The 449,142-nt window shown below is 73.8% G+C and carries 437 protein-coding genes, 8 tRNA genes and 5 pseudogenes (2 of these 450 running past the window's edge); 235 read left to right on the top strand and 215 right to left on the bottom strand.

Going from position 1 to position 449,142, the window contains the following annotated elements; translation table 11 throughout:
* From phoU to HOP40_RS05510, 5 genes are all read right to left on the bottom strand, one after another.
* On the bottom strand, nt 1-472 hold the 5' portion of the coding sequence (gene phoU / locus HOP40_RS05530; protein ID WP_172155282.1) for a phosphate signaling complex protein PhoU. Its footprint begins 185 nt before the window's first position; the window shows 472 of its 657 coding nt (coding positions 1-472); it begins with the start codon at nt 470-472; its stop codon lies off the left edge, out of view.
* Between the two features lie 76 nt (nt 473-548).
* On the bottom strand, nt 549-2,372 hold the full coding sequence (locus HOP40_RS05525) for an LCP family protein (RefSeq protein WP_172155280.1): 1,824 nt from the start codon (nt 2,370-2,372) through the stop codon (nt 549-551).
* Nucleotides 2,373-3,435: 1,063 nt separating this feature from the next.
* Nucleotides 3,436-4,206, bottom strand: coding sequence for a GGDEF domain-containing protein (locus HOP40_RS05520; RefSeq protein WP_205347093.1), 771 nt, complete (start codon nt 4,204-4,206; stop codon nt 3,436-3,438).
* Between the two features lie 141 nt (nt 4,207-4,347).
* Entirely contained in the window at nt 4,348-5,496 is a 1,149-nt protein-coding gene (gene dusB, locus HOP40_RS05515) for a tRNA dihydrouridine synthase DusB (RefSeq protein ID WP_275691338.1), read from the bottom strand.
* Between the two features lie 19 nt (nt 5,497-5,515).
* Nucleotides 5,516-6,100 (bottom strand): superoxide dismutase family protein, encoded by a 585-nt coding sequence (locus HOP40_RS05510; protein WP_172155276.1) that lies wholly within the window; start codon nt 6,098-6,100, stop codon nt 5,516-5,518.
* 102 nt (nt 6,101-6,202) lie between these two features.
* On the opposite strand from HOP40_RS05510, the gene HOP40_RS05505 reads away from it, so the two are divergent.
* Both HOP40_RS05505 and HOP40_RS05500 read left to right on the top strand, forming a co-directional pair.
* Entirely contained in the window at nt 6,203-6,958 is a 756-nt protein-coding gene (locus HOP40_RS05505; protein WP_205347092.1) for a maleylpyruvate isomerase family mycothiol-dependent enzyme, read from the top strand.
* 42 nt (nt 6,959-7,000) lie between these two features.
* Nucleotides 7,001-7,073: transfer RNA gene (locus tag HOP40_RS05500), tRNA-Lys, on the top strand.
* 11 nt (nt 7,074-7,084) lie between these two features.
* Here HOP40_RS05500 and HOP40_RS05495 read toward each other — a convergent pair.
* Complete coding sequence (locus HOP40_RS05495; RefSeq protein WP_172155272.1) at nt 7,085-8,386, bottom strand: DUF1479 domain-containing protein; 1,302 nt, start codon at nt 8,384-8,386, stop codon at nt 7,085-7,087.
* An 85-nt stretch (nt 8,387-8,471) separates the two neighbouring features.
* Here HOP40_RS05495 and HOP40_RS05490 point away from each other — a divergent pair, with 85 nt between their 5' ends.
* From HOP40_RS05490 to HOP40_RS05475, 4 genes are all read left to right on the top strand, one after another.
* On the top strand, nt 8,472-9,632 hold the full coding sequence (locus HOP40_RS05490; RefSeq protein ID WP_172155270.1) for an ROK family transcriptional regulator: 1,161 nt from the start codon (nt 8,472-8,474) through the stop codon (nt 9,630-9,632).
* 85 nt (nt 9,633-9,717) lie between these two features.
* Nucleotides 9,718-10,107 carry an MmcQ/YjbR family DNA-binding protein gene (locus HOP40_RS05485; RefSeq protein ID WP_172155268.1) on the top strand — a complete coding sequence of 130 codons (390 nt, stop codon included), beginning with the start codon at nt 9,718-9,720 and terminating at the stop codon, nt 10,105-10,107.
* A gap of 76 nt (nt 10,108-10,183) precedes the next feature.
* Nucleotides 10,184-11,230, top strand: a complete 1,047-nt coding sequence (locus HOP40_RS05480; RefSeq protein ID WP_172155266.1) for a 2,5-dihydroxypyridine 5,6-dioxygenase NicX family protein — start codon at nt 10,184-10,186, stop codon at nt 11,228-11,230.
* Nucleotides 11,227-12,018: a maleate cis-trans isomerase family protein gene (locus HOP40_RS05475; protein ID WP_172155264.1), complete on the top strand. Its 792-nt coding sequence runs from the start codon at nt 11,227-11,229 to the stop codon at nt 12,016-12,018. The genes HOP40_RS05480 and HOP40_RS05475 overlap by 4 nt, the downstream gene beginning before the upstream one ends.
* Before the next feature lie 54 nt (nt 12,019-12,072).
* Here the strand turns inward: HOP40_RS05475 and HOP40_RS05470 are convergent, their stop codons facing one another.
* From HOP40_RS05470 to HOP40_RS05425, 10 genes are all read right to left on the bottom strand, one after another.
* Complete coding sequence (locus HOP40_RS05470; protein WP_172155262.1) at nt 12,073-12,933, bottom strand: alpha/beta fold hydrolase; 861 nt, start codon at nt 12,931-12,933, stop codon at nt 12,073-12,075.
* Nucleotides 12,926-13,579: an isochorismatase family protein gene (locus HOP40_RS05465; RefSeq protein ID WP_172155260.1), complete on the bottom strand. Its 654-nt coding sequence runs from the start codon at nt 13,577-13,579 to the stop codon at nt 12,926-12,928. Before HOP40_RS05465 ends, HOP40_RS05470 begins: the two co-directional genes overlap by 8 nt.
* Nucleotides 13,569-14,240 (bottom strand): SRPBCC family protein, encoded by a 672-nt coding sequence (locus HOP40_RS05460; RefSeq protein WP_172155258.1) that lies wholly within the window; start codon nt 14,238-14,240, stop codon nt 13,569-13,571. The genes HOP40_RS05465 and HOP40_RS05460 overlap by 11 nt, the downstream gene beginning before the upstream one ends.
* Nucleotides 14,237-14,749: a (2Fe-2S)-binding protein gene (locus HOP40_RS05455; RefSeq protein WP_172155256.1), complete on the bottom strand. Its 513-nt coding sequence runs from the start codon at nt 14,747-14,749 to the stop codon at nt 14,237-14,239. The genes HOP40_RS05460 and HOP40_RS05455 overlap by 4 nt, the downstream gene beginning before the upstream one ends.
* Entirely contained in the window at nt 14,731-17,136 is a 2,406-nt protein-coding gene (locus HOP40_RS05450) for a xanthine dehydrogenase family protein molybdopterin-binding subunit (RefSeq protein WP_172167892.1), read from the bottom strand. The genes HOP40_RS05455 and HOP40_RS05450 overlap by 19 nt, the downstream gene beginning before the upstream one ends.
* 68 nt (nt 17,137-17,204) lie before the next feature.
* Nucleotides 17,205-18,089: an FAD binding domain-containing protein gene (locus tag HOP40_RS05445; protein ID WP_172155254.1), complete on the bottom strand. Its 885-nt coding sequence runs from the start codon at nt 18,087-18,089 to the stop codon at nt 17,205-17,207.
* Nucleotides 18,086-19,468: an MFS transporter gene (locus HOP40_RS05440; RefSeq protein ID WP_172155252.1), complete on the bottom strand. Its 1,383-nt coding sequence runs from the start codon at nt 19,466-19,468 to the stop codon at nt 18,086-18,088. The genes HOP40_RS05445 and HOP40_RS05440 overlap by 4 nt, the downstream gene beginning before the upstream one ends.
* Before the next feature lie 11 nt (nt 19,469-19,479).
* Entirely contained in the window at nt 19,480-20,748 is a 1,269-nt protein-coding gene (locus HOP40_RS05435) for an FAD-dependent monooxygenase (protein ID WP_172155250.1), read from the bottom strand.
* Between the two features lie 91 nt (nt 20,749-20,839).
* On the bottom strand, nt 20,840-21,241 hold the full coding sequence (locus tag HOP40_RS05430; RefSeq protein ID WP_172167890.1) for a MarR family winged helix-turn-helix transcriptional regulator: 402 nt from the start codon (nt 21,239-21,241) through the stop codon (nt 20,840-20,842).
* Nucleotides 21,242-21,443: 202 nt separating this feature from the next.
* Nucleotides 21,444-22,652: a PucR family transcriptional regulator gene (locus tag HOP40_RS05425; protein ID WP_240157525.1), complete on the bottom strand. Its 1,209-nt coding sequence runs from the start codon at nt 22,650-22,652 to the stop codon at nt 21,444-21,446.
* A 214-nt stretch (nt 22,653-22,866) separates the two neighbouring features.
* On the opposite strand from HOP40_RS05425, the gene HOP40_RS05420 reads away from it, so the two are divergent.
* The 6 genes from HOP40_RS05420 to HOP40_RS05395 are packed head-to-tail and all read left to right on the top strand — an operon-like array spanning nt 22,867 to nt 25,441.
* Nucleotides 22,867-23,151, top strand: a complete 285-nt coding sequence (locus HOP40_RS05420; protein ID WP_172155248.1) for a cation:proton antiporter regulatory subunit — start codon at nt 22,867-22,869, stop codon at nt 23,149-23,151.
* Complete coding sequence (locus HOP40_RS05415; protein ID WP_172155246.1) at nt 23,132-23,452, top strand: DUF3040 domain-containing protein; 321 nt, start codon at nt 23,132-23,134, stop codon at nt 23,450-23,452. Before HOP40_RS05420 ends, HOP40_RS05415 begins: the two co-directional genes overlap by 20 nt.
* 13 nt (nt 23,453-23,465) lie before the next feature.
* Entirely contained in the window at nt 23,466-23,915 is a 450-nt protein-coding gene (locus HOP40_RS05410; RefSeq protein ID WP_172155244.1) for a GreA/GreB family elongation factor, read from the top strand.
* Between the two features lie 6 nt (nt 23,916-23,921).
* Nucleotides 23,922-24,227 carry a TetR family transcriptional regulator C-terminal domain-containing protein gene (locus HOP40_RS05405; RefSeq protein ID WP_420821813.1) on the top strand — a complete coding sequence of 102 codons (306 nt, stop codon included), beginning with the start codon at nt 23,922-23,924 and terminating at the stop codon, nt 24,225-24,227.
* 5 nt (nt 24,228-24,232) lie between these two features.
* Nucleotides 24,233-24,631 carry a DUF4865 family protein gene (locus HOP40_RS05400; RefSeq protein WP_172167886.1) on the top strand — a complete coding sequence of 133 codons (399 nt, stop codon included), beginning with the start codon at nt 24,233-24,235 and terminating at the stop codon, nt 24,629-24,631.
* 21 nt (nt 24,632-24,652) lie between these two features.
* Nucleotides 24,653-25,441, top strand: a complete 789-nt coding sequence (locus HOP40_RS05395) for an isocitrate lyase/PEP mutase family protein (protein WP_172155240.1) — start codon at nt 24,653-24,655, stop codon at nt 25,439-25,441.
* 10 nt (nt 25,442-25,451) lie between these two features.
* Here HOP40_RS05395 and HOP40_RS05390 read toward each other — a convergent pair whose 3' ends face one another.
* Nucleotides 25,452-27,188: a sigma-54-dependent Fis family transcriptional regulator gene (locus HOP40_RS05390; protein WP_172155239.1), complete on the bottom strand. Its 1,737-nt coding sequence runs from the start codon at nt 27,186-27,188 to the stop codon at nt 25,452-25,454.
* Nucleotides 27,189-27,331: 143 nt separating this feature from the next.
* On the opposite strand from HOP40_RS05390, the gene HOP40_RS05385 reads away from it, so the two are divergent.
* Complete coding sequence (locus HOP40_RS05385; protein ID WP_172155238.1) at nt 27,332-28,834, top strand: flavin-containing monooxygenase; 1,503 nt, start codon at nt 27,332-27,334, stop codon at nt 28,832-28,834.
* A gap of 27 nt (nt 28,835-28,861) precedes the next feature.
* Complete coding sequence (locus tag HOP40_RS05380; protein ID WP_172155237.1) at nt 28,862-29,677, top strand: alpha/beta fold hydrolase; 816 nt, start codon at nt 28,862-28,864, stop codon at nt 29,675-29,677.
* A gap of 15 nt (nt 29,678-29,692) precedes the next feature.
* Here HOP40_RS05380 and HOP40_RS35375 read toward each other — a convergent pair whose 3' ends face one another.
* Nucleotides 29,693-30,217: a hypothetical protein gene (locus tag HOP40_RS35375; protein ID WP_205347090.1), complete on the bottom strand. Its 525-nt coding sequence runs from the start codon at nt 30,215-30,217 to the stop codon at nt 29,693-29,695.
* A gap of 5 nt (nt 30,218-30,222) precedes the next feature.
* Complete coding sequence (locus tag HOP40_RS05375; protein ID WP_205347089.1) at nt 30,223-31,395, bottom strand: flavin-containing monooxygenase; 1,173 nt, start codon at nt 31,393-31,395, stop codon at nt 30,223-30,225.
* Between the two features lie 104 nt (nt 31,396-31,499).
* Between HOP40_RS05375 and HOP40_RS05370 the strand changes: the two genes are divergently transcribed.
* The 3 genes from HOP40_RS05370 to HOP40_RS05360 all read left to right on the top strand — a co-directional run bounded on the left by HOP40_RS05370 (nt 31,500) and on the right by HOP40_RS05360 (nt 34,492).
* Nucleotides 31,500-32,093, top strand: coding sequence for a TetR/AcrR family transcriptional regulator (locus HOP40_RS05370; RefSeq protein ID WP_172155236.1), 594 nt, complete (start codon nt 31,500-31,502; stop codon nt 32,091-32,093).
* Between the two features lie 70 nt (nt 32,094-32,163).
* Entirely contained in the window at nt 32,164-32,817 is a 654-nt protein-coding gene (locus tag HOP40_RS05365; protein WP_172155235.1) for a YbhB/YbcL family Raf kinase inhibitor-like protein, read from the top strand.
* A 61-nt stretch (nt 32,818-32,878) separates the two neighbouring features.
* On the top strand, nt 32,879-34,492 hold the full coding sequence (locus HOP40_RS05360) for an AMP-binding protein (RefSeq protein ID WP_172155234.1): 1,614 nt from the start codon (nt 32,879-32,881) through the stop codon (nt 34,490-34,492).
* An 18-nt stretch (nt 34,493-34,510) separates the two neighbouring features.
* Here HOP40_RS05360 and HOP40_RS05355 read toward each other — a convergent pair whose 3' ends face one another.
* The gene (locus tag HOP40_RS05355) at nt 34,511-36,184 is read right to left on the bottom strand and encodes a CocE/NonD family hydrolase (RefSeq protein WP_172155233.1); all 1,674 of its coding nucleotides are present in this window, start codon (nt 36,182-36,184) and stop codon (nt 34,511-34,513) included.
* Between the two features lie 186 nt (nt 36,185-36,370).
* Here HOP40_RS05355 and HOP40_RS05350 point away from each other — a divergent pair, with 186 nt between their 5' ends.
* From HOP40_RS05350 to HOP40_RS05340, 3 genes are read left to right on the top strand one after another with little or no spacing between them, the layout of a single operon-like run.
* Nucleotides 36,371-36,793, top strand: coding sequence for an STAS domain-containing protein (locus tag HOP40_RS05350; protein WP_172155231.1), 423 nt, complete (start codon nt 36,371-36,373; stop codon nt 36,791-36,793).
* Nucleotides 36,762-37,274, top strand: coding sequence for a GAF domain-containing protein (locus HOP40_RS05345; protein WP_172155229.1), 513 nt, complete (start codon nt 36,762-36,764; stop codon nt 37,272-37,274). Before HOP40_RS05350 ends, HOP40_RS05345 begins: the two co-directional genes overlap by 32 nt.
* A gap of 29 nt (nt 37,275-37,303) precedes the next feature.
* The gene (locus HOP40_RS05340; RefSeq protein ID WP_240157524.1) at nt 37,304-38,008 is read left to right on the top strand and encodes a GAF and ANTAR domain-containing protein; all 705 of its coding nucleotides are present in this window, start codon (nt 37,304-37,306) and stop codon (nt 38,006-38,008) included.
* Nucleotides 38,009-38,060: 52 nt separating this feature from the next.
* On the opposite strand, the gene HOP40_RS05335 is transcribed toward HOP40_RS05340, so the two are convergent.
* Nucleotides 38,061-39,296 (bottom strand): acyl-CoA dehydrogenase family protein, encoded by a 1,236-nt coding sequence (locus HOP40_RS05335; protein ID WP_172155227.1) that lies wholly within the window; start codon nt 39,294-39,296, stop codon nt 38,061-38,063.
* A 58-nt stretch (nt 39,297-39,354) separates the two neighbouring features.
* Entirely contained in the window at nt 39,355-40,311 is a 957-nt protein-coding gene (locus tag HOP40_RS05330; RefSeq protein WP_172155225.1) for an AraC-like ligand-binding domain-containing protein, read from the bottom strand.
* Nucleotides 40,312-40,393: 82 nt separating this feature from the next.
* On the opposite strand from HOP40_RS05330, the gene HOP40_RS05325 reads away from it, so the two are divergent.
* Nucleotides 40,394-41,284 (top strand): alpha/beta hydrolase, encoded by an 891-nt coding sequence (locus HOP40_RS05325; RefSeq protein ID WP_172155223.1) that lies wholly within the window; start codon nt 40,394-40,396, stop codon nt 41,282-41,284.
* On the opposite strand, the gene HOP40_RS05320 is transcribed toward HOP40_RS05325, so the two are convergent.
* Together HOP40_RS05320 and HOP40_RS05315 are read right to left on the bottom strand one after the other, a co-directional pair.
* Nucleotides 41,281-41,436 (bottom strand): hypothetical protein, encoded by a 156-nt coding sequence (locus tag HOP40_RS05320; protein WP_172155221.1) that lies wholly within the window; start codon nt 41,434-41,436, stop codon nt 41,281-41,283. The genes HOP40_RS05325 and HOP40_RS05320 overlap by 4 nt on opposite strands.
* A 135-nt stretch (nt 41,437-41,571) precedes the next feature.
* Nucleotides 41,572-42,003, bottom strand: coding sequence for a DUF6194 family protein (locus HOP40_RS05315; RefSeq protein WP_172155219.1), 432 nt, complete (start codon nt 42,001-42,003; stop codon nt 41,572-41,574).
* A gap of 105 nt (nt 42,004-42,108) precedes the next feature.
* Between HOP40_RS05315 and HOP40_RS05310 the strand changes: the two genes are divergently transcribed.
* Together HOP40_RS05310 and HOP40_RS05305 are read left to right on the top strand one after the other, a co-directional pair.
* Nucleotides 42,109-42,999 carry an SMP-30/gluconolactonase/LRE family protein gene (locus tag HOP40_RS05310; RefSeq protein WP_172155217.1) on the top strand — a complete coding sequence of 297 codons (891 nt, stop codon included), beginning with the start codon at nt 42,109-42,111 and terminating at the stop codon, nt 42,997-42,999.
* Nucleotides 43,000-43,029: 30 nt separating this feature from the next.
* Entirely contained in the window at nt 43,030-44,127 is a 1,098-nt protein-coding gene (locus HOP40_RS05305; RefSeq protein WP_172155215.1) for a serine hydrolase domain-containing protein, read from the top strand.
* Between the two features lie 5 nt (nt 44,128-44,132).
* Here the strand turns inward: HOP40_RS05305 and HOP40_RS05300 are convergent, their stop codons facing one another.
* From HOP40_RS05300 to HOP40_RS05285, 5 genes are all read right to left on the bottom strand, one after another.
* Nucleotides 44,133-45,977, bottom strand: coding sequence for a GAF domain-containing SpoIIE family protein phosphatase (locus tag HOP40_RS05300; protein ID WP_172155213.1), 1,845 nt, complete (start codon nt 45,975-45,977; stop codon nt 44,133-44,135).
* Nucleotides 45,978-46,044: 67 nt separating this feature from the next.
* Complete coding sequence (locus tag HOP40_RS05295; RefSeq protein ID WP_172155211.1) at nt 46,045-46,590, bottom strand: dihydrofolate reductase family protein; 546 nt, start codon at nt 46,588-46,590, stop codon at nt 46,045-46,047.
* A 65-nt stretch (nt 46,591-46,655) separates the two neighbouring features.
* The gene (locus HOP40_RS05290) at nt 46,656-48,158 is read right to left on the bottom strand and encodes a flavin-containing monooxygenase (protein ID WP_205347088.1); all 1,503 of its coding nucleotides are present in this window, start codon (nt 48,156-48,158) and stop codon (nt 46,656-46,658) included.
* A 2-nt stretch (nt 48,159-48,160) separates the two neighbouring features.
* Nucleotides 48,161-48,625: a cupin domain-containing protein gene (locus HOP40_RS35370; protein ID WP_240157523.1), complete on the bottom strand. Its 465-nt coding sequence runs from the start codon at nt 48,623-48,625 to the stop codon at nt 48,161-48,163.
* A 95-nt stretch (nt 48,626-48,720) separates the two neighbouring features.
* The gene (locus HOP40_RS05285) at nt 48,721-49,488 is read right to left on the bottom strand and encodes an IclR family transcriptional regulator (protein WP_172155209.1); all 768 of its coding nucleotides are present in this window, start codon (nt 49,486-49,488) and stop codon (nt 48,721-48,723) included.
* A gap of 37 nt (nt 49,489-49,525) precedes the next feature.
* Here HOP40_RS05285 and HOP40_RS05280 point away from each other — a divergent pair, with 37 nt between their 5' ends.
* From HOP40_RS05280 to HOP40_RS05265, 4 genes are read left to right on the top strand one after another with little or no spacing between them, the layout of a single operon-like run.
* Nucleotides 49,526-50,302, top strand: a complete 777-nt coding sequence (locus tag HOP40_RS05280; RefSeq protein WP_240157522.1) for an SDR family oxidoreductase — start codon at nt 49,526-49,528, stop codon at nt 50,300-50,302.
* Nucleotides 50,302-50,805 (top strand): cupin domain-containing protein, encoded by a 504-nt coding sequence (locus tag HOP40_RS05275; RefSeq protein ID WP_172155205.1) that lies wholly within the window; start codon nt 50,302-50,304, stop codon nt 50,803-50,805. The genes HOP40_RS05280 and HOP40_RS05275 overlap by 1 nt, the downstream gene beginning before the upstream one ends.
* On the top strand, nt 50,802-51,674 hold the full coding sequence (locus tag HOP40_RS05270; RefSeq protein ID WP_172155203.1) for an alpha/beta fold hydrolase: 873 nt from the start codon (nt 50,802-50,804) through the stop codon (nt 51,672-51,674). Before HOP40_RS05275 ends, HOP40_RS05270 begins: the two co-directional genes overlap by 4 nt.
* Nucleotides 51,671-52,606: a DODA-type extradiol aromatic ring-opening family dioxygenase gene (locus HOP40_RS05265; protein WP_172155201.1), complete on the top strand. Its 936-nt coding sequence runs from the start codon at nt 51,671-51,673 to the stop codon at nt 52,604-52,606. The genes HOP40_RS05270 and HOP40_RS05265 overlap by 4 nt, the downstream gene beginning before the upstream one ends.
* Before the next feature lie 7 nt (nt 52,607-52,613).
* Here the strand turns inward: HOP40_RS05265 and HOP40_RS05260 are convergent, their stop codons facing one another.
* Nucleotides 52,614-53,105 carry a DinB family protein gene (locus tag HOP40_RS05260; RefSeq protein ID WP_172155199.1) on the bottom strand — a complete coding sequence of 164 codons (492 nt, stop codon included), beginning with the start codon at nt 53,103-53,105 and terminating at the stop codon, nt 52,614-52,616.
* Nucleotides 53,106-53,110: 5 nt separating this feature from the next.
* Entirely contained in the window at nt 53,111-54,082 is a 972-nt protein-coding gene (locus HOP40_RS05255) for a threo-3-hydroxy-L-aspartate ammonia-lyase (RefSeq protein WP_240157521.1), read from the bottom strand.
* Nucleotides 54,083-54,243: 161 nt separating this feature from the next.
* Here HOP40_RS05255 and HOP40_RS05250 point away from each other — a divergent pair, with 161 nt between their 5' ends.
* The 3 genes from HOP40_RS05250 (at nt 54,244) to HOP40_RS05240 (ending at nt 56,995) form a co-directional block, all read left to right on the top strand.
* Complete coding sequence (locus HOP40_RS05250) at nt 54,244-55,092, top strand: L,D-transpeptidase (protein WP_172155195.1); 849 nt, start codon at nt 54,244-54,246, stop codon at nt 55,090-55,092.
* A 14-nt stretch (nt 55,093-55,106) separates the two neighbouring features.
* Nucleotides 55,107-56,018 carry a choice-of-anchor P family protein gene (locus HOP40_RS05245; RefSeq protein ID WP_172155193.1) on the top strand — a complete coding sequence of 304 codons (912 nt, stop codon included), beginning with the start codon at nt 55,107-55,109 and terminating at the stop codon, nt 56,016-56,018.
* A 104-nt stretch (nt 56,019-56,122) separates the two neighbouring features.
* Entirely contained in the window at nt 56,123-56,995 is an 873-nt protein-coding gene (locus tag HOP40_RS05240) for a DMT family transporter (RefSeq protein WP_172167880.1), read from the top strand.
* A gap of 14 nt (nt 56,996-57,009) precedes the next feature.
* Here the strand turns inward: HOP40_RS05240 and HOP40_RS05235 are convergent, their stop codons facing one another.
* Entirely contained in the window at nt 57,010-57,375 is a 366-nt protein-coding gene (locus tag HOP40_RS05235) for an RNA-binding S4 domain-containing protein (RefSeq protein WP_172155191.1), read from the bottom strand.
* Between the two features lie 67 nt (nt 57,376-57,442).
* Nucleotides 57,443-59,392: a 4-alpha-glucanotransferase gene (locus HOP40_RS05230; RefSeq protein ID WP_172155189.1), complete on the bottom strand. Its 1,950-nt coding sequence runs from the start codon at nt 59,390-59,392 to the stop codon at nt 57,443-57,445.
* Between the two features lie 87 nt (nt 59,393-59,479).
* On the opposite strand from HOP40_RS05230, the gene HOP40_RS05225 reads away from it, so the two are divergent.
* Both HOP40_RS05225 and HOP40_RS05220 read left to right on the top strand, forming a co-directional pair.
* A complete protein-coding gene (locus HOP40_RS05225) occupies nt 59,480-61,837 on the top strand; it encodes a carboxypeptidase-like regulatory domain-containing protein (protein WP_172155187.1) in 2,358 nt (785 codons plus the stop codon).
* Nucleotides 61,838-61,846: 9 nt separating this feature from the next.
* Complete coding sequence (locus HOP40_RS05220; RefSeq protein WP_172155185.1) at nt 61,847-62,707, top strand: alpha/beta hydrolase; 861 nt, start codon at nt 61,847-61,849, stop codon at nt 62,705-62,707.
* Here HOP40_RS05220 and HOP40_RS05215 read toward each other — a convergent pair.
* Nucleotides 62,690-63,391, bottom strand: coding sequence for an acetoacetate decarboxylase family protein (locus HOP40_RS05215; RefSeq protein ID WP_172155183.1), 702 nt, complete (start codon nt 63,389-63,391; stop codon nt 62,690-62,692). The genes HOP40_RS05220 and HOP40_RS05215 overlap by 18 nt on opposite strands.
* Nucleotides 63,392-63,617: 226 nt before the next feature.
* On the opposite strand from HOP40_RS05215, the gene HOP40_RS05210 reads away from it, so the two are divergent.
* From HOP40_RS05210 to HOP40_RS05195, 4 genes are all read left to right on the top strand, one after another.
* The gene (locus tag HOP40_RS05210; protein ID WP_240157519.1) at nt 63,618-64,112 is read left to right on the top strand and encodes a cysteine dioxygenase; all 495 of its coding nucleotides are present in this window, start codon (nt 63,618-63,620) and stop codon (nt 64,110-64,112) included.
* Nucleotides 64,109-64,474 carry a rhodanese-like domain-containing protein gene (locus HOP40_RS05205; protein WP_172155181.1) on the top strand — a complete coding sequence of 122 codons (366 nt, stop codon included), beginning with the start codon at nt 64,109-64,111 and terminating at the stop codon, nt 64,472-64,474. Before HOP40_RS05210 ends, HOP40_RS05205 begins: the two co-directional genes overlap by 4 nt.
* A 118-nt stretch (nt 64,475-64,592) precedes the next feature.
* Complete coding sequence (locus HOP40_RS05200; RefSeq protein WP_172155179.1) at nt 64,593-65,804, top strand: HNH endonuclease; 1,212 nt, start codon at nt 64,593-64,595, stop codon at nt 65,802-65,804.
* Between the two features lie 117 nt (nt 65,805-65,921).
* The gene (locus HOP40_RS05195) at nt 65,922-66,725 is read left to right on the top strand and encodes an alpha/beta fold hydrolase (RefSeq protein ID WP_172155177.1); all 804 of its coding nucleotides are present in this window, start codon (nt 65,922-65,924) and stop codon (nt 66,723-66,725) included.
* A gap of 65 nt (nt 66,726-66,790) precedes the next feature.
* On the opposite strand, the gene HOP40_RS05190 is transcribed toward HOP40_RS05195, so the two are convergent.
* Nucleotides 66,791-67,243 carry a MarR family winged helix-turn-helix transcriptional regulator gene (locus tag HOP40_RS05190; RefSeq protein WP_172155175.1) on the bottom strand — a complete coding sequence of 151 codons (453 nt, stop codon included), beginning with the start codon at nt 67,241-67,243 and terminating at the stop codon, nt 66,791-66,793.
* Nucleotides 67,244-67,305: 62 nt separating this feature from the next.
* Between HOP40_RS05190 and HOP40_RS05185 the strand changes: the two genes are divergently transcribed.
* Complete coding sequence (locus HOP40_RS05185; RefSeq protein ID WP_172155173.1) at nt 67,306-67,674, top strand: VOC family protein; 369 nt, start codon at nt 67,306-67,308, stop codon at nt 67,672-67,674.
* Between the two features lie 56 nt (nt 67,675-67,730).
* Complete coding sequence (locus HOP40_RS05180; protein ID WP_240157518.1) at nt 67,731-68,597, top strand: alpha/beta fold hydrolase; 867 nt, start codon at nt 67,731-67,733, stop codon at nt 68,595-68,597.
* On the opposite strand, the gene HOP40_RS05175 is transcribed toward HOP40_RS05180, so the two are convergent.
* On the bottom strand, nt 68,594-69,784 hold the full coding sequence (locus tag HOP40_RS05175) for an acyl-CoA dehydrogenase family protein (RefSeq protein ID WP_172155169.1): 1,191 nt from the start codon (nt 69,782-69,784) through the stop codon (nt 68,594-68,596). The genes HOP40_RS05180 and HOP40_RS05175 overlap by 4 nt on opposite strands.
* A 54-nt stretch (nt 69,785-69,838) precedes the next feature.
* Between HOP40_RS05175 and HOP40_RS05170 the strand changes: the two genes are divergently transcribed.
* Nucleotides 69,839-70,741: a TIGR03560 family F420-dependent LLM class oxidoreductase gene (locus tag HOP40_RS05170; protein ID WP_172155167.1), complete on the top strand. Its 903-nt coding sequence runs from the start codon at nt 69,839-69,841 to the stop codon at nt 70,739-70,741.
* A gap of 3 nt (nt 70,742-70,744) precedes the next feature.
* Here the strand turns inward: HOP40_RS05170 and HOP40_RS05165 are convergent, their stop codons facing one another.
* Entirely contained in the window at nt 70,745-71,527 is a 783-nt protein-coding gene (locus HOP40_RS05165; RefSeq protein WP_172155165.1) for a phosphotransferase enzyme family protein, read from the bottom strand.
* Nucleotides 71,517-72,512 carry a sugar-binding transcriptional regulator gene (locus HOP40_RS05160; protein WP_172155163.1) on the bottom strand — a complete coding sequence of 332 codons (996 nt, stop codon included), beginning with the start codon at nt 72,510-72,512 and terminating at the stop codon, nt 71,517-71,519. Before HOP40_RS05160 ends, HOP40_RS05165 begins: the two co-directional genes overlap by 11 nt.
* A gap of 128 nt (nt 72,513-72,640) precedes the next feature.
* Between HOP40_RS05160 and HOP40_RS05155 the strand changes: the two genes are divergently transcribed.
* Genes HOP40_RS05155 through HOP40_RS05140 form a run of 4 tightly spaced genes read left to right on the top strand, consistent with a single transcriptional unit; the run spans nt 72,641 to nt 76,792 of the window.
* On the top strand, nt 72,641-73,996 hold the full coding sequence (locus tag HOP40_RS05155) for an ABC transporter substrate-binding protein (RefSeq protein ID WP_172155161.1): 1,356 nt from the start codon (nt 72,641-72,643) through the stop codon (nt 73,994-73,996).
* A complete protein-coding gene (locus tag HOP40_RS05150; protein WP_172155159.1) occupies nt 73,993-74,928 on the top strand; it encodes a carbohydrate ABC transporter permease in 936 nt (311 codons plus the stop codon). The genes HOP40_RS05155 and HOP40_RS05150 overlap by 4 nt, the downstream gene beginning before the upstream one ends.
* Nucleotides 74,925-75,809: a carbohydrate ABC transporter permease gene (locus HOP40_RS05145; protein ID WP_172155157.1), complete on the top strand. Its 885-nt coding sequence runs from the start codon at nt 74,925-74,927 to the stop codon at nt 75,807-75,809. The genes HOP40_RS05150 and HOP40_RS05145 overlap by 4 nt, the downstream gene beginning before the upstream one ends.
* Complete coding sequence (locus tag HOP40_RS05140; RefSeq protein WP_172155155.1) at nt 75,806-76,792, top strand: zinc-dependent alcohol dehydrogenase family protein; 987 nt, start codon at nt 75,806-75,808, stop codon at nt 76,790-76,792. Before HOP40_RS05145 ends, HOP40_RS05140 begins: the two co-directional genes overlap by 4 nt.
* A 50-nt stretch (nt 76,793-76,842) precedes the next feature.
* On the opposite strand, the gene HOP40_RS05135 is transcribed toward HOP40_RS05140, so the two are convergent.
* The 6 genes from HOP40_RS05135 to HOP40_RS05110 all read right to left on the bottom strand — a co-directional run bounded on the left by HOP40_RS05135 (nt 76,843) and on the right by HOP40_RS05110 (nt 85,021).
* Nucleotides 76,843-78,141 (bottom strand): M20 family metallopeptidase, encoded by a 1,299-nt coding sequence (locus HOP40_RS05135; RefSeq protein ID WP_172155153.1) that lies wholly within the window; start codon nt 78,139-78,141, stop codon nt 76,843-76,845.
* 52 nt (nt 78,142-78,193) lie between these two features.
* Nucleotides 78,194-82,354: an ATP-dependent RNA helicase HrpA gene (hrpA, locus tag HOP40_RS05130; protein WP_172155151.1), complete on the bottom strand. Its 4,161-nt coding sequence runs from the start codon at nt 82,352-82,354 to the stop codon at nt 78,194-78,196.
* A gap of 29 nt (nt 82,355-82,383) precedes the next feature.
* A complete protein-coding gene (locus HOP40_RS05125) occupies nt 82,384-82,644 on the bottom strand; it encodes a hypothetical protein (RefSeq protein ID WP_172155140.1) in 261 nt (86 codons plus the stop codon).
* Nucleotides 82,645-83,080: 436 nt separating this feature from the next.
* A complete protein-coding gene (locus HOP40_RS05120) occupies nt 83,081-83,551 on the bottom strand; it encodes a GNAT family N-acetyltransferase (protein WP_172155138.1) in 471 nt (156 codons plus the stop codon).
* On the bottom strand, nt 83,548-84,357 hold the full coding sequence (locus tag HOP40_RS05115) for a serine hydrolase domain-containing protein (protein ID WP_172155136.1): 810 nt from the start codon (nt 84,355-84,357) through the stop codon (nt 83,548-83,550). Before HOP40_RS05115 ends, HOP40_RS05120 begins: the two co-directional genes overlap by 4 nt.
* The gene (locus HOP40_RS05110) at nt 84,350-85,021 is read right to left on the bottom strand and encodes an SDR family NAD(P)-dependent oxidoreductase (protein ID WP_240157517.1); all 672 of its coding nucleotides are present in this window, start codon (nt 85,019-85,021) and stop codon (nt 84,350-84,352) included. Before HOP40_RS05110 ends, HOP40_RS05115 begins: the two co-directional genes overlap by 8 nt.
* 27 nt (nt 85,022-85,048) lie before the next feature.
* Here HOP40_RS05110 and HOP40_RS05105 point away from each other — a divergent pair, with 27 nt between their 5' ends.
* Nucleotides 85,049-85,861 carry a DUF72 domain-containing protein gene (locus HOP40_RS05105; RefSeq protein WP_172155132.1) on the top strand — a complete coding sequence of 271 codons (813 nt, stop codon included), beginning with the start codon at nt 85,049-85,051 and terminating at the stop codon, nt 85,859-85,861.
* On the opposite strand, the gene HOP40_RS05100 is transcribed toward HOP40_RS05105, so the two are convergent.
* Nucleotides 85,825-86,997, bottom strand: a complete 1,173-nt coding sequence (locus HOP40_RS05100) for an MFS transporter (RefSeq protein ID WP_172155130.1) — start codon at nt 86,995-86,997, stop codon at nt 85,825-85,827. The genes HOP40_RS05105 and HOP40_RS05100 overlap by 37 nt on opposite strands.
* Before the next feature lie 101 nt (nt 86,998-87,098).
* Here HOP40_RS05100 and HOP40_RS05095 point away from each other — a divergent pair, with 101 nt between their 5' ends.
* On the top strand, nt 87,099-88,457 hold the full coding sequence (locus tag HOP40_RS05095; RefSeq protein ID WP_172155128.1) for a carotenoid oxygenase family protein: 1,359 nt from the start codon (nt 87,099-87,101) through the stop codon (nt 88,455-88,457).
* Between the two features lie 24 nt (nt 88,458-88,481).
* On the opposite strand, the gene HOP40_RS05090 is transcribed toward HOP40_RS05095, so the two are convergent.
* On the bottom strand, nt 88,482-90,089 hold the full coding sequence (locus tag HOP40_RS05090) for an acyl--CoA ligase family protein (protein ID WP_172155126.1): 1,608 nt from the start codon (nt 90,087-90,089) through the stop codon (nt 88,482-88,484).
* Nucleotides 90,090-90,194: 105 nt separating this feature from the next.
* On the opposite strand from HOP40_RS05090, the gene HOP40_RS05085 reads away from it, so the two are divergent.
* On the top strand, nt 90,195-91,034 hold the full coding sequence (locus tag HOP40_RS05085) for a class I SAM-dependent methyltransferase (RefSeq protein ID WP_240157516.1): 840 nt from the start codon (nt 90,195-90,197) through the stop codon (nt 91,032-91,034).
* Here the strand turns inward: HOP40_RS05085 and HOP40_RS05080 are convergent.
* The 4 genes from HOP40_RS05080 to HOP40_RS05065 all read right to left on the bottom strand — a co-directional run bounded on the left by HOP40_RS05080 (nt 91,018) and on the right by HOP40_RS05065 (nt 94,175).
* Nucleotides 91,018-91,209, bottom strand: a complete 192-nt coding sequence (locus HOP40_RS05080; protein WP_141279898.1) for a ferredoxin — start codon at nt 91,207-91,209, stop codon at nt 91,018-91,020. The two genes, HOP40_RS05085 and HOP40_RS05080, sit on opposite strands and share 17 nt — an antisense overlap.
* Before the next feature lie 48 nt (nt 91,210-91,257).
* A complete protein-coding gene (locus HOP40_RS05075; protein WP_172155124.1) occupies nt 91,258-91,932 on the bottom strand; it encodes a sortase domain-containing protein in 675 nt (224 codons plus the stop codon).
* Entirely contained in the window at nt 91,929-92,129 is a 201-nt protein-coding gene (locus tag HOP40_RS05070) for a hypothetical protein (protein WP_172155122.1), read from the bottom strand. Before HOP40_RS05070 ends, HOP40_RS05075 begins: the two co-directional genes overlap by 4 nt.
* A 168-nt stretch (nt 92,130-92,297) precedes the next feature.
* Nucleotides 92,298-94,175, bottom strand: coding sequence for a propionyl-CoA synthetase (locus HOP40_RS05065; RefSeq protein WP_172155120.1), 1,878 nt, complete (start codon nt 94,173-94,175; stop codon nt 92,298-92,300).
* Between the two features lie 136 nt (nt 94,176-94,311).
* Here HOP40_RS05065 and HOP40_RS05060 point away from each other — a divergent pair, with 136 nt between their 5' ends.
* Nucleotides 94,312-94,785 carry a BLUF domain-containing protein gene (locus HOP40_RS05060; protein WP_172155118.1) on the top strand — a complete coding sequence of 158 codons (474 nt, stop codon included), beginning with the start codon at nt 94,312-94,314 and terminating at the stop codon, nt 94,783-94,785.
* A gap of 73 nt (nt 94,786-94,858) precedes the next feature.
* On the opposite strand, the gene HOP40_RS05055 is transcribed toward HOP40_RS05060, so the two are convergent.
* The gene (locus HOP40_RS05055) at nt 94,859-95,770 is read right to left on the bottom strand and encodes a LysR family transcriptional regulator (RefSeq protein ID WP_172155116.1); all 912 of its coding nucleotides are present in this window, start codon (nt 95,768-95,770) and stop codon (nt 94,859-94,861) included.
* Nucleotides 95,771-95,894: 124 nt separating this feature from the next.
* On the opposite strand from HOP40_RS05055, the gene HOP40_RS05050 reads away from it, so the two are divergent.
* Together HOP40_RS05050 and HOP40_RS05045 are read left to right on the top strand one after the other, a co-directional pair.
* Nucleotides 95,895-97,124, top strand: a complete 1,230-nt coding sequence (locus tag HOP40_RS05050; RefSeq protein ID WP_172167874.1) for a Glu/Leu/Phe/Val dehydrogenase — start codon at nt 95,895-95,897, stop codon at nt 97,122-97,124.
* A gap of 261 nt (nt 97,125-97,385) precedes the next feature.
* Complete coding sequence (locus HOP40_RS05045) at nt 97,386-98,687, top strand: GDSL-type esterase/lipase family protein (protein WP_172155114.1); 1,302 nt, start codon at nt 97,386-97,388, stop codon at nt 98,685-98,687.
* 7 nt (nt 98,688-98,694) lie between these two features.
* Here HOP40_RS05045 and HOP40_RS05040 read toward each other — a convergent pair whose 3' ends face one another.
* Together HOP40_RS05040 and HOP40_RS05035 are read right to left on the bottom strand one after the other, a co-directional pair.
* Nucleotides 98,695-99,057: a hypothetical protein gene (locus HOP40_RS05040; protein WP_172155112.1), complete on the bottom strand. Its 363-nt coding sequence runs from the start codon at nt 99,055-99,057 to the stop codon at nt 98,695-98,697.
* A gap of 57 nt (nt 99,058-99,114) precedes the next feature.
* Nucleotides 99,115-99,336 carry a heavy-metal-associated domain-containing protein gene (locus HOP40_RS05035; protein ID WP_172155110.1) on the bottom strand — a complete coding sequence of 74 codons (222 nt, stop codon included), beginning with the start codon at nt 99,334-99,336 and terminating at the stop codon, nt 99,115-99,117.
* A gap of 191 nt (nt 99,337-99,527) precedes the next feature.
* Here HOP40_RS05035 and HOP40_RS05030 point away from each other — a divergent pair, with 191 nt between their 5' ends.
* The 11 genes from HOP40_RS05030 to mftR all read left to right on the top strand — a co-directional run bounded on the left by HOP40_RS05030 (nt 99,528) and on the right by mftR (nt 105,786).
* The gene (locus HOP40_RS05030; RefSeq protein WP_172155108.1) at nt 99,528-99,758 is read left to right on the top strand and encodes a hypothetical protein; all 231 of its coding nucleotides are present in this window, start codon (nt 99,528-99,530) and stop codon (nt 99,756-99,758) included.
* Between the two features lie 96 nt (nt 99,759-99,854).
* Nucleotides 99,855-99,927 (top strand) — tRNA-Glu (locus HOP40_RS05025).
* Between the two features lie 37 nt (nt 99,928-99,964).
* Nucleotides 99,965-100,038: transfer RNA gene (locus HOP40_RS05020), tRNA-Asp, on the top strand.
* Between the two features lie 34 nt (nt 100,039-100,072).
* Nucleotides 100,073-100,146 (top strand) — tRNA-Phe (locus HOP40_RS05015).
* A 140-nt stretch (nt 100,147-100,286) separates the two neighbouring features.
* Nucleotides 100,287-101,432: a sensor histidine kinase gene (locus HOP40_RS05010; RefSeq protein ID WP_172155106.1), complete on the top strand. Its 1,146-nt coding sequence runs from the start codon at nt 100,287-100,289 to the stop codon at nt 101,430-101,432.
* Nucleotides 101,429-102,085, top strand: a complete 657-nt coding sequence (locus HOP40_RS05005; protein WP_172155104.1) for a response regulator — start codon at nt 101,429-101,431, stop codon at nt 102,083-102,085. Before HOP40_RS05010 ends, HOP40_RS05005 begins: the two co-directional genes overlap by 4 nt.
* Nucleotides 102,086-102,248: 163 nt before the next feature.
* On the top strand, nt 102,249-102,734 hold the full coding sequence (locus HOP40_RS05000) for a DUF6326 family protein (protein ID WP_172155102.1): 486 nt from the start codon (nt 102,249-102,251) through the stop codon (nt 102,732-102,734).
* A gap of 75 nt (nt 102,735-102,809) precedes the next feature.
* Nucleotides 102,810-103,217 (top strand): BLUF domain-containing protein, encoded by a 408-nt coding sequence (locus HOP40_RS04995; RefSeq protein WP_205347084.1) that lies wholly within the window; start codon nt 102,810-102,812, stop codon nt 103,215-103,217.
* A gap of 67 nt (nt 103,218-103,284) precedes the next feature.
* Nucleotides 103,285-103,629, top strand: a complete 345-nt coding sequence (locus tag HOP40_RS04990) for a hypothetical protein (protein ID WP_172155100.1) — start codon at nt 103,285-103,287, stop codon at nt 103,627-103,629.
* A gap of 188 nt (nt 103,630-103,817) precedes the next feature.
* Nucleotides 103,818-105,065: a GGDEF domain-containing protein gene (locus tag HOP40_RS04985; RefSeq protein ID WP_172155098.1), complete on the top strand. Its 1,248-nt coding sequence runs from the start codon at nt 103,818-103,820 to the stop codon at nt 105,063-105,065.
* A gap of 64 nt (nt 105,066-105,129) precedes the next feature.
* The gene (gene mftR, locus HOP40_RS04980; protein ID WP_172167870.1) at nt 105,130-105,786 is read left to right on the top strand and encodes a mycofactocin system transcriptional regulator; all 657 of its coding nucleotides are present in this window, start codon (nt 105,130-105,132) and stop codon (nt 105,784-105,786) included.
* Nucleotides 105,787-105,823: 37 nt separating this feature from the next.
* Here mftR and HOP40_RS04975 read toward each other — a convergent pair whose 3' ends face one another.
* Nucleotides 105,824-106,627: a hypothetical protein gene (locus HOP40_RS04975; protein ID WP_172155096.1), complete on the bottom strand. Its 804-nt coding sequence runs from the start codon at nt 106,625-106,627 to the stop codon at nt 105,824-105,826.
* A gap of 629 nt (nt 106,628-107,256) precedes the next feature.
* Between HOP40_RS04975 and HOP40_RS04970 the strand changes: the two genes are divergently transcribed.
* The gene (locus HOP40_RS04970) at nt 107,257-107,460 is read left to right on the top strand and encodes a cold-shock protein (RefSeq protein WP_094921020.1); all 204 of its coding nucleotides are present in this window, start codon (nt 107,257-107,259) and stop codon (nt 107,458-107,460) included.
* A gap of 82 nt (nt 107,461-107,542) precedes the next feature.
* Here HOP40_RS04970 and HOP40_RS04965 read toward each other — a convergent pair whose 3' ends face one another.
* Nucleotides 107,543-108,454, bottom strand: a complete 912-nt coding sequence (locus tag HOP40_RS04965; RefSeq protein ID WP_172155094.1) for an NAD-dependent epimerase/dehydratase family protein — start codon at nt 108,452-108,454, stop codon at nt 107,543-107,545.
* Between the two features lie 254 nt (nt 108,455-108,708).
* On the opposite strand from HOP40_RS04965, the gene HOP40_RS04960 reads away from it, so the two are divergent.
* A complete protein-coding gene (locus HOP40_RS04960; RefSeq protein WP_172155093.1) occupies nt 108,709-109,227 on the top strand; it encodes a hypothetical protein in 519 nt (172 codons plus the stop codon).
* A 368-nt stretch (nt 109,228-109,595) separates the two neighbouring features.
* Nucleotides 109,596-110,843, top strand: a complete 1,248-nt coding sequence (locus HOP40_RS04955; protein ID WP_172167868.1) for a DUF445 domain-containing protein — start codon at nt 109,596-109,598, stop codon at nt 110,841-110,843.
* Between the two features lie 139 nt (nt 110,844-110,982).
* On the opposite strand, the gene crcB (HOP40_RS04950) is transcribed toward HOP40_RS04955, so the two are convergent.
* Both crcB (HOP40_RS04950) and crcB (HOP40_RS04945) read right to left on the bottom strand, forming a co-directional pair.
* Nucleotides 110,983-111,339, bottom strand: a complete 357-nt coding sequence (gene crcB, locus HOP40_RS04950; protein ID WP_172155091.1) for a fluoride efflux transporter CrcB — start codon at nt 111,337-111,339, stop codon at nt 110,983-110,985.
* On the bottom strand, nt 111,336-111,746 hold the full coding sequence (crcB, locus tag HOP40_RS04945) for a fluoride efflux transporter CrcB (RefSeq protein ID WP_240157515.1): 411 nt from the start codon (nt 111,744-111,746) through the stop codon (nt 111,336-111,338). Before crcB (HOP40_RS04945) ends, crcB (HOP40_RS04950) begins: the two co-directional genes overlap by 4 nt.
* Before the next feature lie 125 nt (nt 111,747-111,871).
* Here crcB (HOP40_RS04945) and HOP40_RS04940 point away from each other — a divergent pair, with 125 nt between their 5' ends.
* From HOP40_RS04940 to HOP40_RS04910, 7 genes are all read left to right on the top strand, one after another.
* Entirely contained in the window at nt 111,872-112,333 is a 462-nt protein-coding gene (locus HOP40_RS04940; protein ID WP_172155087.1) for a helix-turn-helix domain-containing protein, read from the top strand.
* A 5-nt stretch (nt 112,334-112,338) separates the two neighbouring features.
* Nucleotides 112,339-113,070 carry a hypothetical protein gene (locus HOP40_RS04935; protein WP_172155085.1) on the top strand — a complete coding sequence of 244 codons (732 nt, stop codon included), beginning with the start codon at nt 112,339-112,341 and terminating at the stop codon, nt 113,068-113,070.
* 87 nt (nt 113,071-113,157) lie between these two features.
* Nucleotides 113,158-113,472, top strand: coding sequence for a DUF2516 family protein (locus HOP40_RS04930; RefSeq protein ID WP_240157514.1), 315 nt, complete (start codon nt 113,158-113,160; stop codon nt 113,470-113,472).
* Nucleotides 113,469-114,017: a YbaK/EbsC family protein gene (locus HOP40_RS04925; RefSeq protein WP_420821788.1), complete on the top strand. Its 549-nt coding sequence runs from the start codon at nt 113,469-113,471 to the stop codon at nt 114,015-114,017. The genes HOP40_RS04930 and HOP40_RS04925 overlap by 4 nt, the downstream gene beginning before the upstream one ends.
* A gap of 90 nt (nt 114,018-114,107) precedes the next feature.
* Nucleotides 114,108-116,450, top strand: a complete 2,343-nt coding sequence (gene lon / locus HOP40_RS04920) for an endopeptidase La (protein WP_172155083.1) — start codon at nt 114,108-114,110, stop codon at nt 116,448-116,450.
* Nucleotides 116,451-116,565: 115 nt separating this feature from the next.
* Nucleotides 116,566-116,931 carry an ArsR/SmtB family transcription factor gene (locus HOP40_RS04915; RefSeq protein ID WP_240157513.1) on the top strand — a complete coding sequence of 122 codons (366 nt, stop codon included), beginning with the start codon at nt 116,566-116,568 and terminating at the stop codon, nt 116,929-116,931.
* On the top strand, nt 116,915-117,364 hold the full coding sequence (locus HOP40_RS04910) for an SRPBCC domain-containing protein (RefSeq protein ID WP_172155079.1): 450 nt from the start codon (nt 116,915-116,917) through the stop codon (nt 117,362-117,364). Before HOP40_RS04915 ends, HOP40_RS04910 begins: the two co-directional genes overlap by 17 nt.
* A gap of 9 nt (nt 117,365-117,373) precedes the next feature.
* Here the strand turns inward: HOP40_RS04910 and purU are convergent, their stop codons facing one another.
* Together purU and HOP40_RS04900 are read right to left on the bottom strand one after the other, a co-directional pair.
* A complete protein-coding gene (purU, locus tag HOP40_RS04905) occupies nt 117,374-118,267 on the bottom strand; it encodes a formyltetrahydrofolate deformylase (RefSeq protein WP_420821787.1) in 894 nt (297 codons plus the stop codon).
* Between the two features lie 2 nt (nt 118,268-118,269).
* Entirely contained in the window at nt 118,270-118,776 is a 507-nt protein-coding gene (locus HOP40_RS04900; RefSeq protein WP_172155077.1) for a DUF2505 domain-containing protein, read from the bottom strand.
* Between the two features lie 15 nt (nt 118,777-118,791).
* Here HOP40_RS04900 and HOP40_RS04895 point away from each other — a divergent pair, with 15 nt between their 5' ends.
* From HOP40_RS04895 to HOP40_RS04885, 3 genes are all read left to right on the top strand, one after another.
* A complete protein-coding gene (locus HOP40_RS04895; RefSeq protein ID WP_172155075.1) occupies nt 118,792-119,823 on the top strand; it encodes a UDP-N-acetylmuramate dehydrogenase in 1,032 nt (343 codons plus the stop codon).
* A gap of 64 nt (nt 119,824-119,887) precedes the next feature.
* Nucleotides 119,888-121,054, top strand: coding sequence for a L,D-transpeptidase (locus HOP40_RS04890; protein ID WP_172155073.1), 1,167 nt, complete (start codon nt 119,888-119,890; stop codon nt 121,052-121,054).
* A 44-nt stretch (nt 121,055-121,098) separates the two neighbouring features.
* A complete protein-coding gene (locus tag HOP40_RS04885) occupies nt 121,099-121,308 on the top strand; it encodes a hypothetical protein (RefSeq protein WP_172155071.1) in 210 nt (69 codons plus the stop codon).
* Between the two features lie 14 nt (nt 121,309-121,322).
* On the opposite strand, the gene HOP40_RS04880 is transcribed toward HOP40_RS04885, so the two are convergent.
* Together HOP40_RS04880 and HOP40_RS04875 are read right to left on the bottom strand one after the other, a co-directional pair.
* Entirely contained in the window at nt 121,323-122,060 is a 738-nt protein-coding gene (locus HOP40_RS04880) for an SDR family NAD(P)-dependent oxidoreductase (RefSeq protein ID WP_172155069.1), read from the bottom strand.
* Between the two features lie 14 nt (nt 122,061-122,074).
* Nucleotides 122,075-122,317: a DUF2530 domain-containing protein gene (locus tag HOP40_RS04875; RefSeq protein ID WP_172155067.1), complete on the bottom strand. Its 243-nt coding sequence runs from the start codon at nt 122,315-122,317 to the stop codon at nt 122,075-122,077.
* Nucleotides 122,318-122,357: 40 nt separating this feature from the next.
* Here HOP40_RS04875 and HOP40_RS04870 point away from each other — a divergent pair, with 40 nt between their 5' ends.
* Together HOP40_RS04870 and HOP40_RS04865 are read left to right on the top strand one after the other, a co-directional pair.
* Nucleotides 122,358-123,794, top strand: a complete 1,437-nt coding sequence (locus HOP40_RS04870) for an NCS2 family permease (protein ID WP_172155065.1) — start codon at nt 122,358-122,360, stop codon at nt 123,792-123,794.
* A 31-nt stretch (nt 123,795-123,825) separates the two neighbouring features.
* Nucleotides 123,826-125,085 carry an MFS transporter gene (locus tag HOP40_RS04865; RefSeq protein WP_172167859.1) on the top strand — a complete coding sequence of 420 codons (1,260 nt, stop codon included), beginning with the start codon at nt 123,826-123,828 and terminating at the stop codon, nt 125,083-125,085.
* 95 nt (nt 125,086-125,180) lie between these two features.
* Here the strand turns inward: HOP40_RS04865 and HOP40_RS04860 are convergent, their stop codons facing one another.
* The 6 genes from HOP40_RS04860 to HOP40_RS04835 all read right to left on the bottom strand — a co-directional run bounded on the left by HOP40_RS04860 (nt 125,181) and on the right by HOP40_RS04835 (nt 131,418).
* Complete coding sequence (locus HOP40_RS04860) at nt 125,181-126,326, bottom strand: glycoside hydrolase family 16 protein (RefSeq protein ID WP_172155063.1); 1,146 nt, start codon at nt 126,324-126,326, stop codon at nt 125,181-125,183.
* Nucleotides 126,327-126,335: 9 nt separating this feature from the next.
* On the bottom strand, nt 126,336-126,923 hold the full coding sequence (locus HOP40_RS04855; protein ID WP_172155061.1) for a hypothetical protein: 588 nt from the start codon (nt 126,921-126,923) through the stop codon (nt 126,336-126,338).
* A 5-nt stretch (nt 126,924-126,928) separates the two neighbouring features.
* Complete coding sequence (locus HOP40_RS04850; protein WP_172155060.1) at nt 126,929-128,155, bottom strand: VldE C-terminal domain-containing protein; 1,227 nt, start codon at nt 128,153-128,155, stop codon at nt 126,929-126,931.
* A gap of 1 nt (nt 128,156) precedes the next feature.
* Nucleotides 128,157-128,906 carry a hypothetical protein gene (locus HOP40_RS04845; RefSeq protein WP_172155059.1) on the bottom strand — a complete coding sequence of 250 codons (750 nt, stop codon included), beginning with the start codon at nt 128,904-128,906 and terminating at the stop codon, nt 128,157-128,159.
* Nucleotides 128,903-129,667 (bottom strand): hypothetical protein, encoded by a 765-nt coding sequence (locus HOP40_RS04840; protein WP_172155058.1) that lies wholly within the window; start codon nt 129,665-129,667, stop codon nt 128,903-128,905. The genes HOP40_RS04845 and HOP40_RS04840 overlap by 4 nt, the downstream gene beginning before the upstream one ends.
* 242 nt (nt 129,668-129,909) lie before the next feature.
* Nucleotides 129,910-131,418: a glutamate-cysteine ligase family protein gene (locus HOP40_RS04835; protein ID WP_172155057.1), complete on the bottom strand. Its 1,509-nt coding sequence runs from the start codon at nt 131,416-131,418 to the stop codon at nt 129,910-129,912.
* 155 nt (nt 131,419-131,573) lie between these two features.
* Here HOP40_RS04835 and HOP40_RS04830 point away from each other — a divergent pair, with 155 nt between their 5' ends.
* Nucleotides 131,574-132,386, top strand: a complete 813-nt coding sequence (locus HOP40_RS04830; protein WP_172155056.1) for a TrmH family RNA methyltransferase — start codon at nt 131,574-131,576, stop codon at nt 132,384-132,386.
* 4 nt (nt 132,387-132,390) lie between these two features.
* Nucleotides 132,391-132,960 carry a DUF2537 domain-containing protein gene (locus HOP40_RS04825; RefSeq protein ID WP_172155055.1) on the top strand — a complete coding sequence of 190 codons (570 nt, stop codon included), beginning with the start codon at nt 132,391-132,393 and terminating at the stop codon, nt 132,958-132,960.
* 16 nt (nt 132,961-132,976) lie between these two features.
* Here the strand turns inward: HOP40_RS04825 and sepH are convergent, their stop codons facing one another.
* The 4 genes from sepH to HOP40_RS04805 all read right to left on the bottom strand — a co-directional run bounded on the left by sepH (nt 132,977) and on the right by HOP40_RS04805 (nt 136,626).
* Nucleotides 132,977-134,410 (bottom strand): septation protein SepH, encoded by a 1,434-nt coding sequence (sepH, locus tag HOP40_RS04820; protein WP_172155054.1) that lies wholly within the window; start codon nt 134,408-134,410, stop codon nt 132,977-132,979.
* Between the two features lie 271 nt (nt 134,411-134,681).
* Nucleotides 134,682-135,815, bottom strand: coding sequence for a phosphoserine transaminase (gene serC, locus HOP40_RS04815; protein WP_172155053.1), 1,134 nt, complete (start codon nt 135,813-135,815; stop codon nt 134,682-134,684).
* An 88-nt stretch (nt 135,816-135,903) separates the two neighbouring features.
* A complete protein-coding gene (locus tag HOP40_RS04810) occupies nt 135,904-136,269 on the bottom strand; it encodes a nuclear transport factor 2 family protein (RefSeq protein ID WP_240157511.1) in 366 nt (121 codons plus the stop codon).
* Nucleotides 136,270-136,272: 3 nt separating this feature from the next.
* The gene (locus tag HOP40_RS04805) at nt 136,273-136,626 is read right to left on the bottom strand and encodes a cupin domain-containing protein (protein WP_172155051.1); all 354 of its coding nucleotides are present in this window, start codon (nt 136,624-136,626) and stop codon (nt 136,273-136,275) included.
* Nucleotides 136,627-136,715: 89 nt separating this feature from the next.
* Here HOP40_RS04805 and HOP40_RS04800 point away from each other — a divergent pair, with 89 nt between their 5' ends.
* Nucleotides 136,716-139,874: an ATP-binding protein gene (locus HOP40_RS04800; protein WP_172155049.1), complete on the top strand. Its 3,159-nt coding sequence runs from the start codon at nt 136,716-136,718 to the stop codon at nt 139,872-139,874.
* Between the two features lies 1 nt (nt 139,875).
* Nucleotides 139,876-141,141, top strand: coding sequence for an MFS transporter (locus tag HOP40_RS04795; protein ID WP_240157510.1), 1,266 nt, complete (start codon nt 139,876-139,878; stop codon nt 141,139-141,141).
* 50 nt (nt 141,142-141,191) lie between these two features.
* Here HOP40_RS04795 and HOP40_RS04790 read toward each other — a convergent pair whose 3' ends face one another.
* Nucleotides 141,192-142,265, bottom strand: coding sequence for a citrate synthase 2 (locus tag HOP40_RS04790; protein WP_240157749.1), 1,074 nt, complete (start codon nt 142,263-142,265; stop codon nt 141,192-141,194).
* A gap of 351 nt (nt 142,266-142,616) precedes the next feature.
* Between HOP40_RS04790 and pdxH the strand changes: the two genes are divergently transcribed.
* Together pdxH and HOP40_RS04780 are read left to right on the top strand one after the other, a co-directional pair.
* Nucleotides 142,617-143,261 (top strand): pyridoxamine 5'-phosphate oxidase, encoded by a 645-nt coding sequence (gene pdxH, locus HOP40_RS04785; protein ID WP_172155038.1) that lies wholly within the window; start codon nt 142,617-142,619, stop codon nt 143,259-143,261.
* Nucleotides 143,262-143,346: 85 nt separating this feature from the next.
* Nucleotides 143,347-144,687: an MFS transporter gene (locus HOP40_RS04780; RefSeq protein ID WP_476705426.1), complete on the top strand. Its 1,341-nt coding sequence runs from the start codon at nt 143,347-143,349 to the stop codon at nt 144,685-144,687.
* 13 nt (nt 144,688-144,700) lie between these two features.
* Here HOP40_RS04780 and speB read toward each other — a convergent pair whose 3' ends face one another.
* Nucleotides 144,701-145,714, bottom strand: a complete 1,014-nt coding sequence (gene speB, locus HOP40_RS04775) for an agmatinase (protein ID WP_172155036.1) — start codon at nt 145,712-145,714, stop codon at nt 144,701-144,703.
* Between the two features lie 108 nt (nt 145,715-145,822).
* On the opposite strand from speB, the gene HOP40_RS04770 reads away from it, so the two are divergent.
* Nucleotides 145,823-147,124 carry a citrate synthase gene (locus HOP40_RS04770; RefSeq protein ID WP_172155034.1) on the top strand — a complete coding sequence of 434 codons (1,302 nt, stop codon included), beginning with the start codon at nt 145,823-145,825 and terminating at the stop codon, nt 147,122-147,124.
* 40 nt (nt 147,125-147,164) lie between these two features.
* On the opposite strand, the gene HOP40_RS04765 is transcribed toward HOP40_RS04770, so the two are convergent.
* Nucleotides 147,165-148,436 carry a TerD family protein gene (locus HOP40_RS04765; protein WP_205347083.1) on the bottom strand — a complete coding sequence of 424 codons (1,272 nt, stop codon included), beginning with the start codon at nt 148,434-148,436 and terminating at the stop codon, nt 147,165-147,167.
* Between the two features lie 69 nt (nt 148,437-148,505).
* Between HOP40_RS04765 and HOP40_RS04760 the strand changes: the two genes are divergently transcribed.
* The 3 genes from HOP40_RS04760 (at nt 148,506) to HOP40_RS04750 (ending at nt 152,267) form a co-directional block, all read left to right on the top strand.
* Nucleotides 148,506-149,891 carry a cryptochrome/photolyase family protein gene (locus HOP40_RS04760; protein WP_172155020.1) on the top strand — a complete coding sequence of 462 codons (1,386 nt, stop codon included), beginning with the start codon at nt 148,506-148,508 and terminating at the stop codon, nt 149,889-149,891.
* A gap of 504 nt (nt 149,892-150,395) precedes the next feature.
* Nucleotides 150,396-150,797, top strand: a complete 402-nt coding sequence (locus HOP40_RS04755; protein ID WP_172155018.1) for a sunset domain-containing protein — start codon at nt 150,396-150,398, stop codon at nt 150,795-150,797.
* 135 nt (nt 150,798-150,932) lie between these two features.
* Nucleotides 150,933-152,267: a glycoside hydrolase family 6 protein gene (locus tag HOP40_RS04750; protein WP_205347082.1), complete on the top strand. Its 1,335-nt coding sequence runs from the start codon at nt 150,933-150,935 to the stop codon at nt 152,265-152,267.
* On the opposite strand, the gene HOP40_RS04745 is transcribed toward HOP40_RS04750, so the two are convergent.
* The 3 genes from HOP40_RS04745 to HOP40_RS04735 all read right to left on the bottom strand — a co-directional run bounded on the left by HOP40_RS04745 (nt 152,240) and on the right by HOP40_RS04735 (nt 156,191).
* The gene (locus tag HOP40_RS04745; RefSeq protein WP_172155016.1) at nt 152,240-153,466 is read right to left on the bottom strand and encodes an ABC transporter permease; all 1,227 of its coding nucleotides are present in this window, start codon (nt 153,464-153,466) and stop codon (nt 152,240-152,242) included. The genes HOP40_RS04750 and HOP40_RS04745 overlap by 28 nt on opposite strands.
* Complete coding sequence (locus HOP40_RS04740) at nt 153,463-154,353, bottom strand: ABC transporter ATP-binding protein (RefSeq protein ID WP_172155014.1); 891 nt, start codon at nt 154,351-154,353, stop codon at nt 153,463-153,465. The genes HOP40_RS04745 and HOP40_RS04740 overlap by 4 nt, the downstream gene beginning before the upstream one ends.
* 89 nt (nt 154,354-154,442) lie before the next feature.
* Nucleotides 154,443-156,191: a sigma-54-dependent Fis family transcriptional regulator gene (locus HOP40_RS04735; protein ID WP_240157509.1), complete on the bottom strand. Its 1,749-nt coding sequence runs from the start codon at nt 156,189-156,191 to the stop codon at nt 154,443-154,445.
* 449 nt (nt 156,192-156,640) lie between these two features.
* Between HOP40_RS04735 and HOP40_RS04730 the strand changes: the two genes are divergently transcribed.
* The 7 genes from HOP40_RS04730 to HOP40_RS04700 all read left to right on the top strand — a co-directional run bounded on the left by HOP40_RS04730 (nt 156,641) and on the right by HOP40_RS04700 (nt 165,386).
* On the top strand, nt 156,641-158,278 hold the full coding sequence (locus tag HOP40_RS04730) for a ferritin family protein (protein ID WP_172167838.1): 1,638 nt from the start codon (nt 156,641-156,643) through the stop codon (nt 158,276-158,278).
* Between the two features lie 112 nt (nt 158,279-158,390).
* Entirely contained in the window at nt 158,391-159,452 is a 1,062-nt protein-coding gene (locus HOP40_RS04725; RefSeq protein ID WP_172155012.1) for an FAD-binding oxidoreductase, read from the top strand.
* Nucleotides 159,449-160,636, top strand: coding sequence for an aromatic/alkene monooxygenase hydroxylase subunit beta (locus tag HOP40_RS04720; RefSeq protein ID WP_172155010.1), 1,188 nt, complete (start codon nt 159,449-159,451; stop codon nt 160,634-160,636). Before HOP40_RS04725 ends, HOP40_RS04720 begins: the two co-directional genes overlap by 4 nt.
* Nucleotides 160,633-161,007, top strand: coding sequence for a propane 2-monooxygenase effector subunit MimD (mimD, locus tag HOP40_RS04715; RefSeq protein ID WP_172155008.1), 375 nt, complete (start codon nt 160,633-160,635; stop codon nt 161,005-161,007). Before HOP40_RS04720 ends, mimD begins: the two co-directional genes overlap by 4 nt.
* Nucleotides 161,008-161,136: 129 nt before the next feature.
* The gene (gene groL / locus HOP40_RS04710; protein ID WP_172155006.1) at nt 161,137-162,822 is read left to right on the top strand and encodes a chaperonin GroEL; all 1,686 of its coding nucleotides are present in this window, start codon (nt 161,137-161,139) and stop codon (nt 162,820-162,822) included.
* The gene (locus HOP40_RS04705) at nt 162,823-163,944 is read left to right on the top strand and encodes an amidohydrolase family protein (RefSeq protein ID WP_172155004.1); all 1,122 of its coding nucleotides are present in this window, start codon (nt 162,823-162,825) and stop codon (nt 163,942-163,944) included.
* An 89-nt stretch (nt 163,945-164,033) separates the two neighbouring features.
* The gene (locus HOP40_RS04700; RefSeq protein ID WP_172155002.1) at nt 164,034-165,386 is read left to right on the top strand and encodes an MFS transporter; all 1,353 of its coding nucleotides are present in this window, start codon (nt 164,034-164,036) and stop codon (nt 165,384-165,386) included.
* Here HOP40_RS04700 and HOP40_RS04695 read toward each other — a convergent pair.
* Genes HOP40_RS04695 through HOP40_RS04670 form a run of 6 tightly spaced genes read right to left on the bottom strand, consistent with a single transcriptional unit; the run spans nt 165,346 to nt 170,845 of the window.
* Complete coding sequence (locus HOP40_RS04695) at nt 165,346-166,380, bottom strand: gamma-glutamylcyclotransferase family protein (RefSeq protein WP_172155000.1); 1,035 nt, start codon at nt 166,378-166,380, stop codon at nt 165,346-165,348. The two genes, HOP40_RS04700 and HOP40_RS04695, sit on opposite strands and share 41 nt — an antisense overlap.
* A gap of 19 nt (nt 166,381-166,399) precedes the next feature.
* Nucleotides 166,400-167,278 carry a metal ABC transporter permease gene (locus HOP40_RS04690; protein WP_172154998.1) on the bottom strand — a complete coding sequence of 293 codons (879 nt, stop codon included), beginning with the start codon at nt 167,276-167,278 and terminating at the stop codon, nt 166,400-166,402.
* Nucleotides 167,278-168,441: a metal ABC transporter permease gene (locus tag HOP40_RS04685; protein WP_205347081.1), complete on the bottom strand. Its 1,164-nt coding sequence runs from the start codon at nt 168,439-168,441 to the stop codon at nt 167,278-167,280. The genes HOP40_RS04690 and HOP40_RS04685 overlap by 1 nt, the downstream gene beginning before the upstream one ends.
* 1 nt (nt 168,442) lies before the next feature.
* Entirely contained in the window at nt 168,443-169,213 is a 771-nt protein-coding gene (locus tag HOP40_RS04680) for a metal ABC transporter ATP-binding protein (protein ID WP_172154996.1), read from the bottom strand.
* A gap of 7 nt (nt 169,214-169,220) precedes the next feature.
* Nucleotides 169,221-170,156 (bottom strand): metal ABC transporter solute-binding protein, Zn/Mn family, encoded by a 936-nt coding sequence (locus HOP40_RS04675; protein WP_240157508.1) that lies wholly within the window; start codon nt 170,154-170,156, stop codon nt 169,221-169,223.
* Nucleotides 170,153-170,845: a metal-dependent transcriptional regulator gene (locus HOP40_RS04670; RefSeq protein WP_172154992.1), complete on the bottom strand. Its 693-nt coding sequence runs from the start codon at nt 170,843-170,845 to the stop codon at nt 170,153-170,155. The genes HOP40_RS04675 and HOP40_RS04670 overlap by 4 nt, the downstream gene beginning before the upstream one ends.
* A gap of 101 nt (nt 170,846-170,946) precedes the next feature.
* Here HOP40_RS04670 and mtnA point away from each other — a divergent pair, with 101 nt between their 5' ends.
* From mtnA to HOP40_RS04650, 4 genes are read left to right on the top strand one after another with little or no spacing between them, the layout of a single operon-like run.
* A complete protein-coding gene (mtnA, locus tag HOP40_RS04665) occupies nt 170,947-171,900 on the top strand; it encodes an S-methyl-5-thioribose-1-phosphate isomerase (RefSeq protein WP_172167836.1) in 954 nt (317 codons plus the stop codon).
* Between the two features lie 14 nt (nt 171,901-171,914).
* On the top strand, nt 171,915-173,033 hold the full coding sequence (locus tag HOP40_RS04660; RefSeq protein WP_172167834.1) for an MFS transporter: 1,119 nt from the start codon (nt 171,915-171,917) through the stop codon (nt 173,031-173,033).
* 18 nt (nt 173,034-173,051) lie between these two features.
* Nucleotides 173,052-173,687, top strand: coding sequence for a DUF47 domain-containing protein (locus HOP40_RS04655; protein WP_172154990.1), 636 nt, complete (start codon nt 173,052-173,054; stop codon nt 173,685-173,687).
* Nucleotides 173,688-174,683: an inorganic phosphate transporter gene (locus tag HOP40_RS04650; RefSeq protein WP_172154988.1), complete on the top strand. Its 996-nt coding sequence runs from the start codon at nt 173,688-173,690 to the stop codon at nt 174,681-174,683.
* Between the two features lie 88 nt (nt 174,684-174,771).
* Here the strand turns inward: HOP40_RS04650 and HOP40_RS04645 are convergent, their stop codons facing one another.
* Both HOP40_RS04645 and HOP40_RS04640 read right to left on the bottom strand, forming a co-directional pair.
* Nucleotides 174,772-175,398, bottom strand: coding sequence for an MBL fold metallo-hydrolase (locus HOP40_RS04645; protein ID WP_172154986.1), 627 nt, complete (start codon nt 175,396-175,398; stop codon nt 174,772-174,774).
* Nucleotides 175,398-176,483, bottom strand: coding sequence for an S-(hydroxymethyl)mycothiol dehydrogenase (locus HOP40_RS04640; protein WP_172154984.1), 1,086 nt, complete (start codon nt 176,481-176,483; stop codon nt 175,398-175,400). Before HOP40_RS04640 ends, HOP40_RS04645 begins: the two co-directional genes overlap by 1 nt.
* A 78-nt stretch (nt 176,484-176,561) precedes the next feature.
* Here HOP40_RS04640 and HOP40_RS04635 point away from each other — a divergent pair, with 78 nt between their 5' ends.
* A complete protein-coding gene (locus HOP40_RS04635) occupies nt 176,562-177,314 on the top strand; it encodes an enoyl-CoA hydratase/isomerase family protein (protein ID WP_172154982.1) in 753 nt (250 codons plus the stop codon).
* A gap of 110 nt (nt 177,315-177,424) precedes the next feature.
* Nucleotides 177,425-177,811, top strand: coding sequence for a DUF3224 domain-containing protein (locus HOP40_RS04630; protein ID WP_172154980.1), 387 nt, complete (start codon nt 177,425-177,427; stop codon nt 177,809-177,811).
* A 5-nt stretch (nt 177,812-177,816) separates the two neighbouring features.
* Here HOP40_RS04630 and HOP40_RS04625 read toward each other — a convergent pair whose 3' ends face one another.
* Complete coding sequence (locus HOP40_RS04625) at nt 177,817-178,521, bottom strand: SDR family oxidoreductase (RefSeq protein WP_172154978.1); 705 nt, start codon at nt 178,519-178,521, stop codon at nt 177,817-177,819.
* Between the two features lie 75 nt (nt 178,522-178,596).
* Here HOP40_RS04625 and HOP40_RS04620 point away from each other — a divergent pair, with 75 nt between their 5' ends.
* Nucleotides 178,597-178,953: a MerR family transcriptional regulator gene (locus HOP40_RS04620; RefSeq protein ID WP_172154976.1), complete on the top strand. Its 357-nt coding sequence runs from the start codon at nt 178,597-178,599 to the stop codon at nt 178,951-178,953.
* 25 nt (nt 178,954-178,978) lie between these two features.
* On the opposite strand, the gene HOP40_RS04615 is transcribed toward HOP40_RS04620, so the two are convergent.
* The gene (locus HOP40_RS04615; protein WP_205347080.1) at nt 178,979-179,902 is read right to left on the bottom strand and encodes a LysR family transcriptional regulator; all 924 of its coding nucleotides are present in this window, start codon (nt 179,900-179,902) and stop codon (nt 178,979-178,981) included.
* 91 nt (nt 179,903-179,993) lie between these two features.
* On the opposite strand from HOP40_RS04615, the gene HOP40_RS04610 reads away from it, so the two are divergent.
* Nucleotides 179,994-180,812 (top strand): SDR family NAD(P)-dependent oxidoreductase, encoded by an 819-nt coding sequence (locus HOP40_RS04610; protein WP_172154972.1) that lies wholly within the window; start codon nt 179,994-179,996, stop codon nt 180,810-180,812.
* 2 nt (nt 180,813-180,814) lie between these two features.
* Here the strand turns inward: HOP40_RS04610 and HOP40_RS04605 are convergent, their stop codons facing one another.
* Together HOP40_RS04605 and HOP40_RS04600 are read right to left on the bottom strand one after the other, a co-directional pair.
* Entirely contained in the window at nt 180,815-181,711 is an 897-nt protein-coding gene (locus HOP40_RS04605) for an SDR family oxidoreductase (protein WP_172154970.1), read from the bottom strand.
* Nucleotides 181,708-182,460 carry an SDR family oxidoreductase gene (locus tag HOP40_RS04600; protein ID WP_172154968.1) on the bottom strand — a complete coding sequence of 251 codons (753 nt, stop codon included), beginning with the start codon at nt 182,458-182,460 and terminating at the stop codon, nt 181,708-181,710. Before HOP40_RS04600 ends, HOP40_RS04605 begins: the two co-directional genes overlap by 4 nt.
* 126 nt (nt 182,461-182,586) lie before the next feature.
* On the opposite strand from HOP40_RS04600, the gene HOP40_RS04595 reads away from it, so the two are divergent.
* Together HOP40_RS04595 and HOP40_RS04590 are read left to right on the top strand one after the other, a co-directional pair.
* Nucleotides 182,587-183,450, top strand: coding sequence for a helix-turn-helix domain-containing protein (locus HOP40_RS04595; RefSeq protein WP_172154967.1), 864 nt, complete (start codon nt 182,587-182,589; stop codon nt 183,448-183,450).
* Between the two features lie 49 nt (nt 183,451-183,499).
* A complete protein-coding gene (locus tag HOP40_RS04590) occupies nt 183,500-184,633 on the top strand; it encodes a fumarylacetoacetate hydrolase family protein (protein WP_172154965.1) in 1,134 nt (377 codons plus the stop codon).
* Nucleotides 184,634-184,672: 39 nt separating this feature from the next.
* Here HOP40_RS04590 and HOP40_RS04585 read toward each other — a convergent pair whose 3' ends face one another.
* From HOP40_RS04585 to HOP40_RS04570, 4 genes are all read right to left on the bottom strand, one after another.
* Nucleotides 184,673-184,972, bottom strand: coding sequence for a hypothetical protein (locus HOP40_RS04585; protein ID WP_172154954.1), 300 nt, complete (start codon nt 184,970-184,972; stop codon nt 184,673-184,675).
* 109 nt (nt 184,973-185,081) lie between these two features.
* A complete protein-coding gene (locus tag HOP40_RS04580; RefSeq protein WP_172154952.1) occupies nt 185,082-185,495 on the bottom strand; it encodes an acyl-CoA thioesterase in 414 nt (137 codons plus the stop codon).
* Nucleotides 185,492-185,818 carry a cupin domain-containing protein gene (locus tag HOP40_RS04575; protein WP_172154950.1) on the bottom strand — a complete coding sequence of 109 codons (327 nt, stop codon included), beginning with the start codon at nt 185,816-185,818 and terminating at the stop codon, nt 185,492-185,494. Before HOP40_RS04575 ends, HOP40_RS04580 begins: the two co-directional genes overlap by 4 nt.
* Nucleotides 185,819-185,827: 9 nt before the next feature.
* The gene (locus HOP40_RS04570; RefSeq protein WP_172154948.1) at nt 185,828-186,532 is read right to left on the bottom strand and encodes a MerR family transcriptional regulator; all 705 of its coding nucleotides are present in this window, start codon (nt 186,530-186,532) and stop codon (nt 185,828-185,830) included.
* Between the two features lie 58 nt (nt 186,533-186,590).
* On the opposite strand from HOP40_RS04570, the gene HOP40_RS04565 reads away from it, so the two are divergent.
* Both HOP40_RS04565 and HOP40_RS04560 read left to right on the top strand, forming a co-directional pair.
* Nucleotides 186,591-187,811, top strand: coding sequence for an acetyl-CoA C-acetyltransferase (locus HOP40_RS04565; protein WP_205347079.1), 1,221 nt, complete (start codon nt 186,591-186,593; stop codon nt 187,809-187,811).
* Nucleotides 187,811-189,970 (top strand): 3-hydroxyacyl-CoA dehydrogenase NAD-binding domain-containing protein, encoded by a 2,160-nt coding sequence (locus HOP40_RS04560; RefSeq protein ID WP_172154946.1) that lies wholly within the window; start codon nt 187,811-187,813, stop codon nt 189,968-189,970. The genes HOP40_RS04565 and HOP40_RS04560 overlap by 1 nt, the downstream gene beginning before the upstream one ends.
* Before the next feature lie 188 nt (nt 189,971-190,158).
* On the opposite strand, the gene HOP40_RS04555 is transcribed toward HOP40_RS04560, so the two are convergent.
* From HOP40_RS04555 to HOP40_RS04545, 3 genes are read right to left on the bottom strand one after another with little or no spacing between them, the layout of a single operon-like run.
* Nucleotides 190,159-191,256, bottom strand: a complete 1,098-nt coding sequence (locus HOP40_RS04555) for a carboxylate-amine ligase (protein ID WP_172154944.1) — start codon at nt 191,254-191,256, stop codon at nt 190,159-190,161.
* On the bottom strand, nt 191,253-191,936 hold the full coding sequence (locus HOP40_RS04550) for an SGNH/GDSL hydrolase family protein (RefSeq protein ID WP_172154942.1): 684 nt from the start codon (nt 191,934-191,936) through the stop codon (nt 191,253-191,255). Before HOP40_RS04550 ends, HOP40_RS04555 begins: the two co-directional genes overlap by 4 nt.
* A complete protein-coding gene (locus tag HOP40_RS04545) occupies nt 191,933-192,295 on the bottom strand; it encodes a DUF1330 domain-containing protein (protein ID WP_172154940.1) in 363 nt (120 codons plus the stop codon). The genes HOP40_RS04550 and HOP40_RS04545 overlap by 4 nt, the downstream gene beginning before the upstream one ends.
* Nucleotides 192,296-192,370: 75 nt before the next feature.
* On the opposite strand from HOP40_RS04545, the gene HOP40_RS04540 reads away from it, so the two are divergent.
* From HOP40_RS04540 to HOP40_RS04520, 5 genes are all read left to right on the top strand, one after another.
* A complete protein-coding gene (locus HOP40_RS04540; protein ID WP_240157507.1) occupies nt 192,371-192,997 on the top strand; it encodes a DedA family protein in 627 nt (208 codons plus the stop codon).
* 104 nt (nt 192,998-193,101) lie between these two features.
* Nucleotides 193,102-193,869: an ANTAR domain-containing protein gene (locus HOP40_RS04535; protein ID WP_240157506.1), complete on the top strand. Its 768-nt coding sequence runs from the start codon at nt 193,102-193,104 to the stop codon at nt 193,867-193,869.
* Between the two features lie 24 nt (nt 193,870-193,893).
* Nucleotides 193,894-194,190, top strand: a complete 297-nt coding sequence (locus HOP40_RS04530) for an antibiotic biosynthesis monooxygenase family protein (RefSeq protein WP_172154938.1) — start codon at nt 193,894-193,896, stop codon at nt 194,188-194,190.
* Nucleotides 194,191-194,193: 3 nt separating this feature from the next.
* Nucleotides 194,194-194,997 carry an ATP-binding cassette domain-containing protein gene (locus HOP40_RS04525; protein ID WP_172154936.1) on the top strand — a complete coding sequence of 268 codons (804 nt, stop codon included), beginning with the start codon at nt 194,194-194,196 and terminating at the stop codon, nt 194,995-194,997.
* Complete coding sequence (locus HOP40_RS04520; protein WP_172154926.1) at nt 194,994-195,647, top strand: hypothetical protein; 654 nt, start codon at nt 194,994-194,996, stop codon at nt 195,645-195,647. Before HOP40_RS04525 ends, HOP40_RS04520 begins: the two co-directional genes overlap by 4 nt.
* A 35-nt stretch (nt 195,648-195,682) precedes the next feature.
* Here HOP40_RS04520 and HOP40_RS04515 read toward each other — a convergent pair whose 3' ends face one another.
* The gene (locus tag HOP40_RS04515; RefSeq protein ID WP_172154924.1) at nt 195,683-196,372 is read right to left on the bottom strand and encodes a TIGR03943 family putative permease subunit; all 690 of its coding nucleotides are present in this window, start codon (nt 196,370-196,372) and stop codon (nt 195,683-195,685) included.
* Nucleotides 196,369-197,373, bottom strand: a complete 1,005-nt coding sequence (locus tag HOP40_RS04510) for a permease (protein WP_172154922.1) — start codon at nt 197,371-197,373, stop codon at nt 196,369-196,371. Before HOP40_RS04510 ends, HOP40_RS04515 begins: the two co-directional genes overlap by 4 nt.
* Nucleotides 197,374-197,407: 34 nt before the next feature.
* Here HOP40_RS04510 and HOP40_RS04505 point away from each other — a divergent pair, with 34 nt between their 5' ends.
* Entirely contained in the window at nt 197,408-198,436 is a 1,029-nt protein-coding gene (locus HOP40_RS04505) for a maleylacetate reductase (protein WP_172154920.1), read from the top strand.
* Between the two features lie 21 nt (nt 198,437-198,457).
* Here HOP40_RS04505 and HOP40_RS04500 read toward each other — a convergent pair whose 3' ends face one another.
* Nucleotides 198,458-198,904: an SRPBCC family protein gene (locus HOP40_RS04500; protein ID WP_172154918.1), complete on the bottom strand. Its 447-nt coding sequence runs from the start codon at nt 198,902-198,904 to the stop codon at nt 198,458-198,460.
* Between the two features lie 56 nt (nt 198,905-198,960).
* Here HOP40_RS04500 and HOP40_RS04495 point away from each other — a divergent pair, with 56 nt between their 5' ends.
* The 10 genes from HOP40_RS04495 (at nt 198,961) to HOP40_RS04450 (ending at nt 206,476) form a co-directional block, all read left to right on the top strand.
* Nucleotides 198,961-199,344 carry an SRPBCC family protein gene (locus HOP40_RS04495; protein ID WP_172154917.1) on the top strand — a complete coding sequence of 128 codons (384 nt, stop codon included), beginning with the start codon at nt 198,961-198,963 and terminating at the stop codon, nt 199,342-199,344.
* 90 nt (nt 199,345-199,434) lie between these two features.
* Nucleotides 199,435-200,205 carry an IclR family transcriptional regulator gene (locus HOP40_RS04490; protein WP_275691364.1) on the top strand — a complete coding sequence of 257 codons (771 nt, stop codon included), beginning with the start codon at nt 199,435-199,437 and terminating at the stop codon, nt 200,203-200,205.
* Complete coding sequence (locus tag HOP40_RS04485) at nt 200,202-200,723, top strand: hypothetical protein (RefSeq protein ID WP_172154916.1); 522 nt, start codon at nt 200,202-200,204, stop codon at nt 200,721-200,723. Before HOP40_RS04490 ends, HOP40_RS04485 begins: the two co-directional genes overlap by 4 nt.
* Before the next feature lie 49 nt (nt 200,724-200,772).
* On the top strand, nt 200,773-201,264 hold the full coding sequence (locus HOP40_RS04480) for a pyridoxamine 5'-phosphate oxidase family protein (RefSeq protein ID WP_172154915.1): 492 nt from the start codon (nt 200,773-200,775) through the stop codon (nt 201,262-201,264).
* A gap of 19 nt (nt 201,265-201,283) precedes the next feature.
* Nucleotides 201,284-201,589, top strand: coding sequence for an SH3-like domain-containing protein (locus HOP40_RS36340; protein WP_172154914.1), 306 nt, complete (start codon nt 201,284-201,286; stop codon nt 201,587-201,589).
* Nucleotides 201,582-201,872, top strand: coding sequence for an SH3-like domain-containing protein (locus tag HOP40_RS36335; protein ID WP_172154913.1), 291 nt, complete (start codon nt 201,582-201,584; stop codon nt 201,870-201,872). Before HOP40_RS36340 ends, HOP40_RS36335 begins: the two co-directional genes overlap by 8 nt.
* Nucleotides 201,869-202,459, top strand: coding sequence for a nitrile hydratase subunit alpha (locus HOP40_RS04465; protein WP_172154912.1), 591 nt, complete (start codon nt 201,869-201,871; stop codon nt 202,457-202,459). Before HOP40_RS36335 ends, HOP40_RS04465 begins: the two co-directional genes overlap by 4 nt.
* 255 nt (nt 202,460-202,714) lie before the next feature.
* A complete protein-coding gene (locus tag HOP40_RS04460; RefSeq protein ID WP_172154911.1) occupies nt 202,715-204,457 on the top strand; it encodes a sensor histidine kinase in 1,743 nt (580 codons plus the stop codon).
* Nucleotides 204,445-205,104, top strand: coding sequence for a response regulator transcription factor (locus tag HOP40_RS04455; protein ID WP_172154910.1), 660 nt, complete (start codon nt 204,445-204,447; stop codon nt 205,102-205,104). The genes HOP40_RS04460 and HOP40_RS04455 overlap by 13 nt, the downstream gene beginning before the upstream one ends.
* 133 nt (nt 205,105-205,237) lie before the next feature.
* The gene (locus HOP40_RS04450; protein WP_172154909.1) at nt 205,238-206,476 is read left to right on the top strand and encodes a hypothetical protein; all 1,239 of its coding nucleotides are present in this window, start codon (nt 205,238-205,240) and stop codon (nt 206,474-206,476) included.
* Between the two features lie 27 nt (nt 206,477-206,503).
* Here HOP40_RS04450 and HOP40_RS04445 read toward each other — a convergent pair whose 3' ends face one another.
* Genes HOP40_RS04445 through HOP40_RS04420 form a run of 6 tightly spaced genes read right to left on the bottom strand, consistent with a single transcriptional unit; the run spans nt 206,504 to nt 211,187 of the window.
* Entirely contained in the window at nt 206,504-207,130 is a 627-nt protein-coding gene (locus HOP40_RS04445; RefSeq protein WP_172154908.1) for a TetR/AcrR family transcriptional regulator, read from the bottom strand.
* Nucleotides 207,127-208,422, bottom strand: a complete 1,296-nt coding sequence (locus HOP40_RS04440; protein ID WP_172154907.1) for a cytochrome P450 — start codon at nt 208,420-208,422, stop codon at nt 207,127-207,129. The genes HOP40_RS04445 and HOP40_RS04440 overlap by 4 nt, the downstream gene beginning before the upstream one ends.
* On the bottom strand, nt 208,346-209,056 hold the full coding sequence (locus HOP40_RS04435) for a DedA family protein (protein ID WP_172154906.1): 711 nt from the start codon (nt 209,054-209,056) through the stop codon (nt 208,346-208,348). The genes HOP40_RS04440 and HOP40_RS04435 overlap by 77 nt, the downstream gene beginning before the upstream one ends.
* Nucleotides 209,049-209,291, bottom strand: coding sequence for a helix-turn-helix domain-containing protein (locus HOP40_RS04430; protein ID WP_172154905.1), 243 nt, complete (start codon nt 209,289-209,291; stop codon nt 209,049-209,051). The genes HOP40_RS04435 and HOP40_RS04430 overlap by 8 nt, the downstream gene beginning before the upstream one ends.
* Nucleotides 209,291-209,776, bottom strand: coding sequence for a DUF2975 domain-containing protein (locus tag HOP40_RS04425; protein ID WP_172154904.1), 486 nt, complete (start codon nt 209,774-209,776; stop codon nt 209,291-209,293). The genes HOP40_RS04430 and HOP40_RS04425 overlap by 1 nt, the downstream gene beginning before the upstream one ends.
* 31 nt (nt 209,777-209,807) lie before the next feature.
* Complete coding sequence (locus HOP40_RS04420; protein ID WP_172154903.1) at nt 209,808-211,187, bottom strand: sensor histidine kinase; 1,380 nt, start codon at nt 211,185-211,187, stop codon at nt 209,808-209,810.
* Between the two features lie 91 nt (nt 211,188-211,278).
* On the opposite strand from HOP40_RS04420, the gene HOP40_RS04415 reads away from it, so the two are divergent.
* A complete protein-coding gene (locus HOP40_RS04415) occupies nt 211,279-212,241 on the top strand; it encodes an ABC transporter substrate-binding protein (protein ID WP_172154902.1) in 963 nt (320 codons plus the stop codon).
* Nucleotides 212,242-212,248: 7 nt separating this feature from the next.
* Here HOP40_RS04415 and HOP40_RS04410 read toward each other — a convergent pair whose 3' ends face one another.
* Nucleotides 212,249-213,109 carry an alpha/beta fold hydrolase gene (locus tag HOP40_RS04410; protein ID WP_172154901.1) on the bottom strand — a complete coding sequence of 287 codons (861 nt, stop codon included), beginning with the start codon at nt 213,107-213,109 and terminating at the stop codon, nt 212,249-212,251.
* 17 nt (nt 213,110-213,126) lie between these two features.
* Complete coding sequence (locus tag HOP40_RS04405) at nt 213,127-214,287, bottom strand: erythromycin esterase family protein (RefSeq protein ID WP_172154900.1); 1,161 nt, start codon at nt 214,285-214,287, stop codon at nt 213,127-213,129.
* Between the two features lie 97 nt (nt 214,288-214,384).
* On the opposite strand from HOP40_RS04405, the pseudogene HOP40_RS36700 reads away from it, so the two are divergent.
* The 6 genes and pseudogenes from HOP40_RS36700 to HOP40_RS04380 form a co-directional block, all read left to right on the top strand.
* Nucleotides 214,385-214,552: pseudogene (locus HOP40_RS36700) on the top strand (MerR family DNA-binding transcriptional regulator); the annotation flags it as partial.
* A 111-nt stretch (nt 214,553-214,663) separates the two neighbouring features.
* Nucleotides 214,664-215,074 (top strand): MerR family transcriptional regulator, encoded by a 411-nt coding sequence (locus HOP40_RS36695; protein WP_420821812.1) that lies wholly within the window; start codon nt 214,664-214,666, stop codon nt 215,072-215,074.
* Nucleotides 215,075-215,465: 391 nt separating this feature from the next.
* Nucleotides 215,466-217,835 carry a molybdopterin cofactor-binding domain-containing protein gene (locus HOP40_RS04395; protein WP_172154897.1) on the top strand — a complete coding sequence of 790 codons (2,370 nt, stop codon included), beginning with the start codon at nt 215,466-215,468 and terminating at the stop codon, nt 217,833-217,835.
* Nucleotides 217,836-217,845: 10 nt separating this feature from the next.
* Nucleotides 217,846-218,322, top strand: coding sequence for a (2Fe-2S)-binding protein (locus HOP40_RS04390; RefSeq protein ID WP_172154895.1), 477 nt, complete (start codon nt 217,846-217,848; stop codon nt 218,320-218,322).
* Nucleotides 218,323-218,392: 70 nt separating this feature from the next.
* Nucleotides 218,393-218,692 (top strand): hypothetical protein, encoded by a 300-nt coding sequence (locus tag HOP40_RS04385; protein WP_172154893.1) that lies wholly within the window; start codon nt 218,393-218,395, stop codon nt 218,690-218,692.
* Nucleotides 218,693-218,875: 183 nt separating this feature from the next.
* On the top strand, nt 218,876-219,745 hold the full coding sequence (locus HOP40_RS04380; protein WP_172154891.1) for a LuxR C-terminal-related transcriptional regulator: 870 nt from the start codon (nt 218,876-218,878) through the stop codon (nt 219,743-219,745).
* Between the two features lie 4 nt (nt 219,746-219,749).
* Here HOP40_RS04380 and HOP40_RS04375 read toward each other — a convergent pair whose 3' ends face one another.
* The gene (locus HOP40_RS04375; protein WP_205347078.1) at nt 219,750-220,181 is read right to left on the bottom strand and encodes an SRPBCC family protein; all 432 of its coding nucleotides are present in this window, start codon (nt 220,179-220,181) and stop codon (nt 219,750-219,752) included.
* Nucleotides 220,182-220,348: 167 nt separating this feature from the next.
* Here HOP40_RS04375 and HOP40_RS04370 point away from each other — a divergent pair, with 167 nt between their 5' ends.
* The 8 genes from HOP40_RS04370 to HOP40_RS04335 all read left to right on the top strand — a co-directional run bounded on the left by HOP40_RS04370 (nt 220,349) and on the right by HOP40_RS04335 (nt 228,857).
* Entirely contained in the window at nt 220,349-221,758 is a 1,410-nt protein-coding gene (locus tag HOP40_RS04370; protein ID WP_172154889.1) for an amidohydrolase family protein, read from the top strand.
* Nucleotides 221,759-221,935: 177 nt separating this feature from the next.
* Nucleotides 221,936-223,282 carry an MFS transporter gene (locus HOP40_RS04365; RefSeq protein ID WP_172154883.1) on the top strand — a complete coding sequence of 449 codons (1,347 nt, stop codon included), beginning with the start codon at nt 221,936-221,938 and terminating at the stop codon, nt 223,280-223,282.
* Nucleotides 223,279-224,217, top strand: a complete 939-nt coding sequence (locus tag HOP40_RS04360; RefSeq protein ID WP_172154882.1) for a fumarylacetoacetate hydrolase family protein — start codon at nt 223,279-223,281, stop codon at nt 224,215-224,217. Before HOP40_RS04365 ends, HOP40_RS04360 begins: the two co-directional genes overlap by 4 nt.
* Nucleotides 224,218-224,244: 27 nt before the next feature.
* Nucleotides 224,245-224,769 (top strand): cupin domain-containing protein, encoded by a 525-nt coding sequence (locus HOP40_RS04355; protein ID WP_172154873.1) that lies wholly within the window; start codon nt 224,245-224,247, stop codon nt 224,767-224,769.
* A 13-nt stretch (nt 224,770-224,782) separates the two neighbouring features.
* The gene (locus tag HOP40_RS04350) at nt 224,783-225,748 is read left to right on the top strand and encodes an amidohydrolase family protein (protein WP_172154871.1); all 966 of its coding nucleotides are present in this window, start codon (nt 224,783-224,785) and stop codon (nt 225,746-225,748) included.
* An 87-nt stretch (nt 225,749-225,835) separates the two neighbouring features.
* Nucleotides 225,836-226,750 (top strand): LysR family transcriptional regulator, encoded by a 915-nt coding sequence (locus tag HOP40_RS04345; protein WP_172154869.1) that lies wholly within the window; start codon nt 225,836-225,838, stop codon nt 226,748-226,750.
* A gap of 674 nt (nt 226,751-227,424) precedes the next feature.
* The gene (locus tag HOP40_RS04340) at nt 227,425-227,841 is read left to right on the top strand and encodes a hypothetical protein (protein WP_172154867.1); all 417 of its coding nucleotides are present in this window, start codon (nt 227,425-227,427) and stop codon (nt 227,839-227,841) included.
* A gap of 95 nt (nt 227,842-227,936) precedes the next feature.
* Nucleotides 227,937-228,857, top strand: coding sequence for a hypothetical protein (locus tag HOP40_RS04335; protein ID WP_172154865.1), 921 nt, complete (start codon nt 227,937-227,939; stop codon nt 228,855-228,857).
* Between the two features lie 1,102 nt (nt 228,858-229,959).
* Here the strand turns inward: HOP40_RS04335 and HOP40_RS04330 are convergent.
* The gene (locus HOP40_RS04330) at nt 229,960-231,780 is read right to left on the bottom strand and encodes a serine/threonine-protein kinase (RefSeq protein ID WP_172154863.1); all 1,821 of its coding nucleotides are present in this window, start codon (nt 231,778-231,780) and stop codon (nt 229,960-229,962) included.
* A 4,573-nt stretch (nt 231,781-236,353) separates the two neighbouring features.
* Here HOP40_RS04330 and HOP40_RS36330 point away from each other — a divergent pair.
* Nucleotides 236,354-236,488, top strand: coding sequence for a hypothetical protein (locus tag HOP40_RS36330; RefSeq protein WP_275691336.1), 135 nt, complete (start codon nt 236,354-236,356; stop codon nt 236,486-236,488).
* Between the two features lie 250 nt (nt 236,489-236,738).
* On the opposite strand, the gene HOP40_RS04325 is transcribed toward HOP40_RS36330, so the two are convergent.
* The 7 genes from HOP40_RS04325 to HOP40_RS04295 form a co-directional block, all read right to left on the bottom strand.
* The gene (locus tag HOP40_RS04325; protein ID WP_240157504.1) at nt 236,739-237,851 is read right to left on the bottom strand and encodes a DNA cytosine methyltransferase; all 1,113 of its coding nucleotides are present in this window, start codon (nt 237,849-237,851) and stop codon (nt 236,739-236,741) included.
* A gap of 78 nt (nt 237,852-237,929) precedes the next feature.
* Nucleotides 237,930-238,670, bottom strand: a complete 741-nt coding sequence (locus HOP40_RS04320; RefSeq protein ID WP_172154861.1) for a DUF6339 family protein — start codon at nt 238,668-238,670, stop codon at nt 237,930-237,932.
* Complete coding sequence (locus tag HOP40_RS04315; protein ID WP_172154859.1) at nt 238,667-239,548, bottom strand: hypothetical protein; 882 nt, start codon at nt 239,546-239,548, stop codon at nt 238,667-238,669. Before HOP40_RS04315 ends, HOP40_RS04320 begins: the two co-directional genes overlap by 4 nt.
* Complete coding sequence (locus HOP40_RS04310; RefSeq protein ID WP_172154857.1) at nt 239,545-241,356, bottom strand: hypothetical protein; 1,812 nt, start codon at nt 241,354-241,356, stop codon at nt 239,545-239,547. Before HOP40_RS04310 ends, HOP40_RS04315 begins: the two co-directional genes overlap by 4 nt.
* Nucleotides 241,353-242,345, bottom strand: coding sequence for a PD-(D/E)XK motif protein (locus HOP40_RS04305; protein WP_172154855.1), 993 nt, complete (start codon nt 242,343-242,345; stop codon nt 241,353-241,355). The genes HOP40_RS04310 and HOP40_RS04305 overlap by 4 nt, the downstream gene beginning before the upstream one ends.
* Entirely contained in the window at nt 242,342-244,909 is a 2,568-nt protein-coding gene (locus HOP40_RS04300) for a Z1 domain-containing protein (protein ID WP_172154853.1), read from the bottom strand. The genes HOP40_RS04305 and HOP40_RS04300 overlap by 4 nt, the downstream gene beginning before the upstream one ends.
* Before the next feature lie 99 nt (nt 244,910-245,008).
* Entirely contained in the window at nt 245,009-245,476 is a 468-nt protein-coding gene (locus HOP40_RS04295) for a very short patch repair endonuclease (RefSeq protein WP_275691335.1), read from the bottom strand.
* A gap of 542 nt (nt 245,477-246,018) precedes the next feature.
* On the opposite strand from HOP40_RS04295, the gene HOP40_RS04290 reads away from it, so the two are divergent.
* The 3 genes from HOP40_RS04290 to HOP40_RS04280 all read left to right on the top strand — a co-directional run bounded on the left by HOP40_RS04290 (nt 246,019) and on the right by HOP40_RS04280 (nt 247,667).
* Nucleotides 246,019-246,597 carry a hypothetical protein gene (locus tag HOP40_RS04290; protein ID WP_172154849.1) on the top strand — a complete coding sequence of 193 codons (579 nt, stop codon included), beginning with the start codon at nt 246,019-246,021 and terminating at the stop codon, nt 246,595-246,597.
* Nucleotides 246,594-247,022, top strand: a complete 429-nt coding sequence (locus HOP40_RS04285; protein WP_172154847.1) for a hypothetical protein — start codon at nt 246,594-246,596, stop codon at nt 247,020-247,022. Before HOP40_RS04290 ends, HOP40_RS04285 begins: the two co-directional genes overlap by 4 nt.
* Nucleotides 247,023-247,142: 120 nt before the next feature.
* Nucleotides 247,143-247,667: an NUDIX hydrolase gene (locus tag HOP40_RS04280; RefSeq protein ID WP_338053050.1), complete on the top strand. Its 525-nt coding sequence runs from the start codon at nt 247,143-247,145 to the stop codon at nt 247,665-247,667.
* Here HOP40_RS04280 and HOP40_RS04275 read toward each other — a convergent pair.
* Complete coding sequence (locus HOP40_RS04275; RefSeq protein WP_172154843.1) at nt 247,653-248,765, bottom strand: NsdA family TPR-like regulatory protein; 1,113 nt, start codon at nt 248,763-248,765, stop codon at nt 247,653-247,655. The two genes, HOP40_RS04280 and HOP40_RS04275, sit on opposite strands and share 15 nt — an antisense overlap.
* Nucleotides 248,766-248,990: 225 nt before the next feature.
* Here HOP40_RS04275 and HOP40_RS04270 point away from each other — a divergent pair, with 225 nt between their 5' ends.
* The 8 genes from HOP40_RS04270 to mobF all read left to right on the top strand — a co-directional run bounded on the left by HOP40_RS04270 (nt 248,991) and on the right by mobF (nt 257,951).
* Nucleotides 248,991-249,239: a helix-turn-helix domain-containing protein gene (locus tag HOP40_RS04270; RefSeq protein ID WP_240157503.1), complete on the top strand. Its 249-nt coding sequence runs from the start codon at nt 248,991-248,993 to the stop codon at nt 249,237-249,239.
* A gap of 3 nt (nt 249,240-249,242) precedes the next feature.
* Nucleotides 249,243-249,464 (top strand): hypothetical protein, encoded by a 222-nt coding sequence (locus HOP40_RS04265; protein WP_172154839.1) that lies wholly within the window; start codon nt 249,243-249,245, stop codon nt 249,462-249,464.
* Complete coding sequence (locus HOP40_RS36690; RefSeq protein WP_172154837.1) at nt 249,461-249,967, top strand: WhiB family transcriptional regulator; 507 nt, start codon at nt 249,461-249,463, stop codon at nt 249,965-249,967. Before HOP40_RS04265 ends, HOP40_RS36690 begins: the two co-directional genes overlap by 4 nt.
* Nucleotides 249,964-250,350 carry a hypothetical protein gene (locus tag HOP40_RS04255; RefSeq protein ID WP_172154835.1) on the top strand — a complete coding sequence of 129 codons (387 nt, stop codon included), beginning with the start codon at nt 249,964-249,966 and terminating at the stop codon, nt 250,348-250,350. Before HOP40_RS36690 ends, HOP40_RS04255 begins: the two co-directional genes overlap by 4 nt.
* Entirely contained in the window at nt 250,347-250,952 is a 606-nt protein-coding gene (locus HOP40_RS04250; protein WP_172154833.1) for a DUF2637 domain-containing protein, read from the top strand. Before HOP40_RS04255 ends, HOP40_RS04250 begins: the two co-directional genes overlap by 4 nt.
* The gene (locus HOP40_RS04245; protein ID WP_172154831.1) at nt 250,949-252,814 is read left to right on the top strand and encodes a type IV secretory system conjugative DNA transfer family protein; all 1,866 of its coding nucleotides are present in this window, start codon (nt 250,949-250,951) and stop codon (nt 252,812-252,814) included. The genes HOP40_RS04250 and HOP40_RS04245 overlap by 4 nt, the downstream gene beginning before the upstream one ends.
* Complete coding sequence (locus HOP40_RS04240; protein ID WP_172154830.1) at nt 252,811-253,443, top strand: hypothetical protein; 633 nt, start codon at nt 252,811-252,813, stop codon at nt 253,441-253,443. Before HOP40_RS04245 ends, HOP40_RS04240 begins: the two co-directional genes overlap by 4 nt.
* A 152-nt stretch (nt 253,444-253,595) precedes the next feature.
* Nucleotides 253,596-257,951 carry a MobF family relaxase gene (mobF, locus tag HOP40_RS04235; RefSeq protein ID WP_172154828.1) on the top strand — a complete coding sequence of 1,452 codons (4,356 nt, stop codon included), beginning with the start codon at nt 253,596-253,598 and terminating at the stop codon, nt 257,949-257,951.
* A 19-nt stretch (nt 257,952-257,970) separates the two neighbouring features.
* Here the strand turns inward: mobF and HOP40_RS04230 are convergent, their stop codons facing one another.
* The 4 genes from HOP40_RS04230 to HOP40_RS04215 all read right to left on the bottom strand — a co-directional run bounded on the left by HOP40_RS04230 (nt 257,971) and on the right by HOP40_RS04215 (nt 263,405).
* Complete coding sequence (locus HOP40_RS04230; RefSeq protein ID WP_172154826.1) at nt 257,971-258,570, bottom strand: hypothetical protein; 600 nt, start codon at nt 258,568-258,570, stop codon at nt 257,971-257,973.
* 497 nt (nt 258,571-259,067) lie between these two features.
* The gene (locus tag HOP40_RS04225; RefSeq protein ID WP_172154824.1) at nt 259,068-260,675 is read right to left on the bottom strand and encodes a serine/threonine protein kinase; all 1,608 of its coding nucleotides are present in this window, start codon (nt 260,673-260,675) and stop codon (nt 259,068-259,070) included.
* Between the two features lie 285 nt (nt 260,676-260,960).
* Complete coding sequence (locus tag HOP40_RS04220) at nt 260,961-261,593, bottom strand: hypothetical protein (RefSeq protein ID WP_172154822.1); 633 nt, start codon at nt 261,591-261,593, stop codon at nt 260,961-260,963.
* A 150-nt stretch (nt 261,594-261,743) separates the two neighbouring features.
* Nucleotides 261,744-263,405: a serine/threonine-protein kinase gene (locus tag HOP40_RS04215; protein ID WP_172154820.1), complete on the bottom strand. Its 1,662-nt coding sequence runs from the start codon at nt 263,403-263,405 to the stop codon at nt 261,744-261,746.
* Between the two features lie 85 nt (nt 263,406-263,490).
* On the opposite strand from HOP40_RS04215, the gene HOP40_RS04210 reads away from it, so the two are divergent.
* On the top strand, nt 263,491-264,222 hold the full coding sequence (locus HOP40_RS04210; RefSeq protein WP_172154818.1) for a hypothetical protein: 732 nt from the start codon (nt 263,491-263,493) through the stop codon (nt 264,220-264,222).
* Between the two features lie 304 nt (nt 264,223-264,526).
* Here the strand turns inward: HOP40_RS04210 and HOP40_RS04205 are convergent, their stop codons facing one another.
* The 3 genes from HOP40_RS04205 to HOP40_RS04195 all read right to left on the bottom strand — a co-directional run bounded on the left by HOP40_RS04205 (nt 264,527) and on the right by HOP40_RS04195 (nt 267,728).
* Nucleotides 264,527-265,816, bottom strand: a complete 1,290-nt coding sequence (locus HOP40_RS04205; RefSeq protein ID WP_172154816.1) for an ISL3 family transposase — start codon at nt 265,814-265,816, stop codon at nt 264,527-264,529.
* A 491-nt stretch (nt 265,817-266,307) separates the two neighbouring features.
* Nucleotides 266,308-266,568, bottom strand: coding sequence for an ATP-binding protein (locus tag HOP40_RS36685; protein WP_172154814.1), 261 nt, complete (start codon nt 266,566-266,568; stop codon nt 266,308-266,310).
* A 95-nt stretch (nt 266,569-266,663) separates the two neighbouring features.
* Nucleotides 266,664-267,728: an IS110 family RNA-guided transposase gene (locus HOP40_RS04195; RefSeq protein WP_172154812.1), complete on the bottom strand. Its 1,065-nt coding sequence runs from the start codon at nt 267,726-267,728 to the stop codon at nt 266,664-266,666.
* A gap of 413 nt (nt 267,729-268,141) precedes the next feature.
* On the opposite strand from HOP40_RS04195, the pseudogene HOP40_RS04190 reads away from it, so the two are divergent.
* Nucleotides 268,142-268,719: pseudogene (locus HOP40_RS04190) on the top strand (transposase family protein); the annotation flags it as partial.
* A 1,203-nt stretch (nt 268,720-269,922) separates the two neighbouring features.
* Nucleotides 269,923-272,019, top strand: coding sequence for a pre-peptidase C-terminal domain-containing protein (locus tag HOP40_RS04185; RefSeq protein ID WP_172154810.1), 2,097 nt, complete (start codon nt 269,923-269,925; stop codon nt 272,017-272,019).
* 70 nt (nt 272,020-272,089) lie between these two features.
* On the opposite strand, the gene HOP40_RS04180 is transcribed toward HOP40_RS04185, so the two are convergent.
* The 5 genes from HOP40_RS04180 to HOP40_RS36325 form a co-directional block, all read right to left on the bottom strand.
* Nucleotides 272,090-274,240 carry a CapA family protein gene (locus HOP40_RS04180; RefSeq protein WP_240157747.1) on the bottom strand — a complete coding sequence of 717 codons (2,151 nt, stop codon included), beginning with the start codon at nt 274,238-274,240 and terminating at the stop codon, nt 272,090-272,092.
* A 160-nt stretch (nt 274,241-274,400) separates the two neighbouring features.
* Nucleotides 274,401-275,411 (bottom strand): NlpC/P60 family protein, encoded by a 1,011-nt coding sequence (locus HOP40_RS04175; protein ID WP_205347077.1) that lies wholly within the window; start codon nt 275,409-275,411, stop codon nt 274,401-274,403.
* 112 nt (nt 275,412-275,523) lie between these two features.
* The gene (locus HOP40_RS04170) at nt 275,524-276,006 is read right to left on the bottom strand and encodes a poly-gamma-glutamate biosynthesis protein PgsC/CapC (protein WP_172154804.1); all 483 of its coding nucleotides are present in this window, start codon (nt 276,004-276,006) and stop codon (nt 275,524-275,526) included.
* Nucleotides 276,006-277,514, bottom strand: coding sequence for a poly-gamma-glutamate synthase PgsB (gene pgsB / locus HOP40_RS04165; RefSeq protein WP_172154802.1), 1,509 nt, complete (start codon nt 277,512-277,514; stop codon nt 276,006-276,008). The genes HOP40_RS04170 and pgsB overlap by 1 nt, the downstream gene beginning before the upstream one ends.
* Nucleotides 277,511-279,031 carry a HAMP domain-containing protein gene (locus tag HOP40_RS36325; RefSeq protein ID WP_172154800.1) on the bottom strand — a complete coding sequence of 507 codons (1,521 nt, stop codon included), beginning with the start codon at nt 279,029-279,031 and terminating at the stop codon, nt 277,511-277,513. Before HOP40_RS36325 ends, pgsB begins: the two co-directional genes overlap by 4 nt.
* Before the next feature lie 435 nt (nt 279,032-279,466).
* On the opposite strand from HOP40_RS36325, the pseudogene HOP40_RS04155 reads away from it, so the two are divergent.
* Nucleotides 279,467-280,696: pseudogene (locus HOP40_RS04155) on the top strand (IS256 family transposase).
* 237 nt (nt 280,697-280,933) lie between these two features.
* Nucleotides 280,934-281,473 carry a TetR/AcrR family transcriptional regulator gene (locus HOP40_RS04150; RefSeq protein ID WP_172154798.1) on the top strand — a complete coding sequence of 180 codons (540 nt, stop codon included), beginning with the start codon at nt 280,934-280,936 and terminating at the stop codon, nt 281,471-281,473.
* Nucleotides 281,474-281,875: 402 nt separating this feature from the next.
* Here the strand turns inward: HOP40_RS04150 and istB are convergent, their stop codons facing one another.
* The 4 genes from istB to HOP40_RS35765 all read right to left on the bottom strand — a co-directional run bounded on the left by istB (nt 281,876) and on the right by HOP40_RS35765 (nt 284,811).
* Nucleotides 281,876-282,643, bottom strand: a complete 768-nt coding sequence (gene istB, locus HOP40_RS04145; RefSeq protein WP_172154796.1) for an IS21-like element helper ATPase IstB — start codon at nt 282,641-282,643, stop codon at nt 281,876-281,878.
* Complete coding sequence (gene istA, locus HOP40_RS04140; RefSeq protein WP_205347076.1) at nt 282,640-284,091, bottom strand: IS21 family transposase; 1,452 nt, start codon at nt 284,089-284,091, stop codon at nt 282,640-282,642. Before istA ends, istB begins: the two co-directional genes overlap by 4 nt.
* Before the next feature lie 147 nt (nt 284,092-284,238).
* On the bottom strand, nt 284,239-284,622 hold the full coding sequence (locus tag HOP40_RS04135) for a transposase family protein (RefSeq protein WP_275691363.1): 384 nt from the start codon (nt 284,620-284,622) through the stop codon (nt 284,239-284,241).
* Nucleotides 284,623-284,811, bottom strand: a complete 189-nt coding sequence (locus HOP40_RS35765; RefSeq protein ID WP_240157501.1) for a hypothetical protein — start codon at nt 284,809-284,811, stop codon at nt 284,623-284,625.
* Between the two features lie 266 nt (nt 284,812-285,077).
* Between HOP40_RS35765 and HOP40_RS04130 the strand changes: the two genes are divergently transcribed.
* Both HOP40_RS04130 and HOP40_RS04125 read left to right on the top strand, forming a co-directional pair.
* Entirely contained in the window at nt 285,078-286,343 is a 1,266-nt protein-coding gene (locus tag HOP40_RS04130; RefSeq protein ID WP_420821786.1) for an IS110 family RNA-guided transposase, read from the top strand.
* 237 nt (nt 286,344-286,580) lie between these two features.
* The gene (locus tag HOP40_RS04125; RefSeq protein ID WP_172154794.1) at nt 286,581-287,426 is read left to right on the top strand and encodes an IS5 family transposase; all 846 of its coding nucleotides are present in this window, start codon (nt 286,581-286,583) and stop codon (nt 287,424-287,426) included.
* 27 nt (nt 287,427-287,453) lie between these two features.
* Here the strand turns inward: HOP40_RS04125 and HOP40_RS04120 are convergent, their stop codons facing one another.
* Nucleotides 287,454-288,026, bottom strand: coding sequence for a plasmid pRiA4b ORF-3 family protein (locus HOP40_RS04120; RefSeq protein ID WP_240157500.1), 573 nt, complete (start codon nt 288,024-288,026; stop codon nt 287,454-287,456).
* Nucleotides 288,027-288,296: 270 nt separating this feature from the next.
* On the opposite strand from HOP40_RS04120, the gene HOP40_RS04115 reads away from it, so the two are divergent.
* The gene (locus tag HOP40_RS04115) at nt 288,297-288,437 is read left to right on the top strand and encodes a hypothetical protein (RefSeq protein WP_172154790.1); all 141 of its coding nucleotides are present in this window, start codon (nt 288,297-288,299) and stop codon (nt 288,435-288,437) included.
* Nucleotides 288,438-288,457: 20 nt separating this feature from the next.
* On the opposite strand, the gene HOP40_RS04110 is transcribed toward HOP40_RS04115, so the two are convergent.
* The 3 genes from HOP40_RS04110 to HOP40_RS04100 form a co-directional block, all read right to left on the bottom strand.
* Complete coding sequence (locus HOP40_RS04110; protein WP_420821785.1) at nt 288,458-289,123, bottom strand: transposase family protein; 666 nt, start codon at nt 289,121-289,123, stop codon at nt 288,458-288,460.
* A 175-nt stretch (nt 289,124-289,298) separates the two neighbouring features.
* Nucleotides 289,299-290,813: a tyrosine-type recombinase/integrase gene (locus tag HOP40_RS04105; RefSeq protein ID WP_172154788.1), complete on the bottom strand. Its 1,515-nt coding sequence runs from the start codon at nt 290,811-290,813 to the stop codon at nt 289,299-289,301.
* Nucleotides 290,814-290,892: 79 nt separating this feature from the next.
* Nucleotides 290,893-290,965 (bottom strand) — tRNA-Arg (locus HOP40_RS04100).
* 89 nt (nt 290,966-291,054) lie between these two features.
* Here HOP40_RS04100 and bla point away from each other — a divergent pair.
* Nucleotides 291,055-291,939: a class A beta-lactamase gene (gene bla / locus HOP40_RS04095; RefSeq protein WP_172154786.1), complete on the top strand. Its 885-nt coding sequence runs from the start codon at nt 291,055-291,057 to the stop codon at nt 291,937-291,939.
* 73 nt (nt 291,940-292,012) lie between these two features.
* Here bla and HOP40_RS04090 read toward each other — a convergent pair whose 3' ends face one another.
* Nucleotides 292,013-293,026: an NAD(P)/FAD-dependent oxidoreductase gene (locus tag HOP40_RS04090; RefSeq protein ID WP_172154784.1), complete on the bottom strand. Its 1,014-nt coding sequence runs from the start codon at nt 293,024-293,026 to the stop codon at nt 292,013-292,015.
* Between the two features lie 66 nt (nt 293,027-293,092).
* On the opposite strand from HOP40_RS04090, the gene HOP40_RS04085 reads away from it, so the two are divergent.
* Nucleotides 293,093-293,677, top strand: coding sequence for a helix-turn-helix domain-containing protein (locus HOP40_RS04085; protein ID WP_172154782.1), 585 nt, complete (start codon nt 293,093-293,095; stop codon nt 293,675-293,677).
* Here HOP40_RS04085 and HOP40_RS04080 read toward each other — a convergent pair.
* A complete protein-coding gene (locus HOP40_RS04080) occupies nt 293,669-294,802 on the bottom strand; it encodes a metallophosphoesterase (RefSeq protein WP_240157499.1) in 1,134 nt (377 codons plus the stop codon). The two genes, HOP40_RS04085 and HOP40_RS04080, sit on opposite strands and share 9 nt — an antisense overlap.
* A 50-nt stretch (nt 294,803-294,852) precedes the next feature.
* Here HOP40_RS04080 and HOP40_RS04075 point away from each other — a divergent pair, with 50 nt between their 5' ends.
* Nucleotides 294,853-295,719, top strand: a complete 867-nt coding sequence (locus HOP40_RS04075; RefSeq protein WP_172154780.1) for an NAD(P)-dependent oxidoreductase — start codon at nt 294,853-294,855, stop codon at nt 295,717-295,719.
* Here the strand turns inward: HOP40_RS04075 and HOP40_RS04070 are convergent.
* A complete protein-coding gene (locus HOP40_RS04070; RefSeq protein ID WP_172154778.1) occupies nt 295,695-296,471 on the bottom strand; it encodes a TetR/AcrR family transcriptional regulator in 777 nt (258 codons plus the stop codon). The genes HOP40_RS04075 and HOP40_RS04070 overlap by 25 nt on opposite strands.
* A 94-nt stretch (nt 296,472-296,565) precedes the next feature.
* On the opposite strand from HOP40_RS04070, the gene HOP40_RS04065 reads away from it, so the two are divergent.
* From HOP40_RS04065 to HOP40_RS04045, 5 genes are all read left to right on the top strand, one after another.
* Nucleotides 296,566-297,501 carry an ATP-binding cassette domain-containing protein gene (locus HOP40_RS04065; protein WP_172154776.1) on the top strand — a complete coding sequence of 312 codons (936 nt, stop codon included), beginning with the start codon at nt 296,566-296,568 and terminating at the stop codon, nt 297,499-297,501.
* A complete protein-coding gene (locus HOP40_RS04060) occupies nt 297,498-298,274 on the top strand; it encodes an ABC transporter permease (RefSeq protein ID WP_240157498.1) in 777 nt (258 codons plus the stop codon). The genes HOP40_RS04065 and HOP40_RS04060 overlap by 4 nt, the downstream gene beginning before the upstream one ends.
* 57 nt (nt 298,275-298,331) lie before the next feature.
* Nucleotides 298,332-299,030: a response regulator transcription factor gene (locus tag HOP40_RS04055; protein ID WP_172154774.1), complete on the top strand. Its 699-nt coding sequence runs from the start codon at nt 298,332-298,334 to the stop codon at nt 299,028-299,030.
* A 10-nt stretch (nt 299,031-299,040) separates the two neighbouring features.
* Entirely contained in the window at nt 299,041-300,471 is a 1,431-nt protein-coding gene (locus tag HOP40_RS04050) for a sensor histidine kinase (RefSeq protein ID WP_338053049.1), read from the top strand.
* A 68-nt stretch (nt 300,472-300,539) separates the two neighbouring features.
* Nucleotides 300,540-302,069: a S1C family serine protease gene (locus HOP40_RS04045; protein ID WP_172154773.1), complete on the top strand. Its 1,530-nt coding sequence runs from the start codon at nt 300,540-300,542 to the stop codon at nt 302,067-302,069.
* Here the strand turns inward: HOP40_RS04045 and HOP40_RS04040 are convergent.
* From HOP40_RS04040 to HOP40_RS04030, 3 genes are read right to left on the bottom strand one after another with little or no spacing between them, the layout of a single operon-like run.
* Nucleotides 302,044-302,850 carry a methionine biosynthesis protein MetW gene (locus HOP40_RS04040; RefSeq protein WP_172154772.1) on the bottom strand — a complete coding sequence of 269 codons (807 nt, stop codon included), beginning with the start codon at nt 302,848-302,850 and terminating at the stop codon, nt 302,044-302,046. The genes HOP40_RS04045 and HOP40_RS04040 overlap by 26 nt on opposite strands.
* On the bottom strand, nt 302,847-303,524 hold the full coding sequence (locus HOP40_RS04035; protein WP_172154771.1) for a TIGR04282 family arsenosugar biosynthesis glycosyltransferase: 678 nt from the start codon (nt 303,522-303,524) through the stop codon (nt 302,847-302,849). The genes HOP40_RS04040 and HOP40_RS04035 overlap by 4 nt, the downstream gene beginning before the upstream one ends.
* Nucleotides 303,521-304,168: a glycosyltransferase family 2 protein gene (locus HOP40_RS04030; protein WP_172154770.1), complete on the bottom strand. Its 648-nt coding sequence runs from the start codon at nt 304,166-304,168 to the stop codon at nt 303,521-303,523. Before HOP40_RS04030 ends, HOP40_RS04035 begins: the two co-directional genes overlap by 4 nt.
* 101 nt (nt 304,169-304,269) lie before the next feature.
* On the opposite strand from HOP40_RS04030, the gene HOP40_RS04025 reads away from it, so the two are divergent.
* Both HOP40_RS04025 and HOP40_RS04020 read left to right on the top strand, forming a co-directional pair.
* A complete protein-coding gene (locus HOP40_RS04025; protein ID WP_172154769.1) occupies nt 304,270-304,971 on the top strand; it encodes a response regulator transcription factor in 702 nt (233 codons plus the stop codon).
* Complete coding sequence (locus HOP40_RS04020) at nt 304,968-305,975, top strand: sensor histidine kinase (protein WP_240157497.1); 1,008 nt, start codon at nt 304,968-304,970, stop codon at nt 305,973-305,975. Before HOP40_RS04025 ends, HOP40_RS04020 begins: the two co-directional genes overlap by 4 nt.
* Nucleotides 305,976-305,988: 13 nt before the next feature.
* Here HOP40_RS04020 and HOP40_RS04015 read toward each other — a convergent pair whose 3' ends face one another.
* Nucleotides 305,989-307,044 carry an NAD-dependent epimerase/dehydratase family protein gene (locus HOP40_RS04015; RefSeq protein WP_172154768.1) on the bottom strand — a complete coding sequence of 352 codons (1,056 nt, stop codon included), beginning with the start codon at nt 307,042-307,044 and terminating at the stop codon, nt 305,989-305,991.
* An 80-nt stretch (nt 307,045-307,124) separates the two neighbouring features.
* On the opposite strand from HOP40_RS04015, the gene HOP40_RS04010 reads away from it, so the two are divergent.
* Nucleotides 307,125-307,613: a MogA/MoaB family molybdenum cofactor biosynthesis protein gene (locus HOP40_RS04010; RefSeq protein WP_372451515.1), complete on the top strand. Its 489-nt coding sequence runs from the start codon at nt 307,125-307,127 to the stop codon at nt 307,611-307,613.
* A 1,123-nt stretch (nt 307,614-308,736) separates the two neighbouring features.
* On the opposite strand, the gene mscL is transcribed toward HOP40_RS04010, so the two are convergent.
* The 4 genes from mscL to HOP40_RS03990 form a co-directional block, all read right to left on the bottom strand.
* Nucleotides 308,737-309,156: a large-conductance mechanosensitive channel protein MscL gene (mscL, locus tag HOP40_RS04005; RefSeq protein ID WP_172154766.1), complete on the bottom strand. Its 420-nt coding sequence runs from the start codon at nt 309,154-309,156 to the stop codon at nt 308,737-308,739.
* A 63-nt stretch (nt 309,157-309,219) separates the two neighbouring features.
* The gene (locus tag HOP40_RS04000) at nt 309,220-309,840 is read right to left on the bottom strand and encodes a CpaB family protein (RefSeq protein WP_240157496.1); all 621 of its coding nucleotides are present in this window, start codon (nt 309,838-309,840) and stop codon (nt 309,220-309,222) included.
* A gap of 81 nt (nt 309,841-309,921) precedes the next feature.
* Nucleotides 309,922-310,257: an FmdB family zinc ribbon protein gene (locus tag HOP40_RS03995; protein WP_172154765.1), complete on the bottom strand. Its 336-nt coding sequence runs from the start codon at nt 310,255-310,257 to the stop codon at nt 309,922-309,924.
* A gap of 65 nt (nt 310,258-310,322) precedes the next feature.
* On the bottom strand, nt 310,323-310,931 hold the full coding sequence (locus HOP40_RS03990; RefSeq protein WP_172154764.1) for a 5-formyltetrahydrofolate cyclo-ligase: 609 nt from the start codon (nt 310,929-310,931) through the stop codon (nt 310,323-310,325).
* Nucleotides 310,932-310,967: 36 nt separating this feature from the next.
* Here HOP40_RS03990 and HOP40_RS03985 point away from each other — a divergent pair, with 36 nt between their 5' ends.
* The 7 genes from HOP40_RS03985 to HOP40_RS03955 all read left to right on the top strand — a co-directional run bounded on the left by HOP40_RS03985 (nt 310,968) and on the right by HOP40_RS03955 (nt 316,562).
* Nucleotides 310,968-311,852: a UTP--glucose-1-phosphate uridylyltransferase gene (locus HOP40_RS03985; protein ID WP_172154762.1), complete on the top strand. Its 885-nt coding sequence runs from the start codon at nt 310,968-310,970 to the stop codon at nt 311,850-311,852.
* 6 nt (nt 311,853-311,858) lie between these two features.
* Nucleotides 311,859-313,085 carry a molybdotransferase-like divisome protein Glp gene (glp, locus tag HOP40_RS03980; RefSeq protein ID WP_172154760.1) on the top strand — a complete coding sequence of 409 codons (1,227 nt, stop codon included), beginning with the start codon at nt 311,859-311,861 and terminating at the stop codon, nt 313,083-313,085.
* A 10-nt stretch (nt 313,086-313,095) separates the two neighbouring features.
* Nucleotides 313,096-313,755: a GNAT family N-acetyltransferase gene (locus tag HOP40_RS03975; protein WP_172154758.1), complete on the top strand. Its 660-nt coding sequence runs from the start codon at nt 313,096-313,098 to the stop codon at nt 313,753-313,755.
* A 172-nt stretch (nt 313,756-313,927) separates the two neighbouring features.
* Nucleotides 313,928-314,953 (top strand): divisome protein SepX/GlpR, encoded by a 1,026-nt coding sequence (gene sepX / locus HOP40_RS03970; protein ID WP_172154756.1) that lies wholly within the window; start codon nt 313,928-313,930, stop codon nt 314,951-314,953.
* Nucleotides 314,954-314,993: 40 nt separating this feature from the next.
* Nucleotides 314,994-315,069: transfer RNA gene (locus HOP40_RS03965), tRNA-Ala, on the top strand.
* An 82-nt stretch (nt 315,070-315,151) separates the two neighbouring features.
* Entirely contained in the window at nt 315,152-315,952 is an 801-nt protein-coding gene (locus tag HOP40_RS03960; RefSeq protein WP_172154754.1) for an MBL fold metallo-hydrolase, read from the top strand.
* Nucleotides 315,953-316,004: 52 nt separating this feature from the next.
* A complete protein-coding gene (locus HOP40_RS03955) occupies nt 316,005-316,562 on the top strand; it encodes a hypothetical protein (protein WP_172154752.1) in 558 nt (185 codons plus the stop codon).
* On the opposite strand, the gene HOP40_RS03950 is transcribed toward HOP40_RS03955, so the two are convergent.
* The gene (locus tag HOP40_RS03950) at nt 316,544-317,170 is read right to left on the bottom strand and encodes a helix-turn-helix domain-containing protein (protein ID WP_172154750.1); all 627 of its coding nucleotides are present in this window, start codon (nt 317,168-317,170) and stop codon (nt 316,544-316,546) included. The two genes, HOP40_RS03955 and HOP40_RS03950, sit on opposite strands and share 19 nt — an antisense overlap.
* A gap of 51 nt (nt 317,171-317,221) precedes the next feature.
* Here HOP40_RS03950 and HOP40_RS03945 point away from each other — a divergent pair, with 51 nt between their 5' ends.
* Nucleotides 317,222-318,067: an EamA family transporter gene (locus HOP40_RS03945; RefSeq protein WP_172154748.1), complete on the top strand. Its 846-nt coding sequence runs from the start codon at nt 317,222-317,224 to the stop codon at nt 318,065-318,067.
* Nucleotides 318,068-318,071: 4 nt separating this feature from the next.
* On the opposite strand, the gene HOP40_RS03940 is transcribed toward HOP40_RS03945, so the two are convergent.
* A complete protein-coding gene (locus HOP40_RS03940; protein ID WP_205347241.1) occupies nt 318,072-319,643 on the bottom strand; it encodes a dolichyl-phosphate-mannose--protein mannosyltransferase in 1,572 nt (523 codons plus the stop codon).
* A gap of 68 nt (nt 319,644-319,711) precedes the next feature.
* On the opposite strand from HOP40_RS03940, the gene rsmI reads away from it, so the two are divergent.
* Nucleotides 319,712-320,575 carry a 16S rRNA (cytidine(1402)-2'-O)-methyltransferase gene (gene rsmI, locus HOP40_RS03935; protein ID WP_172154746.1) on the top strand — a complete coding sequence of 288 codons (864 nt, stop codon included), beginning with the start codon at nt 319,712-319,714 and terminating at the stop codon, nt 320,573-320,575.
* Between the two features lie 329 nt (nt 320,576-320,904).
* Here the strand turns inward: rsmI and HOP40_RS03930 are convergent, their stop codons facing one another.
* Both HOP40_RS03930 and HOP40_RS03925 read right to left on the bottom strand, forming a co-directional pair.
* Nucleotides 320,905-322,098 (bottom strand): cation:proton antiporter, encoded by a 1,194-nt coding sequence (locus tag HOP40_RS03930; RefSeq protein ID WP_172154744.1) that lies wholly within the window; start codon nt 322,096-322,098, stop codon nt 320,905-320,907.
* A 3-nt stretch (nt 322,099-322,101) separates the two neighbouring features.
* Complete coding sequence (locus HOP40_RS03925; RefSeq protein ID WP_172154742.1) at nt 322,102-322,578, bottom strand: cation:proton antiporter regulatory subunit; 477 nt, start codon at nt 322,576-322,578, stop codon at nt 322,102-322,104.
* Between the two features lie 59 nt (nt 322,579-322,637).
* On the opposite strand from HOP40_RS03925, the gene zwf reads away from it, so the two are divergent.
* Nucleotides 322,638-324,014, top strand: coding sequence for a glucose-6-phosphate dehydrogenase (zwf, locus tag HOP40_RS03920; RefSeq protein ID WP_172154740.1), 1,377 nt, complete (start codon nt 322,638-322,640; stop codon nt 324,012-324,014).
* Between the two features lie 34 nt (nt 324,015-324,048).
* Here zwf and HOP40_RS03915 read toward each other — a convergent pair whose 3' ends face one another.
* Nucleotides 324,049-324,582, bottom strand: a complete 534-nt coding sequence (locus tag HOP40_RS03915; RefSeq protein ID WP_172154738.1) for a CGNR zinc finger domain-containing protein — start codon at nt 324,580-324,582, stop codon at nt 324,049-324,051.
* Between the two features lie 38 nt (nt 324,583-324,620).
* Here HOP40_RS03915 and HOP40_RS03910 point away from each other — a divergent pair, with 38 nt between their 5' ends.
* Nucleotides 324,621-325,649, top strand: a complete 1,029-nt coding sequence (locus HOP40_RS03910; RefSeq protein WP_172154736.1) for an EamA family transporter — start codon at nt 324,621-324,623, stop codon at nt 325,647-325,649.
* Here the strand turns inward: HOP40_RS03910 and HOP40_RS03905 are convergent.
* Nucleotides 325,562-326,038 (bottom strand): hypothetical protein, encoded by a 477-nt coding sequence (locus HOP40_RS03905; RefSeq protein ID WP_172154734.1) that lies wholly within the window; start codon nt 326,036-326,038, stop codon nt 325,562-325,564. The two genes, HOP40_RS03910 and HOP40_RS03905, sit on opposite strands and share 88 nt — an antisense overlap.
* Nucleotides 326,039-326,218: 180 nt before the next feature.
* On the opposite strand from HOP40_RS03905, the gene HOP40_RS03900 reads away from it, so the two are divergent.
* Complete coding sequence (locus HOP40_RS03900) at nt 326,219-328,396, top strand: glutamine synthetase III family protein (protein WP_172154732.1); 2,178 nt, start codon at nt 326,219-326,221, stop codon at nt 328,394-328,396.
* Between the two features lie 105 nt (nt 328,397-328,501).
* Here HOP40_RS03900 and HOP40_RS03895 read toward each other — a convergent pair whose 3' ends face one another.
* Entirely contained in the window at nt 328,502-328,690 is a 189-nt protein-coding gene (locus HOP40_RS03895) for a hypothetical protein (RefSeq protein WP_172154730.1), read from the bottom strand.
* 156 nt (nt 328,691-328,846) lie between these two features.
* On the opposite strand from HOP40_RS03895, the gene metG reads away from it, so the two are divergent.
* The 9 genes from metG (at nt 328,847) to HOP40_RS03850 (ending at nt 340,669) form a co-directional block, all read left to right on the top strand.
* A complete protein-coding gene (gene metG / locus HOP40_RS03890; protein ID WP_172154728.1) occupies nt 328,847-330,640 on the top strand; it encodes a methionine--tRNA ligase in 1,794 nt (597 codons plus the stop codon).
* Nucleotides 330,641-330,695: 55 nt separating this feature from the next.
* A complete protein-coding gene (locus HOP40_RS03885) occupies nt 330,696-331,577 on the top strand; it encodes a TatD family hydrolase (protein WP_172154726.1) in 882 nt (293 codons plus the stop codon).
* A gap of 256 nt (nt 331,578-331,833) precedes the next feature.
* Nucleotides 331,834-333,390: a resuscitation-promoting factor gene (locus HOP40_RS36320; protein ID WP_172154724.1), complete on the top strand. Its 1,557-nt coding sequence runs from the start codon at nt 331,834-331,836 to the stop codon at nt 333,388-333,390.
* Between the two features lie 7 nt (nt 333,391-333,397).
* The gene (gene rsmA / locus HOP40_RS03875) at nt 333,398-334,267 is read left to right on the top strand and encodes a 16S rRNA (adenine(1518)-N(6)/adenine(1519)-N(6))-dimethyltransferase RsmA (RefSeq protein ID WP_172154713.1); all 870 of its coding nucleotides are present in this window, start codon (nt 333,398-333,400) and stop codon (nt 334,265-334,267) included.
* Between the two features lie 66 nt (nt 334,268-334,333).
* Nucleotides 334,334-335,851 carry a DHA2 family efflux MFS transporter permease subunit gene (locus HOP40_RS03870; protein ID WP_172154711.1) on the top strand — a complete coding sequence of 506 codons (1,518 nt, stop codon included), beginning with the start codon at nt 334,334-334,336 and terminating at the stop codon, nt 335,849-335,851.
* A gap of 43 nt (nt 335,852-335,894) precedes the next feature.
* On the top strand, nt 335,895-336,842 hold the full coding sequence (locus HOP40_RS03865) for a 4-(cytidine 5'-diphospho)-2-C-methyl-D-erythritol kinase (RefSeq protein ID WP_172154709.1): 948 nt from the start codon (nt 335,895-335,897) through the stop codon (nt 336,840-336,842).
* Entirely contained in the window at nt 336,842-338,641 is a 1,800-nt protein-coding gene (locus HOP40_RS03860; protein WP_172154707.1) for an ABC-F family ATP-binding cassette domain-containing protein, read from the top strand. The genes HOP40_RS03865 and HOP40_RS03860 overlap by 1 nt, the downstream gene beginning before the upstream one ends.
* A 238-nt stretch (nt 338,642-338,879) precedes the next feature.
* Nucleotides 338,880-339,845, top strand: a complete 966-nt coding sequence (locus tag HOP40_RS03855; protein ID WP_172154705.1) for an ATP-binding cassette domain-containing protein — start codon at nt 338,880-338,882, stop codon at nt 339,843-339,845.
* Nucleotides 339,842-340,669 (top strand): ABC transporter permease, encoded by an 828-nt coding sequence (locus tag HOP40_RS03850; RefSeq protein ID WP_240157495.1) that lies wholly within the window; start codon nt 339,842-339,844, stop codon nt 340,667-340,669. Before HOP40_RS03855 ends, HOP40_RS03850 begins: the two co-directional genes overlap by 4 nt.
* Here the strand turns inward: HOP40_RS03850 and HOP40_RS03845 are convergent.
* Genes HOP40_RS03845 through HOP40_RS03830 form a run of 4 tightly spaced genes read right to left on the bottom strand, consistent with a single transcriptional unit; the run spans nt 340,651 to nt 346,919 of the window.
* A complete protein-coding gene (locus HOP40_RS03845) occupies nt 340,651-343,749 on the bottom strand; it encodes an AfsR/SARP family transcriptional regulator (RefSeq protein WP_172154694.1) in 3,099 nt (1,032 codons plus the stop codon). The genes HOP40_RS03850 and HOP40_RS03845 overlap by 19 nt on opposite strands.
* A 26-nt stretch (nt 343,750-343,775) precedes the next feature.
* Nucleotides 343,776-344,540: an ABC transporter permease gene (locus tag HOP40_RS03840; protein ID WP_172154692.1), complete on the bottom strand. Its 765-nt coding sequence runs from the start codon at nt 344,538-344,540 to the stop codon at nt 343,776-343,778.
* Complete coding sequence (locus tag HOP40_RS03835; RefSeq protein WP_172154690.1) at nt 344,537-345,508, bottom strand: ATP-binding cassette domain-containing protein; 972 nt, start codon at nt 345,506-345,508, stop codon at nt 344,537-344,539. Before HOP40_RS03835 ends, HOP40_RS03840 begins: the two co-directional genes overlap by 4 nt.
* A 25-nt stretch (nt 345,509-345,533) precedes the next feature.
* A complete protein-coding gene (locus HOP40_RS03830) occupies nt 345,534-346,919 on the bottom strand; it encodes a dipeptidase (protein WP_240157494.1) in 1,386 nt (461 codons plus the stop codon).
* A 136-nt stretch (nt 346,920-347,055) separates the two neighbouring features.
* Here HOP40_RS03830 and HOP40_RS03825 point away from each other — a divergent pair, with 136 nt between their 5' ends.
* A complete protein-coding gene (locus tag HOP40_RS03825; protein ID WP_172154688.1) occupies nt 347,056-348,702 on the top strand; it encodes a fatty acyl-AMP ligase in 1,647 nt (548 codons plus the stop codon).
* 93 nt (nt 348,703-348,795) lie between these two features.
* On the opposite strand, the gene pth is transcribed toward HOP40_RS03825, so the two are convergent.
* The 4 genes from pth to glmU all read right to left on the bottom strand — a co-directional run bounded on the left by pth (nt 348,796) and on the right by glmU (nt 352,701).
* Entirely contained in the window at nt 348,796-349,380 is a 585-nt protein-coding gene (gene pth / locus HOP40_RS03820) for an aminoacyl-tRNA hydrolase (protein WP_172154686.1), read from the bottom strand.
* Between the two features lies 1 nt (nt 349,381).
* On the bottom strand, nt 349,382-350,062 hold the full coding sequence (locus HOP40_RS03815; RefSeq protein ID WP_172154684.1) for a 50S ribosomal protein L25/general stress protein Ctc: 681 nt from the start codon (nt 350,060-350,062) through the stop codon (nt 349,382-349,384).
* A gap of 162 nt (nt 350,063-350,224) precedes the next feature.
* Complete coding sequence (locus tag HOP40_RS03810; protein WP_172154682.1) at nt 350,225-351,196, bottom strand: ribose-phosphate diphosphokinase; 972 nt, start codon at nt 351,194-351,196, stop codon at nt 350,225-350,227.
* Between the two features lie 5 nt (nt 351,197-351,201).
* Nucleotides 351,202-352,701, bottom strand: a complete 1,500-nt coding sequence (gene glmU, locus HOP40_RS03805) for a bifunctional UDP-N-acetylglucosamine diphosphorylase/glucosamine-1-phosphate N-acetyltransferase GlmU (RefSeq protein WP_172154680.1) — start codon at nt 352,699-352,701, stop codon at nt 351,202-351,204.
* A gap of 234 nt (nt 352,702-352,935) precedes the next feature.
* Here glmU and HOP40_RS03800 point away from each other — a divergent pair, with 234 nt between their 5' ends.
* Nucleotides 352,936-353,406 (top strand): L,D-transpeptidase, encoded by a 471-nt coding sequence (locus HOP40_RS03800; RefSeq protein ID WP_172154678.1) that lies wholly within the window; start codon nt 352,936-352,938, stop codon nt 353,404-353,406.
* Nucleotides 353,407-353,618: 212 nt separating this feature from the next.
* Nucleotides 353,619-354,059 carry an OsmC family protein gene (locus tag HOP40_RS03795; RefSeq protein WP_172154676.1) on the top strand — a complete coding sequence of 147 codons (441 nt, stop codon included), beginning with the start codon at nt 353,619-353,621 and terminating at the stop codon, nt 354,057-354,059.
* Between the two features lie 168 nt (nt 354,060-354,227).
* On the opposite strand, the gene HOP40_RS03790 is transcribed toward HOP40_RS03795, so the two are convergent.
* A tRNA-Gln gene (locus HOP40_RS03790) sits at nt 354,228-354,298 on the bottom strand.
* A gap of 185 nt (nt 354,299-354,483) precedes the next feature.
* Here HOP40_RS03790 and HOP40_RS03785 point away from each other — a divergent pair.
* The 4 genes from HOP40_RS03785 (at nt 354,484) to HOP40_RS03770 (ending at nt 357,564) form a co-directional block, all read left to right on the top strand.
* Complete coding sequence (locus tag HOP40_RS03785; protein ID WP_172154674.1) at nt 354,484-355,431, top strand: acyl-CoA desaturase; 948 nt, start codon at nt 354,484-354,486, stop codon at nt 355,429-355,431.
* A 52-nt stretch (nt 355,432-355,483) separates the two neighbouring features.
* Nucleotides 355,484-356,155, top strand: a complete 672-nt coding sequence (locus HOP40_RS03780; protein ID WP_205347074.1) for a PIG-L deacetylase family protein — start codon at nt 355,484-355,486, stop codon at nt 356,153-356,155.
* Nucleotides 356,156-356,192: 37 nt separating this feature from the next.
* Nucleotides 356,193-357,215, top strand: a complete 1,023-nt coding sequence (locus HOP40_RS03775; RefSeq protein ID WP_172154672.1) for an NAD-dependent epimerase/dehydratase family protein — start codon at nt 356,193-356,195, stop codon at nt 357,213-357,215.
* Between the two features lie 79 nt (nt 357,216-357,294).
* Nucleotides 357,295-357,564 carry a DUF2277 domain-containing protein gene (locus HOP40_RS03770; RefSeq protein WP_172154670.1) on the top strand — a complete coding sequence of 90 codons (270 nt, stop codon included), beginning with the start codon at nt 357,295-357,297 and terminating at the stop codon, nt 357,562-357,564.
* A gap of 15 nt (nt 357,565-357,579) precedes the next feature.
* Here HOP40_RS03770 and HOP40_RS03765 read toward each other — a convergent pair whose 3' ends face one another.
* Entirely contained in the window at nt 357,580-358,809 is a 1,230-nt protein-coding gene (locus HOP40_RS03765; RefSeq protein ID WP_172154668.1) for a PQQ-dependent sugar dehydrogenase, read from the bottom strand.
* A gap of 65 nt (nt 358,810-358,874) precedes the next feature.
* Between HOP40_RS03765 and HOP40_RS03760 the strand changes: the two genes are divergently transcribed.
* The 6 genes and pseudogenes from HOP40_RS03760 to HOP40_RS03735 all read left to right on the top strand — a co-directional run bounded on the left by HOP40_RS03760 (nt 358,875) and on the right by HOP40_RS03735 (nt 369,059).
* Nucleotides 358,875-362,171 (top strand): S41 family peptidase, encoded by a 3,297-nt coding sequence (locus tag HOP40_RS03760; protein WP_172154666.1) that lies wholly within the window; start codon nt 358,875-358,877, stop codon nt 362,169-362,171.
* Between the two features lie 125 nt (nt 362,172-362,296).
* Nucleotides 362,297-365,842 carry a transcription-repair coupling factor gene (gene mfd, locus HOP40_RS03755; RefSeq protein ID WP_172154664.1) on the top strand — a complete coding sequence of 1,182 codons (3,546 nt, stop codon included), beginning with the start codon at nt 362,297-362,299 and terminating at the stop codon, nt 365,840-365,842.
* An 83-nt stretch (nt 365,843-365,925) separates the two neighbouring features.
* Nucleotides 365,926-366,603: an RDD family protein gene (locus tag HOP40_RS03750; protein ID WP_205347073.1), complete on the top strand. Its 678-nt coding sequence runs from the start codon at nt 365,926-365,928 to the stop codon at nt 366,601-366,603.
* 44 nt (nt 366,604-366,647) lie between these two features.
* The gene (locus HOP40_RS03745) at nt 366,648-367,574 is read left to right on the top strand and encodes a hypothetical protein (protein ID WP_172154660.1); all 927 of its coding nucleotides are present in this window, start codon (nt 366,648-366,650) and stop codon (nt 367,572-367,574) included.
* Nucleotides 367,575-367,576: 2 nt separating this feature from the next.
* Nucleotides 367,577-368,260, top strand: a pseudogene (locus HOP40_RS03740) (nucleoside triphosphate pyrophosphohydrolase); the annotation flags it as partial.
* Between the two features lie 37 nt (nt 368,261-368,297).
* Nucleotides 368,298-369,059, top strand: a complete 762-nt coding sequence (locus HOP40_RS03735) for a lytic transglycosylase domain-containing protein (RefSeq protein ID WP_172154658.1) — start codon at nt 368,298-368,300, stop codon at nt 369,057-369,059.
* Here the strand turns inward: HOP40_RS03735 and efeB are convergent.
* The 4 genes from efeB to HOP40_RS03715 form a co-directional block, all read right to left on the bottom strand.
* Nucleotides 369,038-370,276: an iron uptake transporter deferrochelatase/peroxidase subunit gene (gene efeB / locus HOP40_RS03730; protein WP_172154656.1), complete on the bottom strand. Its 1,239-nt coding sequence runs from the start codon at nt 370,274-370,276 to the stop codon at nt 369,038-369,040. The genes HOP40_RS03735 and efeB overlap by 22 nt on opposite strands.
* A gap of 13 nt (nt 370,277-370,289) precedes the next feature.
* The gene (efeO, locus tag HOP40_RS03725) at nt 370,290-371,417 is read right to left on the bottom strand and encodes an iron uptake system protein EfeO (RefSeq protein ID WP_172154654.1); all 1,128 of its coding nucleotides are present in this window, start codon (nt 371,415-371,417) and stop codon (nt 370,290-370,292) included.
* A gap of 35 nt (nt 371,418-371,452) precedes the next feature.
* Entirely contained in the window at nt 371,453-372,271 is an 819-nt protein-coding gene (gene efeU, locus HOP40_RS03720; RefSeq protein ID WP_172154652.1) for an iron uptake transporter permease EfeU, read from the bottom strand.
* A 139-nt stretch (nt 372,272-372,410) separates the two neighbouring features.
* Entirely contained in the window at nt 372,411-372,788 is a 378-nt protein-coding gene (locus tag HOP40_RS03715) for a tetratricopeptide repeat protein (protein WP_172154650.1), read from the bottom strand.
* Between the two features lie 115 nt (nt 372,789-372,903).
* On the opposite strand from HOP40_RS03715, the gene eno reads away from it, so the two are divergent.
* From eno to HOP40_RS03700, 3 genes are read left to right on the top strand one after another with little or no spacing between them, the layout of a single operon-like run.
* Nucleotides 372,904-374,193: a phosphopyruvate hydratase gene (gene eno / locus HOP40_RS03710; protein ID WP_172154648.1), complete on the top strand. Its 1,290-nt coding sequence runs from the start codon at nt 372,904-372,906 to the stop codon at nt 374,191-374,193.
* A 4-nt stretch (nt 374,194-374,197) separates the two neighbouring features.
* Nucleotides 374,198-374,701, top strand: coding sequence for an FtsB family cell division protein (locus HOP40_RS03705; RefSeq protein ID WP_240157493.1), 504 nt, complete (start codon nt 374,198-374,200; stop codon nt 374,699-374,701).
* A gap of 5 nt (nt 374,702-374,706) precedes the next feature.
* Entirely contained in the window at nt 374,707-375,183 is a 477-nt protein-coding gene (locus HOP40_RS03700; protein ID WP_205347240.1) for a DUF501 domain-containing protein, read from the top strand.
* 7 nt (nt 375,184-375,190) lie between these two features.
* Here HOP40_RS03700 and HOP40_RS03695 read toward each other — a convergent pair whose 3' ends face one another.
* A complete protein-coding gene (locus HOP40_RS03695) occupies nt 375,191-376,879 on the bottom strand; it encodes an acyl-CoA dehydrogenase family protein (protein WP_172154644.1) in 1,689 nt (562 codons plus the stop codon).
* 90 nt (nt 376,880-376,969) lie between these two features.
* Between HOP40_RS03695 and HOP40_RS03690 the strand changes: the two genes are divergently transcribed.
* The 5 genes from HOP40_RS03690 (at nt 376,970) to HOP40_RS03670 (ending at nt 381,288) form a co-directional block, all read left to right on the top strand.
* Entirely contained in the window at nt 376,970-377,911 is a 942-nt protein-coding gene (locus tag HOP40_RS03690) for a Ppx/GppA phosphatase family protein (RefSeq protein ID WP_172154642.1), read from the top strand.
* A 1-nt stretch (nt 377,912) separates the two neighbouring features.
* Nucleotides 377,913-378,626 carry a uracil-DNA glycosylase gene (locus tag HOP40_RS03685; protein ID WP_172154640.1) on the top strand — a complete coding sequence of 238 codons (714 nt, stop codon included), beginning with the start codon at nt 377,913-377,915 and terminating at the stop codon, nt 378,624-378,626.
* Nucleotides 378,627-378,690: 64 nt separating this feature from the next.
* Nucleotides 378,691-380,076, top strand: coding sequence for an NAD(P)/FAD-dependent oxidoreductase (locus HOP40_RS03680; RefSeq protein ID WP_172154638.1), 1,386 nt, complete (start codon nt 378,691-378,693; stop codon nt 380,074-380,076).
* A gap of 266 nt (nt 380,077-380,342) precedes the next feature.
* Nucleotides 380,343-380,416: transfer RNA gene (locus HOP40_RS03675), tRNA-Leu, on the top strand.
* 437 nt (nt 380,417-380,853) lie between these two features.
* Nucleotides 380,854-381,288 (top strand): hypothetical protein, encoded by a 435-nt coding sequence (locus HOP40_RS03670; protein WP_172154636.1) that lies wholly within the window; start codon nt 380,854-380,856, stop codon nt 381,286-381,288.
* Between the two features lie 265 nt (nt 381,289-381,553).
* Here HOP40_RS03670 and HOP40_RS03665 read toward each other — a convergent pair whose 3' ends face one another.
* From HOP40_RS03665 to HOP40_RS03615, 11 genes are all read right to left on the bottom strand, one after another.
* Complete coding sequence (locus HOP40_RS03665; protein WP_172154634.1) at nt 381,554-381,994, bottom strand: VOC family protein; 441 nt, start codon at nt 381,992-381,994, stop codon at nt 381,554-381,556.
* An 11-nt stretch (nt 381,995-382,005) separates the two neighbouring features.
* Nucleotides 382,006-382,389 carry a cupin domain-containing protein gene (locus HOP40_RS03660; RefSeq protein ID WP_205347072.1) on the bottom strand — a complete coding sequence of 128 codons (384 nt, stop codon included), beginning with the start codon at nt 382,387-382,389 and terminating at the stop codon, nt 382,006-382,008.
* Between the two features lie 49 nt (nt 382,390-382,438).
* The gene (locus HOP40_RS03655; protein ID WP_172154632.1) at nt 382,439-382,999 is read right to left on the bottom strand and encodes a dihydrofolate reductase family protein; all 561 of its coding nucleotides are present in this window, start codon (nt 382,997-382,999) and stop codon (nt 382,439-382,441) included.
* A 14-nt stretch (nt 383,000-383,013) separates the two neighbouring features.
* Nucleotides 383,014-384,240 (bottom strand): cytochrome P450, encoded by a 1,227-nt coding sequence (locus HOP40_RS03650; protein ID WP_172154630.1) that lies wholly within the window; start codon nt 384,238-384,240, stop codon nt 383,014-383,016.
* Nucleotides 384,241-384,303: 63 nt separating this feature from the next.
* The gene (locus HOP40_RS03645; protein ID WP_172154628.1) at nt 384,304-385,269 is read right to left on the bottom strand and encodes an AraC family transcriptional regulator; all 966 of its coding nucleotides are present in this window, start codon (nt 385,267-385,269) and stop codon (nt 384,304-384,306) included.
* Between the two features lie 81 nt (nt 385,270-385,350).
* Nucleotides 385,351-386,544, bottom strand: a complete 1,194-nt coding sequence (locus HOP40_RS03640; RefSeq protein ID WP_172154626.1) for an RNA polymerase sigma factor — start codon at nt 386,542-386,544, stop codon at nt 385,351-385,353.
* Nucleotides 386,541-386,891, bottom strand: a complete 351-nt coding sequence (locus HOP40_RS03635) for a YciI family protein (RefSeq protein ID WP_172154624.1) — start codon at nt 386,889-386,891, stop codon at nt 386,541-386,543. Before HOP40_RS03635 ends, HOP40_RS03640 begins: the two co-directional genes overlap by 4 nt.
* A 60-nt stretch (nt 386,892-386,951) precedes the next feature.
* A complete protein-coding gene (locus tag HOP40_RS03630; RefSeq protein ID WP_240157492.1) occupies nt 386,952-388,049 on the bottom strand; it encodes a serine hydrolase domain-containing protein in 1,098 nt (365 codons plus the stop codon).
* A 29-nt stretch (nt 388,050-388,078) separates the two neighbouring features.
* Nucleotides 388,079-389,005, bottom strand: coding sequence for a hypothetical protein (locus tag HOP40_RS03625; protein ID WP_172154620.1), 927 nt, complete (start codon nt 389,003-389,005; stop codon nt 388,079-388,081).
* A gap of 79 nt (nt 389,006-389,084) precedes the next feature.
* Nucleotides 389,085-390,173, bottom strand: a complete 1,089-nt coding sequence (locus tag HOP40_RS03620) for a hypothetical protein (RefSeq protein WP_172153781.1) — start codon at nt 390,171-390,173, stop codon at nt 389,085-389,087.
* Between the two features lie 53 nt (nt 390,174-390,226).
* A complete protein-coding gene (locus HOP40_RS03615) occupies nt 390,227-391,366 on the bottom strand; it encodes an acyl-CoA dehydrogenase family protein (RefSeq protein WP_172154618.1) in 1,140 nt (379 codons plus the stop codon).
* A 55-nt stretch (nt 391,367-391,421) separates the two neighbouring features.
* On the opposite strand from HOP40_RS03615, the gene HOP40_RS03610 reads away from it, so the two are divergent.
* Complete coding sequence (locus tag HOP40_RS03610) at nt 391,422-391,997, top strand: TetR/AcrR family transcriptional regulator (RefSeq protein ID WP_172154616.1); 576 nt, start codon at nt 391,422-391,424, stop codon at nt 391,995-391,997.
* A 3-nt stretch (nt 391,998-392,000) separates the two neighbouring features.
* Here the strand turns inward: HOP40_RS03610 and HOP40_RS03605 are convergent, their stop codons facing one another.
* Both HOP40_RS03605 and HOP40_RS03600 read right to left on the bottom strand, forming a co-directional pair.
* Nucleotides 392,001-392,690, bottom strand: a complete 690-nt coding sequence (locus HOP40_RS03605; RefSeq protein WP_172154614.1) for an alpha/beta hydrolase — start codon at nt 392,688-392,690, stop codon at nt 392,001-392,003.
* Nucleotides 392,690-392,932, bottom strand: a complete 243-nt coding sequence (locus tag HOP40_RS03600; RefSeq protein ID WP_172153780.1) for a hypothetical protein — start codon at nt 392,930-392,932, stop codon at nt 392,690-392,692. Before HOP40_RS03600 ends, HOP40_RS03605 begins: the two co-directional genes overlap by 1 nt.
* Nucleotides 392,933-393,058: 126 nt before the next feature.
* Here HOP40_RS03600 and HOP40_RS03595 point away from each other — a divergent pair, with 126 nt between their 5' ends.
* A complete protein-coding gene (locus HOP40_RS03595; protein WP_172154612.1) occupies nt 393,059-393,484 on the top strand; it encodes a hypothetical protein in 426 nt (141 codons plus the stop codon).
* Between the two features lie 84 nt (nt 393,485-393,568).
* The gene (locus HOP40_RS03590; protein WP_172154610.1) at nt 393,569-394,384 is read left to right on the top strand and encodes a Bax inhibitor-1/YccA family protein; all 816 of its coding nucleotides are present in this window, start codon (nt 393,569-393,571) and stop codon (nt 394,382-394,384) included.
* A 67-nt stretch (nt 394,385-394,451) separates the two neighbouring features.
* Here HOP40_RS03590 and HOP40_RS03585 read toward each other — a convergent pair whose 3' ends face one another.
* Entirely contained in the window at nt 394,452-395,672 is a 1,221-nt protein-coding gene (locus tag HOP40_RS03585) for an acetyl-CoA C-acetyltransferase (protein WP_172154608.1), read from the bottom strand.
* A gap of 270 nt (nt 395,673-395,942) precedes the next feature.
* On the opposite strand from HOP40_RS03585, the gene HOP40_RS35365 reads away from it, so the two are divergent.
* Together HOP40_RS35365 and HOP40_RS03580 are read left to right on the top strand one after the other, a co-directional pair.
* Complete coding sequence (locus HOP40_RS35365; protein WP_205347071.1) at nt 395,943-396,302, top strand: YciI family protein; 360 nt, start codon at nt 395,943-395,945, stop codon at nt 396,300-396,302.
* Complete coding sequence (locus HOP40_RS03580; protein ID WP_240157491.1) at nt 396,299-397,615, top strand: RNA polymerase sigma factor; 1,317 nt, start codon at nt 396,299-396,301, stop codon at nt 397,613-397,615. Before HOP40_RS35365 ends, HOP40_RS03580 begins: the two co-directional genes overlap by 4 nt.
* Here the strand turns inward: HOP40_RS03580 and HOP40_RS03575 are convergent.
* Complete coding sequence (locus HOP40_RS03575) at nt 397,551-398,189, bottom strand: sigma-70 family RNA polymerase sigma factor (protein ID WP_172154604.1); 639 nt, start codon at nt 398,187-398,189, stop codon at nt 397,551-397,553. The two genes, HOP40_RS03580 and HOP40_RS03575, sit on opposite strands and share 65 nt — an antisense overlap.
* A gap of 346 nt (nt 398,190-398,535) precedes the next feature.
* Here HOP40_RS03575 and HOP40_RS03570 point away from each other — a divergent pair, with 346 nt between their 5' ends.
* Entirely contained in the window at nt 398,536-399,906 is a 1,371-nt protein-coding gene (locus tag HOP40_RS03570) for a cystathionine beta-synthase (protein WP_172154602.1), read from the top strand.
* 44 nt (nt 399,907-399,950) lie between these two features.
* On the top strand, nt 399,951-401,096 hold the full coding sequence (locus HOP40_RS03565) for a cystathionine gamma-synthase (protein ID WP_172154600.1): 1,146 nt from the start codon (nt 399,951-399,953) through the stop codon (nt 401,094-401,096).
* 42 nt (nt 401,097-401,138) lie between these two features.
* Here HOP40_RS03565 and HOP40_RS03560 read toward each other — a convergent pair whose 3' ends face one another.
* Together HOP40_RS03560 and HOP40_RS03555 are read right to left on the bottom strand one after the other, a co-directional pair.
* Nucleotides 401,139-401,363: a hypothetical protein gene (locus tag HOP40_RS03560; RefSeq protein ID WP_172154598.1), complete on the bottom strand. Its 225-nt coding sequence runs from the start codon at nt 401,361-401,363 to the stop codon at nt 401,139-401,141.
* Nucleotides 401,364-401,419: 56 nt separating this feature from the next.
* Nucleotides 401,420-402,448 carry a sigma-70 family RNA polymerase sigma factor gene (locus HOP40_RS03555; RefSeq protein WP_240157490.1) on the bottom strand — a complete coding sequence of 343 codons (1,029 nt, stop codon included), beginning with the start codon at nt 402,446-402,448 and terminating at the stop codon, nt 401,420-401,422.
* Between the two features lie 70 nt (nt 402,449-402,518).
* Between HOP40_RS03555 and ilvA the strand changes: the two genes are divergently transcribed.
* Nucleotides 402,519-403,769, top strand: a complete 1,251-nt coding sequence (gene ilvA / locus HOP40_RS03550; protein ID WP_172154596.1) for a threonine ammonia-lyase — start codon at nt 402,519-402,521, stop codon at nt 403,767-403,769.
* 4 nt (nt 403,770-403,773) lie between these two features.
* Here the strand turns inward: ilvA and greA are convergent, their stop codons facing one another.
* A complete protein-coding gene (gene greA / locus HOP40_RS03545; RefSeq protein WP_205347070.1) occupies nt 403,774-404,268 on the bottom strand; it encodes a transcription elongation factor GreA in 495 nt (164 codons plus the stop codon).
* Between the two features lie 506 nt (nt 404,269-404,774).
* Between greA and mca the strand changes: the two genes are divergently transcribed.
* From mca to HOP40_RS03525, 4 genes are all read left to right on the top strand, one after another.
* Entirely contained in the window at nt 404,775-405,659 is an 885-nt protein-coding gene (mca, locus tag HOP40_RS03540; protein WP_172154594.1) for a mycothiol conjugate amidase Mca, read from the top strand.
* Nucleotides 405,660-405,679: 20 nt separating this feature from the next.
* On the top strand, nt 405,680-405,967 hold the full coding sequence (locus tag HOP40_RS03535) for a hypothetical protein (protein WP_172153779.1): 288 nt from the start codon (nt 405,680-405,682) through the stop codon (nt 405,965-405,967).
* Between the two features lie 13 nt (nt 405,968-405,980).
* Entirely contained in the window at nt 405,981-407,993 is a 2,013-nt protein-coding gene (locus tag HOP40_RS03530) for a thioredoxin domain-containing protein (RefSeq protein WP_172154592.1), read from the top strand.
* A gap of 232 nt (nt 407,994-408,225) precedes the next feature.
* Nucleotides 408,226-408,834 (top strand): hypothetical protein, encoded by a 609-nt coding sequence (locus HOP40_RS03525; RefSeq protein WP_172167786.1) that lies wholly within the window; start codon nt 408,226-408,228, stop codon nt 408,832-408,834.
* A 19-nt stretch (nt 408,835-408,853) separates the two neighbouring features.
* Here HOP40_RS03525 and trhA read toward each other — a convergent pair whose 3' ends face one another.
* On the bottom strand, nt 408,854-409,477 hold the full coding sequence (trhA, locus tag HOP40_RS03520; protein WP_172167784.1) for a PAQR family membrane homeostasis protein TrhA: 624 nt from the start codon (nt 409,475-409,477) through the stop codon (nt 408,854-408,856).
* Between the two features lie 167 nt (nt 409,478-409,644).
* Here trhA and HOP40_RS03515 point away from each other — a divergent pair, with 167 nt between their 5' ends.
* Nucleotides 409,645-410,409 carry an isoprenyl transferase gene (locus HOP40_RS03515; RefSeq protein WP_172167774.1) on the top strand — a complete coding sequence of 255 codons (765 nt, stop codon included), beginning with the start codon at nt 409,645-409,647 and terminating at the stop codon, nt 410,407-410,409.
* 94 nt (nt 410,410-410,503) lie between these two features.
* On the opposite strand, the gene HOP40_RS03510 is transcribed toward HOP40_RS03515, so the two are convergent.
* Together HOP40_RS03510 and HOP40_RS03505 are read right to left on the bottom strand one after the other, a co-directional pair.
* Nucleotides 410,504-410,872 carry a hypothetical protein gene (locus HOP40_RS03510; protein WP_338053048.1) on the bottom strand — a complete coding sequence of 123 codons (369 nt, stop codon included), beginning with the start codon at nt 410,870-410,872 and terminating at the stop codon, nt 410,504-410,506.
* A gap of 374 nt (nt 410,873-411,246) precedes the next feature.
* Complete coding sequence (locus HOP40_RS03505) at nt 411,247-411,615, bottom strand: hypothetical protein (protein WP_172154588.1); 369 nt, start codon at nt 411,613-411,615, stop codon at nt 411,247-411,249.
* A 367-nt stretch (nt 411,616-411,982) separates the two neighbouring features.
* On the opposite strand from HOP40_RS03505, the gene HOP40_RS03500 reads away from it, so the two are divergent.
* Nucleotides 411,983-413,182 carry a DUF885 domain-containing protein gene (locus HOP40_RS03500; RefSeq protein ID WP_172154586.1) on the top strand — a complete coding sequence of 400 codons (1,200 nt, stop codon included), beginning with the start codon at nt 411,983-411,985 and terminating at the stop codon, nt 413,180-413,182.
* A gap of 262 nt (nt 413,183-413,444) precedes the next feature.
* Nucleotides 413,445-414,833, top strand: coding sequence for a PhoH family protein (locus HOP40_RS03495; RefSeq protein ID WP_172167772.1), 1,389 nt, complete (start codon nt 413,445-413,447; stop codon nt 414,831-414,833).
* Between the two features lie 66 nt (nt 414,834-414,899).
* On the opposite strand, the gene HOP40_RS03490 is transcribed toward HOP40_RS03495, so the two are convergent.
* The 6 genes and pseudogenes from HOP40_RS03490 to HOP40_RS03465 form a co-directional block, all read right to left on the bottom strand.
* Complete coding sequence (locus tag HOP40_RS03490; protein ID WP_172154584.1) at nt 414,900-415,562, bottom strand: NADPH-dependent F420 reductase; 663 nt, start codon at nt 415,560-415,562, stop codon at nt 414,900-414,902.
* Nucleotides 415,563-415,610: 48 nt separating this feature from the next.
* Nucleotides 415,611-417,038 carry a GuaB1 family IMP dehydrogenase-related protein gene (locus HOP40_RS03485; RefSeq protein WP_172154582.1) on the bottom strand — a complete coding sequence of 476 codons (1,428 nt, stop codon included), beginning with the start codon at nt 417,036-417,038 and terminating at the stop codon, nt 415,611-415,613.
* A gap of 19 nt (nt 417,039-417,057) precedes the next feature.
* Nucleotides 417,058-418,767 carry a serine/threonine-protein kinase gene (locus HOP40_RS03480; RefSeq protein ID WP_172154580.1) on the bottom strand — a complete coding sequence of 570 codons (1,710 nt, stop codon included), beginning with the start codon at nt 418,765-418,767 and terminating at the stop codon, nt 417,058-417,060.
* A gap of 84 nt (nt 418,768-418,851) precedes the next feature.
* Nucleotides 418,852-420,333 (bottom strand): ATP-dependent DNA ligase, encoded by a 1,482-nt coding sequence (locus HOP40_RS03475; protein ID WP_172154578.1) that lies wholly within the window; start codon nt 420,331-420,333, stop codon nt 418,852-418,854.
* A 46-nt stretch (nt 420,334-420,379) separates the two neighbouring features.
* A pseudogene (locus HOP40_RS03470) lies at nt 420,380-420,817 on the bottom strand (DinB family protein); the annotation flags it as partial.
* A 42-nt stretch (nt 420,818-420,859) separates the two neighbouring features.
* A complete protein-coding gene (locus HOP40_RS03465) occupies nt 420,860-421,360 on the bottom strand; it encodes a DinB family protein (protein WP_172154576.1) in 501 nt (166 codons plus the stop codon).
* 60 nt (nt 421,361-421,420) lie between these two features.
* On the opposite strand from HOP40_RS03465, the gene HOP40_RS03460 reads away from it, so the two are divergent.
* The gene (locus HOP40_RS03460; RefSeq protein WP_172154574.1) at nt 421,421-422,383 is read left to right on the top strand and encodes a helix-turn-helix transcriptional regulator; all 963 of its coding nucleotides are present in this window, start codon (nt 421,421-421,423) and stop codon (nt 422,381-422,383) included.
* Nucleotides 422,384-422,389: 6 nt separating this feature from the next.
* Here HOP40_RS03460 and HOP40_RS03455 read toward each other — a convergent pair whose 3' ends face one another.
* The 7 genes from HOP40_RS03455 to glpX form a co-directional block, all read right to left on the bottom strand.
* A complete protein-coding gene (locus HOP40_RS03455) occupies nt 422,390-423,376 on the bottom strand; it encodes an ABC transporter ATP-binding protein (protein ID WP_172154572.1) in 987 nt (328 codons plus the stop codon).
* Nucleotides 423,373-424,152, bottom strand: coding sequence for an ABC transporter permease (locus HOP40_RS03450; RefSeq protein ID WP_172154570.1), 780 nt, complete (start codon nt 424,150-424,152; stop codon nt 423,373-423,375). The genes HOP40_RS03455 and HOP40_RS03450 overlap by 4 nt, the downstream gene beginning before the upstream one ends.
* On the bottom strand, nt 424,149-425,048 hold the full coding sequence (locus tag HOP40_RS03445; protein WP_172154568.1) for an ABC transporter permease: 900 nt from the start codon (nt 425,046-425,048) through the stop codon (nt 424,149-424,151). The genes HOP40_RS03450 and HOP40_RS03445 overlap by 4 nt, the downstream gene beginning before the upstream one ends.
* Before the next feature lies 1 nt (nt 425,049).
* Complete coding sequence (locus HOP40_RS03440; protein WP_172154566.1) at nt 425,050-426,189, bottom strand: ABC transporter substrate-binding protein; 1,140 nt, start codon at nt 426,187-426,189, stop codon at nt 425,050-425,052.
* Nucleotides 426,190-426,333: 144 nt separating this feature from the next.
* Entirely contained in the window at nt 426,334-427,734 is a 1,401-nt protein-coding gene (locus HOP40_RS03435; RefSeq protein WP_172154564.1) for a class II fumarate hydratase, read from the bottom strand.
* 90 nt (nt 427,735-427,824) lie between these two features.
* A complete protein-coding gene (locus tag HOP40_RS03430) occupies nt 427,825-428,454 on the bottom strand; it encodes a L,D-transpeptidase (protein ID WP_172154562.1) in 630 nt (209 codons plus the stop codon).
* Between the two features lie 141 nt (nt 428,455-428,595).
* Complete coding sequence (glpX, locus tag HOP40_RS03425) at nt 428,596-429,660, bottom strand: class II fructose-bisphosphatase (protein ID WP_172154560.1); 1,065 nt, start codon at nt 429,658-429,660, stop codon at nt 428,596-428,598.
* A 176-nt stretch (nt 429,661-429,836) separates the two neighbouring features.
* Between glpX and HOP40_RS03420 the strand changes: the two genes are divergently transcribed.
* Nucleotides 429,837-430,433, top strand: a complete 597-nt coding sequence (locus HOP40_RS03420; protein WP_172154558.1) for a DUF4245 family protein — start codon at nt 429,837-429,839, stop codon at nt 430,431-430,433.
* 7 nt (nt 430,434-430,440) lie between these two features.
* Here HOP40_RS03420 and HOP40_RS03415 read toward each other — a convergent pair whose 3' ends face one another.
* From HOP40_RS03415 to HOP40_RS03405, 3 genes are read right to left on the bottom strand one after another with little or no spacing between them, the layout of a single operon-like run.
* Nucleotides 430,441-430,647, bottom strand: a complete 207-nt coding sequence (locus HOP40_RS03415; protein WP_172154556.1) for an exodeoxyribonuclease VII small subunit — start codon at nt 430,645-430,647, stop codon at nt 430,441-430,443.
* Nucleotides 430,640-431,950: an exodeoxyribonuclease VII large subunit gene (gene xseA, locus HOP40_RS03410; RefSeq protein WP_172154554.1), complete on the bottom strand. Its 1,311-nt coding sequence runs from the start codon at nt 431,948-431,950 to the stop codon at nt 430,640-430,642. The genes HOP40_RS03415 and xseA overlap by 8 nt, the downstream gene beginning before the upstream one ends.
* The gene (locus HOP40_RS03405) at nt 431,947-432,894 is read right to left on the bottom strand and encodes a lipid droplet-associated protein (protein ID WP_172154552.1); all 948 of its coding nucleotides are present in this window, start codon (nt 432,892-432,894) and stop codon (nt 431,947-431,949) included. The genes xseA and HOP40_RS03405 overlap by 4 nt, the downstream gene beginning before the upstream one ends.
* A gap of 102 nt (nt 432,895-432,996) precedes the next feature.
* On the opposite strand from HOP40_RS03405, the gene HOP40_RS03400 reads away from it, so the two are divergent.
* A complete protein-coding gene (locus tag HOP40_RS03400; RefSeq protein WP_172154550.1) occupies nt 432,997-433,953 on the top strand; it encodes a 4-hydroxy-3-methylbut-2-enyl diphosphate reductase in 957 nt (318 codons plus the stop codon).
* Here HOP40_RS03400 and HOP40_RS03395 read toward each other — a convergent pair.
* Nucleotides 433,883-434,518 carry a DUF6542 domain-containing protein gene (locus HOP40_RS03395; RefSeq protein ID WP_172154548.1) on the bottom strand — a complete coding sequence of 212 codons (636 nt, stop codon included), beginning with the start codon at nt 434,516-434,518 and terminating at the stop codon, nt 433,883-433,885. The two genes, HOP40_RS03400 and HOP40_RS03395, sit on opposite strands and share 71 nt — an antisense overlap.
* Nucleotides 434,515-436,041, bottom strand: a complete 1,527-nt coding sequence (locus tag HOP40_RS03390) for a DNA recombination protein RmuC (protein WP_240157489.1) — start codon at nt 436,039-436,041, stop codon at nt 434,515-434,517. The genes HOP40_RS03395 and HOP40_RS03390 overlap by 4 nt, the downstream gene beginning before the upstream one ends.
* A 476-nt stretch (nt 436,042-436,517) precedes the next feature.
* Here HOP40_RS03390 and HOP40_RS03385 point away from each other — a divergent pair, with 476 nt between their 5' ends.
* On the top strand, nt 436,518-437,099 hold the full coding sequence (locus HOP40_RS03385; RefSeq protein WP_205347068.1) for a hypothetical protein: 582 nt from the start codon (nt 436,518-436,520) through the stop codon (nt 437,097-437,099).
* A 120-nt stretch (nt 437,100-437,219) separates the two neighbouring features.
* Here HOP40_RS03385 and HOP40_RS03380 read toward each other — a convergent pair whose 3' ends face one another.
* Nucleotides 437,220-437,714 carry a methylated-DNA--[protein]-cysteine S-methyltransferase gene (locus tag HOP40_RS03380; protein ID WP_172154544.1) on the bottom strand — a complete coding sequence of 165 codons (495 nt, stop codon included), beginning with the start codon at nt 437,712-437,714 and terminating at the stop codon, nt 437,220-437,222.
* Entirely contained in the window at nt 437,711-439,183 is a 1,473-nt protein-coding gene (locus HOP40_RS03375) for a DNA-3-methyladenine glycosylase 2 (RefSeq protein ID WP_172154542.1), read from the bottom strand. The genes HOP40_RS03380 and HOP40_RS03375 overlap by 4 nt, the downstream gene beginning before the upstream one ends.
* A gap of 139 nt (nt 439,184-439,322) precedes the next feature.
* Between HOP40_RS03375 and HOP40_RS03370 the strand changes: the two genes are divergently transcribed.
* Genes HOP40_RS03370 through HOP40_RS03360 form a run of 3 tightly spaced genes read left to right on the top strand, consistent with a single transcriptional unit; the run spans nt 439,323 to nt 441,716 of the window.
* Entirely contained in the window at nt 439,323-439,565 is a 243-nt protein-coding gene (locus HOP40_RS03370; RefSeq protein WP_172154540.1) for a hypothetical protein, read from the top strand.
* Nucleotides 439,537-441,054: a sensor histidine kinase gene (locus HOP40_RS03365; RefSeq protein ID WP_476705425.1), complete on the top strand. Its 1,518-nt coding sequence runs from the start codon at nt 439,537-439,539 to the stop codon at nt 441,052-441,054. Before HOP40_RS03370 ends, HOP40_RS03365 begins: the two co-directional genes overlap by 29 nt.
* On the top strand, nt 441,051-441,716 hold the full coding sequence (locus HOP40_RS03360; protein ID WP_172154536.1) for a response regulator transcription factor: 666 nt from the start codon (nt 441,051-441,053) through the stop codon (nt 441,714-441,716). The genes HOP40_RS03365 and HOP40_RS03360 overlap by 4 nt, the downstream gene beginning before the upstream one ends.
* A 19-nt stretch (nt 441,717-441,735) precedes the next feature.
* Here HOP40_RS03360 and HOP40_RS35360 read toward each other — a convergent pair whose 3' ends face one another.
* Nucleotides 441,736-442,323, bottom strand: coding sequence for a hypothetical protein (locus HOP40_RS35360; protein ID WP_205347067.1), 588 nt, complete (start codon nt 442,321-442,323; stop codon nt 441,736-441,738).
* Nucleotides 442,324-442,456: 133 nt separating this feature from the next.
* Between HOP40_RS35360 and ychF the strand changes: the two genes are divergently transcribed.
* From ychF to HOP40_RS03330, 5 genes are all read left to right on the top strand, one after another.
* On the top strand, nt 442,457-443,530 hold the full coding sequence (gene ychF / locus HOP40_RS03350) for a redox-regulated ATPase YchF (protein WP_172154534.1): 1,074 nt from the start codon (nt 442,457-442,459) through the stop codon (nt 443,528-443,530).
* Nucleotides 443,531-443,538: 8 nt separating this feature from the next.
* Nucleotides 443,539-444,165, top strand: a complete 627-nt coding sequence (locus tag HOP40_RS03345) for a class I SAM-dependent methyltransferase (protein ID WP_205347066.1) — start codon at nt 443,539-443,541, stop codon at nt 444,163-444,165.
* Nucleotides 444,166-444,609: 444 nt separating this feature from the next.
* Nucleotides 444,610-445,239, top strand: a complete 630-nt coding sequence (locus HOP40_RS03340; RefSeq protein ID WP_240157488.1) for a maleylpyruvate isomerase family mycothiol-dependent enzyme — start codon at nt 444,610-444,612, stop codon at nt 445,237-445,239.
* Between the two features lie 49 nt (nt 445,240-445,288).
* Entirely contained in the window at nt 445,289-445,975 is a 687-nt protein-coding gene (locus HOP40_RS03335; RefSeq protein WP_205347064.1) for a Clp protease N-terminal domain-containing protein, read from the top strand.
* Between the two features lie 11 nt (nt 445,976-445,986).
* Entirely contained in the window at nt 445,987-447,408 is a 1,422-nt protein-coding gene (locus tag HOP40_RS03330; protein WP_172154530.1) for a M1 family metallopeptidase, read from the top strand.
* A 4-nt stretch (nt 447,409-447,412) separates the two neighbouring features.
* Here HOP40_RS03330 and HOP40_RS03325 read toward each other — a convergent pair whose 3' ends face one another.
* The 3 genes from HOP40_RS03325 to HOP40_RS03315 all read right to left on the bottom strand — a co-directional run.
* Complete coding sequence (locus tag HOP40_RS03325) at nt 447,413-448,480, bottom strand: 3-deoxy-7-phosphoheptulonate synthase (RefSeq protein WP_172154528.1); 1,068 nt, start codon at nt 448,478-448,480, stop codon at nt 447,413-447,415.
* A gap of 166 nt (nt 448,481-448,646) precedes the next feature.
* A complete protein-coding gene (locus tag HOP40_RS03320; RefSeq protein ID WP_275691334.1) occupies nt 448,647-449,039 on the bottom strand; it encodes a VOC family protein in 393 nt (130 codons plus the stop codon).
* On the bottom strand, nt 449,036-449,142 hold the 3' portion of the coding sequence (locus tag HOP40_RS03315) for an ArsR/SmtB family transcription factor (protein ID WP_172154526.1). 172 nt of this gene lie beyond the right edge of the window; only the last 107 of its 279 coding nucleotides appear in the window; its start codon lies off the right edge, out of view — the gene reads right to left on this strand; its stop codon occupies nt 449,036-449,038. Before HOP40_RS03315 ends, HOP40_RS03320 begins: the two co-directional genes overlap by 4 nt.

Raw genomic sequence — 449,142 nt, 5'->3', positions numbered from 1 at the left:
CCATCGCGTCGTCGTCGCGCTCGAGCTCCTCGGCGCGGGCGAGGTCGCGGGAGCGGATGACGTCGCCGGCCTTGTGGGCCAGCTGGCACCCCACGCGCCCCATCTCGGCGAAGTAGCCGCTGACGTCGGCCGGGAGCACGGGGTCGGGGTGCCGCCGGCGCGCGGCCTGGGCCACGTGCAGCGCGAGGTCGCCCATCCGCTCGATGTCACCGGCGCCGTGGATGGCGGAGACGACCGTGCGCAGGTCGGTGGCCACGGGGGCCTGCAGCGCGAGCAGGGCGAACGCCTTCTCCTCGGCGGCGGCGCGGAGCTCGTCGATGCGGATGTCGGAGGAGATGACCTCCTCGGCGAGCTGCAGGTCGCTCTCCAGGAGGGCCTTGGTGGCCTTCGCGAGCGCGTCGGCGACCTGGTCGCACATGCCCGCCAGCTCCTCGGCCAGCGTATCGAGCTGCTCCTGGTAGGCGTCGCGCATGGCACGAGCCTAGAGGTGCGGGCGACCCCCGGCAGTGCGGACGGGTGAACCGGAGGTGAACGCTGGCGGACGGGCGTCAGGTGCAGGTCGCGGGGGGCGTGACGGGGGTCGCGGCGGAGGGCGTCGTGGACGGTGCGCGCACCACCCCGTCGAAGGACCGGCCGAGCACGAGCTGCAGCACGCCGCTCTCGCCGGGGTCGGGCACGGTCCGCGCCGAGGGCACCGTGGCGGCGAGGAGCTCGGCCGCCGCGGCGCGGTCGGGGGAGAAGCGGACGACGGTGTCCGGGGCGGGCTGCGGCGCGTTGCCGATCTCGTCCACGCCGAACCCGAGCGTCTCCAGCGTGCCGCCGATCTCGGCGGCGAGGCCCTGCTGGTCGGAGGCGTTGAGGATGTCGAGGGTGACGTCGGCGGGTGCGGGCCCCGCGCCCGCGGCCAGGACGGTCTGGTCGGGCAGCGGCGTGCCCTCCCGCAGCGCGGCGAACAGGGCGGCGGCGTCGGCGTCGCGGACCAGGGTGTTGCCCTGGCCGCTGGTCTCGGTCGACGTGGGGACGGCCGTGAACGTGACGCCCTCGGCCGCGAACGTGCGCACCGAGCGCGCGGTGGCGAGGATCCGGTCGAGGTCGGCGTCGTCGGCGGTGAGCGCGGCGCCCAGCGCGGGCCCGAGCGAGCCGGTGCGCGCGGGGTCGAGCAGGACCTCGCGCGACAGCGTCTTCTCCAGCACCGCGGTGACGAGCCGCTGCTGGCGCTCCAGCACGCCGCGCCCGCCCGCCGGGTCGCCCGCGACGGTCCGGGCGGCCACGAAGTCGCGGGCGCGCACCCCGTTGAGCGACGTCGTGCCGGCGGCGGGGACGACCGGGCCCAGCAAACCGTCGACGACGGGCTGCTCGACGCACACGTCGACCCCGCCGACGGCGTCGACGAGGTCGCCGATGCCGTCGAGGTCGAGGCCGACGAAGCGGGTGACGGCCAGGCCGGTGAGCTGCTGGACGACGCGCGTGACGCACTGCGGCCCGCCGACCTGGAACGCCGACATCAGCGGCGTGCGGGCCTGGGCGGGGACGGTCTCGTCGAGGTAGTCGCGGGCGGCGGGGTCCCAGCGCCGGCACGGCGGCCGGTTGACCTCCAGGTCGTGCGGGACCGACACGCCCACGACGTCGCCGCCGCCCGCCGGGACGTGCGCGAGCAGCACCGTGTCGGTCGGCGCGCCGCCCGCGGCGCCCGCGGGCTCGGTGCCGACGATGAGGACGTTCTCGTCCCCGGCCTGCGCGTCGGCGTCGACGATGGCGCCGGAGTCGGGGTCCAGCGCCGTCACCTGCGTCACGGCGGCGTCCAGGCGGGCCTTGCCGACGTACTGGAACGCGGTCACCGCGAACACCGCGAGCGCGAGGACGGCGACGAGCACCTGCGCGATGCCGGGACGCACCCGGACGCGCTCGGGGAGCGGGGCGGGGGCGTCGGCGTCGGTCCGGGCCAGGGTGACGCCGGCGTGGGCGGCGGTGAGCCGGGTGAGGGTCTCGTCGATGCGGCGGACCTCCTCGGCGTCGTTCGCCCGGGCCGCACCGGTGGGGCGGGCCTCGCGGCGTTCGGCGTCGGCGGGTGACTCAGGGGTTCCTGGTGCGCCGGGGGTCTCGCTGACGGGTTCGGCGCTGTCCGGGCGCCGGGTGTCGGGGCGTGCGGTGTCGGGCGGGGTGGCGCGGCGGCGGCGGCCGGTGGCGGTGGTGCCGGTCGTCGACGCGGCGGTGGTGCGGGCCGTACGCGGTGTGGCCCGGGCGGTGCCGTCCGGGGTCCGGGCGCCGTTCCGCGGGGTGCCGTTGCGCGGTGTGCCGGTGATCGGCGTGCCGGTCCTGGGTGCGCCGCCGGCGGGGGTGCCGGGGGTGCGGGTGCCGCCGGCCGGTGCCACCGGGCCGGGCCGGGCCGGGTTCTGCGCCGGTGCATGGGCGGTCGGGCCGGTCCGCCCGGGACCCTGCGGGGGTGCGGGCAGGGGAGCGCGGCCCTGCGGCCCGCTCGGGGGTCCGTCCGGGGGTGGGGCGGCGCGGCCGTGGGCGGACCGGCCCGCGGCGGGGCGCGCCGGCGGGCCGGGGGGGCGCGTGCGGGGGCCGGACTGCCCGGTGGGGCCGCCGACGACGGGACCGCCGCCGACGGGACTGTCGCCGACGGGACCGCCGCCGACGGGACCGGGGCGATCAGGACCGCCGCCGACGGGACGACCGCCGACGGGACGGGGGCCTGACCGGGAGGTGCCGGGATCGGAGCCGCCGGTGCGGGGTGGGGGCTGTGACGATCGGGGCTGTGCGGACCGGGGCGGGGCGGAGGGGGGCTGCGCGGAGGGGGGCTGCGCGGAAGGGGGCTGCGCGGAGGGGGGCTGCGCGGGCACGGGGCCGTAGCGGCCGGTGCCGGAGCTCCCCGGCCGGGCCTGTCCGGGCCGCCCCTGTTCGGGCCGCCCCTGTTCGGGCCGCCCCTGTTCGGGCCGCCCCTGTTCCGGCCGTCCCTGCTCCGGCCGACCCTGGTCGTACCCGGGCCGGTCCTGCGGTGACCGCCGGGTGCCGGGCTGCCCGTTCGGGGGCGCGGACCGGCCGTCCGCGCGGCTGCTCGGGCGCGGCGGGAGCCCGGCCGGGGGAGGGCCGAGCGGCGGAGCGCCGGGCGGCGGGACCGGGTGCGCGGCGGCGTCCCGCTGCTCCGCGGCCCTCCGGCGCGCGGCGCGGCCACCCGGCGTGCGGGGGCCGCGGCCGTTCACGTCGTCGGGCCGGGGATGGCGCGGGGCACGGTCGTGACCGTCCTCCATCGCACCTCCCGTGGCCCGCGACTCAGCGGGACACGAGCGTACGGAGCCGCCCGGGTTTGATCACAGCCGGGTCACGTGCCGCAGCGACGTCCCCGGTCGGGCGCGGGCGGCGCACGCAGCAGCGTCCCGCGCACGACAGGACGTGCGCGGGACGCCGGGAGGTGCGCGGTTCGGCGGGTCGTCAGCCGGTGGTGCGCTCGGTCTGCGGGATGGCGCGGCGGTGCGCGGCGGCCCCCGCCAGGCGGACCAGGCCGGTGCGCGGGTCGCGGAAGGCGACGGCGTTGCGGCCGGCGTTCTTGGCCGCGTAGAGCAGCACGTCCGCGGCGCCGACGACCTGCTCGACCTCCGGCGGGTGGCTGTCGGAGTGCGCGACGCCGGCGCTGACCGTCACGCGCAGCCCGGGGTCGAGCTCGGCCCACGGGTAGCGGTCGATCCGGTCGCGGGCGGCCTCGCAGACGCGGACTGCGGCCGTGAGGTCGTGGTCGGGCAGCACGAGGGCGAACTCCTCGCCGCCGTAGCGGGCGCAGAACCCGCCGTCGGGGAGGCCGGAGTCCAGGAGGGTGACCAGCCGCTGCAGCACGCGGTCGCCGAACTGGTGCCCGTAGGTGTCGTTGACCTGCTTGAAGTGGTCGGCGTCGACGATCGCGACCGACAGCCCGAGCGCGCCGCTGCGGACGGGGGCGTCGAGCAGCGCGAGCAGCCGCTCGTCGAGGTAGCGGCGGTTGTAGCTGGCGGTGAGGCTGTCGCGGCGGCTCTGCTCGCGCGCCTCGGCGTGCTCGCGGCGGAGGCGGTCGAGCTCGTCGGTCGGCGCCGGGCGTCCACCGAGTGCGCGCATCGCGGCGCGCAGGTGCTCGTAGGCCTCCTCCCAGCGACCTTCCGCGGCGAGCTCCTCCGCGGCTGCCGTGTGCCGGGCTACCGCCCGGGGCGGCGTTCCCGTCGTCGTTCCCACCATGCCCACCTCCTTCTCGTACCCCCTCATCGACTCCGCGCCCGTGGCGCTTGAGCAGGGCCACCCCTTCGCGCGCGGCGCCACCCGACCGGGGAATCGAAGATCAACACCGGTCACCCGACGAGTTGGGGTGCGGAGGCGGGTCTAGCCGCCGGAGTTCTCCATCTCGGCACCCAGGGGGACGGTGACGTCGTCGGGGTCGTCGAGCCAGTGCTCGGGCAGCACGACCCGGCCGGGGGAGCCCTGGCGGCCGCGCGGGCCGTCGGCCTCCGCGGGGAAGGGCTGGTCGAGGTCGAGCTCGGAGACGAGCTCGTCGAGCTCGTCGACGCTGGTGATGAGGCCGAGGCGGCGCCGGACCTCCGGGCCCACGGGGAAGCCCTTGAGGTACCAGGCGACGTGCTTGCGCATGTCGCGGATGCCCTTGGTCGGGTCGGCGTCGGTGCGCATGTGCTCCTGCAGGAGCTCTGCGTGCCGGTGCATGGTGGCCGCGACCTGGCGCAGCGTCGGCGGCTCGGGCAGCGGGCGGCCGGCGAACGCGGCCTCGAGGTCACCGAACAGCCACGGGCGGCCGAGGCAGCCGCGGCCGACGACGACGCCGTCACAGCCCGTCCGGTCGACCATCGCGAGCGCGTCGGCGGCGCTGAAGATGTCGCCGTTGCCCAGGACCGGGATCTCGCTGGGCACGGCCTCGCGCAGCCGCGCGATGGCCGACCAGTCCGCGGTGCCGGAGTAGCGCTGCGCCGCGGTGCGGGCGTGCAGCGCCACGGCCTGCGCGCCGACGCCGACCGCGCGCTGCGCCGCGTCGAGGTAGGTGTGGCGGCCGTCGTCGATGCCGATGCGCATCTTGACCGTCACCGGGATCGAGCCCGCGTTGTCGACGGCCGCCTTCACGATCGCCTCGAACAGGCGCCGCTTGTAGGGCAGCGCGGCCCCGCCGCCCTTGCGCGTGACCTTGGGGACGGGGCAGCCGAAGTTCATGTCGACGTGGTCGGCGAGGCCCTCCTCGGCGACGATCCGCACCGCGCGGCCCATCGCCACCGGGTCGACGCCGTAGAGCTGCATCGAGCGGGGCTGCTCGTCGTCGGAGAACGCGATCATGCGGCGGGTCAGCGGGTTCTTCTCCACCAGCCCGCGCGAGGTGATCATCTCGCACACGTAGAAGCCGGCGCCCTGCTCGCGGCACAGGCGGCGGAACCCGGCGTTGGTGATGCCGGCCATCGGCGCGAGCACGACCGGGGTCTCGGACACGAAGGGTCCGATGCGCAGCGGGCGGTAGCGGGTCGAGGCGGTCACGCCCCGATTGTCCCCCTCGTCAGAAGTCCACGGAGATGCAGGCCGCCCGGGCGCCCGCCGTGCCCGCCTCGCCGGGATCGGTGGCCGTCGGCATGGCGTGGACGATGACCGACTGCGCCCGCCGGTCGCGCGGGAAGGACCACTGCACCTCGGTCGTGGCGCTGCCCGCCCCCGACCCGTCGGTGGTGAGGTCGAGCCAGATCTCGTTCTGCGGGTTCGCGTAGGCCGGGTCGACGCTGGGCTGCACCGGGTCGACCTCGTACTGGAAGTGCGGACCGGCCAGGTCGCCCGTCGGCCCGCACGGCTGCGTGTGGGCGTGCGCGCCGTAGCGGCGGTCGGGCTCCAGGCCGCGCACCGCGAGGGTGACGGTCGTCCCGTCGTCGCCGGTGCTCGAGCTGACCGCGCCCCGCGCCCCGACCGGCACCAGCTCCGGGTCGTAGGTGGTCGCGGTGCCGCCGCCGGTGCCGAACGTCGCGCTGACCTGCACGTCGCGCGAGGGCGTGGTGGTGGGCGTGGTGCTCGGGGCGGCCGCGAGGGCGCCGCTGCACCCGCCGAGCGCGAGCACGCCGATCAGGACCGGTCCGACGAGGCGGGAGGAGCGCATGGCGACAGGATGGACGGTCACGCAACGCAGTCGATACTCACCCTCCGTTACTCCTTTCGGTCCGCTTCCCCTCGCGCCGGTCGGCAGGACAGGATCGGGCCCGTGGACGCGATCGTGCAGGCCCTGACCGAGCAGCACCGCGAGCTCGACGACGTGCTCGCCGGCCTCGACGCCGACTGCTGGGCGCGCCCCGTCCCCGCCTGCCCCGGGTGGTCGGTGGCCGACGTCGTCCTGCACCTCGCGCAGACCGACGAGCTCGTCGTCGCGAGCCTCGACGGCGGCTTCCCCGCGGCCGCGGCGCGGATCACCGGCGAGCCCGTGGACGGCACCGTCGACGACCAGGTGGGCGTGATGGTCGAGCGCGAGCGCGGTGCTCCCGGACCCGAGGTCCACGCGCGGTGGCGGGCGGCGGCGTCCGCGGTGCGGGGCCTGTTCGCGGAGTCCGACCCCCGCCGGCCGATGCCCTGGGTCGTCACCGACCTCCCCGCGCGCACGATGGCGACCACGCGCCTGGCGGAGACCTGGATCCACACCCACGACGTCGCCGAGGCCGTCGGCGCGGCGCTCGTGCCGGGCGAGCGCCTGCGCCACATCGCGCGCCTCGCCGTCCGGACCGTGCCCTACGCCTTCACCCGCGCCGGCCTCGACCCGCCCGCCGGCCCGGTCGCCGCCCGCCTCACCGCCCCCGACGGCGGCACCTGGCAGATCGGCGACGGGAACGCCACCACCACGGTCCTCGGCCCGGCCCTGGACTTCTGCCTGGTGGCGGCCCGCCGCCTCGATCCCGCCGCCTCCGGCCTCACCGCGGAGGGCCCCGACGCCGACGAGGTGCTGCGCCTCGTCCGGACGTACGCCTGATCGCCCGGCGTCGTAGGCTGGCCGGGCCGCTGCGAGCGGCCGGGGCCTCTAGCTCAATCGGCAGAGCAGCGGACTTTTAATCCGCGGGTTCGGGGTTCGATCCCCCGGGGGCCCACCCCGTGCTCCTCAGCCGGTCAGGCCGAGGCCGCGTCGACCGATGTCGTTCAGGTCGTCGGTCGTGAAGCGGTCCGGCCAGGTGCGCTCGTAGTGCTCGGCGGGGAAGTCGCCGGGGCTCGAGCCGGTGCTCAGCGCGTCGCGCACGTCGGCGGCGTAGACCTCGTTCCGCGGGCACCAGGGGGCGGCGGGGATGTACATGACGTTGCCCCACCCCTTCTGGTCGGTCACCGGGGCGACGCCGTGGACCATGTCGCAGTGCCACCAGACGGAGTCGCCGGCCCGCACGTCGGGGATGCCGGTGACCGCCTCCATGAGCAGGGGGTGCCACGTCTCGTTCGCCGGGAAGACCTGGTTGGTCGTCACCCCGCACATGTCGTCGTCGGCGACGTCGGCCAGCAGCGGGCGGAGCATGAGGTAGGCCATCGCCTCGGGGACGGGCACGGTGTGCAGCACGCCCTGGTCGTGGTCCATGTCCGAGAGGGCGGTCCAGCCCTGGAAGGTGCGGAACGCCGAGCACATGGTGGTGCCGGGGTACTGCGGGCCCGCGGTGCGGTGGGCGGCGTCCCACGGGTCGTACTGCTCGACGGTGCCGTCGAACAGGTGCCGGAACGCCTGCTGGTAGGCCTCGGTCATCCAGAGGTCGAGCGTGCCGGGGTCGAGGTGGGTGCCGAGCCCGCCCGAGTCGGCGCCCGGCGGCCGGCGGCGGATGCGGTCCGGGTAGAGCGAGTCGCGGTCGGGGTCGAACCACCGCACGCCGTCGGACTCGTGGCGCCACCGGCTGTTGAGGAACGCCTGCACGCGGGCCATCCGGTCGCTCTGGCGGGCCTGCATCTGCGGGGGTGACCAGTAGACGGGGTAGATCTCGGGCCGGGAGCCGACGCTGCCGAAGAAGTCGTCACCCGGGCCGCGGTAGTCCTCGAAGAACCGGTTGCCCTCGACGTAGTCGACGACCTCGCGGTCCCACCGGACGGCCTGCTCGTGCGGGAAGTGGCCGCGGACGACGAGGCACCCGCGACGCTGCAGCCGCGCCAGCTCCTCGGCGGGCACGGTGCCGGCCTCGATGTCGGCGTACTCGATCACCGGCCAGACCGTCTCGCCCCTCGCCTTCTCCGCGACGATCTCGGCCACCCGTGCGGCGACGCGGGCCTCGACGACGGCGAAGACCTCCTCGACCGTCCGTCCGGACGCCGCGATGCGGGCCCGCAACGCGGCCTTGATCTCCCGGGTCGCCGCCCGCAGGTCGGCGGGCGGGGTCTCCCAGTGGGGCAGCGCCGGCAGGGTCGGGGTGCCGGAGGTCGGGGCGATCGTCATGCCAGCTCCTTTGGTGAGGACTCCTTACCAAAGGACGGTAGAGGCTGGCGGCCGTTCAAGCAAGAGTCCTTACTAGGCTTCGGCCGTGCCCCCCGCCAAGCCGTCGCTCGACCTGCTGCGGTCCCTGACCGACGAGCACGTGCTGCGCGCCCTGACCGAGGTGCGGCAGCTGACCCGGGCCGAGCTCGCGGCGCGGACGGGCCTGTCCAAGCCCACCGTCTCCGACAGCGTGCGCCGGCTGTGCGAGGCAGGCCTCCTGGTCGACACCGGCGAGCGGACGACCGGGCGGGGGCGCGTCGGCTCGTACTACGGGCTGGCCGAGGACGTCGGCGACGCTCTGGTGGTCGGCGTCGCGCCGGAGGGGATCGTGGCCGAGAGGGTCGACGCCCACGGCGACGTGACCGCCACGGCGACCGTCGGGATCCCGCGACCGGCACGGGCCGCGCAGGTCGTCGAGGCCCTGACGGCCGCGGTCGAGGCGGTGCAGGACGGCACCTCGCGGCGACGGCCCCGGCTCGCGGTGGTGAGCGCGGCCGACCCGGTCGATCGGGCCTCCGGGCGACTGGTGCACCTGCGCGACTCCCCGTTCCTGATCGGCGAGCTGGCGCCCTCCGAGGTGCTGGCCCGGTTCGTCGACGGTCCGGTGTCGGTCGACAACGACGTCAACTGGGCCGCCCGGGCCGAGCGGGACGCCGCCGCGGGCGATCCGGACCTCGACGACTTCGTCCACCTGCACCTGGGGGAGGGCCTCGGCTGCGCCGTCGTCAGCGACGGTGCCGTCCGCCGCGGGCACGCCGGCCTCGCCGGGGAGGTCGCCCACGTCCTGGTCGCCGGGCCGGGGGAGCGGGCCATGCCCCTGATCGAGGTGTTCGACGTGCTGCGGCTGCGCCGACCGTCCTCGACGGCGATCGACGTGCCCGTCCTGCTGGCCGCGGTCCGCGGCGACGGCCCCGGTGTGGCCGACGTGACGACCGCGCTCGCCCGGGCCGTCTGCGGCGTCCTCGCCGCAGCGGTGGCCCTCTCCGACCCGGCGCTCGTCGTCCTCGGCGGCGCCTGGGGCATCGAGCCCGCCGTCCTCGACGCCGTCACCGCCGAGTTCGCGCGGCTCCCGCGCCACGTCCCGGTCCGGGCAGCACGGCTGACCGACGCCCCCTCGCTGACCGGTGCCCGTACCCACGCCCTGCACGAGCTGCGCACGGTCATCACCACCGCCGCGCCGGGGCGAGACTCCCGCTCGGACGCGTGACTCCGGGGCGACGCGCCGACGACCGATGACTCCCGCTCCGCCCCTGCGTCTTCCCGGCACGGGCGATCAAGGGGGGTGCATCTCGGTGGACGGGAACGGGCGGGGCGCCAGGGTCGCGGACCTCCGGCCGCTGGGTGCCGGGCTGGAGCGCTCGTACGAGGTGCACGTGCGCGGGCGGCTCGAGTTCCGCGTCGGGCAGATCGTGTACGTGGCGATCTCGCTGGACGAGACCGTGCTGGGCTTCGCGTTCCCGAAGGAGGAGCGGGAGGCGCTCGTCGCGGGCGACCCGAACAGGTTCCACCTGCCGTCGACGTCGGACCTGCGGTTCAACCGGGTCCACGCGACCCTCGCCGCGCTGGACCCGGTCGAGGCCCGCGAGCTCGTCGTCGACGCCTGGCGCCTGGTCGTCCCGAAGACGTTGTCGCGGGCCTACGACCTCGCCCATCCCGAGGGTCCGGGCGCGCGGACCGGCTGATCCGGGCGAAGACCGTCCGCCGCAACTGTTGCGTACTCGGATAATACGTGCTCGGATGGTAGTGGAGGTGGTCGCGATGGACCAGAACCTGTTCAACGACATCTGCCTGGAGCAGCTGCGCCTGTCGGGCGTGCACGAGGGTGAGACGGTCGTCGTCCTGACCAGGGGCGGCGAGCGGGCGGAGTACGCGGACGCGTTCCTGTGGGCGGCGCAGAAGCTGGGCGCGGCGGCGTACCACATGCGCCTCCCCTCGCCGGTCAGCGCGGCCGGCGCCTGGGCGGTGGGGGACTCGGGGCTCGGGTCGCTGCCGCTGGCCGTCGAGGCGCTCCAGGCTGTCGACATGGTGGTGGACTGCACGTTCCTGCTGTTCAGCAAGGAGCAGTTCGCCATCCAGGACGCCGGTACCCGGATCCTGACCGCGGTCGAGCCCCCGGAGCTGCTGGCCCGGCTGATGCCGACCACCGAGCTGCGCGAGCGCGTCGAGATCGGCGCCGAACTGCTCGCCAAGGCCCAGACCATGCGGATCACCAGCCCGCACGGCACCGACGTCACCTACCGCCTGGGCGTCTACCCGACGATGAGCGAGTACGGCTACACCGACCAGCCCGGGCGCTGGGACCACTGGCCCGCCGCGTTCGTGTTCACCGGCGGCGCCGACGACGGCGTCGACGGCAAGATCGTCCTGGCCCCCGGTGACGTGCTGCTGCCGTTCAACACCTACGTCCAGACCCCCGTCGAGATCACCATCGAGGCCGGGTTCATCCGCGACATCCGCGGCGGCGCCGGCTCCACCGGCCTGGACGCGGACCTGCTGCGCTCCTACATCGAGAGCTTCGAGGATCCCCGCGGCTACGGCATGTCCCACGTCGGGTGGGGACTCGACGAGCGCGCCCACTGGCACGGCCTGACCCAGTTCGGCGGGGGCATGGGCATGGAGCTGCGCAGCTTCTACGGCAACGTCATGTTCTCCATCGGCCCCAACAACGAGCTCGGCGGGCCCAACGACACCGCCTGCCACTTCGACATCCCGATGCGCGGCAACAGCCTGCTCCTCGACGACGAGCTGATCGTCGACGCCGGCCAGCTCACCGTGCCCGAGATGCGCCCGGCGGCCAAGCGATGACGGGACAGGCGGGGACCGACCACCACATCGGGATGATCGTCCCCAGCTCGAACCTCACCATGGAGACCGAGCTGCCCCGGATGCTGCGCGCCCGGGAGGAGGCCGACCCGGGCGACCGGTTCGTCTTCCACGCCGCCCGCGCCCGCATGCAGCACGTCACCCCCGAGCAGCTGCGTGCGATGAACGCCCAGGCCGACCGGGCCGCCGCCGAGCTCGCCGACGCCCGACCCGACGTCGTGGCCACCGCCTGCCTGGTCGCGATCATGGCGCAGGGACCGGGGTTCCACTGCACCGCCGAGGACTCGATCACCGCGGTGCTGCGCGCCGAGGGCTCGCACGCCCCGGTCGTCTCCAGCGCGGGCGCCCTGCTCTCGGGCATCGCCGCGCTCGGGGCGAAGCGGGTCGCGCTGATCACCCCCTACATGCAGCCCCTGACGCAGGCGGTCGTGGCCTACCTGCAGGACGCCGGCGTGCAGGTCGTGGACTCCCTGTCGCTGGAGGTGCCCGACAACCTCGCGGTCGCCCGGCTCGACCCGGCCGACCTGCGCGAGCACTGGCGCGCGCTCGACCTCACCGGCGCCGACGCCCTCGTGCTCTCGGCCTGCGTGCAGATGCCCTCGCTCGCCGCGGTCGAGGCGGTGCAGCAGGACTGCGGCCTGCCGGTGCTGTCGGCGGCCACGGCGACGACGTTCCGGATCCTGTCCGAGCTCGGGCTGGCGACGAGCGTGCCGGGTGCGGGGGAGCTGCTGTCGGGCCGGTACACCGACCCCGGCCGCGCGGCGGCCTGACGGAACGGCGAACGGCCCCGCACCGGGGGGTGCGGGGCCGTTCGCGTGCGCGTCCTACGCCATGCCGGCCAGCGCGGAGCGGACCGCGGTGACGGCGGCGTCCGGGTCGTCCCAGAACACCATGTGGCCGGTGCCCGGCACCTCCACGACGGCGGCGCCGGGGTGGGTCGCGGCCGCCTCCCGGGCACCGTCGGCGGTCACCACGGGGCTGGCCCCTCCGTGGACGAGCACCGTGGGGGCCGGGACGGCGGGCCAGGTGTCGAAGAAGTCCTCCGACTCGAACCCGGCGTGGGTCTCGGCGATCGCCCGCGCCGAGCAGGACCCGAGCCAGCGCGCGCGCAGGGCCTGCTCCGCGCGCGGCCAGGAGGGCCAGGAGCGGGCGACCTCGTCGGCGTCGGTGACCCCGCGGGCCTGGTCGAGCTGACCGAGGAACGCCTCCAGGGTGGTCGGGTACGGACCGCGCCCGGGCCCGCTCATCGGCGGGTCGACCAGCACGGTGCCGCGCACGGCGATCCGCCCGCGGGCCGCGGCGGCCGCCGCGATGCGGGCGCCCATCGAGTGCCCGAGCAGCACCGGGCGGTCGAGCCCGAGGCCGGTCACGACGGCCTCGACGTCGTCGGCGTAGTCCGCCAGCGCGTAGCCGCCGGGCCCGGGGGCGGAGTCGGACAGGCCGCGGCCCCGGACGTCGAGCAGGACGGGCCGGACCAGGTCGGTCAGCCGGCGGGCCACGAAGTCCATGGTGATCGCCGGGCTGGTGATGCCGGGCAGCACGAGCACCGGCGTCCGGTCGCCGCCGTAGTCCAGGACGTGCAGGGCCAGGCCCGAGGCCCGGACCCAGCGGCTGGTGGCCGGGACGTCGGCGAGGTCGGCGAGCGCGGCCTGGGTCAGGACGCGGGGGTCGGGTGCGTCAGGCACGGGCCGCCTCCCGGTCGGTGCCGAGGTAGCCGAGCGCGTCGTCGAGGGTGACGACGTCGGCGTACTTGGCCTGCAGGTCGAACAGCGCGGCGTCGTGCGGGGCCTGCGCGCGGTCACCGCACGCCGTGCCGACGACGAGCGTGTCGAAGCCCGCGGTGACGCTGTCGACCGCGGTGGCCCGGACGCAGCCGCTGGTGGTCGCGCCGGTCACGACGACGGTGCTCGCGCCGAGCCCGGACAGCAGGGCGGCGAGGCCGGTGCCGTGGAAGGCGGACGCGCCCTTCTTGACGATCGTGTGGTCGCCGGCGAGCACGGGCAGCCGCGGGTCGAGCGCGACCGCCGGCGACCCCTCGCGCAGCGCGCGCATCCCGGGCGCCTTGCGCAGCCACGCGACCGCGTCGCCGTCGGCCTCGGCGCCGGTGTAGGCGATGGAGGTCCACACCACCGGCACGCCGGCGCGGTGGGCGGCGTCGGCCAGTGCGGCGTTCTCCGCGACGACCCCACCGAGCTCGGCACCGCTGGGGAACCCCGGCTCGGTGAACCCCCGGGTCAGGTCGACGACGACCAGCACCGGGCGGGGCCCGCGCGGGACGGCGGCCCCGAACCCGGCCCGGGCGTAGACGGCGTCGGTGCTCTCAGCGGTCACGGCGCAGCTCCTCGATCAGCATCCTCTGGCCCCGCAGCCGCCCGGCCATCCATCCCTGCAGGAACGCGACGGCCAGCGCGGCGGCCGCGGCGGCGATCCGGCCCGCGTTCGGGGGCAGCAGCACCCCCAGCCCGTCGACGGCGCCGTCGCGGTCCGCCGGCCCGGCCGTGGGGGAGGACGGCGCCGCTGCGGCGCGCTCCGGGGACGCCGGTGCGGCCGACCCGTCGAGCTGCGCCGCCAGGTTCTGCGCGAACCGGTCGAGCAGCCGGTTCGACACCGCCACGATGGCGCCCTTGCCGAACTGGGCGATCTTGCCGCGGATGACCAGGTCGGTGTGCAGGCGCAGGATCGACCCCGCCCCGTCGGGCACGACGGACAGCTCGACCTCCGCCTCGGCGTCGCCGCTGCCGTGGCTGTCGGCGCCCCTCGCGGCGATCCGGAGCCGCCGCTCGTCGGGGGTGACGTCGAGGAAGCGGACGGTGCCGCCGTAGGCCGCCCGGATCGGGCCGACCTTGACGGTGACGCGGCCGCGGTAGGTGTCGCCGTCGCGGCCGTCGAGGACGGCGCCGGGCAGGCAGGTCGCCACCCGCTCGACGTCGTTGACCAGCGCGAACACCTCGTCCGGAGGGGCGGCGACGGTGAGCTCGTTGTCCAGGATCACGCGGTCTCCCCAGGTGCTGCGAGGCGGGTGCGGGCGGTGTCGGCGATCGCGTCGACGATGGTCTGGTAGCCGGTGCAGCGGCAGAGGTTGGCCGACGCCACCTCGCGGACCTCCTCGCGGTCGGGCTCGCCGGCCCCCGTGGCGGCGCGCTCGGCGAGCCAGCCCTCGGCCAGCATGAGGAACCCGGGCGTGCAGAAGCCGCACTGGAGCCCGTGGTGGCGGCTGAAGGCCTGCTGCAGGTCCGACAGCTCGCCCGACGGCGCGGCCAGCGACTCCACGGTGTGCAGCGCGCTGCCCTCGGCCTGCACGGCGAACAGCAGGCAGGCGCGCGCCGGGGCGCCGTCGACGAGGACGGTGCACGCCCCGCAGACGCCGTGCTCGCAGCCGGCGTGCGCGCCGGTCAGCCGCAGGTCGTGGCGCAGCACGTCGAGCAGGGTGCGCCGGGCCTCGACGACGACCTCGTGCTCCTCGTCGTTGACGGTCAGCGTGATCAGGTGGCGGTCGTGCACGCCGGCTCCTTCCGCAGCAGGGCCTCGACGACGGTCTGGGGGTGGACGGGGGTCGCGTCCAGCTCGACCCCGGTGTGGCGCAGCGCGTCGTTGACGGCGTTGAGCACGGCGGCCGGCGCGCCGATGGTGCCGCCCTCGCCGGCGCCCTTGGCCCCGTTCTCGGTGAACGCGCAGGGCGTCTCGAGGTGGGCGACGGTGATGTCGGGGATCTCGGTGGCGGTGGGCACCTTGTAGTCGATGAAGCTCGCGGCCGAGGGCTCACCGTTCGCGTCGTAGGTGACCTCCTCGAACAGTGCTCCGGCGATGCCCTGGGCGATCCCGCCCCGGCACTGCCCGTCGACGACCTGGGGGTGGATGACCACTCCGCAGTCCTCGACGCAGGCGTAGCGCAGGATCTCGACCCGGCCGGTGCCCGCGTGGCACTCGACGACGACGGCGTGCGTGGCGTTGGAGAACGTGCCGTCGCCCGGGGCGTCGAAGCTCGCGGTGGCGCTCAGGCCCGGCTCGACGTCCTTGGGCAGCAGGTTCGACCGCAGGTACGCGACGTCGGCGATCTCGGTGAACGGGATCCGCCGCGCCGGGTCGGTGCGCAGCACCACCCCACCCTCGCCGTCGAGCTCGACGTCGTCCTCGGTGACGTCCATCAGGTGCGCGGCGATCCGGCACAGCAGGACGCCGAGGCGGGTCGACGCCGCGGCGACCGCGGATCCGCCGACGGTGATCGAGCGGGAGGCGAAGGTGCCCCAGCCGTAGGAGATCCGCTCGGTGTCGCCCTGGCGCAGCTTGACCTGCGCGATGTCGATCCCGAGCCGGTCCGCGACGATCTGGGCCATCGTCGTCTCGTGGGACTGGCCGTGGTTGAGCGTGCCGCTGGTGACCACCACCGACCCGGAGGTGTCCATCCGGATCTCGGAGATGTCGAAGCCGGGCACGACGGTCATCCGCCGCTTGGCGAAGGCGTCGGAGCCGTACCCGGTCCGCTCGCTGAAGCAGCAGAACCCGATGCCGACCGCCCGGCCCTGCGCCGCGGCCTCGTCGCGGAACCGGAACCAGCCCTCCTCGCGCAGCGTGCTCTCGGCGAGGTCGAGCGACTCCCGGTAGGTGCCGGGGTCGTAGGTGACGTCGTTGACACCGGTGTAGGGGAAGTCGGTGATGAGGTTGCGGCGGCGGACGTCGAGCGGGTCCATGCCCAGCTCGCGCGCCGCACGCTCCATCACCCGCTCCATCGCCATGACGTACTGCGGGCGGCTGACCCCGCGGTAGGGCGCCGTCGGGGCCTTGTTCGTGGTGATCGCGCGGGCGCGCACCCGGTAGGCGGGGACCCGGTAGACCGACGGCATCTCCGCCGAAGCCATCAGCGGCTCGATGCCGGCGGTGAACGGGTAGCAGGAGTAGGCGCCCATGTCGCAGACGACGTCGACGTCGAGGGCCAGGACGGTCCCGTCGGCGTCGAACGCGGCGCGGGTGCGGTAGTGCTGCTCGCGCGCCAGGAACGACGCGGTCAGCGACTCCCGGCGGTCCTCGATCCACTTGACGGGCCGGTCGAGCCGGCGCGCCACGGCGGCGACGACGATCTCCTCCCGGCCGACCACGCACTTCTGGCCGAAGCCGCCGCCCATGTCGGGGACGGTCACGCGGATCGTGCGCTCGTCGACCCGCAGGCAGCGGGCGGCCAGCGTCCGCACCTGGTGCGGGATCTGCGTGCAGGTCTGCAGCAGCAGCTGGTCGTCGCGGTCGTCCCAGGAGGCGAGCGCGCCGCGGGTCTCCAGCGGCAGCGCGTTCTGGCGGCCGGTGCGGGTGTCGACCTCGACGACGCACGCGGCGTCCGCGAAGACCTCGTCGATGCCCTCGGTCGCGAACATCGACACGTCGACGAGGGTGTTCGCGGCCGCGTCGGCGTGCACGAGCGGCGCGCCGGGAGCCAGCGCGGTCTCCTCGGAGACCACCGCCTCCTCGGCGGTGATCCGCACGACCGCGGCCTCGACCCCGTCCTCGGCGGCGTAGGGGTCCCGCGCCACGACGACGGCCACCGGCTCCCCGACGAACCGGACGCGGTCGCGGGCGAGCACGGGCATCGCGGTCGGGACGAACTCCTCGGGCGGCCGGTCGAGCAGCGCGACGATGTCGGCCAGGTCCAGGTCGGCGGCGTCGAACGCGGCGACGACGCCGGGCACCGCCCGGACCGGCTCCAGGTCGATCCCGGTCAGCGCGCCGTGGGCGACCGTGGAGCGGACGAACGCGGCGTGCAGCACGCCGGGCGGGTCGATGTCGTCGAGGAAGCGGCCGCGGCCGGCGACGAGCCGGGGGTCCTCCCGGCGGGGCACGGACACGCCCACCCAGCGGGCGGCGCCGGCGTGCGACCGCGGCCCGGTGGCGGGGCTGGGCACGGCGTGCCCGTCGACGCGGGTCTCGCCGACCGGCTCGGGCGCCCCGGTGGCGGTGGGGAACTCCCGGCTCACGGGTGGGACTCCTTCGCTCCGTCCCAGGCCTGCTCGCAGGCCCGGGTGACGAGGGTGCGGACCAGGTGCCGCCGGTAGTCGCTGCTGCCGTGCGCGTCGCCGGGCGGGTCGACCCCTGCCGCGGCGGCGTCGGCGCAGGCCGCGAACGAGGCGGGCCCGCCGTCCAGCTCGGCCTCGGCGACGGGCACGCGGACCGGCGCGGGGGCCACCCCGCCGAGCACGACCCGTCCGCCGAGGAGGGTGCCGTCCGGGGCGCGGTCCAGCGCGACGGCCGCGTCAACGACGGCGAAGTCGCCGTGGCGCTGGGCGAACTCGGTGAGCGCGGCGTGCGGTGCCGGGCGGGTGAACACGACCTCGGTGACCAGCTCGTCGGGCTCCACCTCGGTGGCGTAGAAGCCGTGGAACATCTCCTCGGCCCGGATCTCGCGGCGGCCGCCGGGCCCCTCGGCGACGATCCGCGCGTCGCACAGGAGCGCGAGCAGGCACCACTCGGCGGTGGCGTCGCCGTGGACCAGGCTGCCCGCGACGGTGCCGCGAGTGCGGATCGGCAGGTGCCCGACCCAGCGCATGGCCCGGCGGAGCACGCGGTAGTCGCGGCCGGTCGCGGTGGAGGTCTCGACCTCGTGGTGGGTGGTCAGGGCTCCGATGCGCAGCGACCCGTCGGCCTGCGGGGTGATCCCGGTCAGCTCACCGCGGCGGCGCAGCCCGCCCAGGTCGACCAGCGCCGACGGCCGGGCGAGCCGGAAGCTCATCATCGGCACCAGGCTCTGGCCGCCGGCGAGCAGCTTCGGGTCCTCGCCCGCGGCGGCCAGCTCGGACAGCAGCGCCACCGCGCCCGTGACGTCACGGGCGCGGTGGTAGCTGAAGGCGGCCGGTTTCACCGCGCCGCGGCCTTGTCGCCGGGCTCCACGGCGACGATGTGGTCGAGCTCGCGGCCCGCGGTCTCCGGGGCGGCGACCCACATCCAGGCCACCGCGGCCACGACCAGCACCCCCAGCAGGGCGAAGGTCAGCGGCAGGCCCAGCACCGGCCACAGCACGCTGCCGAACAGCAGCGGGGCGAAGCCGGTGACCGCCCGGCTCGACGACGACGCCCAGCCGAACCCGCTCGCCCGCAGCTCGGTCGGGTAGAGCTCGGAGACGTAGGCGTACATCACCGGGATGACGATCAGCGCGAGCATCCCGAACGCCCCGAGCGCGACGAGCGCGACCCACGGGGTGCCCAGCAGAAGCGCGAACGCGACCAGGGTGACCGCGGCCAGCGGACCCGCGACGGCGATGACGCGCTTGCGCCCGACCCGCTCCACCACCAGGACGGCGATGAGGACGCCCACGATGCCCAGCCCGTTCATGAGCGTCGTCGACGCGAACGCGGCGACCTCGCCGAAGCCCTCGGCCCGCAGGATCGAGGGCATCCAGCTCAACGCGGCGTAGTAGACGAGCATGACGGAGATGAACAACGCCCAGGCCACCGACGTGATGCGGGGGCTGAACGCCCACACCCGGCGCAGCTGGTCGACCGCGGCGCGGGCGGCGCCACCCCTGGTGTCCTCGACGACCGGGGCCGGCACGGAGTACGGCTCCGGCGCCGCGCCCGTCCGCCGGACGAGGTCGTCGATCACGGCGCGGGCCTCGTCCTCGCGGCCCTTGCGGACCAGGAACAGGGGCGACTCCGGGATACCGCGACGGGCCCAGAAGAGCAGCAGCGCCGGGAGGATCATCAGGAGCAGCATCCAGCGCCAGTTGCCGTCGACCGGCACCAGCAGCGTCGCGCTCACCCCGGCGAGCGTGGCCCCGATGGGCCACCACCCGTCCATGGCCGACAGCACGCGGCCCCGGTGCTTGCGCGGTGAGAACTCGCTGACGATCGCGTAGTCGACCGGGATGCAGCCGCCCAGGCCGATGCCGGCGAGGAAGCGCAGCAGGAAGAAGACCTCGATGTTGGGCGACAGCGCGCCCAGCGCCGAGAACAGCGCGAAGATCAGCAGTGTGATGCTGAACGCCCGCTTGCGGCCGATCCGGTCCGCGATCGTCCCCCAGGCGACCGCGCCGACGGCCATGCCGACGAGGTTGGCCGTCGCGACGAGCCCCCGCTCGGTGGTGCTCAGGTCGAACTCCGCGCCGAGCAGCGGGGTCAGGAAGCCGTTGAGCGCGACGTCCCAGGCGTCGAACATGTAGCCGAGGCCACCGATGATGAAGACCTTGCCCTGCACGCTCCAGCGCCAGGGGAGGTCCTGGACGATCTGATCTCCGGTACGCATACCTGCTCCCGTCACCGTGCGAACTGGTAGGTGAGTGCCTCGTTGTCGGGGTCGTGCAGCGGACTGCCGTTCCACAGCCAGTCGTAGGAGACGTCGGACTCGCCGTCGAACCGGCGCAGCTTCTCGTCGCGCTCGCGCTGCTCCGGGCCGTCGGGGAGGTGGTAGAAGTCCATGTTGCGCAGCGACGCGTCCTGCACCATGCCCGCGTGCTTGGCCCGCCGGTGGACGTAGCGCGCCAGCGCGCCGTCGACGCCGTTGCGGCTCACCGAACCGAGCTCCTCGGCCAGCACCGCGGCGTCCTCCATCGCCTGGGACGCGCCCTGCGCCTGGTAGGGGAGCATCGCGTGGCAGGCGTCGCCCAGCAGTGCGACCCGGCCGTCGACCCAGACCGGGTCGCGCCGGCGGCGGAACAGCGCCCACACCGACACGTCGTCCTTCGCCTTGGACAGCATGGCGCCGACGCGGTCGTCCCAGTCACCGAAGTCGGCGACCATGTCCTCCGCCGACGCCGGTGCGCTCCAGTCGCGCCGGACCTCCGCGGTGCACGGCACGATCGCCACGACGTTGAGGTGCTCCCCACCGCGGATCATGTAGTGGACCAGGTGCTTGTCCGGCCCGTACCAGATCGTCGACTGGAACCGGTCGGCCAGGAAGCGCGTGGCGGGGTCGGCGACGATCGAGTCGCCCGGGATCAGCGCCCGGTAGGCCATCTCGCCGGAGAACACGAGGGTGTCGTCGAACCCGGCCAGGTCGCGCACCGCGGAGCGGATGCCGTCGGCGCCGACCAGGACGTCGGCGGCGTACCGGTCACCGCGCGCGGTGACCGCCACCGGGCGCTCGGCGTCGCTGCGGTCCAGTTCCACCACCTGCGCGTCGGTGTGCACGGCCACGACCGGGCCGGGGCCCGCCGGGTCCAGGCACGCCTCCAGGAGCACCGCGTGCAGGTCGGCGCGGTGGTAGTGCCAGTAGGGCGCGCCGTACTGGTCGACGACCCGCCGGGCCAGCGGCAGGGACGCGATGACGCTGCCGTCGGCCCACCGCCGCCGGACCTGGTCCTGGGGCTCGGTGTGGATCCGCTGCAGCGCTCCTCGCAGACCCAGGCCCACCAGGATCCGGCTGGCGTTGGGGGCGGTCTGGATGCCGGCGCCCACCTCGCCCAGCTGCGGTGCGGCCTCCAGCACGGTGACCCGGAGGCCCTTCTGGCGAAGCGCCAGCGCGGTGGTGAGCCCGCCCAGTCCACCGCCCGCCACGGTCACCTCGAACGACTGGCTCGGTGCCACGTCGACCACCCCTTCCGTCCTCGTCAACTAATCCGAACACGTACTATCCGGATACGCAAGAGTTTTCGGGGGACGATCTCGGAAGGTCCTGCTACTCCAGCTCACCGTCGGCGACGGCTTCCCAGGCGCGGCCGAGGTCGTTGAGCAGCTCGGCGATGCGCGCCCGGTCCTCCTCGGGCAGGTGCGCGAGCAGCGCCTCGTCCAGCGCCCGCGTCCGGTCGAACGTCGTGGCGAGGGCCTCGGCACCGGCGTCGGTCAGGGACAGCAGCTTGCGCCGCGCGTCCTGCGACGACTCCGACCGCCGGATCAGGCCGCGCCGCTCCATGCGCCGGCAGACGTCGGCCATGGTCGAGGTGTCGAGGGCGACGGCGCCGGCGAGCGAGCTCTGGTCGGTGTCGGGGTAGGCCCGGATCGCGGACAGCACCGCGAACTGGGGCCCGGTCAGGACGGGGTCGACGTGACGGGTCCACGCCGCGAGGTACGCCTGGTACATGCGACGGGCGCCGTAGCCGGGAGCGGCCGTCAGGTCGACCGGCGGGCTGAGCGCCACCCGTCGACCCCGCCTCGGTCCCGCCTCGCCGAGCGGTGCGGCCTCGGACAACGTGACTGCCCCTCCTTCACGGCCCGCCGACTCGGCTCGCGGCGGCGCCAGACGAACTCCCAGCTTAGACACGTGCACGGGGGAGGACGCCCGGTCACCGGTCCGCCGGCAGGTCGCGCTGCGGCCAGCCCAGGAGCTTCGCCCCCAGCACCGCGGCGTGCACGGTGAAGCGCTGCGCCGGGTCGGTGGGGTCGTAGCCGGTGAGCGTCGCGATGCGGTTGAGCCGGTAGGTGACCGCGCGGACGGACAGGTGCAGCCGGCGGGCGGTCTCGGCGGTGACGGCGCCCGCGGCGAAGTAGGCGTCGAGGGTCGCGAGGAGGGGTCCGGCGCCGCCGCGGGCGCGCACCAGCTGCCCCAGCACCGACTGCACCAGGTCGGCGATGGCCGGTTGGTCGCGCAGCAGGACCCGGTAGACGAGCAGCTGCTCGGCCCGGATCAGGGGGTTGTCCAGGTCCAGGCGCACGGCCATCGTCAGGCCCTCGCGGGCCTCCTCGTAGGAGCGGGCGACGCCGTAGGAGCCCGGGTAGGGGCGGCCGACGGCGACGCGCCACGGCTCCCCGCGGGGCAGGCGGCCGAGCTCGGCGAGCAGGAGGTCGCCGAGGGTGCCCGCGCCGGGCACGTCGGTGTCGGCCGGCGTCATCGCGACGATCCAGCCGTCCTTCGTGGCGACGAGCACGTCGCGGTCCCCGCCCCACTGCACGACGGCACGCTCCAGCGCGCCGACCGCCGCCCCCGCCTCGTCGGAGCGGCTTGACGGCGCCGCCAGCGCGATCTGGTGGTGGCGGCCCATGTCGAGGCCGAACGGCACCGCGCGCTCGGCCAGCCCGGCGACGTCGGCGTCGCCGCGCAGCAGGTCATCGATGAACTCGCGGCGCAGCGTCTCCTCCCAGCGCACCATCTGGCGTCGGGCGTCGGTGTAGCCGTCGACCAGGCGCGCGACGGCCTCGTCGACGACGTGCAGGACGGCGGCGGCCGCGGTCCGGACGACCTCGCTGTCGCGCGAGCGGACCACCGCGGGCAGCTGCTGCCACAGCCGCCGCGCCGCGGACAGGTACAGCTGCACGGCGCTGCCCGCCGACACGCCCAGCTCGGCGGCGCGCCGCCCGAGCAGACCGACGCCGTCGAGCTCGCGGGCGTCGGGCCGGCGCCCGGAGGCTGCCGCGTCGGCGAGCAGCGGGAGGTAGTCGCCCAGCAGTTCGACGGGCACACCGCCGACGTCGCGGGAGGCGTCGCGCGCCACGTCGGCCAGCCACGAGTCGTCGGGGCCCCCGCCGGCCGGGCGCCGCGGACCGCGATCGGCCACGTCGTCCTCCCTCCGCCCCGGTGCGGGCACTGTAGTGGCGATGTTGCCGACATCCGGCAACTCCCGCCCTCCGATGTGGCACGTCGTGGACGTGGACCGGCAGGACGTCACCGGGAGACCCTGGAGTCACACCGCGAACGGGCTCCAGCGCGTGCCGTTTCCCGAACGGACGCGTGAGCTGCGGTGTCGTGACCACGAGGAGGAGGAGAGCGTGATGACCGACGTCGACGTCCGGGCGCGGCGGCTGCCGGGGATCGGGTGGCACTACTCGATCCCGGCGGAGGACGGCGCCGCGCTGTCCCTCGTCGTCGAGGAGTGCGGCTTCCGACACCTGGCAGTCGCCGTTGCAGGGTCCGACGAGCCGGTCCGCACGGTGCGGCTCGGGGAGGCCCAGGCGGCGACCGTCGCCGCGCTGCTCACCGGAGCGCGGCTGGAGCTCCTCCTCGACGACGAGCCCGAGTCCGGAGCAGGAGGACGTCGTGCCCCTCTCGCCCGCTGAGCAACAGGTGCTGGCGTCCCTGGAGCGAGAGCTCCGGGCGCAGGACCCGGAGTTCGTGGCGGCGTTCGATCCGAGCTCCGTCGCGCCGCTCCACCCGATCCCCGTCCGGCACGCCCTGCCCCTCGCGCTGGGGCTCGGCCTCGTCGCGCTCGCGGTCCTGCCCGGCTGGGTCACGGCCCTCGCGTTCCTCGTCGCGCTCCTGGCTCTGCCGCGGCTGGTCGTGCGCGCGGTCCGGTGGGCCGAGGGGCGACGCGCGATGCCGAGACCGCCGTCCGGCCCGACCAGCGACGGCACCACGTGAGGAGACCGACGACATGCACCGGGGCACCGATCAGGTCTGGCTGTCCCGCGACGCCCACGAGCGCGTCGCGGGCGAGCTGGCCGCACTGCTCGCCGAGCGCGAGGCCGGCACCGCCGACGCGGGTGACGTGAGCGCGCAGGAGCAGCGCGAGATGCGCATCCGACACCTCCAGGACGTGGTGCGGAGTGCGGTCGTGCACGAACCGCCCGACGACGGGGTGGCCGAGCCGGGCATGGTCCTGACCGTCCGCTTCGACGGCGACGACACCACCGAGACCTTCCTGATGGGAGGCCGGGAGGGGGCCGCGTCGTCCGGCGACCTCGAGCTCTGCTCCCCGCGGTCGCCGCTCGGCCGGGCCCTCACCGGGGCCGTCGGCGGCGAGCAGCGCGAGTACGCGGCCCCGGACGGGACGCGGATGAGGGTGACGCTGGTGAGCGCCGTCCCGCACCGCACCGCCGGCTGACTCCGGCTGGGTGGGGCAGGGCAGCCTGGCTGCCGCATCGGCCGCCTGACCCAGGACCCCGACGTGGTCACCGCGGACGCCCTGCGCGAGCCGGTGGCCGAGGCGCTCGCGGGATCGCGGGGTGCGCTCGCCGCGGTGGTCGCGCAGCGGCAGGAGCGGGGCGAGATCGCGCCCGACGACCTCGCCGGGACGATCCTGGCGACCCTGCAGGGCGGGTACGTGCTGGCGCGGGCCGAGCTCGACGAGGAGCGGTTCGCCGCGGCCGTCCGGGGGCTGCTCGCGCTGCTGAGGGGACTGGAGGTCGCCCGGTGATCGCGATGCAGTACGAGGTCACCCTGCCCGCCGACTACGACATGCGGATCATCCGGGACCGCGTCGCCGCCACCGGGCACCTGATGGACCCCGCGCCGGACTGGCCGACCCCGCCGTCTCACGCGGTACGCCGGAAGACCGCGCTGGCAGCTGACGTAGACATCGTCGGGATGGCCCGCGCGACCGACGCCCGGCTGGCGTCTGCCGTCGCCGTGGGGGAGGCGCAGCTGGGGGCGTACGGCATCGACCCGCGCGGCTGGGAGCTCGTGACCCTCACCCTCCACGACCGGCACCCCGGCGGGGTTCCGGAGGGCGCCGAGCTGTCCGCGGTGCTGCACACTGCAGCTCCCGAACGCCTGCGCCTGCCCGACCGCGTGGAGGAGCGCCTGGCGATCGCGAGGTGACCCCGACGACAGGAGCCGCCCGTGCCCACCGAGTCCCGGCGACCGCGCTTCCACGACCTGCACAGGGGTGAGCGCCCGCTGCTGCTGCCCAACGCCTGGGACGTCGCGTCGGCGGTCGCGTTCGTCGACGCGGGCTTCCCCGCGGTGGGCACGACGAGCTTCGGGGTCGGCGCCGCCGCGGGCCGGCCGGACGGCGGCCGCGCCAGCCGCGACGCCACCGCGGCGCTGGTGCGGGCGCTCGCGCCGCTGGACGCGCACGTGTCCGCCGACGTCGAGGACGGGTACTCCGACGACCCCGAGGAGGTCGCGGCCTACGTCGCCGGGCTGGGGTGCGCGGGCGTCAACGTCGAGGACGGCACCGACGGCCGGCTCGTCGACCCCGCGGCGCACGCGGAGAAGATCGCGGCGATCCGGGAGCGGTGCCCGGAGATCTTCATCAACGCCCGCGTCGACGACTACTGGCTGGGCGAGGACGCGACCGTCCCGGCCGTCCTCCGGCGGGCCGAGGTCTACGTCGCGGCCGGCGCCGACGGCGTCTTCGTCCCCGGCGCCACCGACCCCGGCGAGCTGCGCGAGCTGGCGGCGGCGATCCCGGTGCCCGTCAACGTCCTCGCCGTGCCCGGCCGCACGCTCGACGAGCTGGGCGGCCTGGGCGTCCGCCGCGTCAGCACCGGCTCGCTGCCCTACCGCGCCGCCCTCGACGCCGCGGTCGGGGTGGCGACGGCGATCCGCGCCGGCGAGCCCCCGGTGGCGGCGACGTCGTACCGGGACGCGCAGCAGGCCCTCGTCCGCTTCGCGGAACGGACCTGAGGCAGGCGCGTCAGGCGGTGATCCCGTACTGCGCGATCTTGCGGTAGAGCGTCGACCGGGCCACGCCCAGCGCCGCGGCCGCCGCCGCCCGGTTGCCGGCCGACTCGCGCAGCGCCAGCACGATCGCGTCGCGCTCGGCCTGGTCGACCGGGCGCAGCGCCGAGCGGGGGGCGCTCTGGCAGGACGCGGGCAGGTCGCCGACCTCCACCATCCCCACCGGGCGGTGCAGCAGGGCCGCCCCGAGGGCGTCGCGCAGCTCCCGCACGTTGCCCGGCCAGCTGTGCCGGGCCAGTGCGCGCAGCGCCTCGGCCGAGAGCCGCGCGTCCCGGCCGGGCGCCAGGTCGGCCAGCAGGTCGGTGACCAGCGACGGCAGGTCGCCCGACCGGTTGCGCAGGGGCGGCACCGTCACCGAGCGCCGGAACCCGGCCAGCACCCCGGCGACCGCCGCCCCGTGGCGCGCGCCGCCGGCGGTGGTCGCGGCGAGCCGGGCCCGGTGCGCGTGCAGCGCGGCGTTCAGGCCGGGCGGCACGCCGTCCCAGCGGTCGACGTCGGCGAGCACGACGAGCGGTGACGGCCCGGCGCGGCGGACGCGGTCGGCGGCGTCGGCGGAGGCGGGGCCGATCTCGACGACGTGCCCCGGACCGTGCAGCGCGCGGTCGAGGTCGGTGAGCAGCCGGCGGCGCCCGCTCCCGGACTCGCCGACGACGAGCAGCGGCGCCCCCGACCGGAGCGCCTCCGCGGCCGACGTCCACGCCCCCCGCCAGGCGGGGCTGGAGCTCGCCGGTTCGGGCAGCGGCCGCTCGACGCTGCGGGGCAGCGCGATCCCGTCGGCCTCCCGCAGCACGGAGACCGCCGCGACCAGGCCGGCGACCGAGCTGCCCACGGTGACCACGGTGCCGCGCATGCGCACCCGCACCCCCGACGGCAGGTCGAGGCGGTCGTCGACGTCGTGCTCGCGGACCATCCGGAAGCGCGCGTGGTCCTGCAGCGCGGCGAGGTCGCCCGGGTCGAGCAGGGTGTGCAGCAGGGTGTTGGCCAGCACCGTCCGCCGGCCCACCGCGAGCACCGCGCGGCGGGCGCGGGCGTCGACGCGGGCGTAGAGGTCGAACACCGCCTGCTGCCCCCGGTCGCGGTCCTGCAGCAGCGCGTCCTGGATGCGGGTGGCGGCCGAGACGACCAGCGAGTGCAGGATCGGCGACGAGTGCTCGGCCCGGCAGCTGACGTCGAGCACGCCCTCGACCCGCCCGGTGAACGGGTCGCGCACCGGGGCGCCGGCGCACGCGTAGGGGTGCAGCGACTCCACGAAGTGCTCGGCGCCGACGACGTGCACCGACCGGCCGGCCTCCAGGACGGTGCCGACGCCGTTGGTGCCGACCGCGCCCTCCTCGTAGCCGTAGCCCTGCGCGAAGGAGTTCTCGTCGGCGGCGCGCCCGATCGCGGCCGTCGTGTCGATGCGGACGAGCAGGCGGGCGCGGTCGTCGGTGAGCACGACGCACACCGGGACGGCCCCGATCTGCTCGGCCAGCTGCTCGACGACGGGCCGGGCGCAGCGCACGAGCCGCGACTCGACGTCGAGGCCGGGGTGGTGCAGGTTCGTGACGACCGTGGGGTCGACGCCGCTCGCGACGCTGCGGCGCCAGGACGCCGCGACCTGGTCCGGGATGCCCGGGAGGTCGGCGTCGGGGTGGTCCAGGAGCCGGGCCCTCGCCGACGTGAGGAGCCTGCGCCGAGCGAGGACATCACCCATTCCCGCGTACCTCCTTGTCGCCCTCGTCACACTATGCGTCACAGGTCAAGGGCGGAACCGTCCGAAGTTCGGACACGGGGGTCGCGAAGGCAGGTCCTACCGTCGGGTCATCCCGTCATCGTCGACTCAGGGGGAACCCGGATATGACCCGTGCCGCAACGGCCGACCAGGCGCAGAGCACCAGTGGGACCGAGCACGTCGACGTCCTGATCGTCGGAGCGGGGGTGTCCGGCATCGGGGCCGCCCACCGGCTGCGGACGGAGTTCCCCGAGCGGTCCTTTGTGATGCTCGAGGCCCAGGACGCCCGCGGTGGGACCTGGTGGACGCACCGCTTCCCGGGCGCCCGCTCCGACAGCGACCTCTTCACCTACGGCTACCGCCACAAGCCGTGGCGCGGGGCGTCGATCGCCGCGGGTGACGCGATCCTCGAGTACCTCGACGAGGTCATCGAGGAGGACGAGCTCGCGGACCGGATCCGCTACCACCACAAGGTGACGTCGCTGGACTGGTCGTCGGAGGAGGCCCGGTGGACCGCCCGGGTCCTGCGCACCGACACCGGCGAGGAGCTCGAGCTCACCGCGTCGTTCCTGTGGATGTGCCAGGGCTACTACAACCACGACGAGCCGTACACGCCCGAGTGGCCGGGCACCGAGCGGTTCGAGGGCACGATCGTGCACCCGCAGGCCTGGCCGGCCGACCTGGACCACGCGGGCAAGAAGGTCGTGGTCATCGGCTCCGGCTCGACCGCCGCCACCGTGGTGCCCGCACTGGCCCAGACCGCCGAGCACGTGACGATGCTGCAGCGCTCGCCGTCGTACTGGTTCCCCGCCCCGTCGGTGCACGAGCTCGCGACGATGCTGGCCCCGCTGGACCTGCCGCCGGACTGGACGCACGAGATCCTCCGCCGCCAGTACGTCCAGCAGCTCGACTGGCTGGCCACGACGGGCCTCGAGGACCCCGACCAGCTGCACGCGTTCCTCGTCGAGTCCATCCGGCCGCTGCTGCCCGAGGGCACCGACATCGAGAAGCACTTCACCCCGAGCTACCGGCCCTGGCAGCAGCGGATCGCGTTCGTGCCGGACGGCGACCTGTTCGCCGCGATGCGCGAGGGCAAGGCGGCCGTCGTCACCGACACGATCACCGAGTTCACCGAGAAGGGCGTGCAGGTCTCCTCGGGCGAGGTGCTCGAGGCCGACATCGTCGTCACCGCGACCGGGTTCAACCTCTCGGTGTTCGGCGACATCCCGTTCCGCCTCGACGGCCAGCCCGTGGACTTCTCGCAGCGCGTCACCTGGCGCGGGATCATGATCAGCGGCGTCCCGAACATGGCGTACGCCTTCGGCTACTTCCGGCACAGCTGGACGCTGCGCGTCGACCTGGTCAACGACGTCGTCGGCCGGATCTTCGAGCGCATGGCCAAGCGCGGTGCGTCCACCGTCGTCCCGACGCTGCGTCCCGAGGACGAGGGCCTGCCGCTGCTGCCCTGGAGCGACCCGGACAACTTCAACCCCGGGTACGTCCTGCGCTCCCAGGACCGCATGTTCAAGCAGAGCGACCGCGACCCGTGGACCCACATGCACGAGCACGACCACGAGCGCGTCTCGCTCCCCGAGGCCGACATCGACGACGGCCTCCAGTACCGCTGACCCCACCCCCCGCACCGAGGAGTACCCGTGCCACAGATCCCCGTCCGCACCGGAGTCACCCTGAACTACGAGATCACCGGCAGCGGCGAGCCGCTGCTGCTGGTGATGGGCACGTCCGGCGCCATCGCGCTGTGGGGCGAGCTGTCGTCCCGCCTCGCACAGACCCACCAGGTCATCGCCTTCGACAACCGCGGCCTCGGCGGCAGCGACCGCGGCACCGGTGAGATCACCGTCGCCTCGCTGGCCGAGGACGCCTCCGCCCTGCTGGAGGCGCTCGAGATCCCCCGGGCGCACGTGCTCGGGTGGTCGCTCGGGTCGGCGGTGGTGCAGGAGCTCGCGCTGGCCCACCCGGACCAGGTCGCGTCCGCCCTGATGTACGCGACGTGGGGCCGCGCCGACGGGTTCCAGCGCTCGGTGCTCACCGCGCTGCGCCTGCCCTATGTGCACCGGGACATGGAGTCGGCGCTGGCCACGGCCGGCATCGCCTTCTCGCCGCAGCTGCTCGACCACCCGGACTTCGGCGCGATGCTGGAGCCGATGCTGCCCGCGTTCCCGCAGAACGAGGAGCAGATGCAGGTCACCGTCGAGCAGTGGGACGCCGACCTCGCCCACGACACGATCGACCGGCTCGGCGCCATCACGGCCCCGACGCTCGTCGTCGTGGGGGAGCAGGACCTGCTCACCCCGCCGTGGCAGGCCAAGAAGGTCGCGGACGCCATCCCGGGTGCGCGCTACGAGCTCGTCACCGGGCCGGGATCGAGCCACGGCCTGCACATCGAGCGCCCCGAGGACCTGGCGAGGATCCTCACCGCGTTCCTCGGGGAGCTCGCGCCCGCGCACTGACCACGAGGGGGACGGTCAGGGCGTCGCCGCTGCGGCGGTGAGGTCCTCCGGGGCCGGCGCGGGCACCACGTCCGCGACGGCCTCGGGGGGCTGCGCCGGCTCGCGGTCGTCGAGCCGGAAGCCGATGTAGCCGCCGTCGACGACGAACGCGCAGACCTGCTTGTAGGTGTTCAGGCCGCCGACCCACATCATCAGCTTGCGCGCCTTGCCCTCGATGTTGCCGCCCGTGTACCAGGACGCGACCTCGGGGTAGAAGGTGTAGCTGCCGACGTGCGCGACCTGCTGGTCCCACTGCTCCTGGGCGGCGGGATCGGCCTCGATCGTCGTGACGCCCTCGCGGCGCAGGTGCTCCAGGCAGGCGGCGATCCACTCCACGTGGTGCTCGATGGAGCGCATGACGTTGGTGAGGGCGGTGGCGCTGAGCGGGCCGGTGACGGTGAACAGGTTGGGGAACCCGGCCGTGGCCAGGCCCAGGTAGCTGCGCGGCCCGTCGGCCCAGGCGTCGGCGAGGGCGAGGCCCTCGCGGCCCCGGATGCCCATGCGGGTCAGCGGCCGGTCATGGCGTCGTAGCCGGTGGCCATCACCAGGTCGTCGGCCGGGTACTCGCCGGTCGCGGTGCGGACGCCGTGCTCGGTGATCTCGACGATCGGCTCCGCGCGGACGTCGACGAGCTCGACGGTCTCGCGGTTGAACGTCTCGTAGTAGCCGGTGCCGACGGTCGGCCGCTTCGACGAGATCGGGTGGTCGTGCGGCTCGAGCCGGGCGGCGACCTGCGGGTCGCGCACCGTCTCCCGGATCCGCTCGCGGACGAACTCGGACACGATCGCGTTGGCCTCGCGCGAGGTGGCCACGTCGGCGTAGGTGCCGACGAACTCGGTGCCGCCGATCTCCCAGCGCCGCCCGAGCTCCGCCGCCCGCTGCTCGGGGGTGTCCTCCAGGGCCGAGCGGCCCGTGCCCGCGGTGTAGTAGCCCGCGACCGACACCTCGGCCTGCTGCCGGATGAACTCGCGGTCGCCCTGCGCGTGGAAGACCTCCCGCGCGGTCAGCGGGCGGTTGCGCGCCGGCATGACGAAGTTGGCGGTGCGCTGGAACACCGTGGTGCGCGCCGCGGCCGCCGCGATCTCGGGGATCACCTGCACGCCCGACGACCCGGTGCCGACGACGGCCACCCGCCGCCCGGAGAAGTCGACGCCCTCGTGCGGCCAGTGGCCGGTGTGCAGGACGCGCCCGGCGAAGCGGTCGAGGCCGGGGATCGCCGGGGTGTTCGACGCCGAGAGCAGCCCGACCGCGGCGACGACGAACCGGGCGCGCGTGCCGCGGCCGTCCCGGGTGGCCAGGGTCCAGGTGGACGACCCCTCGTCCCACTCGACCGAGCTGACCTGCGCGCCGAAGGAGATGTCGCGGCGCAGGTCGAGCCGGTCGGCGACGAACTCGGCGTAGCGCAGGATCTCGGGCTGCGTCGCGAACCGCTCGCTCCACGCCCACTCGCGGTGGATCTCCTCGGAGAACGAGTAGCAGTAGTCGACGCTCTCCACGTCGCACCGCGCCCCGGGGTAGCGGTTCCAGTACCAGGTGCCGCCGACGTCGCCCGCCGCCTCGAAGACGTGGCAGCTCCGGCCCTGCTGCCGCATCAGGTGCAGGGCGTAGAGGCCGGCGAACCCGGCGCCGACGACGGCGACGTCGACCTCCTCGGGGACCGGGGTGGGGTGGTCGTTCACGGCTGCTCCGAACGTCGAGGGGTGTGACGCACGACGCTAAGATGGACACTGTGTCCAGTCAATGGGCGAGCGGTTCGCGCTCGTGGCGCGGCTAGGATCCGCCGATGACGCAGCCGGCACCGCTGCGCGTGCAGCAGCGCGCCTACACCCGTGAACGGCTGCTGCGCGCGGGCGCCGAGGTCTTCGACCGCAAGGGCTACCCCGCCGCCACCGTCGACGACATCGTCGGCGCCGCCGGGGCCAGCCGGGCCACGTTCTACCTGCACTTCCGCACGAAGTCCGACGTCGTGGCCGAGCTCGGCGATCGCCTGCTCGTGGAGACCCGCGCGTTCTACGCCGAGCTCGACGGGGTCCTCGCGACGGGCTCGCGCGCGGCGATGCGCGACTGGATGGCGCGCGCCCTGCAGTGGATGGTCGACAACCGCGCGGTGCTCACGGCGGCCGACGCGTTCGGCGGGCCGGAGTCCTACCGCTCGGTGGACTCCTTCGTCGAGCGCATGCCGCGCTGGCTGGAGCGCTGGCCGCAGGCCCGCCGGCACGAGGCGCGCACGCGGATCGCGCTGCTGACCAACCAGTTCCGCGGCGTCCTGGCCTTCGAGATGCCGGTCGACGGGGAGCACGGCGACTTCACGCGCGAGAACGTCCTCGACGGCCTGACCGACGTCTGGCTGGCCGGGCTGCAGCCCCCGCCGGCCTGAGGACCCGGCCGCGGGTGGGCGTGGGCCCGCGCCGGCCGGGTATCCCGGGCCCCCGACGTGAGGAGGAACCATGCCGAACCCGGGCAGCCACGCCTACGACGTGCAGCGGACCAGGCTCCGCGCGCAGTACGACCAGGACGGGACGCAGCACACCAACGACGGCAAGGCGGACGCCGCGGCCAACGCCGAGCTCCAGCGCGAGAACCCCCCGGTGACCCTCGGCGACCCGGACCGCGCCGCCGGCCCGCGCGGCGGCGCCGACGCCGGCACGGACGGCGGCGACGGGGACCCGCGCTCGATCGTCCTGCGCAGCACCGCGTTCGTCGACCACGGGCTCGTGCCCGCCGAGTCGGTGGGCGACGGCCCGGCGCTCCAGTGGACCGACGTGCCCGACGACGCGGTCGAGCTCGCCGTCCTGTGCGAGGACCGCGACGCCGGCGACGCCGTGCACTGGCTGGCCGCGGGCATCCCGTCGACGGAGTCGGGGATCCCGTCGGCCGCGGACCTGCCGGCCGGCGCGGTCGCGGGCCGGGCCGACGACGGCGCGGTCGGCTGGCGCGCACCGGAACCGCCGGTGGGCGACTCGCACCGGATGATCTTCCGGCTGCTGGCGCTGGACCAGCGGCTCGGGCTGGAGGAGGGCGTGAGCGCCGAGGAGCTCCGCGCCGCCGCCGAGGGGCACGTCGTCGGCCACGGCACGCTCGTGGGACTCGTCGCCCGCTGAGCCCCGCCCGGTAGCGTCGCGGCGCGCGAGCACCGACGACGACGGGGAACGGGGTGGGTCCATGACCGCGAGCGAGCGGGTCGAGACGCTGATCGAGGAGTACGGGGCGGCGGACCTGTCCGTGGCGCACCTGCTCTGCGACCGGCACGACCCCGACGCCGTCGCGGTGACCGTCGTCGGCGACGCCGGGTCGGTCGACCTCACCTACGGCGAGCTGCGCCGCCGGTCCGAGGCCGTCGCGGCCGGGCTCGCGGAGCTCGGCGTCGGCCCCGGGACGCGCGTGGCGGCGCTGCTGCCCAAGGGCGTCGAGCTGCCGGTCGTCGTGGTCGCGCTGTGGCGCCTCGGCGCGGTCTACGTGCCGCTGTTCACCGCCTTCGCCGCGCAGGGGATCGTCCTGCGGCTGGAGGCCAGCGGCGCGACCGTGCTCGTCTGCCACGGCTCGCAGCGCGCCAAGCTCGATCCGGGCCCGGACGTCCCGGCCGACGCGCCCTGGCGGATCGTCACCGTCGGGGAGGGGGCGCGCGAGGGCGACCTGTCCTTCGACGACCTCGCGGCGGCGCAGCCGACCGGCGCTCCGCCCGCGGTCCAGGGTCCGGACGGCCCGTTCCTGCAGCTCTACACCTCGGGCACGACCGGCAAGCCCAAGGGCGTCGTCGTGCCGGCCCGTGCCCTGGCGTCGTTCGTGGCGTACCTGGAGTTCGGGCTCGACGTCCGCGCCGACGACGTCTACTGGAACGCCGCCGACCCGGGCTGGGCCTACGGGCTCTACTACGCGCTCTGCGCCCCGCTCGCGGCCGGGCGCCGCACGGTCCTGCTGGAGTCGAACTTCACCCCGGCGGTGTTCTGGCGGGTGCTCGACGAGCAGCGCGTCACGAACGTCGCCGCCGCGCCGACCGTGTTCCGGGCGCTGCGCACCGCCGGCCTCCCGACGCCCGAGGGTCTCGTGCTCCGGGCGGCGTCGAGCGCGGGGGAGCCGCTCACCCCGGACGTGGTCCGCTGGGCCGAGGGCGCGCTGGGCGTCGCCGTGCTCGACCACTACGGCCAGACCGAGCTGGGCATGGTCGCGATCAACGGCCACCACCCCGATGTCCGCGCCGAGGTCCGCCCGTCGTCGATGGGCCGGGCGATGCCCGGGTTCGTGCTCGCCGTGCTGGAGCAGGACGGCGACGGGCCGGCGCCGACCGGCGAGGTCGGGCGGGTCGTCGTCGACGTGCCGGCCAGCCGCCTGATGTGGTTCACCGGCTACGACGGCGCGCCGGAGAAGTCGGCCGAGCGGTTCACCGCCGACCGCGCCTTCTACCTGACCGGCGACAGCGGCTCGATGGACGCCGACGGCCACCTCTACTTCACCGGCCGCGACGACGACGTGATCCTCATGGCCGGCTACCGGATCGGGCCGTTCGACATCGAGTCGGTGCTCGCCCTGCACCCCGACGTGGCCGAGAGCGCCGTCGTCGGCGTGCCGGACGAGGTGCGCGGCGAGGTCGCCGAGGCGTTCGTCGTGCTCAACGGCCGCACCGGCGACGACGAGCTCGCGACCGAGCTGCAGCAGCTCGTCCGGACCCGCTACGCCGCGCACGCCTACCCCCGGCGCGTGCACTTCGTCGACGCCCTGCCCAAGACCCCGAGCGGCAAGGTGCAGCGCTACCTGCTGCGCGGGGAGCGCGCCCGGTAGCCCGTCACGGCAGCACCGTCACGGCAGCACGAGCATCTCCACGTGCGAGGGGTGCGCCGCGTCGTGGTGCACCTCGAACCGGCACGGCTGCCCGGCCGTCGCGGTGCCCAGCGGCTCGCCGGTGCCGGGGTTGCGGGCGAAGCGCGGGAACGCCCCGCCGCTGACCTGCACCCGCAGCCGGTGCCCGGCCCGCACCCGGTACGCCGTCGGGAACAGCTCGACGTCGACCGCGAGCACGCCGTCCTCGCCGACGCTGACGTCCGGCCCGGGGACGGTGCGCGGGTCGAGGCGCCGGATGCCGTCGACGACGTTGCGCGACACGCCCTCGGCGTCGACGTCGCAGAGGCGCACGAACACGTCGGCGTGCTCGAGCGAGGGGCGGACGTGCACCCGCGCGCGCACCGGGCCGACGACGTCGACGTCGGCGGTGAGGACGGGCCCGGTGAACACGAGCACGTCCGGGCGCGCCTCCACGGCGCGGTTGTCGGCCTGCTTGCCCGGGGGCTTGAGCGTCGGCCCGCCGACGGTCGGGGTCGGGTCGGCCGGGTCGTGGACGAAGCGGCTGGGCTCGGCGTCGGCGGGCCCGGCCTCCTCGGTGAGCCCGCCGCCGGCGCGCAGGTGGTGGCGCACGGGCCGGGCCGCGGGCGGGGGCCACGCGTCGAGGTCGAGCCAGCGGTCGGCCTGCTGCAGGAACAGGCGCACGGGCGCGCCCGCGGGGGGCGGGCCGCCGAGCAGGTGGTGGCTGAGCCACGTGACGTCGCTGCGCAGGATCGCCCGGAGCTCGCCGGGCTCGCCGTGCAGCCACGGGCCGACCACGATCCGGGCCTCGACGCCCGCCTCGCGCAGGCGGCGGAAGTCGTCGAGCTGGCCCGCCGCGAACAGGTCCCACCAGCCGGTGACCATGTTGACCGGCGGCATCCGGGAGAAGTCGGCGCCGTCGTGGTCGGCGACCGACCAGAACGGGTCTGCGGGCTCGGCGTGGGTGACGAAGTCGCGCCAGAACGCGACCGGGGCGCCGACCGCGGTGGTGTCGGCGGCCTGCAGGGGCAGCCGGCGCATGGCCCGCCGGACCCGGGCCTCGACGCGCGGGTCGGGCAGGGGCCCGAGCGCACCGCCGACCTCCTGGCGCCCGATCTGGGCCGACCAGGTCAGCGCCGTGTGCAGCAGCGGCGCGCCGTTCTCGTAGAACGCCCGGGTGATCTTCGAAGCCGTGATGTGCGGGGAGACCGCCACGAGCGGCGGATCGACGTAGGGGGCGACGGCCCACTGCGTGTGCCCGAAGTAGCTGCCGCCGGTGGTCGCGACGCGGCCGTCGCACCAGGGCTGCTCGCGCAGCCACGCGACGGTGGCGAGGCCGTCGTCGTGCTCGGCGGTGAAGGGCCGGAAGTGGCCGCCCGAGCCGAACGTCCCGCGCGTGGACTGCACGAAGACCTGCAGGCCGCGCCGGGCGAACGGCGTGACGAAGGCGTGCGCGAACAGGCCCGCGCGGCCGTAGGGCAGCCGGATCAGGACCACCGGCTGCGGGCCGGAGGCGCGCGAGGGCCGGTAGAGGTCCCCGAGCAGCGTCACCCCCTCGGCGACGGGGACGGCGAGGTCGCGCTGCACGTCGTAGGCGCTCGCGCGCAGCGGCAGCCCGAGTGCGGCGTCGGCGACGAGGCCGCCGAGGCGGGTGGCGAGGCTGGGACCGGGCATCGGGTGTCCTCCTGGGGGTCGTCCCGATCATGTCGTGCCCGGCGTGCCGGCGCGAGGGTCGACGGGTGGTCGCGGGCCGGCCCCCGCACCGGGTAGGGTTGCACCGCTGATCGCCCGCCCTGTGTCCGCGTGCGCCGGTGTGCGTGTGCTGCATGCGGGGGTCGGACGGTGGACGGGATAGTCGGGGTGCGCTCGGTCGGAGCCGCGCCCGGGGTGCAGGTGGTGCGCCTGCAGGTCGACATCGACCTGGCGACCCAGGACGAGGTGGCCGCGTGCCTGGCGTCGCTGGTGCGGTCGCGGGGCTACGAGCGCGTGGTGGTCGACGTCACCGACCTGTTCGTCTCCGCGCACGGGATGCAGGTGCTGGCCGAGGCCGTCGAGGCGGCCGCGGCCCGCGGCCGGACCTGGGCCGTGGCCGGGCTGAACCCGGCGATCGCCCGTCACGTCACCCGCTGGTTCCCCGGGCTCCCGCTGCTGCACGACCGGGAGGACGCCGTCCTCGCGGTAGGCGGACGGGGATCGGGTACGCCCCCCGTCGACGGGCACGACGCGCGACGGCGGAGGGGAGCCCCGCACGATGGACACCGGCAGTCCGGGCCGGGCGGATGACGAGCTGGCCCGGAGGATGGGGACGGTGCTCGACGCGGCCGTCGAGGTCCTCGCGGTCGACGACGTCGGGGTGATGCTGCTCGACGACGGCGACGAGCTCCGCGTGCTGGGCGCGAGCGGGGCGGCGGGCCGGTCGCTCGAGGACGCCCAGATCGAGGCCGGAGCCGGCCCGGGCACCGACGCGGTGCGGCTGGGCCGTCCCGTCCTCGTCCCGGACGTCGCCGAGGCCCCCGACTACGCGCGGGTGTGGGAGCTGCTCCGCGACGCGGACGGCGCGCACGCGGCGCGCGCAGTACTGTCCGTGCCGGTCCTCGTCGACGGTGTCGTGGTCGGCAACTTCAACGCTCTGCGCATCGAGCCCTCGGCGTGGACCGACGACGAGGTGCGGGCCGTGCAGGCCTACGCCGTCGCCGTCGGGGCCGTACTGCGCCAGGCCGCCCTCGCGAGCCGCTCCCGCGCGGAGCCCGTCGACCCGTCGTGACCGTCCGTCGTACCGGGAGGAGGCCCACCGTGCCGGAGATCGACCCGGAGACCCTGGGTGCGAGCCTGCGCCGCCTCAGCGGGGTGCGGGACCAGGCGCTGGAGCAGGCGCTGCGGGAGACCGTCACCGCCTGCGTCGACCTGTTCGACGTCACCGGGAGCGGCCTGATGGTCGCCGACGAGCAGAACACCCTGCGCTACGTCGCGGCGAGCGACGGCCCGGGGCGCGAGCTGGAGCTGATCCAGAGCGACACCGGGCAGGGCCCGTGCGTCGACACGTTCGTGCACAACCGCGTCGTCGCGACGGAGGACCTGGTCACCGACGAGCGGTGGCCCGCCGACCGGCCCGCCGTCGAGGAGCTGGGGGTGCGCGCGATGCTCGGCGTGCCGGTGCGCCTGAGCGGGATCGTCGTCGGCTCGCTCGACGTCTACCGCTCCGAGCCCGGCGTCTGGGACGACACGGAGATCGCCGCGCTGCAGCGCTACGCCGACGTCATCGAGGCGACGATGCACGCCGCGCTGCGGGCCCACAGCGCCGACGAGCTCGCCTCCCAGCTGCAGTACGCGCTGGACTACCGCGTGGTCATCGAGCGCGCGGTGGGGTTCCTGATGGGCCGGGACGGGGTGGGCGCGGTCGCCGCGTTCGACGTGCTGCGCCGCGCCGCCCGCCACGACCGCCGCCGCATCGCCGACGTCGCCCAGCAGCTGCTCGACACCGGCCGGATGCGCGGCTGAGCCCGGCTCAGCCCATCCCGGCTCAGCCCATCCCGGCTCAGCCCATCCCGGCTCAGCCCATCCCGGAGGCGGCCAGCGGGTCGTAGCCCGGGGCGCGCAGCAGCTCCTGCAGCTGCCGGCGCCGGACCCCGGTGTTGGAGCCCTCGATCACCGGGTAGGCCAGCGCGTCGTTCAGGTACCGGACCAGCGGGAACCGCTCGTCGTAGGCCGAGACGCCGACCACCCCCATCAGCTTGGTGATCACCTCGACGCCGGTCTCGGAGCCGAGCACCTTGGCGTGCAGGGCCCACTCCAGGCCCGACGGGTGCCCGGACAGTGCGGCGTCCAGGGCGCGCCAGGAAAGCAGGCGGACGGCCTCGATGCGGCTCTTGGCGTCGGCCAGGAGGTCGGCGACGGACTGGTGCTCGATGATCGGGACGGCGCCGCCGCGCTTCTCGGTGGTGGCGAAGCGGTGTGCGACGTCGAAGGCCTCGCGCATCGCCGCGACGGCGAACGTGCCGATGGAGGCGCCGCTCCCGACGAACGCGTTCCGGGTCAGCGCCACGCCCTGGCCCTCCTCGCCGAGCAGGTTGGCCCGGGGCACGCGGACGTCGACCAGGCGGACCCGCGCGGTGAGGCAGCCGCGCAGGCCGGGCAGGTCGTAGACCTCCTCGACCTCGATGCGCCCGGCGAGGTGCTCCCGCTCGGCGACCACCAGCGACACCCCGCCCGGGGCGCGGCAGACGATCGTCATCACGTCGGGGCCGTCGCCGTCCCAGCCGGGCAGGTGCGAGGCCCACGCCTTGCGGCCGTTGATCACGTAGTCGTCGCCGTCGTGGACGGCGGTGGTCCGGGTGCCCTCCGCGGGGGCGGGGGCGTCGAAGTTGGCGCTGCCGCCGGGCTCGGAGTACGCCATCGCCGCGACAGGGGCGCCGGAGTCGGCGAGGAACGGGGCCACGAACCGGCGGATCTGCTCGGGCGTGCCCACCTGGTAGACCGGGGCGAGCGCGATCAGCGGGCCGGCCATCGAGATGACGAAGTCCGGGCTGTGGGCGGCCCACTCCTCGATGAGCACGGCCGCGTCCACGCCGCCGGTCGCGGCCCCGCCGAACGGCACGGGCACGAACCCCTTGAGGAACCCGGCCTCGACGGCGCGCTCGAAGGCGGGACGGGCGAGCGCGGCCCGGCGGGCGGGGTCGGGCTCGGCGCGGACGGCGGCGGCGAGGTCGCGCAGGTGGGCCTCGGCGAACGCGCGTGCGGCCTTCTTCAGCTGCTCCTGCTCGGGCGACAGCGAGAACGAGACGGACATCGGGCTCCTCGGGACGGCGGAGCAGCCAGGGTCGCCCGCACCGGGGCGGCCGGTCTCGTCAGATCGTGCGCGGTGCCCGTGCGATTCGTGCGCCGCGCCGCACGTCGCCGGGCGCGCACCCGAACTCCCGGCGGAACGCGCGGGCGAACGACGCCGGGTCGTCGAAGCCGGCCGACGCCGCGACCTCGGTGATCGTGCCCGTCACGGCGGGATCGGCCAGCAGCGCGGCGCAGCGCTCCAGGCGCAGCCTGCGGACGGTCGTGGCGAACGTCGCGCCGCCGTCGGCGAACGCGGCGTGCAGGGTGCGCGGGGAGACCGCGAAGCGCCGGCACACCGTTGCGACCGACAGCGACCGGTCGCCCAGGCGGGCCCGCACGTACCGCAGGACCTCGGCGCGCAGCACCTCGCGCAGCGGCTCCCGCGGCGCGGGACTCCCGGCCAGTGCGGCGGAGACGGCCGAGGCGAGCGCGAGCTCGAGGTCGGCGCGGGCGCCGGGCGGCGTCGTGTCGTCGACGTCCCACAGCGCGGCCAGCAGCGCCGTCACGACGCCGCCGGCGCCGGTGGCGTCGCGGTTGCGGCCCAGGTGCGGGGCCAGCAGCCCGGGCCGGGCGTCGAGCAGCTCGTGGGGGAGGCGGTAGGACAGCATCCGCCAGGGGCCGTCGAAGTCGAACCAGTAGGGCTCGGTCGTGTCGACGACGGTGAACTGCCCGGGCTCGACCACCGACGTCGTGCGCCCCTGCCGCGCCTCGCACCGGCCCGCCAGCTGCAGGTTCACGAAGTAGTAGGCGCCGTCGGTGCGGGCCACGTCGACGGGGCCGTGCGCCGTCCGCTGCGGCTGGGAGGCGATGCTGGCGCGGACGACGCGGTGCAGCGGGCGGGTCTCCACCCGCGCGGCGAAACCGGTGCCGCGTTCGGCGCGGCTCGGCGTCAGGGGGACGAAGGCCTGGCAGATGACCTCGTGCCAGTAGCCGAACTGCTCCCGGTCGGGCCGGGCGGCGACGTCCCACACAGCCATCCGGCGACCTCCTCCGCGGGTTCGGCCGATCGTCCACCCGGCGCCGCCACCGGTCAACGCCGGTCGGTGCGACGATCCGCCGGTGCCGGACTCGCCGTTCCACCCCAGCCTGACCCTCGCCCGGTGGCTGCCCCGCCGCGCCGTCGGCCCGCGCACGCTGCGGCCCGTGCGGTTCCTGTCCGGCCTGGCCGGGCGGATCCCCGGCTCCGGGAAGGGGGTCGAGGTCGTGGCGGCCGGCGCGGACGTGTCGCTGCGGGTGTTCCGCCCGGCCTCGCCCACCGGCGCCGCGCTGCTGTGGGTCCACGGCGGCGGCTTCGTGATCGGGACCGCCGCGCAGGACGACGGCCTGTGCCGGACGCTGAGCGAGGAGCTGCAGGTCGTCGTCGCGTCGGTGGAGTACCGGCTCAGCCCGGAGCACCCGTTCCCGGTGCCGCTGGAGGACTGCCACGCCGGGCTGGTCGCGCTCGCCGGGCTGCCCGGCGTCGACCGGGCCCGGATCGCGGTCGGCGGCGCCAGCGCGGGCGGCGGCCTGGCCGCCGGGCTCGCGCTGCTGGCCCGCGAGCGCGGCGAGGTGGCGCCGGTGTTCCAGCTGCTGTCCTACCCGATGCTCGACGACCGGACGACGCTGCGCACCGACGTCGACGAGAGCGCCTTCCGGGTGTGGGACCAGCGCGCCAACCGCTTCGGGTGGGCGGCCTACCTCGGCGGCGCCGTCTCGGGGCTCGCCGCGCCCGCCCGCCACGAGGACCTCGCGGGCCTGCCGCCCGCGTGGATCGGGCTCGGCGACCTGGACCTGTTCCACGACGAGGACCTCGCCTACGCGCAGCGGCTGCGCGGGGCGGGCGTGGCGTGCGAGGTGGAGGTCTTCCCCGGCGCGTACCACGGTTTCGACGGGATCGAGCCGCGGGCGGCGGTGTCGCGGGATTTCCGGAGGGCGCAGGTGCGGGCCCTGGCCGGGGCGCTCGAGCTCTAGTCGGCCGACGTCGGGTCGGTGTCGATCGCCTCGGGGTTCGTGGCCGGGGCGTCGGCGGAGGTGTCCGGCGGGCTGAGCTTGTCGACCGTGTTCTGCTCCTGCAGGAACTCGTCGCTGTCGGGGTCGGGTGCGTCGTTCACGCTCTGGGTCATGTCCCGCGGGTGCCAACGCGGGGCCGCGGATAAGCGTCGGGTCTCAGAGTGAGACGGGTCACGGCGCGAGGCGCGTGAGTGGCACACCACGGTGGTTCGGCGGCCGGAGAACAGCCATGGTGTACCGCTGACGCCTCACGCCCCGTCCCGCCGCCGCGACGCGTTGGCGTACTTCCGCTCGGCCAGGGCGTGGGCGTGGGCGAGCAGGTCGCGGACCGCCGGCCAGGTCGTGTCCGGGTTCAGCACCGCCACCCAGTGCATCGGGCCGTAGACGGGGTGCGGCACCAGCACGTCGAGGGCGGTGGGGTCGTGCTCGGCGTCGTCCGGCCACAGGTCCGCGAACAGCGCCTTGGGCAGGCCGAGGTTCAGGCGGAAGACGCCGGGCCGGTCGAGGCGGGAGGCCGTGTCGTGGGCGTCGGAGGTCACGATCGTGGCCCACGGCAGCTGCCGCTCGGGCGGGAGGTCGCGGGCGGGATCGTGGACGAAGTACAGGTCGCCGTGCGCCTCGAGGACGCTGGTGCCGGGGTGGGTGTCGACGATGTGCTGCCGGATCGAGGCGATGTCCATGGCGGGGAACGGTAGGGCCGGGACCCGCGGATCTGCGGCCACCGGTGTGACGCAGATCACTCTAATGCGGGGTCGAGATCGCCCGGGGCGCGGCGTGTGGAGGGCATGACCGACACCGCCACCACCACCCGCGTCCTGCTCGCCGACCTCGTGATCGGCGAGTCCCCCCGCTGGCACGACGGCCGCCTCTGGTTCTGCCACTGGGGCGCCGACGAGATCGTCGCCGTCGACCTCGACGGCACCGCGGAGGTCGTGCTCGCCGACCACGACCTCGGCCCGCACTCGGTCGACTGGCTGCCCGACGGCCGGATGCTGCTCGTCGCCAAGGGCCGTCCCGGGCTGCTCCTGCGCCGCGAGGACGACGGGGAGATCGTCGTCCACGCCGACCTGAGCGGGATCGCGTCGCGCTGGAACGAGCTCGTCGTCGACGGCCGGGGCAACGTCTACGTCAACGGCTCCGACTTCGACCTCCTCGGCTTCTTCGCCGGCACCGCCGAGTTCGTGCCCGGCGTGATCGCCCTGGTCACCCCGGACGGCGCGGTGCGGCAGGTGGCCGACGGCATCCAGTTCGGCAACGGCATGGCCGTGACGCCCGACGGGGCCACGCTCATCGTCGCCGACTCCTTCGCGAACACGCTGCTGGCCTTCGACATCGCCGACGACGGCAGCCTGGGGAACCGCCGCGTCTGGGCCGACGGCGTCACCCCCGACGGCATCTGCATCGACGCCGACGGCGCCGTCTGGACCTCCGCCGCCTCCTTCGGCCGCGCCGAGGACGACAAGGACTGCGTCCGCGTCGCCGAGGGCGGCGAGGTCCTGGACCGCATCCCGCTCGACCGCAGCGCGTTCGCCCTCATGCTCGGCGGCGACGACGGCCGCACCCTGTTCGTCATGGAGGCCGTGTGGAACCACCTCGACCCCTGGGGCGGCCCGCGGACGGGGCAGGTGCGCGTCGCCGCGGCCCCGGCACCGGGGGTGGGCTGGCCGGCGCGATGAGTTCCCGGCGCGGGGCCGGTCCGTACCCGCATGGCTGACATCCAGGACGTGGTGGCGGGGATCGTCGACGAGCTCATCGCCACCGGCGCCGAGCGCGGCGTGCAGGTGGCGGCGTACGTCGACGGGCAGCGGGTCGTCGACGTGGCGGCGGGGACCGCCGACCCGGCCACCGGACGCCCGGTGGCGCCGTCGACGCTGTTCTCCAACTGGTCGATCGGCAAGGCCGCCACGGCGACGCTCGTGCACCGCCTGATCGACGCCGGGGAGCTCGCCGACGACACGCGCGTCGCGCAGGTGTGGCCGGAGTTCGCCCGCCACGGCAAGGGCGCGATCACCGTGCGCCAGGTCCTCGACCACAGCGCGGGCGTGCCCGGGCTGCCGGCCGGCGTGACCGTCGACGACGTGTGCGACTGGGACGCGATGGTCCGCGCGCTCGAGGACGCGGAGCCGTGGTGGGAGCCCGGGACGCGGGTCGGCTACCACGCCTACACGTTCGGCCACCTGTGCGGCGAGATCGTCCGGCGGGTCACCGGCCGCCCGCTCGCCGAGGCCCTCGACGACCTCACCGCCGTGCTCGGCCTCCCCGGCGAGATCCGGTTCGGCATCCCGGAGGGGGAGGACGTCGACCTCGCGGTGCTGGAGGACGCGCCGTCCGACGTCGACTTCTCGCAGTTCCCCGACGACCTCCCGATGTTCCGCGCCGCGCCACTGGCGGTGCTCCCGAACGCCGCGTTCGGCAGCGACCCACGCGTGCTGGCCGCCGACATCCCGGCCGGGGCGAAGGTCACCGCGCGGGCGCTGGCGCGGCTGTACGCGGGCTGGCTCGGCGACGTCGACGGGGTGCGTCTCGTGTCGCCGGAGCGGCGCGCGGTGGCGACGGTGCAGTCGTCGTCGGGGCCCGACCAGGTCTACGGCGGCGACGAGAGCCGGTGGGCCCTCGGGTTCGCCCTGGGTCTGCCGTGGGACGAGGCTTCGCGGGTGTTCGGGATGGCCGGAGCCGGGGGGAGCTGGGCGGGCGCCGACCCCGACAGCGGCACGGCCGTCGCCGTCACCCGGAACGTCATGGGGATGGACTTCGCCACGGTCGAGCGGGTGGTGCGCCCGGTGCTGGAGGCGGCCCGTCGCTGAGCGGGCTAGGGGATCCGCAGCGCGAGCACGACCACGTCGTCGGCCGCGTCGGCCGCGAGCCGCTCCACCACGACGTCGACGAGCCGCTGGCAGGACACGTCGCGGTGGCGGTCGAGCAGGGTCGTGAGCCGGTCGAGCCCCTCGTCGATGTCGCGGCCGCGCTGCTCGACGAGGCCGTCGGAGTAGAGGAACAGCAGCGACCCGGGCACCAGCCGGACCTCGTGGTCGTGCCGCGCGGACGACGCCAGCGCGGCGACGCCGAACAGGTGGTCGTGCTCCTCGAGCAGCCGCGGGGGCTCGCCCGGGGCGAGGACGACGGGTGGCGGGTGCCCGGCGTTCGTCCAGCTCACCGTCCACGCGCCGGTCGGCTCGGCGCGCAGGTGGGCGAGCACGGCCGTGCCCATCGCGCCGAGCCCGAGCCCGGCCGTGGCCGACTCCAGCGCGGCCAGCGCGTGCGAGGGCGGCGACCCGGCGTGGTCCCAGCAGGCCTGGCGCAGCATCGGGCGGAGCTGCCCCATGACGGTGGCGGCGCCCAGGTTGTGGCCCAGGACGTCACCGACGGAGACCGCGACGGCCCGCCCGCCCGACGGGCCGTCCGGGAGCACGGCGGCGTCGTACCAGTCGCCGCCCACGTGCTCGCGGGAGTCGGCCGACCGGTAGCGCGCGGCCATGACGAGCCCCGGCACCGCCGGCAGCGGGGACAGCATGGCGTTCTGCAGCTGCTGCGCGACGCCGATGCGGTGCTGCAGCAGCTCCGCGCGGTGCAGGGCCTGCGCGGCGAAACCGGCGACCGTGGTGAGGGGCAGGAGCTCGACGGGGTCGAAGCGCCGGGGCTCGTCCCAGCCCAACACCATCGACCCGATGACGCCGGAGTCACCGGTCAGGGGCACCGCGACGACCGAGTGCAGGCCGAGGTCGCGCAGCAGCCGCCGCGCCGGGGCGGGGTAGGCGGCGTCGAAGTCGGTGCGGTCGCCGTGGTGCACGATCCGGGCCAGCCGCACCGAGGCCGCGGACGGCACGTCGGCCTCGGGCCGGTAGACCGGTGACGTCCCGTCGGCCTCGCCGGCCGTGCCGTCGGCGGCGGCGAGCCCGCTGTTGCCGTCGTAGCGGTGCAGCCGCCCGTCGGGCCCGAGCAGCGAGATGCCCACGTAGCTCGGCGCCACCACGTCCCGGGCCGAGGCCAGCTCCGAGATCCGGTCGCGGACGTCGGTCACCGTGGCGGTGCGGGTGAACGCCTGCGCGGTGAGCAGCATCGACTGGCTCTGGTCGAACGACGTCCGGAGATCGCCCTCCAGCAGGTCGCGGCGGGCCCGCTCCTGCTCGGCGTCGAAGCGCGCGAGCCGCAGGCGCAGCTCGACCGAGCAGCCCCACGCGAGGTCGCGCAGCGCCTCGATCTGGCCGGGCGTCCACGGCCGCGGGCGGGTGTCGATCGCGCAGAGCGACCCGAGCACGTGCCCCTCGGTGTCGGTCAGGGGCATGCCCGCGTAGGCCATGACGCCGAGGTCGGGGATCGCGAGGTTGTCGCGGACCAGCGGGTGCTCGGGGGCGTTCTCGACGATCAGCGGCTCGGCGCTGGCCACGACGTGCTGGCAGAACGAGTGCGACAGCGGGGTGGCCCGGCGCGACGCCCACGGCTCGGGGAGGCCGACGAACCCGGGGAAGACCTGCTGCTCGGGCTGCACGAGCGAGACCAGCGCGACCGGCACGTCGAGCCAGCGCTGCACGCGCGTGGCGATGCGCTCCATCTCCGGGTCCGACCGGGAGCCGAGCCCGGACTGCTCGAGCGCGCGCAGCCGCGCCGGATCGCACACGGCGTCACGGACGGCCGGGTCGAGCGCGATCTGGTCCACTCACCCTCCGCCGGTGTCCACCGTCGAGAAGTCTGGCACAGGGCGCTGTCGTCCACCTCTCAACCACTCAGTCGACCGCGTAGCGCAGCAGCACGGTCCCGGAGCGGAACGGGCGGGTCTCCAGCAGGCGCAGCGACGGCACGGCCGCGTCGAACAGGCGGTCGCCGGTGCCGACGACGACCGGGCACACGAACAGCCGGAACTCGTCGACCAGTCCCTCCGCGATCAGGGCCCGCACGAGCCGGGTGCTGCCGGTGGCGACGATGTCGCGCCCCGGCGCCTCCTTGAGCCGGCGCACCTCCTCGGCGAGCGGCCCGCGCAGCACCGTCGAGCCCTCCCACTGCGGGTCCGTGAGGGTGCTCGACACCACGTACTTCGCGACGCCGTTGAGGTAGGCCGCGACGCCGGTCGGGTCCTCGGTCTGCTGCGGCCAGAACCCCCGGAACGACTCGAAGGTGTTCCGCCCGACGAGCAGGGCGTCGGCCGCCGCGCGGTGCTCCGCGCCGGCCGCGGTGATGTCGTCCTGACCGGCGGCGAGGGGGTCGAACCACCCGCCGGACATGTCGATGACGCCGTCGAGCGTGATGTTCTCGGTGACCGCCAGCGTGCGCACGGGGTTCCTCCTCGGGTCGGTGGCCTGCACCCGGTACTACCCGACGCCGAGGAGGAACTCATCGCTCAGGGCAGGACCGCGGGCTGCTCGACCGCCGCCCGCGGCGGTGCCGGTCGGGCGGCGAGCCGCGCCAGCAGCGCCGGCGTGACGCCCCGGTACGCGGTCGGGTCGACGGGGTTGAGCCAGTGCGACGCCCGGACCCGCGCCGGGATCTGCAGGTCGAGGTCGCCGAGCACCTCGTCGACGTTGTGCATCGAGAACGGGATGATCTTCGTGGCGCGGCAGTGGTGGCCGTCGGTGGCCGCGTCCATGAACGCGGTCTGCTCGGCCACGGCCCGCGCCATCGCGGCGTCGTCGGGGAGGTCGAGGGCGCCTGCCAGGTCGGCGGCGATCCAGACCGCGGCCATCTCCGCGTTGAGCGGGCTGAAGAAGGACGAGTTGTAGCCGTTGAAGTACAGCCCGGGCACGCCGACCGGGCGGATCTGGCGGTAGAGCGCGAAGTTGCCGCGGTCGTCGAGCACGGCGTCGCGCACGGCGTCCGGCAGGAACGGCACGCCCTGGGTGAAGCCGGTGGCGCAGACGACCAGGTCGGCGGGCAGCACGACGCCGTCGTCGAGCTCGGCGTGCGGGGCGCCGTCGCGGGCGAGCAGGCGGGTGATGGTCCGGTCGCGCCGGACCGTGATCCGGCCCTCGGCCACGCCCTCGAAGAAGCCCTCCGTCGCGAGCCCGATGGCGCCCCGGACGATGTCCTCCATGGACCCCGGGGGCACGAGGTCGTGGCGCGCCAGGCCGAACTGGCGCACCGAGACCGTGCCCAGGGAGCGGAGCAGCCGGCGGTGCAGCCCGTCGCCCGGGCCGTGCAGGAACCGCTCCACCCCGCGGAGCCGGACGTAGCGGAACAGCGCCTCGCCCATGCGGGTGAGCAGCAGCATCTTGAAGTTGACGACGCCCGCGATCCTGCGCGGCACCTTCCACAGCACCTGCCGGGCGATCACGTCGGTACTGGCCGCGACCCCGCTGATCGGCACGGTCACGTCGCACGCCGACTTCCCGTAGCCGACGACGAGCACGTGCCGCCCGCGCGCCTCCTCGGCGTCGTGGAAACCGGTGCCCGCGACCAGGCGCCCCCCGGCGGCCGTGAATTCCCCGACGCCGGGATAGGCGGGAACGGCGGGCTCGCAGAACACCCCGTTGGCGACGACGAGCCGGTCGAACCGCTCCTCCGACCCCTCGACGGAGAGCGCCCAGCCGTCGCCGTCGGGGCGGGCGGCGGTGACCTCGGTGCCCAGCCGCGGGCGCACGCCGAACTCCGCGGCGTACGCGGCGAGCCAGGCCTGCACCTGCTCGCCCGTCGGCCACTCGGGCAGGCCGTCGGGCATCGGGAAGTCCGAGAACGAGTACTGCCGGGCCGGGCTCTGCGTGGTGAGACCGGGGTAGCGGCGGGTCGCGCTCCAGACGCCGCCGACGTCGGGCGCCCGGTCGAGCACGGTGACGTCGTGGCCCGCCTGCTGCAGCACCTTGGCCGTCGTCAACCCGGCGACGCCCGCTCCGATGATCGCGATGCGCACGGTCAGGACCCCGCGGACGGCAGGCGGAGCTCGATGCCGAAGCCGGCCATGACGCCCTGCATCACGGAGATGTCCTTCGGCCCGGGTGGCAGGTCGGCCAGCGCCTGGTAGTAGCGCTCCAGCCCGGCGGGGGAGACCACCGAGATCACCCGGGACTCCTCGGCGTAGGGGTTGCGGAACGTGTGCACCACGTCGCGGGGCAGGAACAGGTAGTCGCCCTGCCCGAGCGTGAAGTCCTCGCCGCCCAGGTGGACGTCGAGGCGTCCGGTGAGGCAGATGAACGACTCGTCCTCGCGCGTGTGCACGTGCGGCGGGGGCCCGTTCGTCTCGGGCGGGACGGCGTACTCGAACAGCGAGTACGCGTCGTGCGTGGACTTCCCGTCGGTCTTCTTCGTGATGCCGAGCCCGATCGCCGCGATCTGTTGACCGTCGCGCGACGGGAGCATGTAGCCACCACCCAGGCTCACCGTGGTCTCCTTCGACGTCGCCGTGTTGGGGGTCACAGCGTGCGGGCGGCGGCGCGGACCCGACAAACGGCAGTCCCGCTCAGGGGGACTCTTTCTCAGCGGCGCGTCGAGTAGGCGCGGGACGCCGCGGCGGCGGCGAGGCGCACGGCCGGGCCGATCCGGTCCGCACGCACCAGGCTCGTCGGCCCGGTGACCGACAGGGCCGCCACCACGTCGCCGAGCGGCCCGAACACCGGCGCCGCCACGCAGCTGACCCCGATGTTGCCCTCCTCGCGGTCGACGGCCCAGCCGCGGTCGGGGATCGCGGCGAGCTCGCGCAGCACGGCGGTCGGCGTGGTGAGCGTGCGCGGCGTGCGCGGCGTGAGGCCGGCGGCGAGCACCGCGTCGACGGTGCCGGCGTCGGAGTAGGCGAGGATCGCCCGCCCCAGCCCGGAGCAGTGCGCCGGGATCGTGCCGCCGACCTGGGACAGCATCGGCATCGGCCGGTGCCCGGTGATCTTCTCGACGACGAGCACCTGCGTGCCGTCGAGCACGCCGAGCTGCACGGTGGTGCGCGCCGCCGTGTGCAGGTCCTGCAGGAAGGGCAGCACGGCCTCCCGGAGCTCGTGGCGCACCGGTGCCAGTCCGGACACCTCGAAGAGCCGGTTGCCGACGCGGTAGCGGTCGCGGGGCTTGTCGAGCCAGCCCAGCTCGAGCATCTTCGCCGCGGTGCGGTGGGCGGTGGAGCGCGGCAGCCCGCTGCGGGCGACGAGCGCGGCGAGGGTGAGCTCGCGGTGCGTCGCGTCGAAGGCGCCCAGTACCGCGGCGGCGCGGTCGAGGCCGCCCATGCCGCCGGATCCGGAATCCCGCTCAGCGGGACTCATCGTCGACTCCTGCGCGCCACCGGGCGAGGCTAGCGCGGTGTCCTCCTCGACCGCCCGCACCGCGCTCGTCGGTGGCGGCGCCTCCGGCATCGGGCACGCCGTGGCCGCCCGGCTCGTCGCGGCGGGCCACCGCGTCGTCGTCACCGGGCGGCGCGCCGACGCCCTCGACGCCGCCGTCCGGCGCCTGGGCGGCGACCGCGTCGGCGCCCTCGTGCACGACGTGGCCGCCCCGGACTCCGCCGCCGCCGCGCTGGCCGAGGTCGAGCGCCGCCACGGCGGTGTCGACGTGCTCGTGCTCAACGCGGGCGGCCCACCGCCCGGCCGGATCCTCGACGTCGGCGACGAGGAGTGGCGCCGGGCGTTCGACCTGCTCGTGCTCGGCCCGCTGCACCTCGCCCGCCTCGCGCTGCCGCGGATGGCCGAGCGCGGGTTCGGGCGGGTGGTCGTCGTGACGTCGACGGCGGTGCGCCAGCCGCAGCCCGACCTCGCCGCGTCGGTGGTGCTGCGCTCGGCCGTCACCGCGGCCGCGAAGCTGCTCTCCCGCGAGTTCGCGGCGTCCGGCGTCACCGTCAACTGCGTGGCGCCCGGGCCCACCGACACCGACCGGCGCCGGGAGGTGCTGGCCGCCCGCGCCGCCCGCACCGGGGTCCCGGTCGAGCAGGCCGCGGCGGGCGACGCCGCCGACGTACCGGCCGGCCGCGCCGGGCGGCCCGACGAGATCGCCGCCGCCGTCGGGTTCCTCGTGTCGGACGCGGCGAGCTACGTGAACGGGACCGTGCTCACGGTCGACGGTGGACGGACGGAGACGATCTGATGGCCGAGTCGGGACCGGGCTTCCGGATGGCGGACTTCCTGGGGGCGCTGTCGGCGACCGTCCCCGTCGGCGGCGCGCGCCCGATCGTGGTGCGTGCCGCCGAGCTGGAGACGCTGCCCGCGGGGCAGGTGCCCAACCCGACGACGCTGTCGATCGCGGGGACGCTGCCCACGACGACGTTCGAGATCTTCCGGCAGACGATCCCGCCGGGTGAGAGCTCGGACATGCAGCGCCACCACCACGAGACCGTGCACTTCGTCATCTCCGGGGAGGGGCACAGCGAGGTGGAGGACGACACGGCGACGTGGGCGGCCGGCGACTTCGTCTACACCCCTCCGTGGACCTGGCACCGGCACTGGAACGACTCCGCGGAGCACCCCGTGGAGTTCCTGACGATCGAGAACTCGCGGCTGCTCGGGCTGCTCGGCGTCGGGCGGCGGCAGAGCGCCGGCCTGGTGACCGTGGCGCAGGCGCGCGCGATGTTCGACGAGGAGACGCGATGACGCTGCCCGACCACATCAGCATCTGGGCCGAGCTGGCCGACGTCGACCACGAGCTGCTGCACGTCGACGTCGGCGGGGTCCGCACCCGCGTGCTGCGCGCCGGGTCCGGCCCCGACCTCGTGCTGCTGCACGGCACCGGCGGGCACCTGGAGGCCTACGCCCGCGACATCGCGGGCCTGGCGCGCGACTTCCGCGTCACCGCCTACGACATGGTCGGGCACGGGTGGTCGGACCTGCCCGACCTCCCGTACACGGTCGACGTCCTGTCCGACCACCTGCTCGGCACGATGGACGCCCTCGGCATCGGCTCGGCGCACCTGTCGGGGGAGTCCCTGGGCGGGTGGGTCGTCGCGTGGACCGCCGCGCACCACCCGGACCGCGTCGAGCGGCTCGTCCTCAACACCCCGGGCAACATCGCGAACAAGCCGGAGGTGATGGCCCGGGTGCGCGACTCGACGCTGGCCGCCGTGCGCACACCGGACGACGCGACCGTCCGGCGGCGGGTGGAGTTCCTGTTCCACCACACCGAGATGGTCACCGACGAGCTGGTGAACCTGCGGCGCGCGGTCTACGCGCGACCCGGGTTCGGGACGGCGATCGGCAACACCGTGGTGCTGCAGGACCCGGTGGTGCGCAAGGACTTCGCGTGGACCCCGTCGTGGGTCGGGCGGATCACCGCGCCGACGCTGCTGCTGTGGACCGAGCACGACCCGACCGGCGGCCTCGACGAGGCCGACATGCTCCTGGAGTGGCTCCCCGACGCGCGGCTGCGCGTGATCGCCGACGCGGGGCACTGGCCCCAGTGGGAGAAGGTCGACGAGTACCTCGCCGTGCACCGGGCCTTCCTGTCGGCGCAGGACCTCCCGTGAGCGGGATCGTCGGCTTCGTCGGCATGTCGCACAGCCCCTTCGCGACGATGGCCCCGCCCGCCTCGCCGTCCGAGCCCGGCGGCGCGTTCGTCGCCGACGCCGCGCGGGTGGCCGCGGCGGTGCGGCGGCTGGTGCCCGACGCCGTCGTCGTGGTCGGTCCCGACCACTTCCACGCGAACTTCTACGACGTCATGCCGCCGTTCGTGCTCGGCGTCGAGGAGGCGGTGGCGTTCGGCGACTTCGGCACCACCGCAGGACCGCTGCCGGTGGCGTCGCAGCTGGCGTGGTCGGTGCGCGACGGGCTCGCCGAGGCGGGGTTCGACCTGTCGCTGTCCTACTCGCTCACCGTCGACCACGGCGTCGTCCAGAGCTACGAGATGGCCACCGGCGGCACGACGCTCCCGATGGTGCCGCTCGTCGTCAACACCGCGGCACCGCCGCTGCCGTCCATGGGGCGCTGCCTCGCTCTGGGCCGGGCGCTGGGTGCGGCGGTCCGGGCGTCGGCCTTCGCGGGCCGGGTGCTCGTCGTCGCGAGCGGCGGGCTGTCGCACTGGCTGCCGTCCAACGACCCGCGCGACCCGTCCGTGGTCGGACCGCGGCGCGAGTCGGTGATCCACGGGCGCGCCGACGTCCGCGCGGTCGCGGCGGTCCGCGAGCCCCGCGTCCGCGCGATGGGCGGCAACCCCGACGCCCGGGTCAACGCCGGCTGGGACCGCTGGTTCCTCGACCGCCTCACGGCCGGCGACCCCGCCGCGGTGGCGGCGCTGGGCGACGCGGCCCTGGAGGAGCACGCCGGCAGCGGGGGCCACGAGGTGCGGGCGTGGCTGGTCGGCCAGGCGGCCGTCGGCGCTCCCCTGGCCTGGAGCGCCTACGAGCCGGTGCCGGAGTGGATCACGGGAATGGGCATGGGGACGACGTTCCCGGTGGCGTGAGGCGCGGTCACGGGTGGTCCCCGGTCCTCCCGTCGATCAGCTCCCGCAGCACGTCGGCGTGTCCGGCGTGCCGCGCCAGCTCCTCGACCATGTGCACCAGCACCCACCGCAGCGTCACGGTCTCGCCGGTCCAGGCCGTGCCGGTGTCCTCCACCTCCAGCTCGGTGATCACGGCGTCGGCGCGGACCCGCACCCCGGCGTAGGAGTCGAGGAGCGCCGCGGTGGTCTCGTGCGGCTCCACGCGCCAGTCGGCGTCGGGGTCGGCGGGGTCGAAGGGCGGGGTGAGGACCGGGCGCCCGAACGTCGCGCAGAACCACCCGTCCTCGACGAACGCCAGGTGCTTGACCAGCCCCAGCAGCGTCGTCCCGGACGGCGTGACCGGTCGCCGGAGCTGCTCGTCGGTGAGCCCGTCGAGCTTCCACAGGACGACGTCGCGGTGGCGGTCGAGGGCGGCGTACAGGGTCGTCTTCTCGTCGGCCCCGAACGGCACGCGTCTCATGACGGTCAGGATGACGGAGGGGCCAGCAGCGCCGCGTACCGGTCGAGGTCGACGTTGCCACCGCTGACGATCACGCCCACCCGCAGCCCGGCCAGCTCCGGCGCGAGGCGGCGCACGGCCGCGAACGACAGACACCCCGTCGGCTCGACGACGATCTTCAGCGTGCTCGCGAACACCCGCATCGCGTCGACGAGCTCGGCGTCGGACGCGGTGAGCACGTCGGTGACGTCGCGCCGGATGATCGGGAACGTCAGCACGCCGAGCGCCTGGGTCTGGGCGCCGTCGGCGATCGTGGCGGGCGTCGGGATGTGCACGATCTCGCCGGTGCGGAACGAGCGCTGCCCGTCGTCGCCCGCCTCGGGCTCGACGCCGTAGAGGCGGCAGCCCGGGGACAGCGCGCCCGCCGCGAGGGCCGACCCGGCCAGCAGGCCCCCGCCGCCGAGGCAGACGAACAGCGCGTCGAGCTCGCCGACGTCCTCGAACAGCTCCAGCGCCGCGGTGCCCTGCCCGGCGATGACGTCGGGGTGGTCGAACGGCGGCACCAGCGTGAGCCCGCGCTCGGCGGCGAGCGCCGCGCCGATGGCGGCGCGGTCCTCGGTGAACCGGTCGTAGCGCACGACCTCGGCGCCGTAACCGAGCGTGGCCGCCACCTTGCTGGCGGGCGCGTCGTGCGGCATGACGATGGTCGCGGGGATGCCGAGGATGCCCGCGGAGAGCGCGATCGCCTGCGCGTGGTTGCCCGAGGAGTACGCCACGACGCCGGCCCGGCGCGCGTCGTCACCGAATCGTGACAGAGCGTTGAACGCGCCCCGGAACTTGAACGCGCCCATCCGCTGGAAGTTCTCGCACTTGAAGAACACCGAGGTCCCGAGCTCGCGATCGACGCGGCGGGACGTCAGGACGGGGGTCCGGTGGGCGTGCCCGCGGAGGCGTTCGGCGGCCGCGCGGACGTCCTCGACGGTGGGGAGTGGGGTCACGCGCAGATTCTCATCGAGAACAGCGTCACCCGTTCGAGGTGGGCGTCGTTGCATGGTCGTGCCGTTCCCTCCGCAGCGCGTCCGGACGACGACTCAGCGTGTTCACGTCCTCCGCCCGCGACCCGTCAGCGCGTCCGAGCCGACCCGGGCGGGTGACTGAGATGGCGCAGCACAAGCTCCCGGCCGGGTACGACCGGCCGCGCGCCGCCGCCCGCCGCCCGGCGCGCCCCGCGTTCCTGCCGTGGGTGGTCGGCGGGGTCGCGCTGGTGCTCGTCGTCGTGCTCGGCTTCGTGTTCCTGCAGAGCGGGCCGGCGTCCACCGCCGGGTCCGACGAGCCGGTGGCCGTCCTCGACATCTCGGCGCTGCCGCTGGCCGACACCTACGGGGTCGTGCAGGGCGCGCCGGTCGACACGGCCGTCGACGTCGCCACCGACGGGCTCGTCGTGCACCCCGAGCGCCGGACGCCCGTGCACGACGCGCCCGAGGGCACGCCGATCGCGCGGGTCGAGCCGACGCAGTTCGGCGACGTCTGGTTCCCCGTGGTCGCCGAGCAGGGCGCGTGGGTGCAGATCCTGCTGCCGTCCAAGCCCTCCGGCTCCACCGGCTGGGTGCGCGCGGACGACATGGTCCGCGCGACCACGCCGTACCGCGTCGAGGTCCACCTCGGCTCGCTGACGATGCAGCTGCTGCGCGAGGAGCGCGTCGTCGACGAGTGGACGATCGGGATCGGCGCGCCCGGCACCCCCACCCCCGTGGGCCGCACCTTCCTCCTCGGCGCGTTCACCGACCCGGCGCAGTCCTTCTCGCCGGTGATCCTCCCGCTCGGTGCGCACAGCCCCACGCTCGACACCTTCGGCGGCGGTCCCGGCACCGTCGCGATCCACACGTGGCCCACCGCCGACGGCTTCGGCACGGCCGCCAGCAACGGCTGCATCCGCGTCCCGCAGGACGCGCTCGATGAGCTCGTCGAGGTGCCGCTCGGCACGCTCGTCATGATCGACCAGGAATGAAGGGGCACACGCACGTGAGGAACAAGAAGATCGTCGGCGCAGGCGCCACCGTGGCGGTCACGGCCGCTCTGCTGCTGGGGGCGTCCCCGGCCTGGGCCGACGAGGAGTCGTTCGTCGACTCCGCGTACGCCTTCTCGGCCTCGGGCCTGCTCGACATCGACCCGCTCCCCGCCGGTGTCGAGTCCCTCGACGGCGACCTGGTCCAGAAGGAGGTCCTCGGCCTGGGCGAGCGCACCTCCGACGCCGAGGCGGACGGCATCTTCGTCGGCGTCCTCAACGCGGAGGCGCAGGCCCACCGGTCCGCGGCGAGCGTCGCGCGCGTCGAGCTGCTCAGCATCCTGCGCGCCGACGTCATCCGCACGCACTGCGTGGACGCCGACCCCGACCGGTCGGGCCTGCAGATCATCAACGGCTCGCTGCTCGGCCAGCCGCTGCCCGAGACCCCCGTGCCCGGCGTGGAGATCAACCTCTCGCCGCTGGCGTCGGTCGTGCTCAACGACCAGGTCCGCAACGCCGACGGGTCGCTGACCGTCACCGGCGTGCAGCTCAAGGTCCTCCCGGGCCGCGGCGACGGCGTCAACGAGGCCCTCGACGCCGACGCCCGCTCGGGGCTGCCCGTGCTGGGCGACCTGCTCGGCGTCCCGCTGCCGACGACCCTGCTCACCGAGCAGGACGTGCTCGACCAGCTCACCGGCCCGCTCGGCGTCGACCTCGACGAGTCCCTGCAGACCGTCACGATCGGCTCCGCGACCTGCACCCAGCCCGGCGACGGTGACGACGACGGCGGCCACGACGGCGACGACGGCGACAAGGGCGGCGACGACTCGTCCGACCACGGCGACGACTCCGACGACGGCGACGACGCCGCGCCCGGCGAGGCCCCCGCGCCGACCGTCGTCGAGGCCAGCCTCCCGGTGACCGGCTGACCGCTCCTCCCCGGTCCGGTATGGATCGGTGATCTCCGGTGTTGCCCCCTGACGTGGACCGTCAGGGGGCAACACCCGTTTCCGCGCCCGACCGCACCTGGTTGGTGGCGCTCGCCGCCGCGCTGTGGGGCACCGACGCGCTGCTGCGCCAACCGCTCGCGGGCGCGCTCCCGGCGTCGACGATCGTGTTCTGGGAGCACCTGATCATCGTCGTGGTGCTGACGCCGTTCCTGCCCGCCGCGTACCGGGCGTTCCGCGCGGCCTCGGGGCGGGAGCGGGCCGCGCTCGTCGTGATCGGGGCGGGGGCGTCCGCCGTCGCCACCGCGCTGTTCACCCAGGCCTTCCGCTACGGCGACCCGGTCACGCCCGTCGTCCTGCAGAAGCTGCAGCCGCTGATCGCGGTCGTCGTCGCGGCGGCGCTGATCGGGGAGCGGGTGCGCGGCCGGTACTGGCTCTTCGCGGTGCCCGCGCTGGTCGGGGCGTGGCTGATGGCGTTCCGCGACCCGTTCTCCGCGGCGCCGCAGGCCGTCGTCGCCGCGCTGCTCGCCGTCGGGGCGGCGGCGCTGTGGGCGGTCGGCACGGTGCTCGGTCGGCTGGTCAGCGTGCGGATCTCCAGCCGCGACGTCACCGTGCTGAGGTTCGCGATCGGGCTCCCCGCGAGCGCGGTGGTGCTGGCGCTGACCGGCGGGCCGCTCGCCGTCACGCCCGCCCAGCTCGGGCCGCTGGCGCTGCTCGCGCTGATCCCCGGCCTGCTCGGGCTCGCGCTGTACTACGTCGGGCTGCGCTCCACGCCGGCCGCGCGGGCCACGCTCGCCGAGATGGCGTTCCCGGTGACGGCCGCGCTGATCGGCGTGACGCTGCTGGGCACCGTGCTCGTGCCGACGCAGTGGCTCGGCCTGGTGATCATCGTCGTGTCGGTGACGGCGCTCGGCCTGCGCGAGCGGCGGACCGACCCCGTGGTGGCCGTGCCGGTCTGAGACTCGGACCCGGCTCAGCCCCCGCCGGTCCGGAACTCGTCGAGCACGCGGCGCTCGCGCTTGGTCGGGCGCCCGGCGCCGCGCTCGCGCCGGGCGACCGGCACCAGCATCTCGGGCGGGGGAGCGGGCGTGCGGTCGATGTAGCAGGTGGCGGCGTCGGCCGCGCCCACGCGGCGCGGCAGGACCCGCACGACCTCGACCACCCGCGTGACGTCGTTGACGCGCGCCCGGATCTCGTCGCCGGGACCGACCGGGGTGGCCGGCTTCGCGGGGCGGTCGTTGACGCGGACGTGGCCCGCGCGGCAGGCCGTGGCGGCGTCCGGGCGGGTCTTGGTCAGGCGGACCGCCCACAGCCAGCGGTCCAGTCGGCTCGACTCCACGCCCGCCACTATGCCGTGAGTGACCTGTGCCGTGAGTGGATATCGGTGCTCCAGCACCGATATCCACTCACGACCCCTGGCGTCCCGACCGCACCGCGTCGACCACCGCCGCCACCCGCGGGTCGCGGTACAGCTCCTCCAGCGACTCCGGCAGCGGCAGCCGCCAGTTCGGGTACTCGTCGACCGTGCCGGGCAGGTTGGGCTGGCGCACCTCGCCGACCACGTCGTAGGGCGAGACGAGCACGAGCCGCGACGGCGTCGAGGCCAGCAGGGCGTGCATGGCGACGACGAGCTCCTCCTCGCTCGCCCCCTCGGCGGCGAAGCCGTGCTCGCGCAGCAGCGCCACCATCTCGGCGCGCTCGCCCGCGGCCTTGCGCTCCTCGGCCTCCGGGTCGTCGAGCAGGCCCAGGTCGGCGCGGGCGCGCACGTGCTCGCCCCGCAGGAAGCCCGCGGCCGTCGGCAGGTCGTGGGTGGAGATCGTGGCGACGGAGTCCTCGGGCCAGCGGGCGGGGTCGAGCAGCGGCTCGTCCGGGTCGTCGAGGTCGCGGGTGAACCACAGCACCGCCGAGCCCAGCATGTGCCGCTCGGCGAGGCCCTCGGTCACCTCCGGCTCGACCGTGCCGAGGTCCTCGCCGACGACCAGCGCGCCCGCCCGGTGCGCCTCCAGCGTGAGGACGGCGAGCATCACCTCGGCGTCGTAGTGGACGTAGGTGCCGCGGTCGGCCGACTCGCCCGGCGGCACCCACCACAGCCGCCACAGCCCGGCGACGTGGTCGATGCGCAGCCCGTCGGCCTGGCGGAGCAGCGCGCGGAGCAGGTCGCGGTAGGCGGCGTACCCGGTGGCGTCGAGCCGGTCGGGGCGCCACGGCGGCAGCCCCCAGTCCTGCCCCTGCTGGCTGAACGCGTCCGGCGGGGCGCCGACGCGGACGCCGAGCGCGAGCACGTCCTGCAGCGCCCACCCGTCGGCGCCCTCCGGATCGCACCCGACGGCGAGGTCGTGGATGACGCGGACGCCCGCCTCCCGCGCGGTCTCGCGGACCGCCCGCAGCTGCTCCTGGACCTGCACCTGCACCCACGCGTGGAACGCCGTGCGCGGCCCGTCCTCGACGAGCGGGCGGCGCAGCTCCTCGGGCCACCGGCTCCAGCGCCCGCCGTGCCGCTCCGCGAGCGCGCAGAACGTGGCGAACTCGGCCAGGTCCGGGGCGACGTCCGGCGACGGTCGACCCTCCGCGCGCCACAGCAGCTCCAGCGCGGAGCGCTTCGCGGCCCAGACGCGGTCGTGCTCGATGCGCTCGGTCGCGGCGGGGGCCAGGGCGTCGACCTCGGCGCGGGTGGCGGCGTCGGCACGGGCGTAGGCGGGCAGGTCGGTGACGCGCAGCGCCAGCGGTGTGCCGAACCGCCGGCTCGAGGGCGTGTACGGCGAGGGCTGCACCGGCGGCACCGGCGTGAACGCGTGCAGCGGGTTGAGCAGGACCGCGCCGGCGCCGTGCTCGGAGCCGGTCCAGGCGGTGAAGTCGCGCAGGTCGCCGAGGTCGCCGATGCCCCACGAGCCGGCCGAGCGCAGCGCGTAGAGCTGCAGCATCCAGCCCCAGGTGCGGTCGGCGTCGGGCAGGGCGGGAGGGGCGACGACGACGGTGACGGTCCGCTCGCCGAGCTCCAGGGAGTACCACCCGGGTTCGAGGCCGGCCGGGATCGCGGTGACCTCGCGGCGCCCGCCGTCCTCGTCGACGAGCACGCCGGGCTCGGGGAGGTCGCGCCCGCGGTCGGTGCGCACGGCGATCGTGCCCGGCAGCCGGTCGGCGTCGGCGCGGGCCTCGGCCAGGGCGGCGCGGCGGGCGTCGGGGGTGGAGGCGTCGACGTCGAGGAGGCCGAGCACGCGCACGACCACGTCCTCGTCGACGGTGACCGGGCGGCGGTCGCCGTCGCGGTACCCGGTGGCGACGCCGTGTGCGGCGGCCAGCTCCTTCAGTTCGTCGTCCACGCTGCTCCAGTTCCCTCTTCCGGCACCGCGCGCCATATCACGGTGAGTGATCAGGGGAATGCTAGGTTCTGCACGTCGGACCGGCCCGGTCTGGTTCTCGGATCGATTCACGGGGGACCGGAGATGATCACGCTTCCGGTGGTGCTGATCGCGCTGGCGGCCGTACTGCTGCTCGCCCTGCTCCTCGGCCTGTACCTGCAGCGCAGACGCACGCTGCGGGCTGTGCCGCCCGGCCCGCGCACGGTCGCGGACCTCGTCGCGCAGCGGAAGGAGCGGGAGCCCGCCGCTGCTCCCGCCGTCGCGGCTGTGACGCACGCCGCTGAACCCGTCGACGCGCGGGTCGCGGAGGCCGCTCCTGCGACCCGGAGCGCTGTCGAGGAGCCGGTCGTCGAGACGGTGGACGAGACGGTCGACGAGCGCCTCGCCGAGGCCGGGCCCGTGGCCGACGAGCCGGTCGCCGAGACGCCGGTCGCCGAGGAGTCGGTCGCCGAGGAGCCGCAGCCGGTCGAGGTGCCCGCCTCCCGCTCGGTGACCGCGCTCGGTGACGACGTGCCGTGGCGCCGGGCCGCCCAGATCGCGGGTCCGACCGATGACGAGCTGAACGCCGAGCTGGACGCGGAGCTCGACGCGGCACTGAACGGGGAGCTGGACGCCGAGCTCGACCCGGAGACCCCGCCCGAGCGGGAGGCCGAGCCGGAGCGCGACCCGGAGCCGGAGTCGGGCACCGGACAGCCCCGCCTGCCCGCCCTGTCGCTGGTGCACCGTCCGACCCCCCGTCCCACACCGGCAGACGCGCGGCGCCCGTTCACCGCGCCCCGGCTCACCGCCGTCCCGTCGCTGCAGGAGCGGCGGGAGGGGGGCGCCCACCGGCTCGCCGAGCCGGCTCCTGCTGTCGAGCCAGTGGTCGAGGAGGCCGTCGCGGAGGTCGAGCCGCGGACGGAGCCCGTCGACGAGGTGGCGCCGGCCGGTGAGGCCGGGTCGCTCGCACAGCCGGCAGGTGCCGAATCCGCCGTCGGATCCGAGTCCGCTGCCGCCGAGGTCCAGCCCGAGCCGGTCGCCGCAGAGCCGGTCGCCGCCGAGCCGGTCGCCGCCGAGGCGGAGCCCGCGCCTGAGGTGGCGGCCGAGCCGCTCACGGAGTCGGTCGCCGAGGTCGAGCCGGTCGCCGAGGTGGAACCGACTGCTGATGCCGCGGAGCCCGAACCCGCCGCGGAGCCCGAGCCCGCGGCGGAGGCCGAGCCCGTCACCGAGACCGAGCCCGTCGCCGAGGCCGAGCACCCGGCCGAGCCCGCCCCGGCCGGGTCCACGGCGGACGAGCCGCCGACCAGCACCCTCCCGAAGGTCGCCGTCGCGACCGCCGCCGTCGCCGGTACCGCCGTCGCGGCCTCGCTGCTGTCCCGCCGCTGGGACGAGGACCCGGACCGCACCGGCCCGATCCCGACCGCGTCCGCCTCCGCGAACGGGTTCCCGGAGGCCGACCCGGACGTCCTCTTCGACTCCCCGCCGCCCGCGGCCGAGGAGGCAGAGGCCGCCGAGCCGGAGGCCGCCGAGCCGGAGGCCGCCGAGCCGGAGGCCGCCGAGCCGGAGGCCGCCGAGCCGGAGGCCGCCGAGCCGGAGGCCGCCGAGCCGGAGGCCGCCGAGCCGGAGGCCGCCGAGCCGGAGGCCGCCGAGCCCGAGGCCGCCGAGCCCGAGGCCGCCGAGCCCGAGGCCGCCGAGTCCGAGGCCGCCGAGTCCGAGGCGGCCGAACTCGAGCCCCTGGCGTCCGAGGAGAGCGTCGAGCAGGAGCCCGTCGCCGCCGTCATCGACCTCCCCAGCCGCCGCGCCCCCCGCGACCCCCGTCACCTGGCGGCCGAGCAGGCCGCCGCCGACCTCGCCCTGCTCCGCACGTTCGGCGACCCCTCGGCCCGCCCCGAGCGGGCCCCCGTCGTCGCGCTGGAGGGCACCGCCCGTCCCGAGGCGCCGCCGGCCGTGGGCGCGGCGCAGCCCGTCCGCTTCCGGGCCGTGCGCCACGACGGCACGGAGGTCGCGTCCGCCGCCGTCGCCCTGCTCGACGACCGCGGCCGCGAGGTCGCGAGCGCCCGCACCGCCACCGGCGAGCTGACGGCCCCGCACCCCGGCGCCTACGTGCTCGTCGCGACCGCGCCCGACCACCAGCCCGGTGCGGTCGCGGTGGCCGTCGGCGACGCCCCCGTCGACGTCGACGTGCAGATCGTGCGCTCGGCGGCCCTCGTCGGCACCGTGCTCGGGGAGGACGGTCCGATCACCGGTGCGCGGGTGACGCTCGTGCAGGACGGGGAGGTCGTCGAGGTCGCGGAGACCGACTCCGACGGCGCGTACCTCGTCGCCGACCTGGCCGCGGGGGAGTACGCCGTGTCCGTCGCGGCGGCGGGCTGCGAGGCCGACGTCGTCCTGGTCGTCGTCGCCGAGGAGACCGAGCGCGTGCACGACGTCGAGCTCGCGCCGGCGGGGGTCCGCGCCGGTTAGGTTGTGCGCGTGACGGAGACACGGGACCGGGTCGAGGGCACGCTGCGGGGCGTCGGCGGCGTCGAGCTGTACTGGCAGGGCCGGCTGCCCGCCGGTGAGCCGACCGGGGTCCTGCTCGTCAGCCCCGGCCTCGGCGAGCACTCCGGGCGCTACCGCACGGTCGAGGACGCGCTGGTGCCCGACGGCTGGGCCGTCTACGGCCTCGACCACCGAGGCCACGGCCGCTCCACCGGCGCCCGCGCCCACCTCGACCGCTACTCCGACCTGCTCAGCGACTTCGACGCCTTCCGCCTCCACGTCGCCGCCCTGCACCCCGGGGTGCCGCTGTTCCTGCTCGGCCACAGCATGGGCGGGCAGATCGCGCTGGCGTACGCGCTCGACCACGGGGCGGGGCTGGCCGGGCTGGTGCTGTCGGCGCCCGCGCTCGCCTCCGACGAGGTGCCGACGGCGGCGGTGCCCGTCCTGCGGCTGCTCACGCGGGTCGCGCCGAAGCTGCGTCCCGTCGGCATCGACACCACGAAGATCAGCAAGGACCCGGCGGTCGTCACGGCCTACCGGACCGACCCGCTGGTGCACCACGGCAAGCCGACGCTCGGGCTCGCGCTGCGGCTCGTCGACCAGTTCGCGCCGCTCCTGCGCCGCTCCGCCGACCTGCGCCTGCCCGTCCTGCTGCAGCACGGTGAGGCCGACGTGCTCACGAACCCGGCGGGCTCGCGCGCCTTCGCCGACGCGTGCGGGTCACCGGACCTCACCGTCCACTACTACGACGGCCTCTGGCACGAGATCTACAACGAGCCCGAGCGCGAGCAGCCGCTGGCGGACCTGCGCGGCTGGCTCGCCGCCCACCGCGGGTCAGCGGGGGACCAGTAGCGCCGGGTCCATCTCGAAGGACACCCGGTCGGCGACGACGGTGACGAGCGGGCGGCGCGGCAGCCCCAGCGCGCGCAGCTCGTCGGCCATCGGGTGCCCCGACCCCGGCTCGACCGACGCCCGGCGCCCCACCCGGATCCCGCCGACGCGCGCCCGCACCGGCGACGCGAGCACGCCGCCGTCGTGCGGTGCCAGCGCGGTGATCGCCCCCGGCAGCGCGAACGGCAGCCGGAGCCCGGCGTGGATCTGCGTGGTGAGGACGTGGCGGCCGTGCTCGTCGGCGAGGCGGCAGGCGGCGTCGGCGCCGTCGATGGTCAGCTCGGCGCGGGCGAGCCACTTCGGCAGGCCCCACAGCGCCCGCCCGGCCTCCATCGTGAACGACTGGGTGACCGGCAACTGGTGGATGTAGGGCCCGGTCCGGCCGCGGTGGCGCACGAGGAAGGCGACGCCGGCCTCGTCGTAGTCGCCGAGGTCGTTGACGCGGTAGTCGACGAGCACGAGGAACAGCGGGGTCCGCCCGGCCACCGACACCGGCTCCAGGCCGGTTCCGGACAGCAGGTCGCGGACGCCGCCGGTCCGCACCAGGTACGTGGCGCAGGCCGCGGAGGCCTCGCCGATCCGCACCGGGAACCCGAGCCGCCTGCCCTGGATCTCCCAGGTCCCGTCCTCGTTCTGCGTCGCCATCCCGGGATTCTGACCCGTCGGACATTGGTCCGGATGCGGCGGGCCACCGTCCCAGGTGCTGGGAGCGGGTGGAGCACCCGTGTGAACTCGTGATTACCTGGCGGCATGCCGCCCGCCCCCATCCTCGGAGAGATCTGGGGCTGCCGCCGGGCGGACCACTTCGACCAGTGCTGTTGCCCGAGCTGACGCACACGTCCGTCCGCTCGTCCTCACACTGGAGCCCGCCGTGCTGTCGCACGCCCCTCGCCGTCTCGCGCCCACCCCGCTCGCCCTGGCCGACCTCGTCGGCCTCACCCGCCGCATCGCCGACGAGGTGCGCGCCGGGCACCACCCGGTCGTCGTCGACCCCGAGCGCCGCTGGTACCAGCGCCTGCAGGGCGACGACTTCGTCGACGTCTGGCTGATCAGCTGGGCCACCGAGCAGGCCGCGGAGCTGCACGACCACGGCGGCTCGATCGGCGCGCTGACCGTCGTCTCCGGCAGCCTCGTCGAGCACCGCTGGGGCGGCGACCAGATGCGCGCCCGGACCCTGCGCGCGAAGCGCAGTGTCGGCTTCGGCCTGGGGCACGTGCACGACGTCGGCAACCCGGCGCCGGCCCCCGCGGTCAGCGTGCACGCCTACTCGCCGCCGCTGAGCGCGATGTCCTACTACGACGTCGACGGGGGCAGGCTGCGCCGCACGCGCAGCGAGCTCGTCGAGGCGGGGGAGGGAGTCGGATGACGATCGACGAGATGCTGGCGCAGGCCCGCGCCCGCCTCGACCGGCCCGACCCGCGGCGCGCGGCGGAAATGGTCGCGGCCGGTGCGTTCCTCGTCGACACCCGCCCCGGCTGGCAGCGCGCCGACGAGGGCGAGATCGACGGCGCGATGATCATCGAGCGCAACCACGTCGAGTGGCGCCTGGACCCCACCTCCGACGCCCGCATCCCGGAGGCCGTCGACCACGACGTCACGTGGATCCTGTTCTGCTCCGAGGGCTACAGCTCGAGTCTGGCGGCGGCGTCGTTGCAGGACCTGGGGTTGCGCAACGCCACCGACCTCGATGGTGGGTACCGGGCGTGGGAGAGGGAGTTCGGCGGGTAGGTGTGTCCTGCGGGTGGTTCGTGCGTTCGGCCTCCCCGTTGTGCGCGGGCGCCCGGTAATCGTTCACGATCGAACACATGTTCGTCCATTGTGGCCTGATCACTGCTAGACTTCGGTCATGCCGTCGATCAGTTCCGAGTCGCCTTCCGAGGCCTCGCTGATCGAGCGGATCGCGATATTGGAGCAGCGGAAAGCGGCGATCGCGGCCGAGCAGAGCGAGGCCGTTCTCGCCTTCGCCCGCGCCCACGCGGAATCACAGGCAGCGGCCGGAACCGTCGAGCCCGACGCGCTGGAACGCAGCATCGCCGCCCAGGTCGGGCTGGCCTGCCGGGTCTCGCCCACCGAGGGCCGACGCCGCGTCCGGATGGCCCGCGACCTCCACGCTGGGCACGACCGGGTACGGGCCCTGTTCGCCGCCGGGCGGCTGTGCGAGTACCGCACCGCCACCATCGTCGCCGCCACCGCCCACCTCTCCCCGACCGAACGGGCCCAGGTCGACCAGGCCCTCGCCGACCAGCACGTCGACACCCTCGGGGTGCGCCGGATCCACGACCTCACCCGCACTCTGGCCGCGCAGGTCGCGCCCGGGAAGTTCCTCACCCGCTGCCGCGCCGCCCGCTCGGGCCGGCGGGTGTCGGTCCGCCCCGCCGCCGACGGGATGGCCGACCTCACCGCCCACCTCCCCGTCGGCGAGGCCGTGGCCTGCTACGCAGCACTCGCGGCCGCGGTCAACGAGGCCGCGGTCAGCCCCGAGCCGCTCACCCGCAGCCGCGGTCAGGTCATGGCCGACACCCTCGTCGAACGCCTCACCGGACAGACCACCGCCGGGGACGTGAACGTCGAGATCCAGGTCCTGGTCCCGGTCGAGGCCCTCGTCGACCCCACCAGTCCGCTGCCCGCGCAGATCCCCGGCCACGGACCCGTCCCGGTCGACCTGCTCACCACCGGCGCCGCCCGCACGACCTGGCGACGACTGATCACCAGCGAGGGCGTGGTGATCGGCGGCGACTCCCGCAGCCGCCTGTTCACCGGCCGCCTCGCAGCACTGATCCGCGCCCGCGACGGCGGGCGATGCCGGGAGTCGTACTGCGACGCCCCGATCCGCCACCTCGACCACATCCACCGCTGGGCCGACGGCGGCACCACGACGTTCGACAACGGACGCGGGATGTGCGCATTCCACAACCAGGTCCGGGAAACGACCGGGTGGAAAGCAGAAGTGACGACGACGGGAATCGTCACGACCACACCCACCGGTACCGAGTACGTGTCCGCAGCAGTGGCGACGGATCGTCCGGGAACGGTGTCGACGGATCGACGCATCGCCTGAGGAAGGTGAACTGATCGGTGGGGACGTCCGGTTCGACGCGCCCTGCGCAGCACCGAGACCGCGCTCCTCGACGACCCCGGGCGTCACGCGTTCGCGAGCACGTGCATCCTTCCGGCCATGTCGACAGGCGTCGAGGCGGCGGTGCTCAGCGGCGGGTTGCCGGTTCTGCGGTTCGGCACCGGTGCGCCACTGGTGGTGCTGGGTGGAGCGACACCGCTGCACGCGAACCCGACCGGGTTGGCCCGCCGGGCCGCTCTGCTGGCCTACCGGGCGCTGGGTCGCAGTCGCCGCGTGTGGCTGGTGAACCGGCGTCCCGGTCTCGCCCCGGATGTCACCGTCGCCGACCTGGCGGCCGACCACGCCGGAGCGCTGGCGTCGGCGTTCGGTGCCCCTGTGGACGTGCTCGGTGTGTCCACCGGGGGATCGGTCGCGCTGCAGCTCGCTGCGGACCGGCCCGATGCCGTGCGCAGGCTGGTGGTGGTCGGCGCCGCGCATCGGGTCGGTGACCTCGGGCGGGAGGTGCTGATGCGGGTCGCCGATCTGCACGAGCGGGGCGACAGCCGGGGCGCCTACCGGGAGTTCGCCCGGGCCGGCACGGCGTCGGAGGTCGGGCGGCGGGTGCTCGGCGACCTCCAGTGGCTGACCGAGCCGCTCGTGTTCGGCCGGCACATCGACCGGTCCGACTGGGTCGCCGCGTTGCGTGCCGAGGCCCGCTTCGACCTCGGCCCGCGGCTGTCCGAGATCACTGCGCCCACCTTGGTCATCGGAGGAGATCGCGACCTGGCCTGTCCTGCGGTGTTGTTGCGCGCCACGGCCGGCGGGGTCAGGGACGGGCGGCTGGCGCTCTACGCCGGCCGCGGCCACGGCGGCGTGCTCGCCGACCGACGCTTCCCCCGCGACGCCCTGGCCCACCTCGACTAGCTCCACCTGGCTGGCGGCGCAGCGCGCGTCACCACCACCGCCACAGGGCGGGGAGAACGCCGCGACTACTCGGCGCCCTCGCGCAGGGATCGGATCATGCCCTGCAGGATCCGGAACGCCTGCGACTGCTCGGCCTCGGTCATGCCGTCCAGCATCCGGACCTCGACGGACCGCACCGCGACGGTCGCCTTCTCGAGGAGCCGTCGGCCGCGGGGGGTGAGCCGCGTGGGGAGGACCTTCCCGACGGGCGCCTCGGCGGGCCTGGTCACGAGGCCCTCCCGTTCCAGGGCCTGGAGCAGCACGTTCATCGACTGCCGCGTCACGAACGCGCCCCGCGCGAGCTCGGAGTTCGACAGGCCGGGGCGTTGGGCCAGGAGCTCGAGGCAGGAGTAGCGCGTCACGCTCATCCCGAGCGGCCGCAGCACCTCGTCCATGGCCGCGCGGAGGGCGCTCGACGCCTCCTTCAGCAGGTAGCCCAGTGACGTCTCCAGGTCGACGCCCGCCCCGTCTTGACTCATGTCAGGATTCTGACATACCGTGCCCGTGTCAGGAAGCTGACACGACCATGAGGAGTGCCTCCATGCCCGTCACCGGCCCCGACTTCATCTCGCTCCAGGCGCGCGACCTCGCCGCCTCACAGGCGTTCTACGAGCAGTACCTCGGCCTCGTCCGCTCGCCGACCGGACCTCCGCACGCCGTCGTCTTCGAGACGGCGCCGATCGCGTTCGCCCTCCGCGACGTCGTCCCCGGCACCGATCTCGCCTCCGTCGCGCAGCCCGGCATCGGGGCCGCGATCTGGCTGCACGCCACGGACGTGCAGGCCGTCCACGACGCCCTCGTCGCCGACGGGCACACCGTCGTCTCCGCGCCGGTCGACGGCCCCTTCGGCCGGACGTTCACCTTCGCCGACCCCGACGGCTACCACGTCACCCTCCACGACCGCGCCTGACGAGCCGTCCGCAGAGGGGACCGATGAGTTGCGCCGCTCCCCGACGTCTCGTCGGTGTGGAGACCCTGCTTCCCGTCGGCGACGTCGAGCTGTGCGTCGACACCCTCGGCTCGCCGGCCGACCCCGCGCTGCTCCTGATCGGCACCACCGTCGCCGCCTGGGACGACGCGCTGGTCGAGCGGCTCACCGGCCGGTTCGTCGTCCGCTACGACCCGCGCGACGCCGGCCGGTCGACCACCGTCGACCCGGATGCGCCCGGCTACACGCTGCGCGACCTCGTCACCGACGCCGTCGGCCTGCTCGACGCGCTCGGCATCGCCCGCGCCCACGTCGCGGGCCTGGCGACCGGCGGGTTCGTCGCGCAGCTCCTGGCGCTGGACCACCCGTCGCGGGTCGCGTCGCTCGTCCTGGTCGGCACGCGCCCGGTCGCGCCGGGCCCGACCGACGCCGACCTGCCCGAGCACGCCCCGGCGGTCATGGCCCGCTTCCGCGACGCTGCACCGATCGACTGGACCGACCGCACGTCGGTCCTCGACGGCGCGGTGGCCAGGGCCCGGGTGCTCTCCGCGTCACCGGGGTTCGACGCCGACGAGGCCCGCGCCCGCGCCGCCGCCGTCCTCGGCCGCTCCGGCCCGCACCCGGCCTCGGCGCGCAACGGCCTGCTGGGCACGGTGTTCGCGGCGCTCGGCTGCGGCTCGCGGTGGCGCGAGCGGTTGGGGGCCATCACCGCGCCGACCCTGGTGGTGCACGGCGCGGCCGACCCGTTCTTCCCGGTGGGCAACGCGCGGGCGCTGGCCGCGGAGATCCCCGGCGCGACCCTGCTGGTCCTCGACGACGTCGGCGCCGAGCTGCCCCGCCGGGCGCACGCCGAGGTGGCCGCGGCGCTGCTGGCACACACGGCCCCGTCGCGGCAGGGCCTTTAGGCGAACGCCCCGATCCCCGTGATGTCGCGCCCGACGATCAGCGTCTGCATGGTCTCGGTGCCCTCGAACGTGTGGATGGCCTCGATGTCGGCCCAGTGCCGCACGACGTGGTGCTCCAGCAGGATGCCGTTGCCGCCCAGCAGGTCGCGGGACTCGGAGAGGATCTTGCGGGCGGTGCGGGTGTTGTGCATCTTGGCCAGCCCGGCGACGGTGGGAGACAGGCGCCCGGCGTCGGCGAGGCGCCCGAGCTGCATGCAGTAGAGCTGCATCGAGGTGAGGTCGGCGAGCATGTGGACGAGCCGCTGCTGCACGATCTGGAACGACGCCAGCGGCTTGCCGAACTGCTGGCGCGCCATCGCGTACCGCATCGCCGCGTCGTAGCCGGCGGTCGCGTGGCCCAGTGCCATCCACGCGCAGATGCCGCGGGTGTTGGCCAGGACCTTGCCGCAGTCCTTGAACGACCGGGCGTTCTCGAGGCGGTTCTCGTCGGGCACGCGGACGTCGGTGAGCTCGATGTCGGCCTGCCACACCGAGCGCAGCGACACCTTGCCCGGAATGACGGTGGCGGCGTAGCCCTCGGCCGGGGTCTCGACGACGAAGCCCTTGACGTCGCCGGAGTCGGTGTCGCGCGCCCAGACCACGACGAGGTCGGCGATCGTGCCGTTGCCGATCCAGCGCTTGGAGCCGTTGAGGATCCAGTAGTCGCCGTCGCGGCGGGCGGTGGTCTCCAGGGCGATGGAGTCGGAACCGTGCTGCGGCTCGGTGAGCGCGAACGCGCCGATCTTCTCCAACGACGACATCGCGGGCAGCCAGCGCTGCTTCTGCTCCTCCGAACCGCACATCGCGACCGACTGCATCGCGAGCCCGGCGTGCACGCCGAGGAACGTGCCCAGCGACCCGTCGCCGCGGTGCAGCTCCATGTGCACCAGTCCGCAGGCCATCGGGCTCATGCCGGCGGCGCCGTAGCCGTCGATGTCCTCGCCGACGATCTTCAGCTCGGGCAGCCGCCGGAACAGGTGCCAGGGCAGCTCGGCCTTCTCCCAGTAGGAGCCGATGTCGGGCAGGACCTCTTCGTCGACGAACTTCCGGACGGCGATGAACTTCTCCCACTGCTCCGTCGTGAACTGCTCGCGGACGGAGAAGAAGTCGGTGCCCAGTGCCTCGCCGAGGTGCTCGTACTCTGCCATCCGCCGATCGTGACACGGTGACGCCGCGGCAGCACTCCGTAAGCTGCGCGACCGATGGACTTCTCACTGTGGCCCAGCGCCGCCAACCCCTGGCCCGACGTCCTCGACGCCGCCCGCTACGCCGAGCGCACCGGCTGGCACGGCGTCTGGGTGGCCGACCACTTCATGCCCAACCGTGCCGACGTCTCGGGCCCGATGCACGAGTGCCTGGCCCTGCTGGCCGGGCTCGCGGCGAGCACCGAGCGCGTGCGGATCGGGTCGATGGTGCTCGGCAACACCTACCGGCACCCGGCCGTCGTCGCCAAGCAGGCGGCCACGCTCGACCACATGACCGGCGGGCGGTTCGTCCTCGGCGTCGGCGCGGGCTGGCAGGTCAACGAGCACGAGGCGTACGGCATCGAGCTGCCGCCGGTGCCCGAGCGGCTGGCGCGGTTCGAGGAGGCGTGCCGCGTGCTGACGGCGCTGCTGGGCGAGGAGCGCGCGACCGTCGACGGCCGGTTCTACCGCCTCACCGACGCCCCGCTCGAACCCAAGCCGCAGCGCCTGCCGATCCTGATCGGTGCGGCGGGGGAGCGGGTCGCGCTCGGCATCGTCGCCCGCTACGCCGACGAGTGGAACCACTGGGGCCTGCCCGAGCTCGCCGCGCACAAGGGCCGCGTGTTCGCCGGGCACTGCGCGCGCATCGACCGCGACCCGGCGTCGGTGCGCCGGTCGGCCCAGGCCGTCGTCGAGGTGGTCGACCCGGGCGACGCCGACGCGCGCGAGCGCCGCGACCGGCTCGTCGCCGCCGGGCGACCCGTCGCGATGGGCACGGCGGAGGAGGTCCTCGACGTCCTCGCGGGCTACCCCGACGCCGGCGTCGACGAGTTCATCGTCCCGGACTTCGCGCTGGGCACCGGCAGCCGCCGGACCGACGCGCTGGAGCGCCTGCGCACCGAGGTGCTCACGCGCATCTGAGCCCTACGCGAGCGCGGCCGTGATCGCGCCGGCGCGCCGCTCCAGCCACGCCCGGGCCCGCTCCGAGCGCGCCCGCGTCTGCGGCGTCCAGTACTCGGCGAAGCCGGGGACGCCGGTGCGGGCGCCGTCGCCGACGAGCGCGCTCATCCACGCGTGGTGCCCGAGTGCGGCCGCGGCGAGCCGGGCGCGGCCGTCGTCGTCGAGGTCGTAGGCGTCGACCAGGACGCGGAGCCGGTCGAGCTCGCGCCCGGCGCGGACGTCGTCGGTGTCGGCGGGGTCGCGCAGGGGCGCCCAGAACCGGGCGGTGCCGGCGACGTCCCACACCGGGGCGCCGGGCGCGGCCAGGTCGAAGTCGATCAGCGCGACGGCCCGGTCGCCGCGGAACACGACGTTGTCGAGGTTCGGGTCGTTGTGCGCGATCCCGCCCTCGTCGAACGGTGCGGACGCGGGGGAGGACCAGTCGTGCGGCGCCGGGTCGAAGCCGGCGGCGGCGTCGTGGAAGCGGCGCAGCAGCCGCCCGACGCTCGCGAGCGCGGCGTCGGTCAGGCCCCACGGCGGCGCGGGTGCCGTGACGGCCTCGCCGGGGATGTAGGTGAGGACCTCGCGCCCCTCGGCGTCGACGCCCAGCACGCGCGGCGCCCCGTCGAACCCGACGTCCTCGAGGTGGCGCAGCAGCGCGTGGACGGCGGGGGCGGTGGGCCGCAGCGGACGGCGGACGGTGTCGCCGACGCGGTGCACCCGCCCGCGGTTGGCCGTGCCGCCCAGCAGCGGGATCTCAGCGGACACCGGCCGCCCCGCCCCCCGCAGCCCCGCCCCGGGGCGCCCGGTCCTGCGCCGCCTCGATCAGGGCGGTCGCCAGCGTGGAGTGCGTGACGAGGCTGTCAACCAGCCCGCCGCGCACCGCCGCGAGCGCCGCCCGCACCTTCGCCGGCCCGTAGACGATCCCGATCACCTCGGGCACCGCGGCCATCTGCGCGTGCGTGATGCCGACCATCCGGTCGGTCAGCCGGGCGCGGACGGGCGCGCCGGCGGCGTCGATGAGCACCCCGGAGACGTCGGCGCAGACGCCCTTGCGCGCCAGCGCGGCGCGCTCGGCCTCGCCGGTGGCGTCGTAGAGCGTCGACTGCTCGGACTCCCACGCTCCCACCCCGGCGACGGCGATCGTCACGGAGTCGATCAGCGAGAACGCCCGCTCGACCTCGGGCTGGCGGCGCAGCGCCCGCGCCGTGGCGGCGTCGGCGACGGCCATCGGGGCGTAGAAGAAGTACGCGGGCCCGCCGGCGACCCGCGCGACCTCCCGGACGAGCTCGATCGAGCTGTCGTCGACGCCGGGGCGGGCCAGCGCCCCGGTGAGCTGCACGACCGGCACGGGCGCGAGCTCAGTGAGCGCGGTGGCCATCGCGCTGACCGAGCGGGCCCAGGACAGCCCGAGCACGTCGTCCTCGGTGACGATCTCGGTGAGCAGGTCGGCCGCCGCGGCGCCGAGGTGCTCGCGCAGGGCGGCGGGGTGCTCGTCCGGGGTGTCGGTGACGACGCAGTGGCGCAGGCCCAGCTCCGCCATGAGCCGCCCGGACAGCTCGACGTCGACGGTGCCGGGGTGGCCGATCTCGATGCGCACCAGCCCGCTCGTCCGGGCGTCCTCCAGCAGCCGCGCGACCTTGAACCGGCTCAGCGCGAACTCCTCGGCGATCTCGACCTTCGAGCGGCCGTCGAGGTAGTAGCGGCGGGCCACCGACGCGGTGAGGACGAGCTGTGCGGGACCTCGGGGCATGGCGCCTCCTGCTCATGTGAGCGCTTAAGCGCCCATTCTTGCACGCGCCATTGACGGAACGTGAGCGCTGCCACACTCTGATCCTCTGATCAGGCTCGTGCTCATCTGAGCGGAGTCGGGAGGGCGCGATGAGGCGTACACGGGCAGTCGGGATGGTGCTGGCGGTGCTGGCGACCAGTTCCTGTGCGGGCTGGGGCGGTTCGGTGGGCGGGGGCGGGCCGGACAGCATCAACGTGCTGATGGTCAACAACCAGCAGATGGTGGACCTGCAGCGCCTCACCGCCGACAACTTCACCCGCGAGACCGGCATCACCGTCAACTTCACGGTGCTGCCCGAGAACGACGTCCGCGACAAGATCAGCCAGGAGTTCTCCAGCCAGGCCGGCCAGTACGACGTCGCCACGCTGAGCAACTTCGAGATCCCGATCTACGCGCGCAGCGGCTGGATCGCGCCGATGGACGAGTTCATCGCGAACGACCCGGGCTTCGACCAGGGCGACATCCTGGCGCCGATGGTCACCTCGCTGTCCGGCGACGACGGGCAGGTCTACGGCCAGCCCTTCTACGGCGAGTCCTCGTTCCTCATGTACCGCCGCGACGTCCTCGAGCAGGCGGGCCTCGTCATGCCGGAGAAGCCGACGTGGCAGGAGGTCGCCGAGATCGCGGCCCGCGTCGACGGCATCCAGCCCGGCATGGCCGGCATCTGCCTGCGCGGCCAGCCCGGCTGGGGGCAGGTGTTCGCGCCGCTCACGACGGTGGTCAACACGTTCGGGGGCACGTGGTTCACTTCAGCCTGGGAGGCGCAGGTGAACGCGCCGGAGTTCGAAGAGGCCGTGCAGTTCTACGTCGACCTGGTGCGCGAGCACGGCGAGACCGGTGCCCCGCAGGCCGGGTTCACCGAGTGCCTCAACAACCTCATCCAGGGCAACGTCGCCATGTGGTACGACGCCACGTCGGCGGCGGGCTCGCTGGAGGCGGCCGACTCCCCGGTGCGCGGCATGATCGGCTACGCCCCCGCCCCGGTCGTCGAGACCGACAGCGCCGGCTGGCTCTACGCCTGGTCGTGGGGCATCCAGGCCGCGAGCGAGCGCAAGGACGCGGCCTGGCAGTTCGTCTCCTGGGCCTCGGGCAAGGAGTACGAGCAGCTGGTCGGCGAGCAGATCGGCTGGTCGTCGGTGCCGGCGGGCAAGCGCGCGTCGACGTACGAGAACCCGCAGTACCTGGCCGAGGCCGGGGCGTTCGCCGAGCAGACCCGCGCGGCGATCGAGTCGGCCGACCCGCGGAACCCCGGAGTCCAGCCGCGGCCCGCGATCGGCATCCAGTTCGTCGGCATCCCGGAGTTCCCCGACCTGGGGACGCAGGTGTCGCAGCAGATCAGCTCGGCCATCGCCGGGCAGGTGAGCGTGCCCGACGCGCTCGACCGCGGCCAGCAGCTGGCCGACGACGTGGCGGAGCGGTACCGGTCCCGGGAGAGTGGATCATGACGACGACGACCGAGCGCCCGACGGCGCAACCGCCGGCGGAGCCCGCGCTGCGGCGCACCGGCGACTGGGCCCGGCGCGCGCCGCTGCTGCCCGCGCTGGTCTTCCTGATCATCGTGACGCAGCTGCCGTTCGTGGGCACGCTGGTGATCTCGTTCATGAACTGGAACGCCTACTACCCCGACGAGCGCGGGTTCGCCGGGCTCGACAACTTCGTGCGCGTCGTCACCGACGTCACCACGCGCGAGTCGATCATCACGACGATCGTGCTGACGGTCTCGGTCGTGCTGGTCAGCCTGCTGCTCGGCATGCTCATCGCACTGCTGCTGGACCGGGCGTTCCTCGGTCGCGGGTTCGTCCGCACGCTGATGATCACGCCGTTCCTGGTGGTGCCGGTCGCGGCCGCGCTCGTCTGGAAGCACGCGCTCTACAACCCGGAGTACGGCCTGTTCAACGGGCTGCTCACCGCGGTGTTCGGGGGGAACGCGCCGCAGCCCGACTGGATCTCGACGACGCCGCTCACCGCGGTCGTCGCCGCGCTGGTGTGGCAGTGGACGCCGTTCATGATGCTGATCATCCTGGCGGGCCTGCAGAGCAAGCCGCTCGACGTCATCGAGGCCGCCCAGCTCGACGGCTGCTCGGCGTTCCAGATCTTCCGGTACATGACCTTCCCGCACCTGCGCCAGTACCTGGAGCTGGGCGGCCTGCTCGGGTCGATCTACATCGTGCAGAACTTCGACGCCGTCTTCACCATCACCTCCGGCGGCCTCGGCACCGCCAACCTGCCGTACACGATCTACCAGACCTTCTACAACGCGCAGGACTACGGCCGGGCGTCCGCCGCCGGCGTGGTCGTGGTGATCGGGACGATCCTGATCGCCACCCTGGCGCTGCGCACCGTGTCGTCGCTGTTCCGCGAGGAGGGTTCCCGATGACCGCGACCGTGGAGCGCACGGCGCTCACCCCGTCGGAGGCGGCCGTCGCGCCGCCCCGGCGCTCCCGCAGCGGGCCGCTGCTGGGGATCCTCGCCTGGTTCGTCGGCATCCTGTTCGTGCTGCCCGTCGTGTGGATGGTGCTGACGTCGTTCCACAGCGAGACCGACGCGGCGACGAACCCGCCGTCGGTGTTCGCGCCGCTCACCCTCGACGGCTACCTCAACTTCTTCGGGTCGACGACCGGTGCGAGCCCCTGGCCGCCGCTGCTCAACTCGATGACGGCGAGCGTCCTGTCGACGGTGCTGGTGCTGGTCCTCGCGATCCCGGCCGCGTACGCGCTGTCGATCCGGCCGGTGCGCAAGTGGACCGACGTGATGTTCTTCTTCCTGTCCACGAAGATGCTGCCGGTCGTGGCGGGCCTGCTGCCGGTGTACCTCATCGCGCAGGGCATCGGGATGCTCGACAACATCTGGCTGCTGATCGTGCTCTACACGTCGATGAACCTGCCGATCGCCGTGTGGATGATGCGCTCGTTCCTGGCCGAGGTGCCCGTCGAGATCCTGGAGGCGGCGTCGGTCGACGGGGCGTCGCTGCTGCGGACGCTGCGTGTGATCGTCATGCCGATCGTGCTGCCCGGCATCGCCGCCACGTCGCTCATCTGCTTCATCTTCAGCTGGAACGAGCTGCTGTTCGCCCGCGTGCTCACCGCGACCGTCGCGCAGACGGCGCCGGTGTTCCTCACGAGCTTCGTCACCAGCCAGGGCCTGTTCCTGGCCAAGGTGTGCGCGGCGGCGGTCGTCGTGTCGCTCCCGGTGCTCATCGCGGGGTTCGCGGCGCAGGACAAGCTGGTGCAGGGCCTGTCGCTGGGGGCGGTCAAGTGAGGGCGGCGGTCATCTCGGCCGACCGCGTCACCGTCGAGACGGTCCCCGACCCGGCACCGGGGCCCCGCGAGGTCGTCGTGGCCGTGGCGGCGTGCGGGATCTGCGGCACCGACCTGCACATCGCCGACGGCGAGTTCGCCCCGACGCTCCCGGTCACGCCGGGGCACGAGTTCGCCGGGGAGGTCGTCGGCGTCGGTGCGGAGGTCACCGAGCTGCGGGTCGGCGACCAGGTCGCGGTCGACCCGTCGCTGCACTGCGGCGAGTGCTACTTCTGCCGCCGCGGCCGGGGCAACCTGTGCGAGCGCTGGGCCGCGATCGGCGTGTCGACGACGGGCGGCGCGGCCGAGTACGCCGTGGCGCCGGTGGCCAACTGCGTCGTGCTGCCGCCCGGCGTCGCCCCGGCGGACGCGGCGCTGATCGAGCCGCTGTCGTGCGCGGTCCGCGGCTTCGACGTGCTCGCCCCGCGCCTGGGCGACCACTACCTGATCTACGGCGCCGGCACGATGGGCCTGATGATGATGGAGCTGGCCAAGCGAGCGGGCGCGGCCAGCGTCAGCATGGTCGACCTCAACCCGGCGCGGCTGGAGACGGCCGAGGAGCTGGGCTGCACCCACACCGTGACCAGCGCCGACGAGCTGGAGCAGCAGCGGGGGTGGGACAACGTCGTCGACTGCACCGGCGTCGTCGCCGCCATCGAGGACGGCCTGGGCCGTGTGATCCGCGGCGGCACGTTCCAGCAGTTCGGGGTGGCGAACGAGGACGCCGTCGCCCGGTTCTCGCCGTTCAGGGTCTACAACCAGGAGATCCGGATCGTCGGGTCGATGGCGGTGCTGCACAGCTTCGAGCGCGCCGCGGAGCTGTTCGCCGACGGCGTGCTGCGTCCCGAGGTCATGATCAGCGACCGGAAGCCGCTGGAGGAGTACCCGGCGGCGCTGGAGCAGTTCCGCGCCGGGGTCGGGCGCAAGATCCAGGTGCGTCCCTGATGCGGGCCGCGGTGGTGCGGTCGGAGGTGCACGCGTCCGGGTCGTGAGCCTCAGTCGAAGTAGCGCGGCACGTCCAGCCGGCCGCCCGCCTCGGCGAACTCGGCGTGCACGGCGTCGCGCAGGTCGGGGTCGGCGAGGTAGTCGGCGGCGGTGAGCGCGAGGCCCAGCGCCCCGTCGCGGACGGCGGCGTCGCCGGCCGGGCCGCCCGCGGCCGTCGCGAACTCGGCGGTGTGCAGGGCCGCGTCGGCGACGGCGATCATCGGATGGATCGCGGGCATCCGGAAGCTGAGGTTGCCCAGGTCGGTCGAACCGGTGAGGAACTCCGGGACGACGCCGGGCGGCAGCGGGGTCCGCCCGGCCGGCTCCTGGTTGACGGCCCAGCGGGCGGCGAGCGCGTGGTTGAAGCGGATGGGCAGGTAGGCGGGCTGGGTGTCCCAGCTCAGCTCGACGGAGCAGCCGTGCATCGTCGCGGCCCCCTCGGCGACGGCGGTGACGCGGGCGGCGAGGTCGCGCAGGGTCTCCGGGTCGGCCGAGCGCAGGTAGAACAGCAGCGCGGCGCGCTCGGGCACGACGTTCGGGCGCGCGCCGCCGTCGGTGAAGACGCCGTGCGCGCGGTCGGTGCCGGGCAGGTGCTGGCGCAGCGCGGAGACGCCCTGGTAGGCGGACACGGCGGCGTCGAGCGCGTTGCGTCCCATGAACGGCTGCGCCGCGGCGTGCGCGGCGACCCCGCGGAACACCATCTCCACCTGCCGCCGCCCGAGGAACGGGTGCATCGCCACGTCGTGGCCGAAGGGGTGGAGCATGACGACGGCGTCGACGTCGTCGAACACGCCCGCGCGCGCGAGCGTCTCCTTGCCGCCGCCGCCCTCCTCGGCGGGCGTGCCGATCAGCGACACCCGCCCACCGGTCTCCCCGACGACCTCCGCCGCCGCGAGGAACCCGCCCACCGCCGTCGAGCAGATGATGTTGTGGCCGCAGGCGTGGCCGACGCCGGGCAGCGCGTCGTACTCGGCGAGCACGGCCACGTGGGGGCCGTCGGCGCCGCGGCGGGCGACGAACGCGGTGCCGAGCCCGCCGATCCCGACCTCGGCCCCGTGCCCGTGCCGCTCCAGCAGCGCGACGACCTGGCGGACCGACCGGTGCTCGGCGAACCCCTCCTCGGGGTGCGCGTGCAGGTCGCGGCTCAGGGCGACGAGCTCGTCCCCGGCCCGGCGCACCCCCTCGGCCACCCGCTCGCGCACCGCGGCCGGAGCCCCGGCGTGGGTCGACGTCAGCGGTTCGGCGGTCTCCACCCGCTGCGCGGTGGCGGCGGAGAGGGCGCGGAGGTAGGCGTCGTCGGGGACGGTCACCGGCGTGACGGTAGACCAGGCGGCCGGTGCGGCGCGGCCCCCTCGCCCGGCCTCAGCGGGGCAGGGCGTCGATCGCGCTCTGGATCCGCTTGATCGACACCGGGTACCGCGTGCGCATCGGGTGGGCGTACAGCGAGACCCGCAGCTCCTCGATCATCCAGCGGATCTCCCGCAGCTCCGGCGACGGCTCGACGCCCGGGGGGAGGGCGGCGAGCTCGGCGGCGTACTCGTCGGCCACCACCCGCACCTGGGCGGTCCACTCGGCGTCGCGCACCGGGTCGACGCGCAGCTTCTCGATCCGCCGCTCGACCGCCTCCAGGTAGCGCGCGACGTCGCCGAGGCGGGAGGCGCCGGCCGCCGTGGCGAAGCCGGGGCCGACGAGCGCGGCGAGCTGGGCCTCGACGTCGGCCAGCCCGGCCTGCACGCCCGGGGTCCGGTGCGTCTCGGCGAGCAGGGCCTGCACGCGCAGCCGGACGTCGAGCACCGCGCGGACGGCGTGCAGCACCCGCAGCGTGGTCGGCACCAGCTTCTCGCGGAACACCTTCTGCGCGCGCAGGTAGGAGCGCTCGTCGAAGGGCGGGCCGCCGACCGCGGCGATCAGGGCGTCGGCCGCGCAGACCGTGCAGTCCTCCAGCAGCGCCGCGACCGAGCCGTGCGGGTTGCGCGCCAGCGCGAGCTTCGCCGAGTTGTCGAGGCCGCGCTGCACCTGCTTGGCAGGCGACGGGGTGTCGAGCAGCAGCAGGCGCCGCGCCCCGCGGTGGTGCGCGGGGTCGCGCTCGGCGGCCGTCGGCCAGACCCGGACGTCGACGGACGTGCCGCGGTCGACCAGCCCCGGGTAGCCGGTGACGGTGTGGCGACCGCGCCGGATCGCGTGCTCGCGCGGCAGCGCGCCGATCGTCCAGGTGGTGAGGCCGGTGCGCTCCAGGTCGACGCCCGCCGCGGCGAGCTCGGCGCGCACCTTCGGCGCCAGCTCACGGCGCAGGGCCTCCAGGTCGGTGCCGCGGGTGACCTCGCGCCCGGCCTCGTCCACGACCCGGAACGTGACGGTCAGGTGCTCGGGCAGCCGCCCCAGCTCCCACGCCTCGCGCGGGATCGTCACGTTCTTCATCCGGCCGAGCTCGCGCTCCAGCCCGTCGAGCAGGGGCTCGTCCTGGTCGCGCAGGCGCGCGAGCACGGCGCGGGCGTGGTCGGGAGCGGGGGCGAAGTTGCGGCGCAGCGTCTTCGGGAGCGTCTTGATCAGCGCCGTGACCAGCTCCTCGCGCAGCCCCGGCACCTGCCACGTGAAGGGTGTCGGGTCGATCTGGTGCAGCGCGGCCACCGGCACGTCGACGGTGACGCCGTCGTGCGCGCGGCCCGGCTCGAACGCGTAGGACAGCGGCAGCGTCAGCCCGCCGGCCTCGACGGCGTCGGGGTAGGCGCTGCGGTCGACCCCGTCGGCGGCCGAGGTGACGAGCATGTCCTCGGTGAAGTCCAGCAGCGCGGCGTCGCGGTTCTTGCGCCACCACGAGTCGAAGTGCCGCCCGGACACGACGTGCGCCGGGATCCGCGCCTCGTAGAACGCGACGAGGGTCTCCTCGTCGACGACCAGGTCGCGCCGGCGCGTGCGGTGCTCCAGCTCCTCGACGTCCTCGAGCAGCGCGCGGTTGGCGTGGAAGAAGCGGTGGCGGGTGTCCCAGTCGCCCTCGACGAGCGCGTGCCGGATGAACAGCTCGCGCGCGGTCTCGGGGTCGATCCGGCCGTAGTCGACGGTGCGGTCGACGACGATCGGCACCCCGTACAGCGTGACCCGCTCGACCGCGACGGCCGCCGCCCGCTTCCGCGACCAGTGCGGCTCCGAGTACGTGCGCTTCACCAGGTGCCCGGCCAGCGGCTCGACCCACTCCGGCTTGATCCGGGCCACGGTCCGCGCGAACAGCCGGCTCGTCTCGACGAGCTCCGCGGCCATCACCCAGCGCGGCCCCTTCTTCGCCAGCGACGACCCGGGGAAGATCATGAACTTGGCCCCGCGCGCGCCGAGGTACTCCTTCGTCTCGGCCTCGCGCAGCCCGATCTGGGAGAGCAGCCCGGCGAGCACGGAGGTGTGGACCGCGTCGGGGGAGGCGTCGGCGTCGTTCAGCGTCATGCCCGCGTTGCGGGCGGCCGAGCGCAGCTGCGCGTGCAGGTCCTGCCACTCGCGGATGCGCAGGTAGTGCAGGAACTCCTCGCGCAGCGTCTTCCGGAACCGGCTGCCCGACAGCTCCTGGCGCAGGTCGTTGACGTAGGTCCAGAGGTTGCGGAAGGCGAGGAAGTCGCTGCCGTCCTCGGCGAAGCGCGCGTGCTTCTCGTCGGCGGCCTGGCGCTGCTCGGTCGGGCGCTCGCGGGGGTCCTGCACCGACAGCGCGGCGGCGATGACGAGCACCTCGCGCAGGCAGCTGTTGCGGTCGGCCTCCACGAGCATGCGGCCCAGGCGGGGATCGACGGGCAGCGACGCGAGCGCGCGGCCGACGGCCGTGAGGCCCTTCCCGGCGTCCAGCGCGCCCAGCTCGTGCAGCAGCGCGAGCCCGTCGTCGACGCTGCGGCGGTCGGGCGGGTCGACGAACGGGAACTCGGTGATCTCGCCGAGCTCCAGCGAGATCATCTGCAGCACGACCGACGCCAGGTTGGTGCGCAGGATCTCCGGGTCGGTGAACGCGGGGCGCGCGTCGAAGTCATCCTCGGCGTAGAGGCGGATGCAGATGCCGTCGGCGACGCGGCCGCAGCGCCCGGCGCGCTGGTTGGCGCTGGCCTGGCTGACCTTCTCGATCGGCAGCCGCTGCACCTTCAACCGCCGCGAGTAGCGGGAGATGCGGGCGAGGCCGGGGTCGATGACGTAGCGGATGCCGGGGACCGTCAGCGAGGTCTCGGCGACGTTGGTGGCGAGCACGACGCGCCGCCCCAGCGAGCCCTGCTTCGGCGCGAACACCCGCTGTTGCTCGGCCGTGGTCTGGCGCGCGTAGAGCGGGAGGATCTCGATCCCGGGGAACTGGCGCTTGGCGAGCCCCTCGGCGGTGTCGCGGATCTCGCGCTCGCCGGGCAGGAACACGAGGATGTCGCCCGGGCCCTCGCGGCGCAGCTCGGTGACGGCGTCGGCGATGGCGGCGAGCTGGTCGCGGTCGGGATCGGCGTCGGGGTCGTCGGGGTCGACGACGGGCCGGTAGCGCATCTCGACGGGGAACGAGCGCCCCGAGACCTCGACGATCGGCGCCGGCCGCTCGGGCGTCGCGAAGTGGGCGGCGAAGCGCTGCGGGTCGATCGTGGCCGAGGTGATGATCACCTTGAGGTCCGGGCGCCGGGGGAGCAGCTGCGCGAGGTAGCCCAGGATGAAGTCGATGTTGAGGCTGCGCTCGTGGGCCTCGTCGATGATGAGGGTGTCGTACTGGCGCAGCATGCGGTCGCCGGTGAGCTCGGCCAGCAGGATGCCGTCGGTCATGAGCTTGACCAGTGTGGTGTCGCCCACCTGGTCGGTGAAGCGGACCTTCCAGCCGACGGCGTCGCCGATCTCGGAGCCCAGCTCCTCGGCGATGCGGGCGGCGACGGTGCGCGCGGCGAGCCGGCGGGGCTGGGTGTGCCCGATCAGCCCGCGGACGCCCCGGCCCAGCTCCAGGCAGATCTTGGGGATCTGCGTGGTCTTGCCGGAACCGGTCTCGCCCGCGACGACGACGACCTGGTGGTCCCGGATCGCGGCCGCGATGTCCTCGCGGCGGGCGCTGACCGGCAGCGTCGGCGGGTAGGACACGGCCGGAACGGCGGCGCGGCGGGCGGCGACGCGCGCCTCGCCCTCGTCGACGGCCGCGGCGATCCCGGCGAGCGCCCGGTCGCGGGCCCGCGCGTCGCGGGTGCGGCGGGCGGTGTCGAGGCGGCGGGCGAGGCGGTGCTCGTCGCGCAGGGAGAGGGCGGGCAGGCGGGCGGCGAGGGCGTCGAGGTCGGCGTCGGAGAACGCCGGCCCGGGCTCGTCGCTGCGCTCCTCCTCCGCGAGTCGGGGTGTGGCGGTGGCCGAGTCGGGCTGTGGCTGCGACGCCGGCGGCGCCGGGAACCCCCCACGGGGACGACGGCGGCGCGGGCGACGGGCGCGGCGCTCACCGCCCTCGCCGTTCCCGGCGGGAGCGGCGGCGGGACCGGCGGCGGGTGCCGAGGCGGCGGGGGCGCCGGCGCGGGAGGCGTCGGCGCGCGCGTCGGTGGCTCGTGCGGAGGACATCGTCTCGCCAGTGTGCCTGGACCCGCCGCTCAGGCGGAGCGCAGGGCGGGTGTGATCTCGTCGGCCACCGGGGCGTCGGCCGCCGGGTGCTCGACGAGCGCCAGCACCCGGTTGGCCAGGAACCGCGCCGTGCGGACGGTGCTGCCGCCGCGCGTGGTCTCGCTGACCTCCACGACCCCGCGGCCGTGCGTCACCCCGACCTTGCGACCGGCGCGCGTGGCCTCGATCTCGTAGGTGCGGGTGGTGCCGCTTCCGGCATCGATGACGACTTCGACGCGGTCGCCCTTCATGGCTCCTCCTGGAGGTGGTGGTCGGGCCGGGGACGGTGTGGGGGGCGGCGCCGTGGGGGGAACAGCGCCGCCCGGGCAGCCGCGCCACACGGCGGCGGGACGCGCCGGGCACGGCAGGCTCAGGGGGGCGGATCGGGAGGGTTCGTGGGAAGGGTGTCCGGGCCGGGCGCCGGTCGCCTCTCGGCGCGTGGCGCACCCCGTGGGGTGGCGGTGAGTTGAGACCCGGGGACACGGATCGCCCGGCTCGGACTCCTTCTTCAACCTCCCCGGGTCCAGGAAGATTCCCGGGGAGGAGCGGGTGTCCGGGCCGGACGCCGGTCGCCTCTCGGCGCGTGGCGCACCCCGTGGGGTGGCGGTGAGTGAGACCCGGGGACACGGATCGCCCGGCTCGGACTGCCGGTTCAACAGCGCCCCCCGCCCGGGCATTCCCGGCCGGTCAGCGCAGGACGAAGCGGGTCACCTCGGTGCCGTAACGGCCGGTCAGGGTCCCGTCGGCGACGAACCCGGCCGCGCGCAGCATCGCCGCCGACGCACCGTGGTCGACGTTCGCGTACGCCGTCGGCGCGACGCCGGGGAAGCGCAGGTGCACCACCGGCAGCAGCGTGCCGAGCAGCGCCCGGCCGTGGCCCCGCCCCCAGTGCTCGGGCGCGAGCCAGATGCCGATCTCGACCTCGGCGAGGTGGTCGAGCTCGCCGAGGACCAGACCGATCACCTCGTCCCTGTCCCGCGCCAGGAACCACAGGCCCTCGCCGCGCTCGCAGCACGCCAACCCGCGCCGGAAGCGGTCCACCGCCCGCTCCCGGTCCCACGGCGCCCCGTCGCCGACGCGCGCGGTCACCCGCGGGTCGAGGGCGAGCACCAGGAAGTCGTCGAGGTCGTCGGCGGTGCAGGCCTCCAGCCCGATCACAGCGCGGCGAGCACCCCGTCGGTGAACGGCGGCCACGCCTCCACCGACCACGGCCCGAAGTCGCGGTCGGTGAGCGCGACGCACGCCACGCCCGCGTCCGGGTCGACCCACAGGAACGTGCCGGCCTGCCCGAAGTGCCCGAACGTGCGGGGCGAGCTGCCGGCGCCGGTCCAGTGCGGCGACTTGCCGTCGCGGATCTCGAACCCGAGGCCCCAGTCGTTCGGCTTCTGCCGCCCGTAGCCCGGCAGGATGCCGTCGACGCCCGGGAAGGCGACGGTCGTGGCCTCGGCCAGGGTGTGGGTCAGCCGCGGGGCCCGGAGCTCGGCGGCGAAGCGGGCCAGGTCGGCGACGGTGGAGACGCCGTCGGCGGCGGGGGAGCCCTCGAGGCGCGTCGACGCCATGCCCAGCGGCTCGCACACCGCGAGGTGCAGGTACTGCGCGAACGGCATCCCCGACGCCGCCGCGACGGTCTCGCCGAGCACGTCGAACCCGACGTTGGAGTAGATCCGGCGCGTGCCCGGCGCGGCCTGGACGACGCCGTCGGAGAACGACAGCCCCGACGTGTGCGCGGCGAGGTGGCGGACCGTCGAGCCCTCGGGCCCCGCGGGCGCGTCCCACTCCACGGCGCCCTCCTCCACCGCGACCAGCACGGCGTAGGCGGTGAGCAGCTTCGTCACCGACGCGAGGCGGAACTCCCGGTCCGGCTCGCCCGCGCTCGCGAGCACCGAGTCGCCGACGACGGCGGCCGCGGCGTGGTCGACGGGCCAGTCGAGCACCGCGTCGACGGCCGCCTGGAGGTCAGGCATCCCCGTACACCGGGACCAGCGCGCCGCTGATGGGTGCGGCGTCGGGGCCGCAGAGGAACGCGATGACCTTCGCGATCGCGGCCGGGGCGACGGCCCGCGCGGCGAGCTCCTCCGACATCCACGACCGGTTCGCCGGCGTGTCGATGACGGACGGCAGCACGGCGTTGACCCGGATCCGCTGCCCGCGCAGCTCCTCGGCCAGCAGCTCGGTGAGCCGCACGACGGCGGCCTTGCTCGTGGCGTGCGCGACGGGCGCGGGCCCCTGCACCGCCGTCTTCGACCCGACCGTGACGATCGCGCCCCCGCCGCGCGCGGCGAACAGCGGCGCCGCGGCCTGCGCCGTCCAGAGCGCGGAGCCGAAGTTGGAGCGCCACAGCGAGTCGAGCACCTCCTCGTCGACGTCGGCGAGCGTGCCGGGCGTGAACCCGCCGGCCAGCCCGACGAGGGCGTCGCACTCGACGGGGATCGCGTCGAACGCCTCCCGCACGGCCGCCCGCGACGACAGGTCGGCGGCGAGGGCGTGCACGCCGTCCTGCCCGCCGAGCGCGTCGAGGCGCTCCCCGGCGCGGTCCAGCGCCACCACCTCACGGCCCCGGGACCGGAACTCCGCGACGACGGCGTGCCCGAGCGCGCCCGCCGCGCCTGTGACGATGACTGCATCCACGGCGCCCATCCTGCATGCTGCGCACCCATGGCGCGGGTACGGGTCGGCACGTCGGGGTGGCGGTACCCGCCGTGGCGCCGCACGTTCTACCCCGAGGGGCTGCCGCAGCGCCGCGAGCTCGAGCACCTGTCACGGCGCGTCGACAGCATCGAGATCAACGGCTCCTTCTACTCGCTGCAGCGCCCGGAGAGCTACCGCGCCTGGGCCGCCCAGACCCCGGAGGACTTCCTGTTCGCCGTCAAGGGCCCGCGGTTTGTCACCCACCTCAAGCAGCTGCGCGACGTCGGCACGCCGGTGGCGAACTTCCTCGCGTCGGGCGTGCTCGCGCTGGGGCCCAAGCTCGGCCCGCTGCTGTGGCAGCTGCCGCCCCGGATGCGGTTCGACCCCGACCGCACCGCCGCGTTCCTCGACCTCCTCCCGCGCACGACGGCCGACGCCGTCCGGATCGCGGAGGGGCATGACGAGCGCCTGGAGGGCCGCGCGCACCTGGCCACCGACGCCGACCGCCCGCTGCGCCACGCCGTCGAGCCCCGCCACGAGAGCTTCCGCGACCCCCGGTTCACCGCGCTGCTGCGCGCGCACGGCGTCGCACTGGTGCTGGCCGACTCCGCGGGCACCTGGCCGGTCTTCGACGAGCTCACCACCGACTTCGCCTACGTCCGCCTGCACGGCCAGGACGAGCTGTACGCGAGCGGCTACACCCCCGACGCCCTCGACGCCTGGGCCGCGCGGGTGCGCGCGTGGCGCGACGACGGGCTCGACGTCGTCGTCTACTTCGACAACGACGCCAAGGTGCACGCCCCCTACGACGCGATCGCGCTGGCCGAGCGCCTGGCCTGATGCGCCACGAGCATCCGGCGCCCCAGCACCATCAGCACGGCCGCGACCAGCATCGTCACCGCCCCGACCAGCCACGCCGTGGGGAAGCCGAGCTGCGCGGCCAGGAAGCCGAACCCGACGGGGCCGAGGAACCCGCCGCCGTACACGCCGACCTGCACGATCGACGTGGCCGCCGCCGGCGCCGACGGGTTGAGCCGCACCACCGCGAACTGCAGCAGCCCGGGCCACGCCCAGCCCAGCCCGAACCCGAGCACCGTCCCGGCGACGAGCGCGGCGGTGCCGGGCACCGCGAGCAGCGCGAGCCCACCCGCCCCCAGCACGAGCGACGCCGCGACGACGGCGATGTGCCCGCCCGCACGGTGGTCGGCGGCCCAGCCGTGCACCAGGCGCAGGGTGAGCCCGACGACGCTGCCGAGCGTGAGCACCAGGCCGGCGGTGCCGGCCTCGACGCCGCGGTCGACCGCGGAGGCGACGAGGAAGATCCCCAGCGCCGACGACGCCGCCGCCGCCAGCCCCGCGGCGACCCCGATCACCGACAGCGCGGCCGTCGCGCGCTCGCCGGGCGCGGCGGGCGTCTGCTCGCGGCCGACCGAGTCTCGCGGGGCGACGAGCAGCGCGGCGAGCGCCAGTCCGGAGCCGATGACGTAGGCCCAGCGCCACCCGAACGTCAGCGCGACGGCCGGCACCGCCAGCCCGGCCAGCAGCGTGGCCAGCGGGATCGCCGCCTGCTTGATGCCGAACGACAGCCCGAGCCGGTGCGCCGGGACGTACCGGGCGAGCGTCAGGTTCGACGAGAGCTGCCCGAGCACGTTGCACCAGGCGCTGCACAGCAGGATCGCGACGAGCGCCGGGTAGGAGCGCGCGAACGCCGCCACCGCCGCCATCACCGCGGCCGCCCCGAGCACCGCGATCCGGCTCGTCGTCCCGGAGCCGTACCGCTCGACCAGCCACCCGCACGGCAGCGCGGCCAGCGCGCTCACGCCGAAGAACAGCGCGACGACGAGCCCGAGGCCGGCCGGGTCGAAACCCAGCTCGGCGGCGATCTGCACGGCGAGCCCGCCGGTCAGGAACACCGGCAGCACCGACACCGTCGTCGTGGTGACGGCCCCGACCACCGCCCGTCCGCCCTCAGTCATGTGAGCAACGCTAACGGATATCGGGCGCCGTGGGCGTCCTCTCGAGCTGCGTGATGGCCCACTGCGCCCGGTCGCGCACCGAGACGTGTCAGTCTCGGAACATGACCGCCACCGCGCCGCTGCACATGACCGGCCACTTCGCGCCGGTCCCCGACGAGATCGAGGCCACCGACCTGCCGGTCGAGGGCGCGATCCCGCCCGAGCTGACCGGGCGGTACTTCCGCAACGGCCCGAACCCGCTGCCCGGCGAGGTGTCGCCGCACTGGTTCACGGGCCACGGGATGCTGCACGGCGTGCGGCTGCGCGGCGGGCGCGCGGAGTGGTACCGCAACCGCTGGGTCCGCACCGGCGCCCTGGAGGGGCGCTCGATGTTCGGCCCCGAGGGCATCGACCTCTCGGTCGGCGTCGCCAACACCCACGTGGTCGCGCACGCCGGCCGGATCATGGCGCTGGTCGAGAGCAGCCACCCGCACGTGGTCACCCCGGAGCTCGACACGGTCGGCCCGTACGACTTCGGCGGGCGCCTCACCACCGCCATGACCGCCCACCCCAAGACCGACCCGGTCACCGGTGAGCTGCACTTCTTCGGCTACGGCGTCCTGCCGCCCTACCTCACCTACCACCGGCTCTCGGCCGACGGCGAGCTCGTGACCAGCGCCGACATCGCCGTGCCCGGCCCCACGATGAACCACGACTTCGCGATCACCGACCGGCACGCCGTGTTCCTCGACCTGCCGATCACGTTCTCGATGGAGCGGCTGGCGCAGGGCATGCCCTTCGCCTGGGACGACGCGTACGGGGCCCGGATGGGCGTCATGCCGCTGGACCGCCCGGGCGAGGTGACCTGGTTCGACGTCGAGCCGAGCTTCACCTTCCACATCGGCAACGCCCACACCGACGCCGCGGGCCGGGTGGTCGTCGACGGGGCCCGCTACGCCGCGGCCGACGCCGTCGCGATGTGGGACGGCATTGGCACCGACCCCGACGGGATCGTCTCCGGGGCCGCCGCCACCGGCCTGGCCCGGATGCACCGGTGGACGCTCGACCCGGCCACCGGGCGCGCCTCCGAGGAGGTGCTGCACGACCTGCACGTCGAGTTCCCCACCGTCGACGACGAGCGCGTCGGCCGCGCCGCCCGCTACCGCTACGCCGTCACCGAGGCCCGGGGCCGCTCGGGGATCGTCCAGTTCGACACCGAGCACGGCCGCGCCGCCGAGCACGTGCTCGACGCCGACACGGTGGCGGGCGAGGCCGTCTTCGTGCCCTCCGCGGCGCCGGGCCGCGCCGAGGACGACGGCTGGCTGCTGACGATCACGACCCGCCGCGACGGCAGCGCGTCGCAGCTCCTCGTGCTCGACGCCACCGACGTCGCCGGCGCCCCGGTCGCGGCGGTCACGCTGCCCCGCGGCGTGCCGGCCGGCTTCCACGGCTCCTGGATCGACGACGCCGAGCTGGGCTGACGCCGGGTGGGTGCGCGGGATGGGTCACCCGCGGATGCGGCTGGCCTCCCCGCCCCACTCCTTCTCCCGCAGCTCGAACTTCTGCACCTTGCCCGTCGAGGTCTTCGGCAGCTCGTCGACGATCTCGACGGTCTTGGGCGCCTTGTACCGCGCGATCCTCGACTTCACGTGCTCGATCAGCTCCTCGGGCGTCGCCGACCCCCCCTCGGCCAGCACCACGAACGCCTTGGGCCGCTCGCCGTACTGCTCGTCGGGCACGCCGATCACCGCGGCCTCCAGCACGGCCGGGTGCGACACGACGGCCTGCTCGACCTCCACCGTGCTGATGTTCTCCCCGCCCGAGATGACGACGTCCTTGGCGCGGTCGCGCAGCTCCACGAACCCGTCGGGGTGCATGACGCCGAGGTCGCCGGAGTGGAACCAGCCGCCCGCGAACGCCTTCTCGGTGCCGGCCGGGTCCTCGTAGTAGCCCTTCATGACGTTGTTGCCGCGCATCACGATCTCGCCCATCGCGACGCCGTCGGCGGGCACGTCGTTCATGTCCTCGTCGACGACGCGCAGCCAGTCGGCGCAGATCATGCCGACGCCCTGGCGGGCCTGCAGCGACGCGCGCTCCTCGGCCGGCAGGTCGTCCCAGGCGCGCTGGTACTGGTTCACCGAGTACGGCCCGTAGGTCTCGGTGAGCCCGTAGACGTGCACGATCCGGAAGCCCATCTCCTCCATCTGCAGGATGGTGGTGGGCGAGGGCGGCGCGCCGGCGGTGGTGATCACGAGCTGGTAGTCCAGCGTGACGGCCTCGGGCGCCCGCATGATCGTCGTGACGACGGTCGGGGCTCCGTTGAGGTGCGTCACGCCGTGCTCGGTGATCTGCTGCCAGATCGCGTCGCCGCGCACCTCGCGCAGGCACACGTGGGTGCCGCCGATGGCGGTGAGCGCCCACGGCGTGCACCAGCCGTTGCAGTGGAACATCGGCAGCGTCCACAGGTAGACGCTGTCGGGACTGTGCGCGGAGTGCACGATCTCGCCGAACGAGTTCAGGTACGCGCCGCGGTGGTGGTACATCACGCCCTTGGGCTTGCCCGTGGTGCCCGAGGTGTAGTTGATCGAGATCGTGCCGTCCTCGTCGTCGACGGCCCAGGGCAGCGGCTCGTCGTTGCCGCGGGCGAGCAGGTCGTCGTAGGTGACGCCGCTGCCGGTGCCGTCGCCCGGGTTCGCCGGGTCGATCACCGTGATGATCTCCTCGACGGTCTTGAGCTCCCGGGCCACCGGCGCGACGGTGGGGTGCAGCGCCGCGTCGACGACCAGGACCTTCGCGCCGGAGTGGTCGAGGATGTAGCGGACCTCCTCGGTGGACAGCCGCGTGTTGATCGCGACCAGCACCGCCCCGGCCAGCGGCACCGCGAAGTGCGCCACCAGCATCTCGGGGATGTTGGGCAGCAGGTACGCGACGCGGTCGCCCTTCTCGACGCCCGACCCGCGCAGCGCGTGCGCGATCCGCGTGGCCTCGGCGGCGAACTGCGCGTAGGTGTGGCGCCGCTCGCCGTACACGATCGCGGTCTTGTCCGGGTACACCTCCGCGGAGCGGCGCAGGAACGCCAGCGGCGTCAGCGGGGTGTTCCAGACGGTGGTCATCGGCAGATCTCCTCAGGGGACGGTCGCGGCTCGCTCGATCTTCTGCCCTGCCGGGCGTCGCGGCAACCACCGGAACCCCCTTGCCGCCCCCGTGACACTGGACGGGTGGAGCAGGCGGAGATGATCGCGGCCAACCGGGCCAACTGGGACGCGCGGGTCCCCGTGCACCTCGACGGCGGCTACGACCTCGACGCGCTGCGCGCCGGGCAGCAGCGCCTCGCCGACTTCGAGTACGCCGCCGTGGACGTCCGCGACCGCGACGTGCTGCACCTGCAGTGCCACCTCGGCACCGACACGGTCTGCCTGGCCCGCCACGGGGCCCGCGCGGTCGGGCTCGACCTCTCGCCCGCGTCGGTGGCGGCGGCCCGCGCGCTCGCCGCGGAGTGCGGGGTGGAGGTCGAGTACGTCGAGAGCGACGTCGAGCACGCCGTCGCCGCGCTGGGCGGCCGCCGGTTCGACGTGGTCTACACGGGCAAGGGCGCGCTGTGCTGGTTGCCCGACCTGACGGCGTGGGCGCGCGTCGTCGCCGACCTGCTGCGCCCCGGGGGCGTGCTGCACGTCGTCGAGTTCCACCCGCTGATGAACGCCGCCGCGGACGAGCAGGCCTGGCCCGGCGTGGTGCTCGACTGGCCCTACCTGCCGTCCGGGGCGATCCGGGTCGAGAGCGCGCAGAGCTACGAGGGCACGGGAGAGCTCGCGGCGCCCGTGAGCTACGAGTGGACGCACGGCATCGGCACCGTGATCGAGGCCGTCACGCGGGCCGGGCTGCGGCTCACGTCGTTCGCCGAGCACGACGTCAGCCCGTGGCGGCGGTGGCCGGACATGGCCGCCGCCGGGGACGGCTGGTGGACCTGGCCCGCCGGCGTGCCGCGGCTGCCGCTGCTGTACTCGCTGCGCGCCCAGGCCCCGGACCGGGATCAGCCCCGGGTCAGCCGACCAGCTTGATCGCCGCCCGCGGGCAGGCCTGCACGGCCTCCTCGAGCTTGGGGCGCAGCTCCTCGCCGGGGTTCTCGTCGAGGATGTACAGGAAGTCGTCGTCCCTGACCTCGAACACCTCCGGGGCGATGCCCATGCACACGGCGTTGGACTCACACAGGTCGAAATCCACCTCTACCTTCATGCCGCCATCGTGCACCGGCGGTCGGGCGCCCGTCACCGAAGGCGACCCTCAGCGGACGCCGGCCAGGCGGGCCCAGACGACCACGTTGTCCGGGTAGGGGCCCGCACCGCGGTCGAAGACGCCGCCGAAGGTGATCAGGCGCAGCTCCGGGCCCGCGGTGTCGCCGTAGACCTCGGCGGCGCGGAAGGCCTCGCGGGCCACCCGCTCCACCCGGTAGACGGTGAAGACGGCGTCGGTGCCGTCGGCGCGGCGGACCGACACCTCGTCCCCGGCGACGACCTCGGCCAGGTGCGCGAACGGGCCGGCGGCGCCGCCCATCCCGACGTGCCCGGCGATCACCGCGGGGCCGTCGGCGCCGGGCGTCGGCCCGCCGGTGAACCAGCCGGTCGTCGCGGGCTCCGGGGTGGCGGCGAGCACGCCGCCCGCGTCGGGGGACAGCGGGTCGATCCGGTCGGTGCGGACGCCGATCGCGGGCACCGCGAGCTCCGCGGGCGGCGACTGCACCAGCCGGTCGACCGGGCGCAGCGGCGGCACGGCGGGGGCCGCCTCGGGCACCGGCACCAGCGCGGGCGCCTGCGGGGTGGCCGCCAGCGGCACGACCGAGCGCGACACGGGCGTGGAGAACGCGGCGGGGGAGACGGCGAGCGGCGCGGCGCAGCCGGCGAGCAGCAGCCCGCCGACCAGCGCGGCGAGGACGGCCGCGGCGCGGACCCTGCCCCTCACGGGGCCGGGGGCCGGTTGGCGAGCGCCGGGGCCGTCGCCGGCGGCTGGGCCGGGACGACGACCTGCGCGGGCGCGTACTGCGCGAGCGGCGGGTCGGGTGGCGAGAAGGCGATGGCCGTTCCGGCCATGCCGAGGACGAGGGCGGCGCTCAGCGCGGCGCAGAGCGCGGCCGCACGCGGGAGGCGGGGCAGTTCCATGAGAGTCGGGGATCCTCTCGGGCAACGACGGTGGTGCGGCCGCCGTGGGGGAGCGTCGGCCGTGCACTCAGACATCGCGCGCTGTGACCAGGCGTTACCCGACAGTGGGAGATCCGGCTCACATTGCTCCGACCGGCCCCGTCCCGTGCGTCATCCGCGCCCCCTGCGTCACTCCCGTCGCAGCACCGGCCTCAGGGCGTCGAGGACGGACGCGTCGTCGATCGTGCCGGGCACCGGCTCGTCGGCGCCGTCGGCGATGCCGCGCATGGTCTTGCGCAGGATCTTGCCCGAGCGCGTCTTGGGCAGCGCCGCCACGACGGCGACGTCCTTGAGGCTCGCCACGGCCCCGACCTGGTCGCGCACGAGCTGCACGAGCTCGGCCCGCAGCTCGTCCTCGTCGCGCTCCACCCCGGCCTTGAGGACGACGAACCCGCGCGGGACCTGCCCCTTCATCCTGTCGGCCACGCCGATCACCGCGCACTCGGCGACGTCCGGGTGCGAGGCGAGGACCTCCTCCATGCCGCCGGTGGACAGCCGGTGCCCCGCGACGTTGATGACGTCGTCGGTGCGGCCCATGACGTAGACGTAGCCGTCCTCGTCGAGCCGGCCGCCGTCACCGGTGAGGTAGTAGCCCTCGAACGCGTTCATGTACGACGACAGGAAGCGCTCGTCGTCGTTCCACAGCGTCGGCAGCGAGCCGGGCGGCATCGGCAGCTTCACCACGATCGCGCCGTCCGTGCCCGCCTCGACGGGCTTGCCGTTCGCGTCGAGGACCTGCACGTCCCACCCGGGCAGCGGCCGCGTCGGCGAGCCGGGCTTGACCGGCAGCAGCTCGATCCCGGCCGGGTTCGCGACGATCGGCCAACCCGTTTCGGTCTGCCACCAGTGGTCGATCACCGGGATCTCCAGCAGGTCCGCGGCCCACCGGTAGGTCTCGGGGTCCAGGCGCTCGCCCGCGAGGAACAGGTACTTCAGCGACGACAGGTCGTACTTGCGGGCGTACTCGCCGTTCGGGTCCTCCTTCTTGATCGCCCGGAACGCCGTCGGCGCGGTGAACAGGCTCTTGACCCCGTGCTCGGCCACGACCCGCCAGAACTGCCCCGCGTCGGGCGTGCCGACGGGCTTGCCCTCGTAGAGCACGGTCGTGGCCCCGGCCAGCAGCGGCGCGTAGACGATGTAGGAGTGCCCGACGACCCACCCCACGTCGGACGCGGTGAAGATCGTCTCCCCGGCCCCGACGTCGTACACGTTCGGCATCGACCAGTTCAGCGCCACCGCGTAGCCGCCGCCGTCGCGCACCACGCCCTTCGGCTTCCCGGTCGTGCCCGAGGTGTAGAGGATGTAGAGCGGGTCGGTGGCCTTCACCGGCACGCAGTCGGCCGGCGTGGCGCCGGCGACCGCGGACGCCCAGTCGACGTCGCGCTCGCCCATCGCGGCCTCGGCCTGCGGGCGCTGCAGGATCACGCAGTGCTCCGGGCGGTGCGAGGCCAGCTCGATCGCCTTGTCCAGCAGCGGCTTGTACTCGATGACCCGCTTGCCCTCGATGCCGCAGGACGCCGAGACGATCACCGACGGCGTGGCGTCGTCGATGCGGACGGCGAGCTCCTTCGGCGCGAACCCGCCGAACACGACCGAGTGCACCGCCCCGATCCGCGCGCACGCGAGCATCGCGACCGCGGCCTCGGCGATCATCGGCAGGTAGATCACGACGCGGTCGCCGCGCCCGACGCCCAGCCCGGCCAGCACGCCGGCGAAGGCCGCCACCTCGTCGCGCAGCTCGCGGTAGGTGAACGTCCGCTGCGACTCGGTGACCGGCGAGTCGTGGACCAGCGCGGGCCGGTCGCCGTGCCCGGCGTCGACGTGGCGGTCCAGCGCGTTGTGGCAGACGTTCAGCTCGCCGTCGGGGAACCACCGGTAGAACGGGGGCCGCGAGTCGTCCAGCGCCCGCGTCGGCGCGACGTGCCAGTCGATCGCCGTGGCCGCGTCGAGCCAGAAGCGCTCGGGGTCCTCCACGCTCGCCGTGAACAACTCGTCGTACACACCCACGTCATGTCCTCCTCGACTCTTGCGGCGGGACTCTAGTGCGTCGGGCAAGATCGACATGTGGGGCGGATCACACCGGGTTACGGTTTGAAACGCCCGCCACCGTGGTCGGGCGATCCATCACCCAGGAGGACGACCCATGGCTGACACACCCCTGTTCCGCCTCGTCTACCGCAGTCAGCTGACCGTTCCGCCGGAGGAGCGCCGGGCCGAGCTGGCCTCGATCCTCGACGCGTCGCGCTCGAAGAACTCCGCCCGCGAGGTGACCGGCGCCCTGCTCGTCTGGCAGGACTACGTCGTGCAGACGCTGGAGGGCGAGGAGGCCACCGTCAGAGCGCTGTACGAGAAGATCGCGAAGGACTCCCGGCACGAGGCCGTCACGCTGCTGGAGGCCGAACCCGTGGAGAGCAGAGCCTTCGCGCGCTGGTCGATGGCGCGCGTCTCGGACAACGACCAGCCCTCGGGCATGCCCAGCCTGAGCAACCGCAACGACGGCGATCCCCCCGAGCCGAGCCACGACACCAGGGAGGCCGACCCCGTGGTCAGCGCGATGCGCGGCTACGCCCAGGGGACGTCCCAGGTGAGCCCCCACGTGGGCCGCGGCGTCGTCTGACCGCTCGCCCCCGACGCCGTCGCGCGGCCCCGGTCACCGGGGCCGGGCGGCGTGCCCGCACAGCCCGTGCGGGTCACTGCGCCCCGAGGCCGCGCGCGGCGGCCTCGGTGCGCACGGCGTCGATCACCCGGTGCAGCGACGTGCGCCGGGCGGTGCCGGTGCGGTGGGCGATCGAGACCGTCCGGGTGATCGGCTCGGTCACCGCCCGGACGTCGACGCCGGGCGGGCACAGCGCGAGGCCGAGGTCGGAGACGAGGGTGACGCCCAGCCCGGCCGCGACCATCGCCAGTGCCGTGGCCTGCTCGCCCACCTCGTGCTCGACGCGCGGCTCGAACCCGGCGCGCTGGCAGGCGGTCCGCACGGCGCGCCCGAAGTGCGAGCGCGGCCCGGACAGGATCCACGGGTGCTCGGCGAGGTCGGGCAGGTCCACGGTCGGCAGAGGCAGCGCGCCGGCGGGCACGGCGGCGTGCAGCCGCTCGACCGCGATCACCACCCGCTCCAGCCCGGGGTCCCAGGTCATCGGGTAGGTCGAGTACTCGATGACGAACGAGAAGTCGAGGGCGCCGTCGCGCACCGCGCCCGCCGTCTCCTCCGGCGCCAGCTCGCGCGTGCGCACGGCGATCCCGGGGTGCTCGGCGGCCAGGGCGGCCAGCGCCGCGGGCAGCAGCCCGGACGCGACCGACGCCCACACGCCGGCCGTCAGCCGCACCGAGACCGACGACTGCGCCTCCTCCAGCGCCAGCGTCGCGCGCTCGACGGCGCCGAGGATCTCCTCGGCGTGGTCGGCCAGGACGAGCCCGGTGTTGGTGAGCTGCACGCGCCGCCCGAGCCGCTCGAACAGCGAGCTGCCGACGTCTCGCTCGAGCTGCGCGAGCTGCTGGGACACCGCCGACGCCGTGTAGTGCAGCGCCGCCGCGGCGGCCGTGACGGTGCCGCGCCTGCGCAGCTCGCGCAGCATCCGCAGGCGCTGCAGCGAGAGGTCCACGCGGCCAGCGTAAGCACCGGTGAACGCCGCCGTGCAGGTTTCGTAACTGGACCCCCCGCCGGACGCGGCCGCAGGGTGGGGAGCACCGGCGGAACGAGAAGGACGAGGTGGCGGCGTGACCACGATGCAGGACCCGACGAAGGCCGTGGAGGTCGCCACCCGCGAGCCCGGGGCGATCGACCGCGACCCGCTGATCCGCCTGACCTGGACCGACCCGGTCACCGGCACCCTCGGCTACCTCGTCGTCCACCTGCTGGTCTCGGGCCTGGCCACCGGCGGCACCCGGATGCGCGCGGGCTGCACGCTGGCCGAGGTGGAGGACCTCGCCCGCGGCATGGCCGCCAAGACCGCCGTGTTCGACCTGCCCGTCGGCGGGGCGAAGGGCGGCATCGACCTCGACCCGCGCGACCCCCGCGCCGTCGACGTGCTGACCCGCTTCTGCGAGGCCGTGCGCCCGTGGCTGGAGGGCTACTGGGTCACGGCCGAGGACCTCGGCGTGCCGCAGCACCTCATCGACGACGTGTTCGCCCGCATCGGGCTGGGCCAGAGCTACCACGCGGCCATCTCCCGCTCGGCCGACCCGGAGGCCACGCTGCGCCGCGTGCGCGCCGGACTGGACGCGCCGGTCGACGGCGGGCTGCTCGGCGACGTCATCGGCGGCTACGGCGTGGCGCAGGCCTGCCTCGCCGCCGCGCAGGCGTGGCAGTGGTCGCTGCCCGGCACGACCGTCGCGGTGCAGGGCGTCGGCACGATGGGCGGCGCCGCGGCGCACCACCTGCACGCGGCGGGGATGCGCGTGGTCGCCGTCGCCGACGCGGCCGGGACGCTGTTCCACCCGGGCGGGCTCGACGTCCCCGCCCTGCTCGCCGCGCGCGACGCCTTCGGCGAGATCGACCGCGCCCGCGTGCCCGCCGACGTGCGGCGCCTGCCGCGCACCGCGGTGATCGGCACGGCCGCCGACATCCTCATCCCGGCCGCGATCTCCTACGCGATCACGCCGGACAACTCGTTCGACGTGGCCGCGAAGGTCGTCGTCGAGGCGGCGAACACCGCCACCACCCCCGAGGCCGAGGCGATGCTCACCGCGCGCGGCATCCCGGTGCTGCCCGACTTCGTCGCCAACGCGGGCGCGGCGGCGTGGGCGTGGTGGCTGCTGCTCGGCGAGGTCGGCCCCGACCCGGAGGAGTCGTTCCTGCGCCTGCGCACCGAGATGACGTCGAAGGTCGGCCTGCTCCTGGAGCGCTGGATCGTCGACGGCACGCCGCCGCGCAGCACCGGCCACGCCTGGGCCGCGGCCCGCCGGGCGGCGCTGGCCCGCGATCCGCAGGGCGCGCGGCCCGTCGTCATCCCCTGAACCCGCCGGGCCGGGGCGGTTCACCTGGTCAGGTGGTGAGGAACCGTTCCCCGCCCCCGTCGTGTCCACCACGGAGAGCGATATCGCTTCGACGTAACGTGACCACCCGATCGGCCGACTCACGAACGGGTGGTCCCGCTCGTTCGACCCTACGTAATGGATTGCCTACTACCCGTTCGAGCGACGTGTGTCGTCACGAACGCGGTGGTCCCGGCGATGACACTGCGGGACGGCGGAACGAGGGGTCTGGTGGGACGCGCGATGGGGGCTGGGGCACGGGTGCGCAACGGGGTTCGAGGGCTCGTCGCCGCCGCCGCGCTGATCTGCCTCCTCGGGGCGTTCGCCCTCACCGACCGCGAGCCGGGGACGGCCGGCTACGGCGCCGCGGCCTCGTCCGGCCCCGACTGCGCGCCGGCCTGGGCGGGCGCCTGGCACGCCGCCGCGCAGCCCGGCCCCGCCGACCCGTCGCTCGCCGGCCGCACGCTGCGGATGGTGGTGGTCCCGCAGGTCACCGGCTCGCAGGTCCGGGTCCGGCTGTCCAACGCCTACGGCGCCACCCCGATGCAGGTCGGCACGGTGTCCGCAGGCTGGTCCGACGGCGCCGCGGGGCTGGTGCCCGGCACGATGCGACCGGTCGCGTTCGGCGGGCTGTCCGGCGTCACGGTGGCGCCGGGGGCCGAGGCCGTCAGCGACCCGGTGGCGCTCGTCGCCGAGGTCGGCCGGCCGCTCGCCGTCAGCCTGTTCCTGGTGACCCCGCCCGACGTGCTCACCCAGCACGGCGTGGCGCTGCAGACCTCGTACCTGTCCCGGCCCGGCGACGCCGCGCTGGCCGACGACGGCGCCGCGTTCGACACGCCCGTCACGTCGTGGATGGTGCTCACCGGCGTCGACGTCCTGGCGCCGCGCCCGGTGAACTCCGTCGTCACGATCGGTGACTCGATCACCGACGGCGTCGGCGCCGGCCCGGGGGAGCGGTGGTCCGACGCCCTGTCGCGCCGCCTCACCGCCGCGGGCGGCCCGTCGGTCATGGCCGTGCTCAACTCGGGGATCTCGCGCAACCAGCTGCTGTCCGACGCCCCGCTCGTCGACGGCGACTCCCCGCTCTCGCGCTACGACCGCGACGTCGGCGCGGCCACCGACGTCGTGCTGCACATCGGCACCAACGACATCGCCGCGGGCCGCAAGGCCGACGCGATCGTCGCGGGGATGGTGGCCTTCGCCGAGCGCGCGCACGCCGGCGGCACCCGCGTGGTGCTGACGACGATCACGCCGTCCGCGACGGGGGCGCACGGCACGCCGGAGGCGATCGCCACCCGGGAGTCGGTCAACGCCTGGGTCCGCGCCCACGGTGTCGAGCACGCCGACGGGGTGGCCGACTTCGCCGCGGCCGTCGCCGACCCGGCCGACGCCTCCCGGCTCGCGCCCGCCTTCGACTCCGGCGACGGCCTGCACCTCTCGGCCGCGGGCTACCGCGCTCTGGCCGACGCGCTCGACCCCGCGCTGCTCTCCGGCAGCCCCTGCCTCGACGGCGGGGAGAGCCGGGTGCTGGTCTCCGGTCCCTGAGGGACCTCTAGGAGGGGGAGGAGCGGCGGCCCAGCCGGCTCAGCGGCCCGCGGCGGCGCTTCTCCGCCTGCTCGACGACGGCGAGCGGACCCGTGGGGGTGTCCTCGCGGTCGAGGCGCTCCACGACCCAGTCGACGGCCAGCGCGCCCGGCGAGACGCCGCGTTCCTGCGCGATCCGCCGCAGCTGCTCGATGCGCAGCGCGGGCAGGCGGAGCTGGAAGACCTGGGCCGAGCCGAAGCGGCCGGTCAGCTCCGTCGGGTGCTCCTCGGAGCCTGGTGCGAGCGCGGCGAGGTAGGAGTCGAGCTCGGGATCGTGCGCTTCGGGCCCGGGGCCCGACGGACGGCGGCGCGCACGGCGGTCGGACGGCATGCCCGGCACCCTACGGCGGCACGGGCCGCCGGGTCGGTCGTGAGCGCTGTGCCGGTCTCAGCCGACGAGCTCGAAGCCCGCCTCGGAGACGGCGGCGGCGATCTCGTCGCGCTCGATGTCGCGGTCGCCCAGCACGGTGACGAGGCCGTCGTCGAGGCGCACGTCCACGGCGCTGACGCCGTCGATCTCGGAGACCTCCTCCGTGACCGACATCACGCAGTGCCGGCACGTCATGCCGGCGACGGTGACGTGCGTGCGGAACGGTGCCTCGACAGCCATCGGACCTCCTCGAACGGGCTGGGGACATGGTGGCAGAGGTCACGTCCTGCGCCGACACCGGTGGTCGCACCACTCCGCAGAGTCACGACCGCGGGGCGCACTCACTCGGGAAGGGGCGTGCGCGGGGGACCCCCGATAGGTAACGTCTCGGTCACGGTCACGGGGGTGGCCACGGGGGCGGGGAGGCTGCGATGACCGGCGGTATCGGAAGCGCGCGACGCGAGACCGGCGACCGGGTCACCGGCCCGATCCCGACCCAGCGCACCGCATCGGACGCGTACCGCGTCAGCGACGACCAGCTGCACCGCGCGCGCAAGGTCGTCGCCGAGAACTCGTCGACCACCGAGGACCTGCACGAGCTGCTCGACATGCTCGGCCTCATCTCCTCCACGCCGGACCTCCCGCCGCCGGTCAGCCGCTGAGCCGACCCCCGGTGCGAGGGCCCCGAGGGCCTGTCCTATGCTTGGCGGGCTCCCAACGGACAGTCGTGGACGGCACGGACGGCCTCGGCTGCCCGAGTCCCCATCGTCTAGTGGCCTAGGACTCCGCCCTTTCAAGGCGGCAACGCGGGTTCGAATCCCGTTGGGGGTACGGTTACACCGCTCGACATCTCCATAGCACGAAGCAAGGCCCAGTGGCGCAGTTGGTTAGCGCGTCGCCCTGTCACGGCGAAGGTCGCGGGTTCGAGTCCCGTCTGGGTCGCTCCACCACGGTCCGGTGTCCCACCGGACCGCCCGGCCAGGTAGCTCAGTTGGTACGAGCGACCGCCTGAAAAGCGGTAGGTCGGCGGTTCGACCCCGCCCCTGGCCACATCTCCGACCAGCGGATCCGCTGTCCCACGCGTCGATCCTCTTCCGTCTGCGGGCTCGAGCTGTCCCGGGCGCAGGAACGAGACGTGCCTCGTGCTTTCGGCTGGTCCGCCACGGGCGCGGTTTCTCTACGCTGCGGGCATGGTGAGAAGCGCCCTCCGGGCGCTGTGGGCCGAACCCCGCCCTCCGAGTCCGCCCGTCCGGGTGTGGCGGGACCGGGCGCTCGTCGCCGTGCTCGTGCCGTGGTCGGTCATCGAGACCGTGGTCCGCGACGACGTGGCCCCGAGCCCGGTCGTGCTCACCGTCAGCCTCGTGATCGTGCTCGCTCTGCTGTACCGACGCACCCGTCCCCTGGGCGCGGTGGCGGTCGCGTTCGGCACGCTGATCGCGTTCGACGTCGCGAGGATCGTCGCGATCGACGGGACCGGACTCACCAGCATCGTGGCCGTGCTGGTGCTCCCGTACTCGCTGTTCCGCTGGGGAGCCGGCCGGGAGGCCGTGATCGGCCTGGGGATGATCCTCGTCTGGCTCGCCGTCACGCTCGCCGTCGTCCCCACCGACCCGGCCGAGGTGGCGGCCGGGTACGGGTTCTTCCTGCTCTCCGCCGCGCTCGGCACGTCGATCCGCTACCACGCAGGCGCCCGCGTCCGCGACATCGAGCAGGCCGAGCTCCGCCAGCGCAACCAGCTCGCGCGCGAGCTCCACGACACGGTCGGTCACCACGTCTCGGCCATCGCCATCCAGGCCCAGGCCGGGCGCGCCCTGGCGGCGTCCCACCCCGACCGTGCCCTGGCCACGCTCGAGACCATCGAGGAAGCGGCGTCGCGGACGCTCGAGGAGATGCGCGCCATGGTCGGCGTCCTGCGCGACGGGACGGAGCCCGACCTCGCCCCGCACCCGGGTGTCGCCGACATCGGTCGGCTCGCCCGCAGCGTCGGTGAGCTGCCCCACGTCGACGTGCACCTGTCCGGTGACCTCGACGACCTCCACCCCTCCGTGGGGACCGCCCTCCACCGGATCGCCCAGGAGGCGGTCACCAACGCGGTGCGCCACGCCCGCCACGCGACCCGGGTCACCATCCACGTCGCCGACGAGGGCGGACGGGTGCGCCTGACCGTCCGCGACGACGGCGGTGCGAGGACCACCGGCCACGCGGCCCCGGGCTACGGCCTCGTCGGCATGGCCGAACGGGCGAGCCTGCTCGGCGGCACCCTCCGGGCCGGACCCGACCCGGACGGCGGCTGGACGGTCGACGCGGTGCTGCCGAAGAGCGTCGCGACGACATGACCATCCGCGTGCTCATCGCCGACGACCAGGACATCGTCCGTGCCGGACTCGCCGTGATCCTCGACGCCCAGCCCGGCATCGACGTCGTCGGTGAGGCCGCGGACGGCCGTGCGGCGGTCGACCTGGCCCGCACGCTCCGCCCCGACGTGTGCCTGTTCGACATCCGCATGCCCCGGGTGGACGGGATCGAGGCCACCCGGCAGCTCGCCGGCCCCGGCGTCGACGACCCGCTGGCGGTCGTCGTGATCACCACCTTCGACCTCGACGAGTACGTGCACGGGGCCCTGAAGGCCGGCGCCCGGGGCTTCCTGCTCAAGGACGCCGGCCCCGCCCTGCTCACGCAGGCGGTGCACGCGGCCGCCCGGGGAGACGCCCTGATCGCCCCGAGCATCACCGCGCGGCTCCTCGCCGCCTTCGCCGACACCCGTGCGAGACCCGCACCGGTGCCGCTCGTCGAACCGCTCACCAGCCGGGAGGAGGAGATCGTGATCCCGGTCGCCCGGGGCCGGACCAACAGCGAGATCGCCGACGACCTCCACATCAGCCTCAGCACCGTCAAGACCCACCTCGCGAGCCTCATGCGCAAGCTCGACGCCCGCAACCGCGTCGAGATCGCGATGTGGGCGTACGAGACGGGCCGCATCCCCGGCTGACGACGATCCGCTCGGGAGCGTGAGGGGCGGCGCACCGGCCGGAAGCACGAGGGACGAACCGTTCCACCGGCCGGTCGAACACGAGCCCGGAGACCGATCCGCCCGTCGTCGAGGTCGGCGATCGTGAGTCACCGATCAACCGACCGGAACGAAGGAGCACGAGATGAGATCACCGAAGAACACCGCCACCGCGCTGGAGTCCCTGCACGTGCCGGTGCAGGCGAAGCTCGCGGCAGCATGGACGAGCTTCATGTTCCTGTACGCCTACGTGGACATCATCGGCTTCTACAAGCCGGGCACCATCGACGACATCCTGGCCGGCGTCGTCTTCGTCTTCGACATCACCCAGGTCTGGGCGGTCACGGTGCTGGCGCTCATGGCCGTCCCGATCCTGATGGTGGTGCTGTCCGCCGTGCTGCCGGCCCGCGCGAACCGGATCACGAACCTCGTCGTGGCATCGGTCCAGGTCCCCTACGCGACGTTCAACGTGGTGGGCGGGTCCTGGACGTACTACTACGGGCTCGGCGTCGTACTGGAACTGATCGTGCTGGCGGTCATCCTCCGGTTGGCCTGGACCTGGCCCCGCACGGCATCGCCGTCGACCACGGCGACGACCGCGGATCCCGTTCCCGTCACGGTCGCAAACTGAGACGTCCCCCGTGATCAGGGACACCCACGATGGCGCTCGACCGGCACCCCGGTCGCCGGACCGGAGGGAGACGCCGTGGGGAACGCGAGACGCCGCAGCGCCCCCGACCTCGTCTTCCGCCTGATCTACCGGAGCCGGCACCTGAGCCCCGCCCCCGACCGCGGGGCGGCGCTCGGTGAGCTCGTCGGCGACGCCCTCGACCACGGTCGCCGCCACCGGATCACCGGTGCACTGCTCGTCGCCGACGACGTGTTCGTGCAGGTCCTCGAGGGCGAGGAGGACGCCGTGCGGTCGCTGTACTGCCGCATCGAGCTCGACCCCCGCCACGAGGCCGTCACCGTGCTGCAGACGGGGATGACCGAGCGCGTCTTCCCCTGCTGGTCGATGGCCACCGTGTCCGACGACGGCGGTCCCGACCCCACGACCACACCCGCGCAGCACGCCGTCCTCGACCTCATGAGGGGGGCCGCACGACCGGGGTGACCCCAGATGAGACCCGTCTCAGAACCACCTCAGACGCGTCTCACGCCGGAGCCGTTGACTCGTTCCCATGACGAAGACGACGCTCCTCGCACTCGCCGCCGGCGCCGCACTGCTCACCGCGTGCGGCTCCGGCGACACCACCACCCCGGTCGTCCCGGTGGTCGCGCCGCAGCCGGCCGCCACGGCGCCCGCACCCGCCCCGCCCGCACCCGCCGGCACCTCCGACGACGACCGCGACGACGACCGCGACGACGACCGCGACGACGACCGCGACGACGACCGCGACGACGACGGGGTCGACGACCGCGACGACGACCGGGTCGACGACGACCGCGACGACGACGGGGTCGACGACCGGGACGACGACCGCGACGACCGTGAGGACGACGACTTCCACCACCGCGTCGGCTGACGGCTCTCTTTCGCCGACCGTGACGGTTACGATCACCCGAGAGGCGATCGGACCGTGCCCGGCACGGGCGAGAGGGAGCAGGAGGCATTCCACTGTCACCGCACCGGTCCGTCGCGCCGTCCGGCTGGGCCATCCGGTCGATCCCGCGCCGGCTCACCGCCCTGCTGGTCGCGGTCGAGCTGCTCGCGGTGCTGGCCGTCGTCGTCGACGGCGCGGTCTTCCCGCCCGACGTCACGGCGGCGCGGCTGTGGACGGTGGCGGGGCTCTCGCTCGCGGGCGTCCTGCACACCGAGGCGGCGCTCAGCGTCGAGCGGCTGCGACGCCGGGTCGACGAGACCCCGCACCTGGACCTCAGCTCGGTCTGGACGTTCGCCGCCGCGCTGCTGCTCCCCGGGTGCATGGCCACGGCCGTCGTCCTGCTCGTCTACTCCCACCTCTACCTGCGGGCGTGGCGCCCGTCCGGGTTCCCGCCGTACCGGGTCGTGTTCAGCACGGCCACGGTGGTGCTCGCGGTGCACGCGGCCGCCGGCGTCGCCCGGCTCGCGGGGGGCAGCGACCTGTTCCGCTCGCCGGTCGGGCTCGTCGTCGTCGCGCTGGCGGTGGTGGCGTACGCGTCGGTCAACCTGCTGCTCGTCGTCGCGGCCATCCGGATGACGGGGCCGCGCACGACGTGGCGGCGCGCGGTGGGCCACCGCGACGAGCTGCAGCTGGAGATGGCCACGCTGGCGATGGGCGCGGTGCTCGCGGCCGCCGTCACCGTCTACGGCGCCGAGTACGGGCTGCTCGCGCTGCCCCCGCTCGTCGTGCTGCACCGCACGGTGCTGGTCCGCCAGTTCGAGGAGGCCGCGAGCACCGACGCCAAGACGGGGCTGCTCAACGCCGCGGCCTGGCGGCTGCAGGCCGAGCGGGCGCTGCGCGCGGCCCGGCACGCGGAGGCCACGGTCGCGGTGCTGCTGCTCGACCTCGACCACTTCAAGCTCGTCAACGACCGCTACGGCCACCTCGCGGGCGACGAGGTGCTCACCGACATCGGGGCCGTGCTGCGCGCCGAGGTGCGCGACGAGGACGTCGTCGGGCGCTACGGCGGCGAGGAGTTCGTCGTGCTGCTGGCCGCCACCGAGGGCGAGGACCTGCGCACCAGCGCCGGGGCGGTGGCCGACCGCATCCGCCGCCGCATCGACGAGCTGCGCCCCGAGGTGTCCGGCCCGGGCGGCCGGGTCGTGCTCGACGACGTGTCGGTCTCGGTCGGCGTGGCCACCTACCCGGCCGACGGCACCGACCTCGACCGCCTGCTCGAGGTCGCCGACGCCGCGCTCTACGCGGCCAAGGCCGCGGGCCGCAACCTGGTGCGGCACGGGCTGCACGCCGTCGACGGGGTCGACGGGACGGTCGACGGGGCCCTCGCCGCCGACGGGCGGCCGGTCCGCGGGTCCTGACCGGCGGCCCGTGGCAGGATCGACGGGGGCGCGGGCTGCGCCCGAGGAGGCGTCGGTGTCCGCCATGCGCAGCGGGGTGGGAGCGGCCGGACCCCGCCGGTCCGGCCGCCGTCCCGTGACGTCCCGGGTCGAGATCGAGCACATCGCGCTCGACCTGTTCACCCGCCGCGGCTTCGACAGCACCACCGTCGACGACATCGCCGCGGCCGCGGGGATCGGCCGCCGCACCGTCTTCCGCTACTACGCCTCCAAGAACGACATCCCGTGGGGCGCGTTCGACGAGCAGCTCGACCGCATGCGCGCCACGTTCGCGGCGCTACCGCCCGACGTTCCCGTGATGCACGGGGTCCGCGCCGCGGTGCTGGACTTCAACGAGGTGCACCCCGACGAGCAGCCCTGGCACCGCAGCCGGCTGCGCCTGATCCTCGGCACGCCGGCCCTGCAGGCGCACTCGACGCTGCGCTACGCGGCGTGGCGCCGGGTCGTCGCCGACTACGTGGCCTCGCGGCTGGGGGTGTCGCCCGACGACCTCGTGCCCCAGACGGTCGGGCACGCGAGCCTCGGCGTGGCCCTCGCCGCGTACGAGCGGTGGCTCGGCCACGACGACGGGGAGCTGCGGGACCTGCTCGACACGGTGTTCCGCTCGCTCGAACGGGGTCTCACCGGGCCACTGGGCGAGGAGCCCCGGCCGGACGCGGAAGCGCACCGGCCGGGCTCCTAGGGACCCGACCGGTGCGCCGCCGCGGCGGTGGCGGGGATCAGCCGCCGAGCCCGGGGAGCGCCGGGGCGGGCAGGGCCGCCGCAGGGTCCGGCAGGCCGGGCAGGGCCGGGGCCGGGAGGTCCGCGGGCAGGTCGGGTGCGGGCAGGTCGGGAGCGGGCAGGGCGGGGACGGGCAGGTCCGGCGCGGGCAGCGCCGGGTCCGGCAGGGCCGGCAGGCCGGCGGCCGGGTCGGGCAGGGCGCCGGGCCCGGGCAGGGCCGGCGCGCCGGGCACCTCGCCGACCGGCGGGCAGCCGACGGGGAGCCCCGTGGTGGGGTCGATCACCGACGGGTCGACCGGCAGCGCGGCCGCCGGGTCGGCGGGCAGGGCGGGCACGTCGGCCGGCAGGGCCGGGAGCGCGGGCGCGTCCGCGGGCAGGGCCGGGAGGGCCGCGGCCGGGTCGTCGACGCCCGGAGCTGCGGGAAGGGGCGCGCACGGGTCCGGCAGCGGCGGCTCGGGCAGCTGCTCGCCCGCCGCGGGCAGCGCCGGGGCGGCGGCGAGCGCGGCGTCGGTGGGCAGGGCCGGCAGCGGCGCCGCCGGCAGCGCGGGCGCCGCGGGCACCGCCGCGAGGCCGCCCGGGACGGGCACGAGTGCGGTGTCGACGGGGACGACGGGGACGGCCGGCGCGGCCGGGACGGCGCCGCCGAGCAGGTCGGGCAGCAGGCCCTGCAGGGTCGACAGGACGCCGTTGAGCAGCCCGCCCACCGGCGTCGGCGGATCCGGTACCACCGGCACGACCTGCTGCGGCACCGCCGCGCTCGCGCCGCCGGCACCGAGGACGGCGAGAGCGCCGCTCGCCGTCACGACGATGATCGTCTGAGCAATTCTCCGACCCCGCACTGGAGCCCTCCCCGATGTCGACGGTTCTGACGGGCGGAATGATGCGCGGGGGCCCCTGGCGGCACCAGGGTCCCGGGAGCCCCGCCGGCCCGCCCCCGGCGTCCCGTGCGTCCCGTTCCGTCACGCCCGCCGCCGCCGTGACCGCATCGGGGGACCACGCCCGGGTGGTGACACGGCCCGCCGCGCCGGGCGTCACCCCCTGGGTGCGGCCCGGCGTCCCGCGGGGCCGTCGCGGTCACCCGTCGAGGTAGGACTGGGACGACGTCCCCCGAAAGATCAAGATCGTCACCCGCGGTAGGCGTGTCGGCCCGCCGATCTCACCGTGGGTGATGGCGTCGTGCCTGGTCCGCGGCCCGCGACGGGCCCGTTGCGCGATCTTCGTCGACGCTTTCGGGGACCGCTCGGGGGCGGTGGGCCCGTGATAGGTTTCCGCGCGGTTGCAGTCGTGCCTTTCCCGCTCGTTGTGAAGCGTCCGTGGACAAGTCGACGGCGGGCTCCACGGTCGTCGCACGCTCGCCGTTCCCGTGTCCCGCCCCGCAGCCCCCGGTCTGCACAGTGCCGGCCGGGTCCGCTTCACGTGTGGGAGAACAGGTATGCCGCAGGGCACCGTCAAGTGGTTCAACGCCGAGAAGGGCTTCGGCTTCATCGCGACCGACGACAACGGTCCGGACGTCTTCGTCCACTACTCGGCCATCCAGTCGGACGGCTTCCGGACGCTGGAGGAGAACCAGCGGGTCGACTTCGAGTCGAGCCAGGGCGCCAAGGGCCCCCAGGCCGACACGGTCCGCCCGATCTGAGGTCCCTCCGGACCGAGCACCGGTGCCGGCGATCCCCACGGGGGGTCGCCGGCACCGGCGTCTCCGGGGCGTCCCGGCAGCGTCAGCGCAGCGCGCCGGTCCAGGCCGCGGTGAGCGCGAGCCCCTCGTCGACGCCGCGCGGCGCGAACCCCAGCGCCCGCGCGTCCCGGTCGTCGACGTGCACCGGCGGGAACCGCCCGTAGACCTCGGAGCGCCGCGCGAACGTGCCCGCGTCCTCGCCCAGCGCCGACCCGGGCGGCAGCACCCGCACCCGCTCCCCGCCGACGTGCCCGGCGAACGCGTGCAGCACGTGCCCGAACGTCGCCGTGCCCCCGCACAGCAGGTAGCGCCGCCCCGGCTCGCCGTGCTCGAGCGCGAGCAGGTGCCCGAGCGCGGCGTCCTCGGCGAGCACCCAGCCCACCGTCGCGTCGACGACGGCCGGGACCTCCCCGCGCGCGGCCGCGAGGAACAGCCCGTTGTAGGAGTGCGGGCCCTGCGGGCTCGGCCCGTAGACGTTGACGGGGTTGACGACCATCGCCTCGATCCCCGGGGCCGCCAGGACGACCGCCTCGGCCTCGGCCTTGCTCACGGAGTAGGCGTCGGTGAGCGCGGGCGGCCCGACCGGTTCCTCGGCGAGGAGCCCGTCGGCGTCCATGATCGCCGCGCTGCTGCTCGTGTAGACGAACCGCCGCACGCCCGCGGCGGCCGCGGCGGACAGCACGCTCCGGGTGCCGTCGACGTTGACGCGGCGCGTCTCCTCCGGCGAGTGCCCGACCGAGCCCGCCAGGTGCAGCACGCCGGTGCAGCCGCGGGCGGCCCGCGTCAGCGCGTCGACGTCGCCGAGGTCGGCCACGACCACGTCCGTGCCGGCGGGCAGCAGGGCCCGCGCGCGCCCGGCGTCGCGCACCGCCGCGCGCACCTCCAGGCCGCGGCGCACGGCCAGATCGACGAGCGCACTGCCGAGGAACCCGGTCGCACCGGTCACCAGCATCATGGGGCCATCGTCGCAGCCGCTGGTCGACGGCGGCCGGACGGCGATCGGCGCGTGGACCGAACGGAGTAGCCGTCGGCCCGCCGGCGTGAACCGGTCGCCCGCTGCCCCCAGCCTCCCGTCGTCGCCCGGCGGCGCCGCGATCCGCTCGGCCCGGAGTCACGCACGGTCGCCGCTAGGGGACTCCAGGTGCGTCCCCTGCAGGTCGATGGTGGTGTTGAGTGTCACAGGAAGACAGCGACGCAGGGGAGCGAGACATGTCGGGCTGGGACAGCTACCGCACCGTCCACGGTGCGGAGCTGCGCGCGGCAGCGCGGGAGTTCACGGTGCACGGATGGCCGGTGGTCGAGGGGTCGGCCACCGAGCTGCACCTGGTCACGGGGGCCACGCTCGACGTGCTGGAGGTGCCCGCGGTGATCGGCCGCGGCGTCTGCGCCCAGCTGCGGGCCGTGGACCTCGTCGTCCCGGTGGCGGGCACGCCCACCGGTTCCTGGTGGTACCCGGTGACCGCGGGGGCGGTGCTGCCGGCCGACCTGCTGGCGACCGAGGGGGTCGTCCTGCACACCGCGGGCGCGACGGTGCTCGCGCCGCCGTCGCAGGTGCCCGACGGCTGGGTGCACTGGCGGGTGGCGCCGGCGCTCACCGGGTACCGCGTCCCGTCCGCAGACCTGATCGTCTCCGCCGCGGCCGGCAGCGTCCGGTGGCGGTCCGACCGCGAGAGGCATCCGGGCGCCCAGCGGCCCGCCGCTGCCGTCGCAGCCGGGATGCGGTCCTAGCCGACCGCGCGCCGGACCGGATCGGTCCCGCTGCCGCGGCTCGTCGAGCCGCGCCGGGACCGCCGGGGGACCGGCGAGGTGCGGCGCCCGGAGGGGGCACTTCTCCCTCCCGGCGCAGCCGCACCCCGAACTCTGGCCGGGGCCGGTGGATCACCATCGGCCCCGGCCATGACCAGGACGCGATGGTGCCTCCCGGGGGCCATGGGGGCAACACGCCCCCGGGAGGCGCCGACCGGAGCGCGTCCGGTCACGCAGGGGTTCGCGTGCGCGGGCACTATGGGTTCGTGCAGACCCCGCAGAACACCCGAACGGCGGCACCCGCGCCCCGTTCCCGGCCGGTGGTGGAGGTCGGCCTCGGCATCGGGTCCATGGACCCCGCCACGAAGGCCCGTGACCTCCGGAGGATGAAGTCGCTGGCCACCGGCCTGCTGCTGGTGGCGGCCGTCGTCTTCCTGGCGTCCCGCTGGTGGGAGTCGGCCGACGGCCCGGTGTGGATCAGCTACGTCCGCGCCACCGCCGAGGCCGCGATGGTCGGCGCGCTGGCCGACTGGTTCGCCGTCACCGCGCTGTTCCGGCGCCCGCTGGGGCTGCCGATCCCGCACACGGCGATCATCCCGACGAAGAAGGACATGATCGGCGACAGCCTCGGCGACTTCGTCGGCGAGAACTTCCTGTCCGAGGCGGTGGTGCGCGACAAGCTGGCGCGCGTCGAGGTCTCCCAGCGGGTCGGCGCGTGGATCGGCCAGCCGGCCAACGCCGACCGCGTCACCGCGGAGCTCGCCACGGCGGCGCGCGGCGTCGTCACCGTCCTGCGCGACGAGGACGTGCAGGAGGTCATCGACCAGGTGCTCGTGCGCAAGCTGATGGAGCGCCCGGTCGGCCCGCCGCTGGGCACGGTGCTCGAGGGGATCCTGTCGGACCAGTCGCACCACCGGCTCGTCGACCTCGTCATCGACCGCGCCTACGACTGGGTGTCGCAGAACCAGGAGATGGTGCTGCGGGTGGTGCACGAGCGGGCGCCGTCGTGGTCGCCCCGGTTCGTCGACGACCTGATCGCCGACCGCGTGTTCCTCGAGGTCCAGACGTTCGCGTGGGCGGTGAAGACCGACCCGCAGCACCCGCTGCGCCTCGCCGTCGACCGCTACCTCGACGAGTTCGCCACCGACCTGCAGAACGACCCCGAGACCATCGAGCGCGCCGAAAAGATCAAGCAGCAGATCGTCGGGCACCCCGACGTGCAGAAGTTCATCGGCGGCGCGTGGGGCCTCGTCAAGGGGCTGATCCTCGACGCCGCCGCCGACCCGTCGAGCGCCCTGCGGGTGCGCGTGCGCGACGGGCTGCTGTCGCTGGGGCAGCGCCTGTCCTCCGACGACGCGCTGCGCGCCAAGCTCGACGGCTGGCTCGCCGACGCCGCCGGTTACGTCGTGCGGCACTACCGCGGCGAGATCACCACGCTGATCACCGACACCGTCTCGCGCTGGGACGCCGAGGAGACCAGCCGCAAGGTCGAGCTCCAGGTCGGGCGCGACCTCCAGTTCATCCGCATCAACGGCACGGTCGTCGGTGCGCTCGCGGGCCTGGCGATCTACGCGGTGAGCCAGGTGCTGTTCGGCTGAGGCCGGGTCCGGGCCTGCGCGAACGGCACTTTCGCCCAACAGGCTCGGGTGAGAGTGCCGTTCGCGCGCGGAAGGTGGCGGGCTCAGTGGCGCGGGCTCAGTGGCGCGGGCTCAGCGGCGCGGGCTCAGCGGCGCGGGCTCAGCCGGCGAGCCCCGCGCCCAGCGCCAGGCCGAGCCCGGCCGCGACCAGCCCGGCCACCACCGAGCCGACGGCGTAGAGCACCGCCGCGGCCCGCCGCCCGTCGCGGCCCAGCGCCAGCGTCTCCCAGCCGAACGTCGAGTAGGTGGTGAGCGCGCCGCAGAACCCGGTGCCGACCAGCGCCAGCACCTCCGCCGACGCCGCGGCCCCGACCACCGCGCCGAGCACGAGCGACCCGGCGACGTTGACGGCGAACGTGCCCCACGGCGCCCCGTGCCGGGCCTGCAGCACGCGGTCGACGGCGTAGCGCAGGGGCGCCCCGACCGCCGCACCGAGGACGACGAGCAGCGCGGTCACCGCGGCACCCCCGCGGCCGCGCGGGCGAGGCGGGCGCCGAGCCAGGTGGCGGCCAGCGCCGCGAGCAGCGTGCCGACCAGGTACGCCGCGGCGACGCCGGGCCGCCCGGCGCCCAGCAGGGCGTGGACGTCGACGGCGTAGGTGGAGAACGTCGTGAACCCGCCGAGCACGCCGGTGGCGAGGAACGGGCGGGCCAGCGGGTGCGCCGTCACGACCTCGGTGAGCACCACCAGCAGCGCGCCGATGAGCAGGCACCCGGCGGTGTTGACGGCGAACGTGGCGAGCGGGAACGCCCCCGGCCCGGCCGTCACGGCCAGCCCCGCGCCCCAGCGGGCGAGCGCCCCGAGCGCGCCCCCGACGGCGACGGCGCCCAGTGCGGGGGCCTGGCCGGTCAGCGCAGCGGGCACGCGGGGAACGTACGCGCGTGCCGTCGCCGGTGTGGTGAGGGCCACGCCACCTGCGCAAGCACTGTGCTTGCAACAGCTAGCACTGGCGGGTAGCGTCGCTCTCGACAGGGACGGAGGTGAACGGGATGAGCAGAGACGACAAGCAGGACCGGTCCGCCGAGCGGGTGGGCCAGGTCGTCGAGCAGGTCGGCCACGCGGTCGAGCACGCCGGTCACGCCGTCGGTCAGACCGTCGAGGGGATCGGGTCGTACATCCGCAGTCAGCGCGAGCTGGCCGATGTCTCGCTCCGACAGCTCGCGCGGACGGCCGGAGTCAGCAACCCCTACCTCAGCCAGATCGAGCGGGGCCTGCGCAAGCCGTCGGCCGAGATCCTCCAGCAGATCGCGAAGGGTCTCCGCATCTCCGCGGAGGCGCTCTACGTGAGAGCCGGGATCCTCGACGAACGCCCGGCGAGCGTCGTCACCGACGCCGTGCTCGCCGATCCGACCCTGACGGAGCGCCAGAAGCAGGTGCTCCTCGACATCTACGCCACGTTCCGCCGGGAGAACGACGCCGCCGTCGACCCCCGACCCACAGACAAGGAGTGACCATCATGGCTGTCCAGCTGCCCACTTCCACCGACGTCCGCAAGGCCCGCGCCCAGGCCGCGCAGAACGTGTCCCAGCGCGCCGAGGTCGCTCGCACCCCGCTGCTGGCCGTTCTCGGTGCCGGCGACTACGCCTACACGACCGTCACCAAGGCCGTCGTCGACGCCCGGACCCGCGCCGAGGAGGCGGCCAACCGCGCCGCCGAGCTGCCCCAGCGCCTCTCGCCCGAGGGCCTGCGCCGCCTCGTCGCCGAGCTCCGCGCCGACGCCGAGGAGCGCTACACCGGCTTCGCCGAGCGCGGCGAGAAGACCTGGGGCCGCATCCGCAAGCAGCCGCAGGTGAAGAACGCGATCTCGACGATCGAGACCTACACCGACAAGCTCGACGCCCGCGTCGACGTGCTGGTGGACGACGCGCACGACGTCGCCGAGAAGGCGCTGTCGACCGTCACCCGCCAGACGCGCTCCACCGGTGAGAAGGCCGCCCGCGCCACGCAGGAGTTCGCCGCCGAGACCGCGGAGACCGTCGCCGACGCCGCGAAGGACGCCTCCGACGCGGTCAGCGACGCCGGTGACGACGCCGCCGCCGCGATCCACGAGACCGGTGACGAGGTCGCCGCCGCCACGCGTTCGACGACCCGCAAGGCCGCCAACCGCACGGCGCCGAAGACCACCACCCCCAAGGCCACCACCAAGCCGGCCACCCGCCGCAGCACCAACGGCTCGGCCTCCAGCTGATCCGCAGCACGTCCGCCCAGCGCCCCCGGAGCCTCCCGCGCCCCGGGGGCGCTGTGCTGTCCCCGTCGTCCGGGTACATTGGCGGGCGTGTACGAGTTCCTCGATGTCCTGGATAACTACATCCTGTGGGGCATCGGGCTGCTCGCGATCCCCGTCGGCGGCTTCGCCTTCGTGCACGCGCTGATGCAGCGGGCCGACGCGTTCACCGCGGCCGACAAGCTCACCAAGCCCGCGTGGCTCGGCATCACGGGCGCCAGCGTCCTGATCCTCGTCGTCTTCTACGGCGGGCTCGGCAGCAGCGGGTCGCTGTTCTGGCTGGCCGCGCTGGTGGCGTCGCTGGTCTACATCGTCGACGTCCGTCCGGCCATCGTCGGCGTGCAGGGCGGCGGACCGCACTGGTGACCTGGCCCGTCCTCGGCACCCTCCACGCGGTGCCGGCGCTCGACCGCCCCGACCTGCTCGCCGAGCCGGTCGCCCGCGCGCTCAAGGAGCTCGACCCCGCCGACGCCGCCCTCGTCGGCGTCGCGGAGATCGACCCGACGCTCGCCGACACGGCGGAGTTCTGCGCGGCCTACGGCTCGCCGCTCGACGGCTCCGCCAACTGCGTCGTCGTGGCCGGGCGGCGCGGGGAGGCCGTCCGCTACGCCGCCTGCCTGGTGCTGGCCACCACCCGCGCCGACGTCAACGGGCTGGTCCGCCGCCGCCTCGACGCCCGCAAGGCCTCCTTCGCCCCGATGGACGACGCCGTGGCGATCACCGGCATGGAGTACGGCGGCATCACCCCGGTCGGGCTGCCCGCCGACTGGCCCGTGCTCGTCGACGCGGCGGTGGCGGCCGCGCCCGCCGTCGTCATCGGGTCGGGGGTGCGGCACTCCAAGCTCGCCCTGCCCGGGGAGCTGGCCGCCCGCCTGCCCGGCGTCGAGGTCGTCGAGGGTCTCGGCAGGTAGAGCCGGGTCCGCTCAAGGTTCCTGAGTTCGCCCACAGCGTACTTCCTTGAACGCTGGAACATGTTCAACGCTGTAACTGTTGGACCGGGCATGACAGAGACGCTGAAGCTGCCGGTGCTTCCGCTCGCCGACTCGGTGGTGCTGCCCGGCATGGTGGTTCCCGTTCGACTCGATGACTCCGAGGTCCAGGCGGCGGTCGACGCAGCGCAGAGCGTCGACCGCAAGGTCCTGGTCGTCCCCCGCCTCGACGGCAGGTACGCCGCCGTGGGCACGATCGCCGTCCTCGAGCAGGTCGGCAGGCTCCCCAGCGGGGAGCGCGCGGCCGTGGTGCGCGGCGAGGGCCGCGCGCAGATCGGGTCCGGCGTGACCGGCCCCGGCGCCGCCCTCTGGGTGGAGGCCACCCCCGTCGAGGACGGGCCCGTCACCGGGCACGCGACGGAGCTGGCGAAGGAGTACAAGGCGCTGGTCGTCGGCATCCTGCAGCAGCGGGGCGCCTGGCAGGTGATCGACTCGGTGCAGCAGATCACCGACCCCGGCCAGCTCGCCGACACCGCGGGGTGGGCCTCCTACCTCGACCTGGAGCACAAGGCCCAGCTGCTCGCCGAGACCGACGTGGTCAAGCGGCTCGAGCTGCTCGTCGAGTGGACGCGCGCGCACGTCGCCGAGCAGGAGGTCTCCGAGAAGATCTCGCACGACGTCCGCGAGGGCATGGAGAAGACCCAGCGCGAGTTCCTGCTGCGCCAGCAGCTGGCCGCGATCCGCAAGGAGCTCGGCGAGGGCGAGCCGGACGGCTCGGACGACTACCGCGCCCGCGTGGAGGCCGCCGACCTGCCCGAGCACGTCCGCACCGCCGCGCTGACCGAGGTCGGCAAGCTGGAGCGCGCGTCGGACCAGAGCCCGGAGTCGGGCTGGATCCGCACGTGGCTCGACACCGTCCTCGACATCCCGTGGACGGAGTCCACGACCGACAACACGGACCTGAAGGCGGCCCGGGCCATCCTGGACGCCGACCACGCCGGCCTCGACGACGTCAAGGAGCGGCTGATCGAGTTCCTGGCCGTGCGCGCGCGTCGTGACCGCAAGGGCATGGAGAAGGTCGGCGGCCGCGGCTCCGGCGCGGTGCTCTCGCTCGTCGGCCCGCCCGGCGTCGGCAAGACCTCGCTCGGCGAGTCGGTCGCGCACGCGCTCGGCCGCAAGTTCGTCCGCGTGGCGCTGGGCGGCGTCCGCGACGAGGCCGAGATCCGGGGACACCGCCGCACCTACGTCGGCGCGCTGCCCGGCCGGATCGTCCGCGCGATCCGCGAGGCCGGCACGATGAACCCCGTCGTGCTGCTCGACGAGATCGACAAGGTCGGCAGCGACTTCCGGGGCGACCCGACGGCCGCGCTGCTCGAGGTGCTCGACCCGGCGCAGAACCACACGTTCCGGGACCACTACCTCGAGGTCGACCTCGACCTGTCCGACGTGCTGTTCCTGGCCACCGCCAACGGCTTCGACACGATCCCCGGCCCGCTGCTCGACCGCATGGAGGTCGTGACGCTGGACGGCTACACCGAGGCGGAGAAGGTCGCCATCGCGCGCGACCACCTGCTGCCCCGGCAGATCGAGAAGGCCGGCCTGGACGCCTCCGACGTCGAGTTCACCGACGTCGCGCTGTCGATGATCGCCGCGGAGTACACCCGCGAGGCGGGCGTGCGGCAGCTGGAGCGGGGCCTCGCCAAGGCGCTGCGCAAGGTGGCCGTGCGGCTGGACCGGTCCGATGCGGGCTCCGCTGACGCTGCGCCCGGCGAGTCGGTCGAGCGGCCGGTGCACATCGACGCCGACGCGCTCGTCACGTTCCTCGGACGGCCGAAGTTCACCCCCGAGTCGGCGGAGCGCACCTCGGTGCCCGGCGTCGCGACGGGGCTGGCCGTCACCGGCGCCGGTGGCGACGTCCTGTTCATCGAGGCCACGGCCATGGACGGCGACCCCGGCCTGACGCTCACCGGACAGCTCGGTGACGTCATGAAGGAGTCGGTGTCGATCGCGCTGAGCTACCTGCGGTCCAAGGGCCTGGCCGGTGACCTGGCGTCGCGCAAGCTGCACGTCCACGTGCCGGCGGGCGCGGTCCCCAAGGACGGCCCGAGCGCGGGCGTCACGATGACGACGGCGCTGGCCTCGCTCGCGAGCGGGCGGCCGGTGAAGGCGTCGGTGGGCATGACCGGTGAGGTCACGCTGCAGGGCAAGGTCCTCCCGATCGGCGGGGTCAAGCAGAAGCTGCTGGCCGCGCACCGGGCCGGACTGACCGACGTGATCATCCCCAAGCGCAACGAGCCCGACCTGGACGACCTGCCCGAGGGCATCCGCGGTGAGCTGCGGATCCACCCGGTGGCCGACGTCGCCGAGGTCCTGGAGCTGGCCCTGGAGCCGGCCGAGGTGACCGCGGCGGCCTGATCGCGGCGGCCTGATCGCGGCGGCCTGATCACCGCACGCACGAGAGGCCCGTCCCCGCTCCCGGGGGCGGGCCTCTCCGTTGCCCGATGCGTAACTGATGTGTTACACATATCCCGTGCTCGTCCTCGCCGCGCTCGCCGACCCGGTCCGCCGGCAGATCGTCGAGCTCCTGGGCGCGGGGGAGAGCACGGCGGGCGCGATCGCGGAGCGGTTCCCGGTCTCGCGGCCGGCCGTCAGCCGGCACCTGCGCGTGCTGCGGGAGGCCGGCCTCGTCACCTCGCGGGTGGCGGGCCAGCACCGCGTGTACGTGCTCGACCGCGCCCCGCTCGCCGAGCTGGACCGCTGGCTCGACGGGTTCCGCCCGCTGCGCGCCGCGGCGGGCCCCGCCGGGCGCCTGGACGCCTTGGACACCGAGATGCACCGCGGCCGGCGGCAGCGCCGCGCCGCAGGAGGAGGAGACGCCGATGAGCGCACCGCGTGAGATCGTCCTGCGCAAGGAGTTCCCGGACCCCGTCGACGACGTGTGGTCGGCCGTGACCGACTCCGAGCGCCTGGGCCGCTGGTTCGGCACCTACACCGGGCGCGGGCGGGTCGGCGGCACCGTCGAGTTCACCGTCACCGGCGAGGTCGACGCGGGCGGCGAGGTGGCGCAGCCGGTCACGGTCACGATCCACGAGTGCGACGCCCCGCGCCGGCTCGTCGTCGACATCCCGGAGGACGCGACCCGCTCCTGGCGGGTGGCCGTCGACATCGAGCCGGCCGGCGAGGGCGCGGTGCTGGTGTTCACCCAGGCGGTGCTCGAGGGCATGGACGGGGCCGACATCGCCGCCGGCTGGCGCTGGTACCTCGACCGCCTCGAGGCGTCGCTGCACGACGCCGAGATGCCGCAGTGGGCGGCGTACGCGCCGTCCTGAGCGGCGCTGCTAGCGGAACACCACGGTCTTGTTGCCGTGCACCAGCACCCGGTCCTCCAGGTGCCAGCGCAGCCCGCGGGAGAGCACGAGGCGCTCGATGTCGCGGCCGCGACGCACCATGTCGGCCGCGGTGTCGCCGTGGTCGACCCGGATGACGTCCTGCTCCACGATCGGGCCAGCGTCGAGGTCGGCCGTGACGTAGTGGCAGGTGGCCCCGATCAGCTTGACGCCCCGCGCGTAGGCCTGGTGGTAGGGCTTCGCGCCGACGAACGAGGGCAGGAAGCTGTGGTGGATGTTGAGCGCGCGCCCGGCCCACCGCTCGCACAGGTGCGCGGGCAGGACCTGCATGAACCGCGCCAGCACGACGGCGTCGGGCTCGTGGGCGTCGACGATCTGCCGCACCCGCTCGAACGACTCGACCTTGCCCGCCTCGCGGCGCGGGTCGCCCGCCACCGGGAACGGCACGTGGTGGAACGGCACGCCGTGCGCGCGCACGATGTCGCCGAGGACCTCGTGGTTGCCCACGACGGCCTCCAGGCGCACGGGCAGCTCGCCGCTCGACGCGCGGCCGAGCAGGTCGTGCAGGCAGTGCGTCTCCCTGCTGACCAGCACCACGGCTCGCTTGGGCTCGGCCGTGTCGGTGACCGTCCACTGCGCCTGCGGGCCGATCTCGGCCGCCACCCCGGCGAAGCGCTCGCGCAGCTCGGCGGCGTCGAAGGGCAGGGAGTCGGCGCGCACGACCTGGCGGGTGAAGAACCAGCCGGTGCTCGGGTCGGAGTGGTAGCCCGCCTCGACGATCCACCCGCCGGCGTCGGCCAGGAACGTGGAGATCCGGGCGACGATGCCCGTGGTGTCGGGGCAGCTCAGCGTGATGACGTAGCGGTGCTCCGTGCTCGGCTCCACCGTCAGCGGTGCTTCCCGTCGAGCCACTCGAGCGTGAACGCCGTCTCCGCGGCCAGCAGCTGCTGCACCTGGTCGGCGATCACGCCCTCGATCTTCCCGCCGAGGAACGGCACCTTGACGGTGACGTCGGCGCGCACCAGCAGCTCGCTGCCCGAGCCGGTGTCGCGCAGCTCGAGCGTGCCGGCGGCCGACGCGGGCGTGCCGGGGATCAGCACGTCGACGTCGCCCCGGTAGCGGCCGGGCGCCTCGCGGCGCAGCGACTCGGTGCGCTGGATGACGAGGTTGCCGCTGACGAGCGAGGTGACGATCGAGGGCAGCGCGGCCTCGTCGACGCCGTGGCGGATCGTGTACCGCCCGCCGCCGTCGTGCGCCTCGTGCGCCAGGACCTTCGCCCCCGGGCCGCCGAGCTGCACCAGGCGGGCGCGCAGGTACTCCTCGTCGAGCATCACCGCGGCGACGTCGTCGGCGCCGTGCGGTGACGACGACCGGTAGTCGATCTGACGTGGCATGCACGGAGGCTACCGTTGGGCCCCGTGTCCACCACCGAACTGGCGTCGCTCACGACGCTGCGCCTGGGCGGCCCGGCCCGTCGGCTCGTCGAGGCCACCACCGCCGAGGCGGTCGTCGCCGCCGTCCGCGCCGCCGACGCCGCGGGCGAGCCGCTGCTCGTGCTCGGCGGCGGCTCCAACGTCGTCGTCGACGACGCCGGGTGGCCCGGCGCCGTCGTGCACGTCGCGACCACCGGGATGCGCACCGAGCACCGCCCCGACGGCACGGTCCTGCTCACCGTGGAGGCGGGGGAGGACTGGGACGGCGTCGTCGCGGCCACCGTCGCCGAGGGGCTGGGCGGGCTGGAGTGCCTGTCCGGCATCCCCGGGCGCACCGGGGCCACGCCGGTGCAGAACGTCGGCGCGTACGGCGTGGAGATCGCGGACCTGCTCGTCGACGTCGACCTCTACGACCGGCGCGCCGACGCCGTCCGCGAGCACGTCCCCGCCGCCGACCTCGGCCTGGGCTACCGCACCAGCACGCTGAAGGGCCGCGACGACGCCGTGGTGCTGCGGGTGCGGTTCGGGCTCCCCGGCGACGGAGCCAGCGCGCCGATCCGGTACCCCGAGCTCGCGGCGGCGCTCGGCGTCGAGCCGGGGGAGCGGGTGCCCGCGGCCGCGGCCCGCGACGCGGTGCTCGCGCTGCGCCGCGGCAAGGGCATGGTGCTCGACGCCGAGGACCGCGACACGTGGAGCGCGGGCTCGTTCTTCACCAACCCGATCGTCGACCCGGAGCGGGCGCCCGAGGGCGCGCCGCGCTGGCCCGCCGGCGAGCGGGTCAAGCTGCCCGCCGCCTGGCTGATCCAGCACGCCGGGTTCGCGCGCGGGCACGCCGGGCCGGGCGGTCGCGTCGCGCTGTCGGGCAAGCACGTGCTGGCGCTGACCCACCGCGGCGGCGGCAGCGCCGAGGACCTCCTCGTGCTCGCGCGTGAGGTGCGCGACGCCGTGCGTGCCACCTTCGGGGTCGACCTCGTGCCGGAGCCCGTCCTGGTCGGTTGCCGGCTGTAACGTCGCGCCCGCGGGGCAACTCGAACGGGCCCCGCACGTCCTGACTCGGGGGAGGTGGGGACGCATGCGGCGCATCCTGCTCGTGGTGGCGGTACTGCTGGTGGGCGTGCTGGGCGTGGCGAGCCTCGCCACGGTGGCCACGGCCGCCGGCCCGGACGCCCCGTCCCCGTCGTCCCTGCCGGTGGCGTCGGTGCTGCTCCAGCCCGTGGCGGGGGCCGTGGACGTCAGCCCGGCGGAGCCCGCCACCGTCGCGGTCCCCGACGGCACCCTCGACGGCGTCACCCTCACCGGTCCCGACGGCACGGCCGTCGCGGGCGCGGTGGCCGACGACGGCCGCTCGTGGAGCACCACGGCCGACCTCGCCTACGACACCACCTACACCTGGGCCGGCACGGCGACCGGTGCCGACGGCGCGCCGCTGCCCGTCGCGGGCTCGTTCACCACCGCGGCCCCGGCCGACGTCGTGCGCGGCGTGCTCAACATCGGCGACGACCGCACCGTCGGCGTCGCCGCCCCGATCGAGATCCAGTTCGACGCCCACGTCGAGGACCGCGCGGCCGTCGAGCGGGCGCTCTCGGTCGAGACCTCGGTGCCGGTGGAGGGCTCGTGGGGCTGGCTGCCCGACGAGAACGGCGGCTCGCGCGTGCACTGGCGGCCCGCGGAGTACTGGCCGGCCGGCACGCGCGTCACGGTCACGGCCGACCTGTACGGCGTCCCGTACGGCGACGGCGCCTACGGCCGCGCCGACGTCACCAGCACCTTCGGGATCGGGCGCGCGCAGATCGTCCGGGCCGACGTGAACAGCCACCGCATGCTGGTGATCCGCGACGGCGTGCAGGTGGCCGACTACCCCGCGAGCTACGGCCTGTCCGGCGACCCCGACCGCACCACCCGCTCGGGCATCCACGTCGTCTCCGAGCGGTTCACCGACAAGCGGATGGTGAGCGAGCGCTACGGCTACGACCTCGTCGAGAAGTGGGCGGTGCGGATCAGCAACAACGGGGAGTTCATCCACGCCAACCCGGCGTCGGCGTCGGCGCAGGGCTCGTCGAACGTCACCCACGGGTGCGTCAACCTCTCCACGGCCGACGCGCAGGCCTACTACGACACGGCGCTGTACGGCGACCCGGTCGAGGTCACCGGCACCGACGTCCCGCTCGCCTCGCGCGACGGCGACATCTGGGACTGGACCCTGTCCTACGACCAGTGGCGCGGGCTCTCGGCGCTGTAGCCGGCGGGGTTTCGACGGTCCGGCCCGGCGGGTACCGGCAGCGCATGACCGTTCCCGAGGACCTGTCCGAGCAGGCGCACACCCGCGCCGAGCCGCTCCCCGAGGAGCGGGCGGCGGAGACCGGCGGCGAGGACCGCGAGGCCGAGGCCGCGTCGATCCTCGCCGACTCCGAGGAGCGGGTGGCCGAGGCGACCGAGGGCAACGCCCCGGGCGACGCGGCCGACGAGAACCGCACCAGCGAGGAGACCGCCTGAGCAGGCGGTCTCCGCTAGCCCTCCCGGTGCGCCCGCATCGCGGACGCCTGGGCGCGCGGCTTGAGCACGATCTGGTCGAGGTTGACGTGGCTCGGGCGGGTGGCGGCGAACGCGATCACGTCCGCCACGTCCTCCGCCGTGAGCGGCGTGATGCCCCGGTAGACGTCGTCGGCCTTCTCCCGGTCGCCCTCGAACCGCACCAGCGAGAAGTCGGTCTCGACCATGCCGGGCGCGATCTCGGTGAGCCGCACCGGCTGCCCGAGCAGTTCGCCGCGCAGCGTCCGGTGGAGCATGGCCTGCGCGTGCTTCGCGCCCGTGTACCCCGCGCCGTTGTCGTAGGCCTCCAGCGCCGCGACCGAGGTGACGGTGACGATGTGCCCGTCACCGGAGGCGAGCAGGGCCGGCAGCAGCGCCTGCGTGACGCGCAGGGTGCCGATCACGTTGGTCTCGAACATCCACCGCCAGTCCTCCTCGTCGGCCTCGGCGACGGGCTCGAGCCCCTTGGCGCCGCCGGCGTTGTTCACCAGCAGGCGGCACTCCGGCACCGCCGCGGCGAACGCGGAGACCGACTCGGCGTCGGTGACGTCCAGGCGCACCGCGGTGCCGTCGATCTCCCTCGCGATCTCGGCGCAGCGGTCGACGCGGCGGGCGCCGAGCACGACGTGGAAGCCGGCGGCGGCCAGCGCGCGGGCGGTGGCGGCACCGATGCCGGAACTGGCGCCGGTGACGACGGCGACGGGTGACGAGGTCATGCGCAGAAGCTAGATCAGTCGTCCAGACCCTGCTGAGCCCCCCGGGAGCCGCGCCGCGCCGCCGCCCGCTGCCACCGGAAGATGCCCCAGCCGACCCCGCCGAGCAGCGCCCCGGCCACGCAGGTCGCGAACGGCAGACCCGGCGCCCGGCCCGTGACGAGCAGGCCCAGCGCCCCCAGCGCCCACAGCGCCGACCCGAGCCCGACGACGGTGGCCATGTCGGACAGCCGGCGCGGCAGGGGCGGGGGATCGACCACAGGCGCAGCGTAGTGACCGCCCCGGATCTACGGTGTCGCCGTGATCGAGCGCTACTTCCGCGTCGCCGAACGCGGTTCCACCCTGCCCCGCGAGGTGCGCGGCGGCGTCGTCACGTTCGTGACGATGAGCTACATCATCGTGCTCAACCCGCTGATCCTGGGCAGCGTCACCGCCGACGGCCCCGGCGCGAAGGCCGACGTGACGGGGGCCGTGCTCGGGCTGCCGCAGGTCGCCGCCGTCACCGCACTGGTCGCGGGCGTGATGACCGTGCTGTTCGGGCTGATCGCGAACTACCCGTTCGCGATCGCCACCGGGCTCGGCATCAACACGCTCGTCGCGGTCACGATCGCCCCGCTGGTGACGTGGCCGGAGGCGATGGGGCTCGTCGTCGTCAACGGGCTGGTGATCGTGCTGCTCGCGGTCACCGGCTTCCGCACCGCGGTGTTCTCCGCGGTGCCCCCGGAGCTGAAGGTCGCGATCGCCGTCGGCATCGGGCTGTTCATCGCGTTCATCGGGCTCGTCGACGCCGGGTTCGTCCGGCGCATCGCCGACGCTGCGGGCACGACGGTGCCGGTCGGGCTGGGCATCGGCGGCTCGATCGCGTCGTGGCCGACGGCGGTGTTCGTCGTCGGCCTGCTCGTCACCTCGGTGCTGGTGGCGCGCGGCGTGCGGGCCGGGATCCTGCTGGGCGTCGCGATCACGACGGTGATCGCGGTGGTCGTCGAGGCGATCGTGCGGGTGGGGCCGTCGATGGGGACGAACCCGCAGGGCTGGGCGCTGTCGGTGCCCGCGCTGCCCGACAGCGTGCTCGGCGTGCCCGACCTCTCGCTCGTCGGCGCGGTGTCGTTCGGGGCGTTCACCCGGCTCGACCCGGTGACCGTCGTGCTGCTGGTGTTCACCCTCGTGCTCGCCAACTTCTTCGACGCGATGGGCACGATGACGGCGCTGGGCCGGCAGGCCGGGATGATCGGGCCGGACGGTCAGCTGCCCGGCGTCGGGCGCGCGCTGGTCGTCGAGGGCACGGGGGCGGTGCTCGGCGGGGCGGCGTCGAGCTCGTCGAACACGGTGTTCGTGGAGTCGGCGTCAGGGATCGCGGAGGGCGCGCGGACCGGGCTCGCGAACGTCGTCACCGGCGTGCTGTTCCTGCTCGCGATGTTCTTCACCCCGCTGTACTCGGTGGTGCCGATCGAGGCGGCCGCGCCCGCGCTCGTCGTCGTCGGGGCGCTGATCATGCGGCAGATCACCGAGGTCGACCTGACCGAGTTCCGGGTGGCGCTGCCGGTGTTCCTGACGGTCGTCGTCATGCCGTTCACCTACTCGATCGCCAACGGCATCGGCGCCGGTTTCGTCAGCTGGGTGCTGCTGGCCGCCGCGACCGGCCGCGCCCGCACGGTGCACCCGCTGATGTGGGTCGTGTCGGTGGCGTTCGTCGCCTACTTCGCCGTCGGCCCGCTCCGCGCGCTGCTCGCGGGGTAGTTGTTGTAAGCTAAGAGAAGTGACCGCCACCATGACCCCCGCGCCGGGGCGGGCGTCCACCTTCTCGTCGCTGCGGATCCGCAACTACCGCCTCTACGCCTCCGGCCAGATCGTCTCGCTGGCCGGCACGTGGATGCAGCGCGTCGCGCAGGACTGGCTGGTCCTCGACCTCTCCGGCGGCAGCGCCACCGCGCTCGGCCTCGCCGCCGCCCTGCAGTTCGGCCCCACGCTCGTGCTCTCGCTGTGGGGCGGTGTGCTCGCCGACCGCGTCGACAAGCGCCGCGCGCTGATCGCGCTGCAGGCCGCGATGGGGCTGTGCGCGCTGGTGCTCGGCACGGCCGTCGTCACCGGGGTGGTGGCGCTGTGGCACGTCTACCTGCTGTGCCTGCTGCTCGGCTGCTTCTCCGCCCTCGACGTGCCGGTGCGCCAGTCGTTCGTGCCCGAGCTCGTCGGCGACGCGCAGCTGGGCAACGCCGTCGCGCTGAACTCGCTCACGTTCAACCTCGCGCGGATCGTCGGCCCGTCGGTGGCGGGCCTGCTCATCGCCGTGACCGGCACCGGCTGGGTGTTCCTCATCAACTCCGCGAGCTTCGCCGCGGTGATCACCGGCCTGGCGCTGATGGACCCGGCCCGCCTGCACCGCGTGACGCCGGTGCCGCGCGCGCCCGGCCAGCTGCGCGCAGGCCTGCGCTACGTGCGCGGCCGCCCCGACCTGGTCGCCGTGCTGGCGCTGGTGTTCCTGGTGTCGACGTTCGGCATCAACTTCTACATGACGCTCGCGCTGCTGGCGCGCAGCGTGTTCGGGCTCGGCGCCGACGCCTACGGGCTGCTCACGTCGCTGCTGGCGGTGGGTTCGGTGGCGGGCGCGGTGCTCGCGGCGCGGCGGGTGCGCCGGCCCCGGCTGCGGCTGGTCGCCGGGTCGGCGCTGGTGTTCGGCGTGCTCGTCGTCCTGGCCGGGCTGATGCCGACCTTCCTGCTGACCGGGATCGTCATGGTGCCGCTGGGGTTCGCGGCGCTGACGTTCACGACCGCGGCCAACTCGGCCGTGCAGCTGGCGGTGGAGCCGGCGATGCGCGGGCGCGTGATGGGGCTCTACATCCTGCTGTTCCTGGGTGGCACCCCGGTGGGGGCGCCGCTGCTCGGGCTGCTCGCCGAGAGCTGGGGCGGACGGTCGCCGCTGGTGCTGGGCGGGATCGTCATGGTGGTGTCCGTGCTGGTCGTGACGCTGGTCCTGGTGCTGAGGGCGGGCGGCCCCAGAACCCTCTTGCGCCACGAGGAGAGGTTAGGCTAACCTCATGCACGTCGCTTCGTGGTGGGAGCGGCGCGTCAGTTCGGGACGGTATCGGGGCCCTGGCCGGTTGGCCAGGGCCCCGATCCGTGTGCCGGCTACCGCGGCTCGTCGCCGGCCCCCGCGTCGGGGGCGTGCTCCCACTCGCGCACCCGGTCGACCTGCATCGTCGACTCGCGCACCGGCGCGTCGCCGGACGGGAACCAGTCGAGCTGCACGCACAGGTGCATCGGCCCGGGCGGGAACGTCTCCGCGTCGGTGGTGCGGAACCACGGGCGCCCGTCGACGTAGGCGGTGATCTCCCGCGGCGTCCACTCCACCGCCCAGGCGTGCCACTCCGTCGCGTCGACCTCCACCCGCCCCTCGACCTGGGCGTCGTCGGCGCCGTGGTGGAGGTGGAAGCCGGTCGTGCGCCGCGCGGGGTCCTGCATCTCGGCGATGTCGATCTCGCCGCCGCCCGGGGCGTCGTCGTCGGGCCAGAGCAGGAGCACGGCGTCGTAGGAGGGGTCGGACTGCGGGGCGCGGATCCGGCCCTCCCAGCGGCCGTACCGCTGTCCCCGCCCCCAGCACATCCCGGCGGTGGTGCCCGCGGCGTCGCCGGTGAGGGTGAGAATGCCGTCCTGCACGGTGGCGTTCATCGGGGAGCGGACGCCCCGCCCGGCGTGGCCGGTGCCCTCGTAGAGGTCCCACTGGGCGAGGCCGGCGGTGAAGTCGTCCTCGCGGGAGGGGGTGCCCCAGCCCAGGGGGTCTATGGCGGTGTCGGCGGTCGTGCCGTCGGGGGTGGCCGAGCCGGCGGTGGCCGAGCCGGCGGTGGCGCCGGCGCGGTCCTCGCCCGGCGCGTCCTCGTCCGGCGTCTCCTCGTCCGGCGTGTCCTCGTCCGCCGTCTCCTCGTCCGTGGGCGTGGCGCGCGGGGCCGGGGTGGTGGTGCGGGAGGTGGTGGTGCGAGTGGTGGTGCTCGGCGCGGTGGTGCTCGGCGCGGTGGTGCGGGGTGCCGGGCTGCGGTCGGCCGTCGTGGGTGCCGGCGTCCGGGACGGCGTCGTGCGGGGTGCCGTCTCCGCGTCCTCGTCGGTGGGCAGCGGCGCGAGCGTGCCCGGCGCGGCGCCCGACGGGGTGACCGTGACGACGGCCGGGTCGGCGGGCGGGGCCGTCCCGCCGCCCCCGCCGGGGGCGACCAGGATGAGCACGACCGCGATGCCGGCCGAGAGGTAGCGCCGGATCAGGTCCTCGATCTCGTCCAGGTCCACGGGGTCTCCTCAGTCCTCCCCGACCGCGAGGTCGGGGTCGTCGGGGGTCTCGGCGGCCACCAGCCAGCGCCCGTCGGGCTGCCGGGCGACCACGACGCCGGTGCGCAGCACGGCGGTGGCGCCGCCGGGGGAGTCGCGGGTCTCGACGACGGCGAGGTAGCCGCGGCGCCGGTCGCCGCGGTCGACGGCGACGAGGTCGAGGCGGCGGACCGACGCCGTGCGCGCGGTGCCGGGCGGCGGCGGGTCGAGCACGAGCACGCCGACCACGGCCGCGGCCGACCCGGGCACCGCGTACGGCGCGGCGCGCAGGTGCGTGCCGCCCGCGTCGGCGGGCACGGTGCTGTGCGCGGCGCGGAGGTAGGCGCGGGCCGCGGCAACAGGATCGGTGAGGGTGACGCCGGGGTCGGGCGGCGGGGCGTCGGCGCCCCGGAGCACGGGGGCGGCGTCGAGCGCGGCGCGGTCCTCCCGGTCGACGACGGGGCCCGGCGGCGGCTCACCGCTGGGTGCGACGGCGCCGGCCCCGGTGAGCAGCAGCGCCCCGACCGTCACGAGGGCGGCGGCCGCCGCGGCGAGCAGCGGGAGGCGGGACGGGGTCACGGCGCTCACTCCCGGAAGCTGACGTGGACGTGGTCGAAGTGGCCGCCGGTGGCGTCACGCGTGTCGTAGACCCCGCCGCCGCTGTACCGGCGGCCCCAGCCGCCGTCGTCCTCGACGGACGGGTCCCAGTAGCGGCCCTGCCAGATGAGGTAGCGGACGGCGAGCGGCCCGGCGTGCGCGCGGAACCAGTCGGCGACCCGCCACCCCGCCTCCAGTTCGGCGCCCTCGGCGAAGGCGCCGGGCGTGCCGGGGAACAGGTCGCACGCCCGGCCGCGGGGGTGGTCGCTGCGCGGGTTCCAGGCGTGGGCGTCCCAGCAGCCCGCACTGCGGATCACCGGGCCGTCGGACCAGCCGCCGAACGCGGCCGACGCCGCCTCCAGCCCGTGCAGCGCGGCGCCGGTGAGGCAGCCGTCGCCGGTCGGGTCGGTCTGCTCGCAGCCGGTGGCGCCGCCGGTCCACGGCGCGGGGGCGGCGGCATCGGCCGCAGCGCCGCCCGGGTCCGTCGCCGGGTCGTCCGGCGTTCGGTCGTCCGGCGTTCGGTCGTCCGGCGGCCGGTCGTCCGTCGCCCGGTCGTCGGTCGTCCGGTCGCTCGGGGCCGGCCCGGCCGGGTCGTCGGAGAACCGGTCGACCTCCGCGCGGACCGCGTCGACGTAGCGGCGGACCACCTCGGCGCAGCGCCGCCCGCACCCCGCCTCCCCGGCCTCCGGCACGCCCGTGGCGCTGCCCGCGACCCGCCCGCACCCGGCCAGGTGGCAGACGAGCATCGCGTCGAGCGGGTCGGCGCTCTTGCCGGTGTCGGCGAGGTGCCGGGTGACCGCGCGCAGGTTCGTGCAGATCCACGGCACGGCCACGCGCAGGTGGGCCTCGACGTCGGTGACGTCGTCGGCGGCCGTCGGCGGGTCGCTCGACCACGCCGGGCCGCCCGCCGCGCCCCAGGCCTCCTGGCCGAACCCGTAGAGCCCGGCGGGCCCGCCCGGGGCCTCGTCGACGCGGGCGGCGTCCCAGCCCGACTCCACCTGCACCTGCGCCACGACCCAGACCGGCGGCAGCTCGGGGCACCCGGTGGCGGTGAGGTCGGCGATCAGCGGCAGCCAGTCGCGGGCGGCCGCGGGCACGGCCGCGGAGTCGACGCCGGGCACCGGATCGGCCGCCGGCGCGGGCGCGGCGCCGAGCAGCAGCGTGCCGGCCACCGCGGCCAGCGCCGCCACGAGGCTGCGGGGGAGCGCGGACACGTCAGCCGGCCCGCGTCGGCTCGAGGGCGTCGTCGTCGGGCTCGGACCCTGCGGCGGGGGCGGCCGGCTCCGCGGGCGTCCGCTGCACGGCTCGCAGGCCACGCCACAGCGCACGGTCGACCACCGGCACCGGCGGCGCGACCGGCCGCCCTCCCGCGATGACGACGAGCGCGGGCGCGGCGGGCCGGGACGGCAGCGACACCACGGGCAGGGGCACCACGGGCAGGGGCACCACGGGCAGGGGCACCACGGGCAGGGGCACCGCGGGCAGGGGCGCCGCCGGTAGGGGCACCGCGGGCGGCCGGGCCGGCGCGGGCAGCACGAGCGGCACCGGCCGGGCGGGCGCGGCCGGGTGCGCCAGCACCCCGGACCGCACCAGCGCGGCGGCGACGTCGAGCAGCGCGGCGATGTAGGCGGCCAGCCGCGCCGGGCGGTGCGCCGGGGCGAGCGCGAGCAGCCCGGCGACCTCCGGGGCGTCGAGCCCGTGCCACGCCGCCACGTCCGGGACCACCACGACGGTGGTCCCGGCGCCCACCCGGTCGAGCCGGGGCGCCCGGTCGGCGACCACGACGAGGACCTGGGCCACCCCTCGCTCCGCGAGGTGCAGCGAGTCGGCCCGGCAGACCAGCACGTCCGGGCGGCTCCCGGCACCCACCCGTCCGCCGTCGACGGCGTGCAGCGCGGACGCGAGCGTGCTCGTCCCCACCCCGCCCGCCACCCCGACGATCACCGGCGCCCGCAGCCCGCTCACCACGCGCTCCCCGGTGCGGCGAGCGGATCGTCGTCGGCCAGCAGGTGCTCGTCGGAGGTGCGCGGGGCGGGGGTCCCGGCGGCCGGGGGCTCCTCGCCGAGCGTCTCCTCCCAGGCGTCGACGACGAGCCGCCCGCCCTCGACGGCCACCGGCACGCTGATCCGGATCCAGTACGACGCCAGGCTGCGCCACCCGCGCCCGGTGGGGGCGGGGGCGACGGCCGGTGTGCCCGCGACGTCGGGCTCGGGCACCGCGTCGGGACCGTGCTCGCCCACCGCGCGGTACGGCGTGACCCGCACGCGGACGTCGACGAGCACCCTCCCCTCACCGTCGGGGCGCACCAGCCCGGGCAGCGCGAACTCGGCGCGCTGGCGCCCGGACCCCGACCACCCCAGCCGCTCCGGGTCGCGCCCGGGCGTGGGCAGGTAGTCGCGCAGCACGCGGCCGCGGCGGGCCGGGTCGTCCTCGTCCCAGGACAGGTAGTCGACGGCGAACGCGCCGGCCAGCGCGGCGGCCTCGGACGGGTCCGGGCGGGCCGCGGCGACGGCGGGGATCGGGGGGAAGCCGAACGGGTCGGTCGGCGGGTCGGGGGGAACGGCCGCGGGCGGGGCGGGCGGGGGCGCGGCCCACGCCGACGGCGCGACGCCACCGGGCGGCCACGGGGCGGGCGCACCGGGCGCTGGGCCCACCGGCGCGCCGTACGGGGGCGCCGGGTAGGGCGGGGGCGGCGCGGACCGCCCGAAGATGCGGAAGCGGGACACGGCCGTCACCGGGACGGGCCGGGACGGCGGGCGGGCGGCGTGGACATCGTTCCCCCGGACGGGCGGGCGCGCGGGGACCCGCGGCGCCGCCGTGACGGGCGGCCCCGGGGTGCGCACGGGACTGCGGCGGCCGGGCGGCCGCGCTCAGGACGGACGGGACACTAGGAACCCGCCGCCCCGGCCCGTGGGCGTTCCGGGGAAGGGTTCGCTCCTGCTAACGCGCCGGCGCCGAACCGGGACCGTCAGCTGGGCAGCGGCCAGTCGTGCACCGGCTCGTTGGCCGTGGACGACTCCAGGTAGCGCTCCAGCATCCCGTGCAGCGCGGCCTGCCGGTCGGCGCCGCGCGCCTCCAGCGCCGCGACCGTGTCGAGCTGCCAGGACGCCCCCGTGCGCCGCTCCACGCACCGGCGCTCGATCACGCCGAGGTACCGCTCGGCGACCTCGGTGGTGACGCCCCACCGGGCCAGCCCCGCGGCGGCCTGCGGAAGCAGCTTGCGCAGCACGAGCTCGTCGGGGCGGATCCAGCCGTTGCCGGGCCAGTACAGCGGCCCGTCGAGCCCGTGGCGCGCGGCCGTCGTGAAGTTCTCCTCGGCCGCCTCGAACGACATCGTGCTCCACAGCGGCCGGTCGGCCTCGACCAGCTCGCGCAGCAGCCCGTAGAAGAACAGCGCGTTCGCCACCATGTCGACGACCGTGGGCCCGGCGGGCAGCACGCGGTTCTCCACGCGCAGGTGCGGCGTGCCGTTCGCGATGTCGTAGACGGGCCGGTTCCAGCGCCAGATCGTGCCGTTGTGCAGGCGCAGCTCGTCGAGGCCCGGGACGGTGCCCGCCGCCAGCTCCTCGAACGGCTCGGCGTCCTCGGCCACCGGCATGAGCGCGGGGAAGTAGCGGCCGTTCTCGGTGAACAGGTCGAGGACCGAGGTGATCCACCGCTCGCCGAACCACACGCGCGGGCGCACGCCCTGGTTGCGCAGCTCGGGCGTGCGGACGTCGCAGGACTGCTCGAACAGCGGGATCCGCGTCTCGGCCCACAGCCGCGACCCGAGCAGGAACGGCGAGTTGGCGCCCACCGCGAGCTGCACGCCCGCGAGGCACTGCGCCGCGTTCCAGTAGGCGGCGAAGGAGTCGGGCGGCACCTGCAGGTGCAGCTGCATCGAGGTGCAGGCCGCCTCCGGCGCGATCGAGTCGAAATCGGCGACCAGGTGCTCGGGCGTGACGTCGTGGCGGCCCGAGGGGTCGTCGCCGGCGATGTCGAGGCGGATCGGCTCGCCGCGGGCGTGGAGCATCTGCTCGTTGAGCATCGCGTAGCGCCGGTCGGGCGAGAGCGCCTCGGCGACGAGGTGGCGCTTCTCCAGCGTGGGCAGGATGCCGATGACGGCGAGCCGCGCGCCGTGGTCGAGCGCGTGCGAGCGGGCGGTGGCGAGCTCGTCGAGGAGCTGGTGCTCCAGGCGGCGCCACTGGTCGCCGGGGAGCGGTCGCGGCGGGAGGTTGAGCTCCATGTTCCAGCGGCCGAGCTCGGACTGGAACTCGCCCGCCCCCATCGAGGCGAGGACGTCGGCCCCCGTGGTGGACGGCGCCAGATCCTGGTCGACGAGGTTGAGCTCGACCTCGAGGCCGGTCATCGGCTCGTCACGCGCGAACGTGTGCTCCTTGAGCATCACTCCCAGTGCATCGAGGCACCGCTGCACCTTGGCCCGGTAGTTCTGGCGGTCCTGTCGACTGAACGTGGTCCGGTCGACGTCCTGGCCCATGCGTAGCACTTCCCCCTCGCCCCCCGCGCCGAGCCCGGTCCGACGGAGGCCGGACGGGCGAGTGGTCCACCGTGACACACGGCTACGGCTGCCGCTACGGCCGACCGGATGAGCCGTGATCGACGTCGTCGGGCCACCTGCGACGATGCGTGGCCGTGGCCACCATCACCCCCGTCGCCGATCCGGCCGATCCGCGGCTGGACGACTACCGCGACCTGACCACGGCGGACCGCCGCCCGGACCGCCCCGGCGGGCGCGGGCTGGTGATCGCCGAGGGCGTGGTCGTCGTGCGCCGGCTGCTGGACTCGCCCTACCCCGTGCGGTCGCTGCTGGGGGTGCCCCGCCGGCTCGACGAGCTGGCCGACGACCTCGTGCACGTCGACGTCCCCGCCTACGCGGCCGACGCCGGCACGATGGCCACCGCGGTCGGCTTCCACCTCAACCGCGGGGTGCTCGCCGTCGCCGACCGGGCCGCTCCCGTCGACGCCGCCGCGCTGGCGCGCTCCGCCCGCACCCTGGCGGTGCTGGAGGGCGTCAACGACCACGAGAACCTGGGCTCGCTGTTCCGCAACGCCGCCGCGCTCGGCGTCGACGGGGTCCTGCTCGGGCCGCGCTGCGCCGACCCGCTCTACCGCCGCAGCGTGCGCGTGTCGATGGGGCACGTGCTGCGCGTGCCGTTCGCCGAGCTGACGGGGGAGTGGCCCGCCGCGCTGGGGATGCTGCGGGAGGCCGGGCTGACCGTCGCCGCCCTCACGCCCGCCCCCGACGCCGTGCCGCTGGCCGCGGCCGGGCTGGGCGGGCGGCGGGTGGCGCTGCTGCTGGGCGCCGAGGGCCCGGGCCTGACGGACGAGGCGCTCGCCGCGGCCGACGTGCGGGTGCGGATCCCGATGGCGTCGGGCGTCGACTCGCTCAACGTGGCCACGGCCGCGGCGGTCGCGTTCCACGCGGTCGGCGCGGTCGTATCCTGATGACGTGTTGCGGGCCGCGGGTGGCCGGGTGGAGCTCGGGGACCGCCGGCCGGAGGACCCGCCCCTACCCGACGAGCTGCAGGCCGCCCTCCGCGAGTGGGCGGCCTTCGCCGTGGCCGCGGGACGCTCCGGCATGCCCGACGAGCGCGACCTCGTGCGCCGTCGCGGCCGCCAGCTCGCCGCCCGCGTCGCCGGCCTGCGTGGGCGGCCCGTCGCGTACCTCGACCCGATGAGCGGCGTCGTGGAGGAGGTGGCGGCCGGGTCGGCGCCGCGCCGCGCCGGATCGCGGCGCTCCCTGGCCGTCGAGCCGGCCGGGCCGACGCCGTGGGCCACCGGGCTCCCCATCGCCGCGTTCTTCGCGGTGCTCGTCGCGATCGGCGACGTGCAGCTCAGCAGCGCGTTCGCCGAGGCGTTCGGGCTGCTGTGGGTGCCGGCGAACCTGCTGGTCGGGCTCGGGCTCGCGCCGTCGCTCTACCTGTTGCGCGCGGTGCCCTTCTGGCGCTGGCCCGCGATCGGCACCGGCGTCGGGCTGGCCGTGGCGTGGCTGGTGCTGATCGTGTCGATGCTGGGCTGAGGACCGGCGCCGGGGCTCAGCGCTGGCCGCGCACCCCGAGCAGGACCTCGTCCCAGGACGGCATGACCGGCTTGCCCTTCTTCGTCCGGCGCCCGGCGGGCGGGGTCGGCGCGGGCGCCTCGGGCGGGGTCTCCTCGCGGCGCTGCGCGGGCGGGGCGGCCTCGGCGACCTCGGCCGCCGGCTCCGCGGGTGCCTCGGCGGCCACGGCGGCCACGGGCTCCGGCTCCGGCTCCGCCTCGGCGGCGGGCTCGGGCTGGACGACGGGCTCGGGCTCGGCGACCGGCTCGGCCTCGACCGGCGCCTCGGCGACCGGCTCGGGCGCGTCGACCGGCTCGGCCTCGACGGGCTCCGGCTCGACGGCGGGCTCGACCGGCGCGGCCGACCAGGGCACGACCGGGGTCTCGTCGCGCGGCGGCCCGGCCGGGGGCTCGTCGAGGGCCGGTGAGTCGAGGGCCGGTGAGTCGACGACCGCGGGCTCCACGGGCGTGCGGGGCTCGCTCACGGTCCGCGGCTCGCTGATCGTCCGGGGCTCGACCACCGTGCGCGGCTCGACCACCGTGCGCTCGGCCGGGCGATCGGTCGGGCGCTCCGCGGGCGCCTCGCGCTCGACGGTGCCGGCCCGGTCCGAGACGGTGCGGTCCAGCGGGGTGCGGTCGAGGGCAGGGCGGTCGTACAGGGGGCGGTCCGACGAGGACGACCGGTCCAGCGCCCGTCGCTCGACGCCGCGGTACTCGGGCGCCCGGTACTCCGGCGACCGCTCGCGCACCACGTCGGAGCCGGTGGCGCGCAGCTCGGCGGCCGGCTGCGGGGTCGGCGGGAGCTCCTCGGGACGGGCGATGTCGATCACGGGTCCGACCGGGCGCAGCGGGCGTGCGGGCAGGCCCTCGACCAGGTCGCTGGCGTGCTCGTCGACGGCGGTGACGGTGCCGCCGTGCGCGCCCGGCTGGAACGTCCAGTGCGCGCGGTTGTCCGACCGGCCGGCGCGCCAGGACAGGGAGACGACCCAGCGGCCGTCCTCGCCCTTCCAGGAGTCCCACTCGGCCTCGGTGTACTCCTGGCCGCGCAGGCCGAACGTGTGGGCGACGACGTCGCCCAGCGTGCGGACGTCCGGCCCGTCGCCCCGGACCGGGTGAGCGCGCTGGGCGACCTCGGCGGTGCGCGAGCGCTCCAGCAGCACCGGGTAGGCGAACCGTTCGATCTTCTGGATCGGCACGCCTGCCGCGGAGGCCACCTGCTCCACGGACGCTCCGGCGCGGATGCGGGCCTGGATCTCTCGTGGGCGCAACTGACTCTCCAACTCGATCGCGATCTGCCCGAGCCGGCTCATGTCCCCTCGGGCGGCGGCGCGCAACTGCTCGTCGGCAGGAACGGTGAAGCGCTCGCGGCGGCCGGAGTCCTCCAGGACGACATCGCCGCCCTCGGTGATCCCGACGACCCGCAGCGCGCGCATCCGCGGCCTCCCACCGTTCACTGGCTCTCCCCGTCCGGGTGACGGTAGATGCCGAATCGCAACCAGCCACGGAGGCGCGCCGAGCCGTGTGCACCCCGCCTGACGTCGCCCGGGACGTGATCGGCATCCCCGCACACGCAGCGTGCCACGTGTGCAACGCCAGGTAAAGCTGGGGCAAGAGTTACGCATGTGACTACAGGGCGCAACCCCGGGACGAGGAACGGCGCCGACACCCGTTCGGGGTGCCGGCGCCGCTCCTGCGGACAGCGGGTCAGGCCTGCTGCTGCACGACCCAGTCGATGCAGCCCGTCAGCGCCTCGACGTCGGCCGGCTCGACGGCCGGGAACATGCCGATGCGCAGCTGGTTGCGGCCGAGCTTGCGGTAGGGCTCGGTGTCGACGATCCCGTTGGCGCGCAGGACCTTCGCGACCGCGGCGGCGTCGACCGAATCGGCGAGGTCGATCGTGCCGACGACCTGCGAGCGGTGCGCCGGGTCGGCGACGAACGGCGTGGCGTACTCCGACTTCTCGGCCCAGGCGTAGAGGCGGCCCGAGGAGTCGGCCGTGCGCGCCACGCAGGCGTCGAGCCCGCCCAGGCCGTTCATCCAGTCGACCTGCTCGGCCATGAGGACGAGCGTGGCGAGCCCGGGGGTGTTGTAGGTCTGGTCCTTGAGCGAGTTGTCGACGGCCGTGGCCAGCGACAGGAACGGCGGGATCCAGCGGTCCGACGCCGCGATCTCCGCGACCCGCTCCAGCGCGGCCGGGCTCATCAGCGAGATCCACAGGCCGCCGTCGGAGGCAAAGCCCTTCTGCGGTGCGAAGTAGTAGGCGTCGGCCTGGCGCACGTCGACCGGCAGCCCGCCCGCGCCGGAGGTGGCGTCGATGACGACGAGCTGGCCCTCGAGCGACTCGGCGGGGCGCACGACCGGCACCGACACGCCGGTGGAGGTCTCGTTGTGGGCCCAGGCCAGGACGTCGCAGCTCGGGTCGGTCTGCGGCTCGGGCGCGCTGCCCGGCTCGGCCTTGACGACGACCGGGTCGGCGAGGAAGGGGGCGCCGCGGGTGGACTCGGCGAACTTGGCGGAGAACTCGCCGTAGGTCAGGTGCAGCGACCGCTCGCGGACCAGGCCGAACGCGGCGGCGTCCCAGAAGGCGGTGGACCCGCCGTTGCCGAGGACGACCTCGTACCCCGCGGGCAGGGAGAAGAGGTCGGCGAGCCCGCTCCGGACGCGCGCGACCAGCGACTTGACCGGCTTCTGGCGGTGCGAGGTGCCCATGAGGTCGCCGGCGGCGGCGAGCGCGGCGAGCTGCTCGGGCCGGACCTTGGACGGGCCGCAGCCGAAGCGGCCGTCGGCGGGCAGGAGATCGGCGGGGATCTGCAGGTCGGACGAGGTCGAAGCAGTCACGTGTCCAGTCTCGCAGCCCGGTGTCCGTGCGTTCCGCTCGCCTCACGTGGATCCTGTCACGCTCCCGGGCCCCCCACCCGGGAGCGGCTCAGCCCTTCACGTAGGCCAGCTTCTCGGACACCAGCCCGTCGCGGACGGTGAAGACGTCGACGCCGCGGACGTGGCCGCCGGGCCAGGAGTAGCGCCAGCGCACCACCACGCGGTCGACCGCGGGGATCAGCTCCTCCGTGGCGAACACGCCGTCCGGCGATGCCGTGAACAGCGCCTGCCAGGCCCTGCGGACCGCGTCGGCGCCCTCGTGGCGCGTGCCGTCCGGCGGCGAGGTGTCCTCGAAGACGCAGTCCGGGGTCATGGCAGCCATGATCGCGTCGACGTCCTGGCGGTCGAACGCCTCGCCGAACCGGGCGACGGCGTCCACGGGGTCCACCGCGTTCACGGCGTCCACGGCGTCCACGGCTCAACCCTTCGCGTACTCGGACGCGCCCCACCAGTCCACGACGACCACGGGGTCGTCGCCGACGACCCACGCGTCGTGGCCGGAAGGCAGCGCCGTGACCTGGCCGGGCACGGCGTCGAACTCCGTGCCGTCGGCCGTGCGGACGCGGAGCGTGCCCGACACGTGGTACTGGAAGTGCGGGGCCTCGCACAGCTCGGTGCCGGCGGCCGGCTTGACGTCGGTGGACCAGCGCCATCCGGGCGCCAGGGTCAGGCGGCCGATGTCGGCGCCGCCGATGCGGAGCAGGTCGAGCCGACCGTTCGGGAACTCGCGGGTCTCGGTGGGATCGGCGAAGTCCTGCTGCTCGTAGTCCATGGTGTCCCCTCCTGGTCGTGGTGCCGCCGACGCTAGGAGTTCGACCTTGCGGTTCGTTGGCGGTCGAGGACGATGGCCGGGTGCCGGGCGTGCAGCTGCAACTGCTCGGGCGGTTCCAGGTCCGTCGTGACGGCCGGGAGGTGCCGCCCGCGGCGTTCGGCGGGCGCAAGGTCCGGGCGCTGCTGCGGGTGCTCGCCGTGCGCCGTCCCGACCTGGTGCCGCACGACGTGCTCGCCGAGGCCCTGTGGCCGGACCGGCTCCCGGCCGATCCGGCCGCGAACCTCGGGGTGCTGGTGAACCGAGCCCGCCGAGCCCTCGGGGATCCGGCCCTGATCGTCACCGGCACCGGCGGGTACGCGCTGGGTGACTGCGAGGTCGATGCCGGTCGGTTCCTCGCGGCGGTCGAGGCGTCCCGCACGGCCGACACCGACGGGGCGGTCCTGCAGGCCGCGTCGACGGCGCTGGCGCTGTGGGGCGAGCCGCTGCCCGAGGACAGCTACGCCGAGTGGGCGAGCGAGCCGCGGGAGCGGCTGCACCGGGCCCGGGTCGAGGCGGCCGAGCGCGCCGCGGGTGCGGCGCTCGCGCTCGGTGACCCCCGGCGCGCCTCGTCCTGGGCCGCCGACGCCGTGGCGGCCGAGCCGCTCCGGGAGTCCGCGACGCTGGTCCTGGCCGAGGCGCTGGCCGCCGCGGGCGACCCGGCTGCCGCCCTCGCCCGTCTCGCGGACCTGCGGGTGCGCCTGTCCGACGAGCTCGGCGTCGACCCCTCGGCCGCCGTCGACGCCCTTCGGCTCGCGCTGCTGCGGGGAGCCGGTCCGGCCGTCGTGCGGGTGTCGGCCCCGGCGCCCGCCGCGCCGCGCGTGTTCGGCGAACCGGTGTTCTCCGGCCGCGCCGAGGAGCTCGTCCGGCTCCGGACGGCGGTGGACGCACGCCAGGTCGCCGGCCTGGCCGGGGTCGCGGGCGCCGGGAAGTCGCGGTTGCTGGCCGAGCTGACGCGGTCCTGCCCCCTGCCGGTGCTGGCCGCCAGGGCCTTCCTCCCCGAGCGGGCCGAGGCCTGGGGCCTGGCCCGGTCCCTGCTGCGCGAGGCCCTGGCCACCGACGCCGCGGTCGCGGACACGCTGCCACCGCGCGTCCGGCACGCGGTCGAGTGCCTGCTGCCGGAGTGGGGGAGCGGCTCCGCCGCCGCCGTCGACGGTGAGAGCGGGCGCGCCCTGCTGCTGGCCGGCGGCCTGCGGGTGCTGGAGGTGGCCGCAGGTACCGGTGCCGTGCTCGTCGTCGACGACCTGCAGTGGGCCGATCCGAGCAGCGTGCTGCTGCTCGGATCCGCGCTGGCCCGGCTGCCGCAGCTGGCCGCGGTGTTCGCGTTCCGGGGCGAGGAGCTGGCGCCGTCGGTGATGGCCGAGCTGCGTGGGGGCCGGCCCGGGGACGACGTGGTGCTCGGTCCGCTCCCGGTGGCTTCGGTCGGCCGGATGGTCGGCCACGACGAGTTGGCGTCGACCGTCGCCGCCGCCACGGACGGCACCCCTTTCGCCGTCGTCGAGGTGCTGCGGGAGCTGGTGCGGCGCGACGCGGTCGTCCCGTTCGCGCACGGTTGGCAGCCGCGGTCCCCGGACGTGCTCGCCCTCGCCGCCGAGCTCGGGCGCGAGGGACAGCGCCGGACGCTCCGGCGACGGGTAGCGCGGCAGGGCGGTGTCCCCGCGGAGGTGCTGGCCGTGCTCGCGCTCCTGGCCAGGGAGGCCCCGGCGTCGACGATCGCGTCGGCCTGCGGATCGGATCCGCGCGCCGTCCTCGACGCGCTGTCCGCGCTGGCGGCGGCCGGTCTGGTGCGGCTCGGCGAGCGCGGGTGGGCGACCGCGCACGACCTCGTCGCCGAGACCGTCGTGGCCGGCATGGACGCCGGAGGGCGGGGCAGGCTGCACGGACTGCTGGCCCGTGCGCTCGACGCGGAGGACGCGGACCCGTCGGAGACCGCCCGGCACCACCGCGACGCCGGGAACGCGCACGAGGCCGCCCTCGCGTTCGCCCGGGCCGCGGCGGCCTCGCTGGCCGCGCACGCCACGGGGGAGGCGACGGCGATGGCCGTGGCGGGCCTCGCGCTCGACCCGCCTCCCGCGCTGCGCGCCGACCTGCTGGCCGTCCGGGCCGAGGCCGACGCCGGGACGCGGGCCGCGCTGACCGACCTCCGGGCCGCGCTGTCCGCGACCGGCCCGGGTCCGCTCCGGTCGCGGCGGATGTCCCGACTCGCGATGCTCACGTTCGGCGCGGAAGATCCGCACCGCGCGGCCGAGCTGGCCGAGCTGGCGATCGTCGAGGCCGCGGCGGACGCGGGGGCGCGCGCGTTCGCACTGGAGACCGCGGCGATCCTCGACATGAACCTCGGCCGTCCCGACCGCGGTCGCGACCGCGCCGAGGCCGCGTTGGACGTCTACCGCGTGTCCGGCGACGCCGCCGGCGTCGCCCGGATCCTCGACGGGCGGGCCATGGCGACCTTCCTCGACGGGCGGATCGCCGCCGGCGTCGAGACGTTCGGGCGGGTGGCGCAGCTGTTCACCGACTCGGGCGAGCTGCTGCGCGTGGTGACGCCCCGGTCCACCCGGGGGCACGGGCTCGTGTTCCTGGGCCGGCCCGCCGACGGGCTCGCCGAGGCCACCGCCGCCCTGCACCTGGCCCGGGACCTCGACGCGCCCGAGCGCTGCGCCTACGCGCTCTGGCACCGGTCGGAGGCACTGTCGGCGCTCGGCGAGACCGCGGAGGCGGAGGCGGACGCGCGGGAGGCGCTGGCGACCGCGCGCGGTGTCGACCACCGGGGCTGGACGGCCACCGCCCACCGGGCGCTCGGCATCGCACTCGTCGCCCGCGGCGAGCTCGACGACGCCGCGGCCGAGTTCGCCGCGTCGAGCGCGGCGGCGGGGGAGTCGCTGACGCTGTTCGCGTCGTGGGCCGCCGCCCGTGCGGCGCTGGTCGCGGTGGCCCGCGGGGCGCTGGCCGGTGTCGACGAGATGGTGGCCCGCGCGCTGGCGACCGGCCCGCCGCTGGGGCACTACGAGGCGCGCCTGGCCGAAGTCGAGCTGCTCGCCGCCCGGGAGGACCCGGGGACCGCGGCCCGGTCGGCCGACGCGCTGACCGTCGCCCGCGACGGCGGTCACACCGCCTCGGTGGAGCGGCTGGTCCAGCTGTCGGGGGCCGCGGGCCCGCACCCTGACAGCTCGCGGGGGTTCCCTCGCACCACCCCGGTGAGCGATCCTGGGTAGCGTGAGCGAACTCAGTGCGCCGGTCCGGCGGATCCACCCGGCGTGGTGGGTCGCCGCCGTCACCTTCCTGGCCCTGGTCGGCGCGGCCGGCTTCCGGGCCGTGCCCGGCGTGCTCATGCAGCCGCTGCAGGACGAGTTCGGCTGGTCGGTCACCACGATCTCGGCCGCCGTCGCCGTCAACATGGCCCTGTACGGGCTCACGGCGCCGTTCGCCGCGGCGCTCATGGAGCGCTTCGGCATCCGGCCGATCATCACCGGGGCGCTCGTCGTCGTGGCCGCGGGCAGCGGGCTCACCGTCTTCATGACCGCGAGCTGGCAGCTCGTCCTGTGCTGGGGGGTGCTGGTCGGGCTCGGCACCGGGTCGATGGCGCTGGCGCTGGTCTCCACCGTCACCGGGCGCTGGTTCGTCGCCCGCCGCGGCCTCGTCTCGGGCGTGCTGACGGCCGGTGGCGCGGCCGGGCAGCTCGTGTTCCTGCCGCTCATCGCGGTCGTCGCGGAGAGCTCGGGGTGGCGCGTCGCCGCGCTGGGCGTCGCCGTCGCCGCGCTGGCCGTCGTGCCGGTGGTGCTGCTCGTGCTGCGCGAGCGCCCGCGCGACCTCGGCGTCACCCCCTACGGCGGCACCGCGGACGACGACCGGGACCCGATCCGGGCCGGCGCCGCCCGGATCACGGTGCGGGCGCTGCTCGACGCCGGACGCACGAAGCCGTTCTGGTACCTCGCGCTCGGCATGATGATCTGCGGCGCCACGACGATGGGGCTGATCCAGCCGCACTTCATCCCCGCCGCGCACGACCACGGGATGCCGCAGACGGTCGCGGCCGGGCTGCTCGCGCTCGTCGGCCTGTTCGACATCGCCGGCACGATCGCGTCGGGCTGGCTCACCGACCGCTACGACCCGCGGGTGCTGCTGCTCGTCTACTACGTGCTGCGCGGGTTCTCCCTCGCCGCGCTGCCGATGCTGTTCGGCCCCGACATCTCGACGAACATGGTCGCGTTCATCGTCTTCTACGGGCTCGACTGGGTGGCGACGATCCCGCCGACCATGGCGCTGTGCCGGGAGGTCTTCGGGGCGCGGGCGCCGGTGGTGTTCGGCTGGGTGTTCGCGAGCCACCAGGTCGGGGCGGCGCTGATGGCGCTCGTCGCCGGGGCCGTGCGCGACACCGTGGGCGAGTACGACCTGGCCTGGCAGGTCGGCGGTGCGCTGTGCCTGGTCGCGGGGCTGGCGTCGCTGCTGGTGCGCCGATCTCCTGTGGCCACCCCCTCGTGAGTGGGAACCGTGGCCCTGGCCACGGTTCCCACTCACGGGCGGCGGAGCCGCTAGATCTCGCCGAAGCCCTCGACGTCCTCGGGCTTGCGCGGGCCGGGGCCGATGTACTGGGCCGACGGGCGCACGAGCTTGTTCTCGCGCTTCTGCTCCAGGATGTGCGCCGACCACCCGGCCGTCCGGGCGCTGGTGAACATCGCGGGCATCATGTGCGGCGGGACCTCGGCGAAGTCGAGGATCACCGCCGCCCAGAACTCGACGTTGGTCTCGATGGGGTGGTCCGGGCGGCGCTCGCGCAGCTCGGCCAGCGCCGCCTGCTCCAGCGCCACGGCCACCTCGTACCGGGGCGCGTTCAGCTCCTGGCAGGTGCGGCGCAGCACGCGCGCCCGCGGGTCCTCGGCCCGGTAGACCCGGTGCCCGAAGCCCATGAGCTTCTCGCGGCGGTCGAGGATGCCCTTGACGAGGCCGGTCGGGTCGTCGGTGCGCTCGACCTCCTCGATCATCGGCAGCACCCGCGCCGGCGCCCCGCCGTGCAGGGGGCCGGACATGGCGCCGATCGCGCCCGACATCGCCGCGGCCACGTCGGCGCCGGTGGAGGCGATGACGCGGGCGGTGAACGTCGAGGCGTTCATGCCGTGCTCGCAGGCCGAGACCCAGTAGGCGTCGATGGCCCTCGTGTGCGCCGGGTCGGGGTCGCCCCGCCAGCGGGTCATGAAGCGCTCGGTGATCGTGCGGCACTCGTCGATGCGGCTCTGCGGCACCGCCGGGACGCCGATCCCGCGCGCGGACTGCGCGACGTAGGACAGCGCCATCACCGAGGCGCGGGCCAGCTGCTCGCGGGCCTCCTCCTCGGGCGTGTCGAGCAGCGGGCGGTAGCCCCAGTAGGGGGCGAGCATGGCGAGCGCGGCCTGGACGTCGACGCGGACGTCACCGGTGTGCACCGGGATGGGGAACGGGTCGGCCGGCGGCAGGCCCGGGCCGAAGCGGCCGTCGACGAGCAGGGCCCAGACGTTGCCGAAGCTGACCTTGCCGACGAGGTCCTCGATGTCGACGCCCCGGTAGCGCAGCGCGCCGCCGTCCTTGTCGGGTTCGGCGATCTGGGTGCGGAAGGCGACGTGGCCCTCCAGGCCGGACTTGAAACCGGGTGGGGGCGGAGGTACCGCCTCCGCCTGGGCTGCGGATGCCGGCGCGGTCGGCGCCGTCGACGCAGTGGACACGCGTCCTCCTCGTGTGATCCCCGACATCGGACACCCCGGTCGACACCGGTGGCATCGTCGGCCGGAGCACGCCCATATCCGGCTCGGGTGCCCCGGACGTGCGCGAACCGCGACCCGCCCAGTGCGGCGGGCGCAGTTGGCGTCACAGTGCCCGCCGCGACGGCACCGGGGCAACACGGCAGGCGGGTGGCTTCTGTCACCGGGGGTGTCGCCGACCCGGCCCGGGCACCTACGGTCGCGGGCGGGTCACCGGGAGGCACGATGACGGATCAGCTGGCGGGAATGCGGGTCGACTACCGATCCGAGGGCTTCGACGTCGGGGACCTCGCCCCCACCTGGCACGAGCAGCTCGCGGGCTGGCTCGCCGCCGCGCAGGCCGACGGGGTCGTCGAGGCCAACGCGATGGTGCTCGCCACCGCCGGCCCGGACGGCCGTCCCACCTCGCGCACCGTGCTCTGCAAGGGCCTCGACGAGCGCGGTGTCGTCTTCTACACCAACTACACCTCGGCGAAGAGCCACGACCTGCGCGCGACGCGCTACGCGAGCGCGACCTTCCCCTGGTACGCCCAGCACCGGCAGGCGCACGTGCGCGGCACGGTGGAGGCGGTCACCGCGGCGGAGACCCTCGCCTACTGGGAGACGCGTCCGCGGGGCTCGCAGCTCGGGGCGTGGGCGTCGGCCCAGTCCGTGCGGGTGCGCGACCGCCGCGTCCTCGACGACGCCCTCGCCGGCGTCACCCAGCGCTTCGGCGACGGTCCGGTGCCGGTGCCGCCGCACTGGGGCGGGTGGCGGATCGTCCCCGACCAGGTCGAGTTCTGGCAGGGCCGCACCAACCGGATGCACGACCGCCTGCGATTCGAGGCCGACCGCGACCGCCGCTGGACCGTGCGCCGGCTCGCCCCCTGACCGGAAGCCCCCTGACAGGTCGCCCCTGACCGGTCGCTCCCGACCGGGCGGGTCGGCCCGCCGGTCACGTGGTAATCCTGGATCCGTGCCTGCGCCGGACGAACCCACCGAACCGCACCGGCCGGAGCAGCCGACCGCCCCCGTCGCCGCCGACCCGCCCACCCGGCGGCTGGCCCGGCTGCGCGGGGTGCTGGCCGACACCCGGCCGCTCGCCACGCCGTCCTACCGCCGGCTGTGGCTGGCCGGGGTCGTCACGATCATCGGGGCGCAGCTGTCGGTCGTCGCCGTGCCGACGCAGATCTACCAGCTCACCGGGTCCTCGGCCTGGGTCGGGCTGACCGGCCTGTTCGGGCTGGTGCCGCTCGTGGTGTTCGGGCTGTGGGGCGGCGCGATCGCCGACGCGGTCGACCGGCGCACCCTGCTGCTCGTCACCGGCTCCGGCATCGCCGCGAGCTCGCTGCTGCTGTGGGTCACCTCGGCCACCGGCGTCGGCGGGGTGTGGCTGATCCTCGTGCTGTTCGCGGTGCAGTCGGGCCTGCTCGCGGTCAACCAGCCCACCCGCAACGCGGTGATCCCGCGCCTGCTCCCGGCCGAGCAGCTGCCCGCGGCCAACGCGCTGAACATGACCGTCGCGCAGATCGGGGCCATCGCCGGGCCGCTGCTCGCGGGCGTCCTCATCCCGGTCATCGGCCTCCCGATGCTCTACCTGCTCGACGCGATCGCGCTGCTGGCCACGCTCTGGGCCACCTGGCGCCTGCCCGCCGTGCCGCCGGGGCCGCTGCCGGCCGGGGCCGCGAAGCGGAGGGCCGGACTGCGCGAGATCACCGACGGCTTCCGCTACGCCGCCGCCTACCCGGTGCTGCTGGTGTCGTTCCTCATCGACATCGTGGCGATGGCGTTCGGGATGCCGCGGATCGTGTTCCCCGAGATGTCGCAGACCGTCTTCGGCGACCCGCCCGGCGGCGGCCCCGCGCTCGGCCTGCTGTTCGCGGCCATCCCGATCGGCATGGTCCTGGCCGGGCTGTTCTCCGGCTGGCTGCAGAGGGTGCGCCGCCAAGGTGTCGCGGTGACGGTCGCGATCTGCGTGTGGGGCGTGGCGATCGCGCTGTTCGGGCTGACGAGCTCGCTGTGGCTCGCGGTGGTGTTCCTCGCCGTCGGCGGGGCGGCCGACCTCGTCAGCTCGGTCTACCGGTCGTCGATGCTGCAGACCGTGGCCACCGACGAGATGCGCGGGCGGATGCAGGGCGTGTTCATCGTGGTCGTGGCGGGCGGGCCGCGGGTGGCCGACATGTGGCACGGGCCGGCCGCCGCGGTCGCCGGCCCGGGACCGGCCGTCGTCGCGGGCGGTGTGGCCGTCGTGGTGCTGGCCCTGCTCGTCGTGCGCCGCTACCCGGTGTTCTGGAGCTACCGCGGGCCCACCGCCTGAGAGCAGCGGAGCGCTACCGGCCGTCCAGCAGCGGCTGCCGGGGGTCCCAGGTGGTGCCGTCGGCGGCGTCGCGGCGGCGGCGGGCCATGCCCGAGAGCACCTCCAGGACCACGCGGTTGGCCAGGAACGAGGTGATCTCGGCGTGGTCGTAGGGCGGCGAGACCTCCACGACGTCGACGCCGACCAGCGGCAGCTCGTAGGCCAGGCGGCGCACGGCGTCGAGGAGCTGGCGGGCGGTGAGACCGCCGGGCTCGGGCGTGCCGGTGCCCGGGGCGTGGCCGGGGTCGCAGACGTCGATGTCGACCGAGAGGAACACCCCGTCGCAGTCGTCGACGGCGGTGGCGGAGGCCTCGGTGAGGCACTCGTCGAGGCCGCGGGCGACGATCTCGGTCATCTCGTAGGAGCGCATGCCCTGCTCGGCCATCCACGCCAGCGTGTCGGGCCCCGGCCAGTAGCCGCGCAGCCCGATCTGCAGGAACCGGTCGCCGCGCAGTGCGCCGGACTCGATGAGCCGGCGCATCGGTTGGCCGTGGCCGACGAGCGAGCCGAACTCGATGTCGCCGGTGTCGGCGTGCGCGTCGAAGTGGATCATCGACACGCGTCCCCGTCCCACGTGCTGGGCGACGCCGGCCGCGTCGGGCCACGCGATCGTGTGGTCCCCGCCGAGCACCAGCGGGACGGCCCCGGTCGCCGCGATGGCGTGCACCGCCTCCTGCAGGTCGCGGACCGAGCGCTCGGCGTCGCCGGAGAACATCTCGACGTCGCCGGCGTCGTGCACGGCCAGGTCGCGCAGGCCGTCGACGCGCAGCGCCAGGGAGGGCCGCGACCCGTCGTGGGGCAGGTAGCAGGACTGCCGGATGTACTGCGGGCCGAACCGGGTGCCCGGCCGGTGCGACGTCCCGCCGTCGAAGGGGGCCCCGAGGACGACGACCTGCGCGCCCGCGTACGTGGCCGGGTCGGACCAGTCGCACGGCGGCACGCCCAGGAACGTGGTGTCCGGTCCGAACTGCGTGCCGTACCGCGCCATCCGGTGACTCCTCGCGTGATGTGGAACCTCTGCCCAGCACACCGGGGCCCCGGCGCACTAGCGTGACGGCAACCGACTTGGACCACGCGAGTGTGAGGGAACCTCCACATGGCAGACCAGAGCGACTCCGCCGTACTCCGCTACCCCGGCGGCGAGCACGAGATGCCGATCAGCACGGCCACCGAGGGCTCGTCCGCCTTCGACGTGAGCAAGCTGCTGGCGAAGACCGGGCTGGTCACGCTCGACCAGGGCTTCGGCAGCACGGCGGCGTGCACCTCGGCGATCACCTACATCGACGGTGACGCCGGCATCCTGCGCTACCGCGGGTACCCGATCGACCAGCTCGCCGAGAAGTCGACCTTCCTCGAGACCAGCTACCTGCTCATCTACGGCGAGCTCCCCAGCCAGGAGCAGCTGTCGGCGTTCACGAACAAGGTCAGCCGGCACACGCTGCTGCACGAGGACCTCAAGCGCTTCTTCGACGGCTTCCCGCGCGACGCGCACCCGATGCCGGTGCTGTCGTCCGCGGTCAGCGCGCTGTCGACCTTCTACCAGGACGCGCTCGACCCGTTCGACCAGGACGCCGTCGAGCTCTCCACCGTCCGCCTGCTGGCGAAGGTGCCGACGATCGCGGCCTACGCCTACAAGAAGTCGATCGGCCAGCCGTTCCTCTACCCGGACAACTCGCTGGGCCTGGTCGAGAACTTCATGCGCATGACGTTCGGCTTCCCGGCCGAGCCCTACGAGGTCGACCCCGACGTCGCCCGGGCGCTCGAGGTGCTGCTGATCCTGCACGCCGACCACGAGCAGAACTGCTCGACGTCGACGGTGCGGCTGGTCGGCTCGTCGCAGGCCAACCTGTTCGCGTCGATCTCCGCCGGCATCAACGCCCTGTTCGGCCCGCTGCACGGCGGCGCCAACCAGGCCGTGCTGGAGATGCTGCAGAAGATCCAGCGCGAGGAGAACGGCGACGTCGAGTCCTACGTCAACCGGGTCAAGAACAAGGAGGACAAGGGCGCCCGCCTGATGGGCTTCGGGCACCGCGTCTACAAGAACTACGACCCGCGCGCGAAGATCGTCAAGCAGAACGCCGACCAGATCCTCAAGAAGCTCGGCGTCAGCGACCCGCTGCTCGACATCGCGATGGCGCTCGAGGAGAAGGCGCTGGCCGACGACTACTTCATCGAGCGCAAGCTCTACCCGAACGTCGACTTCTACACCGGCGTCATCTACCGGGCCATGGGCTTCCCGACGAAGATGTTCACGGTCCTGTTCGCGCTCGGCCGGCTCCCCGGCTGGATCGCGCACTGGCGCGAGATGATCGAGGACCCGGGCACCAAGATCGGCCGCCCCCGCCAGCTCTACGTCGGCTCCACCGAGCGCGACTACGTGGGCATGGGCGAGCGCTGACCTCCCCTCCGGCCGGCCCGGCGGCGCACCTCCCGCCGGGTCAGCCGGGCTGGCAGCGCCCCTCGTACGCCGAGAGCCCCTGCCCGAACGCCTTCTTGCTGCGCCCCACCGGGCCGCCCTTCGGCTTGGCCACCCAGCGGCCCTTCGTGTCGAGCCCGGGCATCCGCTCGCTGAACAGCTTGCTGTAGCGGGTCTCGCCGTCGACGGTGAGGATCCCGTCCTGCACGTCGATGTGCGCGACGGTGGCCCAGAACGAGTTCTTGCCGTTGCCGACGTGCACGAGGACCTCGTCGGCGTCCGGCCCCGGCTTGCCGTCGCGGCCGGCGCGCCCGTAGCGGATGGCGATGCGCGGGCGGCCGAAGGCGTCGATCGCCCCGCCGCCGTTGTCGACGCTCTGGTAGACGTTCACGAGCAGGTCGCCGTTCTCGGTGGGCGTCATCTCCACCTGCTCGACGGCCGGGCCGCCGCCCCGCCCCGGGCCGCGGCTGTCGCCGGAGTGGTGGATGTGCGGCCAGGTGTCGAGGCGGCCCTGGTGCCCGGGCTCGCCGCTGATCACCACGAACTCGTCGGTCTCCTCGTTGCGGCAGAGGAAGTAGACGTCGAGGTCGCCCTTCCCGTAGCGGGTGATGCGGCCGTCGCGGTCGTAGACGGCACCGCGCCCGTCCCACTCCAGCCCGACGGTGAGCACCCAGCCGGGCTCGCCGCCGCTCTTGCGCAGGTCGATGCGGGCGGTGCGGTCGGGGGAGTCCTTCGTCAGCGAGATGGAGACCTTCTCCATCCGGACGGGCGCCGGTGCCGCCGCCGCGACCGGCTCGACCGCCGCGGGCTCCGGCTCGTCGACCTCGATGCCGTGCTCGGTGGCGAACGCGGCGAGCCCGGCGCTGTAGCCCTGCCCGATCGCGTCGAGCCGCCAGCCGGAGCCGCGCCGGTAGAGCGCGACCATCTGCAGGACCGTCTCGCTGCTCAGCCCGCCGGGGGTGAAGCGGATCTCCTGGCCCGGCCCCCGCACGCCGACCACCACGTCGCCGACGTCGCCGAACCGCGCGCCCTGCGCCTCCGTGCTGCCGGTGACCAGCACGCGCTGCACGTCGGCGGGCACCGCGTCGAGGTCGATCTCGACGGCACCGCCCCCGGTCAGCGCCACCCCGGGCTGCCGCGGGTTGTTGAAGAACACCAGGTCGTCGTCGGTGCGGACGCGGCCGTCGGCGCCGAGCAGCACCGCGGCGATGTCGACGAGACCGCCCGCGCCGCCGACGTCGACGACGTAGCGGGAGGCGGTGAGGTCGGTGCGGGAACCCTTCGTCACGTCCACGGGGCGAATCTGCCACGACCGGTCCATCCGGCGGGCGGGCCCCCGTGATCGCCGCTAGCGTCCGAACGCATGACGGACGCCTCGGTCGTCTGGTTCCGGCGCGACCTGCGGGTCCACGACCAGCCGACGTTCCTCGCCGCCGCGGACGCCGCCCCGCGCGCGCTGGCCCTGTTCGTGCTCGACCCCGCCCTGCTGACGCCGTCCGGCGCGCCCCGGCGCACGTTCCTGTTCCGGGCGCTGCGCAGCCTCGACGAGGCGCTCGGCGGGCGGCTGCTCGTCGTGAAGGGCGACCCGGCCGACGCCGTGCCGCGGGTCGCGGCGGCCGTCGGCGCCGCCACGGTGCACGTCGCCGCCGACTTCGGGCCCTACGGCACGCGCCGCGACGAGGCGGTCGAGCAGGCGCTGGCCGCCGACGGGCGCGCGCTCGTGCGCACGGGCTCGCCGTACGCGGTGGCACCCGGTCGCGTGCGCAAGGCCGACGGCGAGCCGTTCCGCGTGTTCACGCCGTTCCGTCGGGTGTGGGCGGACCACGGGTGGCGCGCACCGGCCGACACCGACGCGTCGACCGTGACGTGGCTGGACCCGGCGGAGAAGGTCGGCGGGCCGCGGGCGGTGCGGATCCCCGACGACGACCCGGTCGACGCCGCGCTGCCCGAGGCCTCGGAGGACGCGGCGCTGGCGCGCTGGCGGGAGTTCCTCGACGACGTCGACGACTACGCCGACGCCCGCAACCGCCCCGACAAGCCCGGCACCTCGCGCATGTCGGTGTACCTCAAGTACGGGCTCGTGCACCCGCGCACGCAGCTGGCCGACCTCGCGAAGCGCCGCAGCGACTCCGTCGAGTCCTACCGCACCGAGATCGCCTGGCGCGAGTTCTACGCCGACGTCCTGTTCCAGCGCCCCGACTCCGCCCGCGGCAACTACGACCGCTCCTTCGACGCCCTGCCGCTCGCGTCCGGTGCCGCCGCGCGCGTGTCGTTCGACCGGTGGGCCGAGGGGCGCACCGGGTTCCCGATCGTCGACGCCGGGATGCGGCAGCTGCGCGAGCAGGCGTGGGTGCACAACCGCGTCCGCATGATCGTCGCGAGCTTCCTGGTGAAGGACCTGCACCTGCCGTGGTGGCTGGGCGCGCGGCACTTCATGCGCTACCTGGTCGACGGCGACCTGGCGTCCAACCAGCACGGGTGGCAGTGGACGGCGGGCAGCGGGACCGACGCCTCGCCGTACTTCCGCGTGTTCAACCCGATCACGCAGGGGGAGAAGTTCGACCCCGACGGCGAGTACGTCCGGAGGTTCGTCCCGGAGCTGCGCGGCGTGCCGGGCAAGGCGGTGCACCAGCCGTGGGCGCTGCCCGACGGCGTGCCGGAGGGGTACCCGGAGCCGATGGTCGACCACAAGGCCGAGCGGCTGGAGGCGCTGGCCCGGTACGACCGGGTGAAGGAGGCGCGGCGCTGAGGCGATGGTGCTGACCGGGCGGCGGGCATGTGGCGGCAGGGGCTCCGGTGGCGGACGGTACGGTCGTCGTCACGCACGCGAGGGGAGCAGAACCTGTGAGCGACGCCCGCACGTCCCGCCGCCGTGGTCGCTGGATCGTCCCGGCCGTCCTGCTCGGAGCCGGTGCGTGGGCGCTGGCCCGCCGCCGCTCCGCCGGCGAGGACGACGTCTGGACCTCCTACACGCCGGAGCCCGCGCGCCCGAACGGCCGTCCCCCGGCCCCGGTCGCGCCCCCTGCTCCGGCCGCACCGCCTGCCCCGGCGCCGACGCCCCCGTCCCCGCCGGTGGCGACCGCGGCGCCCGTGCCGCCGCCGACGCCCCCGGTCGTGTCCCCGCCCACGGCCGCCCCGCCAGCCTCGGCCGCAGCGCAGACCCCGCCGACGCCCCCGTCCCCGCCCGCGGCCGCCCCGCCCGCCACCTCCCCGGCTCCCGCCCCCCGCCGCGCCCCCCGCCCCGCCCGCGGCCATGCCGCCGGTCGCGCCGGGGGAGCCGCCGTCGCTGGCGGCGGCGTCCCAGCCGGCCGCCCGGCCCAAGCCCAGCCCCACCCCCCGCCCGACGCCGAAGGCGCGGCCGCTGGCCACCTCCCCGCAGGCCACGGCGAAGTCCCCGGCCCGGAAGACTCCGAAGGCCTCGCCGAAGCCGCGCGCCGCGGTGTCGTACGGCCCCGGCTCGGCGGCGCCGCTGCCCGACGGCTCGGCCCCCGGTCCGGAGTACACGATCAAGGGCAACGCGCAGTCCAAGCTGTTCCACCCGCCGTCGAGCCCGTACTTCGGCCGGACGCGGGCCGAGGTGTGGTTCCGCACCGCGCAGGACGCGGAGGCGGCCGGTTTCACGGCCTACACGCCCCGGCGGCGCGGGACCTCCTGACCCTCCTGGCCTCGCGGGGTGACGCTCCGCGACCACCGCACCGTCGACGGCGGTGCCGTTGCCCCGTTCGTGTAACGAATCGGCACCGCTCTCGGATCTAGTCTGCGGAGGACGACGAGCGACGGGGGAGTGCGGGTGACCGGTCCGGACGGCGTGGGCGCACGCGCCGGCGCCGTCGACGTCCACCCGCGTCCGCCCGCCGTGCCCGACCCGCGAGTGCCCGCTCAGCGAGGGCCCGCCCATCGGCTGCCCCCGGACCTGCTCGCGCAGGTCGAGGTGCACCGCCGCCTCGCCGCCGAGCTGGCCGCGCCGCCCCGCTTCGCGGTCCCCGCCCCGCGCGCCGCCGAGCCGCGCGCCGCCGAGCCGCGCTCCGCCGAACCGCGCTCCGGGGCCCGTCGCCCGGCCCGCGGGCGCTCGCTGCTCACCCTCGAGGTGCCCGCCCTGCTGGGCGCGGTGCTGATCGCGGTCACCGGGACCCTCGTCTCGCTCGGCGCGCCCGCCACCACCACCGGCACCGCGCCGCCGCAGGCCCGCCAGGTCGGCTGCGTGCAGGACGCGTCGGCCTCCGGCTGCCTGGTGCCCGTGCCCGCCGCGCAGGTCGGCGGGCTCTACGTCGACCCCGACACCCCCGCCGCGCAGCAGGTCGCCGACTGGACCGCCGAGGGCCGCACCGACGACGCCGATGCCGTGGGCGCGATCGCCGAGCGCGCGGTCCCGCTGTGGCTGGCGGGCGGCGACGCCACCGCGCGCGTCACCGACTACGTCTCCCGGGCCGCCGCGGCGGGCGCGGTCCCGCTGTTCGTCGCCTACAACATCCCCGACCGCGACTGCGGCAGCTTCTCCGGCGGGGGCGCCGCCGGCGCCGACGACTACCGCGCCTGGGTCGGCTCCGTCGCCGCCGGCCTGGGCGGCTCGGACGCGATCGTGGTGCTGGAGCCCGACGCGATCGCGCACCAGCTCACCGGCTGCGCTGACGACGGGGGCGAGCGCTACGGCCTGCTCGCCGGTGCCGTCGACGTGTTCACCGCCGCCGGGGCCCGCGTCTACGTCGACGCCGGCAACCCCGGCTTCACCGGCGACGCCGCCGCCACCGCCGAGGCGCTGCGGCGCGCCGGGGTCGAGCGCGCCGCCGGGTTCAGCGTCAACGTCGCGAACTTCTACACGACCGAGGAGAGCGTCGCGTACGGCACGGCGGTGTCGGACGCCCTCGGCGGCGGCGTGCGCTTCGTCGTCGACACCAGCCGCAACGGCGCGGGCCGCGCCCCGGAGCCCACCGACGGCACGCCGGAGTGGTGCAACCCGCCCGACCGCCTGCTCGGCACCGCACCGACCCTCGACAGCGGGATCCCGCTGGTCGACGGCCTGCTCTGGATCAAGCGCCCCGGCGAGTCGGACGGGTCGTGCCGCCCCGGGGAGCCCGAGGCCGGGCAGTGGTACCCCGACTACGCCCTCGACCTCGTCACCGACTGACGCTCCGGCCGCGGCCCGGACCCCCGCAGCGCCTCGACCAGCCCGACGCGGGCCCCGGTGCGCAGGATCGAGTTCCGGTACACCCGCCCGGCCAGCCGCACCACGACGACCACGGCCGCGAGCGCGATCAGCGCCGACACCCCGACCTCCCACAGCGGCGCGACGCCCAGCGCGTACCGCGCCGGCATGATCGTCTGGGACAGGAACGGGATGAACGAGAGCACCGCGGCGAGCTCGTTGCGCGGGTCGTTGGGCAGCAGGTTGACCACGAGCACGAACGGGATGAGCAGCACGAAGATCAGCGGCGTGACCACCGAGTTCAGCTCCTCCTGCCGCGAGACCGTCGACCCGATCGCCGCGTAGAGCGCCGCGAACAGGAAGAAGCCGAGCAGGTACCAGAGCACGACCATGGCGAACATCCCCGCCGCGGCCCCCGGCACGGTGAGCAGGCCGCCCACGGCCGCCGCAACCGTGCCGATCGCCCCGAGGATCACGAGCTGGAGCAGCCCGACCGCCCCCAGCCCGAGCACCTTCCCGGCGAGCAGCTGCCAGGGCTTGATCGTGGCGAGCAGCAGCTCGACGACCCGGCTCTGCTTCTCCTCGACGACCCCGGTCGCGACGAGCTGCCCGTATCCCGACAGCGAGATGAACAGCAGGATCGTGCCGACCAGCGCGAGCGCGAGCTGCTCGCCGCGGTCCGGGTCGGTCGGCTGGAGGGTGTCGACGGTGACCTGGGAACGCTGGGCCAGCTGGGCCGGGTCGACGCCGGCCTCGGCCAGCGCGGACCCCAGCGCCGCCTGCTGCACCGCGGTGCCGACGACGGCCTGCACCGACGAGTCGACGGCGTCGCGGCCGAGCAGCTCGTAGTCCCCGGACGAGCCGGTGAGCAGGGCGTCGAGCTCGTCGGCGTCGACCCGCTCGCGCCCGGGACCGTCCTCGACGCGCTCGATCCGCAGGTCGAGGTCCTGCGTGGCGGCCGCCTGCTCCAGGGCGGGCACCAGCTGCTCGGTCTCGGGCGTCACCCCGAGCGAGGGGGTGGACGACTGCGCCGAGAGGAAGCTGCCGAGCAGCCCGATGCCGCCGAACAGCAGCAGCGTGATGAGCAGGCCGACCACGAAGCTGCGGGAGCGGACCTGCGTGGTGAACTCGCGGCCGGCCACGAGCAGCACGGCCTGGCGCGACGTCAGCGGCGTGCTCATGCCGGCACCGCCGACCCGGACGCGACGACGTCGCGGTACAGCTCGGTCAACGGGGGTCGCCACCGGCGGAACTCGTGCACCGGACCGGCCGCGAGCGCCGCCTTGAGCACCTGCTGGTCGTCGGTGCCGGGCGCGAGCCGGACCCGCGTGCCCTCGACGGCCACCACCCCGGGCACGTCCGCCGCCCACCCCTCGGGCGGTCCGAGCACCTCGTACGCGGCGGTGCCGTCGCGCTCGCGCAGCTCCGCGACCGAGCCGACGGCGACCATCCGGCCCCCGGCGATGATGCCGATCCGGTCGCACAGCCGCTCCACCAGCTCCAGCTGGTGGCTGGAGAAGATCACCGGGACGCCGGCGTCGGCCTTGCGGCGCAGCACCCCGCTCATCACCTCGACGGCGGTGGGGTCCAGGCCGGAGAACGGCTCGTCGAGCACCAGCACCTCGGGGTCGTGCACGAGCGCGGCGGCGAGCTGCACGCGCTGCTGGTTGCCCAGCGACAGCTTCTGCACCTCGTCGCCCATGCGGTGCCCGACGTCGAGCAGGGTCGTCCAGCGCTCGACCGCGGCCCGCGCCTCGCCGGCGGGGAGCCCGTGCAGCCGCGCGAGGTACGTCAGCTGCTCGCCGACCTTCATCTTCGGGTACAGGCCGCGCTCCTCGGGCATGTAGCCGATCCGCCTGCGGACGTCGGCGTCGACGGGCCGGCCCTGCCACAGCACCTCGCCCGCGTCGGCGGAGAGCACCCCGAGGACGATCCGCATCGTCGTCGTCTTGCCCGCGCCGTTGCTCCCCACGAACCCGAACACCTCACCGGGCCGCACCGAGAACGTCACGTCGTCGAGGGCCTGCACCTGGCCGAACCGCTTCGAGACCCCCCGGATGTCCACCATGGTCCCGACCCTAGCGACGGGCCCGGTGGATCACCGGTGCCCGCCGTCACCGATCACCGGCGGGGTGTCACGACCGGACGTGACACGCGTCAGCCCGACGTGGGCATCGAGATCCCGTAGCCGCGGATCTTGCGGTAGATCGTGGCGCGCGACATCCCCAGGTGGCGGGCTGCCTCGGCCTTGTTGCCCGACGCGTCGAGCAGGGCGTCGACGATCGCGTCGCACTCGATCGCCTCCAGCGGCGTGAGCACGCGCCGGGTGATCGCGCGCGTCTCCGCGGGCAGGTCGGCGGGGGTGACGACGCCGGTGCGCCGGCGGGCGACGACCTTGCGCAGCACCTGGTAGAGCTGCTCGACGTTGCCCGGCCAGCGGTTGCGCATGAGCACCCGCATCGCCTCGGGGGAGCAGGTGAGCTCGGCGCCGCGGGTGAGCCGCGCGATGAGGTAGGGCACGAGGTCGGCGACGTCCTCGACGTGGTGGCGCAGCGGCGGCACCTCGACGGTGCTCGGGAAGAGCGCGAGCAGCTCCCGCCAGGCCGCGCCGGCGCCGCTGCCCGGGTCGCCGGACCCGGTGCTGACGGTGGCGACGACCCACGGGCGCTCCGGGTCGGTGGACTCGCGGTGCGGTTCGAGCGCGTCGGACAGCGCCAGCACGGCCTCGGTGTCGAGGCGGTCGATGTGCTCGAGCACCAGCGTGCCGCCGCTGCCGTTCTCCAGCTCCTCGGTCAGCTCGGCCATCCAGCGAGGCCCGAGCTGCTCGGCGTCGAAGACCCGCAGGTGGGCGGCCGGGGTGCGGCCCTGGTGGGTGGCCCGCGCGATGGTGGTCTTGCCCGTGCCCGGCTCGCCCTCCAGCACCAGCCACTCGCGGGACCGGAAGTGCCGGTCGACGGCCTGGCAGCACTTGGTCCAGAGCGCGCCCGAGCCGACCGCGGCGGGCAGCGCGGACGTGGTGCCGGTGACGCGCGGGGTGGGCACGGCGCCGTTGGTGATGAGCTGGACCTGCGCGATCCCGCCGGTGCGGTCGCCCTCGGTCCAGCTCGGGCGCAGCTGGATGCGGGCGGTGTTGCCGCTGGGCAGGTCGACGAGCACCTGGTGGCGGTGCCCCGACTTGAGCGCCTCGCCGGCCTCGGCGAGCAGCGGGCCCTGGTCGGCCGGGTCGAACAGCTCGCGGGCGCGGTCGTTCATCATCAGCAGGTCGTCGCTGAGCGCGAACACCGCGCCGCGGCCCCGCTGGCAGGCGATGAGGTAGTCGTGCAGCAGGGCCAGCTCGCGCCGCCCGGACTGCTCGAGCAGCGTCTCCTCGATCCGCTTCGCCACGGTGGAGGCGATCGCCATCATCATCATGTTCGCGTCGCTGCGCCAGCAGGTCAGGTCGACGACGCCGACGACCTTGCCGTTGACGGGGTGCCGGATCGGGGCCCCGGCGCAGGCCAGGTCCTCGAGGTGCTCGGCGTAGTGCTCGTGGCCGAACACCTGCGCGGGGCCGCGGCCCTCCAGGGCGGTGCCGATGCCGTTGGTGCCGACGTAGCGCTCGGCGTAGCTGAACCCGGGGGCGAGCCAGATGCGGTCGAGGTGGTGTGTGAGCCCCCCGTCGCCGCTGCGGCGGTCGAGGACGACGCCGTCGGCGTCGGTGAGGATCAGGCTCACCGGCTCGCTCGTGAGCTGGTCGGCGACCTCGCGGACGATGGGGCCGGCGGCCCGCGTCAGCACCGTGTCCATGGAGATGTCGGAGTCGTAGGGCAGCTCGAGGCGGTCGGCGTCGACGTCGTAGTGCCGCGACCGCGTCCACGACGCGAGGATCGGCTCCCGGACGACGCCCGGCGCGACCGGTTCGTCCACGAGGAACGACGTGCGGGCGCGCGCGAGCTCCTCGGAGCCGCAGTCGGAGCTCGAACGGACCGCCTTCGAGCGCGACGAAGCCGAGCGACCTTCGTAGGCCGCTCGCAAGGAGGCGCTCAGGTCGAGAGCGCGCTCGTCCGGGTGGTCCAACCGGTTCCTCTTCTCGGAGCTACAGCGATCCGCTCTTGGTGGCCGGTGTCCGGTCAAACGTACCGCCGTGCTGCGCCGAGTGGTAGAGGACGGTCGGCGACTGCCAACAATCTCATAATGAGACCGCCGGGTGGGGTCCGTGCATGTGTGATTCGTGGCACGGAAGGAGCAGCGCCGGGGCCCGCAAGCCCCCGGTCACCTGCGACTTCCGCGCTCACCTCCGGTGCCGAGACGCCCGCGCTCGTGTCGGCAACGCGGAAAACCACCACCGTGAGGAGACGACGTTGAGTCGGCAGAGTTTGGCCAAGGCTCACCAGAAGATCCAGGAACTCTCCTGGGAGCCGCAGTACCACGAGCCGTACATGAAGTACGGAACCGACTACACCTTCCGCAAGGCCGCCAAGAAGGACCCGCTCAAGCAGGTCCTCCGGTCCTACTTCCCCATGCAGGAGGAGAAGGACCACCGCGTCTACGGCGCGAGTGACGGGGCCATCCGCGGAAACATGTTCCGGCAGGTGCAGGAGCGCTGGCTGGAGTGGCAGAAGCTGTTCCTGTCCATCATCCCGTTGCCGGAGGTCTCGGCCGCGCGGTCGATGCCGATGCTGTTCCACGTGGTCCCGAACCCGGAGCTGCACAACGGCCAGGCCATTCAGATGATCGACGAGGTGCGTCACTCGACGATCCAGCAGAACCTGAAGCGCCTGTACATGAACAACTACATCGACCCGGCCGGCTTCAACAACAGCCTCCGGAACTTCCACAGCGACTACTGCGGCACCATCGGCCGCCAGTTCGCCGAGGGGTTCATCACCGGTGACGCCATCACCGCGGCCAGCATCTACCTGACGATCGTCGCCGAGACGGCGTTCACGAACACCCTGTTCGTGGCCATGCCGGCCGAGGCCGCGGCGAACGGTGACTACCTGCTGCCCACGGTGTTCCACTCGGTCCAGTCCGACGAGTCGCGCCACATCTCCAACGGTTACGCCACGCTGCTGATGGCCCTGTCCGACGAGGACAACCGCCAGCTGCTCGAGCGCGACCTCCGCTACGCGTGGTGGAACAACCACCGCGTCGTCGACGCCGCCATCGGCACCTTCATCGAGTACGGCACGAAGGACCGCCGCAAGGACCGCGAGTCCTACGCGGAGATGTGGCGCCGCTGGATCTACGACGACTACTACCGCTCGTACCTCGTCCCGCTCGAGAAGTACGGCCTGGTCATCCCCCACGACCTGATCGAAGAGTCGTGGAAGCAGATCTGGGAGAAGGGCTACGTCCACGAGGTCGCGCAGTTCTTCGCCACCGGTTGGCTCGCCAACTACTGGCGCATCGACGCGATGACCGACACGGACTTCGAGTGGTTCGAGTACAAGTACCCGGGCTGGTACGACAAGTACGGCGCGTGGTGGGAGAACTACAACCGCCTCGCCGTGCCGAACGGGCACAACCCGATCGTCTTCGAGGACGTCGACTACGTCTACCCGGCCCGCTGCTGGACCTGCATGGTCCCGTGCCTGGTCCGCGAGGACATGGTCATGGCCGACATCGACGGCGTGACGCGCACGTACTGCCACGAGGTCTGCCGCTGGACCGATGTCGAGGCCTTCCGTCCCACGTACCAGGGTCGCGAGACCCCGAACATGGGCCGCCTGGTCGGGCACCGCGAGTGGGAGACGCTCTACCACGGCTGGAACTGGGCCGACGTGGTGTCCGACATGGGCTTCGTCCGCGACGACGGCAAGACCATGACGGCACAGCCCCACCTCGACTTGAACCCCAAGAAGATGTGGACGCTGGACCACCTGCGTCGCTGCCCGCCGTGCGGTAGCCCCAACGTGATCATCAACGAGCTCGACGCAGCCGGCAAGGCGGCGTTCCTCGCTGATTACAACAAGCAGGGCCCCGCCGGACGACCGGCACCCGCGAGCGCCTGAGCGCGGGTCAGGTGAGGGGGGAGGGTCGGCGACTCCATCGTCGGCCCTCCCCCTGCTCAGGCCAGCCTCAGGAAGTCATACAGGTCCACCGGCGAAGGGCGCACGGAGCAGTATGGGTAACAAGCACATAGTCAGGTTCGAGCCGGTGGGCATCGAGATCGAGGTCGACGAGGACCAGAACATCCTCCGCGCCGCAGCCGAGAACGGCGTCCAGCTGATGCACGGCTGCAAGGAAGGGCAGTGCGCGGCGTGCAAGTCGTTCGTCCTCGAGGGCGACATGGACGACATCGAGCTCGACAAGTACTCCACGTTCGCTCTACCGGACTCCGAGCGCGAGGAGGGCCAGACCCTCCTCTGCCGGGCGCACGCCTACTCGGACCTGGTGATCGAGCTCCTCCAGTACGACGAGGAGATCATCCGGTCGGGGCTGCCGCTGAAGAAGGGTGTGGCCGAGGTCGTCTCGAACGAGTCGGTCACCCACGACATGCGGCACCTCGTCCTCAAGCTGATCGAGCCGGAAGAGATCAAGTTCTTCCCGGGCCAGTACCTGGACATCATGGTACCGGGCACGGAGGAGAGCCGCTCGTTCTCGATGGCGAACGTTCCGGGCCGCGACGGCCTGTTCGAGTTCGTCATCAAGGTCTACCCCGACGGATTGTTCTCCGAGTTCCTCGACAAGAAGGTGCAGATCGGCGACCGGCTCGACGTGGAGGGCCCCTTCGGGACCTTCACGCTTCGGGAGAGCCGGACCGCGCCGATCATCTTCGTGGGCGGTGGAGCCGGGATGGCGCCGGTGCTGGGGTTGCTGCGCTCGATGGCGGAACGCGGGACCGACCGCAAGCCGATCTTCTACTACGGAGGCCGGCAGTCGCGGGACCTGTGTTTCGAACAAGAACTCCGGGAGCTCGAGGAGAAGATCCCCGGCTTCCGGTACGTCCCGGCATTGTCCGAGCCGGCCGGTGACGACGAGTGGAACGGCGAGGTCGGTCTCATCACCGACGTCGTCGAACGGTGCGAGCCCGACCTGACGGGTCGGGATGCGTACGTGTGCGGGCCTCCGCCGATGGTGGATGCGGCGCTGGCGAAGCTCACGGCACTCGGTGTGCTCGAGCAGAACATCTTCTACGACAAGTTCACCACCACCGGTGAACCGGAAGGCGAGGACGGCCCATGACCACTGCTCAACGTCCCGAACGCAGTGTCCCGAAGCCACAGTTCACGGATGCGGAGGCAGGCGCGCAGGAGTTCCCGGACTCCGGTGCGAGCGCACGTCGGTACAACTACTACAAGCCGGCGAAGCGGAAGCAGACCCACTACGAGGACGTCACCGTCGACGTCCAGCCCGACCCGCGGCACTACCTGTCGCAGGGCTGGATCTACGGCTTCGCGGACGGCTCGAGCGGATACCCGCTGACCTGGACGAAGCTGAAGGCCTGGGGCGTCGACAAGCCCGAGCCCGAGCGCGGGCCCGGCAGCGGCGGCAAGCCCGTCGAGGAGTGGCCGGCCCACGGCTGGCACGAGTTCCGGGATCCCAACGAGGAATGGGAGATGACGTTCTACCGCTACAACGCGAACGTCGTCCGCCAGACCACCCAGAACGTCGAGAACGCCCGGCAGGCCAAGGCGTTCGACAACTGGACCCCGAACTGGAAGACCTTCGTCGAGCGCAACGTCGGCGCGTGGATGCACATCGAGCACATCCTCGGCCTCTACGTCTTCGCCGCGATCAACCGCTCCTGCCCGACCAACATGCACAACACGGCCATGGTCGTGAACAGCATGCACAAGATCCGGTTCGCCCAGGACCTGGCGCTCTACAACCTCACTCTCTCCGAGGAGATCGAGGGCTTCGACGGCGCCGCGCACCTCGACGCGTGGAACAACGACCCCGAGTGGCAGGGCATCCGCAAGGTCGTCGAGGCGCTCACCGCGGTCGACAACGACTGGGGCGAGATGGCCTTCGCCACCAACGTGGTGTTCGAGCCGCTGCTCGGCGAGCTGTTCCGCAGCAACCTGGTGCAGCAGGCCGCGGCCGGCAACGGTGACTTCGTGACCCCGACGGTCATCGGCGCCGGCGAGTACGACTACTCGCAGCGCGACCTGCGCTGGACGCAGGCCTGCTTCGGTCCGCTCACCTCGGACAAGGAGTTCGCGGCCCACAACAAGGAGCTCATGCAGGGCTGGCTGGCCAAGTGGGTGCCCATGTGCCTCGAGGCCGCCCGCGCCATGCAGCCCCTGTGGAGCCAGCCGGACTTCAAGCCCCCGCGGTTCGAGGACTCCCTCGACCGGGCCAAGAGCCGGTTCGCCGGCATCGTGACCGAACTCGGACTCGAGCCCCCGAAGGAGCTGTCGCAGTGACCAGTTTCAAGACCTCCGAGAGCCCGTTCAAGGCGAACAACACCGCGTCGAACATGGCCGGCGTGACGCTGATGAACAACCAGGTCGGCGTCGTCGTGGCCGAGGTGATGGACCGGCAGGAGAACGTCACCATCACCCACCTGCCGTCGATGATCCGCGTCGACTGCGTGGGCCGGATGGACTTCGTCTACGACGAGATCTCCGAGGCTCTCGGTGAGGAGGAGGGCTTCTACGACGCCTCCGAGTTCGAGGAGAACATGTCCACGCACTACGGGAAGATGATCCACATGGATGACCGGACCGTGATGTTCGGGAATCTGGAGGAGGCCGCCGAGTTCATCGGCGACATGCTCCCGCCCGAGGTGAAGTAACCCCTCGTCCGCCACCCCCGGGTCGCCGTTCGCGCACGCCGGTGCGGACGGCGGCCCGGGCCGCTGTTTCCTACCTCTCGCTCGCAGTACCCCGCGCACATCGTCGAGAACCGTCATCAGGAGGGCCCCGTGGCCAAGGAACTCAAGTTCGGACAGGAAGCCCGCGATCTGCTCAAGGCGGGCGTGGACCAGCTCGCCGAGGCCGTCAAGTCCACCCTGGGCCCGAAGGGTCGCAACGTCGTCCTCGAGAAGATCACCGGCACGCCGGAGGTCACGAACGACGGTGTGACGATCGCACGGGAGATCTACCTCAAGGACCCGTTCGAGAACATGGGCGCGCAGATCCTCAAGGAAGCCGCCATCAAGACGAACGACATCGTCGGTGACGGCACCACCACGGCCACCGTGATGGCGCAGGCGATCGTCCGGGAGGGCATGAAGGCGATCCAGGCCGGCGGCAACCCGGTGCTGGTCAAGCGCGGCATCGACATCGCCGTCGGCGCGATCGTCGAGCACCTGTCCACCGTCGCCCACCAGGTCGACAGCCTGGAGCACCTCTCCCGCGTCGCCGCGATCTCGGCCAACGACGACGAGTCGATCGGCCGCATCGTCGCGCAGACGCTGCACACCGTCGGCGACGACGGCGTCATCTCCGTCGACGACGGCCCGGTGCTCGGGCTCTCGGTCAACTTCGTCGAGGACTTCGAGTTCGACAACGGCTACGTCTCGCCCTACCTCGTGACCGACCCCGGCTCGATGATGGCGATCCTCGACGACGCCTACATCCTCATGAGCGCCGAGAAGATCACCGACGTCCGCTCGCTGATGCCGGTGCTCGAGAAGATCATGCGCGACCCCCGCCCCCTCGTGATCATCGCCGAGAAGGTCGAGGGCAGCGCGCTGCAGATGCTGGTGCACAACCACGTCAACGGCCACCTCAAGGTCACCGCGATCCAGGCGCCCGGCTTCGGTGAGAAGCGCGTGCACATGCTGGAGGACATCGCGGCGCTGTGCGGCGGCAAGGTGCACTCGAAGGCCTCGTCGTTCTCGCTGGAGCAGATGACCGCCGAGCACCTCGGCCGCGCCTCGCAGGTCCGCGCCACCAACGAGCACACCGCGATCATCGGCGGGCAGGGCGCGAAGGAGTCCGTCGACCGGCGGCTCTCGCAGCTGCGCGCCGAGATGAACCGCGCGAGCATCGGCACCGACGAGGACTGGCTCAACGACCGCATCGCCCGCCTGTCGGGCAAGGCCGCGATCATCTCGGTCGGCGCGCCGACGAACGCGGAGCTCAAGGAGATCCGGCACCGCGTCGACGACTCGCTGCAGGCCACCCGGGCCGCCATGGCCGAGGGCATCGTCGCGGGCGGCGGGTCGGCGCTGCTGCACTCCGAGCCCGCGCTCGACAAGCTCGACGTCACCGGCGACTACCGCATCGGCGTCGAGATCGTCCGCGCCGCGCTCACCGAGCCGGTGCACCTCATCTCCACCAACGCCGGCTACGACGGGCACGACACCGTCAAGCAGGTCTCGGCGCTGGGCGTCGACGAGGGCTTCGACGCCCTCGAGGGCCGCTTCGGCAACATGATCGAGATGGGCATCATCGACCCGCTGCGGGTCGTGCGCTCCGCCCTGCAGAACGGCGCCTCCGTCGCCGGCCTGATCCTCACCACGAACTCGCTGGTGGCCGAGGAGCAGACGCCGTGGAACAAGGCGCTGATGACCGAGTACGGCCCCCTCGACGACGGCATCCCGCAGCCGTCGCCGGACTCGAGCACGCCGCAGTCGCTCGGGCTCGGCCCGCAGGTGGGGTAGATGTACGTCGTCGACGGCGAGACCTACCTCGTGGTCGACGCGCAGGTCCACGCCTGGGACGCGAGTCCGCACAACCAGGCGGGGCCTGCGGGTGAGCTCTTCGCCGCCGACCTCCTGCGGCGGCACCGCGAGCTGGACGGCTCCGCGGTGCCGCTGCCGGAGGTCGAGCGCGTCACCGAGGACGGCCTCTCCCGTGACGTGTTCGGCGGTGGGTACGTCGACCACGCCGTCCTCCAGCCCGTGGTGCTGGGAGAGCTGTTCGTCCTCGGGTTCTCGCCCGTGGCCTGGCACGCGGAGCTCGCCGCGCGGATGCCGGGGAAGTTCGTCCTGAGCGGCGAGCTCGACCCCGACGCCGGCCAGCCCGGCGCCCGGGGCATCGCGGCGAAGGTCCGGCGCTGGGACATGCGCGGCCTGACGTTCTGCGAGTCCCGCCGACCGGGCGGGCGCATGGAACTGCGGGAGACCTGGCTGCGCCGGGCGCTCGCGCGCTGCGCCGCGTCCGGGGCGGGCGTCGTGCACCTGGGGGTCGCCCCCTCGGCCGGGCCGGCGCCGTGGCGCCGCTGGCGCGCCGCGGCCGGGCAGCGCAGGCCGGGCCGGACGCCCCCGCGGCTGCCGAGCTGGGCCGAGCCGGTGCGCTCCGGGTCGGCGCTGCCGGTGCGGACCCGCCCGGTGCAGCGCGTCGCGTCCGCCGGGTTCGACCTCGCCCAGTTCCGCGAGCTCGCCACCGCGCTGCCCCGCACGTCGTTCGTGCTCGGCGCCGGCTGCCTGCCCGCCGACGACCTGTGCCGGCTGGCCCGGCTCCCCAACGTGCACGTGGTGCTCACCGACATCCTCCCGTGGATCTCGGCCACCGACGCCCGCGCCGACTTCGGGCGCGCGCTGGGGGAGCTGCTGATCGCCTACGGGCCCGAGCGCCTGCTGTTCGGCAGCGGCTACCCGCTCGTGCGCCCGGGCCGGCTGGTGGCGCAGTTCGCGTCCTACCGCTTCCCCGACGAGCTGCGCGGGCGCTACCGGGACCTCGACGCCGACGCCCGCCGCGCGATCCTCGGCGGCAACGCCGCACGCCTCTACGGCATCGAGGGCGGCCGGATGGCGCCGTCGGTCTCCGCCCGGCGGGGGTAGCGCGTTCCTCCCGAGGCGTTCCCGCCAGCGGTTGCAGGCTGCTCCGACCGCTCCTAGCGTGGTCCGCCGATCGGGGGAGGAGCTCCACCATGACCACATCGGACACGTCTCCACCAGCCGAGGTCGACGAACGCACCGTGCGCAAGGCCGTCGGTGCCGCCGCGATGGGCAACCTCGTCGAGTGGTTCGACTACGGCATCTACAGCTACGTCGTCCTGTACATCACGCTCAACCTGATCCCGGGCGGCGACGCCGGGAACGCGGGCCCGGGCTACGCGTTCGCGATCTTCGCCGTGGCGTACCTGGTGCGCCCGTTCGGCGGGATCATCCTCGGGCCGCTCGGTGACCGCATCGGGCGCAAGAAGGTGCTGGCGCTGACGATCGTGGTGATGTCGGCCGCGAGCTTCTGCATCGGCCTGCTGCCCACGTACGCCGCGGTCGGCTTCCTCGCACCGCTGCTGCTGATCCTGCTGCGGATGGTGCAGGGCTTCGCCACCGGCGGCGAGTACGGCGGCGCGGCCGCGTTCATCGCCGAGTACGCGCCCGACAGGCGGCGCGGCTTCTACTGCTCCTTCCTGGAGCTGGGCACCACCGGCGGGTTCGTGCTGGCGGCGGGCCTGGTCACGGCTCTGGAGTTCGGGCTCACCGACGAGGCCATGACGTCGTGGGGCTGGCGCGTGCCGTTCCTCATCGCGGGACCGCTCGGGCTCGTCGGGCTCTACCTCCGCAGCAAGCTGGAGGACACCCCGGCGTTCCGGGAGCTGGAGGAGAAGGCGCAGCTGTCGGAGTCGCCGCTGCGCGACGTGCTCACCAAGCACTGGCGCCCGATGATCATCTGCATCGGCCTGGTGCTGTTCTACAACGTCGCCGTCTACACGATCCTGTTCTACATGCCCGACTACCTCCAGACGACGACCGGCCTGGAGGCCACCACGGCCCTGCTCTACATCCTGGGCATGATGGTGGTGATCATGATCGTGATCATCCCGGTGGGGGCGCTGTCAGACCGGATCGGCCGCAAGCCGCTGATCCTGGCGTCCTGCGTCGGCTTCATCGTGCTGTCCTACCCGGCGTTCCTGATGCTCGACACGGGCACCGTGCTCGGCACGGTGGGCGGGCTGCTGGTGCTGGGGCTGCTGCTGGTGCTGCTGCTCGGCACGATGTCGGCGACGCTGCCGGCGCTGTTCGACACCGACGTCCGCTACGGCGGCTTCTCGATCGGCTACAACATCTCGACGTCGATCTTCGGCGGGACGGCCCCGGCGATCCTCACGTTCCTCGTCACCTCGACGGGGAACAACGCCTTCCCGGGCGTCTACGTGGCGGTCGCCGCGGTGATCTCGCTCGGCGCGGTGCTCGCGCTGCGCGAGAGCGCGGGGAAGCCGCTGCCCGGCGCGGGCTTCACGACCTCGAGGGCGGCCAGCCCGTCGGCAGTGCGGTGAAGCCGTCGGACGGGGAGCGCCAGGCGTAGGCCCAGCACGTCGTGCCGTCGGTGGCGACCGCGCGGACGCGGACGTAGTCAGGGCCCTCGTAGGCGTCCATCGCGGGGAAGGCGGCGACCGGGTCGGTGAGCTCGACGAGCGTGCCCGGCGCGGTGCCCGCCGCGCCGGGCAGCCAGGCCGGGTAGCCGCGCCCGGTGTCGAGCACCGCGCCCGCGACGGACGCGGGCCGGTGCGGTCCCGCCGCGAACGGTGCGACGTGGTGCCACGACACCTGCCCGGGCTGGAGCAGGCCGTAGGCGAACAGCGCGGTCGGCCAGGTGTCGGGGTCCGGGGCGCCGACGGCGGTGGGGGCGTCGAGCCCGTCGTCGCCGGGTTCGCCCCGCAGGACGCGCGCCGCCGACTGGGGCACGTCGGCGCACCGCACGGGCCGGCCGCCGACGTGCAGCGGGGCCCGGGCGGGGGAGTGCCCGACGTAGACCCAGGGCTGCTCGACGCGCGCACCGTCCCCGGTGCGGACGGTGCCGGTGCGCAGCCGGGCCAGGCGGAAGCGCTCGTCGCGGCCCTCGCAGCGGTCGAGCACCGCGATCTGCGCGGGCGTGGCGAGCCAGACCGCGTGGTCCTCCTCGACGTCCGGCGCGGCGGCGAGCGTGGCCGGCCGCTGGCCGTCGCGGGCGCGGTGCCCGGCGGCCCACACCGCGGCGACCCCGGCGGTGCGGGCGCGCAGCACGACGACCGGGTCGGCGCCCAGCCCGAGCGTCCCGCGCAGCCAGGTGATCTTCGACGGGCAGCGGTTGGAGCCGTAGGACAGCAGCGGGACGCGCGCGGAGGCCGGCGGGGCGCCGCGGGCGGCGAGCCAGTCGTCGAGCGGGAGGTCCCCGACCCGCCACGGCCCCGGCACCAGCTCGTGGACGGTGCCGTCGACGTGGACGAACGAGCAGTCGGGCACCGCACCCGGGTAGGGGTCGGCGGGGAACGCGGAGTCGGGCCGGGGCACGTCCCGACGGTAGCCAGGGTCAGGAGGCGGCGGCGCGGCGGAGGCGGCGGGTGAGCAGGCCGTGCTTCGGCGAGCCCAGCAGTGCCGCGACGAAGCAAGCCGCGCAGACCAGGCCCATCGCGCCGGCGATCGAGCTGTCGTAGGCCACGGCGAGCGCGTGCCCGCCGACCGCCCCCACCCACCCGACGCCGACGGCCAGCGCCACCATGACGACGAGCCGGTCGGTGAGCAGGTACGCCGTGGCCGCCGGGACGATCAGCATCGTCACGACGAGGATCGCGCCGACCGCCTCGAACGCCGACACCGCCGTGACGGCGACGGCCACCAGCAGCAGCCGCGAGAGCAGCTGCGGGCGCAGCCGCACGGTGGCGCCGAAGGCCGGGTCGAACGTCGTGGCCTTCAGCTCCTTCCACAGCAGCGTGATCAGCGCCAGGTTGAGCAGGACGACCACGCCCAGGACGACCGCGGCGCGGGCGACGCCGACCCCGCCGCCGAGGTCGACGGAGTCGAACGGCACGAAGGCGATCTCGCCGTAGATCGTGGAGTCGAGGTCGAGGTGGATGCCGTCGGCGAAGCGGGTGACACCCAGGACCCCGAGGGAGAACAGGGCGGGGAACACCAGCGCGATCGCGGCGTCGGAGGCCACCAGGCCGCTGGCGCGCAGCGCGTCGATCCCGAGCACGCACAGCACCGCGAACGCCGCCGCACCGACGACGACCGGCAGCGGCGCGCGCGTCTGCCAGACCAGCCACACCGCGACGATCCCGGGCAGCACGGCGTGGCTGACGGCGTCGGAGAGCAGCGCGATCCGGCGCAGCACGAGGAACGGGCCGAGCAGCCCGCACGCGGTGCCGACCAGGCCGGCCACCACGACGATGACGAGGTCGTCGGAGGTCATCACGGCCTCCCGGCGGTGCTGAGCCGGCGCAGCTGCGCGACGGCGTCGTCGCCGAGGCTGCCGCGCAGGTCGGTGGGGTCGGGCTCGCGGGCGTCGGGCAGGTCGACGAGCGCGCCGTGCTCGAGCCAGGCCGACCAGAGCGCGCGGCGGTCGGCGAGCTCGGCCGCCGCGGTGGCGCCCGCGGGGGTGAGGCCGGTGTCGTCGAGCAGGCCGCGGCGGCGCAGGCCGGCGCGGGCGATGCGGTCGGCGATCCCGCGGACGGGCGCGTCCGGGTGGGCGAGCACCTGCTCGCGGCGGACGCGGCGCCGCCGCGCCCCGAGCCGGGACGCCCGCCACAGCACCCCCCGCCCGGGCGCCAGCAGGACCGCCAGCACGGCCAGGGTGAACCCGACCAGCACGATCACCGGCCCGGTCGGCAGGGCGGCGCGGGTGGCGAGGAACGACCCGGTGATGCCGACGACGGCCCCGACGACGCCGGCGAGCGGCAGGACGAGCGTGAAGCGGTCGGCGAGCTGGCGAGCGACGACGGTGGGCACCACGAGCATCGCCACCATGAGGATCGCGCCGACGACCCGCACCCCGATGACGACGGCGACGACGAGCAGGCCCGTCATCAGGACCTCCAGCGCCCGCACCGGCAGCCCGAGCGACCCGGCGTAGGACGGGTCGAACAGCGTGGTGGTGAGCGCGCGCCGCAGCACCGCGACCACCGCCAGCGCGACGCCGCCGAGCACCGCCATCACCAGCACGTCGGACTCCAGCAGGCCCGCGGCCTGGCCGAACAGGTAGTTCTCCAGCCCCGCCTGGTCGGCGTCGGCGGTGCTCGCGATGTGGGTGAGCAGCACGACGCCGAGGGAGAAGAAGCCCGACAGGACCACGCCGATCGCGGTGTCGGGCTTGATCCGCCCGGTGCGCTCGATGCCGACCATGAGCAGCGCGGCGACCAGCCCGGCCACCGCCGCCCCGACGAGCAGGCCGGGCACGTCCTTCACCCCGGCGACGAGGAACGCCACGCAGACGCCGGGCAGCGTCGAGTGCGCCACCGCGTCGCCGACGAGGCTGCGCTGCCGCAGCACCGCGAACGTGCCCAGCACGCCGCTGGTGACGCCCAGGACGAGCGCGCCGACGACGACGACGGCGTCGGTGTAGGGGAGGCCCAGCATGTCAGCCCGCCCAGGCCACGGCCTCGTCGGGCACGCCGTACGCGCTGCGCACCGCCTCGGCGGTGAGCACCTCGGCGGTGGGACCGCAGCCCAGCGTGCGGACGTTGAGCAGCAGCGTCCAGTCGAACGCGGCCCGCACCTGCGCCATGTCGTGGTGCACGACGACCACCGAGCCGCCCTCGTCGCGGATCCCGCCGAGCAGCGCGAGCAGGTCGGACTGGGTGCGGGCGTCGATGCCGGCGAACGGCTCGTCCATCACCAGGACGGGGGCCTGCTGCGCGAGCGCGCGGGCCAGGAACACGCGCTGGCGCTGCCCGCCCGACAGCTGGCCGATCTGGCGCTTCCCGTACGCGGCCATCCCGACGCGCTCCAGGCACTCCGCGGCGATCGCGCGGTCGGCCCGCCCCACGCGGCGGAACCAGCCGGTGGCGCGGTAGCGGCCCATCGCCACGACCTCGCCGACGGTGATCGGGAAGTCCCAGTCGACCGACTCGCGCTGGGGCACGTACGCGACGCGGTCGAGCGCGGCCGGACCTTCGACGCCGTCGATGAGCACGCGGCCCGCGTCGGCCGGGACGAGCCCGAGCGCCGCCTTGAGCAGCGTCGACTTGCCGGCGCCGTTGGGGCCGACGATCGCGCAGAGCCGCCCGGCCGGGAAGTGCGCGTCGACCTCCCACAGCACCGGGGCCGAGCGGTAGGACACCGTCAGCGAGCGGATCTCCAGCGCGTGGCCGGTGACCGGCGGTGCGGGCGCGGTCGTGCGTGCGGTCATGAACATCTCAGCTTCCCAATCCGTCGGCGATCAGGTCGGCGTTGGCGCGGAGCATCCCTGTGTAGGTGCCCTCGGGAGTGCCCGGTGAACCGGCGGCGTCGGTGAACAGCTCGCCCCCGACGGTGACGGCCGCCCCGCGTTGCGCGGCCGCGGCGATCAGGGCGTCGATCGTCTGGCGGGGCACCGAGGACTCGACGAACACCGTGGGCACCCCGCGGCTCGCGATCAGCTCGGCGACGCGCTCGACGTCGGCGGTGGTGGCCTCGGCCGCGGTGGAGATCCCCTGGATGCCGGCGACCTCCAGGCCGTAGCGGCGCCCGAAGTACTCGAAGGCGTCGTGCGAGGTGACCAGCAGCCGCCGCTCCGGCGGGATCGTGGCCATCCGCTGCGCCACGTAGCCGTCGAGCTCGGTCAGCTCGGCCAGGTAGGCGTCGAGGTTGGCGCGGTAGGTCCCGGCGCGGGCCGGGTCGCGCTCGGCCAGGGTGTCGGCGATCGTGCGGCTGACGTGCTGCCACAGGCTCACGTCGAACCAGACGTGCGGGTCGTACTCCTCGTTGGCGCCGGGTGCGGGGGCCAGCAGGTCGGTGCGCGGGATGCCGTCGGTGACGGCGCGGGTGGGCCGGCGCGCCGCGAGCTCGTCGAGCAGCTCGCCCATCCGGCCCTCCAGCTGCAGCCCGCCGTAGAAGATGACGTCGGCCTCGCGCAGCGTCCGGACGTCACCGGCGCTCGCGCGGTAGAGGTGCGGGTCGACACCGGGACCCATCAGCCCCGTGACCTCGACGGCGTCGCCGCCGATCCGCTGGACGGTGTCGGTGATGAAGTTGGTCGTGGTGGTGACGCGGACCGGCCGGTCGCCGATCGGCTCGTCGCCGGACGCGGCCGTGGAGGTGCAGCCGGTGAGCGCGAGCAGCCCCACCACCAGTGCGACCGCCAGGCGCCTCACGCGACCACCCGCCCGTGGACGAGGTGGGTCAGCGGCTCGCCCAGCGCGTGGTCGGCGGCCCCGACGCGCACCCACAGCGGCCCGCCGAACGGCTGGCGCGCGGTGACGTCGAGCCGGACGCCCGGGTGGATGCCCAGCCCCGACAGGTAGCGCAGGGCGGCGCTGTCGCGGTCGTAGACCCGCTCGACGTCGAAGGTGGAGCCGGCGGGGGCGGCGTCCAGGCGCAGGCCCCACTCCTCCTCCTGCCGGTCGCCGGCGCGGGGGATGGGGTCGCCGTGCGGGTCGCGCCCCGGGTGGCCGAGGTGGGAGTCGATGCGGTCGACGAGCCGGTCGGACACGGCGTGCTCCAGCGCGTCGGCCTCGGCGTGCACCTCGTCCCACGGCACGCCCAGCTCCTGCGCCAGGAACGCCTCCAGCAGCCGGTGGCGCCGCACGACGTCGCGGGCGTGGGCGGTGCCGTGGTCGGTGAGGGCGGCGAGGTGACCGTCGGTGCGCCGCAGCAGCCCGGCCGCGGTGAGCCGCTTGAGCATGATCGAGACGGTGGGGGCGCTCACACCCAGCTCGTCGGCCAGCGCGGACGTGCTGACGGGCTCGCCGCGGCCGCTGCGCACGAAGACCGTGCGCAGCGTGTCCTCCACCGCGCTGGTGTGCGCCAGCGTGCAGCACTCGGGCACTCGATCGCCGATCATTAGGCTCCTCTAACTCCTGCTTGTAGGGAGGCTAAGCGACAGTACTACCCGATACCAACCGGAGAAGTCGTCGCAACTTGCGACATAGGCTCACGGCCGTGCTGCCGCGGACGATCGACTGGGACGGATCGACCGGTGCGGGGGGTGTCGTGCTGGTCGACCAGACCGCGCTCCCCGAGCTCCGGACCACCACGATCGGCGACGTCGACGCCCTGGTCGACGCGATCCGCAGGCTGGTCGTGCGCGGGGCGCCCGCACTCGGCGTCGCCGGGGCGCTCGGTGTGGCGCTGGCCGCGCGGACCCTGCACGGCGCCGCCCTGGACGCCGCGTGCGACCGGCTCGCCGCCGCCCGTCCCACCGCCGTCAACCTGGCCGTGGGCGTCGAGCGGGCCCGGGCCGCCCTGTCCGGCGGGCCGGAGGCCGCCCTCGCCGCCGCGCTGGCCCTGCGCGACGAGGACATCGCCGCCTGCCACGCGATCGGCGACCGCGGCGCCGACCTGCTCACCGCGCTCTGCGGCGACCGGCCGCTGCGCCTGCACACCCACTGCAACGCCGGCGCGCTCGCGTGCGTCGAGTGGGGCACGGCGCTGGGCGTCGTCCGCTCGCTGCACGGGCGGGGTCGCGTGGCGCACGTGGTCGCCGACGAGACGCGGCCGCTGCTGCAGGGCGCCCGGATCACCGCGCTCGAGCTGGCCGCCGAGGGCATCGACCACCACGTCGTCGTCGACGGGGCGGGGCCCTCGCTGATCGCGCGCGGCCTCGTCGACGCGGTGGTCGTGGGCGCCGACCGGGTGGCCGCCAACGGCGACGTCGCGAACAAGATCGGCACCTACCCGCTCGCCCTGGCGGCGGCCCGCGCCGGGATCCCGTTCGTCGTGGCCGCGCCGGAGAGCACGGTCGACCCGGCCACCCCGGACGGCGCGCACATCGAGATCGAGGAGCGCGCCGCCGACGAGGTGACGGCGCACGCCCCGGCCTGGAACCCGGCGTTCGACGTGACCCCGGCCGACCTCGTCACGGCCGTGGTCACCGAGCGGCGCGTGTGGCGGCCCTGACGCCCGTGGCGGGCATGCGGTCGTGGCCGTTCCGGCTCATGCTCCTCGCCACGGTGCTCGGCTTCGGCGGGTACGCGCTGCTGCTGCCGGTGGTCCCGCTGTGGGTCTCGGGCGCGGGCGAGCTCGCCGCCGGCAGCACCACGGGCGCGCTGATGCTCACCACGATCGGCACCCAGCTCGCCGTGCCGTGGCTGGTGGCGCGGCTGGGGTACCGGACCGTGCTCGGCGCGGGGCTGGTGCTGCTCGGCGCGCCCACGCCGCTGCTCGCGCTCTCGGCGGAGCTGGGCCCGGTGCTCGCGGTGTCGGCGGCGCGGGGCGTCGGGTTCGGCCTGCTGACGGTGGTGGGCAGCGCGCTGGTGGCCGAGCTCGCGGCGCCGTCGGAGCACGGGCGCGCCGCCGCGCGCTACGGCGTCGCCGTCGGGGTGCCGCAGCTCGTGCTGCTGCCGGCCGGGGTGGCGGTCGTCGACGTCGCCGGGTTCACGGGCGTGTTCGTCGCGGCCGGCGCGGCGCCGCTGCTCGGGCTGCTCGCCCTGCCGGCGCTGCGGGTGCCGCGGCCGACGCCCGTCGCCGCCGACGGCGAGCCCGGCCCCGCCCGCCCGCGGCCCGCGTCCGCCCCGCTGGTGGCGATGCTGTCCTGCTCGGTGGCGCAGGGCGGGCTGGTGACGTTCCTGCCGCTGGCCGTCCCCGGGGCCGCCGGCCTGGTGGCGGCCGCGCTGTTCGCCACCGCTGCGGGCGCGCTGCTCGGGCGCACCACCGCCGGACGCCTGGTCGACCGCCACGGCCTGGGCGGGCGGCTGCTGCTCCCGGGCGTGCTGCTCGCCGCCGCCGGGATGGCCGTGGAGGTGCTGGCGCTGGGCGCGCCGGCCGGCCCGCTCGTCGTCGTCGGGTCGGCGGTGGTGGGCGTCGGGTTCGGGCTGGTGCAGAACGACGCGCTCACGACGCTGTTCGCGGCGGGCGGGCCGGCGGGCTACGGATCGGCGAGCGCCGCGTGGAACATCGCCTACGACGCCGGGACGGGTGTCGGCGCCGTCGGCCTGGGGGCGGTGGCGGACCCGTTCGGCTTCCGCGCGGCGTTCGGCCTGTCGGCGATCGCCCTGCTCCTCGTGGGTCCGGCCGCTCGTCGTTCGAGGTGAACGGGGTACAAAGTCCCGGTGGCCTTCCGACTGACGCCCCATGAACGCGGCTTCTACCCGCTCTTCAGCCGCGCGGCCGACAACATCGTCTCCGCGGCCGACGACCTCGCGAAGCTGGTGGCCGCCGAGCCGTCCGCCCGCCCGGTGCTCGCGCAGCGGGTGAAGGAGACCGAGAACGCGGGCGACGCCGTCACCCACGAGATCATGGTCAAGCTCAACAAGACCTTCGTGACGCCGTTCGACCGCGAGGACATCTACCGGCTCGCGTCCTCCCTCGACGACGTCCTCGACTTCATGGAGGAGGCCGCCGACCGGATCGTGCTCTACCGGCTGGGGGTGCTGCCCAGCGGCATCTCCGAGCAGGTCGAGGTGCTGCGCCGGGCCGCCGCCGCCACCGCGGAGGCGATGCCGCGGCTGGAGAAGATGGCCGAGCTGCAGGAGTACTGGATCCACGTCAACTCCCTGGAGGACGAGGCCGACGCGGTCTACCGGCGCCTGCTCGGCGACCTGCTCGCCCCGCCCGACGGCGACCCGCCCGCCGACGTCCTCACCGTCCTCAAGGTCAAGGAGATCGTGGAGACGCTCGAGGAGGCGGCCGACGCCTTCGAGACGGTGGCGAACACCGTCGAGAGCATCGCCGTCAAGGAGGCCTGAGTGGAGCTCGCCGCGGTCGTCGTGGTGATCGTCGTGGCGCTCGGCTTCGACTACACCAACGGCTTCCACGACGCCGCGAACGCCATCGCCACCTCGGTCTCGACGCGTGCGCTGGCCCCGCGCACGGCGCTGGTCATGGCGGCCGTGATGAACATGGTCGGGGCGTTCCTCGGCACCGAGGTCGCCTCCACGGTCGGCAGCGGGATCATCGAGGCGCCGAGCGGGATCTCCGGGCTCGTCGTCGTCCTGGCGGCGCTGATCGGCGCGATCGTCTGGAACCTGGTGACGTGGTGGTTCGGGCTGCCGTCGTCGTCGTCGCACGCGCTGATCGGCGGGCTCGTCGGCGCCGCGCTGGCCGCGGCGGGCACGGTGCAGTGGGACGGGGTCGTGCAGAAGGTCGTCATCCCGATGGTGCTGTCGCCGCTGGTCGGGTTCGTGCTGGCCGGGCTCGTGATGCTCGTGCTGCTGTGGGTCTTCCGCAACGGCCGCCCCCTCAGGCTGACGCGCGGGTTCCGCTACGCGCAGACCGTCTCGGCCGCGGCCATGGCGCTGGGCCACGGGCTGCAGGACGCCCAGAAGACGATGGGCGTGATCGTGCTGGCGCTCGTCGTCGGCGGCTACCACGAGGGCTTCGACATCCCGTGGTGGGTCGTGGTCCTGTCGGCGGGCGCGCTCTCGGCCGGGACCTACGCGGGCGGCTGGCGGATCATGCGCACGCTGGGCCGGCGCATCATCGACCTCGACCCGCCGCGCGGCTTCGCCGCCGAGGCCACGGCGTCGGCGGTGCTCTACACGACCGCCTTCGTGTTCGCGGCCCCCATCTCGACCACGCAGACGATCACGTCGTCGATCCTCGGGGTGGGCGCCACCAAGCGCCTGTCCGCCGTGCGGTGGGGCGTGGCCGGCAACATCGCGGTGGCCTGGGTCCTGACGATCCCGATGGCCGGGCTCTCGGCGGCGCTGGCGTTCTGGGCCATCCACCCCCTCGTCGGCTGATCGGGCCGGGGCGGTGACCGCCGGCCCGTGCGCCGATCGTCTCGGCCGCTTCCTCCACGCGGCCGAGACAGTACTGACGTGCTACCGATCAGCTGCCCTTCGCGATCCACTCCTCCAGGTGCGGGAGCTCGTCGCCGATGCTGGTGGAGTCGCCGTGGCCGGTGCGGACGGTGGTGGCCCCGGGCAGCGTCAGCAGGGTGGTGCGGATCGACTCGATGATCGTGTCGAAGCTCGAGTACGACCGGCCGGTGGCGCCGGGACCGCCCTGGAACAGGGTGTCGCCGGAGAACACCGTGCCCAGCTCCGCCGAGTAGAGGCAGGAGGAGCCGGGGGAGTGGCCGGGGGTCTGCAGCACGCGGAGCTCGATGCCGCCGACGGTGATGACCTGGCCGTCGGCGAGCTCGCCGTCGGGCCTGCGGTCGGGCCAGGTCATGTCCCACAGCACCGACTCGTTCGGGTTGAGCAGGATCGGCGCGGAGAAGCGGTCGGCCAGGGCGGGGGCCTGGTTGACGTGGTCGTCGTGGGCGTGGGTGCACACGACGGCCTTGACGGTGCGGCCCCCGACCGCGGCGGCGATGGCGTCGGCGTCGTGGGCGGCGTCGATGACGACGACCTCGTTCTCGTCGCCGACGATCCAGACGTTGTTGTCGACGTCCCAGGTGCCGCCGTCGAGGGAGAACGTGCCGGAGGTGACGAGGTGGTCGATCGGCGCCATCAGAACAGCACCACCGAGCGCAGGACCTCGCCCTTGTGCATCTTCTCGAACGCGGCCTCGACCCCGTCGAGGGCGATGGTCTCGCTGACGAACTTCTCCAGGGGCAGGCGGCCCTGCAGGTGCAGGTCGACGAGCATCGGGAAGTCGCGGCTGGGCAGGCAGTCGCCGTACCAGGAGGACTTGGTGGAGCCGCCGCGCCCGAACACGTCGATGAGCGGGAGGTCGACGGTCATGTCGGGGGTGGGGACCCCGACCAGGACGACGGTGCCGGCGAGGTCGCGGGCGTAGAAGGCCTGCTTGAAGGTCTCCGGGCGGCCCACGGCGTCGACGACGACGTTGGCGCCGTTGCCGTCGGTGAGCTCCTGGACGGCCTCGACGACGTCGCGCTCGCGGGCGTTGATGGTGTGGGTGGCGCCGAAGCCCTTGGCCCACTCCAGCTTCCGGTCGTCCATGTCGATCGCGATGATCGTCGACGCGCCGGCGAGTCGGGCGCCCGCGATCGCGGCGTCACCCACGCCGCCGCAGCCGATGACGGCGATGGAGTCGCCGCGCCCGACGCCGCCGGTGTTGATGGCCGCGCCGATGCCGGCCATGACCCCGCAGCCGAGCAGGCCCGCGACCTCGGGCTTGACCGCCGGGTCGACCTTGGTGCACTGCCCGGCGTGGACGAGGGTCTTCTCGACGAACGCGCCGATCCCGAGCGCGGGGGAGAGCTCCTGGCCCGACTCCAGCGTCATCTTCTGGGCGGCGTTGTGGGTGGAGAAGCAGTACCAGGGCTCACCGCGCCGGCACGCGCGGCAGGTGCCGTCGACGGCGCGCCAGTTGAGGATCACGAAGTCGCCGGGGGCGACGTCGGTGACGCCCTCGCCGACGGCCTCGACGATCCCGGCGGCCTCGTGGCCGAGCAGGAACGGGAACTCGTCGTTGATGCCGCCCTCGCGGTAGTGCAGGTCGGTGTGGCACACCCCGCACGCCTGGACCTGGACGACGGCCTCGCCGGGACCGGGGTCGGGGACGATGATCGTCTCGACCGAGACGGGCTCGCCCTTCTTGTGGGCGACGACCCCGCGGACGCTCTGCGGCATGGTGATCTCTCCATCGATCGGTGACGGACGGCTCATGCGCAGCCTGCCATGAGACCGCGGCCGGTACCGTCCCGGTTCGTGATCGAACTCGAGCGCGACGGCGATGTCGCGGTGCTCCGCCTGGCCCACGGACCGGTCAACGCCCTGGACCCCGAGCTGTGCGACGCGGTCGCCGACCGGTTCCAGGCACTGGCGACGGACCCGGCGCGGGCCGTCGTCCTCACCGGGGCGGGACGGGCCTTCTCGGCGGGCGCGGACCTGCGCCGGCTCGTCACCGACGGCGAGCCCTACGCGCGGCGGTTCGTGCCCGCGCTCGACGGGCTGTTCCGCAGCGTGTTCGAGCTGCGCAAGCCGGTGGTGGCGGCCGTCAACGGGCATGCGATCGCCGGTGGTGCGGTGCTCGCCGCGGCCGCCGACGTCGTGCTGATGGCCGACGGGAGCGCCCGGATCGGGCTGCCCGAGCTGGTGGTGGGCGTGCCGCTGCCCCGGGTGGCGGTGGAGGTTGTCCGCTACGCCGTCGGCGACCAGGTGGCGCGCACGCTGATCACCGGCGCGGCCACGCACCTGCCCGGCGAGGCGCGGGCGCTCGGCCTGGTCGAGGAGGTGCTGCCCGCCGACGACCTGCTGCCCGCCGCGGTCGAGCGCGCCCTGGCGATGGCGGACAGGATCCCCGCCGACACGTTCGCGTTCACCAAGGCCCAGCTCCGCCGCGACGCCCTCGCCCGCATGGACGACGCCGGCGCGGAGGAGGCGGACACGATCGACCTGTGGATCCGCCGCGCAGCCGACGGCTGGACGCAGCGGTACCTGGAGTCGGTCACCCGCAAGTGACCCCGCGCGAACGGCACTCTCGCCCAACCAGGTCGGGTGGGAGTGCCGTTCGCACACGGGCTGTCGCGGATCTCCAATCCCCACCGCGCGCGGGCCGCGAGGATGGGCCCATGACGACGACCGGACGGTTCGACCTCACCTCCTGGGACGAGGAGGTCTACGACGACGCCGAGGGCGCGAGGCTCGTGCGGGTGGCCGGCACGAAGACCTTCGAGGGCGGGGTCAGCGGCACGAGCGCGATGCAGCTGCTGCAGGCGATCGCCGACCCGTCGGCCGCGTACGTCGGGATCGAGCGGCTCGCGGTCTCGGTCGACGGCCGCAGCGGCACGTTCGTGCTCCGGCACTCCGCCGTCGGCAGCGCGAGCGGCGGCGACATGACCGTCGACGTCGTGCCCGACTCGGCCACCGGCGCGCTGCGCGGCCTGACCGGGCGGCTGACGATCGACCGGTCGCCCGAGGGCGAGCACACGTACGCCTTCACCTACGAGCTGGGCTGACCGGGTCAGCCGGCCACCGGGGCGTGCAGCTCCTCCGGCGAGGCGGACAGCAGTCGCTTGGCCTCCCGGGAGTCGTCGTCGACCAGCACCTCGCTGAGCGCGGCCTCCAGGCCGTCGAGGATCGCACGGACGACGTCGGCCGGGTCGTTCTTGGGCACGTCCCAGCCGGCCATCATGTCGGTGTCGGTCGAGGACAGGTGCGCGCCGAGGACCTGGGTGCCCTGCGCCGCGAGGGCCAGGCGCGTGCTGTGGGTCAGCGACCACTGCGCCGCCTTGGCCGCGGCGTAGGCGCCGTTGCCGGGGTAGGTGCGGAAGGACAGCACCGACAGCACGTTGACGATCGCGCCGCCCCCGGCCCGGGCCAGGGCGGGGGCGAAGGCGCGGGTGACGCGCAGGGTGCCCCAGAGGTGCACGTCCATCTCGGCGCGGGCCTGCTCCAGGTCGCCGGTCAGCAGGTCGGTGAGCGTGGAGATGCCGGCGTTGTTGACCAGCAGGTCGACGTCCTGCGCGGCCGCGGCGGCGGCGAGCACGCTCTGCTCGTCGGTGACGTCGAGGTGCAGCGGGGTGGCGCCGGGGACGTCGACGGCCGCGGGGTTCCGGGCGGTGGCGTAGACCCGGCGGGCGCCGCGGGCGAGCAGCTGCCGGGTGATCTCCCGCCCCAGGCCCCGGTTGGCGCCGGTGACGAGGGCGGTGGCGTTCTGGATGTCCATGCCGACGACGGTAGGATCTCACACGCGTATCAGGTTCAACCGTCGAGCCGGTGACGCGCACCACAGGGAGGTGCCGTGCGCATCGGGGAGCTGTCGCGGCGGACCGGGGTGAGTCCGCGGTCGCTGCGCTGGTACGGGGAGCAGCAGCTGCTGCTCGAGCAGCGGACCGGGGGCGGGCACCGCGAGTACGCCGACGACGCCGTCGAGCGGGTGGAGCTGATCCAGCTGCTCTTCGCGGCCGGCGTGCCCGCGCGGCACGTCGTCGAGCTGCTGCCGTGCATCTACTCCGGGACGACGACGCCGGCGATGGTGGCCCGGCTGGAGCAGGAGCGTGCCCGGGTGGACGCCCAGGCCCGGCACCTGGCCGAGACCCGCGACCGCCTGGACGGCGTGCTGGTCGAGGCCCGCGCACGGATGGTCCCCGCCGCCTGACCCCTCCCGACCTCGCCGACACGGGTCACGCCGGGTCCGACCACGGCTCCGCCATCGCGGCGGCCGCGGTCGCGAGGGCCGCCCGGACGGCCGCGACCGCCGGCCCCGGCTCACCGGTCCAGGCGAGGGTGAGCCGGCGCTCCCGCGGCGCCGGGTCGTCGACCCGCACGGTGACGACCCCGCCGGGGACCGCGGCGGCGGCCAGCGCGGGGATGGTGGTCACGCCGAGACCGGCGGCCACGAACCCGAGCCGCGTGGACCAGTCCCGGGCCCGGGCCACCACCTCGGACCCCTCGAGGGCCGGCCACACGCCGAACTGCGGCTCCCCCTCCGCTCCCTGCCCGACGACCCACCGCTCGGCGGCGAGGTCGGCGAGGGACACCCGTCCGATTCCGGCCAGGCGGTGCCCGGCGGGGACGGCGACCAGCAGCGGCCCGCTGGGCAGGGTCCGGGTGGTCAGACCGCGGAGGTCGTAGTCCGGCAGGCCGTCGCCGACGGCGATGACGGCGAGGTCGAGGCGCCCGGACCGCAGCCGGCGGAGCTGGGCCGGCGTGGACAGCTGCCGGAAGTCGACGTCCACGTCCGGCCGGGTCGAGCCCAGGTGGGCCAGGGCCCGCGGCACGAGGTCCACCGCGGTGGTCGGGAAGCCGCCGAGGGTGACGCGGCCGACGACCTGGCGTCCCAGCGCGGCGATGTCGTGCTGCGCCGCGTCCAGCTGGTCCAGGACCACCTCGGCCCGGCGCAGCAGGGCCCGCCCGGCGGCGGTCGGCGCCACGCCCCGGGCCGCCCGCGTGAACAGCACGGCGCCCGCGGCGTTCTCCAGGGCGCGGACCTGCTTGGACACCGCCGACTGCGTGTAGCCCAGCAGCTCGGCGGCCCCGGTGAACGAGCCGGTGCGGGCGACGGCCCGCAGGGAGCGGAGAGCCTGCGTCGACACGTCCAGGGCCACCCGTCCATCCTCCCCTGCCAGTCCTGTCCGGCATGGCTGCGGTGCCGATCCCTCGCTGGTGGTGCCCCTGTCGCGTCCGCACAGTGGAGTCATGGGAAGAGCAGTGAAGACGTGGTTCGTCACCGGGACGTCCACCGGGTTCGGGCGGCTGTGGACCGAGGCGGCCCTGGAGCGCGGTGACCGGGTCGTGGCCACCGCCCGTCGTCCGGAGACCGTCGCGGACTACCCGCAGCGGTTCGGGGACGCGGTCCTGACCCTGGAGCTCGACGTCGTGGACCGGGACGCGGTCCACGCCGCGGTGCGGCGGGCGCACGAGCACTTCGGCGCGCTGGACGTCGTCGTCAACAACGCCGGCTACGGCCACTTCGGCATGGTCGAGGAGATCACCGAGCGCGAGCTCCGCGACCAGATGGAGACGAACTTCTTCGGGGCGGTCTGGGTGACGCAGGCGGCGCTACCGGTCTTCCGCGCCCAGGGCCACGGCCACCTGGTGCAGGTGACGAGCGAGGGCGGGGTCCGCGCGTACCCGGGGATCGGCGCCTACCACGCGTCGAAGTGGGCGGTGGAGGGGTTGTCGGAGTCGCTGTGGCAGGAGGTCGAGGGCCTGGGCATCCACGTGACGAACGTGGAGCCCGGCCCCTACGCGACGGACTGGCTGTCCCGCGGCTCCCGGACCAGTGCCCCGATGCCGGCCTACGACGCCGTCCGGGCGCGGAACGGCGGGGAGTGGGCCGTCGGCGACCCGGCGGCCACCCGGGCCGCGCTCCTGCGGGTGGTCGACGCGGCGGAGCCGCCGCACCGCGTCTTCTTCGGCCGCTCGTTCACCGACGTCGCCGCGATCTACCAGGAGCGGTTGGACACCTGGCGGGAGTGGGAGCCGGTGGCGCTCGAGGCGTTCGGGAACGGCTGAGGTCACCCGTCGTGAGGACCCAGCAGGTCGGCGAGGCCGATGCGGCGGTAGAAGTCCCGGCGCACCCGGTCGCCGACGGCGTTGACCTCCTCGGCGCCGTCGTCCGCCGGGTCGACGTGCACCCGGTAGGGCCGGCTCCCGCGCTCCGCGCCGACGGCGGCGACGACGGCCCGGGCCACCTCGCCGGGGTCGGCGTCGGGCGGCGACAGCTCGGCCAGCTTCGCCCCGACCTGGTCCACCAGGCCGGCGTAGCGGGAGTCGTAGGCCGCGGCCACGCCGGTGTCGGCGGCGTGCCCGGCGTGGGCGAAGTGGTTCGTGCCGCTGGTGAACGACCCGGGCACGACGATCGTGGTCTCGATGCCGAACCGGATGAGCTCGGCCGCGTAGCTGACCGCCAGGGAGTCCTCGGCGGCCTTGGCCGCGAAGTACGGCGCCAGGTAGGGCGGCGTCCCCCCGCGGGTGCTGGAGGACCCGATCCACACGAGCAGCCCGCTGCCCCGGGCGCGCAGGTGCGGCAGCACGGCCCGGTTGACCCGCTGGGTGGACAGCACGTTGACGTCGTAGGCCGCGGCCAGCTGCTCGGGCAGGAACGCCTCGGTCGGGCCCAGCACCATGTGCCCGGCGTTGTGCACGACCACGTCGAGGTGCCCCGACGCGGCGAGGACGTGCGCGACGCCGGCGTCGACGGAGTCCTGGTCGGACACGTCGAGCTCGACCGCGCGCAGGTCGACGCCGTGCTCGTCGGCGTGCACCCGCAGGTCCGCGACCGCCGGTGCGTTGCGCCCGGCGGTGGCCCTGATGCCGGCCCACACGGTGTGCCCGGCCGCGGCCAGCGCGCGCACCGTCATCGCCCCGAAGCCGCTGGAGGCGCCGGTGACCAGCACGACCTGGCCGCTCACCGGGCCACCCCGCCGTTGACCAGGAGCACCTGGCCGTTGACCCACCGGCCGGGCCCGGCCAGGAACGCCACCGCGGTCGCGATGTCCTCGGGCTGCCCCAGCCGTTCCAGCGGCGGGGCGGCGGCCAGCCGGTCGATCGTCTCCTGGTCCTTGCCGTCCAGGAAAAGCGGCGTCGCCGTCGGCCCGGGGGCCACCGCGTTGACCGTCACGTCACGGCCGCGCAGCTCCTTGGCCAGCACCATCGTCAGGGCGTCCACCGCGCCCTTCGTCGCGACGTAGGCGCCGTAGGTGGGCAACGCCAGGGACGTCACCGACGTCGAGAAGTTGATGAGCGCGCCGCCGGTGCGCAGCCGGCGGACCGCCTGCTGGTCGACCACCACGGTGCCGCGCACGTTCGTCCGGTGCATCCGGTCGAGGTCGGCCAGGTCGAGCTCGGCGAGCGGGGACAGCAGCATGATCCCGGCGGCGTGGACGACGACGTCGACGCCGCCGTACAGCTCCTCGGTGCGGTCGAACAGCGCGGCGACCGCGGTCTCGTCGGCGACGTCGGCCTGCTGCGCGACGGCCGTGCCGCCGGCCGCGGTGATGGCGTCGACGACCTCGTCGGCGCGCTCGCGCCGACCCGCGAAGGCGACGACGACGGCCATCCCGTCGGCGGCCAGGCGCTGCGCCACCGCGGCGCCGATGCCCCCGGACGCCCCGGTCACGACGGCGACGCGGGCGGGTGGTGATCCTGCGGATGCGGTCATGATCGGAACGCTAGGAGGGGCAGACCGGATGCGCTTCCACCCGATTGCCCCCGGCTTCCACCGGATTGCGGCGCCGGTGCGGCGGACCCCCGGGCGGCGGCCGGGCCCTCCTGCTGGAATGGGCTCATGACGACGACGGGGAGCACCGCCTGCGGGGCCACCGCCGGGTCCGGGTCGGCGCCGGGGTGGACGTCGATGTCCCTGCGCCGGGTGCACGACCGCGCGGAGGTCGAGGACTTCCGGATCGCCGCCGCCGACGTGCAGCGGGTCGTGCTGCTGGAGTCCGGCACCAAGTGGATCGAGTCCGCGGCCGGTGGCCGCTGGCAGGGCGCCGTCCACGCCCCGGGGACCCTCGGTCTCACGGCGCCCGGGCGCGCGACGCGGCTGCGGTGGCGGGCGACCTCGGACGAGCCGGTCGTCACCCTGCAGGTCACCGTGCCGGGGCCGGTCGTCCGCGGGATCGCCGAGCAGGTGTGGGGCCGGGCGGGCACCCCCGTCCTGGACAGCCTCAGCACCGACGACCCGACGACGGCGGTGCTGCTGGGAGCCGCGGCGGCGGCGCAGCGGGCGGGCGCACCGGACCTCTACGCGCAGTCGGCGGCCCAGTTCCTCGTCACTCACCTGCTGACCCACCACGCCGGCCTGCCCGCGCCGCGGCGGCCGACGCGGGAGGAGCGCCGCACCGCGCGCGTGCTGGCGTACATGGCCGCGCACCTGGAGGAGCAGCTGACCCTGTCGGAGCTGGCCGGGGTGGCCGGTCTGTCCCCGTACCACTTCCTGCGCGTGTTCAAGGCGACCACCGGACGCACGCCGATGCGCCGGCTCACCGAGCTCCGCGTCGAGGCGGCGCAGCGGCTGCTCAGGGGGACCGACCAGCCGGTCACCCGGATCGCGTACGCCTGCGGGTTCAGCAGCCCCGGCCACCTGGCCGCGTCCTTCGCCCGGCACGTCGGCACCACGCCGTCGCGCTACCGGGCCCAGCACACCTGACCGACCAGCACACCTGACCGGCCCGGCGATCCCGGCTACGGTGCCGGGCATGCGGAGCCTGGCGCTGGGGGTCGTGGGTGGGGCGGGCCGTCCGGGACCCGGGCGGGTGGTGGCGCGGTCGGCGGAGGGCGTCGTCGACGTCGGGTCGCTCGCCGACGTCGAGGGCGGCCCGCACCCGGAGCTGCTCGCCGCCACGACGCTCGACCCGCTGCTCGCCGCGGGCCGCCCGGCGTGGCGGGAGGTGCACGGCTGGCTCGCGTCGCGGCTGCGGGAGGACCACGCGCCCTACGTGCTGCCGCCGGCGGGGCTGGAGCTGCGGCTGCCGTTCACCGTCGCCGACTACGTCGACTTCTTCGCCTGCGAGCGGCACGCCCTCAACGCCGCCACGATCGCCCGCCCCTCCGGCGCCGCGCTCCCGCCGAACTGGAAGCACCTGCCGGTCGGCTACCACGGCCGGGCGGGCACGGTGCGCGTCACGGGGACGCCGGTGCAGCGCCCGCGCGGGCAGGTCGCCGCGGGTGAGCTCGCGCCGACCCGGCAGCTCGACGTCGAGGTCGAGCTGGGGTTCGTGCTCGGCGCCTCCGGCGGCCCGGTGGCGATGGAGGACGCGCTCGACCACGTCTTCGGGGTGGTGCTGCTCAACGACTGGTCGGCGCGCGACGTGCAGGCGTTCGAGTCGCGCCCGCTCGGGCCGCTGCTGGGCAAGTCGTTCGCCACGTCGGTCTCCGGGTGGGTCACGCCGCTCGACGAGCTCGCCGCCGCGTGGACCGACCCGCCCCCGCGCGACCCCGCGCCGCCGTCGTACCTCCAGGGCTCCACCGACCGCGGGCTCGACGTGGCCTGCGAGCTGCTGGTCAACGGCGCGACCGTGTCCCGGCCGCCCGCGGTGGACCTGCACTGGACCGCGGCCCAGCTCGTCACCCACCTGACGACGAACGGCACGCCGCTGCGCGCGGGCGACCTGCTCGGCTCCGGCACGATCTCCGGCGCCCGCCGCGACCAGCGCGGCTGCCTGCTGGAGCTGAGCTGGGGCGGCACCGAGCCGGTCGCGGTCGGCGGGGGCGCCAGCCGGACCTACCTGGAGGACGGCGACGAGGTCGTCATCGCCGCGACGGCGCCCGCGGTCGGCGGCGGGCGCCTGGAGCTGGGCGAGGTGCGCGGGCGGGTGCTGCCCGCCCGGTGACCCGCGCCGCCGGTGGCGGTCCTCAGGTGGTGGCGGTCCTCAGGCGGTCGCGGTGCGGATCGGGCAGCCGGCGACGTGCTGGGCGGCGCCCCGCAGGGGCCACTCGGCGCCGCACACCCGGCACAGCCGGGCGCGGTCGGAGCCGACCGCGTGCAGCCCCGGCGCCCCGAGCGGGATGATCGGCTGGCCGCCGGACAGGGCCGCGGTGGCGAACGTGTAGATGCTCAGCTCGGTGTCGGTCATCTCCGCGCGCGGCTTGTCGACGAGCTCCTGGATGCGGACGAGCGCGTAGCGCATCCAGACCTCGCGGGTCAGCGGACCGTCGGGGACGGCGAACATCGGGACCTCCGGAGTCGGCAGCGGCGCGGACACGACGCAGTGTGCCCACAGGGTGCACCGGTTGCGTGTCCCGGAATGAGACGTGTCCCACGCAGCGGAACGGCGGCGGTCAGATCGCGAGGAGCGGGGCCGGCTCGCCGAGCGCGTCGGCGATGAGCGGCGGGATCGGGCGCTTGCCGGAGCCGTCGGTGGCCACCACGACGTACACCGTCCGGCCCGCGCACGTGACCTCCGCACCGCGGCGCACCTCGAAGTCGAGCGCGAAGGAGGTGGTGCCGGTGCGGGCGGTGGCGACGGCGATGTCGACCTCGTCCTGGAACCCGACGCCGGTGCGCCAGTCGATCTCCGAGCGCACGAGCTGCACGTCGTGGCCCGAGGCGAGCATGTCGGCGTAGGGCAGGCCGCGGTCGGCCAGGAACGCGGTCATGGCGTCGTCGAACCAGGCGAGGTACCACGAGTTGAACACGACGCCCTGGCCGTCGACCTCGAGGTAGCGGACGCGGTGCCGGTGGGTGAAGGTCATCCGCGCGTCCGTTCCGCCGGGCCGAACACGACGACGATCGAGAGGTCCTCGCTGACGTCGACGAACTGGTGCTCCTCCGCCGCCGGCACGTAGACCACGCTGCCGGGGCCGATCTCGACGTCGACGGAGGACGAGACCAGCCGCGCCCGCCCGCGCACGACGACGTAGACCTCGTCCTCGCCGTGCGGGTGCTGGCCGTCCTTGCCCCCGACGGGGATGCAGTAGGTGCCCACCGACAGGTCGCTCGCGCGCAGGTGCTCGCGGTACTGGTTGGGCTCGCCCTCGGGGACCGCGAAGTGACCGGCGGCGCGTAGGACCCGCATGGGGCGAACCTATCCGATCCGTTCGCGGATGGTCCGGTTCACCGCCCGCCCGAACGCCGTGACGACGCCGCGCACCGTGATCGGCTTCAGCTGGGAGAAGGCCTGCGCGAGCCGGGTGCGCTCGTCGGCGGGGCGGCCGCGGTCGCGGTAGGGCTGGAGCACCTCGTCCTGGAAGACCTTCATGAGGTCCTCGGCGAGCGCGGTGGTGTGCTGCTCGATGAGCTCGTGGGCGCGGCGCCAGACGTCGACGGGCAGCCCGGAGTCGATCACGGCCAGGCCCTCGCCGAGGGTGCCGGAGCCGTGCAGCCGGACGCGGCCGCCGTCGAGGACGTCGATCACACCGAGGTCGGACAGGAGCTCGACGTCGGCCCCGGTCAGGGTGCGCCCGGCGCGGCGGTCGAGCTCGGCGCGGTCGACCTCCTCGAGCTGCTCGGGCACCCACGGCGTGAGCAGGGCGCGCTGCAGCGCGAGCTCCGTGGCGCCCGCGGACTCGGGCAGCCGGCCCAGGTGGCCCTCGATCGCCGACAGCGAGAAGCCCAGCGCCGACAGCTCGCTGACCAGCTCCAACCGGGCGACGTGCTCGGGGCCGTAGAGGCCGGTGCGCCCGCGCAGGACGGGCGGCGGGAGGAGGCCGCGGCCGGCCCAGAAGCGGATGGTGCGGACGGTGACCCCGGTGCGTTCCGCGAGCTGGTCGATGGTGAGCTGGCCCGTCATGGGTGGCACCGTACGCCTCACCTTGACCTATGTGACAGTGCTGCTGTAACAAAGGTGCATGGCTGAGATTCCCGAGGCGTTCGTCTACGACGCCCTCCGCACACCGCGCGGCCGAGGCAAGGCCTCGGGCTCGTTGCACGAGGTCAAGCCGGTCTCGCTGGTCACCGGGCTCATCGACGAGATGCGCGCCCGCCACCCCGAGCTCGACACCGGCACGATCGACGACGTCGTGCTCGGCGTGGTCTCGCCGATCGGCGACCAGGGCGGTGACATCGCCAAGACCGCCGCCATCGCCGCCGGCCTGCCCCACACCGTCGCGGGCGTGCAGCTCAACCGCTTCTGCGCCTCGGGCCTGGAGGCCGTCAACACCGCCGCGCAGAAGATCCGCTCCGGCATGGAGGAGATGGTGCTCGCGGGCGGCGTCGAGGCCATGTCGCGCGTGCCCATGGGCTCCGACGGCGGCGCCTGGGCGATGGACCCCGACACCAGCTACCGGACCGGCTTCGTGCCCCAGGGCATCGGTGCCGACCTCATCGCCACGCTCGAGGGCTGGAGCCGCGAGGACGTCGACACGTTCGCCGTCGAGTCGCAGGCGCGCGCGGCCAAGGCGTGGGCCAACGGCTACTTCGCCAAGTCCGTCGTGCCGGTCAAGGACCGCAACGGGCTGACGATCCTCGACCACGACGAGTTCATCCGCGCGGGCGCCACGCTGGAGAGCCTCGCCGGGCTCAAGCCCTCGTTCGCGATGATGGGCGAGGCGGGCGGCTTCGACGCCGTCGCGCTGCAGGAGTACCACTGGGTCGAGCAGATCGACCACGTGCACCACGCCGGCAACAGCTCCGGCATCGTCGACGGCGCCGCGCTCTGCCTGATCGGCACCGAGGCCGCGGGCCGGGCCGCGAACCTGCGCCCCCGCGCGCGGATCGTCGCCACCGCGCTCTCGGGCGCCGACCCGACGATCATGCTCACCGGCCCCGCGCCCGCCTCGCGCAAGGCGCTGGCCAAGGCCGGGCTGACCGTCGACGACATCGACCTGTTCGAGATCAACGAGGCGTTCGCCGCCGTCGCCATGCGGTTCATGCGCGACATGGGGATCAGCCACGAGAAGACCAACGTCAACGGCGGCGCGATCGCGATGGGGCACCCGCTCGGGGCCACCGGCGCGATGATCCTGGGCACGCTGATCGACGAGCTGGAGCGGCGCGAGCTGCGGTACGGCCTCGCCACGCTGTGCGTCGGCGGCGGCATGGGCATTGCGACGATCGTGGAGCGGATCTGATGAGCGACCAGAAGGCCGTGCGCTGGGAGAAGGGCGAGGACGGCATCGTCGTCGTCACCCTGGACGACCCGGGCCGCAGCGCCAACACCATGAACGAGCGCTTCGGTGAGGCGTTCGACGAGTGCGTCAGCGCGCTCGTCGCCGACCGGGACGCCCTCACCGGCGTCATCCTCACCTCGGCGAAGAAGACGTTCTTCGCGGGCGGCGACCTCGACTCGCTGTCGACGGCCACCCCGGCCGACGCCCCCCGCTTCTACGAGCAGTCCATGGCGATCAAGACCGTGCTGCGCCGGCTGGAGACGCTCGGCAAGCCCGTCGTCGCCGCGATGAACGGCACCGCGCTCGGCGGCGGCCTGGAGATCGGCCTGGCCTGCCACCACCGCATCGGCCTCGACGCGCGGGGCGTGCTCTACGGCCTGCCCGAGGTGACGCTGGGCCTGCTGCCCGGCGGCGGCGGCGTCGTGCGCATCACGCGGATGCTCGGCATCGCCGACGGCTTCATGAAGGTGCTCGCCCAGGGCCAGCGGATGAAGCCCGCGCAGGCGCTGGAGACCGGCATCGTCGACGAGCTCGCGGCCACGCCCGAGGAGATGCTCGACAAGGCCCGCGCCTTCATCGCGGCCAACCCCGAGGCCGCGCAGCCGTGGGACAGGCCGGGGTACAGGATCCCCGGCGGCACCCCGTCGTCGCCGAAGCTCGCGGCGTTCCTGCCCGCGTTCCCGGCCAACCTGCGCAAGCAGCTCAAGGGCGCGCCGATGCCGGCGCCGCGCAACATCCTCGCGGCGGCCGTCGAGGGCACGCAGGTCGACATCGAGACCGCGTTCCGCATCGAGGCCCGCTACTTCACCGAGCTCGTCACCGGCCAGGTCAGCACGAACATGACCAAGGCGTTCTTCTACGACCTGCAGGCCATCAACGGCGGCCGCTCGCGGCCCGACGGCTTCGAGAAGTGGCAGCCGCGCAAGGTCGCCGTGCTGGGCGCCGGGATGATGGGCGCGGGCATCGCCTACGTCTGCGCGCTCGCCGGCTGGGAGGTCGTGCTCAAGGACGTCGAGCTCGCCTCCGCCGAGAAGGGCAAGGCCTACTCCGAGGGCCTGGTCGCCAAGGGCGTCAAGCGCGGCAAGACCACGCTGGAGAAGGGCGAGGCGCTGCTCGGGCGCATCACCCCCACCGCCGACTACGGCGACCTCGCCGGCTGCGACGTCGTCATCGAGGCCGTGTTCGAGTCGGTGTCGCTCAAGCAGGAGGTGTTCCGCGAGGCGATGAAGGTCGTCGAGCCCGACGCCCTGCTCTGCTCCAACACCTCGACGCTGCCGATCACCGAGCTCGCCGCGGGCCTCGACCGCGAGGGCGACTTCATCGGCCTGCACTTCTTCTCGCCCGTCGACAAGATGCCGCTCGTGGAGATCATCCGCGGCGAGCGCACGTCCGACGCCGCGCTGGCCAAGGCGTTCGACCTGACGCTGGGGATCAAGAAGACCCCGATCGTCGTCAACGACAGCCGCGGGTTCTTCACCAGCCGCGTCATCGGCACCTTCATCAACGAGGGCGTCGCGATGCTGGCCGAGGGCATCGACCCGCAGACGATCGAGCAGGCGTCGTCGCAGGCCGGCTACCCGGCGCCGGTGCTGCAGCTGATGGACGAGCTCACGCTCACGCTGCCGCAGAAGATCCGCAAGGAGACGCGGGCGGCCGTCGAGGCGGCGGGCGGCACGTGGACGCCGCACCCGTCCGAGGGCGTCATCGACCGGCTCGTCGAGGCCGGCCGCACCGGCAGGTCGGGCGGCGCGGGCTTCTACGAGTACGTCGACGGCAAGCGCGCCGGCCTGTGGAAGGGGCTGCGCGAGGAGCTCGGCGCCACCAACCACGACGTCGACCTGCACGAGCTGTCCGAGCGCATGCTGGTCATCGAGGCGCTCGAGACCGTGAAGTGCTTCGACGAGGGCGTGCTCACCTCGGTGCCCGACGCCAACATCGGCTCGATCTTCGGCATCGGCTACCCGGCCTGGACCGGCGGCGTGGTGCAGTACGTCGAGGGCTACCCGGGCGGCCCGGCCGGCTTCGTGGCGCGGGCCGACGAGTTCGCGCAGAAGTACGGCGAGCGGTTCGCGGTGCCGGCGAGCCTGCGGGAGCGGGCGAAGGAGACGGCGGCGGCCTGACGCCGACCCCTCCCCGCCCCTCCCTTGTTCGGGCCGCGCCACCCTGTTGCAGCAAGGCCACCTTCACGCAACGACGTTGCGTGAAGGTGGCCTTCCTGCAATCCGGAGGCGGGGGCGGGGGGCGAGGGGCGGGGGAGGCGGGCCGCGGGGGGCGGGGCTGTCGAGGAGGCGCGGGGAGGGGGCGGCGCTCAGGGCGCCGGCAGGGCCGCGTCCTGGGCCACCGCCGCCAGCGACCCGGTCCGCTCCCGCACCGCCCGCTGGCGCTGCGCCCCGGTGCCGCGGGCCAGGACACCGGCGAGCAGGGCGTCGACGGCGGTGCGGTCGCCCGCCTCGTCCAGGGCGTCGGCGACGTGGGCCACCAGCGCCCCGAGGACGTCCGCGGCCGGGGCCGGGCGCCAGGTCGCGGGGTGCAGCAGGTCGCCCGTGACGCCCGACCGTCCGGCCCGCCACGCCGCCAGCCGCAGCACCTCGGTGCGCACCGGCGGCACCCCGTCGCCGGCCCGCCAGCCCCGGACCGCGGTCTCCACCAGCCCGCGCACCAGGGCCGCGACCAGCACGGCGTCGTCGGGGTCGCGGCAGACGTCGGCGACCCGCACCTCCAGCGTCGGGTGGTCGCGGGACAGGCGGGCGTCGAGGTAGACCATGCCCTCGTCGAGGACCGTATCGGTGGCGAGCACGCCGTCGACGAACTCGCGGTAGCCCTGCGCCGACCCGAACGGCGCGTACGCCCCCGCCGACGGCCAGCGCGACCACACCTGGCTGCGGAAGCTGTCGTGCCCGGAGTCGGCGCCCTGCCAGAACGGGGAGTTGGCGCTGACGGCCAGCAGCGGCGCGAGCCAGGGCCGGATGCGGTCGAGCGCGGCGACGCCCTCCTCCGCGGAGTCGATCGCCACGTGCACGTGGCAGCCGCAGGTCAGCTGGTCGTCGACGGTGATGCCGAACCGCTGCACCATCCGGGCGTAGCGCTCCACCGGCGAGACGGTCGGCTCCACCGGCAGCGGCGACGTCCCCAGCGGCGCGACGGCGGCCCCGAGCCGGGCCGCGGCGGCGGCGGCCTCCGCGCGGGTGTTGCGTAGCTGCGCGCCCAGCTCGTCGAGCGTGCGGCACGGGCGCGTGCCCGTCTCCAGCTGCTCGCGGTGCAGCTCCCCGGTGAGCCCGGCGCCGTCGGCGTCCGGCTCGGCGGAGTCCCACGCGGCCAGCACGGCCCCGCCGACGGCCCGCGGCCGCCCGCTGCCCGGGTCGAGCAGCAGGAACTCCTCCTCGACGCCGACGGTCCGCGCGCTCACGCGCCGACCCCGATCGCCGCGCCGAACACCGCGGCGAGGCCCGCGTACCCGCGCTCGTTGGGGTGGAAGTGGTCGGCGGCGAGCTTGCCCGACCAGCTCTGCGTGCGCGGCGTCCGCAGGTCGGCCAGCCGCAGCCCGCGCTCGGCCACGGCCTCGTCGACCAGGCGGCTGACCTCCAGCGCGGCGGCGTAGGTCGCCGGCTGGTTGCCCACGACCGTGCCGGGCGGGACGCGGCGCAGCAGCTCGGCGAGGTCGCCCGCGAGCGCGGGGCGCAGCCGCGGGCTGACCAGGTCGTTGTTGCCGATCAGCAGCGTGACGAGGTCGGGCTCCTGCCCCAGCGCCGCGAGGGCGGGGAGCTGGTGGTCGAGCACGTCGCGCACCCGCCCGCCGCTGACGGCGAGGTTGACCACGCGCCACCCGGGCATGCGCGCGGCGAGCTGCCCGACCCAGCCGCGGTCGTGGGCGCCGGCCCCGATCCCGACGGTGAGCGAGTCGCCCAGCGCCACCCACAGCGGGCCGTCGGCGGCCAGCGCCTCGCGGTTGTGCCGCTGCCACGCCCGCGCGTAGGGGACCACCTGGTCCTGGACGCTGCGCACGCCCGGCAGGACGCGGGAGAGCAGGCGCAGCACCGGCCCGGCCGGACGGCCGCTGAGGCCGGAGTACTCGAACTCTGTCGTCATCCGCGGGGCACCGTGGGCTGCAGCACCGCCTCCACCAGCGCCTCCGTGCGCAGGTGGGTGCCCTCCTGGTAGCCGGGGTCGCGGACCATCTCGGAGAACGCGCGGCGGCTCGGGTAGGACACGAGCAGCACGGCGTCCCAGTCCTGGCCCTGCTCGGCGACCACGGGGTCGGCGCCGTGCCCGAAGTACACGACGGAGGCGCCCACCTTCTCCGCGAACGGCCGGAAATGCGCCAGGTAGGCGTCGTACCGGTCGGCTCCGCCGGGGGCGAAGCGCAGCAGGTTGAGCATGACGATCGGCTGGTCGGGGTCGTCGGCGAGGAACGCCTTCATGTCGGCCCCGGACGGGTTCACGGCCATGCGCCCATCATGCCCCGCTGTGACCCTCCCTACCTCCACCGGATGATCACAGGACGATTCGGGCAACCTGGGGTCATGGCCGACTGGGTGTTCTCGATCGTCGACCGCCTGGGAGCGCCGGGCGTCGGCCTGCTGATCCTCCTCGAGAACATCATCCCGCCCATCCCGTCCGAGGTGATCCTGCCGCTGGCCGGGTTCCGGGCCCGGGTCGGAGCGTTCAACGTGGTCGCGGCGTGGGGCGCGGCGACGGCCGGGTCGCTGATCGGCGCACTGATCCTCTACGGGCTCGGGGCCTGGTTCGGCTACGACCGGCTGCACGCCCTCTCCGGCCACCGCTGGTTCATCCTGTCCAGCCAGAAGGACCTCGAACGCGGCTTCGGGCTGTTCCGGCACCACGGCGGCAAGGTCGTGCTGCTGGCCCGCTGCGTGCCGCTGCTGCGCAGCGTCGTGTCCATCCCCGCGGGCATCGTCGGGATGCCGCTGTGGCGGTTCGCGCTGCTCACGACCGTCGGCAGCGGCATCTGGAACGCCGTGTTCGTCGGCCTGGGCTGGTACCTGGGGGAGAACTTCGAGCTGGTGGAGCGGTGGCTCGGGCCGGTGACCTACGTGGTGCTCGGGCTGCTGCTGGTCGGGCTGGTCGTGCTCATCGTGCGGCGGGTCCGCTCGCGGGAGACCTCCGACCGGGCGCGCCACCGGGCCTGACCGCGCCACCGTTCGGCCGAACGACACCTGATCGGCTTGCCCGAGGGCGTCGCTGTCGGTCAAGCTTCCGCGCGCTGGGCTCGAACGATCAGGAGTGTGTGCGGGTGACGGTTCACGAGGGAACGGCCGGCGACGCGGCGGTGCTGGCCGCGGTCGTCGACGAGGTCCCGGGAGCGGTGGCGGCGGAGTTCCTCGCGCTGGCCGCCGCCCTGATGGACGCGACGACGGTGCGCGGTGTGCTGGTGCGCGTCGTCGATGCGGCGAAGGCCGTCGTGCCGGGAGCCGACCTGGTCAGCGTCACGCTGCGCACGGCGTCCGGGTTGCACACCCCCGCCGAGACCGACCCGCTCGCCACCCGGCTCGACGAGATCCAGTACCGCATCGACGACGGGCCGTGCGTGGACGCCACCCGCAAGGCGGGCCTGGGCCTCACGTTCTGCTCCGACCTCGCCTCCAGCACCCGCTTCGGCGCCTTCGGCCCGGCCGCGGCCGAGCTCGGGGTGCACAGCGTGCTGGCCGTCGGCCTGTTCCCCGACGGCGACGGCCCGCGGATGGGGGCGCTGAACATCTACTCCCGCCAGGTCGCGGGCCTCGACGAGCTCGACCGCGACCTCACCCTCGTGCTCGCCGCCCACGCCTCCACCGCGCTGGCGGCCACGATGGCCGCCACCTCCTCGGAGCTGGAGGGCGCGCAGCTGCGCCAGGCGCTGCAGAGCCGCGACGTCATCGGCCAGGCCAAGGGCATCCTCATGGAGCGTCGCGGGATCAGCGCCGACGAGGCGTTCGACGTGCTCCGCACGGCGTCGCAGTCGCTCAACGTGAAGCTCGCGCAGGTGGCCCAGACGCTGGTGGACCACCGCGCCGAGGTGTGAGCGCCGCGGGCTAGCCTGGCCGCCGTGATCCGCAACGTGGTGGTGGGCCGGCTGCTCCCGGACGTGCCGGCCGAGCAGGTGGACGCGGCGCTGCAGGCGCTGCGCGACCTGCGCGTCGAGGGCGTGACGATCCGGCTGGTGGCGGGCACCGACCTGGGCCTGCGCGAGGGCAACGCGAGCTTCGCGATCACCGTCGACCTCGACGACGAGGACGCCTACCGCGTCTACGACCTCGACGAGGAGCACAACCGGATCCGGCGGGAGATGTTCGCGCCGATCAGCGCGTCGATCGAGCGGATCCAGTTCCGGCTGCCCGGCTGAGCGGTGCGCCTGGAGGGGGTGCGCAAGCGCTACGGGCGCGGTCCCGAGGTGCTCGCGGGCGTCGACCTCGACGTCGTGCCCGGGGTCCCGGCGGTGGTGCTGGGCGCCAACGGCGCCGGCAAGTCGACGCTGCTGCGCATCGCCGCCGGCTGCTCGGTGCCCACGTCCGGCCGCGTGCGCGACCGGCCCCGGCGCGTCGGGCACCTGCCCGCCGACCTCCCGGTGCCCGAGCGGACGCCCGTCCGGACCTGGCTCGCGCACCTCGCCGCGATCCGGGGCTCCGGGCGCGACGGCGCGGAGGCGACGGCGCTGCTGGAGCGGCTCGGCTTCACCGGCGGCCCCGACACCCCGATGGGGCGGCTGTCGACGGGCAACGCGCGCAAGGTCGGGCTGGCGCAGGCGCTCTGCGGGTCGCCCGCCCTGCTGGTGCTCGACGAGCCCTGGTCGGGGCTCGACGACTCCGCGGCCGCCGCGCTCGACGCGGTACTGGCCGGGGTGGCGGTGCCGCTGCTGGTCGCCGACCACTCCGGGCGGGCCGGCGGGCTCGCGGGCGCGGCGCGCTGGAGCCTCTCCGCGGGGCGGCTGGCGCCCGGACCGGCGCCGGAGGCACCCCGCACCGTGGTGGTGCTGCGCTGCCCGGGCGACCTGGCGGCCGTCGTCGCGCGGCTGCCGCCGTCCGCGCGGTGCTCGGGCGAGGGCCCGGTGCTGACCGTCCGGGTGCCGGTCGCCGGGGGTGACGCGCTGCTGGCGGCGGCGCTGGGGGCGGGGTGCTCGGTGCTGTCCGTGCGCCGTCCGGGGACGCCGTGAACGGCGTCGCGACGACGGCCGCCGTCGCGCGGTACGTGCTCGCCGAGGTGGTCCGGTCGCAGCGCTGGGTGCCTCCGCTGCTCCTGTTCGCCGCGGTGCTCGCGGTGCTGTTCGGCGGCGACCCCGGGCCGCCGCCCGTGCCGTGGGCGGCGTCGGCGCTGGCGCTCTACCCGGTGGCGGCGTGGTGGGCGCTGGTCGTCGCGCACGTCGACGACCCGGCGCGGCGCGCGCTGACCGCCTCGGCCGCCGGCGGGTGGGGGCCGGTCGCGGCGGCCACGGCGCTCGTGGCGGTGCTCGGCGACGTCCTGCTGGTCGCGCTCGCCGTGGCGTGGCCGGTGGTGCTCGGCCGCTACGCCTACCCGCCCGCGACCGTGGTGCTCGGCGTCGTGGCGCACCTCGCGGCCGCGCTGGCGGGCACCGCGGTGGGGCTGCTGTGCGCCCGGCCGGTGGTGACCCGGATCGGGCGGTCGGTGCTGCTGGCCGTCACGGTCGTGGTCGTGACGGCGGTGCAGCCGTGGCTCCCGCCCGTCGGCACGGCGGTGGCCGCGCTGACCGCCGCGGGCCCCCCGCCCGTGCCCGACGCCGGGCTGGCGCTCGTCCTGCTCACCGCGGCCACCGGCGTCGCCTGGGCGGTGGACCGCCGCCGGTAGCGCCCGACCCCGCCCGCCCTGTCCGATCGGTACGCCTAGTACTCGTACGGGTCGGGCGGGGCCCCCACGACCTCCACCGACGCCACCGCCAGCACCGGGACGTACCCGGTGGCGGCGGTGGCGCTGCCCGTCACGACGGTGCCGCGCACGCGCAGCCAGGTGTCGGGCGGCGGGTCGCCGACGTCGCCTGCCAGGTGCACGAGGTGGGCGCGGGCGTCGGCGGCGCAGCAGGCGATCGTCAGCCGGGCCAGGTCGACGGCGGCGCCCCGGCGCACCACGAAGCCGGTGAGCTCGACGGTGCGGCCGTCGAGGGAGCCGCCGGTGTCCCACGCGGCCCGCTGCACGAACTCGGCGACGGGGAGCGCGGCGCCGTCGGCCAGCGGCCCGAACACGTCGCCGTCGCGGACCACGGCTCCGCCGGAGCCGGTCCGCCCGACCGCGTCGGCGCCCAGCGCGGGCGGGGCGACGAGCGCGATCACCAGCACCGGGGCGAGCAGCAGCCACGGGACGTGGCGCTCGGCCCCGCCGTGGTGGTGGCCGGGTACGGGCCCGCGCCGGTCGCGGACCAGTGCCACCACCGCGAGCGTGACGACCACCGCGCCCGCCGCGAGCAGCAGCCAGCGGTGCCCGGGGCGGACGTAGCGCAGGTGGGTGCCGTCGACCGCGATCCGCAGCACCGCCCCGCCGAGCAGCAGGAGCAGCACGTGCTGCGTCTCGCGCCTCACAGCACGGCCCAGCCGGCGGCGCACGCGCTCAGCACGGCCACCACGAACGCGGCCGGCGCGAACCGCGCCGCGAACGCCGGACCGAACGCGCCGGCCTGCAGCGCGACGAGCTTGACGTCGACCGCCGGGCCGACGACGAGGAAGACCAGCCGGGGGAGCAGGGGCAGCGCGGTCAGCGACGCGGCGACGAACGCGTCGGCCTCGCTGCACAGCGCGAGCGCCACCGCGAGCACCGCCATCACGACGACCGCGAGCAGCAGCCGCCCCGCGAGCGCCTCGACCCAGGCGGGCGGGACCAGCACCGACAGCGTCGCGGCGGCCAGTGCGCCGAGCACCAGGAACCCGCCGGCCGAGACGAGGTCGTGCCGCGCGGTCTCGGCGAGCACCGCCCAGCGGCCGCCCGGACCCGCCGTCGCCGGGCGCCGGGCGCGGCCCGCGATCCACTCCGCCCGCCCCGCCCGCTGCCACAGCAAGCCCATCGCGCAGGCCGTGGCGAGCGAGCCGAGGAACCGGGCGAGCACCATCCGCGGCTCGCCCGGGAACGCGACGGCCGTGGCCACCAGCACGACGGGGTTGACCGCCGGCGCCGCGAGCAGGAACGCCAGCGCGGCGGCGTCGGGCACGCCCTGGCCGATCAGGCGCCGCGCCACCGGCACCGACGCGCACTCGCACCCGGGCAGCACCAGCCCCGCCGCCGCGGCGACGGGCACCGCCGCCACCGGGCTGCGCGGCAGCACCCGCCGCAGCGCCGCGGGCGAGACGAACGCCGCGATCAGCCCGGACAGCAGCACCCCGCCCACGAGGAACGGCAGCGCCTGCAGGCACACGGCGACGAACACCGTGGCGGCCGTGCGCAGCCCCGGAGCCGCCGCCGCGCCGGCCAGCAGCGGCCGTGCCGCGACCGCGACGACGAGCACGACGCAGAACACGTGCAGCGAGGTGGTCCGCGGGACCCGGGCACCGGTCGTCACGGTCGGGATGCTGGCAGCTCGGGTGATCATCCGCGGGCGAACGGGGAAACCCTAGGCTCCGGGGATGGAGTCCTTCGTCTACGACGCCCTGCCGGTGCGGGTCGTGTTCGGGTCCGGTGCCGCGCGCACGGAGCTGGCCGGGGAGGTCGAGCGGCTGGGCGCGAGCGCGGTGCTGGTGATCGCCTCCGACCGCGACGCCGAGCGCGTCCGCGCCCTGACCGCCCCGTTCGCCGACCGCGTCGCGGGCACGTTCAGCGCGGTGCGCGAGCACGTGCCGGTGGCCACCGCGGAGGCGGCGCGGGCGGCCGCGGCGGGCGCCGACGCCGTCGTCTGCATCGGCGGCGGGTCGACGGTCGGGGCTGCCAAGGCGGTCGCGCTCACCACGCGGCTGCCGATCCTCGCCGTGCCCACGACGTACGCGGGCTCGGAGGTGACGCCGGTCTGGGGGACGTCGCAGGACGGCGTCAAGACCACCGGCACCGACCCGGTGGTGCTGCCACGCACCGTCGTCTACGACCCGGAGCTGACGGCGTCACTGCCGCTCGCGCTGGCGAGGGCGAGCGCGCTGAACGCGATGGCGCACTGCGTCGAGGCGTTCTGGGCCCCGCGGCGCAACCCGGTGAGCTCCGCCGTCGCGGAGGAGGGGGTGCGGGCGCTGGCCGACGGGCTGCGTGACGGCGACCCCGCCGACCTGCTGCTGGGCGCCTACCTCGCCGGCACGGCGTTCGCGGCCGCCGGGTCGGGGCTGCACCACAAGCTCGCGCACGTGCTCGGCGGGCTGGGCATGCCGCACGCGGCGACCCACGCGGTCCTGCTGCCGCACGTGCTCGCGTTCAACGCCCCCGGCTCACCGGACGCCGCCGCGCGGATGGCCCGCGCCCTGCGCACGGACGACGCCGTGGCGGGCCTGCGCTCCGTCGCCGACGCCGCGGGCGTGCCGCACGGGCTGCGCGAGCTGGGGCTGCGCGAGGACCAGCTCGACGAGGTCGCCGGGCGCACCGAGCCGGTCGTGCCGGCCGACAACCCGGTGCCGGTCGGCGGCGGCGCGCTGCGCCGGCTCGTGCAGGCGGCCTGGTCCGGGGAGGCCCTGTAGAGGCAGGCGCTGTCGGGAGGGTCAGGCGGTGTAGACGATCGCGCGGCGGTGCAGGAACTCGGCCAGCGCGGCGAGCCGGTTGAGCCGGCGGCGCTGCCCGTAGGCCGACAGCGGCCCGACGACGCCCTGCACCAGCTTCCCGACCGGCCCGGAGACCTCGGCCTCCATCGTGACCGTGCAGCGCTGGTCGCCGTGCGGGGTGATGAGGTCGGCGTAGTCGAGGCGGTGGCCGGCGGCGCGGGAGGTCCAGCGGATGCCGCGGCCGGGCTCGCACCACGTCACCTCCATGACGGTGCCCGGGCCGAACCACGGCGTGATCGTGCCGCTCCAGCTCGCGTCCTGGATGACCTCACCGGCGCAGTCGACGCGCCGGATGTGCGGGGACCACAGCCGCCACGCCGCCACGTCGGTGAGCACGGCGTGCGCCACGGCGGCGGGAGCGGCGACGGTCTGCTCGGTTCGGATCACCCGTCCACGGTAGGCCCCGGGAGGCGCCGACGCCCGTGTTCCTCGACGATCGGGGAGTGGAAGCCGGAACACGCGCGCGGGGCGCCGCGACGCCCGCGCAGGCCTGGGAGCGCTACGCCGACCCGGGGCGCTGGGCGGGCTGGGCGCCGCAGATCCGCCGCGTCGACACCGCCGCGCCGCGCATCGCGCCGGGCGCCACCGGCACGGTGCACGGGCCGCTGGGGGTGCGGGTCGCGTTCGTGGTCACCGCGGTGGACGAGGCCGCGCGCACGTGGGCGTGGGACGTCCGCCTCGGGCCGCTGCGCCTGCACCTGGTGCACGGCGTCGAGGACGACCCGGGCGGCTGCGCCACCTGGCTGGCGGTCCGCGGCCCGGCGCCCGTGCTCGCCGCCTACCTGCCCGTGGCGTGGCTCGCGCTGCGCAACCTGGTGCGCCCCTAGTCCCGGAGGTGCCGGCCGGAACGGCGGACGGCCGCGGGCGCGCGCGGGATACCCTCGGTCCGGGTGATCGGTCCCGGCGATCGGATGGTGATGGGCGCGACGAACGGCATCGGCCGGTCCGGGGGCGTGCAGTCGCTCGACCGCGCCTTCGCGCTGCTCGAGCACCTCGCCGACGGCGACCTCGCGCTCTCCGAGCTCGCCGTCCGCTCCGGGCTGCCGCTGCCGACGATCCACCGGATCGTCCGCACCCTGGTGGCGTCGGGGTACGTGCGGCAGCTGCCCTCCCGCCGCTACGGGCTGGGTCCGCGGCTGATCGGGCTGGGCGAGGCGGCGTCGCGGATGCTCGGGTCGTGGGCGCAGCCGCAGCTCGCCGCGCTCGTCGACGCCGTCGGGGAGACCGCGAACATGGCGATGCTCGACGGCGACGCGGTCGTCTACGTGGCGCAGGCGCCCTCGCGGCACTCGATGCGGATGTTCACCGAGGTCGGCAGGCGCGTCCCGGTGCACTGCACGGGCGTCGGCAAGGCGCTGATCGCCGGGCTGCCCGAGCCCGCCGTCCGCGCGCTGCTGGCCCGCACCGGGATGGCCGCGCAGACCCCGCACACGATCACCGACCCCGACGCGCTGCTGCGCGAGCTGGAGCGGATCCGGCGCCAGGGCCACGCCGTCGACGACGCCGAGCAGGAGCTCGGGGTGCGCTGCGTCGCGGTGGCCGTGCCGGGCGTGCCGTCACCGACCGCGGTGTCGGTGTCGGGGCCGGAGTCGCGCGTGACGTGGGCGGCGGTCGAGCAGATCACGCCGGTGCTGCACGCGGCGGCGCAGGCGCTGGGCACGGAGCTGTCCGGGCGGGTGGCGCGGTGACGGCGGGCGAGGTGCCCCCCGCGCTGGCGGCCTACCTCGCCGAGTTCGACCGGCACGCGCACCGGCTCGGGCAGGTGTCGCGCCTGGAGGTCGGCTCGCGGATCTGGACGCACTGCGCCGCGCACGCCGGCCCGGGTGCGTCCGACGAGGTCGTCGCCGCGGCGCTCGCCGAGCTGGGCCCGCCCGCCGACCTCGTGCGCGCGGAGCTGGAGCGCACGGGGGAGCGGCCCGACCCGTTCCGCCCGCGCGACCTCGCGCCGGTGCACCTGTTCGCGGCGTCGCTGCTCACGCTCGGCGTCGGCGCGGTCGTCGGGCTGGTGCTGCTGTGGCGCTCGCGCGCCTGGCCCGTCGGGCACAAGCTGGCGGCCACCGCGCTCGTCGCCGCCGGGGTGCCCGTCGTCGTGGCGTTCCTGCCCGGCGCGGCCGGCGTCGTCCTCGGGGCGCTGGTGGTCGGGCCGGCGCTGGCCGCGGCGCACCTGGCCGTGGCCCGTCGGTTCGTCCGCGATGGGAACCCGTGACGCAGATTCCTGACAGGAGCTGTCAGGGACCGGTCCTACCGTCGTCACCATGACGAGCTGGACGGACTTCACCGCGGGCGCCCCCCGCATCTCGACGATCTTCCGACGCCGCCACGCCGCGACCGGGAAGCTGTGCATGCTCGCGACGGTGCGCGCCGACGGCTCCCCGCGGATCAGCCCCATCGAACCGAGCGTGTTCGAGGACCGCTTGTGGCTGATCGGGATGCCGGACACGACCAAGTTCCACGACCTGCACCGCGACCCGCGCTTCTGCCTGCACACCGCGACCGTCGACACGCAGGTCGGCGACGGCGACGCCAAGCTGTTCGGCTCCGTGTCCGACGTCCGCGACACCGACCTGCACCAGCGCTTCGCCCAGGATCTGTTCGACCAGAGCGGGTTCGACCTCCGCGGCGAGGTGTTCGGCCACTTCTACGAGGCGCACCTCACCGGCGCCTCCGCGGTGGAGCTCGTCGACGGGCACATGGAGGTCACCATCTGGAAGCCCGGCGAGGCGGAACGGGTGGTGCGCAAGCACTGAGGGGCGGTAGGAAGAGCGCGTGAGTCGCATCAACGACGTCGGCGGGATGACGGGCTTCGCCGCGATCGTGGAGGAGCCCGACGAACCGCCCTTCCACGACGACTGGGAGGCGCACGTCTTCGCGCTCAACGGAGCCCTGATCCGCCGCGGGATCTACAACCTCGACGAGTTCCGCGACGCCCAGGAGCGTCTGCCCGTCGGCGAGTACCTGGCCGCCTCGTACTACGAGCGGTGGTTCGCCGCGATCCGCACGCTGCTGGCCGAGAAGGGCGTGGTCGGGGCCGCCGACCTGGCGCTGCCCGCCGACGGGCACCCGCATGGCTGACCGCTTCCCGCCGGGCACACGGGTGCGCACCCGCACCGGCGACCCCGACGGGCACACCCGACTGCCCCGCTACGCCCGCGGGGCCGTCGGCACCGTCGTCGAGCGGGCGGGGACGCACCCGCTGGCCGACGAGCGGGCGCGCGGCCGCGCCACCGATCCCCGGGGCGTCTACCACGTCCGCTTCCCCGCGGCCGCGCTGTTCGGCGCGGGCGACCACTCCGTGGTCGTCGAGCTGTGGGAGGACTACCTGCACGAGGCCGATCCCGAGGAGGTGCCGTCGTGAGCGGTGACCACGCCAGTTCGACGATCTCGGCGCAGGTCCGGCACGTCGAGTCGCTGCTGGAGTCGCGCGGGCTGCTCGACCCCGGCGAGATCGACACCCGCATCGACGAGTTCCTGGCCGGCGGCACCCCCGCCAACGGGGCGCGGATCGCCGCCCGCGCCTGGACCGACCCCGGCTTCACCGACCGCCTGCTCACCGACGCGAACACGGCGATCCGCGAGGTCGGCCTGTCGATGGCGGGCGGGCTGCAGGAGCAGCGGCTCAAGGTCGTCGCCAACACCCCCGACGAGCACCACGTCGTGGTCTGCACGCTGTGCTCCTGCTACCCGATCGCGCTGCTCGGCCCGTCGCCCACCTGGTACAAGAGCGAGGCCTACCGGTCGCGGGTGGTCCGCGACCCGCGCGGGGTGCTGCGGGAGTTCGGGCTGGAGCTACCCGACGACATCGCGATCACGGTGTGGGACGCCAGCGCGGAGTCGCGCTACATGGTGCTGCCGCGCCGCCCGAAGGGCACCGACGCGCTGACGGAGCCCGAGCTCACCGCGCTGGTCACGCGCAAGGGGTTGATCGGCACCGCCGCGGTCTGAGCTCGTTCCGCGTCCGTCGCCGTCCGGCGGGCCGTCCGCGTGCACCGGGATCGCCGCGGGTGAGGGTGCGCAGCGTTCTGGAGGCCCGCTGAGCCCCGTCGGACCCGGGCCCCAGGGAGTACTCGCCTCCGTCTGCGTCTCCGTACTCACTGCACCAGGTCGCAGTGCGTCCTCCTCCTGATCCGGCGACCCGACGATGTGGGCTGGGCGGTTCGTCGGTGCGAGCGACCCGAACGGGTCGAACGGAGGACCGAGGTGTTCGATCTGCGGCGCCGTGGGCCGGCGAGCGGGACAGAGCGCTGTCCGACGCGGGCACGTGAACGGCTGGTGCTGTGTGCAGCGATCACCACGGTCCTCGTGGCCGAGTCGTCTGCGGTGCTGCGCGGGGCTGATGCGTCCGTGTCGGCGACGGTTGCTCTCTCCTGCGCCACGCTCGTCGTGGCCGGTCACCTCCTCCGTGTGGACCGGGAGCAGAACAGGTCGGGCCTGCTCCTCTACATCACTGGGGCGGCCCTGTTCCTCAGCGATCTGGGAGCAGTCGCCGGACCTGCCGGAGAACCGGTCGGTGCCATCACGACCTGGTGGGCGGTCGCTCCACTCGGGATCGTCATGCTGACGTATCCGGGGCAGCGGGTCGCTCGCCGCTGGCACGGCTGGCTGCTGGTCGCCGTCGGATGCGAGTTCGTCGTTCTCTGGACGGTGAAGGAGACCCTCGCAGGGCCGTTCGGCCTTCCGGTGCACCGGTTCGAGGTGGTGTTCGGCCTCGCCGGCACGGTCCTGTCGATCTTCGCCTGTCTGGCCCTGGTGCAACGGTGGGTCCGAGCGGCGGCGCCGGAACGCAGCGCGGTGCGCGCAGTCACCCTCGTGGGCGTCGTTCTGGCGATCACTTTCGCGGCTCGGCTCCTGATCCGTGTTGTTGTCGACGTGGAACTGGTCGCAGCGCAGTGGTACGAGACAGCTCGCGCGGGCAACCTCATCTGCCTGGCGCTGGCACCTCTCGGTCTGCTGCTCGAGGCCCTTCGTCGCCGGGCTGCTCGTGCGAGGGTGATCGAGAGCCTGCTGGCCGTCGGAGGGGACGCGGTACGCATCGAGATCGCCCTCTCGCGTGCGCTCAGCGACCCGAGCCTTCGACTGACGCTTCCGGCGGAGGGAGCGCCGCGGTCCCTCGGCGCGCGAGGGGCGGGAACCGGCGAGGGTTCGACGAACGGGCGCATACGGCGGTTCCTCAGGTCCACCGAGGGTGCCGTGATCGGGATCGTGGAGGCGCACGAGTCGACGACGCGCGATCCGGGGCAGCTCCGCGTCGTGCTGGTAGCCGCGGCACTGGCGCTCGACAACGCTCGACTCCACGCCGGCCTGAAACGGAGCCTCGACGAGGTTCGCCGCTCCCGGACACGCATCGTGGAAGCTGCGGTGCAGTCCCGGCGACGCATCGAACGCGACCTGCACGACGGGGCCCAGCAACAGCTCCTCGCGGTCGCGGCGACCCTCGCTCGGGCCGAGGTGGTCCCCACGGAGCCCGAACGTGTTCTGGCGCTGAGCGACGCTCGTGCGCAGCTGTCGGCCGCGCTCGCCGAACTGCGTCGGCTCGCTCGTGGGATCTATCCCTCAGTCCTGAGCCAGAGCGGTCTACCGGGGGCGCTGCCCACGCTCGCCGACAACGCGCCCATCCCGTTGCAGATCGACGTCCCTCCACACCTGAGGAGCGTTCGGTTCCCTGCTGCTGTGGAGAACACGCTCTGGTTCGTGGCGGCGGAAGCGACGGCCAACGCGGTGAAGCACAGCCGCGCCGGCACCATCCGCGTGTGCTTGCGAGCCGGCCCCGGCCATGTCGGGATGTGCGTGGTGGACGACGGAGCCGGCGGTGCGCGGGTGCTGTCCTTCGGCGGTCTGGCCGGTCTCAATGATCGTGTGAGCGCACTCGGAGGGACTTTCACGGTGACGTCGACGACGGCGAGCGGGACCCGAGTGGAGGCCGAGCTGCCGTGCGGATCATGATCCTTGACGACTCGGGCATCTTCCGTCGTGGTCTCCGGCTGCTGCTGGAAGCCACCGGTCTCGAGGTCCTCCGCGATGTCGGCGAGGCGGAGGCGCTGTTGCGTCACATGGCGCAACAGCAACCGGACGTGTGCGTCCTGGATGTCCGGATGCCGCCGTCCTTCACCGATGAAGGAGTGCGTGCGGCCGAGGAGATCCGGGAGCGCTGGCCCGCGGTGGGACTGCTGCTCCTGTCGACGTACGCGGAGACGACGTGGGCGGAACGGCTCCTCCTCGACGATCACGGGGGCGTGGGCTACCTGCTGAAGGACCGGGTGGACAACGCTGCTGACCTGCTCGGCGCACTCCGGCGCGTCGCCGACGGCGGAACCGCACTGGATCCGGAGATCGTCGCTGCCCTGGTGCGGCGCAAGCGCCTCTCAGGTCAGCTCGACAGTCTCACCGATCGTGAACGTCGAGTGCTCGAGCTGATGGCCCAGGGGATGTCCAACGCGGGGATCGGCCGCGACCTGTTCGTGTCCGGCAAGACGGTCGAGACCTACGTCGCGGCCGTCTTCTGCAAGCTGCACCTCACCGGGAAGGACGTCGACCGCGACCGGAACCGTCGGGTCCTCGCGGTGCTGACCTACCTGCAGCTGGCCGGGTGAGCGGTGCGCTGGTCGTGATGTCGCAGCGCGGGGGGAAACCCTGACCGCAGTCGCGGGTTCGCACCCAGCCGCTCGCCCGGGTGCACGGATCACCCTGATGGGGCCCGATTCCTTCCATCACCCGGAGCACCCGATGCCCACCATCACCCTCCCCCTCGACGACCACGCCTCGCGCCTGTACAGCGACGCTGTCGGCGCGCTGACCATCACCGCGAACACCGGACCCGCCCGCAGGTTCCTGCCCCGTGCCGTGAAGTCGGCCGACGGCAGTGCCGCACTGTCGACGGGGGGAGGATCGGCCTCGATCCGGTTGCGCAGTCGACGGGGCATGCTCCGCCTGACACCGACCGACTACGTCCTCGACGCCGGCTCGCGCCCGTACAACGGAGCAGCGTACGAAGAGCTGGCTCGGTTGATCCGGACGGACGACGTGCTGCGTGACTCGGCGCGCGCGCTGCGCCGCGCGCTCGACCAGACCATGTACGGCTATGCGGCGACCGTCGGAGCCGCTCCCGACCGCCGGGTCGCGGACGTCGTCCTGGCCGGAGCGGAGCGCAGGACGGCGTTCACGACCAAGCGCTCCGGCGGCGACTGCCGACTCGTCACCCTGGAGGCGTCCCTCCGTCGAACGATCACGTCGTGGGGCACCGGGGCGTCGGACCCGGACGACCTCGCAGTGCGCAGCTGGGCGGCCGCCGACGCGCTGGCCGACGAGGTGCTGCGGGACGCGGCGCACTGCGCGCGCGACAGCGCTCGGTTCCTCGGCTCCTGGGGCGACTTCGCCATCCCCACGGCGTTCGTCCGTCCGGCCCCCGCTGGCAGGCGGCCTGCGCAGACCGGTGTCAGCAAGGCGGCGGCCACCAAGGCCCTTGGTCCGTTCGCGAAGGTCCTGCGCTGCCTGCTCGTCGACGCCAAGTGGTCGATCAGCACGCTCGAGGAGTTCGACGTCTCCATCCCGGGGGTCTCCAGCATCCCGCTCGGCGTGACCGTGAAGCTGGACCGCTCCTGCACAGACACGCTGAAGAGCGCGGTGACCGCCGACGACCTCGTGAGGATCATCCCGGACATGGTGGAGCTGTTCGCGGACGAGGGGATCGATGCGGTGATCGACGCGCTCGACCTGTCACTGGCGGCGGTTCCGGTGATCGCCGGCGTGACGGTGGGGCAGATCGTGCTCGTCGCGATCCTCGTGCTGGCCGCACACGCCCTCATCGTGGCGGGCCAGCTCGTCGTCCTCGACGCGTTCGGTCTCGCAGCCGACGGGGTGAAACTGACCTACCCGGCGATGCCGGGCGTCGTGTCCGGTGTGGTCAACCCTGTCGTCGGGCTCGTCGTGCTCGCCAACACGCCGGTCATCGTGACCCCGCGGTAGAGCCTCGACCGGTGGTCACGGGGAGGGTCAGGCGCCCGGCCGGTCCAGCCCCGCGGCCAGCTCGGCCAGCGCCGAGTCGACGTCGGCGCGCAGCACGTCGAGCGGGGGCGTGGCGTCGCCCGGGTCGCCCCCGAGCCACCGGTCCAGCGTGACCCGCAGCGCCGCGAGCGCGGCGGCCGCGCACAGCTCCGGGTAGACCGGCGACACCCCGCCCCCGACGCGTTCGCCGATGGCCGCGGCGAGCGCGGTCTCCTGCCGGGCCAGCACGGCGAGCTGGTGGGGGACCAGGGACGGGGCGGTGCGGATCAGGCGCAGCGCGGCGAGGTGGTCGCGCCCGGCGGCGTCGGTGCGGTCCATGACGACGAGCACCGCCTCGCGCAGCGCCCCGAACACCGACTCGCCTCGCGGCCGCGACCGGAACTCCGCGACGAGCGCGTCGGCGCCGGCGGCCGACGCGGCGAGGATCGCGTCCTCCTTGCTCGGGAAGTGGTTGAAGAACGTGCGCAGCGCGATGTCGGCCTCGGTCGCGATCCGCTCGACGGTGACGTGCTCGACGCCGTGCCGCACCGCCAGGCGCAGGGCCGCCGCACTCACGGCGGTGCGCGTCGCGAGCTTCTTGCGCTCGCGGCGGCCCGGCGGTGCGGGGGCGCTCACGCCCAGGTCACCGGCAGCGAGTGGACGCCGAAGATCTGCATGTCGTTGCGCAACGGGACCTCCTCGGCGGGGACGGCCAGCCGCAGGTCCGGCAGCCGCGCGAACAGCTCGCCGAACCCGGTGCGCATCTCGATCCGCGCCAGCTGCTGGCCCAGACACTGGTGGATCCCGTGCCCGAACGCCAGGTGCGGCGCGCGGGGGCGGGTCAGGTCGAGCCGGTCGGGGTCGGGGAGGTGGCGGGCGTCGCGGTTGGCCTCCGGCGTCGCGATGACGACGGTGGCTCCGGCCGGCACGTCCACCCCACCGACGGTGACGTCCTCCAGCGCGATCCGCGTGACGCCGAGCTGCACGATGCTCAGGTAGCGCAGCAGCTCCTCGACCGTGCCGTCGATCAGGCCGGGGTCGGCCCGCAGCGCGGCGAGCTGCGCGGGGTCCTGCAGCAGCGCGAGCACGCCCAGGCCCAGCATGTTGGCGGTGGTCTCGTGCCCGGCGCCGAGCAGGACCAGCGCGACATCGATCAGCTGGGCGTCGGTCAGCGGCGGCTCGGCCTCGTGGACGAGGCCGGACAGCAGGTCGTCGGCGGGGGCGCGGCGCTTCTCGGCGACCAGGCGCGCGATGAAGCCGTAGAGCGCGCCGCCGGCCGCGGCCCGCTCGGCGTCGGTGGAGCGCGTCGAGAGGGCGACGGCGGTGTTGTGCTGGAACTCGTCGCGGTCGGCGTAGTCGACGCCGAGCAGCTCGCAGATCATCAGCGACGGGATCGGCAGCGCGTAGGCCGGCACGAGGTCGGCCTCGGTGCCCGCGGCGACCATCGCGTCGATGTGCTCGGTCGCGATCTCGCGCAGCCGCTCCTCCAGCGCGTTCATCCGGCGGACGGTGAACTGGCCGGTGAGCAGCCGCCGCAGCCGCGTGTGCTCGGGCGGGTCCATGAACACGAACATGCCGTCCTCGCGGCTCTCCACCCGCGGCCGCGGCGGACCGTCCTGCCCGGCGAGCCCGGCCACCTGGTCCGGGGTGAGCTGCGAGGCGTCCGGGTAGCGGAGCCGGTCGGAGCTGAACCGCGGGTCGGACAGGACGGCGCGGGCCTCGTCGAACCCGGTGACGAGGAACGCGTCGGCCCCGTTGAGCAGCGCGACGGGCTGCACCGTCCCGCGCCCCCGCCGCTCCGCCAGGCCCGGCGCGGGCGCGAACGGGCACCCGGCGGCCCGCTCGGTCAGGTCAGCGGGCAGGACCCGCGTCAGCGAGGTGACGCCCGCGTCGGTCGGCTCGGTCGGTCGTTCGGGGGAGTCGCTCATACCGCCACCGTACGGAACGACGCTGCACGACGCGCAACGATGCGCGTCGTGCACCGATCAGCCGGCGCCCGCCCTCCAGTGCCGCCCCGACGAGCGTGGCGAACCCGAAGCCGACGGCCAGCGCCGTCACGGTGTCGTGGGCGAACGCCGCCCCGCCGACGAACCCCAGCAGCGCCTGCCAGGCCGCCGACAGCACGGTCCCCACTGCGGTGAACCCCACGAACCGCGCCGCCGGGTAGCCGGTCGCCCCGGACGCGAGGGTGGCGACGGTGCGCCCGGCCGGCACGAACCGCGCGGTGAGCAGCACCAGGCCCCCGCGCCGCTCCAGCAGGCAGGCCGCCCGGTGGTAGTGCTCGGCGGGGAACCGGTGCCGTACGGCCGGGCCGATCCGCCGCCCGACCAGGTAGCCCGCGCACTCGCCGAGGAACGACCCCGTGGCGGCCGCCGCGATCACCGCCACGAGGTCCTGCTCCCCGGTCACGGCGGCCACCCCGGCGGCGATGATCAGCGCCTCGCTCGGCACGACGGGCAGCAGCGCGTCGACGACGGCCATCCCGACGATCACCGCCAGCAGCCACGGCGAGGCCAGCGCGGCCTCGGTCACGGCGCGCAGGAGCTCCACGGGGTCAGGCACCGGTGGCGGCCGTCGAGGTCGGGGAGCGGTCGTCGTCGACCCACTCCAGCAGGTCACCCGGCTGGCACTCGAGCACCCGGCACATCGCCTCCAGGGTGCTGAAGCGCACCGCCTTCGCCCGGCCGTTCTTGAGCACCGCCACGTTGGCCGGCGTGAGCCCGACCTTCTCGGCGAACTCGCCGACGCTCATCTTCCGCCGGGCCAGCTCGACGTCGATCCGCACCACGATCGCCATCAGATGACCGCTTCCATGTCCGAGCGCAGCGTCGTGGCCTGCCGCAGCAGCGCGCGCATCACGATCATCAGCAGCAGCACGGCGGAGCCGACGAGCCCCATCAGCAGCGGGATCGCGGCGACGCCGGGGGCGTCGTCGCCGTCGGCGATGATGAAGGCGGGGACGAACCCGATCGCGATGACCACCAGCCCCGCCACGTTCGTCCAGACGATCGCGTCGACCCAGCGCAGCGCGTCCTCGCTGAAGATCCGGTCCCGGACCACCAGCGTCAGCAGCTTCCACGTGCACGCGATGACGACCTGGACGCAGAGCAGCCCGAGCACCGCCAGCGGGATCACGATCCACAGCAGGTAGGTGAACCGGCCCGGTCCGTCCTCGCCCGGTTGCAGTCCCACCACCACCAGCACCTGGAACAGGAGCACCACGGCGAACAGGGCGACCAGGACGAGCCGGAGGGGCAGCACGGCACGGTTGATCCTCGACATGCGGCGAGTATCAACAGGTATCTATCGAATGTCAATCGGTCGGCAGGCGCACCCGGAGGACCGTCTCGCCCGGACGGGACTCGATCGCGATCGACCCGCGGTGGCGCTCCACCACTATCCGGCGGGCGATGTCCAGGCCCAGCCCGGTGCCCTTCCCGACGTCCTTGGTCGAGAAGAACGCGTCGAACGCGCGCTCCGCGACCTCGGGCGCCATCCCCGGGCCGGTGTCGGCGACCCTCACCGCCACGTCGGTGCCGTCGAGGTGTACCGCCACGCGGAGCGTGCCGGTGCCGTCCATGGCGTCGAGGGCGTTGTCGACGAGGTGGGTCCACACCTGGTTCAGCTCGCCCGCGTGGGCGTCGATCGGCGGCACCCCGGACGCGTAGTCCCGGACGACGGTGACGCCGCCGCCGATGCGGTGGCCGAGCATCGCCAGCGTGCTGTCGATCCCGTCCGCCACGTCGACGCGCTGCATCGAGGCGCGGTCCATCTGCGAGTAGGACTTCACGGTGCCGACGAGCTCGGAGATCCGCCCGGTCGACTCCTTGAGCTCGGCGAGCAGCGCCGTGGCCGAGACCGTGCTGGCCACCCACTCCAGCGCGGGACCCAGCGCCGCACCGTCGACGGCGCCCGCCGCGCGCTCGCACCAGGCGGGATCGGCGCCCGCGGCGGCCAGCGCCGGGGCGAGCAGCCACCCGCGCTCGACGTCGTGGTCGTCGAGCCACGACTCGAGGTCGCCCTCCAGGTCGGACAGGGCGAGCGCGTCGGTGACGACCGGGCGCGAGGCCAGCTCGCCGCGCAGCGCGTCCAGTGCGACGAACTGCGCGGCCGAGACGTCCTCCCCGGCCAGCAGTCCGAGCGACGACACGAGCGTCCGCAGCGCCTCGTCGAGCTCGTCGACCGCCCGGCCGGCGGCGGCCGCGGGGTTGTTGATCTGGTGCGCGATGCCCGCGGCGAGCGTGCCCAGCGCGACGAGGGACTGGCGCTGCCGCGCGGTCGACTCGATCGAGCGCGCCGTGTGGTAGAGCCCGCTGATGAGGTGGCTGCCGAACGGGAACCACTCCGCGGCCAGCTCGCCGAGCGCCGCGGCGGGCACCCGGAGCACGCGGCCCTCGACGGTGCCGCGGCCGGTCGCCAGGTAGACGCCGCGCTCGTCCCAGGCGCGGAACCCACCGGCCCACCGGCCCGGGCCGTCCATCCGGCCGACCACGGTCTCCTCGCGGCCGACGCGGCGGCTCAGCTCGATCTGCCCGTCGACCAGCGCCCACCAGGAGTCGGCCGGCTCGCCCTCGCGGAACAGCTCGACGCCGGGCTCGATCCGCACGACGGTCCCGGCCGCGACCAGCTGGGCGATCTGGCCGTCGGCGAGGTCGCCGAACAGGGGCAGGGAGCGGAGATCGTCGACGCGCACCCCGGCACAGTAGGACCGCCCGCGGTCTTGTGGAAGTTAGGTGAGCCTGTGTTCAATACGGCGCCCGGTTCCCGATCACGGAGGTACTGCCATGACCACCGCGCTCCTCGAGCGTCCGGACACCAGCGCCGCCACCCGTCGGGAGTTCCTGGCCGGGCTCGCGGCCGCCGGGCTGCTGAGCGGCTGCGCGTCGACGCCGCCCGCGGCGCCGCTGTCGGGCACCGTCGACTTCCGCTACCTCGACGTCGTCGCCACGGTGCCGGCGCAGCCGGAGCGGGTGCTGGTCGTCGAGGGGCGCGGCGACCTGGAGTTCGCGCTGTCCGCCGGCTACCCCGTGATCGCGACGGGGCTGTTCGGCGCGGAGCGGGCGATCGCGCCGCACCTCGCGTCGCCGGAGACCCGTGACGTCACGATCCTGCGGTCCGCCTACGACGCGATGGACTACGAGGAGATCGCGGCGCTCGCGCCCGACCTGATCCTGCAGCCGGCCGACGCGGCCGCCGCCGACTTCTACGGCAACGACCTGCTCGCCGCCATCGCCCCGGTGCTGCCGGTCACGGCGCGCAGCGGCAGCTGGCGGGAGGACCTGCTGACCCAGGCGGAGCTGCTGGGCAGGCGGGCGCAGGCCGACGCGCTGGTCGGCGGCTACGACGACGCCGTGCGCCGGGCCCGCGCGGAGCTCGGCGACGTCGCTGCGCGGGGCCGGGTCGCGATGCTCGCCTACGGCGCCTCGGCGCTGGTGTGGACCGACACCCTCGCCACGACGGTGGGCGCCGACCTCGGCATGGACCTGGCCTTCCACGACCCGGGCGGTGCGGAGCCGGGGTTCGCCGTGGCGCCCGAGACCTTCTCGGTGCTCGCCGAGGCCGACGTGCTGTTCCTGCAGGCCAGCAACCCCGCCGCGCCCGAGGAGCTGGCCGCCGTGCCCACCTGGCAGGCGCTGCCGGCGGTGCGGGCGGGCCGGGTCGTGACGCTGAGCCCGGCGCTGAACAACGGCTTCGCCCGCACCGCGACCGCGCTGGTGGAGGTCTTCGCCGGGGCGCTGCGCGGCTGAGTCCCCGCTAACCCAGGAAGTCCAGCAGGAGCTCCGTCGCCCGTTCCGGGGCCTCCTGCGGGATCCAGTGCCCGCACCCCGGCACCGTCTCGTAGCGGAAGTCGGCGCAGAACTCGGCGGAGCGCCGCATCTGCGCCTCGGTCAGCGCGAGGTCCTCGTCGCTCCACACGCCCAGGACGGGGACCCGCACCGGGGGCAGGCGCGGCGGCTCGAACCGCACGAAGGTCGCCGGGTCGATGTTGGCGCGGTACCAGTTGAGCGAGGCCGTCAGCGCCCCCGGGCGGGCCAGGTCGGCGATCTGGCGCTCCGGGAGCGGGTGCCCGTCGGGGAAGGCGGCGTGCCCCCAGGACCGCAGGAACCGCCAGTCGTCGGCGGGCACCACCTCTTCGGCGACGCCCGGGAACTGGAACCACAGCATGTACCAGGACATCGCCTTCTGCGCGAAGCCCGCGGTGGCCATCGCGGCGGGGTGCCCGACGGAGAACGCGGCGTAGCGCGTGACGCGGTCCGACGCCAGCGCCAGCGCCCACCCCAGCGACGCGCCCCAGTCGTGCCCGGCGAGGGCGAAGCGGTCGACGCCGAGCGCGTCGGCCACGCCCAGCACGTCCGCGCGCAGCGTCCGCATCCGGTAGTGCTCGACCTCGGCGGGCCGGTCGGACTCCCCGAAGCCGCGCAGGTCGGGGGCGATGACCCGGTACCCGGCGGCGGCGAGGGCGTCGACCTGGTGGCTCCACAGCTCGGCGCGGTCGGGCCAGCCGTGCAGCAGGACCACGGCCGGGCCGTCGCCGCCGGTGTCGTGGACCGAGAGCGTGATCTCGGGCAGCGTCGTGCCGGGGACGGTGATCCGCCGCGGTACCGGGAGGCTCATGGCCCCGACGCTACCGATCACGCGGTGAGCTCGGGCAGCAGCCAGACGAGGTCGAGCCCGGCGAGCAGGGCGTCGTCGGCCCCGGAGTAGCCGACGGGGGGCGGGGCGGGTGCCCGCGTGCCGGCCCCGGCGGCGAGCCGGCGGGCCTCGGCGGATCGCAGGACCGCGCCGCCGGGGTGCGCGTCGAGCAGGACCCGCTCCACCGTCCCGGGCTCCGGCGCGCCGATGCCCCGTTCCGGGGCGGCGCCGACCAGCGTGCCGAGCACCGTGAGCTCCGGCCCGAGCCGCGGGCCCAGGAGCGCGCCCGCCCCGTTCCAGACCAGCTCGACGCCCATCGTCATCGCGCTCGGACCGCGCTGCAGGTGGCCGTGGTGGGCGAACACGAGCGTCGGGCCGCGCCCGCGCTCCCGCTCGACGACGGCGGCCAGGTTCGCGGCCATCATCGCGTCGCGCTGGGCGGCGAGCCGCTGCACGCGGTACGCGTCGTCCAGGACGAGGAGCCGGTGGTAGGCCAGCAGTCCGGTGGCGGAGCGGGCCGCGGCGGCGGCGTCCCACCAGGCGTCGTCGTCGGGGCCGTCCGGGGCGGTCGTCGCGTGGCGCCAGGCCAGCTCCCCGGCCACGACGGTCAGCTCCGCCGCCGCGGGCGTCGCCCCCCTCCCGCGGGCCGGGTCCCGGATCACGGCCGGGTCGCTCCACGGGGCGTCCGGCCCGAGGAGGTCCGCGATCCGGTCCCACGCGGGCAGTGCGGTCGCGCCCCGCGCCTGCAGGAACCCGTGGACCTGCTCGAGCGCGTCGCGGGGCGAGTCGGCGCCGCTCGACTCCAGCGGCGCGTCGAAGCCGCTGAACCGCACCCGGTCGCGCGGTGCGGCGGCGCGGTTGTGCGCGGCGATCCACGCCACCAGTTCGCGGTTGCCGCGGCCGGGGCCCCATCCGTGGCTGAAGCCGGCGTCGCGCCGGGCGTCGTCGGGCTCGACACCACGGGCGAGCAGCGCGTCGAGCCGGGCGCCGCGCAGGCAGCAGCTCTCGACGGCGACCGACCGGTACCCGGCCCGGTCGACGAGCGCGGCGAGCAGGGCGTTGCGCAGCAGCGGCACGTGCTGCTGCCCGTGCAGGGGTTCGGTGAGGGCGAGCAGCCGGGTGCGGTGGTCGAGCAGGGCCAGGACGTCGTCGAGGTGCACCCCCTGAACCGTAACCTTGAACCTCCCATTGGCGGTTCGGCCCACGGATCAGCAGCTCGGGGGTTGTCAACCCTCAACGCAGCGGAGGAGGTGACCGGTGCGGACGGTGCAGCTCGCCCGGGAGCACGGGCTCTCGACGCAGGCGGTGCGCAACCACGAGGCCGCCGGCGTCCTGCCCGCGGCCGCGCGGACCGCCGCCGGGTACCGCGTCTACGACGAGCGGCACGCCGCCTCGCTGCGGGCCTACCTCGCGCTCGTCGGCGGGCACGGCTACCCCGCCGCCCGGGAGGTCCTGCGCCGCGTGCACGCCGGGGACGTCGACGGCGCCCTGGCCCGGCTCGACGCCGCCCACGCCGCGCTGGACGCCGAGCGCGCGGTGGTGGAGACCGTCGCGGGCCTGCTGCACCGGCTCGGCGGGCCTGCGCCGGTGACCCGCCGGGGGAGCGAGCCGATCTCGGCCGTCGCGCACCGCCTGCGCCTGCGGCCCGCGACCCTGCGCCGCTGGGAGCGCTCGGGGCTCCTGCGGCCCGGGCGCGACCCGTCCACGGGGCACCGGCGCTACGGCCCTGACGACGTCCGCGACGCCCACGTCGTCCACCAGCTCCGCCGCGGCGGCCTCCCGCTCGCCGCGATCGCGCCCGTCATGGACGAGCTGCGCGGCGGCGGCGACCCGTCCGCCGCCGCGGCCGCACTCGACGCCCGCCGGGCGGCCCTGGCCCGCCGGTCGCGCTCGGCCCTCGCCGGCGCCGCGCACCTGCACGCGCTGCTGGAGCTCGTCGGTGCCTGAGGCCGCCCATCCCGGTCCGCAAGGTCGTGCCCAGCGGGCCGAGGACTCCCGCGATCGGCAGTTCGCGCCGCCCACCCGTGCAGCCCGGGGACGCCCGCAGGGTGCAGGTCACGGCGCCGACCCACCCCCGAAAGGGTGGTTCCAGGCATGTTTCGGCGAATCCGCAGATGCGGAACACTAGCCCGAATGGCCTAGCAGGTGCTGGTAAGGGTCACCTGAGAACTGCAGGTCGCTGTGTCTCCCGCCACCACGACGGGGCGGGGGTGGGGGTGGGTACCCGACCTCCCCCGCGTATCGCGGCCGAACGGGCTTCGTTACTGGCACAAGCTGTCTCGAACCGGATTCGCTCCCCCCCCGCATCCGGCCGGGATCAAGTAACGAGAGGACGACGATGCCCGCTCACAGCGCAGGCACCACCACACCCCGCGACCAGCGCAAGATCTTCGGCTCCGGGCTGATGTCGGTCAACCGCCGGAAGTTCCTCGGCTACCTGGTCGCCGCGCCGACGCTCGTCGTCGTCGCGGACGTCGGCCGGCAGGCCGCCTGGGGTGGAGCGGAGGCGAGCGCCGCCGCGCTGCCGTCGCCGCCGCAGACTCCCGAGTACTACGAGTTCGTCGACGCGTACCGCGACGCCTGCGTCCCGACCAACCCCCTCCTCAGGGTCGAGGTGAAGGAGGACGGCCGGGTGGCGTTCGCGCTGCCGCGCTCGGACAACGGCCAGGGCATCCAGACGCTCTTCGCGATGGTCATCGCCGAGGAGATGGGCATCGACCCGAGCGACGTCGACGTCACGCTGGCGGACGCCCGCCCGGAGCTGGTCTTCAACCAGCTCACCGGTGGGTCCAGCACGACCTACTCGCTGTTCACCCCGGTCCGGGTCGCGGCCGCGATCGCCAAGGGCGCGCTGCTCGAGGCGGCTGCGCTGGCGCTGGGTTCCGAGGCGCGGGAGCTCGAGACCCTGGGTCTCACCGTCACCGACACCGCCGGCAAGGCGATCGGCTTCGGCGAGCTGAGCAGGCTGGCGGCCGTGCCGGTCACCACGCCGGTCGAGGTCCTCCTCAAGCCGCAGGAGGAGTTCAAGGTCCTCGGCAAGTCGCGCATCAAGGACGACGCGCGCGCCATGGTCACCGGGGCGAAGAAGTTCGCCATGGACATCCAGGTGCCCGACGCGCTGCCCACGGTGATCTGCCGGGCGCCCGACCTGAACGGCTTCCCCGACGGCGGGCCCTCGAACCTCGACGAGGTCCGCAACATGCCCGGCGTCACCGATGTCGCGCCGATCGGCAACGGCATCGCCGTCCGTGCGCTGACCTTCGGCCAGGCCATCGACGGCGTGAACGCGCTGGAGCTGAACTGGAACCCCGGCACCGTCGCCGGCAAGAACGACGAGGACATCGTCGAGGGGCTGCGCGCTGCCGAGCTGCCGCTGGTGGCGCCCGCGGTGCCCGGCAAGACCCTCGAGCAGGAGCTGGTCCACTACTCCCGCAACGGGTCCGCGCTGGAGACCAACTGCGCGATCGTGTCCTTCAAGGACGGCAAGGCCGAGGTCTGGGCCCCGGCGAAGAGCCCGATCGCCGGCGCGAAGATCGTGTCGCAGAAGCTCGGCATCGGCGTCAACGACGTCACCTTCCACGTCGTCCCGGGCGGTGGCTCGTTCGGCCGCCGCCTGTTCAACGACCACGTCCAGGAGGCGTCGGAGGCCGCGAAGGCCATCGGCAAGCCGGTCAAGCTGATGTGGGACCGCGCCAACGACTGCCGCCAGGGCCGGGTGAAGCCGCTGTGCGTCACGCGAGTCCGCGCCGTGGTCACCGACGACGCGGTGGCGAGCTTCGAGCTCCGCTACTCCGGCGTCAACATGGAGGTCGACGAGGGTCTGACCGACGTGCTCTCGTCGCAGCTGATCAAGGCGCCGGGCGGCAACCTGGGGGTGTCCGAGACCTTCTGGGAGATCTCGGTCCACACGCCCTACAACTTCGGCGTCAACACCCGGCTCATGGTCGAGACCAACTACGGCTTCAACACCGGCTCGACGCGCAACGTCTACGGCCCGGACACCTGCACCGCCCGCGAGCTGATGATCGACCGGATCGCCGAGCGGCTGCGCAAGGACCCGGTCGAGTTCCGGACCGAGTTCGTCAAGACCGACCGCCTGCGCAAGGTCATCCAGCGCGCGGCCGACGAGGCCGACTGGGGCAAGTCGATGCCGGAGGGCATGGCCCAGGGCATCGGCGTCCACCAGGAGTACAAGTGCGCCACGGCCTGCGTCGTGGAGATCGACGCCCGGCCCGAGACGGTGAACCGGCAGGTCCGCTCCGGCCGCACCGGTCCCCGCGTCACCAAGGTCACCTTCGTCGTCGACCCCGGGCTGCTGCTCAACCCGACCGGCTTCGAGGGCCAGGTGCTCGGCGGCATCAACGACGGCATCGCGAACGCCATGACCGCGGGTCTTCACCTGGAGAACGGGTCGTTCGTCGAGGCGAGCTGGGACAACTACTTCTACACCCGGCAGTGGAACACCCCGCCCGAGGTCAACGTGATCCTGATCGAGGACTCCGAGTACCCCGAGCCCGGTGGTGCCGGTGAGGTCTCGGTCGCGGCCACCATGTCCGCGGTCGTGAACGCGTTCCGCCGGGCCACCGGCGTCGAGCCGGAGTACACGCCGGTCCTGCACAAGGAGCCGTTCCCGGAGGGCTTCACGCAGTACCCGACCTCGCCGCCCATCCCCGAGTCGCCCCGCAACGGCCTCGACTTCACCTTCTGAGGAGCCAGACATGGCACAGCACACCTTCAACCTCAACGGTGAGTCCGTCACCGTCGAAGCCGACGACGACGTCCGCCTGCTCTGGGTGATCCGCGACCTGCTCGGGGTCACCGGACCCAAGTACGGCTGCGGCATCAACGTCTGCAAGGCCTGCACCAGCCACATCAACGGCAAGGCCTTCAACCCCTGCTCGGTCTCCGTCGCCGACATCTCCGCCGACGACGAGATCACCACCATCGAGGGCCTCGCCGACACCGTCGGCTCCGACCTGCACCCCATGCAGGAAGCGTGGATCGAGAAGGACGTCGCGCAGTGCGGCTACTGCCAGCCCGGCCAGATCATGGCCGCGGTGGCCAAGGTCCGCCAGTGCGCCGACGAGGGCCGCAAGCTCGACGACGCCGCCATCGAGGAGATCCGCAACATCTGCCGCTGCGGCACCTACAACCGCATCCGCGAAGCGATCTACGCGGGCGCCGAGAACATGTGATCCGGTGGGCCCCCGGTCCCGGGGGCCCGCCGTGCTTTCCACGTTTCCCGTAGAGAAGAGGACGAAGCCCATGAGCACTGCCAAGCGCATCACCCTGGCGACGGCAGCAGGTGCCCTGCTGCTGCTCGGAGCCGGCGTCGCCGCCGCCGACGAGGACAGCAACGCCGGCTACCCCAGCACGCAGAACCCGGGCCAGGTCGGCAGCTCGGTCACCGCGATCCTCGGTGAGCTCACCTTCCAGGGCACGGACGCCCTGAACGGTGACAACCGGCCCGACGGCGCCAACGGCGTCGAGAACGAGTTCCCGCCCGTCGACCCCCGCTACGTCGAGGGTCCGGTCGGCGGCCTGCTCAACGGGCCGTTCGACTAGCAGCAGGCTCCCCGTGCAGTGGCGCGCCGGCCCCGGGCATTCTCCTCCCGGGCCGGCGCGTCACGTCCGTCCCCCCGCCGTCGGCCCGTCCCACCGGACGGGCCGACGGCGTCTGCTCGGCACCACCCGGCGCGCCGTCGCCGCGCGGTGCACCGCAAGGCTCCCGAACCAAAGGCGGTTCCGATGAGCACGTCATCCGCGCACGCCGGCTTCGACGCACGGGGAGCACTCCGTGCCGCGCTCCGTGCGGTCCAGACCGAGTCCGGTCTCCCGGTCGCGTTCGGGGCGTTCGTGGAGGGCTCGACCGCCGTGCTCAGCGAGTTCCGCGGCACGCGCACGAACAACCTGCACAGCCTCGAGGTCCGGGCCGGCTCCGGCCTCGGCGGGCGGGTCATCGCGGAGAACCGGCCGGCCGCGGTCAACGACTACCGCACCGCCGACACCATCACCCACGAGTACGACACCTGGGTGCTGTCGGAGGGCCTGGCCTCGATCGCCGCCGCCCCGGTCATGGTCCGCGACCGGCTGGCCGGCCTGATCTACGTCGCCACCCGCGACCGCAACGCCCTGGGCGACCGCAGCAAGTCGGCCATCCTCAGCGCGGGCCGGCGCCTGAGCACGGAGCTCACCGTGCAGGACGAGGTCCGCCGCCGCATGCGGGACGCCGAGGTCGTCGCCACCGTCGCGCCGGAGCACGTGCGCGACGTCGCCAGCCTCGAGGAGATCCGCGCGCTGCACGCCGAGCTGCGCGCCGTCGCCCAGCTCATCTCCGACGCGGGCCTGTCCCAGCGCATCGCCGACCTCTCGAAGCGCCTCGCCCACGTCGGCACGGGGACCGCGGCCGCGTCCGGCACCGTCGTCCGGCTGTCGGCGCGCGAGGTCGACGTCCTGGCGCAGATCGCCCTGGGCTGCACCAACCAGGAGGCGGCGACCCGGCTGTCGATCAAGCCGGAGACGGCCAAGGCCTACCTGCGCGGCGCGATGCGCAAGCTCGACGCCCACACCCGCTTCGAGGCCGTCGTCCGGGCCCGGGCGCTGCGGCTCATCCCGTAGGGGCCTACCGGACCCCGCCGGCCCGCACCCCGCGCACCAGCCCCGACAGCAGCCCGGCGGCGAGGCCCCTCACCAGGAGCGCCTCGCCGAACGGCAGCCGCTGCTCGGCCTCGACGGTGTAGCGGATCTCGGTGCCCGCGCCCGCGGGGCTCAGCACGACCTCGCCGCGGTAGTCCTTCAGCGGCACGCCCGCCAGCGCCCGGTAGCCCAGGCGCCGGCCCGGCTCGAACGCCACGACCTCCTCGACGATCGGTCCGGCGATCCCGAACCCGACCTTCCGCACGGTGCCGACGCCGCCGGTCTCGCTCGTGCCCGGCCTCGTCACCGCCACCCGGAGCCCGGGGACCCACGTGCGCATGCCCTCGTGGTCGGCCAGCACCCCCCAGACCTGGTCCGGGGGAGCGGCGACCGTGCGGACGGCGGTGGAGCGGATCATCGGCCGATCCTAGGCCGCACCCGGCCCCGGTCCGGTTCCGCCCCGATTCCGGGAGAATATCCATTCTATGCAGGAATGCAGGGTATCGGAAATCGGTATCGGGAACGGCGCTCCACCGCTGCTAGGGTCCATTCACAGGCGATTCAGCAGGGGAGCGAGGGATTTCCGTGACGACAGATCCGACGAACGGCCCGCTGCGGGCGCTGCTGGAGCGGCACGCCTCCGGTGCCGCGGAGGTCGACCAGCGGATCCTGCTGCAGGGCGGGAGCGTCGTGTCGATGGACCCGGCGGTGGGCGACCTCGCGCGCGGTGACGTCCTGATCGTCGGTGACCGCATCGCCGCGGTGGGGGAGTCCCTGCCGACCGAGGGCGCCACGGTGGTCGACGCCCGCGACCGCATCGTCGTCCCGGGCTTCGCCGACCCGCACATCCACTGCTGGGAAGGGGCGCTGGGCCGGATCATCCCGGAGAACGTGCCGCAGACGACCGAGGACCCGATCGGCGGTGCCCCGGTCTCCAGCAGGAGCTACATGTACACCGCGCACCGGTTGTTCGGCCCGGCCTGCCGCCCCGAGGACGTCTACGCCGGCACGCTGCTCACGCTGCTCACGGCCCTCGACGGCGGCATCACGACCGTCGTCGACAACATGCACAACGCCCGCTCGCCGGAGCACTCGGACGCCTCGGTGGCGGCCCTGCGCGAGTCCGGTCTGCGCGGCGTCCACGCGGTGGGCGCGCCCCGCTCCGGCGACTGGGCCGGGTCCTTCCCCGACGACGTCGCCCGGCTGCGCAAGGAGCACTTCGGCAGCGACGACGACCTGTGCACCCTGCGGCTGTTCGCCGTCGGCGCCGACGACCTCACCGACCTCGTCCGGATCCGCAGGGACCTCGACGTCTGGTTCTCCTTCGACACCGGCATCTACCGGCAGGACCTGCAGCGGCTGTACGCGGACGGGTCGTTCGACGGGCGCGAGGCGATCAACCACGCCAACTTCTGCAGCCCCGAGCAGCGCCGCCTGATCGTCGACAACGGATCGCAGGTGAACGTCTGCCCGCGGATCGAGTCGCAGTTCCGCTACGGGCAGATCCCCTACGGCGAATGGGTGGAGCTGGGCCTGCGCCCCGGGATCAGCAACGACAACCCGATGACCTACGGGATCGACATGTTCGCCGAGATGCGCGCGCTCTACACGGTGCAGCGCCTCGACGAGCACCGCAGCGGCGCGGAGTCGGCGTCGCTGCGGGAGATCCTGGAGTCCGCCACGCAGCGCGGCGCCGACAACTGCGGGGTGGGCGCCGTGGCGGGGTCGCTGACCCCGGGCAAGAAGGCCGACGTCGTCCTGCTCGACGCCACGCGGCCGCAGCTGTTCCCGCGCAACAACGTCCTCTGCTCCGTCGTCCAGGCGGCCGACATCGGCTGCGTCGACACGGTGCTGGTCGACGGCCGGATCGTGAAGTGGGACGGCCGGCTGCTCGGCGTCGACCTCGACCGCGTGCGCCGCTTGGCCGAGGAGTCCCACGCGCACCTCCTCGACGCGGTCGACTGGCCGCACGCGGCCGTCGACTTCGACGACTGACACCGGCCGCTCCACGACGGCCCGGACCCCCGCCGAGCACCGACGCGGTGCCCGGTGGCACGGCCGCGCGCGCGGATGCGGCGTCCCGGCAAGGCCCGCGCAGCTCCCGCTGCGGGGGAGCGACCGACGGAAGGACGTGAGGCAATGGAGCACTCATCCCCGGGGGCCGGAGCCCGTGTGGCGAGGCGGAACATCCGTCTCGGCTCGCTCGGCGCCGCACTCGAGTACTACGACTTCGTCGTCTACCTCTACGTGGCGACGCTCATCGGTGCGGCGTTCTTCCCGCCCGAGACCTCGGACACCCTCCGGCTGGTGCAGACGCTGTCGATCTACTCGGTCGGCTTCCTGATCCGGCCGGTCGCGGGCATCCTCATCGCCCGCGTCGCCGACCGGGTCGGCCGCAAGCGGCTGTTCGTCCTCACCGTCGTGGTGATGTCGGCGGCCACGCTCGTCATCGGCCTGCTGCCGACCTACGAGCAGGTCGGCTGGCCCGCCCCGGCGCTGCTGATCCTCATGCGGATCGCCCAGGGCTGCGCGGTGGGCGGCGAGCTGCCGGCGGCGGCGGTCTTCGTCACCGAGCACGCCGAGCGCGACCGGGTGGCCCGGGCGGGCGCGCTCCAGCAGATGATGGCCTACGGCGGGTTCCTGCTCGGCGCATCGATGGCCTTCCTCAGCGGCATCGTGGCCACCCACCTGGTGCCGAGCGTCCCGTCCCTGGCGTGGCGGCTGCCGTTCATCATCGGCGGCGTGCTCGGCGTGGTGTCGATCTACCTGCGCCGGAGGCTCGACGAGACGCCCGCGTTCCAGCAGCAGGTCGAGGAGGAGCGCCGGGCCGGGTCGACGCCCGTGCGGGACGTGCTGCGCCTCCACGGCCGGGCGGTCCTGTTCGGCGCGCTGCTCGTGGCGGCGCTCTCGATGGTCAACATCACCTACTTCACGTTCTGGCCCACCTACCTCCAGACCTCGCTGCAGGTCCCGGCGACCACGGCACTGGGGGCGAGCCTGATCGCGATCGCCGGCGCGATGGTGTCGATGCCCTTCTGGGGCTGGGTGGCCGACCGCTGGGGCTGGCGGACCGAGCTGCTGTGGGGATCGGGGCTGACGGCGGCCACCACGGTGCTGCTGTTCCTGGTCCTCCCGACCCTGCCCGCCGGCTCGGCCACCGCGCTGTGGATCCAGCTGCCCGCCGCGCTGGCGGCCGGGGCGATCGTCAGCGCGATCCCGGGTCTGGTGTCCTCGATCTTCCCGACACAGGTCCGGCAGACCGGCTACTCGGTCACCTACAACATCGTGGTCGCCGTGCTCGGCGGGCTCATGAGCCTGGTCCTGGTCGGGCTGATCGCGGCGCTGGGCCTCACCGCGCCCATGTACGTCGTCCTGTTCGCCTGCGTGCTGACGCTCGGTGCCGCGCTCGCGGTCCCGGCGATCCCGCTGTACCTCGGCCGGGGGTCCCCCGAGCCGTCGGTGCCCGGCCGGACCGACGGCGCCGCCGTCGGCAGCCCGCTCGGGAGGGCCGCGTCGTGAGGTGGGTGACCTACGAGGGCGCCGACGGCGTCCGCACGGGGCTGGTCGACGGAGAGACCGTCCGCGGCCTCGCCGCGGGCACGACGCTGGAGGCGCTGCTGGCCGGCGGGAACCTCGCCGAGGCCGGTGAGGACGCCCGCCGCGCGCCGGCCGAGGTCCGCGGGCTGGCCGACGTCCGGCTGCACGCGCCACTGCGCCGTCCGCCGTCGGTGCGGGACGGACTGTGCTTCCTGGACCACCTGCGCGGGTGCTACCGCGCGCTCGGCCGCGAGGGACCGCTCGGTCCGGTGTGGTCGCGGAGCCCGGCGTTCTACTTCGCCAACGCCGACGCGATCGTCGGCCCGCACGACGACGTCCCCGTCTCGCCCGGGTCGACGATGTTCGACCTGGAGCTGGAGGTCGGCGCGGTGATCGGCGTCGGAGGCCGCGACCTGCACCCGGACCGGGCCGAGGACCACATCGCCGGGTACCTCCTCTACAACGACTGGACCGCGCGGGACCACCAGGTCGTCGACATGGCCCAGGGCATCGGGATGGCGAAGAGCAAGGACAGCGCCATCACGCTCGGCCCGGCGCTGGTCACCGTCGACGAGCTCGAGCCCCACCGCCGTGACGGGCGCCTCGCGCCGGAGCTGTCGGCGACCGTCAACGGGGAGGAGCTGACCCGCGGCACGCTCGACCAGATGGACTGGACGTTCGGCGAGCTCCTCGCCTACGTCTCGCGCGGGACCGACCTGCCGCCCGGCGCGGTGATCGGCTCCGGCACGGTGCCCGGCGGCTGCCTGCTCGAGCACGTCGACACCGCGGAGCTCGCCGACTTCACGCGCTGGTTGCAGCCCGGCGACGTGGTGTCCCTGCGCGGCGAGGGGCTGGGGGAGACCCGGCAGACCGTGACGCCGGGGCCCGGCGTCGTCCCGCTCCGTCCCACCGGCTGAGTGCCGGCCCGATCGACAGGAGGTGCCATGGGTTTCACGTTCAGGCGGGTGGTGACCGGTCACGAGGACGGCAAGGCCGTCGTCCGGTCCGACGAGGTCGTCGGCTCCGAGCCCCGGCTGCCGGGCTACGAGGCGCGCGTCGCGTGGTGCACGGGGCAGTTCCCCGCGGACAACGACGAGGAGGCCTTCGACGACGGCGTCCCCGGCCCGCCGGGGTCGCGCGTGCTCTTCCGCGTCGCGGAGTTCGACCCGGCGGAGCCCGAGCGCCTGTACATGCACCGCACCGAGACGCAGGACGTCGCCGTCGTGCTCTCGGGGCGGCTCGACATGGTGCTCGACAGCGGTGAGGTCGTCGAGGAGCTGAGGGCGGGCGACGTCCTGGTGCAGCGGGGAACCATGCACGCCTGGGTGCCGCGCGGCGACGAGCCGGTCCGGATCCTGTTCGTGCTGATCGACGCGCTGCCCGTCCGCAGCGGCGGCGCCGTCCTTCGCGAGGACCTGTCGGTGTTCGGCGGGCTGGTGTCGCCGATGCCGCGCCCCGGCTCCGCGTGATGGGCTCCGCGTGATGGACGGCGTGCCGTACCGCTCGGTGGACGTCCACGCCCACCACCTGGGCACGGACCTGCCCGAGCTCCCCAGCGGTGCTCCGCGGCTCGTCGTGGACGCGGCGGGCGGCGGCCGGATCGTCACGGCCGACGGGGGGTCGCGCACGGTCCCGTCCGCGCTGTGGGACGTCGGCGAGCGGCTGGCCGGGATGGACCGGGTGGGGCTGTCGCACCAGGTGCTCTCGCCGGTGCCGGAGGTCATGGAGCAGGCGTGGTCGGACGAGCCCCTCTACGCCCGCTCCGTGAACGACGCGATCGCCGGCGCCTGCGCTGCGTCGGGCGGCCGCCTGATCGGGCTCGGGTGCCTGCCCGCGGCCGACCCGGCGGGCGAGCTGGCTCGGTGCCTGGCCCTCGGGCTGCGCGGGGTCGAGGTCGGGACGCGGATGGGTGGGCTCGACCTCGACGCCGACGGGTTCGCCGGGGTGTGGTCCGCCTGCGAGGCGGCCGGTGCGGCCGTCCTCGTCCACCCCGTCGCCCGGGGGCGGGACGTGCTGCGCCGGTCCGGGCGGCAGATCGAGATCGGGCTGGGCATGCCGGTCGACGCCGCCGCCGCGGCGTTCGCGCTCGTCTTCGGCGGGGTGCTGGCGCGGCACCCGGGCCTGCGCGTCGCACTCACGCACGGGTGCGGCGCCTTTCCGTGGGTCTACCCGCGGCTGCGGCTCGTCGCTCCCGTCGGGGAGTGGGACGCGCTGGTCCGCCGGCTCTACGTCGACACGCTGGTCCTCGATGCCGAGCACCTGCGGCTGCTCGTGCACCGGTTCGGGGCGGACCGCCTGCTCGTCGGCACAGACAGCCCGTTCATGCCCGAGCAGTTCGCGGCGGCGGCCGGGATCGTCGACGCGGCCGTGCACGCGGGTGCCCTGGCCGAGTCGGCCCGCCCGGACGTGCAGGTGCACAACGCCCTGGCCTTCCTCGGTCTCTCGTGATCCATTCCACGGGGGAATGCTCCTGCTAGCGTCGCGGCCGACGGGAGGGCTCCGGCGCCTCCCCTGGTCACAGCGGGGTGGCGGGGCATGGAGATCCGGCAGATCCAGTACTTCGCGACGATCGTGCGCGAGGGCAGCTTCAGCCGGGCGGCGCGCAAGCTGCACGTCGGCCAGCCCGCGCTGAGCAAGCAGGTGCAGGCGCTCGAGCGCGAGCTGGGCGTCGACCTCCTCGTGCGGCTGCCCGGCGGCGTGCGCCCCACCGCCGCCGGCGCCCGCCTCGACGAGCTGTCGCGGGCGCTGCTGGTGCAGGTGGACAACATCCGGTCGGCGGTCCGCGAGGCGGCCGCGTCGCTGGCGGGCACCGTCACCCTCGGCCTCTCGCCGTCGCTGGTGCCCGCGCTCGCGGGGCACCTGGAGCGGCGGTTCGCCCAGGAGCACCCCCAGGCCCGGCTCGCCATCGTCGAGGCCCTGCCCATGTTCCTCGCGGAGCGGGTGGAGGAGGGCCGGCTCGACCTCGGCGTCTTCACCACGGCGCCGGACCAGGCGACGCCCGAGCTGTCCGTCACCGGCGTCGGCACCGACGAGATGCTGCTCGTCGGCCGCCCCGACCTGCTCGCCGGCATCGACGGCCCCGCCACCGCCGACGTCCTCCGAACGCTGCCCCTCGTCCTGACCCCCGGCTTCCGCGAGGTCCTCCAGCTCGCCGGCCCGGAGATGGAGCGGGCGACGCAGGACACCGGCTACGCGATCGACTCCGTCAACATGGTCCGGGACCTGGTCCTGCGCGGCGAGCACTGCTCGGTCCTGCCCTACACGTTCGTGCGGGGGGACCTGGAGAGCGGCACGATCGCGGCGCTCGGGTTCGCGCCCCGGATCGAGCGGCGGTTGGTGGCGGCGACGCGGGCGGGGCGGCAGCCGTCGCCTGCGGTGCGGGCGGTGGTGGAGATGGTGCGGGGTCGGCTGGGGGAGCTCGCGGCGCTGCGTGGGGTGGGTCGGGGCTGACCCAGCTGCCGCGTGCTGGTGAGCGTGGTGTCGCTCTTCAGGAGCTTGTCGAGGTGAGGTGTCGGACGGCGCCAGCCGTTCACCCTGGAGCGCGTCAGGGTGGAGGACCGGGACGGCCGGACGGGACGACGGCGAGCTTGCACGGAGCGCCCTTCACCTGTGGCAGAACCGCGGCGGGAACGGACATCTCACGCCCGATGAGGTGACGCAGCTAGCGCTGCAGCCAGCGGGGCCTGCGGCCACAGGGTTGCATCTTGCACCTGGAGCGCTGGGAGGCCGGAGGCTGGAACGAATCGCTGGCCGGTCCCTGTAACGCGTCGGGTCCTCCACGCGACTGTTTGATGTCCTCGATGCTGATCACGATTGGAACCTGCATCCATGCACCATCATCGGCGCCATCCGTGACAGCGGCATCAGGTCCTAATCCCGGTGGTTCTCACACAGCCAAGGTCGTCCTAATCGTCGGTGCGCTCGTCGCAGTCTTGGTCGTTGGAGTGGCGATAGTGAGCCGCTTCTCTCCGAGCGGACGAAACGACGGATCCCTTGATTCCGGAGTGGCTACGACGCAAGAAGAACCGGCGCCTGCTGACGTCCCGTTGGCTGCGAATTGTCCCGCGGCCGACGTGGGGGCGAGCTCGGAGGCGGAGATCACTGCGGGTCCCGATACGTCTCCGGTGACTCTGAGCCAAGCAAGTTTCTCCATCGATACATCAGTGTCTCCGGCGACGATCGCCCGAGCTGGTCGACTGAGCGAGCTCGTTCCTGATGGCCAGCACTTGTGGCTTTTCAGTTATCCGCGACCAGACAGTTTTGACTCCACGCCGGATCGCAATCCCGGCAATGGTCGAATGTACCCGATCGGCGAGATTCTCACCAACGACGGATGTTGGTCCCTGCCGCCGCGGGAGCTTGGGTATGCGGAGGCGCTTGGTATCACTTACGACCAGCACGTTGTGCTGGTAGATGAGGCGGCATCGCAGGAGTTTGCCGACGAGCTTGCTCGACAGGAGCGAGATGGCTTCAGTCCAGAAGAGTTGAGGTTGCGAAGCCCGAATACAATCGCAACATTCCAGATTCCCACGACCTCATGACCAGTTCTTCACCAACGCCAACACCGACACCAACACCGACACCTTCTGGCCTCTTCAGTAGATGGACTAGCGCCCTTGCTGTTGCTGCCGCTGTTGTGGGTGCGGTTGCCGCTCTGGGCCAGGTTTCGCAATTCATTCGCGAGCAGCAATGGATAGACCTGTTCGTGGGTGTGGCGGCCGTCATAGTCGTCGCGGTTGTTGCGGCAGTCGTAGTTCTTCGAGTCAGCGGGGCGGGATTCAGTGTCAGTCAAATCTCCAGCGGTCAGCTCCTTAGCGTATCTGTGACATTTTCGGTTCTACTTGTTGCGGGTTCGCTCGCCCTCGCGGGTTGGATCGGGTCTTCCTCCACGTCCGAAGCGGACTCCCCGGTCTCGCCGTCAAGCCCAGGAGCAGGGGCGACCACCGTCGATGCAGCACCTTCCGGTACCGCCGACGGCGATGGAGGTGCGTGGGCCGAGAACTTCAATGAAGCTGCATTGAGCCCCGATCGTTGGGAATTCGACGCGTCGATCGGACTGGTCGACGTGGCCAGCGGGCAGTTGGTGTTTCGTGTCACACCTGAACTGACGCCGGAAAGGTTTCAGACTGTCACGCTCGCGCCGATAGGCCTGGCTGGCCCCTACAGTAGTGTTTCACTTTCGGCTTCTATTGCTCAGGTGACGCCATCGGACGGTGGGGTCGATCTTATAGTTCGGCAGGCAAGCGGCCGCGAGAGCAGGCTGCGCATGGGACCTAGTGAGAACGGCCCAGGGGTCGAAACTTGGCTTTGTCTGAGGTTGCCCTGCGGAGATCAGTATGATGAATTCGATCATCCAGGCCCCGCGGGGTTCGGACAAGGTGTGCCGGGACAACTAAGCATCGTTCAAACGGGAAGCCAGCTGGAGCTGCAGGCGGGAGATGTTCGAAACCGGGGACCGTCCGACTCGTCACCGATCGTCGATGTGCAGTTTCTTCTCGAAACTGGTAGTGAAGAAAATTGGTCGGTAAATATCGATGATCTCATCATCGCTCGGTGATTTGGCTACTGTGCCAGCTGGCCGCTAGAGCTTCGTCGCTGTCCTCGGCATACTGCCGCCGTTCCAGATTCTTTCACTCTCGTGTCAGCCTGGAGGGAAGGCTTTTTATACTGTTCGCACCTGTCGCGAGACGACTCAATCAGTCGTTCCTGGTCGAGAGGTCAAGATGCTCAATGCGCTGCACCTGAAGCGACTGCCCTTCGCGACCGCCAGCTGCGCCACTGTCGTAGCTGGGCAGACAGTGACGATGCTCCTCGCCTGCTTGTCCTCGTCGACCTGGAGCGACAGGCGCGTAAGCATCCTCTTGGCCTCGTCGTAGATTCTCGCGATATCGCGGAGCTGCCGCGCCTTGCCTGTCAGCCCGTCGCAGTCGGCGTACACGGTGACGCGGTACGAGCCGCTCGGCAGCGGAAGGGTCGAGCCGCGCTGGCCGTCGTCGTGTCCAAGGTGGCATGAGCCTCCGTCGAGCGAGCTCGAGCAGCGTGAGGTGTCAGCCCGCGATATCGCGGGGTGAGGTGTCAGCCCGCGATATCGCGGAGCGTGTCCACTGGTCAGTGCTTGTGCCCCCGGCAGGATTCGAACCTGCGGCACCCGCTTTAGGAGAGTAAGCCACCTCTACCTCCCAAGCATCTACCTGCACCTACCTTCTGCCATCGCCAGCGTTGGCAGCTCCACGACACACCGACCATCGCAGCTTCGCTCCACGAACGGCTCCATGGAGACGGCCGTGCGGTGTGGTCACCACCGTTGCCGAGTCGAAAGTTCTCTCGGACTCGCTGGGCACATTCCACTCGACGCCAGCCAGCCGCGGATGACGACGCAGGACGGCCCTGATCAGAGGCTGGTGGCGCGCTGTGGCAGCAGCGGCCATGCGGCATCTCCGTGTCGAACATGCCCTTGTCGGATTCGGATATGAGGGCGGTCGTTGGCCGCACAGGTCAAACCGTAGCAGACGAAGCGGGGCAGAATTGCGGGCGTGACAAGCGAGGGTGGTACGAGGTGGTTCGACTACAGTTCCTGCGGGCGTCGCACGCCGTCGGCGAATTCGCTCAGGACGAAAGCAAAGGCCCGCTAATAAGGCTTTTGCATTACCGAGCAGCATCTAGGCGTCATCTGGAATATCAACTACTATGCCGTCGCCAGCTACTAGAAAGAGGTTACCTTCTGCCCCGTACGGAGGCGGAATACGATCGCACACCATGACCATTCCAGGACGGCTGCTTTCTTCAGATTCAGCTAAACGCAACCCGTCGCGCGTAAAGCCTTCAGGGCAGTTGGCTGACCAAACGATTTCGCCTGATGACATAGAGATCCCTATGACGGAATCCTCAGCATCAATGGCCTCCGAAGTGCCGATGACGGGACCATCTTGAAAGGCAAGCATTGCGGCCTGTGTGCCGATGGGTCTCGTCCATTGCGTCGCAGGATCACTAACAGCAAAGCCAACGAGCATAGGCGTTGCATCATCGTCGATGAGCGCGACGTACGACGATGACGGAGAATCGCCTACGTGAACAAGAATATCGACACTATAAGCCGGACGAGGCACGGAGAATTCGGCAATCCTGTCCTCCCCAGAAAAGACGTGAACAGTTCCACAGTCGGTGTCGCTACTCAGTAGGCCGACTGTCCATTTCTGTCCAGCAACCTCAAAGGGCACGGAAGGGCAGAAGTCTTCATCGAACTCTTCGTGCCAATCAACAAACTGATTCGAAGCCTGCGAACTTCCCCCCGAAGTCCATTGATTGACGATTTCCGAGGCTTTACTTGACCACCAACTGTTGGTCAGTATAAGAAATAGAGCAAGCGCAAGAGCTAGAGGCGGGAAGGCCCCGCGCTTTACGGCAGCTGGTGAAGACGGTGTCTTGACGTCTCGTTTAGCCTCCGGGTTCTTGCCGACGGGGCCAGGCGCCACATCCGCTATCATGGTCGGCTGGAAGGCACGCAGCAGGAACGCCGTTAGAGCAGCACGTTGAGTTGTCTCGGCGTTACGAGTAGGTTCGTAGGATCGCTTTCGCGCAACCTCCGATGGAGCGGATTGGTCTATAAGGATTTGGCTTGCCGGGAGTGGCAATTCCGATTCCATTGCGATCCTGGCCGCCGACGCCAATTCGGATGCGGTTCCGAATCTATGGAGAGGATTCTTTGCGAGAGCGCACTCTATTACAGAGTCGAAGGCTACTGACACCGTCGTAGGCCGCATTGTAGAGGGCTTGGGTGGCGCTGAATACAGGTGAGCGGCTATCCATCCGGGAAAGTCCTGAGCCGTGAAGGGTGCATCACCAGTAAGCGCTTCGTAAAGCACGCAGCCAAGTGAGTATATGTCGGCTCGTCTATCAACTTGACTGCGCTCCCTGAAGCGCTCAGGTGCAGTGTAGGCGAGAGTGCCGATGAGGGCAGAAGTCCGCGTCAATGGTGGTGCGCCAGCTTCAGTAGCGATGCCGAAATCGGTCAGATAGACGTCGCCTGGAGGATCCTGCTCTATGAGGATGTTGGCCGGCTTGATATCACGGTGCAGAAGCTTTGCAGCATGTGCTGCATCTAAAGCCGAGGCAACCTGTTCAATGATTTGAACGGCGAAGTCGACCGGGAGGCCCTTCTGTCCCCTATCTGCGAGAAGCTGGGACAGATCGAGCCCTTCCACGTAGTCCATCGTGAAATATGGGTGACCCTCTTCAACTCCGACATCATAGAGCTTCACAATGTGCTTGTGATTGAGCTTAGCCAGGATGGCGCCTTCACGATCGAATCTCTTTCGAGTACTCGCGTCCAGTCCCTGTCCGCCATGCAGAATCTTAAGTGCGACGGTACGCCCATCGCGTGTATCACGCGCGCGGTAAACATGTCCTTGGGCGCCCGCGCCAATCCTTGCAAAGATGCGATATCTCCCGAATGAACTGCCGTTGGACAGAAGTGAAGTCATGCGAATTGCGCCTCCGATCGCGCCAGAGGGACTTGGCGCCGTATGGCCGAATTGGTTACTTGCCGAGAGGACATTCGGGGGAGTAGCCCTCCAGTCACTGTGAGAGCCCCCCAAGACGCCTCGGCAGTCTCGTAGGGTGCGCCTCAAGCATCAGCGTCTCCTTCGTTGGCGGCTATGGCCGGATTGTATGCGCGGATGAAGATCAAATCTTGGACCTGCATCTGATAGTTGTCACGCTCTTGCAGCTGATGCTGTGACGCGCGCCGGACGGTCTCGTCTAGGAACGTTGCTGAAGTGGTGGAGGCGACACTCCCCGCTGAGCCTCCATGATCATGCGCTCATGCCGAGTGTGCACGCTCTTACGCGAACGAGTGGAAACTTCGAATTTATGGCTACCGGAGACGCTGTTGTTTTTGAAGGGTAGGCCTAACGATCCAGCGCGCCAGCCGGCCTTCCACTCCTAAACGCGCGGTTGTAGGTGCGCAGGGCAGAAGTTGTAGCGCCTCGAACTGCCGACGAGTTCTAGGGGTACGGCGAGATTGGGTTCTAGTCGCGACAGGCGCTTCACTCGGGGATGCGCGGGTTTGTGGTTGTACCTCGGCTTGGGTGTTGTCGCAGTCGACCATTTACGAGGAGTTATTCAATGATCTCCTGCTCTCAAACTGCTGTACAACGCCCTCTATTGTGATCCGATTCGAATGAATTCGTTGATCAATGAGGCGTGAGATGAATGTTGCAAGCACGAATAGGCCGTATATCGACACGAGAAGGCCGAGCGCACGATTCCATGGGTCGGCCGCACTAAGACCCTCCGGGTCGCCTCCGAGAATGCGATTTGCTAGCCAATAGAAGGCGTCGCCATACGATGCAGGTGTTTCAGCGCAATTGTTTACGCCAGCGCACCGTTGTGCTTCACGATCGGCCACGAGAACGGGGGAAATCCCCAGAAGTACAGCAGTTCCGCCAAATAGTACGAGCGAATCCGATGCGGAGAATCGGCCAGGAGAATCGGGCCCTTGCAGCGGTCCGTCTGTCACTAGATAGGCGATCAGGTCGAGGTTTGCGGTGCTCGTACTTGGAAGGCGCATAAGCCGAAAGTTGGCAAAAGCACCTTCCTGAGGGCGAGGGCCGCAAATGCCATCGGATACGACCAGAACTGGTAAGGACTGCCCGCTAGAATTGGCAAGAAGGTGCGCCGAGCGTACATGTGCAGTTGATAGCAGAGCGTCCAACGGTCTAGCGGGTTGTCCTTGCCCATCCTTGTACATCAGCGTGACCGCCCAATGCTTCATGCGAAGCTGACTCCGGATGGACTGTTTTGAGTTCCAGCCGTCGCCAAGCGCAAAATGAAGGAGTTGTTGAGTAACCGTGGAAACGACGATAGCTACTGTGGGAATGAGGGCGACACCAACAGCTACCAGCCCGACCAGTAATTCGGAGACTAGCGCAACTAGGATCGCTGCAGCCAGCATAGGGAAAAGCATTGCTAGCGTAACCAGCAGGACTTCCCAATGTCTGGCGATCATGACTAAGGCGCGATCGTGAAGGCTTGGAGGTGCTGGAAGGCGCCTTCCAAGCGGCCGCTCTATGAGCAAAAGGCCACCGGTCCGAGGTAGGATTAGACGCTGCTCGAGGGAAGCCGTGTATAATTGAATTGTCAACGGGGGGCGTGATCGAAAGAGGCCCGACGCTCCACGAGGTCGAATGGAATCTCTCAATCCTGGCCACTGATCTAGCCCGGAGATCTCTCTAGCAAAGGTTCTGCAGTCGCTAAATGTCGAGACCGGCATGAAACTCCTACATTTCGTTTGAAGCTGATCCGGGTTGGAGCGGCACGAACGACATCCTCCCTGGCGGGGCAAGCCCGCCTCAGGTGATGTGTCCGGCCTCAGGGGCCAAGGTCACTCGCGCGCACCTCCCGCACCCGGGCAGAGACGGCCGCAGCAAGTCTTCTGCTACTGGCAGCCGGGCGCTCGCGGGCGGTGGTCGCGCGGACACGCGGGGGAGCGAGAGGAGTCCACGGGTGGTCAGGACGCGCCCGGCCGCGGCCACCGAGGCAGGAATGATGCGCGACGTCCGCTCCGCCACCCCGTCACTCCGCGGTCGTCAAGTCCAACATCCCTCCTCAGGCGCGAGCGAAGCTCGTGTGCAGAGTTGGTCGCGGGGTTGACGGCCTACCCGAGCGCTTGACGATCGTTCCTGCAGTCCGGCTCGTCGGTCTGCTCTTGACTGCCAGCGCGGGAACCAGCTGAACTGGAGGTGTAGGACGGAGGGGAGTCGTCGGGCGCTAACATTGCTAATCGATATTCTACACCGGCAGACCATCTGCGGAGGTCGCAGTTGCGCTTGATACTGGATACGAACATTTGGTCTGAGGTTGGTCGGCGTGATTCACGAAAATTACTCGAACAGCTTGTAAGCGACCGAGGTTGAAACTCCTCACTCCTCCATCGGCTTTATTAGAGGTGCTGCGCACCACGGACGATGTGGCCCTAGTGAAGATTGTCGAGGTCTTGTCTTCAAGGCATTGGGTGCGCCTACAGGCCGAGGCGGATAAGGAGACACAGGAGTTTGTTGGTGAGGCCCGTCGACTTAGGCCAGATTGGGTTCGAACCGTAGCTCAGCCTGGCAGGATTGCGCACTATCGAACTTACTGGCAGAAGACGGTGTGTCGAGAAGCAAGGGCGGATCCTGTTCTGGCGCGCGAGGCGACAAGCGTCGTTCACTCCCCAACCGATCGACAGGCCTTCGAGGAGCAGAAGTACAATCGCGATGCGCGTCTAGCAACTCAGCAGGACCTTTCAGATCTACGAAACATTTTGGTTGAGCCCGCTCAGTGGAACGAATGAGACTCGATTGCAGGCTGGTCTAAGGGTCGCAAGGTCGAATGGTGGCGAGTACAGGCTCGTGATGTTTTCTGGCGCGAGTTGCGGACGGCGCCTCTGGTTAGGTTGACTGGTCGGAATAGCACGTACACCGATTGGGTGGAACCGTATCTCGCTATCGAACGAGTCCTCGCAGATCCTGCCGATTTAACTCGATTCTGGTTCGACGAAGTCAGTGAAACTTCAGTTCGCCGGACCTGGCTTCGCTGGGCAGTACAGACAGCGGCGATGATGGGCCGGGTCACCCCGAGCACACCTCGTGATGAGCAGTTGTCCGCATATTTGCCAGACTGCGACGTTTTTGTCAGTGCCGACAAGCGCCTCGTTCAGGCGCTAAATCTGGTAGTTCGACACAGCCAAATCCCTTTACCGAAGCTTATGGCCTTCCCGCGTCTTACGCCCTCGGACTCGCCAGTGAAAGTGCTGGAAAATCTCAGTGATCAGTTCGGCGCCGGAGATACGGCGTTATCCCATGAAGGCTGCAGTAGTCCTATCGAACCTCAGCCATTATTCATGCGCGCCGAGCCGAGGGCTCTTGGGGTCTTTTGCGCCCGCGATGCGCGCCGTCCACAGATCAAGTAATAATCAGAGTAGTGCAGACTTGTAAGGCAAGTCGTGCACGGTCAGGTGCGTGCGCATCAACGCGCGCCTGGGCTTACATTTGCGAGCTGCCGTGCCCGAGCCGGGCCGGCGACGGTGCGGATGTCGACGCCGCCGCCACGAGTTCGGTCGCCGAGTAGTGGCGAAGCGAGTGGAAACGGGTGCTGCGGAGTCCGAGGCGCAGAGCGGGCCCGCGGTAGCGCTGGCTGATGGCCCGCGGCAGGAACGGGTAGTGCCGTTGGGGCGGGGGAGAGGACGAAGGCGTCGAGGCTGAGGGTGGAGCCGAGCTCGGCGCAGCGAGACTCGAACAGCTTGCGGTGGGTGGTCAGCAGGCCGAGGGTGTGCGGGTCGAGGGCGATCTTGCGGGCCTGGCCGGTCTTGGTGGTCTTACCCTTCAGTCCGGACTTCGGTTGGGGGCGTTGCGGCGGTCGATCGTGAGCAGTCAGCGCTCGAAGTCGACGTGGCGCCAGCGCAGCGCGGAAGCCTTGCCTCTGCGGGGCTCGGCGAGCATGGTGAGCCAGAGAGCAGCCCCTCACTCCAGATCGGCCTGGGCGGCGTTCAGGTACCGCGCGGCCTTCTCGGCGTTGGGCGGGTCTGGCTCGTGGTGTCCCGCAAAGCATTCGAGGACCCGGGCAAGCTAACACTCGACCTTGATCACTTATGAGTCCAACGATGGCCGGCGTTTGCGGCCTCGACACGCCATCGGACTGCTCAAGTTCAAAGGTAGGATCTCTAGGTAAGCCCAGGCCCGTTCGTGTGGAGGTGCGATGGCGATAAACGATCTGAGCGACTCTGAAGAGGTTGGCGAGCCGGAACGAGCACAAGTTCTTCGTGAGCGACGAAGCGAGGTGGTCGGGCGCATTGAGCGGCTTGATGACGCCGGGTTGGCATGGCGACTTGGACGCCGAAAACGTGTCCTGCTGTCAAGTCGTAAACTGGGTACATTATTAGTCATAGGCAACTTCGTTGTTGGCGCTGCGGGTGGCGTCGTGCTCGCAACTGGCCTATGAGGTGAAGCTGGGGTCGCTCTCATCGTGGGGGCTATTTTCTCGCTGGGCAGCTGCGCTAGTCAGGCGTGGAGCCAGCAAATGGACCGCGAGCGGGCGTACTACGAGTGGAACTGGTCCTCGGAAGACGCCGCAGAACGCCGAGACCTCGTAGGGGAGTGGAGGCGGATCGACCGGGAGCTTGATTTTGCCGCCGACGGTGAGTCTTCGACGTGATCCACATTGGCGACTCAGGCGCAAGCGTAAGCGCTTTGATCAGTGCACTCGCTGGTACCGTAGGGTGACGAGCAGTTGTATCGGACAGACTGCGGGAGGAGTCGATCACTGCGAGGACTGAATGCCTCCCTACGAAATTCCCGGTTATTGAGGTTGGCGGAAGGTCACTACAGATCGAAACGCTTGATAAGCTTGCGGAAGGGCCATGGCCGCTCGGTTTGAAATACAGGCGCCGGATTGTGTCCGAGTGTTATAGTGCACTTAACCTGTCGAAGATTTCTCTTGCTATTGCTGCCGCTAGAGGAAGCGGAACTGCGTTGCCGATCTGCCGAGCGATCTGAAGTTTCGTGCCGCACCACAGGAAATCATCGGAGAAACCCTGAAGCCGTGCTGCTTCATGGTGGGTGATCGCTCGCGGTTCATCAGGGTGCAGGTAGCGTCCCTTTTCAGGCTTGAAGAACTCCGTACGGATCGTCACCGACGGCTTGCCCCAGTGCATGCGGCCCATGACGTCCAAGGATCCGGTCTCGTGCCCGACCCAGCACTTCGCCTTGAGGTGATCAGGCAGGCTGAGGCGATTGCCGCCCTCCCTGATGTGGGCGAATCGCTGGAGGGACAAGTCGGTGTAGTGACGAGTGACGTGCAGATCCGGCGACTTGAAGGTGCCGGGCAGGGTCTGGCCAAACGCCTCGGTCGTCGACTCAGGGAGGTGTTTCGATTCCGGGTCGACGTAGGGTGCGAGGTCGCCGATTGCATCCTTGACTGTCGTCCACTCGTCGATGGGACGCCGATCGCGCGGGACCTCGATCCGAGGCAGGTCGCGGTGGGTGCCGATGACGATCGTCCTCCGGCGCAGCTGGGCTGCACCGAAGTCGGTGGCGCGGACGACGTACATGTCGAGCTCGTAGTCCTCGAGCCGGCCGCCCAGGTCGGTCTCACGCAGCAGCTGCTGGTACTCCGCGCTGTAGGCGAAACGATCAACGTTCTCGACGAGGAAGGCGCGGGGCTCGACGGCAACGATCGTGTCGACGTACCTCTGCCAGAGCGTGTTCCGCTTGTCGCCGTCGCCCCGCTGCTTGTTGAGGTTCGAGAAGCCCTGGCAAGGCGGCCCACCGATGATCACATCGGCATCCGGTAGGTCGCCAAGGACCCACTCCGCGATGTCGCCCCAGTGGACGTGCTCCTCGCCGAAGTTCGCCGCATAGGTCGCTGCCGCCGCGAGATCGGACTCCACCGCCGCGACGGGACGGTAGTGCCCGGTCGAGACGAAGCCTGCGGTGAGGCCGCCGCAGCCGGCGAACAGATCGATCGTGCGCAGTTGGCCGGGATTCGGCGTGGACGGGGTGATCTCGTCGCCCTGCACCGCGTCCCCCGTGATCGTTCGTCGGTCCCGCGCGTCATCGAACACGTGTTCGTGAGGCCTGTCCAGCGGCGCGCCGGCTCATGAGGAAGTTCCGTGGGCGAGGGCGCGCACGTGATCGTCGAGCTGCTCGTCGGTGAGGACGGCGAAGTCTATGAAGGCCAGGCGTCGCCGCAGCCGGGGGGTCAGATCCCGCAGGAGCGCGCGTCGGCTGACGTCGACGTTCGCTGAAGTGATCAGGCGGGCGATGGACTGGGCCAGCCGCGAGTTGCCTGCAAGGGAGCGCCGCTCGGTGATCTGGTTGAGGTCGCTCTCCGAAAGACCGCGCAGGAGCGAGTAGTCCATCCGGCCGTCAGGCGTGGGTACGGCGAACGTCAATGCCTGCCACCAGAGGCGGGAGAACATGTGGCGGCTCAGGTCCGACGCGATCCAGCGTTCGGTGTTGTTCCGTCCGAATCGCCATTGAACGAGGTCCGGGGCGGCCACGAGCGCGACGAAGTTCCACACCCCTCGATGGGCGGCCTCGACGGTGGTGAGGTCGGTGGCGGCATAGAGCACCTCCGCGGCTGCACGGTCGAACGCGATCCGTTCGCCGTCGTCCGCCGACCCGGGATAGCCGAACTCCACCGCCGTCTCGCGGAGCGAGGAAGCGAGGGCGGTCACCTCGGCAGCCGACACACGCACGCCGCCGGTAGCGGCGAATGTGGACTGCGGGTGATCGCCCCGCGCAGAGCCCGCCAGCTGGTCGGTGGTCCGCCCCGCCAGATCGGCGAACAGGGCGCGTGCGACGGCGGGATTGAGCCGCGGCCAGAGCTGACTCACGACAGCGCCCTTCCGAAGCCGATGCCGCGTGCCCCGGCGACGATTGCGGACTTGAGGGCCATGGAGTCGACATCCGGCGATGTCCACGCGTCCGGGTCGGGCAGTACCCGACGCGTGAGCGTCCGGGCGGCGGATCCCACGGAGTCCGGTTCGGCGTCGGCGAGCTCGGGCCAGCGGGCGAGCGCCCATCGGACCAGTTCCTCGACCACACCTTCCTCCATGGCGTCGATGAGGTTCTGCTGGATCTCGGTGTGGCGCCTGGTTCGGGTCACGGCGCCGACGAGCGCGGTGTCGGCCGAGTTGATGAGCAGGATCATCGAGCCCATCGCCGGTACATCGGCCGCAGCCGGCAGGTCGAGGAACCAGCTGCTTCCCGGCTCGCGTCCGAGCGTGCGGAAGTCGATGACCTCCGTGGGAAAGGCGGCTCCCTGCCCGGTGAGCCGAACGGTCGTCTCGTCGGACCACAGGATGCTGCCGGCCCATCGGGCCTCCCCGGCAGAAGCGAACATGCGGTCACGACGCAGCACCAGGCGCCGGGAAAGGACGATGGTCGCGCCGGCCCGGTCGGCGGGGATGTCCAGCTCGAAAGTCCACGGACCGTCCTCGAACGGTACGAGGGACGGGGTTCCGAGAAGGCCGGTGTCGGTCGCACGCCATCCGATGGACCAGACCAGCGGAGACGCATCAACGAGACGGGCGGCCGTGCGAATCGCGTCGACGTCGGCCTCGATGGTGGCGCGCAGACGTAGGCGGGTCCGGTAGTCCCAGTTCTCGACGTAGGCGCCGAGCTCCTCCCACTCGTCGTCGACGAGGTGGGCCCAGGTCGACGCTTGAACGAGCGCGGCAGGCGGGACGAAGAAGGGCTTGACGTCCTTCATCCGTCACCGCCGAGCTCGCGCACCGTCAGGTTGACGCGGACGACCGCATCCGCGGACGGCCGGACCCGCAGTTCCCACGTGCGATCCGATGGCCGCTCGATGACCAGTTCTGCACCGTCGACAGGCGGGTCGCTCTCGACCGATCGCCAACCGAGGACGACGGGGCCGTCGGTTCGTCCGTCCACCGGCTCGACACCGCTGTCCAGGACGATCACCGGCTCCGCCACGACAACTCTCGTCGACGCCCATGACGGCATCTGAACAACTCCGAAGATCACCGGTACTCCGTTCTCCTGCACCAGGTGCGGTGCAGTGACGAATCGGGGACCACCGCTGGAGCGGCGCCCACCGCCGGACGGCTCACGGCGCACGGAACCCTCGGCCAGGTCGCCCTCGGCCGTCATCAATCCCGACAGGCGGCCCGCCAGCGATGCCAATGGCGCCTCACCCGAAGGAACAGGACCGGCTGCCGGGGTCGACTGCTCGCGCAGGCGGTCGCGGATGAAGCCCGTCGCCAGTTGGACAACGCCTCGCGCCGTGCCGCGCAGACCGTTGACTACCCAGTCGTCGTGCGTCGGCGGTTCCGCCTCGGCGAAGAAGCCGTCGGCCTCCGGACTGGAGCGGAAGACCGCGCCGTACTGGATCATCTCGTCGGTGGGCGTCTCGCCCTTGAAGTAGTCGACGACAAGGTCGGCGTGCCGCATGCGGGCGCAGTGATGGGCCCTGCCCTCGAACGGTGCTGCTGCGGCCACCGCCGGATTCGGACGCAGGGGAGCCATACCCTTGACGACTGCGAACCGCCCGATCTCGCGCGGCTCGGACTTGCGAGGCGGAACCTGGTAGCGGCCTTCCTCCGCGAGCGCTCGGTAGGCCTTCACGAAGGGCGACAGCTCGATCAGTTGCTCGGGATCGGGTACCTCGTTGACGAAGCCGTCTCGGCGCATCGAGCAGACCAACCGATTCGGCCGGTCGGAGAGCATCCGGGGCCACAGGTTCCACAGCATTGTGGAGACGATGAAGTCAGCAGCCTCCTCAGGTGTGCGCACAGCGTCGCCGTCCTGGCCCTGGCGCCGGCCCAGGTCGACATCGACGATGGCGACGCTCGTCCCCGTCGCGCCTTCGGCGAACCGAGGAAGGCCGAGCTTGCCGGCCATCTCTTCGGCCTCGTCGTCGAGCAGCGGACGAGTGTGCCCGTCCTCCAGTACCCCGAGCCAGTGGCGCCCGGTCCACCGGCGTCCGCCATGCGTGAACCCGTCACCGAGCGCAGCACCGATGAGTCGTCGTTGTAGCCGCCCCCGGAACATGCAGACGCTGTCGGCGACGATGAGGTGGCATCGGCTGACGTTGTAGAGGATTCCTTTGCCGAAGCCGTACGAGCCCCCGCCCAGGTCCACAGCCTTGCGCTCGCCGACGTTGCGGATGAAGTTCACGAAGTCCGGTCGCTCGCCCTCGCGCGGACTCTCATCCGCCCGGAGCGGTCCGCCCAGACCGGTCGTTCCGCGGTCCGACAGCGTCATCAGGAGCGGACCACGGTTCATGGCCTCGGCGATCCCGAGCGCCGATCCGGCCGGCTCGGGAAGCAGGAACTCCCGCCAGCCGGCGAGCCGGTTGCCTGACAACCGGTGGAGCCGTACGGCGAACTCGACATCACCCCCACCGGGCAGCGCTGCGTCGCAGGTGTTCTGCGCCGTCTCCCGGATGAGCACGGTGAGCGGATCGAGGTGCGGCTTGCCGAGCTGACGGCGGATGCCTTCCGAGGCGGTCGACCCCTCGGCCGCTACCGGCTGCGACCACCACTGGGCCGTCATCGCAACGCCCCGACCCAGCCCAGCAACGCGGCCTCCCCGCGCGCGACGAGACCGTCGAGGGCGTCGAGTTCGACGCGGTACGAGATGCCGTCGACGCCTGCTGGAACACCCTGCTCACCGAACGACTTCGGAACGATCCTCGGCACCGCATCTGTCGCCTCGACGTGAGCGATGTCCGTGACCGCGAACCTCTCCCGGTAGTGATCGGCATCGGCCAACGCGTAACCGGCTGCGGTCAACAGCCGCACGGCCCGGCCGCGGTCCGTCACGCGGGCGAGGATCCGGTCGACGAGTTCGGGCAGCGTGGCTCCCGAGTCGTCCTCGGCGACCGTGGTCAGGACGAGCGCGAGCGGGACGCCGGGGGGCTCCAGCTGATGGACCCCGTGGATCTCGACCGAGGTCGACGTGGTGCCGATCGCCTTCACCTCGACGGCGAACCCCGGCAGCACGATGTCGTGCGGTTCGCGACGCGGGCCGCGCCACGAGGAGATGTCGAGCGACTCGTCGCGGGTCACGAGATCGAGCACCGTCAGCTCGCCGACGAGCGACATCTGTCCGACGAGCGTGAGGAGGCGAGCTCGATGGGTGGCGAGCAGTGCCCGCCAGCGGCTGACGACGTCCAACGCCGCCCGGGCGGGGGCCTGTGGCGCATCTCCCACCCCGACGAGCACGTCAGCAAGGATCTCATCGAAGACGTCGAACAGATCAGGCCGGGCACAGCTGATGTCGACGTAGCGCAGCGGCGTCCGGGAGAACGTGTAGGTCCGGAGCTCGACGAGCAGCGCACTCTCGACGTGATCGGGTCGGATCTCCTCCTCGCCGACGGGCACGAGCAGGTGGCGCGCGCCGCTGCCGTCGACGCCTGCGCGGACCGGCGCACCCGTTCCACCCAGGGGCAGGGGCACCGTCGCGATTTCCGTTCGACGATCGCCGCGCAGCAGCGGCCACGAGTGCCGCAGCTCTCGCAGCCAGTCGTGCGGAGCCGTCACTGCTCGTCCTCGCCGTTGAGGCTGGCGAGCTCGGCCTCCTCGACCTCGACATCGGCCTCGGACAGGTCGACGGAGATGTAGGTGCTGCCGACCGAGGTCTTCGCTTCCGCGTTCCCGGGGAAGACGAGGGCCATTCCGATGACATCACCTACTGCACCCAAAGCTGACCTGTTCTTGATGTTCCGTGGATCCGGTTCGGACCGGGGATCGATCGGATAGATCAGAAGGAGGCCGCGGTCTCGCGCAACCGGGTCGTAGTTGCGTGCGTCCATGAGCGCCGACTCGTTCATCGCCCGTGCATGCTGCGACGTCATGTGGAGGTCGACGACCCGGTGGTCCTTCGACATCAGTGTCTTGATGTCGGCCCGTTCCGGCCCCGTGTCCTTCACCTTTGCGCGCGAAATGCGGGAGAAGGGCAGACCGCCCAGGCTCACAGCACCGTGTCGATCCTTGACACCGGCCATGACGGCCACGCTCCACGCCCCTAGCGCGCCCTGCTGGCGCTGCTTCCGGATGTACTTCAGCACGAGGTCGCGGTCGAGGTCGGGTGAGTCCGCATGGCTACGGTAGGAACCGAGGAAGCGTTCGACGATATCTGCGCCGACGTCCCGGTAGAGCGTGGCTCCACTGTCGAGCCGCTCGCCCATCCCGCCGTCCCCGCGGACGCTGCGGACCAGCGCATCGGCCGCACCAAGGTTGGCCTGCAGCCATTCGGCGTTGCTCACGGGGAAGTAGCGCGTCTGGATCCGGCGGCCGCCGTAGGACGCGTAGGCGGGCTTGTAGGCGCCCATCTTGGCCGTCACACGGAGGACCGGATGGGTGCGGATCCGCACGCCGAACTCGGTCGGTGTGAGGCCCTGCTGCTCGTACCGGTCGATGTCGAGACGAATCTCGTGCTCGACCGTCGACAGGTGGCGGAACCAGTCGCACAGCTGGTCGGTCATCCAGATGCGTGGCAGGTCTTCGTAACCATGACGGAACCCGAACCACCGTGCCATCTGCAGCAATGTGTCGTAGGCCTGGGCAGCGCGGACGAAGAAGCTGACGACCAGCCCTTCGAGGGTCAAGCCCCGGCTCAGGGTCGCACCGCCGACGGCGATGGCGATTTGGCCCGGCGCGCTGTAGTCGAGACGGTCCTCGCTGCGGCAGTTGTCGATGATCACTCGGGTCGATCCGACGACCTTCGGCAGCATCGCCAGGACATCCGCGAAAGGTGTGACCGGAAGTCCGGGGAACTCCGAGGCCGGCACCCGGGCGGTCTCGGTATCCCACAGTGATTCCAGCTCGTCGATGAGGGCGCGGTCGTCGCGCCGCAGCCGCGTCGACATGTCGTCGCGCAGGTCGATGAGTGGATCCTTGAACCCCTCGTGGACGGCGATCTTCACCGAGGTGTGGATGAGCATCGTCGAGTGACCCGCATCGCCGCGGGCTCGGCGTGCGGCGGTGGCGAGCCAGAACCACCGAGTCGCGGACTTCATGGACGGTGTGATGTCCGGTTCGAACGTCGCCTCCGCCCTCCGGCCGGCCGGCCGGAGGCTTTCCATCTCGTCCTCGTCGATGATGCGGACCATGTCGAACCCGTCGAGCTCGGCGCCGTTCGCCTCCTCGCCCTCGACGAGATCCCTGCCGAAGATCCGTTCGCTGCCGAAGTACCCGTCGGGTCTCGGCAGGTTGAGGATGAAGTTCTCGGGATAGAGATCGCCCGCCGCGGGGTCGATCAGGATGTTCGCGAACGGTGTCGCCGTGTAGCCGATGTAGGTGCAGCGCGGAAGCTTGGAGAGGATCTGCCGGATCAGGGGGTTGATGCTCCGGGTCTCCACGCTGGCCTGGTCGGCCTCGTCGTCGATCACGAGCACCGGGAGATCAGCGAGGACCCGTTGCTTCGACGCGTCCTCCAGCCATGCATCCAGCCGCTTCAGGACGGTCTTGTTCTTCTTCGCCACGCAGAGGGCGACGCCGTCCTGGTTGTGCAGCAGCGCGGTCGACTGCATCGAAGGCGGGCGGAAGTCGTGTACCTGGTCGGTCAGCGTCAACCAGCGTGTGGGCGTGAGCTCCCGGAGCTGCTGGTCGAGCCGCTCCTGGGTCTGGCGGCGCAGCCCGTTGTGGATGCCGGACAACACGATCACCAGCTTGTAGCCCACGTCGGCAGCCTTCGCGATGACCGATGTGAAGTTTGTGGTCTTGCCGCTCTGGACGTAGCCGACGACGAGGCCCTTCGACGTCCACTTCTCGAGCTCCGGCCGGGGTGTGTAGGCGACCACCTTGCTCGACGCCTTGTCCACTGGCCGGACGCGGTCGTCGCTCCACCCGAGTTCTGACGCGAAGTAGGTTCTCAGCGCCGGCCAGTAGGTGTCGCCCTCGTCGTTCGGGCCCGGGTACCAGGGGTCCCGCGGACCGTGCAGGACGGGCGGGTCGTCGCTCTCGATCCGGGTGATCCGCTCTTCGTACTCGGCGACGAAGGCATCGAGCTCGTCCTGCAGAACGGGGCCGAACCTGCGACGAGCCTCGTCGAGGCCGTGCTTGCGGGCCCACTCGGCGAACACCACAAAGAAGTCAGTCTGCACGCGCTGTCATCCCCCTGTGACTCAGACAGACCGTGACCATAGTGGCCGTGGTCACCTGGAGCTGTCCCTGTCGCCCACGATCGGGTGACAGGGCGTGTGCTAGTGGTTCGGCGGAGCGGGATTTGGTCCTGGTGGTCGACCTTGCGGTTCTGCCGAGGCGACAGCCCGCTCGACCCGGTCTGCGCCATCAGCTGCCGACTCGTGCTCCCAGATCCGCACTACCGTCCAACCCGCGGCAGAGAGACGGTCGTCGGTGTCTCGGTCGCGTGCGACGTTGCCGGCGAGCTTCGTCGCCCACCATGCGGCGTTCGCCTTCGGGCTGGTTGCGTGCTGAGGGCAGGCGTGCCAGAAACATCCGTCGACAAAGACCGCAATACGGCGGCGGGTGAATGCGATATCGGCTCTGCGCCGTCGAAGTCCATCTATGTCGATGCGATGCTCGACGCGGAAGCGCATGCCGCGGCGATGGAGCTCTCGTCGAAGACTCATCTCAGGCGACGTCCCCGTGCTCCGCTGCTTCGACATCCGAAGGCTCACGTCTGCGTTGCTCGGGCTCGGCCGTGGCATGGGGCAGACTTCCTCCGTCCTCGTCAGCTGCTGCGACCGATCGAGGCATGCCGACAGTCGAACGGCGACACTGTGCTGGTTGCACTCCGGATGCTAGGCCTCGCCGGGAGGGAGCCGATGACGACGATGCGCACAACGCGGAGGGTCATGCAACAACTTATCAAGACGACGATGATCCCTGCAACGCGCATATGCGGTTCCGCATCCCACTGATAGCATCTGCGCTTAATGTCCTACGGTTCCGTGTACCAACTATGATGGGGTTTGATATGGCAGGTCGACGAGTACTAGTCCGGCAAGTTCTTGACGGACTGCCCGCCGGTAGCGATGCAGTTAGCTATCCAGATCATCCACTCTTGTTCAAAGGGCCGGAGGTTCTTTCTGTTCATGGCGGCCAGTTGACTGCGTATTTCATTTTCTCCCGGAGGGAGTCGTATGTGTCACCGGCCTCGCGCTCTAGGGTTCTCCTGGCTCGATTGGCACTGCCTCCTCAACTTTCAGTCGTTCTGGCAACTGAGGATACAAGTCGCGTGGAGCAATTGGTGGACCTCACGCCGTTCTACGATACGATCTTGGACCTTAATACGCGAACATCCGAGAGCGTAGCGACTCCAGGCGTCGGCTCGGACGTGGTGGAAGAGTTGCGGCCATTCCATTCAGAGCGGTTCGCGGAAGCGTGGGAGTTGACAGCAGATCCGAAGGCAAGGACGAGGAGGCGGCGTGAGCGCTCTGGACTGTCGACAGCGGAGTACGGGCAGCGGCAGCGAAATATGCGATACCGCTCCGTGGATGAGCTGGATGATGAATCAGGTGTCCCGGACTGGCCACTCCCGGCTGCCTCAGTAGGTGACGGAAGGCCTGACGCCAGAGTCGCGAAGCCGGTACGCCCTTTGACTCTTGATAGGTCGTCACTAGAGGCCGTCAGGCTGGACTACTCCATAGAACAAAGAGACGATCGAATTGCGGAAGTCGCGACAATGCTACGCAGCAACGACGCCTACCTTGCGGTCCGCGAGAATCGGCTGAACAGGGCTTCCTCTTCACGGCGGTTCGACGCGCTGAAGCCGGTCAGGGCTGCTGCCTTTGCGGGAATCGCAACTATCTCAGGAGAGTTTGAATGACTTACAGCAAGCGAATAGAAACAATGCGGGTTATTGCAGGCGGGCATCCGTCACTCTCCCAGTCTAATAAGATTCAGGCAATCTACGGTGAGTTCAATAGCATAAAGTCATGCTTTCGCCGGAAGGGTGCCGCTGGGTGGCTACTAAGCGTTCTATATACAACTCGCGCACTGGACACCTGTTTGAGCGAGATTATCTCGTCGAAGCACTGGACCCCCAAAGGCGCGGCGCTCGGAGGCTATTTGAAAGAGCTCGAGGCTCGGGCCGTCCTGACTGCTGTCGAAAGACAGCTCTATCAAGCAACAGTCGTGAAGAAGAGGAACAGGTACATGCACGAGGCGGGCGCGACGCCGAGCAATGTAGAGGCGGATCGAATTCTTACTGACATGCACGCATGTTTTGTGATCGTCACTTCTCGTGTATGAACATAGATGTACGCCAACTGGTTCACATGTATCAGATCTAGTAACTTGGGTTGGAATTGAAATATGACCAATCAGGCCAGAGATGTTGGGCAGCGATGGACTGTTGCGAGTAAGCGGCAGGTGTACGCCAACGAGTGGGTGACGGTCGAGCTCGCTGACGTCATATTGCCAACAGGGGAGCGGTTCGAACATCACGTCGTGACTCTGAAGCCGGCCGCGATCACGGTCGTGCTCGACGACGCCGGTGAGCACGTGCTGATGGCGTGGCGGCACCGGTTCGCCCCGGACGTGTGGAACTGGGAGTTGCCGGGCGGGCTGCTGGACCCGGGCGAGACGCCGGCGCAAACAGCGGCGCGAGAGGCTGAGGAAGAGACCGGGTACCGGCCGCGGTCGATCGAGCACCTCGTGACCTTCGAGCCCAACGTCGGCATGGTGCGCAACGCCCACCACGTGTTCCTCGCGCGCGGCGCCGAGAAGGTGGCAGAGGCGACGGAGCTGAACGAGGGCACATTCGAGTGGGTGCCTCTGGCCGGCGTGCCGGAGCTGATCCGCACGCAGAAGATCGTGAACTCGGGGTCGCTCGTCGGGCTGCTGCACGTGCTCGCGCTCAGCGGACCGGGTGCGCCGCACTCACGCAGCGAGTAACTGGCTGATCCTCCGCCGCTGACGCTCCGAGCCGGTGCGCCCGGCCAATTCGGCGCCTCGGAGCGCGTGAGCGCGGGATTCGCTGACATCGCCGCGGGCGGCGAAGGCGAGCGCCAAGTCGACACGCAGCCCAACTTCCGCCCGCCCGTACTGACCCTCGCCCATCACGCTGAGGGCATCCGTCAAGTCCTCGATCGCTTTTCCGTCGCCGAGCCGGGCGAGGCAGTGGCCCCGCCAGCGGGCGAGGTGGCCGGCGTCGAGCATGACGAAGGGCAGCGAGTCGTCGCCAGTGTCGCCGGGCAGGGCGTCAGCCGCCGCGTCGAGGGCGCGGAGAACGCCGTCCCGCTGCCCCAGCGCCGCGAGGGCCTCAGCCTCCGCCGCGTGGAGCCAGGCTTGCAGAACGGCCGGAACGCCGGAGCCGGCCAGCGTCCGGGCGAACTCCATCACCGACTGCGCGTCGACCGCGTGACCGGCGTCGAGCAGGACATACCCCTGCTGCGCACTGGCGTAGGCGAGCCCGGCGATCTGACCGCCCTCCCGCGCCGCAGCGGTCGCGATCTCATGGAGCCGCCATGCCTCCCGCACGTCGCCCATGTCGAGCGCCTGCCAGCCTGCGAGCGCGGCGGCCTGGCCGAGCTCGTCGGCCGCCGCCTCCCGGTGGGCGCCGGGAAGGGCGTGCCGCAGCAGGCCCTCGATCTGCTCGACGTGCGCCACGGCTTGCTTGAAGGTCAGCGCGCCGCCGAGTCGGCGGTCGAGCATGCGGATGCTCTGGGTGTGGTCACGCAGTAGTGCGACGACCCCGAGGTCGAGGCGAGTGAAGGCGATGGGCAACGCGTCGTCGACTGTGGCCGGGGCAGACGGCATCTCCGGCTCGCCTGCGATGCCCAGTTCGGGCGCGCTTCGTCCGTATGCCGCGCAGAGCAGCTCCCGATAGAAGTCGCTGACCGCCCCGTCCTGGTTCTCCCAGACGGCGATTCGGCGCTTCATGCTCTCGTCGCCTGGCAGCGCCATGGATCCGGCGGCACGGCGCAGCTCGTGGACGAGGCGTGCCTTCGTCCACTGCTCTTCTTGGCGAACGCGAGCAAGCCGGTTCGGCATCGATCCTCCCGGGTGACCCGGCCTCCACGATGCGCCGGTGATCAGCGCAGATCAACCCCTGACGCCGGACTCGCGTCACCCCACGTCATCCCGCGTCATCTGCCGCCACACCCCTCCCCGGCAGCACTCTCGACATCGCACCAGGTCACAGCGTCCACATCGAACAACTCGTGACCACGAGGTCTACCTACATAGGACAGGGGAGCAGTCATGCGAGGTGTGCAGTTGCGAACGGAACCGCCGGTCGGAGCGCCGCGGTTCTACAGCGTTCCGGAGGTCGCGCGGATGCTCGGGATGTCGGCGATGACCGTCTACCGAGCCATCGCGGCGGGGGAGTTCCCCGCGGTGAAGGTCCGCGGCCGGTTGATCGTCCCGGCTCGGGCGCTCGAGGAGATGGTCGACGCCGCGGTGGCCGACCGCAGCGCCGTCGACGCCGCTGAGTGGGTCCCGTTCCAGCCCGGCCGGGGGGTGTGAGCGATGCCCAACGTCGGGGTCCTGATCTTCTTCGCCATCGTCGGCACGTTCATCTGCGCCAAGTCCCGCGTACCCGGCGGGGCGGTCGTCTTCGCGCTCGTCGCGTTGGTCCTGTTCATCTCGACTCCGGTCGGCGCCGGGCTGCCGGGCGCGCTGTCGACGTTCCTCTCGACGCTCGACACCGCCGCCACGCCGGCCCTCACGGGATCCGGAGCGGTCGGGTGAACGGCGAGTGGAGGGACCGGGCGCGGTGCCGCTCCGTCGAGCCCGAGACGTTCTTCCCCACCGCCGAGGACGGGCCGGTCTACGAGGCGCAGGTCGCCGTCGCCAAGGCGGTGTGCGCGCGCTGTCCCGTCCGGGCCGAGTGCCTGGCCGAGGCACTGGTGCGCATCCCGCTCGGCATCGCCGGTGGCCTTACCCCGGAGGAGCGGCGGGGTCGGCAGCCGGTGGGCATCGGACGCGAGCCGGCCGCCGTGCTCGACGCCGGGCTGCGGCCGGGCGCGACGCGGGTCCAGGTCGAGGCGGCCGGACGGGTCCTGCTGACGGCGGGACGCCCGCTCGCCGAGATCGCCCACCGGTGCGGCGTCACCGCACGCACCGTCGCCCACTGGGTCACCCGTACCCAGGCGGAGGGGAGCCGCGGCGGCAACCGGGCTCCCCTCCTGATCTCCCACACGCACGGCACCCAGGCAGGGACACAGACGCAGGAAGGGCCCGATCGTAGATGAGCACCGTCGAGACGACGTCCACCGAAGACCACCGTGCGCCGGCCGTCGCCCGCGCCGAGCAGGCGACCGACGGGTGGGACGACGTCGCCCGCCTCCAGCGCTGGGCCACCCCGGACCACGCCGACTTCTACGCCCTGGCCGGTGAGCTGGTCAGCACGCTGCACGCCGTCGAGGACCTGGCCGAGGTGCTCGTCGCCCAGGTGGGCGGCTACGGCCGCGGCCGGGCCCTCTACGACGACACCCGCGCCGTCGACCCGGTCGCGCGGCTCGCCGACGCCACCGAGCAGCTCCGCGCCGCCCGCGCTGGCCTCGTGGTCGCATCGGCCCGGTTCAACGAGTTCTGGTCGAGCATCGGCCATGTCGGTGTCGAGATGCCGACGTGAGGGGCCGCGCCGTGCTCTACGGCCTGCTGCTGGTCGTCGCCACGGCCGCCGCCGTCCTCTCCTTCGCCGCGCTGCGTGATCTCGCCCTGCTGTGCGGGTTCGCGCCGTCGCTGGCCTGGCTGCTGCCGGTCGTCGTCGATGCCGGCGCCGCGGCCGGGTCGCTGGTCTGGCTCGGTGGGGCGGTGACAGCCGGGGCCCGCCGGTTCGCCCGCTCGCTCGCCCTGACCCTGTTAGGGCTGTCGGTCGCGGCCAACGCACTCGGCCACGGCCTCGCCGCCTACCGGCAGGAGCCGGCCTGGTGGGTCGTTGTGGTCGTCTCCGCCGTCGCGCCGGCCGTGCTCGGTGCCGTCGTCCACCTGGCCGTGCTCGTCGGCCGGACCGCCCCACCCGAGGGCGGCGAGGCTGAACCCGAGGTCGAGATCGACGACGACCGCGCCGCCGAGCTGATCGCCGCCGGAGCCGGCCGTCGCCGGATCGCCCGCGAGCTGGGGGTGTCGGAGTACGAGGCCCGCCGGCTCATCGACCGGGCACGCCCCACCACCGCAGAACCCGCCCACGCCGCCACCAACGGCGCCCGCTTCCGACCGGAGGGCCAGCCGTGAACGGCTCCGCCCTGCTCGTGCTCGCCCTCTCCGCAGGCGCGTCGTGGATCGCCTGGCGCCGCGGCGCCCGCCTCCTCGGCGCGGCCTTCGGCCTCTTCGCCCTGCTCCCGGCCGTCACGCTCTACCGACAGACCCCGACCTGGGTGCTCGCCCTCCTGGTCGCGCCCGTCGCCGTGCTCGTCTGGCACCGGCACGCCCGAACGTCCGCGACCGTCGTCCGCTGGGGCGCCCGCAGCCGGCGCAAGGCCGGCGTCGCCTCGACGTCCGACATCGTGCGGGTGGCCGGGTCGGGCGCGATGCGCCGCCGGGCCGGGACCGTTCGGCCGTCCCTCGCCCCGGTGACCCGGTGGGACCGAATCGTCCGGTCCTGGTCCGTCCGCACCGTCGACGTCGCCGTGCTGCTGTGCCGGGCCGGCCTGCTGCGGGTGTGGGCGTCGGTCGAGGACGTCGTCTGCATCTTCGGCGGCCCGCGCACCGGCAAGTCGCAGTGGCTCGCCGGCCGCATCCTGGACTCGCCCGGCGCCGTGCTTGTCACGTCGACCCGCACCGACCTCTACGACCTCACCGCGCCCCTGCGCCAGGCCCGAGGCCCGATCTACGTCTTCAACCCGGTCGGGCTCGCCTCGCTCGGTTCGACGATCACGTTCGACCCCCTCACCGGGTGCATCAGCCCCGTGACGGCGTCCGAGCGCGCTGCCGACATGCTCGCCGCCGGTGCGCTGGGCAGCGGGTCGGGCGACCGGGAGTTCTGGGAGTCCCAGGCCCGGCGGGTGCTGGCCGCGCTGCTGCACGCCGCCGCGCTCGACGGTGACCTCACCATGCGCGACGTCCTGCGCTGGGTCGCCGATCCCGACGACGGCAAGGCAGAGGTGGCGTCGCTGCTGCGCCGCTCGCCTGAGCCCGCGTTGCAGCAGGACGCCGGGCAGTTCCTCGCGACGAACGACCGCACCCGGTCGTCGATCACGTCCACGATCATGCCCGCGCTGGGCTGGCTCACCCACGAGGCCGCGGCCGACGCGGCGACCGGGCCCCGGTCCGGCGGGGCCGGGTTCGACGTCGCCGAGCTGCTCGACGCCCGCGCGACGGTCTACCTGCTCGGCGCCGAGGAGACGCAGACCGCGCCGCTCGTCTCCGCGCTGACCGGACACATCGCCCGCGAGGCCCGCCGGATCGCCGCACTGCGCACGGGCGGCCGGCTCGACCCGCCGCTCGCACTCGCCCTCGACGAGGCCGCGCTGATCTGCCCGGTGCCGCTGCACCAGTGGACCGCCGACATGGGTGGGCGCGGCGTGACGATCATCGGAGCCTTCCAGTCCCGCGCGCAGCTGCTCGACCGCTACGGCGACGCCAAGGCCGAGGTCATCCTCAACAACACGGCCGCCGTCATGGTCTTCGGCGGCACCCGCTCCCGCGACGACCTGAACTACTGGGCGACGCTGGGTGGCGAGCGGGACGAGCCCATCACCACGACCGACCTGCACGGGCGGGTCGCGTCACGGACGGTGCGGAAGGTGCCGGTGCTCGCGCCGGCCCAGATCGCGAACCTGCCCGCGGAGACGGTGGTCGCGTTCCGGCGCGGGATGCCGCCGGTGATCGGCCGGGTGCAGATGGCCTATCGACGCCGGGACGTCCGCGCCTGGCAGCACCCCGAGGCGCTCGACGTGCGGCTGCGAGCGGCGGTCGCCACCGCAGCAGGCTGGATCGGCGTGCATGTGGGCGAGCCGGTGGCACGAACGGGCGCGTGGACCGTCGGCCTCGCTCGGCGGCTCGGGAATCCATGGCGGGCGATCGAGCAGGTGCCGGTCGAGGAGCCCTCGCTGCTGAGGGTCCTGCCCGCCGACGACACGGAGTGGCGACGATGAGCAGCCCGACCACCGTCGACGACGAGCAGCTCGCCGCCCTCGTCCGCTCGGTCGAGCGCAACGGCCGCCGGGTGACGGCGCTCGACGCGCTCGTGCGGCAGCTCGCCGGGGACCTCGCCGAGGTGGCCGCCACGCTCGTGCCGGAGGCCGCGGGGCCCGACCCGGTCCGGTCCTGGCTCCTTTCGCAGGACCCCGAGCAGGCCGTCACCGACCTGGCCGACCTGGTCGGCTGGACCCGTCGCGTCTTTCTCCGCTACCCCGACGCCGTGCTCTCCGCGTGCTGGCTCTGGCACCCGGAGGTGATCGAGGAGTTGTGGTGGCTGCGTCGCGCGCACGCCGAGGCGTTCGACCCGAAGGCCGGAACGTGGCTGCGCGTCGGCGACTGGCACGATCGCCAGCGCCCCGGCGTCGCCAAGCGCGTCCGGGCCGCGATAGGCACGTGCGAGCTGTCGCTGCACCGCACCGGCACCGCACACGCCCGACCCGCCGCACCCGCACCGCTCGCCGATCACGCCGAGCCGATCGCCGTCGCATGGACGAAGGACGCACTCGCGCCCCGACCCGAACCCACCGACGAGCAGCTCCACGAAGCCGACGCCTACATGCGCCAGCAGCACCGACGCACCTGACCGACGAGACCGACCGCAGCGAGCACCGCCAGGACGAGCAGAAGAACGAAGGACGAAGCACACCGAGGCATCACGATCCCTTGGTGATCTTCGCTCGCCCTGGCGGGCTCGCTCGACGGCCGTGCCCGAGATCGACAGCAAGGGGACCCGCCGTGCTCAGCATCGCCACCGGACACTCCGTCCGCTACCTCACCGACGCCGTGGCCACCGGCCGCGAGAACTACTACACCGGAGCCGTCGCCGCAGGCGAGCCGCCCGGGCGCTGGTACGGCGCCGGGGCCGAGATGCTCGGGCTCGAGGGCGAGGTCGACCCGCACGTGATGGAGGCGCTCTACTCGCACCTGCGTGATCCGCGCGACCCGCGATCGCACTCGCCCGAGACGTGGGACGAGGCCGACCAGCTCGCACCGGGCCACCGCAGGTACCGCAGCGCCGACGAGGTCTACGCCGGGTTGCTCGAGGCGCACCCGGGGGCCGGGCCGGAGCAGCGGGCCGAGCTTCGCACGCAGGCCGAGCGGTCAGCGCGGCAGGCCGTGTCGTTCCTCGACGTCACGTTTTCCGCGCCCAAGAGCGTGACCGTGCTCGCGGTCGCGTTCGAGCGCGCGGCCACGGAGGCCCGTGCCGCCGGGGATGAGGAGGCGGCGCAGGCATGGGAGGCGCACGCGCAGGCCGTCGAGGAGGCTGTGATGGCCGGCGCCCGCGCCGCGATCGATTACCTGCAGGACGAGGCCGGCTACTCCCGCGTCGGGCACCACGGCGGCGGAGCGGGCCGCTGGGTCGACGGCCACGAGTTCGTCGTCGCGCAGTTCCTCCAGCACGACTCGCGCGACAAGGACCCGCAGCTGCACGTCCACCAGGGCATCCTCAACCGCGTGCCCTGCGCCGACGGTACCTGGCGCACGCTCGACTCCCGCGCCATCCACGCCCTGCGCGGTGCAGCCGGCGCGATCGGCGAGCGGGTCATGGAGGCGCACATGACGCGGTCGCTCGGCGTCGAGTTCGCCACCCGCCCGGACGGCCGGGCCCGCGAGGTGCTCGGCGTCTCGCCCGAGGTGATGGACCTGTTCTCGTCGCGGCGGAAGGCCGTCACGGGTCGGACCGCGGAGATGCTCACGGAGTTCCGGCACACCTACGGCCGTGAGCCGTCGTCGGCGGAGCGCTTCTACATCGCCCGGCAGGCCACGCTCGCCACCCGCGCGGCGAAGTCGCACGAGGGGGAGACCCGCGCCGAGCAGCTCGCCCGGTGGACCGAGCAGTGCGCGGAGTCGATCGGGACCGGGCTGGGGCAGGTCGCCCACGACGTCCGGGTCCGCGCGCAGCAGGCGAGCGACGCGGCCGAGTGGTCGGTGCAGGACGTGGTCGACCGCGCCCTGGCCGGGGTGTCAGAGACGAAGCAGGCGTGGACCCGCTCCTCGCTCATGCGGGCCGTCTCCGACGCGCTGCCCGGAAACCTGCGGCTCCCGCCCGAGGACATCCGCCCGCTGCTCGACGGGCTCACCGACGCCGCGCTCGACGGTGCCGTGCCGGTGACCCGCCCGGGAGACACGACCAACCTGCCGGCGTCGGAGCTGCTCGCCGACGGCCGGTCGCCCTACACCGCGCCCGCCGTCGCCCTGTTCACCACCGAGGGGCAGGTCTCGGCGGAGCACGCGCTGCGGGCCGCGCTGGTCCGTCGCGGCGCCGCCCGATTCACCCCGGACGCCGCGGGCGCGGTCGTCGCCCGGTTCGCCACGTCCGGGCGCCCGCTGGGCGTCGACCAGGCGGCGGCCCTGCGGGGCGTCCTGACGTCCGGCGCACAGGTCGAGGTCCTCTCCGCCGCACCCGGTACCGGCAAGTCGTTCGTCGTCGGGGCCTTGTCGGAGGCGTGGGTCGGCGTCGACGAGCGCCGGGTCTTCGGTCTCACCCCGTCCCAGGTCGCGGCCGGGGTGCTGGCCGAGGAGGGCGTCACCGTGGCGACCAACACCGCTGCATGGCTGGGTGCGCAGGTCCGGCTCGCCGCCGGTGGCCCGGTGTCCCGGACCGACGAGCGGTGGCGGCTGCGCCGTGACGATCTCGTGGTCGTCGACGAGGCGAACATGGCTGGTACCGACCAGCTCGCCGACATCCAGGCGCGGTGCGCCCAGGCCGGAGCGAAGCTGCTGCTCGTCGGCGACCCGCGCCAGCTCGGCGCCGTCGGCCCGGGCGGTGCGCTGGCCGACGTCGCCAAGCACGGCATCCGCTACGAGCTGGCCGAGGTGCGCCGCTTCAGCGCGGAGTGGGAACGCGCCGCGTCACTGCGGCTGCGCGACGGTGACCCCGACGTACTCGCCGAGTACGGCAAGCACGGCCGTCTCCGCGAGGGCGGCACCGCGGAGCAGGCCGAGACCGCCGCGTCCCGCGCGTGGCTGGCCGACACCCTCGCCGGACGGGAGTCGCTGCTGATGGTCCGCGACAACGAGGCCGCGGCCCGGGTATCGGCTGCGCTGCGCGCCGAGCTGGTCTCGCTCGGCCGGGTCGACGAGGCGGGCGTACCGCTGGGCCGCGAGGGCTGGGAAGGCGTGACGGCCGGCGTCGGCGATCTCGTCCAGGCCCGCCGCAACGGCTGGGAGCTGATCGGCGTCGACGGAAACACCCGCGCCCCGATCAATCGCGACACCTACCGCGTGACCGCGCTGCGCCCGGACGGTGGGCTCACCGTGGCGCCGGTGGTCGGGCGCGGCCCGGACGGGGAGGTGCTCGGTGACCCGCTCGCCCTGCCCGCTTCCTACATCGCCGCCGACCTGACGCTCGGCTACGCCTCCACCGCGCACGCTGCGGAGGGCCGCACCGTCGACACCGCCCACTGCGTTCCCGGGGCCGGGACGGACCTGCCCGGGCTGCTGGTGCCGATGACCCGCGGCCGGGAGAGCAACACTGCGTGGGTGGTCACCACCGCCACACCGCCCGACGCGGCGACAGGGGAGACGTTCGACGTCGAGCCGCGCAGTGCCGCGGCCGTGCTCGCCGACGTCCTGGACGGCTACGAGCGGGAGCGGTCGGCGCTGGCCGTGCGCGAGCAGGCGGACATCGCCGCCCGTTCGACCATGACCCACGTCGAACAGCTCGCCGACATCGTCGCCCGGACCGTCACCGCTGGGCGGACCGCCGCGACGCTCGACCGGCTCACCGCCGACGGCGCGATCACGCCCGACCAGCGGGCTGCGCTCGCCGCCGACGAGGCGTTCGGGTCGCTGGAGCGGTTGTTGCGCACCGCGGAACTCGCCGGCCACGATCCCGACGTGGTGCTGTCCGGCGTCCTCGCCGACCGGGACCTCACCGGCGCCCGGTCGCCCGCTCAGGTGCTGCACAGCCGCATCACCAGCGCCTACGCCGGGCGTCTCACCCCGCACCTGACGACGATGAGCGACCTCATTCCGTCCCGGGTCCCCGAGGAGTGGGCCGCGTGGCTGACCGACCGTGCCGAGGCCGCCGACGCCCGCCGCCACGAACTCGGCTTCCAGGCCGCGGAGCAGCCGCCGCGGTGGGCGCTCGACGCGCTCGGTCCCGTCCCGGCCGACGACGACGTGCTCGCCCGCCAGGAGTGGGAGCACCGTGCCGGCTGGGCCGCGGCGTACCGCGAGCTCGCGGGCCACACCGACGACCTCGACCCGCTCGGCCACGCCCCCGCGCCCGGGCTCGCTGAGAAGGCTGCGGTCTATCGGGCCGCGCACGAGGCCCTGGGGCTTCTCGACGTCGGCGCCGAGGAGGCCGACCTGACCGACGGCCAGCTCCGCGCCCGCTACGTCGCCTACGCCCGCGAGGAGACGTGGGCGCCGCGCGACGTTGCCGACGAACTCGACGCCACCCACCAGGCCGCAGCCAAGGCGCGCACCGACGCGGAGCTGTGGGCCGCGCGTGCCGACGCGCCCGGCCTTGACGAGGCCGACGCTGTCCGGCTGCGCGCCGACGCGGCGGCGGCTGCCCGCGAGGCCGAGCAGCTCGCCGCGCGGGCCGCGGTTCTGGAGGACGCCGACCAGGCCCGCGGGCGCTGGTTCGTGCACACGGCGGTCACCCGGGACAACGCGCACCGGGCCGGGACGGAGCTGCGGGCGCGGGGGATCGACCCCGACCATCCGACCGACCGGATCACGGCCGACGAGTGGCTCGCCCTGCACCGGGCCGAGGAGGCCGACGCCGACCGCGACCGCGAGATCCGCGACGAACACGAGCTGTATGGGTCGGACATCGAGCGGATTGCCGATCCGGCCGACGCTGCCGAGACGGCTGTGCCCGACGTGCGTGACCTCAGCACCGCGCACCCGAGCGAGCGCACCGACCGGGCCGAGCGCCGGCGCATCCCGACGATCGACGAGACCGCCGAGGCCGTGGCCCGGGCGCAGCTCGCGCTCGCCGAGATCACCGCACGCACGGAGGCGGAGAACAGGGGCGTTGCGCGCGACGCTGAGTTTGAGCAGATCGTCGAGCTAGCCCGGCACGCTGAGCCGGTAGCGGAGGTGGACGACAGCGATGAGCTGTCCCGCTACCGCTGACAGGTGCGCGGGTAGGCGCTCATGCCGTGGCGTCTGCCCGCGCCCGCACGTGCTCCCAGTACCTCCGGGCGTCCGCCTGCGCCTGGTCGCGGGCCGCCTGCTCCGCCGTGCGCCAAGCAGCGTCCGACGTCGAGCGGCGGCGGCCGTACAGGTGCGGCCGGTCGTGTCGGATACCCGCGGCCCGGTGCCAGCTCGTGTAGATCGGGAAGTCCTCCCGCACGCCGAGCAGCCACGCCAGCGTGCGCCAGACGCCGTAGGCGAACTCGGGGTCGTCGGTGACCGCAGGCGCCGGCTCGACTCCCAGCCGATGCCAATCGTCGGTGGTCGGTTCAGGCGCGCCAGCCGCGAGGCACAGCGCGACCCAGGACTCCGCGCGTGCCAGCTCGCAGGAGGCACCCGACATCCACTTTCCGTCCGACCGATGTCCGTCGAGCGTCGTGCGGTGGGTCATCGGCGAGACCTCGCCCAGCGTCAGCCACACCAGTGCTGCGGCCACGCCGGCTTCGCGGGTGGTCGTCGCGCGCGGTCCGAGTGCCAGCAGGCGCCGGCTCACCCGCTCGCACTCCATCACCGCGTCGAAGTCCGGGACCACCCACGTCGGCAGAACCAGCGTGGACACGAGTCCAAGTATGCGGCCGACCTCTGACGATTCGGGAACTTCAAGTAGCTGGGCTCCGCCCAGACCCGGCCCTCACTCCGGCGGAGCGGACCAACGAGGAACGCTGCCGTGGGAGGTGGCTGGGAGACTCCGCCGTCACTCGGTCGCCCCGAGGGATGCCACACCGGCGGTGGGAGCCGCAAGCGGAACAGCGTGCTTGCCCCTCCCACCGCCGGCGCGGCCTTGCTGCGCACGCCCGACCGACGGCGGAGCCATCCTGACGTGACTCGGTACACGCCTCCCGCTGCCTTTGGAAATGAACTTCAGCTGCGTACCTGCGTCGAGTAGCGACTCTGTCGTCGCTCCACGACGCACTGGTCAACGCGCTTTCGCTCTATGAATGGCTCCACGCTGCCGGCCCAATGCTGCTATCCGGCTCGCCACCCCCTTCGCAGGCGGTAGCAGAACATCGTCAGCGGCGTTCCCGGGCGTGGACGCGTCATGGCGGAAGCGGGGCACTACGTCGTCGCCCAAAGTGACACGGTGATCGTCACGGTCGGGCGTTCAGACGATCCAGACAGAGGTCCTACTTGTATAAGAGCCATGCGATCTTCGGAGGTCGATACGCAAAATCGCCCTCCCTCTGCAGCGTCAACATAGCTGTTTCCTAGAGGTGCCCGGCGAATTCCCAAGTCGCACTCTTCTGGCGAGTCTGTCGCCGCATCTGCTTGGGCTGCCAGCTGCAGGAATTGAATTATTTGATAATCGTCCCCACCGCAAGGACGTCCGTAGCTGAGCTCAGTGTCGCTCCGTGAGTCGGCGTTCACTCGCGGTTCATCAAGGTCAACGTCCGTTTGGAATGGGCAGGCGCCTGCGGGAATCTCTAACACCTCCGATGCAAAGACCTGCCGGTAACGCGATGCGGGCGCCGTCGATGTCGGGGGCGACGGTGGCGGCGCAGACTGCTGACCAACATTTGGAACGGTAGTTGGGGCATCAGTAGTTGGGAGTATTGGTGACGTCGACGTAGGCACTTCACCGGTGGGGTCATCCGCAAAGGCGCCGCTGAGCACGGTCGCGCCGAACGCTGTCGCGGCCACCAGGCCCAAAACGATCGCGCCTGCAGCCAGAACGAACCGACGCAGGCCGCGTGGCTGTTCAACTGGGGTCACCTGCTCAGGAATTTGAGGTACATATGGGGCACCTGAGAGGACAGTTGTGGGAAAGCCGGTGCTGTGCGGTCCGGTGGTCGTGGCGGCCTGCCGCAAAGACCGAATCCACGGCAAAGCCGCCGGACGGGCATTCGGATCGTCGCTGAACATCGTCATGGCGCGTTCGACAGTTTGTCTTGGTGCGGCGGCTAGCAGTGGACTGCTGAGGAAGCCGGCGTGTATCGCATTCCGATCGAATGTCGGGTGGCTGCCGGTTATGGCGAAGTAGGTGATTGCGCCGAAGCCGTAGCGGTCCCCCGCGGGGGAGTAATGCCCAGAAAGCCACACTTCCGGTGCCGCGTACCCTGGGGTGCCTGCTGCCTGCTCTGTCTGGTGTGCGACGAGCCGCGCGAGGCCGAAGTCGACAAGCACTGCCTGGCCGGTCGGGCTGATCATGACGTTGCCGGCCGACAGGTCGCCGTGTACGACTGGGCGTCCAGAGGGGGTCGCCTCGCCGGAGTGCAGCCAGTCAAGCACCTCAGCAACCTGTTCGAGATGATGTAGCAGCTGTAGCACCGATTGGCGGGTGCCTCCACTCAGCGCAACAACCTCCTTGAGTGGATGCCCATCGACCCAATTCATGACGAGATAAAGCGACTTTCCCGCGGTCGAGCCAGCCTCGCCGCCGATGTGCATCAGAGAGCCCTCGAAGTGCTCACGGACTCCAACTACGCCGGGGTGGCGCAGGAAGCGCAGTACCTCCGCCTGCTCGGCCCAGCGTGCGGACAGCTGGGCGAAGTTGCCCATGCGGTCGGCTCGAAGAATCTTGACGGCTACCGGTTCCTCCTCGCCGCCGACGGGAATGGAGGCTTGCCAGAGCTGCGCCTCGCCACCGCCACCCACCTGCTGGAGCAGCCGATACTTGTCGGGTTGGTCTGCGGGTCCGACGAAGTAGCTACTGCCCGGGCTGCCCACGGCGTGTCCTCCCTAAATGGATCGTCGTCCGTACGTCGTCGGCCGACGGTCGCGGGTTACATGATCTGGTGCAGCGGGATGGCCACGGTCGAGCATGAACGTTCAGATGCGGCGAGATGCGCCGCCTCCAGTCGAACGGGCTTCGCGCACCAGGCGCACGCTGTGCCCCCCGGCGAGTCGGCCTCGACAACCACGGCTGGAAAGGGCACAGCGTGCGCGCTGGCAGTGTCGAGCTGTCCCTATACGTGAGACAACAGCCCGATCTGCTCTGAATGGTAGTCGACCTCAGTCGATCCAGCGGAGAGGAGAGGGGAAGTCGTCAGCGTCGATCGCGTTTGCTTCGTCGCACTGGCTGTTGCCTTCAACAACACGATGCCCATCCCGATCATAGCCGCTCGGTGCGACACTGCCCCACCAACCTGCGGCGTAGTTATTGTTACCGGCACGAGGATACTTAAGGATCAAGCATCGGTTATCGTTTGCTGCTCCGTCGATCGAGTGTGCGAACTGGAAACTCATCCCGCCGGCGTATGCAACGACTGGTAGCCCCGCAACGAAGCCGGCTGGGCCACCGGCAATGGTGGCCACTGCCTCGGTTGTCAGTCCGGCGCCCCAGTAAGCCGCTTCGATGAGGCTCTTCTCTTCAATCTGGAACTCCTGGGTTCGGCCAACGGACCAATACAACGTGCACGTGGTCCACCCGCACTCTTTGACGGTGTATCCAACTGCAGCGGGCTCGGCGCTGGCCATCGGAGCGGACGCAAGGCTGAGTCCGAGTCCGGCGGCAAGTGCAACAAGGGTTGCCGCAAATCGCTGCAGCGCTCTCCTTAAGAAGGTGGTCGAGTTCGGTGGGGGTGCGGAGGAAGGATGCAGACGCTGGAGCATGGCAGGATGGCCTTTCATCAGGTTCGTCGACAACGCTGATGAGTTTGCTCTCAAACTTCCGTGCGTGGTGGTTCATCCCTGAATCATGATCAAACCGCTTGACATGTCGCGAGAACGGAACACGCGCTGGGCCGTGGCTCCGGGATGTGCTCCGGCGCCACATTCATCGCTGCGTTCTCTAGATCATCCTAGTACGTTGGAGTCACCCGAAAGTCGCTCAGCAGTGATCGTCTCCCCGCCGTCGATCGCGCTGAGCGACTCCGGGTTCAGCCTCGGGGCGGCGGATCGGACCTCGCCACGCCTGGCGATCCCGACCTGAGTGCCATCCACCAGAACGATCCATCCGATCCTTGTGGCGATCCCCTCCACCGCTCGTCGGCTCTCGTATAGACCCGCAGCGCCGGTGGCGATGTTGGCTGCGAAAGGTCTCTCGATGCCGCCAGCGGTAACGGTGCCGAGCAGGGACCGTTGATCAATTGTAGCCGCCACCGCGTTCTCCACGGTACGCCCAGTCAGGACCAGTTGGTCGCCTTCGATCGTGCCTTCGAGCCACGCCTCGACCTGGTCACCGTCGCACAGGTAGCCGGCCGCGCGGCCGTCCTTGACGCCGACGGCGAGCGTCAGATCGTTATCGCTCGTTCGACCTGTGAAGACCGCCTCGGTGAGTACCGGTCCGACCGGAGCAGCTGCGGTCAGGGAAGCGGCAGCGGAGGTCGTCGCGGCGGGTGGTGCCATGGGTGCTTGTGCTGCGGGGGTTGTTTCAGCGGTTCGCGTCAGCCCCCACACCGCGACCAGCACGGCTATAACGACGAGCGCAACCGTGGCTGGAAGCAGTCGCCTTTCGCGAGTCGACGGACGATCCGCGGGTGGGGGTGAGGTGGGATCGATGGGTCGCCGCGTGTCGGTGAGCGCAAGCCCATCGGCGGCGAAGGCCGGTGCCTGGGTGGTCGCGGCCGCGCGATTGGCCGCGGGCGTCGTGGTCTCTGCAGAGTTGGCGGTCGGGGCGACCGTCTCAGGTTGCTCGGTCGCCGCGTCCAGCGCTGTCCGCGCCGCGCGTGCGAGTTCGCCTGCGGTGGCGTAGCGCGCTTCGGCTTCTTTCGCCATACCTGTCGCGATGATCTCGTCGAACATCGCGGTATCCGCGACCACCTCCGACGGCCGGGGCGGCGGGATTTTCATGTGGGCGTGCATCAGCACCGGCAGTCCGTCGCCGGCGTATGGTCGTCGACCGGTGATCATCTCGAAGAAGACGCACGTCAGTGCGTAGATGTCCGAGCGTGTGGTGACCGCGCCGTCGAATTGCTCCGGGGCCATGTATGTGAGGCTGCCGAGCAGGGCCCCCGTGCGGGTGAGGGAGTTGCTGCGATGCGTCGTGGTCGCCCGGGTAATGCCCCAGTCGGCCAGGTAGCAGAAGTCTGCGAGCTTTCCGTCGAGCAGCACGTTGGAGGGCTTCACATCGCGGTGAACTAGTCCGCTGTCGTGTGCTTCGTCGAGCGCGCTGGCGACCTGTTCGAGGATGCCGACCGCGCGCTCGGGTGACAGTGGGCCTGCTCGCTCGATGAGGCCGAGGAGGTCGCCGCCGTCGACGAACTGCATGTCGATGTAGAGCTGATCGTCGATGTCGCCGTAGCTGTGGATGGTGACGACGTGCGGGTTGCGCAGCTGCGCCACGAGGTGCGCCTCGCGCCGGAAGCGCTGCTGGAACTCGGGCGCGTCGGCGAGGTGCGGCGCCAGGCGCTTGACCGCTACGGTCCGGTCGTGCCGGGTATCGTGCGCGCGGAACACCTCGCCCATGCCACCGCGGCCGAGCAATTCCTCCAGCTGATACGGACCGAACTCGATCACGCGATCACCCCCATGCCTCCAGCATCGGGGAAGTGACGATCGTCGTTACGTCGATTTCTGATCGCGGCTTGAGTGAGAGGATGACATGAACGCGCTAGTACCCGGCTTCGTCATCGTCAGGTCCGGGCAGGAGCGTAGGGCGCTCAGGCCCTCCGACGAGCTCACGTTCGGGCGCGGAAACGATCGGGACATCCGGATCGGTCACGACCCGCTCGACGACTTCATCTCCCGCGAAGCGGGATCGCTAACCGGTCTCCGAGACGGCGTCCTCATCCGCAACACGTCCCGAACCCAGTCGGTCCGGTTCATCGCAATGCCCGGACCTGAACTGCGCATTCGGCCGGGGATGGCACTTGGGTCGATGCCCTTCGAGCAGGTGCGGATCGACATCCCGGGCCGCCACGGCCGGCACTACACGCTGCACATCGATGCTCGCGGTATGCAGCATGTGCCGGACCTGGGCCCCATCGCACCTGTCGTCGCTGCGCGCGGCGTGCAAACCAGGTTCGGTGCGGGACGGCTGTCCACGCGTGAGCGCTTGCTACTCGCGGCGCTCTGCGAGCCCGTCCTCACCCTCGCGGGCAGCAAGCCGGCGAGCTACCGGGAGATCGCTGAGCGAATCGGGGGCACTACCCCTGCGAGCGTCCGCACCGGACTGGATCGACTGCGCAACCGGCTCAGCGACGCTGACGGCATTCCCGGTCTGCGAATGGATGAGGAGTGGGGCGACGCCACCGGCTACCTCGAGGCGCTCGCGCTGTGGGCGATCGACACAGGGGAGATCGACCTAGCGACGGCCCACAACGTGCTGCGTTGAGAATCGAGCCGAGGCAGGGGCTGCCTGCAGGGTTCGCGGTGGCCGCTGTTCCCTAGTCCTCGCTCTGCATCGCGGTACTGCTGGCCTTCAGCGAGCTCGCTCAGATCGAACGTCGTGCTGTTCGCTTCCGAGCACTCGGCAAATCCCAGAGAAAAGAAATGTTAACTCGGCCGCCGTCGACTTGATGTTCAACGCCTTCCTAAGCTTTGAGTACTCGCTTCATTCCGACGCCAAACTGTCCAACGGAGTGTGGGACTCCCGAAGCAACGGCTGGCCGGCCGAACCAAAAGCGGCTCTTCCGGATTTAGAGTGCAAGTGCCCCGCAGTGCAACAGGGACCGGATGCGGTAGTTGATCAGGTTGCGGAACCCGAGGGCGTTGCGGCGTAGCGCTTCGAGGCGGCCGTTGATGGCCTCGGTCGGGCCGTTCGAGGCCCGGTGGGTGAAGTAGGCCAGCACGTCACGACGGCGGCGCTGCAGGGTCCGCCCGAGCGTGGTGAGCTTGTTGAGCCCGGCTGGGACCGCGGCCCGGATCGTGTCGATCACGTTGGCTAGCAGGGTCTTGCCCTCGCCGGGGTTGGGGTGGGCGTAGGCGGTGATGATCTGCTGGTAGATCATCCAGGTCACCTCGACCGGGGTGTGGGCGTAGTCGGCGAACACCGCCTCGAGCCGGGCTCGTTGGCGGGTGGTGAGCAGCTGCAGGCGGGTGCGCAGGGTGCGGCGGGACCGGTAGAGCGGATCACCGGTGCGGCCGCGGTGCCCGGTCGTGTCCTGTTGGACGCGTTGGCGGCACGCATCGAGCTTCGCGCCGGCCAACGCGACGACGTGGAACGGGTCCATGACGGTGACCGCGTCCGGAACGGCGCTGGTGGCGGCGGTCTCGTAGCCGCCGAACCCGTCCATCGCCACCACCTCGACCTGGCGGCGGAACTGCGGGGTCTGCGCGGTGAGCCAGTCGGTCATCGCCGCGGCGGAGCGCCCGGCGACCAGGTCGAGCAGCCGCGCCGGCCCGACACCGTCGACGACCGGGGTGAGGTCGACGATCACGGTGACGAACCCGTCGCCCTCGGCGTGGCGGGTGTGGGCCCAGCGGTGCTCGTCGACCCCGATCACGCGTACCCCGTCCAGCCGGGCCGGCCCGGACGCGGCGAGCAGGTCCCCGATGGCAGCCACGGCGATCGCGTTGACGGTGTCCCAAGAGCGCCCCAGCTCGCGCGCGACCGCCGCGATCGTGGTCCGGTCCAGGACGAGCCGGCGCAGCACGAACCGGGCGCACCGCCGCGTCGTGGTCGCACCCGCCCTGGCCAGGCGGCTGCTATCCGCGCTGAACACCACCCGCTCGCACGTGCTCGACACGCAGCGGTAGCGGCGGACCCGGACCCGAAGCAGGAGCGGATGACCCGCTACCGGAATATCGGTGGCGCGCCGCTCGACAGTGTCGCGGTACACCCCGACCCCGCCGCAGCCCGGGCAGCGCTGCGGGCCGCGGTCAACCAGGTCGCAGAACACCACCGTCGTATCACCGTCAAGAGCGGCGTCGGTGATCGTGACACCCAACTCGACCGTGCGGACGATCGTGTCGGCGATGACCGACACCGGAACCGTCGTAGGCTGCGACACAGGGCCCCCCGGGGAACTCGATGATCAAGGCGTAGGAAACCTGCATCATCAACTTCCCGGGGTCCTTCTCAGCGCACCGACACGACCCCACAGCCACGGGCCGTCACGCGCCCACCTGCACTCCCGATCCGGAAGAGCCCGTAAACGATACGAACGTTCCGGTGTCTGGTTAAGTAGATTGCGAAGTCTCTTGTAAGGCGCGCGATTGCCTTCTCACTAGAGATATTTTCGGTGGTCGGCCGCAAGTCTGCAATGCGTACACGAGTACCGGGCTCCGCCTGCGTCGGTGTCGGGTTCGTCGATCGAAAATTTGTCGGGCTGAGTCATCGACGAGTGAATGCGCGTACTTGAGCGTCCACGGACTGTATCGTCAGCGATAGTTGTCCACTCAACGCGCTGGCCGAGAGCGAAGGCACGAAAACGGTCTTCTCCATGTCGTCCGTGTAGACGGCGGTGTTCCCACTGTGTTACGCCAGCCGAGGCTTCCACGAGCCACCCAAGCTCGAGAACGCGCTCGAGCAGAGAGAGTGCTCTATTCCGAAGCCGTTGTCAACTACCAGAATAGTCCCGATCCCTTGAAGATCAATACGGTCAAACATGACTTCGACAAGTGTCGCGTCGGCGTCGAGTCCGTTCCATGTCAGTTCCGAGATTGCGGCTACCTGCTGAGTAGGGCGAGCCAGCTTCTGAAGATGCTGGGGGTCGACCTTCACGGTCACGTCCGCCATGACCGTGAGTCTTGTCGAGGTAACCGGCAGTGCCCAGAGCAGGGGCCGCTGTCCACCGAGATGGCCTAGGAACAGTGAGACGCTTCTATGACCTGTCAAGGGGTGTTCGGCTGCAGGTGCGCAGCGGTCAGGGTCCGGAAGAGTTCACGGCTGATGTAGCGCTTGAGGGTTCGGATCATCTCTCGTCGTGTGCGGCCTTCGGCGGTGCGGCGGGCGAAGTACTCCCGGGTGCGTGGGTCGTGCCCGAGCCTGGTCAGCGCGACGGTGTAGATCGCCCGGTTCAGGCGCCGGTCGCCGCCGCGGTTGAGCCTGTGCCGGTGGGTGTTGCCCGAGGATGCCGGGAGCGGGGAGACCCCGCCGAGCGCAGCGAAGGCGGCTTCGGAGTGGACGCGGCCGGGGTGTGACCAGGCCTGCAGCACGGTCGCGGCCACGACCGGTCCGACACCACGCAGGTCCAGCAGCTGCGGTGCCTGCGCGGTGACGGCGCTGCTGAGCGCGGTGTGGTTGGTGGCCAGGTCGGTGTCGAGCGCGCGGATGCGGCGGATCGCCTCGGCGCGGCAGACCGTCCGTGTCGTGGCCGGGACCGTGGAGGGGGATGGGGTGCGCCAGGCGGCGATGGTCGCGATCGTCGTGGCGGACAGGGCGCGGCGGGCGTCGATGCCCAGCTCGACGGTGCGCAGCAGCGCGGTCAGGGCGTTGACGGTCCTGGTGCGCTCGCCGGTCATCTGGTCGCGAGCGGAGGTCAGGACCCGCAGGGTGGTGCGGTCACCGGCCTGGCGGGGGCGGCGCAGCTGGTGCGGGGTCAGACCGCGGGCGGCGCGGGCGATCTCGACCGCGTCGAGGGAGTCGGTCTTGCCGGCTGCTCGGCGCACGTGCGCTGGGACGTCGGGAGCCTCGGCGACCCCGAACCCGGCGGTGAGGAGCTGCTCGGTCAGGACCGCACCGTAGGAGCCGGTTCCGTCGATCACGACCAGGACCGTCTGGGCATCGGTGCGGCGCTGGATCCAGGCCAGGGCGCGCCGGAGCCCGGCCGGGCTGGTCGGGAAGTCTTGGGTGTCGGCGAGCGCGCCGGTCGCGGCGTTGATCAATGCGAAGGTGTGGCTGGCGGCATGGGTGTCCACACCGATCAGCAGGTCGACGGTGTCGGCGATGGTGGGCATGCGGATGCTGTGTCCTCTCCCAGGGGATGCGTCCGTGACAGGCGCTGGCCCGGGAAGAGAAAGGTGCTCTCGCGGCAACACTGTGACGGGTCACGGCCCGCGGCAACGGGTCGGACAGGCTTCTGATCAAGCCATCGAGAGCGGCAGGGCCAGCGCCTGGCCCCCGATCCGGGTGGGCAGATCTCACTCAACGCACTCTCGCGGGGCGACCTTTCCATGAGCCACACCAGGACCGGGGCCACGACGCCGACCCTGCCAGCCAGCCCCAGACCAGCCGTCACCGAGTCTCACAGCGCTTTCCAATCTGCTTGAGGTGGGTTCGTAGCCGCTGCGGCGTGGCGTCACCGGAATGAGTGAAGCTCCTGGTAGACAGGCGATTGACTAGATCAACTCGTCCAGACCAGGAGCTTCGGGTGCCTTCCTACCCCGCCGGGATCGGCGTGTCCAACCACGCCCTCATCACCGTGTCCGACGCGCTGCGCCACCGCCGCACGGTGCTGGGCACCCGCTGGCGACGCCTCTTGGCCGACAACAGGCGCTGCTCGTGCTCGCGCACCTGCGCAAGGGCGAGACCTACGCCGATCTCGCCGCCGGTTTCGCGGTCGGCACGACGACGGTGTTCCGCTACATCCGCGAAGCCCTCGATGTGCTGGCCGCGTTCGCGCCGTCGCTGCAGCAGGCGATGGCCGTCGCCGCGGGCAAGGCGTTCGTGATTCTTGACGGCACCCTGGTCTCGATCGACCGGGTCGGCGTGGGAACGGGCCGCGACCGGACCTACTACTCCGGAAAACACAAGCGGCACGGGGTGAAGGTGAAGGTCCTCGCCGACCCGGCCGGCCGGCTGATCTGGGCCTCGGGAGCGCTGCCCGGCGCCCGGCACGACATGGGGGCCGCACACGAGCACGGCCTCATCCACGCCCTGCACGCCGCCGAGGTCCGGGTGATCGCCGACAACGGCTACCGCGGTTCCGATTCCGGTCGCCATGCACCTCGGTGCAGTGAACCTGCGCGCAGGCCACGCCCTGTTCGGCAACAATGCACCTGTATTCGGACTCTCCCGGCCGATGTGATCTTGATCGAGGAAGGCGTCGAGATCTTGAGCATCGCTGAGGCAACCCCGCTTCACCGAGCAGCCCCCGCCGGCGTTGCAGGATGACTACGGCTTCTCGTTCGAGCTGGGACTCGATAGCGACGGACTGCTGGGAGACCGCCCGGCCAGGTTGATCGAGACGGCGACGCGCTGATTGATCATGCGGAAGACGTCGCGCTATGCCTCGCGAAGCTGTTGAGGTAACAGTCGGGACCCGCTGAGACGCAGCACGTTACAGCGATTGATACCGGGGGCGCCATCGCTTCAGGACCGGCCCTCGGAACGCGCCGCCGTCAGCGACCACCACCATCCACGAGCCGCGACATGGCCGCGCTCTACCTCACCGTCCTCGACCAACTCGCCGAGCCTGCACCCAGCCGGCCGTTCTTGTTCACCGTCTCCCGCGCTGGGCTACGCCGTATCGACTTCGACAACTGACAGCGCGTCGTCAGCGGAATACGTGGGCGGGATCCGCACCGTGCGTGCACAAGCCCGACCGAGGCAAGTAAACGAGACCCTCGGGGCATGAGTTCGGTTCCGACGACGTGCGCGGCGTTGCGGACTGCACTGGTGCGGGCATCACGCTTGACGTTGCGGACTGCGCTGGTGCGGGCACCACGCTCGGCATCGCAGCAACCGGGTCGTTGTCGAGCGCATTGCCGGCCCCTACGACTGCAGCGATCGCGGAAGCTCCGACGAGGAGGGCAACCCGCGTACGCATCAGGCGACCTCCGTGCTCTAGGTAGTCCTCAACGATAGCACGCCGCATCGGGGTGTCATCAGGAGACGCAGCGCAGGAGCAATCCACTGCGCCGGGCGCAGTAATTCTCGCTGGCCTACCTCGCCGAGGCTAACACAAATCACACAAAGTACGAAGGACTGCTGTCGGGGCCCGGATCTCGTCCTTGAAGGGGACACCATATGCGCATACAGCGCACGCACTTCGTCCTACGAACAGTACTGGCCGTATTCGTAGCACTGCTCAGCCTGGTAGCAGTCACACTTGCTGCGCCGGCGGCCGCCGCGCCATCACCGACCAGTAAGCCGGCGCCTCCGCCTGCGCCGCTACCCGACCCGTTGCCGCCGAACGTCCGGCTGGCGCCGGTGCCTCCGCCCAAGGGCGACAAGCCGCCCGGCCTCGACCCCTGCCCCGGCGAGGCTCTGGAGCAGTTGTCGAAGTCGCGCACATGTACCCACGGTCCCGACCCGGCCCCGCCGGGGGTGGACATCGCCAAGGACGCGCCGGTGTCCCCCGGAGCACCGCCTGCGATCCAGTGCGTTGGCGACGGTGTCAGCGGATTCCGCACGCACGCCCTGTACGTGCGTGCCTCAGACGTGGCGGACGGGTTCGCCGGCGCGTTGCCGCAGATCCGCTCGGTCGCGGGGCAGGCGGATCAGATCTACTCCAGCAGCGCGGCGGCGACGGGGGGCAGCCGCGGCATCCGCTTCGTCCATGACTCGACGTGCACGGTCATCGTCGACAACGTTGTGGTGAGTCCGACGGGCGATGACAATATCGATAACACCATCGCCGAGCTGCAGAGCCGGGGCTACAATCGCTCCGACCGCAAGTACATGATTTTTGTCGACGCGAACGTCATCTGCGGTCAAGGCACCATCCAGACTGACGACCAGGCCGGCCAGAACAACCGCAACAACCAAGGGCCGAGCTACGGCCGTAACGACCGCGGCTGCTGGACTGGTCAGGTCGTCGCGCACGAATTGATGCACAACCTTGGTGGGGTGCAGAACACTGCTCCCAATGCCAGCGGCGGCTTCCACTGCACTGATGAGTGGGACGTCCTGTGCTACTCGGACTCCCCGAACTTCCCGGCGATGCGGACAGTTTGCCCCGACCCGGCACTCGACACGACCCGGCTGGACTGCGGCAACGACGACTATTGCCACACGGCACCGCAGCCGGGCAGCTACCTCGCCACGCGCTGGAACACGGCGAACAGCACGTTTCTCATCGGCGGTGGCCCCGGACCTGGACAGTGCCCAGATCAGGCGTTCGAGCCAGATGACGCCGTCGGGCAGGCCCGCGCCGTCGCTGTGCCGTCCAGCGAGCAGCACGCCTACTGCGGTGCGGGCGACCACGACTGGATCCGGATCGACACGCTCGAAGGTGTGACATACCGGTTCACCACAGCGAACCTGGCCACCGGAAACGACACCGTTCTCGACTTGATCGCCGCGGACGGCTCCACCATCCTGGTGACCAACGACGACAGCGGCGGCACGCTGGCCTCGTCCATCGAGCACGTCGCCACCCGGACCGGCACCCTCTACATCCGCTCACGGCACTTCAATGCGGGCGCGGCCGGAGTGTCGTTGACCTATGCGCTGAACGTCGAAGCGCTCTGCACCGACCAGTCCGAGCCGAACGGGTCCGCATCACAGGCCACCGTGGCCACCGTCGGCGCGGTCGCGCGACACACGTACTGCGTGCCGGGTGACCAGGACTGGGTTCGGTTCGAGGCGACCGCAGGCAGGAGCTACACGATCAAGACACAGAACCTCGCTGCGGGCACCGACACGGTGCTGCACCTGCTCGCCGCCAACGGCACGACCGAGCTTGCCGTCAACGACGACAGCGGCGGCACACTGGCCTCGCTGATCACCTACAGCGCCACCACAACCGGGCCGCTCTACGTGCGGTCGCACCACTTCAACGCGAATGCGGGCTACGGCACGCTCCGTTATGACCTGCTTATCGAGGCGGGTGGCGTAACGACCCGCGAGCTGTTGGCGAACCCCGGCTTCGAACTCGACGCCAACACGGATACCCGACCGGACAGTTGGTCAATCAACACGAGGTTTACCCGGAGCACGAGCTATCGGCATTCGGGTACTTACTCGGGGCGGCACTCCTCGACGACGAACGCGGCGTACACGGTCGAGCAGGTCGTACCAGTGGTGTCCGGGGCGGGCTACGTCTTCGCGGGCAGGGTGAACATTCCGGCGACAACGGATGCGTTCACGATGCGCGCCCAGATCCAATGGGTCGACAACGCCAACGTCGCGATCGGCTCTCCGATCACGATACGAACGTACAGCGCGCAGACCGCCGGCTGGGATTCTTTCAGAGGCGCAAGCCGAACGGCTCCGCCCGGAGCGGTCCGAGCGAAGGTGCTGATGTCACTCTCGAGCCTGAACGCACGGGTGTATGTGGACTCGTTCTCCTTCGTCGGACCATGACGTAGGACGTCGACCTGGCCTGACGGACGGTTCTCCTCGATCAACGACGAGAACCCTCCGTCGGCGGGGGTCATCGGCTTGGGACTTCCTCAAGCGGAGGTGGCGCTGACTCGGCTAGCACTCCTCCTCCTACTCGGCTCAGCGATGCCACGCCGTCGGCGAAGCTACGGACGTGGGTGGTTCCCCGAGTCGGTGGCGTTCCACGGGGCGACCACTCGATGAGGCGAACTCGGTCCACACCGACGGTGACCTGAGAGGGCGGTGCGGGTTGGCCGGACAGCGGGGTGGGGGGTGAAAGGCGGACCAGGATGGCGACGGCCACCGCATCGGGGGGCACCGCCGCGTCCAGTCGCAGCTGCTGCCACGCTGTGTCGCTGCTGGTGATGACCTGAGTTGTCTGGGAGCCGGATGGGCCGCGGGTGTCGGAGTACCAGGCGAGGCGAACCTCGACCTGCGCGCCGGGATCGACGCGCAGTATCGCGGTCAGCGACACCTGAGCTTCCGCGAGGGCGGCGCCGGCCGGTGGCGGAGCGGTCGCGCCGGGGTCATCGTCACTGAGCTGGTTGCGGGTTCTGCGGAGTCCGACCGATCCCGGGTTGGTGAGCAGCAGTCGGTGGATGGTGGTGCCGAAGAGCGGGTCGGCGTCTGCAGCGTCGCGGCGCAGCTGGTAGTAGTTGCCGCGCTCGGGTGCCGCTTCGTCGCGGGTGACAGTGATGTCGTCGCCTTCGGTCCACAGCGTTCCCCGATCGGCGCCCAGGACGTCGTCGTCGAAGTCTCCGATCCACAACAGGTCGGTGCCGAATTCGGAGAGGGCGGGGTCGGCTTGGTCGAGTAGCCATCCGTCGCCGATTTCAGTGATGCGCCCGGTTGCTGAGCCAATCAGTGATGTGGTGACCGGTTGCGAGGCCATGTGGTCGCCGAGGTTGAGTTCCCCGGCGCCGTCTTCGACGACGAACGGGCCGCGGGACAGGCCCGCCGCGGTTCGGGCGATGTAATCCGCTGAGCCGGTGCCGATACCGTGGGCGACGTAGTCGTCGATCATGACGGGTTCGAGGTAGGCACGGACGATCTCTCCGCGGCGGACGTGCACGGCTAAGACGTAGCTCTGGAAGGTTGGCCAGACCGTCTGATCGAATACCAGGTTGCCCAGCGACCACGCGGCGAGGCTGCGGCCGTCCCAATCAAGCCCTCCCACTACGTGGGGGTGGTGGTTGATCACCAGTTGCGCGCCGGCTTGGCGGGCGACGGAGGTGATCAGCTCGACCTGGCCGGATGGGTCGCGGCCGTACTCGAACCCGCCGTGCACGCTGAACACGACCATGTCGCTCGCCGCCGCGGCGGCGGCGACGCTGTCGCGGACCCGGGCCTCCTCACACGGTGCGGCACCACCTTGGTCCGGGTCGGCCACATAGCCGATGGCGTGCTCGCTCCCGATAATCGAGGTGCACCCTAGGAACGCGATACGGAGCCCACCGGCCAGGGCGATCGCCGGGATATAGGCGGCGTCGACGGTGGCGCCGAGCCCGAACTGCGTGGATCCTGGTGCGAACCCAGCGTCGACGAACCCGTCGATGGTGGCGCGCACCCCGTCTTCGAGCAGGTCGTACTGGTGGTTGTTGGCCAACCCGACAACGTCCACACCCGCTGCGGCAAGGGCGTCGGGCAGGGCCGTTCCGCTGGCGAATACGAAGTCCTTGGTCGGGTGCACGCCGTCCCCGCGAGGTCGGGTGGGGTCCAGGTAGGGCTCCTCCGAGATCGGGCTCTCCACGTTCACGGTGGTCAGGTCGGCGTTGGCCAACAGCGGGCTGATCGGCTCCAGCAGTTCCCGGTGCGCGTCGACGTCGGCGAAATCGTCGATCAGGGCGTCGTCCCGGTCACCGTCCTCGTCCCGGTCGAAGAACCGGCGGCCGGTCATCACGTCGCCGCCGAAGTGCAAAGCGACGGTGGCGCCGTCGTCGGGAGTGAGACGGATCAGCAGCGGATCTCCCGGGATCCCGGCCCGGGTCCTGCTCAGGTAGGCCGGGTGTTCGACGGTTACCCAGCTCCCCCGATCGTCGACCGGGATCTCAAACCGGCCGCTCTCATCGGTGCGCGCTCTCGACTCACCCGCGGCCACCTCGGCGTCGCGAACGAGCTCCCCGTCGAGTCCGATGACCTGCCCGGAAACCATGCCGGTGAGGGACGGATCGAGGGGAGCCGCCGTGCACGCCGATCCGATCATGGCCACGAGCAGGACTATCAGGATCCATGGGGTCCGGTCTCGCATATGAGAGATCTCCAGCTTGGGGACGCAGCTAAGCGCCAGCGTCCGGTCGGATGTCGGGGGATCCGGCGCTCACTTTCGCGAAAAAATTCAGGGGACGAGGCGTGGGCGCTGCGTTTCAGAGTCGGCGGGCGGTGCGGAAGCGTTCGGCGAAGAACCCGTCACCGTCAAGCACCGACGCCCCGCCCATGTCTCCCAGGGTGGGGCCGTTCGGGGTGGCGCGGCTGGAGATGAAGCGGTGCAGCCCGTCGGTGTCGCGGCCGAGGTAGATCCCCGAGTGGTCGATGTCGGGTTCGTCGTCGGTGGTGAAGAACAGCAGGTCGCCGGCTTGTAACCGGTCCAGCTCCGTCGGGCGTTCGCCGCGGTCGGGGATCAACATGGTCCCTGGACCGACGGTGGCCATGTCGTTGGCGCGCCGGGGCAGGCCGGGCCCAGGGCTGCTACCCCATTGCAGCGGGTAGCCCTGGCGGTACCCGTAGACCAGCCGCAGATACCCCGAGCAGTCCAGGGCGCTGTACTGCTCGTCCTCCGGCTCCTTGCTCACCCCATCGGCGAACTCCCACGGCACACCGAGGTAGTCGTAGAAGTCGGCGCCGATCGCGCGGCGGGTCTCGGAGATCTCGGGTCCGAACGAGGCGTTCCCGGCGATGCGCAGCCCGTCGTCGTCGACGACATCGGGTGCGTCCTGCATGTACTCGGTGGCGACGGCGAGCACGTCGGGGCTGGTGTCGACGAGCATGGCCGCCAGCCAGGGCCGCACCCAGGGTTGCTGCTCGGCGCCGGGATGCCAGGGCTGCGGCGCGATGCGCACCCAGGTGGCGGTCTGCACGGCGGCGTGGGTGTAGCGGGGCTCGGAGAAGGTGCGCACCGGTCCGGCGATCGTGGTGGTGCGGGCGCCGTCGGTGAGGGTCGCGACGATGACGTCCTGTTGATCGGTTACCACGGTTCGCCCGGGGTTGTCGAGGCGGGTGAACACGAACCCGCTCTGGTCGCTGGACGGAAGGGCCGGTGCGTCGTCCCGCCCACCCTCGGCGTCCGCGCCACCGACGATGCTGCTGGTCATGGCGATCAGTGGGCCCAGCACGACCCCGACCAGGATTCCGCCGACCCCGATCAGCGCGACGGTCAAGGCGAGGACTGTCCGCGAGGGGCCCCCGCGCCCGGGGTGGGTGGAGGGCGGGGTGGAGGGCGGCGGGGTGGGCGGTGCCGGATCTGGGCTCATGATGACCGCTCGCAGGGGGTCACAGCGTGGGCACCAGGCCGAGGAGCAGCCCTCCGGCCAGGACCCCGTAGCTGGCCAGGCTGACTGTGCTGGTGCTGATCAGGGTGGCGCGGGTGGGCTGGCGGACTAGCTGGTAGGCGATCAGACCGGGGATGATGAAACCGAGGGTCTGGTGGGTGAACAGCAGCGGGTAGTCCTGTTGTACGACCAGGAACAGCCCGGTCGAAAGGGTCACGCTGAGCATCGTCACCGCGGCGAACAACCGCTTGCCGTAGAGGATCACGGTGCGTTGCAGCACGAGGGTGCCGCCATAGGCCAGGGCGGTGACCGCGACGATCACGATGATCTTGCGGGGGTCCTCGGCGAGGGTGAGCGCCACCCAACCTGGGGTGATCATTCCTCCCGGGGAGAGGTTGGTGACGAGATAGCAGATCAGCGCGAACAGCAGGCCGATGGCCAGAGTGATCGTGGCAACTTCGGGCGCGAGGGTTCCGTACAGCATCAGTGACTCTGGGGCTTCCGGTTCCGCGTACTGCCCGCGGCCGCCGGGTGGACGGGCAATTGGGTGGTCGGGCCCGAGATCGAGGAAACCGGAACCGCGATGCGGCAGGGACCGTCGCTGTGGTGACGGCACGCGCAGTCGACCTCGACGAGTCCGCCCATGCCCTGGTCCACTCCACGAAGGCTCGGCCGGGAAGGTGCCGAGCCGTTGATGAACGCGGCGGCAACCGACGACACCTGATGATGGGACGACCTTCGACGGTGGGGCGTGGGGCGGGTCGGAGAGGCGGCGGGTGGGGCCGGCCGGGATGGAGGGGGCTGTGAAGCCAGCACGGGCGCGAGTGGCAGCGCGCGTAACCGGTCGAGCAGGATCTCGCCCTGTCCGTGGATGTTGCCGACCGCGACCAGCGACGCCGCCCCCGATGAGTCGGTGACCAGCTCGTCGAGCAACCTGGTGAACGGCAGCGCGCCACCGAGGTCGACGACCCGGTCGATAAGGTCGGCGGGCACGGTGAGCCGAGCGCTGTGGGTCTGTTCGCCGATCAGGATGATCCGGTCTGGGTGCAGCCGGCCGGTTAGCTCGCCCATCTGACCGTTGCGCTCGATCCGGTCAGGACGGCAATTGATCACAATGTTGAGTGGGCGGCCGATCAGACCACGGGCGGTGAGGAGCTCGACGTTCATCAGGGTCGAGGCCGGGTCGTTCGCGGCGAAGACGTTCGCGAAGTCCACCCGCCGGCCGGCGGCGTCGTAGCTGTGCACCGCGACGGTGCCGGGGTCGGGCCGAGCGGTGACCATCCCGTCGAGCGCGGCGCGGCGTCCGATGCCCGACAGCTCGGCCACGGCGATGGCGATGGCGACGTTCTCCTTGAAAGTGATCCAGGGAAAGCGGGCGATCTCGGCGTCGGTGACCGAGTCCGGGTCGACCTGGATCAGCTGGCAGCTGCGCCGGGCGGCTTCCTCGCTCAGGACATGGAAACGGTCCTGCTCGGCGGTGATACAGACCCCACCGATCGGCATCGACCGCGACAACGAGCGGGCGACGTCGTCGAGCGTCGGGCCCATCTCGGTGAGGTGGTCCTCGCGGACGTTGCAGATCACGCACAGGGTGGACTGGATGAGTTTGCGCTCGTTGACCTCCTGCAGATCGGGCAGGACCGCCATGCACTCGATGACCAGCGCGTCGGGACCGAAGGCCGCAGCCCGCCGCACGATGCCGATCTGCTCGACGATGTTGGCCAACCCGAACTTGCGGTACACCGGCTCCTCCTCACCGTCGGGGGAGATGAACCGGGCCGCGGAGCCGGTGGTCTTGGCGACAGTGACCAGGCCGCCGCCGCGCAACGCGCCAGCGCACAGCCGGGTGATGGAACTCTTACCACGGATGCCGTTGACCACCACCCGGGTCGGGATGCTGTGCAGGTGGCGGTGGTGGCGACGTTGCTCGGAGATCCCGGCCAGCAACGCGGCCAGACAACCGATCAGGTAGACGGTGAACAGGAAGGTCACGACGCGCCGGCGCGGGTCAGCGAGCGCGAGTTCGGCCCGGCGGCGTTGCGGTCCGGAAGTACAGCGGTCATCCCCGCCTCGGGGCCGAGACGAAGCGGCGCCGGGCCGGAACGTGGACTCGGTCCGCGAGGTGAGGAGCGTGACTGGTGGGGAATTGCCGGACGCGGACCGATCGCCGGGAGGATCTGCGTCTCCTCGAGCGGAGCGCGGGTAACGACGACTAGGGAACGGTTAAGCGCCGCGGCGATGGCCCCGATCTCATCGATCCGCTGCGGCGCGACGGGTTCCGGCGCTGGCGCACCATCGAGCATCGCCGCGATCGCCTCGGCATGATCACCGAGGTCGCGCAGCGGCCGGACCGCCGCGATGTAGATCCAGGCGAGCACCATCAACGCCACACCGGCGCTCACGCCGACGATCACCACCGCGGCCCGGTCGGTTGGATCTTGGGCGAAGCCCGCCGCTGCGAGACTCTGATTTCGCAGGACCACCCAGTTCAGCGCGGCGGCGTCGTCGTTGAACCCGATCCGGTAGCTGGCCACCGCCGAAGGCGTCCCGTCGATGACCTGCGTTGTGGTCGTGGGCCCATCGGCGAAGGCCCGCATGGCGGCCGCGCGCAAGGCCGGGTCGGTCAGCTCGGTGAAAGCCTGATAGCCCTCATTGCTCAACACCGTCCGCAGATCTGCATCGAACACCCTGGTTGGCGCTCCGGCGCGGTCAACAACCGCGTTGAGGGCCCGGACGTCGTACTGGGCGACCAAGGTGTACGGGCCGTCGCCTATCGGTGCGGACGCGACCACGATGGGCTCCGGCCCCGAGAAGTTAAGCTGTCTGATCCCCGCCTCCGGTGGCGGCCCGCTCAGCGACAGATTCCCCCCGACACCGACAACCGAGGACCCGGCTCGATCCACCACGTGGACCGCACCGAAGACCGGGCGGGCGCCCAGCGCCCCCGCGGCCGCGGTTCGCAGATCGCCGATGGAACCCGAGGGGGTCGAGCCGGCGATCGCCTGCAGGCCTGACAGGCCTTCGGCAAGCGTGTGGCGCAGGTCTGCTGCGGTGTCGGCCGCGTCGTGGCGGCCGTCGGTTACCAGGTCGGCGACCGTGGCCGTGTGGCCCCTGGAGACCATCAGGAACGCGGTACCCAGCCAGCCCAGCAGCGCCACCGTGAGTACGGCCAAGCCCACCCTCAACGACGGCCGGCGCCGAGTCCGCTCCTTGGCGTGACCCGCCCGAGCCCCGTGCGCGCGCAACGCCACCGCGACCCGGTCGACCTCACCGATACCGGACCGGTGAATCGAACCACCATGACGGGCGGCGTTGACATCACGACGGAGGCGCTGCACCGGACGCACCAGCAACGCCCACAGCGCCAGGAACACCCCCACCGCCACAACCGCTACCACAATCCCCGGCACCAGCCCCGGCCACCCAGCCGGGCCGACACTGCCACCCGGTGCAGACGCCCCCGGGACCTGCAGCGTGATCAGCGAGACCGCCGCGAGCAGCAACACCACCAGCAAGACCGTGGGCGGGACCGCGACTCCTGCCGGGAACCGCGGGGCTGGGAACTCGTCGGCGGGCCGGCCAACCCTGGCTGGCGAGCTCCTCGGCATCAGCGCAGTCCTCCTGGAAAAACGATCAGCGGAAACGAAACAGATCGTTTCGTAAGGCAAGCCAGTCTGTCTTCGCAAACGATCTTGAGGCTGTCACACATCGTCAACTACTTCACCCGGATAGCCTAGATGTCAGCCTATGGGGTAGGACGCGGAGGGGTGCAGTCACGCTCTGGACACTGTAGGGAAGGATGAAAGCTGTGTCTTCCCGGGTGGGTCACGTCCCCGCTGGTGGTGTAACTCCCGGCCCGTCCGGCGTGCCTGAGCATGTTGGAGGGGCCACCGCGTGAGTCTCTGCGTGAACCGACCAAGGATCTCGTAGAGAGGTGCCACGCGATGGCCCTGGATCAGTCTGCCCTGCTCGAAGTCCTCGATGCACTCAAGGCCGCCGATGTCGGTGATCGTGTCCGCCAGGCTGCGGAGACGGTGTATCAGGCGCTGATCGAGGCCGAGCTCACCGACGCGATCGGCGCCGGCCGCCACGAGCGTTCCGCGGAACGCAGCAACCAGCGCAACGGGCATCGCGCCCGCATCCTGTCCACGACGGCGGGAGATTTGGAGTTGCGGATCCCGAAGTTGCGCACCGGCTCGTTCTTCCCGTCGCTGCTCGAGCGCCGCCGCCGGGTCGATCAGGCCCTGTTCGCGGTGGTGATGGAGGCCTATCTGCACGGCGTGTCCACTCGCAAGGTCGACGACCTGGTCAAAGCCCTCGGCGCCGACAGCGGGATCTCCAAGTCCGAGGTGTCGAGGATCTGCGCGGACCTCGACACCGAGGTGGGCGCGTTCCGCGACCGCTCCCTGGCTGAGCAGCAGTTCCCCTACGTGTTCCTCGACGCCACCTACTGAAAGGCCCGGGTGAACCACCGCGTGGTGTCCCAGGCGGTCGTGATCGCCACCGGGGTCCGGGCCGATGGCTGGCGCGAGGTCCTCGGGTTCGCTGTTGGCGACAGCGAGGACGGGGCGTTCTGGACCGCGTTCCTACGCAGCCTCAAAGCGCGCGGGTTGGGTGGGGTGCAGCTGGTCATCTCCGACGCCCACACCGGGCTCAAGCAGGCCATCTCCGCGGTCCTGCTCGGCGCGGCCTGGCAACGCTGCCGGGTACATTTCCTGCGCAACGTCCTGGCCCAGGTCCCCAAGAGCAGCTCGGAGATGGTGGCCGCGGCCATCCGCACGATCTTCGCTCAACCCGACGCCGCGCATGTTCGTGAACAGCTCGAAGTGATCGCCGGCATGCTCGGCCGTCAATCGGCCAAGGTCGAGACGATGCTGCGCGACGCTGCTGAGGACCTGCTCGCCTTCACCGGGTTCCCGCCGGCGCACTGGAAGAAGATCTGGTCGACCAACCCGCTCGAGCGATTGAACAAGGAGGTCAAACGCCGCACCGACGTGGTCGGGGTGTTCCCCAACCCCGCCGCCCTGCTCCGCCTGGCCGGCGCGGTCCTGGTCGAGGCCCACGACGAATGGCAGGCTACCGACCGCCGCTACCTCTCCGAGGCCACCATGGCCCTGCTCGCCGCCGCCGCGACCAAGGAGAAGGTGGCGACACCCGAGCTGATGACGGCATGATCTGAACCGCAGAGCCTCACCCGGTTCGAGCTACACCACTCCCGGGGACGCGACCCCCGGGTGAGGGTCGTGACCAGGCGACGCGCATTCGCAACACAGCGGAACGCAGAGATGAACCTCTCATGACCTACGCTTGCGCAACGGGCCGGATCGAATGGGGAGGCTGTCGTGACTGCTGTGGCGGAAGCGTCCTCCACCCACGGCGGTCGACCGCAGCGGCGGTCCCATGAGGCGATCATGGCCGCCACCGCTGCCCAGCTGTGCGATGTCGGCTACCTCAACATGACCATCGAAGGGGTCGCGGCCCGAGCCGGGGTTGGCAAAAGCACTATCTACCGGTGGTGGCCCTCCAAGGCGGCACTCGTTGTCGAGACGCTGAAGAGCCGCAGCATGCTGTCACCGATCGAGCTCACTGGCGACTCCCGCGCCGACCTGCGAGCGGTGATCGCCTCCACGTTCCAGATCGTCACGCACTCCCCCGCAGGGATGATCCTCCCCGCGCTAGCCGTCGACCTCATACGCGACCCGGCCGCCCACGAACAGCTGCACGCGCTTCTACGCCCCCGACGCGAATCCGTCCTCACGGTCATCCGCACCATCGCCGCTCGCGGCGACCTCCCCGCCGATGTCGACGCCGGACTGCTGCTCGACATCTACAGCGGGACCCTGCTCTACCGCGTCCTGCTCAGCGGCGAACCGGTCACCGAATCCATCATCGATCAGCTCACCGATCTACTCCTTAGCGGTACTGCACCCCACATCCTCCTGATGTTGTAGGGCGAGCTGACGAAGGAGTTCGCCGCGCACCTCGCGGATCAGGGTGTGGAGTTCTCCATCGGCGCCAGCTTCGCCCACCTCGACGTGCACACCGCCCTCGCCCAACTGCCGGCCGCGGCGTGGACTCCGGCGTATCAGGCGCGCAAGCTCCGCGCCGCGAGACCGGCGTGCAGATCGAGCCCCGTGACGGGGCCTGGGTCGCCGAGGCCACCGACAGCGAGAGAGACGCCGCCGGCGGCGGCTGGCCGGGCCTCTGAACTTGTCGCCGCAGTACAAACCCTCATGATCGGCAGCACCTGATCTGATCAGGCGCTGGCGATCATGAGGGTCTGAACTGCGTGTCCGGGAACGGGCTGTGGTGTCGGTCGGTGGACGACCTGACATGTCGTTGGCCCGGGCGGATCATGACACGGCTGCGGGGACTGCGGATAGGGCTCGGTCCTTGAGCCGGTAGCTGGGTCCGTTGATGGCGATGACGTCGCAGTGGTGCAGGAGCCGGTCGAGGATGGCGGTGGCGATGACGTCGTCGGTGAAGACCTGGCCCCATTCTGAGAAGGTCTTGTTGCTGGTGAGGATGATCGAGCCGCGTTCGTAGCGGCGGCTGATCAGCTGGAACACCATGTTCGCCGCGGCGCGGTCGCAGGGCAGGTAGCCGACCTCGTCGAGGACCAGCACCGAGGGCCGGAGGTAGGTCTGGAGCTTCTTGGCGAAGCGGCCGGCGGCCTCGGCTGCGCGGAGTTGGCGGACGCAGTCGTCCAGGCTGGTGAAGTAGATCGAGTGCCCGGCTTGGCAGGCCGCGACCGCGAGCGCGGTCGCGATGTGAGTCTTGCCGGTGCCGGGCGGCCCGAGCAGCGCGACGTTGCGATGCCCGGTGACGAACGCGAGCGCGGCGAGGTCGCGGATCTTGCGGACGTCGAGGTCGGGTTGGAAGGCGAAGTCGAACTCCTCGAGGGTTTTGTGGTGGGGCAGCCCGGACAGCTTCAGCGCGGTGCGGAACCGGCGCCCTTCGCGCAGGCCGAGTTCTTCACCGAGGATGGTGTCGATGAACTCGCGGTAGCCCATGCTGTCGGTCTCGGCGCGCTCGACGAGCAGGTCGAGGTGCTCGGCCAGGTGCGGGAGCCCGAGCCGGGTGGCGTGGGCCTGGATCCGGGCGGTGATCAGCTCGCTCATGCCGCACCCACCAGCGAGACGTCGGCGTCGGCGTCGGCGTCGGCGGGGACGGGTTCGGGGCCTGGCGGTGAGGCCAGTCCAGCCAGCTGGTCGTAGTCCGACAGTGGCCGGCGGGCGACCACGACACCGAATCCGGCTCTGACCTCGGGTCGGACTGCCGGGCTGTCGGGCTGCCGGCTCGACGGTCCTGTCGGGTCCGGATCGCCGTCGGCGCCGGCGGTGGTGGTGGCGCGGGTGCGTCCGTCGGGCAGCTCGGCCCAGTGCGCCGGGTCGACGATCATCGCGCCCCGCAGGCGGGAGCGTGGGTGGCGGGCCAGCAGCACTGTGGCGCCGTCCGGGTCATCGACGGGCAGGCGCCAAACCTCCAGGTGCCCGGGTCCGACACGGACCTCGACCCGCTGCCCGGCCCGGGTCGGACGACCGTCGGTGGCTCTGGCCGCGATGGAGTAGCACGACCCGGCGAAGCTGATCATGCTGTCGCGGCCGACCCGACGCAGATGCGACTCGGTCACCGCGTAGCCGAACTCCGGCACCGGGCCCAGCGCGGCGTGATCCCGGGCCGCCCGGACGCCGATGAGCTCGCCATGGGTGCGGTGCACCTGCCCGCGCCGGATCGGCACCCACCCGGCGAACGCCCCGTCCAGCTCGGCCAGCGAGGCGAAGCTGCGCCCGGCCAGGACATGGTCCCGCACGATCGCGACCTGGCGTTCCACCCGGCCCTTCCCGGTCGGGCGGTAGGCGGCGAGCACGTCGATGACGAACCCGTAATGCTCGGCGAACGCCGCCGCCTGCGGATGCAACGGCACCGCCTTGCCCGGGGCGACGTGGCGGCGAACCACGGTCTTGGTGCGGTCATAGACGATCGTGGCCGGGACCCCGCCGAAGTGGGCGAACGCCCGACGGTGGCAGTCGAAGAACGTGGCCAGGTCCTGGCTGGTGGTGAAGCACACGAACGGGTCCCGGGAGTAGGACAGGGTCATGTGGAACGAGTAGACCTTCGAGGTGATCCCCGCCCCGGACAGCAACGTGCCCTCATCGCCCCAGTCGACCTGGGCCTGCGCGCCCGCGACGACCTCGAACCGGCGATGCAACCCCGGTGGCCGGCCCTGCGCGTCGGCCTCCACCTCCAACCGGCGGCGAGCGTCAGCGACATAAACCTTGACTCGCTGGTAGTGCCCGGTGAACCCGTAGTCCGCAACCAGCCGCTCGTGGATCACCGTGGCCCGCAGCCGCGGATCGGCGGCGAGCCACGCATCGATCACCCCGACGAACGGGTCCACCAGCCGCGGCACCGTCCCGGCCCGCGACGACGCCCGCGGCGGGGTGCTCGGTGCGTCCGGGGACAGGTACTTCCTCGCCGTGCGCCAGTCACACCCGGCGTGAGCTGCGATGTCCTTCCATGTCGCCCCGGCCGCGCGCAGCGGGGCGAACCTCCTGAGTCCCTCCATGCCTCCACAGGCAGGATCACGGGCGACCACCCTCCGGGGCTTGTCTGCTTGGCGGCTGACAGAACCCGGAGGGTGGTCCCTCCCTGAGCTAATCTTGCGGACCGACGCGCCGGACCAACGACAGATCAGCTCGTACCTACAGCGACATCAGAACCCGTACGCGGACACTGCGGCGATGAGCTTCTCCGCGTTGTTGGGGCTAGAGCGGATCTTGCGCAGGACCCGCCAGTTCTTCAGCTCGGCGTTGACCCGCTCACCGGACCCGCGGCGGCGGGCGTGGGCGGTGTTCACGTCCTTCTGGTTCTGCGAGAGCTTGCGGTAGCGGCCGGTGTCGGGGTCCTTGCGCCGGCGCCGCTGCGGAACCACGACCGTCGGCCCGGCACCCTGGTAGGCGGTGTCAGCGGCCGCGGGGATCTCATTGTCGGTGAGGGCGTCGATGATGCCGTGCTCGCGTGCCGCGCCCATGTCGTGCCGCGCGCCGGGCAGCGGCGGAGAGATCCAAACCAACCGGCCGACCGGGTCCGCGACGATCTACACATTCAGCCCGTGGGCCTTGTGCTTGCCGCTGTAGAACGCCCGGTCGTACCCGGACGCCATGCCGACCCGGTCGATGCGCAGCAGGGTGCCGTCGAGGATCACGAACGCCTTCCGGGACGCGACCTCGATTGCCTGCTGTTCCCGGCGAGCTACCCAGGCCAGAACAGTGCGGCGCAACGCCACCTGTCGCCGCCGGTGAGCGACCAACTGAGTCTCGGGCCGCCCTGGCGGGCGGTCCGTTCCGGGATGAAAATCGGTGCTGGCGGCCCGTTGACGTCGCGTTACTCTGATCTTCGAGGTCGTACTGAGTCGGGCGCTGAGGGCTGTGCTGTGGGTCCTTCACTGTGCTTCGAGCACGCGGATTAGCGTCGATTGATCGTCTCAGCCCTCACGGGCCGCTCCCGCAGGATCATCATCTGCGGGCCGGGCCACGGTGGAGGGAGCCGAGCGTGCAAGACGCCGACGACAACGAAGAGATCATCGAACGGGTTGCCGCGATCGATATCGGGAAGGTCGAACTGGTCGCGTGCGTCCGCGTGCCCGATCCCGACCGCCCTGGCCGGCGCCAGCAGGAGATCATCCACAGTTCCACGCTGACACCGCGGCTGCTCGGACTGGCCGACCGGCTCTATGAGCTCGGGGTGACCCGGGTCGTCATGGAAGCCACCTCGGACTACTGGAAGCCGGTGTTCTACCTGCTGGAAGCCCAGGGTTTCGACCCGTGGCTGGTCAACGCCCGTGACGTCAAGCATCTGCCCGGGCGCCCGAAGACCGACCGGCTCGACGCGGTCTGGCTGGCCAAGGTCGCCGAACGGCAGATGCTGCGCGCAGGCTTCGTGCCACCCCCGCCGATCCGGCTGCTGCGGGACCTGACCCGCTACCGGGCCAACCTGGTCGCCGCGCGCACCGCGGAGAAGAACCGGGTCGAGAAGCTCCTCGAAGACGCCCAGATCAAGCTGTCCTCGGTCGCGTCGGACATCTTCGGGGTGTCCGGGCGGGAGATGCTCGCCGCCCTGCTGGCCGGGGAACGCCAACCGGCGGTCCTCGCGCAGCTGGCCCGGACCCGGATGCGGGCCAAGATCCCGCTACTGGAAGAAGCGTTCACCGGGCGGTTCACCGACCATCACGCGTTCCTGCTGCGCACCATGCTGGCCCGCATCGATGAGACCAGCGCCGACGTCGCCGCCCTCGAGGCCCGGATCGAGCAGCTGATCGCGCCGTTCGCGACGGTCGTGACCCGACTCGATGAGATCACCGGCCTCGGTGCCACCGGCGCTCAGACGATAGTCGCCGAGATCGGGCTGGACATGTCCCGCTTCCCGACCCCGGCGCACCTGTGCTCCTGGGCCCGGTTCGCGCCCGGGGTCAAGGAATCGGCCGGGAAGACGAAGGGCCGCGCCACCACCGGACGCGGGATCCGCTACCTCGCCCAAGTCCTCGGCGAGGCCGCGGTCGCCGCCGGCCGCACCAACACCTTCCTCGGCGACCGCTACCGACGCCTGGCCCGCCGCCGCGGAGCGGCCCGCGCGGTCGTCGCCGTCGGCCGCTCCATCCTGGTCACCATCTGGCACCTGCTTTCCAACCCCGACGCGCGCTACCGCGACCTCGGCGCCGACTACACCCGCCAGCGAATCGACCCACAACGCCGCACCCGCAACCACGTCCGCCAGCTCGAAGCACTCGGTTACTCCGTCACCATCACTCCCGCGGCCTGACCCACCTGCCGACCCACGCAGCGCACTACCTCGCCCGACGTCCGGACGCGCCGCGATTCCGCATGCCGTCCCCGACCTGATTTTCGGATTAGTGACAACAGGGCACCGTTGGTCGGCGGATGAGCCCGGACGACAGTGGTCGCGTGACTCGCGGGGGAGTAGCAACTAAGACGTCGTTTCAGAAGTCGGCGTGTCGGTCCTGTGTGGAGTCGTGCTGGTCGGTGATCATGTTCGCCGATGTCGAGGCGATCTTGTGTCGAGTGGTTGGTCAGCGATGAGCTGTGGGAGCTGGTGGAGCCGCTGCTGCCGAGGCCGCGCAAGCCCAAGCGGGGACGGACAGGCCGGCCGCGGGTCCCGGATCGGGCCGCTCTGGCCGGGATCGTGTTCGTGCTCAAGACCGGGATCAGCTGGAACGCCCTTCCCGCCGAGCTCGGGTGCGGGTCCGGGGTCACCTGCTGGCGGCGGCTGCGCGAGTGGCAGCAGGCGGGGGTGTGGCAGGAGCTGCACCGAGTGACGCTCGACCTGCTCGCCCAGCTGGACCTGCTGGACTGGTCGCGGGCGGCAGTGGACAGCGTGAGCGTGCGGGCCAAACGCCGCGGCGAGGCCACGGGGCCCTCACCGACCGACCGCGGCAAGGCGGGCAGCAAGTACCACGTGCTGTGCGACCGCAACGGGCTGCCGCTGCACGCCCTGGTCACCGGCGCCAACACCCACGACAGCCGCATGCTCGCCCCGCTACTGGACACCAACCCCGGCGTCCGCGAACACGCCGGACGCCCCGGCCGTCCCCGCCGCCGCCCGGACAAGCTGCACGCCGACAAGGGCTACGACTACCCCCGCTGCCGCCGCTACCTGGCCAAACGTGGGATCGGAGTGCGGATCGCCCGGCGCGGGATCGAGGACTCCACCCGCCTCGGGCGGGTCCGCCGGGTCGTCGAGCGCACGATGTCGTGGCTGCTGGACTTCCGGCGCCTCGCTTTGCGGTATGACCGCGCCGAGCCGACGATCACCGCGTTGCTGTCGTTGGCCTGTGCTCTGATCTGTCACCGCCGCCTCACCAGGCACCGACCACGATCCGCATGACGGTGCCGCCCCGCCCCCGGGTGCGCTCTACGAGGTCGAGGTCAGTGGGCGCCAGGCCAGCCACTCCAGAGCACGGTCGGCCTCGGCGGGCTCGAAGCGGTGCGGATCGAACTCACCGCCCGCCCACTCGCGGCGCTCGTCGTGGTCGGGGTGTGACGGGTCGGCCAGCGCGACCAGGAACTCCTCATACCCCCAGATGCCGCCGACGTCCTCGGGCGGGCACGCCCCCTGGCCCGCGACACAGCGCGGATAACGCACACCCGGCTCCGCGGTGAAGACCTTGTCCACGGTGATCTCGTGGGCCCAGTTGTCGCCGAAGTCGTAGACATAGCCGAAGCGGTCCCCCTGCTTGACCAGGCGGAACAGCTTGCCCTTCGACTCGTCGGTGACGTCCTGGGCGGGCCAGTCCGGGTCCGGGATCCCATAGCGGCGCCCGGCGATCTCGAACTCGTGCAGGTGCGAGTTCGTCCAGCCCATCGCCGACTGCACCACCTCGTGCAACACCGCCAAGTCGATCTCGCCCGGCACCTGCACCCGACGCCGGACCGACGGCCGTACTTCAGCCAACACGATCTCCAGCTCGAAGATCTTCGTCTTCACAGACACGCGAGGCGCGGGCATGAGCCGATGCTGCCAGGCCCGCCGACACCGACAGGACCGGGCCCACCACTTATGAAACGACGTCTTATGAAACGACGTCTAAGCCACATTCGGTGTCACGGTGGACGTGCCTGGCAGTCAACGAGCCCACGAGCAAGAGCGTGCCCTCGCCGGGCGGGCTGACAAGTCGGTACTAGTACGCCGACCAGCAGGAACGGGCTAGTCGGCTACAGGCCGCACCAGGTCATCCGCTTTGACACGGAACTGCGCATGACCTCGCCGGATGGACACCGCCTGGTCGCCGCCATCGTCGACCGCGTCACCTTCAACGCCCACATCCTCGAAACCGGCACCCAGTCCTACCGCCTGCGCATCAGCCGCACCGCAACCCGCCGCAAGCGCACCAGCTGATCAATCAGACCACCCGGCGCTCAGCCGGGGCCGAACTTCGTGACGACAACCTCGCGCTGGTTGCGCGAGAGCCGCCGCCGGCCGGTCTCGGGATCGCGGGGACGACGCCGCTGCGGGATGGCGAACCCGGAACCGCGGTAGCCGTTGTCGGCAATCACCCGGACCTCGGCGGCGTGCAGGGCGTGGATGAGGCCGTGCTCGTGTGCGGCCCCCATGTCGTGCCGGGCGCCGGGCAGCGCTCCCGAGGCCCAGATCAGCCGGCCGGCCGGGTCGGCGAGGACCTTCACCTTCACCCCGTGCCGCTTGTGTTTTCCGGAGTAGTAGGTCCGGTCGCGGCCCGTTCCCACGCCGACCCGGTCGATCGAGACCAGGGTGCCGTCAAGAATCACGAACGCCTTGCCCGCGGCGACGGCCATCGCCTGCTGCAGCGACGGCGCGAACGCGGCCAGCACATCGAGGGCTTCGCGGATGTAGCGGAACACCGTCGTCGTGCCGACCGCGAAACCGGCGGCGAGATCGGCGTAGGTCTCGCCCTTGCGCAGGTGCGCGAGCACGAGCAGCGCCTGTTGTCCGGCCAAGAGGCGTCGCCAGCGGGTGCCCAGCACCGTGCGGCGGTGGCGCAGCGCGTCGGACACGGTGATGAGGGCGTGGTTGGACACGCCGATCCCGGCGGGGTAGGAAGGCACCCGAAGCTCCTGGTCTGGACGAGTTGATCTAGTCAATCGCCTGTCTACCAGGAGCTTCACTCATTCCGGTGACGCCACGCCGCAGCGGCTACGAACCCACCTCAAGCAGGTTGGAAAGCGCTCACTGGCTTATCTGAAAGTTGGCTTTCGGTCGATGGTCACATCGACGTTCAGGCTACCGATCAGCGACCACTGACCTTACTGTCGCCCGCCTGCCCCTGCTGGACTTGATCAAGCCATCGGCCCTGAGTAGAGCCACGGCTCTGTTGGCGGTCCCAGCGGAGACCTCATAACGATCGCACAGAGTCTCAACAGTAGGTAGCGAATCATCGACCGCCAGGGCTCCGCAGGCGATTGCGGCTCGCAGGTCGGCGGCAATTCTCTTGTATGGGCTATCAGATTCATTCCGCTCCTGCGGAGCAGGAGTCGTGTGGTGGTCACCCTCCACGAGTGGTGGAGCAGGCATTCGAACCCCCGACGCCTTCATGGCTCGTTGATCCGTCTCCGATACCCAGGCTGTATAGGCGCGTAGCGTTGTCGAGCCGCCGCCGCCGTGACCAAGCCGGCCCGCCACTGTCCGTACGTCGACGCCAGCCGTGATCAGTTCAGTCGCGGAGTAGTGCCGGAGCTGGTGCAAGTTCATTTCCCAGCCTAGTCGGCGGCACATGCGCGCGTAGCGGTTCGAGACCGATGATGGGCGGAGCCACGTGCTGTGGTCGACGGACGCCGAGAAGATGCGGCCCTTAGGTCCGAATTGAATCCCGACGGCCTCGGCGTTTTGCTCGCACTGTCGTCGGTGTGTCTGCAGTAGAGCCACCGTGTTGGCGTCGAGCGCGATCCGTCGCTGCTGGTGAGTCTTGGTGTCTTTCTCCCAAGTGCGGGTGCCCTGTTGGGCGATGCTGCTGCGGATGGTGAGGACGGCGCGGTCCAGGTCGAGCAGGTCCCAGCGCATCGCACAGAGTTCGCCGCGACGCGCGCCCGTCGTCATGGCGAGCCAGAGGAAGCAGCCCCACATGAAGTCCGGGAACGCGGCGTTGAGGATCGCTGCGGCCTGATCTGAGGTCGGAGGGTTCGGGTCGGAGCGGCCGCCGCGGGGCGGCTCGGCCTGGTCCAGAGGGTTGACAATGATCCAGCGCCAGCGGACGGCGCGGCCGAGGGCCCCGCTGAGGCAGAAGTGCACTTTCCGGATCGTCGATGTCGCGAGTGGCCGGCAGATGTGAGGCCGGCACTTTTCCGAGCACTCGTGCGCGCCGCTGATGGCGTGCTCGACGAATGGCCGACCGTCGCAGTGGGCCCGGCAGCGGCGCAGGATCGCCTGGTGGTTGTCGAGCGTCTCGCCGTCGAGCTTCGCGAGCGGGATGTGCCCTAGGAGCGGGCGGATGTGGACCCGGATCGTCTGCTCGTAGCGGTCGAGCGTGGTCTCCTCGACGTCGAGCAGCTCGAGGTAGCGGTCCATGAGCTGGTTGACCGTCGCCTTGGTGCGCGGGTTGCGGCGCTCGTCGACCTGGTGCACGAGCCGGCGGCGGACCTTCTCCGCTTCCGCCGTGGCCTTCGGGCCGGCGGCGACGGTCTCGATGAGGTAGTTGCGCTTGCCGCTCAGAGCGTCGACGCCGGCGTAGACCCGGACCCGCAGAGAGCCGCTGGGCAGCTTCTCGATCTCGCCCCGCTGACGCTTCGAGGACCCCGGCATGGAGCGACGGTAGCAGGCTCGCTCCACGTATAGCTCCACGTTGAGCGGCCTGACCTGCGGCGCGAGCCTCTGGACTGCGTGCCCCCGGCAGGATTCGAACCTGCGGCACCCGCTTTAGGAGAGCGGTGCTCTATCCCCTGAGCTACGAGGGCGGCGGGTCGATGGTAGTGGTCCGATCGGAGGCGGCCGCAGGGCGGTGACGCCTGCGACGGCGAGGTCCGGCTGCCCCATGATCGAAGCCATGACGACGATCGGACGACGCACCCTGCTCGTCGGGCTCGGGGCCGCAGTCGCGGGGTGTGCGGCTCCCGCCCCGGACCCGACGCCGCCGCCGAGCCCTGTCGGCGCCGGCCTCGAGCAGATCGAGCGGCGCTTCGGCGGCCGCCTCGGTGTCTTCGCGCTCGACACCGGCTCCGGGGCCGTCGTGTCCCACCGCGGCGACGAGCGCTTCCTGCTCGCGTCGACGGGCAAGGCGTTCATCGCGGCCGCGGTGCTGCAGCGGGCCGCCGCCGAGCCGGCGCTGCTCGACCGCGTCATCCAGTACGACGCGAGCGCGCTGATCGCGAACGCGCCCGTCGCGGAGCGGAACCTCGCCACCGGCATGACGGTCGCGGCCCTGGGCGAGGCGGCCATCACCCACAGCGACAACACGGCGGCGAACCTGCTGTTCGACCTGCTCGGGGGCCCGGCGGCGGTGACGGGGTTCGTCCGCGGCACCGGTGACGCCACCACCCGCTTCGACCGGCTCGAACCCGACCTCAACGTCTCCACCGGCCCCGACGACGAGCGCGACACGAGCACGCCGGCCGCGGTCGTCGCGACCCTGCGCGCGGTCACCCTCGGCGACGGCCTCGACCCCGCCGGGCGCGACCGCCTCACCGGCTGGCTCCTGGCGAACACCACCGGCGACGCGACGATCCGGGCCGGGGCGCCCGCGGGGTGGCGGGTCGGGGACAAGACCGGGACGGGCGGGCAGGGGGAGCGCAACGACATCGCCGTCCTCTACCCGCCCGACCGCGCCCCGATCCTGCTGGCCGTCTACACCGCGCCGGCCGATCCGGAGGCCGAGCCGTCGAACGAGACCGTGGCGGAGGCGACCCGCGCCGTCGTCGCGGCGCTGGCATGAGCGGCGCTGGCATGAGCGGCGCTGGCATGAGCGGCGCTGGCATGAGCGGCCCTGGGCGTGAGCGGCCCGGCCCCTACGCCCGGGCGGCGGGGTCGAGCCCGTGCCGCCGGTCGCCCAGCACGATCTCGCTGACCTCCCGCTCCAGCCGCGCCCCGGTGCGGGCCCGCAGGGCCGCGTCCGTGTCCTGCACGACGAGGTCGGCGTTGATCTGCGCGCCCGCCCAGTTGCCCGCGGCCGCCGCCGTGACCACCTGCGCCATCGGGTCCGCGACGTTCCCCGCCGCCCACACGCCGGGCACCGAGGTGCGGCCGGTCCCGTCGGCGACCACGCGGGTGCCGATCACCGCGCCCCCGATCTCCACGTCGGCGGTCTCCACGCCCAGCGAGGCGAGGACGTCGCTCGACGCGCGCAGGAAGCCGGCGGCGAACAGGGCGTCGCGGGCGATCACGGTGCCGTCGGCGAGGCGCACGCCGGTGAGCCGGTCGTCGGTGACGACCACCTGCTCGACCTTCCCGGTCACCACCGAGATCCCGCGCGCGGCCAGGCGCTCCCACTCGTCGTCGGTCGGCTCGACCGTGTCGTTGAGGAACAGCGTGAGGTCGGCCGACCACTGCCGGATCAGCAGCGCCTGGTGCAGCGCCATCGGACCCGTCGCGACGACGCCGAGCGCGCGGTCGCGCACCTCGTAGCCGTGGCAGTAGGGGCAGTGCAGGACGTCGCGGCCCCAGCGCTCGCGCAGGCCGTCGATCTCGGGGAGCTCGTCGACCAGTCCGGTCGTCACCAGCACCGCGCGCGCCCGGGCGGTCGAGCCGTCGGCGAGCGAGGCCGTGAACCCGGGGGCGATCGAGTGCACCCGCCCGTCGACGACCTCGACGCCGTAGCCCCGCACCTCCGCCCGCCCGAGTGCGACGAGCTCGCCGGGCGGCGTGCCGTCGCGCGTGAAGAAGCCGTGCACACCCTCGGCCGGGGCGTTGCGCGGCTGCCCGGCGTCGACCACCAGCACCTTCCGCCGTGCCCGCCCCAGCGTCAGGGCCGCGCCCAGTCCCGCGGCGCCGCCGCCCACCACCAGTACGTCGTAGTCCGTCATGCCCCCGACTGTGCGCGCGATCGGCGAATTCGACAAGGAACCTTGCCGCTATGGCAAACTGGCGGCATGACCGACGACGACGTGCTCTCCGAGGTGGGCCCCCGGTTGCGACGGCTGCGCCGCCAGCGGGGCGTCACGCTCGCGTCCCTGGCCGAGCTCACCGGCATCTCGGTGAGCACCCTGTCGCGGCTGGAGTCCGGCGGCCGCCGGCCCAGTCTGGAGCTGCTCCTGCCGATCGCGCGGGCGCACCGCGTGCCGCTCGACGAGCTCGTCGGGGCACCGCCGGTGGAGGACCCGCGGGTGCGGCTGCCGACGTTCGAGCGCGGCGGGCTGGTGTTCCAGCCGCTGACGCTGCAGACCGGGCCGCTGCAGGCCTACCGCATGACGATCCCGGCCGACTCGCCGCGCTCGGAGCCGTCGCCGCAGACCCACGAGGGCTACGAGTGGCTCTACGTCCTGTCCGGGCGGCTGCGCGTGGTGCTCGCCGAGCACGACTTCGTGATGCGCGCCGGGGAGGCCGCGGAGTTCGACACGCGGCTGCCGCACTGGTTCGGCCGCGCCGACGACCGCCCCGTCGAGATGCTCAGCCTGTTCGGCAAGCAGGGGGAGAAGATGCACGTGCGGGCGGCGCCGAAGGGGCGGTCAGCGTGACCGCAGCGTCAGCAGGGTGATCTCCGGCGGCGACCCGACGCGCACCGGCGGACCCCAGAACCCCGTGCCGCGCGTGACGTAGAGCCAGGTCGGGCCGACGCGGACGAGCCCGGCCAGCACCGGCTGGTCGACGAGCGCGACCTGCGTGAGCGGCCACAGCTGCCCGCCGTGCGTGTGCCCGGAGATCTGCAGGTCGACGCCGGCGCGCACGGCCCGGTCGACCATCACCGGCTGGTGGCACAGCAGCACCACCGGCTGCGCGGGGTCGCGGCCGGCGAGCGCGGCGTCGAGGTCGAAGCCGTGTCCGGGGACGCCCGACGCCGCGGCGGTGCGGTCGTCGCAGCCGGCGAGGTGCAGCACGGCGTCGCCCCGTCGGATCTCCTCGCGCTCGTTGCGCAGCACGCGGATCCCCAGCGTCGGCAGGAACTCCACCCACTGCGTGACGCCGGAGTAGTACTCGTGGTTGCCGGTGACGAAGTACGTCGGCGCGGCGATGTCGGCCAGCGGCGCGGCGTAGCCCCCGAGCTCGGCGACGCTGCCGTCGACGAGGTCGCCGACCACCGCGACGACGTCCGGCGCCGTCCCGTTGATCATCGCGACGAACCCGGCGACGTCGGCACCGTCGACGAGCGGGCCCAGGTGGATGTCGGAGACGGCGGCGATCGTGAAGCCGTCGAACGCGGGGTCGAGGCGGTCGAGCAGCACCTCCCGGCGCTCCACCCGGGGCTGCCGGGCGACGACCGCGCCGTAGGCGACGGTGCCGACGGCCGTGACCGCCGCGGTGCCGGCGACCACCCGCGACAGGAACCGCCGCCGGTCCTCCGACGGCCGCCCCCGCAGGAACCGCACCGCGAGCCGCACCACCTCGCCGAGCACGAGCACGGTGGCCAGGTAGACGAGCAGTGCCAGCCAGAAGAACCCGACGTAGTGCAGCGGGCGCGCGGTGTCGGGCGCGAGCGCGCCGCGGGTGAGCAGGGCGGCGGCGACGGTGAGGCCGAGCAGCGTGATCACGGCGGCTCCGGCGCGCCGCAGGCGGCGGCTCGTCGTCAGCGCGCGGACGGCCCGGCGGTAGACGTAGAGGTGCAGCAGGGCGACGAACACCAGCACGAACGGAACGAAGCCCACTCCATGATCCTGCCCCACCGCGGCCGCGGCCCGCGCGTAGCGTCGGCGCCATGACGAAGACCCCCACCGTCGCCCTGCTGGGCACCGGGATCATGGGCTCGGGCATGGCGCTCAACCTGCTCGCCGCCGAGCTCCCGCTGCGCGTCTGGAACCGCACCGCCGACAAGGCGCTCGCCCTCGGGGAGGCCGGCGCGGCCGTCGCGGCGACCCCGGCCGAGGCCGTCGACGGCGCCGACGTGATCGTCACGATGCTCGGCGACGGGAACCACGTGCGCGAGGTGATGGAGCAGGCGCAGCCCTCGGGCGGCCAGGTCTGGGCGCAGATGACGACCGCGGGCGTCGACCAGACCGTGCTGCTGGCGATCGCGTCCGAGCGCGGGATGTCGTTCGTCGACGCCCCGGTGGTCGGCACGCGCGCACCGGCCGAGCAGGGCACGCTGCTGGTGCTCGCCGCCGGGTCGCCCGGCGTCCGCGACGTCGTGCAGCCGGTGTTCGACGCCGTCGGCCGCGAGACGCGCTGGGTGGCCGACACCGCGGGAGGGCTGGCGGCGAGCCGGCTCAAGCTCGTCGTCAACAGCTGGGTGCTGGCGATCACCGCGGCCACCGGGGAGGCGCTGGCGCTGGCGGACGGGCTGGGCGTCGACCCGCAGGCGTTCCTCGACGCCGTCGGCGGCGGGCCGCTCGACCTGCCCTACCTGCAGGCCAAGGCGAAGGCGATCCGGGCGCGCGACTGGACGCCGAGCTTCTCGGTGGCCAACGCCGCCAAGGACGGCGACCTCATCTCCGCCGCCGCGGAGCAGGCCGGGGTCCGCCTCGACCTCGCGCCCGCGGCCGCCGCCCGCTACCACCGCACCGCCGACGCCGGGCACGGCGAGGACGACATGGCGGCGAACTACCTCGCGTCCTTCGACGCCTGACCCGCCGCCCGCCGCGCGATGTGCGCGGCGGCGCCGTCGAGCAGCAGGTCGAGCCCGAACTCGAAGTCGGCGCGCAGGTCGTCGGCGAACTCCAGGTCGGGCGGTCCGCCGGCGAACACGCCCGCCTCGACGGCGCGGTGCAGCGCCGGGAGCCGGCCGGCGTCGACGACCCGGGCCAGCTGAGCGCCGTACTCCCGCCCGAACGCCGACGGGTCCTGCGCGTGCCCGGCGGTCAGGTCGAGGCCCAGCCGGATCTGCCCGTGGGTGTAGGTGAGCACGCCCATCACGATCCCGAGCTTCTCGCCCTCGTCGAGCCCGGTGCCCGCGAGCGCGGCGAGCGCGGCGTCGAGCCAGGCCAGGTTGCCGGGCCCGACGGGCGGTCCGGAGATCGTCAGCTGCGCGTACCAGGGATGGCGGCCGACGGCGTCCAGCAGCGCCCGGGCCCAGAGCGCCAGGCCCTCGCGCCAGCCGAGGTCCGCGGGCGCCGCGGGCGGGCGGCCGACGGCGGTGTCGGCCATCAGCGCCAGCAGCTCGTCCTTGCTGCGCACGTGCCGGTAGAGCGCCATCGTGGAGTTGCCGAGCTGCTCGGCGACGCGCGCCATCGACACGGCGGCGAGCCCGTCGGCGTCGGCCACCTCGACGGCGGCGCGCACGACGTCGTCGACCGACAGCGCCGGCCGCGGACCCCGGCGGGGCGCCTCGCGCAGCCCCCAGAGCAGGTCGACGTCGCGCGCCAGCCCCGATCCGTCCACCCGCACCCCCCTCCGATCCGTCAGGAGCCTATTCCGCTCCCACTGCGTAGGGTCTACGCTATTTGCGTACGACCTACGCAGAAGGAGGCCGGCGATGATCGTCGAAGCGGTGGGGCTGACGAAGTCCTTCGGAGCGGTGCGGGTGCTCGACGGCGTCGACCTGGCGGTGGCGGAGGGCTCGGTCCTCGCGCTGCTCGGGCCGAACGGCGCCGGCAAGACGACGGCGGTGCGCATCCTGACCACGCTGGTGCGGCCCGACGCGGGGAGCGTGCGGGTCGCCGGGTTCGACGTGGTCCGCGAGCCGGCCGCGGTGCGTGCGGTGATCAGCCTGACCGGCCAGCAGGCGGCGGTCGACGACGACCAGACCGGGTGGGAGAACCTCGTGATGGCCGGGCGGCTCCGGCACCTGGGCCGGGCGGCGGCGCGGCGCCGGGCCGACGACCTGCTGGAGCGCTTCGACCTCGTCGACGCGCGGGACCGCCGCACGCGCACCTGGTCGGGCGGGATGCGCCGGCGCCTGGACCTCGCGATGAGCCTGGTGTCCGCGCCGCGGGTGATCTTCCTCGACGAGCCGACGACCGGGCTCGACCCGGCCGGCCGCGTGACGGTGTGGGACGCGGTCGCCGAGCTCGTGCGCGGCGGCACGACCATCCTGCTGACCACGCAGTACCTGGAGGAGGCCGACCGGCTCGCCGACCGCGTCGTGCTGCTGCACGGCGGGCGCGTGGCCGCCTCCGGCACGCCGGAGGCGCTCAAGGCCGCGGTCGGCGGCGACCGGCTCGACCTCGCCTTCGACGACCCGCTCGCGCTCGCCCGCGCCGCCGACCTGCTCCCCGGGGGAATCGCCGAGCAGGAGCGGCTGCGGCTCGGCGTGCCGTCCGACGGCACCGCCGCCCACCTGCACCGCGTGCTCGACGACCTGCGGGCGGCCGGGGTGCCGGTGCGCCGCGTGACCTCGCGCCGACCCACGCTCGACGACGTGTTCCTGGCCGTCACCGCGGCCGGCGCCCCGGCGGGGGTGGCGGCGTGACCGCCGTGCACACCGGCCCGGGGTCGGTGCTGACCGACGCGCTGACGCTGTCGGGCCGCAGCGTCCGGCTGGCGCGGCGCAACGTCGACACGCTCGTGATGTCGATCGTCCTGCCGGTGCTGATGATGCTGCTGTTCGTCCTCGTGCTCGGCGGCGCCATCGACACCGGCGGCGCCTACCTCACCTACGTCGTGCCGGGGATCGTCGTCCTCTGCACCGGCTACGGCGCGTCGGCGACGGCGATGTCGGTGACCCACGACATGACCGGCGGCATGGTCGACCGGCTGCGGTCGATGCCCGTCCACGCCTCCGCGGTGCTCACCGGGCACGTGGTCGCGAGCGTCACGCGCAACGCGGTGTCGACGACGCTGGTGGTCGCGGTGGCCGTCGCGCTCGGGTTCCGGCCGTCCGCGGGCGTCGTCGAGTGGGTGCTGGCGGCCGGGCTCCTGCTGCTCTACGTGCTGGCGCTGTCGTGGCTGGCCGCCGCGTTCGGGGTGGTGGCGAGGACCGTGGAGTCGGCGGGGCTCCTGAGCTTCCTCATGCTGTTCCTGCCCTACCTGAGCAGCGCGTTCGTCCCGACGGCCACGATGCCGGCGTTCCTGCGGGGGATCGGTGAGCACCAGCCGATCACGTCGGTCGTCGAGACCGTCCGGGCGCTGCTGACCGGCGCTCCGGCCGACCGGGGCGGCGTGGCGCTGGCCTGGACGCTCGGGCTGCTGGTCGCGGGCGTCGTGCTGGCCTCGGTGCTGTTCCGGCGGCGCACGCGGGCGTGACCCGTCTCCCACCAGCCTCTCAGTCGCGTCTCAGGCACGGCGTCCACACTGGGCCCCATGCGCATCCTCGTGGTCGACGACGACCGGGCCGTGCGCGACTCGCTACGCCGGTCGCTCGCCTTCCACGGCTACCAGGTCGACGTCGCGGTGGACGGGCAGGCCGCGCTCGACGCGGTGGAGGCGCAGCGGCCGGACGCGATGGTCCTCGACGTCATGATGCCGCGCCTGGACGGGCTGGAGGTCTGCCGGCGGCTGCGCGGCGCCGGTGACGCTCTGCCGATCCTCGTGCTCACCGCGCGCGACGCGGTGTCGGAGCGGGTCTCCGGGCTCGACGCGGGCGCCGACGACTACCTGCCCAAGCCGTTCGCGCTGGAGGAGCTGCTGGCGCGGCTGCGGGCGCTGCTGCGCCGCCGCACCCCCGACGAGATCGCCGCGGCGACCGGGCAGAGCCAGGTGCTGGAGTTCGCCGACCTCTCGCTCGACCCCGACACCCGTGACGTCCGCCGCGGCGACCGCGCGATCAGCCTGACCCGCACCGAGTTCTCGCTCCTGGAGCTGCTGCTCGCGCACCCGCGGCGGGTGCTGTCGCGGTCGCAGATCCTCGAGCAGGTGTGGGGCTACGACTTCCCGACCACCGGCAACGCGCTGGAGGTCTACATCGGCTACCTGCGCCGCAAGACCGAGGCCGAGGGCGAGCCGCGGCTGATCCACACCGTGCGCGGGGTCGGCTACGTGCTGCGGGACACGCCGCCGTGAGGGCGTCGGCGTGAACCGGCCCGACGGCTCGGTCGCGCGCGTCGAGATGCTCGACCGCTTCTCCTTGCGTTCGCGCATCGGCATCCTCGCCGCGCTGGTGGCGGCGCTCGCGGTGGTGCTCGTGTCGCTCGCCGCGTTCCTGACGGTGCGCTCCAACATCCTCGCGACGCTCGACTCCAACCTGTTCCAGCGGGCGCTGGCGGCCGCGCAGAGCGAGCTGGCCGACCCGCTGCAGCTCTCCACGATCCCGCCGGAGGTCCTGGGCGCCGGCGACATCCGGATCGCGCTGCTCGCCGCGAACGGCAGCGCGCAGTCGGCGGAGGGGCAGCTGTCCGCGCCGCCCATCGAGGGGCCGGAGCTCGAGGTGGCGCGCGGGCTGGCGGCGTCGTCGGTGCGGACGGCGTCGATCGGGCGGGACCCGTACCGCGTCGTCGCCGTGCAGGCGGGCGGGGGACGCGCGCTCGTCATGGGGCAGCGGCTCGACCCGACCCAGCAGGTGCTGACGAAGCTGGCGTTCGCGCTGCCCGTCGTCGGCGTCATCGGGATCGCGGTGGCCGGGCTCGCCGGGGTGGCGGTGGCGCGTGCCGGGCTGCGGCCGGTGCAGCGGCTGACGTCGGCGACCGAGCGGGTGGCGGCGACGGGCGACCTGCGGCCGATCCCCGTCGGCGGGGCCGACGAGCTCGCGCGGCTCACGATGAGCTTCAACGAGATGCTCGGGACGCTCGCGGCGTCGCAGGAGCAGCAGCGCCGCCTCGTCGCCGACGCCGGGCACGAGCTGCGCACCCCGCTGACGTCGATGCGGACCAACCTGGAGCTGCTCGCCGCCGCCAGCCGGCCGGGCGCCCCGACCCTGCCCGACGCCGACCGCGTCGAGATCCTCGCCGACGTCCACGCGCAGGTGGAGGAGCTGACGACGCTCGTGGGCGACCTCGTCGAGCTCGCCCGCGACGACGCCCCGCTCGTCGTGCACCAGCCGGTGGAGCTGACCGACGTCGTCGACCGGGCGCTGGAGCGGGTCAAGCGCCGGGCGGGCGACACCGCCTTCGACGTCACCGTCGTGCCGTGGACCCTCCTGGGCGACGAGACGGCGCTGGAGCGCGCGGTGCTCAACCTGCTCGACAACGCGGTGAAGTGGAGCCCGCCGGGCGGCACCGTCACGGTGGCGATGCGGCAGCTCGACGGCTGGTCGGTGCTGCTCGAGGTCACCGACCAGGGGCCCGGCATCGCCGACGAGGACCTCCCGCGCGTGTTCGACCGCTTCTACCGCGCCGACCGCGCCCGCACCATGCCCGGCTCCGGGCTGGGGCTCGCGATCGTGCGCCAGGTCGCCGTCCGGCACGGGGGAGCGGTGTGGGCCGGCCGGGGCCCCGACGGGGGTGCGCAGCTGACGCTGCGGCTGCCCGGACGCTCCCCGGGCGGGGTCCCGCAGACCGGGCAGTAGCGTCGGGCCCGTCCTACGCTGGCGGGGCGGGTCCGCGACCGGCGCACCCCCTCGAACGTGGTGAGGTCATGGCGAACGACACCCCCGGCTCCGACGCGCAGGGAGCCGTTCCCGACGACCCCCGCGCCGCCGAGACGACCTTCCACCCGCGGCCCGACACGCCCTCCGGCGACCCGTACGCGCGGCCGGGACCTGCGGCGCCCGCTCCGACGTCCGCACCGACGTCCTCCACGGCTGCGGAGCAGCCGACCGGGCCGGGGCAGCAGCACAGGGGTGGCCAGCACGGTCCCGGTCAGTACGGCGCCGGTCCGTCGTCCTCGGGCCAGTACGGCGCCGTCCCGTCCTCGGCCGGTCCGTACGGACCGGGCCAGGACCGGTACGGCCGGCAGCCGGGCGGGTACGGCCCGCCGACGGCCGCCTACGGTGCCGCGCCCGGGTACGGCAACGGCTCCGGGCAGTACGCGCAGGGCGCGGGGCAGTCCGGCACCGGCGCCTACGGCGCGTACCAGGGTGCGCCCGCCACGCCGGAGCGGAAGCGGGGCCGGGGCGGGCTCGTCGCCGTCGGGCTGGTGGCGGCGCTGCTCGGCGGCGGCGTCGGCGGTGCGGTCGGCGCCACGCTGGCCGGGGGCGGCGAGGGCAGCGGCGGCTCGTCGGGCGTGCTGAGCGCGCCGGTGCCGGACGTCGCGGAGTCGTCGGCGCCCGCGGGCGAGATCGAGGCGGTCGCCGCGCGCGTGCTGCCCTCGGTCGTGCGGCTGATCGTGCAGGGCGCCTCCGGCGCGGGCGAGGGGTCGGGCATGGTGCTCAGCGCCGACGGCCTGCTGCTCACCAACAACCACGTCGTCGAGGCCGCGGCCGGTGGCGGCGGCACGATCGTCGTCGTCTTCCAGGACGGCAGCACCGCGCCCGCCGACCTGGTCGGCCGCGACCCCAGCTCCGACCTCGCCGTCATCCGCGCGCAGAACGTGTCCGGCCTGACGCCGATCGAGCTCGGCAACTCCGACGCCGTGCGCGTCGGTCAGCCCGTCGTCGCCTTCGGGTCGCCGCTGGGCCTGGGCGGCTCGGTGACCTCGGGGATCATCAGCGCCGTCGACCGCGCGGTGAGCGTGGGCGAGGAGTCCGGCGCCAGCGAGGCCACCGTCCTGTCCGCGCTGCAGACCGACGCGGCGATCAACCCGGGCAACTCCGGCGGGCCGCTGACCGACATGCAGGGCCGCGTCGTCGGCATCAACTCCGTGATCGCGACGACCGGCGACCAGGGCGGCTCGATCGGCGTCGGCTTCTCCATCCCGATCAACCAGGCCCGGCGCACGGCGCAGGAGCTGGAGACCACCGGGCGGGCCACCCGCGCGGTGCTCGGCGCCGGGGTCAGCCGCGGCGGCGAGCTGAACGGGGCGACGCTCGCGTCGATCGTGCCGGGCGGTCCCGCGGAGGCCGCCGGGCTGCGGCCCGGGCAGGTCGTCACCCGGGTCGGCGACCGCACCGTGAGCAACGGCGACGACCTGATCGCCGCCGTCCGGGAGAACGCGCCCGGCGACCGGGTGACGCTGATCGTGGACGGTCAGGAGGTCGTCGTCACCCTCGGTGGCGAGACGGGCTGACCGCGCTGCGTCCTCTGTGTACTGATCGCTCCGGCCCTTGCGGGGCGGGAGCCGGGATGGTGTCGTGTGCGCAGGTCCCGCGTGGTGCCCCACGCTCCGGGACCAGCGGGCCGCGCCGGTGCCGACACCCCCTCCCGGCATCGGCGCGGTCCCGCTCGTGGGTCCCGTCCACCGCGATCAGCTCGACGAACCGGCGCACGCCCCGGTAGTGCGCAGCGGCCCGCAGCCCCGCCCGCGCGGCGATCTCCGGCAGCGCCGACGGCCCGGCGCACGCCCACGGGAACGGCGGGGTGAGGGCGTCGCGGCTGCGGACGCGGGCCTCGCCGCGCCAGAGCCCGGGCTCGCCGGGGTCGAGCTCCACCAGCAGCGTCCCGCCGTCGGCGACGAGCAGCGCGGCGCGGGCGAGCAGCGCGGCGGGGTCGCCGCCGATGCCGAGGTTGCCGTCGGCGAGCAGCACGTGCGCCCAGGTGCCCTCGCCGGGCAGCGGCGCGAACACGTCGGCGTGGACGACGGGCACGCCGCGCCCGGTGCACTGCGCCACGGCCTCCAGCGCGGCGTCGACGCCCAGGGTCTCGATCCCGCGCGCGGCCAGCGCCTCGACGAGCCGGCCGGGGCCGCAGCCGAGGTCGATGGTGGCGCCGCGGCAGCGGTCGAGCAGCCAGGAGTCCTCGCCCGCCGCGGCGCCGCGCCAGCGCTCGACGTCGAGCCGCGAGGTGCCGCCGTCGCTGCGGACGAGCTCGGCGTGCTGCCCGGACAGGGCGCGGGCGAAGGAGGTCGTCACGCGCGTCCGGCCGGGACGGGCAGGCGGCCGACGGCGGCGGCGAACCGGGTGGCGGGGGCCAGCGCGGCGACAGCGTGCGCGTCGTCGATCGTGTCGACGTCGGACAGCTCCGGCAGCAGGGCCACGCGCAGCCCACCCGCGCGCAGGGCCGCCAGGGTGCGGGCGCCGGTGTCGTCGCGCGAGGTCGGGACGCCGGCGACGAGCGCGGCCGCGCCCGGGTCGCGCAGGCCCAGCGCCCACCAGCCGCCGTCCGACGCCGGGCCGAGCACGGCGTCGACGCCCGCCAGGCGCGCGGCCGCGTCGGCGAGCAGGCCGGCGGTGACCTGCGGGGTGTCCATCCCGATCTGCAGGGTGGGCCGGCCCGGCAGCAGCGCCGCGGCGTCGGCGTGGGCGGCGGCGATGCGCGCGCCGAGGCCGTCGCCGCGCTGCGCGAGCACGGCCACCGCGGCCAGCGCGGCTCGGACGGCGGGGCCCCGGGCGGCGCGGGCCGGATCGCCGGTGAGCACGGCCACCGGCGCGCCGCCGGGCACCCCCGACGCCGCGGCGAGGCTGTCGAGCAGCGCGGCGGCGGCCAGGTCGGCGGCCTGCTCCGGCGTGAGCGGCGGGCACAGGCGGGTCTTGACGAGACCGGGTTCGGGGGCCTTGGCGAGGACGAGGACGGCCGGTCCCGTCACCGGAGCACACCGGCCATGTCCCGCGCGGCCCGCACGGTGCCGCGGACCGACCCCGACACCTTCGAGCGGCCCCCGGTCCGCGGGCGGTACCCGACGTCGACCTCGGTGATCCGCCACCCGGCGGCCCCGGCCCGCACCAGCAGCTCCAGGGGGTAGCCGAAGGCGCGGTCGGTGACGCCGAGGTCGAGCAGCGCGGTGCGCCGGGCCACACGGACCGGCGCGATGTCGTGCACGGCGACGCCGCGGCGGCGCAGCAGCGCGGAGATCGCGGCGTTGCCGGCGCGGGCGTGCCACGGCCACGCGCCGCGGCCCTGCGGCCGGCGCCGCCCCGCGACGAGGTCGGCGCCGTCGAGCAGCCCGACCATGCCTGGCAGCTCGGCGGGGTCGAGCGAGCCGTCGGCGTCGAGGAACGCGACGACGTCGGACGTGGCCGCCTCCAGCCCGGCGTGCACGGCCGCGCCGTAGCCCCGGCGCGCCTCGTGCACCACCCGCGCGCCGTGCGCGAGCGCGATCTCCGGGGTGCCGTCACGCGAGCCGTTGTCGACCACGAGCGCCCGGAAACCGGGCGGCAGCGCCCGGATCACCCCGGGCAGGGCCTGCGCCTCGTCGAGGCACGGGAGGACGACGTCGACGGGGAGCCGCATGATCGTGAAGCTAGGCCGTTCGACGCAGTGCCGCGCGGCGGATCGGCTTACCGATCGGTGACGTCGGCCGACGTTCCCGGGCGGCGCCCTAGCCTGGCGCCATGAACGACCGCCCGCTCGCGCTGGTCGTGGACGACGACGTCACCGTCCGCGACGTCGTCAGCCGCTACCTCGACCGCGCGGGCTACCGCGTCGACGTCGCCGGGGACGGGGAGTCGGCGCTGCGCGCGGTGGCCGGCCGCGTGCCCGACGTCGTCGTCCTCGACCTCATGCTGCCGCGCCTGGGCGGGCTGGAGGTGTGCCGGCGGCTGCGGAGCGGGTCGGTCGGCGTCCCGATCGTCATGCTCACCGCGCTCGGCGAGGAGGAGGACCGCGTCCTGGGCCTGGAGCTGGGCGCCGACGACTACGTGACGAAGCCGTTCAGCCCGCGCGAGCTCGTGCTGCGCGTGGCGTCGGTGCTGCGGCGCTCGCGGGAGCGGCCGGTGCGCGAGACCGGGATCGACCCCGTCGTCGACGGTGCGCTGCGCGTCGACATCCCCGGCCGCCGCGCGTCGGTGGGGGAGCGCGAGCTCGCGCTGACCGTCCGCGAGTTCGACCTGCTCGCCTTCCTCGTGCGCCGCCGCGGGCAGGTGTTCACCCGCGCCGAGCTGCTCGAACGCGTGTGGGGCTGGGACTTCGGCGACCAGTCGACCGTCACCGTCCACGTCCGCAGGCTGCGCGAGAAGATCGAGGACGACCCGACGTCGCCGGTGCGGATCGCGACGGTGTGGGGCGTGGGCTACCGCTACGACGGCGCGCCGTGATCGCCTGGCTGCTCGCCTCGGTGCCGCTGGCGGTGGCGTTCTCGGTGCCGGTGGCGCTGCTGGGCGGCCTGCTGCTGGCGCGGATGCGGCGCCGCTCGCTCACCGCCGCCGTCACCGTGCTCGTGCTGGTGCCCGTCGTCGCCACGCTGACCGGGCTGATCGGCGTCAGCGGGTTCATGTACACCCCGCAGCTCGCGGGGTTCCTCGTCGTCTGCGCGGTGGTCGCGGCGGTGACCGTGCCCGCGGCGATGATGCTGGGGCGCGGGATCGCGAACGACGTCATGTGGCTGCACGAGGCCCACGACGCCGAGCGGGCGGCCGAGGCGTCGCGGCGCGAGCTCGTGACCTGGATCAGCCACGACCTGCGCACGCCGCTCGCCGGCATCCGCGCGATGAGCGAGGCGCTGACCGACGGCGTCGTCAGCGACCCCGGGGACGTGGCCGAGTACGCGCGGCGGATCCGCGGCGAGACCGTGCGCCTGTCCGGGATGGTCGACGACCTGTTCCAGCTCTCGCGGATCACCTCCGGCGCGCTGACGCTGACGCTCGCGGCGGTGCCGCTGCACGAGGTCGTGTCGGAGGCCGTGGCCGTCGAGGCGGTGGCGGCGGCGCGCAAGGGCGTGCGCGTGGAGGCCGCGCGGGACTGCCGCTGGCCGGTGGTGCGCGGCAGCGATCCCGAGCTCGCCCGGGTCGTGCGCAACCTGCTGTCCAACGCGATCCGGCACACGCCGCCCGCCGGGTCGGTCGTCGTGGCGGCCGGGGTGAGCGGCGACCGCGGCTGGCTGCGCGTCGACGACGCCTGCGGCGGCATCCCCGATGCCGAGCTCGACCGCGTCTTCGACGTCGCCTTCCGCGGCGAGGGCGCCCGCACCCCCGGCGACGGCTCGCACGGCGGGCTCGGGCTGGCCATCGCCCGCGGGCTGGTCACGGCGCACAGCGGCGAGATCGAGGCGCGCAACCACGGCCCCGGCTGCCGCTTCGAGGTGCGGCTCCCGCTGGCCTGAGCGCCTGCGGGGCCTAGCGCCCGGCGGGGGAGCGCAGCGGGGCGGTGGCGAAGGCCGTGACGCCCTCGGCGAATCCCGTGCGGGCGCGGAAGCCGAGCAGCTCGCGGGCGCGGGCCGGGTCGGCGACGACGTGCCGCACGTCGCCGGGGCGCGCGCCGCCGACGACGACCGGGGCCGGGCCGTCGATCGCGGCGGCCAGCGCGGCGGCGAGGTCGCCGATGGTGTGCGGCTCGCCGGAGCACACGTTGACCGGCACGAGCGTCCCCTCCGCGGGGTCGGTGCCCAGGGCGAGCGCGTTGGCCGCGGCCACGTCGGTGACGTGCACGAAGTCGCGCCGCTGCCGCCCGTCCTCCAGCACGCGCGGGGCCTCGCCGCGCTCCAGCGCCGACCGGAAGATCGACGCCACGCCGGCGTAGGGGGTGTCGCGGGGCATCCGCGGGCCGTAGACGTTGTGGTAGCGCAGCGACCAGACCGTCCCGCCGGTCTGGCGCGCCCACGCCGACGCCAGGTGCTCCTGCGCGAGCTTCGTCGCGGCGTAGGTGGAGCGGGGGTCGAGCGGGGCGTCCTCGCCGACGAGCCCGGGCTCCAGCGGCGCGCCGCAGTGCGGGCACGGCGGCTCGAAGCGCCCGGCGTCGAGGTCGGCGAAGCGGCGCGGGCCCGGCCGGACCGGGCCGTGCTCGCCGCAGGTGTAGGCCCCCTCGCCGTACACGACCATCGACCCGGCCAGCACGAGGCGCCCGCTGCCGGCGGCGTGCATCGCGGCCAGCAGCACCGCCGTGCCGAGGTCGTTGTGGCTCGCGTACTCCGGGGCGTCGGAGGGGTCGACGCCGTGCCCGACCATCGCCGCCTGGTGGCACACCGCGTCGACGCCGGGCAGCAGGCGGGCGAGCAGGTCGGGGTCGCGGACGTCGCCCTCGACGAACTCGTGGTCGTTCGTCCAGGCCGGGGCGCCGTCGTGCGCCTGCGGGAGCAGGGCGTCGAGCACGACGACCTCGTGGCCGTCGGTGGCGAGGTGGTCGGCGACGTGCGAGCCGATGAAGCCCGCCCCGCCCGTGATCAGGATGCGCACCGGGGCCACGTTAGGCCGGACGGGCCGCCATGGCCTGCGGGGTTCGCACTGCGTGAGGCCGCTACGGTGAGCCCATGGAAATGGCGGGACCCCAGATCGGTCGTGCACTGGTCGTGATCGTCGACGACCGCGTGAGCCACGGCGAGCACGAGGACAGCATCGGCCCGCTGGTCACCGAGCTGCTCGAGGAGGCCCGACTCGTCGTCGACGCTGCCGTGGTCGTGCCGGGCGACCCGGTCGCCATCCGCAACGCGCTCAACACCGCGGTGATCGGCGGGGTCGACCTCGTCGTCACCGTCGGCGGCACCGGCGTGTCGCCGCGCGACGTCACCGCCGACGCCACCGCGGGCGTGCTGGACCGCCCGATCCCGGGCATCGCCGAGGCCATCCGCGCGTCCGGGCTGGCGGCCGGTGCGGTCGACGCCGGGCTGTCGCGCGGGCTGGTCGGGGTCTCGGGGAGCACGCTCGTGGTCAACCTGGCGCCGTCGCGGGCGGCCGTGCGTGACGGCATGGCCACGCTGACGCCGCTGGTGGCCCACGTGATCGCCGAGCTGTCCGGGCTGGACTAGGGCTGTCGTGTCCGCGGAGCCGCCCGCCGAGTCCGCCGCCGGCCCTCCCGGCGACGGACCGCCCGCCGAGCCGCCCGCCGGCGGCGGGCCTCCGGCCGACGTATCTCCTGCCGAGGCTCGGAAGCCGGCGGCGCTGATCTCGGATGCGCAGCGGCGGCGGGTGGCCGCGGTGTTCGGCGATGCGCTGCCCGACACCACCGGCGACGAGCGCGACCCGGTGCCCGACGACAACGAGGCCCAGCTCCTCGCCGACCGGCCGCCGCACCACGACCGCTGATGCCCCGCGGCGGCTGATCGGCCCGGCCGTCGCGGGTGATCGTCGGGACTGTGACGTGGTGGTCGTGCGGGGGGCCGTGGTGGTGCGGTTTCGGTGATCATCGACCGGCGGGGACGTTGGGGAGGGCGATCCCGCTCGCGTTCTCGTCTGCCGCGCGCGTTTCCGGGTTCCGCGCGGCCCCGGGGGCGCGCGGGAGCATGTTCAGCGCGCGGGACCGCCCGGGCACCAGCGGTGATCTCGGGACCGTGACCTGGTGGTCGTGCGGGGGGCCGTGGGGATGGCGGTCCCGCGCGCGTTCCCGTCTGCCGCGCGCGTTTCCAGGTCCCGCGCGGCCCCGGGAGCGCGCGGGAGCATGTTCAGTGCGCGGGACCGCCCAGCCGCCGTCGGTGATCGTCGGGACTGTGACGTGGTGGTCGTGCGGGGGTCCGTCGCGGTGCGGTTTCGGTGATCATCGAGGTGGCGGGGTCGGTCGGGATGGCGGTCCCGCGCGCGTTCCCGTCTGTCGCGCGCGTTTCCAGGTCCCGCGCGGCCCCGGGAGCGCGCGGGACCCTGTTCGGCGCGCGGGACCACCCGACCGCCGCCGGTGATCGCCGGGACCGTGGCGTGGTGGTCGTGCGGGGGGCCGTGGTGGTGCGGTCCCGGCGATCATCGACCGGCGGGGACGGCAGGGGAGGGCAGTCCCGCGCGTTCCCATCTGCCGCGCGCGTTCCGGGCCCCAGCTCCTCGGTCACCGGCACCAGTGACCGGTCCCGCGCTGCCCCGGGAGCGCGCGGGACCCTGTTCGGTGCGCGGGACCTGTTCAGCACGCGGGAAGGGCGAGGTCGTGCCCGCGGAGAACCGGGCCGCTCAGACCCTCGGTGTCCCCTCGTCGGTCCGGTCGCCCTGGGCGCGGAGCAGGTCGCGGATCTCGGCCAGCAGTTCGACATCGGTGGGCTCGGCCGGGCCGGCCTCCTGGCCCCTCTTCCGCCGCTCCTTGAGCGTGTTCAGCGGCAGGACGATCACGAAGTAGACGACCGCGGCGACGATCAGGAAGTTGATCGCCGCGGTGATCACGGCGGAGAAGTCGATGTAGGTGCTCTCCTTGCCGGGCACGAGGGAGAAGCCGAGGCCCGCGCTCTCCGGTGGCGACACGGCGTTGATCAGCGGCTGGACGATCCCGTCGGTGAACGCGGAGACGATCGCCGCGAACGCCGTGCCGATGACGACGGCGACCGCGAGGTCGACGACGTTGCCGCGCAGGATGAAGTCCTTGAATCCCTTGATCATCGTGCTCCTCGGGTCGGCCGGGTCGCGCCGGTCGTGCGGATCTCGTGGTGATCGTCGGTGATCTCACCGGAGGGTAACGGCGACCTGGTCGGACAGGGCCGCGGCGGCGACGCGAGCGGCGAGCCCGCGGGGCATCGCGACCAGCACCAGCGGCCCGGGCAGCACGGTGACGACCTCGGCGTCCGAGGCCAGCACGAGCGGCTCGCCGGCGCGCTCCCCGAGCGTCACGACGTCGACGCGGCGGCCCGCCACCAGCAGCGGGGCGACGTCGGGGTCGGCGAGGCGGACCGGCACGGCGGCCTCGTCGCCGGGCAGCGGCGCCCCGCCGGGGGCACCCGCGCCCCCGGTGAGGCGGGCGTCGGTCAGCGGCTCGCCGGCGCGCGCCGCACCGACCAGCACCCGGTCGGCGACGTCGGCGACCGCGACGAGCGCACCGGACGGCACGAGGCCGGGCGGCCACTCGCGCACGGCCAGTGCCGCCACGGCCGGGGTGACGCCCGCGGGGAGGTCGGCCACGGCGACGACGACCGGCGTGCCGCGGGCCTGCGGGGCGAGTGCCAGTGCCAGGGCCAGCACCGTCAGCAGGCCGGCCGCGACGCGGCGCAGCAGCGCGGTGCGCCGCCAGCCGGGCGCACCCAGCGGTGCGCGGAAGCGGTGCAGGGGGCCGGGCGCGTCGTCGTCCATGCCGGCGACGCTAGGCCGCGATCAGCCCCCGTGACCGACGATCACCGGGCCTGTGGATGAACCGGCCCGGTTGTGGACAACTCAGCTCTTGGCGGCCGCGGCCGCCGGGGTGCCGGTGGAGGATGTGGACGAACCGGAGTCGCTCTTCGTGGCGGTGGTGCTCTCGGTCGACTTCTTCTCGGAGCCCGAGCTCTCGGAGGAGCCGCCCGCAGGCTTGCTGTCGCCGTTGGGCACGGCCCCGGCGCGGCTGTCGGTGCGGTAGAAGCCGCTCCCCTTGAACACGATCCCGACGGAGGAGAAGACCTTGCGCAGCGAACCCGAGCACTCCGGGCACTCGGTCAGCGACGAGTCGGAGAACGACTGGACGGCCTCGAAGCGGTGGTCGCAGGCGGTGCAGGCGTACTGGTAGGTGGGCACGCTCGTGAGTCCTTCCCGGGCACTTGGCACTCTCGTGCACTGAGTGCCAGCATAACCCGCCGCGGTCACCCCTTCTTCCCGAGGAGCGTGTGGCCTGCGCCCGGTCGCAGGGCCGCGGTCATGGGGTGGTCGTGCGGTTCGGCGGGCAGGACGTCCACGAGCTCGTCGTCGTCGAGCACGATCACGATCGGCGTACCCGTGGCCACCAGGGGCAACGTGCGGTCGTAGTGCCCGGCACCGCGGCCCAGGCGCACGCCGGCGCGGTCGGCCGCCAGCCCCGGCACGAGCAGCAGCCGGGCGCGCGCGACCGCCGCGGGGCCCAGACGGGCACCTGACGGTTCGCGCAGGCCGATCGGCCCCGGCACGAGCGAGTCGGGGCCGTCGTAGCGGGCCCATTCGAGCGGGCCCGGCCCGGCCGTCACCACCGGCAGCAGCACCTCGTGCCCGGCGCGGTGCAGGGCGTCGACCCCCGCGGGCGACCACGGCTCCGTGCCGATCGGGAGGTGGGCGCAGACGGGCCCGCCGGTCGTGGCGGCCAGCGCGAGGGCGTGGCGGGTGAGGGCCTCGGCGCGGGCGGCCCGCACGGAGGGGTCCAGCGCGCGGCGCGCGCCCAGGATCCGGCGTCGCCAGTCACTTTTCGTGGGCGGCTCGTGATCGTCGGTGCGTGCCGTCACGCGTGCACGCTACCGGCGCGGATAAGGTTCGTGACCATGACAGCGTCGCCGTTCCGGTCGGCCGTGGTTCCCGCCGCTGGCCTGGGGACCCGGTTCCTGCCCACCACGAAGACCGTGCCCAAGGAGCTCCTGCCCGTCGTCGACACGCCGGGCATCGAGCTGGTCGCCGCCGAGGCCGCCGAGGCGGGCGCCGAGCAGCTGCTCATCGTCACCTCGCCGGGCAAGGACGCCGTCGCCGCGCACTTCGCCGACTCCTCGGAGCTGGAGAAGACCCTCGCCTCGCGGGGCAAGGAGAAGCTGGTCGCGAAGGTGCGCCGGGCCCACGAGCTGCTCGAGGTCCGCACCGTCACCCAGGACGAGCCGCTGGGCCTGGGCCACGCCATCGGCTGCGTCCGCGGCGCGCTGGCCGACGACGAGCAGGCCTTCGCCGTCCTCCTGCCCGACGACCTCGTGCTGCCCACCGGGGTGCTGACGCGGATGGCGCAGGTGCGCGAGGAGTTCGGCGGCAGCGTGCTGTGCGCGTTCGACATCCCGCGCGAGGAGATCTCCGCCTACGGCGTCTTCGACGTCACCGACACCGCAGACCCGGACGTCAAGCAGGTGCACGGCATGGTGGAGAAGCCCTCCGCCGCCGACGCGCCGTCGACGTTCGCCGCGGCCGGGCGCTACCTGCTCGACGTCGCCGTCTTCGACGCCATCGACCGCATCACCCCCGGCGCCGGCGGCGAGCTGCAGATCACCGACGCCATCGCGCTGCTGATCTCCGAGGGCCACCCGGTCCACGTGGTGGTGCACCGCGGCGGGCGCCACGACCTCGGCAACCCGGGCAGCTACGTGCGCGCGTTCGTCGACTTCGCCCTCGAGCACCCCGACTACGGTCCCGAGCTCCGCTCCTGGCTGACCGCGCGCCTGGCGGACTGACCAGGCATGCGCACGGTCGACGAGCAGCTCACACGGATCCTCGACGGGGTGGTCCGCCCGGCCCCGGTGCGGGTGTCGATCTCCGAGGCGTACGGCCTGCGCTGCGCCGAGGAGGTGATCGTCGCGCGGCCGCTGCCCGGCTTCGACCAGGCGGCCGTCGACGGCTACGCGGTCCGCAGCGTCGATCTGGTGGGCGCCTCCGAGCACGAGCCCGCGTCGCTGCCGGTGGTGGGGGAGATCCCGGCCGGGTCGCGCCAGCCGCTGCGGCTGCAGCCCGGGCAGGCCGTCCGGGTCGCGGCGGGGGCGCCGCTGCCCACGCTGGCCGACGCCGTGGTCCCGCTGGGCTACACCGACGGCGGGTCCGCGCGGCTCGTCGCGACGCGCGGCGTGCCGTCGGCGGCGTTCGTCCGCCGGGTCGGGGAGGACGTGCAGCCCGGTGACGTGGCCGTGCGCCGCGACGCCGTCGTCGGCCCGACCCAGGTGGGGCTGCTGGCCGCGGCCGGGCGCGACAAGCTCCTCGTCCACCCGCGCCCCCGCGTGTCGATCATCTCCGTCGGCGACGAGCTCGTCGACGTGGCCCGCCCGCCGTCCGCCGGGCAGGTCGCCGACGTCTGCTCGCACGCGCTCTCGGCCGCCGCCCGCGACGCCGGCGCCGACGCCGGCCGCGCCGGACTGGTCCGCGGCGACGCCCGCGAGATCGGCGCGGCCATGCAGGACCGCCTCCCGTTCAGCGACGTGATCGTCGTCTGCGGCGCCGCGGGCGGCCGGGCCGGCGCCGAGGTGCACGCGGCGCTGTCCGGGCTCGGCGACCTCGACGCCACCCGCGTCGCCATGCACCCCGGCTCCACGCAGGCGTTCGGCCGCCTCGGCCCCGACGCCGTGCCCACGTTCCTGTTCCCCTCCCACCCGGCCACGGCGCTGCTGCTGTTCGAGGTGTTCGTGCGGCCGCTGCTGCGCGTCGCGCTCGGCCGCCCCGACCCCTACCGCCGCACCATGACCGCGCGGCTGACGTCCCCGATCTCCTCGCGCCCCGGCCGGCGCGGCTACCTGCGCGCGCGCCTGCTGCGCGAGCAGGCCACCGGCGAGTACCTGGTGCAGCCGCTGGGCACGTCCGGCACGCACCTGCTCTCCTCGCTGGGGGAGTCCAACGGGCTGATCGTGGTGGGCGAGGACGTCACGGAGGCCACGGTCGACGAGGTCGTCACGGTCGCGTTCCTGCCCGCGCCCGCGTGAGCGCGCCGCCGTGACCGGCGCGGGCACCTACGGGGGCCGGCACCCGGGCTGGCCGGCCCGGCTCGGGGCGCTGCGCGTCGGCGCCGGGGTCGTGGAGCTGCGCCCGGTCCGGCTGCGCGACGGGTCGGCGTGGTCGGCGCTGCGCCTGCGCGACGAGGCCCACCTCGCGCCGTGGGAGCCGACGATGCCCGGCACCTGGGCCCAGCGGCACTCGTCGGCGGAGTGGCCGGGGCGCTGGATGCTGCTGCGCTCGGCGGCGCGCAAGGGCACCGCGCTGCCGTTCGCGATCACCGTCGACGGGCGGCTGGCCGGGCACGTCATGATCGGCAACGTCGTGCGGGAGCCGCTGCTGTCGGCCTACGTCGGCTACTGGTGCGACGCGCGGGTCACCGGCTCGGGCGTCACCACGGCGGCCGTCGCGCTGGCCGTCGACCACTGCCTCGGCCCGGCCGGGCTGCACCGGCTGGAGGCCACCGTCCGCCCGGAGAACCGGGCGAGCCGCCGCGTGCTGGAGAAGCTCGGCTTCCGCGAGGAGGGGCTGTTCCGCCGCTACCTCGACGTCGACGGCGCCTGGCGCGACCACCTCTGCTTCGCGCTGACGGCCGAGGAGGTGCCACCGGGCGGCCTGGCCGGCCGGCTGGTGGCTGCGGGCCGCGCCGAGCGGGCCTGATCACCCACACGAGTCACAGCCGTCCCTGCGGCCCCTCGGGTGAACCTGGTGGTCACGGCGCGTCGTTGCGCTGTTCGACCGCCCTCCCTCACTACCGTGGTGTCCGGGAGCGATCTTGGGTCGGGGTGGGCCCCGCGGTCGCTGCTCGTGCCGTCGGGGGAGGAGGCCGCCAGTGCCCAGCTCGTTGATCTTCGTCGGGCTGGTCGTGCTCTGGTTGCTGATCCTCGTGCCGGCGGTGGCGAGGCACCAGCAGGAGGTGGCCCGGCCCAGCTACGCCGCCCTCTCCGGGCGGGTGCTCGACCGGCCGCAGCGCCGGTACCGGATCCAGGAGGTGGACGTGGACGACTCCGACGACGACAGCCGCGGCATCGGCGCGCGCGGCGCGACGCGGGTCGAGGAGCCCGCGCGCATCCCCGAGGCCCGCCCCGCGCCCGAGGAGGACCTCGCGGACGACGAGGCCGAGGACCACCCGGACGACTACCGCACCGACGACGCGTACGAGGAGGGCGACGACGGCTGGGAGCGCCCGGCCCCTCGCTACCGCCCCGGCCGCGGCGGCTTCGACCCCCAGGCCGCGGCCATCTCCGCCCGCGCCCGCTACGCCTTCCGCCAGCGGGTGGTGCTGGGCCTGCTGGTGACCGCCGTGGTGTCCGCGCTGGTCGCGATCGTGGTGGCGCCCGCGGTGTGGTGGCTGCACGCCGCCGCCGACGTCGCGCTCGTCGGGTACCTCGTCTACCTGCGCCGCCAGGTGCGGATGGAGGAGGCGATCCGCCGCCGCCGCGCCGCCCGCATGGCCGGCACCCACCGCCCGCCCGCGGCCGAGGACCCCGAGCTCGACGGGTGGGCCCGCCGCGGTCAGGAGGCCTCCGGGGCGACCGCCGACGACGTCGCCGAGCCGGACGACGAGCTCGAGGACACCGACGACGACCTCGTCGACGTCGAGCACGACGACGACCTCGTCGACGTCGAGCACGACGACGACCCGGACCGCGTCACCGGCACCGGCGAGCCGATCGGGCCGCTGCGCGTCACCGGCGCCGACGCGGCCGAGCAGAGCGCCCTCCCGCGCCTCACCCCGGCCCCGCCGCCCCCGCTCCCGGCCGGCACGACGCTCGTCGGCGACGACCTCGACGACCCCGCCCTGCACGACCTCGAGGGCCCGGCCCGGCCCGACTACCGCCGTGCGGCGGGGGAATGAGCGGCTGGTAGGGTTGGATCCGCTCGCTCCGGCGGGCACCGGGGCTGTGGCGCAATTGGTAGCGCGCTTCGTTCGCATCGAAGAGGTCAGGGGTTCGATTCCCCTCAGCTCCACCACCCGGAAGCCCTGATCGGCCGCCTGTCACGGCGCCGACCAGGGCTTCCGTCGTTCCGGGGGTGCACGGCAGGATCGGTGGCCATGCGCATCGGGGACCTGTCGCTGCACCCGATCTCCGACGGCACGTTCGTCGCCCGCCCGGCCTACTTCGGGCTCGACCCGGCGGACGACCCGCGCCCCGACGTGTTCGACCGCCACGGCGGCGCGTGGCTGCCGATCGGCTGCTTCCTGGTCCGCACCGGCAATCGCGTCGTGCTGGTCGACGCGGGCCTCGGCCCGGAGGCCCAGGACGGCGGCACGCAGCTGCTCGTCGGCGGTCAGCTGCTGACCGGGCTGCACGCGCTCGGCGTCGCGCCGGCGGAGGTCACCGACGTCGTCTGCACGCATCTGCACGCCGACCACGTCGGCTGGCTGTTCGACCTCGGCGCGCGCCCGGTGTTCGCGCGCGCCACGATCTGGTTCGGCGCGGCCGACCACCCGCACTTCGTCACCGGACCCGGCGAGATGGCCCCGCACATCGCGCGCGGCTTCACCGATCCGGCGCACGCGGCGCGCCTGCGGCCCGTCGACCGCGAGACCGCCGTCGCTCCGGGCGTCACCGCGCTGCCCGCACCCGGCCACACCCCGGGGCACCTGTGCCTCGTGCTGTCCTCCGGCGACGAGCGGGTCCTGCTGCTCGGGGACGCGGTGACCTGTCCCGTCCAGCTCGACGAACCGACGTGGCGCTCGATCGGCGACGTCGACCCGGCGCTCGCGCGGCGCACCCGCGAGCGCCTCTGGCGCGAGCTCGAGGGCGGGCGCACGGTCGGCGTCGGGTCGCACTTCCCGGAGCTCCGTCACGGCCGCGTGCTCGCCGGTACCGGACGCCGCTGGGTCACCTGACACCGGCACACCGGCGCGGGCCGCCGAGGGCCCCGGCCCTACCCTCCGCAGGATGACCACCCTGCGCCGCGCGCTGGTCCTCGGGGCGCTCGCGGTCCTCGCCGCACTGCTCACCGGGCTGGCCGTCCTCGACCCGTTCCACCTCCGGCACGCCTCGTGGTTCGTCGCGGGCGGGGTGCTGCTGACGATCCTGCTGGTCACGGTCGCGCTGACGGTCGCGGTGAAGCTCTGGTTCGCCCGGGTGCTCGTGCTGGTGGTCGGCGGGATCGCCGCGGTCGGCTGGGGCATCACGGCGTGGCTGGCGATCGACCTCGACGAGCCGGGCGCGGTGGTGTCGGAGGTGGCGTCGGGCGACCAGCGGCTCGTCGTGCTGGAGGGGGCGGCGTTCACGATCGACCCGGTGCACCGCGTCGTCCTGCGCGCCGGCGACGGGCCGTTCGAGCAGGAGTCACCGGTGTGGGAGGGCGTGCCGGAGGGCGGCGCGCCGGGCGGGGTCGCGTTCCGCGGGCGCGACGAGGTCGAGGTGCGGGTCGGGTCGTGCGTGTTCGTCTCGCGCGTGGAGGCCGGGACGCTGCTGGTCGACCCGGTGCATCAGGGCGCCACCTGCTGATCGGCCGCCTCGGCGATGCTCGTCGGCGGCACCAGCCCGGCGTCGCCCGGCTGCAGCACCACCATCACGAACCGGACCGGCTCGTCGCCCGCGCCCTCGTAGCGGTGCGGGGCGTGCGCCTGGAACATCACGGTGTCGCCGGCGTCGAGCTCGTGGCCTGCCGCGCCGACGCGCAGGCCCAGCCGCCCCGACAGCACCGACAGGACCTCCACGGTGCCCATCGGGTGGGCCTCGCCGTCGAACCCGTCGCCGGGCTGCAGCGTCCAGTCCCACAGCTCGACGACGTCGGGCGGGTCGGTGCCGATGCGGAAGACGGCGCTGCTCCCGGCCGCGCTGCTCCACAGGGTGGCGGCCTCGGCGGCGCGGCGGACGACCACGCGCGGCGCGGCGTCGCCGTCGACCAGTGAGGCGACGCCGACGCGCAGGGCCGCGGCGAGCGCGACGAGTGTGCCGATGCTGGGGTTGCCCCGTGCCGTCTCGATCTGGATGACGGTGCCGCGGCTGATGCCGGACGCGGCGGCGAGGCCGTCGATGGTCATGCGGCGCTGCTGGCGCAGGGCGCGGACGTTGCGGCCGACCGCCGCCGCGACGTCGTCGGGGGACTGCATGGCGGACAGTATTCCGTACTCCACCGGCCAGTGCGCTGTACTCTCGGCGTCGTGTCCGTCGCCGTCGCCCTGCCCGCCGCCCTCGCCTACGGGGTCGCCGACTTCGCCGGCGGTCTCGCCACCCGGCGCGCCGCCGTCCTCGCCGTCACCGCGGGCGCGCAGTTCCTGGGGCTGATCGCGCTGGTCCCGGCGGTGTTCCTGGTGCCGGGTGCGCCGTCGGCCGCGGCGCTGGGGATCGGGGCGCTCGCGGGGATCGCCGGGGCGTCCGGGCTGCTGCTGTACTTCCGGGGGCTCGCCGTCGGGCCGATGGGCGTGGTCGCGCCGCTGTCGGCCGTGGTCGGGGCCGGGCTGCCGCTGCTGGTGGGGCTGGCGGGCGGCGAGCGGCTCGGGGCGGTCGCCGTCGCCGGGCTCGTCGTCGCGCTGGCCGCGATCGTGCTGGCCACCGCGGGCACCCGCGACGCCGTCGCCGTCCGCGGGATCCTGCTCGGGCTCGCGTCCGGGGCCGGGTTCGGGCTGTTCTTCGTCGGCCTCGACGCCACGCCCGAGGGCTCCGGCCTGTGGCCGCTGCTGGCCGGGCGCGTGGTGTCGGTGGCGCTGCTCGGGCTGCTCATCGCCGCGCTGTGCGTCCGGCGGGGGCGGGAGGCGGCGCTGGGCCGGGCGACGCGCGGGGTGGTGGTGCTCGTCGCCGTCAGCGGGGTGTTCGACTCGCTCGCCAACGTGCTGTTCCTGCTGGCCACGCGCCTGGGCGACCTGGGCGTCAGCGCGGTGCTCGTCTCGCTCTACCCCGTGGTGGTGGTCCTGCTCGCGCGCCTCGTGCTGCACGAGCGGCTCTCCACCGCCCAGCTGACGAGTGCCGGCCTCGCGCTCACCGCGAGCGCCCTGCTCGCGCTGGGCTGAGCGGTCAGCTCTTGGCCCGCCACGACGGCAGCCAGAGCTGGGCGTCCCACATCTCCTGGGTGATCGGCAGGCCGTTCATGATCGGCCACATCCAGGCGAAGTTGGCGACGACGAGCCCCACCCACAGCCCGACGAGCAGCACCCCGGTCTGGCGGCGCTCGCGCGGCGCGGTCGCCCGTCCGAGCATCTCGCCCATCACGAGCACCGTGCCCAGCACCAGGAACGGCACGACGGGCGTCATGTAGAAGAAGTACATCTGGCGGTCGACGTTGAGCAGCCACGGGACGACGCCGGCGCCGTAGCCGACGAGGACGGCGGCGTAGCGCCAGTCGTGGCGCGTGACGACCCGCCAGACCGCCCAGCCGAGCACGCCGAACGCGGGCCACCAGAGAGCGGGGGTGCCGATGAGCATGACGGCGCTGATGCAGTCGTCGGTGCCGCATCCGGTGACCTGGTCGCCCGAGGCGAAGTAGTAGAGCATCGGGCGCAGCCCCATCGGCCACGACCACGGCTTCGACTCCCACGGGTGCTCGCCGCTGACGGTGGTGGTCAGGCCGGCGTGGAAGTCGAGGACCTGCCCGCTGTAGTAGGCCAGCGCGCGCAGGGCGGGCGGCAGGAACGCGGGGCCGGAGGCGGCGTAGCGGTCGATCGCGGTCTCGTTGCCGAACCAGGCCCACCAGCCCGCGAGGTAGGCGAGCACCGGGACGAGCGCGAGCGCCCACAGCGCGGGCGCGAGGTCGCGGACGACCGTGCCCTTCCACGGCCGTTCGACGCCCGCGGCGCGCCGCGCCGTGAGGTCCCACAGCACGGCGAGCACGGCGAACGCGGCCAGCCAGTACAGCCCCGACCACTTGACCGCGCAGCCCAGCCCGAGCAGCACGCCGGTGGCCAGGCGCCACCAGCGCCAGCCCAGCCGCGGACCGTAGGGGCTGTCGCCGATCCGCCCCTGCGCGACGACGAGCGCCATCCGCTCGCGGACGTCGTCGCGGTCGCGGAGCAGCGTGGCGAACGCGGCGAGCACGAACAGCGCGGCGAAGGCGTCGAGCATGCCCATGCGGGACTGCACGTGCGAGAGGCCGTCGCAGATCAGCAGGACGCCCGCGATCCCGCCGAGCAGCGTCGAGCGCGTCAGCCGCCGTGCCACCCGCACGATCAGCAGCACGGCGAGCGTGCCGGAGAACGCGGCCGCGGCGCGCCAGCCGAAGCCGTCGTAGCCGAAGAGGAACTCGCCCAGCGCGATGAGCTGCTTGCCCAGCGGCGGGTGCACGATGAGCTCGAAGCCCGGGTTGTCCTCGACGCCGCCGTTGCGCAGCATCTGCCAGGCCTGCGGCACGTAGTGCTTCTCGTCGAAGACCGGGGTGCCGCCGTCGGTGATCCGGCCCAGGTCGGTGAAGCGGACGACGAGGGCGACCAGCGCGAGGGTGATCGCGACGATCCAGCCGCGGACGGTGTCGGTCGGCGGCGGGGGACCCAGGCTCGCGGCCGACACCGGCGGCGCGGGGGCCAGCGGCGGCTCCTGGCCGAGCGGGTGGCTGCCCGGCGTCGGCTCGCGGTCGTCGACCGGCACCGTCGCCACGCGGGGCCGCACGGCCACGGAACGGTCGGTCACCCGAGCGATCGTAGGCCGCTCGTAGGGTGGGCGGCATGGCGACCGACGCAGCGGACCCCTCCGGACCCGGCGGGATGCTGCTCGTGGCGGCCACCCCGCTCGGCGACGCGCGCGACGCGTCGGCCCGCCTGGTCGACGCGATCGCCTCCGCCGACGTCGTGGCGGCGGAGGACACGCGCCGCTTCCGGTCGCTGGCCGCGGCGCTCGGCGTCACCGTGGCGGGGAAGGTGATCAGCCACTACGACGCCGTCGAGGCCGCCCGGCTGCCCGGCCTGCTCGACGACGTGCGCGGCGGGCGCACCGTCCTGCTCGTGTCCGACGCGGGGATGCCCGCGGTGTCGGACCCGGGCTACCGGCTCGTCGCCGCCGCCGCGGCCGAGGGGCTGCCGGTGACCTGCCTGCCGGGCCCCTCGGCCGTGACGACCGCGCTCGTCCTGTCCGGCCTGCCCGTCGAGCGGTTCTGCTTCGAGGGCTTCGCGCCGCGCCGCGGGGGCGAGCGGACGCGCTGGCTGCAGACCCTGGCTGCCGAGCCGCGGGCCACGGTGTTCTTCGAGTCGCCGCACCGCCTGGCCGACACCCTCGCCGCCGCCGTCACCGTCCTGGGCCCCGACCGCCGCGCCGCGGTGTGCCGGGAGCTGACGAAGAAGCACGAGGAGGTGCTGCGCGGCCCGCTCTCCGAGCTCGCCGAGTGGGCGGAGGAGGGGCCGGTGCGCGGGGAGATCACCGTCGTCCTGGCCGGCGCCGCCCCCACCGCCGCCCCGACGGTGGAGTCGCTGGTCGGCGCGGTGCAGGAGCGGGTGAACGAGGGGGAGCGGCTGAAGACGGCCGTCGCGGAGGTGGCGGAGGCGGCGGGGGTGCCGAAGCGGGAGCTGTACGCGGCGACGCTCGCCGCCCGCTGACTCCACCCGCTCTCCCGCCGAGTTTGCGGCGGAGCCCGGCGAGTTTGCCGCCCACCGCCGCGAGTTCGCGTCCCACCCCGGCGAGTTCGCCGCCCACCCCGGCGAGTTCGCCGTCGGCGCTCGAGGTGTCGGCCGATCCCGCCCGCAGCGGCTGTGCACGATCGGCGATCTCGGCGTGCGGGGCGGCAAACTCGGCGTGCGGGGCGGCAAACTCGCCGGGGGGTGGGTGGCCGACCCCGACTCGCGCGCAGTGACACCCCGACTCGCGCGCAGTGACACCCCGACTCGCGCGCAGCCACACCCCGACTCGCGGGGGTTGGGGCGCGGCGTCAGGTGCCGGCTGTCGGGACGGCGGCGGTGCGGGCCGGCACCACCACCCGCCGGGCCAGGGGTTCCACCACCCGCGCCGCCACCGGGCCGATCACGGCCATGAGCAGGACGTAGGTGGTGGCCAGGGCCGCGAGGCGGTCGTCGACCGCCGCGTAGCTCACGGCCAGCCCCGCGATGACGATCGAGAACTCCCCGCGCGCCACCAGCGCGGCGCCGGCCCGGGCGCGGCCGAGCGGGCCGATGCCCTGCCGCCGCGCCGCCCACCAGCCCGTCGCGATCTTGGTGGCCGTCGTGGACACGGCGAGGACGACGGCCCAGCCCAGCATCGGCGGGATCGTGGCCGGGTCGGTGTTGAGCCCGAAGACGACGAAGAACACCGCGGCGAACAGGTCGCGCAGCGGTTCGAGCAGCCGGGTGGCGTTCTCCGCCGTCGAGCCGCTGATCGCGATGCCGAGCAGGAACGCCCCGACCGCGGCCGAGACCTGCATCGCCTGCGCGAACCCGGCGACGAGCAGCGCCAGCCCGAGGACCTTGAGGAGGAAGACCTCGCGGTCGGGGGAGTCGACGAGCGCGGAGACGTAGCGGCCGTACCTGAGCGCCACCAGCAGCACGACGGCGAGCACGGCCACCGACACCCCGACGGCGGTGATCCCGCCTATCAGCGACACCCCGATCAGCACGGCGGTGAGGATCGGCAGGTAGACAGCCATCACGAGGTCCTCGAACACGAGGATCGACAGCACGACCGGCGTCTCCCGGTTGCCCAGGCGCCCCAGGTCGGACAGCACCTTCGCGACGATCCCGGACGACGAGATGTAGGTGACGCCGCCCAGCACGAGCGCGCCGACCGGGCCCCAGCCCAGCACCAGCGCGACCGCGACGCCGGGCGCGGCGTTGAGCACGATGTCGAGCAGGCCCGCCGTCCAGGAGCGCTTGAGCCCGGTGACGAGCTCGGCCGCGGAGTACTCCAGCCCGAGCAGCAGGAGCAGCAGCACGACGCCGACCTCGCCGGCCAGCGTCGTGAAGTCCTCGATGCCGCCCAGCGGGATGATGCCGCCGGTGCCGAACGCGAGCCCGCCGATCAGGTACAGCGGGATCGGGGAGAGGCCGATCCGCCCGGCGAGGCGGCCCAGGAGCCCGAGCCCGAAGAAGACGGCCCCCAGTTCGAGCAGTTCCAGGGCGGTGCCTTCCACGCGTCAGCCCTTCTTCAGGATCGCGACGGCGTTGTCGAGCCCTTCGGTCGTGCCGACGGTGACCATGAGGTCGCCGGCGGTCAGGGTGAAGTCCGGGGTGGGCGAGGGGTGGACCTGGCCCGCGCGCATCACCGCGACGACGGACACTCCGGTGCGCGTGCGCAGGGCGGTGTCGCCCAGCGTGCGCCCGTCGAACGGGGGGCCGACCGGGATCTGCCGGGTGTGCAGCCCGGGCAGCTCCCGCTGCTCGTCGGTGAGCTGGGCGACGAGCTGCGGCGCGCCGAGCAGGTTGGCCAGCGCACCGGCCTCGTCGGTGGTGAGCGGCAGCTCGGCGAGGCAGGCGTCCGGGTCGTCGCTCTTGGAGATGATGAGCTCGATCTTGCCGTCGCGGTGCGTGACGACGCCGACGCGCCGTCCACCGCGCAGCGCGAAGTCCTTGCGCACCCCGATCCCCGGTAGCGGGGTCACCTCGACGTTCATGTGTCCACGGTAACCGGGCGGGGCGGTTGCCCCGACGGTCGACCGGGGTACAGGACGCCATGACGTCCCCCCACGTCCTCGTCCTGTTCGGAGCCTCGGGCGACCTGGCGAAGCGCAAGCTGTTCCCCGGCCTGTTCCGCCTGCACACCGCGGGGCTGCTGCCCGACGTCCGGATCATCGGCACGGGCCGGCACTCGCCGGGCACGGACGAGGAGTTCCGCGCCTCCGTCGAGCCCGAGGGGGCCGGGGAGAAGTGGGCGGAGTTCGCGTCCGGCATCCGGTTCGTCGTGTCCTCCGCCGACGACGGCGACGACCTCGCGGCCGCGGTGGCCGATGCCGAGGAGGAGCTCGGTGACGGGGTGCGCCGGCTGCTCTACCTCTCCGTGCCGCCGTCGGCGATGGAGCCGATGATCGCGATGCTCGACTCCACGGGCTTGGCCGAGCGCGCCCACCTGGTCCTGGAGAAGCCGTTCGGCAGCGACCTCGACTCGGCGCGCTCGCTCAACAGGGCGGTGCTGGGGACGTTCGCCGAGGACGACGTGTTCCGGATCGACCACTTCCTGGGCAAGGAGGCGGTGCAGAACATCCTCGCGCTGCGGTTCGGCAACGGGCTGATGGAGCCGGTCTGGAACGCCGATCACATCGCCTACGTGCAGATCGACGTGCCCGAGGAGATCGGGATCGAGGGCCGGGCGTCGTTCATGGAGTCGACGGGGACCTTCCGCGACATGATCTCCACCCACCTGTTCCAGCTGCTGGGCTTCGTCGCGCTGGAGCCGCCGGTCGTGCTCGACGCCGACTCGCTGCACGAGGAGAAGGCCAAGGTCTTCCGCGCGGTCCGCCCGCTCGACCCCGGCCGCGTCGTGTTCGGCCAGTACGAGGGCTACCGCGACGAGGACGGCGTTGACGACGCGTCGACCGTGGAGACGTTCGTCGCGATCGAGACCTTCGTCGACAACTGGCGCTGGAAGGGCGTGCCGTTCCTGCTGCGGACGGGCAAGTGCCTGGGCGCCACCCGCCGGACGATCACGCTCGGCTTCCGCGAGCCGCCGCTCGCGATGTTCCCCGGCGAGGCCGACGGCGCCCCCAACGAGCTGGTGCTGGAGCTGACCGACGAGCCGCGGATCACCCTCGACATCCGCGCGAAGAAGCCCGGGCCCGAGCTCGCGCTGGAGCACCACAGCCTGCAGCTGTCCTTCGGCGGCGAGAACTCGCTGGAGGCCTACGAGAAGCTGCTGCTCGACGCGATCGCGGGCGACCACACGCTGTTCACCAGCACCCGCGAGGTGGAGCGGCTGTGGGAGCTGTGCGACCCGGTGCTCGCCGACCCGCCGCCCGCGCGCCCCTACGCGCAGGGGTCGTGGGGCCCGCGGGAGGCGCTGGACCTGGCCGGCGAGCGCGGCTGGCGCCTGCCGGAACGACCCGACTGTCCCTGATCGGCACCGCGCTCGACCCGGACCGGGCGCCGGGCTAGCCCGAGCGGCGGGCGCGGTAGGCCGCGGCCGCCATGCGGTTGCCGCAGGCGGTGCTGCAGAAGCGGCGGGAGCGGTTGCGGGAGAGGTCGACGACCACGCCGCCGCAGGTGTCGTCGGCGCAGATCGACAGGCGGCCCATCTCGTCGGCGCGGATCACGTCGATCATCGCCATGGCCGTCTCCACGGCGATCCGGTCGGCCAGCGGGGCGTCGGGGTCGGTGGGGTGCAGGTGGTAGTCCCAGCCGTCGTGGCGCAGGAGCCGGGGCCGGACCTCGTGCTCGGCGAGCATCCGGTTGACGATCCGCACCGCGGTGTCGCGGTCGCTGGTGAGCAGCTCGCGCAGCGGCCCGCGCAGGTCCCGGACGGCGGCGAGCTCGGCGGCGTCACGGGCGTGGGCACCGGTGTAGCCGATGTCGGCGTAGAACGCGTCGAGCTCCGCGACCGTCGTCAGCGTGTCGGGCTCCAGCGCGGAGTTCGCGAGCACGGCCGCGGCCAGCAGCGACATGTCCGTGTCATGGTTGAACACCACGTTGACACCTTATGCCCCGCTGTCTAGCGTCATGACTCATGAGTGTGATGACACATGACGGCGCCCGGTTGACGTCGGGGTTCGGGCTGGCCGTGGTGTCGGCGGCGTCCTTCGGGCTGTCCGGGTCACTGGCCCGCGGCCTGATGGACGCCGGGTGGTCGGCGGCCGCGGCCGTGGCGGTCCGGGTGCTGCTGGCGGCGGTCGTGCTCCTGCCGGTCGCGGCGGTGGCGCTGCGCGGGCGGTGGGGCCTGCTGCGCCGCCACCTCCCGCTCGTCGGGGCGTTCGGGCTGCTCGCCGTGGCCGGCTGCCAGCTCGCGTACTTCAACGCGGTGGCGCACATGGAGGTCGGGGTGGCGCTGCTCATCGAGTACACCGCCCCCGTCGCCGTCGTGCTGTGGCTGTGGGCGCGCCGCGCGCAGCGGCCCGGCCGCCTCACCGCGCTGGGTGCCGTGCTCGGCGCCGCCGGACTGGTCCTGGTGCTCGACGTGCTGTCGGGCGCCGACGTGAGCGTGGTCGGCGTGCTGTGGGCGCTCGGGGCGATGCTCGGCGCGGCGTCGTACTTCGTGCTCTCCTCGCGCGACACCGACGGGCTCCCCGCCGTCGTGCTGGCCGCGGGCGGCCTGCTCGTCGGGGGGCTGGGGCTGCTGCTGGCCGGCGCGGTGGGCGTCGTGCCGTTCGCGGTGTCGGACGCGCCGGTGGCGTTCGACGGGTTCGTCGTCGCGTGGTGGGTGCCGGTGCTCGCGCTCGGGCTCGTCACCGCGGCGCTCGCCTACGTCAGCGGCATCGCCGCGATCCGCGTCCTGGGCTCCCGGCTGGCGTCGTTCGTGGCGCTGGGGGAGGTGCTCGCCGCGCTGGGCTTCGCGTGGGTGCTGCTGGCGCAGAGCCCGTCGGGCGTCCAGCTCGTCGGCGGGGCGCTGATCCTGGCCGGGGTCGTGGTGGTGCGGGCGGGGGAGCCGCGGGTGGTGGCTCCCGCGGTGCCTCAGGTCGCCGGCCGCGCCCGCGGGGCCGGTGCGCGGGGAGCGGCGCGGGACGAGCACCAGGCGAGCGACTCGGTCTCGTCGAAGTAGAGGTGGCGCCGGTCGCGGTGCACCGCGGCGGGGTGGCGGGTGGTGGCGCGCCGGGCGTAGAGGTCGGCCAGGACCGACTCCGACAGCCCCGACAGGCGGGCGAGCTCGGCGCGCGAGACGAGCGAGCGGCCGTTGCGCACGACCCGGTCCGGCGGCGGCCCGGGGTGCAGCTGGGTGCGGACCCAGGCCAGCAGCAGGGCCTCGTCGAAGTAGAGGCGGCGCCCGACGGCGGCGACCGGCGGCGGGTGGCCGTTGCGGTCGCGGTCGCGGTACCAGGCGTCGCCGGTGGAGTGCGGGACCCCGGTGCGCCGCAGCAGGTCGGCCCGCGTCGTCACCATCCGACCCAGGTGGATGCGACGCTCGGGGGACGGCCGCGGGGGTGACGACACGGGCCCGAGCGTAGGACCGGAACGGGCGCCGCCCCGGCCCGTCCGGAGAACGGCACCGGGATGTCACACGGAGCGCCACAGCGTCACCGGACCGAAACACCCCCGGCACGCCGCCTTCGTAGCGTCACCCGGTCGGGTGGTCCACCCGGCGCGTGCGCAGTGCTGGCGAGAGGTCGGAACATGAGTGGCAACACCGTTCGTCTGCAGGCGATCTCGGCCGTGGAGGCGCACGTCCCCCCGACGATCGGGTGGGCCGGGGCCGAGGCGCCGGGCGAGGTCTTCGGCGAGAACGTCTTCAATAAGGCCGTGATGCAGAAGCGGCTGCCGAAGTCGGTGTTCAAGTCGGTGATGGCGACCATCGAGCGGGGGGTCGCGCTCGACCCGCTCGTCGCCGATGCCGTCGCGTCCGCCATGAAGGACTGGGCCCTGGAGAAGGGCGCCACCCACTACGCGCACGTGTTCTACCCGCTGACCGGGCTCACCGCGGAGAAGCACGACAGCTTCCTCGAACCCGTCTCCGACGGCTCGGCGCTCGCCGAGTTCGCCGGGAAGACGCTGATCCAGGGCGAGCCGGACGCGTCGAGCTTCCCCAGCGGCGGGCTGCGCAACACCTTCGAGGCCCGCGGCTACACCGGCTGGGACGTCACGAGCCCCGCCTACGTGCTGGAGAACCCCAGCGGCAACACGCTGTGCATCCCGACGGTGTTCGTGTCGATGACCGGCGAGGCGCTGGACCACAAGACCCCGCTGCTGCGCTCGCAGCAGGCGATGGGCGCGCAGGCCGAGCGGGTGCTGACGCTGTTCGGGCACACCGACCCGGGCCACATCGTGTCGTTCTGCGGGCCCGAGCAGGAGTACTTCCTCGTCGACCGGCACTTCTTCCTCGCCCGGCCCGACCTGCTCAACGCCGGCCGGACGCTGTTCGGCGCGAAGCCGCCCAAGGGCCAGGAGTTCGACGACCACTACTTCGGCGCCATCCCCGAGCGCGTCCTCGGCTTCATGATGGACACCGAGCGGGAGCTGTTCAAGCTCGGCATCCCGGCGAAGACGCGGCACAACGAGGTCGCGCCCGGGCAGTTCGAGATCGCGCCGATGTTCGAGCGCGCCAACGTCGCGGCCGACCACCAGCAGCTGCTGATGACCACGCTCAAGACGATCGCGAAGAAGCACGGCATGGAGTGCCTGTTCCACGAGAAGCCGTTCGAGGGCGTCAACGGCTCGGGCAAGCACGTCAACTTCTCCCTGGGCAACGCCGAGCTCGGCAGCCTTCTCGTGCCCGGCGACACCCCGCACGAGAACGCGCAGTTCCTGGTGTTCTGCGCCGCGGTCATCCGCGCCGTGCACCGCTACGCGGGCCTGCTGCGGGCGTCGGTGGCGTCGGCGACGAACGACCACCGCCTCGGCGCCAACGAGGCGCCCCCGGCCATCATCTCGATCTTCCTGGGCGACCAGCTCGCCGACGTGTTCGAGCAGATCGCGAAGGGCCGCGCGACGTCGTCGAAGAGCCGGGGGTCGATGGTGATCGGCGTCGACACGCTGCCGGTCCTGCCCACCGACCCGGGCGACCGCAACCGCACCAGCCCGTTCGCCTTCACCGGCAACCGGTTCGAGTTCCGCGCGCCGGGCTCGCTGCAGACCGTCGCCGTCCCGATGGTCACGATCAACACGATCATGGCCGAGGCGCTGGACCACTGCGCCACCGAGCTGGAGACGGCCGTCGCGGCGGGCACCGACTTCGACACCGCCGTGCAGGACCTGCTCACCGAGATCATCGCGACGCACGGCGCCGTGGTGTTCAACGGCGACGGCTACTCCGACAAGTGGCAGGTCGAGGCGGCGGAGCGGGGGCTGCCGAACCTGCGCACCACGCTCGACGCGCTGCCCGAGCTGATCTCGGAGCCGGCGATGGAGCTGTTCGAGAAGTACGGCGTGTTCAACCACCGGGAGATGCACAGCCGCTACGAGGTCGGCCTGGAGCAGTACGCGCTGACGATCGGCGTCGAGGCCCGCCTGACCCTCGAGCTCGGCTCGACGTCGGTCCTGCCGGCGGCGGTCCGCCACCAGACGGAGGCGGCGGTGAACCTGGGCGCGCTGAAGTCGGCCGGGATCGACGCCGACGCGGCGCCCCTGGCGGAGCTGACGGGCACGGTCACCGACCTGCGCACCGCGCTGGGCGCGCTGCGGGCGGCCCTGACCACCGAGCCTGCCGAGACCGCGCTCGGGGAGGCCGAGCACGCCCGCGACGAGCTCCTGCCGGCGATGGCGGCGGTGCGCGCCGCGGCCGACGTGCTGGAGGGCGTGGTGGCCGACGACCTGTGGCCGCTGCCCACCTACCAGGAGATGCTCTTCATCCTCTGAGCCCGACTCGCGCACCACGAGACCCCGACTCGCGGGGGTTCCCCCGGAAAGCCCGCGAGTCGGGGTCTCGTTGCGACCGTGTCGGGGTCGCCGGACGTGCGGCCGTCAGTCCGGCGCGGCCAGCTCGGTCAGCCGGCGCTCGAGGAAGGGCGGCCCGGGCGTGACGCCCGGCGTCCGGTTGAGCGCCTCGTCGTCGGCGTGGACCTGCTTCTGCTCGTCCTCGGACAGCGCCGCCCACTCCGCGGAGCCGGGCAGCGGCGTCGAGCCCTGGAAGATCAGCATCACGTACTCCACGGGGTCCTCCTCGCTGGATGGCCCCAGTAAGGCGAACGGCGGGCGAGGGGATCGACGGGCCGGGCCGAGGAGTTCCGGGCCGAGCAGTCCGGTGCCGGGCGCGCGAGTGCCCGACCTCGCGGGGGCGCGAACGCGGGGCGGCATACGCTGGTCACCATGAGTTCCTCCGTGCTGACCGCCGTGGCCTGGCCGTACGCCAACGGCCCGCGGCACATCGGTCACGTCTCCGGCTTCGGTGTGCCCTCCGACGTGTTCTCGCGCTACCGGCGGATGGTCGGCGACGACGTGCTGATGGTCAGCGGCACCGACGAGCACGGCACGCCGATCCAGGTGCAGGCCGACGCCGAGGGGCTCACGCCGCGCCAGCTCGCCGACAAGTACAACCGTGTGATCGTCGACGACCTGCAGGGACTGGGCCTGTCCTACGACCTGTTCACCCGCACCACCACGAGCACCCACTACGAGGTCGTGCAGGACCTGTTCCTGGCGCTGCACAAGAACGGCTACGTGTTCACGAGGTCGGCGATGGGCGCGATCAGCCCGTCGACCGGCCGCACGCTGCCCGACCGCTACGTCGAGGGCACCTGCCCGATCTGCGGCTACGAGCACGCGCGCGGCGACCAGTGCGACAACTGCGGCAACCAGCTCGACCCGGCCGACCTCAAGAACCCGCGGTCGAAGATCAACGGTGAGACGCCGCTGTTCGTCGAGACCGAGCACTTCTTCCTCGACCTGCCGGCGTTCGCCGACTCGCTGGGCTCGTGGCTGTCCACGCGCACCGACTGGCGTCCCAACGTCCTCAAGTTCGCGACGAACCTCGCCAACGACCTCAAGCCGCGCGCGATCACCCGCGACCTGGACTGGGGCGTCCCGGTGCCGCTCGACGGCTGGCGCGAGAACGGGATGAAGCGGCTCTACGTCTGGTTCGACGCCGTGATCGGGTACCTGTCGGCCTCGGTGGAGTGGGCGCGCCGCGGGCCCGACCCCGACGCCTGGAAGAAGTGGTGGACCGACCCGTCGGCCGAGGCCTACTACTTCATGGGCAAGGACAACATCGTCTTCCACTCCATCATCTGGCCGGCGCTGCTGCTCGGCCAGAACGGGGCGGGCGACCGGGGCGGCTCGCCGGGCGCCTTCGGCACGCTGAACCTGCCCAGCGAGGTCGTGTCGTCGGAGTTCCTGACGATGAGCGGCTCGAAGTTCTCCACCAGCCGCGGCACCGTCATCTACGTGACGGACTTCCTGAAGCAGTTCGGGCCCGACGCGCTGCGCTACTTCATCGCCGTCGCCGGGCCGGAGAACCAGGACACCGACTTCACCTGGGACGAGTTCGTGCGCCGCACCAACTTCGAGCTGGCCAACGAGTGGGGCAACCTCGTCAACCGCTCCATCTCCATGGCGCACAAGAACGTCGGCGCGATCCCGAAGCCGACGGCCCCGACCGACGCCGACGCCGAGCTGCTCGCCGCGGCGCGGGCCGGCTTCGACACCGTCGGCGGGCTGCTCGCGCGCAACCGGTTCAAGCAGGCCTCGGGCGAGGCGATGCGGATCGTCACGCTGGCCAACCGGTACCTGAGCGACCAGGAGCCCTGGAAGCGCAAGGACGACCCCGACCGGCGCGACACGATCCTGCACACCGCGCTGCAGGTCGTGCAGGACGCCAACACGCTGCTCACGCCGTTCCTGCCGCACTCCGCGCAGCAGGTGCACGAGGCGCTGGGCGGCAGCGGGGTGTGGGCGGCGCAGCCGGAGGTGCGGGAGGTCGAGGAGCTCGGCGAGGGCCCGGCGTACCCGGTGCTCACCGGCGACTACGCGAGCGAGCAGGCGCGCTGGGGCAGCACGCCGATCGAGATCGGCCGGCCGCTGGGCAAGCCGAGCCCGCTGTTCGCGAAGCTCGACCCGGAGCTGGGCGAGATCGGGCCGGAGTGGGCCCCGATCGTCCACCCGTGAGTGGATACGAGTGCTCCAGCACCGATAACCACTCACGGGCGCCGGAGGCGCAACTTTGAGCGGGCACGGGCGGCGGGCGGCGCCGGAGCCGCCCGAGCCGCTCGGCGTCCCGACCGTCGACTCCCACACCCACCTCGACGCCTGCGGCTGCGTCACGGCCGAGGACGTGCGGGCGGCGATGGACCGCGCCGAGGCCGTGAACGTCACGCGCGCGGTGACGATCGCCGACGACCTCGACGGCGCCCGGTTCGCCGTCCGCGCCGCCCACTGGGACGAGCGCGTCGCCGCCGCCGTGGCGCTGCACCCCACGCGGACCGCCGCCGTCTCCGAGGCCGAGCGCGCCGAGATCGAGGCGCTGGCGCGCGACCCGCGCGTCGTCGCGGTGGGGGAGACGGGGCTCGACCACTACTGGCAGTACTCCCCGCACGACGCCCAGGAGCGCGAGTTCCGCTGGCACATCGACCTGGCCAAGCGCCTGGCCAAGCCGCTGATGATCCACGACCGCGACGCGCACGCCGACGTCCTGCGCGTGCTGCGCGAGGAGGGCGCCCCGGAGACGGTGGTGTTCCACTGCTTCTCCGGTGACGCGGCGATGGCGCGCGAGTGCGTCGACGCCGGGTACGTGCTGTCCTTCGCCGGGCCCGTGACGTTCAAGAACAGCCGCGACCTGCAGGAGGCGGCGGTGCTGGTGCCCGAGGACGGGTTCCTCGTGGAGACCGACGCACCCTTCCTCACGCCGCACCCGCACCGCGGGCGCGCGAACGAGCCGTTCTGCCTGCCCTGGACGGTGCGCGGGATCGCGGCCCTGCGCAGTGTCACAGCCGAGGACGTCGCCGACGCCGCCCGGCGCAACGCCGAGCGGGTGTTCCGGTTCGCTGAGCTGCCATCCACCGCGCCCAGCGGCACGCCCGGCGTAGACGGCGCTCGTTCGGCGTAGCGGAGCGGCCACTCGGCGCTCACGGTGTGTCGCGAGCCGGTCCGTTCGCTCACCGCCCGTTACGGTTCCGTGATCGCTCAACCGGGGTGGGGAACGCTCCCCAGCACAGCGGTCGCGGTGGTCCGAGGCGCTCCCCCAGCACGTCGCCCTCGGACCACCGCGGCCGGTGACTCCTCCCCTGCCCGGGTCCGTCGAGGTCAGGATCGGTGTGGTCGACGTATCCGCGCGCGCGCGACGCCGTGCCGCACTCGCCCGCGTGGGCGAGTTCGTGCCCCCCGAGTCGGTGTCCGTCGGGCACCCCGGCTCGCGCCCCCTCGACGACGACGGCTGGTTCGGCACCGCGGAGGTCTTCCCGGAGCCGTCGGCCGTCCCCGAGATCGAGAACGCGCCGGTCATCGGCCGTCCGGTCCGGATGCGCCTGCTCGGCATCCCGGAGATCGAGCCGCTGCCCCCGACCGGCCCGATCACGGTCGTCCGGGACGACCAGCGCCCCGAGGAGCTCACCGGGCCGATGGCCCCGCTCCTGATCGACGAGGGACTGACCGGGCCGCTCACGGGGGTCGAGGCGCCCGCTCCCGAGGCCCCGGCCGAGAGCGACGAGCCGCACACCGAGCAGTTCGCCGCGGTCGTGGTGGAGGAGCCGGAGGTCGCTCCCGAGGCCGCCCCGGCGCCCGCCCTCCCCGCCCCCCGCCGCGCCCGCACGGCCCGCGTCGGCGTCCGCGCCACGGTGCTGGCCGTCCTGCTCGCCCTCCTCGGCGGCGGGGCGAGCGCGCTGGCCATGGACAAGGCCGTCGTGCTCTCGGTCGACGGCCAGGAGCGCACGCTCCACACGTTCGCCGGTGACGTCGCCGGCGCGCTGGCCGCCGCCGGCATGGTCCCGAGCCCGCAGGACCGCGTGCAGCCCGCGCTGCCCACCGACGTCGCCGACGGCGACTACATCATCGTCAACCGCGCCCGCCCGCTCACCCTCGTCGAGGGCGGCCAGGAGCGGCAGGTCTGGACGACGGCCGCGTCCGTGCAGGAGGCGCTGTCGAGCCTCGGCATGGAGGCCGCGCCGATCCAGATGTCGACCTCCCCGGACGCGACGATCCCGCTCTCGGGCCTCGCGCTGGAGCTCAACATCCCGCGCACCGTGTCGCTGGCCGACGGGCCCGCCGCGCAGGTCCCCGTCACGACCTCGGCCGGCACGGTCGCCGGCCTGCTCGCCGAGCAGGGCGTCACGCTCGGCCCCGACGACGTCGCCGTCCCCAGCCCCGACACCGTCCTCACCGACGGCACCGCGGTCCAGATCGTGCGCAACGGCGAGGGCGAGGTCATCGAGACCCGCACCATCGCGCCGCCCGAGGAGGTCGTCGAGGACCCGGAGATGCCGCGCGGCGAGCGCGAGGTCGTCGACCCCGGCCGCCCGGGCGAGCAGACCGCCGTCGTCCGCGTCTTCGTGCAGAACGGCCAGGAGGTGCGCCGCGTGCAGGTGCGCGCCGGGTCGACGACGCCGCCGTCGCCGCGGATCGTGCGGGTCGGCACCAACGACGACGTCCCGCAGGCCCCGGCCGTGTCCGACGGCGGTGTCTGGGACCGGCTCGTGCAGTGCGAGGCCACCGGCAACTGGGCGATCAACACCGGCAACGGCTACTACGGCGGCCTGCAGTTCGACCGCTCCACCTGGAACGCCTACGGCGGCGACGAGTACGCCGACCTGCCGCACCAGGCCAGCCGCGAGGAGCAGATCGCGATCGCCACCAAGGTCCGCGACGACCGCGGCGGTTACGGCGCCTGGCCCGCCTGCTCGCGCAAGCTCGGCCTGCCCCGATGATGGGGCAGTGACCGACGGGGCAGCGACGCACGGGGCAGCGACCGGACCCTCCCGACTGCTCGGCCCCGCGGAGGTGCGGGCCCTCGCCGACGAGCTGGGGGTCCGACCCACCAAGAAGCTCGGGCAGAACTTCGTGCACGACCCCAACACGGTGCGCCGCATCGTGAAGGCGGCCGAGCTCGCGCCCGACGACGTGGTGGTGGAGGTCGGTCCCGGGCTCGGGTCGCTGACGCTCGCGCTGCTGCCCGCCGTCGCGGGGGTGCACGCCGTGGAGATCGACCCGGTGCTCGCCGCGCGCCTGCCCGCGACCGTCGCCGACCGCGCCCCGACGCTGGCCGACCGGCTCACCGTGGTCACCGCCGACGCGCTGCGGGTCGGGGCGGAGCAGCTGCCGGGTGCCACGGCGCTGGTCGCGAACCTGCCCTACAACGTGGGCGTGCCCGTGGTGCTGCACCTGCTCGCCGAGCTGCCCGCGCTGCGCCGCGGACTGGTGATGGTGCAGTCGGAGGTGGCCGAGCGCCTCGCCGCCGGGCCGGGCAGCCGGGCGTACGGGGTGCCCAGCGCGAAGCTCGCCTGGTTCGCCGCCGCCCGCCGCGCGGGGCCCGTGCCGCGCGCGGTGTTCTGGCCGGTGCCCGGCGTCGACTCCGGGCTGCTCGCCTTCGACCGCCGCGACCCCCCGCCCGGCGACCGCGTCGCCGTGTTCGCGCTGATCGACGCGGCGTTCGCGCAGCGGCGCAAGGCGCTGCGCAGCGCGCTCGCCGGCTGGGCCGGGTCGCCCGCGGCCGCCGAGGAGGCGCTGCGCGCGGCCGGGATCGACCCGATGACGCGCGCCGAGCGCCTGGGCATCGAGGATTTCGCCCGCCTCGCCGCCGTCTGACCGGATCGTCCCCGCGCCCCCCGGGGCCGAGTTGTCGGCTCCCCGGGCCCGGCTGATACTCCGGACATGACCACGCAGCAGCCCGTGCGGGGCGCGGAGGGGACTCCGGCGAACCCGTGGCCGGCGCTCTGGGCCCTGGTGCTCGGGTTCTTCATGATCCTGGTGGACTCCACCATCGTCTCGGTGGCGACACCCGCGATCATGGCCGACCTCGGCGTCAGCGTGGACGCGGTCGTCTGGGTCACGAGCGCGTACCTGCTGGCCTACGCGGTGCCGCTGCTGGTCACCGGCCGGCTCGGCGACCGCTTCGGCCCGCGCCGGGTCTACCTCGTCGGGCTCGTGGTCTTCACGCTCGCGTCGCTGTGGTGCGGGCTCACCGGCACGCTCGGCGAGCTCGTCGCCGCACGGGTGGTGCAGGGCCTGGGCGCCGCGCTGATGACGCCGCAGACGATGGCCGTCATCACGCGGACGTTCCCCGCCGAGAACCGGGGGCGCGCGATGAGCCTGTGGGGCGCCGTCGCGGGCATCGCCACGCTCGTCGGGCCGATCCTGGGCGGAGTGCTGGTCGACGGCCTCGGCTGGGAGTGGATCTTCTTCATCAACGTGCCCGTCGGCGTCGTCGGGTTCCTGCTCGCCCTGCGGCTCGTGCCCGAGCTCCCGACGCACGTGCGCCGCTTCGACCTCGTCGGCGTCGCCCTCAGCGCCGTCGGCATGTTCCTGCTGGTGTTCGGCATCCAGGAGGGGCAGGCCTACGACTGGGGCACGATCGTCGGCCCGGTCTCGGTGTGGTCGCTGATCGGCACGGGCGTCGTGGTCCTGGCGGCGTTCGTCGTCTGGCAGGCGCGCGGCCCGGCCGAGCCGCTCGTGCGCCTGGGGCTGTTCCGCGACCGCAACTTCAGCCTGGCCAACGTCGTGATCTCCACGGTCGGCTTCACGGTCACCGCGATGGTCTTCCCGATCCTGTTCTACGCCCAGGCCGTGCTCGGGCTGAGCCCCACCGGGTCGGCGCTGCTGCTGGTGCCGATGGCCGTGGTCTCCGGGGTCCTGGCCCTGTACGTCGGCGCGCTGACCGACCGGATGCACCCGCGGGTGCTCGCCGGGATCGGCCTGGCGTCGTGGTCGGTGTCGCTGGTCTGGCTCGCCGCGGTGATGGGCCCCGACACACCGATCTGGCAGCTGCTGCTGCCGATCGCCCTGCTCGGCGTGGCCAATGGCTTCGTCTGGGCCCCGGTCTCCACCACCGCCACGCGCAACCTCCCGCCCGCCGACGCCGGGGCCGGCTCCGGGGTCTACAACACGACCCGGCAGATCGGCGCGGTCCTGGGCAGCGCGGCCATCGCGGTGCTCATCGCGTCGCGGCTCGCGGCGAACCTGCCCGCGGCGCCGGGAGGCGGGCCGACGGAGACGATCGCGCAGCTGCCCGAGCCGCTGCACGCCGGCTTCGCCACCGCGATGGCGCAGGCGCTGCTGCTGCCCGCGGGCGTCGTGCTGATCGGCCTCGTGGCGGCGCTGTGCTTCGCCCTGCCGCGGCACCTGGCCCGCTCCCGGGACGCCGACGCGACCACCGTCACGCCCGTCGGGTAGCGGCGCCGCCACCCGCGCGCTCCGCTGCCCGTAGGGTTGACGGGTGCTGTCCGCCGTCCCACCCCCGGTCACCGTCCGGGTCCCCGCCAAGATCAACCTGCATCTGGCCGTGGGCCCGGTGCGCGAGGACGGCTTCCACGACCTCGTCACGGTCTTCCACGCGGTGAGCCTGTTCGACGAGGTGAGCGTGACGCAGGGGGAGCCCGGCATCGAGGTGTTCGGCGAGGGCGTCAGCGAGGTGCCGGCCGACGAGACGAACCTCGCCTGGCGCGCGGTGCAGCGGCTGGCCGAGCAGGCGGGCCGCGACCCCGACGTCACGCTGGTGCTGCGCAAGGGCATCCCGGTCGCCGGGGGCATGGCGGGCGGCAGCGCCGACGCCGCGGCCACGCTGGTCGGGCTGTCGGCGCTGTGGAAGCTCGACCTCACCCGCGACGAGCTGGCCCCGATCGCCGCCGAGCTGGGCAGCGACGTCACCTTCGCCCTCTACGGCGGCACCGCGCTGGGCACCGGACGCGGCGAGCGGATCGTGCCGGTCCTGTCGCGGCACCCGCTGCACTGGGTGATCGCGCTGCACCGGGGCGGGCTGTCGACGCCCCGGGTGTTCGGCGAGCTCGACCGCCTGCGCGGCGACGCCGAGCCCGTCGACCGTCCGGTGGAGCCGGTGCTGGAGGCCATCGCGGGCGGCGACCCCCGGCAGCTCGCGCTGTCGCTGGGCAACGACCTGCAGGCCGCGGCCGTCAGCATGGTGCCGGAGCTGCGGCGCACGCTGCGCGCGGGCGTCGACGCCGGGGCGCTGGCCGGGATCGTGTCCGGCTCCGGGCCCACCTGCGCGTTCCTGTGCACGAGCGCCGAGGCCGCGATGGAGGCCGCCGCGGAGCTGGCCGGGCTCGGCGTCTGCCGCACGGTGCGCGTGGCCCACGGGCCGGTGCCCGGCGCGCGCGTCGTCGAGGAACCCGCCCCGCCCACGAGCTGGCCGTCGGTGCGTGCCTGATGCCGCCCCGTCAGCAGAACCTCGTCAACCTCGAGGCCGTCACCGCCCACGTCCCCGGCGACGCGTCGCGGGTGCTGCTCGACGCCGTCTCGCTCGGCGTCGAGCGCGGTGAGCGCGTCGGCGTCGTCGGCCTCAACGGCGGCGGCAAGACCACGCTGCTCGACATCGTCACCGGCGTCCGCGCCCCCGACGGCGGCCGCGTCAGCCGCCTCGGCGACCTCAACCTCGCCCACCTCGTGCAGGGCGACGCGCTGCCCAAGGGCGCCCGCGTCCGCGACGTCGTGCTCGCCGCCTGGGAGGGCGCCGCCGACCACGAGTGGGCCGCCGACGCGAAGGTCCGCGACGTCCTCGACGGCCTGGGCATCGGCGACCTCGACCGCACCACCGACGGCCTGTCGGGCGGCGAGAAGCGCCGCGTCGCCCTGGCCGCGGCGCTCGTCGGCGACCCCGACCTCGTCGTCCTCGACGAGCCCACCAACCACCTCGACGTCGAGGGCATCACCTGGCTGGCCGGGCACCTGATCTCGCGGCGCTGCGCCGTCCTGGTCGTCACGCACGACCGCTGGTTCCTCGACGCGGTCTGCACCCGCACCTGGGAGGTCGCGAACGGGCGCGTGGAGAGCTACCTCGGCGGCTACGCCGACTGGATCTTCGCCCGGGCCGAGCGCACCCGCCAGGCCGACTCCGCCGAGGCCAAGCGGCAGAACCTGGCCCGCAAGGAGCTGGCGTGGCTGCGGCGCGGCCCGCCCGCGCGGACGTCGAAGCCGCGGTACCGGATCGAGGCCGCCGAGGCCCTGATCGCCGACGTGCCGCCGCCGCGCAACACCGTCGAGCTGCTCGGCTTCGCCACCAACCGGCTCGGGAGGACGGTGCTGGAGCTCGAGGACGCCACGGCGGTCGTGGCCGGGCGCACGCTGCTCGACCGCGTCACCTGGCGCCTGGGCCCGGGCGACCGCATCGGGATCGTGGGCGTCAACGGCTCCGGCAAGACGACGCTGCTGCGCAGCCTCACCGGCGAGCGCCCGCTCGACGGCGGCCGGCTCGTCACCGGCACCACGGTGCAGCTCGCGGAGCTGAGCCAGGAGCTGGTGGACCTGCCGAAGGACATGCGCGTGCTGGAGGCCACCGAGCAGGTGGCGAAGTACGTGCGGCTGGGCAAGCTGGAGCTCACGGCGTCGTCGGTGCTGGAGCGGCTCGGGTTCCCGGCGTCGCGGCAGTGGACGCCGGTCGGGGACCTGTCGGGCGGCGAGCGCCGCCGCCTGCAGCTCACCCGGCTGCTGATGGCCGAGCCCAACGTCCTGCTGCTCGACGAGCCCACCAACGACCTCGACGTCGACACCCTGTCCCGCCTCGAGGACCTCCTCGACGGCTGGCCGGGCACGCTCGTCGTCGTCAGCCACGACCGGTACCTGCTCGAACGCGCCTGCGACACGGTCGTCGCGCTGTTCGGCGACGGGAAGATCACGCACCTGCCCGGCGGCATCGAGGAGTACCTGGCGCGCCGCGCCCGGTCCGGCGACCAGGTCAACGGGCTCACCGCCGGCCCCTCCGCCGCCGCGGCCCCGCGCCCGGCGTCCAGCGCCGCCGACCAGCGCGCGGCCCGCAAGGAGCTGCAGCGGATCGAGCGCCGGATGACGGCGCTGACGCAGAAGCAGGAGAAGCTGCACGCCGCACTGGCCGAGGCGGCCACCGACCCCGACCGGCTCCAGACGCTGAACGCGGAGCTCAAGGACGTCGACGCCGAGATCGAGGGCGTCGAGCAGGCCTGGCTCGAGGCGGCGGAGCTCGCCGAGGGCTGACGGCCCCCCGGGATCAGACTTTCGACCGAGGCGCGCGTGATCACCACCGCCTAGCGTGGTGGTCGTGCGAGGGGGGTCGGGGGACCCCTGCTGGGGAGCACGCACACCGAGGCGCCGGCCCGCCGTTCGACGGCGGCGGGTCGGTACCCCTCTCCCTCTCCCGGTGCCGGCGCCCGTGTCAGGGCCGCTGTCAGCGCCGGATCAGCCCGGTGTCAGGGCGCGGGCGCACCCTCGGGTCATGGAATCCGCCACCCACGACCCCGTCATCGACGTGCGGGGACTGGTCAAGACCTACGGCGACACGACCGCACTGGCCGGCGTCGACCTCACCGCCCGTGCCGGGTCCGTGCTGGGCCTGCTCGGCCCCAACGGCTCCGGCAAGACCACGACCGTCCGCATCCTCGCCACCCTGCTGCGCCCCGACGGCGGCAGCGCGTCGGTGCTCGGCCACGACGTCGTCGCCGACGCGGACGCCGTGCGCTCCCGCATCGGGCTCACCGGCCAGTACGCCGCCGTCGACGAGGCCCTGACCGGCCGCGACAACATCGTGCTGGTCGCGCGCCTGCTCGACCTCTCCCGCGCCGACGCCCGACGCCGCGCCACCGACCTGCTCGACCGCTTCGGGCTCGCCGACGCGGGCGGCCGGCGCGTCCGCACCTACTCCGGGGGCATGCGCCGCCGCCTCGACCTCGCGATCAGCCTGATCGGGCGCCCCGACGTCCTGTTCCTCGACGAACCGACCACCGGGCTCGATCCGCGCCACCGCGCGGAGGTGTGGGACACGGTCCGCGCGCTCGCCGCCGACGGCGTCACCGTGCTGCTCACGACCCAGTACCTGGAGGAGGCCGACCAGCTCGCCGACGACCTGGTGGTCCTCGACCGCGGGTCGGTCATCGCCGCGGGCACCCCGGCCAGCCTGAAGTCCGACGTCGGCGGGCAGCGGCTGCACGTGCGCCCGCTGCACCGCGCCGACCTGCCCGCGGCGCTCGCCGTCGTGGCCGACCTGGCGCCGGGCCACGTCCCCGCGGCCGACGCGACCGGGGAGATCACCGTCGCCGCCGACCGCCCCGACCTGCTCCACCGCGCCGGCGCCGACCTGGACCGCGCCGGCATCGCCGTCGCCGAGCTGGGGCTGCGCCTGCCCAGCCTCGACGACGTGTTCCTCACCCTGACCGGCCGCGCCGCCGAGGAGGCCGCCGCATGACCACCACCAGCATGACCACCACCCTCGAACCCGCCGCGCCCACCACGGTCGTCCCCACCCGTCGGGGATCGTCCACGCTCCGGCACGGCGCCACGCTCGCCTGGCGCGGCATCGTCAAGACCGTCCACTCGCCCGAGGCGCTGCTCGACGTCACCCTGCAGCCGGTGGTCTTCCTGCTGCTGTTCGTCTACGTCTTCGGCGGCGCGATCGCCGGCGACCCGGCCACCTACCTGCAGTTCGCGCTCCCGGGCGTGCTCGTGCAGACGGTCGTGTTCGCGTCGGCGGGCACCGGCGTCGGCCTGGCCGACGACCTCAAGACCGGCATCTTCGACCGCTTCCGCAGCCTGCCGATCTCCCGCAGCGCACCGCTGCTCGGCGCGATCGGCGCCGACCTCGCCCGCTACGTCACCTCCGGCCTGGTCATGCTCGCGTTCGGGGCGCTGCTCGGGTTCCGCTCGGACGCCGGCCCGCTGGCGTTCGTCGCCGCGATGGGCCTGGTGATGGCGCTCGCGTTCGCGCTGTGCTGGGTGTTCACCGCGCTGGCGATGGTCGTCAGGGATCCCCGCTCGGTGCAGGGCCTCGGCGCGCTGATCATGCTGCCGATCACGTTCGGCTCCAGCGTCTTCGTGCCCGCCGACACCATGCCGTCCTGGCTGCGCGGGTTCGTCGAGGTCAACCCGGTCTCGAAGGCGGCCGACGCGGTGCGGGGACTGCTGGGCGGCGGCCCGGTGCTCGGCCCGGCGACGGCGACGCTGGTGACCTCCGCCGTGGTCGTGGCGGTCTTCGCCCCGCTCGCGGTGGCGCTCTACCGCCGCCGCACGTAGGTCCCGCCCACCGCCGCGACGGCCCGCTCCAGCTCGGCCAGCCCGTCGTCGCGCGGCAGCTCCCGGCCCCGCCGCTGCGCCTCCTGCGCCGCGGCGGGGCCGAGCACGTCGTCGACCTGCGCGAGCGAGGCGAGGACGTCGGCACTGCCGAGGTCGAGCGCGCCGCGCTGCGTGTGCGCGACGCCGAGCAGCAGCGCGGCGCCCTCGGCGTCGCCGTGGGCGAGCAGCAGCCGGGCCGCCACCTCCGCGACCATCCCGCTCACCGGCCCGTCCCGTGCCTCCAGCGCCGCGGCGACGGCGTCGGCGAGCGGCCCCTGTGCGGCGTCCGGGTCGCCGGCCGTCAGCTCGATCTCGGCGCGCAGCGCGCCGACCCACGCCTTGCGCTGCGCGACCGCCAGGCCGGCCTCGTCCTCCAGCTGCCGCAGCCCGGCCGAGGCGACGGCGACGGCCGCGCGGGCCGCGTCGACGTCACCGGTGAGCCGCTCGATCCCGGCGCGGGACACGGCGATCGTCCACCGCGACGGTGCCGACCCGTCGGAGGCGTCCTCCGCCCGCCGCAGGGTGGCGCAGGCGGCGGCGCGGTCGCCCTGGCTCGCGTGCAGCACGGCCCGGCGGCTCAGGAAGTCGATGCGGTCGTCGTTGCCGAGCTCCTCGGCCAGCACGATGGCCTCGTCGTAGGCGGCGGCGGCCGCCACGGGGTCACCGGCCACCTCCTCCAGCTCGCCGAGCGAGTGCACCGCCATGCCCAGCCCGAACCGGTCGCCGGTGGAGGCGTGCAGCGCGCGGGCGGCGCGCAGCAGGCGGCGCTGGTCGTCGATGCGGCCGTCGTTCTCCGCCGCGACGGCCCGCACCTGCAGGGCGAACGCCCGCAGCCACGGATCGGTCGCCTCGTGGGACAGGCGGCGGATCGCGTCGTCGCCGCGGCCGGAGAAGACGTCGGTGCCGGGGCCGAGCAGGTCCAGGAGCGGGTGCCGCGGCTCCGGCAGGGTGTCGACGATCGCGATCGCGTCGGCGAGGAGCGCGGTGCCCCGCTCGCTCTCGACCCCGCCGACGCAGGAGATGCCGAGGTAGCCGGTGACCAGCGCGCGGGCCGCGGCCGGCGCCGGCCCGTCGAGGACGTGCACGGCCTCGAACCAGCGGCGGGCCTCCTCGAGCAGCCCGCGGATCATCCAGGACCAGCCCATCGCGGCGGCGAGGCGGTGCGCGGCCGCGGAGTCGCCCGCGGCGACCGTGCGGCGCAGCGCGACGTCGATCTCCTCGGCCTCCGCGCGCAGCCGGGCCAGGCGGTCGAGCTGCCCGGGCCCGCGCAGCCGGGGCTCGGCCTCCTCGACGAGCTCCAGCACGACGGCGAGGTGCGCCGCCTCCGCCCGCTCGCGCTCGCCGGCCTCGTCGAGCCGCTCGACGGCGTAGACGCGGATCGTCTCCAGCATCCGGTAGCGGGTGGGCCCCTCGGCCTGGGGGACGGCGACGACCAGCGACTTGTCGACGAGCGAGGCGAGGGCGTCGAACACGTCGGGCACGTCCGGGCCGCTGCACACCCGCTCGGCCGTCGCGGCCGTGGCCCCGCCCGCGAACGCGCCGAGCCGCCGGGCCACGGCCCGCTCCGGCTCGGCGAGCAGGTCCCAGCTCCAGTCGACGACGGCGCGCAGCGTCTGGTGCCGCGGCTGCGCGGTGCGGGGGCCGGTGGTGAGCAGCCGGAACCGGTCGGCGAGGCGCTCGGCGATCTCGGCCGGGCTCAGGGTGCGGATCCGGGCGGCGGCCAGCTCGATCGGCAGGGGCTGCCCGTCCAGGCGCCGGCAGATCTCGGCGACGACCGGCTCGACCTGCGGGGTGAGGGCGAAGCCGGGGCGGACGGCGGCCGCGCGGTCGACGAACAGCCGCACGGCGTCGGCGCCGCGGAGCGCGTCGACGGGGTGCAGCACCTCGCCCGGCACGCCGAGCGGCTCGCGGCTGGTGGCGAGCACCCGCAGAGCGGGGCAGCGCGGCAGGAGCAGGTCGACGAGCGCGGCGGCGGCGTGCACCAGGTGCTCGCAGTTGTCGAGGACGAGCAGGGTGTCGCGGCCGGTCAGCGCCGCCACGAGCCGGTCGGGGACCGCCGCGGCGGCCTCGTCGGAGGCACGCAGCTGCAGCTCCGGACCGCCGACGGCGGCCAGCAGCGTGGCCGGGAGCTGCTCCGGGCCGGTGAGCGGGGCGAGCTCGGCGACCCGCACGTGCGGCTCGCCGTCGACGGCCTCGCGCGACAGCCGCGTCTTGCCCGCGCCGCCGGGGCCGGTGAGCGTGACGAGCCGGTGGGTGCCGAGCAGGGTCCGGACGCGCCGCACGTCGTCGTCGCGGCCGACGAAGCTGCTCACCGGCGCACCCGCCGGGGGCGCGGCGCGCGGCCGGGCCGGGGCCTGCCGGAGCACCTCCATGCGCGCCGCCGCCAGCTCGGCGCCGGGGTCGATGCCCAGCTCGTCGGCGAGGCGGGCGGCGGTGCGGTCGACCACCGCGAGCGCGTCGGCCTGGCGGCCCGTGGCGTGCAGGGCGCGGGCGAGCAGCGCGGCGGTGGTCTCGCGCAGCGGGGCGGCCGCGAGCTGCGCGGTCAGGGCGTCGAGGTCGGCCGGCCCGCCGGACCCCAGCGCGAGCGCGGCCCGCCGCTCGACGGCCGCGGCGCGGCGCTCGTCGAGGCGGTCGGCCGCGGCGGCCGCGAAGGGGAGGTCGCGGACGTCGGCCAGCGCCGGACCGCGCCACAGGGCCAGGGCCTCGGTGAGGCGGGCGGGGTCGGCGGCGAGCGCGTCGAACCGCAGGGCGTCGACGGCGTCCGGGGCGATCCGGAGCCGGTAGCCGCCCGGCTCGGTGCCGACCAGGTCGGCGCCGACGGCCCGCCGCAGCCGGGAGACGAGCGCCTGCAGCGCGTTGCCCGCCGCGTCCGGGGGCTGCTCGCCCCACAGGTCGTCGACCAGCGCGGCCGTGCCGACGGGCCGCCCGGCGTCGAGCGCGAGGCGCGCCAGCAGGCCGCGCACGCGCAGGCCGGGCAGCGGGACGGCGGTGCCGGGCGCGTCCGGCCACGCCTCCACGGCGCCGAGCAGTCCGATCCGCACCCGCCCAGTCTGCCCTCCGGCGAGGATCAGGCGCTCTCCCGCTGGAACGTGCGGACCCCCCAGAGCAGCGACACGGCGGCGAGCACGAGCGCCACGGCGATCCCGACGAGCGCGGTGGCCGAGAACAGGTCCCCGACGAACACCGCCCGGGTGGCGTCGACGACGTAGACGAACGGGTTGACCCGCGACAGCGCGAACAGCCACGCCGGGGCGATCGACATCGGCAGCAGGATCCCCGAGAGCAGCAGCAGCGGCAGGAACACCGACTGCACGATGGGGACGAACGCCTCCTCGCTCTTGACCCGCAGCGCCAGCGCGTAGGAAGCCGACGACGCCGCGAAGCCGAGCACCGCCACCAGCACGAGGCCCACGACCACGCCGCCGAGCGGCGCGCGCAGGCCGAACGGGATCGCGAGCACCGTCAGCAGGACGCCCTGGGCGAGCAGGACGGCGGTCTCCTTGAGCGCCCGGCCCAGCAGCAGCGCGACGCGGCTGACCGGCGTCACCTGCATCCGCTCGACGACCCCGGCCTTGAACTCGGTGAGGATCGAGAAGCCGACGAACAGCCCGCCGAACAGGCCGAGCTGGATGAGCAGCGCCGGCACCAGCACCTGCCAGGCGTCGCCGGGCGGGAAGCCGGGGGTGCTCTGCACGATCGGGATGAGCAGCGGGCCGAACAGCGCGAGGTAGAGGAACGGCTGCACGATCCCGATGACGACCCAGAACGGGTTGCGCAGCGACTGGCGCAGGGAGCGCTGGAAGATCAGCCAGGTCTCGGTGGCGACGGTCACGGCCGGGCCTCCACGGGCTCGGGAGCGGCCGGCGCGTCCTCGCGCAGGGACCGTCCGGTGAGGGTGAGGAAGACGTCGTCGAGGCTGGGGCGCCGCACCTCGGCAGAGGTCATCGTGATGCCGGCGGCGTCGAGCTCGCGCAGCAGGCCGGGCAGCACCGCCGCGCCGTCGTCGACGCGGAACCGCACCGACGGGCCGTCGACGGTCAGCTCGGTGCCCAGGCGCTCCACGAGCTGTGCGGTGCGGGCCGGGTCGGTGGTGCCGACGAGGACGAGGTCGCCGGAGACGCGGCGCTTGAGCGCGTCCGGGGTGCCCTCGGCGACGATCCGGCCCTGGTCGATGACGAGGATCCGGTCGCAGAGCGCGTCGGCCTCGTCGAGGTAGTGCGTGGTGAGGAACAGCGTGGTGCCGTGCTCGGCGTGCAGGCCGCGGATGTGGCCCCACAGGTTGGCGCGGCTCTGCGGGTCGAGGCCGGTGGAGGGCTCGTCGAGGAACAGCAGCGTGGGCAGGTGCATCAGGCCCATCGCGATGTCGAGGCGCCGGCGCTGCCCGCCCGACAGCGTGGAGACGACGCGGGTGTCGAGGCCGGTGAGGTCGAGGTCGTGGATCAGCTCGGCGGCGCGCCGGGCGGCGTCGGCGGCCGACAGCCCGTAGAGGCGGCCCTGCAGGACCAGCTCCTCGCCGACGCGGCAGTCGGGCCCCGCCCCGCCGTTCTGGCCGACGTAGCCGATCTTGCGGCGCACCGCCACCGGCTCGGTGAGCAGGTCGTGGCCCGCCACCGTGGCCGTGCCCGCCGTGGGGTCGATGAGCGTCGTGAGCATCCGCAGGGTGGTGGACTTCCCGGCGCCGTTGGGGCCGAGGAAGCCGACGAGCTCGCCCGGGGACACGTCGATGTCGACGCCGGACACGGCGTCCACCGTGCCGCGGCGGGTCCTGAAGCTGCGGGCGAGCCCGCGTGCGTGGATCACCCGACCAGAGTGGACCGCCCTGCGGTCAGCCGTCGACCGCGATCGCGCCCGGACCGCTGCCGGCGACGTCGGCCAGCAGCAGGGCCTCGGCGAGCACCCCGCGGCCGAACATCCCGAGGTCGAGGCTCTCGTCGATGCCGTGCCAGCGGCTGGCCGGGTCGCCGACGCCGGTGACGAGCACGGCCGCGCCGGGGAAGGTGCGCGCGAACTCGGCGATGAACGGGATGGAGCCGCCGATGCCGGTCTCGACGACCTCGTTGCCGAAGGCGTGGGCGAAGCTGCGGCGCGCGGCGTCGTAGGCGGCGCCGGTGGCGTCGATGCTGAACGGCTCGGCGGTGCCGTGGTGCGGGCGGACGTCGACGCGGGCGCCCCACGGCACGTGCGCGCGCAGGTGCTCGGTCAGGGCGTCGCGCGCCTTCGCGGCGTCGTCGCCGGGGGCCAGGCGCAGGCTCACCGCGGCGCGGGCGCGGGGGAGCAGGACGTTGGACGAGTCGTCGACGCGCGGCGCGTCGATGCCCAGCACGGCCGCGGCGGGCTTGTTCCACGAGCGCTCCGGGATCGTGCCGCAGCCGATCAGCTCGACGCCCTCGAGCAGGCCCACGTCGGAGCGGAACGTGGCCTCGTCGAACTCCGGGGCGTCGGAGCGGCCGTGCACCAGCCCGGGCACGGCGACCTCGCCGTCGTCGTCGTGCAGGCTCGCGAGCGTGCGGCACAGCGCGGTGAGCGCGTCGCCGACCGGCCCGCCGTAGACCCCGGAGTGCACCGGGCGCTCCAGCATCGACACCTCGATCACGACGTCGACCAGGCCGCGCAGGCTCGTCGTCAGCGCCGGGACGTCGACGGCGGGGTTGCCGGCGTCGGCGATGACGATGACGTCGCAGGCCAGTGCGGCGTGGTGCTCGCGCAGCAGCGCGGGCAGCGTCGGGGAGCCGGACTCCTCCTCGCCCTCGACGAACAGCGTCACGCCGACGGGCGGGCGGCCGTCGTAGGCGCGCAGGACGGCGAGGTGGGTCATGACGCCGGCCTTGTCGTCGGCGGCGCCGCGGGCGTAGAGGCGCCCGTCGCGCTCGGTCGGCTCGAACGGCGGGCTGGTCCACTCGTCGTCGCCGCCGGTGGGCTGGACGTCGTGGTGGGCGTAGAGCAGCACCGTCGGCGCGCCCTCGGGGGCGGGCCAGTGGGCGAGGACGGCGGGCGCGCCGCCCTCGGCCGCGATGACGCTCACGTCCGCGGCCCCGGCCGCGCGGGCGAGGTCGGCCACGGCGTCGGCGCTGCGGCGGGTGTCGTCGGCGTGGGAGGGGTCGGCCCAGATGCTCGGGATGCGCACGAGGCGTTCGAGGTCGGCGCGGGCTCCCGGGAGCGCGGCCTGCACGGCGGCGGTGACGGGGGAGGGCGGCAGGGCGGCGTCGGACACGGCTGTCGATGGTAGTGCCCGCCCCGCTCCCGCTTTGCTCTGAGCACCGATACGCACCACCTGGCCCGTTGCGTCCGGGTGCTCAGAGCAAAGCCTGCGCGGAGCACCCGAGGTGCTCCGCACGTAGGCTCCCGGTATGTCCCGGTTCCTGGCGATGCTGCTGGAGTCCGCCGCCGGCTCCACCCACGCGATGACGACCGGGGAGCCGAAGGCCCCCGTCCGCCGTAGCTGGCCCGAGGTGCACGACCAGGCCCGGCGGATGGCGGGCGCGCTGCGCGCGGAGGTGTCCCCGGGCTCCGCCGTCGGCGTGCTGGCCGGCGAGCCCGCCGCGATCGCCCCGGCCGCGCAGGCCGTGTGGCTGTGCGGCGGCAGCGTCACGATGCTGCACCAGCCCACCGCCCGCACCGACCTCGCCGCGTGGGCCGAGGACACCGTCTCCGTCCTCGGGATGATCGGCGCGGAGCTGGTCCTGCTCGGCGCCCCGTTCGACGCCCTCGCGCCCGTCCTCACCGAGCGCGGCATCGCGTTCCGCACGATCGACTCGCTCGACGGCGAGCCGGTCGAACCCGACGCCGGGGTCGCGGGCGAGGACGACACCGCCCTGCTGCAGCTCACGAGCGGCTCCACCGCGGAGCCCAAGGCCGTCCGCATCACCCACCGCAACCTGTTCGCCAACATCCGCGGGATGGTCGAGGCCTCGCGCCTGGACATCGAGCGCGACGTGATGGTGTCGTGGCTGCCGCTGTTCCACGACATGGGGATGGTCGGGTTCCTGACGATCCCGATGTCCACCGGCCTGGAGCTGGTCACGGTCACGCCGGTCGACTTCCTCACCCGCCCGCTGCTGTGGGCCGAGCTGATCTCGAAGTACGGCGGCACCGTCACGGCCGCCCCGAACTTCGCCTACGCCGTGCTCGGGCGCCAGCTCGCCCGCGCCGACGGGCCGCTCGACCTGTCGTCGCTGCGCATCGCGCTCAACGGCGCCGAGCCGATCGACCCCGACGCCGTCGACGCCTTCGTCGCGTCGGGGGCGCGGTTCGGGCTGCGGCCCGACGCCGTCCTCGCCGCGTACGGGATGGCCGAGACGGCGCTCGGCGTGTCGTTCGCGCCGATCGACACCGGCCTGCAGGTCGACCACGTCGACGCCGACCAGCTCGAGGCGCACCGCCACGCTGCCCCCGCCACCTACGGCCCGACCCGCCGCTTCCCGCGCCTGGGCCCGCCCCTGCCCGGGATCGAGGTCAAGGTCGTCGGCGACGACGGCGCGGTCCTCGGCGAGCGGGGCGTCGGCGTGATCCACCTGCGCGGGGAGTCGGTGACGCCGGGCTACCTGACCGTCGACGGCCCGGTCGCCACGCAGGACGCCGACGGCTGGCTCGACACCGGCGACGAGGGCTACGTCGCCGACGGGCAGGTCGTCGTGTGCGGGCGCCGCAAGGACGTGATCATCATGGGCGGCCGCAACATCTACCCGACCGACATCGAGCGCGCCGCCGCCGAGGCGGGCGAGGTGCGCGCGGGCAACGTGGTGGCGGTGCGGATGTTCGCGGGCGCGGAGAGCGGACGGCACCGCGAGTCGTTCCTGGTGGCGGTGGAGTCGCGGAGGGCGGGCGATCCCGAGGCCGAGCAGGCGATCCGCAAGGACGTGACGTCGCGCGTCGTCTCGGCGGTGGGGGTGCGGCCGGCGGAGGTCGTGGTGCTGGGGCCGGGCAGCCTGCCCAAGACCCCGTCGGGGAAGCTCCGGCGGGCGGCGACGGGGGAGCTGCTGAGGGCGCGGGTCTGAGCGGAGCTCGCGCGCTCACGCACCGGGTCCCGTGAGCGAACGGCACTCTCGCCCAACGTGGTCGGGTGAGAGTGCCGCTCGCTTCGGAGGGGATCAGCCCGAGAGCGCGTGGAACCGGTTCTGCGCCGGCTCGAGGCCGTCGGCGAGCAGCGCCTCGGCGGCGTCGGCGGCCAGGTCGACGGCGAACTCCAGCTCCTTGGTCTCCGCTCCGGAGAACCGCTTGAGCACGTAGTCGGCCGGGTCCTGGCGGCCCGGCGGGCGGCCGATGCCGAAGCGGACGCGCAGGTAGTCGCGCGTGCCGATCGACGACGTGATCGACCGCAGCCCGTTGTGCCCGCCCTCGCCGCCGCCGCGCTTGAGGCGGACGACGCCGAAGCCGAGGTCGAGCTCGTCGTGCACGACGACGATGTCCTCGACGGGCACGGAGAAGTACTTCGCGAGGTTCGCGACCGGCCCGCCGCTCACGTTCATGTACGTGCGCGGCTTGGCCAGCACGACCCGGCGGCCGGCGAGCCGGCCCTCCAGGACGTCCGCGTTGCTGCGGTGCTTGGAGAACCGGCCCCCGCCGGCCCGCGTCGCCAGGAGGTCGACGACGCGGAAGCCGACGTTGTGCCGGGTCTCGGCGTAGTCCGGGCCGGGGTTGCCGAGCCCGACCACCAGGGCGGGACCCGGCGCCACGTCAGCTCTCGGACTTCTCGTCGTCGGACGACTCCTCGGAGCCGGCCTCGGCGGTGGTGTCCTCGTCGGCCTCGGTCTCCGGCGCGTCCTCGACGACGCCGGCGCCCTCGATGTCGACCTCGGCCTCCATGTCCTCCTCGGTCGGCGCCGCGTTGACGTTGACGACGAGGGCCTCGGGGTCGGTCTTCAGCTCGGTGTTGGCGGGCATCGTCAGCGAGCCGGCCAGGATCTGCGTGCCGATCGGCAGGCCCTCGACCGAGACCTCGATGGTCTCCGGGATCGAGGAGACGTCGGCCTCGACGAGCAGGGTGTTGAGCTCCTGCGTGATCAGGGTGCCGGGGGCGGCCTGGCCGGAGATGATGACCTGGACCTCGACCTCGACCTTCTCGCCGCGGCGGATCACCAGCAGGTCGACGTGCTCGATGTAGGGGCGGATCGGGTGCTGCACGACCGTCTTGGTCAGCGCGAGCTGCGGGGTGCCGCCGATGTTCAGCGTCAGGACGGCGTTGCGACCCTGCTCGCGGACCACGCGCTTGAACTCCAGCTCCGGGAGCGAGAGGTGCTGCGGGTCGGTGCCGTGCCCGTAGAGCACGGCGGGGATCTTGCCGGCACGGCGGGTGCGGCGGGCGGCGCCCTTGCCGAACTCCGTGCGGGTCTCGGCGTCGATTCGGGCCTCGGCCACGGTACTTCTCCTCGATCAGCGGATGCGGTGTGTGCGCGCAGCGATGCCGACCGGGAGGACCGGGTCAGCGTCGATCACGGCGGGCTAGAAGGACACCCGCCCTCGCCGCGGAACTGGAGAGGACGATACGCCGTGGCCGGGTGGGGGTGGCGGGTGGGTGGCTCAGGCGTTCCCGTCGAACAGGCTCGTGACCGACCCGTCGTCGAACACCTGGTGGATGGCCTGGGCCAGGAGCGGGGCGATCGAGAGGACCGTCATCGCCGGGAACCGCTTCTCGTCGGGGATCGGGAGGGTGTCGGTGAAGACCACCTCTCGCGCCCCGCACGTGCTGAGGCGCTCGGTGGCGGGCCCCGAGAGGACCCCGTGGGTGGCCGCGACGATCACGTCGCGGGCGCCCTGGGCCAGCAGGGCCTCGACGGCCTTGGCCACCGTGCCGCCGGTGTCGATCATGTCGTCGATGACGACGCAGGTGCGGCCGTGGATGTCGCCGACGACGCGGTTGGCGACGGCCTCGTTGGGCTTGCGCGGGTCGCGGGTCTTGTGGATGAAGGCCAGCGGGGTGCCGCCGAGGGTCTCGGCCCAGCGCTCGGCCAGGCGGACGCGGCCGGAGTCGGGGGAGACGACGGCGAGCTCGCGGTCGGCGTAGGTGCGCTTGAGGTACTCGGCGAGCACCGGGAGGGCGAAGAGGTGGTCGACCGGGCCGTCGAAGAAGCCCTGGATCTGGGCGGTGTGCAGGTCGACGGTCATGATCCGGTCGGCCCCGGCGACGAGGAACATGTCGGCGATCAGGCGGGCGGAGATGGGCTCGCGGCCGCGGTGCTTCTTGTCCTGGCGCGCGTAGCCCCAGAACGGCATGACGACGGTGATCCGCTTGGCCGAGGCGCGCTTGAGCGCGTCGACCATGATCAGGTGCTCCATGATCTGGTCGTTGATCGGCGCGGAGTGGCTCTGCAGCACGAACGCGTCGCAGCCGCGGACCGACTCCTCGAACCGGACGAAGATCTCCCCGTTGGCGAACGAGTACGCCGACTGCGGCGTGATCGTGACGTCGAGGTGCTTGGCGACCTGCTCGGCGAGCTCGGGGTGGGCCCGCCCGGAGAAGAGCATCAGGTTCTTCTTGGGCGTAGCCGACATGGCGCTCACCGCTGGGTGCCTCCGTTGGTCGAGTTGACCGAGGACGCCCTGGCGGCGGCCTCGGCGGCCGGGGTGTCGGGGCGCTTGCGCTCCACCCACCCCTCGATGGTGCGCTGTGACCCGGCCGACACGGCCAGCGCCCCCGGCGGGACGTCGTCGCGCACGACCGTGCCGGCGCCGGTGTAGGCGCCGTCGCCGATCTGGACCGGGGCGACGAACGTGTTGTCCGACCCCGTCTTCACGTGCGAGCCGACGACGGTGCGCTGCTTGCGCACGCCGTCGTAGTTGACGAACACCGACGACGCGCCGATGTTGCTGTGCTCGCCGATCGTGGCGTCGCCGACGTAGGTCAGGTGCGGGACCTTCGTGCCGGCGCCGATGTCGGAGTTCTTGACCTCGACGAACGTGCCGATCTTGCCGCGGTCGCCCAGCCGTGCGCCGGGGCGCAGGTAGGCGAAGGGGCCGACCGACGCGCCCGCGCCGATCACCGACTCGCTGCCGTGGGTGCGGACGACCGTGGCACCGGCGCCGATCTCGCAGGAGGTGAGCGTGGTGTCGGGCCCGATCTCCGCGCCGCCGTCGACCGACGTGACGCCGTGCAGCTGGGTGCCGGGGTGCAGCGTGACGTCGGCGGAGAGCTGGACCTGCACGTCGACCCAGGTCGTGGCCGGGTCGACCACCGTGACGCCCTCGCGCATCCAGTGCACGAGCACGCGGCGGTTGAGCTCGGCGCGCAGGGAGGCGAGCTGGACGCGGTCGTTGACGCCGGCGACCTGCCACGCGTCCTCGCAGACGACGGCCGCGGCGACGGCGCCGTCGGTGTGCGCCAGCGCGACGAGGTCGGTGAGGTAGAGCTCGCCCTGGCTGTTGGACGTGCCCAACCGCGGCACGGCGCCGCGCAGGAACGCGGCGTCGAAGACGTAGACCCCGGAGTTGATCTCGCGGACGGCGCGCTGCCCCGCGGTGGCGTCGCGCTCCTCGATGATCGCGGTGACGGCGCCGTCGACGTCGCGCAGCACCCGGCCGTAGCCCGACGGGTCGGCGGGCTCGGTGGTGAGCACGGTGACCGCGGCACCGGTGACGGCGTGCTCGGCGAGCAGCGCGTGCAGCGTCGGCGCCTCCAGCAGCGGCACGTCACCGCTGCTGACCAGCACCGGACCGGTGAGGTCGGCCGGCAGTGCGGCGAGCCCGCAGGACACGGCGTGGCCGGTGCCGAGCTGGCGCTCCTGGACGGCCACGTGCACCGGGCGGCCCAGCTCGTCGCCGAGGTCGTCGACGGCGGCGGTGACCTGCTCGCGGTCGTGGCCGAGCACGACGACGAGGTGCGCGGGGTCGAGCGCGGCGACGGCGTGGACGGCGTGCCCGAGCAGGGTGCGGCCGCCGATCGCGTGCAGCACCTTGGTCGTGGCCGAGCGCATCCGGGTGCCGCGGCCGGCGGCCAGGACGATCGCCGCCGACGGCGGGGGCGTCACGGGTGCGGTCACCGGGGGGACGGGGACGGGCATGGGAGCGGCTCCCTGGTCGACTGGCGATCCGGTCCGGGCCGCGGGGGCGGCACCGGATCGGAGTACCCCGGGATCCTACGTCGTGCTCCGCAGGCGGCCCCGGACCAGCCGCGAACGTCACCAGGTCACGGTGCGGTCGCGATGAGTAACCCACAGTGGTCATCGCTCGTTGGGCCGTTCGGACGCGCGGCACGACGAACCGGCCCGCGAAGCACGTGGGTGATGAGGACGTCGATGGGTGCGCACAGCAAGAGCGTTTCGTTCCGGACCCGGCTCGCGGTGGCGCTCGCCGTCGCCGGCCTGGCCACGTTCGGCGTGGTCGGGACGGCGACCGCCGGCGAGGCGACGGTCGACGGCACGCCCTGCTCCGAGTCCACCCGCGCCTGCGTGGACATCGACGGCAAGCAGGCCTGGCTGATCGACGACGGCGAGGTCGTCCGCGGGCCGGTGCCGGTCAGCACGGGCGGCGAGGGCCGGGAGACCCCGCGCGGCGTGTTCAGCGTCGAGTGGAAGAACAAGGACCACCGCAGCGCCGAGTTCAACAACGCGCCGATGCCGTTCGCCGTGTTCTTCGCGGCCGGCGGGGTCGCGTTCCACGAGGGCAACCTGCACACCCAGTCGGCCGGCTGCGTCCGGATGGCCTACGAGGACGCCGAGGCGTGGTTCGAGTTCCTGGAGCCGGGCGACCGGGTCGAGGTCCACTGACCGTCCACTGAGCACGGACCCGGACCAGCCGCTCGACCGCTGAACGCCGGTCCGTCACCGGATCGGGGTGCGCCGCCGCCGCCGATCTCCGCTGTTCACCCGTTCGCCGTCGATCTCCGACCGGTCGTCTCACACTGCGTGAGGAAGCGAATGTCCGGGCACTCACAGCCGTTGAGGAACGAGACGGCACACGAACACGGAGGTTCACCGGTATGCCCATGCGCACCGCACGCACGGCCTGGAACGGCACGCTCGAGAACGGGTCGGGGCAGGTCGAGCTGAGCAGCAGCAAGGTCGGCACCTTCGACGTGAGCTTCCCCAAGCGCGCGGCGGACGACGCGGGCGGCACCACCAGCCCGGAGGAGCTCATCGCGGCGGCGCACTCCAGCTGCTACGCGATGCAGCTGTCGGCGTTCATCGCCGAGGCCGGTGGCACCCCGCAGTCGCTCGACGTCACCGCCGACGTGACGCTCGGCCCGGACGAGGCCAACGGCGGCTTCGCCATCACCTCCATCGCGCTCACCGTGCGCGGTGAGGTCGAGGGCCTCGACGCGGCCGGCTTCGAGGCCGCCGCGCAGAAGGCCAAGGAGGGCTGCCCGGTCAGCAAGGCGCTGGCCGGCACCACGATCACGCTGGACGCCGGTCTCGAATGAGGACGGTCACGAGGGGCTCCACGCAGGAGGAGATCGGCATGAGGTGCACGGGGAACGGTCGGCCCGAGCCGACCCCTCCGCCGCGACCGGGCGGTCGCTGAGCGGGACGGACGGGAGGGCGGGCGACCACGGTCGTCCGCCCTCCGTCGTGTCCGGGGACGGGTCCGGCTCCGCCGCCAGGATTCGAACCTGGACCTACTGAACCAAAATCAGCAGTGCTGCCCTTACACCACGGCGGACAGGCCTCCATCCTGGCACGCCGCGCTCCTCCGTCTGCCGAGGCCACCGCCGCCGACATCTCCCCGCACGGACCGTTTCGCCGGGAGTTTCCGTTCCCGGTGCTGCGGACCCCGTGGACCGCGTCCTACCCTCGGGATCGGGTGTGGCCACCGACGACGGCCACCTGCCGACACCGAGGAGCCGCATGTCGATCACTGCCGAGGCCGTACCCGATCCGCTGCGGGAGGGTCCGAACCCCGTGCTCGGGGGGCAGCGCACCCGGTTCCAGCACGCGATGATCTACGTCTTCGTCGGCGGGCCGATGATCGCGCTGGTCGCGGCCGTGCCGCTGGCCTGGGGCTGGGGCGTCGGCTGGCACGACCTGGCGCTGCTCGGGGTCTTCTACGTCCTCGCCGTCCTGGGCGTCACGGTCGGCTTCCACCGGCACTTCACGCACAAGGCGTTCAAGGCCAAGCCGTGGCTGCGCGTCGCGATGGCGATCACCGGCTCGCTGGCCGTGCAGGGCAACGTCTTCAACTGGGTGGCCGACCACCGCCGCCACCACGCCTACTCCGACAAGGAGGGCGACCCGCACTCGCCGTGGGCGTTCGGCACCTCGCCGGCGGCCGTCGCCAAGGGCTTCGTGCACGCGCACATGGGCTGGTTCTTCGACCGCAACGAGACCAACCACGCGCGGTTCATCCCGGACCTGCTCGCCGACAGCGCCATCCGGCGCGTCGCGAAGACCTTCGGGCTGTGGGTCGCGGTCAGCCTGCTGCTCCCGGCGCTGATCGGCGGCCTCGTCACGTGGTCGTGGCAGGGTGCGGTCACCGGCTTCTTCTGGGGCGGCCTGGTGCGCCTCGCGATCTCCAACCACGTGACGTGGTCGATCAACTCGATCTGCCACATGGTCGGCAAGCACCCGTTCCGCTCGCGCGACCGCTCGCGCAACTTCTGGCCGCTGGCCGTGCTGTCGATGGGCGAGTCGTGGCACAACCTGCACCACGCCGACCCGACCTGCGCGCGGCACGGCGTGCTGCCCGGCCAGATCGACATCTCCGCGCGCGTCATCTGGATCTTCGAGCGCTTCGGCTGGGCGCACGACGTCCGCTGGCCCACCCCGACGCGCCTGGCCAAGCTGTCGAGTCGCTGATCCGGCTCACCGCCGGTGAGCGCGTTCCTCCGTCCGTGGGACACTGACCGGCGTGCTCAGCCTCCTGCCCGAGCGTCTCGACCGGATGCTGCTCCTGGGCTCCCACTGCGACGACATCGCGATCGGCGCCGGCGGCGCGCTCCTGGAGCTGTGCCGCTCGCACCCCGGCATCGCGGTGACGGCGCTCGTGCTCACCGGTGGCGGGTCGCTGCGCGAGGAGGAGGAGCGGGCCGCGCTCACGGCGTTCTGCCCGGGCGCGCGCCTGGAGGTGTCGGTCCTCGACCTGCCCGACGGCCGCGTCCCCACCCGCTGGGAGCGCGCCAAGCTCGCGCTGGAGGAGCTGCGCGCGCACGGTGAGCCGGACCTGGTGTTCGCCCCGTCGCCGCACGACGCCCACCAGGACCACCGCACGCTCGCCGAGCTCGTCCCCACCGTGTTCCGCGACCACCTGGCCCTGGGCTACGAGATCCTCAAGTGGGACGGCGACCTCCGCCAGCCCACCGCCTACCTGCCGCTGGCCGAGCCGGTGCTGCGGGAGAAGGTCGCGAAGCTGCACGAGCACTACGGCAGCCAGCGCGACCGCAGCTGGTTCGACCCCGAGACGTTCGCCGGCCTCGCGCGGATCCGCGGCGTGCAGTGCCACGCCCGGTACGCCGAGGCCTTCCACGTGTCCAAGCTGGTGCTCGGTGTGGCACCGCTGACCGGGCCCGACCCGGTCGACTAGCCCTTCCCACCCCCGATCGACCGAGGAGATCTCCGACGTGCGTGTTCTGCTGACCGGCCACCAGGGCTACCTGGGCACCGTGATGGCCCCGATCCTGGCCGCCGCCGGGCACGAGGTGACGGGCCTGGACTCCGGCCTGTTCGCCGACTGCATCCTGGGCGGGCTCGACCGCCCCGACGTCGAGGGCCTGACCACCGACCTCCGCGACGTCACCGTCGAGCAACTGGCCGGCTTCGACGCCGTCGTCCACATGGCGGCGCTGTCGAACGACCCGCTGGGCTCGCTGGCCCCGGAGATCACCTACGACATCAACCACCACGCGTCGACGCGGCTCGCGCGGCTGGCCAAGGAGGCGGGCGTGCAGCGCTTCGCCTACGCGTCCACCTGCTCGGTCTACGGGGCGCAGTCCGGAGACGACCTCGTCGACGAGGACGCGCCGCTCAAGCCCGTCACGCCGTACGCGATCTCCAAGGTCCGCGTCGAGGACGACCTCGCCGAGCTGGCCGACTCCGACTTCGTGCCGGTCTCCCTGCGCAACGCCACCGCGTTCGGCTTCTCGCCGCGCCTGCGCGCCGACATCGTGCTCAACAACCTCGTCGGCCGCGCGATCCTCAGCGGGGAGGTCACCGTGCTCTCCGACGGCACCCCGTGGCGCCCGCTGGCCCACGCCGAGGACATCGCCGGCGCCGTCGTCGCCGCGCTGGCCGCGCCGGCCGACGTCGTGCGCGCCCGCGCGTTCAACGTGGGGTCGGAGAAGAACAACCGCACCGTCGCCGAGATCGCGCAGGCCGTGATCGACGCCGTGCCCGGCTCCACGCTGAACATCACCGGCGAGGCGGGCAACGACCCCCGCAGCTACCGCGTCGACTTCTCCCGCGCCCGCAAGGAGCTCGACTTCGAGGCGAAGTGGAGCATCCCCGACGGCGCCCGCCAGCTGGCCGGCGAGTACCGGGAGCGCGGCCTGACCCAGGAGAGCTTCGACAACAGCTTCACCAGGCTGGCCGTCCTGAACCGCAGGCAGGCGGAAGGCACGCTCGACGGGAACATGCGGGTCCTGTAGCCCCACTTCGGAGCCGGAACGGTGTCGAGGGCCGCCTGAGGCGTGCGTTCCGGCTCCGAAGTGCGGTACTAACGGGGGCATGTGTCGCAACATCCGGGTTCTGCACAACTTCGAGCCCCCTGCCACCCATGACGAGGTGCACGGCGCTGCCCTGCAGTACGTGCGGAAGGTGTCGGGCGCGGCGAAGCCGTCGGCCGCCAACGAGGCCGCGTTCGCCCGCGCCGTGCAGGCCGTCGAGGCGGCCACGCGCGAGCTGCTCGACTCCCTCGTCACCACCGCCCCGCCCAAGGACCGCGAGATCGAGGCGGCGAAGGCGCGGGAGCGGGCCGCGGTCCGGTACGCGCGCTAGGCCCTCACCTCGGACTCAGACGGGGTCGATCCGCAGGATCCGGTCGTCGCTCCCGTTCGACGTGCTGACCAGCAGCGCGCCGTCCGGCGCCAGGCGGACGGCGCGCAGCCGCCCGTAGGTGCCGTCGAGCGCCGCGGGCACGCCGACCTGCGCGATCGCGACGCCGTCGGGCGTCAGGAACAGCAGCTTCTCCCCGCGCAGCGCGCCGACGACGAGCGTGCCGTCGAGGTCGCCCCACTGGCCGCCGGACAGGAACGCGGCGCCGGAGACGGCCTCCACCGGGCTGCCCGAGCTCCACGCGGCGGGCACCGCGTCGGGGAAGCGGGTGAGGTCGGTCATCGGCACCGACTCGTCGTAGCCGCCGACGGTGCCGCCCCGGCTCGGGTCCCACCCGTAGTTGCCGCCGGCCTGCAGCCGGTTGACCTCGTCGTCGGTGGTCGGGCCGTGCTCGGCGGTCCACACCTCGCCGGCCGCGTCGACCGCGACGCCCTGCACGTTGCGGTGCCCGTAGGTGTAGACGAGGCGCTGCGCCGGGTTGTCGGCGTCGGCGAACGGGTTGCCCTCCGCCGGGCCGCCGGTGGCGAGGTCGATGCGCAGCACCTTGCCGCCCAGCGACGTCAGGTCCTGCGGGATCGCGCCGCGCGCGGTGTCGCCGGTGCCGACCAGCAGCGCGCCGTCGGCGGCCAGGGTCGGGCGGCAGCCGGAGTGCCGGCCCGAGGGGTTGATCGGCAGGCCTCCGACGAGCGGGTCGACCACGCGGCGCGCCGACGCCCCGTCGGCCGCGAGCTCCCACGTGATCAGCCGGACGTCGGTGGGGGTGGTGCCCTCGACGTGCGTCTGGCAGGTGGTGAAGCGGCGGGTGTCGGCGAAGTCGGCGTGCACGACCATCCCGAGCAGGCCGCCCTCGCCCTGGGCGAGGAGGTCGGAGAAGTCGGCGGCCACGGGGGTGGCGGTGGCGCCCGCGGTGGTGCTCGACAGCAGGCTGAGCCGGCCGTCGCGCTCGGGCACGAGCACCGTGCCGTCGGGCAGCACGCCGACGTCCCAGGGGTTGGCGAACCCGCCCGCGACGTCGCTGACCTGCAGCTCCGGCACTCCGGTGCGCACCGGAGTGGACGGCCCGCCCTCGGCGCCGCCCGCCGGCGCGGTGCCCGCGCCGCCACCCGCCACGGACTCCGACGACGGGCCGGCGCAGCCGACCAGGACCAGCGCGGCGGCCACGGCCACCGCTGCACTCGCACGCCGCATGGGTGACATCCTGCCTCCGACCGGGTGAGGCGACCGTAGGGCCCCCGACCGGATACGGTCGCTGCGTGCCGCAGCCCAGCTACCTCCGGTTCCCCCACCTGCGGGGCGACACGCTCGTCCTGGCGGCCGAGGACGACGTCTGGACGGTCCCGCTCGAGGGCGGGCGGGCGCACCGCGTCACCGCCGACGCCGCGCCCGTCGCGAACCCCCGGATCTCCCCGGACGGCACGCGCGTCGCGTGGACGTCGTGGCGCGAGGGCGGACCGGACGTGTTCGTCGCCGCGCTCGACGGCGGCGTCGCGCGCCGCCTGACCTGGTGGGGGGACCCCCGCGCGCGCAACCTCGGCTGGACCTCCGACGACGCGCTGGTCGGCGTCACGTCGAGGGGCTACCACTCGCCCCGCCGCACGTTCGCCTTCACGGTCCCCGCGGACGGGGGAGCTCCGGCGCCGCTGCCCGTCGGGCCGGCCGGCGACCTCGTGCGGGACGACACCGGGACGCTGCTGCTCAGCGTGCTGTCGCGCGAGCCCGCGTGGTGGAAGCGCTACCGGGGCGGCACCGTCGGCAAGCTGTGGTGGGACGCGGGATCCACGGGGGAGTTCACGCGCGTCGCGGCCGGCGTCGACGGGCAGATCGAGTCGCCGATGCTGGTGGGCGGGCGCCTCGCGTTCGTCGCCGACCACGAGGGCTGGGGCAACGTCTACTCGATCGCCCCCGACGGCTCCGACCTGCGCCGCCACACCCATCACGGAAGCACGGGGGACGGCGCCCCCGCCTTCTACGTCCGCCACGCCACCAGCGACGGCGAGCGGATCGTCTACGAGTCGGCAGGGGGCCTCTGGCTGCTCGACTCCCTCGACGCCGACCCCCGCCCGATCGACGTCCGCCTCGGCGGCCCCCGGACCGCCCGCGCGCCGCACCGCGTCTCCGGCCGCGTCGACGCCGCCGCGCCCGACCGCACCGGGCGCACCAGCATCGCCGTGCTCCGCGGCACCGTGCACCGCCTCACCCACCGCGACGGCCCGGCGCGCACGCTGCTGTCGGAGCCCGGTGCCCGCGCGCGGCTGGCCCGCCCGCTGGGCACCGACCGCGCCGTCTGGGTCGACGACGTGCTCGGCGAGGACGCGGTCTGCGTCGCCCCGCTCGACCCGCACACCGGCGACGGCCCCACCCGCACCGGCGCCGGCGAGCTCGGCCGGGTCCTCGAGCTGGAGCCCTCGCCCGACGGCGCCCGCGTCGCCCTGGCCACCCACGACGGCCGGCTGCTGCTGCTCGACACCGCCACCGCGGCGCTCACCGAGCTCACCCGCAGCGCCGACGGCGTCGAGATCTCCGGGTTGGACTGGTCGCCCGACAGCGCGTGGCTGGCGTTCGCCGAGCCCGTCGAGCAGGTCGTCACGCGGATCGTGCTGGCCCGCGTCGCCGACGGCGAGCTCGTGCCGGTCACGCCGCCGCGCTTCCTCGACCGCGCCCCCGCCTTCACCCTCGACGGCCGCTACCTGGCCTTCCTGTCCCGGCGCAGCTTCGACCCGATCTACGACGAGCACTCGTTCGACCTCACGTTCCCGGCGTCGTGGCGTCCGTTCCTGGTGCCGCTGGCGGCGCGCACGCCGTCGCCGTTCGGGGCGAGCCCGGACGGTCGGCCGGTCGCGCCCGGCGACGAGAGCCCCGAGGACCCGCCCGCGCCCGGCCCCGCCGACCCGTCCTCCCCGGACGCCGCGTCGGTCCCGGCGGCGGCGGAGAGCGACGTGCCCGAGGTCGTCGTCGACGCCCCGGGGCTGGCCGAGCGGGTCGTGCCCGTGCCCGTCGTGGAGGCCCGCTACGGGGGCCTCGCCGTGGGCAAGGACTGCCTGCTGTGGCTGCGCAGCCCGGTCAACGGCGTGCTCGGCGACGGGCGGGCGGGCACGTCGGAGAAGGCGCGCCGCACCGTGCTGGAGCGCTTCGACCTGGTGCGCCGCAAGCTCGACGTGATCGCCGACGCCGTCGACGGCTACGCGGTCAGCGGCGACGGCACCCGCCTGCTCGTCCGCGACGGCAAGGCCCTGCGCGTGCTGCGCACCGACCGCTCCGGCTCCGGCGCGCCCGAGGGCGGCGAGGGCGCCGACGAGTACGAGGTCGACCTCTCGCGCCTGGCCGTCACCGTCGACCCGACGGCGTCGTGGCGCCAGATGTTCGACGAGGCCGCGCGGCTCATGCGCGACCACTTCTGGACCGCCGACATGGGCGACGTCGACTGGGCGGCGGAGCAGGAGCGCTACCGCCCGCTCGTCGACGCCGTCGGCGGCTACGACGACCTCGTCGACCTGCTGTGGGAGTTCCAGGGCGAGCTGGGCTCCTCGCACGCCTACGTGCGGGCGCGCCCGCAGCCCGCCGGCGACGCCCCCGCGTTCCTCGGCGCCGACCTCGCGCCGACCCCGGACGGGTGGCGCGTCGAGCGCGTCCTGCCGCCGGAGACGTCCGCGCCGGCCGCGCGCAGCCCGCTGGCCGCGCCCGGCGTCGACGTCCGGGCCGGGGACGTGCTGCTGGAGGTGGCCGGGCGCCCGGTCGACCCCGACCTCGGGCCCGCGCCGCTGCTCGCCGGCACCGCCGACACCCTCACCGAGATCACCGTCCGCTCCGGCGACGCCGTGCGCCGGGTCGTCGTCCGGCCGCTGCCCGACGAGGACCAGCTGCGCTACCAGGACTGGGTGGCGGGGCGGCGCGCGTTCGTCACCGAGCGGTCCGGCGGACGCCTGGGCTACCTGCACGTGCCCGACATGATGGCGCCGGGCTGGGCGCAGCTGCACCGCGACCTCAGCCTCGCGATGACCCGCGACGGCCTCGTCCTCGACGTCCGGATGAACGGCGGCGGGCACACCTCGCAACTCGTCGTGGAGAAGCTCGCCCGGCGCGTCACGGCGTGGACGATCGCGCGCCACCGCCCGCCGCGCACCTACCCGATGGACGCGCCGCGCGGCCCGGTCGTGGCCGTCGCCGACGAGCTCGCGGGCTCCGACGGCGACATCGTCACGGTCGCGCTCAAGCGCCGCGGCATCGCCACCGTCGTCGGGGTGCGGACGTGGGGCGGCGTGATCGGCATCGACAGCCGCTACCGGCTCGTCGACGGCACCGGGGTGACGCAGCCGCGCTACTCCCACTGGTTCGACGACCTGGGCTGGGACGTGGAGAACCACGGCGTCGAGCCCGACGTCGAGGTCGTCGTGACGCCGCAGGACTGGGCGGCCGGGCGCGACCCGCAGCTGGAGCGGGCCGTCGACCTGGCGCTGGAGGCGCTGGAGCGGACGCCGCCGGTGCAGCCGCCCGACATCGCCACGCGGCCCAGCCGCCGTCGCCCGGACCTGCCGCCCCGCACCCGGTCGTGACCGCCGCCCCGGCCGAGGTCAGGGCCGCGGCGTAGGCTCGGGGGCACGGCCCCGACCGGGTATCCATCCCGGGCAGGGGTCTGTTCCGCGTGCGTCCACCCGCCACCAAGGGGTATCCGAGAACCGTGGCCAAGCTCGCCGGTCTGCTGCACTCCGTCCTCGCCGACTCCGACCTCCGGGCCGTCCTCGACGCCGCCCGCGACACCCGCTCCACCGACGTCCCCGGGCTCCGGATCGAGGGGCCGGCCGCGCTGCGCCCGTTCCTGGCGGCGGGCCTCGCCGAGGCGCGCACGGTCCTGGCCGTCACCGCCACCGACCGCGAGGCCGAGGACCTGGGCGCGGCGCTCTCCGACCTCGTCGACGCCGACACCGTCGTCGTGCTGCCCAGCTGGGAGACGCTGCCCCACGAGCGCCTCTCGCCGCGCCCCGACACCGTCGGCCGCCGCCTGTCGATCCTCCGTCGGCTGTCCGACCCGGACACCGCGCCGCGGGTCGTGGTCACCGCCGCCCGCAGCCTGATCCAGCCGATCGCGCCCGGACTGGGCCGCCTGGAGCCGGTCGCGCTGCGGGTCGGCGACACCGCCGACTTCGAGGCGCTGCTGGAGCGCCTGGTCGAGCTGGCGTACACGCGGGTCGAGATGGTCACCACCCGCGGCGAGTTCGCGGTGCGCGGCGGGATCGTCGACGTCTTCCCGCCCACGGCCGACCAGCCGCTGCGCGTGGAGTTCTGGGGCGACGAGGTCAGCGAGCTGCGCACGTTCTCCGTCGCCGACCAGCGGTCCGTCGCGCCGGTGGAGGAGCTCGTCGCGCCCGGCTGCCGGGAGCTGCTGCTCACCGCGCCCGTCCGCGAGCGCGCGGCCGCGCTGGCCCGCACCCACGAGAACAACCCGCCGCTGCGCGAGCTGCTCGACCACCTCGCCAACGGCATCCCGTCCGAGGGCATGGAGTCCCTCGTCCCCGTGCTCACCGGGGGCGACCTGGAGCTGCTCACCGACCTGCTCCCGGCCGGCGCGGCCGTGCTCGTCGCCGACCCCGAGCGCGTGCGCACCCGCAGCGCCGACCTCGTCCGCACCGGCCAGGAGTTCCTGGAGGCGTCCTGGTTCGCCGCGGCCACCGGCGGCGACGCCCCGATCGACGTCGGCGCCTCGGCCTACCGCGACCTGAACGACGTGCTGCACCACGCCGCCGCCACCGCCCATCCCGTGCTGACGTTCAGCCCGCTGCTCTCGGGCCGCGACGACGCGCTCGCCCCGCCCGTGCACGAGGTCGAGTCCTACCGCGGCGACACCGACCGCGCGCTGGTCGACCTGCGCGCGCACGTCGCGGGCGGCGGCACGGCCGTGCTCGTCGTCGGCGGTGCGGGCACCGCGCAGCGCAGCCTGGAGCAGCTGCGCGAGGCCGACGTGCCCGCCGCTCTCGTCGACGAGCTCACGGACGACCCCGAGAAGGGTCTGGTCACCGTCACCTGCGGGCGGCTCACGCAGGGCTTCACCGCCGGGCCGCTGGTCCTGCTGACCGAGGCCGACCTCACCGGCAACCGCGCGGCCGCCACGGCCCCGGCCAAGATGCCGAGCAAGCGCCGCAACACCGTCGACCTCGTCACGCTCAAGCCCGGCGACCACGTCGTGCACTCCCAGCACGGCATCGGCAAGTTCGTCGAGATGAGGGAGCGCACGGTCGGCGGGGCCACCCGCGAGTACCTGGTGCTGGAGTACGCGTCGAGCAAGCGGGGCCAGCCGGCCGACCGGCTGTTCGTCCCGACCGACGCGCTGGACGAGATCAGCCGCTACGTCGGCGGCGAGATCCCGACGCTCAACAAGCTCGGCGGCGGCGACTGGGCGAAGACGAAGGGCAAGGCGCGCAAGGCCGTCCGCCAGATCGCGGCGCAGCTCGTGCAGCTCTACGCGGCGCGCCAGTCCGCGCCCGGCCACGCGTTCGCGAAGGACACGCCGTGGCAGCGCGAGATGGAGGACGCCTTCCCCTACACCGAGACGCCCGACCAGCTCGCCGCGATCGACGAGGTCAAGGCAGACATGGAGCGCCCGGTCCCGATGGACCGCGTGATCTCCGGCGACGTCGGGTTCGGCAAGACCGAGATCGCGGTCCGGGCGGCGTTCAAGGCGGTGCAGGACGGCAAGCAGGTGGCCGTCCTCGTCCCGACGACGCTGCTCGCCACGCAGCACCTCGACACGTTCACCGAGCGGATGCGCGCGTTCCCGGTCACGGTGCGCGGGCTGTCCCGGTTCACCGACGCCGCGGAGGCGAAGGAGACGGTGAAGGGCCTGGCCGAGGGCACCGTCGACGTCGTCGTCGGCACGCACCGGCTGCTGCAGAGCGGCGTGCGCTGGAAGGACCTCGGGCTGGTCATCGTCGACGAGGAGCAGCGCTTCGGCGTCGAGCACAAGGAGCACATCACGGCGCTGCGCACCCACGTCGACGTGCTGACGCTGTCGGCCACGCCGATCCCGCGCACGCTGGAGATGAGCCTGGCCGGCATCCGGGAGATGTCGACGATCGCGACGCCGCCCGAGGACCGCCACCCCACGCTCACCTACGTCGGCGCCTACGACACCAAGCAGGTCGCCGCCGCGATCCGCCGCGAGCTGCTGCGCGACGGCCAGGTGTTCTACGTGCACAACCGGGTCTCGACGATCGACCGGGCCGCGAAGACGATCCGCGACCTCGTCCCCGAGGCCCGGATCGCGGTGGCGCACGGGCAGATGAACGAGGACCTGCTCGAGCGCACCGTCAACGGCTTCTGGCACAACGAGTTCGACGTCCTGGTCTGCACCACGATCGTCGAGAACGGCCTCGACATCTCCAACGCCAACACCCTGATCGTCGAGCGCTCCGACACCCTCGGGCTCTCGCAGCTGCACCAGCTCCGCGGGCGCGTCGGCCGCGGCCGCGAGCGCGGCTACGCCTACTTCCTGTTCCCGCCCGAGCACCCGCTCACCGAGACCGCGCACGACCGGCTGGCCACCATCGCCCAGCACTCGGAGCTGGGCGCGGGCGCGGCCGTCGCCATGAAGGACCTGGAGATCCGCGGCGCGGGCAACATCCTGGGCGCGGAGCAGTCCGGGCACATCGCCGGCGTCGGCTTCGACCTCTACATCCGGCTCGTCGGCGAGGCCGTCGCGGCGTTCCGCCAGCAGGCCGGGGCGGGCGAGGGCGAGGCCGAGGAGGCCCTCACCGAGGTCCGCGTCGACCTGCCGATCGACGCCCACGTGCCGCACGACTACGTCACCGGCGAGCGGCTGCGCCTGGAGGTCTACCGCAAGATCGCCGAGGCGGGCGACCGCGCCGCGCTCGACGCGATCGTCGACGAGCTCACCGACCGCTACGGCGAGCCGCCCGCCCCGGTGCGCAACCTGCTGGCCGTCGCGGAGTTCCGGCAGGTGTGCCGGGGGCTCGGGATCGGCGAGGTCGCGGTGGCCGGCAACGCGGTGCGCGTCGGGCCGGTCGACCTGCTCGACTCCGGGCAGATGCGGCTCACCCGGCTCTACCCGAAGTCGCAGTACAAGGCGGCGGCGCGGGCGGTCATCGTGCCCAAGCCGGTGGCCGGCGGGCGGATCGGCGGGGCGCCGCTGCGCGACGTCGAGCTGCTGGAGTGGGCCACCCGGCTGGTGCACGACCTGGCCGCTCCGGCGAAGGCGCCCGCCGCGGGGTAACGCCACGGGCCCGGATGCGAGATCAACGGCAGCCGGTCGCCGCGGTGGCGCTCCGGCCGACCCGTTCCCCACCCGGAGGACCCGTGACCAGCACCCCCCCACCCGGACAGCCGACCTACGGCCCGCCCCCCGGCTACGGCCCGCCGCCCGGGTACGGCGGCCCGGGCTACGGCCCGCCCCCCGGCCAGGGCCCGCAGTACGGCTACGGCGGGCAGCCCGGCTACGGGGGCCGGGCCGGCTACGGCGGCCCGTCGGCGTACCCGGCGCCGGACGGCCGCCGCGGCTTCGACGCCCCGCCGCGCTACGAGACCGGCTACCCGGCCCCCGGCGGGCTCGGCGCCGGCCCGGAGTCCTACGCCTCGTGGGGCCAGCGCGTGCTCGCCACCCTGATCGACGGGGCCGTCCCCGCGGCCGTGGCGCTCGTGGTGATCGTGCCGCTCTCCCTGATCGGCGACCTCACGCTGCTGCTGACGGTCGGCGGGCTCGCCTACGTCGCCCTGTTCGCCTTCGCCATCTGGAACAGCGGCTACCGGCAGGGCACCACCGGCCAGAGCATCGGCAAGAAGGTCATCGGCACGAGGCTGGTGCGCGTCTCCGACCAGCAGCCCGTCGGCTTCGGCCTCGCGATCGGGCGCCAGCTGCTGCACGTCATCGACGCCATCCCGTTCTACGTCGGCTACCTGTGGCCGCTGTGGGACGACCGGCGCCAGACCTTCGCCGACAAGGTGTGCGACACGGTGGTGGTCCCGGCGGGCCGCTGATCCCGCCGCACGGCCCCCCACCGCCGCCATGAGAGGGTGGCGGCGTGCGCAGGCAGGTGGGACGGGTCGTGGCCGCGGTGGCGGTCGTGGGCGCGATGGTCAGCGGGTGCGGATCCGGACCGAGCCAGATCGGGTCGGCGGCGATCGTCGGCTCCGACGTGATCCCGCTGGGCACCGTGCAGAACCAGATCGCGATCGCGCTGAGCCCCGGGAAGGCCCAGGCCGTCGCCGGGCGCAACCAGGGCGCCGGCGGCGGCTACGGCCCGCCGCAGGTGGCCCGGGAGATCGTCACGAGCGCGATCCTGGGCGACCTGCTCGACCGGCGCACCGCCGAGGAGGGCATCGCGATCAGCGACGCCGACCTCGACGCCGCGCTCGCCACGGCCGGCAGCCCCGACGAGCTGGCCCAGGCCTCGCTGTACACGCCGGACGTGCAGCGGGAGAAGATCCGCGACGACCTCGCCGCCGCCGCGCTGGGCGCCCGCTACGTCGACCGGCTCGGCGTCACGCTGGAGTTCGTGGCGCTGCCCACGGAGGAGGAGGCCACCGGCGCCGCGCGGGCCGTGGCCGCGGGCGGTCCCGGCGCCGACGCCGTGTTCGCCGACGCGCCGCCCGAGCAGCGCGCCCAGCAGGTGCGGGCCGTCGACAACCCGGCGCTCGCCACGTCCTTCGCGTTCGGCACGCCGGCCGGCTCGGTGATCGTGCTGCGCCCCGCGCAGGACGGCGCGCCCTGGACCGTCATCCGGATCCTGGAGCGCACCACCGACCTCGCGCCCGAGGGCCCGTCGGCGCTCGACCGGTTCGGCCAGTCCGACCTGCAGCTCATCGGCTACCGGCTGCTGCAGCCGGCGTCGGAGGAGCTGGGCGTGCAGGTCAACCCCCGCTTCGGGGTGTGGGACCCGATCCAGCTCGCCGTGGTCGACGCCGACCAGACGGCCGGCACGATCGTCCGCGCCCCCGCCGTGCCGTGAGCGGGTCGCCGCTCCTCGAGGCCGTCGCGGTCATGGACCGGCTGCGCTCGCCCGGGGGCTGCCCCTGGGACGCCGAGCAGACGCACGCGTCGCTGCTGCAGTACCTGGTCGAGGAGTGCTACGAGCTCTACCAGGCGATCGAGGACGGCGACCGCGCCGCGCTGCGCGAGGAGCTGGGCGACGTCCTGCTCCAGGTGCTGTTCCACGCCCGCATCGCCGCGGAGGGCCCCGACCCGTTCACGATCGATGACGTCGCGGCCGACCTGGTGGCGAAGCTCGTCGGGCGGCACCCGCACGTGTTCGCCGGCACGGAGACCATCGACACCGCCGAGCGGCAGGAGCACCGCTGGGAGGAGCTCAAGCGCGCGGAGAAGCAGCGGGACTCGAGCGTCGACGGCGTGGCCACCGCGCAGCCGGCCGTGGCGCTCGCCGCGAAGCTGACCAGCCGCACCGCCCGCGCCGGGCTGCCCGTGGAGCTGCTGCCGTCGGGGTCGGGGGTGGGGGAGCAGCTGTTCGCGCTCGCCGCCCGCGCGAAGCTCGCCGGGGTCGATCCCGAGGCGGAGCTGCGCACCACCGCGCGCCGCTTCGAGGCCGACGTCCGCACCGCCGAGGACGCCGCCCGCGCGGCCGGGCTCGACCCGCACGCCCTCGGCGAGCAGGACTGGCTGCGGTTCTGGCCCCGCTGAGGCCGCTCTCAGCACGGATCCCGGTACGTTCGGCGCAGTGACCCGTCGCCGCTCCCTCGCCGGCCCGCTCGCCGCGCTCGTCGCGTTCGGGGTGGTGCTGGCGTTCCTGGTGGCCGTCGTGCGCGGCCTCGACGGGCCGCGCGACACCGGCGGCGACGGCCTGACCGCGGCCGACGTCGACCGCGGCACGCCGGTCGCGCAGGGCGACCCGCTGCCCGAGGGCGTCGACCTCGACACCTGGGCCGACGCCGCGTCGCCGGGCACCGGCGTGCCGGCCCGCGCGCTGCGGGCCTACGGCGGCGCCGAGCTCGCGCAGCGCGCCGACACCCCGGGCTGCCGGCTGTCCTGGACCACGCTGGCCGGGATCGCGCGCGTCGAGTCCGACCACGGCGGCCTGGGCCGGTCGCGGCTCGGCGACGACGGGCGGCCCGCGCCGCGGATCGTCGGCGTGCCGCTCGACGGCTCGTCGGGCGTGCGGGAGATCCTCGACACCGACGGCGGCCGGCTCGACGGCGACACCACCTACGACCGCGCCGTCGGCCCGCTGCAGTTCCTGCCCACGACCTGGGCGACCTACGGCGCCGACGGTGACGGCGACGGCGTCCGCGACCCCCACCAGATCGACGACGCCGCCCGCGGGGCCGCCGCCTACCTGTGCGCCGAGGGCCGCGACACCGCCGACGGCACCGGCTGGTGGGACGGGGTCCTGGCCTACAACCGCTCCGGCGAGTACGCGCGGCTGGTGTGGGCCGCCGCCGACCGCTACGCCGGCGCCGCTCAGGCCTCGAACAGCGACTGACCCCAGTACCCGCCCTCGCCCAGCCCGGCGGGGCAGGCGAACACCGCGGACCCGGTGTGCTCGATGTACTCCATGAGCACGTCCTTCGTGGACAGCGCGCGCTGCATCGGCACGAACTGCGCCTGCGGGTCGTTCATGAACGCGATGAAGAACAGCCCGGCGTTGAGGTGGCCCTGGCCGTCGCTCCCGTCGACGAAGTTGTAGCCGCGGCGCAGGATCCTGACCCCGCCGAGCGACTCCGCGGAGGAGAGCCGGATGTGGGCGTCGACCGCGATCCGGGGCGCGCCGGTCTCGTCGGTGGCCGCGAAGTCGGCGGGGTCGAACTCGGCGGCCGCGCCGAAGGCCGCGCCCTCGTCCTTCGTCCGCCCGATGATGACCTCCTGCTCGACGAGCGAGGTGCGGTCCCAGATCTCGATGTGCATCCGGATCCGGCGCGCCACGAGGTAACTGCCGCCCGCCAGCCACGCGGGCCGGGCGTCGGCGGGCACCCAGACCTGGTCGCGCAGGCCGTCGGGGTCCTCGGCCTTGAGGTTGTTGGTGCCGTCCTTGAAGCCGAACAGGTTGCGGTGGGTCTCCTGCGACGTCGACGTCGACGACGTGCGCCCGAACCCGAGCTGCGACCAGCGCACCGCGGTGGTGCCGAAGCCCATCCGCACCAGGTTGCGCACGGCGTGCACCGCCACCTGAGGGTCGTCGGAGCAGGCCTGGATGCAGAGGTCGCCGCCCGAGAGCGCGGGGTCGAGCTGGTCGCCGGCGAACCGGGGCAGCTCGGCCAGCCCGGGCGGGACCAGCGACGGGTCGAGCCCGACCTTCGCGAACAGCGACGCCCCCACCCCGAAGGTCAGGGTGAGCGACGCGGCGGGCAGGCCGAGCGCCTCGCCGGTGTCGTCGGGAGGAGAGTTCGGGTTGCCGCCGGTGGCGCCGCCCGGGGTGGTCTCGGCGCCGGCCGTCATGCGCTCGGCGGCCGCGGTCCAGCGCTGCAGCAGCGCGCGCAGCTCCTCGCGGTCGTCGGTGATCACGTCCAGGGCGACGAAGTGCAGGCGGTCCTGCGCGGGCGTGACGATCCCGGCCTGGTGCTCGCCGCGGAACGGGACGACGCGCTGGGCCGGACCCGGGGCCGCGGGGGCGGCGGCGCAGCCCGCCACCGCCCCGACCCCGACGGCCGCGGCCCCCGCACCGGTCCACCCGAGCAGGCGTCGCCGCGAGAAGGCACTCATGCCGACCATCCCCTCACGACGAGACGACGCCCGCGACCTGGCTCACCGGCTCGCCCAGCGCGTCGACGGCCTCGGTCATGGCCTTGATGTCGTCCGGGGTCAGCGCGGTGTAGAGGACGAAGCCGTCGCCGTCGCGGTAGTTCTCCAGCAGGGCGTCGACGGCGGCGAAGCGCTCGTCGAGCAGCGGGCCCAGGGCCGGGTCGCGCTCGTCGATCACCGGGCGCAGCGCCGCGATGGCGCCCTGCGAGCCGTCGACGTTGGCGCGGAAGTCCCACAGGTCGGTGTGCGAGTAGCGGTCCTCCTCGCCGGTGATCTTGCCGGTGGCGACCTCGTCGAGGAGCTCCTTGGCGCCGTTGGCCAGGTTCAGCGGGGTGAGCTCGACGCTCGGCACGCGGTTGGCCAGCTCGGTGATGTCGTCCATCAGCATGTCGGCGATCGCCGTGGAGTCGGGCTGCAGGCCGTCCTGCCACAGGTCGCGCTCCAGGCGGTGGAACCCGGTGAACTCCACGCCGGGCTCGCCGTCGTCGCGGCCGTCGATGCGCGGGTCGAGGTCGCCGAAGGACTCGGCCACCGGCTCGATGCGCTCCCAGTAGGTGCGGGCGATCGGGAACAGCGCCTTCGCCCCCTCGACGTCGCCCGCGACGACGGCGTCGACGAACTCCTGAGTCTTCGGCACCAGGGCCTCGACCTGCGAGTTCACGTAGCGCTGGTAGCCGGCGGTGGCCTCGGCGAGCCGGGTGTCGGTGTCGACGGAGCGCTGCGCGGAACCCGTGACGGTGAACGCGCCGCGGATGCCGTCGCCGACCATGCCGGGCTTGCACGCCGTCTCGTACTCGCCGCCCTCGGGCACCTCGACGATGAGCTGGCGCGAGAGGCCGGGGCCGATGTTCTCGACCTCGCCCATGATCCGGCCGCCGGTGGCGTAGAGGTAGAACTCGGTGACCTTGGAGCCGCCGTTGGTGATGTCGAACGAGATCGTGCCGGCGGGGGCCTCGGTGGTGCTCACGTCGCACGCGTCGTCGGCGGCGGCGACGGTGATCGGCCCGCCCGCGCCCGCGTCGACGGGGGCGGTGCTGGTGCAGCCGGCCATGGCGAGGCCGAGGACGGCGAGGCCGACGGCGGCGGGGGTGCGGCGGGACATGGTTCTCCTCGTGCAGAACGAGCGGGGGTGGTGGATCACGCGGGGGTGGTGGTGCGGATGCGGTGGGGGCGCAGGAAGAGCGGGAGCACCACGGCGACGTAGGCGACCCAGACGGCGGCCTCGAGCACGGTGGTGGCGGGGGAGAAGTTGAAGATCCCCTTGAGCAGCACGCCGTACCAGGAGTCCGGGGGCACGGCGGCGCTGACGTCGAAGGCGAGCGTGTTCAGGCCGGGCAGGATGCCGGCCTCCTGCAGGTCGTGGACGCCGTAGGCGAGGATCCCGGCGGCCACGAAGATCAGCAGCCCGCCGGTGACCGAGAAGAACTTCCCGAGGTCGAGGCTGATCGCGCCGCGGTACACCAGGTACGCGATGACGACGGCGATCGCGATGCCGGACAGGAAGCCGATCAGCGGCTCGGTGGTCTCGCCCGCGGCCTGGGCGGCGGCGAAGAAGAAGACCGCGGTCTCCAGGCCCTCGCGGCCGACGGCCAGCGCGGCCATGAGGACCACCGCGCCCGAGCCCATGGCCAGGGCGTCCTCCATCCTCCCGCGCAGCTCGGCGGAGATGGAGCGGCCCGCCCGGCGCATCCAGAAGATCATCCAGGTGACGAACCCGACGGCGACGATCGACAGCACACCGCCGAACGTCTCCTGGGCCTCGAACGTGAGGGCCTGCTGGGTGAGCGTCAGGGCGAGCGTCACGCCCACGCTGACCACCACGGCGATGCCGACGCCGAGCCACACCTTCGGCAGTGCCGAGCGCCGGTCGGTGCGCACGAGGAAGGCGATGAGGATGCTCACCACCAGCGCCGCCTCGAGCCCCTCGCGCAGGCCGATCAACAGGTTGCCCAGCATCGTCGTCCTCCCGAGGTGAGCCTCAGCAGAGGCACGGGGAGGCTAACCTGCGGGCGCGGGGAGCGGAAGGCCGCCCCGGTCACATCGCCGCAGGTCACCGGCGTTTCGCGGCCTTCGTCCGGTTCGCCGGCGGACGGTCCTAGTCGTCCTCGAGCGCCAGCCGGGCCCGGACCTCGCCGAGCGCCTCCTGGTACTCCGGCCGCGGATCCATGGCGGCGGCCATCTTGAGCTGCGCGTGCGCCTCGGGGAGCCGGCCCTGGCGCTGCAGCGCCTTGCCCAGCGCGAAGCGCGCGTAGTGGTCGGCGGGGTCGAGGTCCAGGACCCGCACGAACGCCGCCTCGGCCCGTTGGAGCTGCGCGGAGTTGAGGTACGCGCGCCCGGCGAGGAGCTGCACCGAGGCGTCGTCGGGTTGGGAGTCCAGCACGGGTGCGAGCGCCTGGAGGGCGTCGAGGGGACGGCTGCGCGCCACGAGCATCTCGGCGCGCCGGAACGAGGCGAAGAGGTCGGGACCCGTCATGGTCGCTCCCACGTTAGGGCGTGCGGACCCGCCCGTCGACACCTGCGCGGGTTACCGGCCCCCGCCGACTACCCTGGCCGCGGAACCGGAGATCACGGCATGGAGCGGAGCACTGGTGGCGGTCATCGAGCAGGTCGGCGCACGCGAGATCCTCGACTCGCGGGGCAACCCCACGGTCGAGGTCGAGGTGTCCCTGGAGGACGGCACGCTGGGCCGCGCCGCGGTCCCGTCGGGCGCGTCCACGGGTGAGCACGAGGCGGTCGAGCTGCGCGACGGCGACCCGCTGCGCTTCGGCGGCAAGGGCGTCGAGAAGGCGGTGCGCAACGTCCTCGACGTCATCGCGCCCGAGCTCAAGGACATGGAGGCCGTCGACCAGCGGCTCATCGACCAGGTCCTGCTCGACCTCGACGGCACGCCGGACAAGTCCAAGCTGGGCGCCAACGCGATCCTCGGCGTCTCCCTGGCGGTGGCGAAGGCGGCCGCCGAGTCGTCCGGGCTCGACCTCTACCGCTACCTCGGCGGGGCCGGCGCGCACGTGCTGCCCGTGCCGATGATGAACATCATCAACGGCGGCGCCCACGCCGACAGCTCGGTCGACGTGCAGGAGTTCATGATCGCGCCGGTCGGCGCCGAGTCGTTCCGCGAGGCCCTGCGCTGGGGCGCGGAGGTCTACGCCTCGCTCAAGTCGGTGCTCAAGGCGAAAGGCCTGGCCACCGGCCTGGGCGACGAGGGCGGCTTCGCCCCCGACCTGCCCGGCACCCGCGCCGCGCTCGACCTGATCGCCGAGGCCGTCGAGAAGACCGGCTACACGCTGGGCCGCGACATCGTGCTGGCGCTCGACGTGGCCGCCACCGAGTTCCACAGCGACGGCGTCTACTCCTACGAGGGCCGCAAGCTCACCTCGGCGCAGATGTCGGACGCCTACGCCGAGCTGATCGGCGCCTACCCGCTCGTCTCCATCGAGGACCCCCTCGACGAGGACGACTGGGAGGGCTGGGTGCAGCTGACGAGCGCGATCGGCGACAAGGTCCAGATCGTCGGCGACGACCTGTTCGTCACCAACCCCGAGCGGCTCGAGGAGGGCATCGCCCGCGGCGCCGCCAACGCGCTGCTGGTGAAGGTCAACCAGATCGGCACGCTGTCGGAGACGCTCGACGCCGTCGCGCTGGCGCACATGTCCGGCTACCGCTGCATGATGAGCCACCGCTCGGGCGAGACCGAGGACACCACGATCGCCGACCTCGCCGTCGCCACCGGCTGCGGCCAGATCAAGACCGGCGCCCCGGCCCGGTCCGAGCGCGTCGCGAAGTACAACCAGCTCCTGCGCATCGAGGAGTTCCTGGGCGACGCCGCGCGCTACGCGGGCGATCTCGCGTTCCCGCGCTTCACCCCCACCGCCGGCTGAGCACGTGGTCGAGGAGCGCCCGCGCGCCCGCCGGGCCGCACGCCCGGCGGGCACCGGTGCGGCGGTCCGGCGGCGCACCCGCGAGCCGCGGCTGACGAAGGTCCGCTCGCGCGCGGGCACCGTCGTCGCGGCCACCACCGGGATGCTCGGCGTCTCCTCGACCCGCCGTGCGGCGGTGCTCGCGATCGTGGTCTGCGCGCTGGCGCTCACCGTCGCGGTCCCGCTGCGCAACTACGTGGCCCAGCAGCAGGAGCTGGCCGCCGTCACCGAGCAGCAGGAGGCGCTCGCGGCGGAGGTCGACGAGCTGACGCGGGAGAGCACGCGGCTGTCCGACCCGGCCGTCACGGCGGCCGAGGCGCGCTCGCGACTGGGCTACGTCGCGCCGGGGGAGACGCCCTACGTCGTGCAGCTCCCGGTCGACCCGTCCACCGAGGTCGCGCCCGACCCTTTCCGCGACGAGCCCTGGTACCGGCGCCTGTGGCGCGACGTCTCGGAGGGGCCCGCGTGACCGGGATCTCCGACGCCGACTCCGCCGCCGTCGCCGCCCAGCTCGGCCGCGCCCCCCGCGCCGTCCGCGAGGTGGCGCACCGCTGCCCGTGCTCGCTGCCCTCGGTCGTGCAGACCGCGCCCCGCCTCGAGGACGGCACGCCGTTCCCGACGCTGTACTACCTGACGTGCTCGCGGCTGAACTCCCGGATCGGCAGCCTGGAGGCCGAGGGGCGGATGCGCGAGATGCAGGACCGCCTCGCCGAGGACCCCGACCTGGCCGACGCCTACCGCCGCGCCCACGAGGCCTACCTGGCCGAGCGCGACGCGATCGGGTCGCTGGGCACGCAGGTCAGCGCGGGCGGGATGCCCGACCGCGTCAAGTGCCTGCACGTGCACGTCGCCCACGCGCTCGCCGCGGGGCCGGGCGTCAACCCGTTCGGCGACGAGGCCCTCGCCGAGCTGGGCGAGTGGTGGACGGCCGGGCCCTGCGCCACCCCCTGACCGCCGGCTAGCGCCGGGGCGTGACCCGCGCCGTCAGCGCCTCGATGTGCGACTCCGCGGGCAGTGTGCCCGAGGTGCGCCACGGACCGTCGGGCAGGAACCGGCTCGACACGAAGGCGCTCGACACCTCCACGGGCGCGAACCGCAGCAGCAGGCTGCCCTGCAGGCACAGCGCGAACATCTCGGCGAGCCGGCGCGCCCGGCGCTCCTCCCGGCTGCGCAGCTCCATGCGCAGCTCGTGGACGCCGCGGTCGAACCACTCGTCGGAGCCGCCCGCGAGGTCGATCTCGGCCAGGACGGCCTCCACCGAGTCCGGCTCCCGGGTGACCGCGCGCAGGACGTCGAGCGCGGTGACGTTGCCCGAGCCCTCCCAGATCGAGTTGAGCGGCGCCTCGCGGTAGAGCCGCGGCATCCCCGACTCCTCGACGTAGCCGTTGCCGCCCAGGCACTCCAGCGCCTCGGCGACGGCCGCGGGCGCCCGCTTGCACACCAGGTACTTCGATGCGGGCAGCGCGAGGCGCAGGAACGCGTGCTCGCCGCGGTCGACGGCGCCGGCCAGCCGGATGCCCAGCGCGGTGGCGGCCTCCGACTCCAGCGCCAGGTCGGCGATCACCGTCTGCATCAGCGGCGTCTCGCCGACGACCGACCCGAAGGCCCGGCGGTGCGCCACGTGGTGCGCGGCCTCCGAGAGCGCCGCGCGGACCACCGCGGCGGAGCCGAGCACGCAGTCCAGGCGCGTCATCGACACCATCTCGATGATCGTGGCGACGCCGCGGCCCTCGTCGCCGAGCCGCCACCCGGTGGCGCCGGTGTACTCGATCTCGGCGGAGGCGTTGGAGCGGTTGCCGAGCTTGTCCTTGAGGCGCTGCAGGTGGATCGCGTTGCGGGTGCCGTCGGGCAGGACGCGGGGGAGCACGAAGCAGGTGAGGCCGCCCGGGGCCTGCGCGAGCGTGAGGAACAGGTCGTTCATCGGCGCCGAGGTGAACCACTTGTGCCCGGTGAGGCGGTAGGTGCCGTCGGCGACGGGGGCGGCCGTCGTGGAGCCGGCGCGGACGTCGGAGCCGCCCTGCTTCTCGGTCATCGACATGCCGGCGAGCAGCCCCGCCTTGCGCGAGGGGTCGGTGAGGCCGAACTCGTAGACCTGGGTCTGCAGGCCCGGGACGTAGGCGGCGGCGAGGTCGGGGTCGGCGCGCAGGGCCGGCACGGCGGCGTAGCTCATCGAGATCGGGCAGCAGTGCCCCGCCTCGAGCTGGCTCATCAGGTAGAAGCCCGCGGCCCGCGCCACGTGCGCGCCGTCGCCGGGAGCGGCCAGCCACGGGCGGCCGTGCAGCCCCCAGCCGACGGAGCGGCCCATCAGCCAGTGCCACGACGGGTGGTACTCGACCTCGTCGATCCGGTGGCCGTAGCGGTCGTGCGTGCGCAGCACCGGCGGGTGCGTGTCGGCGAGCCGGGCGTGCTCGCGCGCCTCCGGTGACGCGACGAGCGTACCGAGCGTGCCCAGGTGGGCCAGCGCGTCGCCCGCGCCCTCCCGCGCGACGGCGTCGGTGAGCGCGGGGTCGCAGGCCAGTGCGTCGAACCCGGCCAGCGGCGGGGGCTGGTTCTCCACGGCGTGGGTGCCGCCGGACCGCTCCGGGGCGATCCCCTGCTGGGCCGGGATGCGGGGCGCCCGCACCTCCTGCTCACCGCGCGTGGCCATGCCGAGAGGGTAGTCGGGCGGGGGCCGTCCCGTACGGTGATCGCGCCGGAATCGATCCGAGGGACCGGCACCGACGAAGGAGCCTGGGCAATGTCGCGAGTGGCCGCCATCGACTGCGGGACGAACTCGATCCGCCTGCTCGTCGCCGACGCGAGCCCCGACGGCTCGCTGCGCGACGTGCACCGCGAGATGCGGATCGTCCGGCTCGGCCAGGGCGTCGACGCCAGCGGCGTGCTCGCGCCCGAGGCGCTGGAGCGCACGCGGGTCGCGCTCGCCGACTACACCGCGGTGCTGCGGCGCAAGGGCACCGAGCGGGTCCGGATGGTGGCCACCTCCGCCACGCGCGACGCGGCCAACCGTGACGACTTCTTCGGCATGGTGCGCGACACCCTCGGCGTCGACGCGGAGATCGTCTCCGGCGACGAGGAGGCCGCGCTGTCCTTCGTCGGCGCCGTCGGCGACCTCGACGCCGAGGACGGCCCGTTCGTCGTCGTCGACGTGGGCGGCGGCTCCACCGAGCTCGTCGTCGGCGAGCTGACCGGCGGGAAGGCGACGGTCACGGCCGCGCGCTCGGTCGACGTCGGGTCGGTCCGGATCACCGAGCGCTGCCTGCACGGCGACCCGCCCACCGCCGACGAGGTCGCGGAGGCCCGCCGGGTGGCCGCCGGCATCCTCGACGACGCGTTCGCCGCCGTCGACGTCACCGGGGTGCGCACGTGGGTCGGCGTCGCGGGCACGATCACCACGCTGTCGGCCGTGGCGCTCGGGCTCGACGAGTACGACTCCTCGGCCGTGCACCTGTCCCGCCTCACCGGCGACGACCTGCACCGCGTCGCCTCGGAGCTGCTCGGCGCCTCCCGGGAGCAGCGCGCCGCGCACGGCGCCATCCACCTCGGCCGCATCGACGTCATCGGCGGCGGCGCGCTGATCGTCGAGACCCTCGCCGCGGAGCTGCGCGAGCGCGCCGGGATCACCGAGCTCGTGGTGAGCGAGCACGACATCCTCGACGGCATCGCGCGCTCGATCCTCTGACGTGGACGCCGCCGGGTTCTCCAGCGTCGCGGAGCTGGACGCGGCGCTCGTCGACTGCCGGGCCTGCCCGCGCCTGGTCGAGTGGCGCGAGCGGGTGGCCCGGGAGAAGCGCGCGGCCTACCGCGACGAGGAGTACTGGGGCCGCCCGGTGCCCGGCATCGGGCCGGCCGACGCGTCGCTGCTGGTCGTCGGGCTGGCGCCGGCTGCGCACGGCGGCAACCGCACGGGGCGCATGTTCACCGGCGACCGCTCCGGCGACGTCCTGTTCGCCGCGCTGCACGCCGTCGGCCTGACCAACCAGCCCACCGCCGTGCACCGCGACGACGGCCTGACCCTGCACGGCGTCCGCATCACCGCGCCGGTGCACTGCGCGCCGCCGGACAACAAGCCCACCCCCGCCGAGCGCGACACCTGCAGCGGCTGGCTGCGCGCCGAGCTCGCCCTGCTGCGCCCGCGCGCGGTGGTCGCGCTGGGAGGTTTCGGCTGGCAGGCGCTGCTGCCCGTCCTGGGCTCGGTGGGCTGGACGATCCCGCGGCCCCGACCGGTGTTCGGGCACGGGGCGCGCGTCGAGCTGGCCGGGCCGTGGCCGCTGCAGCTGTTCGGCAGCTACCACGTCAGCCAGCAGAACACGTTCACCGGACGGCTCACGCCCGCGATGCTGGAGGACGTCCTGCGGGCGGCGGCCGAGGCCGCCGGTGCCGCCCCGATTCACTGAATCGTCACAGGTATCACCCTGCGGCGAGGAGTGAAACCCCCGTGAGGGTGGGAACATAGGGGTCATGGCACGCAACACGAGGATCGTCGTGGTCGGTGGCGGCTACGTGGGCATGTACACGGCGCTTCGCCTGCAGAAGAAGCTGCGACGGTCCGAGGCCGAGATCACCGTGATCGACCCCCAGCCGCACATGACCTACCAGCCGTTCCTCCCCGAGGCGGCCGCCGGCTCCATCGAGCCGCGCCACGTGGTCGTGCCGCTGCGCAAGGTGCTGAAGAAGTGCCACCACCTCACCGGTCGGGTCACGAAGATCGACCACTCGCAGCGCGAAGTCACCGCCGAGCTGTCGGCCGGGCACGTCACGACCGTCGGCTACGACGTGCTCGTCGTCGCCCCCGGGTCGGTCGCGCGCACCCTCCCGATCCCCGGGCTCGCGGAGTGCGGCATCGCGTTCAAGACCGTCGGCGAGGCCATCTACCTGCGCAACCACGTGCTGTCGCGGCTCGACGCGGCGGCCACCACGATCGACCCGGCGCTGCGCCGCCGGCTCCTCACGTTCCTCGTGGTCGGCGGCGGCTACGCCGGCATCGAGGCGCTGGCCGAGCTCGCCGACATGGCCCGCTACGCCAGCCGCTACTACGAGAACATCCACCGCGAGGACATCCGCTGGGTGCTCGTCGAGGCCGCCAACCGGATCATGCCCGAGGTCGGCCCGAAGATGGGCCGCTACACCGTCGAGCGCCTGCTCGACGCCGACATCGAGGTCAACCTCGACACCCGCGTGAAGACCCTCGAGGGCGGCCACGTCGTCCTCGACGACGGGCAGTCGTTCGACACCGACACCATCATCTGGACCGCGGGCGTCAAGCCCAACCCGATGCTGGAGAACACCGACCTGCCCCGCGACGAGCGCGGCCGCGTCGTCTGCACCACGGAGCTGCAGGTCGAGGGCCTGCCCGGCGTCTTCTGCGCGGGCGACTGCGCGTCGGTGCCGGACCTGTCGAAGGACGACCCGAACGCCAAGACCAGCCCCTCCGCGCAGCACGCCGTGCGCCAGGCCAAGACGCTGGCCGACAACATCGTCGCCCACATCCGCCAGCGGCCGCTCAAGCAGTACAAGCACAACTACGCCGGGTCGGTCGCCAGCCTGGGGCTCTACAAGGGCGTCGCGGAGATCTACGGCATCAAGCTGCGCGGCATCGTCGCCTGGTTCATGCACCGCACGTACCACGTCAGCCGGATGCCCACCTGGAACCGCCGGATCCGCATCGTCTTCGACTGGACCGGTGCCCTGTTCCTGGGCCGCGAGGTCGTGTCCCTGGGCCAGATCAACGACCCGCGTGCCGACTTCCACCGGGTCGCGGGTGGTGTGCGCCCGGCGGGCCAGGCCACCCAACCGCCGATCGGCGAGACCGCGCCGGACCGGGTGGCGGCGGGCGGGCGGGCCTGAGCCTGCTCGACGGGGCCTGACGGGTCGCGTCCCTCGCGCACGGGCCCGACCTGGCCCGGCTCTCCTCCGGGCCGTGCTGATCACCGTTTCGGCAGCGGAACCTCGCGGAACCGCATCGTCCGCTGCCGAGCCGGTGATCATGCAGCGGTGCCGCCCGGGTCGGGTGCTGGCACGTGGACCACCCCCATCGGCCACCGCTGCCGCAGCCGCCCCCACGACCACCGCGTGCCCGCCGCCCGGGTGCGCGGGTGGGAGGATGGCGCGGCGTCCCCGTAGCCCAACCGGCAGAGGCAGGCCCCTTAAAAGGGTTGCAGTGTGGGTTCGAATCCCACCGGGGGCACCGTCGTCGCGACCCTGCCCAGGCGTCATCCGCGCAGACCGTCCCTCCCCGATGACGCCTCGGACCGCGTGGCATGACGCGGGGCGCCACCGCCTCGGTCGACCTGCAACTCGTCGATCGGACGCCACAGCACGGCAGCCCGCACGTCCCGCTCTCCTCACCACGGCGGCAGGCGGCACCAGTGCACCGCCCGGCTCCGCCCCGGCCGAGCCGCGCTACCTCGTCGCTACCTGCACGAACGGCACCGGCCGCGATCGTGGCCACCACGTCGCGGCGAGCCACTGCACGGGTGGCACTCGTCGACTCCCGCCGCCCTGACCGACGTGCACGCCGTGTCGACGCCGGTCACCTCGCCCGCCGCTGCTCGCGTCATGCGCCTGGGATCGCGCGCTCTTCACATCACGAACGTCCCCACTCTTCACGAAGGAGCTACTCCCATGCGCCTGCTCACCATCGGCGGAGCCACCGGCCTCGCCCTCGCCGCCGTCATCGCCGCCGCTCCGGCCGCCTCCGCCCAGCCTCAGGAGGGGCTCGTCAACGTCAACGTGGAGGACGTCGTGCTGCAGGTGCCCATCGGCGTCGCCGCCAACGTGTGCGACCTGAACGTGGCCGTCCTCGCCCAGCTGGGCCCTGACGAGGCGGCCGAGTGCGACGCCACCGTCGAGCAGTTCCCGGTGGCCTACCAGCCCGACACACCCACCGGGCCCCAGGACGGGCTCGTGAACGTCAACGTGGAGGACGTCGTGCTGCAGGTGCCCATCGGCGTCGCCGCCAACGTGTGCGACCTGGACGTCGCCGTCCTCGCCGAGCTGGGCCCCGACGATGCGGCCGATTGCGACGCCACCATCGACCAGTTCCCTACGGCGTTCTGAGGGGACATCGTCTGACAGGGCCCTCATCGGTCGTCTCGAGGCCCTGACCGCCCCGCCCCGCCGGGTCGGGGGCACGAAGCCCTTACCGGAGCCACTACCCCTCCAGTGGCTCCGGTAAGGCCCCGTCCCACCGGGGGCACCTGCCCGGCTACCCCGCGTCCAGCACGAAGAACAGGAAGCACAGGGACGCGCCCGACGGCGTGTCCGCGACCTCGGTCGGGGACAGGGCGCGGGCGGTCGGTGGGCACCGCGCCCGATCCTGGCGTCAGGGACCCTCGACCCGGAAGTCGGGCAGCGTCAGCGTCCCGTCCTCGGCGAGCACGAAGCCCGGGTTGTGCGCGATCTCCCAGACGTGGCCGTCCGGGTCGGTGAACACGCCGGAGTAGAAGCCCAGCACCGTGGGCCCGGCGGCCCGGGTCACGGCGCCGCCGGCGCCCTCGGCGGTGGCGAGCAGGTCGTCGACCTCGGCGTCCGAGCGCACGTTGTGCGCCAGCGCGATGCCGCCGAAGCCGCCCGCGCGGACGTCGGGCACCCCGCAGTCGGCGGCGAGCAGGGCGCGGTCCCAGAGGACGAGCGCGAGCCCGCCGGCCTGGTAGAAGACCGTCTCCTGCACCTCCTGGCCCCGCCACCCCAGCGCCTCGTAGAAGGCGCGGGCGCGGGCCAGGTCGGCGACGCCGAGCGTCACCAGGGTGAGGCGCTGCTCCACGCGGGCGCGCGTCAGCCGTGGGCGGAGCCGACGTGGTGGATGTCGAAGGCCTTGTTGGTGATGAACAGGAACGTGCAGTCGGCGTCGTCGGTGGCGCCGTGCTCCATCGTGCCGCCCTCGGGGAACCAGACGAAGCTGCCGACGCCGTAGTCGCCCTGGTGGGTCCGCAGCGTGCCCTCCAGCACGTACATGCCGTGGCCGCACGGGTGCGTGTGCCAGGTGTTCACGAACCCTGCGCGGTAGACCATCTTGACCGCCATCGTGCCCGTCTCCGGGTCGTCGAGCAGCGGCACGTGCTCGAGGTTCGCATTGATCGCGGGCACCGGGAAGTCCTGCCACGGCTCGTTCAGGGTGTCGACGACGGTCACGTCCACGGGCTCCAGCGCATCGGTCACCGGCACACCTTCCTCGTGGACCGTTGCCGGGGCAAGGCTTTCGGATGACCTACGTGTAGCGGACCGCGCAGCGCACGTGCGTCGACGACGGCCACACGTCCCCGCCGAGCTGGGTGAGCGCGTACGGGCCGTCGGGCGCGACGAGCGGGGTGCCCGCGCCGAGCAGGACCGGGGCGACGAGGAGGTCGAGCTCGTCGACGAGCCGCTCGCGCAGCAGCGACCGCATGACCGCGAGCGACCCCCACAGCAGGACGTCGCCGCCGTCGGAGGCCCTCAGGTCGCGGACGTGCGCCGCCGCGTCGCGCGCGACCTCGGCCGGGGCGAACCGGCCCCACGGCGCGGCGTCGAGCGTGGACGAGCACACCACCTTGCGGACGGTGTTGACGTGCTCGGCCATCGGCTCGTCGTGCGCCTCCGGCCAGAACGCCACGAACGACTCGTAGGTGCGGCGCCCGAGCAGCACGACGTCGACCGACGGGAGGAGCGCGGCGTTGTGGGCCTCGCTCTGCGAGAAGTCCTCGACCGCCTCGAAGATCGCCCCCTCCCCGTCCGGACCCGAGGCGAAGCCGTCGAGGGAGATCCACTGCTGGGCGACGAGGCGGCGGGGCACGGGCCGATCCTGGATCACCAGGTGACGTCGAGCGACTCCAGCCCCCGGAAGAAGTAGCTGGCGATGTAGACGGGCTCGTAGCCGTCGGCCAGGCGCATGCCGGGCAGGCGGGACACGAGGTGCTCCAGCGCCACGCGGATCTCGGCGCGGGCCATCGGCGCGCCCGGGCAGACGTGCAGGCCGCGGCCGAAGGCGAGGTGCTCGCGCATGTTGGGCCGGTCGAGGTCGACGGCGTCGGGATCGGGGAACACCGACTCGTCGCGGTTGCCGGAGCCGAACAGCAGCAGCAGCGGGGTGCCGGCGGGGAGGTCGGTGCCGCCGAGCGTCGTGTCGCGGGTCGTCAGCCGGAACAGCCCGCGGTGCGGGGCGTCGCGGCGCAGCACCTCCTCGGTGGCGCGCGGGATCGCCTTCACGGGATCGGCCAGCACACGCTCGCGGATCGCGGGGTCGGCGAGCACGGCGTACATCGTCGAGGTGATGGCGTCGCGGGTGGTGTCGAAGCCGGCCACGCGGGCGGCGCCGCGCACGATGCAGTGCGTGTACTCGTCGGGCAGGCCGGGGTGGCCGTTCGCGCCGTGGACGAGGTCGGAGAGCAGGTCCTCGCGCGGCTCGGCGCGGCGCTCGTCGATCAGGGCCTGCAGGTAGCGCGTGTACTCGCCCATCCGCTCGGCCGCGGCGAGGTGGGCCTCCACGGGCGCGAGCGGGTTCCACAGCGTCGTCTGGTCGTCGGTCCACACCTGGATCTGCGCGGTGTCCTCCGGCGGGAAGCCGATGATCGCGCTGATCACCGTCTGCACGAACGGGACCGCGTAGTCGCCGACGAGGTCGGCGCCGCCGGCCGGGAACGCGTCGATCAGCGCGTCGGCGGTGGCGTGCATCGTCGGCAGCATCGCCCGGACGCGCGCGCCGGTGAACCCGGCGTCGAAGACGCGGCGGACGGGGGTGTGCGCGGGCTCGTCCTCGTTGACGACGGCGTTCGTCTCGGGCACGCCGCCGCGGCGCAGCACCTCGACGACCTCGGGCGCGTTCGCGTAGATCTTCGGGACGGCCGGCGCGGACGAGTAGGTCTGCGGGTCGTCGATCACGGTCCGCAGGTCGTCGTAGCGGGTCACCATGTACGCGCCCAGCGTCGGGCTCATCCGGGGCGGCTGCGCGCGGGCGGCGCGGTAGAACAGGTGCGGGTCCTCCCGGTGCGGCGACACCAGGGGGTTGAAGTCGAGGACGGGCTCGGTGGTGGACACGCGCCCGACGCTAGGTGTGGCCCCGGTCACGGTCGATCCGGTGGGCGCACCCGAACGATCCGATCAGCGCACCGTCCGCAGGTCGTGCGACGGCGGCCGGCCGTAGCGCTCGCGGTAGACCGCGGCGAACCGGCCGAGGTGCGTGAAGCCCCACCGGCCTGCGACGTCGGCGACCGAGCAGCGGGCCGGGTCGGCGGCGAGCAGGTCGAGGTGCGCGCGCTCCAGGCGGACGCGGCGCAGGTGGGCCATCGGCGCGACGCCCAGGTGCCGCGCGAACCCGGCCTGCAGGCCGCGGGTCGTGAGCCCGACGCGGCGGGCGAGGTCGGTGACGGTCCACGGCTGCTCCGGTGCCTCCTCCAGCAGGTCGACGGCCTGGCGGATCGTCGCCGGCCGTGGCGCGGCGGGGCGCGCGGCGAGCAGGTCCCGGTAGGGGTGGTCGGAGGCGTGCAGGAACCCGGCGACGACGCTGCGGGCCAGCGGGCGCGCCACGACCGGCTGCCCGAGCGGGCCGTCGGGGTCGGCGGCGAGGTCGACCAGGGCCCGCGCCAGGCACCACCACTGCCGGCCCGCGCCGCGACGGAGGTCGAGCCGCGCCCCGATCGGCACGACCGACCGCACCGGCCGGTCGGTCAGCTCCTCCAGCACCTCCTCCAGCGCAGCACGCTCGATCTTGAGCCCGAACAGCCGCCCGCCGCCCGCCCAGCCGTGCAGCCGGGTGCGGCCGTCGGGCCGGTACACCGCGGCCGTGCCGGGGTCGGCGCAGACGTCGGCGTGACCGGTCCAGGTGCGCAGGTCGCCGTCGAGCGGGACGTTCACCTCGTAACCGGACTCGAGCTCGTCGGTCTCGACGCGGATCTCCCCGGCGTAGCCCAGCAGCCCCGCCGACACCGTCCCGAGCGAGACGGCCGACAGCGTCATCGCGAACCGGCGGGGGTCGTGCAGGACCGTGAGGCGGTGCGGGAAGTAGACCCGCCCGCACTCCTCGCGCGCCACGGACGGGTCCGTGGTCGTGATCGACGTGCCGGGCATCGTCGCCTCCGCAGGGTCGCCTTCCACCCTGCTCCGCGGGCGCCGGACGTCAACGGTGCGGTTCCGCCCCGGCGAACGCCGTCAGCGGCGCGACCGCAGGAACGCGCGCTCGGCCTCGTTGTCGGTCCGCGCGATCGCGGCCTCGACGGCGGCGGCCGCCTCGTCGGCGCGGCCCAAACGGCGGAGCAGGTCGGCGCGGACGGCGTGCAGGAGGTGGTAGCGGTCGAGGTCGAGGCCGTCGACGATCTCGAGCGCGGCGGCCGGGCCGTGCACCTCGGCCACCGCGACGGCCCGGTTCAGCGCGACCACCGGCGTCGGGGTGAGGGCGAGGAGCAGGTCGTAGAGGGCGAGGACCTGGTGCCAGTCCGTCGGCGGCTCGCTGTGGACGGCCTGGATCGCGGCCTGCACCTGGTAGGGACCCGGCGCGTTCCGGCGCAGGCAGGCGCGGACGAGCGCGCGGCCCTCGTCGGCCAGGTCGGCGTCCCACAGCGAGGTGTCCTGGTCGGCCAGACGCACCAGCGCACCGTCGGATCCGGTGCGTGCGGCCCGCCGCGACTCCGTCAGCAGCATCAGCGCGAGCAGCCCCGCCACCTCGGGCTCGTCGGGCATGAGGTCGTGCAGCAGCCGGCCCAGCCGCAGGGCCTCGGCGCACAGGTCCGCGCGCACCAGGGCGTCGCCCGACGGGGCGGTGTGCCCGGTCGTGAAGACCAGGTAGACGACGGCGAGCACGGGCCGCAGCCGGTCGGGGAGCTCCGCCTCGCTCGGCACCCGGTACGGGATGCGGGCGTCGCGGATCTTGCCCTTGGCCCGCACGATCCGCTGCGCCATCGTCGCCTCGGGCACGAGGAACGCCCGCGCGATCTCGGGCGTCGTGAGGCCGCCGAGCAGGCGCAGCGTGAGCGCGACCTGCGCGGCCGGGGCCAGCGAGGGGTGGCAGCAGGTGAAGACGAGGCGGAGCCGGTCGTCGGGCACGGGCTCCTCCTCGGGCACCTCGGCCGGGGCGTGCAGCAGCGCCGCCTCGGCGTGGCGGGCGTCGCGGGTGGACTCGCGGCGGTGCCGGTCGATCGCACGGCGCCGCGCCGTCGTGATGATCCAGCCGGCGGGGCTGGGCGGGAGCCCGTTCCCGGGCCAGGTGCGGGCGGCCTCGGTGAACGCCTCCTGCACCGCGTCCTCGGCGAGGTCGAGGTCGCCGAGGACGCGGGTCAGGACCGACACCGCGCGCCCGTACTCCGCGGCGAAGACGCGCGCGACGTCGTCGGGGGTGGGGCCGGTCATGCGCCGCCGTGGATCGGCCGGACCTCGATCGACAGCGGCGCGAGGACGCGCGCGAGGCGCCCGCCCCAGTGCAGGGCCTCGTCGAGGTCGGCCGCGCGGATCACGGTGAACCCGCCGACGTGCTCCTTGCCCTCCGCGAACGGGCCGTCGGTGAGCAGCGTCTCCTCGCCGCGCACCCGCACCACGGTGGCCGTGCCCGGCGGGTGCAGGGCGGCCGCGAACACCCAGGTGCCGTTGGCCTGCATCTCCTCGTTGAGCGCGTCCAGGCCCTCCATGATCGGGCCGAGCACCTCGGGCGGCGGCGGGTCGCCGTCGGGCTGGTGGATGGTGAGCAGGTACTGGGGCATCGGGTCCTCCGTCCGGTGGTTCTGCCTACTGCACGAACGGCGACCCGGCGGATCGACAGGTCACCCCTCGACGATCCTCCAGAAGTCCCACCAGACCGCGGGCGGGCCCTGGCTCCACTCGACCTGGGTGAGCAGGACGCCGGTCACGCCGCTGCCCGGGTGGATGGCCCACGAGGTGCCGAGGCCGCCGTCCCAGCCGTAGCGGCCGTCGTCGCGGACGGCCAGTCCGTAGCCCCAGCCGTAGCCCTCGGACAGGAAGATCCCGTCGGCCTGGCCGGGGGAGAGCTGGTCGCGGGTCATCGCGGCGACGGCGGCGGGCGGCAGCAGGCCGCCGGTGCGCAGGGCCTCGCTGAAGGCGAACCAGTCGTCGACGGTCGACACGAGCCCGCCCGCCCCCTGCGGGAACGCCGGGGGCCTGCTCCACGCGCCGGTGGCCGGGTCGTCGGAGACCCCGCCGCCGGGCAGGTGCAGCGTGGCGAGGCGGTCCAGGGAGGACGGCGGGACGTGGAACCCGGTGTCGCGCATGCCGAGCGGGGCGAACACGCGCTCGTGGAGCAGGTCGGGCAGGGGGGTGCCGGACGCGCGGGCGAGCAGCACGCCCAGGACGTCGGCCGAGGTGCTGTACGTCCAGCGCTCGCCCGGCTGGTGCAGCAGCGGGAGCGTCGCGAACCGGCGCAGCCACTCGTCGGGCCCGGGCGGGGCCTCGGCGCCGGGGCGGCCCTGGCCCAGCACCAGCGCGTCGAGGGCGCGCTGCACGGGGTGCTCACCGGGCGGGGCGAGGATCAGGCCGAAGCCCATGCGGAACGTCAGCAGGTCGCGGACGGTGATCGCGCGGTGCGCGCGCACGGTGTCGTCGAGGTCGGCGTCGATGCTGCGCAGGACGCGGCGGTCGGCTAGCTCGGGGAGCAGGGGCTCGACCGAGCCGTCGAGGTCGAGCAGGCCGTCGCCCACCAGCAGCAGCGCGGCCGCGGCGACCGCGGGCTTGGTCATCGAGCTGATGCGGAAGACGGCGTCGCGCTCGAGGGGCGGGCCGTCGGGCGCGATCCGGCCCCGGACCTCGACGTGGACGTCGTCCCCGCGGGCGACGAGGGCGACCAGGGCGGGGATCTCCCCGGAGTCGACGTGCGGCGCGAGGGCGGAGAGGGGCGAGGTGGTCACGGGGGATGGACCGGCGGTGGGGCCGGAACTCATCGCGGGCAGGAGGCCTGTTCCGTCGGGATGCAGGGCGCCGGGGACTGGGTCGTGGTGGTGGTGGTGTTCGTCGCCGTGATCGTCTTCGGGGGGAGGAGGGCGATCGTCTCCTCGGTCGTCGGCGTGGGCGCGACCGTGGTGGTCGGTACCACGACGACCGGAGCCGGAGGAGGCGGCGGCGGGGGCGTCGTCGGCACCACGACCCGCGGCCTGGTCTGCACGACCTCGGCCACGACGTCGTCGGCGATCTCCTCGATGATCCCGGTCTCCGTGGCCGCCACCGTGGGGATCGGGGCGGGGGAGGTGCGGGCGGTGGTCGGGGCCGCGGCGGGGCGGGTCCACGTGGTCTCGTCGCTGCGGTTGCCGGCACCGACCGTCACCCCGACGACCAGCAGCAGCGCGAGCACGCCGCCGCCGATCAGGTAGGGGATGCGCGGGTCGCGCGGACGGGGGACCGGCGCGAACGTGATGTCGGGGTGCACGACGTGCATTGCCGTGGTCGCCTCGTCGGTGACGTCCGGCAGGCGCAGCTCCACCTCGAGCTCGCCCTGCGGCCCGTGCCCGACGAGCCCGACCGCGGCCGGGCGGGCGCCCAGGGCCAGCAGGTCGTGCACGTGCGGGAGGTAGCGCTCGGCCGGCGTCGGTGCCAGCTCGCCGATCCGCCACCCGTCGAGCAGCACCTCGACGCCGGGCCGGCCGGCGTCGTAGCCGATCGTCACCGGCGCCGGCCGGAGCTCGACGGCGACGTGGCGCGGCAGCTCGTCGGCGAAGGGCGCCCAGGGTGCGAGGACGGGCTGGTGGTGCTCCACGCCCGCCACCACGACGGTGTGGGCGGCATCGAGCAGGGTCAGGCCGTCGGTCGAGTTCTCGAGCATGGTCCCCTCGATGGAGTAGTGGCAGTCCCCCTGCCCATCGAGGATCATCGCGGACCGTTACGGCTCACCAGATCGGGTGGCGGCAGTTAGGCCGAACGGTACGTTCTGATACGCCGAACGGTAGAGGTCACTCGCATCCGACGCCGTCGTTGTTGGCGTCGAGGCGGTACTCGTCGCGGCCGGTCACGGTCACCGGCCCGTCGATGTCGCCGCAGTCGAGGTCCGGCCCGTCCGGGATGCACGGGCTGTAGCTCGGATGGCAGCCACCGCCGGACGGCTCGGGTGCCTGGACGAGCGCCTGCGGGCGCGGCTCCGGCTCCGGCTCCCGCCGGGTCTCCGGAGCCCGGGCCGCGGCCTGCGGGGCGATCTCGGGGGCGTCGACGTCGGGCACGTCCACGTCCACCTGCTCGACCTCCTCCACCACCCCCGGCGCGGGCACCGTGGTCGGGGCGGCCGTGACGGGGACCGTGGTCGGAGCGGGGGTCGCGCGCGTGGTGGAAGGGGCGGCCGCGGAGACCGTGGGCACCTCACCGCTGTGGTTGCTCATCGTCGACCCGATCACGACCAGCGCGGCGAGCACACCGGCACCGACCCAGAGCGGGCGTCGGCTGCGACGCGCGCGGCCGGGGCCGCGGCCACCGGGACCGCCCGGACCGGGCGCACCACCCGGGCCCGGCCGGTTGCCGGGCCACCCGTCGCCGGTCGGGGCGGGGACAGGAGCGGGCCACCCGCCGGAACCGCCGGAGGGCGGCGGCCAAGCGCCGGTCCCGCCGGAGGGCGGCGGCCACGCCCCGGCACCGGCGGGCGGGGCGGGGCGCGGCGGGACGGGGACGGGAGCGACGGGCAGCGCCGCCGTGGCGTCGCGCGCGACCTCGGGCAGGTGCACCTCGACCTCGGTGCCGCGCCGCCCGTGCACGACCACCGCCACGCACGCGGGACGCCCCCGCCCGCGCAGGACCTCGTGCACGTGCGGGGCGTACCGCTCGGACATCAGCGGCGTGAGGACGCCGACGCGCTGCCCGTCGATGCGGACCTCGATCAGCCGCCGTCCGCGGGGTCCGGTCACGAACGCCAGCTCGGCGGCGACCCGGCGGCCGCGGCCGTCGGGGTGCGGCGCCCACCGGACCAGCGCGGCCTGGTGGTGCTCCTCACCCGTGACGACGACCTTGCGGTCCGGGTCGAGCAGGGTCAGCCCCTGCGTCGAGTTCTCGATCAACGCGTCCCCCTGGTGACATCAGCGACACCTAGATCGGGAGAGCGCGGAAGTCGTTACCGCGCGAGCTTGCGGCTGATCACGAGGCGCTGGATCTGGTTGGTGCCCTCGAAGATCTGCATGATCTTGGCCTCGCGCATGAAGCGCTCCACGGGGAAGTCGCGCGTGTAGCCGTAGCCGCCGAGGACCTGCACCGCGTCGGTCGTGACCTTCATGGCCGCGTCCGTGGCGACGAGCTTCGCGACCGACGCCTGTCGCCCGTACTCGCGGCCGGCGTCGCGGCGGCGGGCCGCGTCGAGGTAGGTCGCCCGCGCCGAGTCGACGGCGGCGGCCATGTCGGCGAGCAGGAAGCCGAGCCCCTGGTGGTCGATGATCTTCTTGCCGAAGGCGCTGCGCTCGTGGGCGTAGTCGACGGCCGCGTCGAGCGCCGACTGCGCGAGCCCCGTGGCGACGGCGGCGATCCCGAGCCGGCCCGAGTCGAGCGCGGAGAACGCGATCGGCAGGCCGTCGCCCTCGGAGCCGATGAGCCGGTCGGCGTCGAGGACGGCGCCGTCCCAGTTCGCGGTGACGGTGGGGATCGCGTGCAGCCCCATCTTCTCCTCGGGCTTCCCGAACGACAGGCCCTCGGCCTGGCCGGGCGCGAGGAAGCACGAGACCCCGCGCGAGCCCTCGCCGGTGCGGGCGAACAGCGCGTAGAAGTCGACGACGCCGCCGTGGGTGATCCACGCCTTGGTGCCGGTGATCCGGTACCCGCCGGTGGTCTTCTCGGCCTTGCAGGTCAGCGCGGCCGCGTCGGAGCCGGCCTGCGGCTCGGACAGCGAGTACCCGCCCACGAGCTCGCCCGAGAGCATCCGCGGCAGCCACCGCTCCTGCTGCTCGGGGGTGCCGAACGCGGCCATCGGGTGGCAGGACAGCCCGTGCACCGACAGCGCCACGGCCACCGCCGCCCAGCGCGCCGCGAACTCCTCCAGCACCTGCAGGTACACCTCGTAGGGCTGCCCGCCGCCGCCGTGCTCCTCGGGGTAGGGCAGGCCCAGCAGGCCGGCCTCGCCCAGCGTCGCGAACAGGCCCTCGGGGTAGGTCTCGGCCTTCTCGTGCTGCTCGACGATCGGCGCGAGCTCCTTGTCGGCGATGTCGCGGACGAGGTCGATGAGGTCGTGCGCCTCTTGCGTGGGCAGCAGCCGGTCGACGGCCATGGGGTTCTCCATCGGCACTGGTACGGGTCCGTGAGTACCGCTTACGATAGCCGACATGACCCAGGTCCGCGGCCCCGCTCGGCGCACCGAGCTGTTTGACGCCCTGGTGGCCCTGCTGCTCGACGAGGGGTTCGCCCACCTCACGCTCGACGACCTCGCCGCTCGCCTGCGCTGCTCCAAGCGCACCCTGTACGCGCTGGCCGGCAGCAAGGAGCAGCTGGTCCGGGCCGCGGTGGTGCACTTCTTCCGCGGCGCGACCGAGCACGTCGAGGCCGCGGTGGCGGCCGACGCCGACCCGGCGCGCCAGGTCGGCGCCTACCTGCGGGCCGTCGCGCGCGAGCTCGCGCCGGCCTCCCCGCGCTTCTTCGACGACGTCGCGGCGTTCCCGCCCGCGGCCGAGGTCTACGAGCGCAACACCCGCGCGGCGGCCCGGCGCGTGCAGCAGCTCGTCGACGCCGGCACGGCCTCGGGCGCCTTCCGGCCGGTGCACGCGGGCTTCGTCGGTGACGTCGTGAGCGCGACGATGGTGCGCATCCAGCAGCGCGGCGTCACCGCGTCGACGGGCCTCGACGACGCCACGGCCTACGAGAACCTCGCCGACCTCCTGCTGCACGGGCTGGCCCGCACCTGAGACTCAGGCGAGCGCCAGCAGCAGCTCGGCCAGCTCGCCGGGGCGGTTCTCCGGGACCATGTGGGTGGTCGCGATCTCGTGGTAGCGCCAGGCGGGCGACGTGCGGGCGCGCGCCGCGGAGACGTCGAACAGCGCGCCGTTCGGGTCCTGCGTCGCCCGGACGTAGGTGAGCCCGACGCCCCGCTCCTCGACCGGCACCGACGCGCGCACCGGCTCGGTGAGCGTGCGCATCGGCTGGGCGTGGCGCCGTGGGTTGGAGCGCGCGGCCACCATCGGGTCGTCGAACGTGCGGATGCCGGCCGGCACCGTCGGCGGCGCGTCGGGGGAGGCGTCGCCCAGCGCGCCCCCGGTCAGCGAGTGCACGCTGTCGCCGTCGTCGGGCACGAACGCGTCGAGGTAGACGAGCTCCCGGACGCGGGCGCCCGCCTGCTCCATCGCCCCCGTGACGACCATCCCGCCGTAGGAGAAGCCGAGCAGGACGACGTCCTCGAGGTCGTCGTAGTGCAGGACGTTGACGACGTCGCGCACGTGCAGCGACAGGTCGACGTGCGGGCCGGCGAGGTGGCTGCGCTCGCCGAGCCCCGTGAGGCTCGGCGTCAGCACCTCGTGACCGGCCGCGCCCAGCAGCCGCCGCACGGCCCGGAAGCCGTAGGACCCGCCCCACGCGCCGTGCACGAGGACGTAGACGGCCATCAGCGGGCGGGGCTCCCCGCGTCCCGCACGCCGGCGGGGTCGGCCGCGCGGCGCGCGGCGAGCGGGCCGGTGGCCCGCTTCTGCAGCCAGCGGCGGCCGGTGTGCAGCACCTTGGTGACGTTGTTGGGCCCGCGGCGGGCCTCGATGAGGTCACCCGCCTTGCCGAGCAGGAACCCGACGACGGGAGCGCCGACGGCCAGGATCAGCCACATCCGCAGGCGCCGGGAGAAGAAAGCCCACATGTTCGTCCACACCCTCACTGCCGGCGGCTCCGCCGGCTGGTCGCGAACAGTAGCGCCGCCGTCGCGGTCCCGCCCGGCCCGGCCGGGACCCTGTGCGCGACGTCCCGGCGGCGTACTCTCACGGCCGTGGCGGGTGACCGCTCTGCCCTGGTGGGGCTCCTCCTGTTCGTCCTCGTCGCGGCGGCGCCGACGGTGACGTTCTGGCTCGCGCTGCGGGTGGTGCCCCGCGTGGTCGAGGCGGTCGTCGAGCGCCGGGCCGCGCGGCGCCCGCCGTCGCCCGGGCCGTCGCTGGAACGGGTCGTGGCCGACGTTCGTCGCCTGCACCGCGAGATCCGGGGGGGCCGGGCGAGCAGCCGCGTGCGCCAGGTCGCGCTGCTCGCCGCCTACGACGACGCGCTCCTGACGGCGTGCGCGGTCGTCGGTGTGGCCGACCCGCCGCTGGCCGGCGCCGCCGAGCGCGACCGCGCCTTCGCGCGCCTGCTCACCGAGGCCGCGCTGGAGCAGGCGGGGGTGTCCCTGGACCCGCCGAGCGGCGGTGCGCGGGCCGCGTAAAGTCCGTCTTTACCGTCGCGGGAACGCCGATGGGGCTTCCTGCGTTGGACAGGATGCACAGCACGTCATCCAGGGAGGAACCAGGTGCGCACCAGCAGCAACCCGGCGTTCCGCAACCTGCCCCAGGGGCAGGGCAACGGCGGGTACGCCACGTTCGACCGCCAGGGCGGCGGCGCGATGAGCGGCGCCTCCGCGTACGCCGACAGCCGTGCCTCGCAGGTCGAGCACGGGCGCGCCGGCAGCGGTGAGCGCCCGATCACCATCGACGACGTCGTGATGAAGACCGGCCTGAGCGCGGGCACCGCGCTCGTGCTCGGCACGCTCACGGCCGTGTCGGGGCTCTACGCCCTCGCGCTGCCCGCGTTCATCGTGGGCTTCGTCGTGTCCCTCGTCCTCATCTTCAAGCCGCAGTGGTCGGGCGCGCCCCTGGTGCTCCTGTACTCCGCGGCGATGGGTGTGGCCCTGGGCGGGATCACCGGCGTCTTCGACCAGATCTACCCCGGCATCGCCCTGCAGGCGATCGTCGGCACCGCGGGCGTGTTCCTCGGCATGCTGGTCGTCTACAAGACCGGCGCCGTCCGCGTCACGCCCCGGTTCACCAAGTGGCTGATGGGCGCCCTCATCGGCGTCGTCGTCCTCATGCTGTTCAACCTGGTGATGAGCCTGTTCGGCATCAACACCGGGCTGCGCGACGGCGGCCCGCTGGCCATCGGCTTCAGCCTGCTCGTGATCGGCGTGGCGGCGTTCAGCCTGCTGCTCGACTTCGACCAGGCCGACCAGGCCATCCGCGGCGGTGCCCCGGCGAAGTTCGCCTGGTACATCGCCTTCGGCCTGATGACCACGCTGGTCTGGCTCTACATCGAGATCCTGCGCCTGCTGAGCTACCTGCGCCAGGACTGACCGCGTCACGACGACGGCCCGGTCCCCCTCGGGGGGCCGGGCCGTCGTCGTGCGCGGGGCGGGTCGCCTAGTTCAGGCGCTCCAGGACCATGGCCATGCCCTGGCCGCCGCCGACGCACATCGTCTCGAGCCCGATGCTCCCGTCGCGGCTGCGCAGGCCGTTGAGCAGGGTGTTGGTGATGCGGGCGCCGGTCATGCCGAACGGGTGCCCGACCGCGATGGCGCCGCCGTGGACGTTGAGCTTGTCCTCGTCGATGCCCAGGCGGCGGGCCGAGGGGATGACCTGCGCGGCGAAGGCCTCGTTGATCTCGACGAGGTCGACGTCGTCGATGGTCATGCCGGCCAGCGCGAGCGCCCGGCGCGACGCCTCGATCGGACCCAGGCCCATGATCTCGGGCGACAGCCCGGACACGCCGGTGGACACGACGCGGGCGAGCGGGGTCAGGCCCAGCTCCGCGGCGCGGGTGTCGGACATGACCACCAGGGCGGCGGCGCCGTCGTTGAGCGGGCACGCGTTGCCCGCGGTGATCAGGCCGTCGGGGCGGAACACCGGCTTGAGGCCGCTGATGCCCTCGTAGGTGGTGCCGGCGCGGGGGCCGTCGTCGGCGGAGACGACCGTGCCGTCGGGCAGCGTGACCGGGGTGATCTCGCGGGCGTAGAAGCCGTCGGCGATGGCCTTCTCGGCGAGGTTCTGCGAGCGGACGGCGAAGTGGTCCATCTCCTCGCGGGTGACGCCCTCGGCGCGGGCGACGTTCTCCGCGGTCTGGCCCATCGCGATGTAGACGTCGGGGACCTCGCCGGCGGTCCGCGGGTCGATCCAGGTGTCGGTGCCCGACTCGGCGGTCGCCGTGCTGCGCGCGGCGGCGTCGGCGAACAGCGGGTTCTGCGTGTCGGGCAGCGAGTCGGAGTTGCCCTTCGTGAACCGGGAGACGGTCTCGACCCCGGCGGAGATGAAGACGTGGCCCTCACCGGCCTTGATCGCGTGCAGGGCCATGCGGGTGGTCTGCAGCGAGGACGAGCAGTAGCGGGTGACGGTGGTGCCGGGCATCGAGTCGTAGCCGAGCGCGACGGCGACGACGCGGGCCATGTTGAAGCCCTGCTCACCGCCGGGCAGGCCGCACCCCAGCATGAGGTCGTCGACGGTGGCGGGGTCGAGCTCGGGCACCTGCGCCAGTGCCGCCCGCACGACCTGCACGGCCAGGTCGTCGGGACGAAGGCTCGTCAGCGAGCCCTTGAACGCACGGCCGATCGGCGAGCGTGCGGCGGCGACGATCACGGCTTCGGGCATCGTCGATCTCCTTCGTGGTGGGACGTTTCCTGCTCCGGAGCTTACTTCCGGGTAACCCGGCCGTCGGGTGACGTAGGTCGCTCCCAGACTTCGGTGCCCCCCTGAGCGAACGGCACTCTCGCCCCATGAGGTCGGGCGAGGGTGCCGTTCGCCCGGGCCGGGATCAGCCGGAGAAAAAAAGTTCGGTGCGCTGTCGATTCCGCCGTCGGCCGATCGTCGTCATGCTGTGCGGCACCCCGGTCGCACGAGGACAGCGAGGAGCACCCCGACATGAAGTACATGCTGCTGATCTACGGCGCCCAGCCCACCGAGGCGCCGTCGCAGGAGGACATCCAGGCGGAGATGAACACGTACTGGGAGTACGAGAAGGCCGTGGCCGAGGCGGGCGTGAGCCTCGGGTCCGAAGCCCTGCAGGGCGTCGAGACCGCCACGACGGTCGAGGTGCGGCCCGACGGCGAGCGGGTCGTCACCGACGGGCCGTTCGCCGAGACGCGCGAGATCCTCGGCGGGTACTACCTGCTCGACGTGCCCGACCTCGACGCCGCGCTCGACTGGGCCGCCCGCTGCCCGGGCTCGCACAACGGGAACCGGATCGAGGTCCGGCCGATCCAGGAGTTCGAGGCGCCGTGACCGGCGGGCGGGCGGCCGGCTCCGCGGCGGCGCTCTCGCTGGAGGGCGTGTTCCGCGAGGAGCGGGGCCGGCTGCTCGCCACCCTCGCCCGGCAGTTCGGCGATCTCGACCTGGCGGAGGAGGTCGCCTCCGACGCCGTCGCGACGGCGCTGGAGCGCTGGCCCGTCGACGGCGTGCCCACCCGGCCCGGCGCCTGGCTGCTGACGACGGCCCGGCGCCGCGCCGTCGACCTGCTGCGCCGCGACCGCACCTACGCCGCGCGCCTCGCGGTGCTGCAGGTCGAGGCCGACCGCGCCGGGCCGGCCGCTCCCGGCGACCCCGACGACGACGTCCCCGACGAGCGGCTGCGGCTGTTCTTCACCTGCTGCCACCCGGCGCTCCCGCTGGAGGACCGGATCGCGCTGACGCTGCGCTGCCTGGCCGGGCTGTCGACGCCGGAGGTGGCCCGCGCGTTCGTGACGCCGACCGCGACGACCGCGCAGCGGATCGTGCGCGCCAAGAAGAAGATCCGCGACGCGCGCATCCCGTTCCGGGTGCCCGGCGCCGACGAGCTGCCCGACCGGCTCCCGGGCGTGCTGCGGGTGGTCTACCTCGTCTTCACGGAGGGCTACGCGGCCAGCGCGGGGGAGGACCTCGTGCGCGCCGACCTCGCCGCCGAGGCGATCCGGCTGGCCCGCATCCTGCGCCGGCTGCTGCCCCGGGAGCGGGAGGTGGCCGGGCTGCTCGCGCTGCTGCTGCTCGTCGACGCCCGGCGCGCCGCCCGCACCGGCCCGGACGGGGAGCTGGTGCTGCTCGAGGACCAGGACCGCTCGCTGTGGGACGCGGGCGCGATCGTGGAGGGGCGGGCGCTCGTCGTCGAGGCGCTCACCGGCGGCTCGCCCGGCGCGTACGCGCTGCAGGCGGCGATCGCGGCCTGCCACGACGAGGCCGCCGACGTCGCCACGACCGACTGGCCCCAGGTCGTCGCGCTCTACGACGTGCTCGCCCGCGTGGCGCCCTCGCCGCTCGTCGACCTCAACCGGGCCGTCGCCGTGGCCATGCGCGACGGCCCGGAGGCCGGGCTGGCGGAGCTCGACGCGCTCGCGGACGACCGGCGGCTGCGCGGCTACCACCTGCTGCCCGCCGCCCGCGCCGACCTGCTGCGCCGCCTCGGCCGCGCCGACGAGGCCGCCGGCGCCTACCGCGCCGCGCTGGACCTGGTCGGCAACGAGCCCGAGCGCGCCTTCCTGCTCCGCCGCCTCGCCGAGGTCAGTCCTCCACCGCGGCATCCGCCAGCAGGACCCGCAGCCGGGCCATCGCCCGGTGCTGGGTGACGCGGACCGCGCCCGGCGTCGTGCCGAGCAGGGCGGCGACCTCGGCCCCGGAGTAGCCCATGGCGACGCGGAGCCCGATGACCTCGCGGTGGTGGGGGAGCAGCTGGTCCATGGCCAGGCGCAGGCGCACGATCTCGGTCGAGAGGACGGCCGCGTGCTCGGTGCCCGGGTCGTCGTCGGCGGCCTCGGGGAGCGCGTCGCTGGGCACCGACCGGTCGCGGCCCCCGGCGCGGAACGCGTCGACCAGCTTGAACCGGGCGATCCCGAACACGAAGGCCATCACCGACGAGCCGTCGGGCCGGAAGCGGGGCAGCGCCTCGCAGACCGCGAGCAGCACCTCCTGCGCCACGTCGTCGGGCCCCTGCGCGCCGATCGAGCCGAGCAGCTTGCTGCGGCAGAACCGGATGACGGGGGAGCGGATCCGGCGGAGGAACTGGTCGAGCGCCGCGCGGTCGCCCGCCCCGGCGAGGCGGGCCAGGTCCTCGAGCTCGAGGTCCTCGTGGTCGTCGCCGCGGTGGCGGTCGCGCCTCTTCCTGGCCTTCCAGTCCCCCTCGGACGAATCGTCGTCCTGCACGAACCCCTCCTGCTGTACTGGCGTACGTCGGCCCCACGCGCGTCGCCGTCGAGAGGGAGGACGCGCGGGAGGAGACGGTGGGAGCGCCGGTGCGCAGGCGTGGGCGAGTGCCCGTCGATCCCCTGGGGAGCGTCGGGGCCCTGCTGCCCGGTCGATGTGCCCGTCGACCGGTAGGGCCCGATGCGGTTGCTCAGCGTAGTCCTTTCACGACGGAACGACGCTCTCGATCGGGTGAGATCGGCGCATCCCGTCCGGATCCGTACAGCTCCGTGTTCGTTCCGTGGACTGCGGGGCCCCTGCGCGACCTCGTCCGAGGCAGCGGGACGGCGTGGGGGACGATGGAGGCATGCGTTTCGTCGAGCACGTGTCCGAGCTGGTCGGGAACACGCCCCTGGTCAAGCTGGGGTCCGTCGCGGAGGGCATCGCCGCGCCGGTGCTGGCCAAGGTGGAGTACTTCAACCCCGGTGGCAGCGTGAAGGACCGCATCGCGCTGCGGATGGTCGATGCCGCGGAGGCGTCCGGCGAGCTGCGGCCCGGCGGCACGATCGTCGAGCCGACGTCGGGCAACACCGGCGTCGGCCTGGCCATGATCGCGCAGCGCCGCGGCTACGACTGCGTCTTCGTCTGCCCGGACAAGGTGAGCGAGGACAAGCGCAACGTCCTGCGCGCGTACGGGGCGCGGGTCGTCGTCTGCCCGACGGCCGTCGAGCCCAGCCACCCGGAGTCCTACTACAACGTCTCCGACCGCCTCACCCGCGAGATCGAGGGCGCCTGGAAGCCCAACCAGTACGCCAACCAGAACAACCCGGAGTCGCACTACCTGGGCACCGGCCCGGAGGTCTGGGAGCAGACCGAGGGGCGGATCACGCACTTCGTCGCGGGCATCGGCACCGGCGGCACGATCAGCGGCACCGGGCGCTACCTCAAGGAGGTCTCCGACGGCCGCGTGCAGATCATCGGGGCCGACCCGGAGGGCTCGGTGTACTCCGGCGGCAACGGCCGGCCCTACCTGGTGGAGGGCGTCGGCGAGGACTTCTGGCCGACCACCTACGACAAGGACATCTGCGACCGGATCGTCGCGGTCTCCGACGGCGACTCCTTCGACATGACCCGGCGCCTGGCCCGCGAGGAGGCGCTGCTGGTCGGCGGCTCGTGCGGGATGGCGACGGTCGCGGCGCTGCAGGTGGCGCGGGACCTGCCCGAGGACGCGGTGGTCGTCGTCCTGCTGCCCGACGGCGGCCGCGGCTACCTGGGCAAGGTCTTCAACGACGCGTGGATGTCGGGCTACGGCTTCCTGCCGCCCGCGCAGGGCTCCACCGTCGGCGACGTGCTGCGCCGCAAGGACGGCTCGCTGCCCGACCTGGTGCACGCGCACCCGAACGAGACGGTCGCCGACGCGGTGCACTACCTGCGGGAGTTCCACGTCTCGCAGATGCCGGTCGTGCGCGCCGAGCCGCCGGTGATGGCCGCGGAGGTGGCGGGCGCGGTCGTCGAGCGCGACCTGCTCGACGCCCTGTTCACCGGCCGCGCGCAGCTGTCGGACCGCCTCGAGAAGCACATGTCGCCGGCCCTGCCGACGATCGGCGCGGGCGAGGCGCTCGACACCGCGATGGGGGCGTTCTCCACCGCCGACGCCGCGCTGGTGCTGGTCGACGGCAAGCCGGCCGGGGTCGTCACGCGCTCCGACGTGCTCGCGTTCCTGGGTTCCGGGAGCTGACCACCGGCCGCGGGGGCCGGTGCTCCGGCGCGTAGCGTGGCGTCATGCCCGGCTTCTCCACGAACGCCATCCACGCGGGCCAGGAGCCCGATCCCACGACCGGTGCGGTGATCACGCCGATCCACCCGTCCTCGACGTTCGCGCAGGACGGCGTCGGCGGGCTGCGCGCGGGCGGCTACGAGTACTCGCGCTCGGCCAACCCGACCCGCACGGCGCTCCAGGAGTGCCTCGCGGCCCTGGAGGGCGGCCGGCACGGCATCGCGTTCGGCTCCGGCATGGGCGCCTCCGACGTGCTGCTGCGCGTCCTGGTCAAGCCCGGTGACCACCTGGTCATCCCGCACGACGCCTACGGCGGCACGTTCCGCCTCGTCGACAAGGTGCTGTCCGGGTGGGGCGTCGAGCACACGCCGGTCGACCTGGGCGACGTCGACGCGCTGCGCGCCGCGATCCGCCCGACCACCCGCGCCGTGTGGTGCGAGACGCCGACCAACCCGCTGCTCGGCATCGCCGACATCGCCGCGCTGGCCGACGTCGCGCGCGGGGCGGGGGCGCGGCTCGTCGTCGACAACACGTTCGCCTCGCCCTACCTGCAGAACCCGCTCGCCCTCGGCGCCGACGTGGTGCTGCACTCCACCACCAAGTACGTGGGCGGGCACTCCGACGTCGTCGGCGGCGCGCTGGTCACCAGCGACGACGAGCTCGCCGAGCGCCTGCTGTTCACGCAGAACTCGGTCGGCTCGGTCCCCGGCCCGTTCGACGCCTGGCTGACGCTGCGCGGGGTGAAGACGCTGGCGGTGCGCATGGAGCGCCACAGCGACAACGCCGAGCGGATCGCCGACCTGCTCGCCGGCCACTCCGCCGTGTCCGCGGTGCTCTACCCGGGGCTGCCCGGGCACCCGGGGCACGAGGTCGCGGCCAAGCAGATGCGCCGCTTCGGCGGGATGGTGTCGTTCCGGGTCGCGGGCGGGCGGGAGGCGGCGCTGCGCGTGTGCGCGGCCACCGAGCTGTTCACCCTCGCCGAGTCGCTCGGCGGCGTGGAGTCCCTCATCGAGCACCCCGGCGCCATGACCCACGCCTCCGTGGCCGGGTCGCTGCTGGAGGTGCCGGACGACCTGGTGCGGCTCTCGGTGGGCATCGAGGACGTCGAGGACCTGGTCGAGGACCTGCAGAGGGCGCTCGACGCGGCCTGAGGCCCGTCGGTCCACGAGCAGGGCGGTCCGCGAGCAGGGGGCTCAGCCCTTGCCGGCGTCCTCGGCGTCGGCGGGGGCGGGCCCGGACGGCTCGGCGACGAGCAGGTCTCCCGCGGCCACGCAGCCGCCGACGAGCTCGTAGCCGCCGTCGGCGCCCTGCGCCAGGTAGCCCGGGTCGTCGCAGCCCGCGTCGCGCACGGTCGCCACCGCGACGGCCGCGAGCGCCGCCGCGGCCAGCAGCGGAGCGAGCACCCGCATCCGCGTCATCCGATCTCCCCCCGGGGTGGGGGCCGGCTCTTCACGGCAGCCCCACGCCCCCGAGGCTACCGGGTGGCCGCCGACCCCGTCGGGCGAGCGGACGGCCCCGTCAAGGTGAGGCTCCCCGGCAGCCCGAACACCGGGAACAGGTCCAGGTCGAGGAACGTGGCGACGTGCGTGACGTCGGCGCCGGTGAACGTGAGCACCTGCAGGCAGAACGGGTGGAAGGCGCCGTCGTCGCCGCGCAGGTAGAGCGCGAAGCCGGGCTGGCCGTTGGCGCCGACCGGCAGCAGCCGGAAGTCGCCCGGCCCGCCGGGGCAGCGGTGCTCCAGGTGCTGCGCGACGTGCGCGCGGCCGCGGTACCAGGACTCGAAGGGCGGCATCTCCCAGGCGACGTCGGCGGCGAGCAGCGCCACGATCCCGGACACGTCCTTCACCTCGAACGCCGCGACGTACCGGTCGAGCAGGTCCTGCTGCGCGGCGGTGAGCGGCTCCGGGGCGTCGTCACGGGTGGGGGCGGCCTCCTGGATCTGCGCCCGGGCCCGCTGCAGCGCGCTGTTGACCGCGGCCACCGACGTGTCGAGCAGCTCGGCGACCTCGGAGGCCTTCCACTGCAGCACCTCGCGCAGCAGCAGCACCGCGCGCTGGCGCGCCGGGAGGTGCTGCAGCGCGGCGACGAACGCGAGCCGCACGCCGGCCCGCGCGTCGACGACGGCCGCCGGGTCGGCACCCGAGTCGGGGCAGACGGCCGAGTCGGGCACCGGCTCCAGCCACGCGATCTCCGGGTTGTCGCGCAGCGGGTCGTCGGGGTCGGATCCCGTGCCGTGCAGCCCCGCGGGCATCGGGCGGCGGCTGCGGCCCTCCAGCGCCGTGAGGCTGGTGGTGGTGGCGATCCGGTGCAGCCAGGTGCGCAGCGAGGAGCGGCCCTCGAACCGGTCGTAGGCCCGCCAGGCCCGGACCATCGTCTCCTGCAGCACGTCCTCGGCGTCGTGCACCGACCCGAGCATGCGGTAGCAGTGCGCCAGCAGTTCGCGCCGGTAGGGCTGGGCCAGCGCCAGGAAGTCGTCCTGGGCAGGGCGTTCGATGGTGGTCACGGTGCTCTCCCCTCCGCGTGGGCACAGAGTAGGGCCACCCACCGACATCCCCGGGTGCGAGGATGCGGCCATGGCCGCCGTCGAACCCCGTGCCCGGCCGGTGCCCCCCGTCAGCGCGGACGACATCCGCGCCGCCCGGGAGCTGCTGGCCGGTGTCGTCACCACCACCCCCGTCGCCCGGTCCCGGGCGCTCGCCGAGCGCTGCGGCGGCCCGGTGTGGCTCAAGTGCGAGAACCTGCAGCGCACCGGCTCGTTCAAGATCCGCGGCGCCTACACGCGGCTGCGCCGGCTCGACGCGTCGCAGCGCGCGGCGGGGGTCGTCGCCGCGAGCGCGGGCAACCACGCGCAGGGGGTCGCGCTGGCGGCGCAGCTGCTCGGCATCGAGGCCACGGTGTTCATGCCCGAGGGCGCGGCGATCCCGAAGGTCGGCGCCACGCGCGGCTACGGGGCGCGGGTGCACCTGGTGGGGGAGACCATCGACGGGTCGATCGCCGCCGCGATCGAGTTCGCCGAGCGCACGGGCGCGGTGTTCGTGCACCCCTTCGACCACCCGGACATCATCTCCGGCCAGGGCACCGTCGGCCTGGAGATCCTGGAGCAGGTGCCCGACGTCGCCACGGTCCTCGTCTGCACCGGCGGCGGCGGGCTGCTCGGCGGCGTCGCGGCGGCGGTCAAGGCGCAGCGGCCCGAGGTCCGGGTCGTCGGCGTGCAGGCCGAGGGCGCGGCCGCCTGGCCCGGCTCGATGGCCGCCGGCGCGCCCACGTCCCTGCCCTCGATGCGCACGATCGCCGACGGCATCGCGGTCGGGCGTCCCGGGGACCTGACGTTCCCGCAGGTCACCGCGCTCGTCGACGAGATCCTGACCGTCGACGAGGACGCGCTGTCGCGCGCCCTGCTGCTGTGCCTGGAGCGCGCGAAGATGCTGGTCGAGCCCGCCGGCGCGGCCGGGGTGGCCGCGCTGATGGAGCACCCGGAGCGCTTCGCGACGCCCGTGGTGGTGGTGCTGTCGGGCGGCAACGTCGACCCGCTGGTGCTGCTGCACGTCATCCAGCACGGCATGGCGGCCGCCGAGCGCTACCTCTCGCTGCGGGTGCGCATGGCCGACCGCCCCGGCGCGCTCGCCGGGGTGCTGACGCTGATGGGCACACGCGGGGCCAACGTCCTGGACGTGGCGCACACGCGGATCACCGGCGCGCTGGAGCTGGGCGACGTCGAGGTCGCGCTGACGCTGGAGACACGGGGCCCGGAGCACTCCGCGGAGCTGGTGAGCGCACTCCGCAGCGCCGGGCACGTCGTGGCCGACATGCCCGGCGGGCGGTAGCGCGTCAGGCGCGGAAGGGCTCCGCGGCCAGCAGGGACACCTTCATGCTGCCGCCGTCGGGCAGGGCGTACTCGCGCGTGTCGCCGACGTGCGCGCCGAGCAGGGCCGCGCCGAGCGGGGAGTTGGGCGAGATGACCTCGAGGTCGCCGCGGCTGCCCTCCTCGCGGGAGCCGAGCAGCACCGTCTCGGTGTCGTCGTCTCCGTCGTAGCGGAGCTTGAGCACCATGCCGGGGGCGGCCGTGTCGGAGCTGGTGGGAGCGGTGCCGACCTGGGCGGTGCGCAGCAGCTCCTGGAGCTGGCGGATGCGGGCCTCCTGCTGGCCCTGCTCCTCGCGGGCGGCGTGGTAGCCGCCGTTCTCCTTGAGGTCGCCCTCCTCGCGGCGGGCGTTGATCTCGGCAGCGATGACGGGGCGGTTGGCGATGAGCTGGTCCAACTCGCCCTTGAGCCGGTCGTAGGCCTCCTGGGTCAACCAGGTCACCTGGGTGTCCGTCACGGTCATCAGTCCTCCAGCCTGTACAGGTCCACCACTCCCGCGGACCGTGCGCCCGCGGGCGGGACCGACCCCGATCACGGGCGTTCCCGAACGCCCGGGGCCCCGGGTGTGACGCCGGGGGCCCCTGAGTAAGGAAAAACACGACCCGCCTGCGGGCCGTGTGCAGTTCACGGTAACACGGTGTCAGCCGCTCGTCGCAGCTTTTCGATGAACGGTCGGCACCTCGGAAAGGTTCCCGGCGGAGTGGTCTCCGCAGGTCAGGGCGGCTGCATGGCCCCTGCAGGCGTGCCCGCGGAGGTCCGAACGGCGGCCGCGCCGCCGCTCGTCGTAGGCCGCCCGGACCACGGTGAGCGAGCACCGCGGGCACCTGCGGGAAGGGTATGCCACTCCCGCACGTTGCAGGTGCGGGCGGACTCCGCGGCGGACTGTCGGGGGGCTCTGCCACGATCTCCCCGTGCGGGCGTCCCCGACGTCCGCGCGCCCCTGATCCCGGAAGGACCACGGCCGAACTCATGTCCCTGCGACTGATGACGGTGCACGCCCACCCCGACGACGAGTCGAGCAAGGGCGCCGCCAGCTCCGCCCGCTACGTCTCCGAGGGTCACGAGGTCATGGTCGTGACCTGCACCGGTGGCGAGCGCGGAAGCATCCTCAACCCCGCGATGGACCGTCCCGACGTCGTCGCCGACCTCCCCGCGATCCGCCGCGCCGAGATGGCGCGCGCCGCGGAGATCCTCGGCGTCCAGCACCGCTGGCTCGGCTTCGTCGACTCCGGCCTCCCGGAGGGCGACCCGCTGCCCCCGCTGCCCGAGGGCTGCTTCGCGCTGGAGGACCTCGAGGTCGCCACGGCCCCGCTCGTGGCGCTGATCCGCGAGTTCCGCCCGCACGTCCTCGTCACCTACGACGAGAACGGCGGCTACCCGCACCCCGACCACATCAAGACCCACGAGATCTCGATGGCGGCGTGGGACGCGGCGGGCGACCCCGACCGGTTCCCCGGCACCGGCGAGCCGTGGCAGCCGCTCAAGCTCTACTACTCCCACGGGTTCTCCAAGGCCCGCCTGCTCGCGTTCCAGGACGCGATGGAGGCGCGCGGGCTGGAGTCGCCGTACAAGGAGTGGCTCGACAACTGGTCCGACCGGCCCGACCCGGGCCTGCGCGTCACCACCCGCGTGCCGTGCGCCGACTGGTTCCACCTGCGGGACGAGGCGCTCATCGCCCACGCCACGCAGATCGACCCCACCAGCCGCTGGTTCCTCGTGCCGCGCGACATCCAGCGCGAGGTGTGGCCCACCGAGGACTACGAGCTCGTGAAGTCCTCGGTCGACGCGTCGACCCCGGAGGACGACCTCTTCGCCGGCATCCCCGACGAGGTGGCCGTGCGCCGCGCGGGCTGACGCGACGTAGAGTCGTGCAGGTGAGTGACGTGCTGGTCGACCTGGGTGCGGTGCCGGTGGCGGCGTCCGCGCACGCCGCCGTGGTGCCGACGCAGGGCGGCGCCGAGCCGCCGCCCGGCGAGCCGGAGTTCGGCAAGGCGTCGCCGGTGGCGCTCGTCGTCATCCTCCTGCTCGGCCTGGCCACGTTCTTCCTCATCCGGTCGATGACCAAGCACCTCAAGAAGGTGCCGGCGTCGTTCGACCCGGAGCCGCAGGGCGACGCCGACGGGTCCTCCTCGGGGGACGCTGCGGGGCCGCAGCAGCCCTGAGAGGCTGGGCGCCATGCCCAACCGGCTCGCCGTCGCCACCAGTCCGTACCTGCTCCAGCACGCCGACAACCCCATCGACTGGTGGGAGTGGTCGCCCGAGGCGTTCGCGGAGGCCGTCCGCCGCGACGTGCCGGTGCTGCTGTCCGTCGGCTACGCGGCCTGCCACTGGTGCCACGTCATGGCTCACGAGTCGTTCGAGGACCCCGCCACCGCGGAGCAGGTCAACGCCGGGTTCGTCGCGATCAAGGTCGACCGCGAGGAGCGCCCCGACATCGACGCGGTCTACATGGCCGCCACCCAGGCCATGACCGGCCAGGGCGGCTGGCCGATGACCTGCTTCCTCACCCCGGTCGGCGAGCCGTTCCACTGCGGCACCTACTACCCGCCCACCCCGCGCCACGGCCTGCCCGGCTTCCGCCAGCTCCTCGCCGCCGTCACGACGGCGTGGACCGAGGACGGCGAGCGCGTGCGCAGCTCCGCCGGGGAGATCGCCGCGCGCCTCGCCGACGGCGCCGGCGCGTCCCTGCCGCCCGCGCCCGTCGACACCGACGCGCTCGACACGGCCGCGGCCACCCTCGCCGACGACGTCGACGAGCGGTTCGGCGGCTTCGGCGGGGCACCGAAGTTCCCGCCGTCGACGGTGCTGGAGTTCCTGGTGCGCCACCACGAGCGCACGGGCTCGCCCGCGGCGCTGGGCTACGCCGTCCTCACCGCGGAGCGGATGGCCCGCGGTGGCCTGTACGACCAGCTGGCCGGCGGGTTCGCCCGCTACAGCGTCGACGCGCAGTGGGTCGTGCCGCACTTCGAGAAGATGCTCTACGACAACGCCCTGCTGCTGCGCGTCTACGCCCACCTCGCCCGGCTGCCCGGGGCCGACCCGCTGTTCGAGCGCGTCGCCCGGGAGACGGCCGCCTTCCTGCTGACCGACCTGCGCACGCCCGAGGGCGGGTTCGCCGCCGCGCTCGACGCCGACACCGACGGCGTCGAGGGCCTCACCTACGCGTGGACGCCGGCGCAGCTGCGCGAGGTCCTCGGCGACGACGACGGCGCCTGGGCGGCCGCGCTGCTCACCGTCACCGACGAGGGCACGTTCGAGCACGGCTCGTCGACGCTGCAGCTGCTCGCCGAGCCCGACGACCCGCAGCGGTGGGCCCGCGTGCGGGCCGCCCTGCTCGACGCGCGACGGGAGCGCCCGCAGCCCGCGCGCGACGACAAGGTCGTCACGGCGTGGAACGGCATGGCGATCCAGGCGCTGGCCGAGGCGGGTGCGGCTCTGGAGCAGCCGGAGTGGGTCGGGGCGGCGGGTGCGGCGGCCGACCTGCTGCTCTCGCTGCACGTCGTCGACGGCCGGCTGCGCCGCTCCTCGCGCGCGGGGGCGGTCGGCACGGCGGCGGGTGTGCTGGAGGACCACGCCTACCTGGCCGACGCGCTGCTCGCCCTGCACCAGGCCACCGGCGAGGCGCACCGGCTCGACGCGGCGACCGCCCTGCTCGACCGGACGCTCGAGCACTTCGCGGGTGATGAGCCCGGCGCGTTCTTCGACACCGCCGACGACGCCGAGGAGCTGCTGCACCGCCCGCGCGAGCTCACCGACAACGCCTCGCCCTGCGGCAGCTCGGCGCTCGCGTCGGCGCTGGTCACGGCGTCCGTGCTGGCCGCCGACGGCGGGCGCTTCCGCGACGCGGCGGAGGCCGCCCTGCGCTCGGTCGGCACGCTCGCGACGCGGTTCCCGCGGTTCGCCGGGCACTGGCTCACCGTCGCCGAGGCCGTGGTGCGCGGGCCGCTGCAGGTCGCCGTCGCGGGTCCGGACGGAGACCCGGTGCGCGCCGCCCTGCTCACCCGCGCCCGGCGCGCGTCAGCGGGCGGGACCGTCGTCGTGGCGGGGGAGCCGGACGCGCCGGGCGTCCCGCTGCTGGCCGACCGGCCGCTCGTCGGCGGGGCCGCGGCGGCCTACGTCTGCCGCGGGTTCGTCTGCGACCGCCCGGTGGGCACGGTCGAGGAGCTGGCCGAGCTCCTGCGCGCCTGACCCGAGGCGCGCCTGACCCGAGGCACGCCTGACCCGAGGCGCAGCGGGACCCCGACACGCGCGCAACGAGACCCCGACTCGCGGGCTTTTCCGGCGGAGCCCGCGAGTCGCGGTCTCGTGGCGACCGTGTCGGGGTTCGCCTCCGGTGAACGCGGTCGCGCATCGCTCGTAGCGGTGTAACGTCGTAATCACTGCAAGACGGTGAGTGGAGGAGACCATGATGGCCGGACGGATGCATCGCGGGTGGCACGGGGGAGCGGGGCGCGGCGGGCGCGGGCCGGGGCGCGGGGGCTGGCAGCAGGCCGACCTGCCCGACGCCGCCGACGCGAGTGCGTGGCTGCAGGGCCGGCTCCCCGACGGCTGGTTCACCGGGGCGCCGGAGGTGACCGTCGACCGCGAGGAGATCGTGGTGGTCGGGGAGCTCCCGCCCGTGGACGGGACGTTCGAGGACACCGAGTCGGGTCGCGCCGACCGCGCCGCCGCGGTGGCCGGGCGGATCTCGCGGTTCCGCGAGCAGACCCGCGAGGAGCGCATCGAGATCGCGCGCCAGGCCGAGCACCGCTACGGGCGCAAGGTGGCCTGGGGCGCGCGGATCGGTGACGACGTCGAGCTGTTCACCGTGGCCTCGGTCCCGGTGATGACGCGGCTGCGCCAGCCCGAGCGGATCGTGCTCGACACGCTCGTCGACGCCGGGGTCGCCCGGTCGCGCTCCGACGCGCTCGCCTGGGCGGTGCGCCTGGTCGGGCAGCACGCCGACGAGTGGCTGGGCGAGCTCCGCGACGCGATGGCGCGGGTCGACGACCTGCGGGCGAAGGGCCCGACGGGCGACGCGGAGGAGTGAGGGCCGCGGAGCAGGGCCGCTAGAACAGGATGAGCCAGATCGCCACGTGGTGGCAGATCGCGGCGAGCACGGTGGCGGCGTGGAAGAACTCGTGGAACCCGAACGTCCGGGGCCACGGGTTCGGCCACCGCGTCGCGTAGAACACCGCGCCGACCGTGTAGAGCAGGCCGCCGGTGAGGATCAGCACCAGCGCCGCGACGCCACCGCCGCGCAGCAGGTCGGGGATCACGAACACCGCGACGTAGCCCAGCGCCAGGTAGACCGGGACCCCGACCCACGACGGGGCGTGCGGCCAGCGGAGCTTCAGCGCGACGCCGGCGAGCGCGCCGACCCAGACGATCGCCAGCACCAGCCGGGCGCGGTCGGGCGCCATCGTCAGCGCGATGACCGGGGTGTACGTGCCGGCGATGAACAGGAAGATCATGGAGTGGTCGAGCCGCTTCATGATCATGCGGCTGCGGGCGGTGCGCCAGGTGCGCCGGTGGTAGAGCGCACTGGTGCCGAACAGCCCCAGCGTCGTGAGGCTGTAGATCGACGTGGCCAGTGCGGCCCCGCCGCCGACGAGCGCGGCCGACACGGCGATCAGCGTGGCGCACGCGGCGATGGAGGCGGCGAACGACCAGAGGTGCAGCCACCCCCGCATCCGCGGCTTGACCAGCGGCGGAGTGGCAGGGGGCGGGGAGACGGTCCCGGCAGACACGCTGCGAGGTTACGCCACCGCGACGCCGTCGCGGGTGACCCGCACGTGAACCACCGCCGTCGTGGGGACGGTCACGGCGGCGCGGCGGCGTAGGCTCACCCGCCGTGGGCGTGCGCGAGGTGCTGTACTCGGTCTACGAGCGCCGGATCAGCCGCCGGCTGCGTCAGGTCGGCGAGCGTCCCCGGCACGTGGCGCTGATGCTCGACGGCAACCGCCGGTGGGCCCGCGACGCCGGCCTCGTCGACGTCAACGACGGGCACCGGGTCGGCGCGGCGAAGATCGCGGACCTGCTCGGCTGGTGCGAGGAGGCGCGGGTCGAGGTCGTCACCCTGTTCCTGCTCTCCACCGACAACCTGTCCCGGCCGCCCGCGGAGCTCGAGCCGCTGCTGGAGATCATCGCCGACGTCGTCGACGAGCTGAGCGGGCCGGCCGCGCCGTGGCGGCTGCGGGTGGTCGGGGCGCTGGACCTGCTGCCCGGCGAGATCTCGACGCGCCTGGCGAACGCCGCGGCCCGCACCACCGACCGCACGGGGCTCCAGCTCAACGTGGCCGTCGGGTACGGCGGTCGGCAGGAGATCGCCGACGCGGTGCGCAAGCTGCTGCTGCAGCACGCGGAGTCGGGCACGTCCATCGAGGAGCTCGCGGAGGTCCTCGACGTCGACCACATCGCCGCGCACCTCTACACCTCCGGCCAGCCCGATCCCGACCTCGTCATCCGGACGTCGGGGGAGCAGCGGCTGTCGGGGTTCCTGCTGTGGCAGTCCGCCAACTCGGAGTTCTGGTTCTGCGAGGCCTACTGGCCGGAGTTCCGCAAGGTCGACTTCCTGCGGGCCCTGCGCGACTACGCCGCCCGGCACCGCCGCTTCGGCTCCTGACGTCCCACCGGGATCCCGACGGACGGACCCCGGGAACGCCGACGGCGCCGGACCCCCGAGGGGATCCGGCGCCGCCGGTCGAGCTACGACGTGATCAGTCGTCGATGCCCTGGACGATCGAGCCGCCCGAGGAGTTCTCCTGCGCGCACTCGCGGACGTCGCCCGCGCCACCCTCGTCCTCCGCCTCGGCCTCGCCGGCCAGGCCGAGCGCGCCGGTGAGGTCGGCCTGCACGTCGCTGACCTGGATGCCCAGGACGTTGACGGGGATGTCGTTGTTGCACGCCTGAACGGGCACGTTGACCTCGTTGCCGGTCACGTTGACCAGACCGAGGGTCTCGCTGTTGTCCTCGACCGAGTTGACGGCGGTGTCGCCGTCGTGGCCGTGGCCGTGACCGTGGTCGCCCTTGTCGCCGGCGAAGGCGAGCGGGCTGAGGGCGAGCAGCGCGGCAGCAGAGGCAGCCACGATGATTCCGGCCTTCTTCAGCACAGTTTTCTCCTGTTTGCGATCCCGGGCCCGACCGAAGTCGAATCCATTCAGAGCCAGCGACTGAGCGGGGAGCCGCGCCGACTGAGGAAAAGGTAGCGCGTACTCGCAAGAGGGCCAAACCGCGTAACACCATCGGGTGGCGGCCCCCTGTTTTCAAATGGTTACGCCCCGATGGGGGGACTTCGAAGAATTCATCTCGGCACCGCATCGGGTGACCGGCTCGACGCTGCGTAGCGCAGGCTGCCGCCGAGGCGCGACGCGCCCGCACGACGGGGTGGAACACGCGGGAAAAGCCGACGGCGCCGGACCCCCCGAGGGGATCCGGCGCCGCCGGTCGAGCTACGACGTGATCAGTCGTCGATGCCCTGGACGATCGAGCCGCCCGAGGAGTTCTCCTGCTCGCAGGCGCGGACGTCGCCCGCGCCACCCTCGTCCTCGACCTCGGCCTCGCCGAGGAGCCCCAGCGCGCCGGTCAGGTCGGCCTGCACGTCGGAGACCTGGATGCCGGCCACGTTGACGGGGATGTCGTTGTTGCACGCCTGGACGGGCACGTTGACCTCGTTGTCGGCCACGTTGACGAGGCCCGTGGTCTCGCTGTCGTCCTCGACCGAGTTGACGGCGGTGTCGCCGTCGTGGCCGTGGCCGTAGCCGTGGTCGCCCTTGTCGCCGGCGAAGGCGAGCGGGCTGAGGGCGAGCAGCGCGGCAGCGGAGGCAGCCACGATGATTCCGGCCTTCTTCAGCACAGTTTTCTCCTGTTTGTGATCCGGGTCCGACCGAGGTCGAATCCATTCAGAGTCAGCGTCCGACCGGGGAGCCCGCGCCGACTGAGGAAAAGGTAGCGCCTCCCCCGGATTCCCCACAAACCGCGTAACACCATCGGGTGCGCCCATTACTGCGGGAATGGATACGCCCCTGGCGTGTGACATCGGCGGCGATCGGTGACGACCGGATCGAGTGATCAACTAAACGGTGCGTAGTCCTTCGCCACCCGATGGCGGTCGTAACCTTTTGCATTCCCACGCTGCGTCGTCCGCAGCCCGGATCGCCACCGCGCGGGCGCCCCGAACGGGCCGGTACGGTGCCGCGATGCCGGTCGACGAGGCGGTGCGTGACTACCTGTCACTGGCCCTCGCGATCGGTCGACGTCGATCGGGAACGATCAGTGTGCGGACGGGTGACGCGCCGCCGCCCGCGGGGCCGCCGCCGTCGCCCGGAGCGCTCGTGCGGGCCGCGGGCCGGCTCGCGCAGCGGCTGCCGGACGCGGGTCTGGAGCCCCGGCGGGAGCGGTTCCTGGCCGCGCAGCTCGTCGCGCTGGAGTCCACGGCCCGTCGCCTCGCGGGGCAGGGCGTCCCGTACGACGCGGTGCTGGCGGCCGCCGCCGACGGCCCCGTCCCGGCGGGCCGCGAGGACGACCACCGCGCCGCCCACCGCGAGCTCGACGCCCTGCTGCCCGGCTCCGGCGACCTCGCGGCCCGGCTCGCCGAGCACCGGCGCCGCGACGAGGTGCCGCCCGACCGGCTGGCCGCGGGCCTGGCGGCGCTGGCGGAGGCGCTGCGGGCCCGCGCCCGGGACGCCGGTCTCGTCGACGGGCCGGAGGAGGTCGTGTTCGAGGTCGTCGCCGACGCGCCGTGGAGCGCGCTGCACCGGCGCGAGGGGCCGGGCCGCTCGCGCGTGCTCGTCCACGCCGGGGCCCGGCCGCGCCGCGCCGGCCTCGCGCGGCTCGTGGCGCACGAGGCCTACCCGGGCCACCACGTCGAGCAGTGGCGCCGGGAGTCGGTGCTGCTCGGGGAGCGCGGCTGGGCCGAGCACGGCGTCGTCCTGCTGGGCACCCCGCAGGCGCTGCTGGCCGAGGGCGCGGCCGACGGCGGGCTGCACGCCCTCGTCGGCGAGGGCTGGGGGCCGTGGGCGTCCGACGTGCTCGACGGCGTCGGCCTGGCGTTCGACGGAGAGCGGGCCGAGCGCGTCGCGGCCGCCGTCGCGCGGCTGGCCCGCGTCCGCCTCGACGCGGCGCGGCTGCGGCAGGCGGGCGCCCGGGCCGACGACGTCGAGGCCTTCCTGCGGCGCTGGCTGCTCCTCGACGACCGCGGGGCGCGCCGCGTCCTGCGCTTCCTGGCCGACCCCCGCTGGCGCGACCACGTCGTCACCTACGTCGAGGGCGGCCCGCTCGTCCGCCGCTGGCTCGACCACCCCGGGGCGACCCCCGCGCAGCGCCTGCGCGCGCTGTACGACGGGGCCTGGACGCCGTCCGGGCTGCGGGAGGAGCTGAGCCGGATGGGGCTTGAGTGACGACAGGCGGTAGGTGTCAAGCGACCAGTGGTAGGCCGTCCTGTTAATTCTGGGTGCGTGTTCGTACCCGCTCACCGCCTTGCTGTTGACCGCACAGGGGTGACCGCCGGTAGCGTTCGTGGTGGCGGTACGCACCCGATGCGCACCGCCCGGGGAGGCCCTGGTCCGTGGTGGTTGCACCGGAGGGGGCCGGCACCCGGCCCTCGTGGGCGTGCGCGGCGCAGCCGCGGACGCCCAGACCAGGGCCGGCCGGCCCACCGATATGTGGGCGCGGTGCCGCGTCCGCGAGGGAGCATCCGTGACTGATCGTGCTGTCGCCCTTTCTTCGGCAGAGACCATCGTTACCGGCACTCGCTGCTACGTGCTCGACACCTCCGTGCTGCTCTCCGACCCGTGGTCGCTGACCCGGTTCGACGAGCACGAAGTGGTCCTGCCACTGGTGGTCATCTCCGAGCTGGAGGGCAAGCGGCACCACCCCGAGCTGGGGTGGTTCGCCCGCACGGCGCTGCGCACGCTCGACGAGCTGCGCATCGAACACGGCCGCCTCGACGCACCGGTCCCCATCGGTGACTCGGGCGGAACGCTGCACGTCGAGCTGAACCACACCGACCCGGAGGTGCTCCCCGCGGGCTTCCGCAACGACTCGAACGACTCGCGCATCCTCGCCTGCGCGCTCAACCTCGCCGCCGAGCGCCGTGCCGACGGGCGCGGCGACGTCGTGCTGGTCACCAAGGACGTGCCGCTGCGGGTCAAGGCCGGTGCCGTCGGGCTGCAGGCCGACGAGTACCACGCGCTCGACGTGACGCCGTCGGGCTGGACCGGGATGGCCGACGTCGAGGTCACCCCGGAGGACGTCGACGCGCTGTTCAAGGACGGCGCGATCGACCACGACGCCGCCCGCGACCTGCCGGCCAACACCGGCCTGCGGCTCCTCGGTGGCGGGTCGGCGGCGCTCGGGCGGGTCACGGCCGACAAGCGCGTGCGCCTGATCCGCGGCGACCGCGAGGCGTTCGGCCTGCACGGCCGCTCCGCCGAGCAGCGCGTCGCGCTCGACCTGCTGCTCGACCCCGACGTCGGCATCGTCTCCCTCGGTGGCCGCGCCGGGACCGGGAAGTCGGCGCTCGCGCTGTGCGCCGGGCTGGAGGCGGTGCTGGAGCGCCAGCAGCACCGCAAGGTCGTGGTGTTCCGGCCCCTGTACGCCGTCGGCGGGCAGGAGCTCGGGTACCTGCCGGGCAGCGAGAACGAGAAGATGGCGCCCTGGGCGCAGGCCGTCTTCGACACGCTCGGGGCCCTGGTCAGCGACTCGGTGATGCAGGAGGTGATCGCCCGCGGCATGCTCGAGGTGCTCCCGCTCACGCACATCCGCGGCCGCTCCCTGCACGACAGCTTCGTCATCGTCGACGAGGCGCAGTCGCTGGAGCGCAACGTGCTGCTGACGGTGCTCTCCCGCCTCGGCACGGCCAGCCGCGTGGTGCTCACCCACGACGTCGCCCAGCGCGACAACCTGCGGGTCGGCCGCCACGACGGCGTCCAGGCCGTGATCGAGAAGCTGAAGGGGCACCCGCTGTTCGCCCACGTCACCCTCACCCGCAGCGAGCGCAGCCCGATCGCCGCGCTGGTCACGGAGATGCTGGAGGGACCGCAGGCCTGACCGGTCGGGCGCGGACACCGGGGCCACGGCGGGCCCCGGTGTCCGTGTTCCCGGGGGTGTTCCCGCTCAGGCCGCGCGGAACTCCGCCGGACGCCCGGGCACGGCCTCGGCGAGGGCCTGGCGCGTCCGCTCCGCGTCGTAGTCCTTGCCGTAGACCGGCGTGCCGGGCTGCTGGCGCCACGAGTCGTCGAGGGTCCCCGCGTCGACGGGGTCGAAGCCGAGCTGGTCCACGAGGTCGAGCGCGACCTGCTTGGCCGGCCCGTCCGCCCCGGCCACCGGCAGCGCGATCCGGCCCTCGGCGCCGGCGGGCAGGCCGCGCTCCAGCAGGTGCTTCCAGTAGATGCCGTTGAAGATCTTGACGACCGGCGCGCCGAGCTGCTCGGCGACCCACACGCTCTCCGGCGCGCCCTCCTCGATGGCGGCGATGCGGCCGTCGCGCTGCTGCGGGTAGTAGTTGTTCGTCTCGATCACGGGGGCGCCCGGCTTCGCCTTCGCGACGATGCCGGCGGCCAGGTCCGGCACGTTCTTCTGCGGGATGCTGACGATCACGACGTCGGCGTCGGTGGCCGCGTCCGCGGCCCACACGGCCGTCGCGCCAGTCTCCGCCGCGAGGTCCGCGAGGGTCTGCGGGTCGCGGGAGTTCGCCACGTGGACGTCGTGGCCGAGCGCGGCGAGCTTGCGGGTGAGGGTGCCGCCGATGTGGCCCGCACCGATGATGCCGATTCTCATGCCCGCGGCAACACCGGCCGCGCGGGCCCCATTCCCCCCCGTGCCGCGCTACAGGCCGTGCGGCGTGCCCTCGGTGAAGCCCGCTGTCGTCTGCACGCCGATCACCGCGCGCTCGTGCAGCTCGCCCAGGGTGCGGGCGCCCGCGTACGTCGCGGCGCTGCGCACGCCGGAGCAGATGCCGTCCAGCACGTCCTCGACGCCCGGGCGCTGCGGGTCGAGCATCTGCCGGCTCGAGGAGATGCCCTCCTCGAACAGGCCCTTCAGCGCGCGCTCGAAGCCGCCGTCGCCGCGGGTGCGGGCGCTGACCGCCCGCTTGCTGGCCATGCCGAACGACTCCTTGTAGGCACGGCCGCCCTCGTCGCGCAGCAGGTCGCCGGGCGACTCGTAGGTGCCGGCGAGCCACGACCCGATCATCACCGCCGACGCGCCCGCGGCCAGGGCCAGTGCGACGTCGCGGGGGTGGCGGACGCCGCCGTCGGCCCAGACGTGCACGCCGTGCTCACGCCCGGCCGCCGCGCACTCGAGCACCGCGGAGAACTGCGGCCGCCCGACGCCGGTCATCATGCGGGTCGTGCACATGGCGCCCGGCCCGACGCCGACCTTGACGACGTCGGCGCCCGCCGCGGCCAGGTCGCGCACGCCCTGCGCCGTCACGACGTTGCCCGCCACGACCGGCACCGGCGCGTCGCCGACCGCGGACCGGACCGCGCGCAGCGCGTCGAGCATCTTGTCCTGGTGCCCGTGGGCGGTGTCGACGACGAGCACGTCGACCCCGGCCTCGAGCAGCGCCTTCGCCTTGACGGCCACGTCGCCGTTGATGCCGACGGCCGCCGCGGTGCGCAGCCGGCCCTGCGCGTCGAGCGTCGGCTCGTAGACCTCCGCGCGCAGCGCGCCGAGCGGGGTGAGCAGCCCGGCGAGGCGCCCGTCGCCGTCGACGCCGAGCACGACCCGCCGCCCGGACTCGAACACCTCGCGCGGCGCGGTACCCAGCGGCACGACGAGCGAGTCGGGGTCGAGGACGTCGGCGAGGCGGGTGAAGCGGTCGACGCCCGAGCACGCGGCCTCGTCGACGGTGCCGACCGGGCGGCCCTGCTCGTCGACGACCACCACGGCTCCGTGCGCGCGCTTGGGCAGCAGGTTGAGCGCGTCGGCGACGGCGTCGGCCGGGGTGAGCACGAGCGGGGTGTCCCAGACGGGGTGGCGCGACTTGATCCAGGCCACGATCTCCGCGACGGCCTCGGGCGCGACGTCCTGCGGGAGCACCGTGAGCGCGCCGCGGCGGGCCAGCGTCTCGGCCATCCGCCGCCCGGCGACGGCCGTCATGTTCGCGGCGACGACCGGCACGGTCGCCCCCGTGCCGTCGGCCGTGGTGAGGTCGACGTCGAAGCGGGAGGTGACCGAGGACCGACCCGGGACGAGGAAGACGTCGTCGTAGGTGAGGTCCTGGTGGGGGGTCTGACCGTCGAGGAAGCGCACGGTGACGGGAGTCTACGCGCTAGCTCACCTCGGCCGACAGGCTGAGGGCCTCCTGGTAGACGACCTCGTAGGTCTCGCCGTCGTCGCCCTCGTCGCGCACCCCGACGACCGGAGAGCCCTCCACCGCGAACTCGATGGTGTAGCCGCCCTCGTACGAGCGGCAGCCCAGGATGCCGCGGTCGAACCGCTGGAGGTGGTAGGTGTCGGTCGGGGGACGGGTCTCGCACGGCGTACCCGGCTCGATCGTGCTGCCGCTGTTGTCGCGCACCACCGTGGCCGCCTCCTCGGTCGAGGAGTAGAGGTCGAAGCCCCAGTCGCTGCAGTTCGCCGTGGCCCGGACGGGGGCGCCGTCGCCCACGACGACCTCCTCGGTGCAGGTGGCCAGCAGGGCTTCGCTGGCGTGCGAGGTGAGCTCGGTGACCGGGTCGTCGACCTGCGTCTCCTCGACGGCCGTGGTGGTGGTGGTCTCCGCGGCGTCGGCCGACGGCGTCGCCTCGTCGGTCGGCCGGTTCAGCGCCCACACGATGCCCGCCGCGACGAGCACGACGACCAGCGCGACGGCGGCGATCGGCCACCACTGCCGCGAGCCGCCGCCGGAGGGCGGCGGACCGGGCGGCGGGCCGGCGGAGGAGCCGCCGGGGCGGCCGGGGGGCGGCTGCGGCATCCGGGCCGTCGAGCCCGCGGCGGGGACGCCGCCGAACCGGGTCGGGGCCTCGGGTCCGGACGTCGGCCAGGCCGCCGTCGGCGGCTCGGGTGCCGGGTGCGCGGCCGCCGCGCGGGGGGCGACGGTGGGTGGCGCGACGGTGGGTGCCGCTGCCGAGGGGGAGGAGGGCGGCGGGGCCGGGAGGGGTGCGTGGCGCACGGTCGGGCCGGTGCCCGGGACCGTGGCCAGCGCCGCCCGGGCCCGGCTCGCGAGCTCGCCCGCAGTGGGGATGCGGTCGTCGGGGTCCTTGGCGAGCGCGGCCGCGATGACCTCGTCGAACGCCGTCGGCAGGCCGGGACGCAGCAGCGAGGGCCGCGGTGGCGGCGTGTGGACGTGCGCCCACATCTGCGCGGGGCCGGTGCCCTCGAAGGGCCGGCCGCCGGTGAGCATCTCGTGCAGGACGCAGCCCAGGGCGTAGACGTCGGCGCGGCGGTCGCCGGTGCCGCGCACGAACCGCTCCGGCGCCATGTACTCGACGGTGCCGATCGCCGCGCCGGTGGCGGTGAGCCGCCCGCCCGCGGCGTCCTCCACCCCGGCGACGATGCCGAAGTCGACGAGGTAGGCGTAGTCGTCGACGTCCGGGGCCGGGTCGCGGGTGGCGCCGCTGAGCAGGATGTTCGACGGCTTGACGTCGCGGTGCACCAGGCCGTCGGCGTGCGCGGCGTCGAGCGCCCGCGCCACCTGCCCGGCGATCCGCACCGCGCGCTCGGGCGCCAGCGGGCCGATCCAGTCGAGCACGGTGCGCAGGTCGGCGCCGTCGACGAGCCGCATGTCGATGAACAGCCGGCCCTCGATCTCGCCGAAGTCGTGGATCGGGATGACGTGCCCGTCGCGGAGCCGCGCGACGAGCTGCGCCTCGCGCCGGAACCGCTCCTCGAACCCGGCGTCGCCCGCGAGCGAGGCGGGGAGGCGCTTGATCGCGACGACGCGGTTGCGGATCGTGTCGTGGGCCCGGAACACCTCGCCCATCCCGCCCCGGCCGATGAGCGACTCGAGGCGGTAGGGCCCGAACATCTCGCTGGTCATCCACACTCCGCTCGGCCATCCCGGTGACGCGCAGTCTCCCGACCCGGGCCGCCCCCGGCAAGCACGACCCGGTCACCGTCGGGGTCAACCCGGCAGCAGGGCCCGGACCGCCTCGATCGTGTCGGCCTCGGCCGGCGTCTTGTCGGGGCGGTAGCGCAGGACGCGGGCGAAGCGCAGCGCCACCCCGCCCGGGTAGCGGGTGCTGCGCTGCGCGCCGTCGAGCTCGATCTCGACGACGAGCTCGGGCCGCAGCAGCACGGCGTGGCCCTCGGTCGCCCGTGTGTAGGCCGGGAACGTGGCCGTCTGCCAGGCCAGCAGCTCATCGGTCATGCCCTTGAACGTCTTGCCGACCATGATCGGCTCGCCGCCGTCGGGGTCGCGCGCGCCGAGGTGGATGTTGGACAGCGAGCCCGTGCGCCGACCGAACCCCCACTCCGCGCCCAGCACCACCAGGTCGAGCGTGTGCACCGGCTTGACCTTCTGCCACGCCTTCCCCCGCCGCCCGGCCAGGTACGGCGCGTCGAGCGCCTTGACGACGACGCCCTCGTGCCCGGCCTCGAGCGCCCGCTCGAGGATGCCGACCGGGTCGCCGGACGGGATGCGGTGCGGACCGGCGACGCGCTCCAGCGCCGCGAGCCGCTCGCGCAGCGGGGCGTCGAGCAGGTCGGTGCCGTCGAGGTGCAGGCAGTCGAAGAACCAGGGCCGCAGCAGCAGCGCGTGGGTGTCGGAGCCGAAGCGGCTCATCGTCTCCTGGAACGGGCGGGGGCGGCCGTCGTCGCGCAGGGCGAGCGTCTCCCCGTCGAGCACGACCGAGCGGCACGGCAGCCCGCGCACCAGCTCCACCAGCTCCGGGACACCGGCGGTGATCTCGCGCAGCGTCCGCGTCCACACGCGCACGTCGTCGCCGTCGCGGTGGACCTGGATGCGGGCGCCGTCGAGCTTGAACTCGACGGTGGAGTCGGGCAGGGCGGCGAGAGCGTCGTCGAGCGAGGCGGCGGGGGAGGCCAGCATCGGGCGGACGGGGCGGCCGACCTGCAGCGCCACCGCGTCGAGGTCGCCCCCGCCGAGCGCCACGACCGCCGTCTCCGGCAGCCGCCCGGACAGCATGAACGCCCGCCGCACCGACGCCGCGGGCCGCTCCGAGGCCGCCGCCACCGCGTCGAGCATCACGCCCTCCAGCGCGCCGTGGCGGAGCTCGCCGCCGAGCAGCCGCGTGAGGAACCGCTGCTCCTCGCCGGTGGCGGCGCCGAACAGCTCGCCGAGCAGCTCCGCGCGGCGGCGGGTGGAGCCGGCGCCGGACGTGCCCGCCAGCGCGTCGAGCAGGGCGTCGACCCGCTCCACGGTGAGCACGGGCTCCGCCGCCGGCGCCGCGTCGAGCGCCGACAGCGTGCGCCAGCCCGTGCCGATCCGGCCCTGCCGCGCCTCCCCGGAGAGCCACGCCGTGGCCGGCGCGACCTCGCCGGGCGCGGCCGCGCGCAGCAGGGCGGCGATCGCGGCGGCCTTGTCCTTGCGCGACCGCGTGGCGCCCACCGCGGCGGAGGTGGCGACGACCTCGGAGAACAGCACGCTCCGATCCTCGCACCGACCCCCGACAGCCGTCAGCCGCCGACCGTCAGCCCGCCGACGTCCGCCCGTCGAGGGTCTCGCGCAGGATGTCGGCGTGCCCGGCGTGCCGGCTCGTCTCCGCGATGAGGTGCAGCAGCACCTGCCGGGCGGTGAAGCTGTCGTCCGGGTACCAGGGCGCGTCGGGCAGCGGGTGCGACACGTCGAGCGACGGCAGCGCGGCCACCACCTCGTCCGTGCGCCGGGCCGTGGCCGCGTAGTGCTCGAGCAGCCCGGCCACGGTGTCGCCGGGCCCCACCCGGAAGCTCTCGGCGTAGCGGTCGAGGTCGTCGACCTTCTCGCCCGACACGACGAAGTCGATCCACATCTCCTCGGCGTAGGCGACGTGCCGGACGATGCCGCCCAGGCACAGCGCGCTCGCGGTGGGGCGGCGCGCGGCGTCGGCGTCGGCGAGCCCGTCGAGCGCGTGCCGCAGGCCGCCGCGGTGGGTGTCGAGGACCCGAGGATCTCGGTCTTCTCGCCCACGGCGTCAGCCCATCGTCTTCTGGCCGTCGAGCGCCTCGCGCAGGACGTCGGCGTGCCCCGCGTGCTGCGCGGTCTCGCCGACGATGTGCACGAACACCCGGCGCGCCGAGCGGGTGGCCCCGGCCGGGAACCACGGCGCCTCGGGGAGCGGGTGGGCGACGTCGAGGCTCGGCAGGCTCTCCACCAGGGCGTCGGTGTGCTTCGCGACCTCCGCGTACTCGGCGAGGACGCCCGCGAGCGTCTCGTCCTCGCGCAGGACGAAGCCGTCGGCGTGCTCGGCCCAGCTGTCCTCGGTGGCCTCCATCGCCGCCGGGCCCTGCTCGATGAAGTCGGTCCAGCCCTTCTCGGTGCGGGCGACGTGCTTGATCAGCCCGCCCAGGGTCAGCTCGCTGACGGTGGTGCGCTGCCGCGCCTGCTCGTCGGTGAGGCCCTGCACGGTGAACAGGAGGAAGCCGCGGTGGGCGGCGAGGGACTCGAGGATGTCGGCGCGCTCGGTGTCGGTCATGGGAGAAGACTAGGGGGCGCTGCGGCCACTTCCTGACCGCAATGGCACGAGACTGGGGACATGGCCAACACGAGTTCGCGGACGCTGCGGCTGCTGTCGCTGCTGCAGACCCACCGGCACTGGCCCGGCCCCGACCTCGCCGAGCGGCTCGGCGTCTCGCCGCGCACCCTGCGCCGCGACGTCGACCGGCTCCGCGAGCTCGGCTACCCGGTCGAGGCGAGCCGGGGCGTCGACGGCGGGTACCAGCTCGCGGCGGGGGCCGCGCTGCCGCCGCTGGTCGTCGACGACGAGGAGGCGGTCGCGCTCGCCGTCGGCATGCAGGCCGCGACGCAGGGCGCGGTGTCGGGGATCGAGGAGTCGGCGGTGCGGGCGCTGACCAAGGTCGTGCAGGTCATGCCCCCGCGGCTGCGCCGGCGCGTCGACGCGCTGCGGGCGGTCACCGTGCCGCTGGTGTGGGGTGAGCGCACCGCGCCGACCGTCGACTCCGCCGTGCTCATCGCCGTCGCCCAGGCCTGCCGCGACACCGAGCGCCTCGAGTTCGCCTACACCCCGCTCGGCCGCGCGGCCGCCGACCGGCACGTCGAGCCGCACCGGCTGGTGCCGATGGGCCGGCGCTGGTACCTCGTGGCCTACGACCTGCACCGCCACGACTGGCGCAGCTTCCGGCTCGACCGGCTGAGCGGCCCGCGCACCACCGGCGCCCGGTTCCGCACCCGCGACCTCCCCGGCGGCGACGCGGCGGCGTTCGTCCGCTCCGGTCTGGAGACCGTGCACACCGCGCGGCTGGGCGTCGAGGTGCTGGTGCACGCGCCGGCGGAGCGGGTGGCCGCGCACGTGGGGCGGTGGGCCGAGGTCGAGGCGGACGGGCCGGAGCGCTGCGTGCTGCGCATGTCGACCGACAGCCTCGACTGGCCGGCGATGGTGCTCGGCTCGCTCGGCGCCGAGTTCGAGGTCCGCAGCCCGCCCGAGCTGCCGGAGCTGCTGAGGGAGTGGGGCGAGCGGTTCGGCCGCGCGGTGGGGTGAGGTCGGTCAACCGAGCAGGGCCACCGCGGTCGGCTCGCCGATGCCCGGCAGGCCCGGGCGGCTGACGACGTCGACGGTGAGCTCGCCGACCTCCGTGCTCACCACGAGCCGCGTGACGGGGCCGAGGAACGTGCTGGTCAGGACGGTGCCGGGGAGGCCACCGCCGACCGTCAGCTCCTCGGGGCGCACCTGGCGCTCCGGCGCGCCGGGCGTGATCGTCGACCCGGACACCGGGACGCGGTTCATCACCCCGACGAACTCGGCGACGAACTCCGTCGACGGCGACGAGTAGACCTCCTGCGGCGTGCCCACCTGCTCCAGGCGCCCGGCGTTGAGGACCGCGACCCGGTCGGCGACGGCGAGCGCCTCGGCCTGGTCGTGCGTGACGAACAGCGTGGTGATGCCCTCGGCGAGCTGCAGCCGCCGGATCTCGTCGCGCAGCTGCACGCGGACGCGGGCGTCGAGCGCCGACAGCGGTTCGTCGAGCAGCAGGACGGCCGGGGAGACGGCGAGCGCGCGGGCCAGTGCCACCCGCTGCTGCTGCCCGCCGGAGAGCTGGTGGGGGTAGGCGCCGCCGCGGTCGCCCAGCCCGACGAGGTCGAGGAGCTCGGCGGCGCGGGCCGTCCGCTTCGCCGGGGCGACGCGGCGCACCCGCAGCCCGAACGCGACGTTCTCCGCCGCGGTCATCGTCGGGAACAGCGAGTACGCCTGGAACACCATGCCGGTGTCGCGCTTGGCCGCCGGGACGTCGGTGACGTCCTTGCCGCCGACCAGGATCGACCCCGACGTCGGGGTGTCGAAGCCCGCGAGCAGGCGCAGCGCCGTGGTCTTCCCGCAGCCCGACGGGCCGAGCAGGGCGAGCAGCTCGCCGGGCGCGAGCACCAGGTCGAGGCCGTCGAGGGCGTGCGTCGTGCCGTAGCTGCGGCGCACGCCGCGGAACTCGACGGTGGTGCCCCGCTGCGTGTCCGCGCGTGCGGTGGCGAGGTCGGTCATGGGGTGCTCCTCCGAGACGATCCGGCGAACGAGACCGCGAGCAGCAGCAGCCAGGTCAGGACGAGGCTGGCCAGCGTCAGCGCGACGGCCACGCCGGCTTGGCTGCGCCCGACCTCGACGATCGCGACCGGGAACGTGTCGCCGTACAGCAGGATCCGGGCGATGACGATCTCGCCGAGCACGAGCGCGAGCGTGAGGAACGCCGCCCCGAGCACGGCGCTGCGGATGGCCGGCAGGACCACCCGCCACAGCGCGGTGGGCAGGGAGGCGCCGAGGTTGCGGGCGGCCTCCACGAGCGTGCGCAGCGGGACGGCGGCCAGCCCGTTGTCGACGGCGCGGTAGGCGAAGGGCAGCGCGAGCACCACGTAGAACGGGGTGAGCGCGGTGAACGAGGACGCGAACAGCGTGCGGAACACCGGGCCGCCGAGGTTGGCCTGGACGAACGCGATCCCCGCCGCCATCACGACCGGCGGCACGACGATCGGCAGGATCGTCGCGCTCTCCAGCAGCGCCGCGGCGGCCGGGAAGCGCAGCCGCACCCACACCGCGGTGGGGACGACGAGCAGCAGCACCAGCACCGCGGTGACGACGGCGATCTGCAGCGACACCAGCAGCGACGACAGCAGCACCTCGTCGCCGAAGATCGTCAGGTAGTTGGCGACGCCGTACCCGCCACCGGGGGTGCGCAGGCTGAACTCCGCGGCCGACAGCAGCGGCACCAGGAAGTAGACGAGCGCGAGGCCGAGGACGACGACCCGCCAGCGACGGCCCCTCACCGCGCCTGCCACCTCGACGCCCGGCGCTGCAGCAGCACGTACCCGACCATGACGACGGCGATCACGAGCACCATGTCGAGGCCGAGCGCGAGGCCGACGTTCTGCGCGCCCGCGAGCACGTTGCCCGACAGCGCCGACGCGATCGCCGTGGGCAGCAGCGGGATCGAGCCGCTGGTCAGGGCGAGCGCGGTGGCGTACGCGGCGAACGCGTTGCCGAACAGCACCAGCGTGGCGCCGCCGAGCGCCGGGGCGAGCACGGGCAGCGCGATCCGCCGCCAGTACGTCCACGCCGACGCCCCGAGGTTCTCCGCGGCCTCGCGCCACTGCGGCACCAGGCCCTCCAGCGCGGGGGTGATGAGGATGACCATGAGCGGGATCTGGAAGTAGACGTAGGTGAGCGCGAGGCCCGTGAGGGAGTCGATGCGGAAGCCGGACGCGTAGAGGTCGACGCCCGCCGACTTCAGGAACTGCGTCGCGAGCCCGGTCTGGCCGAGCGCGGCGATGAACGCGAACGCCAGCGGCACGCCGCCGAAGTAGGCGAGCACGCCCGACGCCGTCGACACGATCCGGCGCAGCGGACTCGTCGGGCGGCTGGTCAGCACGGCCTGCGCGAGGAAGGCGCCGGCGACCGCGCCGATCACGGCCGTGCCCGCGGACAGCACGATGCTCGAGGTGAACGCCGCCCGGTACTGCGGCTGCGTGACCGAGGCGATGACGTTGTCGAGCGTCGGGCGCCCGTCGGCGTCCGACAGCGCCCCGCTGATCACGAAGTACAGCGGCCCGCCGAGGAACACGAGCAGGTAGGCGACGAACGGCAGCAGGCCCAGCGCCGCCCGCCAGGAGCGCTCCGACCGCACCTTCTCGGGTGGTGCGGTCGGAGCTTCCAGGAGCGTCATCTCAGGAGGTCGCCGTGGCCCAGTTCTGGGCGACGACGGCGTTGGCCGCGTCGGTCTGCTCCTGCGTCGGGAACTGCGGCTCGCCGGCGACCGGCGGCAGCACTGACACCAGCGCCGGGTCGGCCGTGCCCGCGGTCTGCATGTCGGTCAGGCGCGCCGGGCGGGCCTTGCCGGCCAGCCAGAGGTTCTGGCCCACGTCGGAGTACAGGAACTCCTGCCACAGCCGCGCGGCCGCCGGGTGCGGCGCGTTCTTGTTGATCGCCTGCGCGTAGTACTGCGCGAACAGCCCGTCCGACGGCACCGCGACGCGCCACTCGAACGACGGCGCCACCTTCTCGGCCTGGGTGAGGTTCAGGTAGTCCCAGTCGAGGACGATCGGGGTCTGGCCGCTCTCGATGGTGGCCGGCGTCGGGTCGACGAGGAGCAGGTTGCCGCTGTCGGCGAGCTGCCCGAAGAACGTCACGCCCGGGGTGATGTCGTCGAGCGAGCCGCCGCCCGCCAGCGCGGCCGCCCAGACGCCGGCGAAGGCCGACGCGGACGACGTCGGGTCGCCGTTGAGCGCGACCTGCCCCGCGTACTCGGGCTTCGCGAGGTCGGCGAAGGTCTGCGGGCAGTTCGCGACGAGGCTCGCGTTGCAGCCGATGGAGATGAAGCCGCCGTAGTCGTTGACCCAGGCCCCGTTGGCGTCCTTGTTCTCCGCGGGGATCGAGTCCCAGGTCTGCACCTGGTAGGGCGCGAACAGGTCGACGTTGGAGTTGGCGAAGGACTGCCCGAGGTCGAGCACGTCGGGGGCGCGCTCCTGCGTGCCCAGCTGCTGGACGGCGTTGATCTCGTCCTGGCTGGAGCCCTCGGGGTTGGCCGACTCCACGGTGATCCCGTAGGTCTCCTCGAACGTCGAGATCATCTCGCCGTAGTTGGCCCAGTCCGGGGGCAGCGCGATGACGTTGAGCGTGCCCTCGGCCTTCGCGGCCTCCACGAGCGCGTCGAAGCCGCCGCCGGCCTCCGCCGAGGTGGCGGTGGCCCAGTCGGTGCCGTCGGCGGCCGGCGCCGCGCCGCCGCCCCCGCCGGAGCTCACGCACCCCGTCACCGTCAGGGTGGCGCCGACGGCAGCCACCGCCAGCAGACGCCGTAACACCGTCATCAGGTACTCCTCCTCGCAGAGCCGGCGCGCGCCGGACCGGCGCAGCCTGCACCGCGGATCCGACCGTATCGTGACGATCACCGGTCGGGGGAGGGTCGGGACGGTGTCCGGGTGGCTTCGACGCCGGACCGTGACGGACCGCCGTCAGCGCCCCCCGCGCGCCATCGCCAGGACGTCGAGCGCCTGGTCGAGCTGGGCGGCGGTGAGCTTCCCGGACTCGACGTGCCCGCGCTCCAGCACCACCTCGCGGATCGTGCGCTTCTCCTTGAGCGACTGCTTCGCGATCGACGCCGCCTCCTCGTAGCCGAGGTACTTGTTGAGCGGCGTGACGATCGCCGGGCTCGACTCGGCCAGCTCCCGGGTGCGCTCGACGTCGGCCGCCATGCCGTCGACGACCTTGTCCGCGAGCAGCCGCGCCGCGTTCGCCAGCAGCCGCGCCGACTCCAGGACGTTGCGGGCCATCACCGGCATCATCACGTTGAGCTGCAGGTTGCCCTGCGTGCCGGAGAACGCGACGGTCGCGTCGTTGCCGATCACCTGCGCGGCCACCATCATCGCGGCCTCGCAGATCACCGGGTTGACCTTGCCGGGCATGATCGAGCTGCCGGGCTGCAGGTCGGGCAGGTGCAGCTCGGCGAGGCCGGTGCGCGGGCCCGAGCCGAGCCAGCGGATGTCGTTGGCGATCTTGAACAGGCTGACGGCGGCCGTCCGCAGCGCCCCGGATGCCTCGACGAGCCCGTCGCGCGCGCCCTGGGCCTCGATGTGGTCGGGCGCCTCGGACAGGTCCTCGAGCCCGGTGGCCGCGCGCAGCTGCTCCACGACGCCGGCGCCGAAGCCCGCGGGCGCGTTCAGGCCGGTGCCGACGGCGGTGCCGCCGATCGGCAGCTGGCCCAGGCGGGGCAGCGCGTCGCGGACGCGGGCGGCGCCGTACGCGGCCTGCGTCGCCCAGCCCCCGGCCTCCTGCCCGAGCGTGATCGGCACGGCGTCCATGAGGTGGGTGCGCCCCGCGGTCACGACGTCGACCCACTCGGCGGCGCGGCGCTGGAGCGCGGCGGCGAGGTGGTCGAGCGCCGGCGCGGCGTCGGTGGCCAGCGCCTCGGTGGCGGCCAGGTGGATCGTCGTCGGGAAGACGTCGTTGGACGACTGCGACGCGTTGACGTGGTCGTTCGGGTGCAGCTCGACGCCGGCGCGGGCGGCCAGCGAGGCGATCACCTCGTTGGCGTTCATGTTCGAGCTCGTGCCCGAGCCGGTCTGGAACACGTCGACGGGGAAGTGCGCGTCGTGCTGGCCCGCGGCCACCTCGTCGGCGGCGGCCGCGATGGCCTTCGCCAGCTCCGGCGCCAGCACGCCGATCTCCCCGTTGACGCGCGCGGCCGCGGCCTTGACCAGCCCGAGCGCACGGATCTGCGCCCGCTCCAGCCCGCGCCCGGAGATCGGGAAGTTCTCCACGGCCCGCTGGGTCTGCGCGCGCCACAGCGCGTCGGCGGGAACCCGGACCTCGCCCATGGTGTCGTGCTCGATACGGAACGCGTCGTCGTCGACCATGCCGCCAGTGTTCTCGCGGGGGCGCCGTCGTGCAGCCCCGAGTGACGCACGCCCCGTGCAGCCGCCGGGTGGCGCCCCTGCCCCGGCGGCCTACCGGACGACCTGGACGACGTCGCCCCGGACGAGCGAGTCGAAGAACTCCCGGGCGGCGGTGCGGGAGAGGTGGATGCAGCCGTGTGACTGCTGGCTGAGGCTGCCCTGGTGGAACGCGATGCCGCCGTTGAAGAACACCGAGTACGGCATCGGGGCGTCGTAGATCGAGCTGATGTGGTCGCGGCTGTGGAACGTGACCGCGAACGAGCCCGGCGGCGTGCGGAAGCCCGGACGCCCGGACGTGATCGGCACCGGGCCGTAGGACACCTCCCCGTCCCGGATCAGCCACGCCCGGTCGCTCGACAGCTCGATGCAGGCCCGCGCGGTGCTGACGCAGGGCGTGCCGGCGACGGCGCGGGCCACGACCGGGGCCGGTGCCTCCACGACGGGAGCGGGGACCTGCACGACCGGCGCGACGGGGACGGGGACGACGACCGGGGCCCGGACGGCCGGGGCCAGCGCGGGCGCCGCCGGCGCGATCGCCGCCTCCTGCAGCCGCAGGGGCAGCAGCCGGACCGCGGCGACGGCGGCGGCCTCGGCGGTCGCCACGGCGCCGCCCCCGGCCCCGCTCAGCAGCCCCGTCAGCGCGACGACGACCAGCAGCGACAACACCCGACGGACCCGCATGGCCACCCCCGCGCCCGACCGACCGTCACCGACCGGTTCCCCGCAGTAGCATCCGCCGCGGCCCGACGGCGATCAAGCTCGATCGGGTGGTCCTGCGCTCACGATCCGATCACGGGGATCGCCAGGTCAGCCGCCGGGCGGTCAGGGCAGCGGCGGCGCGGCGTCGTGCTCGGAGATCTGCTCGTCGGAGAGGTCGAAGTCGACCGAGGAGTACTCGCGCAGCTTCGTGAGCCGGTGGTAGCCGTCGATCATGCGGACGGTGCCCGACTTGGAGCGCATGACGATCGACTGCGTCGTGCAGCCGCCGCCGCGGTAGTGCACCCCGCGCAGCAGGTCGCCGTCGGTGATGCCGGTGGCGCAGAAGAACACGTTGTCGCCGCGCACGAGCTCGTCGGCGGTGAGGACGCGGTCGAGGTCGTGGCCCGCCGCGATCGCCCGCGCGCGCTCCTCGTCGTCCTTGGGCCACAGCCGGCCCTGCATCGCGCCGCCCATGCACTTCATCGCGGCCGCGGTGATGATGCCCTCGGGCGTGCCGCCGATCCCGTAGAGCATGTCGACGCCGGTGTTCGGGCGGGCCGCGGAGATGGCCCCGGCGACGTCGCCGTCGGAGAGGAAGTGGATGCGCGCACCGGTGCGGCGGATGTCGGCGATGAGCTGCTCGTGGCGCGGGCGGTCGAGCACGCAGACCGTGACGTCGGTGACGTGCAGGTGCTTGGCCGCGGCGACCCGCCGGATGTTCTCGGCGACGGGGGCGGTGAGGTCGATGACGTCGGCGGCCTCCGGCCCGACGGCCAGCTTCTCCATGTAGAACACGGCCGACGGGTCGAACATCGCGCCCCGCTCGGCCACCGCGAGCACCGCCACCGAGTTGGGCATGCCCTTGGCCATCAGCGTGGTGCCGTCGATCGGGTCGACGGCGACGTCGCACCACGCGCCCTCGCCGTTGCCGACCTCCTCGCCGTTGAACAGCATGGGCGCCTCGTCCTTCTCGCCCTCGCCGATCACCACCACGCCGCGCATCGAGACGCTGCCGATGAGCTGGCGCATCGCGTCGACCGCCGCGCCGTCGCCGCCGTTCTTGTCGCCGCGCCCGACCCACCGGCCCGCCGCCATCGCCGCCGCCTCGGTGACGCGGACGAGCTCCATCGCGAGGTTGCGGTCGGGCGCCTCCCGGCGCCTCGGCGTGGCGTTCGCGGCGGTGGTCATCTGCGGCCTCCTGCTGTCGTGGCTCCGCGCCGTGGGACGCGCGGCGACCCCCGCCGTGCCCGGGCGGGGGTGGTGACTCGTTCGGGTGTCGCCCGATCCTCGCAGATCGCCCGCGCCCGTGGGGTGCGAGCGAGGTGAGACGGCGGTCGCTCGTGGCGCCGGGGATGATGGGGCCCGTGACCGATCCCGCTCCCCGCAAGCCGCCGCGCTCCGCGATGACGGTGCGCGACATGGTCGTCGCGATCGGCGTGCTGGTGCTCGTCGTCCTCGTGGTCGGCGGGGTCACCCGCGGCTGCGCGTTCAGCCCGGGCGGGCCGTCGGTCGACCCGTCCGCACTGCCCGTCGTCGACGCGCCGGCGGAGCTGCGCGCGCTGGCCGCCGACGTGCCGTTCGCGCTGCGCGTGCCCGCCGTGCCCCCGGGCTGGCGCTCCAACGCCGTCGACCAGGACCGCGTCGACCCGGCCGACCCGGCGTCGGGCCGCGTCGTGCGCACCGGGTACCTGACGCCCGAGGGCCGCTACCTCCGGCTCGTGCAGAGCGACGGCACCGAGGAGGCGCTGCTCGTGTCCGAGGCGGGGGCGGGCGGCGCACCCGCGCGGGGCACCACCGACGTCGGCGGGCTCGCGTTCGTCGTCTACGGGGCCCAGGGCGACGAGCCGATCTGGATCGGCGAGCTCGACGGCGTGCGCCTGCTGATCACCGGCAGCGGCTCCGAGCAGGACTTCCAGGCCCTCGCGGGCGGCGTGCTCACCGGCGAGGCCCTGCCGGCCTAGTCGTCACTCAGTCGGCGCGGGCGTCGAGCGCGGTCTGCACGCGCTCACGGGCACCGGCGAGCTGCTCCTCGCAGCGCGCGGCCAGCGCCTCGCCGCGCTCCCACAGCGCGACCGACTCGTCGAGCGACAGCCCGCCCGCCTCCAGCGCGCGCACCACCTCCACGAGCTCGTCGCGCGCCTGCTCGTAGCCCAGCGACTCCACCGGCTCAGCCATCGGTGCTCCCCGTCCCGGCCCCGGCCGGGGCGCGCTTGCGTGCTGTCCTCTTCTTCGGCGGGGCCTCGGCGGCCACCGTGGCGAGCACCGCCCCGTCGCCGACGCGGATGCGCAGCCGGTCCCCGTCGGCCACCTCGTCGACCGAGCGCAGCACTGGCGGCGGCCCCTTCCCGTCGACGACGCGCTGCACGATCGCGTACCCGCGCGCGAGCGTGGCCGCCGGCCCCAGCGTCGTCAGCCGGGCGCGCAGGTGCTCGACCTCCGTGCCGCGCCGGTCGAGGCCGCGCACCAGGCACGCGTGCGCCGACTCCCGCAACCGCTCCACGTCGGTGTGCCGCGCGTCGAGCAGGCGCAGCGGGTCGGCCAGCACCGGGCGCGCGCGCAGTGCCGCGAGCAGGCGCTCCTCGCGGTCGACCCAGCCGGCCAGCGCGCGTCCGGCGCGGTCGCGCAGCCCGGCGATGCGGGCGGTCTCCTCGGCGAGGTCGGGAACCAGGCGCCGGCCCGCCTCGGTGGGTGTGGAGCAGCGGACGTCGGCGACGTGGTCGACGAGCGGGGTGTCCGGCTCGTGCCCGATCGCCGAGACGACGGGCGTGCGGCACTCGGCGACGGCGCGGCACAGCGTCTCGTCGGAGAAGGGCAGGAGGTCCTCGACGCTGCCGCCGCCGCGGGCGAGCACGATGACGTCGACGTCGGCGTCGCGGTCCAGCCGGGCGATCGCGTCGACGATCTGCGGCACCGACAGCGCGCCCTGCGTCGCGACGTGCTCGATGCGGAAGCGCGCCGCGGGCCAGCGGGCCGTCGCGTTCGAGACGACGTCGTGCTCGGCCGCCGACGCGCGCCCGGTGACCAGGCCGATGCAGCGCGGCAGGAACGGCGGGCGGCGCTTGCGGGCGGGGTCGAACAGCCCCTCGGCGGCGAGCAGCTTGCGCAGCCGCTCGATCCGCGCCAGGAGCTCGCCGATGCCGACGGCGCGGATCTCGGTGACCCGCAGGCTCAGCGTGCCGCGGCCCAGGAAGAACGACGGCCTGCCGTGCACGACGACGCGGTTGCCCTCGGCCACGGCGGGCCCGCCGTCGCGCACGAGCCCGATCGGCGCCGTGAGCTGCAGCGACACGTCGGCGGCGGGGTCGCGCAGCACGAGGAACGCCGTGCCGGTGCCCGCCCGCGCGGTGACCTGCGCGAGCTGCCCCTCGACCCACACCGCCCCGAGGCGGTCGACCCACTCGGCGATCTTGCGCGCGACCGTCCGGACCGGCCAGGGCTGCTCCGGCGTGGTCGCGGGCGTCGGGGTCGGTCGGCTCATGCCTCCGAGACCGTGGTGATCCGGTTGGTCAGCATCGTGACGAACGGCGGCCGCGCCTCGTGCGCCCGCTCCCACTCCAGGAGCGCCTGCAGGTCGGCCGGCTTCAGCGTGCGCAGCTTCGCCCGCAGCTGCGGGATCGTCAGCCCCGGGTACTCGGGCAGCGCGGCCGGTCCGCCGGTGGGGGCCTTCTTCGGCGTGCTGGGCACGGGCTTCTCGCGCACGACCGGCACGGGGGTGGAGGTGCGGGCCGGGGTGGGCTCGATCGCGGGCGGTGCGGTGGTCGGCGACGGCGTGGGCCCGGCCTCGAGGGCGGGCTTCTCCGGTGCGGGCTCGACGGCCTTCGCCGGGGCGCCGTCGGTGTCCTTCGCGGGCTCCGGCGCCGCGGCGGGCTCCGGCGCGGCCGGCTCCGGTGCTGCCGGGGCCTTGGCCGCGGGGGCCTTCGGCGCGGCGGGCTTCGGGGCGGGCTTCGTGGCGGGCTCCGCGGTGGCGGGCTTCGCGGTGGCGGACTTCTCGGCGGCGGGGGACGTCGCGGCGGGCGGGACCGTCCCGGGCGCCGGGGGCTCGGTCACGCGCGTGCCGGCGGGCCGGGTCGGCGGGCCCGCGGGCGGCTCCGTCACGCGGACGCCGGGCGGGCGGGTGCGCGGCGCGGCGGCCGGTCGTCCGCCGCGGCGGAGCTCGGTGACGGAGCCGTTGGTGCGCGGCTCGTCCTCGTCGAACGTCGCCCAGCTCGGCTTCTCCTCGACCGGGCGCAGGGCGCCCAGCGCGCGGTCGCCCTTGATGGCGACCTCGGTGACCTTCTGCTGCACGCGCATCGACGCCTGCAGGGCCTGGCTCACGGCGGTGACGGGGAACTCGACGACGAGCCGCGGCAGGTCCCGGGCCTGCTCCACGGCGAGGGCGACGATGCCGGCGGCGAGGCGCACCGGCAGGGGCAGCGGCTTCATGGGACACAGTCTCGCCTGCTGCCGCGCCCGCGGCAGCCCGGGGTGGGGTGCGACGGGACACGATGAGCGGCCCGGTCCGCGGCCCGTCCGTAGGCTGGGGGCATGTCCGGAACCGCGAAGCGCGTCCTGCTCGCCAAGCCGCGCGGCTACTGCGCCGGCGTCGACCGCGCCGTCGAGGCCGTGGAGCTCGCCCTGGAACAGCACGGCGCGCCGGTGTACGTCCGCAAGCAGATCGTGCACAACCGTCACGTCGTCGAGACCCTGGAGGCCCGCGGCGCGATCTTCGTCGACGAGACCGACGAGGTCCCCACCGGCGCTCTCGTCGTGTTCTCCGCGCACGGCGTCTCGCCCGCGGTGCACGCCCAGGCCGCCGAGCGCGAGCTCCGCACGATCGACGCCACCTGCCCGCTGGTCACGAAGGTGCACCACGAGGCGAAGCGCTTCGCCCGCGAGGACTACGACATCCTGCTGGTCGGGCACCACGGCCACGAGGAGGTCGAGGGCACCGCGGGCGAGGCGCCGCAGCACATCCAGCTCGTCGAGACCGCCGAGGACGTCGCGAACGTGACCGTCCGCGACCCCGACAAGGTCATCTGGCTCTCCCAGACCACGCTGTCGGTCGACGAGACGATGGACACCGTCCGCGCGCTGCGCGAGCGCTTCCCGTCGCTGCAGAACCCGCCGAGCGACGACATCTGCTACGCCACGCAGAACCGCCAGGTCGCGGTGAAGGCGATGGCCGCGCGGTGCGACCTCGTGCTCGTCGTCGGCTCGACCAACTCGTCGAACTCGGTGCGGCTGGTCGAGGTGGCGCTGCAGGCGGGCGCCGGGGCGTCGTACCTGATCGACTACGCCCGGGAGATCGACGACGCCTGGCTCGACGGCGTCGAGACCGTGGGCGTCACCAGCGGGGCGTCGGTGCCCGAGGTGCTGGTGCGCGGCGTCCTCGACAAGCTCGCCGAGCACGGATTCGGCTCCGTCGAGGAGATCACGACGGCGGAGGAGACGCTGACCTTCTCGTTGCCGCGCGAGCTGCGCCCGTCGCGCGCTTCGCGCTAGCGGCCTTCGCCCCCGCCTTCACGCTCGCGGCCGTGGCCCGCACCGTGCCGCGGCGCCCGCCCGCGCTGCGCTTGCCCTCGGCCGGGCGCGCGGCCTCGACGGCCGCGCGCTGGGCCAGGATCCGCCCGACGCCCAGCGCGAGCACGGCGGCGGTGGTCCAGGCCATGATCGGGAAGCTGTTGACGAGCGGCGCACCGATCGTGATGAGCCGCTCGGAGATGCCGGTGCCCGGGCGCGGCGAGCCGGCGAGCAGCACGACCACCGGCACCGCGATCGCGAGCAGCAGCGGCGGCGACACCATCGGCGCGAACAGGCTGCGCCGGCGCACCCACGCCACCGACAGGACGCACCCGCCGAGGTAGCAGACCGTGAACACGGCACCGAGCGTGCCGATCCGGAACAGGTCGGCGACGACGCCCAGCAGCGTGAGCGCGGCCGCGAGCCCGACGGCGGCCAGTGGGGGCACGCCGAGCACGGTGGCGATCACCGAGCGGTCCGGCACCGGCCAGCGGCCGCCGGCGCCGCGCTCGGCCACGTCGACGGTGCGGGCGGGAGCGGCGGTCACCGCCCAAGATTAGCCCGGGGCTCGCCGCTCTCCTCGTCATGACGGCGCTCACGTTCGTGCTGTGTCTGGTCCCTGTGCAGGGCGACCAGCGCGTCGGCCGCCGACGCCACCAGCTCCGGCGCGGCGATGACGCGCGGCGCGCGCTCGATCTGGCCGGGCGCGGCGAGCTCGTCGTCGGCCACCTCGAGGTCGGTGAGCTTGCGCGCGGTGACCAGCACGCGCGCCTCCAGCGAGCTGACGGTCTGGTTGTAGCTGCCGACGGCGGCGTCGAGGCTGCGCCCCAGCTTCGCGACGTGCGTGCCCATCGTGGCCAGCCGGCCGTGCAGCTCCTTGCCGAGCTGGTGGACCTGCGCGGCGTTGCGCGCCAGCGCCTCCTGCCGCCACGAGTACGCGACCGTGCGCAGCAGCGCGATCAGCGTGGTGGGCGTGGCGATCACGACGTTGCTGGCGAACGCGTGCTCCATGAGCGACGGGTCGGCCTGCAGCGCGGCCTCCAGGAACGGGTCGCCCGGCACGAACAGCACCACGAACTCCGGCGAGGGCTGGAACGCGGCCCAGTAGCTCTTGCCCGACAGCGTGTCGACGTGCTGGCGCAGCTGGCGCGCGTGCGCGGTGAGCCGCTCCCGGTGCGTGGCCTCGTCGCGGCTCTCCACGGCCTCGAGGTACGCCGCGAACGGCACCTTGGCGTCGACGACGACCTGCTTGCCGCCCGCGAGGTGCACGACCATGTCGGGCCGCACGCCGCCGTCCTCGCCCTGGCCGGTGACCTGCGTGGAGAAGTCGCAGTGCTCGACCATGCCGGCGAGCTGCACGATCCGCTCCAGCTGCAGCTCGCCCCACCGGCCCCGCACCTGAGGCGCCCGCAGCGCGTTGACCAGTGACTTCGTCTCGTGCTGGAGCTGCTCGGAGCTGCGGTGCATCGTGGCGACCTGCTCGCGCAGCCCGGCGTAGGCCGACTCGCGCTCCTTCTCGACGTCGCGCAGCTGCCCCTCGACGCGCCGCAGCGTGGACGTCATCGGGTCGAGCAGCGCGGAGATCGCGTGGGCGCGGGCGGCGGCGTCGCCGTCGGCCTTGGCGTGCAGAGCGGCCGTGGCCTCCTTGAGCCGGCCCTCGGCGAGCGCCACGAACTGCTCGTTGTTGCGCGCCAGCGCGTCGGCCGACAGCGCGCCGAACGCCTCCTTGAGCTCGGCGTCGCGGCGGGTGAGCAGGGCCTCGCGGGCCCCGGCCGCCTCGCGCTCGCTGCGCAGCGCGGCGTGCGCGCCCGCGGCGTCGGACTCGGCGGCGCGCAGCCGCTCGAGCGCCTGGCCCAGCTGCCGGTCGAGCGCGTCGACCCGGGCGACGAGCCCGGCCCGCTCGGCCCGCACGCCCGCGGCGTCGGCCCGGGCCATGGCGCTCTGGTCGGCCGCGGTGCGCGCGGCCTCCGCGACCGTGGCCCGCGCGCGGGCGGAGACCAGCGCCCACGCGCCTGCGGCGCCCAGCGCCAGCCCGACGAGCAGGCCGAGGAGAAGCACGGCGGTGTCCACGGCGACAGCGTGCAACGGACCCCCGACAGATCCCGCCCGGACGCGCCGGGCCGCGGGCCGGAGGTCGCCACGGATCGGTGAGCGGTCGAACGTCTGTGCGAGCCGGCCGTGCGCACCCGCTCCGGCCCCCCGCGCCGCCCCCCGCCTCGCCCCCCGCCGCCCGCCCGCCCCCCCCGCCGCCCCGCCCCGCCCCGAGTTGCAGCAAGGCCACCTTGCTGACGGTTCGTTGCGTCAAGGTGGCCTTGCTGCAACCGGTGGAGAGGGGCGGACGCCAGAGGGCCGGGGCCGGGGGGACGGGGGCCGCGTGGACGGGGACCGGGCGCGCCGGGGCCGGGCGGACGGGGGCCGGGTGGCCGGGCGGTTGTAACGGTCGCCCGCGGTCCTGCGAGGTAGCGGCGGAGATCGTCGCCGGAGCAGGTCGGGAACGGACCCGGCCGCCGCGCGGGCCAGGAGGAGCAGTCGTGCACGGAAGTTCGTTGAGGGTCGGGATCCGGATCGCGGCCGGGGCGCTCGTCCTGGTGAGCGCGGCCGCGTGCGGCGGCGGCACCGTCCCGGCGCAGGCGCCGCCAGCACCCGCGCCGACGTCCGCCCTCTCCGCCCCCACCACCACCGCGGCCGCCACCAGCGCGCCCGCCGCGGCCGGCCAGCTGGCCTCGGTCTTCCCGGACGCCGCCGACTCGACCTGCGCCGCGTCGGACCAGACCGTGCGCACCAGCACCGGCGTCCTCCCGACCGAGGCCTCCACCTGCGACTACTCCGCCGTCGCGCCCAGCGCCGAGGTCGTCTTCGCGCAGTGGCCCGACCAGGAGGCCGCGCAGGCCTGGTACCAGGAGACGGCCGACCTGGGCCCGCGCGTCGAGGAGTTCGACCAGTGGCAGGTGGGCGGCGTCAACCAGGGCCCGCTGTACACCGTGCAGAACAGCAACGGGGTGGTCATCTCCACCGGCGTCTACGAGGGCGCGCCCTACACCTGGGAGATCCGCACCGGCACGCTGGACGAGTCGAACACGATCTTCAACCAGCTGCAGCTGAAGCCGTCGACGGAGCTCCCGGGCTGATCCGCCCCGTCCTCCCGACTTGCAGCAAGGCCACCTTCACGCAACGAACCGTCATGAAGGTGGCCTTGCTGCAACCGGGGGCGGCGGCAACCGGGGGCGGCGGCGGCGAGGGCGGCGAGGTCAGTGCGCCCGCTCGTGGTCCAGCAGGCGCTGCTTGACCTCCACCCCCCACCGGAACCCGCCGAGCGTGCCGTCGGTCCGCAGCACCCGGTGGCACGGCACGAACAGGGCCGCGGCGTTGCGGGCGCAGGCCGACGCCGCCGCCCGCACCGCCGCCGGGCGCCCGGACTTCGCGGCGTACTCGGTGTAGGTCACCGGCGCGCCCGCCGGCACCGTGCGCAGGACGTCCCACGCGTGCTGCAGGAACTCCCCGGAGCGCTGCCGCACGGGCACGTCGTCGATCGCCGACAGCTCGCCAGCGTGGTAGCGGGTGATCGCCTCGCCGACGGCCCCGAGGTCGCCCTCGACGACCGACGCCGGCCGCAGCGCCGGGTGGACCAGCGGCAGCAGGTCGTCGGTGGTGGCCGTCCAGCCCGAGGCCAGCACGGCCCCGTCCTCGTCGACGACGGCCGTGAACGGGCCGATCGGGGTGTCCAGTGTGGACCAGGTGCTCATGACGTCCTCCGGGGACTCGTTGCGGCGCAGCGCCACAGGTGGGTGGCGGCGTAGGACCGCCAGGGCTTCCAGGTCTCCGCGCGCGCCGTCAGACCGTCCACATCGGACGGCAGGTCGAGCGCGGCGGCGCCGTGGCGCACGGCGAGGTCGGTGGCGAGCAGCTCGTCGGGGTCGCCGACGATCCGCATCGCGAGGTAGCCGGCCGTCCACGGGCCGACGCCGGGCAGCGCGAGCAGCGACTCGCGCAGCCCCGCCGCGTCGCGCCCGGGATCGAGCACGAGCGAGCCGTCGGCGACGGCCGCGGCCAGCCCGACGACCGTCGCGATCCGCCGGGCGGGCCCGGTCAGCACGGAGGCTCCGTGCTCGGCGATCGCGGCGGCCGTGGGGAAGAGCAGGTCGGGCCCGCCCGCGGCGAGCGCGGGGGGCAGCCGGTCGCCGAGCGCGGCGGCGAGCCGGCCCGTGGCCGTGACGCCCGCGGCGAGGGACACCTGCTGCCCCAGCACGGCCCGCACCGCGGTCTCCACGCCGTCGACGGTGCCGGGCAGCCGGATCCCCGGCACCGCGGCGACGCGCGCCGCGAGTGCGGGGTCGGCGCCGAGCACCTCGTCGACGGCGACGGGGTCGGCGTCGAGGTCGAGCAGGCGGCGCAGCCGGGCGACGGCGGGGCCGAGGTCGCGGGGGTCGGCCAGGCGCAGCGTGGCGCGGACGTGCCCGTCGGCGGGGGAGAGGTCGACGGTCGCGGCACCGTGGGGCAGCCGCAGCGTCCGGGCGTAGCGCCCCTCCCCGACCTCCTCGACGCCGGGCAGCGCCCGGGTCGCGAAGTGCGCCAGCAGGCCGTCGGCGTCGAACGGGGTGCGGTGCGGCAGGCGCAGCACGAGCGTGCCCGCGACCGGCGCGGGACGGCGGCGCCCGGCCTCGGTGCGCAGCACGGTCGGCGCGACGCCGTACACCTCGCGGACGGTGTCGTTGAACTGCCGCACGCTCGCGAACCCGGCCGCGAACGCCACGTCGGCCATCCCGAGCGGCGTCGTCTCGATGAGCAGCCGCGCGGTGTGGGCGCGGTGCGCGCGGGCGAGCGCGAGCGGACCGGCGCCGAGCTCGGCGGTGAGCACGCGCGTGAGCTGGCGCGTCGAGTAGCCCAGCGAGGACGCGAGCCCGCTCACGCCGTCGCGCTCGACGACGCCGTCGGTGATGAGGCGCATCGCGCGGGCGGCGAGGTCGGCGCGGGCGTTCCAGTCCGGGGATCCGGGCACGGCGTCGGGCCGGCAGCGGCGGCACGCGCGGTAGCCGCGCAGCTGGGCGGCGGCCGCCGTCGGCAGGAACTCGACGTTGGCGCGCTTGGGCTTCATGGCCGGGCAGGACGGGCGGCAGTAGATCTTCGTGGTGCGGACGGCGGCGATGAAGTGCCCGTCGAACCGCGCGTCGCGCGAGGCGAGGGCGTTGTAGCAGCGGTCGTGGTCGAGGAGCACGACGTCGACTCTGCCACCCCGCCCCCGCCGGTACTGGCGGGAATCGGACGCGACTCGCCGCCCGCCGGGCGGGCCCGGATGAGAGCCGTCTCATCCGGCTCTCACCGTCCGGTCACCGCCGCCGGGCAGGATCACCGGCATGCGCACACCCCTGGCCGCGGCGATCGGCGTGCTGGTCGTCGCCGGGGTCGTGGCCGGCGTGACGGCGACCCGTTCCGCGCCCGAAGCCCCCGCCCCGGTGCAGCCCATCCGCGTCGAGGCGCCCGCGGAGGTCGTCGCGCCGGTGCCGGTCGCCCCGCCCGACCCCGACGGCTACGTCGCACCCCCACCCGCCGACGACGACGATGATGATGATGATGACGGCCCCGACGACGACGACTGACGCGCCGCCCCGGGCCCTCCCGACGCCCGCCGTGCGCGCGCTGCCCCGCGTGCGCCCGCCCGGCACCGCGCGGATGCGGATCGTCGGCTGGGTGCTGGCGCTCGTGCTGCTCGCGCTGTCGGTCGTCACGTTCGTGACCTGGCGCCTGCTGCTGCAGGACACCGACGCGCGGATGCGGGCGGCGCTGGTCAACGAGGTGGAGGAGTTCGCGGGCGTCGTGGCCGAGGGCGTCAACCCCCGCGACGGCGCTCCGTTCGCCTCCGTCGGCGACGTGCTCGACGCCGCCATCGCCTACAACCAGGCGCGCCCCCACGAGAAGTTCCTCGGCTACGTCGACGGCGCGTTCGCCTACCAGAGCCGCCGCGCCGACGACGCGCCCGCCGTGCTGCAGAACGACCCGGCGTTCACCGCGCTCGTGGCGGACGTGACGGCGCCGGTGCAGCAGACATACGAGAGCGCGACGGGTGAGGTGCTCTACCTCGCCGTGCCGATCGAGTTCGCCGACCCGACGGGCAGCACCGGCGTGATCGTCGCCGCCTACCTCGTCGACGACGAGCGCGAGGCCGCGCACGACGCCGCGCGCGTGATGCTGCTGGTCGGGGCGCTGACGGCGCTGCTCGCGGCGGGCGGCGCGTGGCTCGTCGCGGGCCGGATCCTGCGCCCGCTGCGCGACGTCGCCGACACGGCGCGCTCCATCACCGACACCGACATCTCGCGCCGCATCCCGCTCGGCCCGGGCGCCGACGACGGCCGCGACGAGCTGCGCGACCTCGTCCACACCGTCAACGCGATGCTCGACCGCGTCGAGACCGGCGTCGACGTCCAGCGCCGCTTCGTCGACGACGCCGGCCACGAGCTGCGCACGCCGATCACGATCGTGCGCGGCCACCTCGAGGTGCTCGACGCCCACGACCCCGCCGACGTCGCCTCCACCGTCGACCTCGTCGACGACGAGCTGGAGCGGATGAACCGCATGGTGTCGGACCTGCTGCTGCTCGCCCGCTCCGAGCAGCCGGCGTTCCTGCACCCCGGGCCGACCGACGTCGGCGGGCTCACCGAGGACGTGTTCGACAAGGTCGTCACGCTGGGGGAGCGGGAGTGGGTGCTGGAGACGGCGGCCCGCGTCGACGCCGTCGTCGACCCGCAGCGGATCACGCAGGCGATCGTCGCCCTCGCCGACAACGCCGTCCGCCACACCCGCCCCGGCGACCGCATCGCGATCGGCTCCCAGCTCGCCGGCGGCGAGCTGCGGTTCTGGGTGGCCGACTCCGGGCCCGGCATCGCCGAGGCCGACCGCGCCCGCATCTTCGAGCGCTTCGCCCGCGGCACGTCGACCGGGCGGCGGTCCGAGGGCGCCGGGCTGGGGCTGTCGATCATCCGCGCCATCGCCGTCGCGCACGGCGGGCAGGTGCTGCTCGACAGCGTCGTCGGCCGGGGTGCCACGTTCACGATCGCCGTGCCGGCGGTCCCACCCGAGGAGAGCCCGTGAGCCGCATCCTGATCGCCGAGGACGAGCCGCGGATCTCCGCGTTCGTCGAGAAGGGGCTGACGGCCAACGGCTTCGTCACGACGGTGGTGTCCGACGGGCTCTCGGCCTACGACCACGCCGTCTCCGGCGCCTTCGACCTGCTCGTCCTCGACATCGGCCTGCCCGGCATGGACGGCTTCGCGGTCCTGCACAAGCTCCGCTCCGACCGCTGCACGATCCCGGTGATCGTGCTGACGGCGCGCGACGGCGTCCGCGACACCGTCGCCGGGCTGGAGGGCGGCGCCGACGACTACATGGCCAAGCCGTTCCGCTTCGAGGAGCTGCTCGCCCGCGTGCGGCTGCGGCTGACGACCGAGCGCTCCGCCGAGCTGACCGTCCTCGTCCACGGCGGTCTGCAGCTCGACCTGCGCACGCGCCGCGCGCTGGTCGGCGGGCGCACCGTCGACCTGTCGGCGCGGGAGTTCGCGCTGGCCGAGACGTTCCTGCGGCACGCGGGGCAGGTGCTCACGCGCGAGCAGCTGCTGTCGCACGTGTGGGGCTACGACTTCGACCCCGGCTCCAACGTCGTCGACGTCTACGTGCGCTACCTGCGGCGCAAGCTCGGCGCCGAGCGCATCGCCACGGTGCGGGGGATGGGCTACCGGCTCGACGCGGTCGAGTAGGGCCCGGTCGGCGGGGCGCTCAACCGCAGACGCCGCCGAGGAGTCCGCCGCAGGAGACGCCGAGGGGTTCGGCGACGCGGCCGACGAGGGTGTCGGGGCCGTCGTCGCTGCTGGAGCGGGCGTCGTCGCCGCTGTCGGCGCTGTCGCTGTCGCCGCCGTCGCTACCGCCGTCGGTGCCACCGGGCGCCGGGGTGTCGTCGTCGGTGTCGACCGGTGCGGTCCCGGCTGCCGGCTCGGGGGCGCGGGCCGGCGCCGGTGCCGGCGCGGGCGCGACCGCGGGGGCGCGGCGCGGGGCGGGCGCGGCGGGTGCCTCCGGCGCGGGCGCGGCGCGGCGGAGGGCCCGCGGGGCAGGTGCCTCCGGCGCCGGCGCGGCCACGGGCGCCGGCTCGGGCGCGGCCGCGAGTGCCTTGACGGGCGCCTCGACGGGCTCGGGCCGCCGGTCGTCGACCGGGAGCTCCGGGACCAGGCCGGTCCGCGCGGTGGCGTCGGCGACCGGCGCGGGCGCCGCCGCGGCGTCGGCATCCGAGAGCCGCACCACCGTCACACCGCCTGCCACGAGGGCGGCTCCGGCGGCGGCCGCCAGCATCGTCCGGACTGCTCCGCGCATGGGGTCCCACCTCTCGTCGCCCGGGCGGTGACGCCCGCCTGCGTGATCTGGCGGGCCGACAGTACCGCCGAACGGCCTAGCGAGCCGACCGGGAGGCCGGGGCCGCTCGGGGCGGCGACTACGCTGGTCCCTCGTGTCTCTCACCCTCGGCATCGTCGGCCTGCCCAACGTCGGGAAGTCGACGCTGTTCAACGCGCTGACCAACAACGACGTGCTCGCCGCGAACTACCCGTTCGCCACGATCGAGCCCAACGTCGGCGTCGTCCCGTTGCCCGATCCGCGCCTCGGTGAGCTCGCGAAGATCCACAACTCGGTCAAGACCGTGCCCGCGGTGGTGTCCTTCGTCGACATCGCCGGCATCGTCAAGGGGGCCTCCGAGGGCGCCGGCCTGGGCAACAAGTTCCTCGCCAACATCCGCGAGTCCGACGCCATCTGCCAGGTCGTGCGCGTGTTCGACGACCCGGACGTCATCCACGTCGACGACCGCATCGACCCCGCCTCCGACATCGAGACGATCTCCACCGAGCTGATCCTCGCCGACCTCCAGACGCTGGAGAAGGCCATCCCGCGCCTCACCAAGGAGGCGCGGATGCAGAAGGACCGGCGCCCGGTGCTGGAGGCCGCGGAGGCCGCCGCCGAGATCCTCAACGGCGGCACCACGCTGTTCGCCGCGGGCGTCGACCGCGAGCCGCTGCGCGAGCTCACCCTGCTCACGACGAAGCCGTTCCTCTACGTCTTCAACGCCGACGAGGGCGTCCTCACCGACGACGCCCGGCGCAAGGAGCTCACCGAGCTCGTCGCCCCGGCCGACGCGGTGTTCCTCGACGCGAAGGTGGAGTCGGAGCTGCTCGAGCTCGACGAGGAGTCGGCCCGCGAGCTGCTGGAGTCGATCGGCCAGACCGAGCCCGGCCTGCACGCCCTGGCCCGCGCCGGCTTCCACACCCTCGGCCTGCAGACCTACCTCACCGCCGGCCCCAAGGAGGCCCGCGCCTGGACGATCCCGCGCGGCGCCACCGCCCCCCAGGCCGCCGGCGTCATCCACACCGACTTCGAGCGCGGCTTCATCAAGGCCGAGATCGTGTCCTACGACGACCTCATCGCCGCCGGCTCGATGGCGGCGGCGAAGGCGGCGGGCAAGGTGCGCATGGAGGGCAAGGACTACGTGATGGCCGACGGCGACGTGGTGGAGTTCCGCTTCAACGTCTGATCGCGCCCGTGGCCCGCCGCTGGAACCACAACACGCACTACCACCGCGTGGTCCTGGACGCGGTGCCGCACGGTGCCCGCACCGCGCTGGACGTCGGCACCGGGAACGGGCTGCTGGCGGCGGACCTGCACCGCGCCGTCCCCGACGTCGTCGGCATCGACCTCGACGAGGGCGTGCTGGCGTCGGCGCGCGGCGAGGACGCGGCGGTCCGGTGGGTCCTCGGTGACGTCCTCACCCGCCCGTTCGCACCGGGCTCGTTCGACGTCGTGGCCTCGGTCGCGACCCTGCACCACCTTCCCGACCCCGCCGCCGCGTTCCGGCGCTTCGCCGAGCTCACCGCTCCGGGCGGCGTCGTCGCGGTGGTCGGCGTCGCCCGCGCGTCCCGGCCGGTCGACGCGCTGGTGCACCTCGCCGGGGCGGTGCAGCACGCCGTCCTGGCCCGGCGGTACGGCTACTGGGAGCACTCTGCGCCGACGGTCTGGCCCCCGCCGCACACCTACGCCGAGGTCCGCGACACGGCCCGGGCCGCGCTGCCGGGCTGCCGGTGGCGGCGCCTGCCGCTGTGGCGGTACGCGGTCGTCTGGAACCGTCCCGCCCCCCGGCCGGGTCGGCTGCGCTCCTCGCACCAGCGGTGACGCAGGCGGGCCGGGCCGGATCGTGATGGGTGACCGGCGGCCCATGATCACCGTCTCGGCAGGTGTTCCGGCCGTATGTGGCTGTTCTCCTGCCCAGACGGTGATCAAGGACGAGCAGCGGTCGCGTGATCACCGGGAGTGTGACGTCACGGTCCCGCCGACGACCGTGACGGCGCACTTCCGACGATCACCGCGCTCGACCCGCCGGGCGGGCCGGCCCCCGGGTCACCCAGCCGCCGGCCCTCGGCTCGCGGCGGCCGGCCCCGGCACGCGGGGCCGACCCACGACCCGCGGCGGCCGAGCCCCGACCGCTGACCAGATCACCGCGCGAGCGCACATCCGGCCACACTGGCCGAGAACGCCCCCGTGACGCGGTCGGCGGCGCGACCGATGATTCGGCGCCGCGGGCCGGGTCTCGTTCCCATGACCCGATCAGGAGATGTCGTGCCCCTGTCCCGCGAGGCGCTGTGGGCGCTCGTCCACGAGGAGCGTGCGGCCCTGGCCGACGACCTCGCCGCCCTCACCCCGCAGCAGTGGGCCGCCCCGTCGCTGTGCGGGGAGTGGTCGGTGGAGGAGGTCGTCGCGCACCTGACGGCCGCCGCGAGCGTCGGGCGGTTCCGCTGGATCCGCAGCATGGTCGGCGCCCGGTTCGACCCGGCCCTGCACAACCGGCGCCGCCTCGCCGAGCACCGGGGTGCGACGCCCGACGAGACGCTCGCCCGGTTCCGCGCCGCCGTCCCGAGCACGACGGCGCCCTCGGGGCACACGCCCGCGTGGCTCGGGGAGGTCGTCGTGCACGCGCAGGACGTGCGGCGGCCGCTGGGCCTGCCGCGCACGCCGTCGGTCGGGTCGGCCACGGAGGTCGCGCGGTTCTTCGCCTCGCGCGACTTCACCGTGAACGGCCGGACCGCGGTCGCCGGGCTGCGGATCGAGGCCGTCGACGGGCCGTTCGCGACGGGGGAGGGCCCGCTGGTGCGCGGCACGACCCTCGCGCTGGTCATGGCGATGGCGGGGCGCACGGCCTACCTCGACGACCTGGACGGGCCGGGCGTGGTCGAGATGCGGCACCGCTAGCGTCAACCCGCGGTTGACGTTTCCCTCGTCGTCAACCTACAGTTGACGCATGACGATCCGCATGACCAACCCCGTCTCCCTCGACGAGCTCATCTCCGCGATCAACACGGTCCACGAGTCGCCGCTGGAGCGGCTCACCGGCGCGGTGGTCGCCGCCGACGCCCTCGGCGACGTCGCCGACCACCTCATCGGCCACTTCGTCGACCAGGCCCGCCGGTCGGGGGCCTCGTGGACCGACATCGGCGGGAGCCTCGGCGTCACCAAGCAGGCCGCCCAGAAGCGGTTCGTGCCCAGGGAGTCCGACGAGGGGTTCAGCCGCTTCACCCTCGCGGCCCGCAGCGTCGTGGTGGCGGCGCAGAACGAGGCGCGGGCGGCCGAGAACGACACGATCACCCCGGCGCACCTGGTGCTCGGCCTGCTCGCCGAGCCGGGCACGGGGGCCGCGGCGGCGTTCGCGGCGAAGGGCCTCAGCGCCGACGTGGTCCGCGGCGCGGCCACGGCGCTGCTGCCGCCGCGCGCGGAGTCGCTGCCCGCGCTCGTCCCGTTCGACGCCCCGGCGAAGAAGGCGCTGGAGCTGACGTTCCGCGAGGCGCTGCGGCTGGGGCACGAGGCCGTCGGCACCGGGCACGTCCTGCTCGCACTGCTCGAGGTGGAGGACGGCAGCGGCCCGCTGTCGTCGCTCGGGCTGACGAAGGACGCCGTGGACGCCGACCCGGACCTCGACCCGACGCCGTAACCTCGCGCCCCATGAGGCGGATCGCGGTGCTCCTGGTGGCGGCGGGTGCGGCGGTGCTCCCGGCCTGCGCGGCGGGGCCGGGCCCGGTGCCCGTCGCCGCCCCCGTCGAGGCGACGCCCGGCGCCCCCGGCATCGGCGACCCGTACTTCCCGCTCGACGGCAACGGCGGCTACGACGTCGACCGGTACGACCTCGACGTCACCTACACCCCGGCCACCGACGTGCTCGCCGGCGTCGCGACCGTCAGCGCCCGGGCGACCCAGGGGCTCTCGGCGTTCAACCTGGACCTGTCGGGCCTGGAGGTCCGCGCGGTCACCGTCGACGGCGCCGAGGCCGCGTTCACCCGCGACGGCGGCGAGCTCACCGTCACCCCGGCCGCGCCGCTGGCCGAGGGGGCCGCGTTCACCACGGTCGTCACCTACGACGGCGTGCCGCAGCTCGTCGAGGACAGCTTCAGCGCCGCGGGCTTCTTCGCCACCGGCGACGGCGCACTGGTCGTCGGGCAGCCCGACGTCGCCGCCACCTGGTTCCCGGCCAACGACCACCCGCTCGACCCGGCCGCGTTCACGTTCCGGATCACCGCGCCGGAGGGGCTGGAAGCGGTCGCGAACGGCGTGCTGGAGTCGACGACCGGCAGCGGCGGCACGACCACCACCACCTGGGTCGCCGACCGGCCGATGGCGCCCTACCTCGCGGGCATGGCGATCGGCGAGTTCGACGTCCTCGCCTACGAGCAGGGCGGCATCCGCTACTGGGACGCCTTCGCGACCGACCTCGGCGCCGTCGACGCCGTCGCCCGCGCCGCGCTCGCCCGCCAGCCCGAGGTGCTCGGCTACCTGGCGCAGGTGTTCGGGCCCTATCCGTTCGACGTGGCCGGCGGCATCGTCGACGCCGAACCGCGCCTGGCGTTCGCGCTGGAGAACCAGACCCGCCCGATCTACGCGCCGAGCTTCTTCGACGGCGTGGTGTCGGGCGAGTCGGTCGTCGTGCACGAGCTGGCCCACCAGTGGTTCGGCGACGACCTCCCGCTCGCCCGCTGGAGCGACATCTGGCTCAACGAGGGCTTCGCGACCTACGCCGAGTGGCTGTGGAGCGAGCACGAGGGGCGGGAGACGGTGGCGCAGCAGTTCGCCACCGTCACCGCGATCCCGGCCGACGACCCGTTCTGGACCCTCCCGATCGGCGACCCCGGCCCGGACCGGATCTTCGACGAGGCCGTCTACGTCCGCGGCGCCATGACGCTGCAGGCGCTGCGCACCACCGTCGGCGACGAGGCGTTCTTCCGGATCCTGCCCGAGTGGACCGCCCGCCGGTCGGGCCAGAACGTCCGGACCGCGGAGTTCGTCGCGCTGGCCGAGGAGGTCTCCGGGCAGCAGCTCGACGACCTGTTCACCACCTGGCTCGCGACGCCGGAGAAGCCCGCGGGGCTGTGAGGGCTCACGCGCGGAGCGTCCGCCGCGCCGCCACGGCCGCGGCCAGGTCGTCGAGGACGTCGGCGGTGGTGTCCCAGCCCATGCAGGAGTCGGTGACCGACTGCACGTAGGTCGTGCCGGGCCCCAGCTCCTGGCGGCCCTCGACCAGGAAGCTCTCCAGCATCAGGCCGACGACGCCGCGCTCGCCGGCCGCGAGCCGGGCCGCCACCTCGCGCGCCACCCCGGCCTGGCGGACGTGGTCCTTGCCGCTGTTGCCGTGGCTGGCGTCGACGATCACGCGCTCGGCCAGGTCGGCCTTCCGCATCCGCCCGAGCGCCGCGGCCACCGACTCCACGTCGTGGTTCGGGCCGCCCGAGCCGCCGCGCAGGATGACGTGGCAGTCGGGGTTGCCGGCCGTCGTCACCAGGGCCGCGAGGCCGTCGGGGTTGATGCCCATGAACACGTGGCTCGCCGCGGCCGCGCCCACGCCGTCGACGGCGACCTGCACGTCGCCGTCGGTGCCGTTCTTGATCCCCACCGGCATCGACAGCCCGCTGCAGAGCTGGCGGTGCACCTGGCTCGCGGCCGTGCGGGCGCCGATCGAGCCCCAGCTGACGACGTCGGCGAGGTACTGCGGCGTGATCGGGTCCAGGAACTCGCACCCCACCGGCAGTCCCAGCCCGTTCACCTCCAGCAGCAGTCGCCGCGCCATCCGCAGGCCCGCGTTGACGTCGAACGTGCCGTCCAGGTGCGGGTCGTTGATCAGGCCCTTCCAGCCGACGGTCGAGCGCGGCTTCTCGAAGTAGGTCCGCATCACGATCCGCAGCTCGCCGGCGTGCCGGTCGGCCTGCGCGGCGAGGCGGTGGGCGTAGTCGAGCGCGGCCGCCGGGTCGTGGATCGAGCACGGGCCGACGACGACGAGCAGGCGGTCGTCGCGGCCGTCGAGGACGTCGACGACCTCGGCCCGCGCACGCGTGACGGTGTCGGCGACGCCCTCGTCGACCGGCAGGTCGTGGCGCAGCAGGGAGGGGGAGATCAGCGGGCTGACGCGGACGGTGCGGTGCGCGTCGAGCGCAGGAGCGGCGGTGAGCACGGGAGGGTCCTTGCTCCGGTGAGCGGCCCGCCGAGAAGTCCCCGTCCGAGCCGTTCGATCCGGCTCGTGGGGTGGAGGTCAGCGCAGCGGTTCGCCGGCCGACCCGACACGGGCCGTCGCGGTAAACCAGTACTGGCGCTGCACGTCGGCGACAGTACCAGCCGGCTCAGGACTTCATGGTCGCGATCTGGATGAGGTTGCCGCACGTGTCGTCGAGCGTCGCCACGGTGACCGGACCCATGTCGACGGGCTCCTGCACGAACCGCACGCCGGCCGCGGACAGCCGGGCGAACTCGGCGTGGACGTCGTCGACGGCGAAGGAGGTGAACGGGATCCCGTCGGCCACCAGCGCCTCCTTGAACGGGCGGGCGGCGGGGTGCTCGGAGGGCTCCAGCAGCAGCTCGGTGCCGTCGGGCTCCTGCGGCGAGACGACGGTGAGCCAGCGGTGCTCGCCCATCGGGATGTCGTGCTTCTTCACGAAGCCCAGCTTGTCGGTGTAGAAGGCGAGCGCGACGGCCTGGTCGTCGACGAGGACGCTGGTGATGTTGATGCGGATCATGGCTGCTCCCGGAGGGGCCAGCGCTCGACGACCGAGCGCAGCGGGGTGGTGTCGATGTGGTGGAACTTGTAGCGGCCCTCGCGCCGGGACGTGACCAGCCCGG

Origin of the sequence: Pseudonocardia broussonetiae, from assembly GCF_013155125.1 — a bacterium.
GTDB lineage: Bacteria > Actinomycetota > Actinomycetes > Mycobacteriales > Pseudonocardiaceae > Pseudonocardia > Pseudonocardia broussonetiae.
Note: the sequence above shows the minus strand (reverse complement) of the source record. Positions and strands in the feature narration are given on the sequence as shown.

What these genes read in the sequence shown, in the direction of transcription:
- HOP40_RS05520 (WP_205347093.1), bottom strand. Translation starts at nt 4,206, where the DNA reads ATGGTGGGAACGACGACGGGAACGCCGCCCCGGGCGGTAGCCCGGCAC.
- HOP40_RS05510 (WP_172155276.1), bottom strand. Translation starts at nt 6,100, where the DNA reads ATGCGCTCCTCCCGCCTCGTCGGACCGGTCCTGATCGGCGTGCTCGCG.
- HOP40_RS05495 (WP_172155272.1), bottom strand. Translation starts at nt 8,386, where the DNA reads ATGACGATCGCCCCGACCTCCGGCACCCCGACCCTGCCGGCGCTGCCC.
- HOP40_RS05480 (WP_172155266.1), top strand. Translation starts at nt 10,184, where the DNA reads ATGGACCAGAACCTGTTCAACGACATCTGCCTGGAGCAGCTGCGCCTG.
- HOP40_RS05475 (WP_172155264.1), top strand. Translation starts at nt 11,227, where the DNA reads ATGACGGGACAGGCGGGGACCGACCACCACATCGGGATGATCGTCCCC.
- HOP40_RS05440 (WP_172155252.1), bottom strand. Translation starts at nt 19,468, where the DNA reads ATGCGTACCGGAGATCAGATCGTCCAGGACCTCCCCTGGCGCTGGAGC.
- HOP40_RS05430 (WP_172167890.1), bottom strand. Translation starts at nt 21,241, where the DNA reads ATGTACCAGGCGTACCTCGCGGCGTGGACCCGTCACGTCGACCCCGTC.
- HOP40_RS05420 (WP_172155248.1), top strand. Translation starts at nt 22,867, where the DNA reads ATGACCGACGTCGACGTCCGGGCGCGGCGGCTGCCGGGGATCGGGTGG.
- HOP40_RS05410 (WP_172155244.1), top strand. Translation starts at nt 23,466, where the DNA reads ATGCACCGGGGCACCGATCAGGTCTGGCTGTCCCGCGACGCCCACGAG.
- HOP40_RS05400 (WP_172167886.1), top strand. Translation starts at nt 24,233, where the DNA reads ATGCAGTACGAGGTCACCCTGCCCGCCGACTACGACATGCGGATCATC.
- HOP40_RS05390 (WP_172155239.1), bottom strand. Translation starts at nt 27,188, where the DNA reads ATGGGTGATGTCCTCGCTCGGCGCAGGCTCCTCACGTCGGCGAGGGCC.
- HOP40_RS05385 (WP_172155238.1), top strand. Translation starts at nt 27,332, where the DNA reads ATGACCCGTGCCGCAACGGCCGACCAGGCGCAGAGCACCAGTGGGACC.
- HOP40_RS35375 (WP_205347090.1), bottom strand. Translation starts at nt 30,217, where the DNA reads ATGGGCATCCGGGGCCGCGAGGGCCTCGCCCTCGCCGACGCCTGGGCC.
- HOP40_RS05370 (WP_172155236.1), top strand. Translation starts at nt 31,500, where the DNA reads ATGACGCAGCCGGCACCGCTGCGCGTGCAGCAGCGCGCCTACACCCGT.
- HOP40_RS05365 (WP_172155235.1), top strand. Translation starts at nt 32,164, where the DNA reads ATGCCGAACCCGGGCAGCCACGCCTACGACGTGCAGCGGACCAGGCTC.
- HOP40_RS05360 (WP_172155234.1), top strand. Translation starts at nt 32,879, where the DNA reads ATGACCGCGAGCGAGCGGGTCGAGACGCTGATCGAGGAGTACGGGGCG.
- HOP40_RS05355 (WP_172155233.1), bottom strand. Translation starts at nt 36,184, where the DNA reads ATGCCCGGTCCCAGCCTCGCCACCCGCCTCGGCGGCCTCGTCGCCGAC.
- HOP40_RS05345 (WP_172155229.1), top strand. Translation starts at nt 36,762, where the DNA reads ATGGACACCGGCAGTCCGGGCCGGGCGGATGACGAGCTGGCCCGGAGG.
- HOP40_RS05335 (WP_172155227.1), bottom strand. Translation starts at nt 39,296, where the DNA reads ATGTCCGTCTCGTTCTCGCTGTCGCCCGAGCAGGAGCAGCTGAAGAAG.
- HOP40_RS05330 (WP_172155225.1), bottom strand. Translation starts at nt 40,311, where the DNA reads ATGGCTGTGTGGGACGTCGCCGCCCGGCCCGACCGGGAGCAGTTCGGC.
- HOP40_RS05320 (WP_172155221.1), bottom strand. Translation starts at nt 41,436, where the DNA reads ATGACCCAGAGCGTGAACGACGCACCCGACCCCGACAGCGACGAGTTC.
- HOP40_RS05315 (WP_172155219.1), bottom strand. Translation starts at nt 42,003, where the DNA reads ATGGACATCGCCTCGATCCGGCAGCACATCGTCGACACCCACCCCGGC.
- HOP40_RS05310 (WP_172155217.1), top strand. Translation starts at nt 42,109, where the DNA reads ATGACCGACACCGCCACCACCACCCGCGTCCTGCTCGCCGACCTCGTG.
- HOP40_RS05305 (WP_172155215.1), top strand. Translation starts at nt 43,030, where the DNA reads ATGGCTGACATCCAGGACGTGGTGGCGGGGATCGTCGACGAGCTCATC.
- HOP40_RS05285 (WP_172155209.1), bottom strand. Translation starts at nt 49,488, where the DNA reads ATGAGTCCCGCTGAGCGGGATTCCGGATCCGGCGGCATGGGCGGCCTC.
- HOP40_RS05275 (WP_172155205.1), top strand. Translation starts at nt 50,302, where the DNA reads ATGGCCGAGTCGGGACCGGGCTTCCGGATGGCGGACTTCCTGGGGGCG.
- HOP40_RS05270 (WP_172155203.1), top strand. Translation starts at nt 50,802, where the DNA reads ATGACGCTGCCCGACCACATCAGCATCTGGGCCGAGCTGGCCGACGTC.
- HOP40_RS05260 (WP_172155199.1), bottom strand. Translation starts at nt 53,105, where the DNA reads ATGAGACGCGTGCCGTTCGGGGCCGACGAGAAGACGACCCTGTACGCC.
- HOP40_RS05250 (WP_172155195.1), top strand. Translation starts at nt 54,244, where the DNA reads ATGGCGCAGCACAAGCTCCCGGCCGGGTACGACCGGCCGCGCGCCGCC.
- HOP40_RS05230 (WP_172155189.1), bottom strand. Translation starts at nt 59,392, where the DNA reads ATGGCGCGCGGTGCCGGAAGAGGGAACTGGAGCAGCGTGGACGACGAA.
- HOP40_RS05225 (WP_172155187.1), top strand. Translation starts at nt 59,480, where the DNA reads ATGATCACGCTTCCGGTGGTGCTGATCGCGCTGGCGGCCGTACTGCTG.
- HOP40_RS05215 (WP_172155183.1), bottom strand. Translation starts at nt 63,391, where the DNA reads ATGGCGACGCAGAACGAGGACGGGACCTGGGAGATCCAGGGCAGGCGG.
- HOP40_RS05205 (WP_172155181.1), top strand. Translation starts at nt 64,109, where the DNA reads ATGACGATCGACGAGATGCTGGCGCAGGCCCGCGCCCGCCTCGACCGG.
- HOP40_RS05200 (WP_172155179.1), top strand. Translation starts at nt 64,593, where the DNA reads ATGCCGTCGATCAGTTCCGAGTCGCCTTCCGAGGCCTCGCTGATCGAG.
- HOP40_RS05195 (WP_172155177.1), top strand. Translation starts at nt 65,922, where the DNA reads ATGTCGACAGGCGTCGAGGCGGCGGTGCTCAGCGGCGGGTTGCCGGTT.
- HOP40_RS05190 (WP_172155175.1), bottom strand. Translation starts at nt 67,243, where the DNA reads ATGAGTCAAGACGGGGCGGGCGTCGACCTGGAGACGTCACTGGGCTAC.
- HOP40_RS05185 (WP_172155173.1), top strand. Translation starts at nt 67,306, where the DNA reads ATGCCCGTCACCGGCCCCGACTTCATCTCGCTCCAGGCGCGCGACCTC.
- HOP40_RS05175 (WP_172155169.1), bottom strand. Translation starts at nt 69,784, where the DNA reads ATGGCAGAGTACGAGCACCTCGGCGAGGCACTGGGCACCGACTTCTTC.
- HOP40_RS05170 (WP_172155167.1), top strand. Translation starts at nt 69,839, where the DNA reads ATGGACTTCTCACTGTGGCCCAGCGCCGCCAACCCCTGGCCCGACGTC.
- HOP40_RS05160 (WP_172155163.1), bottom strand. Translation starts at nt 72,512, where the DNA reads ATGCCCCGAGGTCCCGCACAGCTCGTCCTCACCGCGTCGGTGGCCCGC.
- HOP40_RS05155 (WP_172155161.1), top strand. Translation starts at nt 72,641, where the DNA reads ATGAGGCGTACACGGGCAGTCGGGATGGTGCTGGCGGTGCTGGCGACC.
- HOP40_RS05150 (WP_172155159.1), top strand. Translation starts at nt 73,993, where the DNA reads ATGACGACGACGACCGAGCGCCCGACGGCGCAACCGCCGGCGGAGCCC.
- HOP40_RS05145 (WP_172155157.1), top strand. Translation starts at nt 74,925, where the DNA reads ATGACCGCGACCGTGGAGCGCACGGCGCTCACCCCGTCGGAGGCGGCC.
- hrpA (WP_172155151.1), bottom strand. Translation starts at nt 82,354, where the DNA reads ATGTCCTCCGCACGAGCCACCGACGCGCGCGCCGACGCCTCCCGCGCC.
- HOP40_RS05125 (WP_172155140.1), bottom strand. Translation starts at nt 82,644, where the DNA reads ATGAAGGGCGACCGCGTCGAAGTCGTCATCGATGCCGGAAGCGGCACC.
- HOP40_RS05115 (WP_172155136.1), bottom strand. Translation starts at nt 84,357, where the DNA reads ATGCCTGACCTCCAGGCGGCCGTCGACGCGGTGCTCGACTGGCCCGTC.
- HOP40_RS05105 (WP_172155132.1), top strand. Translation starts at nt 85,049, where the DNA reads ATGGCGCGGGTACGGGTCGGCACGTCGGGGTGGCGGTACCCGCCGTGG.
- HOP40_RS05100 (WP_172155130.1), bottom strand. Translation starts at nt 86,997, where the DNA reads ATGACTGAGGGCGGACGGGCGGTGGTCGGGGCCGTCACCACGACGACG.
- HOP40_RS05095 (WP_172155128.1), top strand. Translation starts at nt 87,099, where the DNA reads ATGACCGCCACCGCGCCGCTGCACATGACCGGCCACTTCGCGCCGGTC.
- HOP40_RS05090 (WP_172155126.1), bottom strand. Translation starts at nt 90,089, where the DNA reads ATGACCACCGTCTGGAACACCCCGCTGACGCCGCTGGCGTTCCTGCGC.
- HOP40_RS05080 (WP_141279898.1), bottom strand. Translation starts at nt 91,209, where the DNA reads ATGAAGGTAGAGGTGGATTTCGACCTGTGTGAGTCCAACGCCGTGTGC.
- HOP40_RS05070 (WP_172155122.1), bottom strand. Translation starts at nt 92,129, where the DNA reads ATGGAACTGCCCCGCCTCCCGCGTGCGGCCGCGCTCTGCGCCGCGCTG.
- HOP40_RS05060 (WP_172155118.1), top strand. Translation starts at nt 94,312, where the DNA reads ATGGCTGACACACCCCTGTTCCGCCTCGTCTACCGCAGTCAGCTGACC.
- HOP40_RS05050 (WP_172167874.1), top strand. Translation starts at nt 95,895, where the DNA reads ATGCAGGACCCGACGAAGGCCGTGGAGGTCGCCACCCGCGAGCCCGGG.
- HOP40_RS05045 (WP_172155114.1), top strand. Translation starts at nt 97,386, where the DNA reads ATGGGGGCTGGGGCACGGGTGCGCAACGGGGTTCGAGGGCTCGTCGCC.
- HOP40_RS05040 (WP_172155112.1), bottom strand. Translation starts at nt 99,057, where the DNA reads ATGCCGTCCGACCGCCGTGCGCGCCGCCGTCCGTCGGGCCCCGGGCCC.
- HOP40_RS05035 (WP_172155110.1), bottom strand. Translation starts at nt 99,336, where the DNA reads ATGGCTGTCGAGGCACCGTTCCGCACGCACGTCACCGTCGCCGGCATG.
- HOP40_RS05030 (WP_172155108.1), top strand. Translation starts at nt 99,528, where the DNA reads ATGACCGGCGGTATCGGAAGCGCGCGACGCGAGACCGGCGACCGGGTC.
- HOP40_RS05010 (WP_172155106.1), top strand. Translation starts at nt 100,287, where the DNA reads ATGGTGAGAAGCGCCCTCCGGGCGCTGTGGGCCGAACCCCGCCCTCCG.
- HOP40_RS05005 (WP_172155104.1), top strand. Translation starts at nt 101,429, where the DNA reads ATGACCATCCGCGTGCTCATCGCCGACGACCAGGACATCGTCCGTGCC.
- HOP40_RS05000 (WP_172155102.1), top strand. Translation starts at nt 102,249, where the DNA reads ATGAGATCACCGAAGAACACCGCCACCGCGCTGGAGTCCCTGCACGTG.
- HOP40_RS04990 (WP_172155100.1), top strand. Translation starts at nt 103,285, where the DNA reads ATGACGAAGACGACGCTCCTCGCACTCGCCGCCGGCGCCGCACTGCTC.
- mftR (WP_172167870.1), top strand. Translation starts at nt 105,130, where the DNA reads ATGCGCAGCGGGGTGGGAGCGGCCGGACCCCGCCGGTCCGGCCGCCGT.
- HOP40_RS04970 (WP_094921020.1), top strand. Translation starts at nt 107,257, where the DNA reads ATGCCGCAGGGCACCGTCAAGTGGTTCAACGCCGAGAAGGGCTTCGGC.
- HOP40_RS04965 (WP_172155094.1), bottom strand. Translation starts at nt 108,454, where the DNA reads ATGATGCTGGTGACCGGTGCGACCGGGTTCCTCGGCAGTGCGCTCGTC.
- HOP40_RS04960 (WP_172155093.1), top strand. Translation starts at nt 108,709, where the DNA reads ATGTCGGGCTGGGACAGCTACCGCACCGTCCACGGTGCGGAGCTGCGC.
- HOP40_RS04955 (WP_172167868.1), top strand. Translation starts at nt 109,596, where the DNA reads ATGGACCCCGCCACGAAGGCCCGTGACCTCCGGAGGATGAAGTCGCTG.
- HOP40_RS04940 (WP_172155087.1), top strand. Translation starts at nt 111,872, where the DNA reads ATGAGCAGAGACGACAAGCAGGACCGGTCCGCCGAGCGGGTGGGCCAG.
- HOP40_RS04935 (WP_172155085.1), top strand. Translation starts at nt 112,339, where the DNA reads ATGGCTGTCCAGCTGCCCACTTCCACCGACGTCCGCAAGGCCCGCGCC.
- lon (WP_172155083.1), top strand. Translation starts at nt 114,108, where the DNA reads ATGACAGAGACGCTGAAGCTGCCGGTGCTTCCGCTCGCCGACTCGGTG.
- HOP40_RS04910 (WP_172155079.1), top strand. Translation starts at nt 116,915, where the DNA reads ATGAGCGCACCGCGTGAGATCGTCCTGCGCAAGGAGTTCCCGGACCCC.
- HOP40_RS04900 (WP_172155077.1), bottom strand. Translation starts at nt 118,776, where the DNA reads ATGCCACGTCAGATCGACTACCGGTCGTCGTCACCGCACGGCGCCGAC.
- HOP40_RS04890 (WP_172155073.1), top strand. Translation starts at nt 119,888, where the DNA reads ATGCGGCGCATCCTGCTCGTGGTGGCGGTACTGCTGGTGGGCGTGCTG.
- HOP40_RS04885 (WP_172155071.1), top strand. Translation starts at nt 121,099, where the DNA reads ATGACCGTTCCCGAGGACCTGTCCGAGCAGGCGCACACCCGCGCCGAG.
- HOP40_RS04880 (WP_172155069.1), bottom strand. Translation starts at nt 122,060, where the DNA reads ATGACCTCGTCACCCGTCGCCGTCGTCACCGGCGCCAGTTCCGGCATC.
- HOP40_RS04865 (WP_172167859.1), top strand. Translation starts at nt 123,826, where the DNA reads ATGACCCCCGCGCCGGGGCGGGCGTCCACCTTCTCGTCGCTGCGGATC.
- HOP40_RS04835 (WP_172155057.1), bottom strand. Translation starts at nt 131,418, where the DNA reads ATGGGCCAGGACGTCGACCGGACCACGTTCAGTCGACAGGACCGCCAG.
- sepH (WP_172155054.1), bottom strand. Translation starts at nt 134,410, where the DNA reads ATGCGCGCGCTGCGGGTCGTCGGGATCACCGAGGGCGGCGATGTCGTC.
- HOP40_RS04805 (WP_172155051.1), bottom strand. Translation starts at nt 136,626, where the DNA reads ATGGACTACGAGCAGCAGGACTTCGCCGATCCCACCGAGACCCGCGAG.
- pdxH (WP_172155038.1), top strand. Translation starts at nt 142,617, where the DNA reads ATGACGGATCAGCTGGCGGGAATGCGGGTCGACTACCGATCCGAGGGC.
- speB (WP_172155036.1), bottom strand. Translation starts at nt 145,714, where the DNA reads ATGGCGCGGTACGGCACGCAGTTCGGACCGGACACCACGTTCCTGGGC.
- HOP40_RS04770 (WP_172155034.1), top strand. Translation starts at nt 145,823, where the DNA reads ATGGCAGACCAGAGCGACTCCGCCGTACTCCGCTACCCCGGCGGCGAG.
- HOP40_RS04760 (WP_172155020.1), top strand. Translation starts at nt 148,506, where the DNA reads ATGACGGACGCCTCGGTCGTCTGGTTCCGGCGCGACCTGCGGGTCCAC.
- HOP40_RS04755 (WP_172155018.1), top strand. Translation starts at nt 150,396, where the DNA reads ATGCCGCCGGTCGCGCCGGGGGAGCCGCCGTCGCTGGCGGCGGCGTCC.
- HOP40_RS04745 (WP_172155016.1), bottom strand. Translation starts at nt 153,466, where the DNA reads ATGAGCACGCCGCTGACGTCGCGCCAGGCCGTGCTGCTCGTGGCCGGC.
- HOP40_RS04740 (WP_172155014.1), bottom strand. Translation starts at nt 154,353, where the DNA reads ATGGTGGACATCCGGGGGGTCTCGAAGCGGTTCGGCCAGGTGCAGGCC.
- HOP40_RS04725 (WP_172155012.1), top strand. Translation starts at nt 158,391, where the DNA reads ATGGGTAACAAGCACATAGTCAGGTTCGAGCCGGTGGGCATCGAGATC.
- HOP40_RS04720 (WP_172155010.1), top strand. Translation starts at nt 159,449, where the DNA reads ATGACCACTGCTCAACGTCCCGAACGCAGTGTCCCGAAGCCACAGTTC.
- HOP40_RS04705 (WP_172155004.1), top strand. Translation starts at nt 162,823, where the DNA reads ATGTACGTCGTCGACGGCGAGACCTACCTCGTGGTCGACGCGCAGGTC.
- HOP40_RS04700 (WP_172155002.1), top strand. Translation starts at nt 164,034, where the DNA reads ATGACCACATCGGACACGTCTCCACCAGCCGAGGTCGACGAACGCACC.
- HOP40_RS04690 (WP_172154998.1), bottom strand. Translation starts at nt 167,278, where the DNA reads ATGACCTCCGACGACCTCGTCATCGTCGTGGTGGCCGGCCTGGTCGGC.
- HOP40_RS04685 (WP_205347081.1), bottom strand. Translation starts at nt 168,441, where the DNA reads ATGCTGGGCCTCCCCTACACCGACGCCGTCGTCGTCGTCGGCGCGCTC.
- HOP40_RS04680 (WP_172154996.1), bottom strand. Translation starts at nt 169,213, where the DNA reads ATGACCGCACGCACGACCGCGCCCGCACCGCCGGTCACCGGCCACGCG.
- HOP40_RS04670 (WP_172154992.1), bottom strand. Translation starts at nt 170,845, where the DNA reads ATGATCGGCGATCGAGTGCCCGAGTGCTGCACGCTGGCGCACACCAGC.
- HOP40_RS04660 (WP_172167834.1), top strand. Translation starts at nt 171,915, where the DNA reads ATGCGGTCGTGGCCGTTCCGGCTCATGCTCCTCGCCACGGTGCTCGGC.
- HOP40_RS04645 (WP_172154986.1), bottom strand. Translation starts at nt 175,398, where the DNA reads ATGGCGCCGATCGACCACCTCGTCACCTCCGGCACGTTCTCCCTCGAC.
- HOP40_RS04640 (WP_172154984.1), bottom strand. Translation starts at nt 176,483, where the DNA reads ATGCCGCAGAGCGTCCGCGGGGTCGTCGCCCACAAGAAGGGCGAGCCC.
- HOP40_RS04630 (WP_172154980.1), top strand. Translation starts at nt 177,425, where the DNA reads ATGACGACGACCGGACGGTTCGACCTCACCTCCTGGGACGAGGAGGTC.
- HOP40_RS04625 (WP_172154978.1), bottom strand. Translation starts at nt 178,521, where the DNA reads ATGGACATCCAGAACGCCACCGCCCTCGTCACCGGCGCCAACCGGGGC.
- HOP40_RS04610 (WP_172154972.1), top strand. Translation starts at nt 179,994, where the DNA reads ATGGGAAGAGCAGTGAAGACGTGGTTCGTCACCGGGACGTCCACCGGG.
- HOP40_RS04600 (WP_172154968.1), bottom strand. Translation starts at nt 182,460, where the DNA reads ATGACCGCATCCGCAGGATCACCACCCGCCCGCGTCGCCGTCGTGACC.
- HOP40_RS04595 (WP_172154967.1), top strand. Translation starts at nt 182,587, where the DNA reads ATGACGACGACGGGGAGCACCGCCTGCGGGGCCACCGCCGGGTCCGGG.
- HOP40_RS04590 (WP_172154965.1), top strand. Translation starts at nt 183,500, where the DNA reads ATGCGGAGCCTGGCGCTGGGGGTCGTGGGTGGGGCGGGCCGTCCGGGA.
- HOP40_RS04585 (WP_172154954.1), bottom strand. Translation starts at nt 184,972, where the DNA reads ATGTTCGCCGTCCCCGACGGTCCGCTGACCCGCGAGGTCTGGATGCGC.
- HOP40_RS04580 (WP_172154952.1), bottom strand. Translation starts at nt 185,495, where the DNA reads ATGACCTTCACCCACCGGCACCGCGTCCGCTACCTCGAGGTCGACGGC.
- HOP40_RS04575 (WP_172154950.1), bottom strand. Translation starts at nt 185,818, where the DNA reads ATGCGGGTCCTACGCGCCGCCGGTCACTTCGCGGTCCCCGAGGGCGAG.
- HOP40_RS04570 (WP_172154948.1), bottom strand. Translation starts at nt 186,532, where the DNA reads ATGACGGGCCAGCTCACCATCGACCAGCTCGCGGAACGCACCGGGGTC.
- HOP40_RS04565 (WP_205347079.1), top strand. Translation starts at nt 186,591, where the DNA reads ATGGCTGAGATTCCCGAGGCGTTCGTCTACGACGCCCTCCGCACACCG.
- HOP40_RS04560 (WP_172154946.1), top strand. Translation starts at nt 187,811, where the DNA reads ATGAGCGACCAGAAGGCCGTGCGCTGGGAGAAGGGCGAGGACGGCATC.
- HOP40_RS04550 (WP_172154942.1), bottom strand. Translation starts at nt 191,936, where the DNA reads ATGACGACAGAGTTCGAGTACTCCGGCCTCAGCGGCCGTCCGGCCGGG.
- HOP40_RS04545 (WP_172154940.1), bottom strand. Translation starts at nt 192,295, where the DNA reads ATGGCCGTGAACCCGTCCGGGGCCGACATGAAGGCGTTCCTCGCCGAC.
- HOP40_RS04540 (WP_240157507.1), top strand. Translation starts at nt 192,371, where the DNA reads ATGGCCGACTGGGTGTTCTCGATCGTCGACCGCCTGGGAGCGCCGGGC.
- HOP40_RS04510 (WP_172154922.1), bottom strand. Translation starts at nt 197,373, where the DNA reads ATGATCACCCGAGCTGCCAGCATCCCGACCGTGACGACCGGTGCCCGG.
- HOP40_RS04505 (WP_172154920.1), top strand. Translation starts at nt 197,408, where the DNA reads ATGGAGTCCTTCGTCTACGACGCCCTGCCGGTGCGGGTCGTGTTCGGG.
- HOP40_RS04490 (WP_275691364.1), top strand. Translation starts at nt 199,435, where the DNA reads ATGGGCGCGACGAACGGCATCGGCCGGTCCGGGGGCGTGCAGTCGCTC.
- HOP40_RS04480 (WP_172154915.1), top strand. Translation starts at nt 200,773, where the DNA reads ATGACGAGCTGGACGGACTTCACCGCGGGCGCCCCCCGCATCTCGACG.
- HOP40_RS36335 (WP_172154913.1), top strand. Translation starts at nt 201,582, where the DNA reads ATGGCTGACCGCTTCCCGCCGGGCACACGGGTGCGCACCCGCACCGGC.
- HOP40_RS04450 (WP_172154909.1), top strand. Translation starts at nt 205,238, where the DNA reads ATGCCCACCATCACCCTCCCCCTCGACGACCACGCCTCGCGCCTGTAC.
- HOP40_RS04440 (WP_172154907.1), bottom strand. Translation starts at nt 208,422, where the DNA reads ATGAGCGACTCCCCCGAACGACCGACCGAGCCGACCGACGCGGGCGTC.
- HOP40_RS04430 (WP_172154905.1), bottom strand. Translation starts at nt 209,291, where the DNA reads ATGGCGATCGTGGTGCGGATCGACGTCGAGCTGGCCCGGCGGAAGATG.
- HOP40_RS04425 (WP_172154904.1), bottom strand. Translation starts at nt 209,776, where the DNA reads ATGTCGAGGATCAACCGTGCCGTGCTGCCCCTCCGGCTCGTCCTGGTC.
- HOP40_RS04415 (WP_172154902.1), top strand. Translation starts at nt 211,279, where the DNA reads ATGACCACCGCGCTCCTCGAGCGTCCGGACACCAGCGCCGCCACCCGT.
- HOP40_RS04410 (WP_172154901.1), bottom strand. Translation starts at nt 213,109, where the DNA reads ATGAGCCTCCCGGTACCGCGGCGGATCACCGTCCCCGGCACGACGCTG.
- HOP40_RS04395 (WP_172154897.1), top strand. Translation starts at nt 215,466, where the DNA reads ATGCCCGCTCACAGCGCAGGCACCACCACACCCCGCGACCAGCGCAAG.
- HOP40_RS04390 (WP_172154895.1), top strand. Translation starts at nt 217,846, where the DNA reads ATGGCACAGCACACCTTCAACCTCAACGGTGAGTCCGTCACCGTCGAA.
- HOP40_RS04385 (WP_172154893.1), top strand. Translation starts at nt 218,393, where the DNA reads ATGAGCACTGCCAAGCGCATCACCCTGGCGACGGCAGCAGGTGCCCTG.
- HOP40_RS04380 (WP_172154891.1), top strand. Translation starts at nt 218,876, where the DNA reads ATGAGCACGTCATCCGCGCACGCCGGCTTCGACGCACGGGGAGCACTC.
- HOP40_RS04375 (WP_205347078.1), bottom strand. Translation starts at nt 220,181, where the DNA reads ATGATCCGCTCCACCGCCGTCCGCACGGTCGCCGCTCCCCCGGACCAG.
- HOP40_RS04355 (WP_172154873.1), top strand. Translation starts at nt 224,245, where the DNA reads ATGGGTTTCACGTTCAGGCGGGTGGTGACCGGTCACGAGGACGGCAAG.
- HOP40_RS04350 (WP_172154871.1), top strand. Translation starts at nt 224,783, where the DNA reads ATGGACGGCGTGCCGTACCGCTCGGTGGACGTCCACGCCCACCACCTG.
- HOP40_RS04345 (WP_172154869.1), top strand. Translation starts at nt 225,836, where the DNA reads ATGGAGATCCGGCAGATCCAGTACTTCGCGACGATCGTGCGCGAGGGC.
- HOP40_RS04330 (WP_172154863.1), bottom strand. Translation starts at nt 231,780, where the DNA reads ATGACTTCACTTCTGTCCAACGGCAGTTCATTCGGGAGATATCGCATC.
- HOP40_RS36330 (WP_275691336.1), top strand. Translation starts at nt 236,354, where the DNA reads ATGGACCGCGAGCGGGCGTACTACGAGTGGAACTGGTCCTCGGAAGAC.
- HOP40_RS04315 (WP_172154859.1), bottom strand. Translation starts at nt 239,548, where the DNA reads ATGAAGGACGTCAAGCCCTTCTTCGTCCCGCCTGCCGCGCTCGTTCAA.
- HOP40_RS04310 (WP_172154857.1), bottom strand. Translation starts at nt 241,356, where the DNA reads ATGACGGCCCAGTGGTGGTCGCAGCCGGTAGCGGCCGAGGGGTCGACC.
- HOP40_RS04295 (WP_275691335.1), bottom strand. Translation starts at nt 245,476, where the DNA reads ATGCCACGGCCGAGCCCGAGCAACGCAGACGTGAGCCTTCGGATGTCG.
- HOP40_RS04285 (WP_172154847.1), top strand. Translation starts at nt 246,594, where the DNA reads ATGACTTACAGCAAGCGAATAGAAACAATGCGGGTTATTGCAGGCGGG.
- HOP40_RS04275 (WP_172154843.1), bottom strand. Translation starts at nt 248,765, where the DNA reads ATGCCGAACCGGCTTGCTCGCGTTCGCCAAGAAGAGCAGTGGACGAAG.
- HOP40_RS04265 (WP_172154839.1), top strand. Translation starts at nt 249,243, where the DNA reads ATGCCCAACGTCGGGGTCCTGATCTTCTTCGCCATCGTCGGCACGTTC.
- HOP40_RS04255 (WP_172154835.1), top strand. Translation starts at nt 249,964, where the DNA reads ATGAGCACCGTCGAGACGACGTCCACCGAAGACCACCGTGCGCCGGCC.
- HOP40_RS04240 (WP_172154830.1), top strand. Translation starts at nt 252,811, where the DNA reads ATGAGCAGCCCGACCACCGTCGACGACGAGCAGCTCGCCGCCCTCGTC.
- HOP40_RS04210 (WP_172154818.1), top strand. Translation starts at nt 263,491, where the DNA reads ATGAACGCGCTAGTACCCGGCTTCGTCATCGTCAGGTCCGGGCAGGAG.
- HOP40_RS36685 (WP_172154814.1), bottom strand. Translation starts at nt 266,568, where the DNA reads ATGGCGGACGTGACCGTGAAGGTCGACCCCCAGCATCTTCAGAAGCTG.
- HOP40_RS04195 (WP_172154812.1), bottom strand. Translation starts at nt 267,728, where the DNA reads ATGCCCACCATCGCCGACACCGTCGACCTGCTGATCGGTGTGGACACC.
- HOP40_RS04180 (WP_240157747.1), bottom strand. Translation starts at nt 274,240, where the DNA reads ATGATCGGATCGGCGTGCACGGCGGCTCCCCTCGATCCGTCCCTCACC.
- HOP40_RS04170 (WP_172154804.1), bottom strand. Translation starts at nt 276,006, where the DNA reads ATGCTGTACGGAACCCTCGCGCCCGAAGTTGCCACGATCACTCTGGCC.
- HOP40_RS04150 (WP_172154798.1), top strand. Translation starts at nt 280,934, where the DNA reads ATGGCCGCCACCGCTGCCCAGCTGTGCGATGTCGGCTACCTCAACATG.
- istB (WP_172154796.1), bottom strand. Translation starts at nt 282,643, where the DNA reads ATGAGCGAGCTGATCACCGCCCGGATCCAGGCCCACGCCACCCGGCTC.
- istA (WP_205347076.1), bottom strand. Translation starts at nt 284,091, where the DNA reads ATGGAGGGACTCAGGAGGTTCGCCCCGCTGCGCGCGGCCGGGGCGACA.
- HOP40_RS04125 (WP_172154794.1), top strand. Translation starts at nt 286,581, where the DNA reads ATGTCGAGGCGATCTTGTGTCGAGTGGTTGGTCAGCGATGAGCTGTGG.
- HOP40_RS04115 (WP_172154790.1), top strand. Translation starts at nt 288,297, where the DNA reads ATGACCTCGCCGGATGGACACCGCCTGGTCGCCGCCATCGTCGACCGC.
- HOP40_RS04105 (WP_172154788.1), bottom strand. Translation starts at nt 290,813, where the DNA reads ATGCCGGGGTCCTCGAAGCGTCAGCGGGGCGAGATCGAGAAGCTGCCC.
- bla (WP_172154786.1), top strand. Translation starts at nt 291,055, where the DNA reads ATGACGACGATCGGACGACGCACCCTGCTCGTCGGGCTCGGGGCCGCA.
- HOP40_RS04090 (WP_172154784.1), bottom strand. Translation starts at nt 293,026, where the DNA reads ATGACGGACTACGACGTACTGGTGGTGGGCGGCGGCGCCGCGGGACTG.
- HOP40_RS04085 (WP_172154782.1), top strand. Translation starts at nt 293,093, where the DNA reads ATGACCGACGACGACGTGCTCTCCGAGGTGGGCCCCCGGTTGCGACGG.
- HOP40_RS04075 (WP_172154780.1), top strand. Translation starts at nt 294,853, where the DNA reads ATGACGAAGACCCCCACCGTCGCCCTGCTGGGCACCGGGATCATGGGC.
- HOP40_RS04065 (WP_172154776.1), top strand. Translation starts at nt 296,566, where the DNA reads ATGATCGTCGAAGCGGTGGGGCTGACGAAGTCCTTCGGAGCGGTGCGG.
- HOP40_RS04055 (WP_172154774.1), top strand. Translation starts at nt 298,332, where the DNA reads ATGCGCATCCTCGTGGTCGACGACGACCGGGCCGTGCGCGACTCGCTA.
- HOP40_RS04045 (WP_172154773.1), top strand. Translation starts at nt 300,540, where the DNA reads ATGGCGAACGACACCCCCGGCTCCGACGCGCAGGGAGCCGTTCCCGAC.
- HOP40_RS04030 (WP_172154770.1), bottom strand. Translation starts at nt 304,168, where the DNA reads ATGCGGCTCCCCGTCGACGTCGTCCTCCCGTGCCTCGACGAGGCGCAG.
- HOP40_RS04025 (WP_172154769.1), top strand. Translation starts at nt 304,270, where the DNA reads ATGAACGACCGCCCGCTCGCGCTGGTCGTGGACGACGACGTCACCGTC.
- HOP40_RS04010 (WP_372451515.1), top strand. Translation starts at nt 307,125, where the DNA reads ATGGCGGGACCCCAGATCGGTCGTGCACTGGTCGTGATCGTCGACGAC.
- mscL (WP_172154766.1), bottom strand. Translation starts at nt 309,156, where the DNA reads ATGATCAAGGGATTCAAGGACTTCATCCTGCGCGGCAACGTCGTCGAC.
- HOP40_RS04000 (WP_240157496.1), bottom strand. Translation starts at nt 309,840, where the DNA reads ATGGACGACGACGCGCCCGGCCCCCTGCACCGCTTCCGCGCACCGCTG.
- HOP40_RS03985 (WP_172154762.1), top strand. Translation starts at nt 310,968, where the DNA reads ATGACAGCGTCGCCGTTCCGGTCGGCCGTGGTTCCCGCCGCTGGCCTG.
- glp (WP_172154760.1), top strand. Translation starts at nt 311,859, where the DNA reads ATGCGCACGGTCGACGAGCAGCTCACACGGATCCTCGACGGGGTGGTC.
- HOP40_RS03960 (WP_172154754.1), top strand. Translation starts at nt 315,152, where the DNA reads ATGCGCATCGGGGACCTGTCGCTGCACCCGATCTCCGACGGCACGTTC.
- HOP40_RS03955 (WP_172154752.1), top strand. Translation starts at nt 316,005, where the DNA reads ATGACCACCCTGCGCCGCGCGCTGGTCCTCGGGGCGCTCGCGGTCCTC.
- HOP40_RS03950 (WP_172154750.1), bottom strand. Translation starts at nt 317,170, where the DNA reads ATGCAGTCCCCCGACGACGTCGCGGCGGCGGTCGGCCGCAACGTCCGC.
- rsmI (WP_172154746.1), top strand. Translation starts at nt 319,712, where the DNA reads ATGGCGACCGACGCAGCGGACCCCTCCGGACCCGGCGGGATGCTGCTC.
- HOP40_RS03925 (WP_172154742.1), bottom strand. Translation starts at nt 322,578, where the DNA reads ATGAACGTCGAGGTGACCCCGCTACCGGGGATCGGGGTGCGCAAGGAC.
- zwf (WP_172154740.1), top strand. Translation starts at nt 322,638, where the DNA reads ATGACGTCCCCCCACGTCCTCGTCCTGTTCGGAGCCTCGGGCGACCTG.
- HOP40_RS03910 (WP_172154736.1), top strand. Translation starts at nt 324,621, where the DNA reads ATGAGTGTGATGACACATGACGGCGCCCGGTTGACGTCGGGGTTCGGG.
- HOP40_RS03900 (WP_172154732.1), top strand. Translation starts at nt 326,219, where the DNA reads ATGAGTGGCAACACCGTTCGTCTGCAGGCGATCTCGGCCGTGGAGGCG.
- metG (WP_172154728.1), top strand. Translation starts at nt 328,847, where the DNA reads ATGAGTTCCTCCGTGCTGACCGCCGTGGCCTGGCCGTACGCCAACGGC.
- HOP40_RS03870 (WP_172154711.1), top strand. Translation starts at nt 334,334, where the DNA reads ATGACCACGCAGCAGCCCGTGCGGGGCGCGGAGGGGACTCCGGCGAAC.
- HOP40_RS03860 (WP_172154707.1), top strand. Translation starts at nt 336,842, where the DNA reads ATGCCGCCCCGTCAGCAGAACCTCGTCAACCTCGAGGCCGTCACCGCC.
- HOP40_RS03855 (WP_172154705.1), top strand. Translation starts at nt 338,880, where the DNA reads ATGGAATCCGCCACCCACGACCCCGTCATCGACGTGCGGGGACTGGTC.
- HOP40_RS03850 (WP_240157495.1), top strand. Translation starts at nt 339,842, where the DNA reads ATGACCACCACCAGCATGACCACCACCCTCGAACCCGCCGCGCCCACC.
- HOP40_RS03825 (WP_172154688.1), top strand. Translation starts at nt 347,056, where the DNA reads ATGTCCCGGTTCCTGGCGATGCTGCTGGAGTCCGCCGCCGGCTCCACC.
- HOP40_RS03810 (WP_172154682.1), bottom strand. Translation starts at nt 351,196, where the DNA reads ATGTCGGCTACGCCCAAGAAGAACCTGATGCTCTTCTCCGGGCGGGCC.
- glmU (WP_172154680.1), bottom strand. Translation starts at nt 352,701, where the DNA reads ATGCCCGTCCCCGTCCCCCCGGTGACCGCACCCGTGACGCCCCCGCCG.
- HOP40_RS03800 (WP_172154678.1), top strand. Translation starts at nt 352,936, where the DNA reads ATGGGTGCGCACAGCAAGAGCGTTTCGTTCCGGACCCGGCTCGCGGTG.
- HOP40_RS03795 (WP_172154676.1), top strand. Translation starts at nt 353,619, where the DNA reads ATGCCCATGCGCACCGCACGCACGGCCTGGAACGGCACGCTCGAGAAC.
- HOP40_RS03785 (WP_172154674.1), top strand. Translation starts at nt 354,484, where the DNA reads ATGTCGATCACTGCCGAGGCCGTACCCGATCCGCTGCGGGAGGGTCCG.
- HOP40_RS03770 (WP_172154670.1), top strand. Translation starts at nt 357,295, where the DNA reads ATGTGTCGCAACATCCGGGTTCTGCACAACTTCGAGCCCCCTGCCACC.
- HOP40_RS03765 (WP_172154668.1), bottom strand. Translation starts at nt 358,809, where the DNA reads ATGCGGCGTGCGAGTGCAGCGGTGGCCGTGGCCGCCGCGCTGGTCCTG.
- efeB (WP_172154656.1), bottom strand. Translation starts at nt 370,276, where the DNA reads ATGAGTGCCTTCTCGCGGCGACGCCTGCTCGGGTGGACCGGTGCGGGG.
- efeO (WP_172154654.1), bottom strand. Translation starts at nt 371,417, where the DNA reads ATGTCCCGCCGCACCCCCGCCGCCGTCGGCCTCGCCGTCCTCGGCCTC.
- efeU (WP_172154652.1), bottom strand. Translation starts at nt 372,271, where the DNA reads ATGCTGGGCAACCTGTTGATCGGCCTGCGCGAGGGGCTCGAGGCGGCG.
- HOP40_RS03715 (WP_172154650.1), bottom strand. Translation starts at nt 372,788, where the DNA reads ATGACGGGTCCCGACCTCTTCGCCTCGTTCCGGCGCGCCGAGATGCTC.
- HOP40_RS03695 (WP_172154644.1), bottom strand. Translation starts at nt 376,879, where the DNA reads ATGGCCACGCGCGGTGAGCAGGAGGTGCGGGCGCCCCGCATCCCGGCC.
- HOP40_RS03690 (WP_172154642.1), top strand. Translation starts at nt 376,970, where the DNA reads ATGTCGCGAGTGGCCGCCATCGACTGCGGGACGAACTCGATCCGCCTG.
- HOP40_RS03680 (WP_172154638.1), top strand. Translation starts at nt 378,691, where the DNA reads ATGGCACGCAACACGAGGATCGTCGTGGTCGGTGGCGGCTACGTGGGC.
- HOP40_RS03670 (WP_172154636.1), top strand. Translation starts at nt 380,854, where the DNA reads ATGCGCCTGCTCACCATCGGCGGAGCCACCGGCCTCGCCCTCGCCGCC.
- HOP40_RS03645 (WP_172154628.1), bottom strand. Translation starts at nt 385,269, where the DNA reads ATGCCCGGCACGTCGATCACGACCACGGACCCGTCCGTGGCGCGCGAG.
- HOP40_RS03640 (WP_172154626.1), bottom strand. Translation starts at nt 386,544, where the DNA reads ATGACCGGCCCCACCCCCGACGACGTCGCGCGCGTCTTCGCCGCGGAG.
- HOP40_RS03635 (WP_172154624.1), bottom strand. Translation starts at nt 386,891, where the DNA reads ATGCCCCAGTACCTGCTCACCATCCACCAGCCCGACGGCGACCCGCCG.
- HOP40_RS03625 (WP_172154620.1), bottom strand. Translation starts at nt 389,005, where the DNA reads ATGATCCTCGATGGGCAGGGGGACTGCCACTACTCCATCGAGGGGACC.
- HOP40_RS03615 (WP_172154618.1), bottom strand. Translation starts at nt 391,366, where the DNA reads ATGGCCGTCGACCGGCTGCTGCCCACGCAAGAGGCGCACGACCTCATC.
- HOP40_RS03610 (WP_172154616.1), top strand. Translation starts at nt 391,422, where the DNA reads ATGACCCAGGTCCGCGGCCCCGCTCGGCGCACCGAGCTGTTTGACGCC.
- HOP40_RS03605 (WP_172154614.1), bottom strand. Translation starts at nt 392,690, where the DNA reads ATGGCCGTCTACGTCCTCGTGCACGGCGCGTGGGGCGGGTCCTACGGC.
- HOP40_RS03600 (WP_172153780.1), bottom strand. Translation starts at nt 392,932, where the DNA reads ATGTGGGCTTTCTTCTCCCGGCGCCTGCGGATGTGGCTGATCCTGGCC.
- HOP40_RS03585 (WP_172154608.1), bottom strand. Translation starts at nt 395,672, where the DNA reads ATGCCCGAAGCCGTGATCGTCGCCGCCGCACGCTCGCCGATCGGCCGT.
- HOP40_RS35365 (WP_205347071.1), top strand. Translation starts at nt 395,943, where the DNA reads ATGAAGTACATGCTGCTGATCTACGGCGCCCAGCCCACCGAGGCGCCG.
- HOP40_RS03570 (WP_172154602.1), top strand. Translation starts at nt 398,536, where the DNA reads ATGCGTTTCGTCGAGCACGTGTCCGAGCTGGTCGGGAACACGCCCCTG.
- HOP40_RS03565 (WP_172154600.1), top strand. Translation starts at nt 399,951, where the DNA reads ATGCCCGGCTTCTCCACGAACGCCATCCACGCGGGCCAGGAGCCCGAT.
- HOP40_RS03560 (WP_172154598.1), bottom strand. Translation starts at nt 401,363, where the DNA reads ATGACGCGGATGCGGGTGCTCGCTCCGCTGCTGGCCGCGGCGGCGCTC.
- ilvA (WP_172154596.1), top strand. Translation starts at nt 402,519, where the DNA reads ATGGCCGCCGTCGAACCCCGTGCCCGGCCGGTGCCCCCCGTCAGCGCG.
- greA (WP_205347070.1), bottom strand. Translation starts at nt 404,268, where the DNA reads ATGACCGTGACGGACACCCAGGTGACCTGGTTGACCCAGGAGGCCTAC.
- mca (WP_172154594.1), top strand. Translation starts at nt 404,775, where the DNA reads ATGTCCCTGCGACTGATGACGGTGCACGCCCACCCCGACGACGAGTCG.
- HOP40_RS03530 (WP_172154592.1), top strand. Translation starts at nt 405,981, where the DNA reads ATGCCCAACCGGCTCGCCGTCGCCACCAGTCCGTACCTGCTCCAGCAC.
- HOP40_RS03525 (WP_172167786.1), top strand. Translation starts at nt 408,226, where the DNA reads ATGCATCGCGGGTGGCACGGGGGAGCGGGGCGCGGCGGGCGCGGGCCG.
- trhA (WP_172167784.1), bottom strand. Translation starts at nt 409,477, where the DNA reads ATGCGGGGGTGGCTGCACCTCTGGTCGTTCGCCGCCTCCATCGCCGCG.
- HOP40_RS03500 (WP_172154586.1), top strand. Translation starts at nt 411,983, where the DNA reads ATGCCGGTCGACGAGGCGGTGCGTGACTACCTGTCACTGGCCCTCGCG.
- HOP40_RS03495 (WP_172167772.1), top strand. Translation starts at nt 413,445, where the DNA reads ATGTGGGCGCGGTGCCGCGTCCGCGAGGGAGCATCCGTGACTGATCGT.
- HOP40_RS03490 (WP_172154584.1), bottom strand. Translation starts at nt 415,562, where the DNA reads ATGAGAATCGGCATCATCGGTGCGGGCCACATCGGCGGCACCCTCACC.
- HOP40_RS03480 (WP_172154580.1), bottom strand. Translation starts at nt 418,767, where the DNA reads ATGACCAGCGAGATGTTCGGGCCCTACCGCCTCGAGTCGCTCATCGGC.
- HOP40_RS03465 (WP_172154576.1), bottom strand. Translation starts at nt 421,360, where the DNA reads ATGACCGACACCGAGCGCGCCGACATCCTCGAGTCCCTCGCCGCCCAC.
- HOP40_RS03460 (WP_172154574.1), top strand. Translation starts at nt 421,421, where the DNA reads ATGGCCAACACGAGTTCGCGGACGCTGCGGCTGCTGTCGCTGCTGCAG.
- HOP40_RS03455 (WP_172154572.1), bottom strand. Translation starts at nt 423,376, where the DNA reads ATGACCGACCTCGCCACCGCACGCGCGGACACGCAGCGGGGCACCACC.
- HOP40_RS03445 (WP_172154568.1), bottom strand. Translation starts at nt 425,048, where the DNA reads ATGACGCTCCTGGAAGCTCCGACCGCACCACCCGAGAAGGTGCGGTCG.
- HOP40_RS03440 (WP_172154566.1), bottom strand. Translation starts at nt 426,189, where the DNA reads ATGACGGTGTTACGGCGTCTGCTGGCGGTGGCTGCCGTCGGCGCCACC.
- HOP40_RS03435 (WP_172154564.1), bottom strand. Translation starts at nt 427,734, where the DNA reads ATGGTCGACGACGACGCGTTCCGTATCGAGCACGACACCATGGGCGAG.
- HOP40_RS03430 (WP_172154562.1), bottom strand. Translation starts at nt 428,454, where the DNA reads ATGCGGGTCCGTCGGGTGTTGTCGCTGCTGGTCGTCGTCGCGCTGACG.
- glpX (WP_172154560.1), bottom strand. Translation starts at nt 429,660, where the DNA reads ATGACCACCGCCGCGAACGCCACGCCGAGGCGCCGGGAGGCGCCCGAC.
- HOP40_RS03415 (WP_172154556.1), bottom strand. Translation starts at nt 430,647, where the DNA reads ATGGCTGAGCCGGTGGAGTCGCTGGGCTACGAGCAGGCGCGCGACGAG.
- xseA (WP_172154554.1), bottom strand. Translation starts at nt 431,950, where the DNA reads ATGAGCCGACCGACCCCGACGCCCGCGACCACGCCGGAGCAGCCCTGG.
- HOP40_RS03405 (WP_172154552.1), bottom strand. Translation starts at nt 432,894, where the DNA reads ATGAAGCCGCTGCCCCTGCCGGTGCGCCTCGCCGCCGGCATCGTCGCC.
- HOP40_RS03400 (WP_172154550.1), top strand. Translation starts at nt 432,997, where the DNA reads ATGTCCGGAACCGCGAAGCGCGTCCTGCTCGCCAAGCCGCGCGGCTAC.
- HOP40_RS03380 (WP_172154544.1), bottom strand. Translation starts at nt 437,714, where the DNA reads ATGAGCACCTGGTCCACACTGGACACCCCGATCGGCCCGTTCACGGCC.
- HOP40_RS03370 (WP_172154540.1), top strand. Translation starts at nt 439,323, where the DNA reads ATGCGCACACCCCTGGCCGCGGCGATCGGCGTGCTGGTCGTCGCCGGG.
- HOP40_RS03365 (WP_476705425.1), top strand. Translation starts at nt 439,537, where the DNA reads ATGATGACGGCCCCGACGACGACGACTGACGCGCCGCCCCGGGCCCTC.
- HOP40_RS35360 (WP_205347067.1), bottom strand. Translation starts at nt 442,323, where the DNA reads ATGCGCGGAGCAGTCCGGACGATGCTGGCGGCCGCCGCCGGAGCCGCC.
- HOP40_RS03335 (WP_205347064.1), top strand. Translation starts at nt 445,289, where the DNA reads ATGACGATCCGCATGACCAACCCCGTCTCCCTCGACGAGCTCATCTCC.
- HOP40_RS03330 (WP_172154530.1), top strand. Translation starts at nt 445,987, where the DNA reads ATGAGGCGGATCGCGGTGCTCCTGGTGGCGGCGGGTGCGGCGGTGCTC.
- HOP40_RS03320 (WP_275691334.1), bottom strand. Translation starts at nt 449,039, where the DNA reads ATGATCCGCATCAACATCACCAGCGTCCTCGTCGACGACCAGGCCGTC.